This window comes from Paenibacillus sp. FSL M7-1414 (genome assembly GCF_038003195.1).
In the GTDB taxonomy this organism is placed as follows: domain Bacteria; phylum Bacillota; class Bacilli; order Paenibacillales; family Paenibacillaceae; genus Paenibacillus; species Paenibacillus amylolyticus.
Window position 1 is genome coordinate 5,536,461 of record NZ_JBBOOS010000001.1, and the last position, 461,373, is coordinate 5,997,833.

Annotated in this window: 413 protein-coding genes, 16 tRNA genes, 2 rRNA genes, 2 pseudogenes, 2 riboswitches and 1 other annotated feature (2 of these 436 running past the window's edge); of the genes and pseudogenes, 97 read left to right on the forward strand and 336 right to left on the reverse strand. The window is 46.6% G+C overall.

From position 1 onward, the window contains the following. From MHH92_RS24210 to MHH92_RS24230, 5 genes are all read right to left on the reverse strand, one after another. Positions 1-580 carry the 5' portion of a ferric reductase-like transmembrane domain-containing protein gene (locus MHH92_RS24210; RefSeq protein ID WP_339195210.1) on the reverse strand. The gene continues 74 nt to the left of window position 1, outside the view, so only the first 580 of its 654 coding nucleotides appear in the window; its start codon is at positions 578-580; its stop codon lies beyond the left edge, outside the window. Positions 581-616: 36 nt separating this feature from the next. Next, entirely contained in the window at positions 617-1,660 is a 1,044-nt protein-coding gene (locus MHH92_RS24215; protein ID WP_074096270.1) for an FAD:protein FMN transferase, read from the reverse strand. Further along, entirely contained in the window at positions 1,657-2,073 is a 417-nt protein-coding gene (locus MHH92_RS24220; protein ID WP_340906866.1) for a hypothetical protein, read from the reverse strand. The genes MHH92_RS24215 and MHH92_RS24220 overlap by 4 nt, the downstream gene beginning before the upstream one ends. Positions 2,074-2,247: 174 nt before the next feature. Further along, positions 2,248-3,231: an MBL fold metallo-hydrolase gene (locus MHH92_RS24225; protein WP_340906869.1), complete on the reverse strand. Its 984-nt coding sequence runs from the start codon at positions 3,229-3,231 to the stop codon at positions 2,248-2,250. 27 nt (positions 3,232-3,258) lie between these two features. Further along, entirely contained in the window at positions 3,259-4,002 is a 744-nt protein-coding gene (locus tag MHH92_RS24230; protein ID WP_340906871.1) for a class I SAM-dependent methyltransferase, read from the reverse strand. A 737-nt stretch (positions 4,003-4,739) separates the two neighbouring features. Between MHH92_RS24230 and MHH92_RS24235 the strand changes: the two genes are divergently transcribed. Next, entirely contained in the window at positions 4,740-5,945 is a 1,206-nt protein-coding gene (locus tag MHH92_RS24235) for an MFS transporter (protein ID WP_315370739.1), read from the forward strand. Here the strand turns inward: MHH92_RS24235 and MHH92_RS24240 are convergent. Then, positions 5,926-6,393 carry an Lrp/AsnC family transcriptional regulator gene (locus MHH92_RS24240; protein ID WP_340906874.1) on the reverse strand — a complete coding sequence of 156 codons (468 nt, stop codon included), beginning with the start codon at positions 6,391-6,393 and terminating at the stop codon, positions 5,926-5,928. The two genes, MHH92_RS24235 and MHH92_RS24240, sit on opposite strands and share 20 nt — an antisense overlap. A gap of 401 nt (positions 6,394-6,794) precedes the next feature. Between MHH92_RS24240 and MHH92_RS24245 the strand changes: the two genes are divergently transcribed. Next, positions 6,795-7,670, forward strand: coding sequence for a DUF72 domain-containing protein (locus tag MHH92_RS24245; RefSeq protein ID WP_340906877.1), 876 nt, complete (start codon positions 6,795-6,797; stop codon positions 7,668-7,670). Between the two features lie 190 nt (positions 7,671-7,860). Here the strand turns inward: MHH92_RS24245 and MHH92_RS24250 are convergent, their stop codons facing one another. From MHH92_RS24250 to MHH92_RS24280, 7 genes are all read right to left on the reverse strand, one after another. Next, on the reverse strand, positions 7,861-10,038 hold the full coding sequence (locus MHH92_RS24250) for a glycoside hydrolase family 88/105 protein (protein ID WP_340906879.1): 2,178 nt from the start codon (positions 10,036-10,038) through the stop codon (positions 7,861-7,863). 58 nt (positions 10,039-10,096) lie between these two features. Next, complete coding sequence (locus MHH92_RS24255; protein WP_340906881.1) at positions 10,097-10,918, reverse strand: polysaccharide deacetylase family protein; 822 nt, start codon at positions 10,916-10,918, stop codon at positions 10,097-10,099. 17 nt (positions 10,919-10,935) lie between these two features. After that, positions 10,936-14,289, reverse strand: coding sequence for a glycosyl hydrolase (locus MHH92_RS24260; protein WP_340906882.1), 3,354 nt, complete (start codon positions 14,287-14,289; stop codon positions 10,936-10,938). A gap of 239 nt (positions 14,290-14,528) precedes the next feature. Further along, the gene (locus MHH92_RS24265; protein WP_101314278.1) at positions 14,529-16,034 is read right to left on the reverse strand and encodes an extracellular solute-binding protein; all 1,506 of its coding nucleotides are present in this window, start codon (positions 16,032-16,034) and stop codon (positions 14,529-14,531) included. A gap of 18 nt (positions 16,035-16,052) precedes the next feature. Further along, positions 16,053-16,940: a carbohydrate ABC transporter permease gene (locus MHH92_RS24270; RefSeq protein ID WP_017692544.1), complete on the reverse strand. Its 888-nt coding sequence runs from the start codon at positions 16,938-16,940 to the stop codon at positions 16,053-16,055. 12 nt (positions 16,941-16,952) lie between these two features. After that, positions 16,953-17,882, reverse strand: a complete 930-nt coding sequence (locus MHH92_RS24275) for an ABC transporter permease (protein ID WP_026081491.1) — start codon at positions 17,880-17,882, stop codon at positions 16,953-16,955. Between the two features lie 333 nt (positions 17,883-18,215). Next, positions 18,216-20,621 (reverse strand): AraC family transcriptional regulator, encoded by a 2,406-nt coding sequence (locus MHH92_RS24280; RefSeq protein ID WP_340906887.1) that lies wholly within the window; start codon positions 20,619-20,621, stop codon positions 18,216-18,218. A 215-nt stretch (positions 20,622-20,836) separates the two neighbouring features. Between MHH92_RS24280 and MHH92_RS24285 the strand changes: the two genes are divergently transcribed. Then, positions 20,837-22,192, forward strand: a complete 1,356-nt coding sequence (locus tag MHH92_RS24285; RefSeq protein ID WP_340387382.1) for a dipeptidase — start codon at positions 20,837-20,839, stop codon at positions 22,190-22,192. Positions 22,193-22,822: 630 nt separating this feature from the next. Here the strand turns inward: MHH92_RS24285 and MHH92_RS24290 are convergent. The 4 genes from MHH92_RS24290 to MHH92_RS24305 form a co-directional block, all read right to left on the reverse strand. Beyond that, positions 22,823-23,194, reverse strand: coding sequence for a hypothetical protein (locus MHH92_RS24290; protein ID WP_036673485.1), 372 nt, complete (start codon positions 23,192-23,194; stop codon positions 22,823-22,825). A gap of 164 nt (positions 23,195-23,358) precedes the next feature. Then, entirely contained in the window at positions 23,359-24,579 is a 1,221-nt protein-coding gene (nagA, locus tag MHH92_RS24295) for an N-acetylglucosamine-6-phosphate deacetylase (RefSeq protein WP_340906893.1), read from the reverse strand. Further along, complete coding sequence (gene nagB / locus MHH92_RS24300) at positions 24,576-25,304, reverse strand: glucosamine-6-phosphate deaminase (RefSeq protein ID WP_340907771.1); 729 nt, start codon at positions 25,302-25,304, stop codon at positions 24,576-24,578. Before nagB ends, nagA begins: the two co-directional genes overlap by 4 nt. A gap of 9 nt (positions 25,305-25,313) precedes the next feature. Next, a complete protein-coding gene (locus MHH92_RS24305) occupies positions 25,314-26,177 on the reverse strand; it encodes a MurR/RpiR family transcriptional regulator (RefSeq protein WP_017692537.1) in 864 nt (287 codons plus the stop codon). Positions 26,178-26,389: 212 nt separating this feature from the next. On the opposite strand from MHH92_RS24305, the gene MHH92_RS24310 reads away from it, so the two are divergent. After that, positions 26,390-26,737 carry a hypothetical protein gene (locus tag MHH92_RS24310; RefSeq protein ID WP_340906896.1) on the forward strand — a complete coding sequence of 116 codons (348 nt, stop codon included), beginning with the start codon at positions 26,390-26,392 and terminating at the stop codon, positions 26,735-26,737. A gap of 160 nt (positions 26,738-26,897) precedes the next feature. Here the strand turns inward: MHH92_RS24310 and MHH92_RS24315 are convergent, their stop codons facing one another. Further along, positions 26,898-27,437, reverse strand: coding sequence for a DUF4303 domain-containing protein (locus tag MHH92_RS24315; RefSeq protein WP_017692535.1), 540 nt, complete (start codon positions 27,435-27,437; stop codon positions 26,898-26,900). A gap of 226 nt (positions 27,438-27,663) precedes the next feature. Here MHH92_RS24315 and MHH92_RS24320 point away from each other — a divergent pair, with 226 nt between their 5' ends. Both MHH92_RS24320 and MHH92_RS24325 read left to right on the forward strand, forming a co-directional pair. Next, a complete protein-coding gene (locus tag MHH92_RS24320; protein ID WP_017692534.1) occupies positions 27,664-27,924 on the forward strand; it encodes a hypothetical protein in 261 nt (86 codons plus the stop codon). Next, positions 27,921-28,310 carry an aspartyl protease family protein gene (locus tag MHH92_RS24325; protein ID WP_017692533.1) on the forward strand — a complete coding sequence of 130 codons (390 nt, stop codon included), beginning with the start codon at positions 27,921-27,923 and terminating at the stop codon, positions 28,308-28,310. The genes MHH92_RS24320 and MHH92_RS24325 overlap by 4 nt, the downstream gene beginning before the upstream one ends. 201 nt (positions 28,311-28,511) lie before the next feature. Here MHH92_RS24325 and MHH92_RS24330 read toward each other — a convergent pair whose 3' ends face one another. The 6 genes from MHH92_RS24330 to MHH92_RS24355 form a co-directional block, all read right to left on the reverse strand. Further along, positions 28,512-28,736, reverse strand: a complete 225-nt coding sequence (locus MHH92_RS24330) for a helix-turn-helix domain-containing protein (protein WP_017692532.1) — start codon at positions 28,734-28,736, stop codon at positions 28,512-28,514. Between the two features lie 244 nt (positions 28,737-28,980). Continuing rightward, on the reverse strand, positions 28,981-29,970 hold the full coding sequence (locus MHH92_RS24335; protein WP_051449926.1) for a YhcN/YlaJ family sporulation lipoprotein: 990 nt from the start codon (positions 29,968-29,970) through the stop codon (positions 28,981-28,983). A 273-nt stretch (positions 29,971-30,243) separates the two neighbouring features. Beyond that, the gene (locus tag MHH92_RS24340) at positions 30,244-31,260 is read right to left on the reverse strand and encodes a DUF4340 domain-containing protein (RefSeq protein WP_340906921.1); all 1,017 of its coding nucleotides are present in this window, start codon (positions 31,258-31,260) and stop codon (positions 30,244-30,246) included. Beyond that, a complete protein-coding gene (locus MHH92_RS24345; RefSeq protein WP_340906922.1) occupies positions 31,257-32,651 on the reverse strand; it encodes a GldG family protein in 1,395 nt (464 codons plus the stop codon). Before MHH92_RS24345 ends, MHH92_RS24340 begins: the two co-directional genes overlap by 4 nt. A 4-nt stretch (positions 32,652-32,655) precedes the next feature. Continuing rightward, positions 32,656-33,372, reverse strand: coding sequence for an ABC transporter permease subunit (locus MHH92_RS24350; protein ID WP_017692528.1), 717 nt, complete (start codon positions 33,370-33,372; stop codon positions 32,656-32,658). Beyond that, positions 33,369-34,502 (reverse strand): ABC transporter ATP-binding protein, encoded by a 1,134-nt coding sequence (locus tag MHH92_RS24355; RefSeq protein ID WP_340906925.1) that lies wholly within the window; start codon positions 34,500-34,502, stop codon positions 33,369-33,371. The genes MHH92_RS24350 and MHH92_RS24355 overlap by 4 nt, the downstream gene beginning before the upstream one ends. A gap of 436 nt (positions 34,503-34,938) precedes the next feature. Here MHH92_RS24355 and MHH92_RS24360 point away from each other — a divergent pair, with 436 nt between their 5' ends. Further along, positions 34,939-36,012, forward strand: coding sequence for a glycosyltransferase family 4 protein (locus tag MHH92_RS24360; RefSeq protein WP_235193923.1), 1,074 nt, complete (start codon positions 34,939-34,941; stop codon positions 36,010-36,012). A gap of 74 nt (positions 36,013-36,086) precedes the next feature. Here MHH92_RS24360 and MHH92_RS24365 read toward each other — a convergent pair whose 3' ends face one another. Continuing rightward, positions 36,087-37,616 (reverse strand): DHA2 family efflux MFS transporter permease subunit, encoded by a 1,530-nt coding sequence (locus MHH92_RS24365; protein WP_282322282.1) that lies wholly within the window; start codon positions 37,614-37,616, stop codon positions 36,087-36,089. Positions 37,617-37,820: 204 nt separating this feature from the next. Then, a complete protein-coding gene (locus tag MHH92_RS24370; RefSeq protein ID WP_076253288.1) occupies positions 37,821-38,180 on the reverse strand; it encodes a hypothetical protein in 360 nt (119 codons plus the stop codon). A gap of 186 nt (positions 38,181-38,366) precedes the next feature. On the opposite strand from MHH92_RS24370, the gene MHH92_RS24375 reads away from it, so the two are divergent. Both MHH92_RS24375 and MHH92_RS24380 read left to right on the forward strand, forming a co-directional pair. Next, the gene (locus MHH92_RS24375; RefSeq protein WP_047841227.1) at positions 38,367-39,605 is read left to right on the forward strand and encodes a glycosyltransferase family 4 protein; all 1,239 of its coding nucleotides are present in this window, start codon (positions 38,367-38,369) and stop codon (positions 39,603-39,605) included. After that, a complete protein-coding gene (locus MHH92_RS24380) occupies positions 39,602-39,772 on the forward strand; it encodes a hypothetical protein (RefSeq protein ID WP_179086550.1) in 171 nt (56 codons plus the stop codon). The genes MHH92_RS24375 and MHH92_RS24380 overlap by 4 nt, the downstream gene beginning before the upstream one ends. A 144-nt stretch (positions 39,773-39,916) precedes the next feature. Here the strand turns inward: MHH92_RS24380 and MHH92_RS24385 are convergent, their stop codons facing one another. From MHH92_RS24385 to modA, 21 genes are all read right to left on the reverse strand, one after another. Further along, positions 39,917-40,447: a GNAT family N-acetyltransferase gene (locus MHH92_RS24385; protein ID WP_047841228.1), complete on the reverse strand. Its 531-nt coding sequence runs from the start codon at positions 40,445-40,447 to the stop codon at positions 39,917-39,919. Between the two features lie 249 nt (positions 40,448-40,696). Next, complete coding sequence (locus MHH92_RS24390; RefSeq protein WP_076329042.1) at positions 40,697-41,413, reverse strand: glycosyltransferase; 717 nt, start codon at positions 41,411-41,413, stop codon at positions 40,697-40,699. Positions 41,414-41,509: 96 nt separating this feature from the next. Next, a complete protein-coding gene (locus MHH92_RS24395) occupies positions 41,510-42,226 on the reverse strand; it encodes a glycosyltransferase (protein ID WP_074096304.1) in 717 nt (238 codons plus the stop codon). Next, positions 42,223-43,164: an NAD-dependent epimerase/dehydratase family protein gene (locus tag MHH92_RS24400; RefSeq protein ID WP_340028455.1), complete on the reverse strand. Its 942-nt coding sequence runs from the start codon at positions 43,162-43,164 to the stop codon at positions 42,223-42,225. Before MHH92_RS24400 ends, MHH92_RS24395 begins: the two co-directional genes overlap by 4 nt. Further along, on the reverse strand, positions 43,146-43,973 hold the full coding sequence (locus MHH92_RS24405) for a dTDP-4-dehydrorhamnose reductase family protein (RefSeq protein WP_036605842.1): 828 nt from the start codon (positions 43,971-43,973) through the stop codon (positions 43,146-43,148). Before MHH92_RS24405 ends, MHH92_RS24400 begins: the two co-directional genes overlap by 19 nt. Further along, the gene (locus MHH92_RS24410) at positions 43,970-44,956 is read right to left on the reverse strand and encodes a polysaccharide biosynthesis protein (RefSeq protein ID WP_340906937.1); all 987 of its coding nucleotides are present in this window, start codon (positions 44,954-44,956) and stop codon (positions 43,970-43,972) included. The genes MHH92_RS24405 and MHH92_RS24410 overlap by 4 nt, the downstream gene beginning before the upstream one ends. Further along, complete coding sequence (gene wecB / locus MHH92_RS24415; protein WP_036605946.1) at positions 44,949-46,040, reverse strand: non-hydrolyzing UDP-N-acetylglucosamine 2-epimerase; 1,092 nt, start codon at positions 46,038-46,040, stop codon at positions 44,949-44,951. Before wecB ends, MHH92_RS24410 begins: the two co-directional genes overlap by 8 nt. A 14-nt stretch (positions 46,041-46,054) precedes the next feature. Next, positions 46,055-47,680, reverse strand: a complete 1,626-nt coding sequence (locus tag MHH92_RS24420) for a glycosyltransferase family 4 protein (RefSeq protein WP_340906940.1) — start codon at positions 47,678-47,680, stop codon at positions 46,055-46,057. A 66-nt stretch (positions 47,681-47,746) separates the two neighbouring features. Then, positions 47,747-48,886: a CgeB family protein gene (locus MHH92_RS24425; RefSeq protein ID WP_340906942.1), complete on the reverse strand. Its 1,140-nt coding sequence runs from the start codon at positions 48,884-48,886 to the stop codon at positions 47,747-47,749. A gap of 59 nt (positions 48,887-48,945) precedes the next feature. Beyond that, positions 48,946-50,040, reverse strand: a complete 1,095-nt coding sequence (locus MHH92_RS24430; RefSeq protein WP_340906944.1) for a CgeB family protein — start codon at positions 50,038-50,040, stop codon at positions 48,946-48,948. Between the two features lie 251 nt (positions 50,041-50,291). Then, positions 50,292-50,633, reverse strand: coding sequence for a hypothetical protein (locus MHH92_RS24435; protein WP_051446920.1), 342 nt, complete (start codon positions 50,631-50,633; stop codon positions 50,292-50,294). A 1-nt stretch (position 50,634) separates the two neighbouring features. Further along, on the reverse strand, positions 50,635-50,934 hold the full coding sequence (locus tag MHH92_RS24440; RefSeq protein WP_017692511.1) for a hypothetical protein: 300 nt from the start codon (positions 50,932-50,934) through the stop codon (positions 50,635-50,637). Further along, positions 50,931-51,272: a hypothetical protein gene (locus MHH92_RS24445; RefSeq protein WP_017692510.1), complete on the reverse strand. Its 342-nt coding sequence runs from the start codon at positions 51,270-51,272 to the stop codon at positions 50,931-50,933. The genes MHH92_RS24440 and MHH92_RS24445 overlap by 4 nt, the downstream gene beginning before the upstream one ends. Positions 51,273-51,295: 23 nt before the next feature. Continuing rightward, positions 51,296-51,583 (reverse strand): hypothetical protein, encoded by a 288-nt coding sequence (locus tag MHH92_RS24450; RefSeq protein WP_017692509.1) that lies wholly within the window; start codon positions 51,581-51,583, stop codon positions 51,296-51,298. 121 nt (positions 51,584-51,704) lie between these two features. Then, entirely contained in the window at positions 51,705-52,457 is a 753-nt protein-coding gene (locus MHH92_RS24455) for an amino acid ABC transporter ATP-binding protein (RefSeq protein ID WP_340906952.1), read from the reverse strand. Beyond that, positions 52,454-53,164 (reverse strand): amino acid ABC transporter permease, encoded by a 711-nt coding sequence (locus MHH92_RS24460; RefSeq protein WP_340906953.1) that lies wholly within the window; start codon positions 53,162-53,164, stop codon positions 52,454-52,456. Before MHH92_RS24460 ends, MHH92_RS24455 begins: the two co-directional genes overlap by 4 nt. Positions 53,165-53,249: 85 nt before the next feature. Then, the gene (locus tag MHH92_RS24465) at positions 53,250-54,005 is read right to left on the reverse strand and encodes an amino acid ABC transporter permease (RefSeq protein WP_036605839.1); all 756 of its coding nucleotides are present in this window, start codon (positions 54,003-54,005) and stop codon (positions 53,250-53,252) included. Between the two features lie 23 nt (positions 54,006-54,028). Further along, positions 54,029-54,868 (reverse strand): transporter substrate-binding domain-containing protein, encoded by an 840-nt coding sequence (locus MHH92_RS24470; protein WP_340906954.1) that lies wholly within the window; start codon positions 54,866-54,868, stop codon positions 54,029-54,031. Between the two features lie 298 nt (positions 54,869-55,166). Then, positions 55,167-55,499 (reverse strand): hypothetical protein, encoded by a 333-nt coding sequence (locus MHH92_RS24475; protein WP_017692504.1) that lies wholly within the window; start codon positions 55,497-55,499, stop codon positions 55,167-55,169. 273 nt (positions 55,500-55,772) lie between these two features. Continuing rightward, entirely contained in the window at positions 55,773-56,459 is a 687-nt protein-coding gene (gene modB / locus MHH92_RS24480) for a molybdate ABC transporter permease subunit (RefSeq protein ID WP_253503014.1), read from the reverse strand. Next, complete coding sequence (gene modA / locus MHH92_RS24485) at positions 56,456-57,328, reverse strand: molybdate ABC transporter substrate-binding protein (protein ID WP_036673450.1); 873 nt, start codon at positions 57,326-57,328, stop codon at positions 56,456-56,458. Before modA ends, modB begins: the two co-directional genes overlap by 4 nt. 237 nt (positions 57,329-57,565) lie before the next feature. On the opposite strand from modA, the gene MHH92_RS24490 reads away from it, so the two are divergent. Continuing rightward, positions 57,566-58,609, forward strand: a complete 1,044-nt coding sequence (locus MHH92_RS24490) for a helix-turn-helix transcriptional regulator (protein WP_340906964.1) — start codon at positions 57,566-57,568, stop codon at positions 58,607-58,609. 146 nt (positions 58,610-58,755) lie between these two features. Here MHH92_RS24490 and MHH92_RS24495 read toward each other — a convergent pair whose 3' ends face one another. Then, positions 58,756-60,828: a beta-galactosidase gene (locus MHH92_RS24495; RefSeq protein ID WP_340906965.1), complete on the reverse strand. Its 2,073-nt coding sequence runs from the start codon at positions 60,826-60,828 to the stop codon at positions 58,756-58,758. A 175-nt stretch (positions 60,829-61,003) separates the two neighbouring features. Here MHH92_RS24495 and MHH92_RS24500 point away from each other — a divergent pair, with 175 nt between their 5' ends. Further along, positions 61,004-61,861: a helix-turn-helix transcriptional regulator gene (locus MHH92_RS24500; RefSeq protein ID WP_340906966.1), complete on the forward strand. Its 858-nt coding sequence runs from the start codon at positions 61,004-61,006 to the stop codon at positions 61,859-61,861. A 75-nt stretch (positions 61,862-61,936) separates the two neighbouring features. On the opposite strand, the gene MHH92_RS24505 is transcribed toward MHH92_RS24500, so the two are convergent. The 31 genes from MHH92_RS24505 to MHH92_RS24655 form a co-directional block, all read right to left on the reverse strand. After that, entirely contained in the window at positions 61,937-62,170 is a 234-nt protein-coding gene (locus MHH92_RS24505; RefSeq protein ID WP_036605834.1) for a helix-turn-helix domain-containing protein, read from the reverse strand. A 9-nt stretch (positions 62,171-62,179) separates the two neighbouring features. Beyond that, entirely contained in the window at positions 62,180-62,656 is a 477-nt protein-coding gene (locus MHH92_RS24510; protein ID WP_036605833.1) for a DUF2975 domain-containing protein, read from the reverse strand. Between the two features lie 279 nt (positions 62,657-62,935). Next, on the reverse strand, positions 62,936-63,271 hold the full coding sequence (locus tag MHH92_RS24515; protein WP_340906967.1) for a DUF3024 domain-containing protein: 336 nt from the start codon (positions 63,269-63,271) through the stop codon (positions 62,936-62,938). A 116-nt stretch (positions 63,272-63,387) separates the two neighbouring features. After that, on the reverse strand, positions 63,388-63,657 hold the full coding sequence (rpsN, locus tag MHH92_RS24520; RefSeq protein WP_036605831.1) for a 30S ribosomal protein S14: 270 nt from the start codon (positions 63,655-63,657) through the stop codon (positions 63,388-63,390). Positions 63,658-63,710: 53 nt separating this feature from the next. Next, the gene (locus MHH92_RS24525) at positions 63,711-64,907 is read right to left on the reverse strand and encodes a GTP-binding protein (protein WP_127547089.1); all 1,197 of its coding nucleotides are present in this window, start codon (positions 64,905-64,907) and stop codon (positions 63,711-63,713) included. 236 nt (positions 64,908-65,143) lie between these two features. After that, positions 65,144-66,409 carry a staphylopine family metallophore export MFS transporter CntE gene (cntE, locus tag MHH92_RS24530; protein WP_340906968.1) on the reverse strand — a complete coding sequence of 422 codons (1,266 nt, stop codon included), beginning with the start codon at positions 66,407-66,409 and terminating at the stop codon, positions 65,144-65,146. Next, positions 66,406-67,599, reverse strand: coding sequence for a staphylopine family metallophore export MFS transporter CntE (gene cntE, locus MHH92_RS24535; protein ID WP_340906969.1), 1,194 nt, complete (start codon positions 67,597-67,599; stop codon positions 66,406-66,408). The genes cntE (MHH92_RS24530) and cntE (MHH92_RS24535) overlap by 4 nt, the downstream gene beginning before the upstream one ends. 14 nt (positions 67,600-67,613) lie before the next feature. After that, the gene (locus MHH92_RS24540; protein WP_340906970.1) at positions 67,614-68,366 is read right to left on the reverse strand and encodes an ABC transporter ATP-binding protein; all 753 of its coding nucleotides are present in this window, start codon (positions 68,364-68,366) and stop codon (positions 67,614-67,616) included. After that, positions 68,367-69,176: a staphylopine uptake ABC transporter ATP-binding protein CntD gene (gene cntD / locus MHH92_RS24545; RefSeq protein ID WP_340906971.1), complete on the reverse strand. Its 810-nt coding sequence runs from the start codon at positions 69,174-69,176 to the stop codon at positions 68,367-68,369. It abuts the gene before it with no gap. Continuing rightward, positions 69,157-70,053 (reverse strand): staphylopine uptake ABC transporter permease subunit CntC, encoded by an 897-nt coding sequence (cntC, locus tag MHH92_RS24550; protein ID WP_340906972.1) that lies wholly within the window; start codon positions 70,051-70,053, stop codon positions 69,157-69,159. The genes cntD and cntC overlap by 20 nt, the downstream gene beginning before the upstream one ends. Beyond that, positions 70,053-70,985 (reverse strand): nickel/cobalt ABC transporter permease, encoded by a 933-nt coding sequence (opp1B, locus tag MHH92_RS24555; protein ID WP_340906973.1) that lies wholly within the window; start codon positions 70,983-70,985, stop codon positions 70,053-70,055. Before opp1B ends, cntC begins: the two co-directional genes overlap by 1 nt. Positions 70,986-71,176: 191 nt before the next feature. After that, the gene (gene cntA / locus MHH92_RS24560; RefSeq protein WP_340906974.1) at positions 71,177-72,814 is read right to left on the reverse strand and encodes a staphylopine-dependent metal ABC transporter substrate-binding lipoprotein; all 1,638 of its coding nucleotides are present in this window, start codon (positions 72,812-72,814) and stop codon (positions 71,177-71,179) included. Between the two features lie 226 nt (positions 72,815-73,040). Then, positions 73,041-74,342: an opine metallophore biosynthesis dehydrogenase gene (locus MHH92_RS24565; RefSeq protein WP_340906975.1), complete on the reverse strand. Its 1,302-nt coding sequence runs from the start codon at positions 74,340-74,342 to the stop codon at positions 73,041-73,043. Positions 74,343-74,398: 56 nt separating this feature from the next. After that, entirely contained in the window at positions 74,399-75,196 is a 798-nt protein-coding gene (locus tag MHH92_RS24570; protein WP_340906976.1) for an SAM-dependent methyltransferase, read from the reverse strand. Between the two features lie 43 nt (positions 75,197-75,239). Then, positions 75,240-76,100 (reverse strand): diaminopimelate epimerase, encoded by an 861-nt coding sequence (locus MHH92_RS24575; RefSeq protein ID WP_340906977.1) that lies wholly within the window; start codon positions 76,098-76,100, stop codon positions 75,240-75,242. Between the two features lie 332 nt (positions 76,101-76,432). Continuing rightward, the gene (locus MHH92_RS24580) at positions 76,433-77,659 is read right to left on the reverse strand and encodes an amidohydrolase (RefSeq protein ID WP_340906978.1); all 1,227 of its coding nucleotides are present in this window, start codon (positions 77,657-77,659) and stop codon (positions 76,433-76,435) included. A 50-nt stretch (positions 77,660-77,709) separates the two neighbouring features. Continuing rightward, positions 77,710-78,771: an LLM class flavin-dependent oxidoreductase gene (locus MHH92_RS24585; RefSeq protein ID WP_340906979.1), complete on the reverse strand. Its 1,062-nt coding sequence runs from the start codon at positions 78,769-78,771 to the stop codon at positions 77,710-77,712. Positions 78,772-79,011: 240 nt separating this feature from the next. Next, the gene (locus MHH92_RS24590) at positions 79,012-79,884 is read right to left on the reverse strand and encodes a LysR family transcriptional regulator (protein ID WP_017692495.1); all 873 of its coding nucleotides are present in this window, start codon (positions 79,882-79,884) and stop codon (positions 79,012-79,014) included. Positions 79,885-79,953: 69 nt separating this feature from the next. Next, positions 79,954-80,502, reverse strand: coding sequence for an NADPH-dependent FMN reductase (gene ssuE, locus MHH92_RS24595; RefSeq protein ID WP_340906980.1), 549 nt, complete (start codon positions 80,500-80,502; stop codon positions 79,954-79,956). A 123-nt stretch (positions 80,503-80,625) separates the two neighbouring features. Beyond that, positions 80,626-81,543, reverse strand: coding sequence for an ABC transporter permease (locus tag MHH92_RS24600; RefSeq protein WP_340906981.1), 918 nt, complete (start codon positions 81,541-81,543; stop codon positions 80,626-80,628). A 60-nt stretch (positions 81,544-81,603) separates the two neighbouring features. After that, positions 81,604-82,536, reverse strand: a complete 933-nt coding sequence (locus MHH92_RS24605) for an ABC transporter permease (protein WP_036605816.1) — start codon at positions 82,534-82,536, stop codon at positions 81,604-81,606. Positions 82,537-82,577: 41 nt separating this feature from the next. Next, complete coding sequence (locus tag MHH92_RS24610) at positions 82,578-84,221, reverse strand: ABC transporter substrate-binding protein (protein WP_340906982.1); 1,644 nt, start codon at positions 84,219-84,221, stop codon at positions 82,578-82,580. Positions 84,222-84,393: 172 nt separating this feature from the next. Beyond that, positions 84,394-85,737: an LLM class flavin-dependent oxidoreductase gene (locus MHH92_RS24615; protein WP_340906983.1), complete on the reverse strand. Its 1,344-nt coding sequence runs from the start codon at positions 85,735-85,737 to the stop codon at positions 84,394-84,396. Between the two features lie 322 nt (positions 85,738-86,059). Beyond that, complete coding sequence (locus MHH92_RS24620; RefSeq protein ID WP_036605813.1) at positions 86,060-86,338, reverse strand: glutaredoxin family protein; 279 nt, start codon at positions 86,336-86,338, stop codon at positions 86,060-86,062. Positions 86,339-86,555: 217 nt separating this feature from the next. Continuing rightward, entirely contained in the window at positions 86,556-87,509 is a 954-nt protein-coding gene (locus tag MHH92_RS24625; protein WP_340906984.1) for an aminoglycoside phosphotransferase family protein, read from the reverse strand. Positions 87,510-87,855: 346 nt separating this feature from the next. Next, positions 87,856-89,583, reverse strand: coding sequence for a glycosyltransferase family 2 protein (locus MHH92_RS24630; RefSeq protein ID WP_340906986.1), 1,728 nt, complete (start codon positions 89,581-89,583; stop codon positions 87,856-87,858). A gap of 65 nt (positions 89,584-89,648) precedes the next feature. Beyond that, positions 89,649-90,488: a GT-D fold domain-containing protein gene (locus MHH92_RS24635; protein WP_036605938.1), complete on the reverse strand. Its 840-nt coding sequence runs from the start codon at positions 90,486-90,488 to the stop codon at positions 89,649-89,651. A 686-nt stretch (positions 90,489-91,174) separates the two neighbouring features. Beyond that, positions 91,175-91,906, reverse strand: a complete 732-nt coding sequence (locus MHH92_RS24640; RefSeq protein ID WP_340906987.1) for a sugar phosphate nucleotidyltransferase — start codon at positions 91,904-91,906, stop codon at positions 91,175-91,177. After that, the gene (locus MHH92_RS24645; protein WP_340906988.1) at positions 91,903-92,676 is read right to left on the reverse strand and encodes a glycosyltransferase family 2 protein; all 774 of its coding nucleotides are present in this window, start codon (positions 92,674-92,676) and stop codon (positions 91,903-91,905) included. Before MHH92_RS24645 ends, MHH92_RS24640 begins: the two co-directional genes overlap by 4 nt. Beyond that, the gene (locus tag MHH92_RS24650; RefSeq protein WP_340906989.1) at positions 92,676-93,788 is read right to left on the reverse strand and encodes a glycosyltransferase family A protein; all 1,113 of its coding nucleotides are present in this window, start codon (positions 93,786-93,788) and stop codon (positions 92,676-92,678) included. The genes MHH92_RS24645 and MHH92_RS24650 overlap by 1 nt, the downstream gene beginning before the upstream one ends. Positions 93,789-93,829: 41 nt before the next feature. Continuing rightward, positions 93,830-94,786 carry a glycosyltransferase family 2 protein gene (locus tag MHH92_RS24655; RefSeq protein WP_340906990.1) on the reverse strand — a complete coding sequence of 319 codons (957 nt, stop codon included), beginning with the start codon at positions 94,784-94,786 and terminating at the stop codon, positions 93,830-93,832. A 406-nt stretch (positions 94,787-95,192) separates the two neighbouring features. On the opposite strand from MHH92_RS24655, the gene MHH92_RS24660 reads away from it, so the two are divergent. Together MHH92_RS24660 and MHH92_RS24665 are read left to right on the forward strand one after the other, a co-directional pair. Next, a complete protein-coding gene (locus MHH92_RS24660) occupies positions 95,193-95,510 on the forward strand; it encodes a hypothetical protein (RefSeq protein WP_127547053.1) in 318 nt (105 codons plus the stop codon). Positions 95,511-95,554: 44 nt separating this feature from the next. Continuing rightward, complete coding sequence (locus MHH92_RS24665; RefSeq protein ID WP_036673412.1) at positions 95,555-97,120, forward strand: M4 family metallopeptidase; 1,566 nt, start codon at positions 95,555-95,557, stop codon at positions 97,118-97,120. A gap of 170 nt (positions 97,121-97,290) precedes the next feature. Here MHH92_RS24665 and MHH92_RS24670 read toward each other — a convergent pair whose 3' ends face one another. After that, positions 97,291-102,513, reverse strand: coding sequence for a WIAG-tail domain (locus tag MHH92_RS24670; RefSeq protein ID WP_340906991.1), 5,223 nt, complete (start codon positions 102,511-102,513; stop codon positions 97,291-97,293). Between the two features lie 515 nt (positions 102,514-103,028). Here MHH92_RS24670 and MHH92_RS24675 point away from each other — a divergent pair. Together MHH92_RS24675 and asd are read left to right on the forward strand one after the other, a co-directional pair. Next, positions 103,029-104,159, forward strand: a complete 1,131-nt coding sequence (locus MHH92_RS24675; RefSeq protein ID WP_315370467.1) for a YheC/YheD family endospore coat-associated protein — start codon at positions 103,029-103,031, stop codon at positions 104,157-104,159. 85 nt (positions 104,160-104,244) lie between these two features. After that, complete coding sequence (gene asd / locus MHH92_RS24680) at positions 104,245-105,036, forward strand: archaetidylserine decarboxylase (protein ID WP_047841263.1); 792 nt, start codon at positions 104,245-104,247, stop codon at positions 105,034-105,036. Positions 105,037-105,383: 347 nt separating this feature from the next. On the opposite strand, the gene MHH92_RS24685 is transcribed toward asd, so the two are convergent. Further along, positions 105,384-106,169, reverse strand: a complete 786-nt coding sequence (locus MHH92_RS24685) for an AraC family transcriptional regulator (RefSeq protein WP_036605807.1) — start codon at positions 106,167-106,169, stop codon at positions 105,384-105,386. A 369-nt stretch (positions 106,170-106,538) separates the two neighbouring features. Beyond that, on the reverse strand, positions 106,539-107,999 hold the full coding sequence (gene pdxR, locus MHH92_RS24690; protein ID WP_445744685.1) for a MocR-like pyridoxine biosynthesis transcription factor PdxR: 1,461 nt from the start codon (positions 107,997-107,999) through the stop codon (positions 106,539-106,541). Positions 108,000-108,152: 153 nt separating this feature from the next. On the opposite strand from pdxR, the gene MHH92_RS24695 reads away from it, so the two are divergent. The 3 genes from MHH92_RS24695 (at position 108,153) to MHH92_RS24705 (ending at position 110,676) form a co-directional block, all read left to right on the forward strand. Beyond that, a complete protein-coding gene (locus tag MHH92_RS24695; RefSeq protein ID WP_315370510.1) occupies positions 108,153-108,770 on the forward strand; it encodes a pyridoxamine 5'-phosphate oxidase family protein in 618 nt (205 codons plus the stop codon). A 178-nt stretch (positions 108,771-108,948) separates the two neighbouring features. Further along, a complete protein-coding gene (locus MHH92_RS24700; RefSeq protein ID WP_036673403.1) occupies positions 108,949-110,247 on the forward strand; it encodes an aminotransferase class I/II-fold pyridoxal phosphate-dependent enzyme in 1,299 nt (432 codons plus the stop codon). A gap of 300 nt (positions 110,248-110,547) precedes the next feature. Next, the gene (locus MHH92_RS24705) at positions 110,548-110,676 is read left to right on the forward strand and encodes a hypothetical protein (RefSeq protein ID WP_017692471.1); all 129 of its coding nucleotides are present in this window, start codon (positions 110,548-110,550) and stop codon (positions 110,674-110,676) included. A gap of 169 nt (positions 110,677-110,845) precedes the next feature. On the opposite strand, the gene MHH92_RS24710 is transcribed toward MHH92_RS24705, so the two are convergent. The 5 genes from MHH92_RS24710 to MHH92_RS24730 all read right to left on the reverse strand — a co-directional run bounded on the left by MHH92_RS24710 (position 110,846) and on the right by MHH92_RS24730 (position 115,903). After that, on the reverse strand, positions 110,846-112,063 hold the full coding sequence (locus MHH92_RS24710; RefSeq protein WP_340906992.1) for an ABC transporter permease: 1,218 nt from the start codon (positions 112,061-112,063) through the stop codon (positions 110,846-110,848). 2 nt (positions 112,064-112,065) lie between these two features. Then, positions 112,066-112,818 carry an ABC transporter ATP-binding protein gene (locus MHH92_RS24715; protein ID WP_340906993.1) on the reverse strand — a complete coding sequence of 251 codons (753 nt, stop codon included), beginning with the start codon at positions 112,816-112,818 and terminating at the stop codon, positions 112,066-112,068. A gap of 27 nt (positions 112,819-112,845) precedes the next feature. Beyond that, entirely contained in the window at positions 112,846-114,219 is a 1,374-nt protein-coding gene (locus MHH92_RS24720; protein WP_340906994.1) for a DEAD/DEAH box helicase, read from the reverse strand. Positions 114,220-114,614: 395 nt separating this feature from the next. Continuing rightward, positions 114,615-115,388: an SDR family NAD(P)-dependent oxidoreductase gene (locus MHH92_RS24725; protein WP_047841269.1), complete on the reverse strand. Its 774-nt coding sequence runs from the start codon at positions 115,386-115,388 to the stop codon at positions 114,615-114,617. A gap of 56 nt (positions 115,389-115,444) precedes the next feature. Beyond that, on the reverse strand, positions 115,445-115,903 hold the full coding sequence (locus MHH92_RS24730) for a chemotaxis protein CheX (RefSeq protein ID WP_036605799.1): 459 nt from the start codon (positions 115,901-115,903) through the stop codon (positions 115,445-115,447). A 456-nt stretch (positions 115,904-116,359) separates the two neighbouring features. Here MHH92_RS24730 and MHH92_RS24735 point away from each other — a divergent pair, with 456 nt between their 5' ends. Continuing rightward, positions 116,360-117,262 carry a LysR family transcriptional regulator gene (locus MHH92_RS24735; RefSeq protein WP_036605798.1) on the forward strand — a complete coding sequence of 301 codons (903 nt, stop codon included), beginning with the start codon at positions 116,360-116,362 and terminating at the stop codon, positions 117,260-117,262. Positions 117,263-117,292: 30 nt separating this feature from the next. Continuing rightward, positions 117,293-118,102 (forward strand): histidinol-phosphatase, encoded by an 810-nt coding sequence (locus tag MHH92_RS24740; protein WP_076253254.1) that lies wholly within the window; start codon positions 117,293-117,295, stop codon positions 118,100-118,102. A gap of 449 nt (positions 118,103-118,551) precedes the next feature. Here the strand turns inward: MHH92_RS24740 and MHH92_RS24745 are convergent, their stop codons facing one another. From MHH92_RS24745 to MHH92_RS24770, 6 genes are all read right to left on the reverse strand, one after another. After that, the gene (locus tag MHH92_RS24745; RefSeq protein WP_340906996.1) at positions 118,552-119,184 is read right to left on the reverse strand and encodes a GNAT family N-acetyltransferase; all 633 of its coding nucleotides are present in this window, start codon (positions 119,182-119,184) and stop codon (positions 118,552-118,554) included. 168 nt (positions 119,185-119,352) lie between these two features. Beyond that, the gene (locus tag MHH92_RS24750) at positions 119,353-120,084 is read right to left on the reverse strand and encodes a metallophosphoesterase family protein (RefSeq protein WP_036605796.1); all 732 of its coding nucleotides are present in this window, start codon (positions 120,082-120,084) and stop codon (positions 119,353-119,355) included. A 57-nt stretch (positions 120,085-120,141) separates the two neighbouring features. Then, complete coding sequence (locus tag MHH92_RS24755) at positions 120,142-121,116, reverse strand: metallophosphoesterase (protein ID WP_340906997.1); 975 nt, start codon at positions 121,114-121,116, stop codon at positions 120,142-120,144. A 175-nt stretch (positions 121,117-121,291) separates the two neighbouring features. Then, positions 121,292-122,056 (reverse strand): succinate dehydrogenase iron-sulfur subunit, encoded by a 765-nt coding sequence (sdhB, locus tag MHH92_RS24760; RefSeq protein ID WP_036605794.1) that lies wholly within the window; start codon positions 122,054-122,056, stop codon positions 121,292-121,294. A 531-nt stretch (positions 122,057-122,587) separates the two neighbouring features. After that, positions 122,588-124,330 carry a succinate dehydrogenase flavoprotein subunit gene (gene sdhA / locus MHH92_RS24765; protein ID WP_036673387.1) on the reverse strand — a complete coding sequence of 581 codons (1,743 nt, stop codon included), beginning with the start codon at positions 124,328-124,330 and terminating at the stop codon, positions 122,588-122,590. A gap of 43 nt (positions 124,331-124,373) precedes the next feature. Next, on the reverse strand, positions 124,374-125,042 hold the full coding sequence (locus tag MHH92_RS24770) for a succinate dehydrogenase cytochrome b558 subunit (RefSeq protein WP_036605792.1): 669 nt from the start codon (positions 125,040-125,042) through the stop codon (positions 124,374-124,376). A 295-nt stretch (positions 125,043-125,337) separates the two neighbouring features. Between MHH92_RS24770 and MHH92_RS24775 the strand changes: the two genes are divergently transcribed. Continuing rightward, a complete protein-coding gene (locus MHH92_RS24775) occupies positions 125,338-126,267 on the forward strand; it encodes a LysR family transcriptional regulator (protein ID WP_036673385.1) in 930 nt (309 codons plus the stop codon). Positions 126,268-126,321: 54 nt separating this feature from the next. Here the strand turns inward: MHH92_RS24775 and MHH92_RS24780 are convergent, their stop codons facing one another. Next, positions 126,322-126,993 (reverse strand): potassium channel family protein, encoded by a 672-nt coding sequence (locus MHH92_RS24780; RefSeq protein WP_017692455.1) that lies wholly within the window; start codon positions 126,991-126,993, stop codon positions 126,322-126,324. Positions 126,994-127,047: 54 nt separating this feature from the next. Continuing rightward, complete coding sequence (locus MHH92_RS24785) at positions 127,048-128,367, reverse strand: TrkH family potassium uptake protein (protein WP_445744717.1); 1,320 nt, start codon at positions 128,365-128,367, stop codon at positions 127,048-127,050. 627 nt (positions 128,368-128,994) lie between these two features. Here MHH92_RS24785 and MHH92_RS24790 point away from each other — a divergent pair. Then, a complete protein-coding gene (locus MHH92_RS24790) occupies positions 128,995-130,692 on the forward strand; it encodes a CPBP family intramembrane glutamic endopeptidase (protein WP_340906999.1) in 1,698 nt (565 codons plus the stop codon). Here the strand turns inward: MHH92_RS24790 and uvrC are convergent. Continuing rightward, positions 130,661-132,748, reverse strand: a complete 2,088-nt coding sequence (gene uvrC / locus MHH92_RS24795; RefSeq protein ID WP_340907000.1) for an excinuclease ABC subunit UvrC — start codon at positions 132,746-132,748, stop codon at positions 130,661-130,663. The genes MHH92_RS24790 and uvrC overlap by 32 nt on opposite strands. Positions 132,749-133,223: 475 nt before the next feature. Next, on the reverse strand, positions 133,224-133,541 hold the full coding sequence (trxA, locus tag MHH92_RS24800; RefSeq protein ID WP_017692451.1) for a thioredoxin: 318 nt from the start codon (positions 133,539-133,541) through the stop codon (positions 133,224-133,226). Between the two features lie 262 nt (positions 133,542-133,803). Here trxA and MHH92_RS24805 point away from each other — a divergent pair, with 262 nt between their 5' ends. Beyond that, on the forward strand, positions 133,804-133,959 hold the full coding sequence (locus tag MHH92_RS24805) for a hypothetical protein (protein ID WP_017692450.1): 156 nt from the start codon (positions 133,804-133,806) through the stop codon (positions 133,957-133,959). A gap of 180 nt (positions 133,960-134,139) precedes the next feature. Here the strand turns inward: MHH92_RS24805 and dnaI are convergent, their stop codons facing one another. The 11 genes from dnaI to MHH92_RS24860 all read right to left on the reverse strand — a co-directional run bounded on the left by dnaI (position 134,140) and on the right by MHH92_RS24860 (position 155,593). After that, on the reverse strand, positions 134,140-135,090 hold the full coding sequence (gene dnaI / locus MHH92_RS24810) for a primosomal protein DnaI (protein ID WP_062837925.1): 951 nt from the start codon (positions 135,088-135,090) through the stop codon (positions 134,140-134,142). Positions 135,091-135,353: 263 nt separating this feature from the next. After that, positions 135,354-138,137, reverse strand: coding sequence for an alpha-mannosidase (locus MHH92_RS24815; protein WP_340907003.1), 2,784 nt, complete (start codon positions 138,135-138,137; stop codon positions 135,354-135,356). Then, positions 138,134-141,313, reverse strand: coding sequence for a beta-galactosidase (locus tag MHH92_RS24820; protein WP_340907004.1), 3,180 nt, complete (start codon positions 141,311-141,313; stop codon positions 138,134-138,136). Before MHH92_RS24820 ends, MHH92_RS24815 begins: the two co-directional genes overlap by 4 nt. Beyond that, positions 141,310-142,629, reverse strand: a complete 1,320-nt coding sequence (locus MHH92_RS24825) for a glycoside hydrolase family 125 protein (protein ID WP_076329001.1) — start codon at positions 142,627-142,629, stop codon at positions 141,310-141,312. Before MHH92_RS24825 ends, MHH92_RS24820 begins: the two co-directional genes overlap by 4 nt. A 293-nt stretch (positions 142,630-142,922) precedes the next feature. After that, positions 142,923-146,147 carry an alpha-mannosidase gene (locus MHH92_RS24830; RefSeq protein ID WP_340907005.1) on the reverse strand — a complete coding sequence of 1,075 codons (3,225 nt, stop codon included), beginning with the start codon at positions 146,145-146,147 and terminating at the stop codon, positions 142,923-142,925. Positions 146,148-146,151: 4 nt separating this feature from the next. Next, positions 146,152-148,506: a glycoside hydrolase family 3 N-terminal domain-containing protein gene (locus MHH92_RS24835; RefSeq protein WP_340907776.1), complete on the reverse strand. Its 2,355-nt coding sequence runs from the start codon at positions 148,504-148,506 to the stop codon at positions 146,152-146,154. A 36-nt stretch (positions 148,507-148,542) separates the two neighbouring features. After that, positions 148,543-149,463, reverse strand: a complete 921-nt coding sequence (locus tag MHH92_RS24840; RefSeq protein WP_036605781.1) for a carbohydrate ABC transporter permease — start codon at positions 149,461-149,463, stop codon at positions 148,543-148,545. Between the two features lie 23 nt (positions 149,464-149,486). Continuing rightward, positions 149,487-150,416 carry an ABC transporter permease gene (locus MHH92_RS24845; RefSeq protein WP_036605780.1) on the reverse strand — a complete coding sequence of 310 codons (930 nt, stop codon included), beginning with the start codon at positions 150,414-150,416 and terminating at the stop codon, positions 149,487-149,489. A 77-nt stretch (positions 150,417-150,493) separates the two neighbouring features. After that, on the reverse strand, positions 150,494-151,966 hold the full coding sequence (locus MHH92_RS24850) for an ABC transporter substrate-binding protein (RefSeq protein ID WP_340907007.1): 1,473 nt from the start codon (positions 151,964-151,966) through the stop codon (positions 150,494-150,496). A gap of 281 nt (positions 151,967-152,247) precedes the next feature. Then, on the reverse strand, positions 152,248-153,762 hold the full coding sequence (locus MHH92_RS24855; protein WP_127547020.1) for a response regulator transcription factor: 1,515 nt from the start codon (positions 153,760-153,762) through the stop codon (positions 152,248-152,250). Position 153,763: 1 nt separating this feature from the next. Next, on the reverse strand, positions 153,764-155,593 hold the full coding sequence (locus MHH92_RS24860; protein WP_127547017.1) for a sensor histidine kinase: 1,830 nt from the start codon (positions 155,591-155,593) through the stop codon (positions 153,764-153,766). A 212-nt stretch (positions 155,594-155,805) separates the two neighbouring features. Here MHH92_RS24860 and MHH92_RS24865 point away from each other — a divergent pair, with 212 nt between their 5' ends. Then, the gene (locus MHH92_RS24865) at positions 155,806-158,628 is read left to right on the forward strand and encodes an endo-beta-N-acetylglucosaminidase (protein WP_340907009.1); all 2,823 of its coding nucleotides are present in this window, start codon (positions 155,806-155,808) and stop codon (positions 158,626-158,628) included. A 141-nt stretch (positions 158,629-158,769) separates the two neighbouring features. On the opposite strand, the gene MHH92_RS24870 is transcribed toward MHH92_RS24865, so the two are convergent. Both MHH92_RS24870 and MHH92_RS24875 read right to left on the reverse strand, forming a co-directional pair. Then, positions 158,770-159,405 carry a class I adenylate-forming enzyme family protein gene (locus tag MHH92_RS24870; RefSeq protein ID WP_053061419.1) on the reverse strand — a complete coding sequence of 212 codons (636 nt, stop codon included), beginning with the start codon at positions 159,403-159,405 and terminating at the stop codon, positions 158,770-158,772. Further along, positions 159,396-160,346, reverse strand: coding sequence for an AMP-binding protein (locus MHH92_RS24875; protein WP_047841283.1), 951 nt, complete (start codon positions 160,344-160,346; stop codon positions 159,396-159,398). Before MHH92_RS24875 ends, MHH92_RS24870 begins: the two co-directional genes overlap by 10 nt. Before the next feature lie 651 nt (positions 160,347-160,997). On the opposite strand from MHH92_RS24875, the gene MHH92_RS24880 reads away from it, so the two are divergent. Beyond that, positions 160,998-162,644, forward strand: coding sequence for an RNA polymerase sigma factor (locus tag MHH92_RS24880; RefSeq protein ID WP_047841285.1), 1,647 nt, complete (start codon positions 160,998-161,000; stop codon positions 162,642-162,644). Positions 162,645-163,134: 490 nt separating this feature from the next. Here MHH92_RS24880 and MHH92_RS24885 read toward each other — a convergent pair. Further along, positions 163,135-163,800 (reverse strand): annotated as a pseudogene (locus tag MHH92_RS24885) (Type 1 glutamine amidotransferase-like domain-containing protein). 174 nt (positions 163,801-163,974) lie between these two features. Further along, complete coding sequence (locus MHH92_RS24890; protein WP_047841286.1) at positions 163,975-165,198, reverse strand: RNA polymerase sigma factor; 1,224 nt, start codon at positions 165,196-165,198, stop codon at positions 163,975-163,977. A gap of 254 nt (positions 165,199-165,452) precedes the next feature. Between MHH92_RS24890 and MHH92_RS24895 the strand changes: the two genes are divergently transcribed. After that, positions 165,453-166,271, forward strand: coding sequence for a hypothetical protein (locus tag MHH92_RS24895; protein WP_047841287.1), 819 nt, complete (start codon positions 165,453-165,455; stop codon positions 166,269-166,271). A gap of 109 nt (positions 166,272-166,380) precedes the next feature. Here MHH92_RS24895 and MHH92_RS24900 read toward each other — a convergent pair whose 3' ends face one another. Next, positions 166,381-167,916, reverse strand: a complete 1,536-nt coding sequence (locus MHH92_RS24900; protein WP_036605770.1) for a helicase DnaB — start codon at positions 167,914-167,916, stop codon at positions 166,381-166,383. Positions 167,917-168,300: 384 nt separating this feature from the next. After that, on the reverse strand, positions 168,301-168,594 hold the full coding sequence (locus MHH92_RS24905) for a YuiB family protein (RefSeq protein ID WP_036673352.1): 294 nt from the start codon (positions 168,592-168,594) through the stop codon (positions 168,301-168,303). A gap of 451 nt (positions 168,595-169,045) precedes the next feature. Between MHH92_RS24905 and hemQ the strand changes: the two genes are divergently transcribed. Then, entirely contained in the window at positions 169,046-169,792 is a 747-nt protein-coding gene (hemQ, locus tag MHH92_RS24910; RefSeq protein WP_036605768.1) for a hydrogen peroxide-dependent heme synthase, read from the forward strand. Between the two features lie 380 nt (positions 169,793-170,172). Here the strand turns inward: hemQ and MHH92_RS24915 are convergent, their stop codons facing one another. Together MHH92_RS24915 and MHH92_RS24920 are read right to left on the reverse strand one after the other, a co-directional pair. Continuing rightward, the gene (locus tag MHH92_RS24915; RefSeq protein ID WP_036605767.1) at positions 170,173-170,427 is read right to left on the reverse strand and encodes a hypothetical protein; all 255 of its coding nucleotides are present in this window, start codon (positions 170,425-170,427) and stop codon (positions 170,173-170,175) included. Next, on the reverse strand, positions 170,424-171,617 hold the full coding sequence (locus tag MHH92_RS24920; protein ID WP_036605766.1) for an NAD(P)/FAD-dependent oxidoreductase: 1,194 nt from the start codon (positions 171,615-171,617) through the stop codon (positions 170,424-170,426). The genes MHH92_RS24915 and MHH92_RS24920 overlap by 4 nt, the downstream gene beginning before the upstream one ends. Positions 171,618-172,271: 654 nt before the next feature. Between MHH92_RS24920 and MHH92_RS24925 the strand changes: the two genes are divergently transcribed. Both MHH92_RS24925 and MHH92_RS24930 read left to right on the forward strand, forming a co-directional pair. Beyond that, positions 172,272-173,246, forward strand: a complete 975-nt coding sequence (locus tag MHH92_RS24925) for an NAD(P)/FAD-dependent oxidoreductase (protein WP_218641578.1) — start codon at positions 172,272-172,274, stop codon at positions 173,244-173,246. 76 nt (positions 173,247-173,322) lie between these two features. After that, a complete protein-coding gene (locus MHH92_RS24930) occupies positions 173,323-173,574 on the forward strand; it encodes a hypothetical protein (RefSeq protein ID WP_076319806.1) in 252 nt (83 codons plus the stop codon). 21 nt (positions 173,575-173,595) lie between these two features. Here MHH92_RS24930 and MHH92_RS24935 read toward each other — a convergent pair whose 3' ends face one another. After that, positions 173,596-173,739, reverse strand: coding sequence for a sporulation histidine kinase inhibitor Sda (locus MHH92_RS24935; protein ID WP_017692430.1), 144 nt, complete (start codon positions 173,737-173,739; stop codon positions 173,596-173,598). A 355-nt stretch (positions 173,740-174,094) separates the two neighbouring features. Further along, entirely contained in the window at positions 174,095-174,754 is a 660-nt protein-coding gene (locus tag MHH92_RS24940) for a YheC/YheD family protein (RefSeq protein WP_036605763.1), read from the reverse strand. A 237-nt stretch (positions 174,755-174,991) separates the two neighbouring features. Here MHH92_RS24940 and MHH92_RS24945 point away from each other — a divergent pair, with 237 nt between their 5' ends. Both MHH92_RS24945 and MHH92_RS24950 read left to right on the forward strand, forming a co-directional pair. Beyond that, complete coding sequence (locus tag MHH92_RS24945; protein WP_017692428.1) at positions 174,992-175,246, forward strand: hypothetical protein; 255 nt, start codon at positions 174,992-174,994, stop codon at positions 175,244-175,246. A gap of 25 nt (positions 175,247-175,271) precedes the next feature. Beyond that, entirely contained in the window at positions 175,272-176,801 is a 1,530-nt protein-coding gene (locus MHH92_RS24950) for a Ppx/GppA phosphatase family protein (protein ID WP_340907011.1), read from the forward strand. On the opposite strand, the gene ppk1 is transcribed toward MHH92_RS24950, so the two are convergent. Continuing rightward, positions 176,761-178,842: a polyphosphate kinase 1 gene (ppk1, locus tag MHH92_RS24955; RefSeq protein WP_036605760.1), complete on the reverse strand. Its 2,082-nt coding sequence runs from the start codon at positions 178,840-178,842 to the stop codon at positions 176,761-176,763. The two genes, MHH92_RS24950 and ppk1, sit on opposite strands and share 41 nt — an antisense overlap. 248 nt (positions 178,843-179,090) lie before the next feature. Here ppk1 and MHH92_RS24960 point away from each other — a divergent pair, with 248 nt between their 5' ends. The 3 genes from MHH92_RS24960 (at position 179,091) to MHH92_RS24970 (ending at position 181,774) form a co-directional block, all read left to right on the forward strand. Then, entirely contained in the window at positions 179,091-179,318 is a 228-nt protein-coding gene (locus MHH92_RS24960) for a hypothetical protein (RefSeq protein ID WP_017692425.1), read from the forward strand. A gap of 347 nt (positions 179,319-179,665) precedes the next feature. Next, positions 179,666-180,715 carry a glycoside hydrolase family 53 protein gene (locus tag MHH92_RS24965; RefSeq protein ID WP_445744686.1) on the forward strand — a complete coding sequence of 350 codons (1,050 nt, stop codon included), beginning with the start codon at positions 179,666-179,668 and terminating at the stop codon, positions 180,713-180,715. Positions 180,716-181,318: 603 nt separating this feature from the next. Further along, positions 181,319-181,774 (forward strand): hypothetical protein, encoded by a 456-nt coding sequence (locus tag MHH92_RS24970; RefSeq protein ID WP_221823564.1) that lies wholly within the window; start codon positions 181,319-181,321, stop codon positions 181,772-181,774. Positions 181,775-181,782: 8 nt separating this feature from the next. Here the strand turns inward: MHH92_RS24970 and MHH92_RS24975 are convergent, their stop codons facing one another. The 9 genes from MHH92_RS24975 to MHH92_RS25015 form a co-directional block, all read right to left on the reverse strand. Continuing rightward, positions 181,783-182,124, reverse strand: a complete 342-nt coding sequence (locus MHH92_RS24975; RefSeq protein ID WP_340907012.1) for a hypothetical protein — start codon at positions 182,122-182,124, stop codon at positions 181,783-181,785. Positions 182,125-182,318: 194 nt separating this feature from the next. Beyond that, the gene (rarD, locus tag MHH92_RS24980) at positions 182,319-183,197 is read right to left on the reverse strand and encodes an EamA family transporter RarD (RefSeq protein WP_036673338.1); all 879 of its coding nucleotides are present in this window, start codon (positions 183,195-183,197) and stop codon (positions 182,319-182,321) included. Between the two features lie 151 nt (positions 183,198-183,348). Beyond that, entirely contained in the window at positions 183,349-183,927 is a 579-nt protein-coding gene (locus MHH92_RS24985) for a hypothetical protein (RefSeq protein WP_340907013.1), read from the reverse strand. Between the two features lie 172 nt (positions 183,928-184,099). Then, positions 184,100-184,984: an AraC family transcriptional regulator gene (locus tag MHH92_RS24990; protein ID WP_340907014.1), complete on the reverse strand. Its 885-nt coding sequence runs from the start codon at positions 184,982-184,984 to the stop codon at positions 184,100-184,102. Positions 184,985-185,113: 129 nt separating this feature from the next. Further along, complete coding sequence (locus tag MHH92_RS24995; RefSeq protein ID WP_340907015.1) at positions 185,114-185,635, reverse strand: hypothetical protein; 522 nt, start codon at positions 185,633-185,635, stop codon at positions 185,114-185,116. Between the two features lie 160 nt (positions 185,636-185,795). Beyond that, positions 185,796-186,335 (reverse strand): 2'-5' RNA ligase family protein, encoded by a 540-nt coding sequence (locus tag MHH92_RS25000; RefSeq protein ID WP_340907016.1) that lies wholly within the window; start codon positions 186,333-186,335, stop codon positions 185,796-185,798. Between the two features lie 101 nt (positions 186,336-186,436). After that, positions 186,437-186,802, reverse strand: a complete 366-nt coding sequence (locus tag MHH92_RS25005; RefSeq protein WP_340907017.1) for a hypothetical protein — start codon at positions 186,800-186,802, stop codon at positions 186,437-186,439. A 286-nt stretch (positions 186,803-187,088) separates the two neighbouring features. Continuing rightward, on the reverse strand, positions 187,089-187,730 hold the full coding sequence (locus MHH92_RS25010) for an NAD(P)-dependent oxidoreductase (RefSeq protein ID WP_036605754.1): 642 nt from the start codon (positions 187,728-187,730) through the stop codon (positions 187,089-187,091). 224 nt (positions 187,731-187,954) lie between these two features. Further along, a complete protein-coding gene (locus MHH92_RS25015; RefSeq protein ID WP_036605753.1) occupies positions 187,955-188,311 on the reverse strand; it encodes a HesB/IscA family protein in 357 nt (118 codons plus the stop codon). Positions 188,312-188,754: 443 nt separating this feature from the next. Between MHH92_RS25015 and mqnE the strand changes: the two genes are divergently transcribed. Both mqnE and MHH92_RS25025 read left to right on the forward strand, forming a co-directional pair. Further along, the gene (mqnE, locus tag MHH92_RS25020) at positions 188,755-189,861 is read left to right on the forward strand and encodes an aminofutalosine synthase MqnE (RefSeq protein WP_047841294.1); all 1,107 of its coding nucleotides are present in this window, start codon (positions 188,755-188,757) and stop codon (positions 189,859-189,861) included. 240 nt (positions 189,862-190,101) lie between these two features. Continuing rightward, on the forward strand, positions 190,102-191,163 hold the full coding sequence (locus MHH92_RS25025) for an NAD(P)/FAD-dependent oxidoreductase (RefSeq protein WP_339185801.1): 1,062 nt from the start codon (positions 190,102-190,104) through the stop codon (positions 191,161-191,163). Here MHH92_RS25025 and MHH92_RS25030 read toward each other — a convergent pair. Further along, positions 191,160-191,414: a YuzB family protein gene (locus tag MHH92_RS25030; protein WP_036605750.1), complete on the reverse strand. Its 255-nt coding sequence runs from the start codon at positions 191,412-191,414 to the stop codon at positions 191,160-191,162. The genes MHH92_RS25025 and MHH92_RS25030 overlap by 4 nt on opposite strands. Before the next feature lie 78 nt (positions 191,415-191,492). On the opposite strand from MHH92_RS25030, the gene MHH92_RS25035 reads away from it, so the two are divergent. After that, the gene (locus MHH92_RS25035; protein ID WP_017692412.1) at positions 191,493-191,738 is read left to right on the forward strand and encodes a NifU family protein; all 246 of its coding nucleotides are present in this window, start codon (positions 191,493-191,495) and stop codon (positions 191,736-191,738) included. Positions 191,739-191,876: 138 nt separating this feature from the next. Here MHH92_RS25035 and MHH92_RS25040 read toward each other — a convergent pair whose 3' ends face one another. Continuing rightward, positions 191,877-192,656, reverse strand: a complete 780-nt coding sequence (locus tag MHH92_RS25040; protein WP_036673331.1) for an SDR family oxidoreductase — start codon at positions 192,654-192,656, stop codon at positions 191,877-191,879. A 173-nt stretch (positions 192,657-192,829) separates the two neighbouring features. On the opposite strand from MHH92_RS25040, the gene MHH92_RS25045 reads away from it, so the two are divergent. Then, positions 192,830-193,828 carry a DUF2167 domain-containing protein gene (locus MHH92_RS25045; protein ID WP_340907019.1) on the forward strand — a complete coding sequence of 333 codons (999 nt, stop codon included), beginning with the start codon at positions 192,830-192,832 and terminating at the stop codon, positions 193,826-193,828. A gap of 123 nt (positions 193,829-193,951) precedes the next feature. Here MHH92_RS25045 and MHH92_RS25050 read toward each other — a convergent pair whose 3' ends face one another. From MHH92_RS25050 to MHH92_RS25075, 6 genes are all read right to left on the reverse strand, one after another. After that, complete coding sequence (locus MHH92_RS25050) at positions 193,952-194,791, reverse strand: MetQ/NlpA family ABC transporter substrate-binding protein (protein ID WP_340907020.1); 840 nt, start codon at positions 194,789-194,791, stop codon at positions 193,952-193,954. Between the two features lie 75 nt (positions 194,792-194,866). Further along, the gene (locus MHH92_RS25055; protein ID WP_036673326.1) at positions 194,867-195,526 is read right to left on the reverse strand and encodes a methionine ABC transporter permease; all 660 of its coding nucleotides are present in this window, start codon (positions 195,524-195,526) and stop codon (positions 194,867-194,869) included. After that, entirely contained in the window at positions 195,527-196,561 is a 1,035-nt protein-coding gene (locus MHH92_RS25060) for a methionine ABC transporter ATP-binding protein (RefSeq protein ID WP_100529773.1), read from the reverse strand. 126 nt (positions 196,562-196,687) lie between these two features. Beyond that, positions 196,688-196,829: riboswitch (SAM riboswitch) on the reverse strand. A 129-nt stretch (positions 196,830-196,958) separates the two neighbouring features. Then, on the reverse strand, positions 196,959-197,675 hold the full coding sequence (locus MHH92_RS25065) for a Cthe_2314 family HEPN domain-containing protein (protein WP_047841300.1): 717 nt from the start codon (positions 197,673-197,675) through the stop codon (positions 196,959-196,961). A gap of 204 nt (positions 197,676-197,879) precedes the next feature. After that, entirely contained in the window at positions 197,880-198,818 is a 939-nt protein-coding gene (locus tag MHH92_RS25070) for a COX15/CtaA family protein (protein ID WP_340907021.1), read from the reverse strand. Between the two features lie 481 nt (positions 198,819-199,299). Next, the gene (locus MHH92_RS25075) at positions 199,300-199,644 is read right to left on the reverse strand and encodes a thioredoxin family protein (RefSeq protein ID WP_017692403.1); all 345 of its coding nucleotides are present in this window, start codon (positions 199,642-199,644) and stop codon (positions 199,300-199,302) included. Positions 199,645-199,786: 142 nt separating this feature from the next. On the opposite strand from MHH92_RS25075, the gene MHH92_RS25080 reads away from it, so the two are divergent. Then, positions 199,787-201,073, forward strand: a complete 1,287-nt coding sequence (locus MHH92_RS25080; RefSeq protein WP_340907022.1) for a DUF2515 family protein — start codon at positions 199,787-199,789, stop codon at positions 201,071-201,073. A gap of 199 nt (positions 201,074-201,272) precedes the next feature. Here MHH92_RS25080 and MHH92_RS25085 read toward each other — a convergent pair whose 3' ends face one another. The 4 genes from MHH92_RS25085 to MHH92_RS25100 form a co-directional block, all read right to left on the reverse strand. Beyond that, positions 201,273-202,901, reverse strand: a complete 1,629-nt coding sequence (locus MHH92_RS25085) for a putative polysaccharide biosynthesis protein (RefSeq protein ID WP_340907023.1) — start codon at positions 202,899-202,901, stop codon at positions 201,273-201,275. Between the two features lie 61 nt (positions 202,902-202,962). Continuing rightward, the gene (locus MHH92_RS25090) at positions 202,963-203,403 is read right to left on the reverse strand and encodes a DUF456 domain-containing protein (protein WP_047841365.1); all 441 of its coding nucleotides are present in this window, start codon (positions 203,401-203,403) and stop codon (positions 202,963-202,965) included. 54 nt (positions 203,404-203,457) lie between these two features. Then, positions 203,458-204,207 (reverse strand): Cof-type HAD-IIB family hydrolase, encoded by a 750-nt coding sequence (locus MHH92_RS25095; RefSeq protein ID WP_253503170.1) that lies wholly within the window; start codon positions 204,205-204,207, stop codon positions 203,458-203,460. Between the two features lie 307 nt (positions 204,208-204,514). Beyond that, entirely contained in the window at positions 204,515-205,210 is a 696-nt protein-coding gene (locus MHH92_RS25100) for a TetR/AcrR family transcriptional regulator (RefSeq protein WP_340907026.1), read from the reverse strand. Positions 205,211-205,657: 447 nt separating this feature from the next. On the opposite strand from MHH92_RS25100, the gene MHH92_RS25105 reads away from it, so the two are divergent. Continuing rightward, a complete protein-coding gene (locus MHH92_RS25105; protein ID WP_340907029.1) occupies positions 205,658-206,791 on the forward strand; it encodes an SMP-30/gluconolactonase/LRE family protein in 1,134 nt (377 codons plus the stop codon). A gap of 149 nt (positions 206,792-206,940) precedes the next feature. Here MHH92_RS25105 and MHH92_RS25110 read toward each other — a convergent pair whose 3' ends face one another. The 8 genes from MHH92_RS25110 to MHH92_RS25145 all read right to left on the reverse strand — a co-directional run bounded on the left by MHH92_RS25110 (position 206,941) and on the right by MHH92_RS25145 (position 216,946). After that, positions 206,941-207,813: a metal ABC transporter permease gene (locus MHH92_RS25110; RefSeq protein ID WP_047841304.1), complete on the reverse strand. Its 873-nt coding sequence runs from the start codon at positions 207,811-207,813 to the stop codon at positions 206,941-206,943. Further along, positions 207,813-208,772 (reverse strand): metal ABC transporter permease, encoded by a 960-nt coding sequence (locus MHH92_RS25115; protein WP_340907031.1) that lies wholly within the window; start codon positions 208,770-208,772, stop codon positions 207,813-207,815. Before MHH92_RS25115 ends, MHH92_RS25110 begins: the two co-directional genes overlap by 1 nt. A 3-nt stretch (positions 208,773-208,775) precedes the next feature. Beyond that, positions 208,776-209,597: a metal ABC transporter ATP-binding protein gene (locus tag MHH92_RS25120; protein ID WP_244898219.1), complete on the reverse strand. Its 822-nt coding sequence runs from the start codon at positions 209,595-209,597 to the stop codon at positions 208,776-208,778. A gap of 31 nt (positions 209,598-209,628) precedes the next feature. Further along, entirely contained in the window at positions 209,629-210,573 is a 945-nt protein-coding gene (locus tag MHH92_RS25125; protein WP_051446911.1) for a metal ABC transporter solute-binding protein, Zn/Mn family, read from the reverse strand. 238 nt (positions 210,574-210,811) lie between these two features. Further along, positions 210,812-212,761, reverse strand: a complete 1,950-nt coding sequence (locus MHH92_RS25130; RefSeq protein ID WP_340907033.1) for a peptidoglycan D,D-transpeptidase FtsI family protein — start codon at positions 212,759-212,761, stop codon at positions 210,812-210,814. A gap of 396 nt (positions 212,762-213,157) precedes the next feature. Then, positions 213,158-215,194, reverse strand: coding sequence for a peptidoglycan D,D-transpeptidase FtsI family protein (locus tag MHH92_RS25135; protein WP_047841307.1), 2,037 nt, complete (start codon positions 215,192-215,194; stop codon positions 213,158-213,160). Positions 215,195-215,299: 105 nt separating this feature from the next. After that, positions 215,300-216,445, reverse strand: a complete 1,146-nt coding sequence (locus MHH92_RS25140; protein WP_036605735.1) for a transglutaminase domain-containing protein — start codon at positions 216,443-216,445, stop codon at positions 215,300-215,302. Between the two features lie 18 nt (positions 216,446-216,463). Beyond that, on the reverse strand, positions 216,464-216,946 hold the full coding sequence (locus MHH92_RS25145) for an ATPase (protein WP_174806458.1): 483 nt from the start codon (positions 216,944-216,946) through the stop codon (positions 216,464-216,466). A gap of 190 nt (positions 216,947-217,136) precedes the next feature. On the opposite strand from MHH92_RS25145, the gene MHH92_RS25150 reads away from it, so the two are divergent. Both MHH92_RS25150 and MHH92_RS25155 read left to right on the forward strand, forming a co-directional pair. Continuing rightward, complete coding sequence (locus MHH92_RS25150; protein WP_340907036.1) at positions 217,137-218,312, forward strand: MFS transporter; 1,176 nt, start codon at positions 217,137-217,139, stop codon at positions 218,310-218,312. 527 nt (positions 218,313-218,839) lie between these two features. After that, positions 218,840-219,187 (forward strand): toprim domain-containing protein, encoded by a 348-nt coding sequence (locus MHH92_RS25155; RefSeq protein WP_340907037.1) that lies wholly within the window; start codon positions 218,840-218,842, stop codon positions 219,185-219,187. Between the two features lie 72 nt (positions 219,188-219,259). On the opposite strand, the gene MHH92_RS25160 is transcribed toward MHH92_RS25155, so the two are convergent. Further along, positions 219,260-219,871, reverse strand: coding sequence for an SCO family protein (locus tag MHH92_RS25160; protein WP_340907039.1), 612 nt, complete (start codon positions 219,869-219,871; stop codon positions 219,260-219,262). A gap of 435 nt (positions 219,872-220,306) precedes the next feature. On the opposite strand from MHH92_RS25160, the gene MHH92_RS25165 reads away from it, so the two are divergent. Beyond that, entirely contained in the window at positions 220,307-221,287 is a 981-nt protein-coding gene (locus tag MHH92_RS25165; RefSeq protein ID WP_036605731.1) for a metal-dependent hydrolase, read from the forward strand. Positions 221,288-221,403: 116 nt separating this feature from the next. On the opposite strand, the gene MHH92_RS25170 is transcribed toward MHH92_RS25165, so the two are convergent. Then, positions 221,404-221,622: an alpha/beta-type small acid-soluble spore protein gene (locus MHH92_RS25170; RefSeq protein WP_017692386.1), complete on the reverse strand. Its 219-nt coding sequence runs from the start codon at positions 221,620-221,622 to the stop codon at positions 221,404-221,406. Positions 221,623-221,742: 120 nt separating this feature from the next. Here MHH92_RS25170 and MHH92_RS25175 point away from each other — a divergent pair, with 120 nt between their 5' ends. Further along, a complete protein-coding gene (locus tag MHH92_RS25175) occupies positions 221,743-221,943 on the forward strand; it encodes a hypothetical protein (RefSeq protein ID WP_017692385.1) in 201 nt (66 codons plus the stop codon). A 114-nt stretch (positions 221,944-222,057) separates the two neighbouring features. Here the strand turns inward: MHH92_RS25175 and trpS are convergent, their stop codons facing one another. Continuing rightward, positions 222,058-223,050: a tryptophan--tRNA ligase gene (trpS, locus tag MHH92_RS25180; RefSeq protein WP_036605729.1), complete on the reverse strand. Its 993-nt coding sequence runs from the start codon at positions 223,048-223,050 to the stop codon at positions 222,058-222,060. A 74-nt stretch (positions 223,051-223,124) separates the two neighbouring features. Beyond that, positions 223,125-223,392, reverse strand: a binding site (T-box leader). Positions 223,393-223,637: 245 nt separating this feature from the next. Here trpS and MHH92_RS25185 point away from each other — a divergent pair. Both MHH92_RS25185 and MHH92_RS25190 read left to right on the forward strand, forming a co-directional pair. After that, positions 223,638-224,612, forward strand: coding sequence for an aldose 1-epimerase (locus tag MHH92_RS25185; RefSeq protein ID WP_036673298.1), 975 nt, complete (start codon positions 223,638-223,640; stop codon positions 224,610-224,612). Between the two features lie 205 nt (positions 224,613-224,817). Then, positions 224,818-225,051, forward strand: coding sequence for an alpha/beta-type small acid-soluble spore protein (locus tag MHH92_RS25190; protein WP_047841310.1), 234 nt, complete (start codon positions 224,818-224,820; stop codon positions 225,049-225,051). Positions 225,052-225,136: 85 nt separating this feature from the next. Here MHH92_RS25190 and MHH92_RS25195 read toward each other — a convergent pair whose 3' ends face one another. Both MHH92_RS25195 and MHH92_RS25200 read right to left on the reverse strand, forming a co-directional pair. After that, positions 225,137-225,547 (reverse strand): O-methyltransferase, encoded by a 411-nt coding sequence (locus MHH92_RS25195; RefSeq protein ID WP_340907048.1) that lies wholly within the window; start codon positions 225,545-225,547, stop codon positions 225,137-225,139. Between the two features lie 287 nt (positions 225,548-225,834). Then, a complete protein-coding gene (locus MHH92_RS25200) occupies positions 225,835-227,634 on the reverse strand; it encodes a M3 family oligoendopeptidase (protein ID WP_340907049.1) in 1,800 nt (599 codons plus the stop codon). Between the two features lie 118 nt (positions 227,635-227,752). Here MHH92_RS25200 and MHH92_RS25205 point away from each other — a divergent pair, with 118 nt between their 5' ends. Then, a complete protein-coding gene (locus tag MHH92_RS25205; protein WP_017692379.1) occupies positions 227,753-227,923 on the forward strand; it encodes a YycC family protein in 171 nt (56 codons plus the stop codon). Further along, positions 227,920-228,153 (forward strand): hypothetical protein, encoded by a 234-nt coding sequence (locus MHH92_RS25210; protein WP_017692378.1) that lies wholly within the window; start codon positions 227,920-227,922, stop codon positions 228,151-228,153. Before MHH92_RS25205 ends, MHH92_RS25210 begins: the two co-directional genes overlap by 4 nt. Positions 228,154-228,165: 12 nt before the next feature. Here the strand turns inward: MHH92_RS25210 and MHH92_RS25215 are convergent, their stop codons facing one another. The 3 genes from MHH92_RS25215 to MHH92_RS25225 all read right to left on the reverse strand — a co-directional run bounded on the left by MHH92_RS25215 (position 228,166) and on the right by MHH92_RS25225 (position 229,727). After that, entirely contained in the window at positions 228,166-228,897 is a 732-nt protein-coding gene (locus MHH92_RS25215) for a DUF2225 domain-containing protein (RefSeq protein WP_036605724.1), read from the reverse strand. Positions 228,898-228,940: 43 nt separating this feature from the next. After that, positions 228,941-229,318: a globin domain-containing protein gene (locus MHH92_RS25220; RefSeq protein ID WP_036605723.1), complete on the reverse strand. Its 378-nt coding sequence runs from the start codon at positions 229,316-229,318 to the stop codon at positions 228,941-228,943. A gap of 244 nt (positions 229,319-229,562) precedes the next feature. Beyond that, positions 229,563-229,727: a hypothetical protein gene (locus MHH92_RS25225; protein WP_155984997.1), complete on the reverse strand. Its 165-nt coding sequence runs from the start codon at positions 229,725-229,727 to the stop codon at positions 229,563-229,565. Positions 229,728-229,875: 148 nt separating this feature from the next. Between MHH92_RS25225 and ylbJ the strand changes: the two genes are divergently transcribed. Together ylbJ and MHH92_RS25235 are read left to right on the forward strand one after the other, a co-directional pair. After that, entirely contained in the window at positions 229,876-231,129 is a 1,254-nt protein-coding gene (gene ylbJ / locus MHH92_RS25230) for a sporulation integral membrane protein YlbJ (RefSeq protein WP_340907052.1), read from the forward strand. Between the two features lie 104 nt (positions 231,130-231,233). Beyond that, a complete protein-coding gene (locus tag MHH92_RS25235) occupies positions 231,234-232,037 on the forward strand; it encodes an NAD kinase (RefSeq protein WP_036673293.1) in 804 nt (267 codons plus the stop codon). A 27-nt stretch (positions 232,038-232,064) separates the two neighbouring features. Here the strand turns inward: MHH92_RS25235 and MHH92_RS25240 are convergent, their stop codons facing one another. Together MHH92_RS25240 and lipA are read right to left on the reverse strand one after the other, a co-directional pair. Next, a complete protein-coding gene (locus MHH92_RS25240; protein ID WP_235200693.1) occupies positions 232,065-232,484 on the reverse strand; it encodes a YutD family protein in 420 nt (139 codons plus the stop codon). Between the two features lie 14 nt (positions 232,485-232,498). Next, the gene (gene lipA, locus MHH92_RS25245; protein WP_017692371.1) at positions 232,499-233,398 is read right to left on the reverse strand and encodes a lipoyl synthase; all 900 of its coding nucleotides are present in this window, start codon (positions 233,396-233,398) and stop codon (positions 232,499-232,501) included. 241 nt (positions 233,399-233,639) lie between these two features. Here lipA and MHH92_RS25250 point away from each other — a divergent pair, with 241 nt between their 5' ends. Further along, positions 233,640-234,710, forward strand: coding sequence for a M23 family metallopeptidase (locus tag MHH92_RS25250; RefSeq protein WP_340907055.1), 1,071 nt, complete (start codon positions 233,640-233,642; stop codon positions 234,708-234,710). 86 nt (positions 234,711-234,796) lie between these two features. Here the strand turns inward: MHH92_RS25250 and yunB are convergent, their stop codons facing one another. From yunB to zwf (MHH92_RS25270), 4 genes are all read right to left on the reverse strand, one after another. Then, on the reverse strand, positions 234,797-235,678 hold the full coding sequence (gene yunB, locus MHH92_RS25255) for a sporulation protein YunB (protein ID WP_051446910.1): 882 nt from the start codon (positions 235,676-235,678) through the stop codon (positions 234,797-234,799). Between the two features lie 263 nt (positions 235,679-235,941). Beyond that, a complete protein-coding gene (gene fsa, locus MHH92_RS25260; protein ID WP_036605718.1) occupies positions 235,942-236,586 on the reverse strand; it encodes a fructose-6-phosphate aldolase in 645 nt (214 codons plus the stop codon). Between the two features lie 86 nt (positions 236,587-236,672). Further along, a complete protein-coding gene (gene gnd / locus MHH92_RS25265; protein WP_017692367.1) occupies positions 236,673-237,566 on the reverse strand; it encodes a phosphogluconate dehydrogenase (NAD(+)-dependent, decarboxylating) in 894 nt (297 codons plus the stop codon). Between the two features lie 539 nt (positions 237,567-238,105). Further along, positions 238,106-239,560 (reverse strand): glucose-6-phosphate dehydrogenase, encoded by a 1,455-nt coding sequence (gene zwf / locus MHH92_RS25270; protein WP_340907059.1) that lies wholly within the window; start codon positions 239,558-239,560, stop codon positions 238,106-238,108. Between the two features lie 415 nt (positions 239,561-239,975). Here zwf (MHH92_RS25270) and MHH92_RS25275 point away from each other — a divergent pair, with 415 nt between their 5' ends. Next, entirely contained in the window at positions 239,976-240,296 is a 321-nt protein-coding gene (locus tag MHH92_RS25275) for a winged helix-turn-helix transcriptional regulator (RefSeq protein ID WP_036605715.1), read from the forward strand. A gap of 131 nt (positions 240,297-240,427) precedes the next feature. Here the strand turns inward: MHH92_RS25275 and MHH92_RS30645 are convergent, their stop codons facing one another. After that, positions 240,428-240,790 carry an AraC family transcriptional regulator gene (locus MHH92_RS30645; protein ID WP_354437672.1) on the reverse strand — a complete coding sequence of 121 codons (363 nt, stop codon included), beginning with the start codon at positions 240,788-240,790 and terminating at the stop codon, positions 240,428-240,430. A gap of 327 nt (positions 240,791-241,117) precedes the next feature. Beyond that, positions 241,118-242,275: a Gfo/Idh/MocA family protein gene (locus tag MHH92_RS25280; protein WP_340907062.1), complete on the reverse strand. Its 1,158-nt coding sequence runs from the start codon at positions 242,273-242,275 to the stop codon at positions 241,118-241,120. Between the two features lie 108 nt (positions 242,276-242,383). Here MHH92_RS25280 and MHH92_RS25285 point away from each other — a divergent pair, with 108 nt between their 5' ends. Continuing rightward, on the forward strand, positions 242,384-243,259 hold the full coding sequence (locus MHH92_RS25285) for an AraC family transcriptional regulator (RefSeq protein ID WP_253503212.1): 876 nt from the start codon (positions 242,384-242,386) through the stop codon (positions 243,257-243,259). 73 nt (positions 243,260-243,332) lie between these two features. Here the strand turns inward: MHH92_RS25285 and MHH92_RS25290 are convergent, their stop codons facing one another. Together MHH92_RS25290 and MHH92_RS25295 are read right to left on the reverse strand one after the other, a co-directional pair. Beyond that, a complete protein-coding gene (locus MHH92_RS25290) occupies positions 243,333-244,082 on the reverse strand; it encodes a DUF3600 domain-containing protein (RefSeq protein WP_340907065.1) in 750 nt (249 codons plus the stop codon). Further along, complete coding sequence (locus MHH92_RS25295) at positions 244,069-244,656, reverse strand: sigma-70 family RNA polymerase sigma factor (protein WP_340907066.1); 588 nt, start codon at positions 244,654-244,656, stop codon at positions 244,069-244,071. The genes MHH92_RS25290 and MHH92_RS25295 overlap by 14 nt, the downstream gene beginning before the upstream one ends. 856 nt (positions 244,657-245,512) lie before the next feature. On the opposite strand from MHH92_RS25295, the gene MHH92_RS25300 reads away from it, so the two are divergent. From MHH92_RS25300 to MHH92_RS25320, 5 genes are read left to right on the forward strand one after another with little or no spacing between them, the layout of a single operon-like run. Beyond that, positions 245,513-246,016, forward strand: a complete 504-nt coding sequence (locus MHH92_RS25300) for a DedA family protein (protein WP_036605709.1) — start codon at positions 245,513-245,515, stop codon at positions 246,014-246,016. 44 nt (positions 246,017-246,060) lie between these two features. After that, the gene (locus tag MHH92_RS25305) at positions 246,061-246,627 is read left to right on the forward strand and encodes a class I SAM-dependent methyltransferase (protein ID WP_340907067.1); all 567 of its coding nucleotides are present in this window, start codon (positions 246,061-246,063) and stop codon (positions 246,625-246,627) included. 57 nt (positions 246,628-246,684) lie between these two features. Further along, positions 246,685-247,365 carry a response regulator transcription factor gene (locus tag MHH92_RS25310; RefSeq protein WP_340907069.1) on the forward strand — a complete coding sequence of 227 codons (681 nt, stop codon included), beginning with the start codon at positions 246,685-246,687 and terminating at the stop codon, positions 247,363-247,365. 49 nt (positions 247,366-247,414) lie between these two features. Further along, positions 247,415-248,458, forward strand: a complete 1,044-nt coding sequence (locus tag MHH92_RS25315; protein ID WP_340907780.1) for a sensor histidine kinase — start codon at positions 247,415-247,417, stop codon at positions 248,456-248,458. Positions 248,459-248,492: 34 nt separating this feature from the next. Then, a complete protein-coding gene (locus tag MHH92_RS25320) occupies positions 248,493-249,092 on the forward strand; it encodes a class I SAM-dependent methyltransferase (RefSeq protein ID WP_340907071.1) in 600 nt (199 codons plus the stop codon). A gap of 18 nt (positions 249,093-249,110) precedes the next feature. Here the strand turns inward: MHH92_RS25320 and MHH92_RS25325 are convergent, their stop codons facing one another. From MHH92_RS25325 to MHH92_RS25360, 8 genes are all read right to left on the reverse strand, one after another. Continuing rightward, on the reverse strand, positions 249,111-249,893 hold the full coding sequence (locus MHH92_RS25325) for an SDR family NAD(P)-dependent oxidoreductase (RefSeq protein ID WP_340907074.1): 783 nt from the start codon (positions 249,891-249,893) through the stop codon (positions 249,111-249,113). Positions 249,894-249,978: 85 nt separating this feature from the next. Further along, entirely contained in the window at positions 249,979-250,557 is a 579-nt protein-coding gene (locus MHH92_RS25330; RefSeq protein WP_127548134.1) for a TetR/AcrR family transcriptional regulator, read from the reverse strand. 61 nt (positions 250,558-250,618) lie between these two features. Beyond that, positions 250,619-251,617: an NADP-dependent oxidoreductase gene (locus MHH92_RS25335; protein WP_340907782.1), complete on the reverse strand. Its 999-nt coding sequence runs from the start codon at positions 251,615-251,617 to the stop codon at positions 250,619-250,621. Positions 251,618-251,791: 174 nt separating this feature from the next. Further along, complete coding sequence (locus tag MHH92_RS25340; RefSeq protein ID WP_340907077.1) at positions 251,792-252,877, reverse strand: alkene reductase; 1,086 nt, start codon at positions 252,875-252,877, stop codon at positions 251,792-251,794. Positions 252,878-252,937: 60 nt separating this feature from the next. After that, a complete protein-coding gene (locus MHH92_RS25345; RefSeq protein WP_047841328.1) occupies positions 252,938-253,696 on the reverse strand; it encodes an SDR family NAD(P)-dependent oxidoreductase in 759 nt (252 codons plus the stop codon). A gap of 332 nt (positions 253,697-254,028) precedes the next feature. Then, positions 254,029-254,532 (reverse strand): SMI1/KNR4 family protein, encoded by a 504-nt coding sequence (locus MHH92_RS25350; RefSeq protein WP_340907079.1) that lies wholly within the window; start codon positions 254,530-254,532, stop codon positions 254,029-254,031. Between the two features lie 197 nt (positions 254,533-254,729). Beyond that, complete coding sequence (locus tag MHH92_RS25355; RefSeq protein ID WP_340907083.1) at positions 254,730-255,524, reverse strand: TrmH family RNA methyltransferase; 795 nt, start codon at positions 255,522-255,524, stop codon at positions 254,730-254,732. A 26-nt stretch (positions 255,525-255,550) separates the two neighbouring features. Beyond that, positions 255,551-256,252: a potassium channel family protein gene (locus MHH92_RS25360; RefSeq protein WP_076254620.1), complete on the reverse strand. Its 702-nt coding sequence runs from the start codon at positions 256,250-256,252 to the stop codon at positions 255,551-255,553. A gap of 128 nt (positions 256,253-256,380) precedes the next feature. Between MHH92_RS25360 and sspI the strand changes: the two genes are divergently transcribed. After that, positions 256,381-256,614, forward strand: coding sequence for a small acid-soluble spore protein SspI (sspI, locus tag MHH92_RS25365; RefSeq protein WP_017692323.1), 234 nt, complete (start codon positions 256,381-256,383; stop codon positions 256,612-256,614). 229 nt (positions 256,615-256,843) lie between these two features. Here the strand turns inward: sspI and MHH92_RS25370 are convergent, their stop codons facing one another. The 12 genes from MHH92_RS25370 to MHH92_RS25425 all read right to left on the reverse strand — a co-directional run bounded on the left by MHH92_RS25370 (position 256,844) and on the right by MHH92_RS25425 (position 267,523). Further along, positions 256,844-258,427 carry a peptide chain release factor 3 gene (locus tag MHH92_RS25370; protein ID WP_047841330.1) on the reverse strand — a complete coding sequence of 528 codons (1,584 nt, stop codon included), beginning with the start codon at positions 258,425-258,427 and terminating at the stop codon, positions 256,844-256,846. A 351-nt stretch (positions 258,428-258,778) separates the two neighbouring features. Continuing rightward, positions 258,779-259,177 carry a DoxX family protein gene (locus MHH92_RS25375; protein ID WP_024634146.1) on the reverse strand — a complete coding sequence of 133 codons (399 nt, stop codon included), beginning with the start codon at positions 259,175-259,177 and terminating at the stop codon, positions 258,779-258,781. A 376-nt stretch (positions 259,178-259,553) separates the two neighbouring features. Continuing rightward, the gene (zwf, locus tag MHH92_RS25380; RefSeq protein WP_340907084.1) at positions 259,554-261,104 is read right to left on the reverse strand and encodes a glucose-6-phosphate dehydrogenase; all 1,551 of its coding nucleotides are present in this window, start codon (positions 261,102-261,104) and stop codon (positions 259,554-259,556) included. A gap of 214 nt (positions 261,105-261,318) precedes the next feature. Next, positions 261,319-262,068 (reverse strand): YwmB family TATA-box binding protein, encoded by a 750-nt coding sequence (locus tag MHH92_RS25385; RefSeq protein WP_340907086.1) that lies wholly within the window; start codon positions 262,066-262,068, stop codon positions 261,319-261,321. A 409-nt stretch (positions 262,069-262,477) separates the two neighbouring features. After that, positions 262,478-263,146, reverse strand: coding sequence for a response regulator transcription factor (locus MHH92_RS25390; RefSeq protein WP_091020933.1), 669 nt, complete (start codon positions 263,144-263,146; stop codon positions 262,478-262,480). Then, positions 263,088-264,203: a sensor histidine kinase gene (locus MHH92_RS25395; protein WP_036605687.1), complete on the reverse strand. Its 1,116-nt coding sequence runs from the start codon at positions 264,201-264,203 to the stop codon at positions 263,088-263,090. Before MHH92_RS25395 ends, MHH92_RS25390 begins: the two co-directional genes overlap by 59 nt. Before the next feature lie 31 nt (positions 264,204-264,234). Continuing rightward, positions 264,235-264,882: a cell wall-active antibiotics response protein LiaF gene (liaF, locus tag MHH92_RS25400; RefSeq protein WP_036605686.1), complete on the reverse strand. Its 648-nt coding sequence runs from the start codon at positions 264,880-264,882 to the stop codon at positions 264,235-264,237. A gap of 150 nt (positions 264,883-265,032) precedes the next feature. Beyond that, entirely contained in the window at positions 265,033-265,740 is a 708-nt protein-coding gene (locus MHH92_RS25405) for a PspA/IM30 family protein (RefSeq protein ID WP_340907088.1), read from the reverse strand. Between the two features lies 1 nt (position 265,741). After that, on the reverse strand, positions 265,742-266,251 hold the full coding sequence (locus MHH92_RS25410) for a PspC domain-containing protein (protein ID WP_017692314.1): 510 nt from the start codon (positions 266,249-266,251) through the stop codon (positions 265,742-265,744). Positions 266,252-266,268: 17 nt separating this feature from the next. Continuing rightward, positions 266,269-266,502 (reverse strand): PspC domain-containing protein, encoded by a 234-nt coding sequence (locus MHH92_RS25415; RefSeq protein WP_036673255.1) that lies wholly within the window; start codon positions 266,500-266,502, stop codon positions 266,269-266,271. A 5-nt stretch (positions 266,503-266,507) separates the two neighbouring features. Next, positions 266,508-267,179, reverse strand: coding sequence for a PspA/IM30 family protein (locus MHH92_RS25420; protein ID WP_017692312.1), 672 nt, complete (start codon positions 267,177-267,179; stop codon positions 266,508-266,510). 35 nt (positions 267,180-267,214) lie between these two features. Continuing rightward, positions 267,215-267,523: a LiaF transmembrane domain-containing protein gene (locus MHH92_RS25425; RefSeq protein ID WP_017692311.1), complete on the reverse strand. Its 309-nt coding sequence runs from the start codon at positions 267,521-267,523 to the stop codon at positions 267,215-267,217. A 556-nt stretch (positions 267,524-268,079) separates the two neighbouring features. Here MHH92_RS25425 and MHH92_RS25430 point away from each other — a divergent pair. Next, positions 268,080-270,470, forward strand: a complete 2,391-nt coding sequence (locus MHH92_RS25430) for a helix-turn-helix domain-containing protein (protein ID WP_340907089.1) — start codon at positions 268,080-268,082, stop codon at positions 270,468-270,470. 56 nt (positions 270,471-270,526) lie between these two features. On the opposite strand, the gene MHH92_RS25435 is transcribed toward MHH92_RS25430, so the two are convergent. The 20 genes from MHH92_RS25435 to MHH92_RS25530 all read right to left on the reverse strand — a co-directional run bounded on the left by MHH92_RS25435 (position 270,527) and on the right by MHH92_RS25530 (position 279,686). After that, positions 270,527-270,608: transfer RNA gene (locus tag MHH92_RS25435), tRNA-Asn, on the reverse strand. A 363-nt stretch (positions 270,609-270,971) separates the two neighbouring features. Next, the gene (locus tag MHH92_RS25440; RefSeq protein ID WP_340907090.1) at positions 270,972-271,835 is read right to left on the reverse strand and encodes a class I SAM-dependent methyltransferase; all 864 of its coding nucleotides are present in this window, start codon (positions 271,833-271,835) and stop codon (positions 270,972-270,974) included. Between the two features lie 183 nt (positions 271,836-272,018). Then, positions 272,019-272,097: transfer RNA gene (locus MHH92_RS25445), tRNA-Leu, on the reverse strand. Positions 272,098-272,103: 6 nt separating this feature from the next. Beyond that, a tRNA-Cys gene (locus tag MHH92_RS25450) sits at positions 272,104-272,177 on the reverse strand. Positions 272,178-272,183: 6 nt separating this feature from the next. Beyond that, positions 272,184-272,258, reverse strand: a tRNA-Gly gene (locus MHH92_RS25455). A 4-nt stretch (positions 272,259-272,262) separates the two neighbouring features. After that, positions 272,263-272,337, reverse strand: a tRNA-Gln gene (locus MHH92_RS25460). A gap of 22 nt (positions 272,338-272,359) precedes the next feature. Next, positions 272,360-272,432, reverse strand: a tRNA-His gene (locus MHH92_RS25465). 29 nt (positions 272,433-272,461) lie between these two features. Then, positions 272,462-272,535, reverse strand: a tRNA-Trp gene (locus MHH92_RS25470). A 6-nt stretch (positions 272,536-272,541) separates the two neighbouring features. Continuing rightward, positions 272,542-272,627: transfer RNA gene (locus MHH92_RS25475), tRNA-Tyr, on the reverse strand. A gap of 9 nt (positions 272,628-272,636) precedes the next feature. After that, positions 272,637-272,712, reverse strand: a tRNA-Thr gene (locus MHH92_RS25480). Positions 272,713-272,732: 20 nt separating this feature from the next. Further along, positions 272,733-272,808 (reverse strand) — tRNA-Phe (locus MHH92_RS25485). A 95-nt stretch (positions 272,809-272,903) separates the two neighbouring features. Beyond that, a tRNA-Asp gene (locus tag MHH92_RS25490) sits at positions 272,904-272,981 on the reverse strand. Positions 272,982-273,008: 27 nt separating this feature from the next. Next, positions 273,009-273,082 (reverse strand) — tRNA-Met (locus tag MHH92_RS25495). Positions 273,083-273,099: 17 nt separating this feature from the next. Further along, a tRNA-Val gene (locus MHH92_RS25500) sits at positions 273,100-273,175 on the reverse strand. Positions 273,176-273,242: 67 nt separating this feature from the next. Then, positions 273,243-273,314, reverse strand: a tRNA-Glu gene (locus MHH92_RS25505). 9 nt (positions 273,315-273,323) lie between these two features. Then, positions 273,324-273,415 (reverse strand) — tRNA-Ser (locus tag MHH92_RS25510). 3 nt (positions 273,416-273,418) lie between these two features. Then, a tRNA-Asn gene (locus tag MHH92_RS25515) sits at positions 273,419-273,494 on the reverse strand. Between the two features lie 66 nt (positions 273,495-273,560). After that, a 23S ribosomal RNA gene (locus tag MHH92_RS25520) occupies positions 273,561-276,486 on the reverse strand. A 309-nt stretch (positions 276,487-276,795) separates the two neighbouring features. Further along, positions 276,796-278,348 (reverse strand): 16S ribosomal RNA (locus MHH92_RS25525). The 16S and 23S rRNA genes sit together here with 15 tRNA genes alongside, the layout of an rRNA operon. Positions 278,349-278,807: 459 nt before the next feature. After that, entirely contained in the window at positions 278,808-279,686 is an 879-nt protein-coding gene (locus MHH92_RS25530) for a nucleotidyltransferase-like protein (RefSeq protein ID WP_036667991.1), read from the reverse strand. A gap of 122 nt (positions 279,687-279,808) precedes the next feature. On the opposite strand from MHH92_RS25530, the gene MHH92_RS25535 reads away from it, so the two are divergent. After that, positions 279,809-280,189, forward strand: coding sequence for a DUF2614 family zinc ribbon-containing protein (locus tag MHH92_RS25535; RefSeq protein ID WP_017692307.1), 381 nt, complete (start codon positions 279,809-279,811; stop codon positions 280,187-280,189). 263 nt (positions 280,190-280,452) lie between these two features. On the opposite strand, the gene MHH92_RS25540 is transcribed toward MHH92_RS25535, so the two are convergent. From MHH92_RS25540 to MHH92_RS25620, 17 genes are all read right to left on the reverse strand, one after another. Further along, positions 280,453-282,213, reverse strand: a complete 1,761-nt coding sequence (locus MHH92_RS25540) for a glycosyl hydrolase family 18 protein (RefSeq protein ID WP_445744687.1) — start codon at positions 282,211-282,213, stop codon at positions 280,453-280,455. 110 nt (positions 282,214-282,323) lie between these two features. Then, positions 282,324-282,746 carry a peroxide-responsive transcriptional repressor PerR gene (gene perR, locus MHH92_RS25545; protein ID WP_026081471.1) on the reverse strand — a complete coding sequence of 141 codons (423 nt, stop codon included), beginning with the start codon at positions 282,744-282,746 and terminating at the stop codon, positions 282,324-282,326. Between the two features lie 188 nt (positions 282,747-282,934). After that, positions 282,935-284,323, reverse strand: coding sequence for a DUF4097 family beta strand repeat-containing protein (locus MHH92_RS25550; RefSeq protein ID WP_340907097.1), 1,389 nt, complete (start codon positions 284,321-284,323; stop codon positions 282,935-282,937). Positions 284,324-284,349: 26 nt separating this feature from the next. Further along, positions 284,350-284,943, reverse strand: coding sequence for a hypothetical protein (locus tag MHH92_RS25555; protein WP_083684937.1), 594 nt, complete (start codon positions 284,941-284,943; stop codon positions 284,350-284,352). 146 nt (positions 284,944-285,089) lie between these two features. Beyond that, a complete protein-coding gene (locus MHH92_RS25560) occupies positions 285,090-285,800 on the reverse strand; it encodes an MgtC/SapB family protein (RefSeq protein ID WP_017692302.1) in 711 nt (236 codons plus the stop codon). Between the two features lie 32 nt (positions 285,801-285,832). After that, on the reverse strand, positions 285,833-286,297 hold the full coding sequence (locus tag MHH92_RS25565; protein WP_253503236.1) for a GNAT family N-acetyltransferase: 465 nt from the start codon (positions 286,295-286,297) through the stop codon (positions 285,833-285,835). 96 nt (positions 286,298-286,393) lie between these two features. Next, a complete protein-coding gene (gatB, locus tag MHH92_RS25570; RefSeq protein WP_340907098.1) occupies positions 286,394-287,833 on the reverse strand; it encodes an Asp-tRNA(Asn)/Glu-tRNA(Gln) amidotransferase subunit GatB in 1,440 nt (479 codons plus the stop codon). 26 nt (positions 287,834-287,859) lie between these two features. Next, positions 287,860-289,317, reverse strand: a complete 1,458-nt coding sequence (gene gatA / locus MHH92_RS25575) for an Asp-tRNA(Asn)/Glu-tRNA(Gln) amidotransferase subunit GatA (protein WP_036667997.1) — start codon at positions 289,315-289,317, stop codon at positions 287,860-287,862. A gap of 27 nt (positions 289,318-289,344) precedes the next feature. Then, the gene (gene gatC, locus MHH92_RS25580; protein WP_036607033.1) at positions 289,345-289,632 is read right to left on the reverse strand and encodes an Asp-tRNA(Asn)/Glu-tRNA(Gln) amidotransferase subunit GatC; all 288 of its coding nucleotides are present in this window, start codon (positions 289,630-289,632) and stop codon (positions 289,345-289,347) included. 205 nt (positions 289,633-289,837) lie between these two features. After that, complete coding sequence (locus tag MHH92_RS25585) at positions 289,838-290,221, reverse strand: hypothetical protein (RefSeq protein WP_024631336.1); 384 nt, start codon at positions 290,219-290,221, stop codon at positions 289,838-289,840. A 131-nt stretch (positions 290,222-290,352) separates the two neighbouring features. Then, positions 290,353-290,583 carry a sigmaY antisigma factor component gene (locus MHH92_RS25590; protein WP_340907099.1) on the reverse strand — a complete coding sequence of 77 codons (231 nt, stop codon included), beginning with the start codon at positions 290,581-290,583 and terminating at the stop codon, positions 290,353-290,355. Further along, positions 290,576-290,911, reverse strand: coding sequence for a YxlC family protein (locus MHH92_RS25595; RefSeq protein ID WP_076319630.1), 336 nt, complete (start codon positions 290,909-290,911; stop codon positions 290,576-290,578). Before MHH92_RS25595 ends, MHH92_RS25590 begins: the two co-directional genes overlap by 8 nt. 2 nt (positions 290,912-290,913) lie before the next feature. After that, on the reverse strand, positions 290,914-291,444 hold the full coding sequence (gene sigY / locus MHH92_RS25600; RefSeq protein WP_076212623.1) for an RNA polymerase sigma factor SigY: 531 nt from the start codon (positions 291,442-291,444) through the stop codon (positions 290,914-290,916). 101 nt (positions 291,445-291,545) lie between these two features. Then, positions 291,546-291,791 (reverse strand): hypothetical protein, encoded by a 246-nt coding sequence (locus MHH92_RS25605; RefSeq protein ID WP_133120499.1) that lies wholly within the window; start codon positions 291,789-291,791, stop codon positions 291,546-291,548. 528 nt (positions 291,792-292,319) lie between these two features. Then, positions 292,320-292,952, reverse strand: a complete 633-nt coding sequence (locus MHH92_RS25610; protein ID WP_036607016.1) for an MBL fold metallo-hydrolase — start codon at positions 292,950-292,952, stop codon at positions 292,320-292,322. 6 nt (positions 292,953-292,958) lie between these two features. After that, on the reverse strand, positions 292,959-293,528 hold the full coding sequence (locus MHH92_RS25615) for a thioredoxin family protein (protein WP_036607014.1): 570 nt from the start codon (positions 293,526-293,528) through the stop codon (positions 292,959-292,961). A 2-nt stretch (positions 293,529-293,530) separates the two neighbouring features. After that, a complete protein-coding gene (locus MHH92_RS25620) occupies positions 293,531-294,145 on the reverse strand; it encodes a DedA family protein (RefSeq protein WP_036607012.1) in 615 nt (204 codons plus the stop codon). 160 nt (positions 294,146-294,305) lie between these two features. On the opposite strand from MHH92_RS25620, the gene MHH92_RS25625 reads away from it, so the two are divergent. Further along, on the forward strand, positions 294,306-294,653 hold the full coding sequence (locus MHH92_RS25625) for a hypothetical protein (protein ID WP_036607010.1): 348 nt from the start codon (positions 294,306-294,308) through the stop codon (positions 294,651-294,653). A 664-nt stretch (positions 294,654-295,317) separates the two neighbouring features. Here the strand turns inward: MHH92_RS25625 and MHH92_RS25630 are convergent. From MHH92_RS25630 to yyaC, 5 genes are all read right to left on the reverse strand, one after another. Next, a complete protein-coding gene (locus tag MHH92_RS25630; RefSeq protein ID WP_340907100.1) occupies positions 295,318-297,906 on the reverse strand; it encodes an O-antigen ligase family protein in 2,589 nt (862 codons plus the stop codon). 183 nt (positions 297,907-298,089) lie between these two features. Beyond that, positions 298,090-299,337 (reverse strand): class I SAM-dependent methyltransferase, encoded by a 1,248-nt coding sequence (locus MHH92_RS25635; protein WP_340907101.1) that lies wholly within the window; start codon positions 299,335-299,337, stop codon positions 298,090-298,092. Between the two features lie 96 nt (positions 299,338-299,433). After that, positions 299,434-300,138 carry a DUF6483 family protein gene (locus MHH92_RS25640; RefSeq protein WP_340907102.1) on the reverse strand — a complete coding sequence of 235 codons (705 nt, stop codon included), beginning with the start codon at positions 300,136-300,138 and terminating at the stop codon, positions 299,434-299,436. A gap of 429 nt (positions 300,139-300,567) precedes the next feature. Next, on the reverse strand, positions 300,568-301,362 hold the full coding sequence (locus MHH92_RS25645) for an alpha/beta fold hydrolase (protein ID WP_340907103.1): 795 nt from the start codon (positions 301,360-301,362) through the stop codon (positions 300,568-300,570). A gap of 60 nt (positions 301,363-301,422) precedes the next feature. Further along, on the reverse strand, positions 301,423-301,980 hold the full coding sequence (gene yyaC / locus MHH92_RS25650) for a spore protease YyaC (protein ID WP_083669892.1): 558 nt from the start codon (positions 301,978-301,980) through the stop codon (positions 301,423-301,425). 158 nt (positions 301,981-302,138) lie between these two features. Here yyaC and MHH92_RS25655 point away from each other — a divergent pair, with 158 nt between their 5' ends. Further along, positions 302,139-302,363 carry a DUF1128 domain-containing protein gene (locus MHH92_RS25655; RefSeq protein WP_017692283.1) on the forward strand — a complete coding sequence of 75 codons (225 nt, stop codon included), beginning with the start codon at positions 302,139-302,141 and terminating at the stop codon, positions 302,361-302,363. A gap of 64 nt (positions 302,364-302,427) precedes the next feature. Here MHH92_RS25655 and MHH92_RS25660 read toward each other — a convergent pair whose 3' ends face one another. Continuing rightward, positions 302,428-303,153, reverse strand: coding sequence for a pirin family protein (locus tag MHH92_RS25660; RefSeq protein ID WP_047841568.1), 726 nt, complete (start codon positions 303,151-303,153; stop codon positions 302,428-302,430). Between the two features lie 139 nt (positions 303,154-303,292). Beyond that, complete coding sequence (locus MHH92_RS25665) at positions 303,293-304,312, reverse strand: asparaginase (RefSeq protein WP_340907104.1); 1,020 nt, start codon at positions 304,310-304,312, stop codon at positions 303,293-303,295. 177 nt (positions 304,313-304,489) lie between these two features. Between MHH92_RS25665 and MHH92_RS25670 the strand changes: the two genes are divergently transcribed. The 4 genes from MHH92_RS25670 to MHH92_RS25685 all read left to right on the forward strand — a co-directional run bounded on the left by MHH92_RS25670 (position 304,490) and on the right by MHH92_RS25685 (position 306,505). After that, the gene (locus MHH92_RS25670) at positions 304,490-305,191 is read left to right on the forward strand and encodes a phosphatase PAP2 family protein (RefSeq protein ID WP_253503259.1); all 702 of its coding nucleotides are present in this window, start codon (positions 304,490-304,492) and stop codon (positions 305,189-305,191) included. Between the two features lie 134 nt (positions 305,192-305,325). Continuing rightward, positions 305,326-305,583, forward strand: coding sequence for a GlsB/YeaQ/YmgE family stress response membrane protein (locus MHH92_RS25675; RefSeq protein WP_017692278.1), 258 nt, complete (start codon positions 305,326-305,328; stop codon positions 305,581-305,583). Between the two features lie 64 nt (positions 305,584-305,647). Beyond that, positions 305,648-306,055, forward strand: coding sequence for a YtxH domain-containing protein (locus tag MHH92_RS25680; RefSeq protein WP_076212649.1), 408 nt, complete (start codon positions 305,648-305,650; stop codon positions 306,053-306,055). A gap of 84 nt (positions 306,056-306,139) precedes the next feature. Next, positions 306,140-306,505 (forward strand): DUF5665 domain-containing protein, encoded by a 366-nt coding sequence (locus MHH92_RS25685; RefSeq protein WP_017692276.1) that lies wholly within the window; start codon positions 306,140-306,142, stop codon positions 306,503-306,505. A 28-nt stretch (positions 306,506-306,533) separates the two neighbouring features. On the opposite strand, the gene MHH92_RS25690 is transcribed toward MHH92_RS25685, so the two are convergent. The 11 genes from MHH92_RS25690 to MHH92_RS25740 all read right to left on the reverse strand — a co-directional run bounded on the left by MHH92_RS25690 (position 306,534) and on the right by MHH92_RS25740 (position 318,798). Further along, positions 306,534-307,559: a magnesium transporter CorA family protein gene (locus MHH92_RS25690; protein ID WP_445744718.1), complete on the reverse strand. Its 1,026-nt coding sequence runs from the start codon at positions 307,557-307,559 to the stop codon at positions 306,534-306,536. Positions 307,560-307,696: 137 nt separating this feature from the next. Beyond that, the gene (locus MHH92_RS25695) at positions 307,697-308,470 is read right to left on the reverse strand and encodes a sigma-70 family RNA polymerase sigma factor (protein ID WP_047841571.1); all 774 of its coding nucleotides are present in this window, start codon (positions 308,468-308,470) and stop codon (positions 307,697-307,699) included. Continuing rightward, positions 308,467-308,919 (reverse strand): anti-sigma B factor RsbW, encoded by a 453-nt coding sequence (rsbW, locus tag MHH92_RS25700; protein ID WP_036606993.1) that lies wholly within the window; start codon positions 308,917-308,919, stop codon positions 308,467-308,469. The genes MHH92_RS25695 and rsbW overlap by 4 nt, the downstream gene beginning before the upstream one ends. 18 nt (positions 308,920-308,937) lie before the next feature. Then, positions 308,938-309,276: an STAS domain-containing protein gene (locus tag MHH92_RS25705; protein ID WP_036606989.1), complete on the reverse strand. Its 339-nt coding sequence runs from the start codon at positions 309,274-309,276 to the stop codon at positions 308,938-308,940. An 86-nt stretch (positions 309,277-309,362) separates the two neighbouring features. Next, complete coding sequence (locus MHH92_RS25710; protein WP_047841572.1) at positions 309,363-311,039, reverse strand: response regulator; 1,677 nt, start codon at positions 311,037-311,039, stop codon at positions 309,363-309,365. Between the two features lie 16 nt (positions 311,040-311,055). Beyond that, positions 311,056-311,928: a CheR family methyltransferase gene (locus tag MHH92_RS25715; RefSeq protein ID WP_036606984.1), complete on the reverse strand. Its 873-nt coding sequence runs from the start codon at positions 311,926-311,928 to the stop codon at positions 311,056-311,058. Between the two features lie 86 nt (positions 311,929-312,014). Further along, positions 312,015-315,740 carry a response regulator gene (locus MHH92_RS25720; RefSeq protein ID WP_340907105.1) on the reverse strand — a complete coding sequence of 1,242 codons (3,726 nt, stop codon included), beginning with the start codon at positions 315,738-315,740 and terminating at the stop codon, positions 312,015-312,017. Then, the gene (locus MHH92_RS25725; RefSeq protein ID WP_047841574.1) at positions 315,737-316,906 is read right to left on the reverse strand and encodes a PP2C family protein-serine/threonine phosphatase; all 1,170 of its coding nucleotides are present in this window, start codon (positions 316,904-316,906) and stop codon (positions 315,737-315,739) included. The genes MHH92_RS25720 and MHH92_RS25725 overlap by 4 nt, the downstream gene beginning before the upstream one ends. 341 nt (positions 316,907-317,247) lie before the next feature. After that, on the reverse strand, positions 317,248-317,592 hold the full coding sequence (locus tag MHH92_RS25730) for a general stress protein (protein ID WP_017692267.1): 345 nt from the start codon (positions 317,590-317,592) through the stop codon (positions 317,248-317,250). Between the two features lie 94 nt (positions 317,593-317,686). After that, positions 317,687-318,220 carry a hypothetical protein gene (locus MHH92_RS25735; RefSeq protein WP_036668006.1) on the reverse strand — a complete coding sequence of 178 codons (534 nt, stop codon included), beginning with the start codon at positions 318,218-318,220 and terminating at the stop codon, positions 317,687-317,689. A 68-nt stretch (positions 318,221-318,288) separates the two neighbouring features. After that, the gene (locus MHH92_RS25740) at positions 318,289-318,798 is read right to left on the reverse strand and encodes a DUF948 domain-containing protein (protein ID WP_036668007.1); all 510 of its coding nucleotides are present in this window, start codon (positions 318,796-318,798) and stop codon (positions 318,289-318,291) included. 220 nt (positions 318,799-319,018) lie between these two features. Between MHH92_RS25740 and MHH92_RS25745 the strand changes: the two genes are divergently transcribed. Both MHH92_RS25745 and MHH92_RS25750 read left to right on the forward strand, forming a co-directional pair. After that, on the forward strand, positions 319,019-319,183 hold the full coding sequence (locus tag MHH92_RS25745) for a DUF1328 domain-containing protein (protein ID WP_017692264.1): 165 nt from the start codon (positions 319,019-319,021) through the stop codon (positions 319,181-319,183). Positions 319,184-319,556: 373 nt separating this feature from the next. Then, the gene (locus MHH92_RS25750) at positions 319,557-320,075 is read left to right on the forward strand and encodes a hypothetical protein (RefSeq protein WP_051449538.1); all 519 of its coding nucleotides are present in this window, start codon (positions 319,557-319,559) and stop codon (positions 320,073-320,075) included. Between the two features lie 80 nt (positions 320,076-320,155). Here the strand turns inward: MHH92_RS25750 and MHH92_RS25755 are convergent, their stop codons facing one another. Beyond that, positions 320,156-321,055, reverse strand: coding sequence for a cation diffusion facilitator family transporter (locus MHH92_RS25755; RefSeq protein WP_340907106.1), 900 nt, complete (start codon positions 321,053-321,055; stop codon positions 320,156-320,158). Positions 321,056-321,345: 290 nt separating this feature from the next. Between MHH92_RS25755 and MHH92_RS25760 the strand changes: the two genes are divergently transcribed. Then, positions 321,346-321,534, forward strand: a complete 189-nt coding sequence (locus MHH92_RS25760; protein ID WP_017692261.1) for a hypothetical protein — start codon at positions 321,346-321,348, stop codon at positions 321,532-321,534. Positions 321,535-321,647: 113 nt separating this feature from the next. Here MHH92_RS25760 and MHH92_RS25765 read toward each other — a convergent pair whose 3' ends face one another. From MHH92_RS25765 to MHH92_RS25790, 6 genes are all read right to left on the reverse strand, one after another. Then, entirely contained in the window at positions 321,648-323,273 is a 1,626-nt protein-coding gene (locus MHH92_RS25765) for an ABC-F family ATP-binding cassette domain-containing protein (protein ID WP_036606972.1), read from the reverse strand. Positions 323,274-323,488: 215 nt separating this feature from the next. Continuing rightward, a complete protein-coding gene (locus MHH92_RS25770) occupies positions 323,489-324,535 on the reverse strand; it encodes an MBL fold metallo-hydrolase (RefSeq protein WP_340907107.1) in 1,047 nt (348 codons plus the stop codon). Positions 324,536-324,606: 71 nt separating this feature from the next. Beyond that, positions 324,607-324,762: a cytochrome bd oxidase small subunit CydS gene (cydS, locus tag MHH92_RS25775; protein ID WP_165790098.1), complete on the reverse strand. Its 156-nt coding sequence runs from the start codon at positions 324,760-324,762 to the stop codon at positions 324,607-324,609. Between the two features lie 8 nt (positions 324,763-324,770). Then, positions 324,771-325,805, reverse strand: a complete 1,035-nt coding sequence (locus MHH92_RS25780; RefSeq protein WP_036668011.1) for a cytochrome d ubiquinol oxidase subunit II — start codon at positions 325,803-325,805, stop codon at positions 324,771-324,773. Continuing rightward, a complete protein-coding gene (locus tag MHH92_RS25785; protein ID WP_036606964.1) occupies positions 325,802-327,148 on the reverse strand; it encodes a cytochrome ubiquinol oxidase subunit I in 1,347 nt (448 codons plus the stop codon). The genes MHH92_RS25780 and MHH92_RS25785 overlap by 4 nt, the downstream gene beginning before the upstream one ends. 385 nt (positions 327,149-327,533) lie before the next feature. After that, entirely contained in the window at positions 327,534-330,380 is a 2,847-nt protein-coding gene (locus tag MHH92_RS25790) for a PAS domain-containing sensor histidine kinase (protein WP_340907108.1), read from the reverse strand. A 344-nt stretch (positions 330,381-330,724) separates the two neighbouring features. Between MHH92_RS25790 and MHH92_RS25795 the strand changes: the two genes are divergently transcribed. After that, positions 330,725-331,423 (forward strand): response regulator transcription factor, encoded by a 699-nt coding sequence (locus MHH92_RS25795; RefSeq protein WP_017692253.1) that lies wholly within the window; start codon positions 330,725-330,727, stop codon positions 331,421-331,423. A 49-nt stretch (positions 331,424-331,472) separates the two neighbouring features. Here MHH92_RS25795 and MHH92_RS25800 read toward each other — a convergent pair whose 3' ends face one another. Next, complete coding sequence (locus MHH92_RS25800) at positions 331,473-331,892, reverse strand: hypothetical protein (RefSeq protein WP_340907109.1); 420 nt, start codon at positions 331,890-331,892, stop codon at positions 331,473-331,475. Positions 331,893-332,133: 241 nt separating this feature from the next. On the opposite strand from MHH92_RS25800, the gene MHH92_RS25805 reads away from it, so the two are divergent. From MHH92_RS25805 to MHH92_RS25815, 3 genes are all read left to right on the forward strand, one after another. Further along, positions 332,134-333,276: a virulence factor gene (locus MHH92_RS25805; RefSeq protein WP_340907110.1), complete on the forward strand. Its 1,143-nt coding sequence runs from the start codon at positions 332,134-332,136 to the stop codon at positions 333,274-333,276. 147 nt (positions 333,277-333,423) lie between these two features. Next, a riboswitch (Lysine riboswitch) is annotated at positions 333,424-333,640 on the forward strand. Positions 333,641-333,759: 119 nt separating this feature from the next. Continuing rightward, positions 333,760-335,244, forward strand: coding sequence for an amino acid permease (locus tag MHH92_RS25810; RefSeq protein WP_340907111.1), 1,485 nt, complete (start codon positions 333,760-333,762; stop codon positions 335,242-335,244). Positions 335,245-335,526: 282 nt separating this feature from the next. Then, positions 335,527-336,168 (forward strand): class D sortase, encoded by a 642-nt coding sequence (locus MHH92_RS25815; protein ID WP_253503286.1) that lies wholly within the window; start codon positions 335,527-335,529, stop codon positions 336,166-336,168. 125 nt (positions 336,169-336,293) lie between these two features. Here MHH92_RS25815 and MHH92_RS25820 read toward each other — a convergent pair whose 3' ends face one another. The 11 genes from MHH92_RS25820 to xylA all read right to left on the reverse strand — a co-directional run bounded on the left by MHH92_RS25820 (position 336,294) and on the right by xylA (position 355,466). Then, on the reverse strand, positions 336,294-340,805 hold the full coding sequence (locus tag MHH92_RS25820; RefSeq protein WP_340907112.1) for a collagen binding domain-containing protein: 4,512 nt from the start codon (positions 340,803-340,805) through the stop codon (positions 336,294-336,296). A 163-nt stretch (positions 340,806-340,968) separates the two neighbouring features. Further along, on the reverse strand, positions 340,969-342,096 hold the full coding sequence (locus tag MHH92_RS25825) for a transglutaminase domain-containing protein (RefSeq protein ID WP_253503292.1): 1,128 nt from the start codon (positions 342,094-342,096) through the stop codon (positions 340,969-340,971). A 392-nt stretch (positions 342,097-342,488) separates the two neighbouring features. Then, the gene (locus MHH92_RS25830) at positions 342,489-344,882 is read right to left on the reverse strand and encodes an S-layer homology domain-containing protein (RefSeq protein ID WP_339185709.1); all 2,394 of its coding nucleotides are present in this window, start codon (positions 344,880-344,882) and stop codon (positions 342,489-342,491) included. Between the two features lie 227 nt (positions 344,883-345,109). Continuing rightward, complete coding sequence (locus MHH92_RS25835) at positions 345,110-346,036, reverse strand: alpha/beta hydrolase (RefSeq protein WP_051447016.1); 927 nt, start codon at positions 346,034-346,036, stop codon at positions 345,110-345,112. Positions 346,037-346,204: 168 nt separating this feature from the next. Next, the gene (locus MHH92_RS25840; RefSeq protein ID WP_036606947.1) at positions 346,205-346,831 is read right to left on the reverse strand and encodes a bifunctional 4-hydroxy-2-oxoglutarate aldolase/2-dehydro-3-deoxy-phosphogluconate aldolase; all 627 of its coding nucleotides are present in this window, start codon (positions 346,829-346,831) and stop codon (positions 346,205-346,207) included. Positions 346,832-346,982: 151 nt separating this feature from the next. After that, entirely contained in the window at positions 346,983-348,134 is a 1,152-nt protein-coding gene (locus MHH92_RS25845) for an MFS transporter (RefSeq protein ID WP_036606945.1), read from the reverse strand. Positions 348,135-348,251: 117 nt separating this feature from the next. Beyond that, positions 348,252-348,650: an RrF2 family transcriptional regulator gene (locus MHH92_RS25850; RefSeq protein WP_339191472.1), complete on the reverse strand. Its 399-nt coding sequence runs from the start codon at positions 348,648-348,650 to the stop codon at positions 348,252-348,254. A gap of 183 nt (positions 348,651-348,833) precedes the next feature. After that, complete coding sequence (locus tag MHH92_RS30650; RefSeq protein ID WP_445253310.1) at positions 348,834-349,904, reverse strand: glycosyltransferase; 1,071 nt, start codon at positions 349,902-349,904, stop codon at positions 348,834-348,836. Between the two features lie 1,082 nt (positions 349,905-350,986). Beyond that, entirely contained in the window at positions 350,987-351,703 is a 717-nt protein-coding gene (locus tag MHH92_RS25860) for a glycosyltransferase family 2 protein (RefSeq protein ID WP_339185706.1), read from the reverse strand. Between the two features lie 222 nt (positions 351,704-351,925). Then, positions 351,926-353,419 (reverse strand): xylulokinase, encoded by a 1,494-nt coding sequence (gene xylB / locus MHH92_RS25865; protein ID WP_339185704.1) that lies wholly within the window; start codon positions 353,417-353,419, stop codon positions 351,926-351,928. 730 nt (positions 353,420-354,149) lie between these two features. Next, entirely contained in the window at positions 354,150-355,466 is a 1,317-nt protein-coding gene (xylA, locus tag MHH92_RS25870; RefSeq protein WP_338707031.1) for a xylose isomerase, read from the reverse strand. Between the two features lie 198 nt (positions 355,467-355,664). Here xylA and MHH92_RS25875 point away from each other — a divergent pair, with 198 nt between their 5' ends. Both MHH92_RS25875 and MHH92_RS25880 read left to right on the forward strand, forming a co-directional pair. Further along, positions 355,665-356,831 carry an ROK family transcriptional regulator gene (locus tag MHH92_RS25875; protein WP_076253581.1) on the forward strand — a complete coding sequence of 389 codons (1,167 nt, stop codon included), beginning with the start codon at positions 355,665-355,667 and terminating at the stop codon, positions 356,829-356,831. Between the two features lie 147 nt (positions 356,832-356,978). Next, the gene (locus MHH92_RS25880) at positions 356,979-357,176 is read left to right on the forward strand and encodes a hypothetical protein (RefSeq protein WP_017692236.1); all 198 of its coding nucleotides are present in this window, start codon (positions 356,979-356,981) and stop codon (positions 357,174-357,176) included. A gap of 139 nt (positions 357,177-357,315) precedes the next feature. On the opposite strand, the gene MHH92_RS25885 is transcribed toward MHH92_RS25880, so the two are convergent. Beyond that, positions 357,316-357,546, reverse strand: coding sequence for a glutaredoxin family protein (locus tag MHH92_RS25885; RefSeq protein WP_036668031.1), 231 nt, complete (start codon positions 357,544-357,546; stop codon positions 357,316-357,318). Positions 357,547-357,608: 62 nt separating this feature from the next. Beyond that, positions 357,609-358,550: a thioredoxin-disulfide reductase gene (trxB, locus tag MHH92_RS25890; RefSeq protein ID WP_047841589.1), complete on the reverse strand. Its 942-nt coding sequence runs from the start codon at positions 358,548-358,550 to the stop codon at positions 357,609-357,611. Positions 358,551-358,806: 256 nt separating this feature from the next. Between trxB and MHH92_RS25895 the strand changes: the two genes are divergently transcribed. Then, positions 358,807-359,538 carry a ZIP family metal transporter gene (locus tag MHH92_RS25895; RefSeq protein ID WP_036606933.1) on the forward strand — a complete coding sequence of 244 codons (732 nt, stop codon included), beginning with the start codon at positions 358,807-358,809 and terminating at the stop codon, positions 359,536-359,538. A gap of 122 nt (positions 359,539-359,660) precedes the next feature. Here the strand turns inward: MHH92_RS25895 and MHH92_RS25900 are convergent, their stop codons facing one another. From MHH92_RS25900 to MHH92_RS26015, 24 genes are all read right to left on the reverse strand, one after another. Further along, complete coding sequence (locus MHH92_RS25900) at positions 359,661-360,470, reverse strand: alpha/beta fold hydrolase (protein WP_017692232.1); 810 nt, start codon at positions 360,468-360,470, stop codon at positions 359,661-359,663. A 132-nt stretch (positions 360,471-360,602) separates the two neighbouring features. Next, positions 360,603-362,618, reverse strand: coding sequence for a heavy metal translocating P-type ATPase (locus MHH92_RS25905; RefSeq protein WP_340907113.1), 2,016 nt, complete (start codon positions 362,616-362,618; stop codon positions 360,603-360,605). A gap of 420 nt (positions 362,619-363,038) precedes the next feature. Next, positions 363,039-364,346 (reverse strand): homocysteine synthase, encoded by a 1,308-nt coding sequence (locus MHH92_RS25910; RefSeq protein ID WP_340907114.1) that lies wholly within the window; start codon positions 364,344-364,346, stop codon positions 363,039-363,041. 238 nt (positions 364,347-364,584) lie between these two features. Further along, complete coding sequence (locus tag MHH92_RS25915; RefSeq protein ID WP_340907115.1) at positions 364,585-365,430, reverse strand: sugar phosphate isomerase/epimerase family protein; 846 nt, start codon at positions 365,428-365,430, stop codon at positions 364,585-364,587. A 37-nt stretch (positions 365,431-365,467) separates the two neighbouring features. Next, the gene (gene kduD, locus MHH92_RS25920; RefSeq protein WP_340907116.1) at positions 365,468-366,220 is read right to left on the reverse strand and encodes a 2-dehydro-3-deoxy-D-gluconate 5-dehydrogenase KduD; all 753 of its coding nucleotides are present in this window, start codon (positions 366,218-366,220) and stop codon (positions 365,468-365,470) included. Positions 366,221-366,294: 74 nt separating this feature from the next. Then, entirely contained in the window at positions 366,295-367,053 is a 759-nt protein-coding gene (locus MHH92_RS25925; protein ID WP_340907793.1) for a DeoR/GlpR family DNA-binding transcription regulator, read from the reverse strand. 221 nt (positions 367,054-367,274) lie between these two features. Beyond that, entirely contained in the window at positions 367,275-368,114 is an 840-nt protein-coding gene (kduI, locus tag MHH92_RS25930) for a 5-dehydro-4-deoxy-D-glucuronate isomerase (RefSeq protein WP_036668043.1), read from the reverse strand. A gap of 159 nt (positions 368,115-368,273) precedes the next feature. After that, positions 368,274-369,257, reverse strand: a complete 984-nt coding sequence (locus tag MHH92_RS25935; protein ID WP_340907117.1) for a zinc-dependent alcohol dehydrogenase family protein — start codon at positions 369,255-369,257, stop codon at positions 368,274-368,276. A gap of 222 nt (positions 369,258-369,479) precedes the next feature. Next, positions 369,480-369,809: a cytochrome o ubiquinol oxidase subunit IV gene (gene cyoD / locus MHH92_RS25940; protein ID WP_076328878.1), complete on the reverse strand. Its 330-nt coding sequence runs from the start codon at positions 369,807-369,809 to the stop codon at positions 369,480-369,482. Beyond that, on the reverse strand, positions 369,810-370,430 hold the full coding sequence (cyoC, locus tag MHH92_RS25945) for a cytochrome o ubiquinol oxidase subunit III (protein WP_036606911.1): 621 nt from the start codon (positions 370,428-370,430) through the stop codon (positions 369,810-369,812). Beyond that, entirely contained in the window at positions 370,431-372,401 is a 1,971-nt protein-coding gene (locus MHH92_RS25950) for a cbb3-type cytochrome c oxidase subunit I (protein WP_076212762.1), read from the reverse strand. It abuts the gene before it with no gap. Between the two features lie 21 nt (positions 372,402-372,422). Then, positions 372,423-373,397 carry a ubiquinol oxidase subunit II gene (gene cyoA, locus MHH92_RS25955; RefSeq protein ID WP_253503324.1) on the reverse strand — a complete coding sequence of 325 codons (975 nt, stop codon included), beginning with the start codon at positions 373,395-373,397 and terminating at the stop codon, positions 372,423-372,425. Between the two features lie 318 nt (positions 373,398-373,715). Then, positions 373,716-373,979 (reverse strand): hypothetical protein, encoded by a 264-nt coding sequence (locus MHH92_RS25960; protein WP_036606904.1) that lies wholly within the window; start codon positions 373,977-373,979, stop codon positions 373,716-373,718. Positions 373,980-374,340: 361 nt separating this feature from the next. Continuing rightward, positions 374,341-375,702: a GH1 family beta-glucosidase gene (locus MHH92_RS25965; RefSeq protein ID WP_047841595.1), complete on the reverse strand. Its 1,362-nt coding sequence runs from the start codon at positions 375,700-375,702 to the stop codon at positions 374,341-374,343. 16 nt (positions 375,703-375,718) lie between these two features. Beyond that, on the reverse strand, positions 375,719-378,100 hold the full coding sequence (locus MHH92_RS25970) for a glycoside hydrolase family 95 protein (RefSeq protein WP_340907118.1): 2,382 nt from the start codon (positions 378,098-378,100) through the stop codon (positions 375,719-375,721). 189 nt (positions 378,101-378,289) lie between these two features. Further along, a complete protein-coding gene (locus tag MHH92_RS25975) occupies positions 378,290-379,987 on the reverse strand; it encodes an ABC transporter substrate-binding protein (RefSeq protein ID WP_017692217.1) in 1,698 nt (565 codons plus the stop codon). Positions 379,988-380,308: 321 nt separating this feature from the next. Then, the gene (locus tag MHH92_RS25980; protein ID WP_340907119.1) at positions 380,309-382,012 is read right to left on the reverse strand and encodes an ABC transporter substrate-binding protein; all 1,704 of its coding nucleotides are present in this window, start codon (positions 382,010-382,012) and stop codon (positions 380,309-380,311) included. A 375-nt stretch (positions 382,013-382,387) separates the two neighbouring features. Further along, entirely contained in the window at positions 382,388-384,076 is a 1,689-nt protein-coding gene (locus MHH92_RS25985) for an ABC transporter substrate-binding protein (protein WP_074096481.1), read from the reverse strand. Between the two features lie 187 nt (positions 384,077-384,263). Next, on the reverse strand, positions 384,264-385,166 hold the full coding sequence (locus MHH92_RS25990; protein ID WP_340907120.1) for a carbohydrate ABC transporter permease: 903 nt from the start codon (positions 385,164-385,166) through the stop codon (positions 384,264-384,266). 15 nt (positions 385,167-385,181) lie between these two features. Then, the gene (locus MHH92_RS25995; RefSeq protein WP_036606891.1) at positions 385,182-386,165 is read right to left on the reverse strand and encodes an ABC transporter permease; all 984 of its coding nucleotides are present in this window, start codon (positions 386,163-386,165) and stop codon (positions 385,182-385,184) included. 278 nt (positions 386,166-386,443) lie between these two features. Then, positions 386,444-389,353, reverse strand: a complete 2,910-nt coding sequence (locus MHH92_RS26000; RefSeq protein ID WP_340907121.1) for a glycoside hydrolase family 2 protein — start codon at positions 389,351-389,353, stop codon at positions 386,444-386,446. Positions 389,354-389,526: 173 nt separating this feature from the next. Further along, a complete protein-coding gene (locus tag MHH92_RS26005) occupies positions 389,527-391,125 on the reverse strand; it encodes a response regulator transcription factor (protein ID WP_340907122.1) in 1,599 nt (532 codons plus the stop codon). After that, complete coding sequence (locus MHH92_RS26010; protein WP_340907123.1) at positions 391,118-392,908, reverse strand: sensor histidine kinase; 1,791 nt, start codon at positions 392,906-392,908, stop codon at positions 391,118-391,120. The genes MHH92_RS26005 and MHH92_RS26010 overlap by 8 nt, the downstream gene beginning before the upstream one ends. A 219-nt stretch (positions 392,909-393,127) precedes the next feature. Further along, a complete protein-coding gene (locus MHH92_RS26015; RefSeq protein WP_340907124.1) occupies positions 393,128-394,306 on the reverse strand; it encodes an MFS transporter in 1,179 nt (392 codons plus the stop codon). A 142-nt stretch (positions 394,307-394,448) separates the two neighbouring features. Between MHH92_RS26015 and MHH92_RS26020 the strand changes: the two genes are divergently transcribed. Then, on the forward strand, positions 394,449-395,060 hold the full coding sequence (locus MHH92_RS26020; RefSeq protein ID WP_340907125.1) for a TetR/AcrR family transcriptional regulator: 612 nt from the start codon (positions 394,449-394,451) through the stop codon (positions 395,058-395,060). Between the two features lie 94 nt (positions 395,061-395,154). On the opposite strand, the gene MHH92_RS26025 is transcribed toward MHH92_RS26020, so the two are convergent. The 5 genes from MHH92_RS26025 to MHH92_RS26045 all read right to left on the reverse strand — a co-directional run bounded on the left by MHH92_RS26025 (position 395,155) and on the right by MHH92_RS26045 (position 398,848). After that, a complete protein-coding gene (locus MHH92_RS26025; RefSeq protein WP_017692209.1) occupies positions 395,155-395,577 on the reverse strand; it encodes an OsmC family protein in 423 nt (140 codons plus the stop codon). 232 nt (positions 395,578-395,809) lie between these two features. Next, positions 395,810-396,556 carry an amino acid ABC transporter ATP-binding protein gene (locus MHH92_RS26030; RefSeq protein WP_340907126.1) on the reverse strand — a complete coding sequence of 249 codons (747 nt, stop codon included), beginning with the start codon at positions 396,554-396,556 and terminating at the stop codon, positions 395,810-395,812. Positions 396,557-396,572: 16 nt separating this feature from the next. Next, positions 396,573-397,217, reverse strand: coding sequence for an amino acid ABC transporter permease (locus MHH92_RS26035; RefSeq protein ID WP_062836416.1), 645 nt, complete (start codon positions 397,215-397,217; stop codon positions 396,573-396,575). A 32-nt stretch (positions 397,218-397,249) separates the two neighbouring features. Further along, the gene (locus MHH92_RS26040) at positions 397,250-398,101 is read right to left on the reverse strand and encodes a substrate-binding periplasmic protein (protein WP_340907127.1); all 852 of its coding nucleotides are present in this window, start codon (positions 398,099-398,101) and stop codon (positions 397,250-397,252) included. A gap of 114 nt (positions 398,102-398,215) precedes the next feature. Beyond that, positions 398,216-398,848 carry a TetR/AcrR family transcriptional regulator gene (locus tag MHH92_RS26045; protein WP_036668073.1) on the reverse strand — a complete coding sequence of 211 codons (633 nt, stop codon included), beginning with the start codon at positions 398,846-398,848 and terminating at the stop codon, positions 398,216-398,218. A 214-nt stretch (positions 398,849-399,062) separates the two neighbouring features. Between MHH92_RS26045 and bacA the strand changes: the two genes are divergently transcribed. Continuing rightward, positions 399,063-399,872, forward strand: coding sequence for an undecaprenyl-diphosphate phosphatase (gene bacA, locus MHH92_RS26050; protein WP_436262904.1), 810 nt, complete (start codon positions 399,063-399,065; stop codon positions 399,870-399,872). 270 nt (positions 399,873-400,142) lie between these two features. On the opposite strand, the gene MHH92_RS26055 is transcribed toward bacA, so the two are convergent. The 6 genes from MHH92_RS26055 to MHH92_RS26080 all read right to left on the reverse strand — a co-directional run bounded on the left by MHH92_RS26055 (position 400,143) and on the right by MHH92_RS26080 (position 403,836). Further along, on the reverse strand, positions 400,143-400,325 hold the full coding sequence (locus MHH92_RS26055; protein ID WP_036606873.1) for a hypothetical protein: 183 nt from the start codon (positions 400,323-400,325) through the stop codon (positions 400,143-400,145). Positions 400,326-400,549: 224 nt separating this feature from the next. Continuing rightward, positions 400,550-400,876, reverse strand: coding sequence for a thioredoxin family protein (locus tag MHH92_RS26060; RefSeq protein ID WP_047841605.1), 327 nt, complete (start codon positions 400,874-400,876; stop codon positions 400,550-400,552). Positions 400,877-400,961: 85 nt separating this feature from the next. Continuing rightward, positions 400,962-401,870: an aldo/keto reductase gene (locus MHH92_RS26065; protein WP_340907128.1), complete on the reverse strand. Its 909-nt coding sequence runs from the start codon at positions 401,868-401,870 to the stop codon at positions 400,962-400,964. A gap of 189 nt (positions 401,871-402,059) precedes the next feature. After that, positions 402,060-402,230, reverse strand: coding sequence for a hypothetical protein (locus tag MHH92_RS26070; RefSeq protein WP_017692200.1), 171 nt, complete (start codon positions 402,228-402,230; stop codon positions 402,060-402,062). 216 nt (positions 402,231-402,446) lie between these two features. Next, the gene (gene gpmA, locus MHH92_RS26075) at positions 402,447-403,190 is read right to left on the reverse strand and encodes a 2,3-diphosphoglycerate-dependent phosphoglycerate mutase (RefSeq protein ID WP_340907129.1); all 744 of its coding nucleotides are present in this window, start codon (positions 403,188-403,190) and stop codon (positions 402,447-402,449) included. A gap of 73 nt (positions 403,191-403,263) precedes the next feature. Further along, positions 403,264-403,836 (reverse strand): DUF420 domain-containing protein, encoded by a 573-nt coding sequence (locus MHH92_RS26080; protein WP_017692198.1) that lies wholly within the window; start codon positions 403,834-403,836, stop codon positions 403,264-403,266. A gap of 376 nt (positions 403,837-404,212) precedes the next feature. Between MHH92_RS26080 and MHH92_RS26085 the strand changes: the two genes are divergently transcribed. Next, entirely contained in the window at positions 404,213-405,403 is a 1,191-nt protein-coding gene (locus MHH92_RS26085) for a cation:proton antiporter (RefSeq protein WP_340907130.1), read from the forward strand. A 294-nt stretch (positions 405,404-405,697) separates the two neighbouring features. Here the strand turns inward: MHH92_RS26085 and MHH92_RS26090 are convergent, their stop codons facing one another. The 10 genes from MHH92_RS26090 to MHH92_RS26135 all read right to left on the reverse strand — a co-directional run bounded on the left by MHH92_RS26090 (position 405,698) and on the right by MHH92_RS26135 (position 414,748). Further along, on the reverse strand, positions 405,698-406,183 hold the full coding sequence (locus MHH92_RS26090; protein ID WP_036606861.1) for a DedA family protein: 486 nt from the start codon (positions 406,181-406,183) through the stop codon (positions 405,698-405,700). Positions 406,184-406,196: 13 nt separating this feature from the next. Continuing rightward, entirely contained in the window at positions 406,197-406,742 is a 546-nt protein-coding gene (gene pssA, locus MHH92_RS26095) for a CDP-diacylglycerol--serine O-phosphatidyltransferase (protein ID WP_253503361.1), read from the reverse strand. A 21-nt stretch (positions 406,743-406,763) separates the two neighbouring features. Then, positions 406,764-408,512 carry a sensor histidine kinase gene (locus tag MHH92_RS26100; protein WP_340907131.1) on the reverse strand — a complete coding sequence of 583 codons (1,749 nt, stop codon included), beginning with the start codon at positions 408,510-408,512 and terminating at the stop codon, positions 406,764-406,766. Further along, entirely contained in the window at positions 408,509-409,189 is a 681-nt protein-coding gene (locus MHH92_RS26105) for a response regulator transcription factor (protein ID WP_036606855.1), read from the reverse strand. The genes MHH92_RS26100 and MHH92_RS26105 overlap by 4 nt, the downstream gene beginning before the upstream one ends. Before the next feature lie 249 nt (positions 409,190-409,438). After that, on the reverse strand, positions 409,439-410,251 hold the full coding sequence (gene thiD / locus MHH92_RS26110) for a bifunctional hydroxymethylpyrimidine kinase/phosphomethylpyrimidine kinase (RefSeq protein ID WP_017692191.1): 813 nt from the start codon (positions 410,249-410,251) through the stop codon (positions 409,439-409,441). Between the two features lie 105 nt (positions 410,252-410,356). Beyond that, positions 410,357-411,055, reverse strand: a complete 699-nt coding sequence (locus tag MHH92_RS26115; protein WP_076319681.1) for an ABC transporter permease — start codon at positions 411,053-411,055, stop codon at positions 410,357-410,359. Beyond that, positions 411,048-411,971: an ABC transporter ATP-binding protein gene (locus MHH92_RS26120; RefSeq protein ID WP_340907132.1), complete on the reverse strand. Its 924-nt coding sequence runs from the start codon at positions 411,969-411,971 to the stop codon at positions 411,048-411,050. Before MHH92_RS26120 ends, MHH92_RS26115 begins: the two co-directional genes overlap by 8 nt. A 127-nt stretch (positions 411,972-412,098) precedes the next feature. Further along, entirely contained in the window at positions 412,099-413,031 is a 933-nt protein-coding gene (locus tag MHH92_RS26125; RefSeq protein WP_340907133.1) for a sensor histidine kinase, read from the reverse strand. Continuing rightward, positions 413,028-413,693: a response regulator transcription factor gene (locus MHH92_RS26130; RefSeq protein ID WP_445744719.1), complete on the reverse strand. Its 666-nt coding sequence runs from the start codon at positions 413,691-413,693 to the stop codon at positions 413,028-413,030. The genes MHH92_RS26125 and MHH92_RS26130 overlap by 4 nt, the downstream gene beginning before the upstream one ends. A 203-nt stretch (positions 413,694-413,896) precedes the next feature. After that, positions 413,897-414,748, reverse strand: a complete 852-nt coding sequence (locus tag MHH92_RS26135; protein WP_047841614.1) for a DegV family protein — start codon at positions 414,746-414,748, stop codon at positions 413,897-413,899. Positions 414,749-415,053: 305 nt separating this feature from the next. On the opposite strand from MHH92_RS26135, the gene MHH92_RS26140 reads away from it, so the two are divergent. From MHH92_RS26140 to MHH92_RS26155, 4 genes are all read left to right on the forward strand, one after another. Next, positions 415,054-415,830, forward strand: coding sequence for an ABC transporter permease (locus MHH92_RS26140; protein ID WP_340907135.1), 777 nt, complete (start codon positions 415,054-415,056; stop codon positions 415,828-415,830). Continuing rightward, positions 415,827-416,627 (forward strand): ABC transporter permease, encoded by an 801-nt coding sequence (locus MHH92_RS26145; protein ID WP_047841615.1) that lies wholly within the window; start codon positions 415,827-415,829, stop codon positions 416,625-416,627. The genes MHH92_RS26140 and MHH92_RS26145 overlap by 4 nt, the downstream gene beginning before the upstream one ends. A gap of 22 nt (positions 416,628-416,649) precedes the next feature. After that, a complete protein-coding gene (locus tag MHH92_RS26150) occupies positions 416,650-417,618 on the forward strand; it encodes an ABC transporter ATP-binding protein (protein ID WP_340907794.1) in 969 nt (322 codons plus the stop codon). Between the two features lie 96 nt (positions 417,619-417,714). After that, positions 417,715-418,392 carry a succinylglutamate desuccinylase/aspartoacylase family protein gene (locus MHH92_RS26155; RefSeq protein ID WP_339191334.1) on the forward strand — a complete coding sequence of 226 codons (678 nt, stop codon included), beginning with the start codon at positions 417,715-417,717 and terminating at the stop codon, positions 418,390-418,392. 87 nt (positions 418,393-418,479) lie between these two features. Here MHH92_RS26155 and MHH92_RS26160 read toward each other — a convergent pair whose 3' ends face one another. The 11 genes from MHH92_RS26160 to MHH92_RS26210 all read right to left on the reverse strand — a co-directional run bounded on the left by MHH92_RS26160 (position 418,480) and on the right by MHH92_RS26210 (position 430,423). Beyond that, a complete protein-coding gene (locus MHH92_RS26160) occupies positions 418,480-419,535 on the reverse strand; it encodes a serine hydrolase domain-containing protein (RefSeq protein ID WP_340907136.1) in 1,056 nt (351 codons plus the stop codon). Between the two features lie 158 nt (positions 419,536-419,693). Further along, the gene (locus tag MHH92_RS26165) at positions 419,694-420,095 is read right to left on the reverse strand and encodes a MerR family transcriptional regulator (RefSeq protein ID WP_036606833.1); all 402 of its coding nucleotides are present in this window, start codon (positions 420,093-420,095) and stop codon (positions 419,694-419,696) included. Positions 420,096-420,120: 25 nt separating this feature from the next. Further along, positions 420,121-421,608 carry an alpha/beta hydrolase family protein gene (locus MHH92_RS26170; protein WP_340907137.1) on the reverse strand — a complete coding sequence of 496 codons (1,488 nt, stop codon included), beginning with the start codon at positions 421,606-421,608 and terminating at the stop codon, positions 420,121-420,123. An 84-nt stretch (positions 421,609-421,692) separates the two neighbouring features. Beyond that, positions 421,693-423,255 (reverse strand): glycoside hydrolase family 32 protein, encoded by a 1,563-nt coding sequence (locus MHH92_RS26175; RefSeq protein ID WP_340907138.1) that lies wholly within the window; start codon positions 423,253-423,255, stop codon positions 421,693-421,695. 42 nt (positions 423,256-423,297) lie between these two features. After that, positions 423,298-424,125 (reverse strand): carbohydrate ABC transporter permease, encoded by an 828-nt coding sequence (locus MHH92_RS26180; RefSeq protein WP_036607075.1) that lies wholly within the window; start codon positions 424,123-424,125, stop codon positions 423,298-423,300. Beyond that, positions 424,125-425,009 (reverse strand): carbohydrate ABC transporter permease, encoded by an 885-nt coding sequence (locus tag MHH92_RS26185; protein WP_036606829.1) that lies wholly within the window; start codon positions 425,007-425,009, stop codon positions 424,125-424,127. The genes MHH92_RS26180 and MHH92_RS26185 overlap by 1 nt, the downstream gene beginning before the upstream one ends. A 147-nt stretch (positions 425,010-425,156) precedes the next feature. After that, positions 425,157-426,482, reverse strand: a complete 1,326-nt coding sequence (locus MHH92_RS26190) for an ABC transporter substrate-binding protein (RefSeq protein ID WP_340907139.1) — start codon at positions 426,480-426,482, stop codon at positions 425,157-425,159. A 145-nt stretch (positions 426,483-426,627) separates the two neighbouring features. Then, positions 426,628-427,608, reverse strand: coding sequence for a LacI family DNA-binding transcriptional regulator (locus MHH92_RS26195; RefSeq protein ID WP_047841620.1), 981 nt, complete (start codon positions 427,606-427,608; stop codon positions 426,628-426,630). Positions 427,609-427,700: 92 nt separating this feature from the next. Then, positions 427,701-428,144 carry a FixH family protein gene (locus MHH92_RS26200; RefSeq protein WP_036668090.1) on the reverse strand — a complete coding sequence of 148 codons (444 nt, stop codon included), beginning with the start codon at positions 428,142-428,144 and terminating at the stop codon, positions 427,701-427,703. A 19-nt stretch (positions 428,145-428,163) separates the two neighbouring features. Continuing rightward, the gene (locus MHH92_RS26205) at positions 428,164-428,613 is read right to left on the reverse strand and encodes a disulfide oxidoreductase (RefSeq protein WP_340907140.1); all 450 of its coding nucleotides are present in this window, start codon (positions 428,611-428,613) and stop codon (positions 428,164-428,166) included. A 187-nt stretch (positions 428,614-428,800) separates the two neighbouring features. Beyond that, entirely contained in the window at positions 428,801-430,423 is a 1,623-nt protein-coding gene (locus tag MHH92_RS26210) for a copper amine oxidase N-terminal domain-containing protein (protein WP_445744720.1), read from the reverse strand. A 336-nt stretch (positions 430,424-430,759) separates the two neighbouring features. On the opposite strand from MHH92_RS26210, the gene MHH92_RS26215 reads away from it, so the two are divergent. Continuing rightward, positions 430,760-430,966, forward strand: coding sequence for a hypothetical protein (locus MHH92_RS26215; protein ID WP_340907142.1), 207 nt, complete (start codon positions 430,760-430,762; stop codon positions 430,964-430,966). A 201-nt stretch (positions 430,967-431,167) separates the two neighbouring features. Beyond that, positions 431,168-432,274, forward strand: a complete 1,107-nt coding sequence (locus MHH92_RS26220) for a stalk domain-containing protein (RefSeq protein WP_340907143.1) — start codon at positions 431,168-431,170, stop codon at positions 432,272-432,274. 122 nt (positions 432,275-432,396) lie between these two features. Here MHH92_RS26220 and MHH92_RS26225 read toward each other — a convergent pair whose 3' ends face one another. The 3 genes from MHH92_RS26225 to MHH92_RS26235 form a co-directional block, all read right to left on the reverse strand. Beyond that, complete coding sequence (locus MHH92_RS26225; RefSeq protein WP_340907144.1) at positions 432,397-433,053, reverse strand: hypothetical protein; 657 nt, start codon at positions 433,051-433,053, stop codon at positions 432,397-432,399. Between the two features lie 35 nt (positions 433,054-433,088). Further along, on the reverse strand, positions 433,089-434,141 hold the full coding sequence (locus tag MHH92_RS26230) for a hypothetical protein (RefSeq protein ID WP_340907145.1): 1,053 nt from the start codon (positions 434,139-434,141) through the stop codon (positions 433,089-433,091). 89 nt (positions 434,142-434,230) lie between these two features. Further along, positions 434,231-435,952: a DUF6138 family protein gene (locus MHH92_RS26235; protein WP_340907146.1), complete on the reverse strand. Its 1,722-nt coding sequence runs from the start codon at positions 435,950-435,952 to the stop codon at positions 434,231-434,233. Positions 435,953-436,247: 295 nt separating this feature from the next. Here MHH92_RS26235 and MHH92_RS26240 point away from each other — a divergent pair, with 295 nt between their 5' ends. After that, positions 436,248-436,490, forward strand: coding sequence for a DUF7662 domain-containing protein (locus MHH92_RS26240; RefSeq protein WP_036606815.1), 243 nt, complete (start codon positions 436,248-436,250; stop codon positions 436,488-436,490). Between the two features lie 328 nt (positions 436,491-436,818). Here the strand turns inward: MHH92_RS26240 and MHH92_RS26245 are convergent, their stop codons facing one another. The 4 genes and pseudogenes from MHH92_RS26245 to MHH92_RS26255 all read right to left on the reverse strand — a co-directional run bounded on the left by MHH92_RS26245 (position 436,819) and on the right by MHH92_RS26255 (position 441,919). After that, a complete protein-coding gene (locus MHH92_RS26245) occupies positions 436,819-438,471 on the reverse strand; it encodes an extracellular solute-binding protein (RefSeq protein WP_340907147.1) in 1,653 nt (550 codons plus the stop codon). Between the two features lie 120 nt (positions 438,472-438,591). After that, positions 438,592-439,449 (reverse strand): helix-turn-helix transcriptional regulator, encoded by an 858-nt coding sequence (locus MHH92_RS30655; RefSeq protein WP_445744721.1) that lies wholly within the window; start codon positions 439,447-439,449, stop codon positions 438,592-438,594. A gap of 447 nt (positions 439,450-439,896) precedes the next feature. Beyond that, positions 439,897-440,184 (reverse strand): annotated as a pseudogene (locus tag MHH92_RS30660) (response regulator); the annotation flags it as partial. Continuing rightward, positions 440,159-441,919, reverse strand: coding sequence for a sensor histidine kinase (locus tag MHH92_RS26255; RefSeq protein ID WP_340907149.1), 1,761 nt, complete (start codon positions 441,917-441,919; stop codon positions 440,159-440,161). The pseudogene MHH92_RS30660 and the gene MHH92_RS26255, both read right to left, overlap by 26 nt. A 315-nt stretch (positions 441,920-442,234) precedes the next feature. Between MHH92_RS26255 and MHH92_RS26260 the strand changes: the two genes are divergently transcribed. Then, positions 442,235-443,155: an ABC transporter permease gene (locus tag MHH92_RS26260; protein ID WP_036668173.1), complete on the forward strand. Its 921-nt coding sequence runs from the start codon at positions 442,235-442,237 to the stop codon at positions 443,153-443,155. A gap of 12 nt (positions 443,156-443,167) precedes the next feature. Continuing rightward, complete coding sequence (locus MHH92_RS26265) at positions 443,168-444,046, forward strand: carbohydrate ABC transporter permease (RefSeq protein WP_340907150.1); 879 nt, start codon at positions 443,168-443,170, stop codon at positions 444,044-444,046. Between the two features lie 45 nt (positions 444,047-444,091). Here the strand turns inward: MHH92_RS26265 and MHH92_RS26270 are convergent, their stop codons facing one another. From MHH92_RS26270 to MHH92_RS26295, 6 genes are all read right to left on the reverse strand, one after another. Further along, the gene (locus MHH92_RS26270) at positions 444,092-444,283 is read right to left on the reverse strand and encodes an aspartyl-phosphate phosphatase Spo0E family protein (RefSeq protein ID WP_076328857.1); all 192 of its coding nucleotides are present in this window, start codon (positions 444,281-444,283) and stop codon (positions 444,092-444,094) included. Between the two features lie 247 nt (positions 444,284-444,530). Continuing rightward, positions 444,531-445,553: a hypothetical protein gene (locus MHH92_RS26275; protein WP_340907151.1), complete on the reverse strand. Its 1,023-nt coding sequence runs from the start codon at positions 445,551-445,553 to the stop codon at positions 444,531-444,533. Between the two features lie 24 nt (positions 445,554-445,577). Next, complete coding sequence (locus MHH92_RS26280) at positions 445,578-446,576, reverse strand: hypothetical protein (RefSeq protein WP_340907152.1); 999 nt, start codon at positions 446,574-446,576, stop codon at positions 445,578-445,580. A 28-nt stretch (positions 446,577-446,604) separates the two neighbouring features. Further along, complete coding sequence (locus tag MHH92_RS26285) at positions 446,605-447,525, reverse strand: helix-turn-helix transcriptional regulator (protein ID WP_340907153.1); 921 nt, start codon at positions 447,523-447,525, stop codon at positions 446,605-446,607. A gap of 83 nt (positions 447,526-447,608) precedes the next feature. After that, complete coding sequence (locus MHH92_RS26290; protein ID WP_076253532.1) at positions 447,609-447,797, reverse strand: hypothetical protein; 189 nt, start codon at positions 447,795-447,797, stop codon at positions 447,609-447,611. A 142-nt stretch (positions 447,798-447,939) separates the two neighbouring features. Further along, the gene (locus MHH92_RS26295) at positions 447,940-448,263 is read right to left on the reverse strand and encodes an ArsR/SmtB family transcription factor (protein ID WP_036606795.1); all 324 of its coding nucleotides are present in this window, start codon (positions 448,261-448,263) and stop codon (positions 447,940-447,942) included. Between the two features lie 205 nt (positions 448,264-448,468). Between MHH92_RS26295 and MHH92_RS26300 the strand changes: the two genes are divergently transcribed. Next, on the forward strand, positions 448,469-449,848 hold the full coding sequence (locus tag MHH92_RS26300; RefSeq protein ID WP_340907154.1) for an MFS transporter: 1,380 nt from the start codon (positions 448,469-448,471) through the stop codon (positions 449,846-449,848). Positions 449,849-450,049: 201 nt separating this feature from the next. Here MHH92_RS26300 and MHH92_RS26305 read toward each other — a convergent pair whose 3' ends face one another. The 3 genes from MHH92_RS26305 to MHH92_RS26315 all read right to left on the reverse strand — a co-directional run bounded on the left by MHH92_RS26305 (position 450,050) and on the right by MHH92_RS26315 (position 452,018). Beyond that, positions 450,050-450,499 (reverse strand): nuclear transport factor 2 family protein, encoded by a 450-nt coding sequence (locus tag MHH92_RS26305; RefSeq protein WP_074096526.1) that lies wholly within the window; start codon positions 450,497-450,499, stop codon positions 450,050-450,052. 165 nt (positions 450,500-450,664) lie between these two features. After that, complete coding sequence (locus tag MHH92_RS26310; protein WP_017692155.1) at positions 450,665-451,072, reverse strand: RrF2 family transcriptional regulator; 408 nt, start codon at positions 451,070-451,072, stop codon at positions 450,665-450,667. A gap of 106 nt (positions 451,073-451,178) precedes the next feature. Next, positions 451,179-452,018 (reverse strand): helix-turn-helix transcriptional regulator, encoded by an 840-nt coding sequence (locus tag MHH92_RS26315; RefSeq protein ID WP_036606789.1) that lies wholly within the window; start codon positions 452,016-452,018, stop codon positions 451,179-451,181. 118 nt (positions 452,019-452,136) lie between these two features. Between MHH92_RS26315 and MHH92_RS26320 the strand changes: the two genes are divergently transcribed. Both MHH92_RS26320 and MHH92_RS26325 read left to right on the forward strand, forming a co-directional pair. Next, the gene (locus MHH92_RS26320; protein WP_076253528.1) at positions 452,137-453,141 is read left to right on the forward strand and encodes a Gfo/Idh/MocA family protein; all 1,005 of its coding nucleotides are present in this window, start codon (positions 452,137-452,139) and stop codon (positions 453,139-453,141) included. Positions 453,142-453,161: 20 nt separating this feature from the next. Further along, positions 453,162-454,109 (forward strand): aldo/keto reductase, encoded by a 948-nt coding sequence (locus MHH92_RS26325; RefSeq protein WP_340907155.1) that lies wholly within the window; start codon positions 453,162-453,164, stop codon positions 454,107-454,109. A 127-nt stretch (positions 454,110-454,236) separates the two neighbouring features. On the opposite strand, the gene MHH92_RS26330 is transcribed toward MHH92_RS26325, so the two are convergent. Then, positions 454,237-455,256 carry a Gfo/Idh/MocA family protein gene (locus MHH92_RS26330; protein WP_076212960.1) on the reverse strand — a complete coding sequence of 340 codons (1,020 nt, stop codon included), beginning with the start codon at positions 455,254-455,256 and terminating at the stop codon, positions 454,237-454,239. Between the two features lie 55 nt (positions 455,257-455,311). Beyond that, positions 455,312-456,088: a sugar phosphate isomerase/epimerase family protein gene (locus MHH92_RS26335; RefSeq protein ID WP_036606781.1), complete on the reverse strand. Its 777-nt coding sequence runs from the start codon at positions 456,086-456,088 to the stop codon at positions 455,312-455,314. Between the two features lie 375 nt (positions 456,089-456,463). On the opposite strand from MHH92_RS26335, the gene MHH92_RS26340 reads away from it, so the two are divergent. From MHH92_RS26340 to MHH92_RS26360, 5 genes are all read left to right on the forward strand, one after another. Next, a complete protein-coding gene (locus tag MHH92_RS26340) occupies positions 456,464-457,294 on the forward strand; it encodes a helix-turn-helix domain-containing protein (RefSeq protein WP_076253526.1) in 831 nt (276 codons plus the stop codon). 236 nt (positions 457,295-457,530) lie between these two features. After that, complete coding sequence (locus MHH92_RS26345) at positions 457,531-458,232, forward strand: response regulator transcription factor (RefSeq protein WP_036668131.1); 702 nt, start codon at positions 457,531-457,533, stop codon at positions 458,230-458,232. Between the two features lie 20 nt (positions 458,233-458,252). Continuing rightward, the gene (locus MHH92_RS26350; RefSeq protein WP_340907156.1) at positions 458,253-459,695 is read left to right on the forward strand and encodes a HAMP domain-containing sensor histidine kinase; all 1,443 of its coding nucleotides are present in this window, start codon (positions 458,253-458,255) and stop codon (positions 459,693-459,695) included. 101 nt (positions 459,696-459,796) lie between these two features. Beyond that, positions 459,797-460,555: an ABC transporter ATP-binding protein gene (locus MHH92_RS26355; RefSeq protein ID WP_076253524.1), complete on the forward strand. Its 759-nt coding sequence runs from the start codon at positions 459,797-459,799 to the stop codon at positions 460,553-460,555. Between the two features lie 2 nt (positions 460,556-460,557). After that, a protein-coding gene (locus MHH92_RS26360) for an ABC transporter permease (protein ID WP_076253523.1) crosses the window boundary here: on the forward strand, positions 460,558-461,373 show its start. The gene runs 1,587 nt beyond the window's last position; the window shows 816 of its 2,403 coding nt (coding positions 1-816); its start codon is at positions 460,558-460,560; its stop codon lies off the right edge, out of view.

The following is a 461,373-nucleotide window of genomic DNA, read 5'->3' on the forward strand; positions in this document are numbered from 1 at the left end:
CAGATGTTGCCCGTTTCGGTCCAATCGTGATTTCCGGGCCTTTACGCTCTCGCAACATGCCACGTAGCACGGTGATACCGAGAATGCTGAGTCCGGTAAATACATATATCATCCGCATGATGATGTTGCCAGAATCCGTTCCGGTAACCATGCCGTGAACCAGCAGACCAATGAACACCGGATAGGACAACATGTGGAACATGAACCACCATTTACGGCCCAGCTTGTTCCGCAGATCACTGGATAACAGGACAATCACTAATCCGTAGAAGGCTAACGTTCCCAGACCACTGCCGATCGGATGTACGGAGGCGGTAAAAGGAATCAGAAGTTCTCTCCAGGTAAATGGGCTGTAATGATCAATATATAACGTTAATGCGTGCACGAGTCCAAGTCCGAAGGCGAGCCAGGTCGTTCGGGTATGCCATTTGAACATGGCTGCTTTTGGTTTGCCTTTGGCCATAGGCATCCCTTGCGCAATACCCAGAAACACACCGGCAAAGAGCAACACATAAGCAGCAATTCCACTAATTCGAATGATATTCCACGTTGGCAGGTAATCTACAATCCATTGTGCCATAACCGGCTCCCCCATATCTGTTAGACTTGTCCTCGTTTATAATAGACTGAAGCGATGATCCGGATCAAAACCGGGCCAGTGCTCAGCAAGCGTATCCGTATTCCCTCTAAAATAATTACTCCCATCCCGTGTCATCCACAGGACGTCATGCCGATCGTAATGTCGGTTTAACCAGCCCACCGCCTCGGCACTCCCCAGAATGCATACCGTCTTGGCAATGATCTCGCATTGCGAAGCATGCTGTCCCAGAACGGTACACTGCAATACGTCCGTATCTGCCGGCTCCATCGTCCGGGGGTCAATGAGGTGGTGTGCAAAGCTTCCATCCGTATTCTGCCATTGTCTGCGGGAAATACCCGAAGTGGCAACAGCTCCTCGCTGTAAACGGATCGCTCCCGACATAGCACCCTGATTCTGCAAAGGATCTGCTACTTGCAAGGTCCATTGGGAATGGTCTGGTGAACCCCATACTTGAATATCTCCACCCGCGTTAATCAAACCCGCTGGAATATGCAATGTTCGCTGCAACCAGTCTGCGATACGCTCTACTGCCCAGCCCTTAACAATGCCTCCTAAGTCCAACTCAGCTCCGGGGTCCAGATGAACCATCCGGCTACCTTCCCGCTGAATCCAGCTCGGACGGCTGTGGTCATATCGATCTTCCATCCAGCCTGATGATTCAGGTGTTCTCGTTCGCAATATGCGTTCAATTAATGGACGTTTCAATTGTCGTTGCTGCACCTTCTCGAAGCTCAGATCGTATCCTGAAGCCTGAAGAGCCTGCGAGATACCCGGTTGAAAAATCCCTTCGGTCAGGCCAATATATCCATAGGCCAAACTCAAAACTTCATCCATCGCAGCGGAGATGGGCATCCATCCGGTTGAAGCATTCAAACGATTCAGTTCACTGTCTGCAACAAATCGGCTGAAGCGTTGCTCCTGCGTCTCAAACCAATTCTTCACCACGGTTGCTGCATGTTCAGCTTCTTCCCGCCCAGCTGACAGTTGCACTTCAACATCCGTGTTCATCGCACGGAATTGAAATCGGAGCGGACGAGCAACTTGCTCCGTGCGGCTCATGACGCACCTGTACGTGACTGATAGTTGCCACTGCTGTATCCGGAGTCTGTACCCTGGTTATTTTGCCCGATACGCTGAGAATCTGAATAATTCCCCTCGTTACTCGTGCTCTGATCTGGCCGAGCTGCTTGTGTGCTATCGGATGTTCCATTATATTGACTATCATTATTGTAATTGTCCTGCGTGTTCCAGTTGTTGCTGTCCGTTGTACTGTTGATCCATTCATCCATCACATCATCATGCGTATCCACTTGGCTTGAAGCAGTAACGCTTGTATCTGTGCCATTTGCTGCTGCATAGGCCACATCAAAGGCATCCGAAGTTCTTACATATTGAAAAAGTGCAGCCACAGTCAACGTTGCTGCCGCTGAAGCTTGCCATTTTCTCCATTGATTCCGTTTTCTTCTGGTCATCGCTCTTCCCTGCTTTCTTTAGCGAAGTTCATAGATGTATCATAGGCGCGCTGGCTTAAAAATAGATGAATGAACCGTTAAGAGAGGCTAAAAAGGCCCAGAACAGGTGAATTTCCTGTCCCGAGCCTCTATATAAGATCGTATTATCATTCCATATCGATATCATCATTCCGTTTAGATTTGAAAATAGAACGTCCCATCCGGTTGCTGCTCTTGCTTCACTAGTTCGCGTCGAATTAACTCCTGCAAATGGGCTAACGTCTCACTCATGGCAAACCGCAGTTGATGGGTACCCAGCCGATTGCCAAACATGTGCACACAGATGTCATACGCATTCGCCGGTGACTCCTGAATTCGTTCCGTCATCTTCTGAAGACGTTCCTCGTGATGAGCGAGCAATTGTACTGTCCGTTCGGTGAACTGGGCAAAAGGATTCCGATGCCCTGGATACGCCTGTTTGACATTTAGCCCCCCGAGACGTTGCAATCCTTCCATATAAGACAATAATGGCTGTGGGTCACTGCCGGGTTGCAGACTAATATTCGGTGAAATCTGTGGCAAAACTGCATCTCCGCACAGAATCTCCATGGACTCCGGCGCATAAAAGGATAAATGGCCTGGGGCATGTCCCCCCGTCTCCACAGCAACCCAACGTTTCCCGCCCATATTAAGCCACTCGCCATCTTCAATGGGTGTGACATTCGGAAGTGGAGTGATCTGCGAAGTAAATGCCTTCATATGTTCATGTATCTGCTCAGTCTTGTCTTCCGGCATACCATGACGACCATAATAATCAGGTAATATTGTATTGATGCGTGAATCAGGTCCCCACATATAGTCGGCCTCTTGGCGGGAGCGTGTGGACATTCGAACGGGTGCCCCCGTCATCTGTTGCATCCAACCCGACAACCCAAGATGATCGGGGTGATGGTGGGTCAGTACAATTTGACGAATATCGCTAAAGGTCAGGCCGAGATCTGCCAGTGCTTCACTCCACTCCTGTTCTGTTTCCGAATTACGCGGTCCCGGATCTATAATAGTTATCTTCCCATCCGGTTCTGATAACACATAACTGTTCACCCATCGTAAGGGAAACGACATGCTGATCTTGACCCGGTGTATGCCCTCTATCATGGGCATCTCTTCTGTGCGCTTCATGTTATCCCCCTTCCAGACTGTCTCTGTTCACTCCACAGGACGACGACCAACAAAAATCATGCGCGGAGAAGTCTGCTCGTCATATTTCTCTTCATCATAGCCGCCATGTACCTGATCTACCCGGAGTCCGGCGGCACTTAACATCTGACTCAGTTGTTCCCGTGTGTACAACTTCACACGTTCCTGATATACCCGCGGTTCATGTCCGGATGTGGTATCCGTAATGCGAATTTCCTTTTGCACAAACCCTTTCTCAATCTTGCGATACTCCTCAATACGCTGTCCTTCATCCTCTCGAACGGAGTGCTGCACCAGATGACGCGTTACATAAGCCGTATTCATAAAATCAATAATATAGCTGCCACCTGGGCGAAGCATGCGATGAATGGCACGTAATACTTTCAATTGTTCTCCGTCCTCCAGGAAATAACCAAACGATGTGAACAGATTAACTACAGCGTCAAAGCCACCTTTCAGCGGCAGTTCACGCATGTCTGCGTGACACCAAGATACTCGGTGTTCAGTGTCCATTAGGCGCGCTTCACGTAGAAGCACATCGGACAGATCAACTCCGGTCACTCGCAATCCTGCGTCAGCAAGTGCCATGGAGTGCCGTCCCATACCGCAGCATAGATCCAATACTTCAGAATTGGGCTCAAGCTTCAACCAATTAATCATTTTATGTACTTCCTGATGGGCACCCTGCACATCCCGGTGCTTGTATACGAGAAGATAATCTTCTCCAAAACTCTTTTCATACCATTCCGTCATCCATTCTCGCCCTCCACTTGGTCACTGGCTCTCTATCTGTAGTACGCTATGTACAGGCCTGATCATTTCCACTAGCTTTAATGTATTGTAACGTCTTTATTCTGCAAACTCAAAAAATTCCAGTAATTTTCCAACATTGAAGAGCCAAAATGCACACGAGGGAATACTCTGTTTATTGAATGTACAACATTATTAAAATGTATATCATTAACCTTGAGCACTTAAAACATGTACATAAATGAATAATATTTACACAAATCAACGTTAATAAAAACCCAGATTTAATAGAAAGAACCGTTTGAATAAAGAAGGTAGCCAGAATTTTATTCTGGACTACCTTCTTTTCCTATCTTTATTTCAATTAACTTATAGCTTATTTTCGAATCGTATTCTGTTCATTAATTTTAAATACATAATCAAAAAAATTCGAGGAATAGAAGTTTTCCCCTTCTTAGAGAGGTTGTTTAACATAATCTGTAGAGGTATCTATTTATAAGTCTCAAATATTGTCTGTAACAGTTAATCTGTTATGGATCTGATTCATGAATTTTTAAGTGGCAACAACGCTTACATTAAAATCAAAGGAAATATCCTCATTATAAATATAATATATAGGTTTAAAAATACATTCACTTTAATTCGATTATGTAAGGTTGCTATTTGATTTGATAAGCTTATATATGCCAATTGAGCAATATTTTTGTAAGTACAAGATTTTCAAAAGGAGAGGGCATAAATTGAAAAAACTTAAAACCACACATAGTAACACTGCGGATGCTGCATCTTCTGTCCGCCTCCCATGGGTAGGGCTAATTCCGCTTGCCTTAGCTGGATTTATAAGTCTCTTAACTGAAATCATTCCGGCTGGTTTATTGCCACAGATAAGCGAAGGACTTGGAATCTCAGAGGCATTAGCTGGGCAATTCATAACGTTGTATGCCCTTGGCTCTGTCTTGGCAGCAATTCCACTAACTACAGCTACACGCGGTTGGCGGAGGCGGCCACTGTTGTTGCTAAGCTTGATTTGTTTTTTCTTGTTTAACAGTGTTACAGCTCTATCTTCCAGTTACACAATAACTCTTGTTGCCCGATTCTTGGCAGGTGCAGCCGGAGGTGTTTTGTGGGGAATGTTAGCAGGTTATGCTAGCCGCATGGTGCCTGATTCGCTCAAAGGTCGAGCTATGGCGGTAGCAGGAATAGGTACACCTTTGGCTATGGCGCTTGGTGTTCCCGCGGGAACAATACTCGGCACTCTTGTAGGCTGGCGTACAGTTTTTGGAATCATGTCAGTGTTTACTGTCTTGTTAATCGTTTGGATACTCTTAAAAGTTCCAGACTTTGCTGGTCAATCAACGAATAAGAGACTTCCCCTTCATAAAGTTTTCGTTAAACCGGGGATTCGCCCTATCTTGTTTGTCGTACTAATATGGGTACTAGCTCACAATATTCTATACACATATATTACGCCTTACCTCGCTCAAGTTGGGCTTGTTCAACGTGTTGACATTATACTATTTGTTTTTGGTATTGCATCGGTTGTGGGGCTCTGGATTACAGGAATATGGATTGACCGCATGCTTCGTCCATTGATTCTATGCAGCCTTGCGGGTTTCGCTCTAGCATCTATGATGTTTGGGATAAGTAGCAGTCAGCCAGTAGGGATCTTTTTGGCTGCTGCATTGTGGGGGCTGACTTTTGGCGGAGCCGCTTCACTGCTTCAAACGGCTGTAGCTGAAGCTTCTGGTGATAATGTGGACGTGGCTCAGTCTATGCTGGTAACAGCATGGAATTTGGCTGTAAGCGCTGGCGGGTTAATTGGTGCGGCCCTTCTTGTAACAGTTGATGTCCTCTCATTTCCATGGGTTATGCTTATTCTCGTACTCATTGCGCTACTCGTAGTATGGAAAGCGAAAGAACATGGATTCACAACAAAGAGTGGATAGACTCATTTTTCAACTCTTCGAGAGATGGAATGATGGGTTTATAATCAATGGGTGAAGACATAACAATTAGAATCGTATACGTTCCATATTTATCACAGTCATTGCCGAACTCTTCAAGTGCGTATGTAGAGTCGGCAATGACTTTCATTAAAAAATTGTGTTCTCCGCTCATACGATGACACTCGACAACAAAGGGTGACGACCGAACAAAATCGAGAAAAACATTACAGTTTCTAGTACTAAACAGGAAATAGGCGGCAACATTTTTTCCGGTTTTTTGCGGAGAAATGATTGTGCGATATTCCTGAATAATTCCCTTTTCCTCCATCCGTTTGACTCTTTCCGTTACAGCAGGTTGGGATAGCCCCACCAATCTACCGAGTTCAGTCATGGAAATCCTAGCTTGATTTTGAAGGTGTACAAGGATTTGGTTATCAACATGATCCACTCTAAGTATCCTCCTTATAATTTAAAGGTATTATTATATTATCGTTTATACAAATTAATTTATCAATTCATGGACATCAATGCCGTATTCATAAAATCAATTATAAAGCTGCCACCCGGGCGAAGCATCCGATGAATGGCACGTAATACTTTCAGTTGTTCTCCGCCCTCCATTCTCGCCCTCCACTTGGTCACTGGCCCTCTGTCTGTAGTCACTATTGTACAAGCCTGATCATCTCCCTAGCTTTAATGTATTGTAACGTCTTTATTCTGCAAAACTCAAAAAATTCCAGTAAGTTTCCAACATTGAAGAGCCAAAATGCACACGTTATAATGTTAGACATACACCTGCAAATCGGTTAATTATAAGAGGTTGTTCAAAAAGCAACAGGAGGTGTTCTTATGATTCGCATCGGACTTACCGGATGGGGGGATCAGGAAGATCTCTATCCAAACCGTACCAAAGCCAAGGACAAGCTCAGTCTATACGGACAGTACTTCTCCACCGTGGAGGTGGATAGTTCCTTCTACGCCGTTCAGCCGCGGGATCGAATGGCACGATGGGCTGCAGAGACACCCGAATCCTTTGCTTTTATCATCAAAGCCTACCAAGGAATGACCGGACATCTGCGGGGCAAGCCCTACTTCACCAGCACGTCGGAGATGTATAAGGCTTTTCGGGAATCACTGGAACCGGTCATTGAAGCCGGCAAGATGCAGGCAGCCTTGTTTCAATATCCGCCTTGGTTTGAGTGCAATAAAGACAACGTGAAAGAGCTTCGTGAAGTGAAACTGAGAATGGAAGGTATTCCTTGTGCCCTGGAATTCCGTCACCGCAGTTGGTATGAAGGTGACATGCGCGAGCGGACGCTTTCGTTCCTGAAAGAGCAAGGCTGGATTCACAGCGTCTGTGACGAACCTCAGGCAGGTCTAGGTTCTATCCCCATCGTGCCACAGGCGACGGATTCCGAGATGACACTGGTTCGCATGCACGGACGTAATGTGTCCGGGTGGCATCAGAATGGTGCGCCCAATTGGCGCGAGACTCGTTATTTGTACCGTTACAACAAGGAAGAGCTGTTGGAATGGAAAGGATATCTGGAGCAATTGCAGGAGCAGAGCAAGGATGTCTATGTTATTTTTAATAACAACTCCGGTGGCGATGCAGCGGCGAATGCCCAGATGATGATGGACCTGCTGGATCAGCCGGTGAAGCCTTTCCCTGACCGTTCTGAACGGGAGAAGGAAGAAGGACCGGAGCAGCTGGAGCTATTTTAATACGTGCTAAAAACGGAGTTATTCATATTATTGGGTGAAGGTAAGTGTATTTATCATTGCTTTTATGCAGATCGGATTCGAAATTGGAAATAAACTAAAAGCGGCAAGCCCGGGGGCTTTGCCGCTTTCTTTAGCTGATAATCTACCTATAGAAGGCTATCCACAAATATCCGTTCCGTTGCGTCAATCATCAGCGATGCGCGGCTGTAACTGAAGAATCGATATGCGCCTCACGGAGCTTCTGGTTCATTTTATGCGCTTCAATGCCAGCCAACAGCACAATGCCGATCCCATGGGTATCGTTCAGATTCCAGCCCAGATCATCGCGATAATACAAGGCGGTAAACGAGTACCCGGAGCCCCGGCATACCCCGTATATATTGCCTTTATAGTCAATCGACAAACGTGTCATGCCGTGCCATCCTTTGCGTACGGCCTCCAGATAAGGCTCTGGCTGTTCCAGCCAGCCTTCCCGAATACCACGGGCATAAGCGTAGATGAACATCGATGTGCAGGAGGTTTCTTCATATGAATCCGGGCGGTTCAGCACCTGATGCCATAGTCCATTTTCCCCTTGCAGCGCCAAATAACCTTCACTTAAATCACGATAGAACTGTAATAGTTCCGACCGTTTCACATGATCATGTGGCAGGATGGATAACAATTCGGTTAATGAAAATAGCACCCAGCCGTTCCCTCGTCCCCATGGAATACCTGTCGCCCGACCACGCACAAAATCATACACATGGGACATGATCTGTTGTTCGGGAAGGTAGAGGTATTTACGGAACATCAGGAACTGATTGACCGCATCATCCCAATACGTCGCATCTCCTGTCAACTGACCATAACGCATCAGAAAAGGTGTACTCATGTACAAGTCATCACACCACATCGTCTCCTGACGCATCTCCCCACTGCCGCGAACCCGGTAAAAGGCGCCATCCTCCAGACGTTCTTGCTCATCCGTAATGTAGCCTGCAATCCGATCCGCAGTATCTCTTCCCCCACGAATATCACCGAACTCCATCGCAGCAAGCAAAGTGGACCCAAACGAACCGCAATCATCCAGGCTGTCGATGGCAGACAGTTGATTATTAATCCCTGCCGCACCGTACCCTTCCCGATCCCACAGACCATAGCGGTCAAATGAAGTGCTCAGTTCAATATGTTGCCGCACATACTGAATGTAATCATCCCGTCCCAATTCCTGTCCCGTCTGTAGCAGTCCAAGCAGGGTAACGCCAAGCGGATAATTCCACTTTCCGTAATGTGTATTCTCCAGGTAAGGACGGACATGGGTGTCGGGAAGATCTACCCGCCAATACACACCTTGTGCGCCATCATCAAATACGGTATCGGTTCGCACGATGTCGGCATGCGATGGTTCAGCACCGGGAGCAAACACACCCGTGTACAGCCAGGGGTTAGAACATCCCGCAACCGGATGAGGCGATTTCAGTCTCCAGCCTTTGGAATCCGAACGCTCGGCATATTCCAACGTGAATCCCCATGAGCCGCCGACTGCCTGAATTTCACCTTTCGCCACCAGATCGGATGTACCGTAACGGCGAGGAAGTTCAACGCGGAAGTTACCGCTACCTCCAGCAGAGTATACTTCCGTACCATCCACATACAGAGTCAAAGCTCCATCATGACGACCTTTTAAAATAACTGGTGATGTTCCTGGCAAAGTTACATCCAATCTGGACCATGCGTAGGCAACAGCGGGCTTTTCTGTACCAAAGATGCGGGCAAAAGAACCCATGCTCTGTTCCTCATCTGTCCAGCCCCTGCGCGGATACCAGGAAAGGCCCGTTTCTTCTTCCGTCATGCCGTCACGAGGAAGAGATACTACAGGTTCATCGACGGGTTCCGAATGTAACCAGCCCTCCTGACCCTGACGATCTGCCCCAGGAGTGAGGAAGTGGAGCGGGAAATTTTTGAACGAGGCTGTTCCGTAGATACCGCCGAATCCCACTTCTGTTTTGACAAAACACAGCAATACATCATTCCAGCCATAGTTCACGGAAATCGGAATCTGGGTTCTTCGCTCGGGAAATAACTCCTGTAACAACTCAGACTTGAATACCTCTTCACCGTTCACGTAAATCGTCACCGGACTATAACAGTTCAGGCCCGTATTTAACGTTGCATTCTGCTCGCTCCATAACTTGCCCCATACATACACGTATTGCCCTGCATGCGCCTCTACGCATTTCTCATTCAGATTCAGGTCGTAGCGGTAGTCCCCACGTCTACGAAAACCTCCCTGATGATAGGCTCTGAACAAAAATGAATGTTTCGGATGATCGCCAATATAACGCTGAGCCACCGTTGTCAATATATCCGGAATTGAATCGTACACCTTGCCTGCAATCGCCTCGTTCTCATGAAAATAACGAATGATCGTCAGCTCCCTTCCCTTATACCTTGATTCGTTCGCTTAGCCGCAATGTCTCTCCGCCCTGCACTTCAACAACCTGCTGATCTGCCGTGAACCAAACCGGGATGGCAGACGGATTATGGATGATGGAGCGATCTGCTGAACACTCCAGTCGTTGCACCGCTTTCCAATAGGCAATCACTTCGATGTTCGTGGCATACCAGATATCGTCCCTGCCGCCAATCTGCTCACCGAACTGTTCGATGATCTCCCAATTGTCGTTGTCATTGAACTCATAACTGTGACCCCAGACGTAGAGTAATAGTGGCGTACCTGTTTTGGAATGTTGGATAAAACGTTTGGTTTGCCCCGCCAGATCATGGTTATGATGACACGTCGGATGCCATTCAAGCGGCCGATCTGGCAACGTGTATCTGCCATGTGATTCAACGGTACGGGCATAATCAATGCCAAGCCACTCCAGCTTGGTACTTAACGCACGGTCGTACCCTCCGTTGGGATAAGCCATGCCTCGTACCGGATAACCGACGAGCTGCTCCAATGCTTCTCGGTCTTCGATAATCTCTTCGGTCAATAGTTCATTCGGAACATAAGGCAGCGTAGGGTGAGTAACCGTGTGAACGGCTACTTCATGCCCCGTATAAAGTTCAGCGACTTCCCCAGCCTCAATGCGGCCTGGATTACCCAGGGTACCGGAGTTCAGATTAAAGGTTCCCCGCAGACCATACCGATTACAGATTTCCACCAGTCTGCGATCATGCACCACTCCATCGTCATAACTGAGCGTTAACGCTTTCATCACACCACCTGGATAGCGGTCAAACTGAATACGATGTCCCATTCCTTACTTCCACTCCTTTATCCCAATTCTTCAACAGGTACAAGACCTGCATCCTGTAATCGATGATGTTCTGAATCAAAATACGTACCTTCCAGCAGGCCAATTAATGTGTTCGTGATCCGTACTTCAATGTCGTTGTCTCCCGGACGCAACCAGGAGGCCTCTCCTTTCCAACGATACGGAGACCAGCATCTCACACCCAGACTATGTCCGTTCACCCGCACTTCCGTCACATCCTGCACCCGCCAATCGCTAAATTCCAGTTCAAACGAGGTAATATCTTCCCCTGGCTCATCCAGCCAGAACGTGCGTTTATAACTCATTTCCCCGGCAAAATGGGGATACAGCGGCTGCGGTTCTGGTCCGATACAAAGGGCCGTGTCCGACTCCCGCACGAGCGAAGCCATGCCTTCATGATGGAACTCCACGCCGAATCTTCCCTGTAGATACAAGGGATCCACAATGCCATCCTCATCTTTCGTTACCTGTACGATGACCGTCATTTCGTTGAGACCGCTGTGCAGCAACTCCGTAATCTCACAAGCAATGTTATTGTGGTCGGTTATTTCGATTGGATCGAATTGTTCCTTTTCAAGTGGTTGCCCATTAATCTCCATGGACCAACTGCCCGAGATCGCCGCTCTATCCATAAATAACAAACATGCAGGCAATGCCGTTCTTAGCTCAAATGTAGTCGTATATCGACATTCGATGGGATAGGCTAAGGATGCTTTTTTCGGTGTGCCAAATACCTGATTAAACTGGACTGACAGATGCTGCTGCTCCGATAATTCTGCCGCCTGATCAATAAACGGTTTTACAGCTACATGCTGGCTTTCCAGAATCACACCATTAACATTGGAAGCCTGAAGATGGAATTGTCCCATTCGCAAAATGTTAGGCTGCACCGTTTCGAGTCGCCATGGCCCTTCCGAAGGGGCCATGATCTTACAGGCTTGATTAGCTCCTGCCAATACATCCGTTACGAACGCCGAACCCGTTTTGTCTGCTACATCCACCTTCGTTGTTAATGCCTCTTCCTTCGCAGGTTGTAAAGTAAGACGAACAGCATGCGCTTCATAAGGCGCCAGTGTTAGTGAAATGCACCATTCCCCACCACTACTCGTATACGGCAATGTCTGAAGCTGCCCTGTCTCCAGATCAAGTCGTTCTGCCACCAGACAAGCGCCCTCTGTCAGATCCGCTCCTTCCCACAGCTGTCTGGCGACCAGCTTCAATTGACCCTTCAGGTCCTGACCCTCCTGATTGGTCAAAAAAACCATGTGCTCTCCAGCCGACAATTGACGGGTGTGCATCAGCAGGGAGGCACTTTCCTCCTCCATGATCCAGCAGATGGGTTCCGGCAATACCTGATCGAGCAGGAGAGAGATTAGCTCCAGCGAAAAGTCATCTCCTTGTCCTGTTCCTGCGGGTAGAAAATAAGCACTCCCCTCACCCTGATGCCACATGGTTTCACGGTTATCGTGATCTGTTGTCACGCTACGGCCCCAGTACACCTCTTGCGGCTGCTCGCCCGCACCAAAGAACTGGGCAGCTTCATCTCCCTCTGGACTTCCCTGTTGAATTGCGATATGCGGAGGCATCCCAACAGAGATGACAGTTCCTCCCTGCCGAACAAATCGCTTCACCTGTTCCCAGGCCACGGCCTCCAGATTCAGCATCGGTGGCAGAATTAATACGTCATAACGGGCAACGCCGATCTGAATGATACCATCCGTTAAGTCAGCTTCCGCCAACAATTCGGGATCAAGGTGATCATAGTCACGTCTGTTTTCGAGCAGATGTGTCGTGATCCTCATCCAGTCCTTCGTCAGGCGCTCCAGTTGCACCCGTTCTGATTCGTCCTCGCCGCTATACTCAAATCCATGCAGCGGATTACCCATCAGACTCCAGAATGTCGTCGTTGGGTCAAGCACGGCAATACGAATGTCTGCTGTTCCGGTGCTCATGAGATAGCTCAACCGTCCGGTGTAATCCCCTAACTGCCGGAAATGCTTCCAGTAGGGATTCTGCAAAAATTGAGACGGTGGTGCGTCATGCTTCGCAAGCCCACCAATCGTATAGAAAAAGGCGTGAAAGTTATAGAAATTAGTGCCCATGGCGGCCATTCGATCAATCATCCATTTCGCATCCTGTAGCGTCATCGACCAGCCTACACTATGAAAACATTCAATCAGATTGCGGCTTCGGCCCAATTGCCGGGCAAGCGAACTGACCATCTTGGGATTGTCACGCATCTTTTGACCATATCGTTCCAGAATCCACGATAAGGATCGTCCAATTTTCTCATGGGCCGAATCACCACCTGGCATATGACTGAACAACTGGGTGGTCATCCGTACGCCAGGCACCTCTGCCGCGTACTGGATTCCTGCTTCCTCACACCAATCATGCACCTGTTTGTGATAGGACTCCCTGAGAAGCAGGTGCAGTGACTGGTAATAGTCATACCGAATACGATGCGCGTCCGGAACATCACCATATAACAGCGCCGGTAGCGAATCGATCAGACTATAACCACAACGCTCGCTGAAATAACGGGGAAGCTGTTGCGACCAGGGGATACGACCCAGCGGTGCAATCTCATCCGAGAACATGCCTTTGATTACGCTTTCAAATTGATCTCCAACCGCTGACTTATAACGCTCATGTGTCAGTTCAATAAATCTACTCATCGCTTCCTTGTGGCAAGGATCAACAAAGTTGCCGTAATATTTGAAATCATCGATCTCCATTTCTTGAAATATAATCAACTCCCAATCACCCGGGGGAACATCCCACAACAAGCGGAACGCTGTTCGGTAGGTGAAGAACCGCTTGCGGTTATACGATGTGAGTCCGGTCTCCTGATACACCTGATCGGTCTGGATATTACCGATTTTGCTGCGCAAGTCAATGGATTCATGCCACAACCGTTTGCCCTGTGCATCCTTGGGAATCGCCTTGGCAACCAAGACTCGTCCCCACGGCAACTCCAGATCCACAGCTTCTCCCCCCTGAACCACCAACTGATGATGCACGAGCTGTCGCTGCTTCGCTTCAGGAAAATCAAGGGTCACTTCCCCACCAGCCATCCCGCTTGGATATGGATATTCGTCATATAACCATACCTGCATGCCATGGTCGGCAGCTGCCTGCACTGCAACCCGCACCTTATCGAACCATGCTTCAGAGAGATAGGGAATCTGTAGTCCCTGACGCGGACAGATGAAGAATCCACCTACACCTTGCGCCGCCATCTCAGCCACTTGCCGCTTAACCTGTTCTTCTTCCATATCCCCGTTCCAGAACCAAAAGGGATGGACCCTGTACTGCGCCTCGGGATTTTCAAAAGCATCCCCGTTCCACATGTTGCCTTCCTCCCTGCCTGTTCAAGAGTGTATGATATCCAGCTTTACCAATAACGTTCATTTCAGTTCAAATAGGTTTTTTTTGATTTGATTATACATCAAAAACCATATTCAGGAAGTCATAATTTCCAGAAAGTTGGATGAAATTTGGTTCATGGATCAAGCCATCACAGCGATAAGAAAAGCCCGGCTATTTCCGTTACGCTGAAAGTACGGCTACCGGGCTTTGGCTTATACGACTACTTCAGTGCAGCGTACAGTTCATTAACTTCTTTGACATAATCGTCTCCGCCGTTATTCTTCCACAGGGCAACAGCATCTTCGAATCCTTTCTCATCAATCTGACCTACGATATATTTGATCCGCGCATCGTTAATGATATTGTCCAGCTGCGGTCCTTTCTGAGCGTAAACATCAGAGATCAGCGGTTCGCCAGGATTGGCAATGACAATCTCTTCGTTGGCTTTCTGCACCTGTGCAACCTTTTCACGGACAGGTGTCTGTTGGACACGAAGCGTTCTGTCTTCAGGCACAAACATCAAAATCTGATTTAAACCCTGCAGGTCACGCAGTGCCAGCTTGTCAGTGCTCGGTATGATGTAGTCTTCTTTTTGCTCGTATTGCTTGCCTTCCAGTCCGTTGTACAACAATGCCTGCAATTCCGGTTCATTCAGCTGATCCAGAAAGCTCAGTACCTTCTTCAGGTCTTCTTCCGTTTTGACACTGCTTTTGGAGATCGCAATCAGGCCGGAGTAGCCAGACGTTGGCATATCACGCAATCCCTTTGGACCTTCCATCGCTTGCAGCACATCCACACGTCCTGTCGCATTTGGGTCTTTATCGAGTATTTTCTGATCCATCCGCTGTGCATTATCTGCTACATCCACCATGACACCGGCTTGCCCATTCACAAATGGATCAGGCAGTTTCGTTGCATCCATCACGGCAAAGTCCTTGTTGACCAGACCCTCACTATAAATTTGCCGGAAAAATTTCAGGGCTTCCATGTATTCTGGTGTCTCATGCGCCGGGATCAGACCTCCACTGCCATCATCTCCCCACTTGTTGGGTGCACCAAACCATACCTGCATGTTATCCCACGGGCCCGTGAATTTGCTGGCAACCAGACCGTACGTATCATCCTTGCCGTTACCGTCTGGATCATCCTTCGTGAACGCTTTCAACACATTGTAAAATTCATCAATCGTCTTCGGCTCTTCCAGCCCCATATTCTCCAGCCAATCTTTGCGGATTGTAACCCCGTTACGTCCCAGGGCCCGTGCCCGGTAGATCCCATAGGTTTTGCCATCGATGGATGCATTGTTGGTGATGATTTCATTCAGTTGACTCAGATTCGGATAATCTTTCAGATAAGGACCAAGCTCCCAGAATGCTCCGGTTCGGGCCGCATTAATGAAACTTGGAGACTTCCCTAACACCACCATAATCTGAGGTAGCTTTCCCGAGGCCAGTGTGATGTTGAATTTGTCTTCATACGAGCTGCTTGGCACCCACTGCAGGTTCACATCCACCTTGGTCAGTTCTTCAAGCTTCTGGATGACAGGGCTGTTCTCCGGCGGATTCTCCGCTTCGAAGTTCGGAAGCATAATGGTAATTTCGTCGGTTCCACCGGCAGCGCTCCCTGAACCTGTTTTATCCGTGGAGCATGCTCCCAGAATTGTACTCAATACGAGTGACGCAGAGAGTAACAGTGCACCTTTTTTGAATCCCGTTTTTTGTCCCATACGTTCTCCCCCTTGGCTTTAGCCTTTGATTGAACCTAACATGACACCTTTGGCAAAATGCTTCTGCAAAAACGGATACACCAGCAAAATCGGAATGGTACCTACAACGATCACCGCCATTTTGATTGACTGCTCTGGTGGCTGTACAAAATTGGGGTCCATGTTCGCCATATCGCCGACACTGGCTTGCGAAAGTAACACGATCTGTCTCAGCATGACTTGTAACGGCCATTTGTCACTGTCGGAAATGTACAGGAGTGCCGAGAAAAAATTGTTCCAGTGGCCTACGGCGTAGAACAAAGCAAACGTGGCAATGACCGGTTTGGATAAAGGCAGAACGATTCGCCACAGCACCCCGAGATCTGAACAGCCGTCGATGCGGGCCGCTTCCTCCAGCCCGGGCGGCATTTGCTGAAAAAAGTTTTTGACAACTATTAAGTTAAAAGCGCTGATCGCGCCAGGAAGCATAAGGGCCCAGTAAGAATCGAGCAGTCCCAATCCACGAATGACGAGATACGTTGGAATCATGCCACCACCAAATAACATCGAGAAAATCACCATGTTCATCATGACGTTACGGCCCCAGAAGTCACTTCTGGATAGTGGATAGGCCATCGTTAGTGTGAAGAACAGATTGACCAGTGTACCTGCCACCGTGATGAAAATGGAAACACCAATGCTGCGAAAGATCGTGGACGAGGAGAAAATATACTCATACGCGCTGAAGGAAAACACCTTCGGAATGAGAAAAAAACTGCGTTCGGTGATCTCGGCTTCCGTTGCGAAAGAATTCCCTATAATATACAGGAACGGAAGGACGGTTAATATGCCCAGAATCCCCAGCATGACGTAATTGAAGATATCAAATACCTTGCCGGCAGGGCTGTTGTATAGACGGCTGTTCATGGGCGCTCCTCCTTAATAAATTCCGGGATGGCCGAATTTTTTCGCAAGTTTATTACTGCCAAGCACCAGAATAATCCCCACCACAGACTTGAATAGTCCCACAGCGGTACTGTAACTGAATGCACCTTGTGTAATCCCTACCGTGTACACATACGTATCAAATACGTCCGCCACATCCCGGTTGAGGGAGTTGGTCATCAGATAGATCTGCTCAAATCCGGTATCGAGGAAGTTCCCCAGTCTGAGAATGAGCAAAATGACTATAGTCGTACGAATGGCTGGAAGTGTGATATGCCACATCCGCCGTAATCGTCCAGCGCCATCCACAATGGAGGCTTCATATTGTTCCGTATCGACACCTGCGAGGGCTGCCAAGAAAATGATTGTGCCCCAACCCATCTCCTTCCACATCATCTGAACAATAATGAGCGGACGGAACGAACCCGGACTGGAGAGTACATCAATGGGCTTGCCTGTAATCCAGGCGATCAGGTCGTATAACACTCCGCCCTGCGGGGTCAGGAACACGTACGTGATACTGGCGATAATAACCATCGATACAAAATGGGGTACATAGACCAGCGTTTGAATCGTTCTTTTGAAGAAAGCGACCCGAATTTCATTTAATAACAAAGCGATAATGATTGGTGCCGGGAAAAAGAAGATGAGATCATACAGGGCAAGGACCAGCGTATTACGTAATAGTCGGAAGAAGTCCGGATTGGAGAAAAAGTTCGTAAAGTTCTCTAACCCCACCCAGTTACTCTCCCGGATGCCCAGGAAAGGCTGGTAGTCCTGAAAGGCAATGATGATCCCCCACATGGGCAAGTATTTAAAGATGACAAAGTACAAAAAGCCGGGAAGCACAAGCACATATAACCACTTGTTTCGTTTGATCTGCCTTTTCCAATTGGACTCTTGTTTTAATGGTCTTGTTGCCATATCCGCTTGAGCAGTTGCAGTGCCGTTGGTATTCCAGTCCGTCTTCCCGTTCATCATGTCTCCCCTCCCTCAACGATGTAAGCGTTATCAATTAACCTGTTATTCAGACTATACAGACGCCTGGTTTCCGGCAACCTTCATTTTTTGCATTGCTACAACATGATGGCCGAAAAGCCCGCTATAACGCCATTTTCACAAGAAATTGCACATAACGTAGCGGGTAGAATTGCACATTTTTGCGGGTTTATCCTTCTTTGTATCACGGTAAAAAAAAGAAAAAACCGGCATCCGCTAAAGCCGAATGCCGGTCTGAAATGACAAAGATATAAACGGTTATTGTCCAAACCATTGATCGCGATACTGACTCGGGGTAACTCCCTCCTGTTTCTTGAAGATCCGATTAAAATAACTGTGCTGATATCCTACAGCCGCCGCAACATCATTAATTTTCATCGTTGTCTCCCGTAACAACTGCTTCGCCGCATCCATTCTCACACGTGTCAGATAATCAATAAAATTGATACCCGATACCTGTTTGAATGCCTTGCTCAGTGCATAAGGTGTCATCTGCTCCTCGTCAGCACAGTTTTCCAACGAAATGTCGCTGCGGTAATGTGTATCGATGTACAACATCGTTCGTTCCACCACCAGTTTCTGCGGTTCCTGCGATCGTACCTCAACCTCTTGTATATAAGGTATGAATACCTCATTCATCATCCATTGTCTCATCTGTATAGGTTCACGAATACCGGATAAGCGCTCATACATGTTGCTACCACCAAACAGCTTATAAGGTGTGACACCCGTTTGCAGCATCATGTGCTGAATGCTACCGAGCAATTGAAGCATCATCTGTTGCACCTGAAATTCGGTACTGCCCGTCCGCGTAATTTCACTCATAAATTGTTCCAGCACACGTTCCGCCTCGGCTTGTTTGCCCAGCCTGAGCGCCTGTAACAACTCCCGTTCCAGCCCAAGCGGATAGGAAGCTGCTTCATTTTTGCTGAAACACGCCTCATCCTCCAGATCGAGAATCTGACTTCCTTCCTCCACACTGCGATAAGCCACGGCCTGTTCCATCTCGACGAATCGTCCGGGCAGTTCCTGTAGTGAAGCTGCCGGGCGACTGACCATCAAGGTCACCTTCATTTTGAGCGTACGTCCAATGACCTCCACCAGTTCCCGTCCCCATAACAGCGCTTGTGACTTCACAGGTTCGTCCTGGGGAGCGATCACAAGCATGGCGGAAGACAGGTCATGAAAGTTCATGACACTGATCTGCCTGAAATAATTTTTCGCAACTTCCTGTGTAATATTCACTGCTGCAAAGGTGACTAATCCCGTGTCCTGGCTTCCAAATCTGCCTTGCAGCTGCTCGTACCCCGTAAAATACATCTGCACCAACAAAAACTGCTGGCCCTCCAACTCAAATCCCAGATGACGCATCCGCTGCTGAAGATCCTGCTCGTTATAGGCATATAGATGCCCCTGCACAAGTTGTAAGACAAAACTGTCGCGCAGATGGGGAAGTTGCTCCTGCAATTGGCGATGTGCCGTGACATTGCGGGAGGTCAGTTCGTTCCACTGTTGCTCCAGCAGCTTAAACTCGTCCAGCTTGGCATCCGTTAGTGTTGTTTCGTTTCTGCCAGGCGTAAGAAGATGCAGCATCCGTGCTACAGGCGAATAGATGCGGCGGGAAGCAAACCAGGATAACAACAATCCCAGGATGAGACTGCCTGCACTCGCAATGACGATGATTTTGGATACCAGTTTGACTGGCGAAGTGACTGAGGTCAAAGGTGCTGCGGAGACGTAAGTCCAGTCTGAATCGATCCGGCTCAATGAACCGTATGAGACAGAATAGGTCTGATCCTCATATCGGAACAGGAATGAGCGGCTGCCCGCATGCAGGGCTACTTCTTCTTTTAGCTGCTGCTCAAAAGCAGAAGTCTCTCCCGCCGTTCCCGGATTACCGGTAACCAGTGTGTTTCCTTCCTGATCCATAAGGAACGTTAAACCTTCGTCATACGGAGTAAGCGTTTTCAATAAACTGGCGACTTTCTCGTTATCCAGCGTGATGATCAGTGCACCAAACGGATTAATGCTCTCCCCCGGTATCTTATGTACTAGAACCAGTGCATTGCCTGCATCCGTATGCAGTGGACTATCGTTGGTCGAAGGTTCGGTATCTCTGTTGATGCTGGAAACCCAATCTGTCCAGTACACGTGGTTACCCATGGAAAGATATCGATCATAGGCTTGTACTTTCGCTTCATCGTTCAATTCGGTATAATCCCGATTAAACAAGATTGGCTTCGGTTCCTGCAAATACAGCTGTGCTGACTTGATCAGTGGATGAGAACCTTGTAATACGTATAAGGTAGTCACAATCTCCTGCGTTTCATTGAAATAATATACAAAATCCAACGTTCGCAGTGCATTGCCAAACCTCGGTTCAAAAGCCCAATGGGATAAGTTCATCTCCAGATAAGCCAGCTGGTCATCCACATTACGTGCCCGGTTCTCGATCTGGTTCTGGTGCATTTGATTGAACTCGGTTTCCATCCGGCCAACAACCTGTTGATACATGACGATACCTGTGATTAGTCCGGGAATGCTGGCAATGAGTAAAATAAGCATGAGGCTGTTTCGATAAAATCGTCCTTTATGCCTCCCAGCCTTCAAATCGGATAACCGCTTGAATCTGCCAAATATTCGATCGCTCCTAGTCGATTCCATCGCTGCTCACCTGCCTGCTTGCATCGAGTCTGACTGTCATGGAAACTTCCTCAACTCCCCTGAGAATATATGGATGAAATCCTTTTCTTGTATTATACGCACAATCTTCAGGTGAATGAAACGATCTGTAACCGATCATTTTTTTAACCAATGTTTTATTAACATGACAAAATGGATTACAATGAGATATAGCAAACATGAAGGAGGCCTTTTTAATGAAAGAACAGACTTATTTTGAACAAAATAGAGAAAAACACCTGGCAGAACTGAATGAATGGTTGTCCATTCCAAGTATCTCTGCCATTTCAGAGCATAAAGAGGATATTAATCGTGCAGCACAATGGGCAGCAGATGCGCTCACACGTGCAGGTATGGAAAACGTAGAGGTGATTCAAACGGCTGGACATCCGATTGTCTATGCAGATCACCTGCATGCACCCGGCAAACCAACGGCTCTGATCTATGGACACTATGATGTACAACCTGTTGATCCGCTTAACCTGTGGGAGACACCTCCTTTTGAACCTACCGTTCGTGATGGCAAGCTGTATGCCCGTGGTGCAACGGATGACAAAGGACAGATCTTCCTACATATCAAGGCAGTTGAAGCCATTCTCGCCGAAAACAAAGAACTGCCAGTTAATATCAAGTTCTGTATCGAAGGCGAAGAGGAAATCTCCAGCCCGAACTTGCCCATCTATCTGAATGAACATACAGACAAGCTGCGTGCAGACATGGTACTGATCTCGGATACATCTCTGCTTGAAAAAGGTAAACCGGCGATCTCCACTGGCCTGCGCGGCCTTTGCTCGCTTCACGTAGATCTGAACACAGCCAATACCGACTTGCACTCCGGTTCATTTGGTGGTGGTGTACCTAACGCACTGCACGCACTCGTATCCCTGCTCGCTTCGTTGCATGATGAGCAAGGTCGTGTGAGTGTAGACGGTTTCTACGACGGCGTTCTGCCACTGTCTCCTGAGATGAGAGAAGAATTTGTAAAACAAGGCTTCAATGAAGAACAGCTTCGTCAAGACCTTGGGCTGGAGCAATTGTACGGCGAAGAAGGTTACTCGTTCGTGGAACGTGTTGGCGCTCGTCCAACATTGGAACTGAACGGCGTATGGGGTGGTTTCCAAGGCGAAGGCAGCAAAACGGTTATTCCGAAGGAAGCTCATGCCAAAATTACATGCCGCCTTGTTGCGGATCAAGATCCACAGCATGTATTGGATCGTATCGAAGCACATCTACGCGCTCACGTTCAACCGGGTGCAACGCTGCATGTGAAACAGATCGAGAAAGCTTTTGCTTTCAACACTGATCCTTCGAATCCAATTCTGCAAAAAGCGGCAGATGCGTATGAGCACGTGTATGGCGTTCGTGCCCTCTTTACCAAAGATGGTGGCTCCATTCCGATTGTTGAGAAGCTCTCACGTGTACTCGAAATCCCTGCTGTTATGATGGGCTTTGGCTTGCCGGATGAGAACCTGCATGCACCGAACGAGCATTTCAACCTGGAGAACTTTGATAAAGGGTTGTTGACGATTGTTCAGTTCTTGAAGAGTTTGTAAACACTCTTACACGGAGGTCACTACGCGGGGAGAATAAGCTTCCGATCGCTGTTATCCCCCGATTTCTTTGATCCCCTTTTCTAAAGGGAGAAATTCGGGTGATAAAGGCGAACGCTCCGCTTCTTCAGCTTTTTTCTCCCCACTCCGTTAACGTGTGAATTATTTACTCAACTTCATAGAGTAGGGCAGATAGATATTACAAAAACGGTGGCCTACAGGTCATCGTTTTTGTTTGAATCGAATTCGTCCCCTTCACTACGTTACAGCTTGTCTCAGACTGATTTTAGGATTGAGCCTACTTTACAAATGAAGGGTAATAGGTAGGTATATAAGTATATAAAAGGGGTGTGCCGTCCAAATTCATGACGGTACACCCCTTTTGTAATTGGTAGATCTAAATATATTCGTTTCATTGGCTCGATATTACTTTTTAACAAATCCGGCACTTGCTATTCGACGAAAATCCGCAGTTTTGACTCAATAACGAATCGTAGACGCTTTATTTCCTCGTTTTGCATGTCATGCATCAATTTTCTACAGGAATAACGTGGCTGAGGTTTGTTAGCCCTGTGACTAGAAGGAGAAACCCACTTTCGGGACATCCTCCAGATTCTACTCCGCTCATCCCCTTTATGTGCGGAATGTTGTGAACTTCAGCATGTGCACAAGCTTGGATAGATGTGCGATCTCCTGCTGGACTCCAGCGGTGTCCGTACCTGCCATTGCCTGGTTTGCTCGGAGCGTTCTGCGCGTGTTCAGCATACCTTCGATCAGTTTCATGACCGTGTTGCGTCCACGATGATCGACAATCATATACTTTTTGCGTGCATCCAGCTCTACCCATACGATGTTGCTGAATGATGTGAACAGATGCCTGCGGTACAGCTCCATATCGGTCTCATTGTAATGCTCGCCATAAAAGGCATAATATCCGTGTATGTGCAACTTCTCCGCCAGCACTGTGATGAACGGATCATGTTCGAGCATAGCGTTACGTTCCATGTTTCACGCCTCCGTTATGCGTGATCCGCAGATCCCGTCTTTTTGAGATCTATTTTAACATATTGTGCAAGGTGTTGCCTCTCCACAGATAAAAGCCAAGTTTTAACTCCGAAGGCTGATGCATCACAAAGGAGAGTTATTAGCACGAGACTTATTTTCTAAATCTAATATGACTCTCCTATCCGTCTGCCCTTCACCCACACACCCTCAATATCCAGCTCCGCATTCAGCAAAACGATATCTGCCTGCTTGCCTTGAGCCAAGGAACCTGTCCGGTGATCAATACCCAGCAGGCGTGCCGGGGTCAGACTTGCTGCACGTGATGCAGCGTTCAGACTCAAGCCCACTTCCTGTATCAGGTAACGGAAACCGCGAATCATTGTCAGTGTGCTTCCCGCCAGTGCGCCGCCGTCCTTCAGTCTGGCCTCGCCATGCTTCACAATTACGGGCAGGTCGCCGATTTTGTACTCCCCATCATCCAATCCCGTAGCAGACATGGCATCTGTAATCAACACGAGTTGATCATCATGTTGCTTCAGCTGAGCGAGGATCGAGATCGCCGCAGGGTGTACGTGAATACCATCGGCAATCACCTCAGCACTGATGCGCGGATCACTCAGCACGGCTCCGGCAGCCCCGGGTAGCCGATGATGCAACGGTGTCATGGCATTGAATGTATGTACCGCATGATGCAGTCCGGCTTCCACTGCCCGCTCCACCTCTTCATAGGTCGCATCTGTATGGCCGAGTGCCGCTGTAATCCGTTGTTCTCGCAGCCATGAAATGACTTCCAGCGCGCCTTCACGTTCCGGTGCCAACGTAACTTGACGGATCAGGCCAGGATATTGTTTCTCCCATGCTTCGAGCCAAGATACATCAGGCAGAATGATGTGTTCCGGATTTTGTGCGCCAGGCCATTTCGGACTAAAAAACGGACCTTCCAGGTGCACGCCCTCAAGCTGTGCATATGGCATTTCACTCGAACGGTAGCGGTCCACTTCAGCAAGTACGTTATCCAGTCGCTCTTTTGGAGCCGTCATGGAAGTCGCAAGCATCGCTGTTGTCCCCTGCGTACTATGGAAAGAAGTGATCTTGTCCAACACCTCCGGGCTTGCGTCCATAAAGTCTTCTCCATTCCCACCATGCACATGGATATCAATGAATCCAGGCACAATAAGGCCGCGTTCCGGTACAGACAGCGGCAAAGCCTCTCTTCGAATCTGTTCGGGCAGACCTTCAGGTAACCCAGCATAAAGGATTTCCCCATCCCTCCAAGCTAATACACCGTCTTCCAATATCTCATTTGAAAGGAGCAGCTTGCCCCGAAGAAGAGAAATATTTTCATCACGCTGGCTCCCAGGTTCATGGCTATTCGCTCCGGTCATCTCACCAGCCTCCCTGCTGCACGGTCCAGCAGTACCACCACATTTGGATGACATTGCAAAAGCGATGCAGGACAGGCCGTTGTGATTGGGCCCATAAAAGCTTCGCGAATAATCTCGGCTTTTTCCTCGCCACGGGCAATAAGCAGAATCTGTTTGGCTTTCAAAATGGTACCGACACCCATTGTAATCGCCTGAGCCGGAACTTCATCGATGCTGTCAAAGAAGCGCGCGTTTGCCTTTCGCGTCTCCTCTTTCAGATCCACGACATGCGTTCGTCCTGTAAGTTCAGTTCCCGGTTCATTGAAGCCAATATGACCATTATGTCCGATGCCCAGCAGTTGAAGATCTACCGGTCCACGATCGTCCAGCCGTTGTTCATAGGAATTACATTCCTGTTCCAGATCTGCAGCCTGACCATCAGGCACTTGCGTTCTAGTAATATCTATATCGATATGATTGAATAATTGTTCGTTCATGAAACTGCGGTAACTTTCGCGATGTTCTGTTGGAAGTCCAACATACTCATCGAGATTAAAAGAAGAAGCCTGTGAAAAGCTGACAAGCCCCTTCTGATACAACGTGATAAGCTGTTTATATATGCCTACAGGAGAACTTCCTGTCGCAAGCCCCAATACAGCCCGTGGCTTGGTCTGCAACAAGCTGGCAATGAGGCCAGCACCTGTGGCGTTCAAATCTTCTTCATTTTCAAAAATGCGTATATTCATCTTCATCTGTCAGGCACCTCCGTTGTGTTGGACTCGATAAGATTGCACATTGTGATAGGATTGTTCCAGTCTGGGGATAAAACGGTCGAAGTCGGCACTTACCATGCCTGTGAACAAAATATCGACCACATGCAGCAGTGCAATACGTGAAGCCATATCTCCACGCCTCATGCCTTCTTCCAGAGAAGAGGTGAATAGTGGGATATCCGATACCGTTGCAAGCGTGTTGCTGCCATAGGAAGTCAGTGAAATCGTAGAAGCTCCAGCCTGTTTGGCACAATGCAGGGCATCGATGGTCTCTGGTGTTTCGCCTGAATAGGATACGGCCATCGCCACATCTCCCTCTGCGAGCGAAGATGCGGATGTAATCTGCATGTGTGAGTCGGAGAAAGCCGTACAGCTCTTGCCGATCCGCACCAGTTTCTGATAGAAATCCTGTGTAACGATCGAAGAGGTAGCCACACCGTACAGATCGATGCGGCGAGCCTGGCACAATAATTGAACGGCTTGCTCCAATCTGCCCAAATCCAGCAAACGGGTGGTATCTGCAATAGACGCAAGGTGGTTGGCTTCGATAGCTTCAACAATTTTGGATAGGGAATTGCCCGCTACAATATCCTGATACGCCGTTTCATCAGATGCGTGGGACAATTCTGCGGCGAGTTTCATTTTGAAATCGGGGAAGCCTTTAAAATGAAACGACTTGCAAAAGCGGGTTACCGTCGCCGCACTTGTGCCACTCTGCTCTGCCAGATGACTAATCGTCCAGCCGGGAATGTCCGATGGAGATTGCATAATGACTTCGGCAATACGTCGCTCCTGAGACGGAAGGTTATTCAGTTCTTGCTGCAACGCACGTAATATGGCTGCCATGAGGACCTCACTTTATGAAAATTATTTTTATTTATTTTTAATAAATTAAGAAAATCATTTTTATAACTTCATTTTAATCAAGACGATCTTGCAAATCAAGAGGAATTTAACATGACTTTTGCAATTATGCTGAGCGTGTGTATAGAGCCTCACCTGCTTGATACGCATAGTGGATGTTCTTTATATTGAGAATCGAGAGGGGTGCAATTCTAATGAATCGAAGACAACGGGAAAAGCTCATTCCTTCCATCTGGATTATGGCTTCCAAACAAACAGAAGGACACGCCTATTATGCCCTCTATGCTATCGACTGGAAACGCGGAGGTCGGTTGAGTTGGGAAGGTTGGAATCACCTTGAAGATCTGCTGCATTTTCATATTCCGATCAAACGAAAAGCCGGAGGAAGGAAATCCGCTTCCCAGCCTGCCGCAAAAATTGCGAAAAGAGCACTCCATCTTCATCTGAACGAAGCACAATTTGAGGAATTGGAGCAGCTCTTTTATCAGCCATTTTCGAAGAAAAAATGGAGGACGTTCCTTCAAATGAATAGGAATCAATAAGTGTATGGATTCGGTTGTTTCATTTTTTCACGCTAAAACAAAAAAGCCTCTTCCTTCTTTAGTTTAGTTAAAGAATAGGAAAGACTTTCGCGGTACTAAGATTCAATTCGTTTTAATGCAATTTCCATTCAACTAAACGCTCAACTCAAGTTAACTCGGTCTAATTCATGTCATCATATCGTTTTAAGAATTTGCTGGCTAAGCCGGGTACAGTCATTTGATGGACCGATTGATTTTCAATTTCCTCCGCCAGATCATCATCTGTGAGAGAAACGAAAAACGTAATGTCTGCTTTGGTTTGTCCATATCGGGCGAAAACGTCATCTGCTGTCTCATTCACAACTTTGGCGATGATTCGAATGATCTCATCCTTATACTTCTGGACATCTTCTGTTGCATACAACAATCGACTGATGTGGTTAAAGTGTGTATCCTCGCCATATTGATATTCGGAGCAGCCCCATCTGTAATAGATCTCGTCCTCCTCACTATCACATAGCCCTTGCTCTTTCATACTCACAATATGCCTAGCCAGGGATTCCTCTGTATTTACCGCCATGAACAGCGTTACCCAATCACTGTCTGTTCCAAAGGCACAAGCATATACTTTCTCGTGCTCTACCTTAGCCAGCGTTTGTTCCAGATCAGGAAGAAACCCCGCTCGAAATTGATTTTCAAATTCACTTAAAAAGTGGTCCACACAGCTCATCCTTTCATTTTCAATGCAGTTTAAGATTCAAATGTCTTTTCAAACCATTGATTCGGGCCGAAACGGTTAACGAGATATTCATATCCCCGCCCTGTTGCTATGTAGGTCTCTCGATAACTACAAGGTACCACATAATCGCAATTAACATGCTTACTTCCTACACCCTTAAACGACTATGCTATAATAAAAATACGACTAACCAAGTGAGGTGACACCGATGAAATGGGGAGAGATTATTGAATTACACCCAGATCGTTTTGTGCTTGTGGAAGCAATCAAGGCAAGCTCCAGCAACCGTGTCCGTCAACTAGAGGATATAGCTGTTATTCAAAACTATGATAATCCTCAAGAAGCCTGGAGCGGTTACAAAGAACTGCACAAGCTCCATCCGACACGCGAGTTATATGTCTTTCATACGAGCAGAAGCGATGTTGAGGTTGTAGAAGAATTTTTTTCAGGAGTGCGGCAACGAACATGAAACTACAACTACAGCAAGGCTTACCTATCGTATCCTTGACCATAAGCCATAATGAACAAACTATCATTTTGCATAATATTTTATTTGATACAGGCTGTGCAGCAACTGTGTTTGATACCGATGCATTAGCTGCAGTAGGTATACAGATTGATTTTATTAATGGACGAGCTAAGCGAATGTATGGGGTAGGTGGAACGAGCGAAATCTGCTATGAACAGCACATTCCCAATCTTCATATTGAGCATATTGCTTTGACTGATTTTCCAATTCAACTTGGTTCAATTCAAGAACCTTATGGTTTTGACGGAATCATTGGCATTGATTTTATGATGAGAGCCTCATGCAAAGTCGACTTTGAATTAATGGATGTTCAATTTTCAACATAAGCCATGTAATGATAACCTTTGGATGGTTGCGTTGCGTGGCTTATTTTTATACACCATGGATGGGTGACTTAATCCCTGAACAGCGGATCATCTGATGTAATAAACTATAAATCAGCAGCAAAAAAGCCTTGCCCCATTCTTCTTGACAAAGAATAGAGAAAGGCTTTCATGCTGCTACTTAATCCTAACTGTAATTCGCAACTAAATCTTCAGTTCTCCAAGCTTAATCAGCTCGACAACTGCCTGCGAACGACCCTTAACATTGAGTTTCTGCATCACATTCGAAATATGGTTACGCACCGTTTTCTCGCTGATGAATAACTGCCCTGCGATGTCACGCGTTGTTTTGTCTTGAACCAGTAATTCGAATACTTCGCGTTCACGGTGGGTCAACAAAAATTTGCTTTTATGATCGATACCCTTCAATGTTCACCCCTCCTTGCTCGGGTTGTGTTGGTGTAACAAGGTTAAGGGGATACAGTCAACTCATCTTATGTCAGGTCAAGGGCGTTGGTTCAGTTTTATAAGAAAAATGGGCAGTAGACATGTGATTCATTGTCCAAAGAGAACGTATTCAATTGTCTATGTATTGGATCATGTAAAACAAACATGCCCCTGCAACAGATGTTACCATCTGCGCAAAGGCACACTTGTTCATCTGTCTTCAGAACTACCGATTCATTCGATTCATGACACCACCGTTGTGATTACGGTTCATCAGGCCATCGTCAAGGATGCCATCACGGTTATTCGTATCTGTTCCGTTCGTTGGGAAAATGCGCTCTACCATCGATTGGAACGTATCGATCATACCACTAACGGGCTTACCGTTACGAATATCTGTGGCATAGTTCTCGACATGCTCCACAAAATCAGGATTGGCTGATACATATACATTCTCGATATTTGGTGCAAACTGTTTGATTTTTGCTGAAATCTTACCCTTAATCTCAGCTGATGTGTTATCGTCCGTGCTATCTACACGTTGTCCTTCACTTTTCATACCATAATGCCCATCGTCTGTCCCACGTGCTTTGCCGCTGTTTGTCAGACCACGCATCATGCCAACGGCGCCTGTGCCCATGGTTCCATAGATGCTGCGGTCATTCCCCATATGGCTGCGATCCGTTGCCGAATTTGTGTTCAGTCCTGGAGCAATTCCACTAGTGCTGTACGGAGACATTGTGCCCGTACCACCATTCACACGCATACCACCCATATCGTGATTCATGTTGCCTCCACGCATGGTATCACTGGCATGATTACGCATCGTTCCATTCAGCATGCTCGTACGACCATTGGACTTGCTCTCCAACTTGCCTGCATGACCATCTGCCAAACGAACAGCCACATAAGCATTACGATCCGTTAACATGACACGGGCGGATTTTACTTCCTTCATCTCCGTGATGCGTTTTGCCAGCTCTTCACTGGATTTCAGGTCAGTGACATTATGCATGCGATAACTTTTCGCACGGATGCCATCCATTCCATTTGTTTCCACACCATAACGGTTAATGCCGTTGGCTTGCTGACGAACACTTTGCGTATGCATGTTGTTGGTATCCCGATTCGTGCCACAACCTGTCAAACCGGCCATTACAAAGATTGCAGTAGATAATGATAACGTAATAGCTGTTGCCTTTTTGACTGCTGGCATGTACTCATCCTCCAATGTATGTTGGTTTTGGTCACAAAGATAGGATGCGCTTCTGTACACACCGATATGCTGAAAGGATATGGTACCTTACCCTGTAGATTCAGGTATTCTGGTTTTGGTCTTTGGGCTTTGCTTATCGATCTTTGGTTTTGATCTGTGGACCGTGAGATTCTTCGCTATATAAAATAAAAAAACAGTGCTGCTAGTTCGCAGCACTGCCTGGAAATAATATTTGCATCTCAACGCAACAATATCACTTATCTTCCGCCCCGCTCAATTCCCGTCTGTTGATGAGGATGTCGTTGCGTCATTTGTAGAACTCGATGATTCTTCCGAAGAAGTTGTGGATGCTTTAATGGTATCCGGGAATTTCTCGGCTTCCGTTAGACTTGTCGTATCCATGCCATATGCCCATTGACCATCCGGCGTAATAACCCAGATCTGATCCGATTCGGATGGCACCGTAAGTCCCCGATACACATCTCGAACTTGTTGCCCATTGACCGTCTGTTCAACAGACAGGGTGAATCGTGGAACCGAATTCTTCAGCTCAGACGCTTTACGCACATCATCTGCTGTCGACAAGTTTTTGATTTTGCCGATAAGAGATACGGCATCTGTGGCTTCAATCGTTTTTCCATTCAGTGTCCAGGTCTGTTCTGCCGCATCGTTCTCCAATGTCGTTTTTAACATCCAGGTAGCTGCCTCACCCTCCCACTCCAGAGACCCAACATTTGTCTCATCCATATTGAAAGGTGTAGTGTCCAACAAATCACGACGAGACAAAGCTATGCTGGTAATCGCCTCTGTCTGCACGGCAACCACAGGGCCCGAATCAACACGCACATAACGTGCATCATCTGCTGGAAGCTGGCCACCAATAGCCAGTTTGATCTCCCGATTATCTTTGAGTTTGATATCCATACGTCTAGCATCTGTTCCTAATCCGTACTTATTCAGATCCTTCGGCGCTTCTTCCACCACCAGTTCCTGATTTGCATCACTCAGAGCATCCAGCCAGCTGCTTACACTGTAACCGTTCAGAGGATAGGCTTTTGGCTCAACCATCTGCCATACGCCATTTTCAAGCGTTAAAGTCGAAGTTGCTGCTACATCGGATGTCTCCTCCGTTGTGTCATGTATTGTAATAGATTGAACATCCCCGGATTGAATACCAAGCAACTTGGCTTGAACCGCTTCTTCTTCCCGAAAATAATTTTGACTGGCCGCGTACACCCAGCCCACAATTAGTACGATGACCACCAGAATCGTTGGGACCCATTTTCTCATACTCGTCTGCGCCTCCACCATAAGATTACACCAATGATAACAAAGATGAGTGGGAATGCTACAATAGCCACGAAGAAAATCGTTCTGGCCTGTTCGCCATTCAGGTATGCCATCTCATACCCGGCTTGCACCCGTGGACGAATCGTCAATCCATTTTCTTTCTCACTCAAATAGTTTACCGTATTCAAAATAAAGTCCCGATTGCCACCATTCGCAATTTCCGAATCCTGCATGAAAATGGACGAACCCAGAATAACTGCCTTCGGTTTACCATCCGTCGTATCGGCTGCATATCCTAATTCAACGGGTCCCTGAATGTCCTCTTCGGCATCATTGGTTGTTTCATTCTGCAATAAACCGCCGATATTTGTCTCCCCATAACTGTCATTCGAAGAATGAATTAACGGTGAAAGGGTATATTTATCCTGTTCTTTGCTGGCCAACGCAATCGACAACGACAACATCGGATACAATTGGCTCGCAGCGAGTTTGTCCGTAATTGCATGTGTACCATACTCCGGCACCACCCAGAGTGGCCCCATCGTACTGGCTTGCTGGTTATCCACCATGACTGCATGCTCATCAACGACGCCATAGTCAGCCATGAGGGCATCGATGTTTTTCCAACTGGATTTCATATCTTCTACAAATCCGAGGGATAATAACAACTTGCCTCCATTACTCAGATAGGTGCGAATGGCTTTCATCTCCGTATCACTGAGATCACGTTGTGGACCAATAATGGCGAGCACATCTGCATCTTCCGGAACCTTACCAGCTTGATTCAGCTGCAACTCTTCCGTCTGCACATTATTTTGTTCCAAGGAGGATTGCAGCGTAGTCATCTGAGCGAGACTCAGCTCTTCATGTCCAGTCAAAAACACCATTTTGTGCATCTCCGTGGATGACATATTCATGAGCGCCTGCGTAAGTTTTTCCTCACCTGTGAACTGATATGATCCGTCACTGCCGTCACCTGTCGCGGTGAACAAACTGGCGATATCAATCACTTTGTGTTGATCTCCCTGCTCCAGCACAATGGAGCTGCCTGTTATGCCATATTTGGATGCAAGCGCAGGTTCCTGCGTCAAATTATATTGTTTTATTTTCAGCTTGCTGTTACGTTTCGTGTATTCCTCGACCATATCCGTCACCTCACGGTTCAGGACGGTGTTGTTGGCATTTTCGACCGTTAACACCAGAATGTTGACGTCATCCTTCACATTTTTGATCGCAGTAAGGGACTGGTCAGATAACGTGTATTGTTTGTTCGAGGTCAGATCCAGCTGGAAGCCGCCAAGTGAATTCAGGAACAGTGTTAGCAAAATAAAGATGCCAATCACCGCTACGGACAGCACGGTACTGTTGGTATGACTTAACCATTTTTTCATCTTCTCACCTCCACCGCTTCCGTTCCACAATTTGAATGCTTAACAGCAGAAACACACCCGAAAGGGTGACATAATACAAGATATCCGGCCCACTAAGCACACCTTTCATGAAGCTGTCGAACCGGTTAGTCAGGGCAAACGGGTCCAGCCACTGTTGCAAAGCAGAACCTGTATTGCCTGCGAATGAATCAAGCATCCACAAAACGAGCAAAATAATAAAACCCGCCACCGCAGACACCATCTGATGCTGGGATAATGTAGAAGCAAACAGTCCAATCGCCATCATGCTTCCGCCCAGGAAAAATAACCCCAGCGCAGACATCCATACCGTCGTCATATCCAATGTCCCGTAGAACGACATGATGAAAGGGTACACCAGACTGCACAGGATGAGCACAACCAGAATGGCCAGAGAAGCAAGATATTTGCCAAAAATAATTTCTGTTACACGTGCCGGAGAAGTCAGCAACAATTCATCCGTTCCCTGTCTGAATTCCTCTGCAACCAGTCGCATCGTTAACAATGGCACGACAAACAGCAGCATGGACAACGTATCGCCCAACACGAGACGATAATCGACAATACTTGGCTGGTAATATACAAAGCTTGAATAGAACAGCAGACTGGTCATCAGTACATATACGGCAAAAGCAAAATAAGACGTTGGTGACAGAAAATAAGCTTGCAGCTCTTTATTACATACCGCCATCATTCGTCTCATTTGGAGTCCTCCCCTTTGCGAGCTTGGGGCGAAGCATCGGCTGATGTACCAACTGATGTTCCCGATATACTCGACGAGTCGATGTCCGAAGTTACGTCCTGATCCATCTCTGCCCCAACAACCTTATCCACATCTGCCGAAATCGCGTCCGTGTCTGTTGCCTCGGTTGTGGTCAGCTTCAGGAAGATTTGCTCCAGGCTCAGGTTCTCCTTCTTCATCTCCAGTATCGGTAATCCTGCACCTGACAGAAGGTAGAACAGCTCCTCCCGGAAATCTTCCGAGTTTTCTCCAGTAAGCAGCATTTTAACCGTATTCGCCGAATCTGAATTAAGTGAAGTATCATTGGCGGTATTCGTATCCGATGCTTGAATGACTTCACTCCGTACCTTCTCCCATGGTGTCAGCACATTATGTAATTGCTCCGCAGTGGCCTTCACTTCTATCGATACCTTGAACTGATCCCCCATTGCTGATCCGAAATGCTGAGGTGAACCATCCAGCACGAGCTGTCCCTGATTGATGATCAACATTCGATTACAGAGCGTGCTCACTTCAGGCAAAATATGCGTACTGAGCAGCACCGTATGGTTCTCGCCCAGTTCTCGAATCAGATCTCTGATCTCGATAATCTGATTTGGATCAAGGCCCGATGTGGGCTCATCCAGAACCAGCAGATCCGGCTTGTGAATAATGGCTCCTGCCAGCCCAAGGCGTTGTTTGTATCCTTTGGATAACCCACGTACCATTTGCCTTTCCCGACCCTGAAGTCCCAGTCTGCTAACCATCTCACTGACCCGCAGCTTAACCTCACGTGCCGGGACATCTCGCAAATTGGCTACGAATTTAAGATAGGACTGCACCGTCATATCCGGATAGAGTGGTGGCGTTTCAGGCAGATACCCAATTTTGGAACGAACACGCTGACCCTGCTCATGCACCGATACTCCATCCACCATAATGGAACCCGCGGATGGATGCACATAACCCGTAATCATACGCATCGTTGTTGTTTTTCCGGCACCATTGGGTCCGAGAAAGCCAACAATCTCACCACGTTCCATGGTGAAATCCAGTTGATGTACGCCGCGTTGCCCTTCGTAAACTTTGCTGACCTGTTTCACTTCGAGCACATCATTCATCCTTTCCCGTTAAAATACCCGTGCAGCATCGTTCGTTATATAAATTCAACTGAAAATATTTACACTTGCACTCCGATGGCAGAATAACCTTCCGATCACTGTTATCCCCAGATTTTTTTGATTCCTTCATTCAGAAGGAAAAATCCGCTGATAAAGGTGACCGCTTCGCTTCTTCAAGTTATTTCTGCCCTCTCCGTTATCGTGTAAATGTTACGTTGAACTTATGTAATAGATGATGGGCACGGGAAGTTCCTTGTATATTACGGGAGCTATCCTAGCCTCAGCTTAATGACACTTAAAAGACAGCTTAAAAATATATGTCCAAAATGTGAACATTTTGACCAACACCCACACCCTGCGCTTAAAGCCAACGTAACATAGAGTACAGGAGAATGTGCTCCTGACCAAAAGTCAGAGGGTGAATCGTGTGAAAGTATTATTCACGTTTTATGTTCCGAGCGGTGGCGTGGATACGTTAAATCGACTGCGCACCGCTGTTCTGAAACGCCATGGCATTGAAGCGCACCTATTGTATCTCAGCACAGGCTCGGGATTGCAGAACAACAGTGATACACCTATTTTCACCGCGTCCAGTGACGAGGATATCCATCATATCATCCATACTCATCATTATGATGCCATCATTGCCACTTCAGACATCGCTATGCCCGGCCGCTTGAGAGGACTTGGTTATACCGGACGAATTATTTTTGAAGCGCAGGGACTCGGAGCACGCGATCAAGCTCTGGAAACGATACAGATGGGTGTCCCATACCTCCAAGCTCATTGTGATGCTGCCGTTATACCTCCCACAGACCACCTGCTGGATATGTTCATTCATATCTGTCCTTGGCTTCATCGGTTTGTTATTCCCAATATGCTGGATACAGACACCTTCGCACCAATCTTGGTGGATACCCCACCCTATCCGGTGCTGGCTTGGGTAGGACGACTTGAACACAACAAAAATTGGCGTGAATATCTAATCATATCGAGTGAAATCGTCAAAAAAAATCCGGAAGCCAGACTATGGTTATTCCACGATCCAACTTTGGCTAATCCAGAAGATGAAGTCATGTTCCGGCACATGCTGGCAGAATACGGGCTTGAGGATCGAATTGGCATTTTTATCAATGTTCCTCATTCTCAGATGCCTGCATATTATTCCATGATTGCCGCTTCAGGGGGCATCATGTTATCCACTTCCCTGCTTGAAGGATTCGGTTATGCCGTCGCTGAAGCCATCTCTTGTGGCTGCCCGGTGCTCAGCACGGATTCGGATGGTGTGCGTTCATTTATCACACATAATAAGACTGGTAAGTTTTATCCAATTGGAAATGTAGAGGCCGCTGTAGCCGAAGCAAGGGACCTCATGAATAACAAGAAACTGCGTGAGTATATTCGCATTCAGGGCAGACAGCATATGAGCTTGTCTTTTTCACCAGATCGATATGCCATTTCTTTCCGTGAAATGATGACAGCACTGCGAATTTTCCATTGAGCATAGCAAAAAAGGCAGTTCAGCAAAATTTCTCTGAACTGCCTTAGTATGGTTTTTATGGTTTTTATAAAATCTTAGTGTCCCATCATCATCGCGGGATCAGGCTTGTCGCCATTTTGAAGTTCTTCTTCCGGCATCGGCTTAGGTTTGCGCAGAATCAGACTGAGCAAACATCCGAACAATGCAATACAAGCGGCCAGGAAAAACGTATCATTGAAACCAGCCACCAAACCATGAACGATAGCGGTCGGCTCTGTACTCGTTGTATTGTCTGCGATTCTTGAAGTAAGGAAGCCTGTAAGCCCTGCAACCGCAAAGGACACGACCACTTGCTGTGCAGCCGCCGTGAGCGGTGTCACCCGTCCAACCAACTTACGCGGAGCAGCATTTAATACATGCGTATTGAGTGGCATCATGGACAAGCCCATACCCAGACCCATCATGACCAGAGCCGTTATAATCAGGCCAAGACCTGTCTCTGCCGTAATGGAGGACAGAATAAACAATGCTCCCGAAATAATACCCAGACCCACGAAGGCCAGAGGTCTAGCACCGATTTTATCAAACAATCGACCACCAAGCGGCATACCCACTCCGGAAGCCAATGCCTGTGGCAGTAGAATCAATCCTGTTTCCAGTGCAGTGTAACCTTTGATCTGCTGCAAATAAAGCGGGATCAGGATCATCGCACCGAACAGCGCCACTTGTGACACCCATGCGAGAATAATTCCCCGTGAGAAATCAGATGATTTGAATACCCGGAGTTCGAGCAATGGATTTTGATGACGAAGCTCCACAATAATGAACAAAATGAGCGCTACACCACCCACAATGACACCCGTCAAAGTTGTTGCAGACGTCCAGCTCGTTCCGCCCTCACTCACACCGTAAGCCAGCATCGAGAACGCAATTGGCGCCAGAATCATGCCGAGCAGATCCAGTGCAGGTGTGCGTCCACGATCTGTATCCGGCAAAAACTTGATACATAGAATGAAAGCTGCAATACCAATGGGCAAGTTAATCAGGAAGATCCAGTGCCAGCTCAGTGATTCAATAAACCACCCGGACAACACCGGACCCAATGCGGGGGCAAGCAACATCGGAATTCCCAGCATCCCCATGATGGAACCTCTTCGCTCAGGCGGAGCCAGACGAAAGACCATCGCCATACCAATAGGAGCAACCATGCCTCCACCAAGGCCTTGAATGATACGGTAAATGATTAATTGCTCAGGTGATTGAGCGATCGAGCATAATACAGAACCCAAGGTAAACATGGCAATCGTGAACAGAAATACTCTTTTGGCACCAAAACGGTCCGTTAACCAGCCTGCCAGTGGAATAACCGCAGACAAAGCCAGGGTATAACCCGTAACCGTCCATTGGATGGTCTTCAGGTCGGTCTCGAAATATTGAACCAGATTCGGAATGGCCACGTTCACCACCGTGCTGTCCAGTATAACCATAATCATTCCGACGATAATTGCCAGGAGTGGCAGTATAATGGCTTTAAGCGAAAACTCTGCCGGCTCCTGGGGTACTGCTGTTTGTTCTTTCACGTTCTCCACACTCTTTTCCAGCCAGTAGATCGCAGGCTTAGCCATGCGTCTCACTCAGCCTATATTGACGACTAATTTCAAACTATCGTTTTAAACTTTCGTTTAATACTGATCTAATTCTAATGAAAATACCTTTGCTGTCAAGCTATTTTTTCAGACAATTCTACTATGGATGCACCACAAAAAATGGAACAGGCACCTTCCCTGCTCCACACGTTGGTTAATCATGATTATGCAATGATGTCCATATCAATCTGCAAGCTTCATCATCTGATATTCTGACAGTATGCCCAATGTCTGACCGTGAATACTTCTGCAATATATTCGAATAACCAGATGCTTCGGTGAAGAACTGTTGCTGATGATCCTCAGTTCATAAGGCTCGGATGACACATCCAGATTATGAATGACCTGATTACCGCCCGCTCCCCCCGAATTTGACGTTAGGTGAAAAAGGTGTCGATACAGTTCTCCGTGAATACTGGCTCCACCAACAAATACATCCGTCCCTTCCTCGCCGCCCACATAGGCCAACTCCACATCCATGTACTTGACGGGAACAAATGTCTGTAACAGATTCTCATGAATCTCAAGTAAATATACCGCCACTGTAGATCCCTCCTTCGGAGCACACGAACCTTCCTGTACATAGGATATGCTTCCTCTCGTCCATTGCCATTTGCATTCACCCATTTTCGACCAATTACACGGAAATGCCCGACCTTCCGGTCCTCTTTTTTCATAGAATAAAAGGATAGAAGCTCGGCCGGTGCAGGCCGTGACAAGGAGGTAGCTATGAAAGTTCTGCTCGTTACGTATTGGGAGCTTACACATATGGGAGGCATATGGACATATGTTAAACAACTGGCCGACAGGTTAATCGCACTTGGTGTAGAGGTTGATATCATGGGCACAAATGGTGCCAATAACGAAGTATATGTTCGTAATCTGAACCGCGCTTTCTCCAAGGATAAGGTGTGGCCCATGCTGCAAGCCAAACTCAATCCGACTGATCTGCCACAATTCACTGCCGATCCTCTTCTCGCTTATTATGAACTGAATAGATATGCCTTCGAGATGGCAGCCGCTTATCTGGGGGTGGACCACTATGACGTTATTCATGCGCAAGATCCGGTAGCTGCCGTAGCCATAAAACGCATCTTGAACCGCAATATCCCACTGGTTACAAGCTATCATGGCGCTCTTGCACGCGAAGCCTTTTACGATGCTCAAAATTCCAACCCACAACTTACTCTCCCTTCATATTTGCAATCCAAGCGTGGACGTTATTTTCTCTCATTGGAAGAACGTAGTGCAGCACAGTCCGAGCTCATTCTCGTGTCAAGCCACTGGATCAAGAGTACGCTTACAGAGCTTGCCGTTCCTGAATCAAAGTTCAGACAGATTCCCTATGCTGTAGATCTCCCAGCCTACCGTGCCTCAGCAGCTGTAAAGTTCCGCCAGCGACCACCTGCGGGCAAGAAAGTCATTGCCTTTACCGGACGACTTGAATACATCAAGGGCGTTCATGTGTTAATCAAGGCCTTAGCCAGTCTGAAAAATAAACGTTCCGATTGGGTCTGCTGGATCGCAGGAGAAGGCAATCTAACTGATGAATTGCGGTCACAGGCCGCGTCAACGGGTATTGGAGCCGATGTTGTGTTCTGGGGCAAGCTGGACAATATTCCTTCCTTCCTGCGCCATGCAGATATCTATGTCCAGCCCAGTCTGCAGGACACCCAGCCGTTCTCCGTTACCGAAGCGCAACTGGCGGGTGTACCTGTTATCGTCAGTGGTACAGCCGGCATGCCTGAGATGGTTGACCCTGGACGCACAGGATGGGTTGTTCCTCCGCAGGATGTCGACTCGCTCCGTGAACTGTTGGATGCACTACTTGAGGATGATGTTACCCGGAGAACAGTGGGTGCGGCGGCGAAAGCCTGGGCTGAACAACATCGTTCACTGGAAGTGATGGGATTGCGTACATTTCAAGTCTACCAAGAAGCCATCTACAGAGGAGGACATTCGATATGACGTTACTTGTACCAAGTGATCTATACAATCGCTGGTTTTCGACTCCAGTTTCCACACCTCACATCAACGTGGATTACGCTGTAATGAATGAATTGATGAAGAAGCTGCCTAAAGGATATGTATTTCCCGATCCTGCATCCATGGTGATCATGAATTCAAAAGATTGAGTTGTCCAATGATATGCCGTCTTTATATAACATGCCGAAATATCAAACAAGGGGTGTCCCATCTGTCATATGAATGACTGAGGACACCCCCTTCTCGTTTCAAATGTTTTCTAACGGACCGAGAACACGCTATTCCAGATCTCTCTAATCTGTCGCCAACTTGGAATACATATTCAGATCACTGAACGTTTCGCCTGCCCTCTCGTATGCTCTGAGGGTGCCTTCGTATGTGAAATTGAGCTTTTGTAATAGCTTGATAGAATTCACATTATCGGGGTCAACCTTTGCTTCCATTCGATTCAGCTTCATGGTCGAGAATGCATGAACTAACAAAGAAGAGATCGCTTCCGTAGCATATCCTTTCCCCCAGTGTGATCTGGCAATGTCATACCCAATTTCTGCTTTGAGATTGTCAAAATCCAGTGCATTATAACCACATGAACCTATGATTTCGTTGGACTCTTGCACAAGGATAGAGAACCGAATGGCCTTGTTTTCCTGAGCAAGATCATTCAGAAGATTAATCATGGCTATAGCTTGATTTTCATCCGTAAAATGAGTGATATTCATAAATCTAGTTACATCCGGATCAGACCAAATTTTAAACAAGCTGGCCGCATCCGATACGTTCATTTTTCGCAAATATAACCGTTCTGTGTATAACTCTGTAATCAATACTCTTACCTCCATTAGTTTATTAATAGTTGGGTTTAAGATATTGATATCTGCGCATAGTCCAGTCCCTTCCGTGTATGAATCATTTCATTATACAGAGACTTCAGCAATCGATCACCCTTTGTGTCCACGTATCTGTCCATAAAGCAAAAAAAGAGCTTCCACTTATAACACTTAAAAAGTGTTTCATAAGGGTGCTCTCCTGTCCATTTAACACCTATTCCATTCAGCCATCGTTGCCAAATCCATCTACTTCCAGTACCCGCCAACCTGAAGTAAGTTAAACAGAATAGGCCGATGCTTCTCTTGAACTTTTTCCATCTCGGCAACCAGTGCCTTGAAGTGACGTTTGGTTCCCATTGACTCATGCAATCGGTAACACATCAGAGGTTCATTGTAGTAGAACAGCTCATACATTGGAAACAGCCTCATCCACATCTCATAGTCATGGGTGTAGCGAAAATCAGTGTCGAACAGTCCAAACCGCTCAAATGCTTCCATCTCTAACATGACAGTACAGCCGTTGATTGGACAACCTTCCAGCAGTACCTGCAACATCTCCAGACGACTGCCCACTTCCGGATGCACCGTATCCAACCATTCACTCTTCTCATTCACATAATGGTAGGCACCATGGCAGAATGAAGCCTTGACCTCGCGCATAAACGTCAGTTGTTTCTCCACCCGGTCCAGCAGCATCACATCATCTGAGCTGAGCCAGACAAAGTAATCCCCTGTTGCATGTTTGATGCCCTCATTCAATGCTGTCGCGGTTCCACCGTTTTCTTTGCGAATATAGCGGATGGAATCCATGAATGGCTGTAGCCGCTCCACGTGCTCGGTTGACCCATCATCCACCACGATGACTTCGATATGCGGATACGTCTGGTGAATGGCACTGTGAACAGCCTGCTCGATATAAGCACAATTGTAAAAAGGAATGACGATCGATACTTTTGGCTCCATTCGGGCCTTCCCCTCCTCTTACTATCTTAGGTAAAATGCTGCGCAAAGAGGGCGTTAATCAGCCATCTTTTGGCTTTCTTAACTGCCCTCCCTACGCTACCCGCCAAGCGTCGCTATTCGCTGCAACAGCGGTTCCCGATATCTGGACCATACCATGGATGCCTCTCTGCCGATGACATCCGCATGACGTACCGATCCCATTCCACCATGCCACCGATAGGCAGTAAGCGGTTCATTCAGGTATGGGAACCGATGACCGTTCAGTACAATACGCATCCAGAGATCCAGATCATGGGTGTAGGGAAGAAGTTCATCGAACAGCCCCACTCCACTAAAGAGATCCTTGCGAATCATGACCGTGCAGCCATTCACTGGATTGCCGTTAACAAACCGTCGTAGTAAATCCATATCCGACATCGGTTCAGGCCCACCATGCATTTTGGTAACTGCCGAATGCTCGTTGATATAATGAAAGTTCGTATGGGAGACGAGCACATTCTCACGCTGCATAAACTCCAGCTGATAACGAATTTTATCCGGGTACAGATAATCATCCGAACTGAGCCAGGCTACATAATCACCAGAGGCATGGCGGATGCCATGATTAAGTGCCGAAGCCGTCCCGCCATTGCTTTTGCCAAGCACATTAATATAAGGAAGATAGGGTTGAAGCAACTCTGCATGCCGGGTTGAACCGTCATTCACAACAACGATCTCCACATCGGGATACGTCTGGTTCAGCGCACTCTGAATCGCCTGAGGCACATAAGGGCAGTTATAGAATGGAATGACAATGGATACTCTCGGATTCAACTTGTCGTCCTCCCTTGCTGGACACGAACATCACTCAGGATATCCTGAAGTGATGTGGCAAATGGAATCATCGGCTGCCAGCCAAGCTTGCGCAGCAGTGATAATTCCTCCTGTTTCCCCGAACCATCCGGACCAGAAGATGCCCCATCCCAGCGAACAGGAACTTCCGCTTCTGTCATGGACAACAGCAGATCTGCAATTTCACCAAGACTGCGCTCGACTCCAGACACCACCGGATATACTGTACCGCTGGACCCGTGTACCAGGAGGGTCGCATACGCTCTGACGGCATCCCGCACATCCAGAAAGTCACGGGTATTGTCCCGTCCGGACAGACGGAATGCCTCGGTTTTGCCCGCCTGCTCACAGGCAACAACATGGCGTGCAAGCAGTGAACAGATGCCTGTGGAAGGACCCGCACCAATCAGATTGCCTGGCTCCGCCAGCATGATCTGTTGTCCGAAGAGCGACATCCACGACAAGGACACCATCTCTTCCAGCGCTTTACTGAGACTGTATGGATGCGGAGGCTGGGGAATCCGGCCAGGTTCCGGCGTATATTTTAACCTCGATCCTACAATAACGGTTCGTGCTGTCGGACAACTGCGAAGCGCATCCAGCAGATACAGCACGGCCATCACATTCGTCTCCAGGACCAGTAGCGGATCAGACCATGAATCAGGCACTGAATTTTTGCCAGCGAGATGCAGCACATAGTCGGGCTGCACCTCGCCGATCAGATGACGCACTTGCTGTTTATCGTTCAGATCACAGACATGGACTTGTGCACCTTTACCGAATGAATACACATCCGGCCTCCGGACTACCGCTGCAACCACTGCACCCGCTTCCCTAAAATAAGATACGGCATGTCGCCCGGTAAAACCGGAGGCGCCTGTAATCAGCACTTTCTTGCCTCTCAGCTCTGCTCCATCCATAATGCCAACTCCTTCAGCATTGTAGAATAATCCGGCAGGTCTGTCTTCACATCCTCGCGAGTGGACACCAGCGTACGGTCCTGCACTACACTGTCATCACGCACAATCGTCACATCCTGCTTATCCCAGGTCTGCTTGAACAATACAAGCAGGTCATGCTTGCTGACAGGTGCCGGATGAGCTAAGTGGATCAGACCACTAACCGATGAGGCCAGGTAATGGTCTACCCATTTGGCCAGCTCAAGTGTGGTCACACCGTTCCAGAATACGCGGGTATACCCCCCGACTTCACCTGTGCTGGACATAAACCATTGCATCAGACCAATGCCGCCCTGGCGAATCTCGGGTCCAATGATGGACGTACGGATCGTTAGATGACCTTCATCCTGAACTTCGCCAAGTGCTTTGGTGATGGCGTAAGCTGAAGTCCCATCCGTAACATCATCTTCCCGATATGCTCCCCGTTCTCCACTGAACACACAGTCCGTGCTGATATGAATCAGGCGTGCACCAATCGTATCTGCAACCCGCCGCAGACGATGTGGCAGGAAACCGTTAATATGATATGCAGTAATTTTGTCCTCATCTGCGAAGTTGTTCAACACACCTACAGCATTAATAATCACATCCGGGTGCACAGCTTCTACCAATCGATCAACCATGAAGCTGTCGTTCACATCCAGGAGCAGACCATTGGGGTCCGTTACATCCCGAGATGTGTAGAAGACGCTGTGTACACCTTGACGGCGGAAATAGTCGACCAGAATATGGCCGGCCATTCCGTTTCCACCAAGTATCAGCAGTTTCATGACAAGAATCCTCCGCGTTTCAGAATTTCACGAATCTCCTCTTTGGTCATGAGTTGGTGTTCAGAACTGAAACTGTTAAAGGAGACCGGGGGACAATTGGTATAATGTTCACGCAGGCCCGGTATGCCCAGGGTAGGAAGAATTACCAGGTACTGCTCATCGTAGACAACGGTGGTCATGCTCTCGAATTCACTCATCAATATTTCATGGATTTTCTCCCCTGGACGAATGCCACGTTCCACAATGCTCACATCCTCCACACCGGAATCCTCAATCAGTACTTCCGCGAGATCAACGATTTTGCAGGTAGGCATCGTCATGACAAAGATCTCTCCACCGACACTTTCCACCGAAGCTTTGAACAGTAAGGTAATTGCATCCTTCAGCGTAAGAAAGAATCGAGTCATACTCATATCCGTGATGGAGACCTGCCCTTTCTGGCGGATCTGATTCTTGAACAGATGTACCACACTGCCGTTTGTTCCCAGTACATTTCCACCCCGTACCGTAACAAACTTGGTATCGCTGTGTAACAAATTTGCATATACAATTAATTTCTCGCCGATCGCTTTTGTCATGCCATAGAAGTTGGACGGATTGGCAGCTTTGTCAGTCGAGATATAGATTACTTTTTCCACCTTGTTCTCAATAGCAGCCTCAATTACGTTTTGTGTACCAATCACGTTGGTTTTGAGTGCTTCGTACGGTTGGTCTTCACACACCGGAACATGCTTGAGCGCAGCCAGATGAAATACATAGTCCACATGCTGGCAAGCCGCCGTCAAAGCGTCCTTGTCACGAATATCTCCAATCCGGAAATGAAGACGCGGGTCTTCAAATTCACGACTCATAGCCACTTGGCTAGACTCGTTCCGGGAATATACAATAATTTCTTTGGGCTGCTGGGGCAGTAGTTGAGCCACAAGTTCATAACCCCATGATCCCGTACCACCAGTCACGAGTATACGCTTATTTTCAAACATGCATTTTCCCTCCAAGCAGAAATTTAACCACTTTACTGGATACATCTGTGGCTTTGTAACCTTGCGGGCAATCCCAGTCGCTAGACATCTTTGTCATGACTTTCACGCAATCAGCGATGCGCGCGGCATCCAGACCGGAGACTACATTACTGCCGCAATCGACCGTTTCCGGCCGCTCGGTAGTTCGACGCATCGTTACGGTCGGCACGCCCATAATGCAACACTCCTCCTGCACGGTACCGCTATCCGTAAGTGCACAGCGTGCATGACGTTCAAGCATTACAAAGTCGAAGAATCCAAACGGCTCATGAAACTCCACCAGCGGGTTCATTTCCAGATGCAGATGCTCCGCAATCCGGATCGCTGTACGCGGATGAATACTGCAGATCACACGCAAACCGTGTTCCTCTGCGACCTGGTTCAGTCCTTTCATAATCTCCAGCAAATGAGGGGCATGATCCACATTCTCAGCTCGATGGGCAGTAACCAGGAAGTATTGCCCAGACTTCAGCTTGAGCTTCTTCAATATTTTGCTGGAACTTACTTGCGCGTCGTAGTGCTGCATGACTTCATAGATGGGATTGCCCGTTAGCACGATGCGCCTGCTTGGTACCCCTTCGCTGACCAAATGTTTCTTGCTCTGTTCCGTGTAAGGCATATTAACGGTGGAGATGGCATCAATAACCTTACGATTTTTCTCCTCAGGCACATCCAGGTCAAAGCAACGATTGCCTGCTTCCATATGAATAACAGGAACACCCATGCGCTCAGCCAATACTGCACATAATGCGCTATTGGTATCGCCAAGCAGCAGCAATTTATCAGGCTTTTCCTGCAATATCAGATCTTCCATCTGCGTAAACATCGAGGATAGCTGTCGTCCCAGAGTGGCCGCTTCATCCTGAAGAACGTAATCCGGTGCGCGCAGGCCCATTTCCTTGAAAAAGAGACCGCTGAGACTTTCCGTGAAGTTCTGTCCCGTATGCACCAGAATATGTTTGGACGCGTACTGGTCCAGCTTGGAGATGATCAGGCTGAGCCGTATGATCTCAGGTCTCGTACCCAGCACCGTCATGATCTTCATCGTAATCCCTGCCTTCATCTTGTATTGGAACCCTTGCGCCCTGCTCGGCTACGTCCCGCTTTGGCAGATTTGCGTCTGCGACTAGCCGATTTCCCCATATGTGGACGCGGTCCCTTGGTTGTACGGGTTCTCCCCTTACGTCTGCCAGTTCCGGAAGTACGTTTCAGCCCCTCACGGTCTCGGCGAGAATGAGGTGCAAGTGGCTTGCGACGACGTTTCCGCGTTTTGCCCCTCTGTTGAATCGGCTTTGCAGCCGGGACAGTACCTGAGGCAACAGGAGCATCGTGACCCAATGCGATTGGAGGTAATGAGGAATGTGGCAACGCCTGTATAACGGTCAGTGGGAATAATAGTGCCCGAACCGTGGTCGGCTCCAGAACCAGTACAGTGCGTAGTCCTCCCTCCCCATGGGTATACACAGGTCCGTTGGGAGGTTGGATATAAGCAAACCATCCGGGAAAACGCAATAACCACTGTGTCACCATCGTATGCAGTTTCGTTCGGTAGGTTTCAACGCCGTAGAGCCTTTCCGCTTCTGTCCGATTACGCCACCCCGTATTCGAGGCCAGCTCTGCATCATTCAGCAAGGTTGTTGCCAAGGTGACAAGCGCTTCGGTATCACCCGGTGGGGCCAGAAATGCATCACTGCCTACGGATTCCATTAATTCCTTCAGTCCACCCTGAGCAAAAGCGATGACCGGTTTGGCAAAATAGAGACCCTCAAGTGCGGTCATGCCAAATCCTTCTTTGACCATGCTTGGGATGACCAGGATATCCATCGCGGTATATGCCAGAGATACGTTCTCTTCAAATGTGGTGAAGGTAAACCGGCGTGAATACCCGGATTTTTTCACCCGTGATACACACTCGTCGTAATACTTTTTATCCGATGCTGCCCCGATAATCCAGAAGCGACAGCGCGAATGTGTTTCACAGATCCTCAAGGCCATATCCACAAAAGGTTTCAACCCTTTGGCATCATATATAAATGAAGAAATATAACCGATACAGGTCTGCGATGATTTGAAACCCAGCTCCTTACGCTTGCGTTCGCGCAGATGAACCCAGCGGTCCGGTGCTGGTAAAGCAGGTTCCCAAGTTGGGGATATGATGGTCACTTTGTCATCCATGCCGGCTTCCTGGAAAGGGGCTACCGCTGTCTCGGATATACCGATAATCCAATCCGCGTAACGGCCAATCATTTGGACCGCCTCGGTTGTATGTTCATTCGTATGAATGATCTCGGTAATCTTCCAGATGACTGGAATCTGAAGGGACTTTGCCGCTACAGCCGGCATCACATTAACGCAGGTGTTTGTTAACACTATATCGGGAGCAGTCTCCCGTATTAGGGAGACTGCTTCCTGATACGCTGGTGTATGACGAAGATGCTCCGCATCATCTGCAATACCCAGGTAAGGTGTGTACACACCGTGAAGCATCGGCAGAGTGCATATTTTGACCTGAATGCCGAATCTCCGCGCAAGCCCCGCAAGCTTCCCCTCTTGAGGGGCTACGAGCACACATTCAAAGATCGTACCGATCTCTCTCATAAAATGAAGCAGCAGCTTCTCGGCACCTGTAATGCTGCGAGTATTGCACACATGTGAAAATAACATCATCTTTGGTTTCGTTGCCATGGCCGCACGGACCCTGTACACGATTATCCGATACAGGGTACTGTGCACACCTCCTCCCGGCCAGAATTAAGGGAATATGATGGTTAACATTTCATTAATTCTTTTGCCATACGTGTGGTCTTTCAGTGTACGTTCAAGTCCACGAAGTGCAATCTCACGGCGTTCCTTTTCATGAGTAAGATAATATTCCACTTTGTCGAGTAACTCCTGCGGCGAGGAATATGTCTCAATCTCCACACCCGGTTTGTAGAAGCGCGCAATGTCATCCCGGGCGTCGGTCAGCTGCAGCGTCGTGGACGCGGCAATCTCAAACGTTCTCGGGTTTGGTGAAGCTGGCGCAATTTTGAGGTGATTATTATTGACGGAATCATCTTCGTGGGATCGATGCAGGTTGATGACAATTTTGGTGCCATTGTACACATCATTGGTCTCCGGCGGACTCATCCAGCGACCGAGTTCAATCTTCTCGCCATAGGTAGTATAGTCAGGCAGGCGATCCCACCAGATTCCGTTAAATACCGTATTGTGTGACATCAACTGAGGCATGATCGGATTGAAGAAGTATACCCGGTTCCAGTAGGCCGAGCCGATAAAGCTGACATCCCGTTTTAATGGGGAAGGAGTGGTAATCGGAAAGTAATGATTAGTGAATGCGGCAAAAGGGAGGTAGTGAACTGACGCGCAGCCAATTTGTCGATATAGATCGATACAGTTCAGTTCCAACGTGAAGACATGGTCAAAATGTGTCACAATATCCAGCGTCATATCTGTATAGTACGGGTCATCCGTGAGCCAGATCGCCGTCTGAATACCCGCTTGGCGAATCGCATCGATATGCTCGATGGGGATATCCATTCCATCCAGCACAAGCACAAGATCAGGACGCGTCTGCAGTGCAATCTCAGAAACCGGTTGACGCGGATCAGAGAGGGTTACTTGAGCTACCATACCCTGTAGCGTGGCCATAATGGCCTCATCCAACGGGGAGTAAGGGAAGCCTTTACCCGAGGATACATACAGCACGTGAAGCTGTCGGAAAGGCAACGGTTCCTGTGCACAATTCACAATATAGTTGGCGCGACCGCGCAGATATCCTTCTTCCTTACCTGCGTCATATCCGGCATGTTGCCCATTTTTGCGTGCTTGATCAGCCAGGCTCAGTACGGGTGCATGAACCTTTTTGGTTTTACGGTGTTTGAGAGACATACCGCCACTCCTTTATTTTTTGGGATAGGGTTCTCGTTGGTGCTGCACTTCAGATGGAATTACAAATGTTCCAGCAACTGACCGATCCGACGAGTGAATGTATGCTGGTTCATCGTGGTGAGAAGTCCACGCCACGCCATCGCCTGTCGTTCTTCTTCATGCTTCAGATAATAGTGGATTTTGCGCTGAAGTTCTGCTGCGTTGGTGAACGTCTCGATGTCATATCCCGGCTTAAAATAACGGGGTAAATCTGCACGTGCATCCGTAATCTGCATTGTGCCGCATGCGCTGATCTCATACGTGCGTGGATTAATCGAGTGACCTTCAAGATGATGTGTATTGCGATTGTCTTCCCCATTCTCGCAAGTCCGGTGAATGTTAATGACAATCTTGGCGCCATTGTAATAATCTACTGTCTCTCCAGGAGCAATCCATCCTTCGTGGATGAAACGGCCTAGTACATCAAAGCGTGCCAACCGATTCCACTGGCTACCCGCAATGAATACCTTTTTGTCCGCAAGAAAAGGGGCCAGCTCATCAAACAAGGCAATCCGGTTCCAGAATCCGGTACCGATAAAACAAATGTCGTGCTGATGCTGCGGTGCCGCGCGCCGCGGTTGAAACATGCCTGGATTCACCGCGAGTGGCATATAGATAACCTGGTTCGCTCCATGTCCCAGATAGAAGGGCACCGCGGCCTCTTCATGCGTGAACACGATATCATAGTGCTGGCAAAGGGACGTTGTATCTTCGGTGAAATACGGATCATCCACAAACCACACGGCAGTTCGGATACCGAGTGCACGTATGCCATTCACCTGCTCTACATGATCTGCGGGAAATACATGCAGACCATTCATGACGAGCACAACATCGGGCCGATGCTGACTGGCTTCCTGCAACATCGCTGCTGGCGATCCAACAACGCATTCACGTACAGATTGCTGCAGAGCCAAGGTGACACCTTCATCGATGGCATCGAATCCTTGCGGGATATATAACACCTTCATGTCCCGCAGGGTCGGTTCAAACATCTGCACCCGCTCCATCATGGCTTGACAGCCGCCAAATCTGCGGCCTTCTGCATATCCGCCGCGGTAAGCCGTTTCCGCTTCGGTCAGCGGACGGTGCCTTCGTTTTGCCACATTATTCACCCTGTCTTCCTTCAGGAGATCTCACTTCCAGACTCTCCCCGAGATTGGTCTTCCCTCTAAAGGATATGCCTCGGGGTCAGATGCATCATGGACGGGTGTCCTGCAAGGCGCAAAATTGGCGCATGCCCTCCACATCCGCCTGTACGGGCATGTCCGCTTTTGCGGCGATGCAAATAGCCCGGAGGGATCTGTCCCCCCGGGCTAACTGTATACAGGTATCATTCCATGCAGGAATAATCCTATCTACTCGGTTACTGTGCTTTGTAAGCCAGCTGATGTCCGTCCTCGAATCCCTTGGCGAAACCCGCGTTGAATCCCTCGTTGTACGCCTCGTTGTATCCCTGGCTGTACGCACCGTCCGGGTTCGGATCGGTAGGGGTAGCCGGGACGACTGGTTGTACGGGCTTTGGACTCCGGTGCCGCCGTACCGCACGTTTCTTTTTTTTGAGCCACGCACTGCGTCCTTTAAGTGGGCGTTTGTGAAGAACACGTTTGGCTCTGAGCGCACGCAGTTTGCGAATTTTGCGCAGACGGGCTCCACGGATTAACAAAGCTCTTTTGGTTCTCAGTCGTATTTTCTTCTTCTTTAACATGTCAACATTCCTCCTGTATGTCCCGAACGATACGAATTGCACACCCGGGGTCTTTGAGCCACGGCAAGCCAGGCTCCCCATGCTGGATTCGGGCCAGCCTGATTCCCGTAACCATACGAGACATTTCTGCCTGATAGCGACTCAGCAAACGAATGTTTTCGGCCAGACTGCGGGCGGATACTTCCGAATGAGCGGTTACACTGGCTACACTGTCCAGAATGCGTGCCAGCGCCTGCTGACTGTGTGCAATGGATTCAATGAGCGCCAGTTTGGCTTCCTGCTCACGCCGCATCAGACTCATTTTCCCATGTCTCCCAGATCCATGCCGCCAAACATGCCACCGTCCATACCGCCGCCATCTTCGCTATCGTTCTGCACCATCACCGCTTTGAGATTGTTGCACAGTCCGGTCTCCATCCGGGTTAATCCTTCCAGCAATTCCACCAGCTGATCATGCATTTTGAGCGGCTCGCCTACCTGATCCCCATGCGTCAGAAAGGTATCCCCATTCAAATGATTCAGCGTCCAGTTCCGTACCTTCTCGGCCTCAATCGCTTTTGCCTCCAGGATCAGGGCAATATTCCACTGCATTTTGGCTGCTGCGTCCAGCATCAGAATGAGGCTCTGTTCTCTACTCATGTTCCTTCACCCGCCTTCCGGGCTTATTCTTCTTCTTGAACCGCGATCTCCCGCATGACTTGGGTCAGCGTTTCGGCTACAGCCTCTTCCAGATCTGCAAGGCCCCCCAAGTAAGAGATAATGCTTTTGTTGATTTGCCCAGAGCTATCCAGCAGACCGTCAACGCCATCCAACTCCGGTTCGATATCTGGCAAATGATTGATGATTTCAGACATGCGTACAGCGACTTGGCGTTTGGCATCCAGCACACGTGCGATCTGCTGGTGAGAGTGTGCAATATGTGTGATGATTTCATCGATTTTGCTCTGCATGGTCCTCCTCCTTACCGTCACGGCCTGCTTCACCCATAGAAAAACCCGGCCTATCAGCATTTGCCTGTTACAGCATATGCCGGGCCGGGATCGTCAGTTACTACAGCTTGCGCCTATATCGTCAGATGACATAACTCCAGTCGGAAGAATATCGACTGAGGAATTGGCGAGTACGTTCCTGCTTGGGACGTACAAACACCTCCTCCGGGGTTCCTTCCTCCACAACGGAACCTCCATCCATGAAAACAACCCGATTTGCCACCTCACGGGCAAACCCCATTTCATGGGTGACTACAATCATGGTAATCCCCTCTTGAGCAATGGAGCGGATAACAGACAATACCTCACCCACAAGCTCGGGGTCAAGCGCCGAGGTCGGTTCATCAAACAATATCACTTCGGGATTCAGTGCCAGTGCTCTGGCGATGCCCACCCGTTGCTGTTGTCCACCTGACAACATACTTGGATACTCATTGATTTTGGCAGACAGTCCGACTTGTTCGAGCACTCGCAAGGCACGATTACGGGCATCGGATTTGGACATTTTCTGGGCAATAATTAAACCTTCCGTGACGTTATCCAGCACCGTCTTGTGTTTGAACAGATTATAATGCTGGAACACCATCGCCGTTTTTCGTCTCAGCTGCACAATGTCATGTTTGCGTGCATGCTTGCAATCAACGGTTAATCCACTGATCTGAACCTCGCCCTCATCGGCACGTTCCAGAAAATTGACGCAGCGCAGCAGCGTTGTTTTACCTGATCCGCTCGGTCCAAGGATCGCTACGACATCGCCCTGTTCCACGGTCAGATCAATTCCCTTCAATACTTCCTGCTTACCAAAAGTTTTGTGTATGTTCGTTAGTGTAATCATGACACGCCTCCTTTGCTGTACACGCCAACCCGACGCTCAAGCAGAGCAGTGATCCGCTCGGCAATGATGGTCAGCCCCCAATAGATGAACGCTGCGGCGATAAAAGCCTCCAGAAACTTCAGACTGACGGATGCCACCACATCCGCTTTACCGAGGATGTCCATCTGAGACACGGTAAAAGCGAGTGTTGATCCATGCAGGAACCCAACAAACATACTGCACAGGTTAGGCAATACAGCCCCGATCGCTTGAGGGATGATGATGCGCCTTAAAGCCTGGAATGTGCTCATACCTACAGCGTGAGCCGCCTCCATCTGGCCGATATCCACAGCAAGAATGCCTGAACGGATAATCTCGGACATATAGGCGCCCGCAGTGAGCGAGAAAGCAATCAGTACAAATACGAGAATTGGAATCGACGAGGATTGGAAAGCCCAACCGTAACGTTCCGCCAGCTTATCGATAATCATCGGAATGCCGTAATAGATGAGGAATAGATGCATCAGCATCGGTGTTCCACGCAGGAATGAAACGTAGAAGTCAGCAATGCGGTGAATCCACCGCACGCGATAGATACGGATCAGAGCTGTAGCCAGACCGATTCCGAAGCCTGCAATCAACGGAACAATCGTAATGACGAGTGTCAGTGGCAATGCCTTCAGGATTTGAAAAAAAGATGTATAGATAAACTGGAGATCAATCGACATATGCTCACCCCGCTATTCGTTTCAGTGAGAGTTCAAAAAGTCTGGTTTTCAGTACCGAGAAGATGCCGCCAGGCATGATTCGTAATCAAAAGCGGACTTTTTGAACAACCTCTTTCAGGCGTTTGGCTCGAATTGCCGGTTTGTGTACGACTCTTTTGCGTTCATGACGCTGGAGTCTGCGTTCTGCAAAGGCAAATCCTTTTTCAAGCACAATAACAATGACATAATAGACCACGGACAGACTGATATACACTTCAAGTGCATGCGATGTAGCCGAAATTAATGTCTGCCCTCTGCCCACCATATCCATGACACCAATGGAGAAAGCCAGAGACGTATCCTTTAATGAACCGATTAACGTATTGGCCATGTTCGGAAAAGCAACAATCAGTGCCTGCGGAACAACAATCCGCCGAAAAGACTGGAATGTGGTCATACCCGCAGCATAGGCTGCTTCCGTCTGACCTTTATCCACACTGCGCACCGCTCCGCGAAAGATCTCGGCAAAGGATGCCGCGTCACTAAGCGCATAGGTCACAATGACAAATAACAACGGGTCGGTTCTCGACAGGTCGATGCCAATGGGTTTGAGCAACTCGGGAAGTCCGTAATACACCAGGAACAATTTGATCAGGATCGGTGTGCCCCGCATGAATGAGACGTACAGGGTAGCCAACTGACTTAGTACCGGAATCCGATACAGCCGGGGAACGGCCAGAAGTACGCCGCCCACCAGTCCGAGCACGATGGAACCACCCAGTACAATCAGTGTTATATGCAAATATCGTAGCAGTTCCGGGATGAAATCCAGAACCAATGACAGATCAAATGATTTTCCCATTACCGCTGCACACCTTTCTCAGACTACACTTCAACCGTATAGTCAGCTCCAAGCCACTCTGTGCTCAGTTTGCCTAACGTTCCATCTTCTTTGATCGCTTTGAGCGCTTCGTCCACTTTGGTTTTGAGCTCCTGCTCATCTTTGTTCAGAATGAAGTACACTTTGGAGTTGGAGAGGGCATCTCCTACCGTTTTCAGCTGAGCATCAACCGCCTTATTCTGATAATCAATGGCAAACTGAGTGCTGATGGTAGCATCCACCCGGCCTGTTTTGATTTGGGTAATGGTATCCTCACCCGCTCCGGAATAAACGATATCAATCCCGTTGCCGTTCGCTGCATTCCATTTCTCAGCAAGTACAGCCGCATTACTTGTAGCACCAACAATCAGTTTTTTCCCTTTTAGATCCTCAATCGATTTTACTTCCTCATTTTTCTGACTTACGACAATTTTATTTGGAAAAATATTATAGGCTTCATCATTAAACAGGAACTTGGCCTGTCTCTCATCATTCACTTCCATCTGGTGAGCGATCAGGTCAATTTTTTTCGTTTCCAGACTCAGCAGCAGGTTTTTGAAATCCATGGTGCTGAATTCGAATTCGTACTCAGGCAAACGTTTGTCGATCTCCCGGATCAGTTCCACATCATAACCTGTTAACTTGCCATTCTCATCAATGAAGCAGACATTTGGGAACTGTGTACCTGTTCCTACAATGATCTTTTTCACTTTGGTGTCGCCTGCTGCCGAAGCAGATTCTGAATCATTGCTTGCAGTTCCTGTGCTGCATCCAGCCAGTACCGCCAGCATTGTAATGAACAGCAGTGCTGTCCGGAATTTTTGAATCCCCCGTTTTTTAACCATTCCCAATCTCCTCCACAGGCTGTTATCACAGCGAATATGATGTGTACTCCCATTCCTCTACCCTATTAACAAACCATTCTTACTTGTATAGTCGGAATTAGGTTGAACAAAGAATATCATTACAAGTCATCTTAGGGCAATAACTAAACTAATAGGACATCCTGATATGGTTATAGGACTTCTCTATAGTACAAGAAAAAGCCATCCCCCATATCGATTGGCGGATGGCTTCTTCTTGTATGACTCTCACTGATTATACCATTTTGGCGGTGCATCACTTGGTGTGTACACTACTCATCTATCTGCGACTCGCCCATTTAATTTTACGTGCAACTTCCACTCGCTGTAATTGTAAGAGACCGATCCGTTCCTCGAACTTCTTGCGTTCGTCCATGGAATGAGCGGCATGAATCTGGTGGCACAGACCTGTCAGTTTGCTGTTGATGTAATCAAACCGTGTCCATAATTCCTCTTCAGGTGTGCGTTGCTGCTCCGTCGCCGTCTGAAATATTTTGAGTTGGCGGATAAGGGATTGTTGCCATTCCTGATCCTGAATTTGGATGGCAAAATGCAAAAGATCCAGATAGTCATCAATTTGCAACGAAACGCCGCAATCAGATTTAGTGTTCATCGTCGTCTCTCCTTATTTCAGTACTTGGCTGGAATCCATTACCTCTATCTTACAGGATCAAGCCCACTGAAAGCGAGTGCTGAACGATTAAATTTCGGGAAAATTTTTATTTTTTTATGTTAAAACAGCTTTACATTTCCATTAAGACCAATTTGGCAGGATATTGATATTGGTACATATGAAATTGGTAATAAAAAACCGCGTTAAGGAAAAAAGTTCTTTCCTCAAAACGGATTTTTCATCATTTTATATATAATATTAACACATATCAAATTAGTCATTTTTTCCATCTCGCTGCTGTCTGGTCATCAGTAACATGAGAAACGAGATGATGATAATGGAGACAGTCCACGCCCAGGCCATGGTCTGATTGCCCGAATCCACAGCGACATAGATTGCCGTGGGTACCGTTTGTGTTTTGCCCGAAATATTGCCTGCAATCATCAGTGTCGCACCAAATTCGCCGAGTGCCCGGGCAAAGCCCAGGATGAAGGCGGTCATCAATGCTCTGCCTGCGAGCGGCAAGGAAATGTAACGAAAGACCTGCCACTCATTTGCCCCAATCGAACGACCCGCATCCTCCAGATCACGATCCACACCACTGAATCCCGATTTCATCGTCTGATACACAAGTGGAAAAGCAACTACCACCGAAGCAATCACCGCAGCCCACCAGGTGAAAATAACCGGTGCGGAGAATATGGCTTCAATCCATTGTCCAAACAGACTTTTACGCCCCAGTATGACAAGTAACAGAAATCCAACCACCGTCGGGGGAAGGACTAGCGGCAGCATAAATGCCGTTTCTAGCAGAATCTTTCCCCGAAATGAAGAACGTGACATCTTCCAGGCTATCGCAATTCCGAGCACAGTGGCCACTACGCTGGATAATAACGCAACCTGAAGCGATAAGCGCACCGGTGACCAGAATACGGACCAGTCTATGACGTTCACATTCATTCCGGAATTGTAAATCCGTATTTCGCGAAGATATCGAGTACTTCAGGGGTTTGTAAATACGCATAGAATTGTTCGGCCTCTGTACGGTGTTTGGTTCCTTCAATAATGCCTATTGGATAATTGGCTGGTGTGTAGCTGTTCTTGTCCACCTCAAACGCAATTTTCACCTGATCCGAAGTAAGAGCATCCGTTTTATATACAAATCCTGCATCTGCATTACCCGTCTCTACATATTGAAGAACCTGTCTAACGTCTTTCCCCTGCACAAGTTTGCTTTCCAGTTCATCCCACAGCTTGGCATTGGTCAGAGCTTCCTTGGCATAGGTTCCCGCAGGAACACTTTCCGGAATCCCAATGGCTACCGTCTTGATGGAGTCGCTGGTGAGATCCGTTTCACTGGTTACTGTGTGGGTCCCATCTGCTGGTACTATGGCCACCAGTGAATTCTGTAGCAGATTCTTCTGATCGCCCGATGCAATCAGGTTTTCATCCACTAGCGCATTCATATTTTTTGTTGCCGCCGATACAAAGACATCAGCCGGGGCACCCTGTTCAATCTGCTGTTGCAAGGCACCCGAGGCGCCAAAGTTAAAATTAAGTTCTATATAAGGATTAGCTAACTCATAATTGGTTTCAATCTCTTTCATCGCATCGGTCAGACTGGCCGCCGCAGAGATTGTCAGATCTACCGTTTCCTGCGGATCGGTATTTCCTGCTGATGAACTTTCACCTGATGCCGCTGGCGTTGAGGTCGTTTGTTCTGCACCCGTGGATGTATCCGTAGTACCCGTGCTTGCGCCGCAACCAGCCAATACAAGAGCCAGTCCCAGTGACATACTTCCCAACACATATCCGATTCTCTTTCTCATTCATTTCTCCCCCAACGTTATCTTTAGATATAACTAGTTATAATTGATTATATCTAATTATACACAAGACAAAAAAAATGGGAAGGTGATTAAGATCACATTTGATTTTTGTTATCTGTCCTATGCGTGTATTGCGTGTTCTCAGGTTTATGGCATCCCTCAATTAATGATATAGTACAAGAAACATTCATAATAAAACCATAATTGCTCTATACCTTTGAAGGAGGATCTTCACTTATGACGGAGGAGCAATCCTACACAACCGAAGAAATATCCAAGCTGCTCAAAATATCGAAACTGACGGTCTATGACCTAATCAAAAAAGGAGACCTCGTCGCATACCGTGTAGGTAAACAAATGCGGATTGATGCAACCGATCTGGAGGCATATAAACGTCGCTCCAAGCAACTTCAGTCCTCAGCTCAGCGTATCCCGGCTCCTCATCAGACCTCGGCATCAGTGACTCAGCCAGGTCAGAGTGATTTTCAGGGAACTTCCTTACAATCGACTACACCCATTGGGTCTGCGCATGCGATTACTCCAGCAAGTTCTGCTCATGCAATGACTGCTGTATCACGGCATCTGGTCATAACAGGTCAGGATGTCAGTCTGGATATTCTAATGCGCCATATGGAAAAACAAACTCGGGACATTCGTCCGCTACGCTCGTTCATGGGTAGTCTGGATGGGCTTATCTCGATGTATCGCGGTGAGTCCGATCTGGTCAGCACCCATCTGCTCGACGGAGATACCGGTGAGTATAATCTGCCGTATATTCGCAAAATTCTGACGGGACGATCTTATGTTGTGGTGAACTTGCTATCACGACCTGCCGGACTGTATGTACAGCGTGGTAATCCGCAGAACTTGCAGAATTGGACCGATCTGAGCAAGCCTGAACTGAGACTAGCTAACCGGGAGATAGGTTCTGGCGCGAGAGTATTGCTGGATGAGCAACTTCGACTGCATGGAATTCCTGCCGCAGGTCTGATCGGATATCAAGTCGAAGAAACCAGCCACATGGGCGTGGCGGCCAAAGTCAGTTCAGGAGAAGCTGATGTCGGAGTTGGCATTGAGAAAGCTGCACGACTTGTGGGTCAGGTTGATTTTGTCCCGCTCACTCAGGAGCGCTATGATCTGGTCATGCTCAGGAAGCAAGGTAATGAAGCCTGGACAGAATCTGTCCTGCGAATTCTCCAATCGCCGGAGTTCAGGCAGGAACTGCAATCATTCGAGGGATATGATGTATCGCGAACAGGTGAGATTTTGTACGAAGCATAGTTATACGAAATACAACCAAAAACACTCATGCTTAATGGATGTTACACATCACATCATGCATATACAAAACGCCTTGCAATGGCTGCAAGGCGTTGTTGGTGTTTCTTTCAATATATAACACATATATGGATGGATGAATGAATTTCTTAATGTGGCAAATCGATCTCAAAAATGAACACACCATACGCGGGCAAGTTGATCTCATCCTGAAGTGTTGTACCTGACAGTAACTCTTTTGCTTGCTTTTTAAGTTTAATGGGTGCTTGTTGATCCGAGTAGTTGAGTAAAAATACATAAGCTTTATCCTTACCGGAACGGATACCAAGCTCAACTTCGGACGGTACCTCTACCAGGTCACCCACAGGTGAAGATAGCCCTATTTCATCCAGGAGAGCATCTACGATCGGTTCATTGTAAGCCGCTCCATAATACCATACTTGCCCCTGACCTACCGTACGTTTGGTCAATGCAGGACTACCTGCATAGTATTCGGATGTATACTCGGCTACGACCTGTACGTCAGCATGCTCCACATGAAGAACTTCGTTAAATCCGGCCGTTGACGTTCCCTCCAGAAGTCGCTCACTCGCCCCACTCCATTGCAGTTTGGCTGCTGGAATGGTTCCTTTGATTAATGTAAAGTCCTCTACGGTTACACCACACAACTCAGCGACCGCCCCTGGGAACGGTCTCATATAACAATGTCCCTTGAGATCCTTATAACCGGTGCGCGCACCGAAAAACAGAGTGCCTCCTTGACTGACATAGGCTTGCAGAAGTTCTGCTGTCTCGTCTGTCATGATGGCCGGGTGAGCATAGATGATCACCTTATACTCGGATAACTCCTCCAGTGTTGTCGTTGGTTGCAGTGTAACCATGTCCGTCGGAATATGACGATACTGGAGCTGCTTATACCAGGAGCGTACACTCTGTTGCTGAAGCGGGCCGTGCCACTCGTCCAACTCTCCATCCCAGATGTTATCGTAATCCTGTAGGATCGCAACATCGGCTTGATATGTAGTGCCTGCAATAACACGCCCGATCTTGGCAAACTCTTCCCCTACTTGTGCAACCTCGCGTACTCTTCTGTTGGGTTGATTATGGTAATCATTGATGCCATGCCAGTACATCTCGGTGCCAAATGTTGCTGTCCGCCAGCGGAAGTAGACGAGCAGATCTGTTCCGTGAAGAACAGATTGATACGACCATAATCGGATCTGTCCCGGTCTTGGCGTACCCATTCCGATACTATCAACCCAACCTCCTGGTCCAGACTGTTGTTCCATGACGCAAAAGTTCGGTGACATATTGCGTACGTTCGACAGTTTCATGCTCCAGGCCCGATCTTGTAATGAGTTATCGTCTGTCCCTGGAAAGATCGTGGCAAACTGCGGATACGAATCATAAGAGAAGAAATCCAATAAATCTTCTGTCATTTCATGATTATCCAAGTGTCCAAACGTACCGTTTGTTGTGATCCAATGTTCCGGGTCCAGTTCCCGAATGATGTCCACCTGAAGCTTGGCAAATGAAATGGTATTGGCGGAGATGAATCTCTTTTCATCTAATGCCAAATGAGGATTTGGCGATTGGCTGACCATATTTCGGGTAAGGTGAACTTGCTCCCAGTCAGTATAGGTCTGACTCCAGAAAACGGTTCCCCAAGCTTGATTTAGGTTCTCCAACGATTCATAACGATCCTTTAACCATTCACGGAAGGCGGCATGGTCCGCCTCAGCATAGAAAACATCCATATGACAATTGAATTCGTTATCGATCTGCCATCCAATAAGAGCCGGATGATCTTTATAGGCAATCACCATATTGCGCACGATTTTTTCACATTGCTGTCTGAAGATTGGGCTGCTGTAGTTGGTATGACGCCGCATTCCGTGTTGATACAACACCCCGTCTTTATTTGCGTTTAATACTTCAGGATATTTGGATGTTAACCACGCTGGTGGAGTTGCAGTAGGTGTTCCCAAAATAACACTTAAACCGTATTGATGCGCCAGATCCAGTGCCTTCTGGAAAAAACTAAAATCGAACTGGTCTTCTTCCGGCTCAAAGATGGACCATGCAAATTCAGCCATCCGAATAACTGTGATATTCATCTCTCTCATTCTACGGAAATCGTCCTCCCACAACGCTTCCGACCAGTGCTCAGGGTAATAACAGACCCCCATTTTTAATTCATCCATTTGGATTGATTTTGCCACCTTTAATTGCCCCCTTAACCTGCCATATTGCCTCCATTCTATTGGAAGCTTCACATATAATAAATGACAAGATTATGCGACTTATAATAAAATATTGTCATTGCCTAAGATTCAAATAACAGTAGGCTGAATCTATTTCAGTTCACTACATAAAAATATTGCGTTCAAATGGAGGATGCACGTGAAAGAACACATCTTTCTCCCCAAGCCGGTTTTCCCCAGACATGTATGTTTTCCCGATTTTATTGGAGGGTACAGTGACTTTCCGAAGCATCGTGTGCATCGAGAATATGGCACCACTGAAATTAACTTGGATCAATGTTATAATCTGCATCTTGTACTTGAAGGTAAAGGATTCCTGGACACGGGAACCGCTTGTTATGAGCTAACGCGTGGGCAAGGATTCCTCTATGGTCCCGGTCTCAGACAAACCTACTACTCAGATTTGGATGATCCTTGGAGTATTCGTTGGATTCACTTCTACGGCATTCGTCTCGAAGAGCTGTTAAATGGAAAAGGTGTTGACGAGCCTTGGCTCTTTCAATGTTCCAACTTCCCGGTGGTTACCGCGCTCATGGATCGATTACTGGAGCTCGGAAGAGGCTATCAGGTGGAGGACGAGCACAGCATGGCAGCAACACTCTATGAACTTCTGACCCGATTGCAATCCGCAACGAGCCAAATTAATGTTTCGTTAAATCACACTTCAGAGCGAATTCGAGAAGCAGGGAATTATATTCGTTCCCATAGTAACGAGCACATCACACTTGACCACGCTGCCGGAATTGCCGGATACAGTACAACATACTTTAGCCGAAAGTTCAGTCAGACGTTTGGAATCTCCTTCCCTAAATTCCTGATGGAATCCAGGTTATTACATGCGAAACAGCTACTCGCAACTACCAACCTTTCCATTAAACAAATTACGCTGGAAACGGGATTTTCACAGTCAAGCTACTTCATCCGCTGTTTTAAAACCCAGGAAAACGTAACACCCATGCAATTTCGAATGATGCACAATCATACGTTATAGGCAGATGTTCCTTGAACCAAGCTGACGCAAAAGAAGACTCTGCATATAACATGCAGAGTCTTCTTCGGTCATTTTTCATATAAGTTCATTCGTATCTTCGTCCTCGTCAGCCTTATACTCCAATATATCTCCAGGCTGACAATCCAGTGCTTTACAGATGGCATCCAAAGTGGATAAACGGATCGCTTTTGCTTTTCCTGTTTTTAATATGGAAATATTGGCGATTGTGATCTCAACTCTCTCTGCAAGCTCGGTAACCGTCATTTTCCGCTTTGCCAACATCACATCAATATTGATTATAATGGCCATATATTCACCTCAGACCACTAGGTCATTTTCTGATTTGATATCAATCGCTTCCTGTAACAACCTTTGGAGCACAGCGGAAAATACTGCTATGACCAATGAAGCAAAAACAGGAACCATCCCCATAAGAATGAGGCCTGGGGCATCATCTTTCTCTGCGACAACATAAACAAATGGCAACATCACAAAATAGAGACTACTGATTACAATAGCACAATATTTTATTGTTTTTAAGGATTTCACTGACATTAGAGAGAACGCTTCATTTTTGTCGATGTAGCTCAGCAGACGGAATGCCTGGTACAGTGCAACGATAAACGGAATAACGGACACATACATAATAATCACTATGGGGTATAGCGCACCTGCATAATTCGGATTCACCGGGTTGTTCGCTAACCACGGTATGCCGAATATACATAAGGCAAGAATGGGAACACCAATAAGCAACACAGCCAATTTTAAAAAGATGGTTGTACCTCGCTTCACAAAAAGCACCTCACTTGTTTTAAGTGATATGAATTTATCATAATATTTATCGTTTTACAATAAATTTTTATTGTAAAACAGATTTTATTTATTCTTTTGCCCATTAAGGAAGGCAGACCAAAAGATCGCCCCCCCTCTTTGCTTCAATGATTTTTGGACACAAAAAAAGCCCGATGCTAGCCACTGTTTCGCTAGCTTCGAACTCGGTTGCATATACGCCATATTTGTCTGAGTTAACATTAATTTTCACGAATGAAATATACTCTTAACCGATCTCGCTCACGTACGCCAGAACAGTCCAGCCTCATCCCGTTCCACCTGCTCGAGCACATTCTCAAAATCAGAACAAGGTGTAATAACATCTACCGGATTCCAGCTGCTCTGTTCATCTCTGGCATACACTTTCCACTGATTTTCTTCCCAGTAAAATCGGGCAATATGCAGCTTATCCCATTGATACCGTTTCTCGGCGGGTCTTTCTTCGGTCAAGATCAATTCATTATCATTCATCTCATATGTCAACTTCACCATCGTAAGTAGTGGCGCGGGTACCTTCTCGTGAATATATCCGTTCATTACGGACTGAATTCTTCGTAACGTAAACAAGTCCAGCATGAAGTATGTACATCCTTTCAGCAAAATACCACCTCTGTTCTACGCACCACATGCAGCTCCAAGCACACAACAACCTGCCTTCATGCAATGGTGGTCAGCTACATCCCTTGATCATTTTACCAGCTGGATTTTGTTACACCAGGAATCTGTCCTTGATGAGCCAGTTCTCTGAACTTAATCCGAGATACCTTGAACTTGCGTAGATAACCCCGCGGGCGACCTGTCACTTCACAACGATTCTTTAGTCTGGTCGGAGATGCATTACGCGGCAATTTCTGCAATGCCTCGTAATCCCCTTTCTCCTTCAGTTCCCGGCGCAGGTCCGCATATTTTGCCACGATCGCCTGACGTTGCTTCTCACGTACCACTTTTGATTTTTTAGCCATGAAATACAGCTCCTTTATCCATTAAATTTATGTTTAGAACATCAACCTCCGAGTTATACGGCTTCCACAGGCCATGGCAGTGGATTGTCGAAATGGCCCCAGTCTCCCAGCATTTCTTCATCACTGAGCAGGCACTGGTCCAGCTCATCTTCAATGCTTGCACGTTCCATTTCGATCCCAATCATGACAAGCTCCGTCTGACGATCTCCCCACTGGGCATCCCATTTCTCCAGAACATCCGGCTCGTTACGTAAAATTTCTTCCTTGTCCGCTTCCGGCAACGCCGCGACCCAATGTCCCGCAGGACCGAACTGAATGGATGGCCCTGCCTGACTGAGGCTTGCAGCAACATCCCCTTCAGCCGCGAGCCATACTAAGCCCTTGGCACGTACCACTTCCTCCGGCCAGTAACTCATGAACTCAGCCAGACGGGAAGGATGGAATGGCTTTCTGCGGCGATATACAAAGGAACCAATGCCATATTCCTCGGTTTCCGGTGTATGCGACTCCTTCTCCAGTTCCTGAATCCATCCAGCGGACATGCTCACTTTCTCAAAATCAAAGCGGCCTGTATTTAGAATCTCGGACGGATTCACCTGTCCATTCTCGGTCCGAATGATCTTGGCGTTAGGCTGTAACTTGCGGATGATACCTTCGAGCTTGTTCAGCTCGGTGTCATCGACCAGATCACATTTGTTCAGTAGCAGCACATCACAGGTTTCGATCTGATCAATCAACAAGTCTACAACGTCACGGGTGTCCTCATCTCCGGTCGCCTGATTACGATCCAGAAGACTCTGTCCTGATCCAAAATCATGCCAGAATCGATTGGCATCTACTACCGTTACCAAACAATCCAATCGGGCCAGACTAGTCAGGTCAATACCCGACTCTTCATCGGCGTATGTAAAGGTCTGTGCAACTGGAACAGGTTCACTGATGCCGGTGGATTCGATCAAAATATAGTCATACTTGCCTTCGTTCACCAGCTTCTCAATCTCCTGCATCAGATCATCCCGCAAGGTGCAGCAGATACAGCCGTTCGACAACTCCACCAGCTTCTCTTCGGTTCGAGACAAGGTTGCCTCCCCCTTAACCAGCGCTGCATCAATATTGACCTCACTCATGTCGTTAACGATTACGGCAACCTTAAGCCCCTGTCTGTTGTTCAACACATGATTCAAAACCGTTGTTTTCCCTGAACCGAGGTAACCACTCAGTACGGTTACCGGAACTTGCTTTTGTGTCATAGAAATCTACTCCTTATATGTGCAGTCTGTGTAACTCAGACTTTAATAGTAATTATTACGATTAACAATAATGACTATAATCCTGTTCGACTGTCGTTGTCAAACTATTTTTGATTTCAACCTGCAAAAAAAAACAAAAAAGGTTGATGACCGGCCCTTGCACTTTCGCATCCTGAGGATACGCTTTGGCAAGAAGTGAGTCATAAACCTCCTCTGTAAATGTTCTTTAGTTCAATTTATATAGTCACCCCAGATCTAGCCTTATTGCCCGCTTCCATCCGTTGCCTAAACACCAACACCAGAATCATCGCTGCAACAGAGAGCAACGTGCAGAACATAAACATGGTCGAATATGAACTCACCTGTACAATGAGCCCCATCGCCAGTCCACCCAGAGAGAATCCGAGGTCATACGAGGACATGAAGATCCCCATGAGTACATATCTGGAATCCGCAGGCAACACAAAAGACAGATATGTGGTTAATGTCGGGTACAACAGTGCCAGGGCAAAACCGCTAAACACCGCGGATAAATACACTAGCGGCCCGATGGTCTCCATTAGACTGAGCAACTGGGTTCCCAGTGCAGCACATAGCATTAACCCTGCCATCAGCCAGGTATTCCAGCTACCATCGGACGGAATTTTTTTACGCAAAATAAACCTGCACAGGATTACAACTAATCCCTGAATCGTCAGAAATACGCCTGCACTCGCCATTCCGGTGGATACCATATACAGGGGAAGAAAGGTCGCTGTTGCCCCAAAGACGCAGGACGCAAACAACATCACCACACTGCTAATCAGCAGTGGCGTACTGCGCCAGATGCCACCGAATGAACGAAACATGTCACCCAAGGTGTACGATTTGTTCTGTACGGTACTCCGTGGCAGATCCACATTATATCCAATCAGAAGTGGCAGCGCCGCCAGTCCGATCATCAGCAGCGTAAACGCCAGATCACTGGCATTTTCCCAGATTTGTATAGCAAGAATCGGAATGACCAGAGAAGGAACTATCGTAAACAGGGTGTACATGGACAGCCCTTGTGCCCGGTCTTTGTCCTCCAGCTTTTCCACAATGCCTGCCTGCATCGTCATGGAGAAAAAGGCCGTAGCCACACCTTGCAGAGCCCGCAACCACAGATACGTCTCCACACCAAAAACAACAAACAGCAGCAACGTCCCGGCGTGTAGAAGCAATAACCATTGCATCACTCGGAGCGGCCCATGCTTACCCAGCAGCTGCGCTGCAAAAGGTCTCAAGAGCATACAGGTGAACATATATGCCCCCATCATCAGACCAATCTCAGCCTGATTTAATCCCGCAGCCTCACTTCTCAGGGGCAGAATAATCGTCAAAGCTGAATTCGCCGCAAAAAATAAAAAGGCCAGCATATAAAACCGGATAAACGAAAAGGATACCGGATTTAATTTCCCATTGGATGTTGCATTCATCGAAGACTTCAAACGTTTGTCACCACTTTCTCTTCTGGCAATCAACTCATAGATGTACCTGTCCCGGGTCTACGCCGTTCATAGGCAAAAACGATCATTACCGCTCCTAGGATAGCACACATCATGTACATAAATGAATAGGAAGAGAAGTCAGCGACGGGTCCCATAATCACACCACCCAGAGAAATCCCCAGATCCGCCATCGCGATAAATAACCCAATCAGGACGTTCCGGTTCAGCTTAGGCAAGACAAAAGATAAATAGGTCGTGAGTGTCGGATACAGGATCGCCTGACCGATTCCCATGAATACAGCGCCCGCATAGAAAAAGCCCCCCCCGCCTGTCACGGCAAAACTGACACATTGCGCAGCTACGGCGAGCAGACACATCGTACCCATGATGAAAGGAGAATGCCAACTGCCATCGGACGGAATCCTTTTTCGGAGCATAATTCGAGCCAACACCACTGTTCCTGCCTGAAGCATCAGATATACACCCGCATTCCCGTCTGGTACTTGACTCGCATACAGGGGAATAAAGGTGGTAATCGCGCCAAATACAACCGAGGCAGCGAGCATTAACACACTGCAACGAAATAAATGTGGATTCTTCACCAACTGCCCAAAGGATTCGCACATGCTCACATTCTGCTCCGAAAGATTCTCAGCAGGCTGCTCCTTGTTTGGTTCCATTTTGGCGGTATATCCGAAGACGCCTGTACAGACGGCAATGCCGATCAGAACCACTGTAAAATAATCCATGCCTCCCGCCTGCCATATCCCTAATGCGAGCACAGGTCCCACGATCCCCGGTATGTAACTGAACAGCGAATAATACGAAATTCCCTGTGACCGATCTTTCTCCGGAAGTGCATCAATAATGCCAATCTGCAAGGCCATGGAGAAAAACGCTGTGGATACACCCTGCAAAATACGAGCAAGCAAATAACCGCCAAGTCCCGTAAAGGTATATAAAATCAGGGCAAAGCCATTGATGATCAGAATCAAACGCAATATTTTGATCGGACCCTGCTTTTGAATAATCCGACCTGCCCAGGGTCTGAAGAACATCGTTGTGAACATATAAGCGCCCATGATCAGTCCAATCGTTGTACCGCTCGCACCCAAGGACTCCCCTTGTAATGGGATGATCACGTTAAGAATGGCATTGGCACTGAAATATAGAAGAACCAATATGTACAAGCGCAGAAAAGGCCAAGACATCGCTCCACTCACAATGGGTGTTCCCCCTAAAATGGTATTAAATGCTTCAATAATCGCTTCGCATAGTCGGACTGTACGTCCTTGAGTTGCTTGGTCGGAACGATCTCTACAACCTGTCCCTCTCTGAAAATGATCACCCTGTCGCAGATATAGGCTGCCGCCTGTATATCATGCGTGATAAAGACATAGCTGAGCTTGTAGATTTCCTTAAGCTCTTTCAACAATTGCAACACCTGGATCTGAACAGACACGTCCAGTGAGCTGATCGCTTCATCAAACACAATGCATTTAGGGGCGGTGGAGATGGCCCTGGCAATGCACACTCTCTGAGCCTCCCCGCCGGATAATTCATGCGGATATTTGGATCTATAGGAAGGGTCCAGTCCAACTTGGTTCAGCAACAGATCCACCTTCTCTGAGTTACCCTGATCCTTTCGCAGCTTTTGCTGCGCTTGCATCGGTTCCATAATAGCAGCTTCCACGGTAAGAAATGGATTGATGGAAGACGTATAATTTTGAAAAACGGCGCTAATGTTACCCATCCGTACACGTCGATGCTGTACGTCTTTACCATCGAGCGAGATCGTTCCACGATCCGGGCGTTCAATGCCCAGAATCAGACGACCCAACGTAGATTTACCACTTCCGCTTTCACCGATGATACCGAGACATTCGCCCTGCTGGCATTCAAAGGTAACCTGTTTCAATACCTGTTGTTTGTACTTGGAGAACAGTCCGCCTTGGTTATATGATTTTTCGATACCTTCCACCTTTAGCATCTATGAGTCCCCCTGCATCAACGCCTTAAAATGATTGCTCAGCTCCAGTCGGGTAGAGACCAGATACTGCGTATAGGCATGCTTCGGCTCTGTCAAAACAGAATGCATGCTGCCGCGCTCTACGATCTCGCCGTCCTTCATGACCATCACCTCATCTGCAATCTTCTGGACGACGCCGAGATCATGGGAGATGAACATCATGGAACAGCCCATGCGTTCACGTAATTGGATCAATTGCTCCACCACTTCATATTGAGAGATTGTATCCAGTGCCGTTGTCGGCTCATCCGCAATAATGAGATCGGGCTCAAGCACCAACGCCAGTGCAATCATGATTCGTTGCAGCATTCCACCGGACAGCTGATGTGGATATTGATTCAAAATCTCGCGCGGATGTCTGAGCATGACACTTTCCATGGCATTGATGATTTTCCGTTCAATCTCGCGGTTGTTCCAGCCAAAATGCTGCTGAAGCGTCTCCCGGATATGCACACCAATGACACAGGAAGGATCAAATGCACTCATGCCATTCTGCAAAATCATACACAGATGCTTGCCCCGCTTACGCCGCATCTCCGGTTCCGAAAGCTGGTTCAGGTCTTCGCCCTGAAATAACATTGTGCCCGATTGGCGAATCCATGGCTTGTTCAGTCGCATGATAGCCCTGCACGTGACAGACTTACCGCTTCCACTTTCCCCCACGATGGCCATACAGCTTCCCTGTTTAACTTCGAATGAACTGTCATGAATGATCACTCTACCTGTATTGGTATCCCATACTTTCAAATGTTCAACCTCGACTATATTCATAAGTGGTCTTTCTCACCTCACTTTCGTAAGACTTGTCAGACTTACCTTGAGAGGTCATCAATTTGGGGTCCAGAGCCACCTGAAGGGCATCCGATAGAAAATTAAAAGCCGATACCACCACCACAATGGCCAAGCCCGGTGCCAACATCAATTCCGGTCTGGAGAACATGACTTCCCTCGCCTCATTTAACATCATCCCCCACTCCGCATGCGGAGCCTGAATGCCAAGCCCTAGAAAGGAAAGGCCCGAGATCTGCAACATCATTGAACACATGGAGCCACTGGCAATGACGGCAATATCGGCAAAGGTAACCGGAACAATATGTTTGGTTATAATTCTCAGATTAGGCGTGCCGGAGGCTTTAGCGAATTTTACATAATCCATATCGGAGAATTGCATCACAGATGTTCGAATAACGCGGGCAAACCAGGCCCATTTCATCCACACAAAGGCAATCAGTATATTCTCCAGTCCTGCACCCAAAATGCCAACCACCGCCAGTGTCATCACGTATCCGGGAAAAGACAGCATAATGTCACAGACTCTCATGATCCATGCATCCACTTTTCCCTTGAAGTAACCTGCGATGAATCCAACAATGGCCCCGATCAGAACAGATAGACTGAGCGCAACCAGAACCCATAACACACTTGGACGGATACCATAGATAAGCCGGGATAATACACATCTGCCCAGATGATCATTGCCTAATAGATACTCCCAAGACGAGGAGGCGTATCGAAGCTTCATGTTCACTTGTCCAGGATCATGCGGTGCAATAAGCGGAGCCAAAATGCCCGCCATAAGCGTGACCATAATCACCACCAAAGAGGTCATCGCAAGCTTTTCTTTGCTCAGATTTTTCAGTATTCGCATCAGAATTCCTTTCTCAAACGGGGATTCATCGCCGCATTAATGATGTCGGATAACGTATTAAACAAGACAAAGGTGACAGCCAACACCAGAACATACGCCTGAATAATCGGAAAATCCCTGCTTAAAATGGATTTCACGCTGAGTCTTCCGAGCCCAGGCCAGGCAAATACATTTTCAATGACCACCGTACTGCCCAACACAATCGGGATCGCCATACAAAAGATGGACACGGCCACCTGTAATGAATTTCTTAGAATATGCAGGGTGACTTTCTTTTCGCTCAGACCGCTTGCCCTTGCATATAATACATAGTCCTCATTCATATTGCTCAGCATGGAACTTCGAACCGTTCGGAAATAAATGCCCGTATAACTCACCGTGATCACAATCACCGGTAGAATGTAGCTTCGATACGAGTCCATGCCACTGGTAGGTAACAGGTCCAGCTTGACGGAAAAATACCAGATCATCATGGCTGCAAGCCAGTAGGATGGCATGGCGGTAAGGAAAAAGGAAATACCTCTGACCGATCGATCCAGCAACTTGCCTTCTCTCATGGCACAGATCACACCCAGCAGAATGGACAGCGCAATAATAAATACCGATGAGACAAGTGTTAACTTCAATGTGTTCATAAAAGCAGGCCCCATCAATGACCACACGGGTTCACCAGATACATAAGAGTTGCCAAAGTCCAACTGCACAACAGCCATGATCCAGTTCACATACTGGATCATGAACGGCTGATCGAATCCTAGCTCTTCATTCGTTTGCGTGATCAGTTCATCCGTAATCTGCGGAACTTCCTGTGCCTGTAACACAACAACCGCCGTGTCCAAGGGAGATAGATTAATCAGGACAAACGTTATAAATGAAATGATAATCAGTAAAGGGATGGTTAACAGAATCCTTTTGACGATATAACTTCCCATATCCATCTCCGCTCTATTTAAATTGAACTAAACAATATTTACACTACACTCCGATGACAGAACAACCTTCCGATCGCTGTTATCCCCAGATTTTTTTGATTCCTTTTATATAGGGAAAATCCGGGGATAAAGGCGAACGCTCCGCTTCTTCAGGTTCTTTCTGTCCTCTCCGTTTTGTGTAAATGTTTAGTTCAATTTATATATTTAAAATTCATTTGTTCAAATGGCAGTTCATATTGAGTCTGCTTGAACGAGATTCCTTCGAGATTCTCGGGAGCGACTACGGTGACACGCCCGTTGGTAATCGGAATGAAGACCGCTTCATCATGAACGATCTTCATAATGTCGGCATACAGGGATTGGCGTGAAGCCTCATCCGTGGAGACCATGACCGCATCAATTTTCTGATATAGTTCATCTGCTTCCGCAATTCCGCTTGTCGTATGCTTATAAGCCGAATCTGATGTAAATGCAGCAATGGTACTCTGTGGATCATAGGCCAGTCCCCAGGTTTGATTAAAGAGCAGATCATATTCCCCGGTGGCTCTCCGATTCGCGATGGAAGTAGACTCTTCGCCCACGATCTCAAGCTGAACACCCAATTCTTTCATCGAATACTGGATCAATTCGGCCTGTATTTTCTGTGAAGACGAGTTGCTGTCATAGTATAGTTTCATGGCTAAAAGCTGACCGTTCTTCGTTCTCACCTCTTTACCATCTGCCAATGTCCAGCCAGCTTGATCCAGAATTTTTTTAGCCATTTCCGGATCATATTCCCGTTTCTTCAGGTCTACCTTGGCGTAATTGACATTGGCTGAAAATAGCGTGTCCGCTACGGTCTGCGTTCCGTTGAAGATATCTTTACTGATCGTTTCCCGGTCGATGCCAACCCATAGCGCTTCTCGCACTGCCGTTTCCTGAACCGGACTATTCTGGCGACTGCTATTGGCTACGATCATATTTGTATTCATCGCTTCACTTCGAACCACTTGATAATCACCAGATTCAGCCAATTGGTCCATGGCTTCGACATCGATACTATCTGCTCCCCGGTCATCGGTGAACACAAAGTTGATTTCTCCTTTTTGCAATGCCAGGAATGTTGTTTCTCCAGCCGGAAGAACCTTGGATGTGATTTTCTTGATTGCAGGTGCACCACCCCAATAGTCTTCATTGGCTTCAAACGTGGCATTCTCTTCGACTTTATGTGCTGTAAGCTTGTAAGGTCCTGTACCGTGGAAACCACTCACTCCGTCTTTAGTTCCGCCATCTTTGAAATCCTTGGGTGATATGAAGACGTAAGGTCTTGTCATGGACAATTCCACCAGTGCCGGATAATAGGCTTCCGACAGCGTCAGCTCCACCGTGTGTTCATCGATAACCTTTACACTTGTGATTTTGGTGGAGAGCTTGATCCAGGCATGTTTTTCAGCATTGGCCTGAACGGCATCGATATTTTGTTTGACCGCCTTTGCGTTGAACGGCTCTCCATCATGAAATTTCACATCTTGTCGCAGATAAAAGGTATAGGTCTTGCCATCCTCGGAAATATCCCATGATTCCGCCAGCAATGGCTTGATTCCGTCAGGTGTGTTTTCCACCAGAGACTCATATACCATTCCTTGTGCAGGCATGGAGCCTGTATACAAATGGGGGTTCATATCATTAATATCTTTGGCAGAAGCATAGATAAGTTCCGTTTGTAACTGGCTATTGGCAGGCTCCGTTTGGGCACTCTCTTTCTCTTTTGTGCTCTGAGCGCATCCTGCCAGCAACGTAATAGCAGATACCAGCAATAATATAGATGTAAAAGTAAGACCCTTTTTCACAACATTTCCTCCTGATGATTAAGTTACAAGCAGACCTTGTAGGTTACATCGGACCACTCCGATTGCAGTACCATCTTCCGATCGCTGTTATCCCCAGATTTTTTTGATTCTCTTTTCCAAAGAGAAAATCCGGGGATAAAGGCGACCGCTTCGCTTCTTCAGATTGGTTCTGCACTCTCCGTTATGATGTAAACATCAGGTTCAACTTGATTAATTTGAGATGTAATTAAACCTTGTTACTTACAAGTCCAGTGCAGATCATGCGGATATCCTCTTCAAAGGATTGGATTGAAAAGGCGCTGGACAAGCGTTGATCCGGGTGTGCGTCAGCCACTTCCTGAAGCTTCGCCTCATATTTGGCGATAAATTGATCAATCGTTGGGCAGCTCACATCGAGGTGTCTGGCAATGCCCTGAATGATTTTGATGCGGTAGTAATCTTCCTTGGGCATACGGGGGATGTCCAGTTCCCCTTCGCGGTTCATGAACGTTTGACGGAATGGGACTGCTGAAAAGTCGAAATATTTCCCTGCCGAATCGGGTTCCGCGAATGGATCAATCAATAAGGAGGTGTACCGTATGTATAATAAATACTCTTGATGAATGACCTGCAGCTGATTAAAATTATCGATATCCTGGCGTGATATACTCTCTAATCGAACCGGATAGTTGTCATCCGTCATGAATTGAAGCAGGTTGACTCCCTGGATATGGAGCCGGTCCGTAATATTCATAATCTCCTGCCACTGCGCCCGCATATCCCGAATCAAAACTTGTGTAATCGGACCTTCGGGATACATCTTATATACATATTTCGGAATATCCGATGCCCCAAAAATGGCCTCTAATGAGAAGTCGTTCATGAACAAGGGGGGATGCACATACAACGAAATATTTCTTGTTTCCGCCTCCAATGGAGATCGCATCACTTCAAGCGCAACACCCAAACGCTCATACACTTGGCATAGCTTGCTGACCTGTTCAGACGGGTAACGAGTGGAACCGATATAGACCTTTTTCTTCACCCCTGTAGTAATCACATGATTCGACGGATGTTCGTGCATCCAACGGGTATCTCCGAGGTAGGTAGAGAAACTGATCACTTCCGGCGCTGCACTCCGCTCTCTCATATAATGGGTCACGAGTCGATTCGACCCAAACGTTGGAGAAATCAAAATGATACATTTCAGTTGTTTGATGAATTCATTTTTCATTTGTTCCAACACATCGATATAAGCATCGGTGGTAACCGCCAAAATGAGTGTATCCCATTCCCCCTCAATGGTGTCATATCCCTTGAACACATGATCAATGAAACACTCACCTGCGAGTGGCTGATGTTTCTCATTTTGAATGCTGACCTGAATACGCCCATTGCTCTGTTCGAGGGCTGCGAATACGGACGCTGAACGAACCGATGCTCTCCCCACAATGCCTATACAGCAATTGAGATGATCTTTGAGTGTAACCGCAAGCTGAATGGATGCAGGCCCGGTTCCAAGTAACAGAATTCGCTGAAGATTGCTCATATAAGCCTCCTTAATTCAAAGTTCAATCTGTAATCCATTTGGACGCACTTGCATACCTATGCTTTTTGATACAACGCAATATCAAACACATCATCCGGGCGCAGGATCGTATCCACCAGCTTCCACTTGCTGCTATCCGTCGCTCTCATGGGATAATTGAACAAGGACTTCAACTGATCACCGTATCTCATGGCTACAACCACCTGTGCATTCGTCAGGGCATGCAGTTGATCAAGCAGCTCATATTTAGGGGCCACCGTAGAGCTGAAAATGATATGGGTTGCTTCCCTGGTATACTCCAGATTTTCCAGCAAGGTTGACTCCAATCGAATCTTCAAGCCTGCCGTGCCCAGTGTCTCCACCACTTTTCGCCCGAGTGTAATGGACTCTTCATCAATATCGATCCCAACAACCTGTGCACCTGTTCGCTTGGCGATGAGTAATGGTGTCATTGGGAATGAACCGGAGCCTACCAACAACACTCTGGAATCGGAGGTGACATGGAAGCTGCCAAATTCTTTATCGATACACTCTTCTATGTTTTTGAAATAATCGGCAATCTGCACATCCCCGTTCTCTAACTTTAATGCACGATATTTCTCCATGATCGCCACACACTGGGCGGATTTATTTCTTAACTGCCATATAAGCGAATCCAGTTCTTCCAGCTCCGAATGCTCCAACTGTTCCCAGGCTGCCTTATTCTCCTGATCAGTCACAAAGCGGGAGTAGTCATTGATCACAGCCTCCAGCTCTGCACTATGCTGAATCGTATGATCATACTTGCTCGCGAGCTTATCGAATTTCTCTGCAAATTCACTCAAACATGTCTGAAAATGGACCAATGTGATCATTTCTTTTCCCCCTACACGTTGTCTCAATCATGTGTCATGTACTTCATGCGTTTACAACGCTCCATTCTGCTGGAATACCTATGAAGGCTTTGCCCTGTGCCACAATCCCAACAGATCCCTCAATCGTAATGCTCCCAAGTTCTGCGCCATTCCACTGGGCTACCACTTTGATCGCACCACCAGGCTGCTTGATGTACTGAGTGATCCCTCTCTGCTGGCTCCATGCGAGATAGGCTCCCACAGAGGCTGTACCCGAGCCACACCCTCTCTCCCAGATCAGACTATCCAGCTCCGGAACATAGATGAGTGGGGCCATTTCTTCCGAGTGTGATTGATATAACAAGATACCGATCAGCTTATCTCCCAGGGTTAGTCCCAGTAGCCTTGCAAGGGTCTGTGCCCTCTTTTTCATCGCATCGTCGAAGTCATCCACTTCAATCACGATATGGATGAACTCAGCGTACCGGATGATTACCATATCCAGCTCGATGCCTTCGTACCGGATTGTTCGTTGTTCGATCTGCTTTGGTATCGGCATGGTTACCTGGCAGTCATATTCGTTCTGCTGTTTCTTCACATGGCACATGATCAATTGATCGGTTCCGGAAACCTCCAGCATGATATCCATAGATTCCTGTTGTGCCAGTCCTGCTTCAGATGCGAGGTGTGCTGCAAGTGCCATGCAGGCATTGCCACAGAACTCTCCTCCGGCCATTTCCAGACGTGCCACAGCTTCCGGTCTCCTCTTTGGTTCAATGAATCCCACTTGCTCAGCGTAAACGTTATCATACGACATTAGACGAGTTGCAATATGATTGTATTTTTCTGCTGCATGATCCGTTTTAACCAGAATCGTCATGTTTTGAGTGGGACTGAACTTGATAAAATCGATCTCCTGTTTCATCGCAGCGACTACTCCTGTTCTTCTTTTTTATCTAATAGTAATTATTACGATTAAAGGTCGAGAAAAATATAGCACATCCTTTTGGAGAGCGTCAACAAATATTTCCATTTAAAAAAATAAAATTTCATAATACCTTTAGCTGCACCTCCTGTAAGAAAACCCAAACAGAGCTGACGCTTCTGCGCCAGCCCTAGCTATAATTACACCATCTGATTAAATCCAACGAATCGACGTTCCTACCTCGCTCTCACTTAAAAAGGGAATACGAAAAACGGTTGCCGCAGAACGGAACCGTGTCGATCTGGATATGATCCAGTAATTCACTGTACTCATCACTCTTGATGTGCTTGCACATTGTGCAGTGCTTTCTCAGCCAGTGCAGCCAGAAGATGTGCTCCCAGCGGCAGAGCCCGTTCATCCACATCAAAGCCAGGGTGATGCCACTCATGCGGGCCAGAGGTACCCAGGAAGAGGAACAGGCCCGGAATTTCTTTTTGATAAAAGGAGAAGTCCTCACCTGCTGGAGAAGGTAGCGGTCTAACACTGTTTAATCCAATCTCACTTGCAACTTGCTCCGCCGCAGATGCCAGAGACTCATCGTTGACCACGGCAGGTGGTCCCTGAATCCAGCGAACCGTAGCCCGTGTGCCATAGGCTGCGGCCACACCGGCGACTACCTGATTGAAACGCTCGCGAATCCGTGCACGCACTTTCTCATCAAAGGTACGCACTGTGCCATCGAGGATCGCCTCATCCGGAATAACGTTCCAGGCTGTGCCGCTGTGGAGCTTGGTGACACTGATTACAGCGCTCTCCTGTGCCCCCACATTGCGGCTCACAATGGCCTGTAATGCCGTAACAATATGTGCGGCAACCACAATTGGATCAATGCCGGCTTCAGGCACAGCTGCATGGGTGCCTACACCTTCCACTTTGACAACAAAACCGTCTGCTGCTGCCATCAATGCGCCTTCCCGAATGCCCACCGTACCTACCTGGAGATCAGGCTTGTTATGCAACCCAAATACGGCCCGAACATCGGATAATGCGCCGCTCTGGATCACTTGCCGAGCACCCGTTGCTTTTTCCTCTGATGGCTGGAATATCAACCGTACTTTTCCCGGTAGGATGGACTCGCGCTGTTTCAGTAATCGTGCAGCACCGATCAGAATTGCCGTGTGTGCGTCATGTCCGCATGCGTGCATCTTTCCATCTGCCTGGGAGGCAAATTCCAGCTTTGTCTCTTCCTGAATGGGCAACGCATCAATATCTGCTCTTAGGGCAACAACAGGACCGTCCCCTTGACCCACTTCAGCGACAAGCCCTGTCCGTAGAGCATATTCGTCTGCAATACGGACGCCTTCCTCTTCCAGCCAACTGCGAATGGCTGCCGTCGTCTCCTTTTCCTCGCCGGACAATTCCGGGTTACGATGCAGATGTCGCCGAATGGTGATTAATCTTTCCACGAATTCTTCCGCCCGTTCACCGTGAAGTTCATGCTCGGGGCCCTGTACTTGTTGGTCAGAATGCTGCTTGGGCTGTTCCAGATCACTTTTCATCACATGGCCTCCCATTCGTATATATTCACTGCTATATTAACTGCCTAATTCTATCCGATTGCAGCTTCCTGTTCCTTGGATTCCAGTGCAAATTCACTGAGTCCCTGCTCTGCCAGAATCTCACGCAACAATTCGAATGAACGAATTCGCTTGGTAAAGTCCCGTGTAGCTGTAGTCACAATGAACTCTTCCACAGCAAACTCCTGCTGGAACTTCAGCAGTGCCTGACCTACGCTTTCCTTCGTCCCCCGGGTCACACTTGGCTCCAAAATTTCGATCCGATAGGTTTCGTTTGATTGACGCCCGAATTCTTCCGCCTGTTCCACAGAACCGACGGTCAGCACCTTACCACTCTCCAGATGGATCTTCACCAGCATATGCTCACTCGCAAGTCCTTCCGCTTCCTCCTCACTTTCGGCCACAATTAACGATATGGCTAGTGCAGCGTAGGGCTCCCGTCCCTGGGAACGATCAAATTGTTCACGATATACACGGATCGCTTGAAGTGCTACCTCTATATTACTGTTAATGAACAGTGAAAAGACATATGGAAGTCCCAGTTCCGCAGCCATGCCTGCACTATCAACACTGGCTCCAAGTACGTACAACTCCGCTGGAATGTCCGACACTGGCGAAGCGCTGAGACCTGCAAGTGGATGCGACTGATCTTCAAGCGGCTCATTGTGGATGTATCGTTTCACCTGAACAATTTTCTCTTTGAGAGATGCGGCTTCCTGAATACCTTCCTGTAACGCCTGTGTCGAACGTGGTAACCCGCCTGGTGCACGACCGATTCCCAGGTCAACTCTTCCTGGTCCGAGCGCGGCGAGGATATTGAAATTCTCGGCGACTTTGTATGGACTATAATGCTGGAGCATTACTCCGCCAGACCCCAGCCGAATCCGCTTGGTATGCGCAAGCAAGTGGGAGATGAGTACTTCCGGGGAGGAACCTGCAACATGCCCTGAATCATGGTGCTCCGACACCCAGAACCGATGGAATCCAAGCTGCTCTGCCCGCTGTGCCAGCTCAATCGTATGCCGAAAAGCATCCACCGCCGTTTCCCCTTCATAGATGGGAGTCTGATCCAAAATGCCAACACGAATACTCATATCCTTCTCCTCCTTGATTGTGCTGAACCACTGTTCTTGAATCACTATTAAGTTGAACTGGAGATGTTACACTTTATCACTCCGATTGCAGTACCATCTTCCGATCACTCTTATCCCCAGATTTTCTTTACTCCCTTGGTTCAAGGGAAAAATCTGTTGATAAATGCGCACGCTTCGCTTCTTCAGATTGGTTCTGCACTCTCCGTTTTGATGTAAAAGTCAGATTCAACGTTAAACGCTTTATAACTGCCGCAGCAGTTCCCCGAAGGGCTCTGCCAATGGCGAATATTCTTCTTTTAACGTGACAACGCTGATCTGCAACGATACACCTGCCACCTCATGTACCTGAATGGGGAACAGCTCCTGATTCTGCACTTCCTTCTTCACCGTGAGTCCCGGGAGAAAGGCAATGCCTGCCCCTTGCATAACCAGTTTTTTCGCCGTCTCCGAATTATCGACATGATATGTAATATTCGGCGGATGTTCCAGCGAGTCGAAAGCCCGGTGAATGCGCAGCCAGTCCAGTGAACCACATTCAAAAAAGACCAGTTGCTCATTCCGGATGGCTTCCATGCTGACATGCCCGCTCTCAATGAATGGATGTCCTTTGTACACATAGAGCTGGATCGGATCTTCATAAAAAGCAACCGTACGGATCGCAGGATGCATGACCTTGCGCACAAAAGCAAGATCGATCTCCTGACCAAGCAGTTTGGCAATCAGCTGATCCGTCGTTGCTGTCGTCAATTTGATGTTAATTTCGGGGTAAGCTTCCTTGATCTTAGGTAGAAAATCGGGAATGACATAGTTGGATACCGATACTGTACTACCGAGCCGAAGAGCATCCGGTGTTGATCGCCGTTGCTGAATCTTCTGCTTGCCCTTCTGAATCACTTGCAGAACTTGCTGCGCATATGGCAGAAATTTCCGACCTTCCTCTGTCAGCACAATTTGTTTGCCAAGCCGATCAAACAACTTGCAGCCCAGCTCCCTTTCCAGTGACTGAATGCGAGCTGTAACCGAAGGTTGGGACAAGAAGAGTACTTCGGCAGCCTTATTGAAGCTTCCATAATGATTGATATATACAAATGCTTCAATATTCTCGATATTCATGAGCGCCTCCGTATCCACGTCCGCAGACGTTTGATCTTATATTGATTTATCCAATATACTTACTTGGTTTTATGATATCGTAATCCCATCCTTTTCCAGTGTCAATATCAATTCTTCCAGCGAGCGATCCAGACGTGTGGTAACATCTGCCGAGAGTACAAATTTTCCATCATCCAATCGTTCAATTCCCTGATCCACAGCATACACACCACCCAAGATATGTCTTCCACCAAGGGCTGCCAGAACAGGTTTCAATGCATAATCAATGGCGAGCAGATGAGCAATGGAGCCACCGATGACGAGCGGAAGTGTCAACTTACCCCGTAATCCTTCTTGCGGAATCAGATCCAGGAACAGCTTGAGTACTCCCGAGTATGATGCCTTGTATACCGGTGTAGCTACAATAACGGCATCCGCCGCTTCAACAACAGCCAGAGCATCACGAATGAATGAGCTGTCAAACCGAGCTTGCACCAGATCCTCAGCGGGCAGATCCACAACGTGAATAACTTCAACGGTGATGCCTGCCTCCGTTAATTTTTGGCTGCTGTAATCCGTCAGACCTGTCAAACGCGAACGTTTGGAAGGTGATCCTGCAATAATGACAACATGTGACATGAATATCTCCTCCTCAAGCGTAAACGGCTGTCGCCGTCCTCTGGTGGCACAGCTACCGTTTCGCAGTGAAATATAAAAATGGATAGGGTGAAACTTATAAATTCTTATATTTTGGAATAGCGGTCAAGCCGCTCCTTTTACTTTGGGGTCCAGCCGATCGCGAATATCGTCTCCAATCAGATTAACCGCCAGTACAAACAACGTGATCGCCAGACCCGGGAACGTACAGATCCACCAGGCAACCGTCAGATAACCTCTACCTTGCGAGAGCAATGCGCCCCAATCCGGTATTTCCTTCAACACCCCAAGTCCCAGAAAACTGAGTCCGGAACCCGTAAGAATTGATGTCCCTACGCCCAGCGTAGCCATGACCAGCAGGGGTGACAATGAATGTGGCAGTACATGTTTCCAGAAAATACGTGCATTGGAACCGCCCAGTGAACGTGTCGCTGTAATGAAAGGCAGACCTTTAACTGATATGACCTGCCCACGCATCACCCGTGCGTAGCCCGGAATGGAGGAAACCGCAACAGCCAGTGCAATGTTCATCAGTCCTGGCCCGAGAGCAGCTGCAACAGACAATGCCAGGAGCACGCCGGGTACAGCCATCAGAATATCGACAGCCCGCATCGTGATGGTATCAACAATTCCTCCGGCATAACCGGAGATAATACCAAGAGCACTACCGACAATACCGCCCACAAGAACGGAAGCAAATCCAATGAGCAGCGAATCCCCGCTTCCATGCACAACCACACTGAAGATATCCCTGCCAAAATAGTCCGTCCCGAACAGATGCGTAGCAGAAGGAGCCTGCAGTATGGCATCCGTCATCATCTGAGTTGGATCATAGGGCGCAATCCAGCCTGGTACAATCGCACATGCCACGGTAAACACCACCACCAGCAATGCTGCATAAAAGAATAATCGGGATACCGCGAATGAGACGCGATAACGCCAAGGGCGGCGATTCCACAGATGGATACGTCCTACACTTCCAGCCCATGCTTTTTTGTCACCAGCCAAAGGTTTCATGCTCATGAGCAACAACTCCTCCTTTCATACTCCGCGTCAGGACACTTCTGACTGTTCCATCCAATATTATGTGCGGACTGCACGCCGAACCCGGGGATCAATGTACGAATACGAGATATCTACCAGCAGGTTCAAGACAACGTAGATGATAGATGTAAAGAAGACCACACCTTGCACCACTGGCAGATCCTTGGCCATCAGCGCATCCGCAATAATTCGGCCGATTCCTTGTCTGGAGAAGACAGTTTCCACCACAACGGTTCCCGCAAGCAGATCACCGATCAGCATGCCAATTACCGTTACAGCAGGAATAAGCGCATTACGCAGTGCATGGCCATACATGATGGCACGTTCCGAAAGTCCTTTGGCCCGTAACGCCACGATAAACGGTTCATTGATCACTTCCAGCATGCTGTTCCGCACCATCCGTACGATAAAACCTGCACCCACGAGACCCAGCGTAGCCGCGGGAAGAACCAGTGAACTGAATCCGTCGGACCCCATCGCCGGGAACCAGCCAAGCTGTACTGAAAATAACAGGATGAGCAGTATCCCCGTCCAGAAGGTTGGCATGGAAATGCCGAACAGTCCAACCAGCCGAGCAACGAAATCAATCACGCCATTGCGATGAATCGCAGACAATACCCCAAGTGTAATTCCGATCGTGATGGCGATGATTGAGCTGAGTGCGGTCAAAGCCAGTGTCGCTGGAAAATGTTCCAGTATTTTTGGCAAAACCGGATCCGAATTGATCATTGATTTGCCAAAATCCCCACGCAGCATATCACCGAAATAGTTCGCAAACTGGATGTAAAACGGCTGATCCAGTCCAAGCTGAACCCGTAGATTCTCGATCATCTCCGGGGTAGCCGAGGACGGGTCCAGCATGAGCAGAACCGGATCACCCGGCAGGAGATACATGATGCAGTACACCAGCACCGAAGCTCCGAAAATAACCAGAAGCGATGTTGCGAGTCGTGACAGTATCGTTTGAACCATACCGGGATATCTCCTTCCTGAATCTGGATTGGTCGTTCATGTTAGGGCTGAATGCGGACGTCGTTAAAGAGTGGATAACCCAGTGAATCAAACTTGATGCCTTCGACCTTTTTGGATGCAGCGACGGTATACGGGAATACATAGATCGGCAGAATTACCGCTTGCTCAATCAGGTATTGCTGGATTTGATTGTAGATCTGAACACGTTTATCAGGATCCGTCTCGACCGCTCCCTGCTCTAACAGTTCATCGATCTTTGGATCAGACAAACCGGACAATGTCGGGCGCTCGCCCTCTGCACTCGTATGATAGAAAGCGTACAAGGCATTAGGATCAGAATTGACCTGACTGTTGCCATAGAGATCATAATCCCAGTTCTGATAGATGACTGTTGCGATATCTTTTGTAATCTCGACTTCAACGGCAATGCCAACCTGTTTCAACTGTTGTTGGATAATGGCGGCAATGTCATTACGTTTCTCCCGATTGGGCGAACCATCGACATACCGCAGGGTCAGTTTCTGGCCGTCTTTGGCACGAATTCCATCAGCGCCTTTCACCCAGCCTTGTTCATCGAGCAGCTGATTGGCTTTGTTGATGTCCGGGTTGATGCTTCCTTCCAGCGATGCATCATAACCAAGGATTCCAGGAGACAGTGCGGACCACGCACGTTCGTAGTTGCCCAGATACAATGTCTTGACAATCGATTCCACATCTACGGCGGATTGTACCGCCTGCCTTACTTTCACATCATCCCAAGGCGCTTTGCGCAGATTGAAAAAGAGTGTGTATGGCAAACCAACTGTGTTGGCCTGCAACAGTTGCTGGTTCGGATCGTTTTTTAATGCAGCAACATTTTGCGGGGGAACCGTCTCGGCAGCGAGTACCTGACTACTCTGAACACTTCCGATGCGCGTCGCTTCTTCCGGTACAATCTTGAATGTGATCGTATCCACATGGGGCGCGGCTTTATTTTCAACCGTCTCAGGTCCCCAGTTGTAATCCTTGTTTTTGGCAACGACGATATCCGCATTTTCATCCCATTTCACAAAGGTATACGGACCTGTTCCCACCGGATTTTTACCCAACTGGTCGCCATATTTTTGGGCAGCCGTAGGGGATACGATCCCCAGCAGCGCTTGGCTCAAATTGCCGAGAAAGGCTTGCGATGGTGATTCCAGATTTACCTTGATGGTATATTCATCAATGACTTCGGAGGAGCTATAGGGTCTAATCAGGGCCAGAGAATTGGCAGCTTTGGTGGCTGGGTCGATCACCCGGTCCAGATTGTATTTCACGGCTTCCGCATTAAACGGTGTACCATCATGGAACTTCACACCTTCACGCAGCTTGAATGTATAACTCTTGCTGTCCTCAGATACGCTCCATTCCGTGGCAAGCCAAGGTTTGATGGAACCATCAGGTAGCTGCACGACCAGATTGTCGTAGATCGTCCGGATGGCACGCACCGTTACGGCAAGCCCACTGCGATGAGGGTCCAGCGTATCGGGTGAAGTTGCAAGTGCAAAAGTCAGGTTGCCTCCTTCAGCTTGCCCGGCCTGATCCCCGCCTGACGCCTGTGCCGAACTGTTCGTGCTGCCTCCCGCTGCTCCGCAACCGGACAATACCATCACCAATATTGCTGCCAATGCCATATATTTCATCCATGAGATAGACCTGTTCATATCGCTTCCCCCTCTGTGTATACAGGTGTCATTAAACTGATGTTTACACCAATACTCTATATATCCTATGAGTTAAGTCGGTTTTAAAGCAGTACGAAACGCAGTAATTGATTTCATTACCGGTTGGAGAAAACAGCCAGACAAAATCAGAGGCTCGTTCGCTCCCTATCCGTTATGCCAAATCAGATACGACTTGTTCCTTGGCAGCCGTATAACGGTTAACTGGAATTTGCACCCCAAGGTTACCTCGCAATGTATCGTGTTCATAGTCCGTACGATACAGGCCGCGCTCTTGCAGAATCGGAACAACGAGTTCCACGAAATCAGACAATCCACTTGGCAGTTCCGAAGCAATAATGAAGCCATCCGCTGCTTCCGTCTCAAACCATTCCTGAATCTTGTCAGCAACCTGCTCCGGTGTGCCCAGGAATTTGCTGCGCGGTGTTGCTGCCCGCAGAGCCACTTCACGCAAGGTCAATCCCTGCTCCTTGGCATCCTTCTTGATCTTGTCAGTTCCACTGCGGAAACTGTTGCTTCCAATGCCATTCAGCTCCGGGAACGGTTCATCCAGTGGATATTGGGAGAAATCATGATGTTCGAAGAAACGTCCCAGATAATCCAGCGCTTTATCAATGGTAACCAGACTTGCGATCTCCTGATATTTCTGTTCAGCTTCCTCTTCCGTCCGTCCAACAATAGGATTGATGCCTGGCAGAATAACAATATCCTGTGAAGAACGTCCATAGGAAGCCGCCCGTGTTTTCACATCCTTATAAAATCCCTGTGCATCTTCAATCGTATCGTGTCCGGTAAAGACAGCATCCGCTTCTTGCGCCGCCAGCGTTTTGCCATCTTCCGATGAACCTGCCTGGAAAATCACCGGCTGTCCTTGCCGTGAACGGGCAATATTGAGCGGACCTTGTACGGAGAAAAACTCTCCTTCATGATTAAGCGTGTGCAGCTTGGATGGATCGAAGAAGACACCGCTCTCTTTGTCTCTCACAAAGGCATCATCTTCCCAAGAGTCCCACAACCCTTTGGTTACCTGTAAATATTCCGCGGCAATGCGATAACGTTCTGGATGCGAAGGGTGACTGCTCTTGCTATAGTTCTTCGCTGTACCTTCCAGCGGAGAAGTCACGACGTTCCAGCCTGCACGGCCATCACTGATCTGATCGAGGGAACCGAACTGTCTGGCTACGGTGAACGGATCACTATAGGATGTCGAGAGGGTGCCTACCAGTCCAATATGTGAAGTAACGGCAGCCAAAGCGGAGAGGATACTGATTGGTTCGAAGCGATTGAGGAAATGCGGAATGGATTTCTCGGTAATATACAGACCGTCTGCTATAAAGACCAGATCGAACTTGCCTTCCTCAGCTTTCAGTGCCTGACGTTTGTAGAATCCAAAGTTAACGCTGGCATCCGACAGAACCTCCGGGTGTCTCCATGTGGTGTTGCTTCCTCCAACCCCATGAATAATGGCTCCAAATTTTAAACTGCGTTTCGCTGTCATATGCACTCCGCCTTCCTTGGATTAGAATCTTCAAAAGAATGATCAAGGGCCAACTGAACTGATTACGTATGCAAAATAACTTAAAAGTTAACTATTCCTATGAGTTTGGTTTGTTTTAATTTCACAAATCTTATCACTGCCCCGTAAAAGGGTCAACAGCGCGACTAATAGATTTTTTCTATATGAACATTGAAGATGTAAATATGACCATTTACATCCCAAGTGAGCCATAGCTTTTGAACGTTCCAGCTGCTGTACAAATGCGATCTTGCATCATGCAGCAGCCGGAACGGCTTGCTTCAAAGGTATATATCAACTCCCGTTAGACTGCTGCCGCTTCGTCCGCTCGTGCCAGAAGTTCAGCCAGCTTCTCCAGATCCGGTTCCAGCAAGGCTTCAAACTTGCCGTCCCCTCCCACTTCAATGACAGGTACATGCCGAATGCCATATTTTGCTTCAAGCACATCACGCAGCACGTCATTACCCTGCACTTCAATGTTCTCAAAAGGCTGGTTTCGCTCTGTCAAAAATGCTTTCACTTCCCCGCAGAAATGACAGCCTGTTTTGCTCCACAGCACGACTTTTTTGGTTGATGATGACATCGACATACCTCCTGATTAGTTTTAAGATCAAGATCTGGGCGGTTGAATATGAACGCCCTAGACCTTCAATTCCCATCTGTTAAATAAGAATTATGGCTATAAATGTACTCCTGCACCCTTCAGGCGTCAATGGATCTGCTAATAGAATAAACCTATAACCAAATAGAAAGATTAAATTATAAATTTGAAAGATGGCTTATTTTACAGGAATGAATCGTTATTGACCCCTCCTAACCTGGTTAAAAGCTTGTTTTGCTAAATCAGTGTAGAACTCGATCTGATCCGGACTCCGATCTATAGCCCACCTCAGGGTATCAAAAGCTTTCAATAACAACACATGGCTCGCTTGATTCAGTTCGCGCTCTTGCTCTTGTTTACTTGTCCCATATCCTTCTAAAAACGCTTTCAATTCTTCCTTGTCAGGACCCTCTCCCCGTAGCTGGCATTGCATGAGTTGAATGATATCCCCATACGGCGTGACGGTGACCTCCGCATTTCCCCAGTCCAGAAGGGTAATTTCTCCTGTCAAACTTACGATTGTATTCTTCAAAGAGAGATCGCCATGGCATAAACCAAAGCGGAACTTTTGCAATTTCAATTGTTCGAACCATTGCCTTACAAGCTGTGATTCCTCCATCGTAATGACACCAAGCTCAATCAATGGATCTTGCTCCGTGAGACTATTGATATTGTATTGCACATATCCTTGCCAGCTGCCATCTGATCCTGCATGAGGGGGAGAGTAGAAGCGATCCTGTACAGAATTGTGCAGATCCCTTCCGAAACCTGTAACGGGGATGGATTGCAAACATTGAGTATACTCACCAAGTTTCCTCCAGATCATGGACGGGGGCACTGTCGTATCCAATCCGTTATCCCCTTCCACAACCGTTTGAATCATATAGGCATGTTCAGCGTTGACCCCAACGGACAATGTCTCTGGCCCAGGAATACTGGCACTCGCCGCTTGTTCGATGCACCATTTTTCTTTCACAAAGGTAGAATATGTATCTGGATCGTTCATACGTACAACCACTTTATGACTTGCCGTCTCCACCAAGCAGACCTGATTAACAAAACCTTTACCGATGATATGATGTGAGCATTTTACTGGTTCCAGCAGAAACTCACTGGCAATCTGTTCGGCTTGTCTGACTACAGAATTCTTCATCCCTTATCCTCCCTCAATCTCTATACTTTAAGTGATCTATATAAGTTGAACTAATCATTTATACGATAACGGAGAGGACAGAAAAAACCTGAAAAAGCGAAGCGTTCGCCTTTATCCCCGGATTTTCCCTTGAGAAAGGGGAATCGAAAAAATCTGGGGATAACAGCGATTGGAAGGTTATTCTGTCATCGTAGTGTCAGTATAAATAATCTTTAGTTCAACTTATATAGCTACCAACTCATATGTAATATTCGGATGCGGAATGAATCAGAGCGATTACACAGGGTACCGCTACATTTTCCATTCCGCATCATGCTGCTGATTCGCATAAACAGATCGCCTGACATTACAGATCGGGATTCAAGAGCTGAGGTGGGGCGATAATGGGCCAGCCTTCTTCCATCGCATTCAGTTGGTCCGCAGACACGCTGATAATATGCCCAGAATGTACACCCCAACGTTCTGCCGCATAGACCGATACAAATCGTCTCCGCTTGTCTCCGCTGATCTGATATCGAATCTCGGGTGCATCCACTGCGGCAACAATACTTCCTTCTGCCCAGCCATGGTGAGAACCATGAACCGCTGTCGTATGCACCTGTTGTGATTCCCTCGGCCATCCTTGCACGTCCCCCGCTGATATCAGTGCTTCTCCGGCAGGAATGGCGAGCAGGTCCGGTTTGGCAACCTGAACAGGAGATATTCCACGCGGTACAGGGATGTTCAACTTACGCCGCCGACCACCAGTTAAAGTATAGACATCTCCTTTGGCATCGGACAGGAACGAACCTTCCGGGTAGAAATCATAACTGTGTCTGAACTGTAATGCTGGATCTTGGCTGCCCTGCGTTGAGATTCGCTGACGCGGATCCATTGGGTTTGTGTCACCCTCCTCTTGTTGATCGGATGGGGTACCAGAGGTTTGTTGTCTAGCCAAGCGGGAGGTTTCGGCAACCAGCGCATGGGGATCTCCCCACTTTTGGCTATAAAACTGCTCGTTATCCTTATTCACTACAGCAAAGTCTTGCTCACCCAAGGCTTTCATACTGACACTTCCGAAGTGGTGGATAAAAGCATCCCCGGCTACCGCAAGCTGGTATCCTGCCAGCTTCACCCGGATGATCCAGTCATCATCTTCGAAATTGCCCACCGCGTACCCTTCGTCCAGATAACCTACCCGTTCCAGCAGCTCCCGTGAGAACAGCCAGCAGAATCCGACCAAGCGATCGGTTATTCGATGTTTGTCTGCATCCGGACGATTATGTGTGGCGGCAAAAGACCACATCTCTTCTACCTCACGGTACGGAACCTGAATCTGCTGATCCCCGCCAATATAGTTGGTCACCGGGCCCACCACACCAATCTTCGGATCACCGGCAAGACAAGTCATCATGTTATCCAGCCAGCCCGGAGTAACCAACGTATCGTTGTTCAGCACGATGATATGTCGTCCTCTCGCCATCATCAGCCCATGATTGACACCTCCGGCAAACCCCCGGTTCTTATCCAGGGCAGCCACCCTCACCATGCCGCCTTTGCGGAGCATGGCCTCGGCAGTTCCATCCTTGGAGGCATTATCCACAACAATGATTTCGAAGGGGGCAGGGGTATGTTTTTCGATACTGGACACACATTTCAGCACATACTCCCGCTGATTGTACGTGGGAATAATGATGCTGACCCCTTCAAAAACAAGACCAAACGAGTTCTGTCCCTGGCGGACACCTTCGTTGTATCCTCTGGTATACCCCTGTTTGTAGAGCCTGGCGCCTTTGGGTGTGCGCCTGCTTTTGCCTTTACGTCTGGATTTCCGTATTGAGCGACGACCTGCTGCATGCAGGACTGCCATGTCAGATCGCGAGGCATCGTGTTGTGTGGCACGGCGGGCCGCTTTTTTTTCGTTGCTTATGCTGCCATTCCTGTTGTTTTCACTGCGGCTGTTGTCACTGCGAGTGCTGATATTTGGAATGATGTTCAGATGACTGTGACCCTTTCGACGGACTACGTTTCGAGCCTTAACCTTGTTGCTGCGGCTATGACGTTCTTCCCCGCGCTGTTGATCGGGTGTGCTCATGTTGCTCCCTCCATTTCCACTTGTCCGTGAGGCTAACACGCACATAACCAGCCCCCGGACGTCCACTAGAGTTGAAGCTCTCCTGTTACCAGTTTGTCAGCCAAATGTCCAAAGTCCAGAGCAACCTTGCCGAGTTCACCTGCAATTCGCCGACACAGAATGACCGCCGGAATTCCCGCCGCCACCAACGCGATATCAAAAGCATGTTCTGAGGTTTGCTGCATCACCCTCGGAATATCCATAACTCCCGCCACAGAACCAATGATACCTGTGACATGAATCCCCCGGTTATGCAGCAGTGCCGCAAGCTCTGGTGCCTGGCTGCCTATGAGCAGAACCCGCCGTCCTTGCATCAAGGGCAACACCAGGCCAGACTGATGCAGACTGTAATTGATCGTGGAACTGGTCAATTTCAGCCGGGACCAGTCGATCCCGAAGTGGCGTAATACCGGGAATAACAACCCCTGGAATGTCGGCGCCCGCGAGATCGGCACGCCAACCCAGTCGGCGGCCTGTATGGCTTCCGCAAGCATCGCGCGGATGTCGGGGGTTGAGCAGGGCACCCCTGCATAGGGCAGAAACGGTGCCAGCTCCTGCACTTCGTGGCCTGGCAGCACCGTATCGGCTGCCAGCGTGAGCAGTTCGCCATCTCCGAGGCGAACGACAGACAAGGGGCGCTGCGCATCCAGCGCCGCCGTGATGTGTCCAGCCATCTCATGAGGGCTGGACAGCCGGGCCAGGCTGGGCGCGTATTGGCGGAATCCCGCCGCGATCAGATCTGCCGCCGCCACGGCAGGCAGAATGTGATCCGGCGGGATGTGCTGCGCCACCAGCGCCTCCCCGCCGGCGAATACGCCGTCGCGGTAGCCCTCGGCGTAGCCGCCGGGCACGGCCTCCGCCTGCACTGCGTGCTCCGCGGGCGGAGGCGGCAACCCCTTCGCGCTGCCCGCATTCGCGCCGGCAGCGCCTCCCCGCCCCGCAGGGGCGACACCCTTCGGCTGTGTCGCCTGGCGCGGGGCGGGGCCAGCACCGCTTACAGGCATCGCCTGTGGCGTGCTGGCTTGCGGTGCTGGCATGGGCGCACGGCGCATCGCCGTGCGCTGCTTGGCGCGGGCAGCGGCACGCCGGCCCCGCGCTGGTGCCGGCCTGCGCCCAGCAGTGGCCCGGCGCAGGCCGGCTTTGCCTTTGCCGGTGCGGCTGGCTCTTGCCGCTCTGCTCGCGCCCGCAGAGCCAGCTTTGCCTGTGCTGCTCGCTTTCCTTGCAGCAGCTTTATGCGCTGCGCCTGCAGATGTACCCGCTTTGGTCAGGGTACTCCGTTTCCCTGACTTCACACCTCTGACTCCAGCAGACCCTGTAACTGCTGCTGTCGGAGTGCCACTGCCCATAAATACGGCCGGGTGGATGCCCCGGGGCTTACCCGACACGGAGGCCCTAGCGGGCCCGGTGCGTGTCACTACTCTCACGCCATTCCCTCCTTTGGCATGCACGAGGATTGTCGCTGCGCAAAGCGCCGGAGCATCCTTCCAGCTCCGGCGCAGAGTGTTCTGCTCCCATGGGGCACCGCACAGCGGCAGCATCAGTCGCATATATTTTAGGGCAACTGTCCTTTCATACGGACAGCTGCTTCCTGGAGCGATTCAAATGTACCTGCATCACTCCAGTATTTCTGCAAAATGTCGTATTCCAGTCCACCGGCAGACGCATAGTGATTATTCACATCCGTAATTTCAAGTTCTCCGCGCGCAGACGGCGCAATATTGCGAATCAGGTTAAATACATGATCGTCATACATGTATATGCCCGTCACACAATAAGAGGTTTTCGGCTGGCTTGGCTTCTCCTCAATGTACGAGATTCGCTCTGGATGCTTTGAATCAAAAACAGGCACCCCGTAACGTCGTGCATCATCCACCTCTTTGAGCAGAACTCGCGCTGTACCAGCAGGTTGCTGCATGTAACGGTCCACATAAGGCTTCAGATCATCGCTGAAGAGATTATCTCCGAGAAGCACAACGAATTTTTCGCCAGGAAGAATAAAAGTAGTTGCCAGATCCAACGCTTCCGCAATCCCGCCTGCCTTTTCCTGAATGCGATAAGTCAACTTGACCCCATGATCTGCTCCGCCACCAAGATACTCTGTATATAACCCGGCGGAATGTTTGTTGATCACAATCAATAGTTCATCAATGCCTGCCTGGCGGAGCCTGTCGATGCCATACATAATCATCGGATGTTTACCGACTGGAAGCAGATGTTTGTTAATGAGCCGGGTCAGCGGATACAGTCTAGTTCCTGTTCCGCCGGCAAGAATTACACCTTTCATTCCACGTTCCCTCCTTCATCGGATATGTCCATATATTCAAGCGGATCGACATGCCATTTGTTCATAAAAATCGAACGATTACGCTCAAGCAGCTGTTTCCACGCTACCGGATCTGTCTTCTGGAAGCTGGCACTTCCCTGATGATGCACGAGAACATCTCCACATACCAGCAGGCGGTATCCCTGCAATCTTGCTCTATAACAATAATCGTCATCCTCATAGTGTCCCGGAGAATATGCCTCGTCAAGCAGTCCAACCGATTCCACGACATCTCGTTTCATCAGCATGCACAGACCGACGATCCGGCGTACTTCCCTCCACTTTGAAGAATCCGCAACATTATTGGAATTGGCCAACTCCTGAAAATGTTCCATATCCCGAAACGCCAGTTCAATCTGCTGGATGCCGCTTGCATAATTCGTAACAGGACCCGTGATCCCAATACTTGCGTCACTGTACAGAGCCGTTCGCAGGTTCTCCAGCCAACGGGGCGTGACCGTAACATCATTGTTCAACAGCAACAACTCATCCCCGCAAGCTGCACGAAGTCCAGCGTTACACGCTGCCGGAAACCCCCGGTTGTCCGGGAACCTTACAAATCGAATTCGCTCCAGCGCACAATATTCAGCCGTTCCATCCGTCGAACCGTTATCTACCACGATAATTTCATATGACGCAGGATCGCCCGAGTATTGACGTATGGCATCGATGCAGGGCCTGATCAGATCCAGCCCATTGTAAGTTGGGATAATCATACTCGTCAGTGTCATTAGGCGTTCCTCCTGTAAGCCACTTCTACACGGGAGAGTGTATGTGCCTGGGCTGGATTCCAACCTGTACCCAGCAATGTAGCCAGTGCCTCCAGATGATCTCCGATGATCAATTTGGCGACATCATTCCCACTTCCCGTGTTACCAGGACGCAACCGATTGGAACGAATAACATCCACCTGACTTGGTGCCGAGACGTTCATTCCATGCTGAATAGCTAGACTTTGTGCCTTAGGTGGAACGGCCAGTGATGCTGGCTTCACGGTCTGAATCATACGACGAGATAATGCATGAGGCACGGCTGTCATGGAATTGGAACCAAGATCTGCCCTGCCTAATGTTCGGTTCAGATATGCTTTGACCCGGCTTACCTCATCCTGCCCTGCAAACGCAGGAAGCAAAGACGTCAGATTATTCAACGCCACATCCTGTCCCCGATCAACCGCGAACAGAAAGGGTGCAAGCTGTTCAGCCGAGACGACCATATCTCCATCCACAAAAAGTACCGTCTCCGCATCCGTCATCTTGGCTCCAAGTGCCCGGCCCACATCATGTCCTGCCCGATCCGGTTCATAGATTACTGTAAGTCCCGGCTGCCTTAGTACCTGCTTCAAACTGTCATCTGTCGTTCCATTCAGTACCACAATAATATCCGTCAGAGGCAACCGCTTTAGTTGCAATAACACCTGCCCCAGTGTGTGTTCTTCATTACAGGCACAGACAATGGCAGCAGCCGAATGACGAAGAGGTAGTGGCACGATCTGGAATGAATGTCCCGAGGCCTGAGCATAACCCTGCATAAATGCCTTACCTGCCTTCAGAGCTAGCTCGAAGTTGCTTAGCTCCGCAACGTTCACCGCGTGTGCATTCCATACGAGACGTGCATGTTCTTCTGATACTGTGTTGTTTGCCTTTGCCTCGCTTCCTGCAACTTGCCCCGCTTTCCACATCAAGTGCAGATTTACTGGGCCAGACTTTGCTCGGCTTCTTCTTTTTTTTTGAATATCTACATGCTTCTTGTTCCTATGACGCTTGTTCATTACTGTTCTTCCTGCTGTCGTTGGTCTACTTGTTGTCCGCCTGCGGCGGACAACCCCTGAACGTCCCTTCATTTCCTCACCTCCAGCATGTTGCATCATCCGATGCGACATGCTTACCTCGCCAGGTTGCGAACACGTTGCAGATCGGTATAACCTCCGCGGGAACCGAGCGTATCCGTAATCCACTTAATCGCTGCCATATGATCATTCAGTACCACTTGACTTAGCAGATCAGGTCCGCTTCGCTTCTTGATTCGTACTGCATTCATTCTACCCACAGGTACGTGATGAACAGCGCGTACCCGAAGTCCGCCGATCACTGCCTTGGCTTGTGCAAGTGGCGGAACTTCCAGTGAGGATATCCCCATGACCTCAAGTCCTTTTCGGCTTATTGCATGTGGAATAGCTGTCATGGATGCCCCCCGGAGATCGGATCTTGCAAGTATGCTGTTCAACATGTGTTTGGCCTCCACTACGGGATGAACGGGATGATGAGTGACCGGCCCATGGTAGTCGTTAAGCGCCACATCCGTTCCCTTCAGCACAGCCTTCACGTAAGGTGCAAGATGCTCTGCGGGAATTGCGATATCTGCATCAGTAAATAACAATACCTGACCGCGCGCCTCAGCTGCGCCTACTTTTCGTCCTCCATCATGCCCCAGTGCTTCGGCATACGTGAGCACGCGTGCTCCAGCCCGTTTGGCTGCGTTTGCCGTGCCGTCTGTTGAACCATTCACAACGACAAGCACTTCAGCATCACGGCATATCCGCAGCGCTTCACGGACAACTGCACCAATCCTTTTCTCCTCATTCATAGCAGGGATAATAACCGAGAGCATCGGTCGCTGAGAACCCCCCCTGTGTGAAGGAGCATCACTCATGCCATTTTCCGCTCCATTCTCTACTCCATCCTTAGCCTGTGACATCAGCTGTTTGGATGGAATAACGAACGTATAGGCCTTTGTACCCTTTTTGTGTCCAGACTTCCATCTTCGTTTCTTCAGCACTGTTTTTCTTCGTGTCACATTGGTTCGGGTTGCATAACGTGCTGTGGTACGGGTTTTGCGCAACAGTTTCACCTCCCGCATTCGATCATCGGCATGCCAAGGGAGTACACGTTATTCTATGTATTCGTGGAGCAGTGGAAACGGCGTTTGTCCTTGCACTAAGCAGGTTCTCCCTGTGAACACGAGGATACAGGCCTTGCTTTTAGACAAAATACGTCAAAATATGTGAAAAACGCTACCTCTCCCCTACTTCAGACACAAATTTAACAAAAATCTAAAATTGTATCTTTTCCAAAGTTTTACATTGTGATAATATACGTTCCAAGCAGTTTTATTTACAAAAATAACCTTGTGGTGAACATAAGTTCCCCTATATTTTTTAAATCAATTTATTGACCTTAGGTTGATTAGATTATGACCTCATTCACAGATCTTGTTAAGCAGATACATTCTACTCTTGAGAGGAGTGATGCCGTTCAGAACACACTGCCTTTGTCATTTACGCAAACCCGGATTGAACACCCCAGTTTTCCGTGAACGTATCTTCTACCTGCGCAATTGGACAACCCCCGGCTTTCTGAAAGAGGAACACAATAGACGATTCAACCTTCGGGTTGAACTGAATAAACGGTTATCCTTTTTGTTTGGTGTCGTGCTTAACACTTCCCGAGCTAAGGCCAAGCCGATTTTGTTCCAATCGTTTCTTGTCTCATTCCACGCTTCAGGTCTAGCCCCACGCTCCGCGCTGCCCAAGTTGCAGACGGAATTCCAACCGAGACTGGCATGAACATTTTCCAACCAAAAATAAGTTTAAGAATGGGAGAGTTTACTATGAAATTTGCCAAAGTTATGCCAACAATTCTTGGAGGAGCTCTTTTGCTCGCTTCCGTATCCTCTGCTACTGCAGCTCCAGTGTCTGATCAATCCATTCCACTTCAGGCCCCTTATGCCTCTGAGGAGGGTATTCCATTGAACAGTGGAACAGATGACACTATCTTTAATTACCTCGGACAGCAGGAACAATTCCTGAATTCCGATGTGAAATCCCAACTCAAAATTGTCAAAAGAAACACAGATACATCTGGCGTAAGACACTTCCGCCTGAAACAGTATATTAAAGGTATCCCGGTTTATGGTGCAGAACAGACGGTCCACCTGGACAAAACCGGAGCCGTGAGCTCCGCACTTGGCGATCTTCCACCGATTGAAGAGCAGGCCATTCCGAATGATGGTGTAGCCGAGATCAGCGGAGAAGACGCGATCCAGATTGCAACCGAAGAAGCAACCTCCCGGATTGGAGAGCTTGGCGCCGCGGAAATCACACCTCAAGCTGAATTGAACATCTATCATCATGAAGAAGATGGTCAGACGTATCTGGTTTACATTACGGAAGTAAACGTACTCGAACCTGCCCCTCTACGGACCAAATATTTCATTAACGCAGTGGATGGCAGTATCGTATCCCAGTTTGACCTCATTAACTTTGCCACCGGAACAGGTACAGGTGTACTTGGAGATACCAAAACCCTGACAACCACCCAATCCGGCAGCACCTTCCAACTGAAAGACACCACTCGCGGCAATGGCATCCAAACGTACACGGCGAACAATGGCTCATCACTGCCTGGTAGCTTGCTCACAGATTCGGATAATGTATGGACTGATCGTGCAGGTGTAGATGCTCACGCTCATGCCGCTGCTACGTATGATTTCTACAAAAACAAATTCAACCGTAACGGTATTAATGGTAACGGATTGTTGATCAGATCAACCGTGCACTACGGCTCCAATTACAATAACGCCTTCTGGAACGGGGCACAGATTGTCTTTGGTGACGGCGATGGAACGATGTTCCGATCCCTGTCTGGTGATCTGGATGTTGTGGGCCATGAATTGACGCATGGTGTTATTGAATATACAGCCAATCTGGAATATCGCAATGAACCAGGCGCACTCAATGAAGCCTTTGCCGATATTTTCGGTAATACGATCCAAAGCAAAAACTGGCTGCTCGGTGATGATATCTACACACCTAACACTCCAGGAGATGCGCTACGCTCCCTCTCCAACCCTACATTGTATGGTCAACCTGACAAATACAGCGATCGCTACACAGGCTCACAGGACAACGGCGGTGTCCATATCAACAGTGGTATCATCAATAAAGCCTATTTCCTTGCTGCTCAAGGCGGAACACATAATGGTGTGACTGTTACCGGAATCGGTCGGGATAAAGCGATCCAGATTTTCTACAGCACACTGGTGAACTACCTGACACCAACGTCCAAATTTGCCGCTGCCAAAACAGCTACCATTCAAGCAGCCAAAGATCTGTACGGAGCAACTTCCGCTGAAGCTACTGCTATTACCAAAGCATATCAAGCTGTAGGCCTGTAAAATCTTATTTTATTGTAATTGAACTTATAATGTACTCATCCTAATGGTAACAAAACGTTCAGACACCCCTCACCGTCCGAACGGATTAAGCTTATATCAATCAAAAGCGGTGTCCCGGACAACTCTGGACACCGCTTTTGTCATTTGTTTATTACGGATACAATCTTGCACTATCCTTGCGAAGGTCCCGCAGCAATCCATGACAACAATCCGTACGTATGCTTGCAATCTGCTGTACGTGACACTTCAAGTACCGCTTCATCCTCACTCTGCGAGAGCAGGGAAATCTGGAATCCCCGATCATTGCTCATGCCCACAATTACATAATGTTCTGAAGCAAATGATTCTTCAAAAACAACAGTTACCTCTGTGCATACTTCACTCTCTGGCAGTACAAAAGCTTCCATCCCGAATTGTTGTACAACCGGTTGTTTGCTTACGCTGCGAACGGGTTGGAAGGCCAGATGTTTGGCCTGAACTGCCCCCGATTGCAACTGGCTGCTGCCCACGGCATCATCACACAGATGCTCTTGTGTAATCGATTGTTCACTTAACATAAACTCCGTAGTTCCAGCGATCTCCTGTGACTGTTCAAGCTGTGGTTGCTGAGCCTGATCTTCCTGATCTTCCTGATCTGCCTGCACTGCCTGCTCAGTTGTGAACAAAGCTGCCGGTAGTTCGCCAAGCTGATCTGTTTGGGATACCAGCTCTTGTTGTTGCTCCAGACCAGCACTCGGTAATGCCTTGACGATTACCTGCTGTGATTGCTGTACAACCTCATTTTGTGGTTGAAGCAATCCCTCTTGTCTTTTGATAGCTGCCAGTTGCTCCAGCGTTTCTCCACTGAACTGACGAATCGCATTCCATATCTCTTCGCTCAGATGCGCTGGACCTACAATCCCCGCATTCAAATGATTAGAGGTAATACTCTGCTCACTCAGTTTGCTGCCGTTCACGCTGCCATCGGCCAATTTGGCACTTGTGACGGACCCATTTTGCAGATGAACCCCGCTTACTGCTTCCTCTTCCAGATGAGTTGTGCGAATGCTGCGTTCTTGAATATGGTCAGCAAGAATGGTTCCATCCTGGATATGACGAGTTTGCACACTTTTGTCTGCTATGTGGATAGCCGATACCGCACCTTCAAGCAATTTATTACCGTTTACACTGCCGTCAGCCATTTTGGCACTTGTTATGGAACCATTGTGCAGATGAATCGAACTTACCGATTCCGCTTTGAGGTGGGAGATTCCAATGCTTCGCTCTTGAATATGGTCAGCATGAATAGCTTTCTCTTGGATATGACGGGATTGTACACTTCCATTGGCAATATGGACATCCGACACCGCATCTTCTAGCAGTTTGTCACTGCTCACACTGCCATCCGCCAGTTTGGCACTCGTTACAGACCCATTTTGCAGATGAACCGCACTTATGACTTCCTCTTCCAGATGGGACGTACCAATGCTATGCTCCTGAATATGATCAGCAAGGATCGCTCCTGCCTGGATATGGCGAGTTTGCACACTTTCCGACGCGATATGGCTCCCCAATACAGTATCTTCGAGCAATTTGCTGCCGCTAATGCTACTGTCAGCCAATTTGGCACTTGTGACGGACCCATTTTGCAGATGAACCGCACTTACGGCTTCCTCTTCCAGATGGGCTGTGCCGATGCTTCGCTCCTGAATATGACCAGCATGAATAGCTCCTGCCTGAATATGCCCGGATTGCACACTTTCCGATGCGATATGAATCCCGGATACCGTACCTTCGAGTAACTTGCTGCCAGTTATACTGCCATCCGCCAGTTTGGCACTCGTTACAGATCCATTTTGCAAATGAATGGCACTTACCGACTCCTCTTCCAGATGTGCTGTGCCGATGCTCCGCTCTTGAATATGATCAGCATGAATGGCTCCTGCCTGAATCTTACTGGATTGCACACTATCGTCTGCAATGTGGATATCTGATACTGCTCCTTCAAGCAACTTGCTGCCGGTTACACTGCCGTCGGCCAACTTGGTACTTGTTACAGATCCATTTTGCAGATGAATGGCACTTACTGCTTCCTGTTCCAAGTGAAGCATGCCAATGCTGTGTTCCTGAATATGGTCAGCAAGGATTACTCCTGCCTGGATATGGCGGGATTGCACACTTTCAGAAGCGATATGGATTCCCGACACCGCATCTTCGATCAACTTGCTGCCGGTTACACTGCCGTCAGCCAGTTTGGCACTGATGACAGATCCATTTTGCAGGTGAATCGCACTTACTGCTTCCTCCTCCAGATGGGTTGTGCCGATGCTCCGCTCCTGAATATGGTCAGCATGAATGGCCCCAGCCTGAATATGCCCGGTTTGCACACTTTCGGACGCAATATGAACCCCCGATACGGTTCCTTCAAGCAATTTGCTGCCGTTGATACTGCCATCCGCCAGTTTGACACTTGTTACAGATCCATTTTGCAAATGAACCGCACTTACAGACTCCTCATCCAGATGAACTGAGCCAATACTGCACTCTTGAATATGATCAGCAAGGATTGCGCCTTCTTGGATATGACGGGTTTGCACACTTTCATTGGCAAGGTGAGTAGCCGATACGCTTTCTGCGGCTAATTTGCTGCCATCCACACTACCCGTTGCTAGTTTGGAGCGTGTTACAGATTCATCCTGCAAAATAATCGTACTTACCGCTTCTTCTTCCAGATGAGATGTTCCGATGCTGCGTTCATGGATATGATGAGGAAGTATTTCACCATCTTGAATATGACGGGAATGCACAGCTCCTTGCTGTAGGTGAACAGCACTTGTCGACTCTGCCTGAAGATGCAAACCACTGATCAAACCTGGCTGAAGGTGAGCCGCTGTAATGGATAAAGGTGCCAGATGGTCTGTTTCGACAGATCCAGGTGCCAAGTGATGCGATGTGACCACCTGTTCAGCAATATGCTCCTCATGAATGATGTCTGGCTTCAGATGCTGTGAGCTCACTACTTGAGTCCCCAAATGGTCAGATTTCACGCTGCCTTCAGCCAGATGGACGGATTGTACAACGGATGGCTGCAAGTGCTCGCTACCTACAGCAGCCTGTTGCAGTTCTGTCCCGGATACCGAGTCTGCTGTCAAATGGTCCGCACTTATGGAGCCATGCTGAAGTTTGTTACCGGTAATACTGCCATCAGCAAATAATTCCGGCGAGCGTATTTCTTCCGACAAATGTTCCAGTGAAACGGCATGCTGCTTCAGGTGATATCCGCGGATGGTTCCTGCTGGAATATGTTTGGCGTTAATACTCTCTGCCATAATCTTGGAAGAAGTCACGCTGCCGTCTGCCAGTTTAGCTGACGTGACAGCAAAATCCGCCAGTTTATCTGTTGCAACACTCTCTGGTGAAAGCTTGGGGGAGGTAACCGCATGATCTGTTAGATGAGGCGGAAAAATGGACCCGCCAGCCAGCTGGGCTGAAGTTACACTATCAATAGCCAATTTGTCTGTTGTGACCGCGGCCCGTGCAATCGCATCCGTTTCAACACTACCCGGCTGAAGATGAGGTACACCTACGGCATGTTCTGTCAAGTGTTCCGATTTCACTGCATAAGGTCTCAGGGCCTCGGAACCCACGCTGCCTGGAGCCAGATGTGTCCCTGTGACTCCACCACTCGCAAGATGCGAGGATATAACACTTCCCGGGGCAAGCGCTCTGCTACTCACCGATGCCGTTCCAAGCTTTTCTGTTGTCACACTTCCATCCGCGAGTTTAACGTCTGTAACGGCAGCATCCTGCAATTCATACGTACCCACGGCCGACTCTGCAAGATGCCGCTCACACACCACGTCGTCTGCAAGAGCGTCTCCGGACACACTTCCGGCAGATAGATGAGCTGCCTCGATGCTTCCACTTGCAATGTGAATAGAGTGAATTGCGGAATTGTCCACATGTACCGGCGTAATTCCCCGATTTGCAATGTGTTCAGCACGAATGGACCCTTTGGCAAGATGTTTACCCTGTACGGCTTCATCCGCAATTTTGGAAGAAATGACGCTCTGATCAGAGATCTTGGATGCCGTAATGGACTGTTCCAGCAATTTTGCTGTTCCAACAGACTGGTCTGCCAGTTTGCTACTGGTTACTGCACCTTCTGTCAAATGCTCACTGCCCACTTCTCCGTTGCCAATCTGCTCCTTGCCAACGGAATGAGCGCGAATCTGACTTGATCCGATTGAACCGTCCAGCAGATGTCTTCCAGTTAGTGAACCCTCAGCTAAATGTCTTGTTTGTATGGATCCATCCTCTATCTGGTCACTTCCAATACTGCCATTTAATAGTTGTGAACGACCGACAGACCCTTCTGCCAGATGTGTCTGTTTAACAGCACCTGCCTGAATATGGTGAGACTCGATGGAGTGTTCTTCGATTTTGCTGCCTGTGACAGCAGCTTCACGAATTTTGGTTGTAGTCACTGCATCGTCAGCCAGTTTGGAGGTATTCACAGCTCCTCCCGTGAGATGCCTTGTATCCACCCCGCTAATCGCGATCTTGTCTCCAGTTACGGCATGATTCTTGATTAATTCTTCCGTTACCAGCATGCGGCTGAGATGTCTTGTGCTGATAGAACCGTCGGCAATTTTGGCCGAATCGATGGCCTGGTTGCCAAGCTTCTGAGAAGTAATACTGCCATCTCTGATTTTCTCGCCTGCAATAGAAGCATTTCGTATTTTGTGACCAGACACAGAACCGTCAATCAGGTGCTCCTCAGATACAGACGCTTCCGCAAGTTTCGCTGAAACAATGGCCCCGTCTGCAATGTGAATGCTGGTCACCGCGTAATCCTGCAATGCTTCACTGCCGACCGCATCCGGTTTCAGCTTGGAGGCATCTACAGAGAAAGGAGCCAACTTGCTCTCCGTAACAGCAAATTCACTCAAGTCGTCCGTGTAGATGTAATGTCCGGTATGACCCGGCATCTGGTTCTGGTTCAGGATCTGCAGCCGGTCCTTGCTTGTTGTTTCTTGCTTGATGATATCCACCTCTTCTTCCAGAACAAGCGGAGCCACGCTGCTAACCTGAATTTGCTTATCCGAGCTATCTTCTGTCTCGATTTCCTTGCTATCAGACTCTACGGGTTCCGGCTTGATTTCGGCTTCGATCTCCACCTCTTCCAGCTCGTTTGTTGAAGCAGGTAGCTCCATTGAGTCGAATAGGAATTCTTCCGACTCCTGAACAGCCCTTGATTCCCTTTTATTCGTATTTAAACGTTCTTCCCTATTCACAGTGAAACCTGAGTTCATCTTGTCTGCCCGGCGATCAGTCAGTTCCAATTCTTTGTATTTCGGGCTCACATGCCGCAGTTTCGGCGTTGGAACCTTCTTTTTGCCATTTTTACTCATGCAGCTTGCTCCTTCCTCTAACGTTCGTCTCCGGCATCATATGCTTCCATATGGGCATCTGCCACTTCATTTATGACTTTTGCGGATTCCAGAGTACGGATGTACAGGCGTCAAGACAGGAAGGTTCGATGATCTTCGTGGAAATAGGCGTGTCAGGGCAGCAGAGGAAAGGCGGCTGTCCACGCCCCCGTCCCAGTCATGTCATAGGATATTATATCTAGGTCGTGTCTGAAAACTCGCTGAAATGCATCTTTCACCGTCTTTTCGCCCCCTGCTGTGTCACTTTCCCTTGACGTGCCCCGGCACGCCTGCGGAAAACTTCCTTGCTTGGAACGAAGATTCGGCAAAACCTGCTTCCTTCAGAGTTTTAGACACGCCCTGAGCAAGCACTAGTGCTTGGCGATGCATCTTACACACCGGTCTGCGTTATCGCGATGTCTGAGCCATGCGGTGACAGGCCGGCATTCCATGAATGGACGATCCATGGTCGCGATAACATCGAAGGAGGAACGGTCATGCTCCAAGAAACGATCGGCATTATGTTCGATTCACGCATGTACCGGGGGATACCGGCCGGAAGGACCGGTCAGGAATCACTCGCGAATTATGAACAGGCAGCGGCCAGTTATGGATTAACTCCCTGCTTTTTGAGGCTGGAAGATATCGATTCGGATCAAAAAACATGTCTTGCCTATGTAAAAAAAGAAGGCAGATATGTTCGCGAGCGCATGCCACTGCCCTCCGTCATTCATAACCGATCACTCCAGCTTCGCCGGACGGAACAGCATCAGATCACCAAGCTGATGTTGCAGGGTATCCAGGTATTCAACGTTCGCAACCGGTACCGTAAAGATCACATTCATGACATGCTTCATCAGGACCTCGCCTTGCGAGAACACCTGCCCCGTGCAGTCAAAGCTACGCCAGAGTCTCTGGCCTATATGATGGAACAATATGATGACCTCGTCATCAAACCATGCAGCGGTAGCATCGGTCATGGGATTCTGCGAGTCTTTGAGCGAGATGGACAGTGGAAACTAACCTGTGAGACGAAGGCGGCACGCAAAGGGTGGGCTACCTTCCGATTGAGCAAAGGACAGCTTCCTTCCGCCACCCTAAGGCGGATCTTTCGCCATGCCTACCTCATTGAAGAGCGTATCCCACTGGTACGTTATGAGGGCAGGCCGGTAGATTTGCGGGTATCTGTACAACGTGGTGGCGATGGTCTTTGGGGAATAACAGGCATGTTTGCCAAAGCGGCTCCTGCCCATACGTTTGTCAGCAACATCGCCCAGGGTGGTAAAGTCATGAAGCTTGCAGAGGCCCTTGGATTAGGAGAATCTGGCTTCGACCTGGCTCGACTGGAATACAGAATCGGACTCGTTGCCCTTCGAATTGCCCAAAACCTGGCGGCCAGTCTTCCACATCTGGCTGATCTGGGTCTTGATCTCGGGATAACGCGCAGCGGCCAGATCTATTTTATTGAATGCAATGGACGGGATCAGCGTTACGGTTTTCGCAAGGCGGGAATGTCGGAACACTGGAAGGCAACGTACAGCAAACCGATGGCTTATGGGCGTCTGCTGCTGGAACAGAATTCGAGAATTCCGAGACAACCGCAGACATACGATAGGAGACTATATTGATTTCGTGTGCATTCTGTGTCAATATTATGCAGAACGGCCGGTCTTGCCGGCCTTGAAGTTCGCATTAACCCTAAGGGGGATATTCATGGCAAAAACGCTGTTGCGATTAATGACCGAGCTTTCTTCGCGCAAATGGATCTCCCGGACCGTGGGAGCCTTCTCCAAAAGCCGGGGAAGTAAGGCATTTATCCCTTATTTTGTCCGGACCTACGACATCCCTGTTCAGGAGGCCGAGAAAGACTGGAAGGAATACCGTTCACTGAACGATTTCTTTACCCGCAAATTAAAGCCGGGCATGCGCCCGTTGGAACTTTCAGAGCATGCACTGATCAGCCCGGTAGATGCCAAGATTACGGCAGCCGGTCCAATATCTGCAGGGACACTCCTGAATGTTAAGGGACAAAATTATACACTTGCTGAATTATTAAACCATTCTCCCCATCTGGAGAAGTACAAGCACGGGTACGGGTTCGTCCTCTATCTCAGCCCTCGCGACTATCACCGCATTCATGCACCTGTCAGCGGCCGCAAAATAGAGAGCGAACACATCAAAGGCAAAGTTTATCCCGTGAATGACTTTGGCCTGACCCATATGAGATCCGTGCTTAGTCGAAACGAACGACTCATTACGTATATCGCACATGATTACGGTGAAGTGGCGGTTGTCAAAGTAGGTGCGATGAACGTGAGTAGCATACAATATGCTGATACGGACACAAGTACCTGGGCACAAGGCGATGATCTGGCCTATTTTGAATTCGGTTCCACCGTTGTTCTGCTGACGCAGAGTGGCACATTCGAACCAAACCCGGGCTTACAGCCAGGCGATTCGGTCAAAATGGGAGCATTGCTTGGTCGTTTGAAACCGAAGAACTAATGAGTCTATACGCAAATAAAGAGGATGGCGCAGCACCTGTAACCAGGTATTGCGCCATCCTCTTTATGAATACATATTCATCCATATATACATGCAATACGAAGCTTCGCTCCGTCGTTATTGGTCTGCTGAGTTCTCCTCAAAACCACACATCTTGCAAGTCCTCTGCCGGTTTGAAGCGACGCAGACGGTTCCGGAAAATATTGCATCCCTTCGTAGAGCATCCCCGGTTGCGGACCCGACGTTTTCCGTTCATCACAAGTTCCCCCTTTTGGTCATCTGGAATGCTAGATAATTACCCTTGCGTTCCAGACTTGAAACGGTGTCCTGTTTTTCTCATCAGAATTTTAACGAATCTCGGACGGGCTTTTGCCGGTGTACTGCTTGAATTGACGACTGAAGAAGAAAATATCCCGGTAGCCCAGAGCATCCGCCACTTCGGTCACATTCATGCCGGTATGCACCAGCAGATGTTCCGCCCGTTCAATACGCATGCGGATGATATAAGATTGCACCGATGATCCCACCAGTTCCTTGAACTTGATCGAGAAGTATCGGGGCGATAAGCCAGCCCGCGCAGCCAGATCTTCCACCCTATGCGTAATCCCCGGATGCTGACGCACATAATTGGCGACCTCCTGGATCACATCGGACAACTGGTTACTTACCTTTTTCTCCACAGGTTCTTCCGTATCGGCACGCAGCAGATGAATCATCAATTGTTTCAGAATCAATCGGCTCTCTTCATCACGTCCGTACACATCCGATAAGAACAGTCTTACATAACGTGCCAGCAAATGCTCAAACTCCACCGTTTCCTGTACCTCGCGATAGGACTGGGGAACGTCAGCAACAGGCACGTCCACATCAAAGTGAATATACGTAAGTACCAACGGTTTTTGCTTATTATGTGTTGCAGTAGGATGATCTCCTGGCCTGAACAAAAAACAACTACCCTTGCCAACTTCATACGACTGGTCATTCAGTACAAGCGTTCCTTCACCACTCCATACATAAAATAAATCATAGTTTTGCATCGGTTTTTCCCGTTTCTGCCACTTCCAGCCCGGTTCACAGACAATTTTGGCGACAGCGGGCAAAATAACAAATGATGACGGCGATGCCTGCAGCATGTCGCCACTCCCCCTTGATAGTTAATCTCTCTGCATATGGCATCATTCTGATCTGAATCTCACTTCTTCAATCCAGGCCATATGTATTTCAGTATCTATAGAAATTGAACTATAGAACATTTACACTTGCCACTTCGATGACAGAACAACCTTCCGATCGCTGTTATCCCCAGATTTTTTGATTCACTTTTACAAAGGTGAAAATCTGACGATAAAGGCGAACGCTCCGCTTCTTCAGGTTATTTCTGCCCTCTACGTTTTCGTGTAAATAATTAGTTCAACTTGTATAGCATGATTAAATACAACTTGCTCATATATAATCTCTGCCCCTACAGGAGCGAAATGTCTTATCCCATTATACAGCGGAATTCACCGAAACGAAAATGTGCACTTCTCCCAGGCTAGCCGCATTCGCCGGATTCCCTCTGTTATCTCTTCTTTCTCCAGATGTGCAAAAGCAAAACAGGCCGCCGGATGACCTGAAGTCAACCGATATCGCTCTGCATCACGGAACAATATGCCATCCTCCTCAGCAAGTTTTTTAAATCGCTGATAACTGTCCACATCGCCATTCCAGGTAGCGTAGATATGCAGTCCTGCATCACCAAGCTGCATCGTGAATGCCTCCGGCAACTGTAGTTCCATCTCTCGGACAAAAAAATCATGCCGTTCCCCATATAACCGGGTTAACCGTCGTAAGTGCCTCAGGTAACCTCCTCTGGTCATAAATTTTGCCAGTGCGCGCTGCTCCAGCAGTGCCGGAGGTACCGGTTCATACAACGCCTTGGCGGCAAGCAGAGGTTCTACCAGACCAGGTGGCAGGACGGCGTAGCCAAGTCGAAACGAAGCAACCATCGTTTGTGAGAATGAACCAACGTAGATGACGCGCTGTTCACGATCAAGCACTTTGAGGGGTTCAATTGGTCTTCCACCCCATCGGAATTCACTGTCGTAATCATCTTCAATGATGACCGCATTCCGCTTTGAGGCCCACGCAAGCAAGGCACGTCTTCTGTCCAATCCCAGCACGGCCCCTGTTGGAAACTGCCGGGTAGGGGTGACAAATAACGTCTGTGCCTCCCATGGCTGAGGAATAATGCCTGCGGCATCCATCTCTGCCGGGATGATTTTCCCACCACAGGACTTAACGGCATGGGCAATGCCCAGATACCCCGGATTCTCCAATACAACCGCTGCCCCCTCTGCGATCAACAGCTGGGATAGAAGGGTGATGCCTTGCATTGATCCGCTGAACAATACAATCTGAGATGGTTCAGCCTGGATACCACGTGTCCATCTGAGATGGGAGGCGATGGCCTCACGCAGCTCCGGATCACCGGCTACACCGCTCGATTCTCGCCAACCACTGCGATGAACCGCAGCGAGTGCACTCTTCCACTCGCCTAACGGGAAATGTTCCGCAGGCATGCGCTGCATTTGAAAATTAATGACGGACGGCTTCGGTGAAGACATCTGAGTCCGCAGGACTTCATGTTGTGTATTCAACCTCTGTACTCGTTCGCCCCAGGCAGACAGCTTGAGAACGGCTTCCTGTTTTTCATTTTCCTGAGTGGATAATGTTTCGGTGACAAATGTACCTCTTCCCCGATGTGCATGGACATAACCATCCGCAAGCAGCATGTCGTATACCTGAGCTACCGAACCACGTGACATCTCATATTGTTTTGCCAACTCACGGGTGGAAGGAAGCCGCGTGCCTCCCACCAATGTGCCTGCATGAATGGCATCACGTAACGCATGGTACAATGCCTCATACTTGTATCGATGCTGAAGTTCATAGGTATCCATCGGCAGCCACAATTCCATCATGCACCTCTCTTCATTTGTCTTCATCTGTGATCCCTGACTAATTGGCCTACTAAAGTGAATGTAAATTGGATCTATTTCATTGTCAATGTATGAACTATTGTTATCCATAAGATATGGCGTTTTATTATACATTTCAATGATGGGGGATTACACATGAGACGGAAAGAATTCACAGTAGATGAAGAACAGGAAATTACCGCATTTCTGGATCAGTGCTCCTTCGGGTTTCTGGGAACGGTCAGCCCGGACGGACAACCACGGGTTACACCGCTGAATTTTGTATATATGGACGGTTGCTTTTATTTTCACGGCAGTCTGGCTGGCGAGAAGATGAAACAGATCAAACAGGATTCGTCGGTCAGTTTCACAGTAGCTGAAGAGTTCTCCCTGATTCCATCCTATTTCAGTGATCCTGAGCTTGCTTGTCCAGCGACTTCTTTCTTCAAAAGTGTTATGGCCTTCGGTCAGGCTGAACCGGTTAAAGATCTGGACATCAAAGGTAAGGTACTGCAACGATTTATGGAAAAACTCCAGCCACAAGGCGGATATGTACCCATTGACGCTACTGACTCGCGTTATACAGGAAACCTCAAAGCTGTAGCCGTAGTCCGAATTAGTCCTGAACGGATCAGCGCCAAGTTTAAATTTGGACAAAACCTCTCCAGTGAACGATTCGATCATATCAGTGGTCAGTTGGAACAGCGTAATGAAGGAAGAGATACTGAAACTGCTGAAATGATGCGGAAATACTGTCCATTTCATCAGCAATAAGTTTCATTTCTTGAGGATTGCTCCAAGGTTGAATTCAACGATAACCCACCCGAAAACCCTCTGCAACAACGCGGTAAAGCGATATAACTGTCATATTGCGTAATTTCCGTGACGGGGGCATGTCAAGGTGATATAATGTTAGGCAGTTGAATCACAAAGACTTGGAAGGATGAAAAGAATGAATCCACTGGCTGAACAGTTGAACGAAAGTATTCAGACAGGCAGCAGTCACGTCTACTCCATGCTGTCACAGCTTGGCAAAGAAATTTATTTTCCTAAAGAAGGGATCTTGAGTCAATCTGCTGAAGCAGCAAGCTTGGCCAAGACCCATAATGCCACGATTGGTATCGCCCTGGAGGGTGGTGTGCCGATGCATCTTCAGGTTATTCAGGAGAAGCTGTCTGCATTCCAACCAAAGGATCTGTATCCTTACGCTCCACCTGCAGGCAAACCTGAATTGCGGACCGTTTGGAGAGACAAGATGCTGAAGGAAACACCTTCTCTGGAAGGCAAAACGTTTGGCAATCCAATTGTAACCAATGCATTAACCCATGGACTAAGTATCGTAGCCGACCTGTTCGCCGATGAAGGGGACGCTGTCATATATCCGGATAAAAACTGGGAAAATTACGAGCTGACCTTCGGAATTCGTCGTCATGGCCAGTTGGTTCATTATCCCCTGTTCGATGATCAGTTGAACTTCAACAGTGAGGGTCTGCTTCAGGCTTTGCTTGATCAAAAGGACAAAGGTAAAGCGATCGTACTGCTCAACTTCCCGAATAACCCAACAGGTTATACGCCTGGAGCCGAAGAAGCAGATGCCATTGTGAACACGATTCTTCAGGCAGCTGAAGCCGGTGTTAACGTGGTTGCTGTAACAGATGATGCCTACTTCGGACTGTTCTTCGAAGATTCCATTCATGAATCCCTGTTTGGCAAACTTGCCAACATTCATCCACGTGTGTTGACTGTAAAAGTGGATGGTGCAACCAAGGAGGAGTTTGTATGGGGCTTCCGCGTTGGATTCATTACGTATGCCCATGAAGATGCAGCCGTTCTGCATGCATTGGAGCAAAAAACACTCGGTATTATCCGGGCAACGATCTCCAGTGGCCCGCATCCTTCCCAGACTTTTGTACTGGATGCGCTCAAAGCACCGGAGTTTGAAGCACAGAAACAGGAGAAGTTCGAGATTATGAAAGGCCGTGCCAATAAGGTAAAAGCCATTCTCGATAGCGGCAAGTATGGAGATGCATGGGACTATTATCCGTTCAACTCCGGTTACTTCATGTGCCTGAAGCTAAAAGAAGTTGGCGCTGAAGAACTTCGAAGCCATTTGCTGCACAAATATGGTGTGGGTACAATCGCGCTGGGTGAATCGGATCTTCGAATCGCCTTCTCCTGTATTGAAGAATCCGGGTTGGAAGATCTGTATGAAACCATCTATCGTGGAGTTCAGGATCTGCGGACGACTTAGTTAAAATACCGCAACAAAGTTACAACAATCTCAGTAGCTCAGGGGAAACAGGATCATGTCTGTACCCTGAATGATATAAGAACCCTTTGTATAACGGCGACGTTTCATGTCACTGAATATACGAAGGGTTCTTTTGTGTTTTACAATTCGCCTGATACTAGTCCATTCACCCCGGACAGCTGCCCAAAAGCTTTAATTTCTGGCTTTACCGGGCATCGGCCCAATCAGCCTACCCCCACAGCACATAATATACGATGTACGCAAGGGCGTGCCAAACAACCACTTGAAAGGGGAATGACCATGTCTGGAGTTGAAGATACAAGAGGCGGTTATGGATGCGGCGGTTACGGCGGAGGATTTACAAACACAGGTGCCATTCTCGTTCTGTTCATCTTGCTCGTGATCATCACTAAATCGTTCCTCTGTTAGTATCAATACACACTTGCGCGAGAATCAAGTGATCTGATTGCAACATTCCATTACAGCACAAAGAAGGGTATTCCGGGACACAGCCCGGCATACCCTTCTTTTGTTATCTTTTGTACCTCTCACTGATGAACCCAATGTAATAATCCGAGTTGGTCAGGTGTCCGATCGTTTACTCGTCTTCTTCTTCCTTCAACCACTTGTTACCTTGCGAACGCCGCATAATCACAATCACCAGTATACCCAAAATAAGTGCTACTCCGGTGACAGTCAGTCCGCTTGCTCCGGCAGCCAGCATAGGCAGCCACATGAGCAATGCAGCCAATGCGTGCAGATGGAATATGAATCCCAACACCTGAGAACGACGACTCTCACCCGAGATTGGATAGATCATAATCCAGAACGATTCACTATGACTGCGACGCAAAGCACCTAACTGAACACCTGCAAGCAACAGGAAGAACAGATACACCCCGACACCAAAGTAGCTGCCTGCTGTCCACCAGGATAGTAACATGCCCAGTACAACTAGGCGTAACACGATTGAGAACACTTCGGTTCGAACAAACGTTTTGGTTATCAAGTAACGGTAAGCTTTCCCTGCATTCCAGGGAAGACCACTCCCCAATTTGCTAAGCCAGCGACGCGAACTTACTTTCTGTCCGGATGAAGGTACATCCACAAACCAGCCAAGCGTCCGCATAACCCTGCCAGCCTGCCCCTGCTCCACCTGAATCAGTCGTTCCCACGCTACCCGATGTTTCACCGGTATACGCAGGGCGACGACGTAGACAACAGCCAGCAACAGCAGGAACCAGACGCTGCGCTGCGGTGGCTGCCACAGCCAAGCGCCAACCGCCAGCACTGCCAGAGCCCATCGCAAGAGACGATATCCTCTTGCTGCCCCAACCTGAACCATTCTTAGCTCTTGCCATGCTCCATAACTGGACAACCCTTTCCACAGCAGCAGGAACACGATGAACCAGCCAAATGGCCGTGCACCCAGATCTGCTCTGACATAGAGCGGCCACAGTGTAACAAACACAAGCAGCAAGCCCAGAGTTTTATAGATGATGCCCCGGGCAAAGCTGTTCTTCAAATACTCCTGCATCCGGTATTCCTGTGGTCGCAGGAACACGATATCTGCCGGAAGCAGATATGTACGATAACTGCTAAACAGCACCAGTGGTGCCAGCAGCAGCAATGCAATCCAGCGAATCGGAAATTCCGCCGGAATATTCTGAACAAACGATGTATACCAGGCGGAGAACGCAATGACGAGAAATAAAAAGACCATCGCTACACCACTCTGGATCACATAACCCAGATAAGGAAGTATTCCGTTCCAGAATCCTGTGCGTCTTTGCTTCCATAGCAGCTTGAGATCCATGCTCAATCCCTGCCTTGTACGAGAGAATAGAACATGTGCTCCAGCGTGGCATCCGATTCCCCGAATTGAGAGCGCAATTCATTCAGCGTCCCTTGAGCAATGACTTGCCCACGGTGCAGAACGATAAAACGGTCACAGTAATTTTCAATCGTGGACAGAATGTGTGAACTGAGTAAAATGGATGATCCCGAAGCTTTCATCTCCAGCATAAAATCAAGCAAGGAGCGGATACCCAGCGGGTCCAGCCCCAGGAAAGGCTCATCAATGATGTACAGTGGTGGTCCTGCCACAAAAGCACACATTATCATAACCTTTTGCCGCATCCCCTTAGACAGGTGAGTCGACAAACTTGTGCTTTTCTCATTCATACGGAACAGTTCAAGCAGTTTCTCCGTACGTTGTTTGAAATCAGCCTCCGACACATTGTACGCTCTTGCCGTAAACTCCAGATGCTCCATCACCGTCATCTCATCATACAGTTCGGGTGATTCCGGTACAAAGGCCATAGCCGATTGGTAGATCTGCGCATCCTCTTCCCGCTTCTTGCCCATCACTCGTACTTCGCCCTGTTGAGGTGTCATCAAGCCGAGGATATGTTTCATGGTTGTACTTTTGCCAGCACCGTTTAAGCCGATTAGTCCGACCATCTCTCCACGTCCAACTTCCAGATCGATGCCGTGAAGGACTGGCCTTTTGGCACTATAACCTCCGCTTAACCCGCTGATTTGCAGAACAGGCGATTGAACGTTTTCCATCTATCCCTGCACCCCTTTCGTCAGATTCTATTCTTCGGAGCGTGGCGTTTTGTCTTTACTCCACTTGGGTGCTCCTTTGTTTTTACGATCCTGGTCGCGCTCCGTGCGGCCTGCATTCCCCGCTGGTTTGCTACCTGCTGGACGCGAATTGGAGATTGTAGCTCGGGTTCCCCCATTACGATTGCCCTGACCTGGTTTGCGATCTCTGGATTGTCCTGGTTTTCTGGAGAACGAATGTCCCTCAGGCCGCGTGTCCGGACGCGGGTCAGCCTCCAGTACTTTACCGCCAAAGAGTACACGTTCTGACAGTTCGATTCCGAGTTCGCGTGCGAATTTACGCATAATAAAGATCTGTGTTTCATCCACAATGGACAAAACGATACCCGAACGTCCCATACGGCCTGTACGACCTGCACGGTGAACATAGTGCTCCGAGTCAAAGGCAGGATCATAGTTAATGACCATTGGCAAGCCTTCGATATCCAGTCCTCTGGCAGCCACTTCGCTGGCAATCAGCAACTGAAGTTTGCCATTACGGAAGGCAGACAATACGTTACTGCGGGTCACTTTGTCAGCATCTCCATACAGCGCAGCAGCGGACAAGCCCAGATGATTCATTTTTGCTTCAACTTCACCAATATCTTCGGTTGCATTCACAAATACGATTGCCCGATCCGGATTGTACTGTCTAACCAGACGACGCAGCATGTCAATTTTGTTACGGTTTTCTTCTACAAAATAATAATGCTCCAGGCCCGCAGCCGTAGCTCGATCCGGTTCAATTCCGATCTGCACAGGCTCTTTCATCTCACGCTTTGCAAGTCCAGCCGTATGCTCATCAATGGTTGCTGACAGGAAGATCAGCTGACGGTCCCGCAATGCGCTCTTAAGTACAAAGTTCACGTCACTTACGCCGCCAAGTTGAAACACTTGGTCCGCTTCATCGATAACAATGGTGGAAACGTTGTGCATTTTCAGTTTTTTGAGTGTAATCAATTCTTTCAGTCGTCCCGGTGTACCCACAACTAATTGCGGATGCTCACGCAGCTTCTCGATCTGACGTTTAGCTGCTGCGCCACCAATCAGACCCAATACGCCGATCTTGCGTTCTTCCGCATAACGCTGTGCTTCTCGCACAATTTGCATCGCCAGCTCTTGCGTAGGTGCAATAATAAGTTTCTGCGTACCTTTGATATCCATTTTGATGGATTGTAACAGTGGCAGCAGATATGCCAGCGTTTTTCCTGTTCCCGTCTGGGATTTGGATACGACATCTCGGCCTTCCAAAATAACCGGGATCGTCTGAGCCTGTACAGGTGAAGGTTCGTTAATGCCATGTTTCGCCAAAACGGCCTCCAGATCCTGTTCCACGCCAATTGAAGCAAATGTTTGATTCGTCATGTATGTCCATCCTTTTAATTTATTCATTTTGATGTTATATAAGTTCAACTAATGAATATTTACACTGACACTACGACGACAGAACAACCTTCCGATCACTGTTATCCCCAGATTTTTTTGATTCCTTTTTTCCAAAAGGAAAAATCCGGGGATAAAGGTGCACGCTTCGCTTCTTCAGGTTATTTCAGTCCTCTCCGTTATTGTGTAAAAATTTAGTTGAACATATAAGTTGCTTGTATAAAACCGAAGCCTGTCATCACATTACCTTTCATTATATGCGAAAAAAGCCCGTGTACCAAATCTTATTCCAGAATTGTATGTATCCACGCCAAAAAAAAGAAAAGCCCCTCGGCGGAGCCTTTCTTTCATTCCGTATATGATGCCTCGTATCACATTTACTTCTGATTCATTACACCGTGCGACAATCGATCTGCAAGACGAGGAAATAGCTGGTACAACCATATGCCAGCAGAAGCAAGTCTTGGCAGATTTACTTCTTCCTTGCGCTTTTTCATCGCCCGAATCATATGACCCGCAACGTCTTCCGGTTTCAACATCATCCAGCGTACATTATTCACATAATTTCCAGATGGGTCAGCCCGATGGAAAAATGGTGTATCAATCGGACCTGGATTAATCGTTGTCACCATGACGCCAGTCTTGCGAAGCTCTTGACGCAGCGCATTACTAAATCCGAGTACAGCATGTTTCGTAGCTGTATAGGAAGCGGATTTGGCTGTACCAATTTTGCCAGCCATGGAGGCCACGTTCACAATCTGACCTTTGCCACGTTCCAGCATTTGTGGAAGCACTGCTTTGGTACAGCGGACAATGCCCATGTAATTAACGTCCATCATCTCATCGAATTCCTGTACAGACATCTCTGTCATCGCTGCGAATTTCCCGTAACCTGCATTGTTCAGCAAAATGTCGATTCGTCCGTATTTATGCAATATCGCATCCACAGCTGCCTGAACCTGCTCACTATCCGTAACATCAAGCGTGAGTAATTCATGCGGCCCTTTCAGCGAGGCACCAATCTCTTCCAGCTTGTCCCGTGAACGGGCAGCCAGAATTGGGATGGCTCCTTCTTCTATCAGCATCTGCGCACACAGCGCACCGATACCACTCGATGCACCTGTGATAAACACTACCTGATCTTTCAGCATCCGTGATGTCCTCCCGTATTGAACACATATTGCCTTTTGAGGCGTATGGTTCTATTCTACGAGATCATGACCTGAATATCCATCTCACCAATGCCGTCCATCAGCAAAGGAATGCTCAGTGCTTTCGTTGCACTAAATGTAGTCAGATGTTCGGACTTCATCACTTGTGGAGGTGTAATATCGACCACAACACCCTGGTTTGACAGGATGGTGCTGGCATTACCACTGATCATATTCCCCAGTTCGGAAATCGCACTTTTGCTCATTTCATCCATTTCTGTAATGACAAATCCACCCATCATCGCAGATACAATTTTCAATGCAACTTGTTCATTAATTCCAAATACAATGTTTCCGCTAAGTTGTCCGGTCATTCCGATCACGATCCAGACATGGTCTGCAATGTACTCTACATTTTTCACGCCAAGACTCCCGGTGGAAGGCGAAACCTGGATGAGCTGTTCGAATACGTTCCGTGCCGATTCCAGGAAAGGATTAATCACTTCCGCTTTCACTGTCTATGTCCCCCTCGCACTGGGTTATTGGTCACACACCAAAAGTCCCATATTCATTAAATTTATTATACTTTATCACGTACAAGAATTCATTAAGAATTCGTTAAACCATGTGTACTATAATTTATCGTCATCCGTGGGGCAAATGTTTATAGCTGATTCTAGCGAATAAACAGCGCTTTTCACTTCTTTTGAAGAAAGCTTTTCGTTCGTTGTGCGTGGCATAAGGCATTTAGGACTTTATTACTGTTTCTCACAACTGTTAAAAAAATCAAATTCTTGTATTCGCGTTTTTTTCACAGTCTCTTGAACTACTTTTGATCCTGATCATTACCTTCATTGCTCTGCTGTCCTGAATCACCTATAATTTAAGATAACGGAACAATGACCAGTTACGGGATTACATCGCACCAAACACTACATAATCAAGAAATTTTGCCTGCAAGGAGGCCACCTATGAACATAAGCCAACTGGAGACACTAATTACCATTTCTAAAACGATGAGCTTCCGCAAAGCGGGAGAACTTCTGAACCTGACCCAGCCTGCCGTCTCGGCCCAGATCAAAAGTCTGGAGGACGAATTCAGCACCGTTCTTGTGGATCGGAACCAACCCGTTACCCTGACAGACCGTGGACAGGTATTCCTAGAGCACGCTGAACGGATGCTCGACATCGTTGATGAGTTGAAACAAAAATTGTCCGATCTTGATGAAACGCCTCAGGGACGTATCGTATTAGGCACAACAACTTCCATTGCTATTCAGATCTTGCCAAGGGTGTTATCCTATTTCCAAGATCAATTCCCGCTGATCAAAACCAGTATCCAGTCCCTTCCTTCATCACAGATCTATACCCAGGTCGAAAATGGTCTGGTTGATATTGGTATCGGTTATCTCACGGAGCGTAATCCCAACCTGAATACATCTGTGCTCTACTATGACACATTTGAACTCGTGGTATCTCCTTCCCATCCGCTGGCAAAGAAAAAACATGCTGCAGTGGATGTGCTCCGGAGTACACCATTGATTCTGCTGTCCCCTGATACCGTAGGACGAAGGTTTACAGAAACGATCTTCAAGAAACATAATATTGAACCTAATATTGTAATGGAGTTGTCGAGCAGCGAAGAAGTGAAACGGATGGTCGAGATTGATCTCGGGGCAGCTGTCATCTCCAAACAATCTGTTGCGCATGAGTTGCGTCAAGGTACATTGCGAATGATACCCTTAAGTGAGCTGGAGGTCAGTCACCCTGTAGGTGTCATCTATAAGTCCAGTCGATACCTTAACTCAGCGATGCAGCAATTCATAAGTGACCTCAAAGGTATGCCGGAAACCCAATTCATCAGTTCAGAATGACAATGAGCCATGAGAAAGGAAGGATTCCATATGAAATTTGATCTTCATACACATCATTTTCGTTGTGGTCACGCAGACGGCAACATCCGCGATTATATAGAGGCAGGTATTAAGGCAGGACTTCAGGCCATTGGTATCTCGGATCATACGCCGTACTTTGGCAGTGAGCTTGAGCAGGCATTTCCACGGATCGCAATGGGTAAGTCGGAATTGCAGCATTATGTGGAAGAAGTCCTTGCTTTGAAAGAAGAGTACGCTGGTAAAATCGATGTGCTGCTCGGCATTGAATCCGACTACTTCCCTGTTCATGCAGAATTGTACCGTACCACACTGGGACAGTATCCTTTTGACTATATTATTGGTTCAGTTCATCATACCGAGGATGTGAGTATCTTCAACAAAACCCGGTGGAAAGGACTGAGCGATGCTCGCAAAGTTGAAGTGAAAGAGAGTTATTATTCATTAATTCGGGAATCGGCTCGCAGCGGTATGTTCCAGATTCTTGGACACATTGATGCGATGAAAGGAAACTATCCACCCTTCTCTGAAATTATCGCTGATCAGGCCATTGATGAAACGTTGCAGGTCATTGCAGAATCCAACGTAGCGATCGAAATTAACACATCTGGCAAAACCAAACTCAGCGGTGGCTGGTATCCCTCAGATGCCATTCTGGAACGCGCCCATCATTATGGAGTGAAGGTGACATTTGGATCGGACGCTCATAAACCACAGCGGGTTGCAGACGAGCTGGATGACGTTCGTACACGTCTCAAGGAGATCGGATTCACCGACTGGGTGTATTTCAAGCAGAAACAGATGCAGGTTGTTCCACTGTAAAATATATAGAACCACAGAGAAACCCCCACAGCGTGAACAAGCGCAGTGGGGGTTTTGTGTTTAATTCTAAATTAAAAATATTATATAAGTTAAACTTAACATTTACACGATAACGGAGAGGACAGAAATAACCAGAAGAAACGAAGTGTTCGCCTTTATGACCGGATTTTCCCTTCTGAAATATGGGAATCAAAAAAATCCGGGTATAACAGCGATCGGAAAGTTATTCTGTCATCGGAGTGGCCAGTGTAAATAATCCACAGTTAACTTATATGGGCAAAAAAAATGAACCCGCTCGCGCGGGTCCCAACAGCATTATCTATTATCAAAAAGGGGGTCATGAGATAAGTTTACCCCCTGTCTGTTAGAGTTCAATTGCAGCTATATTTCAATTGTGTAACAAATGATTGAAGTTCGATTCATTCACGTTTGGCTACTCTTACTCTATGTCATTGCGGCTTGTCAGATACCAGAGTTTGCAGGTCTTTTTCCTGAAGCGGTCTGACGTATTGTTCCCGGTACATACTATACACTTTAACATCCATCAGGGATTCTGATCCCACGTCATCCTCATCATTCAGTCCGAACGAGGGAAGACTCCGCTCATAGGACATCCCTATTTTGCTTAGCACCCGTTGTGAAGATACATTGGCCTCATAACAACGTGCTTCCACCCTCCCCAGATGAAGATCGTCAAATCCAAACTGCAGCAGCCGCTGTACCGCCTCGGTAGCCACACCCCTGCCCCAACAGGACCTGTTCAGGATATAACCAATCTGTGCGGTACCATTCTGATCATTCCAGTGCTGGAATGAGGTGATCCCAATCACTTGTTCCTTGCCTCTCCAGCAGATCCCATAATGTAACGAATCCAGCTTGGCGCTGCTGCTCCGTATCTGGTTCAATAACCGTCTCGCCCGGATTGGCGTGGGCTGGCTTCCCCTATTCACATATCTTATGACTTGAGGATCGGAAAAGAGTTCCGATAATGTGCTGTAATCACTTTGACGTAATGATCGCAGGACAAGCCGCTCTGTCCACAAAGCCGGCAGACCTTGAACCAGCATTTTTCGGGTAAGCATGACAATCGCTCCTTTTGCCTAAACGGGCTCTAGTCCGGTAAGACAAGCATGCTCTGATGATGATCCGGCGTAATACCATTTGAACTGATCCACGAACTTTAGTATTCGCATTTTAGTATTAATATATTGCATCATTCAATTCCTCACGCTAAAAGGCCCAGATGCTGACTACTCCTGCAGCCCGCGATAGATACCCGTACGAATCTCACGAATATAGAAATCCAATGCAGGAACATTCGCCGACTGTGCAACCTGTACTTCTCGCTCAATATCATAAGGCACCCGCACGAATTGAACATTGAACGGGGTATTGTTATCGTTGCTGTCTTCACCCTCCAGAATACAGTAGGAAGCTTGGGGAAGATCGAGTGGATTACCAACACTGCCTGCATTAAACAGTAACTTGCCGTTCATATACTGCAAGTATGCGTTATGCACATCCCCATAACCTACAACATCTGCAACACCTTGCTCAGGCTCATCAGCCGGAGGATCAAACATTGCCAACCTCTTTTCCATCGCGTCCCACGGCTGTACACGATGGTATACACTTTGAGGTGAAGCATGGACCAGACGGATGGTGCGACCGCTCAGTTGAAATTGATGACTGAAGGGTAGGCCCGCCAAGTACGCCAATCGTTCCTCACCCAGCCGCTCTGCTTGCCACGTAAAGTTCTCGTTGTCTTGGTTAACCGCAACCAGTTCATCCCAATTGCCACGGATAACAAGTTCGCACGTCGCTCTCACCTGATCCACAACCTGTACCGGTTCTGGCCCCTTGCCCACGAGGTCACCAAGACAAAAGATTCGCTCCACGCCACGACTTCGGATATCTTTTAACACTGCTTCCCAGGCAGTCATGTTGCCATGAATGTCGGATACAATCGCAATTCTTTCCATCTGGATAACCTCCATTCATGTTCAATCCTTTATGTTTTACATTCATCTTATATTCTTTTATGTGGTTGATCCTTTAAGCTCAAACACCGTTAATTCTGGTCTGCACAGAAAACGAATGGGCAGTTGAGTCATGCCAAAACCACGATTCACATACACCGGCATCTGTGTCTGGGTGGTGTAATATACCCCCTGGACATCCGTGTAATACAACCCTTGAACATACTTGTGTGAACCTCGTGGAGTTGTCAGTGCCCCGAGCCAAGGAAAACGTACCTGTCCACCATGGCTATGACCGGAAAGTTGTAATCCGAAACCATAGGGAGTGGCAATATCGGCATAATCCGGTTCATGCATAAGTAACAATTTCCACACATCATGATCCAAACCCTTGATGGCTTGGGCAGGATCAGGACTGCCTGTAAGTGCGTCATCCAGACCAGCTATGGCCAGACGTTCGCCCCCTTGTTCAATCACCACATGTTCGTTCCGTAACAAAGTGAATCCAGCTTCACGGAACATGGTTGTCACTTCATTCTGCTGTCCGCCCCGATAATCATGATTCCCCAAAACAGCAAATTTGCCATACTTCGCTTTCATGGAGGCGAGTACCGGAATACATTCACGCATCGGCTCTGCTTCCCTCTCAACTATGTCTCCGGTAAAACAAATCAAGTCCGGTCGCTGCTCCTCAATCGTTGTTGCCAGCTTCTTCAGCTCTTTCACCCCGGTATGAAAACCAAGATGGGCATCGCTGAACTGAACTACACGCAAACCCTCAAATGCCTTTGGAAACTTCGGAAGTTTCAGCTCTACTTGCTTGATCTCCAGACGACGCGGTTCCCATAACCAGGCATAACCTCCTGTAAGCAAACTGGCACCCGCTGTCATCAAAACCATGCGCAATAAGAAACTTCGGCGAGAGGGATCATGATCCTTTTCTTCCCCAGGAAACACAGACTCTTCTGCACCTGATGCTTTGTGCGAGCGCTGGGACGGCGAGTTGTTGCTGCCCTGACGCGGTGTCTCTGCCATATCTCCCCCTCCTTCTACGCTCTTAATCCATCCCCTTAGTATATCATATTCTGCATGGGTAGCCCGGTTCCTCTGCTTCATTACAAAAAGAAGCCGGGATCTCCGGCATGTTGCTGCACGGGATCACGACTTCTTCTAAGTTGCAGATTACACTTCTGCACATGTTATGACGAGATTATACACCCAACCAGCGTTTGAACATATGCTTGGTCGTTTGTTTGTTCATTTCGGCAATGGAGGTTGTCAGTGGAATGCCTTTTGGACAGGATTGCACACAGTTCTGTGAGTTACCACAGCCCTCGATGCCTCCGTCTTCCATCAACGCTTCCAGACGATCGTCGGCGTTCATCTCCCCTGTTGGGTGAGCGTTGAACAGACGCACTTGAGACAGTGCTGCTGGACCGATAAAGTCTGTTTTCTCATTGACGTTCGGGCATGCCTCCAGACATACACCACATGTCATGCATTTGGACAGCTCATATGCCCACTGACGCTTCTTCTCAGGCATCCGTGGACCTGGACCGAGGTCATAGGTACCATCGATCGGAATCCATGCTTTTACTCGTTTCAGGGCGCTAAACATCCGGCTACGGTCGATGACCAAGTCACGAACCACTGGGAATGTCTTCATCGGTTCGATACGAACAGGCTGTTCGAGCTTGTCGATCAGGGCTGCACATGCTTGACGTGGCTTGCCGTTGATGACCATGGAGCAGGCACCGCAGACTTCTTCGAGACAGTTGGAATCCCAGCACACGGGAGCAATGGATTTGCCATCTGTATTGACCGGGTTCCGCTGAATCTCCATCAGGGCGCTGATCACATTCATGTTGGGACGGTACGGAAGCTCAAATTCTTCGTTGTACGAAGATGACTCCGGGCTATCCTGACGGGTGATGATAAACTTGACGGTTTTGTTGGCTGTAGCTTGTTCCGCCATATCGTAGTCCCCTCCTCTGGTGACGATGATTGTATTGCTGATGCGCAAAATGGTTTGGTGCACGGGAGACGCTTCGTCAGCGGAATGCCCCTCTGATCGCTGTTATCCCCGGATTTTTTGATCAACCCTCTCCAGGGTTAAAATCCGGTGATAAAGGCGAGCGCTTCGCTTCTTCTGGGCATTTCCGCTTCCTCCGCTACGTCGTGCACTGGGTCACTTTGCTGGAAACTGCACTCCATTCATGCTGGAGGCAGTATTGAAGTGCTGAAGCATCGCTAGACGCTTTGCTTCTTCTGGGCATTGCTGTTTCCTTCGCTACGCCGTGCACGTGGGTTACTTTGCTGCAAACTGCACTCCATTCATGCTGGATGGGCAGTATTCAAGTTCTGAAGCATCGCTAGGCGCTTGCTTCTTCTGGGCCTTTCCTTCACTTTGATGGCAGTAACTTTGAAGAAGCTTTGCTTCTCCAAAGTTGTCCTGCCTCTCCGTTCAGGTGTTTAACTATTCATTACATGAATAGTGTGATACTTCTTAATCCTTGGAGTAATCCCGGATACGTGGTGGGATCAAGGATACGTCTACTGGCTCGTACGAAATTTTCGGGCCTTCCTTCGACCAGCTTGCGATGGTCGTTTTCAGGAACTCTTCGTCATTACGTTCCGTGAATTCCGGTTTGTAATGCGCGCCGCGGCTTTCGTTACGGAGTAGAGCACCGAGAGTCATCGCTTCTGCCAGTTCAATCATGTTCCACAGTTGGCGAGTGAATGCTGCGCTTGGGTTATTCCAACCGGAGCTGTCATACATGTTGATTTTGCCATAACGCTCTTTCAATTCCTTGATCTTGCCAATCGTGGCTTCAAGCTTGTCGTTGTAGCGCACAACCGTCATGTTGGCTGTCATCCACTCGCCAAGCTCTTTATGAATGACATAGGCATTTTCCGTGCCCTGCATTTTCAAGATGCCTTCATATTTGTCGCTCTGTTGTTTGGTGTGTTTCTCAAATACGGAAGATGGGATATCAGCGGACGACTTTTTGAGTCCTTTGATATATTCAGCCGCTTTTGGTCCAGCCACCATACCACCATAGATCGCAGATACCAATGAGTTTGCACCCAGACGGTTCGCACCATGGTATTGATATTCACATTCACCAGCTGCGAACAGCCCAGGAATGTTAGTCATTTGATTGTAATCTACCCACATGCCGCCCATGGAATAATGGACTGCCGGGAAGATTTTCATTGGGATTTTACGCGGGTCATCACCCATGAACTTCTCATAGATCTCAATGATTCCGCCGAGTTTAACATCCAGTTCCTTCGGATCTTTGTGCGACAGGTCGAGATAAACCATGTTCTCGCCGTTCACACCCAGACCCATATCTACGCAGACGCTGAAGATTTCACGAGTCGCGATATCACGTGGAACCAGGTTACCGTAGGATGGATATTTTTCTTCAAGGAAGTACCAAGGTTTTCCGTCTTTGTACGTCCAGATCCGTCCACCTTCACCACGCGCGGATTCAGACATGAGACGTAGCTTGTCATCCCCTGGAATGGCTGTTGGGTGAATCTGAATGAACTCCCCGTTTGCGTAATTTACACCTTGCTGATACACCGCACTTGCCGCTGTACCTGTGTTAATTACAGAGTTGGTCGTTTTACCGAAGATGATCCCCGGACCACCACTCGCCAGAATAACCGCTTCTGCCGGGAAGGTCTGTACCTTCATCGTTTTCAGATCTTGGGCTACGATTCCGCGACAAACGCCTTCATCATCCAAAACCGCCTGCAGGAACTCCCAGTTCTCATATTTCGTAACCAGGCCAGCTGCTTCCCAGCGACGTACCTGCTCGTCTAATGCATAGAGCAATTGTTGTCCTGTTGTCGCTCCTGCAAATGCCGTACGGTGATGCTTCGTTCCCCCGAAACGACGGAAATCAAGCAAACCTTCCGGTGTCCGGTTGAACATTACGCCCATACGGTCCATCAAGTGAATGATGCCAGGTGCTGCTTCGCACATCGCTTTAACAGGAGGTTGGTTCGCAAGGAAGTCACCGCCGTATACCGTATCATCAAAGTGTACCCATGGGGAGTCACCCTCACCCTTGGTATTTACCGCTCCGTTAATGCCGCCTTGTGCGCATACAGAGTGGGATCGTTTAACAGGAACCAGTGAAAATAAATGAACATGGACTCCGGCTTCAGCCGATTTGATCGCCGCCATCAATCCCGCGAGACCGCCGCCCACAATAATTACATTCGTTGATGCCATTGCTGTTCACTCCCTTATAAGTCAGCATTTATACGCTAAATGCTTAAATTAGAACTGTTTTTACTGCGTCAATCATCGAAGTAGCTGTTTGGAAATCAATGCTCCGGAAAGCAAATAGTGAAGCAATAAACATGATGGAAACAATAGCGAACAAGCTCATACATACGTAAGAGGATACACGCTGCGCACGCGGACCAACTGTAATTCCCCAGCTAACGAGGAACGACCACAGACCATTGGCAAAGTGATATGACGCCGCAACCACACTGATCATATATATCGCAAAGGTTATCGGATTCGTCACCGCATCATGTATGACGCCGCCAATCTCTTCATGGGATACATTACCCAGCGCAATCTGTACTCGCGTCTCCCATACGTGCCAGATGACGAATACAAACGTAATAATACCGCTTACCCTCTGTAACGTGTAGCGCCAGTTGCGCTCATTACCGTAACGCCCAACGTTAGGCTTGGCCTGATAGGCAATGTAAAGACCATAAACACCGTGATAGAACAACGGCAACCAGATAAGTAATGCCTCAATTACAATAACAAGAGGCAAACCGTTCAGAAATGCAACGGCACCGTAAAAAGCTTCTTTGCCGCCTTCAACTGCCGTGAAGTTCGTCACCAAATGCTCAACAAAAAACAAACTGAGCGGAATGACGCCAAGCAAGGAGTGCAGCTTTCTGGAGTAAAACCCTTTCATAAAATGTCGATCCCCTTTCGCTAAATACAACGTTTTCATAAATGATTTCACTTATCATGACACGAATCCTTTTCCATGAAAAGGTTCGACAAATTGTTCCGTTTTCCCCAGGTGTGAACAACTTGTGTCACGGTTCATGTTACTCCTTTTTTTCTTATAAGGGAATTGCAATATAATTATTAAATGTTATAACCTATAGGTATAAGCAGTGAAACATTGGGTTTACAGGCTATACAACATGGAAAACGATTGAGCAAGGGCAAGAATCACATTCATGGAAAAGAGGTTATTGTTCATGTTTGAGGAGTTAAATGCATTTGCAGCGGTCGTGGAGCAGTCCAGCCTGAACCGTGCATCCAAGTTACTGAACTTGTCCCAACCCGCACTTTCACGCAAAATTGCCAAATTGGAGGATGAACTCGGGGTTGCCCTGTTCCACCGCCGTGGCAAACGGCTGGAGTTAACCAGTGTGGGCCAGTTCACCTATACCTATGCTGTAGAACAGAAGCAGCAACAACAGAAGTTCCTCACTATGCTGGCCCAGTATAAAGACGAAGAACAGAGCACCATTACACTTGGAGCCAGTCTGACGACGCTTCAAACTACGTTACCACCTCTCGTCAATGCCTTTATGGAGAAACATCCAAATGCCGAACTGAAACTGTTGACGGGTAAAACACATGAGATTGTGTCGTTTGTGCGTGACAAAAAAGCCGATGTGGGCATTGTCGCCTCCTCCATCAGTGAAGTGGGACTTAACTGTGTGCCGCTCTTTGACGATCACCTGGAACTGGTTGTGCCGCTTACACACCCCTTGTCCGGTAAGGAAGCCGGGATGGAGCATTTGCAAGATCTGCCGATGATCACGTTCTCCAAAGGCACCTGGTACCGCAAATTAACGGACGATCTCTTCCAGCGCTGTGCCGTGATGCCGGATATTCGCATGGAGATTGATTCCTTTGAAGCGATCATCCGACTTCTGCCTTCCGCCAAAGCTGCTGCTCTATTGCCCAAGTCATATCTTCGTCCACAATTGCTCGCGGACAATGATCTTGTTTCTGTTCATTTGCCTCAATTACAGCAGACCCGCAGAACAACTTGTATGATCTATGGGGAAAAAGAGGACCTCAGCGAGACTTCCAGACAATGGGTCAAGGAGACGGCTGCACTCTTTACAGCAAAGGCGCCATTGCCCTCACGGAGGGCTACGACGCCTTTGCCTTGATCTGAAACAGCCAGGCTCTAACGTCTGGCTTCCATATTTAACACATGATAATTATCAGCTCTCTTGGCTGATAACCTCTTCTTCAAATCGGTCGATATCTGCATTATTACCAATAATGACCATGATATCCCCCATTTGAAGCGAATCCAGTGCCGTCGGAGCGATAATGACCCCAGCTTCTTTCTGTAACGCCACAATGCTACAACCAAAACGTACACGTGCATTCAGGGTCGAAAGGGTTTTGTTGTGCAGACAGGCGGGAACCTTCATCTCGACAATACTGTAATCATTGGATAATTCAATGTAATCCAGCAAGTTCGGGGTAACCAGCTGGTGGGCAACCCGAATGCCCATATCCCGCTCAGGATAAACAACACGATCAATCCCCAGTTTATCCAATGCGCGTCCGTGAAGGACGGATATGGCCTTGGCCACGACCGTCTTGACGCCCAGCTCTTTTAACAGAATCGCGGTGAGAATGCTCGTCTGAATATCATCCCCGATAGCAACGATACAGCAGTCAAAATTTCGAATACCCAGGGAGCGTAACACTTCCTCATCTGTGGCATCGGCTACAACGGCATGGGTGACCAATTCACTAATGTCTTCGACGACTTCTTCATTTTTATCGATCCCGAGCACCTCGTAGCCGAGTTCCATTAATTCCTGTGCCAGACTGGAGCCAAACCGCCCAAGCCCAATCACCGCAAACTGCTGTGTTTTCATTGTTCTTCACGAACCCCTTATCCAAATCAATTTCAAAACTCACTAAAAATAGATTTATCCAATAATCATTTTGCCTTCCGGATACCTGTATAACTCTTTACCCTTTTTCTGCCCAAGTGCATACGCTAATGTGATCGGTCCAAGCCTTCCTGCAAACATTGTAAAACAGATCAGGAGCTTCCCGATGGTGGTCAGCTTCAGTGTCAGTCCGAGCGATAATCCGACAGTACCAAAGGCTGATGTCGTTTCAAATAAGATCATCATAAAACTGGCGTCTTCTGTGGTACTCAGTGCCATCGTTACAGCTATGATGAACAAAAGCGCCAGCAATGTAATGGTAAGCGCCTTGAAAATCCGTTCCTGTACGAGCCGGTAGCGGAAAAACACGATATCTTCACGTCCACGCATCATGGCGATGACTGCTCCAGCCATAATCATAAATGTCGTTGTTTTGATCCCGCCTCCGGTAGAACCCGGCGAAGCACCAATGAACATCAGAATGATCATAAAGAACTGCGTTGCCTGTCTGAGTCCGGCAATATCTACCGTATTGGCTCCTGCTGTTCGCGGCGTAACGGACTGGAAGAATGAACCGAGAATTTTGCCACCCCAGTTCAGGCCACCCAGTGTCCGTGGATTGCTGAATTCAAATACGAAAATGACAAGTGCACCAAACACAATCAACAATCCAGTCATTAACAGTACAACTTTGGAGTGCAGAGACAGCTTCCGCGTTTTGCGGTAATCCACCAGGTCTGACAACACCACAAAACCGATACCGCCAGAGACAATCAGGAACATTGCTGTAAAATTAACCAATGGGTCATACACATAACCGGTCAGACTGCGGAAATCCCCAAACATATCAAAGCCCGCATTGTTGAACATGGAGATCGCATGCCAATAGCCATAATAAATCGCCTGTCCGACTGGCATGTCGAACGACCAGCGGATGGCAAACAGTGTGCCACATATGCCTTCGATAATGAGTGAGTAGATCACAACTTTCCGAATCAGCCGGACGATTCCCTCCATCGTGCTCTGGTTCATCGCTTCCTGTAGAATCAACCGCTCTCTAAGCGAAATCCGCCGTTTGAACGCAATGGCAACCAATGTGGACATTGTCATGAAGCCGAGTCCGCCAATCTGAATCAGAATCGCGATCACAACCTGACCCAGCACCGAGAAATGAGTCCCTGTATCAACCACAACCAAACCAGTGACACAAACAGCCGAAGTTGCTGTAAAGAGCGCATCAATAAATGCAAGACTGTCACCGTTACGGTTGGATGCCGGAAGCATTAACAACAGTGTGCCTACCAATATAATGCCAGCAAACCCTAACACAAGAATACGGGGTGGCGATAATCGCATCCATTGAACATTCAGTTTCACTTGAGTATCTTCCACCTCTTCTAAAATGAAAATAACTCCACACCCGTGGAGCATTCTTCATTTGAAATGCTGTTGCCAACGTTAAACAAGTATGATTCAGATTAAAACGACATATATAATGAAGTTGGAATATATCCTATTCGTTCCCTTGTTGGGCGAAAGACATGCGAATCATTGCACATTTGTTTCAAAATTATAAGCGCTGCGACGTTTGTAGACAAAACGTTTTTTGTGTAAATCGGATCGAATTCAGCCAAAAAGGGAAGAACTCAGATATGGCGACGGATGGATCAGATTCTTTCGGTCCTTTTCATTCATTTTCAAGGATTTACACCTGTTTTCGTTACATCATTGGCATTCGGTGCTTGGCCTGTGCTATGTTAACTTTAATATCCATATTAGTGCGTGTTCAAAAAGGGCGGTTTTCAGTACCAAGAAGATGGGATGAAGATAGAAATGGAGTAGCGGAGCGTAGATCGAGCTACGTGAGCAACGGACATTTCGGCTGAATTTCATATTCGATGCTGATGATGCCATTAGGCAACATTCGTAATCAAAAGCGGACTTTTTGAACAACCTCTATTAAATAAGGAGGAACAATATTACATGAATCCCTTAGGGCAGCCTTTGCAACTCAAGGCTAACTTCAAGCGGCTGGGGTTGCTTGCGGCGATTGGCCTGATTCTATTTTTTGTATTTCAGATCTTTCCTGCTACCTCATCGCAAACGACAGAAATTTCGTCTACGTCCTTCATAACCAAGGAGCAGGCAAAGCAATCCGCACGATCATTCGCAGCTTCTGTGAATGACTATACACTGCCAAATGATGATGCAAAAACCCTGGTAACCTACCAGACACATTCGGATATCTACGGGTATATGGCCAAAACCAAACAACTTGATACCTATAACCAGAAATGGGAAACAAGCTATCCTTACGATGTATTCCGCGTTCGTTTGCCTGATCAAGACAAGGGCGGTTATCTTAATGTTGACGTACATATGAAAACAGGAAAAGTCGTCGGCTTCAAACGGGAACTGCCTTCTTCACTTTATACCGCCATTGAGGCGGAGCAGGTTAGTGGACGAGTGACCACATCGCAAGTACTTGCTGAAGGCAATATATCTCTGGACGAGAAACAACAGCTTGCGGCTGGCGTTCTGACCGAATTCGGTTATGAAGTGCCGGCACTTCAACTGGAGACTCGCGATGGTGAAGCGGGACTGAAGTATGTGGATTCTGCAAAAGCCATTGGAGATTCCAAGCTTGAATTGAATTTTACGTTTGAAGAGGGTGCGGTACGATCCTTCGATCCTGGCTTCTCGGTCCCTGAATCCCATACTGATTATGTGAAAGATCAAACGCGCCAAGCCAATTGGATGACCTATGGCGGCTATGCATTCCTGACCTTTGTTCTGGGCGTGCTGGCAATCATCTATAGCATTTTGACCCGAGCACATACGTCTTTCAAACGCGGGATCATTCTCTCGCTGGTGTATTTCGCAGCTTCGGTAATTGGTACGCTGAACATGATTCCACTCTTTCAGGCACAAGGGCTCTCCAGCTTCATGTTAGCGTTCCTGATGTTAATGCAGGCGGGAATTACACTGGTCATGAGTGCAACCATCTATCTGTCCCTTGTTGCTGGTGACGGCATGTGGCGTAAAATAGGTCTGAACCCATGGCCTCGTGCCAAAGAACCCGGATATGGAAAATATGTACTTCACAGCATGGTTGCTGGTTACCTGTGGGCATTCATTCTACTGGGTGTGCAATCCATCCTGTTCTTCATTCTGGAGCGAAGCATCGGCACATGGTCAACGACGTCAGCAGATCAATCTACTTTTAATATGACCTATGCCTGGCTCTTCCCGATCATGGCCTGGATGGCCGGTATTGGTGAAGAAACTGTTTATCGACTGTTCGGCATTCGCATGATGCAAAAGATTGTACGTAACACGTTTATTGCCTGTTTGATCCCAACCATCATTTGGGCACTTGGACACACATTGTATCCGATCTATCCAGTAATCACCCGTCCCATTGAGCTGTTGGTGATTGGATTGCTGTTCAGTCTGATCATGCTACGTCACGGCTTCATTGCCGTTGTATTCGCCCATGTGATCTTCGACAGCTTGCTGATGGGACTCAGCTTGGTCTTTATGGGTGATGCCCTAAATATGACAGCCGGACTCTTCTGGATTGTACTCCCGGCCATTGTTGGATATGTGGTCTACAAATTCAATCCAAAACAAAAAGAGAAGCCGTATGTTACGACTCCTCATCCCGAAGTGCTGCAATAATCTGATTTGCCAGTTTGTCACCAATAGATAGAGGCCGGAAGTCTTCAACGCTGGCCTCTTTTATTTTGCGCAAAGAACCAAAATGCTTCAACAGCAGCTTACGCCGCTTCTCTCCAATACCCGGAATGGCATCCAAACGTGATGTCACCATGGATTTGCCACGCTGTTCCCGGTGGAACGAGATCGCAAAACGGTGGACCTCTTCCTGTATCCGCTGCAACAGGTAGAATTCCTGACTATCCCGTGGCAGGGAGATGACTTCCGGTGGATTACCGATCATCAACTGTGAAGTCTTATGCTTCGCATCCTTCACCAGACCACATACCGGAATAAACAGCCCCAGCTCATTTTCCAAAATATCGACCGCAGCCGAAATCTGTCCTTTACCACCATCGACCACAATCAGGTCAGGCTGGGTCAGGTTTTCTTTTAATACCCGTTCGTAACGGCGACGGATGACCTCTCTCATCGTTTCATAATCATCCGGCCCTTCAACCGAACGGACCTTGTACTTCCGATATTCCTTCTTATCCGGTTTACCATCGGTAAATACAATCATGGCAGATACCGGGTTTGTACCCTGAATATTCGAGTTATCAAACGCTTCAATACGGTGAAGCTGATCCAACCCAATAAAACGTCCCAGTCCTTCGGCAGCTTTGGATGTACGTTCTTCATTTCGCTCAATCAAACGGAACTTCTCTTCCAATGCCACACGTGCGTTATCCACAGCCATCGTGATCATCTGGCGTTTCAATCCACGTTGCGGAATGAGCACTTTGATCTCCAACCACTCCTGTAAAGCAGCAGCAACCTGAGTTGGGTCTTCCAGTCCTGATGGAAGCTTTTCAGTTGAAGTAGTTGTATCCATTATTGATTCATCCTCTTGCATACTATCAGGTTGTTCACCTTCTGCATCTGTGGAACCTCCGTAAGTTGCACGAGTCTCAGCAACCAGTGGCTGGGAAGCGTTACTATGCTCCACTCGTCCCGCCTGATCGAACTCTACCGTAACTGCGGCAGGTAACGATCCATCAGCATCAGAACCCGTATCAACACTATCGTTATCCGTTGCAAGATCCTTGGGCATTTCCGGCAACAAAATTTCTTGTGGCAATGCCGGATTATCGCTGTAATACTGTGTTACATAGGACATGAAATCACTGTACGCCTCACCGTAAAACGGGAAGGTGGAGACATGGCGTTCGATCATTTTACCCTGACGCATATATAGAATCTGGACACACATCCAGCCTTTATCAATGGCAAAACCAAATACATCACGGTCTCTGGCATCAGCCATCGTAATTTTCTGTTTTTCCATCATCGCATCGATGGCGATTACCTGATCGCGCAGCTCCTTGGCACGTTCAAAATAAAGATCCTCCGCAGCCTCTTGCATCTTACGCTGCAAATCCTTCTTAATCTCTTCGTGACCACCGCTCAGAAATGAACCAATCTCTTGGGAAATCTGGTCGTACTGCTCCTTCTCCACTTCCTTCACACAAGGGGCAAGACACTGTCCCATGTGATAGTACAGGCAGACTTCTTTGGGCATTACACCACATTTGCGCAGTGGATACATCCGGTCGAGCAATTTTTTCGTTTGGTGTGCCGCATACGAGTTCGGATAAGGTCCGAAATACTTGGCTTTATCTTTCAGCACACGCCGGGTTACTTCCAGCCGGGGGTGCTTTTCATTTGTAATTTTAAGATATGGGAATGTCTTGTCATCCTTAAGCAACACGTTGTACCGCGGCATATGTTTCTTGATCAGGTTACACTCCAAAATGAGTGCTTCCATGTTACTGCCCGTCACGATATATTCGAAATCACGGATTTCGGACACCAGACGCTGCGTCTTTCCGTTATGACTGCCGATAAAATAAGAGCGTACGCGGTTCTTCAACACTTTGGCCTTACCTACGTAGATAATGGTGCCTTCACTGTTTTTCATCAGGTAACATCCAGACATGTCTGGCAGCAAAGCGAGCTTGTGACGAATCTGCTCCAATGCCTTCTCCTGATCCTGCAAATCATTGATGAATTGGTCCATAATTCGGTGAATCCTCCTTCCCGAAAAAAGTATAAATAAAAGGTTACACTGAGCCATTCTGATTACAGTACCGTCTTCCAATCCGTTATCGGATTGTCTCCTCTGAGTCACCTTTTTTATAAGAAGAAACTAAAGATAATTCACACTGACACTACGATGACAGAACAACCTTCCAATCCCTGTTATCCCCAGATTTTTTCATTCCCTTTTCTCAAGGGAAAAATCTGTTGATAAAGGGGAACGCTTCGCTTCTTCAGGTTTTTTCTGTCCTCTCCGTTACTGTGTAAATAATTAGTTCCATCTATATATCAGAGATGAATCCGAGATAAACGCGAGCACTTCGCTTCTCCAGATCGGTTCTGTACTCTACATTCAAGTGTAAAAAATATTTTTACTTTATATTGTCCTATATAAAGGTATTCGACGCAAAACGCCCCCGGCATGTAAACCGGAGGCGTATGTGTAAGCCTGTAAATTATTGGTGTTTTGCGATAATTCCTTTGAGCGCATCTTTCGAGTTCAGACCAACCACTTTATCTACCGGTTGACCGTCTTTGAAGAAGATCAAAGTTGGAATGCTCATTACGCCAAAGCGGGAAGCAGATTCCGGATTTTCATCCACGTTAACTTTAGCAATTTTCACTGCATCGCCAACTTCTGTGGACAGCTCTTCCAGGATTGGAGCGAGCATTTTACAAGGACCACACCAAGGCGCCCAGAAATCAACAAGAACCGTTCCTTCGCCTTCTACTTCAGCGTTGAAGGATTGATCGGATACGTTAACAATAGCCATGAAATTGTCCTCCTTATATATACTTACGGTTTATTTTAACCTGTAACGTCGTGAACGACACTTCCAGTATAACACAGGTACGTCAAACTTGTGAATTGAACGCTGCAATGTTCATCTTCCCAACATCAAATCTTCACAATTACAGGATGTGGCATGCTAACTTCAAAATCTTTACAAACGCTTTCTTTTCCAAGTATACTAAAATTACTCCGGGTTTCAGCCCCCATACGGGCAAGCTGTTTCCCCATAAGGAGGCAATAACATGGATGCAAATGTGCGGATCAGCGACCCGCGTGAACATGTGAACGAGGAACCCCGCAACGATCTATTTGATCTGATCGCGGGTGTTGCCGGCATGGCCGGCCTGATGACAGTGATCTTTTTCGGTATGGTTATCTTCAAATTCCTCACCGAATAGGACACTCATAGGTCTCACGCAGGACCAGAAAAGCCCGGTTTTCGCGACAATGCGAAAGCCAGGCTTTTTTTGGGACTACTTTAGCTTTTGGGTGCAATCAGCTGAGCCTCTAAATCAAAATCTCCACCGATAATTTGAAGATTAACCTTGTCCAGAACCGTTTCGTTCAATTAGATCGGTTTAACGTTTACCGCGCTGATTCTCACCCCGAACGGAGATGACATCCACGAATGGACGAATCCGGTCCATGAGACGCTGGCCTTTATTCGATTCCTCGCCGTCCCGGTTGGTAAAGCTAAGGTGTTTTTCAAGCCCATCCAGATTGTAATTGGACGTATAGAACGTAGGTTTGCGATTCATTCGATAGTTCAGAATGGACCCCATCACATGATCCCGAACCCAAGGGTTCAGATTCTCTGCCCCGATATCATCAAAGATGAGCAGATCACAACTTTTCAAAATATCCGTCATTTCCTTCAGCTTCTGCCCTTCACTGATCATGGATTTCAGATCCTCCACAAAGTCAGGCATATAAATAATGACACCCGTGTGGCCTGCAACCGCCAGTTCATGCAGCAGGTAACACATCAGAAACGTCTTACCCGTCCCGAATGTTCCTTCCAGAAACAGTCCTTGCGGAGATAATCCATTCTCCTTGGTCTCCCTAATATAACGAAGCACCTGATTTACTGCCGGAGCACGCATCCGATCCTTGCCCATAATCTCCACGTCGTTGTATCCGGCACTGAGCGCACGCTCGTCCACATAGAAACTGCGAATGCGTTGCTTAATAATATGTTCATTTTGCCGGGCGATATGTTTGGAACAAGGCGCTTTTATATCTATGATTTCGGGTTTACCGTTAAAATGTTCTACTTCCAGTTTGCAAAAGTGGCCCTGAAAATCGTTAGGACAGTTGTCGAGTCCCGGACAATTCGCACAGTTCTTTGAGTCTTTGGCGTACTGAAACAGCTTGCTCAGATCGGTCATGAGCTGTGCATCTTGCAGTTCAGGATGACCTGCGCGGAATTCGCGTACGTACGGATTTTCCATCAATTCCGCCGCAATCCGCCGCGATTGCTCACGAAAGGCAGGGTTCAGCTGCTGAAGCAGTCCTCCCAAGGATTCCATGGCTTCAAGCCCCCTTAATGTTTCAATATAGAATGAACAATGAAGTGTACCCCTGACCATCTTGATGGCATAGGAACTTTCGATCATTTGCAATTCTACTGTTCATTCTATAGAAAAACAACCAATAACTCAACTCATAGATCTGGTAAATAGCGTAACCCTTCCACCACCCTACGTAATGCCTAGTTTAGAGCATACTTGCAGTCCTGTACCTTTTAGTGTGTGTTCAAAAGTCTGTTTTTCGACTCTTTAAACAACTTTGATCAGCGGCGCAAGCCGACAGTAACGATCTCGCATGAACCTGTCTGTATGTTCCATTCCTTGCTGGCAAATGATAATGTTGATGCCTCTTCTATGCTGTGGGAATGAAGTTTTTCGCCCTCCTCCTCCAGGATGTTGCTCTTGTACGCCGTTTCGAATGGCTGTGGATTCGCTTGCGATGCAGCAAGCCTCAACGTGACGGATTCGGTGGTCATATTGAACCAGCGGAGCATCACATCACCGGAATCTTCATTCACCTTGAGTGAAGAAAAAGCCAAGCCGTCTCCTTGCCATGCAAACGGTGTGTTGTTAGGTGTCAGATAACCCGTGTGTACTTCGGTTTGTGCCAGCGTCCAAGGAACCTGGAACTGATAGGCCTCGATATATGCACCTGACGCTGCACCATTGCCATCATGCGGAATGATCTCGATCTGAAATGTATGTTCACCAAGGCATTGTGCTTCAGGTGTCGGGAACAAACCCCAATCTCCAAGTTCGCCTACAGAACGAAGCAGCGTAACGGCGATGGTGTTGCGCCCATCCTGAAGGACTTCATATTCATTCAGGCCCAGATTGGCAACGACCAATCCGGCGTTCTTTTCACTCACATCCACAAAATTCTGTTGATGCTGTGTATTGCTTGGATTTTGCCACTCCGGTGCAGGCGTATTATCACGCGTTGCAATTTCGAACATGGAATCCACATGATGAACCCCAGATACCAGATCGGTTGGGAAAAGAGCACGTACCCGGTGATCCTTCGCCTGATTGTTGAAGGTTGTTTCTATTTGCACGCCTTTTCCACTACGACTAAGCGATACAACCGTGCGGATCTGGAGCGGAATCATTTTCGTTGAACGCTGGGCTTTACGGTATGGATAATAAATCAGCTCCCGTTGTTCCTGATCCAGCATCTCACCCGCAGACTCCGGTATTTCCCAATGATGAATCACTTCAAACGAGGCCAAGTATGATGTATCTTCAAGGACCCGAATCTCGGCCTGAAGCTCGTGTGTTGTTCGCGCCACTTCATTCTCTGGTTGCTTGAACATGTATTCATTACCGATATCACCCACATTTTCGTACACGCCAAGGTCCTTATAAGTCTGGCCTGTTCGTTTATCTGTGAGTGTGAATGAACCATTGTCTGCAATCTTGACGATCATATGTTGATTTTCCATGCCACGTTCACCACGCAACAGCGTAGTCGTTTTCGACGGAGTACCACTCTTAGCATCATCCGCAACGTTGACCAATGCATAGGTTTTTAGTCCAAATGCAGCTACATTTTCTGTTTCAAAACGAATACGTACTCGCCGACAACTATACGGTTGGCGGAAGCGATCATCTGGCAGATCATAGCCAAATTGCAGACCCAGATCCTCCACCGTACATGGAATGTGATTACCATCTTCATCTACCAGTATGCGATCTGACAGTTCAACGGCTTTCATCTGCGTCGCCATCTCTTCCAACGTATGTCCATCCCGGAAATACAACCGAGCCGCGTCCATTTCCATCTGAACTACACCGCTGCGTTCCCACCCCGTTGTATTAAATACCACGACAGGCCGGGCATTTTCGCCGTAACGCTCAAATATGGAGGTATCGACAGCTGTAGCAATCTGGCTGGTGCTCTCTTCAATTAAAGCCTCTGCTACATGACGGCTCTTATCAAACCGTGTCACCATCTCGCGGTGCACCTCATCCACACTGCATCCACAGATGCTGTCATGCGGGTGATTTTGCATCAGCGTTTTCCAGGCATACGTCAGTTGATCATGTGGATAGGCATGTCCAAGCAGATAGGCGTAGGATGCCAGGGGTTCAGCCACTTTTTCCAGCATAGTCTGGCCCAGCTGGTTCATCTGTTTCAGATACACACGAGCCGAGGCGGTGTTCACCAGGGTTCCCCAGCCATCGGTACGCTGACTGCGCAGTTCGCCTTTGACCGTGGACAGTTCATGTTCAGACGATGCTCTCAAAGCTTCCAGATAATCCGGAAAGTTGGAGTGAATGAACTCGATATCGGGATGTAATTGTTCAGCCATGCGAATCGCTTCTGGCAGATCTCGCTGAATCGGCTGGTGATCACATCCGTTCATGTACAACAACTCATTGGTCGATGCATATTTCTCGGCATCTGCAAGCTTGGTTTCCCAGAACTTGCGGGCCGATTCCTCGTCTACTGGAACTTCATTTCCGTTGGAGTACCAGTTGGCAAACAATACGCCGAGCACTTTTGATCCGTCTGGTCCTTCCCACATCAGCTCCGAGAAGCTTGATTCATATCCGGCATCCGATACCGTATTGTTAAATCCCGTCGGCTTCACACCACGTCCAAAAAACACATTATCAATGCCTGATTGCTGCATCAGCTGTGGAGTCTGCCCGACCAATCCAAATGTATCGGGAAAGTAACCAATTTTCGAAGGGGTGCCGTAACGTTTGGCGTCCTTATGTCCAACCTGCATGTTGCGCACATTGGCTTCTCCGCTCGTCAGAAACGCATCCTGCAAAATGTACCATGGTCCAATCACAATCCGCCCATTGCGGATATGTTTCTCCAGTCGTTCCTTCTGCTCCGGTCGAACCTGAAGATAGTCATCGATAATAATCGTTTGTCCATCCAAATAAAAGCTTTTATAGTCCGATCCCTCATCAAGCTGATCCAACAGTGAATCGACGAGCTGAATAAGACGCATATGATGCTTCTCATACGGCAAATACCATTCCCGATCCCAGTGGGTATGCGAAATAATATGTGCTCTCTTTTTCTTGGTCATCGTGTTATCCCACCTCTTTCATCTTGTTGTACAATCTCAACCTCATCAGGGCGATACACCGCAGTCAGCTTTCCGGAAGCATCCGTGGCAAACAGCACCGAACGATTTTTTTCCAGTTGGAACGCATACGATACACCTGTACGTTGATCTCTCACGTGAACTTCATGGTTCAAGGCAAACTCCGATACGAATACATAGAGATTCCCTTTTGGAAAACTCAGCTTCCGCCCGTAGATTCCTGCGACATTCCCGCCAGATATCCATTCCAACTCCTGTTCGATGCCAGCAATCTCAGTGGCGTAACGATACAATTCAGCAAGTGGTTCATCCCGTCCGTTTAACTCGAGTGGCAGTGGGGTCCAGATTAATTTTCCTTTGCCCAAAGGCAGAACGTGTACTTCATCTGGTATACCATTATCCCCATGAAGCAACGTCTCCTTCGCCACCTCGGCGATACGTCGCCGTCCATAGGTCACTCGGTGATTCATGCCATTAATATTCAGCAATTCCTCCCGCTGCACGTTACCCAAACTGCGTTTGCCTACGATATGATCTGCCCGGTCACTTGTTTTCCAGTATGCGTCCAGTCCCAGCGGTCCGGTAATGAGCAAGCTCGTGCCTTCCTTCTCTGCAAACGTGAGCAATTGTTGGAGTGCATCGCTGTCCATATTGTGCGGACTCGGTACGATGATCAGCTTCGGTGGCTGCTGCTCCAGCGCTTCCAGATGATACTCGGATAACGCACGGAATGGCAATTTCAGATCATAAGACATCACACGAGTAAGCTTTGTTGTGGCATCATAGGCGAGGGCACGGTTGGAGAAGTCATTGGAATACGGGAACACCACTGCAATATCCTCCAGATCGCGGTCTTCAAAGAGATCACGAATGCCATCCATGAATCGGCCAAAATCATAAGACACATCCGCCTCGGGTTTCTCCGTACCATCTGCACGAAGGGCCCCAATATGGGACTCATTGGCATTATCCATATAAAAGTTGGTGTTCCAGATCCATTGCACGGCGCCAGCGCCGCCTGTCGAGAAAGCATAGGCGTACTTTCGTTCGAGAATACCACGAAGCTCCTCTTCCGTACGCTTAGCTCGCCCATCGGGGGTTTCCACATACATGATGCCCGTCTCCTGAATGAGATTCGGTTTGTATGGCGTTTTGGCGAAAATGCCATCCCAGATCAGATCATCGTTCAACCACCAGGAATGCACGGTTGTATAATCCACTTCACGTTCATAGAAGAACGGAGAAGGACGCTGTGCACCAAGGGCTTCGTCCTGTCCCACGGTAACCAGATGATCGGGAACCAGGTCTTTGATCGTACCTACAAGCTCTCTTGCCCAAACATTGTGCATCTCCATAGAGAAGAGACAGTAATCGAGCCAGCGTGTTCCCTTTTTGGCCTTGTGCATGTCCTGTACATCAAAGTTAATCTCTTCCGCCTCCGGGATCACCGCGGCAGCAAAGTTCGGAAGCTGCTTCGGTGACATGTTCCATGCCTCCTGCAACGCCTCAATCGTCTGATGCCGTTGTTCAAGCCAAGCGATAAAAGCCTGCTGTTCATACGAATCCCTCGCCGAGCGTGGGCCTGCCGAGAAGATACGTACTGGATCAAACATCGATGGCTCATTAATCAGATCCCAGTCCACATGTGTTGTATGCGTGTGACGACTAACGATGCTGCGGATGAAACGTTTCTGTGCTTCGACACTCTGCGGGTCCAAATACGGATTCGTGCCTTCCCATGTCTCTGGTGTAAAGGAGAAGAAAGTGAACGTGACCTGTAAGCCGTGGCGTTTCGCCGTTAAAATAAATGCATCAATGGCACGAAGCACATCCTCTGCCATATGTCCGTCCACCTGCATCATGTTGCGATAGGCGGTCCAGATTCCTGTCCGAATCCAGTTGATGCCGGCTTTTGCCATCTGGGCCATGTCTCGATCCCAAACATCCGCATTCGGCAGAAACAGAAATTTCCGTGCCACATCGGAGGTCATGTAGGTCATGCCCACAACAGGGAGAGGGCGTCCGTCTTTTACAAAATAATCCCTGCTGCGGGTAATCACTTCCCCTTCTGCCAGCAGTGCAGCATCCTGTCCCCAGAATCCTTGACGCAAGGTCCGAACTTCACCGTCAGGAGCCTGCGCGTGGCATACGATCCGATACAGCCCACTTTCAATGGATACCGGGAGAAGTATACGTTCGAAACGCTGCTCACCGGAAAGTTCCATCTCCAGTCGATGGCTCCATACCTTCTCCGTCGTGCCACTTGTGCGATCTTCATGCTCGACTGTTATGTCGAATGCCCACAGCTCGGACTCGGTAAGTCTGTTCCCTGCTCGCTGTAAAATCTGGCCTTGAAGTGTGAGTATAGCCCGCTCATCTGGCTCATACGAAGCATAATTCGTTTTGAGGGATAACTCGGTTACACCTTGCGCACAGAATTGCGCCCATTTCACAATCTCGGCAGCGCCATCCTGCGTCCAGAATGAGGTGGTCAGCGGCAGATGTACAAACATCCAGCGTGAACCTACGAAAGTCCCGCGCGAGTTTTCCCACAGAACGATCGGAGCGGCGACACTGCGCCCGTCTTTACTCATGCCACGAAGCAATGGATAAATCTGCGTACTCATCGGTCCTGATGACCCCATCTGGTGGGGCAGATCACTTGTTTTGGTTGTATGTGGAACCAAATTCCATGTATCTGCCTTCTCGAACAGCCCCTCTTTCCCAGTGAGAAGCGGGATCTGTTCGGATGAAGTGTACGATTGCACATTGGCAGAAGATACGTTCAGTGCCTCATGAATATAGAGTTCCTGATGATACGCGGTCTGCTCGGACTCTACAACCCATGCCCCATTTTCATATCGAACCGGACGTTTGAAGGGTGCGCCCCCCACACTGATCAGGCTTCCGCCCTGATGCAAGTAAGCGGCAATCTCCGTCCAGGCGAACTTGGGAAAATAGGGTGCATGCAGATTGACCAGACATCCTTCACCTGCTGTGGTCTTCAAAGCCTCTGCGAGTTCTTCGGCGTTTACAACGGTGATCTCTTCAACTGCTTTCCATGTATTCAGAGCCTCATGAGTTGGAGAAGCACCTTCCATCGGAAACGCAGGATCAGCGAAGATAATCAGCTTTTTATCATTAGGTTGGATACTCATAACAGGCCATCCTTCATCGATCTGTAGACCAACTGGGAGAACAGGCTGTTGGACCATGCAAACCATTTGCGTGTAAAAATCGTTGGATCATCGGCGTGGAAGCCTTCATGCATATAACCTGTATCTGCATCTGTCGCTTCGAGCATGCGAATAATCTCCAGTTTCTCCTCGGCAGACTGCGCAGTCAGTCCTTGCATGGACAATCCCATATGCCAGATGTAATCTGGTGGGGTGTGCGGACTTCCGATCCCTTTGGCAACCTTACCCTCATAATAGAACGGGTTCTCTTTGCTCAGGGCAAAACGGCGCGTATTCTGGTAGATCGGATCATCCGCTGTGACGTAACCCAGATATGGAATGGACATAAGTCCCGGTGTACCCGCATCGTCCATGAGACAGTGGTTGCCATAACCGTCCGTCTCGTACGCATAGATCGGTCCAAATTCCGGATGACGATAAATCCCGTACAACTGAATGCCGTGATCCACATCCTGCTCCAGATCCTTCAATTCCTGCAAAAGTTCCATATCCCGGAACACCCACTCGGCAAACTCCTGCATTTGACGCAGAGCGACAACCGCGAACATGTTACCAGGGATATTGTAGTGGAAATCACACGCATCATCACTGGAACGGAAACCGGACCAGATCATCCCCGTGTAGTTGACTGGCATACCTTTTCCGTGATTGCGCAGGGAATCTGTTGGGATGCCGTTATTACGAGTAAAGCGATATGGAGATTGTTCCATGTGATGCTGTTCGACTTTAAACAGGTCCACGATTTTACGCATCGCTGCTTTGAAGCTGGAATCGAAAATGTCAGTCAGCTCGGTTTCCTTCCAATATAAATACGCCAGGCGTACAACAAAACATAATGAGTCGATCTCAAACTTACGCTCCCACACCCAAGGTGACATCTCGGTTTCGTCCGTGGTGTTCCAGTGCCAGTCGTTGGCCGTCTCATTGAAAGCATTGGCATACGGATCGATGTGAACATACTGGATATGACGTTTGATCAGCCCGCCAATAATGCGTTGCAGGTCCTCGTCTTCTTTTGCAAACGGAATGTAATGTACCACCTGCTCCACGGAATCACGCAGCCAGGAAGCCGGAATATCCCCTGTGATAACAAAAGTCGTACCGTCCTCCATCAACTTGGTTGTTGTCTCGATGGTGTTAGGGAAGCAGTTTTTGAATAATTGAAGCAGTTTTGGTCGGTGAGCCAGTTTCTGTTCTGCTTCTTCGAGCACGGCCTGAATGGATTGTGGCAAAGCAACAGGTGGCATAGGTATTTTGGGTAATCTGAACTGTTCCATGGATGAGTGCAACTCCTTAAACAAATTGAATGGTGTAGCTATACAGGATGAAACAAAAAATTTACACGGGACCACTGCGCGGTCAGAAATATCCTCCGATCGCTGTTATCCCCAGATTTTTTTGATTCCCTTTTCTAAAGGGTAAAATCTGGGGATAGCGTATGCTTCCGATGTAGCTTTCTTTCAGAAAGCTTTTAGGCGAACGCTTCGCTTCTTCGAATTCTTTCTGTCCTCTCCGTTAACGTGTGAATTTTTAGTTGAACATGTATAGCTCAAAAATATTTCAAAAAGGTTTACCGCAGTAGCACGGTTTGTATTTGGTAAGGTTTAAAAGATAATGTAATCTGGCCATTGGTATGGGCCAGTGGTTTGATCGGTTCTTCCAGTGCGTTGGAGTGGTACGCTTGCTCAAAGGCATGCGGCCATTGCAATGTGATGTTTTCGCGTTTTCCTGACGATTCATAGAAACGAAGTATGGTGCCTTGTCCATCCTCTGCCAATTTGACGGTATCCAGAATGACATGGTTGCTGTTGAATTTAATCCATGAGCCTGTTGCTGGACGTACAGGTGCCGCATGAGTAGTTGCATCTGCAATTGGATCGACTCCATTCCCTGTGCTTTGCTGTACTTCTTCCCTCGGCTGTACCTGCTCTATCTGTTGCTCTTGTTGTATCTGACCCTTTTGTTGCACTTGTTTCACTTGCTGTACCGTCACCTCATGATTCAGCTCAGCTGCCTGACGTACGGTGTGTGCAGTTCGCCAGTCTCCGTCATGTGGATACAGGGAATAGGTGAATTCATGTTCTCCCAGATCGGCTGTGCGATCAGGCCATTTGGGTGCACGCAGTAGGGACAAACGAATAGTGCTTCCCTGCACGTCATACCCGTATTTGCAATCATTGAGCAGACTCACGCCGTATCCATATTCGGACACATCCGCGAAGCGATGTCCACAGACTTCATACTGGGCTTGTTCCCAGCTTGTGTTGCGATGTGTTGGACGTTCCAGTGCGCCAAATGGAATCTCAAACGTAGCCTTGGAGGTCACCACATCAATCGGGAAACCAACTTTCAGAAGTTTGTGATTTTCGTTCCAGTTCACCTGTGTCTGGAAGTCGATACGTCGTGAATCATGATAAAAGACGATATCTTGTGTGATTTCCGATTGAGGTAGCTTCCAATGGAAACGCAGGACATCTTTCGTTGTACCCGCCAGCACCAGCTTTTTCTCCAACAGTTCCACTTCGCCAGCAATCTGTTCTTCATAACGACTGTCGATATCCCATGCATCCCAGAGCGTTGGACGATCGTGGAAGAAGTGAAGTTGATTGCCTCGTTCACCCGGCTTCAGCATCTCACGCTCTGCGGTTTTATCCCACAGGCGGATGATCTCCCCACGTTCATTGAATTGCACATGATAAAAGGCGGTATCCCATGTATCATTAAAGGTTGTTTGTGCGGCAAGGTTCTTCATTTCCCGTACATTCGTTTCCCTTGTATTTTCCGGTACAAGCCAAATCGTCTTATATCCAAACGCCGGAATGTCTGTCACGAGAATAGACATGCTGCCATCCTCCCAATCCATCCGCAGCCGTTGGCCTTCTTCATCGATGCCGTAGCGATCCAAGCCATCCTGCACAGGAAGTTGAACGACTGCACTCCGTTTCCAGCCCAGGCTGTTGAATACAACATAGGCTACTGAACCTTCCGGTCCCTCTGTGTTGATACCCGTTGTCAATGCTGCAATGCCTTGATCCAGTCCGGTTCTGCCCAATTCAAATACCTGTACATATTCCTCATTCGAAGTGACGTAGGACTCCGTAATTGCCGAGCCCGGAATAATATCATGAAATTGATTCAGCAAAATTAATTTCCAGCCCTCATGCAGATTCGAACGCACTTCAGCTTCGGTATTCGCCTCCATATCTGGCAGAGCGAGTGTGTTCCACAGCTCAGCTTCTCGATACAAAACCTCCGCTTTCCGGTTGTTGCGCTTATTGCGCGCATGGGTCGTGTAGGTTCCCCGATGTAACTCCAGATACAGATCGCCATGCCACTTCGGAAGTACAGGTTGCTCCTTTTCAATTCCGGCAAAGAAAGCTCCAGCTGTGCTATAACGGCTCGCAGGCTGTCCAACCATCAGGTCTGCGCGATCCACATACTCCAGCATCTCGCGTGTTACGCCACCGCCGCCATCTCCGTGTCCGTATAGAAGCATATGCTCCGGATGAGCCGCTTTCTCACGGTAGGACTGCCAGTGATCATGAATGTCCTTCGGCAACGTATGCTCGTTAACACCATGATTGAGGTAAGACAGGATCGGTGTGCCGTCAATGCCCACCCAGTGGAAGAGATCGTATGGAAACACATTTGTGTCGTTCCATCCGAGCTTTGTTGTCATGAAATATTCCACATTGCCATGCTTCAAAATCTGTGGCAGGGAGGCACAATACCCAAACGTATCCGGCAACCATTCAATCTGTGATGTTTTGCCAAACTCCTCCATATAGAAACGCTGACCATATAACATCTGGCGAATCAGGGACTCCCCGCTTGGGATGTTCAGATCCGGCTCAACCCACATACCTCCAACCAGTTCCCAGCGGCCTTCTACAATCCGCTGCTTCACCCGCGCGTACAGCTCGGGATCATGCTCCTTCAGAAACGCATATAGTAAGGGTTGGCTCTGGGAATAAACATAGTCCGGATATTCATTCATGAGTGCATCCACGGTGGAGAAAGTACGGCTCGTTTTGCGTACCGTCTCACGTACAGGCCACAGCCAGGCAATATCAATATGGGACTGCCCCACCATATGCTCCAGACCTTCCGCGTTTCCGCCAATCTCACGCACATGATGCTTCAGATTATTCTCAATCTGACGAATACCCTCTCCCTGCTCAATCTCTTCTGCTGACATGCCTACAAATTGATCCATCGCACGGTACACCAGTTCTAACAGGCGAACCCGCCGAAAGTCACTTTCCGGTAGCAACACAGCCGAATCACGCACAATAATGACGGTATACATGAGACTGCGAACCGCTTCATTTGGCCTTACCAGCAGGCTCGTAATTGATGTGATTGGCGGCTGAATAACCGCCTGTTGATTCAACGGGTCTACAGGTTCAGGTACCGGATCAAACATCTCGATCTCCAGTTCTGGAGCGTTTCCGACTTTGGATGGATCAAGCGTGACGTAGGTATGATTGCGGTCAAGGCCCTGATAAGAGTGCCCATTTACCCGAAGCAAGCCTTCTCCGCCTGTCTCAAATACAAGCCCATAAGGTGTTTGCTGCCATGTAGCAGGAATCTCCAAACGTGTTCTAAAGAAATAAGTCGTTCCCTGTTTGCTCGGAAAACGATCAAAATCTTGCCCTTCGGGGTACTCACCCTGATCCTCGTACTGTCCTGGCACATGATAATAAGCGCGGGTAATGTCCCAGTTGCGCAGCTGTAATTGCTCCAGCCACTGATGTTCGGACAACTCGCGAATAAATCGTCTGATACGTTCCAACGTCTTACGCCTCCCTTACGGTCAGTTCGGCTATTTGCGTATCGTTTACGCTGCTGCCGATATGAATATGGAATTGTCCCGGTTCAACGACAGGCTTCAAATCACGACCAATATACTGCAGTTGCTCGGCCCCGATGTGGAATTCCACGGTCTGTGTCTCTCCCGGCTCCAGGTTCACTTTTGCAAACCCCTTCAGTTCCTTGGCCGGACGAGTTAGTGAGCTGACCACGTCAGAGATGTACATCTGTACAACTTCTGCACCTGCATAACGGCCGGTGTTGGTCACGTTCACCGATACCGAAACCATATCACCAGCTGTCATGGATGCAGCACTCAACTGCGGTTCACTGTACTCATATGTGGTATAACTCAGTCCGTATCCAAATGCATAACGTGGCTCCAGATCCTCTTCGAGGTAACGTTTGCCTCGGGAACGTTTGCCGTTATAATAGATCGGTAATTGGCCGACATGCTTCGGAATGGAGATCGTCAATTTGCCTGACGGATTCACATCACCGAATAAAATATCTGCAATGGCACGACCGCCCTCTTGACCCGGATACCACGCCTCCAGAATCGCATCGGCATGTTCATCCACCCAAGGTTCAGTGATGGGACGACCATTAATGTAAACAACGACAAGTTTCTTGCCGAGCTTGTGAATCTCCTGAATCAGTTCCAACTGTACTCCGGCAAGACCCAATGTCATCCGGTCGATCCCTTCGCCACACTCCATATCATTCCAGGAGTTATCCGAGACATTGGAAGCGCCCGTCTTCAGATCAATTGTTCCTTCTCCAAAGTCACGCGCACTGGAGCCACCAACCACCATAATGACTGTATCTGCCTGGCTGGCGACTTCAAGGGCACGCTCGAATCCTTCTTTTGAATCACCTTTGATCCGGCAGCCTGGTGCATAAAGAACCTGATCTGTACTGCTGTCACCAGTCAAAGGGCCAACAGGACTCTTCTCCGTTTGCCCATCCACATGATTAGCCAGCTTACTGCGAATCCCATCTAGTACCGTCGCCACTTTCGACTTCGGTTGCGGAGATGTGTAATCGCCCAGTTGATTGTAGGCCTGATCCGCATTTGGGCCGATCACGGCAATCCGGCCCACATTTGCTAACGAGAGAGGTAACGTGTCAGCCTCATTTTTGAGAAGTACAACCCCTTCCGCAGCCAACTGGCGTGCCAGTTGAATATGCGCTTCACTTCCAATTACTTCTGCTGCCCGATCGGCATCCACATAAGGCTGTTCGAATAAACCCAGTCTGAACTTCAACGCCAGCACGCGAGAGGCAGCCTGATCCAGAACCTGCATATCAAGCTTGCCTTCTGCCACCGCCTGCACCAGATATTGCCCAAACATCTCACCGGACATTTCCATATCGATGCCTGCCTCAATCGCCTGTACGGAAGCTTCCATTCCATCTGCCGCGACATCATGCCCACTTGCCAGCATGTTGATCGCACCACAATCCGTAATGACCAGACCGTCAAAGCCCCAATCCTTACGCAAAACATCTTCCAGCAATTCCGTATTCACGGTGCAAGGCGTGCCATCAATTTCGTTATATGCTGGCATGATCGACGCAGCGCCCGCTTCCACCGCTTTGCAGAATGGATAGAGATCCACTTCCAGCAGCTCGCGCCAGCCCATATGTACAGGCCCTGCATTACGTCCGCCTTCTGAGCTGCCATAACCAACAAAATGTTTCAGCGTTGCCGCTACTGTATCTCCACGGTCAAGACTTTCACCCTGAAGCCCTTCTACGGAAGCAACTGCCAGCTCTCCAATGAGAAACGGATCTTCACCGAAACATTCCTCCGTACGTCCCCAGCGCGGATCACGCACAACATCCAGTACCGGAGAATAGGTGACCGCGCCACCTTGGGCACGTGTCTCCCTTGCTACTGCCTGGCACATCTCCCGATACAGATCCACATTCCAGGTGCTCCCCAGTAAAAGAGGGACAGGATAGACCGTTCCGTCAATAGCCATATGACCATGCGAGCACTCTTCCCCGATCAGAATGGGAATCCCCAGTCTGGAATGTTCTATTGCATAACGTTGAATCAGATTGACCGCCTCAGCGCCTTCTCTGGCGGATAGTCCATTTTCCAGCGTAACGCCCGTCCACGGATCTGCGCGAAGTGCACCATAGAGGGAGCCGACGCCCCCATTTTCCACTTGCTGTTTAAAGGATTCGTTTAACGTGATGTTCCCTTGATCATTCGTATATGTCTGCCAGCCAAATGGCTGCGTAAGTTGACCTACCTTTTCTTCCGTAGTCATCAGGCTCAGCAGGTGTTGTACCCGTTCCTCTACGGATTTGCTTTGGTCCTTATAAGTCATCAATCTGCATCTCTCCAATCCTATAACGTGATCCGGTTATTCTTTGACCGCGCCCACCGTCAGACCCTGTACAAAATAACGCTGGAAGAACGGATAAGCGAATATAATCGGCAACGTAGCAAGCACAACCATCGCCATTCGGGACGTATCCTGCGGAATGGACTGCATGGCTGCCAGACTCATCGAACTGTTAGCAGAGTTCTGCTGGATAAATTGGATACTCGACTCAATCCGCATTAACATAGATTGCAGTGGTACCAGATTCGGATTATCGATGTATAACAGCGCATTAAACCAATCATTCCAGTAACCGAGTGTACTGAACAACCCGATGGTTGCCAGTCCCGGCAAGGAGAGTGGAACCACGATTTTCATAAAGGTATAGAACTCACCGGCGCCATCAATCTTCGCCGATTCAATGACTGCATCCGGTACACTGGTGGAGTAGAATGTACGCAGGATCATAATATAGAAGGCATTCATCGCCAGCGGCAGAATCAGTGCCCATAACGTATCTTTCAACCCGAGCAGCTGGGATACGACCATATAGGTTGGAATCATCCCGCCGTTGAACAGCATGGTAAGAATTGCAAAGATGGAGAAAAATCTCCGATATCTGAAGCTCTTGCGGGAAACCGCATACGCATACAGCGACATGAGAATCAGACTGATGATGGTACCAAGTACCGTCACCAGGATGGTAACTCCATACGCCCGCAGTAGCGTGTCCCCACTCTGCCAGACAAACTGATATGCCGCGAGACTCCATTCTGCCGGAATCAGACGATACCCATCACGGGCCAGTGCTTTCTCGTCTGTAAACGAGATGATGACTACAAATATAAAAGGAAATACACAGATCAGAGCGAATAGACCTGCGATGATGTTCATGATCACGTTCCAGCCGTTGGATACGTGGTGGAAGTCGCGTTTTTTAACAAGCCCTGCTTGAGCCATAGTGGTTCACTCCTTTCCCTGTCCTAGAATAGGCTGCTGTCTTTATCTACTTTGCGAACAACATAGTTGGAGATAATAACAAGCACAAAGCCCACCACGGATTGATACAATCCCGCTGCTGTACTCATGCCGATCTCACCACTAGTTTTCAAACCTCGATATACATACGTATCAATAACATTGGTCACGGAATAAAGCGTACCCGAATCCCTTGGCACCTGATAAAAGAGTCCAAAGTCGGCATAGAAAATGCGGCCTACGGCCAGCAAGGTCATAATCGTGATGATGGGCGACAGCAACGGAATCGTAATATTGCGAATCTGCTGCCATTTGCTTGCTCCATCAATCATGGCTGCTTCATACAGTGATTTATCAATCCCCAGTATGGAAGCTAGATAGACAACGCTGCTATAACCGATGGTTTTCCATAACGCTACGAATACCAGAATATACGGCCAATATTTCGCCTCAGAGTACCACTGAATTGGTTCCATCCCAAACCAGCCGATAATCTGATTCAACATCCCGCGGTCCATGCTCAAGAAGCTGAATGCGAAGTAACCAACAATAACCCAGGAGAGAAAATACGGCAGAAACATGCCAGTTTGATACAGTTTGGCGAGTCGTTTATTCACTAGTTCCGAGAGCAGGATTGCCAATGCCACAGCAAATACCAGTCCCAGGAAGATAATGGCGATGTTATAAAAGAGGGTGTTGCGTGTAATGAGCCATGCGTCACTTGTGCTGAACAGGAATTTGAAATTGTCCCAGCCAACCCATTCACTCTTCATCAGACTTGCCCAGAACCCTTCACGGCTGAATCGATATTCTTTGAAAGCAGCCACTGTGCCCACAAGTGGCAAGTAGGAGAAAAAGAAGAACCAGATGGCGCCTGGCAACACCATGAGCAGCATGACTCGGTTTCTAATCAGGTTTTTCAAAAATGTAGTCATTGTGGATATCCTCCTTCAGGCTTGAATGAAAAAGGACCGGACGCGATAAGCAGCCGCCCGATCCTTACGATGTACTGTTACTTGTTTTCCGCTCTCCAGGCATCCAGCTGGCTTTGGGCTTCAGCCATTACTTTCTCCAGTCCGGCTTGATTGAACTTCTCAATCACTTGATCCAGATTGGCTGCCGGGTCCAGTGTACCTGTCATCAGTGCTGCCCAATATTGCTCTTTCACGTTCTGTACCGCTGTCAGTTCGGACGATACATTGCTTGCATCAAAGTTAAAGCTGAGGATCGGGGAATTGACACCTTCAGCGTTAAACTTCTTGAACTCATCCCATTTGTTATCCGGGTCATTGCTGTTCAGATAGAGCAGCATGTTGTTCCCAAGAGAGTATGAAGGCATATCGTAGTTTTTCGATTCAGGCAGATTTTCCATATGTGTGTCATCCACTTTTTTGTAGTGTGTGCCCTCAATACCGGAGTCCACCATATTACGCAGCACAGGATCTGTATTGAGCAGGTTCAGGAATTCCATCGCTTTCTCCGGATATTCCGAGTTCGCCGAGATGGCCATAATGGAGCCTTGTACAGATGTATTTGTTATAATTGCTTCACTTGCAGGTGTTGAAACGACTTGATAACCGTAACTTGCAGACCATTGATTGTCCGCGAGTGGCTGAGTCTGTGCACGATCCAGGAACCAGTTACCCGATGTTGTCAGGTCGTTCGTGGAACCTGTTGTTGCCGCTTCTGCCGATACATAACCAGCCTTGTAGTATTTGTGCATTGTGGTAAGTGCTTCTTTCATTTCAGGTGTTTCCAGTATGTTTACAAGCTTATAGTCTGTTGTATCCAGCTTGATTGCCATTGGCAGATTCTGAATGACATAGTCATAAGGCACGTAAGGAACATAGTTTTTATCCATGGCAAATGGTGTTACACTCGCCTCGTTTTCCTTAATTTTTTTGAGCAGAGGCTCCAGACTGTCTAACGTACGAACGCCAGAGATGTCCAACTTGTATTTATCAACCAGCATTTGGTTAAAGCGCCACACCTCTTGTTGTGGCAACTCTTTGTTGGCTGGAATTCCGTAATTGTGTCCATCTACCTTGGAACCGCTTAGGAATGCAGGATCGATGGTCTTGGTAAGATCCTGACCGTGTTCAGCAAGCAGGTCATCCAGTTCGAGGAATGCACCTTTTCTGGCATTTTGTACATAATCGAATCCACCAGAAGAAGTGAACAGAATGTCCATTGGCTCACCGGATGCTACGTTAACCTGCATCTTCTGCGGGTAGTCACCCCAGTCAACCATCTTCATCGTTACCGTGGCATTAATTTTCTCTTTGGTATACTTGCTCACTTCTTCCATCACTTTGTTGACGTCTTTCTGAGGGGTACCGATGGTATACCAGATCAACTCTACCGCGTCATCTCCAGCTCCCCCGGATTCTGAAGCATCTTTGCTTCCTCCACAGGCACTAAGAACAAGTGTAACGGCCATTAACAATGCAAGAACGAGTGAGAAGCGTTTTCTTTGTTTACTCATTTCTTTGATCCTCCCTTTTCGTGTTCCCTTAGGCTCTACTTACTAACTGCTTTAACCTTATCGAATGAAAGCATTTACAAAAAGAAGATAAACTTAAGTTTTCGAGGTACAAATTAAAGAGAAATCGTCCTTGGGCATCTATTTTGTACCTATTTAAATAAATCGCTTACATGAAAGAGACATGCCGGGTAACGTATGCCATGATTTTCTACCATGCCATTCCTGTTCCCGATATGTCTCTTGGCTCTCTGTCCGCATAGTTGGATCTACCCGTCACCGAATTAACCAAACACCTTGAAATCAGTCGGTGAAATTCCCACATATTTGCGGAACTGTTTATAGAAATACCCTGTCTCCCAATACCCCACATTTCGGGCGATCTCATGTACCTTCAGATTGGAATTGCGTAGTTGCTCCTTCGCACGTTCAATCCGGTATTTGTTGATATATTCGGCAAACGTCTCCCCGGTCTCCTTATGGAACAATTGTCCCAAATACACCGGATGCAAATGATAGTGGGCACCCAATAGCTTCAAGGAGAGCTCTTCTGCGTAGTGTTTGTCGATATGCTGAAGCACTTGGTTTACAATTGGATTTTTCAGATCCTGCAATAGGGATTGGATCGTCTGCGACCCAACCTGCTGAAGCGCCCGCACGAGCTCATCAAAAGTGCCACTGTCCAGTACAAGTTGAAGCCCTTGTTGGTATATGGCAGACTCATCCGAGTGTTTGATGCTCTCCAGTTCCATCTTGAAGCGAATCACAACTTCCAGTGCGGTATTCTGTAACTCCCCAGGTGTAAGCCCATCGCGATGCTGTTCAAAATCCATGCGAATCCGGTCAGCAAGTTGTTCAGTATTGCGGGACAGAATGAGTTTGGCATACTCCCTCCATTCAATAAAAAAGGTCGCCGTTGAATTTCCGCACCTTTCCAGCATGGCATGGTCGATGACTTTAAGGTCGGGATAAATCATCACATACTGGAGTGCTTTTTTGGCCTCCGCATAACTGGTCGGCGCATGGTATAACCCTTTCATCAATCTGCCTGCTCCAATGCGTGCCGCCGGATGGGTTACGGTTATCTCATCAGATAATGCCTGCAAGCCATCCATCAACTTCTGTTCCTCGTCACTCGTACCCTGAATGTTGGCAATAATGACGATGTCTCCATCGATATCATGAAATACGTTCAGATGGCGTCTGTCTCTCAGCATCTCTTCTACACGTTCAAACATGCCAGGTACTTGCCCTTTGTCACGCAGAATGGCCACAGCAACGTCCGGTGCATCCAGCGAAAGGTTCATGAACTGGGCACGTTCTTCAAATTCAGTAGCTGCAATCTGCCCCGTAAGCCATCGATGAAGAATGTTATCTTTCAGAATCTGGATGCCATACGCATCATCGGCTTGAGGTGATACCGTATGATCCAGCTTGGACGCCGTGTTGCTCAGCGTGGATTCCAGTTCCTCTACATTAATCGGTTTGAGCAGATAGTTTTCGATCCCCAATTGCATGCCTTCCTTCAGATATTCGAACTCATTGAAACCACTGAGGATAATGACCTTAAGCTCAGGTTGCACTCGCCTTGCTTCCCGAATCAGATCGAGACCATTCATGAGTGGCATGGATATATCCGTAATCAGAATGTCCACAGGCTGAGAAGAGAGCGCTTGTAACGCTGCTTGCCCATTACCTGCATGACTCACAATTTCCATACCAAATGAAGACCAATCCACAATATCGTATAAACCTTCAATGATGAATGGCTCATCGTCCACAACAAACACCTTGTACATGTTAAACACCTGTCCCTTCTGTATGTGGATAACGCACCCTGATCCGTGTTCCTTCTCCGAGGGTGCTCTCTATGGTGATACCGAACTCTGGCCCATACAGGAAGCGCAATCGACTATGGACACTGCGTAGCCCGAACATCTGACCAGACTCTTCAGGACGTTCCAGTTCTTCAAGGATTTCCGTCAGGCGTGCCGGATCAATGCCTTTGCCATTATCTTTGACTTCCACTTGCACCACATCATCTGTCTCTTCCACAACAATGGATAATCGGTTATCCGAACGTTCTGTCTGAATGCCGTGTACAACATAATTCTCAATGATAGGTTGCAGCGAAAGTTTGACCACAGGGTGTTGATAATATGCAGCATCGATCTGGATCGTATATATGAAAATATCCTTGTAGCGGATTCGGAATAATTCCAGATACAAGCGGCAAGCTTCCATCTCATCCTTGAGCGTATAATTTTTCTTTTGCTGTACCAGGCTCTTGAACAATACGGATAAACTATAGATCATCTCGCCAACATCTCTCGCCCCTTGGGATATCGCCCTCATCCGAATCACTTCAAGCGTATTGTAGAGAAAATGAGGGTTGATGCGCGCCTGTAATGCGACCAGCTCGGTCTCCTTCTGTTTGATCTCGGCCTTGTAGACCCGTTCAATATACAGATTCAGCTCATCCAGCATGTCGTTGAAGCTATGTGAGATCTGCCCCAGTTCATCATCTCGCGGATCGTCGATGCGAGCCGTCAAGTTGCCATATTTCACTTTTTGGGTGAAGCGAATAATTCGACGGGTTCGTTTGGCAAAGTTAATAATGAAAAATGCCGGAACCAGCACGGCAAACAAAATACATACGATACTGATCGAGATAATGGTATTGCGAATCCCCGCATAGGTTTCAGCCATCTCTTCCACCGGAACGGTACCAATGACCACATACCCCTGATCGGCGGAGACAAACTTGTTGACGTACATGTTCTGCTCCTTTTTCATTGAATCCATATCCGTCTGATCAAACAGGGAATCGGCCACATTCACATAAGGGTACTGCTTACCGTAATAATGATCGTTGGAGTCAAATAACACTGTACCTTTCGCCGATAACACCACGATGTCTCCTTTGAGATTACTCTCGTAGTTATCCAGCGCATTACCGATTCCTTCTGAGTCAAAGAAGACAAGAAATTGGCCCAGATTCCGAAGAGTCTGTGTATTGTTAATCGGTACGCGGATGGAGTAGAGCGCAGGGTCCCATTGATTAATCTCTTTGCGAATCCAGTAGTTGGGTGCACTGATATTGGGCGTTTCCATCGCCATCACGTCCGGAATATAGGAATGAGCTACATTGGCGTCCAGCTTGCGGAACTGCTTGTGTTGATTAAAGGTAGACAAATCCTGCTGCTCAGCGCTATACAACATGAGTTGGTTAATCTGCGAATTGCGATCCATAATATTTTGAAAATGTTTCAATACATCGGCCGAATAGTCATCCTGATTGGCGTAATATCCATTGGTCATGTGCTGCACATATTCAGCGTACGAATGATTCATCAGGTACGTAATGTTGGCGGACAGCGCCTCATTCTGATGCATGTCCCTCACCATGTTTTGTACCGATTCATACTGCTGATGAATGTACCGGTCCACATGTTCCATCGCCGCTTTCTGGATCGCCAGTTCCCGGCGAATCGTGGAGTCGGACACCGACAGGAAGATGATATAAGATAACGTAATGATCGTGACAATCGATATCATCGAGAAAATCAGGAGCATTTTCATAAACATATTATTTTTGAAGAAATTATTGTAAACGCTAACAATTTTCAATTCGCATGTTCCCTCCGATGCTGTTTTCCTGACTTGAATTATACCATCAGGCTTCTGACATTAACTTGTCACCTGCAACTTTTCTTTAGTTTATATCTGTGTTTCTTTAATTTCACCCTATTTAAAAACGCTTTCATCCACTATCGTTAACCATAAGTTTAGCTTTGTGTAAAAGAATACCTTACATTCATTCCACTTGAAGGAGGAACAGCATGACACGCAAACTCAAAGCAAAAGGCATCATTCCCAAGGTCACTGCCATGGTCCTGACTACGGCTCTGCTTGGACAAGTTGTTGCATCATCCGTTTATGCCGGAGACACGCTCCCTTACACCGGTGAAAGTGCCAAAGGGGTGAATCAGCCCTATCAACATGGATACACCTCGGCCCAGATTCTGAACTGGACACCGGAAAGTGATATCCATGGCGATTTACTTCGTGCCCATGTTCCCTTGCAGCCCCGTAATGAAGCGTTTGCTGCCACACAGGCTTATCCTGAGCTTAGTCCAGATACCCAGCTATTCACGATGAGCGGCGATTACGGCAATGCATTCTTCGATAGCACACCTTATACCAATGAATTCAGCCAGTACCTCTTCAATTATTGGCAATATACAGACTACTACAGCTATTGGCACGGCATGGCCTCTGCGGGAGTACCTGAGGAGCTGTATGACCCGAGTAAAGAGTGGACAGAGAAATACTTCGAGTTTGGCATTTTGAACATTCCAAATCCGGCCTACACCAATGCAGCCCACAAAAATGGCGTTAAGTCCATTGCCAACATCTTTTTCTCAGACAATGATCGTGGGCCACAAACCTATAAACAAATGCTGATCCAGGATGAAAACGGTAATTTCCTTGTGGCCGAGAAACTGGCCGAGATGGCAGAATACTACAACTACGATGGATATTTCTTCAATCAGGAAGAAGTTGCCCGGGGTGTAGCCCCTGAGGATATCGCATCCTACAAGAAATTCATGAAATATCTAAGAGATAAAGGCCTGTACGTTCAGTGGTATGATTCCACCATCAATACAACAGGCAAGATTCAATACCAGAACCAATTTAATGGGCTTAACAGCCCCTTTGTACAGGATTCCGTTCTCGGCAGAGTCTCGGATTCCATCTTCCTGAACTATGTGTGGAACCACAAGATGCTCCGCGATTCCCGTGATCATGCCCTTAGTCTGGGACTGGATCCATTGGAAACCGTATTTGCTGGTGTCGAAGGTGGACATGACAAATTCGGCCGCTGGAAGCAATCTTATGACCTGCGCCATAATCTGGATGAGAACGGTCAACCCATGAACAGCATTGCGACACTGGGTGCCGACTTCACCCACAACGCCCTGGATGAAGAGATGGGCGATGGCAGCACCAATCATCGAGCTGAGGATGAGTACCAGTGGATGACCTTTGTACGCGATCGTGCCTGGTGGTCTGGTCCAAATCAAGACCCGACAGATGCACGTCGTAATGCGTCTGCCGATCTGTCGGATGTGTATGCTTCCGGTGCAAATTGGGATGGAATTGCCGCTTATCTTACCGAGCGATCCGTCATCAACGGCTCCAATTTTGCGACCAACTTCAATACGGGCCACGGCCTGAAATATTATGAAGACGGTGCTGTCTCGAACGATAAAGAATGGTCAAATATCAACATTCAGGATATCCCTGTCACTTGGCAATGGTGGATGGATAGTAAAGGTGACAAGCTCAGTGTTGATTTTGACTATGGTCCCTCTTATGAGAAAGGCGCAAGGCACAACTATGACTCCATTGGCGCGTTTAATGGCGGCAGCTCTCTCGTGGTGAACGGCACACTGAACGCGGAGAACTTCCTGCGCCTGTACAAGACCGACCTGTCCGTCAACGGACAATCGAAACTGGAACTGACGTATAACAAACCGTCGACTAGTGACGCTTCCTCCCTGCATGTTGGGTTGATCTTCGAAGATGATCCATTCAACGTGGTCAATGTGGAAGTGCCTCAGTCAGGCCAGCATACTACAGGTTGGAAGACAACTTCGCTGGATTTGAGTGCATATCATGGCAAAACCATTGCCGCTATGGGATTATCCTTCAACCCGAATGGCAAGGAGATTGAGAATTACCAGATGAATATAGGCGAGATCCGTATGTCCGACGGTTCAGCGGCTGTACCGGATGCACCGACCGGATTCCATATTGCCAAAGCACTGACCAACACCGATGAACTGGTTGTTGCATGGGACATGAAGGACTATTCAGAGGTCAAACAATACAATTTATATGAAAATGGCGCCTATGTAGGCGGCGTGTATGATTCCACTTTTTATATCAAATCGCTAAAACAGCCATCTGGTGAACTGTCTATACGTGCGGTTGGTGCAGATGGTACCGAAAGTGAAGCAACCGTCCTGCCTTACGATCTGAATGCAGCCGTTCAGGATATTGATGTGAAATTCAAAAAGAATGGCGATGCTATTGTAAGCTGGAAAAACCCGAAGAAAGCGAAAGATTCAGGCAAAGATAAAGATAAGAATACGGATAAGGACAAGGATAAAAATAAAGACAAAGGAAAAGGCAACGAGTCTATTCAACTCACACTAGAAACAGAATACACAAAAGAGCCTTTCACCAAGTCGCTTCAGGTCAAAAAAGGAAAACAATCTGCCGTCCTGACCGGACTTCCGACCAATGGTGAACATTACGTGCTGAACATCGCCATTGGCGGGCAGAACCCGGTAACCCATACCGGACAGCTCGCAGATCTTCAGATTACACCATACGCCAAGGAAAAGGTCACGGTAAAAGATGGAAAGTACACATTAGCCCTCCCGGATCTGGAGGACTGGTATAAGAGCTATGTATATGAAAATGGGGTACCACGCGAGTTCGGAGTCACTTACGTTTCGCAGAAATTCCCGTATATCATTCGAGGAAGAACAAAGCTGAGCGAACTGACTTTCACGCCAGTGTCCAGCAACAGCTCTTTGAAGCTGGTCATTGAGGATTATGCAGGCAATCAGGCTACTACTATTTTGAGGTAACACTGCAAAGTATTTTTTGTGTACACCAGCATAACAGTAATGAAAACAAACAGCCCTTCACTTCCAAAAGGAAGTTGAAGGGCTGTTTTTGTTGATCTAACAATAAATATTCTGCCCAACAGCTATTAAACAGCATTCCCGTTAGCATAGTCCTTCGGATGAAATTGAGGATAGATGCTTGCGCAACTGCTTTTTGTCTATTTTATCCACGGCTGTTCTCGGCAAAGTATCCACAATGAACAGTTGAGTCGGCCATTTGTACGGAGCAAGGTGTGGCTCACAAAACGCCCGCACCCGCGTCAGATCCAAACTGTCACCATCCCGTAACACTATGAAAGCGACGAGTTCCTCTCCTTCGTCAGGAAGAGAATGCCCGATTACGGCCGCCTCGCTTACCGCCTCATGGCTCACAATAACATGCTCCACTTCGGCACAAAACACATTGGAACCGCCCACAATAACCATATCCTTCAAGCGATCAAACACATAAAGATAACCTTCGACATCCAGACAACCGACATCCCCAGTTCGAATCCAGCCATCGGACATGGTCTCGGCAGTAGCCTCCAACTGGAGCCAATACCCCAGCATGGTCTGTGCACCCCGAACAACGATTTCTCCAGCCTCGCCCGTAACTGTCTCACTTCCGTCCGTATCTATTATCCGAACTTCGAAGGCCTGCTCACCTTGGGCAGCCAAGTCAGCAGGACGACCTACGGATCGAAGGCGATGAGGATCGCCCATATGCTGAGCAGGAAAAAGGCGGCTTATGGACATTCCACATTCCGCTTGTAGTAGTTGTTCACAATGATAACTTCAGGAAATTGCGATACGACCTCCTGTAGTGTATCCGGGGAAATGATGGACCCTCCGCAACCAATAAGCGATAGGCTCTTCAAGTTTCTACCTCCTACGGATGCCTCGCGGGTAAGATCACGAAGCAGTTGGCCTACTGTGCTGAGTTGTGTAATCTGATCACGTTCAATAGCTTCCATAATGCGGTGTACATCCGCTGGGTATTCGTCTAGAAATACAAGGCAGCCTCCGGCAACCATGGTCGCCCACAGCTGGAACTGACCCACCAGATGGGATAGGTTGAGCACTAACACACGACGCCTGAGATCATGACCGAAGCCTGCAGAAGGCGTAAGTTGATTCCAAGCAGCCATACCACGATGCGAATGCATGACCCCTTTTGGTCGACCAGTTGTCCCACCCGTATAAATCAGGACTGCCGTATCGTCTACACTTCGTTTGGAATGGTCTTTTGGAGAGAACGCAGGTTCCTGCTGTAAAAGAGCAGCGAGCGAACTGCTATTCGTCCCTTCTTCGTCTATCGTGAACAGTTTTGGACAATACCCAAGAAGCTTTACCGTGGCAATAGCTACTTTAGCATGTTGGTCATCATGAATAACCATATGTGGTTCTGCATCCTGAAATATGGCAGCGAGTTCAGGTACTGTTAGCATAGGAGAAGGAACGAGTGGTATAGCGCCGATCCCAACTGCTGCATAAAACGCAACAACGAGCTGGGGATCTGGATCACCTAAAAGGGCAATACGATCACCGGCCCGGAGTCCTTCAACATACAGGGTATGACTGAATCTTTCAACCAGACCGTAAAGCTCCCCATAACTCATCGTTTGCCCATGTCTCATTAACGCAGGTTCCTCAGGGTACAGACTTGCTGCAATTGGCAATCGTTCGGATAGAAGCAAGCAATTACCCCCAACATTTAAATTCCCATTTCTCCGTTAAGAAAACTATGGAATAAAAAGAGAGTAGCATATATCTGGAATAATAAGTAATCATCATCCCCTATTAAGCTCATAAATTCTCCTGATATTACAGTTCTGCCCACATATGATCCTTGCCGTTAACCTACTTGCTAGCTTAATTAGGCAGATCAAATTGGGCTCCTTTTTAAATCCGTTAGTTGTAACGTTGATTCTTTGTGCATTAAGCTAACGTTTCCCGTTATTTTAATGAACCTCAATTATGCATTTGAATAATTAATCGAGACCACTCCTGGTTAATTACGGAACGAAGGAGTACCCCAAGTACCCGAAGAAGAACTTCGGCTCGAGCTCCTAGTTTGTATCCTCCCTTAGTTGAACGGAAAAAAGTATCTTTATATACTAAAAGTGAGATCTTTACATCTAAAGTAATCTTCATCTTGTTTAACAAAAAGTTCATAACGCCTCTTTAACCATTTAAATGACCTACTCATGATGTTGATGTTTGTAATTATACATGTATGAGCGATCCGGTAGGACGTCCAAATTTTTTAAAAAATAATTCCAACCTTTATTTCGCCTGGCACACTATATAATTGTCAGGAATTACAGATGCAACTATGGAGGCAAAAGATGGATTCAATTGGTAAAAACGAAAAAGAAGCGGCGGAAGCAATTCGGAGCTATGTCAAACCGATTTTCGGTTTTGCCTTAAATCGTATCAAACAGCGGGCCGAGGCGGAGGATCTGGCTCAGGAGATTATGCTGCAGTTGTTAAAATCCTTCTCTGGGGTGCGGGACATTAGAAGCCTTGACGCTTACGTCTGGACGGTTGCCCGATACACTTGGGTGAATTGGTTGAAAAAGCGTGCGCACGTTCCCCAAGCGTTCGAAATCAACGGCATGTCCGAACTGTCTGCTGCCCCTTCCCGAGAGCCGCTTGACCGGCTGCTGGTAACCGAAGCTTACCGCGAGCTCCGTCGAGAAGTCGCGTTTCTGTCCGACATCCATCGCCGGATCGTGGTCATGCATTACTACGACGAGCTTAAAATCAGCGATATCGCGATTGCTCTGAACATTCCTGTCAACACGGTGAAGTGGCATTTGAGCGAGGCCAAAAAGAAGTTACGGAAAGGGATGAAACGTATGCGTGCAACAGGAACTTTAAGTGTCAATCCGATCAGCATGGGGGAAATGGGCCATTCCGGTTCGGCCGGCAGCCTGGGCGAAACCAACGATTTTCTTGGACGCGCCTTGGCGCAAAATATCGTTTACGCGGCTTATCATAAGGCGCGTACCGTACATCAAATCGCGGAGGAGCTTGGAATGCCGCCGTCTTTGCTGGAAGGCGAAGTCCGGCATCTGGCCGATTACAATTTTCTCATCCAAACCTCTCCCGGCAAATATCAAAGCAATACCATCGTCTGGGACCTCTTCGAGTTAGCCGTAGCTGGTCATCAATTCTGGCAAGATTGCGCCGCCGAAGTGGCCGATGTTCATTTCGACGCGTTAATGGAAGTTCGCCGGCAAGTCGAGGATAGCGGAGTGTACGTTCCGGACGGCGACTATAACTTCCTGCTCTGGACCTTGCTGCCCAAGAACGTCGAGGAGCAATCTTGGCGGAGCATGCCGGCGGGCGACAACTTCGATGCGGTCGCACCAATGCGAAAGGACGGAGGTCAGTATATTGCCTATGCGGCGTTGAACACGAGCAGCAATGCCGATCCGGGTTTTGATTTGAGCAGTTACATCACCTTCGGTCCGTCGCTCCGCTACGTCGAAGACAGCCCCTTATACTTGTGGCAATTCAATACGTACTGGAGCGACCGCCAGGTGGATTGGCGTTCCCTGGAATACCGGAATGTCGAGATTTGTCATGCGTTCCAACAAGGAGAACTGCCCGACAACGAAGAGAACAGCGAGCAATATTCGTTCCTGCTGGAGAAGGGGTACATCCGCAAAACGGAGGAGGGGTACAAGTTCAATGCGGTTTGGATCGACTCTCCGCAAACGTTGGATCGGTTGAACAAGGCAATGCCGGATTTGTCCGCTCTGTATGCGCCTGCTGTCGGCAAGCTCTACGATAAAATGCTCAAGCTGTTCCTGCAAAATCAGCCGAAGCATTTGGAGCCGCAACTTGCTTACATGGTGAGAGGCAACACCGGCGGAGGCCGGCTTGTCGCTTATATTTTGAAGCATTTGATCGATAACGGGAAGTTGAAACCGCCGTTGCCGCACCAGCAGAAGACGATTTCAACCTGGATGGGGCCGGTCAAGTAAGTCGGTTCGGAAATGTATACGAAGGATAGTCGTTCCCGGACGGTGGCCATTTTTACACAAAACTTTGTCTGTCCTGTCCAACGAAGTGATTAGGACATCGCTATTTCACACGGCCCCCTCCTGAACGTATGGAAATGATTAAAAACTACCCATGACGCATGTGCGTCATGGGTAGTTTTTAATCGCAATCGTATAACGTTTCCCGTTAGCTTAATGAGGAGCTCATCATCCTAGTATAATTTTCGTGTTCTCTACCGTCCCCAAAGGTATACCAATAAGGATAACGATCCCTGTTGTCAGTCCACTAGTTGAAATAATCAACTGATTACTTTGATACCTGCCGACTATAGGCCATAGGAATATTAAGATTGCATCTGTTTACAAACAGTATTCCAATTATAGAAAGGAGACCTGAGATGATTCGCCTGTTAGCCATGATTTTATACATCAAAAGGAATTACTTATGTAAGGTCACAGCCACTCACCCTAATTAGAGCGTCTCAACCAACTTCTGAATCTTTGAGTGGGAAATTAAATATACAGGTCCCATTATTTCTATTTTGCCGTCCTTTACACGTATAGCGCTCTCCTGTTCTGCTGCATAAATATCAATCTCTTCAGACAAGGGGAACAGGTAACCTTGAACAAACGTTGCGTAATCGCGTTGAGAATGAGATTAGTAGGCAAAATGATCAAAGCCAATACCATCATAAATAGTACTTGTTTCAACTTCATCAGTGTTATTCAAACTTAACCATTTTGCAGCCATGTTTAACGCACCGGCGCTGGCACCCATTATAACCGCATTGCTATTCTTAATAATATCCGATAATTCATATTCCGCCAAAAATTTGTTCTGCAGAACAGGATATCCACCGCATAAAAAAATGACAGAAGCGTTCTGAATGAATCGCTGAGCATCTTCTTTCTGCATACGGTAATCAATGAAATGATATTCATCAAAAATAATATTAGCCTGATTCAACCATGTCCATTCAGAAATATCATCAAAGTTAACTTGCTCATCTTTATAACCAGACGGATTAGCACTAATCATAACAAGCGATTTTCTGTCTTGTATATCCTCCTGCAAATAATGGACCAGCTTCTCAGGAAAAAAATGATTAAACCAACTGAAATAGTAGTGAGTTTTCAAACTTAATTACCTCCATATGTATTATTTACATTCATCCATAGGATTCATAGACAACCTCTTTTTATATGCATTATACAAAATAACCCAATTTATTGATAGTACCTTTACCATAACTCTAACCACGTTAAAAAAAGCCCGGTTCTTCCCCCCGGGCAACATACATTTTTGTATGGGTTACTTACTTATAAATTCTACCATCTTCTGATGTAATTCTTTCTCGGAACATTGAAAGATACCATTAAAATCCTGGGGGTTACGGATCAATTTGTTTAACTGGTCTATTCCATATTGTTGAACAACAAACTCCACAAATAGGAACGAAAACTGAAAACCCTTCATCGTTTCGAAATCCCAGGTATCATTATCTAATTGTTCGAACGTTGGGATCTCTAGATTGTGGATAGCCTCTTCTGTTGTACCTTCAATATAGTCCTGAGTCATCAGCTTGGCTTCATATCCACCAATTCCTTGCCTTATCCATTTCGGAGCCTTCGGATTGATTTCACTTATTAGCCACATGGTGAACAAGTGAACCGTACCTTTAAGAATCGATTGATAGGTATGCTCCGGTCCTGGATTTAATGGAGATACAATTTTAAGAATACTCCCTTCATAGGTACCCATGAACCAATTCGGAGCATCTGCTTCTCCGACCGCTTGGTGAAACGATGGCATATCAGGATATACTTCAATCGTTACTTTTCGCGATGGATGATAATTGTACTTTAACGAGATTCGTTCAATATGATCACTTAGTTCATTGAACAAATCATGGTGTACTTTATTAGGCGTATTGTTCAATCCCTCGTTTTCACCCTTATTAACAATTGAAATCACATCTTGAATAGACATGATCGTAACGCCTCCCCATTCTTTCAGTTCCTTTTTAAGTTTTTCCAAAGCTCTATAGAGCCTGTTCTTTACTGCACTCTCACGCATCCCTACAATCTTAGAAATTTCAAGCAATGTGCAGTCCACAAAAAAGCGTAATGCAATGATTTCCTGGTCGGTTTCATTTAACTTTTTCAGCGCAACTCCGATATCAATTCGAAAATCAACATACTTCGTAAATTCAAGGGAGATCGACTGTGATTCATATCCCGTAAAATCAAACGGCGTTTCTTTTTTTCGCGATAATCTTCGATATTCGTTTTTCACTGTATTCTGAGCAATCTTGAATATCCATGTAAATAAATTTGATTTCCCTTGGAATCGGTGAAGATTCTCGACTGCTTTTAAAAACACCTGTTGAGTCAAATCATCTGCAACCATCGGGTTCAATTTCAGGGAAAAGTAGTTGCAAATTCTTTGACGATACAGCTCATAAGTGTTCTCAAAGTTAGTGATACTTTCCTGTTTATCCGGATAAACAGGTTTTGTGTCATGAGCTCCTGACATGGTAAGAACCTCCTCTTGATTTACAATGAATTAGACACCAGAGAGAGTCAGAAGGCCACATAAATATAAAATAAATATGTATTCAATCTTTCAGGTTTGTTACTTACAGGACTAATCACCCTTTTTGAAATCTCACTTCATAATTCTCTATGATTTTATATCTTTACAAATGAGTAATCATAAGAAAAGAATGGAATATATCTGGAGGGAATCACATTATGTAACCGCCTTCCCAAAATGAAGGAGAGATAATAATGAAATACACTAATGTTTTATTATCAAGCGTCATTGTTTTAGGTAGCTTAGGCACGTTATCAACTGCATCATCTTCACTTCATACTTCAGATAAAATAGCACATATTGTTGCTAACTCAACATCTGTGAACTCTTCGACATACCAGAGTATATCTAAGTTTGAAAAAACAAAAGGCTCAAACAAAATTGTCTGGAGAGGCGACGACATCACGATAACCGCGAACACCTTAAAGCAAGATGCTGCTGCTGATTTCGAGCAAAACATCATTGACACCATTGTAGTTACTCATGGTAAAGAAAAGCACACCCTACAAACGGGAGATTTTGAAGTTAAATTATTGGATATCACTAGTGTTGCTGTATCTCCATCGAATGAATGGATTACTATCCAAGTAGAAAAAAGTGCTGGCAGCAACCTCATTCTCATGAACCTTAAAACAGGAAAGTACACGATTATAAACGAACGTCTTGAAAAAGCAGGTAAACAAAATGTAGAAACCCTTTCATCATATAATTGGTCACCAAAAGAAGACATTATTGCATTTTCTTATGGAAGTACGGATAAAAGCACGTTAGCAATATACGACACTAAGAAAGACAGCGTTGTTTATCTCCCTCGGGCAACCAACTATATTAGCACAGGTCTAATTTTATGGCATAAGAACGGAAAAAATATTGATTATATTAGTGAGTATCCTTCAGATCAATGGATTCTTTTCAGATACGATACAGGAAGCAAAAAAGTTAAGCCTGTAAAAAAAATCACAAAAAAAGAATTTCAGCAGTGGTTTAGATTAGATAAATATTCTAAAAAATAATAAAAAAAATGATTAAACGTAAAATACGTTGCTTCAGTTCAACTTATATAGCAAAAAGGCGAGTCTCCATTAATCGGAGGACTCGTCTTTTTGGCTTTATTAAAAATATTTAAGAAGTTCCTTTTTGCTTACTCGCCTGCATCTGCTGGGCAAATCTCATCATCTCTTCGAACTCTTCCTCGGATACGGCGTCCCCATCGGTGCTTATGTCTTGTACAATCGGAATTTCGGGCTTGGCTTTGGTTCCTTTGCCGTATGTACGGGTACGGGTTCCAGCTGCACCAGCAGCCTGTTTGCCTTTGACCTTGGCCTGATCACGAATATATTGCACAGCTTTCTCATATGAGTTCACCTGCTTGAGCAGCATGTTGGAGGCAATGGCCTCAACGAAGTTACGGTTAATCCGTTGCTCGCCGCCAGATACAAGTAATGCCATCAAATAATGAATCAATACATTGATGACTTCACCCGGCAACTTGTAACTCAGATCAATTTTCTCAAATATATCGATGAGATTGTCCGGTACTGCACCTGGGAAGAACGTCTGCAACAGACGTGTGTATGGCTCATTGCGCAACATCATATTATATTGATGAATATCACACTTGGTCATAAATTGTGGAGGTACTTCGACGTAGTATTCCATCTGTACTCCATGCTCAACAGGTGGTTCACCGGAGTCTTCTTTCCGCTCTGGCTCCTCCATATGCTGTCTCAGTGCCACGACCTTGGCCGCCTGTACAGTCTGTTGCTCATGACGCTTCTTCGTCTGTCTGAACTGCATGCTCGCCTTATGCTGAAGATCATCCAGAATCAGCTGGCCCTGTGGACTGAAGATATCATCTTCGTCCAGCAGACGGCATACATCCTGCACACTGAGGTTAAACTTGTTTACTACATAATTTACAATGCCCAGTTGTTCATGATCGAACCGCAGCTGTTCTACATGACGACGATTGACCGACTCCCGTGGAAAACGCAAAATAATGTCGGCATAGTTCAAACTATTTTCTTCCGCTGCATCATTCGTGCCTGTCCGCTGGGCCGTAGTTGATACTTCCGACAAAGCCTGCTCCAACTCGTAATCAATCACATGGGTATTCAATTCAAATATATCGTAAAAGGGAACGGAAATATTCTCTTTATTGGCTGCCGGATAAGGCGCGTCCCCATTTTCCACTGCCGAGAAACCCGAACGCAGGGAAAGGACGGCGAATTTGCCTATCTTGTCACGAAGCAGCAGTGTCAAATGCTGTGTCCGGAAAAACTCTGCCGGAGAGAGCGGCGGTTGCAGCTCATATTCGTAGATGTAATCATCATTTTCCGGTATATATAGCCGTGAAGTCTGAAGTAGCCCCACTGCCTCAAGCTTGGATGTCTGCTCTAACAAATATTTGCGCCCTTTCTCACTTGGCTCCAAGCCAAGCGTCATGAACAGCCTCCGTTGCTGTTCAAGCGGCGAATAACCGACCTGTTCACCGGGAAGATGCTGAAACAACAGCCGATACAAGCCAACCGCAAAAGCACCTACCATGGGCTGATATGCTCCTGTAAGCATACGGTCATCCAGGGCGCTAAGTCCAAACTCCCTGTATACGCAGTAGCGATGATGTTCAGTATAATGGTGCAGATTCTTCATGCGCATAGCCTGATCTCCTTCTCCCCAAAAGTATGTTTATCTATTCTATCATAAATGTCTGATCCTCAAATGCTCAAAAACAGGTAAAAAGATGGCCTGTTCTCGTTCCGTTTCGTCCTAGGTCGACATCATTCACGTTTTCGCCGAATTCAGCAAATTTCTAAAATAAAATGTCGAGAGCCGCTAGAATACTATAAAAGCTGTAGCCGCAGAATACAAGGGAATATCTAAAGAGAATGTTCTCCAGATGTATATGAAGTACAAGTGTACAATAATCCTTATAATATAAATGAATAGCAAAAAAGCCTTCCCTTTGTACTCGTAAGCGTTTACGACAAAGACAAGACTTTCACGCGATTACAGTGGCATGTGTTACCTCTTTCCAACAATCTAAAACATTCTGTACCCACCCAAACGCAACTTCTGGATCGTCCATCCACTGATTATCGCACCAGCCAGTCCAGCGATGCCCGTCATATAGTCTACAAGCTGGAAAGAACCCAGATGTGACATCAGAGATGACGACTGATCCCATAGAGAGTACACAACAATAGGCAGAATTACAATAATGAACAGATAGGAAGGAAACCAGGTTGTCTTCATCAGCATGTTCAGAATGAAACCGATACCAAACATCATAACGAAAAATAATACCATCAATACCAACACAGGTATAAATTGCATCGGGCGACATTCACCTCTTCTTTCACACATTCAGGTTTCACTTCTGGATAGTAGTTAGTGTACCGCAAAAAATGTGGCGAAGCAACGAACTTTCTGGACAAATTTCCCTATATTTATACTCTGTTCATTTGCCCTTCTGCTTCATGTTGGGATACAATGTAAACGATAAAGCAATCACCCGTCCCTTATAGTGCGTGTTCAAAAAGACTGGTTTTCAGTACCGAGAAGATGGAATGAAGTTAGAAATGGAGTAGCGGAGCGTAGATAGAGCTACGTGAGCAGCTACAATGTTTCCTAAGGAAACATACTTCGTAAGCCTCCCACTTATTTCGGCTGAATGCCATATTCGATGCTGATGATGCCACCAGGCATGATTCGTAATCAAAAGCGGACTTTTTGAACAACCTCTTATAGGGATTTGGAAATATACCTTGCAGGAGGAACACAACCAATGAACGAAGCCGCATCAACACTGGAGGGCTGGTACGCCCTGCATGATTTTCGCTCGATTAACTGGGCCGCCTGGAAAGCAGCAGATGATGAAGAACGCGCTGTTGCACTGGACGAGCTTCAGGAATTCTGGAAAGAATGGAAAGAAGTCGAGGATTCATCCAAAGGAAGTACCGTTGTATATACGGTTGTAGGTCAAAAAGCAGACCTCGTCATGATGCACCTGCGTGAAACGCTGGAAGATCTGAAGGCTGTTGAGAACGCGTTTAACAAAACGATGTTTGCCCAATACACAACCAAATCGTATTCATACGTCAGTGTAGTGGAACTGAGCAACTATCTTGGCAAAGAAGGCGAAGACCCGATGCAGAATCCGGATATTATCGCCCGTCTGAAACCTGTTCTGCCACAACGACAATACATCTGCTTCTATCCAATGAACAAAAAACGTGAGCTGAATGACAACTGGTACATGCTGTCCATGGACGAGCGTCGCACCATGATGCGCAGTCACGGCATGATTGGCCGCAGCTATGCGGGTAAAGTAAAACAGATCATTACCGGCTCTGTCGGTTTCGACGATTGGGAATGGGGCGTTACGCTATTTGCGGATGATGCACTTCAGTTCAAGAAACTTGTCTATGAGATGCGTTTCGATGAAGTTAGCGCCCGTTATGGCGAATTCGGTTCGTTCTATGTGGGAAGTCTGTTGAACGAAGGAACACTGGAAGACATGCTTAAGCTGTAAAAATAGTACAAAGCACAATAAAGCACCGCGACATCTCCTGTAAAGGATACTGTCTGCGGTGCTTTATTATCTATCTATATTCTACTACCTCAAGCTTGATTTAGATCTATATTGTTTGAACTATTTATTTACACAAAAACGGAAAGGACAGAAAAAACCTGAAAAAGCGAAGCTATAAGCTTTCTGCAAGAAAGCTACTTCGAAAGCATCCACTTTGCCTACAAGCTTTCTGAAAGAAAGCTACATCGGAAGCATACGCTATCACCGGATTTTCCCTTTAACAAAAGGGAATCAAAAAAATCTGGGGATAACAGCGATTGGAAGGTTATTCTGTCATTGAAGTGTATGTGTAAACATCTTTAGTTCAACTTATATCGTCTCTAATCCTCGTCCTCATCATCTACCGCTTTCAGCGATTCGAGGAACTCGGCTGTGGCCCGATCACGGTCACGCCCCTTCTCTTTAAGCCGCTCAATCGCAGGCATAATGAGAATATCCACTTCTTTCTGCACGATGTAGGCCAGATCATACTGATCCTGTTCCTCGAGATAACCACCGACCTGCATCAGGGCGTTGTAACGATCCAGCTCTTCACGTGTTAATAGTCCCCGGACCTGAACACTGCAATGTCTCATCCAAAAAACCGCCCTTTCTTCAGGACTAGCGGAATACCACCAATGATGAACAGATAACGCAGATCTACCAGCTTCTTCAACTGAGCCGCTTTCCAGCCCTTGTATTTCTTGCCGCCCACAACGGCAATAGCTTCACCTTTACCAAGTGATGCAACCGTGCCTTTGCTCGTAAATACAAAAGGTTGTGGCTGTTTCTTGCGAATGGATGCCACGACGTTCTTAGCGCAGTTCACACCCTGCTGCATCGCAATCTGGGCTGTTGGCGGATAAGGCCGACCTTCCGCGTTGAAGACAAGTGAATTATCACCAATGACATAGACATGCTCATGCCCTGGAGCACGCAAGTAGTCGTCTACTTTCACACGTCCTCGCATCACTTCAAGACCTGCCTGTTCAAGCAGTGAGTTACCGCGAATACCGCCGGTCCATACGACTGTAGCTGCATCGAGCTTTTCACCTTCACCCACAATAACCCCGTCCGGGAGACATTGCTTGATTGGAACACCAATTTTGAAAGTAACACCCTTTTTCTTGAGCACATTCATTGCATGTTCTACCAATTCCGGGTCAAATCCAGGCAAGGCCGAAGGCGCTGCCTCTACATTATAGATGTGCACATGTTTCGGATTCACGTCGAACTCCTTGCACAGCTGTGGAATACGATCTGCAAGTTCAGCTACGAATTCAACACCACTGAAACCCGCTCCACCTACGACAAACCGAATACGATTTCGTTTGTTATCGTTTTTGTACATCGCAAATTGATATTCGATGTGTTCTCGAATCAGTCTGACCGAGTTAATGCTGCGGATTGTCATGGCGTGATCGAGCATCCCTGGAATACCGAAAGTCTCAGGCTCACCGCCTAGTCCAATAATCAGATAATCATAGGATAACGTGCCGTCCTCCAGAATAATCTTCCGATCCTGCAGACGAATCTCCTTCACGGAAGACTTGACCAGATCAATCTTGAACTCATCAATCAGCTTGGAAATGGGCACTCTTGCATGCTCAATGGTATCCGTGCCGGCTGCCGGCATATGTAGATGTGTAGTAATATAATGATAATCATGCCGATTCACCAGTGTGACGTCGGCCTCGTTATAGTTCAATTCCTTCTGCAGCCGCTGGGCTGTCAGAATCCCGCCATAGCCCGCGCCGAGGATGACGATTTTGGGAATACTGCTCATGTCTATACCCCTTCCGGTTTCACTTGCATCAACCCGATCTTGGGTGAGATGCAAAATGCACATACTTACAAATATTGATGAGGTCTTGCCCATTATGACGACAAATGTTAACTTCGCGAATTTATTTAAACGTTTGCATCAATTTCATAACTCACTAAAAATGGATTTTATGAAACTAGATATCGACGTATCGAACCGTTTTGATCTATATCTAGACTTGATTGAAGCAACTAAAGGGTTTATGAAATTGATACGTTTGCACGCAAGTTATCGTTTCAAGTTGTGAAATTAACCACAAGATTCTACAAAACACGGGATCTGTCTTCATATTACATATTGACTCTAAATTAGACAAAAAAACACATAGTACAGGTCAAGGATATCTGTATTTCTAGTAAAGATCAAGGTTTTTTTTGTTATTTTTCATAACCTTTCATTTCCAATTTCATCCTATTCTCATCTGATCTTCATCAATTGTTCCCAGTTTCGTGACGCCGCTAACTTTGCAACCCTGAATACACCGTTTATAATAGGAAAGACAGTTCAGCACCCATGCCGGTTACGATCCGTAGCCTGCACATTCTTTCTGTTAACTACCTATTAAAATATGAAAGGTGTTGTTGATTCTTGACTGCACAAAATTCCAGTCATGATATGACTGATTTACTTATTATCGGTGGAGGCCCTGCGGGTCTGTTCGCCGCGTTTTATGGTGGGATGCGTCAGGCATCCGTTACACTGGTTGAAAGTATGCCACAGCTTGGCGGACAGCTTGCCGCTCTTTACCCGGAGAAATACATCTATGATGTAGCCGGATTCCCGAAAGTAACGGCTCAGGAACTGGTGAATAACCTGGTTGAGCAAATGAATCATTTTAACCCGAACATCCGCCTTGAAGAAAAGGTTGTATCGGTGGAGAAAAAGGATGAGCAACATTTCGTCGTGAAGACGGATGAGAATGAATATCATGCCAAAGCCGTCATTATTACAGCTGGTGTAGGTGCATTCGAACCACGTCGCCTGGAGCTTGAAGGTGCTGCCAAGTTCGAGAAGAGCAACCTGCACTACTTCATCAGTGATCTGAATGCCTTCGCTGGCAAAAAGGTACTGATCAGTGGCGGCGGTGACTCCGCGGTAGACTGGGCACTCATGCTGGAGCCTATCGCTGAGCAAGTGACACTGATCCATCGCCGGGACAAGTTCCGTGCACATGAGCACAGTGTCGAAAACCTGATGAATTCCAAGGTGAATGTCGTTACACCGACCGAAATCACGGAACTTCATGGGGATGACATGATTACCAAGGTAACCCTTTCTCATGTGAAAACCAAAGAAACTCAGGAAATCGAAGTAGATGACGTGATCGTTAACTTCGGATTTGTCTCTTCTCTCGGACCGATTGCCGAGTGGGGTATCGAAATTGACAGCAACTCCATCGTTGTTGATTCCCGCATGGAAACATCCATTCCAGGAATCTTCGCTGCCGGAGATATCACAACATATCCGGGTAAACTGAAGCTGATCGCTGTCGGATTCGGCGAAGCTCCAACAGCCGTCAACAATGCGAAGGTATACTTCGATCCGGATGCCAAATTGTCCCCAGGACACAGCAGTAACATGAAACGCTAGTTTTGCTGAAATAACATATATTGATACAAAAAAGGGTATCTTACTCCTGAGTGAATCCATATCAGGAGGGATACCCTTGTCTTATATATGCCCGCTGTGTAACGGTCTGGTTGTACCGGAGCAGGCTTGCCCCCACTGCCTTCAGGGACTGTTAGAATGCGGCAAATTGGATGATTACACCGGACCATACAGCCCCTACGTATTCCAAACTTCCTCTGACACGGCAGACGAAGTCGAAAACGTTTGCAATCATGTGATGTACTGTCACCATTGTCAGACGAGCACGCCATGGCCAGTCTCACTATGGGACTTGTCCGGAAACCTGTAACATTGCCTGCAATGAGGATCTCTAGTGAAGAATGGCAGATACGTCGGTACCCAGTTTGCGCTTATGGATTTCTGCCAACAGCAGTGCGATGAAATCTCGTTCGAGATTCAACTCAATCGCTTTATGGTAGGAATCCAACAACATCTCATCGGATAACATAGCCATTTCCCGCCACAACCTTTCCTTTTTTTTCCTCAAAACTATCATATCAGAGATTCATATAGAGAACAAGCGTTCTTGTTATCCACAACGATATGTGGAAATCCTGTGCATAGTTTGTTGATAAATGGAAAAAATATAGAGTAATCAACGTGTATAGTGTGGACAATATTTATGCACAGGGAGTTTGTACTACTGTCAGAACGTTTATCAGCGTATTTTTTTTGGAATAAATTCATAGTTTCAAGACTTGTTGCGAGTAAATTACCCGGTAATGTAAAATTTCAAACGGTTTTCATACCGTTTTCTTTTATATATTATCGGTTTTTCTTGAATTTTCTTGAGTTTTCCCATTCATTTTCTATTGGGGTCTGGTATTCACTTCCAGAATCCAGATCTTGCCTGAATAATCCAGTCCATAATCAAATCCAAGCTGACCTACACCAGGGAACTGACTTTCCATAATGTACGTACATGTCATTGTAAGGGAACGCATCTCCCGGCGTTTGTGCCGACCGGATATATGTGGCAGGGATAAACCAAGAGCTCGCCTTCCGGATAACATGGTGCCACCCTTGCTCAGATTCGTCACACAGAGTCCGGGACGAGCGAGTCGTCCTACTAAGGAACGGAATACCCAGCCTCGTTGGGTTTTGACAACTTTGACTCTGTAATCAACAGGTCTCCCTTGAATTGTTGCCAGATGAATGCCTTGCTGGATCAAGTACTTGCGTCTAGCCTTTACACGCACCAGAGAGCGATACATCTGGCTGAAACTGGCGAAAGAACGGGTCGTTTTCATATGGGTGTATCGATAAGCCCCACCGCTGGCCGATACCCGGATAACACCGTAACCTCCGCCTCCTACAATAGGTTTGACATACACCATTCCATAACGACTGAGCATTTGCAGCAGATTACCCGAGTTGAATGCCTTGGTCTGTGGGATATGGACAGCAGCTACCGGATATTTCATCAGAGCCGCTGTCTTCCGCCATTTGCTTGCAAGTTGTCTCGACATGGGTTGATCTCCTTCCTTGAAACAATAGTCCTTCCTTATACATACTCAACAGAAGCCTTGCTTTCTTGGATGTCTGTCCACGGCAAAGGCCCCTTTTCCATGTAACCTGTCCCAGGGTGATGGCGGAAACGGGAACACGCGCCCGGTTTACTTTTCAAACAAGTCAATCTGTCGTATGCTACTAAGGAATGGCTTGGAAGGGCTTAAATATGAGGATCTAAGGAGCGTTAAGAACAAATGGAAGCTTTTTTCAAATCACTTTATGGCGTAGCCTATTTTGCAATGTCGATCGTTCTGGTAGCTGTTACGGTACTTCTCTTTGTCACAGGTATTCGACTGTTTATGCAAAAGCGTAATCGCGGCTTTGCCGTGAGTTGTCTTATATTTGCCTGTTTCATCGTCTTTATCATTGTTGTTATGTTAACTACGCCCTTCTCTGCCACACCGCCGGGTTCACCGGAAGCCATGGCTGCCCTTCTTCACTTTGGGTAGTTGAACTCTGTAGAAGGAGATGCTTATGACACGTACTAATGAAACCTTAGGAATTATTGATATCGGCTCAAACTCCATTCGTCTAGTTATATATGAACTGGATCAGGACGAAGCCTATCGCATCATTCATGAAGACAAATACGCCGCTCGTCTGAGCAGCGTTGTTGAGTCCGATGGAACCATTCTGCGCCATTCTCTGGATAAAGCCATCACCATCTTGAGTCAATTCAAAGCGACCTGTGAAGCGTACCAGACCAAACTGATTCGCGCAGCAGCTACCGCAGCTATTCGTAATGCAAGCAATGTCCTGGAGATTATCGAATGGCTGGAGACAGAGACGGGGCTTACCATTGAATGTGTATCGGGAGATCGGGAGGCCTATTATGGGTTCCTTGGTGTCACTCAATCCATTGATCTGGCAGACGGTTACGTCGTGGATATTGGAGGCGGCAGCACAGAGATCACGGTCTTTCGGGATCGGAAAAGGTTACATAGCATCTCCCTCCCTATTGGTGCAGTGAATTCACATGCCCGTTACGGGGGCGAAGATCAGTGGACTGAGGAGAATGCAAATGCATTATGCAACGAAGTCACTGAGGCTCTCCGCGGACAGGATTGGATTCGTGAGCATCCTGGTCTGCCACTCATCGGACTTGGCGGCACAATGCGTACACTCGCCAAAGTGGAACAGAAGCGTACCCAGTATTCTTTGCCTGTCAGCCATCATTATGAGATCAGTGAGGAAGCGATGGAGAATATCGCTCGCTCCTTACCACATCTCACCTCGGCACAGCGCAAAAAGGTACCTGGGCTCGCCAAAGATCGCGCTGACATCATTGTGCCCGGCGTACTGATCCTACGAACTGTCTTCCAGATAATACAAGGAGATCGTTATGTGGTTAGTGGCGCGGGTCTACGAGACGGGTTGTTGCGTGATTACATGGCTGGAGGTCAGCCGGTCGTTCCAGACGCGCTGAAGGACAGTATCCGCAACTTTATCCATTTTGGTCCGCCTATTCCAGAGAAACGTCTGCAACGGATTCATCAGGATACGGTTACCCTGTATACGGCATTACAAGGTACCCCTCCTGATCAAGCAGATGCCCGAATCCTGTATGCAGCCTCCATGCTGCACATGGCAGGTAAACAGATTAACTATTTCCGTTATACACAGCACTCGGCCTATTGGATTATGAATTCAAGCATCTATGGACTTTCTCATCGGGAGACCATTCTAAGTGCCAGTGCAGCTGATTTTCATCCCAAAAAAAGAACGCCCCAGCTGCTGAATAAGCACCGGGACATTCTGAAAAACTCGGATGAGCGGCATGCTCATCGTTTAGGCTCTCTGCTGCGCGTAGCCGAAGCCATCAATCGATCCGAAAGCATCGCTGCGATTGAAGCAACAAAAGAAAACGACTCGCTGCAGGTGCAATTCACCTGTACAGCTGAGCCGTTACTGGAACTTGATGGCCTGGAAGAGGCCGTCAAGGATCTGAAGGAAGCCTGGGGAGTTACGTTAACGCACTCCATTCAGCAGGCTTCCAAGGGATAATACCCATGGCCTCCGTCTGACTTCTCAGCGGGGGCTTTTCATTTTCTACAAATACATAATTGCCACCAGGCATAAGTTGTCTCGCTTTGACATTATCCATAAGGGACAGATTAAGGATATCCACTAGCATCTTTTTCAGCTCGGGATCAAATACGGGACACATCAGTTCAATTCTTCGATTCAGGTTACGTGTCATCCAGTCTGCACTGGAGATGAATACATCGGGGTTGCCGCTATTTTCAAAATAAAACAACCGTGAATGCTCCAGAAAACGATCCACAATGCTAATGACCCGAATATTCTCACTGAGCCCCTCTACCCCCGGACGCAGACAACATACACCACGCACAATCAGATCGATCTGCACGCCAGCTTGAGAAGCCTCGTACAATTCATCAATCATTTCCTGATGGGATAAGGAGTTGATCTTGGCAATAATTCTGGAAGGTTTGCCTTTCAGTGCATGCTCTGTTTCTCTACGAATCAGTGCAAACAGCTCATCCTTCATACCATCCGGAGCTACGCGGAACGCCTGCAATGCCTTCGGACCGGAGTATCCGGTAATCTCATTGAACAATTCGGATGCATCTTCTCCAATAATCGGATTAGAGGTGAACAGTCCCACGTCCGTATACACTTTGGCTGTACTCTCATTATAGTTACCGGTTCCTACATGAACATAACGTCTCAGCCCCTGCTGTTCCCTGCGTACGACAAGAATGATTTTGGCATGGGTCTTGAGTCCAACCAGTCCATAAACCACGTGACAACCGGCTTTCTCCAGCTTACGGGCCCAAGCAATGTTGCGCTCTTCATCAAACCGGGCTTTCAGTTCCACCACCACCGTGACCTGCTTACCACTCTCAGCTGCAAGTGCAAGTGCCGGAATAAGGCGTGAATCGCCATTGACCCGATATAATGTCATCTTGATGGCCAGAACTCTTGGATCTTCCGAAGCCTCCAATATAAAATCAGTGACTGGTTCAAACGATTCGTACGGATGATGCACCAGTACATCGCGTTTGCGCAGTAGCTCAAAATGACTTTCTCTTGGCAGAAACTCAAGTGGGTAGACTGGCTTCACCGGACTGTATTTCAGATGTGAGAAACTTTCCAGACTGTCTACGAATCCCGCCAGAAAACTCAGATCAAGTGGTCCATCAATTTCATATACCGGGTCCTGAATATCAAATTCATCCTGCAATTCCAATAAAGCATCCGGACGAAAATCCTTACAGACTTCCAGTCGTACAGGAGCCCCGCGGCGTCTGCGGCGCAATTCTTTTTCAATAGCCTCAAGCAGATCTTCCGCTTCTTCTTCATTAATAAACAGATCCGCATTACGGGTCACTCTGAATTCCTGTGCAGCAAGCGAGATATATCCGCTGAAGAGCGTATGGATATGATGTTTGATAAGATCTTCAATCAGTATGAATGTTTTCTTTTTGCTATTCGCCCGAATGGGAGCCTGAACTACCCGCGGCAGATTGGAAGGCACCTGAACAATAGCCATAAACGGCTCACCCTCTTGCTCCCCTTCCTTCTGTAACATCACGGACAGATAGACAGACTTGTTGTGTACCAGTGGGAACGGACGACTCTGGTCAATCGCCATCGGTGTGAGTACCGGAAAAATAATTTCATGAAAGTACTGGTCCATTGCGCGCTGCTGTGTCACATTAAGATCTGTATATTCCTGAATGTTCACGCCTTTCTTGGCGAGTAGACGAATGAGTTCACGATACGTTTTATACTGTTCGGCGACCATGGTCCCGGTTCGTTTGATCAATCTGCGGTACAATCCCGAAGGCGTGTATCCTGTAAAATCTTTTTGCGTGAATCCGGCCTTGATCTTCTCTTTTGTCTCCGCCACCCTTACACTGACGAACTCGTCCAAATTACTAGCGACAATGCCGAGAAATCTCATGCGTTCCAGCAGAGGCGTTGTTGGATCCTGGGCCTCCTGAAGTACGCGCCGATTAAATTCAACCCAACTCAAATCACGATTAACGTAGTTGCCTGTTTTGACGTCTCTATGCATGTATGGCCTCCGAATGTGTTGCATATCTATTCTTGGTTAGAAGTTCTCATATAATTGTACTATTCGTAATCAACATCAAGCGTCAGCGCAGTGTAAACGCTACGTAAAATTTATGTAAATGATACCTCATGGGCGCAACTTTTTCCATCCCTTTACAAAGGTCAATAGACAGAGTAAAGTGAAGTACAGTGTGATTTGGTCCGGTTGCTTGTTCTCATTCCAAATATAGTTGATCAAAGGAGTATATAATGAAATCCAACAAACCTAGAACATTACAAAAAAATATAGAGTTTTTCACGGCTGCACTATCCCAATGTATGGTAAGCGCATGGCAGGAAGACCCGGCTGGCGTCTATTGCGAGGTCGGTTGTGGCATTGTGGAGCGGATCAGTGAAGACAGCGTGCGCATCCGAAACAATGACGGAACCAAGAGCCATTATGCACGAGATATCACGATGTTCCAGACTGAAAAATAATTTTGTTTAAATACGTAAAAAAGACTAGCTTTCCGAAACAAGGTGTTGTATACTCTTGCCACAAGGAAAGGAGGTGCGTCAACATTTCTAATGTCATGTTGAACGTGTCCCTTACCCGATCCACTAGCTCAAATTAAAAGAGTCTGGTGGAGGCGCGGGATACGGATCAATGTTTCAAAAAGCGCCACGGGTAGAAAAGCCGTCTTCGGACGGCTTTTTGTTTTCTCTTTTTCTGTAGAGAGGTTGAGAAAACACCCAAAATATTGGAAATGGACCCTTTAGTAGATCAAACCAGGATGGCTATAATTAGGATGCAACTCAACCTAAATCCGAGGAGGCATCTTGTAATGTTCAAAAATGTAAGGGGTTTCAAGACATCCATCATGTTGGCTTTTGTTTTGTTATTCACCTCCATCATGTTGCCCGCAGGTCAGCATGCCAGCGCAGCACCAAGTTTCGCCAAAGGAGCCGATATCAGTTGGGTTCCCGGAATGGAAGCCCAAGGTTACAAATGGAAAGATAAAAACGGCGTACAGCGCGACATCATTGATATTTTGAAAAAAGACTATCAAATCAATTCCGTTCGCATTCGGGTATTCGTTAATCCTTCGAATGATTATGGGAACGGTTACATGAATAAGGATCGTGCGGCTGTACTCGCACAACGTGCCAAGAATGCTGGCATGAGTGTAATGCTCACTCTGCACTATAGCGATTCTTGGGCAGACCCTGGTCAACAAACCAAACCAGCTGCCTGGAAAAACTATACGTTCCAACAGCTCATGGATGCGGTATGGAACCACACTCGTGAAGTTATGACGGCGATGCAAAGCAAAGGCGTTACCCCGGACTGGGTACAGATCGGTAATGAAACAAGCAACGGCATGTTATGGGAAGACGGCAAAGCATCCACCAACATGAAAAACTATGCGTGGTTGGTGAACACAGGCCATAACGCAGTGAAATCCCTGAGCAGCGGCACCAAAACCATTGTGCATCTGGCAGGTGGGGATGATAATGCCCTCTATGTATGGAATATTGGTGGTCTGATTAACAACGGAGCTAATTTTGACATGATTGCCATGTCCCTCTATCCTTCAGCTTCCGGCTGGAACACCGCTGTGACAAATACGGTAAACAACGCCAAGGATATGATCAACCGTTATGGCAAAGAAATCATCATCTCCGAAATTGGCATGGACAATAACCAGGCTGCAGCTGGCAAAAGTTTTGTTGCTGCGATGAAAAACCAAATCCGCAATCTGCCAAATGGCAAAGGTAAAGGTGTATTCTACTGGGAGCCTCAGGCTACACCAGGATATAACAGTGGATATGGTAAGGGCGCTTGGCAGTCGAATATGATGCCGACTGTTGTCATGGAAGGATTTATTGACTAGGTACGTTGGGTAGAAGTGCGGGCTTTGGGGAGCAGCGTGGTGGCGTTCCGGTGGCGGATCGTTCTTATGATCGCTGTTATCCCCAGATTTTTATGAATTCCCCTGTTAAGGGGAAAATCCGGGGATAAAGGCGAACGCTCCGCTTCTTCAGAATCGATTCCGCCCCCTCCACTACGTTGCTGCTCCTTTGAGACACTTCTAAAACCGTGTGTAGGCAAATGGATTAGGGCAATGAAGGGCATAAGGCGCTATTCCTGGTGGGAGTAGCGCCTTTTGGCGATGAAGTGCGTTGAGGGGGTAGCGTGGTGGCGTTCCGGTGGCGGATCGTTCTTATGATCGCTGTTATCCCCAGATTTTTATGAATTCCCCTGTTAAGGGGAAAATCCGGGGATAAAGGCGAACGCTCCGCTTCTTCAGAATCGATTCCGCCCCCTCCACTACGTTGCTGCTCCTTGAGACACTTCTAAAACCGTGTCGCAATCAATCGAGGAGGGGTTCATCACTCGGGCTGGAGACTGATGTTCTTTTGGCTTACATATGAATATAATAAGTTTATTGAGATAACACATAGGATCAACTTCTAATTGGAGAGGAGGCATAAGGATGAGTTTTTTAAAAGGGTTCGGTCAGTTAGCTGGGGAAGTTACCGGGAAAGTGTTGGGCGGCAGCGTGAGGGTTGTTGGTGAAATTGCGGGAAGCCCCTTTATCAAAGAAATCGGGAACGGCGTAGAAAAAGCTACGATTAATACAGGCAAAACCGTTGGACAACTGGCTAGCGGAACTTATGATCTTGCCAGTGGTGCAATTCGAAAAGATGATACCGCCATAGACGCGGGGCTTGCCGATATTGGAGGTGCTGTAACCAATACTGCAAAAGGTGTAGCGATATCAGCAAAGTATGTATATAACAGCGGTAAAGATGTTGTTGTGGGCATGAAAGAGGAAGATAAGGACAGAGTGAAGCTTGGTGCCAAGAATCTTTTAGCTGCTGCTGCGGTAACAACACTCGCTGTCGGTGTCATTGATGCAGTTGATGGCGCTGAAGGTGTAGATACGTAGGATTTGGTTTAGATCACCAATAACACAACAACTGAAGAAATACAGCCTAGCAGGGCAACCAAAATATGGAGACAACTAAATGAGATTTTTTCAAGTAAAATCCGTTGTCTCTTTTGAATTAAAGACGAGTAGATGAACACCGTAACCACAACGGGCAGATATAAATGAAGATCCGGACCATCCGTGCTCGGTAATAGTTTATTAATATATCCACCTATCGTCTCGTTGACCATCATGAACCCATATATACTACCGATTATCGCTGAAACTGCAAACTGAAATAGTATCTGAACTACAGCCTTCTTTACAAAGAATGGATCACGTTTGCGGTAACGGTTATTAACCATCATATATCTGTCGCCTCCTCGTTTTTCTATTACTCTTTTTGGTTACTATTTTTGATTACTACTCCTGTATTTTACCATAACGTTGATCAGCCTTCCTTTTTAGTTTTTATCGACCTATCGCTCCCCCACAAACAAAGAATTGCCCTCTCCACCTCATTGGCAGAAAGGGCAATTATGTCGATACCAGATACCTCTGTTCAGCTTACCTTAGCGAGTCTCGTAGCACGTATCGATGCGGCAGCGTATACGATAAGCGCTGTCCAGATGAGTGCGAAACCAACGAGCAGAACTGGCGAGACCGTTTCCTTGAACACAAACACACTCAGGATCAGCATAATTGTTGGCCCAATATACTGCACAAAGCCGAGTGTGGACAACGACATTCGAGCAGCCGCCCGTGCAAAGAACAGCAGCGGCAGCGCCGTCACCACACCGGAAAGCAACAGTTCGAAGAACATCGGTGCAGGTAGCGTCCATGCCGTTGCTTTTCCTACAACAGCCAAGTAGATCCAGTAGCCAAGTGCGACGGGCAGAACTACAGCTGTCTCCGAAAATAAACCCACAGAAGCGTCTTGCTTAATCTTCTTCTTCGCCAGACCGTACAAGCCAAATGACACGGCCAGCGAGATCGCAACCCAAGGGAAACGTCCGTAGTCGATAGCTATGATAAGCACCGCGACACCAGCGATGGCAATCGCGAGCCATTGTCCACGGTTTGGCTTTTCATGAAGGAAGACAACCGCCAGCAACACATTTAGTAACGGGTTCAAATAATAGCCCAGACTTGTCTCAACGACATGACCGTTGTTAACCGCCCAGATGAAGATAAGCCAGTTAATAGCAATTAGCAGCCCACTCGCGGTAAGGGACAGCAGGGTCGAACGACTGGTCAGAATACGCTTCATGTCACTCCAACGACGTTGGACGGCAACGAAAATCCCCATAAAGACAAATGACCAGACAACCCGGTGCGATAAAATCTCGCCTGCCGGTACATTTTCAAACAACTTCCAATACAGCGGGAGAACTCCCCACATGATATACGCAATGATCGCGTTGATTAATCCACTATTCATAACTGTATCCCCTCTTATTGCTCTGATATCTCAACGGATTATACGCCTCGATCCTCATTTAAGTAAAGGGGGTAATAGGTCATACAGGAATCCATGCCTAGTTCAAATGACTTTTTGTTTGAGCAAAAGCTTCACGTTTAGCGCTACCAAATTATGCTTTGCGCTTTTTCTTTCTTACTCTCATGATGAAGGTAAAGATCGCCGCAAATACGACCACACCTACGATAAACAAATCAATATCTTGCTCAAACATAAACCACATTTTGTGTTCTAAGTTTACTTGTTGTTTTGGTGGAAAGCCTTCCCCGAATAGTTCAGTTGCTTGATTAATATTGTTCATTTCGATGGTTGAACTGCACGGACTACTACTTAATTCACCATCCACTTCGCTAAAGTATATTAAGTATTTGTTACCTTCCTTGAAATCAAATCCCCATGTGAAGTTAGTTGCAATAATTAGTTGAGAGTCAACTTCAGTATTCCAACTCCTCTCAACTTCCACTAAAATATATCTAATTTTCTCTTTGGTCCCCGTAAATCCCTCTTGCTTCAAGTCGACCTTTACTTGCTTTATTTCACCATAAACAGCTCCATCATATATTTCTAACTCTTCTTGGGGGCTTCCCGATTCAACACATGACAAAGCGTTAACATCTTGTGCATTTGAGATAAAGAACACGCTAGATATAAAAAATATTAACGTGAATATACGAAGCTTCAGTTTTTCCACCTTCTTCTCATAACGTTATTTCTACATCTTTATTGACCTGTTTAACAGGTAAAATGTTGCATTTTCCCTGGCCGTTAGGTGAATAAACAAAGAAGCAACCAATCGGACACAATTGTTTGCTCCATTTGTCTTTATTAAGTTATTATTCAAGACTAATCTAAAAGAAATAAAACTAAGATATTTTTCTTACAGCAAACCATAACTCAACAAAATTCAGTCCATCTTTAACTCCAGTAATTTCAAATTCCATTCCGTCGACCTGTTCATATCCTGTAGTAGGAAGCCATTCAGAAAAGAATCGTCTATATAAGGTTTCAATGGTTGCATCGAATTTATCCCATGTAAAGGGATCAGAGGAAAAGATCGCCCACGTGTGTGCTGGTATCGTTAAACTTGTGTAACCATCGGGTTTACTTGCTTCACCTTTAAATGCACACAACATGTATGGGAAAGTATCCTCCCCAGTTTTTTTGTAGCTACACACAGCATGCACTTTATGATAATTCGAATTCAAAGAGTTCGGTAGATCACCGGCATTTGTAGCAAGTCTTTCAACCTCGCCATTTTCGTGGCTTTGCTTCCATAATTCTGCTGGTGTCTCTACTCCGTTTAATTGAAACACTTTCTCTATTCCAAATATTTCAAAGCTTTCTTTTGTTTCGATACGATAGTTCATAGGCTCTTCCCCTTTAATTGAGATAAGGAAGGAAAGCCGAGGATAGGCTTTGAGAGCAGTCCCTTCTTCACGAGCCATCGCTGGATTAACACCATGCAATGATTGAAAAGCTCTTGCGAATGATACCGGTGATTCATACCCATACTTTATGGCAATATCAACAACTCTCCTATCACTATTCTGCAATTCAATTGCAGCGAGAGTCAGCCGTCTTCTTCGTATATATTCCGCAAGTGAAACATTGGTAATGAACGAGAACATCCTCTGAAACTGATGTGAAGAACAATAAGCACATTGAGCAATTTCCTTCAACTCGATCTCGCCGACCAAGTTCATTTCAATATAATCCAATGCTCGATTCATCCTCATAAGCCAATCCATCTCATCCCTCCTCTCAAAAAAAGTATAGTTTCGTTAGGTTTTCGTATCGCAACTATTTGTGCGCAATTAAGTTTCGTATCCGTCGAAAGATATTATGTTGTAAATATCCTGTCCGTTAGCTTTGGCTTTTTAAGTCCCGTATTTCTTTTCCCATTCTTCACTCCATTTTTGAAAACTTTTCCCCGTTACTTCTTCCAATGTTTTTCCATCCAATGAATATGGTGCCCCATCCATTGCTGTATTCGGGAAGGATGTTCCCCCTATAACTTTGCCTTCACAAAGTAATATTGAAACTTTGGATTTACTATCGTCAAACGTTCCCAGAGGATGGTTTGTTACTGTAAAGCTATATACCGATATTTCCATTCCGAAATACTGTTCGGGTTCTACTTTTTGAACCCCCCAGGCCTGTCTATATGGTATCGTTTCCGTTATCCCGTAGAGTAGTTTATCTTTGTTTAGAGTGTATTTCTGAACTTGACCATCGTACGAAGAAATTTTATAACCTTTTGCCTTAACATATTCTGTGGCAGTCTTTTGATCACCTGTAATCGTGAGTTCATCTGTACCCATCATCGTGACCTCGTTATTGCACCCAGCAATGATAAAAAAAACTAGCCCCATTACAATACGGATGGGTTTAAAATACATCAAGTTCCCTCCAATGTGCAGAAGTATATTCATCATTTTGACGATTCGTTCATTAACTAGTTGCGTTATTCTGCCATTACATAAACAAGGAAACAGCCAATTCCTTTGATCGGGAGTTTCCTTGTTTTATTGAACTAATGCTCCTGTTATTTGAATCGCTTTACTTTTCAGTTCCCAATTGGATGTCTTCAAATGGTACGTATTTATTCAGTTCAACTTCTTTATATACGCGTACATAATTGACATCAAAGGTTGGAAAAGGAGCCAATTCCTTAATTGTTAAGAGCTTCATTTCTTCCATCTCAGTCTCGTTCATACCCCAATAGGTTTGCCCCAAGGTTAAATGAGGATGATATTTATCCATTTCAAAGTAACGGTCTAAAAGTTCTTGTGATGGAGAAATCGCTTTTACCAAATTACGATGTAACTCTATGATATTGCTCGTTTCAACACTAAGAAATGTAACAGCACTTCCAAACGATCCCGGTTCTGATAACGATAATTGAAAACTTGGCATTAAAGAGCATGTCTGTCTCACACTTTCTAACCAATGAAGATCAACGGTAAGACCACCCTGCGCTTTTACAGTGATATGAGGCTCGACTACATCATTAAGACGATTACTGGACCAACGATCACGAAATGCCACAATTTTTTCTTTATAATCATCTGGAGGGGTAATTCCAATGAAGTATTTCATATTACCGCGTCACATCCTTTAGCAGACTAAATAAATATTAAAATCAAAAAGCAGCCGACCCTTTTGATCAACTGCCGAATGGTGTTCATTTCAGTAACGTTTCACTTTCCTCCAACATGAAACACACCAATTACGGTTTCACCATCTTTGTCATACAGGGGAATATCACGACCGTCTGGTGATCTGCTGTTCTGTATCGCAATAGCTTCTTCAGGTGTTTTTGGTTGCTCGCCATCCATGTCTTTTTTCAGCAGATATCCGTCTGTACCATCCACACCAGTAGCCAAGATTAAATCAGGTTCCGTTTCCGGAGAAGTCGCATATGCGGCAGAACCATATGTCTGTCCATTCTTATTTTTCGGATAAAGAGAAGTGATGTGAAATTGATTCATCGTATTTTTAACGTTTGTATATTGGGATAACCCTGAACCACTCGATACACTAATCATAAAAACCACAAAGATCAATAATATAACTCCTTTAGAATACATCTTCAGAACTGTTCACTCCCTTATACTTTTGAACTCGCAGAAATTCCAATGAAGAGAAGATGGTTTTCATATAATCACATTTCCTTTCCATCTTTAGAATAATATAACATAGATTCAAAGGAGTAGTTGGAAGTTGAACAATAATCATCTGACCTGTCTAACGTTATTGCAGAACTTCCCTCTTCGAGAGCATAAAAAAAACGGACACCGATCTGTGGAGATCAGCGTCCGTTTGTATGTTCCATATTATCATTTAAAAGTGTTACTTCACTTCGCCAACAACGGTAAAGCGCTCGTTTTTGTGTTGTGGGTTCTCAATCTCATCAACCAAAGCAATCGCATAGTCTGCATAGCTGATGTAGCTGTTGCCTTCGCTATTCACGAGAATAACGTCGTTGCCTGCTTGATATTTGCCGGTGCGTACACCTTCTGGATTAAAGAATCCAGCCGGGCTCAAGAATGTCCATTGAATACCCGAAGATGCTTGCAGATCCTGCAAGTTTTGGCCTTGGTTCGTTGCAGTTGCTTTGTAAGCATCCGGGAATCCTGGGGATTCAAAGACACGCAATGTTTTGGACTCATCTGTGAACAGGCTTCCTGCTCCACCCACCACGATCAGACGAGTGTTTGGTGCATCTTTCAGGATGTTGATCAACGCTTGTCCTACTTCCACATGCAGGTTTTCTTTACCAGCTGGCGCACCAAATGCATTTACAACCACATCGAATGCTTTAAGATCTTCAGCTGTAAGATCGAATACATCTTTCTCCAGCGTATTCAGGCTTTTATCTTCCAATTTGGATGCATTACGAACGATTGCCGTTACTTTATGCCCTCTGTCTGCTGCTTCTTTCAAAATTACACTTCCTGCTTTGCCTGTTGCACCAATGATTGCAATGTTCATCATGATCTCTCCTTTAAATTATCGATATTGTTTATATTTGAACTTTATATTGTAACTATAGTTGTTACAACTAAGTTTGTCAACCATGATACTTTCAGTACACGCAAAAAAGCCCCTGATATCATGCCCGTGCTAAACGGATACAATTCAGAGGCTATCTATTAAAGGGATTGCAAACTACTTATTTTCAAAACAGAATTGGGAAACCGCTGTAACTACGTTTCTTAACAATCCTTATCCGGCACACCCGCATCTTCCTTCGTACGGAAAGAAGATCCACAGCCACAAGTGGCTACCGCGTTCGGATTATGGATAGTGAAACCACCCGTCATACCGGACTCTTCAAAATCAATTTCGAGACCATCCAGATACTTCAGGTTTTCCTTCTCGACTACAACCTTCATACTCTGAATATCCATATACAGGTCCTCATCGGACTCTTTATCGTCAAAGCCCATGGCGTACGAAAATCCGGTGCAACCGCCCGGTGCTACGCCAAGACGCAGGAACATACCAGGTGTCTCTTGCTGTGCAAGCATCTCTTTCAATCTGTCAGCAGCCGTTTCGCTGATGTTAATCATGCCAGGTCACTCTCCTTTTCATTAACTCTTCTTTAAATTATACTCCACCCCGTCAAGGGTCTCAAGTCATGTTTGCCTCTTTCCGCGTTCCCCCTCTACTCCTTTTTCTTCCCAGTGTATTGAACCCCCGCGACACGAGGTTTATAATGAATAGGTGGTCGCACTGAAATGTCGATATTTTGCCATGACTTATTCAGGTGACGATCATATATAGAGTTGTAATTTTTTTCACATTTCGAGACTGTCCGCAGTCCCCAATGCATATAGAGTCACAAGACTCACTTTAATGAAAAAATTAGCTTTACGTACGCAGCACACGCTGCACCGGGTAAATAAGAGTTAGTCCATATAAGAAGGCGGCAGTTGACCGCATCTTTGCTATGTAGTTCTGTATGCAGATCCTACACACAACTCAAATCCGGTTAAGAACAGGAGGAAACAGTATGTCTACATTGGTAACACCGTTCACAGACAAAAGAATGGCTGAAATCGTTGAGAAAGTGCAGAACGGCGTAAGGCTGAACGTAGAAGACGGCGTATATCTGTATGAAACAGATGATCTGCTGACTTTGGGCCAGCTGGCCAATGAGGCCAACTTGCGGAAAAATGGTAAGAAAGTATATTTCATCGAAAACATGAGTCTTTATTTTACAAACGTATGTGAAGCTCACTGCGCTTTTTGTAATTTCCGCAAAGATCAGGGTGAAGAAGGCTCCTACACATTATCCGGTCAGGAAATGATCGATTATGTGGAACAGCATATTCATCCAGGCGTACGTGAGTTCCATATCGTAGGCGGACATAACAACCATGTTCCTTTTCAGTATTATGTCGATTCCCTGCGTGCTTTAAACGAGAAATATCCGGATGTTACGCTTAAAGCCTACACGGCAGCCGAGATCGATTTCTTCACTCGCATCAGCGGACTCAGTATTAAGGAAGTTCTGCAGGAGCTGCAAAAAGCAGGTCTGAAAACATTGACTGGTGGCGGCGCTGAGATTCTGTCGGATGAATATCGCAAAAAAATGCGTGTAGACAAAGCGAACGTGGATCGTTATCTTGAGGTGCACCGCACTGCTCATAACCTGGGCATGCGTACCCATACAACGATGCTGTATGGATCGATTGAATCCTATGAGGACCGCGTTAACCACATGGTGCAAATCCGTGAATTGCAAGACGAGACCAACGGATTCATGGTCTTTATCCCACTTTCCATGCAGCCAAAAAGTAAAAACGCGAGTATTATGCGTCGTAACTCGGCTTATGAGGATCTCAAAACGATTGCGATCAGCCGTCTGATGCTGGATAACATCGATCATATCAAAGCATACTTCATTAACATCGGTCCACAGCTAGCTCAAGTTGCCCTTGGATTCGGTGCTTCGGATGCACACGGCACAATCGTTCGCGAACGGATTAGTCATGCGGCAGGTGCACTCACACCTGAAGGCCTTACACGTAAAGAGCTCATATGGCTCATTAAAGGTGCAGGACGTATTCCGGTAGAACGTGATACGTTCTACAATGAAATTCAAGTGTACGAATAGGATATAACTCCATTCACAACCAATATTGCACCAGCACCAGCACCACTCCAGAACGCAGCTTTCATTATAGGGAGACGTTTGAATTCGAGTGGTGCAAACTGCTGATTAATATCTTCAATTTTCAATATCTACTTTTCAATTATTCAAATCATAACAAAAGGAGCAGCTATGTTATTGCATAGCTGCTCCACAGTTTACAGCCCCATTTCAGTGGGACTGATGCAGAAAGGAAGCCGAGTCATGAAAAATTTCGTCATTCTTGGAGGCGGCTATGGCGGCCTCACCATCATCAAGGAACTTCTGGAAGGTAAAATTCCATCCGATACACAAATTATTTTGGTGGACCGCAGCCCCTTTCAGGGATTAAAGACAGAATATTACGCACTCGCAGCAGGAACCGTATCTGATTATGACCTGCGTATCCAATTTCCAGTGAGCGATAAAGTCACTTACCGTTATGGAGAAGTTACTTCGATTGACCTGGAACAGCGTCAGATTGAATTTGAAGGCCAAGACGCGCTCGTGTACGACAAACTTGTCATTGGACTTGGTTGTACAGACCGTTTCCACAACACGCCAGGCGCCGAAGATTATAGCTGTACCATTCAGAGCTTTAGCAAAACACGCGAGACCTACCTTCGCCTTAATGAAGTCAAAGCCTATGGCAATGTGCATATCGTAGGCGGCGGATTAAGTGGTGTCGAGATGGCAGCCGAACTTCGTGAGAGCAGACCCGATCTAAACATCAGCATTCTGGATCGTGGTGAACGTGTATTATCTGCTTTCCCGCAACGTCTATCCGTGTATGTGCATGAATGGTTTAACGAACATCAGGTAGAGACACGCGGGCATATCGCCATTTCACGTGTTGAACCTAATGCTATCTATAACCGGGATGAACAGATTCTAACGGATGCTGTCGTGTGGACTGCAGGCATTCAGCCCGTAAAAGTGGTACAGGATCTGGACGTAACCAAAGACCCTCAAGGACGTGTCGTCCTGAATGAATACTACCAAATCCCGGAATATACCGATGTGTATGTCGTTGGTGACTGTGCCAGTGTACCTTATGCACCTAGCGGTCAAGCTGCGGAAGTACAGGGTGAACAGATCGCCCATATTCAGCATGCCCTCTGGAAAGGCGAAAAGCCCAATCCACATCCACTCAAGCTTCGTGGCACACTGGGTGCACTCGGCAAGAAGTCTGGGTTTGGGCTGATGGGCAAAACGTCCATGATGGGACGTGTACCTCGTATTTTGAAAAGTGGTGTGCTCTGGATGTCCAAGCGTCATCTCGGTTAGTCGAGATCCAGCTCGTCCCAGACATCGGCTTCGGCAATTTTGGCCAGAATGGCGTTATATAGATCTTCCACTTTGTCCGTGATGACAACTTCACCATTCACCAGTGCAAATGGAGTCATAGAACATTGGCCGCAGTTGGTGAGGCAGCCGTATTCAATCACATCATAGTCTGGATTTTCTTCCAGTTGATCCATGACTTCATCTGTGCCAAAATGCATATTATTGGCACAAAATTCAATAATCGGTCTCATATAGGTTCACCTGCTTTGTTTGACCATTTTAATTTGTGGCCATTTGTAATATAATATAGGGGAAAGGAGTTGAAAAAAATGAGCGAAAACGCACAAAGCACCATGTATGATGAAGTAATTGATGTGCTTGACAAACTTCGTCCGTTTCTGCAACGCGATGGCGGTGACGTGGAACTGGTCGACGTGGAAGACGGCATTATTAAGCTGAAACTGGTCGGTGCCTGCGGCAGTTGCCCAAGCTCCACCATTACCTTAAAAGCCGGGATTGAACGTGCCCTTCTCGAAGAAGTTGAGGGTGTACAAGAAGTCGTACAAGTATTCTAATCAATCCTTCACGAAATAAACCTCAAGAGCCTTTCGCTTCGCATGAAGCGGAGGGCTCTTTTTTTGTGTGCATATGCAGAGAATTCATGTTCACAGTCACCTTGACCCGTTTCCACGTACAATCCTTCAATTCACCTTTTAAGTATCCTCGCGCTGTATAGTCGGACGAATCGGATCAAGTCCTCCAGATACATCCATAATGTTACCTGTTATAAAATCGGAATGATCAAGACACAGATACGTAATCACTCGTGCAATATCTTCACCGCTGCCTGGGCGCCCTCTTGGCGTTTCCTCGTCGGTGATGCCTGCCATTTCATCAATCGTTTTCTCTTTGTTCGCACCACGAATGTCACCTGGACATACCATGTTAACCGTAATTCCATACGGAGCTTCTTCAACCGCGAGTGTCTTTGTAAAAGATACCAGACCCACCTTGGCAGCCGCATATACGGCGCGATGAGGCCAAGATCTCGCTTCTCCAGCATGACTGAAGCCAAAATGGATAATGCGTCCCCATTGCTTGCGTCTCATCTCTGGCAATACACGCTGATCCAGTAACATCGGTCCCAACAGATTTCCCTGCACAAGCATCTGGACCTCAGCTTCAGAATATTCCGCAAATAATCGTCGTTCACGGACAAATGGACCTGCGTTATTCACCAAAATATCAATGCTGCCCAGGTTGCCTTCCACCTGCTCAACCAATGAAGAGATATCTTCCACCTTGGATATATCAGCCTGGATGGCAATGCACCGCACACCCTTGGCTATAATCTGAGCCTTTAAAGCCTCAGCTTCTGTTCTGCTGTGTACATAGTTGAGGGCAATATGACACCCTTGATCTGCCAGACTGAGGGCCGTCATTTTACCAAGACCTTTGGCACTTCCCGTTATGAGGGCAATCTTTCCCTTCACGTTCATCCCCCTCTTCAAAGAGCAGTCACTATCCAGTATAAAAGATTTATCGTCCTCCTACAACTCGCTTATCCACAAGGGATTATCCACCTTTAATTCCAAATATATCTTGATTGAAATCAAACACCTATGGTACTGTCGAGGATATAACCCGAAAGGACCTCTACATGTATATGAAGAACAAAAGATGGATAGCATTTCTTACACTTTTAATGTTGAGTTTATTCACAGTCTTTAGTGCCTTACAGGTATCAGCGGCAAGTGAGAATGAGCCAGCACCTGATGAGTACGATTGGATTATTGGACCAGCATCTGTCTCTCTGGATGGTAAGGCCACCTTGGAAGTCCCTGAAAGCCATTCCTATCTGGATAAGCCCAATACCCAACGCTCGATACTTAACAGTGATGGAAAGCCTAATGGGAACGAAATCGGAAGCCTAACCAGCAATAGCGAATTCGGCTCGTGGTATGTTGTGTTTGAATACGTGAAAACAGGTCATATTCATGATGACGATCAGAATTTGAGTGCTGAAGAACTGTTAAGCAGTTATATCCGAGGCACAGAAGAAGATAACAGAGAACTTGATCCTGAATATAGAACGTACGTAACGGGGTGGGAAATCGAACCGGCATATGACAGTACCAAACATCAGTTGGTTTACTCCCTTGGTTTCAAGAATGCTGATCAGCAAGCCATGGTCAATTACAATGTAAAACTCCTGACACGCGAAGGGTACATCACAGCCATTCTGGTTACAGATACGGCTAACTTTCAACAGAGCCGTCAGGCATTCGAGGAAACCGTACTTCATAAGCTTAGCATCAATGCAGGATACACCTATGAGGAGTACAATGCTTCGACTGACAAAACATCCACTATAGGGCTCAACAGTCTTCTGATGGGCGGGATCGGGTACACAGCTTCCCAGAAATTCAGTGCTCTTCTTTTGCTCAAAAAAGGATGGGCTTTGATCCTCGTTGTCGTCCTTGGGTTAATCGGTTGGATCAGATACAAGATCAAAAGCTCACACGGAGAAGAAGAAACACTCTCTCCCTCCGAGAGAACGTACCTGCAAGAAGCAGATGAGCAGCAGTATGCTGATCAGAATGAATTATCCTACTACCGCCAATCTGGGCATCACTCCAACGCGGAGAAACAAGATAAGCTCTAACCCTTCCCTTATTGATCCCACGTCAGCACAGACTTAGGAAACATAAAATAAGCCGTATATCTCTTCTGAAGAGATATACGGCTTATTCTTAAAAGCTTCACATCATATCATACATATCATGAATTATTCAGTTGCAGGTTCAACTGCACCTTTATAACGTTCTTTGATGAATGTTTTTACTTCTTCGGAGTGCAAAGCAGCAGCCAGTTTTTGAATTGCATCTGCATCCTTGTTGTCCTCACGGGAAACGAGGATGTTTGCGTATGGGTTACCTTGCAGATCTTCGATCAGCAAAGCATCATTCGCTGGATTCAGGTTCGCTTCAAGCGCATAGTTAGCGTTGATGAATACCAGATCTGCTTCATCCAATTGACGAGGCATCATAGCTGCATCCAGCTCGATGATATCCAGGTTCTTCGGATTGGCTGTGATATCTTGAATCGTAGATGTAATATTTGTGTCGTCTTTCAGCGTAATGATACCTTCCTTAGCAAGCAGCAACAGAGCACGTCCACCATTGGATGGGTCATTTGGAATTGCTACTTTTGCGCCGTCAGCCAATTCATCCAAAGACTTAATCTTCTTGGAGTATCCGCCAAAAGGTTCAACATGAACAGGTGTTACAGAAACGAGGTTGAATCCACGTTCTTTATTCTCTGTGTCCAGATAAGGTTGGTGCTGAAAGAAGTTTGCATCCAATTTTTTGTCAGCAAGTTGCTGATTGGGTTGAACATAGTCGTTGAATGTAACGACTTGCAGACGAATACCTTGTGCTTCCAGTTCAGGCTTGATGCTTTCCAGAATCTCTGCGTGTGGTGTAGGTGAAGCTCCAACTTTCAATTCAACTGTACGAGGTGCACCTGCTGAATTGTCTGCGCCGCTATCGGCGTCCTTGTTGTTTCCGCAAGCTGCGAGAACCGCAATCAACATAAGACTAAGTAGAGCAAAAGACCATTTTTTCATGTGTAAAACCCCTTCTCTAATCATTTTTGTCATGTGGCATCCGCATTATTGCATAACCATCATGTTATCTATGTGTTATTTCCTGGTGAAAAATGTAACCAAGCGATCTCCAGCCATCTGGAGAATTTGCACTAGTATGATCATCGACACTACGGATATGATCATAATTTCATTTTGATAACGGAAGTATCCATAGTTGATTGCCAGTGTTCCCAGACCTCCACCGCCAACCATGCCCGCCATCGCCGTATAGGAGACGAGCGTAACAATGGTGATCGTTATACCAGCAAGCAGTCCAGGCAGTGCCTCAGGCAGTAACACCCGTCTTACAATCTGTCCGGTCGATGCACCCATCGACTGTGCCGCTTCAATGACACCACGATCAACTTCTCGCAACGTCGTCTCCACCAAACGAGCAAAATAAGGAGCTGCTGAAATCACCAAAGGAGGTATAACGCCGAGCACCCCCGTAGCTGTACCGACGAGTATACGAGTGAATGGAATAAGAGCAACAATCAATATGATAAATGGGACTGAGCGCAAAATATTCACAATCAGGGATAGTATAGTGTACACTGCCCGTGACTTAATCGAAGCAGATCGGGCTGTCATGAACAGCAGTACTCCGAGCGGTAAACCTAAGATAACGGTAAACAAGCCTGATACACCCAAAATTTGCAGTGTCTCTATGGAAGCTTTACCAACCTCTTCCCAACGTACGGTTGAAAAATCCATCTAACGAAGCACCTCCACATCAAGTCCCTCAGCGGTTAATTCTGATATCGTCCGATCAATCGCATTTGAATCACCCTCGAACCGAACGGTCAGCTGCCCATAAGGAACCTGTTTGATCGTAGAGATTGTACCTTGCAGGATGGCAAAATCCACGCCTGTTTTACGTACCGTTCTAGACAAAATCGCTTCATACGTTTTGTTACCCAGAAAGGATATCTTCACAAGTTTGGAAGCAGCACCTGCCTGCAATTCAACGCCTGCATTTGCCAGAGCGGTCTCTTCCAGAGCAAGTCCAGCTTCATGGTCACGCATCATGAAGTCCCGCGTAATCGCATGCTGCGGCTTCAGGAACACGTCTGTTACAGGTCCTTGTTCCACAATGCCGCCCTGATGAATGACAGCCACCTTGTCACAGATGTTCTGAATGACATGCATCTCATGTGTAATCAGCACAATCGTAAGGTTGTACTTTTCATTAATATCGAGTAATAACTTCAGGATTGAATTTGTCGTCTGCGGATCAAGTGCCGAAGTAGCCTCATCACAGAGAAGTACATTTGGATCACTTGCAAGTGCTCTCGCAATCCCTACACGTTGTTTCTGGCCGCCAGATAATTGAGCCGGATATTTGCTGCTGTGGTGCTCCAGACCAACCAGTGCAAGCATTTCCTTCACTTTGCGATCAATGGCATCCTTGGGTGTATTCACAAGCTTTAGTGGAAAAGCTACATTGTCATATACCGTTGCCGAAGATAACAGATTAAAGTGTTGAAAAATCATCCCGATCTTGCGTCTCTGTTGCTGCAATTCGGTTTTGCTCAGTTCAGTCAGGTTGATTCCGTCGACCCATACCTCACCCTCCGTAGGCCGTTCCAGCAAATTAATGCAGCGAATCAATGTGCTTTTGCCCGCTCCAGAATGTCCAATCACACCGTAGATTTCACCCTTTTGGATGCTCAAATTCAGCTCGGATAACGCTGTTGTAGATTTTGCCCCTTTGCCGTACGTTTTCGTTAAACCTTTTAATTCAATCAATCGCACTTGCCCCTTTCCAACCACCTACATGTATCTTTACCCGATCTAAAGGAAAACTCCCCTTAAAGTACAAAAAAAGAGCCCTTTGCAGATACAAAGAGGGCTCTTCACGTGAAAGAATATACCTTCTCATCTGCCAAAATCGTGTCTTGCACCATTTTGTAGGAATTAGCACCTAACATCTATAACGAATGATACATGTATCATGTCATTACAAATCGGTTGCCGGGCTTCATCGGGCCTGTCCCTCCGCCGCTCTCGATAAGAAATATGTTGTTGTAGGATTTTATAAGTTCATGTAGTTTATGCTTTATAATGTGAACGTAACTTCCGAAATATCAGTTATATCCATGTAACATTCGATTGAAACTCAGTATATTCCAAGTATTCCGATTTGTCAAAGGGAATTATTTCTTTTCCATATTTTATTGATATAACTATAAGAGGCTGTTAACGTTTCACAGACCATATCCACGCCCTGACGCATTTCCTGCACATGCTGATTCAGATCCTCCAATTTCACTTTACCTTGCAAGGTCTGGTGTAACTGCCACAGGTCATCGTGCATTTCTGAGTTCATGTAGTGAATTTCCATATTACGTCGTTTGCGCAGCTTGCTCATCGGTTCACGATAAGAGTCCTTGATCTGTATTAATTGCAATGCAAGATCATGATGTTCCCTCGCATAGTCGAACTGCCTTAACACAGTAAAATAAGAAAAATGCGCTTTGGTATTTGAAGTATTCAACTGGAATATTTCATTTAATACCGTGCCGACTTTATCCAGAATGGCAAAGCAGCGGATAAAGCCATCTTTGTAGAAATACACATACCGAGCATACTCGGCTTTTTCAGTCGCCGTCATATCATCCGTTGATCCTGCAACGACCTTTTTGCGAAAATGAGCAGCAGCGAAACAGCTTTGCTCCAGTTCATCCAGTGAGGAGATGAGTCCCTGAGTCCACACATACAGTTTCCGATAGTCATGCGTGGGATCATGGTCCACATGCATTTGTCGTTGAAATAGCTCAAGCGTATGCGCCATTGCGTCCATCGCTGCCTTCAATTTACCTTCGTTTATACGTGGCTTTTCCCCCAACAACGTTCGCAGCATGTCTAACCTCCTCTTTTCCAAATCAACAAGAATTCATCACCGTAAACGTAACACATCATCCATTCCGTGTAATTGCTGCTTGCCATAGGTTGCCCTGATCCCCCTGACATCAAACAAAGTCCACCTGTCCAATGATGTACATCACTGGATGGTGGACTTTCATATTTAGCCCAATTACCTTTGAATAAAGAATGGATATATCTCTTAGAACCGATTAACCGGTCGATACAGCTTGTACACCAGGAAACTCATATAGGTTAAAACCCCGAACAATATGGCGATATCCAGCATATGTGCGAGAGCTACGAACATGTATACTTCCGGACGGTTCATTGTCACCATCATGAAAATACCAATGACTACTTGCATCAGAATAAGAACAACGGATACCACACCCAGAGTACGCATTTCCTTGTTGTCCGGATGATTACGGTAAGCGAAATGACCCAGGATTGCGATAACAATCACGAGCGACGCAGCTGCTGCACGGTGAGCAAAAGCAACCGCTACCCCACCCGAAAGCTCAGGAATAATCTGACCGTTACAAAGCGGAAATCCAGAACATCCGCCGGCAGAATCCGTGTGACTCACAAATGCACCTGTGTATACCACGAGATATGTGTAAATGGTGGAGAACCAGACCAGATTCCTGAATTTTTTGCTAACCCGAGGGTATTTATTCAGGCGCTCCAATCCGCCATCTTTGGCCTCCTGCCTTATGCCCAGCGTCATCATTAGAGAACTGGCAAAAGCAATCAGTGCAAAACCAAAATGCAGTGCCATGACTGCTGAAGATTGGGAGAAGACAACGGCAAAAGCCCCCATGATTCCCTGGACGATAACAAATACCAGAGTTAAGAAAGAAAACAATTGCAGGTCACGGCGTGACTTGCCAAACCGCAGAAAAGCAACAAACGAGGCAATGGACAACAGTCCAGCCAGTGCACTTACAGCGCGATGGGAATATTCAATGAGTGAAGCCACAGTATGTGCGGGAACGAGTTTTCCGTTACATAAAGGCCATTCTGTTCCGCAGCCAAGGCCCGATTCCGTTTTGGTTACGATGCCTCCACCAAAAGTGGCCAGAAACATGACAAGACAGGTTAATACGGTTAACCATTTAAACAAAGTTAAGTGTTTCAATTTTTTCTCACCCGCTGTTGGTTTAAGATGGCGAAGAATATTCTCCGCTTGTTTCGGTACTTTGACACTTATTTCACAACTAAATTCATTATACCGGATAAAATGTTCATTGACGTCGCGCTTTGTGACAAAATGTTAACGTCTGGTGAAATAATGACCCGCAGGTCATTTAGGATATGTACAGAAACGTTTCTTACATAGAACGTGTCGAACACACAAACGCCATTTCCCTATTTCAAGAGAAATGGCGTTCTTTTTATTATACCCTTTTACAACATGAACCTGTCATACTTTTATATAAGTTCATGAAACATTTACACAATAACGGAGAGGACAGAAATAACCAGAAGAAGCGGAGCGTTCGCCTTTATCCCCGGATTTCTCCCCTTTATAAAAGGGATCAAAGAAATCTGGGGATAACAGCGATCGGAAGGTTATTCTGTCATCGGAGTGCCTGTGTAAAAGTTGAGCTTGTATAACATTATTTATGGATCGTGTTGTACACCTCAACTGCGCGATCCAGGAACTGCTCAATCTCTTCTCTCGACTTGCGCAGCTTGTTCACATACCGTACGAGTTCGCGGCCATCTGTATATGCCACAAAGCTCGGAATGCCAAGAATATTCTGCTCTTCACTAACGGTTCCAACCTGATCCACGTCGACCTCAATCAAGGTCAGTTCACGTGCATATTTCTCTTCAACCTCAGGCATAAACGGATCGATGTATTTGCAGTCACCACACCAGTCTGCCTTGAATACGGCAATCGTCAAACGTGGGGATTGGATGGCTACATCAAAAGCCGGTTTGGAAGTAATCTGTTCCATTCAGTTCATCTCCCTTTCTGTACCTTGTCTTACCCTAAGTGAAGCAAATTGGCGAGTGGAAGTCAAATAATCAGCGCATACTTAGAGTAAACCACATAGTCTGTGAAATTAAACCCAGAACATCATGAAAGGATGTCACATCATGACTTCCACCAGAACCGATTCTTCCAGCGAACAACATCACGGGTCCCTTCTGCAGATGGTCCGTTCCATTCCGGGTGCTGCCCGTGAAATCTGGCGTGGCAAACAGGCTGCATGGCAAGCTTCAGCACAGCTTCGTCACCCATTGCGTGACATCGAGTGGGATACCGATACGGCAGCTGCCTTACAGTCTGAGGTGGAGCGTTTGTTACCTACCAGCAACAAATCTTTTACACGCACGGACCAGGTTCAAAGCGCACTCGTCTGCGAAGAAGATTGCATCATTCTGGAAGAGATTAAGACACTGACTCAGGAGCACAATCGGAGTAATATCACCCGCACGGCAGCCTATCTGGAATGTTATGAGCAATATCCCGAACTGCATTGGGCACTACTGGCCCATATGGTCTCTCGCAACGGCGGATATCACATGACAGATCTTCAGAGTGACTTAATGCATAATCTACAGAATCAAAGCGATCGCGAGCATATGTATCGGCTGCTGGAGCGGTGCAATGCACTCATTTTCCAGGATGCATATCCACAGCTTCTGCTGTATATGAACAGTCGCCGGATCGGACGTAGCTGTTTCCATCTCTTGTCGCACTTTCACGTATCGGCGTTTATGACGCCGTTTTGGGAACGCTTTTGGCTGGAACGATGCAGTTCACTGCTAAGTGTGGCATTAATTATTAATGAGCAGAACTATATCGAGAGCCGGGTGGTGCAACATCCTTATTTTCAAAAAGAGGTACTATCCAAACCCGCATTCCATCTGCATAATCTGGCCGGTCTGAATCATATCGTCTTTCCTCTTGGACGGGGGGCAGGACTCGCAGGACGCGTCATTGAACATTTTGGCAAACTGGATGAGCGAATCATGTTTGGCAAAGGGCTATATGCCCTGTTGTTTGGCGTGGAGCAAGTACACACACAAGTGTTGGAGTTCGCACGCTTGGTTCCCCATCGTGGCTCGCGCGCTGAATATTGGCCTGGGCTGTTTACCAATCGTGCAGACGAGGCAGGGGAACATACATTTTATGCTCAGGAGCTAATGGATGAAGAATGGCTTCCAGAAGGGCAACGATTATATAGTCCGGAACTGCTCTCCGTATGGGGGGACACGCCTTATGAACCGATCACCAGACATGACTGGCTTCAGACTCGGGATAGTCTCGGTTATCTGACGGTACCGCGTCGGCCATGGCTGTTTGAGATGAGTCACGAACACCGGTATGGCATGCTGAAAACAGCACTGGCTCATGATGCCAAGGCCATCACACACTAATGCTAAAAATCATATAGAGCAGGCAAAGACGGATGATGTGATACCCGATGTACCGCTAATCCTCGCTTGCTGGGCTAATGTCGAGTTCAGTCGCTCAACTCTCCTTAACTATACAAAAAGCCCTGTCCGCTAAACAGCAGACAGAGCCTGTATCCTATTTTCACAAAATATTGGAGCATGGATGATGCTCCTTGCATGTTTAACCTCTTTGCCCAGCTCCACGTTGAAGACGCATAAGTGGACGAAGAATTTTTTGCAGAATACGGGGGTAACTGCCCAGCTCGTCCTTGCGCAGTACACGCAGCACAACCATGAGAACCAGATACACCACCACAACAAGCAAACCAACCACAAGGCAGGTAAGCAAGAAGGATACACGCGCTGGCAGGAACAGTCCAAAGATCGTATTGCCAATCCAGTTCGTTGCAAATCCTACACCTGCTGCAAGCAACACTGTAATGATAAATCCTTTCCAACGATCTCCCATGATGGAGAAATCAACGATTTTACGAAGGACCCGCAGATTCAGGTACGTGATGACCAAGAAGCAGAGGGCCGTTGCAATAATGATGCCGTAAATGCCGAAGATCGGCGCCAGAATCAGACTTGCGATCAGTTTGATCACAACACCTGCTGCGACACTGATCATCGTAATCCGCGGTTTCCCTACCCCTAGTAAAATAGAGTTGGTGGTCATCATCGTAATCTGGAAAATGGTACCGAATGTTAACAAGGCAATGATCGGCGTTCCATCCAGATTGGTAAACAGCAATCCGTTGACCGAATACGCTGCCGCACAAAGAGCAATGACAATCGGCATACCTGTCAGAATTGAAATGCGCAACGCAAGTGTAACCTGACTCTTCAGATGCGCTTCATCCTTGCGGGCAAATGCTGCCGATATGACAGGCACCAATGATTGACTCAAAGCGATAGCCAGAATCGGAGGAATACCCGCAATACTTTGGGCTTTCGCACCCAGGATCGCAAGTACACCAGTCGCTTCTTCGAGTCCGATCTGGCCACTAAGCAGTGGTACCACAAGGGATGAATCGATGAAGTTAATGGCTGGAACCGCAAGTGAAGACAGCACAATTGGAATAGACAGCTTAAAGATATCACTGTAGATACCTCGCATCGGTAACTGCTCTGCACGCTCGTAATTCAATTGCGCTGCACGGTCGCTACGACGCAGCTTCAAGGTGAAATACAGCATGACACCAAAGGCACCCACACTTCCTAATACCCCACCAAATGAAGCACCCGCAGCAATCGTCTGGTCATCATAATTCCATTGCAGCATGACATAAGCCACGATAACGGCTGTACCTACACGGGCGAACTGTTCCACGATCTGTGAAATACCACCCGCTGTCATGTTGCCGCGTCCCTGGAAATATCCACGCATCATTGCAATGGCCGGGAAGAGCAGCAAGGCTGGAGCCAAGGCGCGAATGGCGCTGACTGACTCCGGTACTTTGGACACATACGTAGCATAATAAGGTGCCGCGAACCACAACAAAGCAGACATGACTACCCCGGCAACAGCGGCAAAGATCAGGGCTGCACGGTAGATCTGTTGAGCTTCACCCGCGCGTCCGAGCGCATAGCGTTCCGATACCATTTTACTTAGAGTACTCGGTATGCCCGCCGTTGCTACAGTTAACAGCATTAAATATACCGTATTGGAGATCGTAAACGATGCGTTACCGATATCGCCGAGGATATGCTCCAGCGGCACCCGTTGAACCAATCCGAGTACTCTTGCGATCAGTGCAGCGGCCGCCAGTATGAGCGTACCCCTAATGAATGTTTCTTTCTTAGACAAACGAATTCCCCTTCTTTCCTCCACACCGGACGTGCATCCCGTTGAAGCTAATCCTGAACGTTTAGGCGAATCTTACCACCCAGATAATAAAGAGAACAATCATGACGATTTGCAAAATAATTTTCATCACAGTACTCGTAAATAGCCCCACAACGGAACCAAATCCAACTTTCGACGCTTTGGAAGGTGAAGACCCTCCGATCAGTTCCCCGATAAATGCACCGATAAATGGTCCCAGCACCAGTCCAAATGCCGGAATGACAAATGGGCCAATGATAACACCAATGGTACTCAGCGTTGTTGATAACTTGGAGCCACCGAACTTCTTCACGCCCCATGCACTGACGACATAATCAGCCACAAACAACACAACAACAATCAGAATCTGAATGATCCAGAACCACACACCAAACGGATCAAAGCTGAAGAACCAGCCGTAGACCAGAAACGCGAAGAAAATCGCTACAGCACCAGGCAGTATGGGATATACCGTTCCAGCCATCCCCACTGCAAACAGCAGCACAATTAAAATCCAGGCAACGGTTGCGAGCAAAGGTTACTCCCCCTTCAAAATATGTTCACGGATCACTTCGACGATGCCGTCTTCATTGTTACTCGCTACGATCAGATCAGCCGCTTCCTTCACCTGCTCCTGCGCATTACCCATCGCTACACCAAGACCCACGGCCTCAATGACAGCCAGATCATTCAAACTGTCTCCGACAGCAACAACTTCGGACATCTCGATGCCCAGCAGCTTGCAGACTTCGGCTACACCACTGGCTTTGGATACGCCGGCAGGGTTGATCTCAATATTAACGGGTGAGGAGTTGGTCATTTGCAGACCGCCCATTTGTTGCAGTTCCATCATGATCTGGTGACGCACTTCATCCACTTCCGTATTGAAGCCGAATTTCAACCATTCCAGACCTTCAATGTTGTCCGTCCAGCGGTCACGATTGAAGAGTTCTTCCACGGAGTATGCCCAGTACCAGCTGTTATATTTCTCACCAATCTCCTGCATTTTGCGAATCAATGCCGGGTCCATCAGATGACGCATATGCAGGTCATGCGGGGCTTTCCAGACCTCACTACCATTAACAGTAACCATCGGTGTCTCCAGTCCAAGCTGGACTGCATAAGGCATCGCGTGGAATACGGCTCTTCCTGTGGAAAGGCACACATGTACACCCCGACGAATGGCAATTTGAATCCACTTGGCCGTCTCCTGTGTAATTTCATGATTATCGTTAAGCAATGTTCCATCCATATCCAATGCAAGCAATTTGTATTTCAGTTCATTCATACAGTAGTTCCTCCTAGATTGTCTCTCTATTTCTCCCTAATTTTAAACATTCTCTCACAACAAGATCGCCCGGCACCCGTAACAACGGACGCTCCGGACGTCACAGCTAACGACATTTTACCACAGATCATCTGTATGCAACAAAATAACCCGCTCAGGATTACACTTCGAAGTTATCACATTTTATGTAATGTATAATTTCCTAAATAAAAAAACGATCCACCCCCTACAGGATGAACCGTTTTTAGCTTAACCTTTTTCACTCTACCTGTTTTCCCAGCCTAACCCGTAGCCAAGATTTAATCCATTATCCCCTGTCCGCTCCTCTGTCTGGCTTGGATACTGCAAACAAGGATTGGGACATCAAATTCATGGTTTGTTTATATACGGTATGGGCTGCCTTTACATCACCAAGGAACCCGCCTATATGCAGGTGGATTACACCGTGCAGCGATGCCCATATAGTACTGACAAGAGTTTCGGTCTCTTCCTGGTCCGAAATCTGTCCTTGCTGCTGGGCAGTGCTAATTAGAATCAGCAAGCGGTGTATGGCAGTCATCGTTCCCTGCATACTCTCTGCATCCGGCTTGAACTCGGCAAAAGCCCCTCCGAACATCAGCTTATAGTAGCTGGTATAATCCTGCGCAAACTGCCAGAAGGCTTCCCCCAAATCCAGTAAATGCTGCAAGAAGTCAGAGGACGGCGGCACTTCATCCAAACACTTGGCGAGCAATTTGCAGCCCTCCAGATACAACTGCTGGGCCAGACCCTCTTTATTAACAAACAAACTGTAAATGATCTTAGTGGAGCAGCCCATCTTTTGCGATACTCTGCGTACAGTAACAGCCTCAGGCCCTTCTTCCTGCAAAATGGCTGCAGCCGCATCAACCACAAGCTTACGGAGATTTTCCGTGTTTTGCAGGCGAGCTTGCTGATATGTTTTTAATTCCCTCCCCTTAGATGGTGAGGGCTTGTCTTCGTTACTGATAAGGATCACCTTCATTTAGTTATCACGTTTCTGACCGGAAACAAAGTTTCCGACTTCTAACAGGCATTCTAACCATTTGCAGAAAAGTTGTCAATGAAGTCATCATGATAAAAAAATAATTTGACACAACAGTTTCTTTTTGGTTACTATGATTCTCATAAGAAACAGTGTTACCAAAAATGGTCTCATGCTCATTTTTAAATTTTCATTTTTTTTTGGAGTTAAGGTAACACTGTTTCTTTAAAAAAACAACGTATTATTTAATGCTCTTTGGGTGGAAGAATCGTAACCGTGGCGTGCAATTGCTATTTCTGTGCCAGGCTGGACGAAGATAACTCTCTCAACGTGAGTGGTACAGGGGGAGAACGCCTCTGTCGGTGCGAAGGACACGCCGGAACATGTAGTGGCATCTAACTGCACGCTATGACAAAGGACAACAGAAACACTATTAGGAGGATTAATATGTCAACAGAACAAAAACAACGCAAACGATCCACTGGTCAACAAATTCGTAGATGGAGCCTGACCCTGCTAGGGGTAATTGTGCTGGGAATCGTTGTATTCCTGCTAATGCCCGCCCCGGTAGAACCCGCTGTTTGGTCTGCACCTGCTGCTCCTTCTTTTGAGAAGGAGGGTCCCTGGAAAGAGAACAACAAACTTAGCTCAGCTGAATTGGTTACAGACCGCACGAAGTTCCCGGAATTTATCACTTTTGATAAAGAAGGGCGACTGTATGCGGGTGACTCTGACGGCAAAATCTACAGAGTAACCTTTGACGCCGAGGACAAGGCACAGCCAGCAGAGGTATTCGCTGATACCCATGGAACACCTAACGGCCTGAAATTTGATGCTGCCGGAAATTTGATTGTCGCGGATATTCAGAAAGGGCTCCTGTCCATTGACCCGAACGGAAACATCGAAGTACTAACCACTGAAGTAGATGGGGGGCCGATCTACCTGGCGAACGAACTGGACATCGCGCAAGACGGATCGATTTATTTCTCCGATACCTCTAACTATGGCAAAGTCATGTTCAAAGAAATTGCCGAGAATAAACCGCATGGACGATTGTTGAAATATGATCCACTGACCAAGCAGACGACCGTTCTGCTTAAGGATTTATATTTTGCCAATGGGGTCGTACTGTCTGCCGAAGAAGACTTCGTGCTAGTCGCAGAATCGTATCATTATCAGTTGACCCGGTACTGGTTAAAGGGCCCCAAACAAGGCACCTCTGATATTTTTGCGGAGAATCTGGCTGGGTTTCCGGACAACATCACCCGTGACGCACAGGGACACTTCTGGATAGGGGTATTTACAACCCGTCTGTCTTTTGCCGATTACATGCATAGTCACCCTTGGTTAGCAGCGACGATGTCCAAAGTTCCACAGTCCTTGTTAAATGGAGCCAGTGCCCCAGTGAAACACGGACTTGTTGCAGAATATGGACCAGAAGGAGAGCTTATTAGTAGTTGGCATGATCCGGAAGGAACATTGTATGGCATCACCACGGCCGTAAGCCAAGGGAAGTATTTATATCTCGGAACCGCACCGGGAGGAAGCCAAGGGGTTCATCGGGTGCCTTTGAAACCGTAAGGATTGTTATATTCTTCTACCTCATTGCCACCTTTAGGCATCCTCATAACAGCTCACTCCAGCAGCAGGGGCTGCTATTGAATTTTTCTTCGTTCACAGTCCAATCAAAAAAACCGCCTGCAAAGCAGGCGGCTAACAATCTCTATCAATTAACGTGCCGCGAATTTGCGACGAGCGTAACGGAATACAATGCCATGTTTCGGTGACAGCAGCAGTGCAAGAACAAATAAAATTCCAGCAACAGCTACCATGCAGCCCGCAATGGAAGCATCCAGGGCGTATGCCATGATGTAACCTCCAACCGAGGATGCTGCTCCGATTAGGACGGCATACAGAATCATTTTGCCCAGACGATCTGTGAGCAGGTAAGCCGTTGCCGCAGGTACAATCAGCATGCCCACAACGAGAATCGAACCAACACTTTCAAATGAAGCTACGGACGTCATCGAAACGAGTCCCATGAGCAGATAGTGGAACAGCACTACTGGAATGCCGCAGGCCGCAGCCAGCGCCGGATCAAAGGCACATAGCTTAAACTGTTTGTAGAACAGCCCAATGACGACAAGGATGACTAGCAAAGTAATACCCAGCATCCAGACCGCCCTCGGCCCGACATCCGTACCTCCAAGGGTTAGTGTATCCCACTGTACATAAGCGATCTCACCAAACAAGACACAGTCCAGATCCAGATCAATATGCTGGGCGTTCAGACTAATCAGAATAACACCTACTGCGAAGAGTGCTGTGAACACAATTCCGATCGAAGCATCAGACGACAGTCCACCCGCCTGCAAACTCTGTATGAAGAACACCGTCAGTAGTCCAAACACCGTTGCACCAAGTAGCATCCACAATGAATCTCTCGAACCGCTCCACAGGAAAGCAATCGCAATACCGGGGAGAACCGCATGGCTGATAGCATCACCGACCAGAGCCATTCGCCGCAGAATCAGAAAACAACCGAGAATGGCGCAGGCGGAAGATACCAATACGGCCGTTAAGATAATCCAAAACGTTGCCATTACATCTCCCCCCGTTCCTGCTGATTTCGCTGTGTGGCGAGAGTCTGAAGTGTAGCTCGCTCTTCACGCATATATGCCGACTTTGCCTGAATACTACGCAACCGTCGAGCTAATAATCCACGACGCGGAGCCAGTAAGGCTGACCCGGCAAACATCACCGTAGCCGCAAGAACGGTTACAGGTCCTGTCGGCAGATTAGGTACAAGCGTACTGAAGATAGTCCCTGTTGCACCACTCAATGCACCAAATATGCCAGCCAATACCACCATCAGTGCGAGTGAGTCGGTCCAGCAACGTGCCGCTGCTGCTGGGGTTACCAGCAAGGCCGCAACAAGCACGACACCAACGGCTTGTATTCCGGCCACCACCGCGATTACCGTTAAGAGCAGGATGAGCTGCTCCAACATGGCAACTGGCAGTCCCATACCTCTTGCAAAGCCTGGGTCAAAACTCACCAGTTTAAATTCCTTGAACCAGGCAAGACAGGCAATCAGTAATACGAGACATACGCCACCCATGACATACACATCCGTCATGACCATGGATGCCGCCTGCCCAAACAAATATTTATCGAGTCCACTTTGACTTCCGCTCGCCCCATGCTGGATGCGCGTCAGCATCACTACACCAACCCCGAAAAAGACGGTCAGCACAATTCCCATCGCCGCATCCTGCTTGATTCGGGAGTAGCGCGTAATCCACGAGATTCCGAAGGTAGCAACAATGCCAGCCACCAGAGCACCGAACAGGAATAATCCGACCGACTTCGTTTCCGTCAACATAAATGCAATACAGATCCCGGGCAGAGCAGCATGAGCAAGGGTGTCCCCCATCAGGCTCTGTTTACGAAGAAAGGTGAAGGAGCCAATAATCCCGCTACTGAATCCTAACAACAGACAGCCAAGCAATATCCAACGTGTATTGGGGTCAGATAAGATGGCAACGATCCAGTTCCACATGCACTACACCTGGCCTTTCTCCGTCCGGCTTCCGATCATCGCAATCCGGCCTCCGTACGTCTCTTGCAGTGTATCCGGTACAAATACTTCACTTGTCGGTCCACCTGCCACCAGTCGTCCATTGAGTAGCAGCACATGGTCGAAGTATTCCTCGACTGTCGCCAGATCATGGTGAACGACCAGTACCGTCTTGCCTTGTTTCTTCAACTGTTCCAAAAGCGAAATGATCGCTTTCTCTGTGGTGGCATCCACACCTGCAAACGGCTCATCCATGAAATACAGATCTGCGTCTTGCACGAGTGCCCGCGCCAGAAAGACACGTTGCTGCTGTCCACCGGACAGCTGACTGATCTGGCGGTACATGTAATCACCCATGCCGACTTGCTCCAGGCAGTGTGCCGCCAGGTCTCGCTCCTTTTTCCCCGGACGACGGAACCAGCCTAGATGACCATACCGTCCCATCATCACTACATCGAGTGCATGCGTTGGAAAATCCCAGTCCACCGATTCCCGTTGGGGCACATAACCGATGCGGCGACGTTGTTCCCTGTACGATTGTCCGAAGATCCGTACCTCTCCATGCATCTTCGGTACTAGTCCCAGAACGGCTTTGATCAGGGTCGATTTCCCTGCACCATTCGGTCCGAGTATTCCGATGAGTTGTCCTTCAGGGATGTCGAAGGATACGCTGCTAAGCACCGGCTTTTTGTGATACGCAACAGCCAGATCCCTCACACTAAGAGGAGCCGATGTTGGCTGCGTTCCCTGCAAGTGACTGTTGTTCAGTTTCGTAGGAGTTTGTTCCAATAAAGTTGTATCTTCCATAATCCTGTAACTCCTCTCTTCATGTGATTCATTATTTCAGGGCTTCTACAATCGTCTCAACATTATGGCGAATCATACCGATGTATGTGCCTTCTTCCGTTCCCTCAGCCCCCATGGCATCCGAGAACAGTTCTCCACCAATGCTGACTGTATGTCCTTTTTGAGCTGCTCCGGCAATGATGGCTTCCATCGCTTTTGCAGGTACACTCGATTCAACAAATACTGCTTTGATATGGTTATCTACGAGATAATCCCGCAGTTCGCTAACATCTTTTGCTCCGTATTCGGCTGCAGTACTGATGCCCTGAAGCCCCATCACTTTCATGCCATAAGCCTGACCGAAATATCCAAATGCATCATGCGCCGTAACCAATACCCGGCTTGCTTCCGGAATCTCCAGAATCTTCTCACGCACCTCTGCATCCAGTGCTTCGAGCTTCGCCAGATACGCCTCTGCCTGAGCCTTGTACTCTTCTGCATGGTCCGGGTCCGCCTCCACGAGCGTATCGCGTACGGCTTCTGCCGCATGCATCCAGTGGCTGACGTTAAACCAGACGTGTGGATCATATTCGGTGCCGCCTGTATCTTTGCCTGAGTGTAACTCCTCGACTGGAATAGTCTCTGTAACAGCAGTAACCAGCTTGCTTGAGGACATTTTCTCCAAAATGTCTGTCATTTTGCCTTCAAGATGCAGTCCATTATAGAAAATGACTTTTGCTTGTTCCAGCTTGCGAATATCACCTTGGGATGCCTTGTACAAGTGGGGATCAACGCCCGGGCCCATTAGCCCGGTAACATCAACATATGCCCCGCCTACCTCACGTGCTACGTCAGCGATCATTCCTGTTGTAGCGGTTACTTGTAGCTTGCCATCACTGCTTGTCTCTGCATCACTGGAGCATGCCGTAAGTACAACAATCAGAACCAGAGCGGCTAGCGTAATGAACCCCCTCTGAATACTCCTCATTTTCACCATTAACAATTCAACCGTCCCCTTTCCCTCTCCTAAAATACTTGTCTACATCTAATTTTGTTGTACAAGGTATTAAGTTTTAATCAAGACTAATAATGTTTCCCTTGTGCAAATTTTATCCGAAGCCAAAAAAAAAGGCAAGGGATTATTTCCCCTGCCTGTCCAAATTCATATATTGTTCACTTCATTAACCTGTTAGATATGATGGTAAAAGGGCTACATCTGCCGCGTTTCTTTTGCATTACTCTTTGTCTTTCCCTTCGTCTTTCTTACCTTTCGGCGTTCCATCGAGACCATACACTTCATCGTATGCATCGAAAATTTTTCGTGCTATTGGTGAAGCACTGACTGATCCGAATCCACCTTCCGGTACAACAACAGCTACAGCAAGCTTCGGATTATCTCGTGGTGCAAAGGCAATAAACACACCATTCTCTTTTTTGTTCGGTCCGGTCCCCTGCTCTGATGTTCCTGTTTTCCGTGCATAATCGTATGGGAAACCGTCAAATGAACTTACTTTGGTAACCATTCCTTTGTGCACTTCATTCCAGTGCGCCTCGGCAAAATCAACTTCATTAAGCACCTTAGGTTTGATCTCTTTCACCACATTGCCGTCCGCGTCACGGATTTCCTTCACCAGATGCGGTTCCATTCGTTTGCCCTTATTGGCAAGCATGGTCGTATATTGGGCGAGTTGCATCGTGGTGTACTTGGCTTGCTGTCCAAAGGAGGCAAATGCCAAACGTGTTAGAGCTGATTCATGATCTTCTTTGTATTCCAGCCGACCCAAGAACTCGTTAGGTAAATCTACTCCCGTCGAGACACCCAAGCCAAATTCTTGCATGTGTTTGTGCCAGACATCGATGCCTTTCTCTGAGCCATAATTACGTAACAAACGTTTACCCACCATATCAATCATGAAGGCATTGGAGGATTTCTCAATCGCTCTTCTCGCCGTAATAGAACCATTATAAGCAGAATGCGAGTTCTTCACTTGTCGCCCGTCTTTCCCCAAAACCGCATATCCCTGATCGTGATAGGTCTCTCCTGCTGTAAATAATCCCTCTTTTAATCCAATAAGCACACTTAGCGGCTTGATTACTGATCCAAGAAGTACAACGGATTCCGCCCGACTAGGCTTGTCATCATTCGGTGGGAACGACTCGGTGGTTCCATTCCGGAACACATATTTGATTTTGTCATAATCCCAATCGTTCGGATCATAATCCGGCATACTCGCCATAGCCACCACATTCCCCGTATCCACTTCCATGGCTACTGCGTATCCGGTAATTGCCTTAGGGAGTCTTCGTAATTCGTCCGTTATTGCTTCTTGTGTGGCCATCTGAATTTCCTTGTTAATGGTGGAAACCAGACTGTAGCCTTTCTCTGGCGGAGTCTGTTTCATCGTGCCCTCTGGCAAATTACGTGAATTAATATCAATGGACTGGTAACCGCTACGTCCACGAAGCTCTTCCTGATATTGTAATTCCAGACCATCGACCCCCACTTTTTCTTGCTGGGTATAGCGCAGTCCAGGATCACGTTCTGTTGCCTCCGCCTTGCTTATTTCTATATATTTATCCAAGTTTTCCTGTTGACCTTTGAACTCTCTTGTATATCCAATCACCTGGACGGCAACTCCATCCGGATCATATTTTCGAATGTTTTCTTCCAGTACCATGGCACCTGGATACTCCGCCTTCTTCTCCATAAAATAAGCAATTTCTTTCGTGTTTAGATCCGACTTCACTAGGCGAGGGGTATACCCATGTGCCTTCTGAGATTTTAGATCCAATCGTTTGATGATCTCTTCCGCATCCGGCTGCTCTTTGTCCCCTGGATTAAACTGCTTAAACACAGCCGCCAGATCATGAGCCAGTTCCTCTGCTTCCTGTCTACGTTCATCATTCCGATAATCCTCATATAACAGCACATAGAGGGACTGTACAGGTTCGGAATAAGCGAGCGCGACTTCCCCTGTCGCATCATAGATGGGACCACGAACAGGTGCGAGTGGAATGTCTTTGGTATTACGACTCGTTTCCATATACGTCAGTTCAGGACCCTCGACAAATTGCACAAAGGCTAATCTGAAAATAAGGATACTGAATATGACAAATGCCGCGAAAAAAAACAGATTCAGCCTTGCGGTGGAAGGCTTGTTGACGGGTGTATCTTCCTCAGTCATGGGTTTCTTCCTCAATCGGTTAAACATGTTTTAAGCCTCTCCCGTTCCTCTATAAAAATAAAATATTTAATCCGTCTTGTGAACGCGTTCAATCCTATATTTAATCCTTTCTCATACAAGTCTACCAAAGGTTAGCTGTCACGTCTTTCAATATTTGGTTACATTTTCGTAAACAGAACCGTTACACTACCTAATCTACCGATTTTAATGTAAACACTGACATATCAACGTTATCCCGTTCCCCAGATCGCGTTTACCCTTCCTTTATATAAACGTGGTACAGCTCATATGGTTACATATTAATGCAACTAATTAGTTCACTCTTACGATCCATTCTCCACGTAAAAACAAAAAAGAGGACCCACGAAGGGTCCCCTCTATAACCAATGCCTCACATTACTGTGTGCCTGATTCCGAATCTGAATCTTTATTTTTGTCCTTTTTCGGTACACCGTCGAGACCGAATTCCTCGTCATAGGCATCGAAGATCGCACGTGCAACCGGAGCCGCACTGCTCGATCCAAAGCCCCCTTCGGGGATAACCACAGCGACAGCAAGCTTTGGATTATTACGTGGTGCATAGGCGATAAATACACCGTTATCCACCAGTTTACCGCCTACTACCTGTGTCGATGTTCCTGTTTTTCTAGCAAAGTCATAAGGGAATCCGCTAAATGCAGATACCTCGGTTGCCATGCCTCGTTGTACTTCATTCCAGTAGGCATCGTTAAACTCCACCGTGCTGAGTACCTTCGGTTTTACTTTCTCGACCACGTTGCCTTCAGAATCCCGGAACTCTCTAACCAGTTGTGGCTCCATCCGCTTTCCTTTGTTCGCCAGCATTGTCGTGTACTGTGCTAACTGCATGGTTGTGTATTTTCCCTGCTGTCCAAAGGAACCATACACGAGACGAGTCAGCGAGCTTTCCGTGTCGTTCATGTAATCCCGTATGCCCAGGAATTCATTCGGCAGATCAACCCCTGTAGATACCCCAAGGCCGAACTGCTTCATGTATTCATCCCATTTGTCAATTCCGGTCGCACCGTATTTTGAGTACATCTTCTTCCCAATCTCATCAATCATGAATACGTTCGAGGAATGACGAATCGCATCACGAGGATACATTGCACCATACACATGCCCTGATGAGTTCTGCACTCTGCGATTGTCCCCACCAAAGGTCGTTGAACCTCTATCCGAATAAACCGTATTGGTAGTGAAGAAACCTTCTTTCAAACCGATTAAGACACTAAGCGGTTTGATGGTGGAACCGAGTAGCACGATCGATTCAGCTCGCTTTTTAGAGTCATCCGGAGGGAATGAACGAATCGTACCATTTTGATACACATATTTGATATCATCATACTGATCATTTGTGATACTGCCTGTTCTCCAGATGTTGGTATCATAATCTGGCATACTGGCAGCAGATACGATTTTCCCCGTATCCACTTCCATCGCAACTGCAAATCCGGTCTTGGCATTCGGATGTAATCGACCGGAAACCTGATTCCGATGAAGCCAACTCAACTGATCCAGAATGGCCTGTTCTGTTTTCACCTGAACGTTCTTGTTAATGCTGGAAATCAGGTCGTACCCTTTCTGCGGCGGGGTAGAACCAGCTACACCTTCAGGCAAGTTACGCAAATCAACATCAACGGATGTATATCCGCTTTTGCCGCGGAGAGCATCCTGATATTGCAGTTCCAGTCCATCAAAGCCTACAAATTCATTTTCCGTATACACCAGGCCCGGATCCGTTTGCGTTTTATTGGCCTCGTCCACCTCTTTGTATTTGTTCAAGGACTTCGAACTTCTGAACTTCTTCAGATAACCGATGGTCTGAACCGCTACCGTATCCGGATCGTAGAATCGCACACTCTCCTCGACGATCTGAATACCTTTGAACTCGTCCTTGTGCTGTAGGAAATAAGCAACTTCTTCCTCGGACAGATCACTCTTGATCAGACGTGGCATAAAACCGTTCGCTTTGCGGGAGTTCAAGTCCATCTCTTCAATAATTTTCTCCACCGTAAGTGGCTCTGAGTCCTTCAGCTTGTACTGTTCAAACACATCATGCAACCGGGTTGCAATATCCTGCACTTCCCCTATGTTAGGACTTGGTTTCCCATCAACATCCCCATAGTTTTTATAAAGCGTCAGGTAGAGAGACTGAATGGGCTTGGAGTAAGCCAACTTCACCTCACCTGTGGAATCATAGATCGTGCCTCTCACAGGAGGAAGTGGTACATCCTTGGTAATGTTACTTGCTTCTTCCTGACTAAGCTCAGGCCCTTCGACAAATTGTAAAAAGGCCAAGCGTACAATAATAACGCTAAAAATAACAAAGGAAGCGAAGAAAAATACGTTCATTCGGTAACTGAAGCGCCGTTTGTCCGTAAGTTCATCCTTCTCATTGGAATGTTTTTTCATCCATCCTACCTCTTTCATGACTTGATGCATACCGCTCAAACTGATTCTTCGCGGCATGATAACCTGGCAACGTCGTCATATTCCGGACCAGTGTCCGTTGTAATGTTAAGCTGACTGATCCTTTAGATGGGTGTCGGCAAAATTCGGAGGATTAAACCAGTCTCCACTGATCGCCCATGTCGGGTCAAGCGGAACCCAGCTCTCGGAACCACTCAAATACACCTCATTCCACGCATGCGGACCGTACCCTCCCTGGCCGTTATAACCAAGTCCTGTAACAACTTTGACTTCAAGTCCTTGTGAACGGGCCATCACGGCATAGAGACGGGCATAATCAATACATACGCCTTTGCGTGTATCAAATGTATTCTGTGGATTTTGTTCATGCCATATGCCCTTTTGCTCATAGTCATCCACTTTACCATAGTCATACTGAATACGTGAACCTACCCAGTCGTATAGCGCTCTTGCTTTGGCTTCATCTGTCGATTGGCCTTTGACAATCTCACTCGCTGCTGATTCAATGTCCGTCGGAATATTGTGGTCGATGACTTCATATTTGCGTTGCAGGATGCCGCCCAGTTCCTTCTGCACAGCCTGCGTAAAGACGGGTAGCTTGTCCTTGATAAACGTGCCAGACAACGGTTCGATAACCGATTTGGCCCCTTGCATATAGATCGGGGACGCTTCCACATATCGGCTGAACATGCTTCCAGGGTAAAGACTGACAATCATGAACAAAACTGCGATGACAATCATTCCGCGGACGGAGCCTATGATCGTGCCAATGAATGCACCCGTCAAGCGACTAAACATACCTTTAGGCGCACTTTCCTCGGCTGACCTCTGCCTGCTGCTAAAAATAAATGAAGAGAGAAACCCGAGAATCAGTCGGATGAGTCCATAGCTAAGTACAAATAATACAGCGAACCGCATCAGCGGAAAATCTGCAATCGCCGTAACCAACGTATAATACATCTGTTCCCACCGGTTCAACTCACGGTTAGGCATGGCTGAAGCATACTCAGACAGCCACTGCTGTACATATGGCGCAAGCCACAACGTTAAACCGATCGACAACAGAATACCAATGACCGCCATAATGCCATCCATCAGGAACCCAAAGAGTCTGCCTGCTGAACGCGAAGCCCCTCTGGACCAACCCTGCAATAATGAAGCAGCCACAATCAGCAACAGCATAATCGTGATGCCATTCAATTCCTTCAGGCTGTCCAGCCAATTCTGCAGCACGTACCGATTCCCCCTTTACTACGATGCTGGTGCTGTTTTGTTCTCCTGTGCCTGTTCGACAAACGTACGTATAGTTTCATTGTCGAGTTTCCATTCGCCAAGTGAAATTCCGCGGAAGGTCACATCAACTTTATCCGATTGAGTTCTGCCCTTAATCTCCACATTGGGACTTGTGATGGTGAACGCTCCATCCTGTCCTTTGACGTATTTCGCTTTGGAAGCCTCCTTAAGCATCATGCTGGTTGCTTCCTTCTTCAATGTGTCCATCGTGCTGGATTGTACGTCTGTCACTGTCTGTTTGATCTGATCAATGGAGATGCCGCTGTATATCAGTAGAGCCGCAATAATGATGATGGCAATCGCCCATTTCAATACGGTTTTGACCACATTCAGAACAAAGAACAATATGATCAATGCAACCACGATCACCAGCCAGTTCTGCATCACAAACTCTTTGATTACTTCTATGTTCATGACTACACCTTCCGTATTAGAATTCATTCGTAACACTCCCGAATATTATACATGATTTCCGAAGCTGCTGTCAGCTAAGCCCTCTCCCTTAAAAATAAACGGTCTAAGTTCGTCCCGCCGGGCGTACAAGTAGTACCATGAGGTTCTGCCGGGAGAACGGGGAACACGTTCAAGACCTGTAGTTTGAACATGCATCGCTTAACAAGGAGGGGCTTATGTGAAAACGGCCATCTGGCTATACCTGTTTTTGTTCCTTGCCGTATTTGATTTGCACGCCCAGTATCCGATTCTGACCCCTTTTGCCATCTCGCTGGGAGCCGCCCCTACTTTCATTGGCTGGATGATGGGCATCTATTCCTTAACACATCTTCCTGGCAATCTGATTGCTGGAACACAAATCGATAAACATGGGAGTCGCCGCTACATTGTATTCAGTCTGCTCGGTGCAGGATTCATCCTGCTCCTGCAAGCTTATGTCCAGACACCATGGCAACTGCTGGCGCTGCGTTCCATCAGCGGTTTTGTACTGGCCTTCCTGTCTCCTGCATGTCTCGCTCTGCTTGCACAGTTATCCAGCGATCCGGTGAAACAGGGGAAGTATATGTCGGGTCACGGGGTAGTGCATACCCTCGCGTCTGTCGTATCACCAGCAGCCGGTGCGATCATTGTGGGTTCCATGGGATTTTCTGCTACATTCTCAGGATTGGGCTATCTGCTTATTCTCACAGGTGTCATTGCTTTCATGACCATGCCTCGTGGTATCGTCAAACAGCATGAGAAAGTAACGGTACCTGCTAAACCTGACGCTTCACCAGCAGATGCCACAAGCGCATTCCTGCCGGTGTCCTGGCGATACTTCGCCTTGCCTCTGGTGATTGCCTGTGCCCAAGGGATTCTCTTCTTCGAATTACCCCTGCGGGGCGGAGGACAATCGTCCATCATGTCTACCGGACTGCTGTTCTCTATAATAAGTATTGGGGCACTCTTCACACTCAGCATGTTATTCCTCAACCGGTATTCCCCCAAGCTGCGTCTGGTTGCGGGCGTGCTGTTAATGTCCTTGTGTTTTTTTGTGATGGCAGCCATTCCGCAAGTTCCGTTGTCTACTGTATTATTTGTACTTGGGATGTCCAAAGGCATCATCTTTCCAGCTATGGCAACCCTATTTATCCGTCTGAGCGGAGGAAGCAAGTTGGGCCGCATTTTCTCGCTGCAATCCATAGCCACCTCCATCGGCTCTTTCATCGGCCCCATCACAGCCGGGCAACTTCGTGTCGGGTTATCACCCTATTTCATCGCGTTTCTTTTGTTAATGATTGGTATGCTACTGCTTCCATACTATACATCCAGACGCGAAGCTTCTCTGTCCGATTCAAAAAGTATATTGAATTAGGCCTGTATCAAGCTTTTTCTTCCCTACCGTTATGACAGTAATTAGGTCTGTATTTTCATTAGCTTTGCATCATTCCCCCATTTACAGCTAAACTATATAAAATGGACTAACGTTTTACACTCGAACGGAGCGGCCTAGGGATCATCAGCGCCGTCTTTAAGATTTCATCTTTTTCTTGAATACCATCATTAGGTATGGACGATCATTGGAAGTAGTGAAGGGTACGGAATCGATTTTGAAGAAGCGTTAGCGTTCGCCTTTGTCTCCATATTTCAACCTATAAAAAATAAAATCAATCAGAAATTTGGAGACAACAGCGATCGAAGGAACGATCCGTAACCGTAACGGTCACTACTGATCAGAATTAATTCCTGATGTATGTGAAAAAGAATTTAGAAATCAGAGGTGCTCCTGTCCGCGTGGTGAACAGTGTAAAGAAAGGAGTCCATTTTATATAATCAGTCGATTTTCGCTGCAACATTTCCCGGGGAATGTCGACATAAGCTCTCGAACAAGAGGTGAATATCATGCCTATTCATGTCATTGTGGAAGGTAAGAATGACCGAAGCAAACTGAAACGTCTGGTTGGACCCGAAATCAACATTCTATGTACGTTTGGAACACTTAATCCCCTTAAGTTGGAGACCCTGCGCAAGCAAGTCGGTTACGACGAAGTCTTTTTATTTATGGATAATGACAGTTCCGGCAAAAAAATTAGAGGTGTACTTCGGGATGCTTTCCCGGATGCAGTACAGATGTATACACGACGAGGATATGCGGGTGTGGAAGGAACACCTGATGAGTATATCATTGCCCAGCTGGAGAAAGCCGGGTTAGAGACATACATCCAATACCCTGAACATCCTTCCTATTAAAATGAAATACCAAAAGGCTGCCTTTGGGTTGGTATCCAACCAGAAGGCAGCCTTTACAATATGAGTATCATGTTATTCGTTGATCAGATTGCGAATATCCTCGGCAATGACAGCTGGCACAACGTCCTCTGTATTAAATGCGTTATATACCTTGCGCAGCTGGTTGTTCTCATCCACCAGACCAATCATGTTCATATGGGCAAAATCATCCTTACTCTCCCCATCGATCAGGATCTGGAATGATTCCCTGGCCAACTGTTTGGTTTTGTCCATATCCCCTCGCAAGAAGTACCATCCGGAATAATCCGCGTGGAAACGGTCCGCAAACGTCTTAATCTTCTCTCTTGTATCGACTTTCGGGTCGAATGAAATAGATACAAATGAGACATCTTTACCAAAGGTATCGTCCTCTTTCAACAGATCCTGCACCTGAGATAACGTAAAGGTCGTAATAGGGCAGACATCCGGACAACTGGTGAAATAAAAGTAGAACAAGCGGACTTTCCCTTGAGTATCCTCCAGCGATACTGTACTGCCATCTACATTTTCCATAGAAAAGGATTGGATTTCACGAATCTCGGGTAATTTTTCCTTACTGGCAAATACGGTGCCCCACATCAGATACACAGCCATAATCATTGCGAGCCCGAGCAGCATCCATGTCCATTTGTACTTTTTCAGCATCTTCCTCGTCCCTTCTGCATCTTTTCTTATGAATACGCATACATATGTGAATCCAAAATCACGTCCGTTTCGCTTTATCCATCTACTGTGACATATGTATTCAAAGAAACCTACTTTTTATGAGATTCTATATTATTGTAACGGTTTAAAGGAACAATGCCCATAAATTATTTTAGCATTGTATATCATTCGAATAGTATCGTACGTTCTCTGGCGATTTTCTCACTGTATCCGATATAAAGTTTATCATAGGAAATGCCAAAATAGTTTGACAAACTACGTACATTTATTGGGTATGGCACAGGAAATTGTCATAACTTTGAAATTAGGGATGTTTTGCATCCTGACAAACGGATATTATACACTATATATGGGTATCACCTAGATAGAGAAGTAATATGCCTTAGAACGATATACCACACAAAGGAGACGTTTATGGATACCTCTACACATTTTGTCATGGGGATTGGTCTAGCCGGTCTGGCTTATGTCGATCCTGTCGTCGCGGCGAGTCCCATGCTTGCAGCTGCGGTAATGGTTGGCACGATCGCCGGTTCCCAGGCCCCTGACATTGATACTGCGTTACGTCTCAAAAGCAACTCGCTTTACATTCGGAATCATCGGGGCTTGTCACACTCTCTGCCATTTCTCCTGTTATGGGTTTTGCTCATCACCGGCGTCATTGCACTGATATTCCCTGGTGTCCCTATTGGACACGTTGCCACCTGGACCGCTGTGGCCGTAGGCTTTCACGTATTCACCGATCTGTTCAACACCTATGGAACCCAAGCCGCCCGGCCTTTTACGGAACGCTGGATCGCCTGGAACATCATTCATATTTTTGATCCGTTTCTATTCACTACACATGTCATAGCTATCCTGTTATGGGCCTTTGATCTGATCGCCCCTGCACCACTCTTCGTTACGTTGTATAGTTTGACCGGTTTATATTATATATGGCGAACGATTGCTCGTGCACAAGCAGTCAGAAAAGTCAGACGTCTCGACAACAGCCCAGAGCAGGCAAGATACATCGTTATTCCAACGATATCCTGGAACCGCTGGCATGTGGTTAAACGAGTTGAGGACGGCAGTTATGTGATCGGTAAAATGGATGGTTCTAATCTGGTATGGAGTCTGCACGCCTCGTCTTCTACTCATGCGGCCGTTGCTGCTTCACGCAAATCACCGGAAGTCAGTGCCTTCCTCTATTTCACCTCCTATGCGGTGGCAGAGGTTGAAGAACTGCCTGCCGGTTACAAGGTCCGTTGGGCAGATGTACGTTATCGACACCGGAAACAATATCCATTTGTCGCTGTGATTGTGATGGATCGGAATTTTGAAACGATTGATACGTATGTAGGCTGGTTAAGCGATGAGAAAATGGATAAAAAACTTTTATCTGCACGCCCTTGACGAAGTGAGCATGGCAAGGCACAATCAGACATAGGAACTGATACGCGAGAAAGCCCGGAGCGTTTCCGCTCCGGGCTTTCTTTTTATCCTGTTTTGTTGCTGTTGGTTAAAATAAATTATTTGCCAGACCCAGCCAGAGACTGCTCAGCGATTTGTACCAGACGTTTGGTGATATATCCACCCAAAGATCCTGTTTCACGGGAAGTGTAGTTACCATAGTAACCGTCTTGTGGGATAGTTACACCCAGTTCCTGTGCAGCCTCGATTTTCAATTGTTGCAGTGCTGAATTTGCCTGAGGTACCACCAAGTTGTTAGAACGAGATCCTTGAGCCATATTTATAATCTCCCTTCAATCTGTGTCTGTAATGTAATTGCAAGCTTGCAAGATTATTATGGCTCGTAGGCTTCAGGTTATACGGAGTTTTACTAAATTTGTAGATGGAGGTTTTTCCCAATGAGTAAAGGCTTGTCTTTATGGTTCGCATTCTCTTCGATTATCTTGTTAACGGTTTCAGCAATTATGATCTCCTACTCCGGTTGGTTTGCTGCACTACTGTTTGTCTTGTCCATTGCCAACATTGGCTGGGGATTTGTGATTCGCGCCAAAAAAGAACGTCAGGAAGTTCGCTCGGCTGCTTCAGAGCCCACTTCTTGATTAGGTCATTTGATAGTTCAATAATGAACGCACAAATAAAGAGGAGTCCTTCAATAGGGCTCCTCTTTATTTATGTTAACTATTCATTGCATGAAATGAAGATCTTGTTCAGGACTACTGTTTACGTCTCGGAACAAATCCCATACGTTCTTTCACTGCATCCAACGTTTGAGCAGCAACTTCTTCTGCACGGCGGGCTGACGTATCCAGAACATCCGCCAATTCTCCAGACTCACGAATCTCATTATATCGTTGTTGCAGCGGTTCAATTACAGATACAACCACTTCAGCCAGTTCCTTTTTAAACGGACCGTACATCTTGCCTTCATAACGCTCAGCTACTTCCTTAAGCGTCATACCTGCACATTCAGCATAGATACTCATCAGATTGCTGACTTCCGGTTTGTTTGCCGGATCATATACGACTTCACGTCCCGAATCTGTAGTAGCACGACTGATTTTTTTGCGAATAACATCCGGCGGATCCAGCAGGGCAATATAGCTGCCAGCGTTAGGGTTACTTTTGCTCATTTTCGAAGAGGCATCATCAAGTGACATTACCCGTGCACCCACCTGCGGGATATACGGATCTGGAATGGTGAAGTACTCCCCATAACGGTGGTTAAAACGTCCTGCCAGATCACGTGTCAGTTCCAGATGCTGCTTCTGATCTTCACCTACTGGTACAAGGTCAGCATTGTATAACAAAATATCAGCCGCCATTAATGATGGATACACAAACAGTCCGGCACCAACCGAATCTTTACCTGATGATTTATCCTTAAACTGAGTCATGCGTTCAAGCTCACCCATGGAGGTCAGCGTTGTCATCAACCAGCCCAATTCCGCGTGCTGCGGTACATGGGATTGCAGAAATACGTTAGATTTCGAAGGATCAATACCTGCTGCAATAAACAGTGCAGCTACCGCTTCCGACTGTTCACGCAATGCTGCTGGCTCCTGAGCCACGGTGATGGCATGAAGATCAACCACCATGAAATGACATTGATAGTCATGCTGGAGTTTTACAAAATTTTTGATTGCACCAATATAGTTGCCCAATGTGAGCTTACCGCTTGGCTGAATACCTGAAAGTACTGTTTTCATTACACATAACGCCTCCCTGATTGTATATAAAAAACTCCTGCCATTCTCTGCGAACGCAAAAAGGCCCCACATCCGCAAGGGACGTGAGACCGTGGTGCCACCCTTATTCGCTTTTCTTCGATTGCTCCTGACCCTGGATCAAGTCAAGCCGAAGAAATGCCTTCATTGTTCCGTAACGTGGATTATACGGCAGACTCTAGTGGGGCAAGCCCATCTCTGGCTTAACCTGTTCAAACCTACACTCAAGGGTCCATTCGGTAAAGAGCTCACACCGGTTCACATCAACCACCGGCTTTCTGGAGAGGATTCTCTTGGCCTACTTATCCCTGTCATCGATTTCATGTCATTTAATTCTAATAAATGCTTTTAGAGTTCCATCTTAATGCGCACAGGCGTGAATGTCAAAATGAGTTGAACTTTTTTACCCGAGACATCAAAATCTGTTATGATGGAATTGCTTATCCTGTTGCCTACTTCACACGAAATAGCGCAGGAAATCGCTGGCATGTACACAACGACACGCCTGCAGCAGTAGCTTCATCACAACTGCTTGCAGACAGATTTCAAGTGGGAAAAGGAGCATCGATATGAAACAAGTGACCAAAGGCCAATGGAATGGTTACGACACGTATATCCTACATAGCCGTGAATTGGAAATCACCCTGCTGCCGCGTCTTGGAAATAATATTATTTCTATTCGCGATTTAGTGCAGGACAGAGATGTCGTCCGCCGTCCGGATGAAGACGATCTTGCCTTTTATCTGCAGAAGCCGTACCATTTTGGCGTTCCTCTCCTGATTCCACCAGGGCGCATTCATCGTGGACAATTCGAATATGAAGGCGTTCGTTACCAGTTCGATCAGAACACGGCGAATGACAACCATATTCACGGTCTCCACCGTACCCAATCCTGGTGTGTCAGTGACATTGAGGAAGATGAAGACGGCTGTGCAATTACGACTGAATTACTGACTGAAAATGAAGAGCATTGGATGGCCCAATTCCCGATTCCCCTAAAACTTGAGATGACGTTTAGTCTGCAAAACGCTGTATTTAGCCAGCGTCTGCGAGTCACCAATCTGAGCTCAACGCCTGCTCCTTTTGGGATGGGATATCATACATGGTTTTTGTTAGACGGCAAACCTGCCGACTGGACACTGCAACTTCCTGTTTCCGGAATATACGGACAGAATGAAGAACAACTACCGACAGGTGAACTGGAATCCCTGGGTGAATGGTCTGCTCTGAACGAAGGCATCAATTTGCAGGGACGTAACTGGGATACCCTGTTGAAAGCTACCGAAGGTGAACCGGCTACGGCTTACTTACGCAGGCAAGATGGATATACATTGAAATATTCAGCAGATGAAGCATTTTTCAAACATTGGGTTCTCTTTACCAAAGGTGAATCCGATCAGTTTTTATGCATTGAACCGTACACATGGCTACCGGATGCACCTAATTTGGCTTTATCGGATGAACAAACCGGGTTGATTCGCTTGGAACCGGAACAGCCTGTTGAGTTATTTACACGTATTGAGGTTATACCTCCTACAGACTAAGCGAGCTGATCATGCTCTATTTTGCTTTTACGCATATCCCCCTATATTTTGATATCCAAATACAACTTGCCGACCCGCATTGGGTCGGCTTTTTTATGTGTCCTGTGCAATGATAGTTATCCATATTTTCCCTTACGCCATATCATGTATATTTCCGTATTCTCTAACCATACTAACATCACCAACCCATAAGGAGGTGACACATATGTACGGAAGTCAAAACCAAGGTAGCGGTAGCCGCTCCAACAACCTGGTCGTTCCCCAAGCAACAGCAGCATTGCAACAATTGAAAATTGAAGCTGCTCAAGAGCTGGGTGTAACTATTCCACAAGATGGTTACTACGGTAACTATACTTCCCGTGAGACAGGTTCTCTGGGTGGATACATCACTAAACGTCTGGTGCAAATCGCTGAGCAGCAATTATCGGGTCGTTCGTAAGCTCGTAATTATTGCTTGAGCCTAAGCAGAATCCAAAAGTAAAAGCGGCCTTCTTCGGAAGTGCCGCTTTCTCTTGTTCAACTAATTATGAGGTCGACTCCATATCTGAATCCTTGTATGTATTGGTTCTAGGGTAACGAATCATCAGGCTCGCCATATTGTAATTAGACTCCATTGTTGCATCTACCAAAATCATACCTTGTCTTACTGTGAAGTCGTACGATATTTCGCCATGTGTCCAATTGCGTTTGAATTTCAACGTCTCCAGTGCCATTGCCCGGAAAGAAGTTCTCTGGGTTTCGTTTAGTCCTCCTTCCTCCATATCCATCTGCCCATCTCGTCCAGCTATCGGATTATGTCGAATACCGAATTTCCCAATTACGTTGTTTCGTATTTGCACAAAAACTACCCCTGAATCTAACCCTGATAACTCATGGTCAAGTTCTTTGAACACCAGATCCAACTGTCTTGCTAATGAAAGCTCATCAATTTTCATATTAACACTCTCCTTGTATGCTTATAGTCCTATACAGCAAGGACTTACGACTCATTATATGACATCATATGTGCTCATTCAACAAAGAACGGCAAAGTTGGGTATTTCTAACTATGATTTGCACAATTAATTGCCATTCCAATCCCTTAAACTGAGCTTTTTCACTTAATTACGACAAAATCTTCGAGAATCAAAAATGAGGATTCTGTACAAAAAAGGCTGCAATCCTGTGTCTGTTAACACGGAATTGCAGCCTTTTCATATATATTCAACCTATTCTATTCAACCTATTTTTCGGTTGCTGTCATCTGCAGAAACTGCTCAATATCGGCAATAACCAAGTCCGCAGCATTTTGCCAGAATTCCGGTTGTGTCAGGTCCGTACCCAGATGTTTCTGAGCAAGTTCTTCGACCGTCATACGCCCTGTATCCCGCAACAAATCATCGTATTTATCTGCAAATGCTGTACCTTCCTGCTGCGCTCTTGCATAGATTCCCGCACTGAACATATAACCGAACGTGTATGGGAAATTATAGAATGGCACACCTGTCAGATAGAAATGCAGTTTGGATGCCCAGAAATGAGGATGATCTGATGCAAGCACACCGCAGAACGCTTCCTGCTGCGCCTCCACCATTAATTTGGATAATTCATCCGCGTTGACCAGACCTTTTTTGCGTTGTTCATAGAAACGATTCTCAAACAGGAACCGGGCATGGATGTTCATAAAGAAAGCCACACTTCGCTGTATCTTGTCTTCCAGCAAAGCCAGCTTCTCTTGCTCATCTGTTGCCGCCTGCACCAGGGCATCTGCTACAATCAGTTCAGCAAACGTAGACGCTGTCTCAGCCACATTCATCGCATAACGCTGATTCAATGCGGGCAACTCTTCCATGATGTGTTGATGATATCCATGACCAAGTTCATGCGCAAGAGTCGACACATTAGATGGTGTCCCGGAGAAGGTCATGAAAATCCGGGTTGCTTTGCTAAGTGGCAAAGACGTACAGAATCCGCCTGGACGCTTGCCAGGACGGTCTTCTGCTTCGATCCAGCGTTTCTCAAAAGCCATCTCTGCAAACGAGGAAAGTTTAGGACTGAACTTGGCAAACTGTTCAACAATATTGATGGCTGCCTCATCGTAAGTGATTTTGCCACTCGATTTACCTACAGGTGCATCTACGTCGCTCCAGCTGAGCTTGTCTACCCCCAGCAGTTCTGCCTTGCGCTCCAGATATTGAACAAGTGCAGGTTTGGCACCATTAATCACATCCCACATCGTATCCAGTGTCTGACGTGACATCCGGTTGATGGCCAGAGGTTCTTTGAGGATATCATCCCAGCCACGTTTCTCATATAACTTCAGACGGAATCCCGCGAGGTGATTCAGCGTGTCAGCACAGAAATCTTCAACATCGGTCCAAGCTTGCTCCCAGTTTGCGAATACCGTCTCGCGTACATTCCGATCACTATCGCTCAGCTTGTTGGCAGCCTGTCCTGCGGAGAGCATCACCGTTTCCCCATCTTGCTCAAATGGAATGTTCACCTTGCTGACAATCGTGTTGTAGAATTTGCCCCAACCATGGTAACCATCCACACCCAGATCCAGTGCAAGGCCTTCCAGTTCAGGCGACAGCTTCTCACGAGCCAGCGTACGACTCTCGTTTAATACAAATGCCAGCGGCTCAATATCTTCCCGAGCAATCCACGCGTCCCACACCAAATCCGATGTCTGACTGAGTGTATTATCAAACTTCGATTTGTTGCCATTCAGCATCGCTGAAATAGAACTGATGGCGCCCTGAAGCTGCGTTGCCTTTTTGTCCTTCTGGTTTTGCGATGAGAGGCAGGATACAAACGCAGATCCTTCCGATATGCGGATATAACAGCTTTGCAGTAGTTCCAAAATGGGATCAAATGCAGCCGTCTCTTCTAATGAAGTCGGTGCATCTGTTTCGTTCAACAGATGTTGCAGTTTACGTACATCCTCTTCCAGTTCAATCAGATACGCAGCAAATGTCTCGGAGGAAGAACCTCCACTAAAAATGGACTCCAGGTCCCATACGGGGTGTAATGGCGTTTTCATTTAATAAGGCACCTCTCTCTATAAATTGGATGGTTAGGATTGAATTAAAAACTGGTTTTCTGTCAGCCATATCTCTATACTAGAGAAATACTTATAGTAACTTTCAGGAGGTAAACGTATGAAACCTTTACAAGTATCGGCTGATACAGCCGTCAAATTAGCAGAATCCCTGGGCGTACCTTTGGAGCACCTGATGCACATGCCCCAACATATCCTGATGCAGAAGATTGCGGAACTCGCCAAACAAGAAGCCTCCAAACCTTCCGCACCAGAAGGCGAACAAGAATGATTCCGTTTGAGAACAGCTGGCCTTACGATATTGTGATGGGAGACATCTATGTACAGCAATGTCCCTACTGTCATGCAAGCAACGTGCTGCTCCCCCTCAAACCCAAAGAGCTTGTGCTCATTCGCGAAGGCAAAAAGAAATTACTGGTCTTTCCCTGCTGTAATACAAGCATGACTGTGATCGACAACGACAGTGACTATTTGTTATCCAGCCGTCCTGTCCGTAACTAATGTAAGATCAACCTAGAGGGGGCTGCGCTTTGCAGCCTCTTTGTCTGTTTCCAGCATCTCTTCAGGGAGTTCCAACTTACTTGAAATCATCTGCTCACGCAGCACGGCCCACTGTTCCCTTGAAGCACGAATCATGGCCGCATCTGTGATCCGCTTGTCATGAATGACCTTGCTGAACCATTGCACTGCTTCATTAAACCGTCCTACCCTGCGGTTCAATTCCCCGAGCAAATACAACAGTTTGGCTTCATTGCCACCCGTTCCTTCACGTTCGAACACCTTCACATAGGCTTCCAGGCTAAATTCAAGAAAACGATGTTCCTGTGCATGGTCCTCCATATAACGATACAACCAAGCTATATGATGCAACAGACCAGCGACGACACGATCTTTCTCCCGGATAACCTGTGCGCACAGCAAGGCAAGCTTGTACGTTGCCAGCGCCTGTTCCAGTGTTCGTGCTCCGCTATAATCACGTTTAACCCAGCGGTTACCGATCTGTTCCTTAAAAGCCTTGCGCTGAGCATCATTTAGATGCTCCGTTGCGTTCTCCGTCGTGGCAAACCCGCACTGCGGACAGATGCGAACCACATAAAAATCTGGATTCTCCAGCTTGTAGTAAGCACAAAAATCCGAATCCGTCCGGTAGGGCCTTTTCAAACTCGGTCTTACCCGTGAGGTTTCATACTCGGTTTCGCAATAATGGCAGGTCACTTTCACCTTATACAGCGGCTCTAATTCCAATCTATTCCATCCCTCTCCCGTACGCTTGTAATCATATTCGGATCTACGGTGTATTCACAAAATGATGTGCAGGCCCGGATAAACGCTGCAGGATAAACGAATGCAAGGGCTCCTCCACACCAATCTGTGTTAAGGCTTGATCCATACATGCAAGCCAAGCCTCAGCCCGTTCAACCGTCACTTCAAAATGCATATGACGGGCACGCATCATCGGATGTCCAAACGCCTCGGAAAACAGCCCTGGTCCTCCAAAAAACTGAGACAAAAACATATACTGCTTGTCGATGACCGGCTGAATATCTTCCGGGAAAAGCGGAGCCAGCTGCTCATTCTGCTGAACGATCGGATAGAAAGCCTCGACCAGTGCGCGAACACCTTTCTCACCGCCAAGATTGTCATAAATACTTAAACTGGGATTCATTCGTCTGATTCCCCTTTCTGATGTCGAATTTTGCCATATATTACACGTTCCGTGAACATTGTGAAAACAGTAACAATATCCAGGCCACAAAAGCCTTTATCTTCATTCTATCAAAAAAAACCAAAAAGTCCTATATAACATGAAATCATCAGGACATGTAACCTGCCATCTGTATATAGGACCTTATTCTAAATGTAACACAAAAAAAGCGCCAACCGCTTGGGTTGGCGCACTAGACATTTCATTAATAACTCCGCCAGTCCTCTTCCTCGGAGCGTACCAGCGAGGCACGTATCACATATACAAAAGCACAGACCAGGATTCCGGTGACAAGACTCATGATCATCACTCCATCCGAATTGAATTCCACCTTGGAGACAATTAGGTGACGTTCAGGCGTTTTTCTCATTTTAGCACACATCACTCAAAAACACAGCCACTTTTGCAAGCGCTTTCTACGTATAATTTTGTACTGTTTGTCCACTTTTTTTCATATATTGATGGCAATAACATCACAGACTTCCGCAGACCATTCCAAATATAAAGGAGAAGAATTCATGGCTGCTTCACAACGACTCACCCATGTCCTGGTCACAATCGCTCTCCTGATCCTTTGTGTGTTAATGGTCTTGTATCCAGCGGAAACCTGGCATGCAGGTGTACGTGGACTGTCCATCTGGTGGGACGTATTGTTTCCCTCCCTTTTTCCTTTTTTGGTGCTGTCCGAGCTGCTGCTCGGCTTTGGCATTGTTCATTTTCTAGGTACCTTGCTGAATCCACTGATGCGTCCATTGTTTCGTGTTCCCGGAAGCGGTGGTTTTGTATTTGCCGTGAGCTGTGCATCCGGTTATCCTACAGGGGCGAAACTGACCGCTCAGTTATGGGAACAAAAGCTGGTTACCCGGGAAGAAGGAGAACGGCTCGTTGCCTTCACTACATCATCCGATCCGATCTTCATGATTGGAGCGGTATCGGTTGGGTTCTTCCATAATGTCGCCATTGCTCCAGTATTGGTTGCGAGCCATTACGCTGCAGCTTTTCTGGTGGGTATGCTCATGCGTTTTCACGGGGGTACAGCAAAAGGCTCACACCCAGACAGTTCTTCTGGATCTCCATCGGAGGGGATACCTAGAAACAGACTGGTCCGGGCCATCTATGCGATGCATGAAGCAAGAAAAGCTGACGGACGGGCATTTGGTGAATTACTGCGCCAGGCAGTCTCCTCATCCCTTCGCCTTATTATTATCGTAGGAGGGCTGGTTGTATTCTTCTCGGTCATGATGGAGTTGCTTGTCCAGACTGGTTGGCTTGGCGGATTATACGGCATAACCGAGCAATTGTTACGACATAGCGGACTGCCTCCATCCTTATCTCCTAGCTTGGTCGGTGGGCTGTTTGAAGTAACGCTGGGGAACAAAGAGGCTGGGAGTGCCGGGGCATCCATCCCACTCGTCTTTAAAGTAGCAGCAGCAGCCTTTGTTCTCTCCTGGGGCGGATTATCCGTCCATGCACAGATTATGAGTGTTCTTAGCAACACACCCATGAGATATGGTCCATTTCTATTTGCCAGAGCAATCCATGCGCTAATCGCACCTGTGCTGGTCCTGCTGTTGTGGACACCCATGATGGGACGTTCCTCTTCACCCGTTCTCATGGAGCCCGGTTTCATCCCATCGTTATCAACGTATACACCGGACTGGGGACTGATTTTTTTATCCGGAATGATTGTTTTTGTAAGCCTCATCGTGTTGTTGTTATTCCTTGCAATATTAAGTTCCATTCTCAAGCCTAGACGACATGCCAAAAAATAAGTGGACGATTCATCTATATTTAACTGAATATGCGCCCAAACGTTGTGTTCTTCCGCGGAATTGATTATCATCGGTAGTATAATGACCACAAAGGAGCTTTCATCTTGAGATACTATGTTCAAGACCGCGGAGACCAGTTATCGATTGATCTCAGTCAGCAGTTTCATGCGCTGGCGAAGGAAGAAGGGTTCAAGCTGGATGCAGAATCGCCGGAGATTGTTATCTCCATCGGGGGCGATGGTACGATGCTACAGGCATTTCACAATTTCATCGACCGTATTCCGGATATTGCTTTTGTTGGGGTTCATACAGGCCATCTCGGCTTTTACGCCGATTGGAAGAAGGAAGAATTACGGGAGTTAGTCAGGCTGATGAGTGGCAAGGGAGATCCGGAGCGTCTCAAACCACGTATTGTACAATACCCACTCTTGGAGCTTGAGATTCGTAAAAAGTCGGGGAATTCCTCTTACATCGCCCTTAATGAATTTACGTTAAAAGGTGTAGACGGTACCGTCGTGGCCCAAGTCGATATTAACGATGTGACATTTGAGATGTTCCGTGGGGATGGCATCTGTGTATCCACGCCATCAGGCAGCACGGCATACAACAAGGCCCTTGGCGGTGCCATGGTTCATCCAACCATCGAGGCGATTCAGATTGCGGAGATTGCATCGATTAATAACCGGGTCTATCGTACACTTGGTTCACCGGTTATTTTGCCCAAGCATCATCATTGTGATATTTTCTCCCGCAAGGATCAGCGGTTATTGATGACGATTGATCATGTGAATGTGATGGTGGAGGATCTGATCTCCGTCCGTTGTCAGGTATCCAGTCACAAGGTCAGTTTTGCACGTTTCCGCCCTTATCCATTCTGGAACCGGGTTCGCACGGCATTTCTTGATTAAAATAACACACCAAAAAAGCGGTCCTTCTCAGGAACCGCTTTTTGCTTTGGCTTGAGGTTGATCCTTGCTCTTCTGAAGCACAAAGTACGCACAGCCAAAGTTACAATATTCATTGATATAATCCACCATACTGGCAATCGTGGAGTCCTTCGTCGCTTTTGGATGGTTATCACGGTAAAAACCTTTTAACCTCAACTGGCTATAACCCCAGTCCCCGATAATATAATCATAACGCTCCAGCACTTCACTGTAACGATCACGAAAGACCTCTGGATTCCAGCCCTCTTTGTGGTTCTGGACGATTTCATAATTTTTGCCGCCGATCTGTACAATGACCGGTTCTTTGGGCTTTTCCTCAACTGATTCAACAACTGATTCCTGAACCGGCTCCTGGATCTGCTCCTGAAGTTGGTCCTGAATCTGTTCTGTGATTTTTTCTTCTTCCAATCCGGTATCCTCCATCACGCGTGTGTTGCCGCCTGTTCAGCATGTTTGGTAGCCGATTTCACCTGTTCATGCGCATGGTAGGAGCTGCGTACCATCGGGCCGGATTCGACGTGGCTGAACCCACGTTTTAATCCTTCCTGTTTCAATGCAGCAAACTCCTCTGGCGGATAATACTTTTCAACATACAGATGTTTCTCCGATGGCTGCAAATATTGACCAATCGTCATAATATCACAGTTCACCGCACGAAGATCATCCATTGTTGATAAAATTTCATTATATTCCTCACCTACACCAAGCATGATGCTTGATTTCGTAGGGATGTTAGGTTGCATTTCTTTGGCACGAGCAAGCAATTCCAGTGAACGTTTATATTTTGCCTTGGCACGCACTTTGTCTGACAACCGCTCAACCGTCTCAATATTGTGATTCAGAATGTCCGGTTTGGCATCCATTACAATCTGCAAAGATTCCCGATCGCCCAGAAAGTCTGGAATGAGTACTTCAACGCTGCACAATGGCAACCGTCGTCTTACGGCCTTCACGGTCTCTGCAAAAATCGTAGCTCCCCCATCCTTCAGGTCATCACGGGCTACACTTGTAATTACGCAGTGTTGCAGATTCATCTGCTCTGCTGCTTCCGCCACACGTTCTGGTTCCTGCAAATCAAGCTCCGTTGGCAAGCCTGTATTCACCGCGCAAAAACGGCATGCCCTTGTGCAAATGTCGCCCAAAATCATAAAAGTGGCCGTTCGATTGGCCCAGCATTCATAAATATTCGGACACCGTGCTTCCTCACATACCGTATGCAGCGTTTTGGAACGCATCATCGTTTTCATTTCCTGATAGTTATCGCCGGTTGTCAATTTGATCCGAATCCAATCCGGCTTCGGTTCTTTAACACGTTTAGCCAATGCATAAACCTTCTTTCTACTGAAGTTAGGCTGTTGCTCGGAACATATTATACCATGAAAGCGCTGGAAAAACCCCCATTTGTCACATCTTGTGCATTCGTGCCCGATATGGACAATTTGTATAATTGGATTCCCCCCCAAGAGCTTACATGGATAAAATGAGAACTTTTGAAGAACGCTAACCTTTAGCTTGGTTCATCGGGTACCTTGTATCATTCTAATGGAAAGGGGCTGCATCCCAGTGCAACAACGCTTGACCTTCAGGCACACGTACCGCTTTTGGATCAAAACATTACTTGCAGGTACTCTGCTTCTCCCATTCTTGCCTGTTGAAGTTTACGGTGAACCCGCCCAGGCCGCTCCCAAACCACAGGCTGCCGAGTTAAAACCCGTAGAAATTTTCGCTGCACGTCGCCATTTATATGAAACCATTGGTCAGATGACCCAGATTCCCTGGTACAGGCTTGCCGCCATTGATCAGTATGAACGTACGATTACTCGTGCACACCCAAAGGATCGCAAGCATCCGGAGCGGCTTACGGGTATCTTCATGACCCCTCCGGCCTGGAGAGGATGGCTAAATCCCGATGAGACGGATCAACATCCGGAATCCATTCTTTTTTTCAAAGGATATGGACGGGATGGTTCAGGAGACGGTATAGCGGATGCCAACAATGATCAGGATGTGTTGTACAGCATGGCTTCTGTTATTCAAGGTTACGGGAACAAACAAGAGGACTTCAACATTGCCTTGTGGGAATATTATCACAACTCCCGTGCTGTGCAGCGGATACAGCAATTCGCGAAGTTATATGAGCATTTTGACAATCTGGATCTGTTCGGACATGCCTTTCCGGTCCCACTCGGAACCAACTACTCCTATCGCAGTACCTGGGGGACAAAAAGAAGCTGGGGCGGTTATCGTATTCATGAGGGAACAGATATTTTCGCTCCGCATGGCCTGCCTGTACGCAGTACCTGTTACGGTGTCGTGGAGATCAAAGGCTGGAACCCGTTTGGCGGCTGGCGCATCGGAATTCGGGATTTGAACAACCATTATCACTATTACGCCCATCTTTCGGGTTTTGACAAAAGTGCACGCATCGGTGAAGTTGTGATCCCCGGTCAGGTTGTAGGTTGGGTTGGCAGTTCGGGTTACGGGAAACCTGGAACACAGGGCAAATTTCCTCCGCATCTGCACTATGGTATCTACCGGGACAGCGGACTGCACGAATGGTCGTTCGATCCTTATCCACAACTGAAACATTGGGAACAGGATGAACGCAAACAAAAGAACAAGAAAAGTAAGTGAGACGAGGATATGCACGATAAGTATTCGAAAAAGGGACCTCTTTAATAGAGGACCCTTTCTTTGCTTGCAATTCAAATTTGTGTGTATCATGGGTGCGCGTCCTTATTGAGCTGTAATCCCCCATTCACATCAGGCAGATCATCCGGTTCAATTTCTTCAAGTTCATTCCCTTGCAAATGGTCTGACGGCGTCTGTTGCTGGTTCTGGCTAGGGGGATTCGTAGTTACTCCATTACCGCTTGATACACCCGTATGACCTGATGGCAGCGCAATAGCTGGGGCATTACTGCCGTTACTGCCCACTGGCTTGCCCTGATTATCGTAATAATACATTGGCACATCCCCGACAACCAAAAGGTAGGAAATCGGGATTTCCGTATCGACCGTTTCGGGCTCCATGTCGAAGGGCACCACGACCGCGACCTCAGCAATGATGTGAATGTACACTTCCACCAAAATCATGTTAATACCCGCATTCTGTTGACGGGTGTTCAGATCCACTTTGACAGCGCCTTGGGGCTCAATACGAACCGGTATACTCGGGCCAAATGAAGCCAACACCGGACTGCCCAGCGCCTGCCCCAGCGGGATTTTTTCTTTTAACATGTGTACATTCTGCAGCGTGGATTGCACAATATTCATCGTACTTGCGGTGATTCGCATATGCTCATTGTAGTTCAGCATGAAACCGGACACTTTCCCGGCGGTATCCGTCTTCCAGTCAATCAGTCCTTCGTTGGTTTTGCCATCTGCAACCTGTGCTGTAATCGCCTTGTTGATCGCTTCAGTCGCAATCTGTTTCACTCTGATCTTGGCCAAGTGCATGATGGGGGGCTTCATCTTTTTATCCACATAAGCAAAGCCCTGCATCAAACAAAACGCGGTGACCAATAAAATGATCAACCACATTTTGCGTTTGCCGCTTGGCGGCTTACGGCGTCTCCGGCTTCGCCATTTTCTTCTCATCATCGAAGTGTCCCTCCCCTACGGGATGAGCTATAGGCTATATGTTAACCTTATGCACCGTTGTCCCGAAAAAGAAGGACAGTACGTGGACACTGGACAGAAAGTAACAACAACATGAAAGGGACAAGTACTCCTCATTGGTTAAACTAACCTCGAATCGGAAACTACATAAACAGAGATAAAAAAACCTTTCACCCGCAAATTACTCTGCAAGGCGAAAGGTTTTATGTTCAGACCACCCAAAGATTCAGGCCAGGTCTATCCTTTTATTTCGGAACAGATTCCCAGTCTTTCAGGAAACGTTCAATCCCGCTGTCTGTCAGTGGGTGTTTCCAAAGTGTCGGCAGAAGCGAACCCGGAATGGTGGCAATATGCGCACCGGAAAGGGCTGCATCCTCTACATGTTTGATATTGCGAATGCTTGCTGCGATAATCTCGGAAGGCAGATCATACATGTCCAGAATAAGACGCAGATCACGAATCAATTTCATACCATCCACCGCAATATCATCCAAGCGACCAACGAATGGACTGATGTAGGTTGCACCGGCTTTCGCCGCCATCAGGCCCTGTGCTGCGGAGAAAATCAGCGTTACATTGGTTTTGATCCCTTTTTGCGTCAACTCATGACAAGCGTACAGCCCATCTTCGGTCATCGGCAATTTAATGACTACATTCGGTGCCCATTCTGCAATTTCATAAGCTTCCTTCAACATATCCTCGGCTTTGAGACCGATGACTTCAGCACTGACCGGGCCTTTAACAACGCCACAGATCTCCTGAATGACTTCTTTAAATACGCGACCTTCTTTGGCAATCAAAGACGGGTTAGTCGTGACTCCATCCACCAGACCCAGACGTTCGATCCGTTTGATTTCTTCCACATTCCCTGTATCCAAGAAAAATTTCATGATATGTTACCTCCACTTGATGAATTCGTAAACACGATATAAGTCATTACCCGATGTTCATCATATGTTAACAGTTATATATAAAATTAATTTTTCTCTACAGCGTGACCACCAAATTCATTACGCAATGCTGCTACCACTTTACCTGTGAATGTGTCTGTTTCCAGGGAACGATAACGCATCAGCAAGGACAACGCGATAACCGGTGTTGCGGTTTGAAGGTCAAATGCCGTTTCTACCGTCCAACGTCCTTCACCGGAAGAGTGCATTACGCCTTTAATCTCATCGAGGTTTGCATCTTTGGAGAAGGCACGTTCTGTCAGCTCCATCAACCAAGAGCGGATCACGGAACCGTTGTTCCATACGCGAGCCACTTGTTCGAAGTCGAAGTCAAATCCACTTTTCTCCAATACGTCAAAACCTTCACCGATGGATGCCATCATACCGTACTCGATACCATTGTGAACCATTTTGAGGAAGTGACCGCTGCCCGCTTTACCAGCATACAGGTAGCCATTCTCCACGGAAGTATCTTTGAATGCCGGTTCAACAATTGCCCAAGCTTCCGGGTCTCCACCGATCATATAACATGCTCCATTACGTGCGCCTTCCATACCGCCAGATGTACCTGCATCCATGTAGTGAATGCCTTTAGGTTTCATCTCTTCGTAACGGCGGATGGATTCTTTGTAGTGGGAGTTACCCGCTTCAATAATGATGTCGCCTTTGGACAACAATGGGCTAACTTCAGCCAATACTGCGTCTACCACGTTGTGGGGAACCATGATCCACAATACACGTGGGGATTCGAGTGAAGCCACCATCTCTGCGTAAGAAGATACGCCTTCAGCGCCATATTCTTTCATTTCATTTACTGCTTCAGCGTTCAAGTCAAAAGCAACCACTTCGTGTTTGTGATCAATCAGGTTTCTACCCAGGTTCAATCCCATTTTTCCTAATCCGACAAGTCCAAGTTTCATTTCAAAATCCTCCTGTTATGAACAATGTTTAAATTTCATTTTGTTGCAGAGCGCCAGACTACATTGCCGTTTCGCAGCAACCGTTCCGGTTACGGCTCGTTCTTTCGATCGCTATTGTATCCAAATTTCTTTTCATCAACCTTTAAATTGATGAAATTTGGATACAAAGGCGAACGCTTTGCTTCTACAGAATCGATTCCGTACCCTACACTACATCGCTACTTAGGCAAAAAATTCAGTGCGTCCGCTAATCTATATTCAAAAATTTTCACGGCCTTCCGGCCAATAACCGGAAGGACTTATGCAAAATTGGAACGGTATGATTCGTAATAGTTACTGTATATCTCAGTATTTTGCATCATTCGATCCAAACTCGCATAAGAGTACAAGCAGCTCTATGGGAATAAAACATTTCGTTCTATATCCTGTTAACTTGGAAAGGTTTGTTTGGATTTGTGCAAATGATTATTTGTGAGCAGAACGGATTGTAAAGTTGTTTTTACTATTTGTGTTCTCTTATGCTCACTCTTTCGTTTCACTTACCACCAACGGTAGCCGTCTGCTGCTGTCAGGCGATCTGCTGACTCTGGTCCATGCGAACCTGCACTGTACGTATCCAGTGGCACGCTGCCCGCTTCGAATGCTTCCTGAATCGGTTGCACCCATTGCCATGCCAGCTCCACTTCGTTCCAGTGAGCGAAGAAGGTGGAATCTCCACGCATCGCATCAAAGATCAGATTCTCGTAGGCTTCAGGGATGTTACGTTTACCTGAATTGAAGGTCATATGCATTGGTTCCACTTCACCATGGTTCAATGGATTCTTCGCATTTAATTGAAGCGAGATGCTTTCTCCCGGACCAATTTCAATCGTCAGCAGGTTAGGTTCCGTTGTATTTTCGGATTCATGACCGGTCTTCAGTGGAGCCTTGAACTCAACAACGATTCGGGTGGATTTCTCAGCCAGGCGTTTACCTGTACGGATATAAAATGGAACCTCGCTCCAGAACGGATCATCGATCCAAAGTCTTGCGGCAACATAGGTCTCATTCTGAGATCCGGCTGGAATGCCAGGTTCGTCCAGATATCCAACAACCGAAGCGCCTTGCAGCTCACCTGCTGCATATTGCGCACGAACAACTTCAGAAGCGATATTTTCTTTTGTCAACGGACGAAGTGCTTCAGCAATTTTTTGTTTTTTGAATTGAATTTCTTCCGGTGTGCAACGTTTTGGCAAATGCAAACCAATCATCATCAGCAACTGAAGCATATGGTTTTGGAACATGTCACGAAGGGCACCGCTTTGATCGTAATACGCGGCACGTTCTTCAACACCCACCGTCTCACTTGCCGTGATTTGTACATTGGCAATATAACGGTTAGACCACAACGCCTGAATCACCGGATTTGCATAGGTGAGCGTCTCAATATTTTGAACCATCGGTTTACCGAGGAAATGGTCAATGCGATATATTTCTTCTTCCGCAAAGGTATTGCTCAGTTTTTCGTTCAGATCACGAGCCGATTGCAGGTCGTGTCCGAATGGTTTTTCGATAATCAGTTTCTTCCAGCCTTTGGTGTTACCCAAGCCACTTTCTTGAATGTTTAATGCAATTGGCTCAAAGAATTCCGGTGCCACCGACATGTAGAACATACGGTTTTTGGGAATGTTAAGCTCTTGTTCACGCTGTTGAACCAATTCCAACAGTTTGGTGTAATCTTCAGGCTTCGTATTATTTAAAGAACAATAACGGAAAGCGCCAATGAAATCACGAACTTGAGATGCTTCTTCCGGCGTCTGACGTGAGAATTCATGCAGTGACTTTTCCACATTCGCCTGGAAGTCCTTATCCGACAATTCTCGTCGTCCCAAACCGATAACGGAGAAGGATTTCGGCATTTTCTGATCCATGTACAAGTTATATAATGCAGGGTAAATCTTGCGTTTGGCTAAATCGCCTGTTGCCCCGAACAGGACAAATGTCATTGCATCCATTGGAGTGCCTCCTGTGATCTGTGCAGTATAGTATATGATGTTGCAAAATGTTCAAATCCAAGCATGACAAAAGACGGAATAAGTGGGTATGGTCCCCGCCTTGCCTCCGTTTATATAACGCACCTGAATTCAACCATGGAACATTCCTTCTCTCCACAACCTGTGTTTAGGTTATAAATTGTAACCATTTGAATTAACGTTACCCATATTACACCTGTCGTCACAATTCGTCAACAATCGTGTCGAACCTGTGAACTCCAGTGTTTATAGGGTTTTTATTTGATGATAACGCTTTATGTGGTAACATTAAGAACAATTGGTATGTGACATTTTACACATATGGCCTGTGGACAAGTAGGTTACAATAAGTATACTAATGATATTACAAGCAATACTAAATCAAAGGAGTACAATCATGAGCGATGATGAGAATGCCAAGCAAATATGTACAAAAGTGGAACAATCTTATCAGATCATTGGCCGAAAATGGGTAGCCCTCATTATCCATGCGTTGATGGAGGAACCCAAACGCTTCAGTGAGATTCACGCTTATATCCCTGACTTGAGCAAACGTGTGTTAAATGAGCGAATGAAGGAACTGGAGGAAGAAGGACTAGTGGTTCGCCATGTGGTCACGGAACGTCCAGTTCGAACTGAATATATGTTGTCACGAAAAGGCACGGAACTGGGGAGAGCGCTAAGCGCCGTGGAACGTTGGGCTGATAAGTGGCTGTAACAGCTTGAGGAAAACCTTAATGTTTATTTAGCTTGAAGATTACCGATGTGTAATCCCGGAGGTGAGTATCGCATTTAGCAACTGGCTAGTGCAATCCACAGCCGGGATTTATTTACTTCAAACGGTAAATACTAATTGTGTATATAGAGACGTAATAACGCTATTATTTTGCAAACTAAATTAATGCTTGCTGCACCGTTCAAATTGTTGCCTATAATACAACGGGCTCGTCCCGGCAGATTTGCGAAATAATTGGATGAAATACATCCGTTCGGAAATCTGGCACGTCTGCCAATCTCCTCCACCGAAAATGTTGTTATATCAAGGCGTAAGTAGTCCTGCTTCAACCTTCGAGCTGTGACGTAATCCGTAATGCTGCTACCTGTTTCTTGATGAAAAATGCGGGAGGCATACGATTTGGACAGGTGAACATCTGCCGCCATCTTGCCCAATCTGATCTCATAATCCAAATGCTTTATAATCCACCACATCATCTTCTCCAAGTGTCTAAAATGACGTGAATCCGCTAACTATAAAAGCGCTACATTTGCACCCTCTTTCTGTTGAACCAACACGCTCAAAAGCTGAAGCTAAACAGCACTGATTCTGCCTATTCTCCCTCACACGACTACGAGACTGATTGTAGCTCTCATTGATCCAATCCTTGACTATGGAGATTATGATCTTGAAGCGAATACGAGTTACATGGATGGAAAAACCAAGTGTATTGATTTTTTATGGTGATGTAGGTGTAATCGACCTAGTACAAAAAAAGATGCCCATCCTCACTTATGTGAGGGGCATCCTTTTCACGGAAAACACTACGAATCCAACTTCCTCCCGAGTGTAATACTCGAATCCTCGAAGTTGTCCACCGTCGTCTTTTTTTCATAAAAGTGTACGGCATGTTGCATAATTCCTTCTCTTGTGTAAAACGCGTCTTCCGCTCCTAGTGGAAAAACAACCTTTTCTCCCGTACTTGCCGACTTATAGATACCCACAATCAGTTCGAGTGTATTCCGACCACTTTGGCCATCCACCAGAAGGGGTGATCCTGTCTCAATAGCATTTAACACATTCTCAACTTGGCCAGCGTGACCGACATGAGTAACATCCGGTAATTCGTCAGCGAGCTTCTGAATCTGGTGTCCCAACTCTCGATTTGGTTCCGGAAATCCGTTATTCCGCGCGGTAGAAGCAACCACTTTCCAAGGTGCAGATACCCGGGCTTCTTTGCCCTGAAAAATTAACTGTTGCTCCTCTCCGTGATGTACGACGGAACTGGTAATCATGCCAAGCGCCCCTTCCTGGAAGCGAAGCATCGCCATGGATATATCCTCAACTTCGGCATTATCATGTGCCGTATTTGCCATCATCGCCTGTAGTTCCACTGGAGGTCCCATCATCCAGAGCATGGCATCAATATGATGCACCGCATGATTAAGTGTACAGCCTCCGCCTTCTTTTTCCCATGTCCCGCGCCACCACAGATCATAATAATTGTGGCCACGCCACCAGAACGAATCAACCTGCACATGTACAATCGGTCCCATCCGTTTACTGTCCAGCACACCTTTTAACTTCATCATTGGTGTCGTAAAACGATTCTGTGCTACTACGGATAACAACTTGCCACTTGCTTGCGATGCTCTCAACATAAGATCCGCTTCCTCCAGGGAAGAAGCCATCGGTTTTTCGACCAACACATGTGAGCCTTCTTGCATGAAATCACACGCAATGGGAGCATGCGTATACGGTGGTGTACAGACTGATACCAGATCAATGTTTAGGGCAAGTAACTCTGTGTAATCCGTGACAGCTTGTGCACCTTTCAGACCATATTCATTAATTCGCTTCTGTGCTTTTTCCACGTAAATATCGACCACAGCAACAATCTGACATCGCTCAGGGAATGCCAAATATGCTGAGATATGTGCTCCACTAATAGCACCTGCTCCGATAATCGCCACTTTTAACATCGTTGCATACCTCCCTTATTCCCTTCACAATACACAATAATAAAGCGCTTTTATGCGTTCATCTTGTGCTAAAATAAAACTATCTTGCGCATGATAAGGGAGGCATTCATGAAGTCCATCTTTCTGGGAGAACAATTTAATCTGGTCTGTCGTCGTACATCCAACACTACGTCTCGCGAAGTGTTCCATGCTCATTCGCAGCTGGAGATAACCTATATTCACGAAGGATATGGGCAGTTGATAACCGAAGGTCAGGTTTTCTCCCTTGAACCCGGTATGCTCATGATTTTTCGACCTTTTCAATTGCACCACATCCAGATTCAAGTATCCAGACAGCAGCCTTTCATTCGAAATGTACTCATGGTTGAACTTGATCTACTGAAGGCACATTGGCCCCAATTTATCGTTACTCACGACTTCATACAGGATCTGCTGGAAGAGCAATCCCCCATTCAGCCCATCCGACTTGCTGCCACATCCCCACTCGTTGAACGAATGGAACAATATGCAGATTCGTATCCAGGTCTGCTACCTCACGAAGTAGAGGAGGATACACGCCTCTTTTTATTGGATCTGCTCGTACAACTTCGCTATCTTTGGCGGGAGGGGCAGCAACACCGCTCCCAAGATGTACTCTCGTCCAGTGCAAACGTTCTTCACCCTCATGCCGAAGCCATCATGCAATGGATTGAACAGCATTACCATGAGCCTTTTCGTTTGGGGGATATCGCAGATACACTTCATTTATCTCCCTATCATCTGTCTCATGTTTTCAAAAAAGCGACCGGAACCACAATCGTTGCTTATGCTCAAGCCACCCGCATTCGTCATGCCTGTGTGCTGCTCACTCGGTCCTCGCTCACCGTTCCCGAAATCGGTCACCGTGTCGGTATGACCAGCCCCTCTTACTTTTGCAAAGTATTCCGTTCTACCACAGGCTCTACACCACATCAATATCGGCTGAAGGTGCAGGGGAGGAAGTAATGGATCACAACAACAAGAAAGAAGCGAAAGAATTCACTTCTCCGCTTCTGCTCCTCTTCACAGTTCACCCGATTCAACGCACATTGAGCTCCAACCGTTTCAAATAGGGAATTAGGCGTCTCTCTAGCTGCCTTAAATCATCCTTCTGTTCCGCTGACAATCGTTCCTCATGGGTACTTCCATCCTTGTCCATCACCATAACTTTGTATTTTTTCATTTGTTCATAGACAGACTTGAACTCACGATATTGTTCCTTGGTGAATGTCTTCTCTGCCTGTTCCAACTGTTCCGTCCAAAATTGCTGCTCGTCCATCAGTTTTTTGGAGGACCCTACACTCACAGCTTCCAGCTTCTCAAAAAACGGTTCCAACTCAGCTACAAGAAGGTTATATCGTTCCTGCTCCACTGTACTCCACTGCTCTGGATGCATATTGCCCTGAGAATCGGCATACTTCACGGCCATTTGCCCTAATTGCTTCAGCAAGTCCATATATTGAACAAATTCTTCTTCGCTGAAATGGGCCTTGGCCATCTGCAACTTTGCTTCCAACCTCATATAATCCTCAGCTGTTCCCCCCATAGCTTTGATATTCTCCTGTGAACCATATATTCCGTCTGCGAGATAGGTGTATCCTGCGTAGGCTCCGGTGGGAATAACGAGCACAACTGCTAATAGCCCAGTGACCAGCCATTTTTTTCGATTTCTTCTGATGTGTGAATCATTTCGAATACTATCCATCATTTTATGTTTAATTCTCGCAGGAACGGACCAATCATTGGTCTCTTCCTGGTAGGCTCTTCGCAACTGTTCATCGAGTTTCATGCAGATCCTCCACCTTTCCCCGCAATCTTGGATTCATCTTCTCTTTCTGTCTTAACTTCGCCAGCGCCGCATGTATGCGCGATTTTACGGTTCCAAGCGGAATCTCCAATATGCCAGCAATCTCCTCTTGCGTGTATTCATTCAAATAATGAAGTGTAACCACCTGCTGCAGCTTGTACGGCAAACGGTGCACCTCTTCCAGCAGAGGACGATTTGCCAGTTTGTTGACCAGATCAGTGGAAAAATCATATTCTAGTCCAACGTCAGATTTCTCGATCCGCTTACCAAACCGAAACTGCATCAATCTTTTGCGTCGATAACTCTGAACCTGTCGCATCGTCACCCCCATCAACCAGGGACGAAAAGCACGCTCCGCATCATATCGCGCCAATGATCGATACGCCTGAATGTAAATCTCCTGTACCACATCCTCCGCGTCAGACTTGTCCTTGATGAGAAATCGCACAGTTTGATATATCCTCGTCACTGTTTTCTCATATAATTCTCCATATGCTTCTTCCTGCCCCGCCCGTATTAACGTTACAAGTTCTATGTACTCATCTTGTTCACTCATTATCCATTCCCCTCCTCCTTACACTATATATTGGCATGCCAGCATCATATCGTTCGATTTATTTATTGAATGAGTAGGTATGGCTGAATCTGATACAAAAAGAGCCTCTGATGTTTATCATGATATAATATACCTAATTTTGATATAATTGGAGGTTCTGCATCTGAGTTATAAGATCCCCTTTGGTCTTTTGCTATTATCTATATCGATCGTCGGATTTATAATCGCCAGAAGCTAACTCGAGGCCTACGCCACGGTATACAGACTTATTGGGATATTGGTTATCTTATCGTCTCTTTTTCTTTCGAAAGCGGATATAAGGGAGTAACTTAGCAGGGGTGGTCACTACTGTAATGAAACTTTTCAGCAAATTGTACTCAGAATATCTCCTGATTCCACGACCTCTACGTTTGTTGTTTTTATGGGGATGGATTGTTTTGTTTTTTGTTGCTGGTACCAAATTCAGATGGTTCTACTTCCTACAATAAGCTGATTCAAAGAAGTCTGATCCCCTGGGACATAAAAAAAGAGCTGAGTCGTCATTATGACGTCTCGGCTCTTCTTTGATCATCCTCTTCCTTGCAGATAAAGATATAGGTAATCAACTCGAACTCGCTTATATGTTCCTTTTTGAGACAAACTTTATTTGATATTCAGAAATTCATATCACTTGATCACCGCTCCTGAATAGTTCTACCTGTTCAAGTCTTGCTAGTAAGTTGGCAAGGCTTTTTCTCTTGAACGCAGTTGTTTGGCTTTGCTTATGTATTCTTTAGATTTTCTTCAGATTTATGCTCATTAATTCCTTAGTTTTTTTCATTAAGATTGCTATATCAACAAGAGAGGAGGCAAAACAATGATCAGTAATACGATCTTAGAGCTACTTCATCAGTATGGTTATCTGATTTTTTATTTTGCCTTCTCATTAGGGCCTTTCGGAATTCCAATTCCAAATGAGATCACGATTATCAGCGGTGCCATTTTGAGTCACACAGGAGTTATCAATTCATGGATCACATACTTCTGTATTTTATCAGGACTATTAACGGCCATTACCTTTGCTTATTTTGCAGGGAAGTTATTTGGACCCAAGATAAAACACAGATTCCAGCATCATAAACACTTCGTCAAGGCTGAACTGATTCTGAATAAGAGTGGCAATTGGGCGATGTGCATCGGTTTGTTCATTCCAATCGTGCGATATGTTCTCCCTTTGGTGATGGGACTCAGTGGCGTGCAGTATAGAAAATTTGCTCTTATCTCCTATTCCAGTGCTTTGTTATGGACCATCACCTATTTTACAGCAGGAACTTACTTCGGCGGTCCCATTCTATCTACGCTGCAATTATTCCATTTCTAACTGGTTTGATAACAGACCATCACATATATGGAGGAACCACAAATATGAATTCTAATGAACCCATTTTATTTTTGAAAAGCTTTCTGCAAAGCCCTAAACATGTTGGCAGTATCATACCCAGTTCCCGATTTCTCGCAAGTAAAATGGTGAAGCAAGCCTCTTGGCTAGAGGCAAAAGCAGTCGCCGAGCTTGGATCGGGTACAGGTCCTATCACTCGTTATATTCATCAACAAGTACAGGATTCCACCAAAGTCCTATTGTTTGAGATGAACGAAACGATGAGGAATACTCTTCAGACGGCATACCCGGAGTTCTCCTGTTATCCAGACGCCGCTCGATTGGTAGAATCCATGAATCAAGAGGGCGTTCAGCAACTGGATTACATTTTTAGCGGATTGCCGTTTTTCAACTTTGAGCCTGAATTAAGAAATACGTTGGTAGACCAGATCTATAAGGCACTCAAACCTGGAGGATTATTCATCGCCTTTCAATATTCACTCCAAATGAAAAAAACATTATCCGAACACTTTATCATCGAAAAAATAGAATTAGTGCCTTTGAATATCCCACCTGCGTTCGTTTATGTCTGTCGCAAAAAGGAAACAATTTAAACATTCCAGACTATCGTTTACACTGATGTTATCCTAATTTTTAAGGAGTGTTGAATTATGAATACCGTTCTCGTTGTTGATGATGAACCCGATATCCGTGATGTCATTCATGTCTATTTACGTAACGAAGGATATCATGTCATTGAAGCAGCCAATGGTGAGGAAGCGCTAAATATTATCAAAACAACATCGGTTCAACTCGTTATTCTGGATGTTATGATGCCCATTATGGATGGAATTAAAGCCTGCTTCAAAATAAGAGAAGTATCAGCCACTCCGATTATAATGCTTTCCGCCAAGGAAGATGACATTGATAAAATCACTGGCCTGACTACCGGGGCTGATGATTACATGGTCAAACCGTTTAATCCGCTAGAATTGCTGGCTCGCGTTAAAGCTCAGTTACGACGTCAAACACTGATTGGAAAACCAGAGTCCAATTCACTTATTTTGATCAAGGACCTTGTCATTGATACCAGTAAACATTCTGTGAAGCTCCAAGATAATGACATTTCGCTTACACCACTGGAGTTTTCCATTCTGGTGCTGCTTGCCAGCCATCCTGGACAAGTATTTAGCTCCGAGAAAATTTACGAAACCGTATGGAAGGAACCTTACGGGTATTCGGATAATACGGTGATGGTTCATATTCGTAACCTGCGAGAGAAATTGGAAGTAAATCCGCGGGAACCTCAGTACATTAAAACGGTATGGGGAGTGGGATATAAAATTGATTAAACGATTACCACAGTTTAAAAAAAAGATACAGATTAACATCCTATATCAAATGTTGATCAGTTTATTGATTTCGTTTGTTGGCTCTGTGGGTGTAAATAATATGTTGATCATAGCTGCCGCAAAAATTAGTGAAAGATTTAATTGGCCTTCGCTTCTCTACATTTTTCCTTACGTTCTAACACCAATCTTCATCGTAATTTTCACGTTAATTTTTTTGTTTTCCACACGAAAAATTGTGAGAGATCTCATTACATTAGAGCAAGGGCTTCAAATCATATCTGAAGGAAATCTGAATTACAGGGTGCCCGTTAATCGACAAGATGAACTTGGACGCGTTGCTTCCAACATCAATCATATGACAGAACAGTTAAAGCAACAGATTGCTAAAGAACGTGAATTGGAGCAATCCAAGATGGACATGATCACTGGTATCTCACATGACCTGCGTACACCGCTTACCAGCATAATTGGCTATATTGAGCTTCTCAAATCAGAATCATTTCAAGACAAAGCAGAGTATGATCGTTTCATCCAAAATACCTATAACAAAGCAACGCATTTGATGAAGTTACTCGATGATTTATTTGAATATACGCGTCTTAACGAAGTGAACACCCAATTGAATTTGAAAAATGTTGACCTCTGTCAGCTATTGGACCAATTGTTGTTTGAATTCGAACCTTTAGCTCAGGAGCATGGGATTCGTATTGAAAAAACACTCGGTAATGCTCCAATCATGGTTTCCCTGGATAGTGATAAGATCGCTCGAGCCATCGACAATCTCCTCATGAATGCACTAAAGTATTCCTTTAAACCGGGCACGATTCATGTTCGAATGAGTGTGCAGCATAATCACGTTACCATTGAAGTAGAAAATAAAGGCATACCACTAACGATAGAACAAAAAAACAGACTGTTTGATCGCTTTTATAAGGTGGATTATTCGAGGAATAGCGAAGGTATTCAATCAGGATCTGGTCTGGGACTTTCTATTGCGAGAAACATTGCGGATTTACATCAGGGGACTTTAACACTAAAACATACGCGTAACGTATTTATATTCCAATTAAGCTTGCCTTCTAACATCCAGTGAAACATCAATAGCATTGATAATGGAGGATACCGCGATGAAAACATTCGAACCACTTCTTTTTCTGCAAGGATTTCTGAGGAACCCCAAACGAGTAGGCAGTCTCCTGCCCAGTTCCAAATATTTGGCAAAGAAAATTGTCCAGTCTGTACGATGGGATGAGGTAAGAACCATTGCTGAGCTGGGGCCAGGAACAGGGGCCATCACACGTCTCATAAGATCACATTTACCGAAATCTGCAACCGTGTTTTTATTTGAAAGAGACCCCAAAATGAGAAGTAATCTGAAGAAAACATATCCTGAATTCATGTTCCATTCCAATGCATCCTATCTATTAAAAAGGATCAATCAAGAATATATCCATCAGTTGGATAGCATCATTTGCGGACTGCCATTTTTTAATTTTTCCAGAGAAATGAGACAAAACATCCTGTCACAGATCGATACAGCGCTCCGACCTGGAGGCACATTAGTGTTATACCAGTACTCCCTTCATATGAAGAAACAATTAGCTGAGTTATTTGAGATGGAGAAAATTCAATTTGTGCCCTTCAGCTTCCCTCCTGTTTATGTATATGTTTGTCGTAAAAGACAAGATGAAGGACAGCGTGAACCGATCGACTTGAGGAAGACTTGATTTATCCTCTTTATATGTTTAATGTCCTGTCTTGTCCTGTGAGGATCTAATTATGCGAGTCATCATCTTACGCGGCAACAACCGCGGCATAAACGCGATGAATCGGTTCCGAGCACCAGGCATAATTAATGTCTTGCCACGCAAGAAGCCTTGATACCCTTCTTGCGCCACCTGTCCAGCTTCCATGATTGGGCCTTGCAGCATCTTCGAGACACCCATACCCGAACGATCAACAAATCCGGTAGATGTCAGGCCTGGACACAGTGCCGTTACCGTAACACCCGTTCCGCTTACTTCATTCTCCAAAGCCTCGGTGAATGATAGCACGTATGCCTTTGTTGCATAATATACCGACATCATCGGTCCAGGGAAAAAACCTACCAACGAAGCCACATTCATCACTCCGCCTTGCCCACGTTGGATCATATCCGGCAAGAATAGCTTTGTCATGACGGTTAAAGCCTTGATATTCACGTCAATCATATTAACTTCTTGTTCCATATCCGTTTCCATAAACGTCCCGAACAGACCGAAACCTGCATTGTTGACAAGATAGTCAACAACAATGCCCTTTTCCTTCAGCTCATGATAAATCTCCTGTGGTACCCCAGGTGCCGCTACATCTTTGGCAATAACCGTTGCCTGAATGCCATACTTTTTCTGATACTCCTGAGCTAGATCCTGTATTTTACCCTCGCTTCGTGCTACCAGCACAATATGATGTCCACCTTTGGCAAACCGATCAGCTAACTCTTTACCGATCCCACCCGATACCCCTGTGATTAGAACTGTCTTTCTCATATCGTTACCTGCCTCTCTTTTCTATAACATATGTTTCATCTGGAACATCAATTAGAATGAACATTCTATAATAGTAAAAAATGGACTACCTTAGTATGAGATCCATGGATAGCATCGCTATACGAAGCAGTTTTTCCTTGGTCATCGAAGTCTTGGCCATCCCCCTTAAACCAATACTTACGTTATGCAGATATTCCGCCAATACCTCGGCGTTGTACTCCGTTGTGAATTCACCTTCTTGCTGTCCCCACACCATAATGTCCTTGATTAGTTTCTCCGTATTTGCAAACATCTCCGTCGATCGGTTGTTCATGTCTTCATCGCGTGCCGCCAATTCTACCGTCGAATTAACAATGAAGCAGCCTGATGCTGGAGATTCCTCTCCATGAATTAAAGAAAGAAATATAAACTGAAGTGCTTCCGTTGCCGTTTTAGAACGCTTTACGCCTGCTGCAAGAGCGGAGCTGATTTTGTGATCATACAGATCTACTGACTTTAGAAACAAGGTATGTTTGTCACCAAATGTGTCATACAAGCTTTTACGATGAATTCCCATATGATTAACCAGATCCGTCATAGACGTCTTCTCGTAACCTTGTTCCCAAAAAAGTCTCATCGCTTTATCCAGTACAACAGACTCTTCGAACTCTTTGCTTCTCGCCATTGGTTTCCCTCCTGTTCAGAAAACGAACATTAAATAGCATGAGCATGATCTTAACGAGCCTTTAAAAGGTAACAATGACTTTGCCCTGAGAGTGACCCGTTGATACTTTGATCAATGCCTTTTCAATGTCCTCAAACGTATACGTAGAATCGATCGAAGGTTTAATGTCTTCTTTTTCTACAAGAGAAGTGATTTCTTGCAATTGGATCCCACTGGAATGCACAAATAAAAAACGATATTCATTTTGATTCTTACGCGCTAAAGAATCCAGGCGTGCACCTACGAGACCAAACAATGCTCTTTTCCACAACGGGAATTGACTGTCCACTGCAAAGCGATAATTGGGTCCAGCCTTCAAAGAGACTAATTTCCCCTGTGGTTTCAAAATGCTCAATTCAGCTTTGATCTCGTCCGCACCCAAAGTGTCAATGACATAATCGATATCGGACAGAATGTCAGCATAACGCTCAGTCTTATAATCAATGAATTGATCTGCTCCAATGGATAAACTACGTGCTCTGCCCCGTTCACTGCCACTTGTAATCACCGTTAATCCCATAGACTTGGCAATCGGGATGGCCATTGCCCCGAATCCACCCGTTCCGCCTGGAATAAACAACTTTTTATTCGGTTCAGCTCGGAGTACATCATGCAATGCTTGATACGCGGTCAAGGCAGTAAGGGGTACCGCAGCAGCTTCGATAAAAGACAGATTTTCAGGCATCATGGATAAAGCATCCTCATGTACGGCCGCATATTCAGCAAAAGCACCAATTTTATTCAGTGGCAATCTGGTATAAACCGAGTCCCCCACTTTAAAATTCAAAACATCATCACCGACAGCTTCAATAACACCCGATAATTCATTCCCTAAAGTTAAAGGTAACGTATAGTCGGCAATCATCCGAACACTGCCATTCATATTCAAGATATCCAGCGGATTTACACCCGCAGCTTTCACTTTGACAAGGACCTCATGGCTCTGAATTTGAGGTATCTCAATATTATTGAGTTCCACTTGGATTTTTTTGGAGTATTTCTTTATTTGAGCCGCTCTCATCATTTATCCTCTTCCTTTGCTTATAGACTACATAAGTTGAACTAAAGATTATTTACACTGATACTACGATGACAGAACACCCCTCCAATCGCTGTTATCGTGTAAATAAGTAGTTAAACTTATGTAGGAACATGGCGCGCAATGTTCAGTTGTACGCCATGCTCCATACTTGTGCTAGTGTAGCCCCTCTTGCGACTTTAATTCTTCCAACGTAGGATAATCCGTGTAGCCCTTACTTTCCAAACCAAAGAATGTTGTCGGATCTGCTTCATTCAATGACGCACCTTGTTGAAGTCGTTCCACCAAATCTGGATTAGCTAAGGACCATACACCAACCGGTACCAGATCAGCGAGACCACCATCTAGATCTACACTAAGATCATCCAACGTTCTTCCAGCCCGATTGACCAACAATGGATTTTGCCAGATCGAACGAATGTCTTGAAGTAGGTTCTCATCTCCAAGATGCATAACATGAAGGTAAGCCAAATCCAATTGAGCCAATTCTTTTACAAGATAGCGATAGAGTTCAGGGCCTTGTTCTCCATCTTGAATTCCACCCAGCGGTGTCCCTGGTGAGATGCGGAAGCCTGTTCGTTCTGCCCCTATTTCCTCCACAATGGCTTTGGTTACTTCAATCGCAAAGCGAGCACGATTTTCAATAGATCCGCCATACTCATCTGTGCGTGTATTCGAATTTCCTCCTAAAAATTGATTGATCAAGTATCCGTTAGCCCCATGAATCTCAACGCCATCCGCCCCTGCTTCAATCGCTGCGGCTGCTGCTTTTCGGAAATCGGAGATGGTCGTTTGAATATCCTCCTGACTTAATTCCCGGGGAACGGGGATATCCTGCATCCCTGTAGCCGTAAACATTTCTACACCCGGTGCGATCGCTGATGGAGCAACCGGTTGACGATGATGCGGGGTATTGTCCGGATGTGACATGCGACCCGCATGCATTAATTGGATGTATACATATCCGCCAGCTTCATGCACCGCATCCGTTACCTTTTTCCATCCATCAATATGCTTGTCGGTATATATGCCCGGTGACCATAAGTAACCCTGTCCATCATCGGAAGGTTGTGTTCCTTCCGTAATCAGGAGTCCCATCGTTGCGCGTTGAGCATAATAAAGTGCCGCCAACTCTCCAGGTGTACCATCTTCTTGTGCTCGACTGCGTGTCATAGGTGCCATCGCTAGTCGATGAGGCAATTCCATGTTGCCAATCTTTGTTTTACTCCATATCTTTTCCAATTGAATGTACTCCTCTTCTTATTTGAGATTTTGTAAATGTATCCTCTGGATTCTGCTGTATTAATTCAATTCTGAAATCACCGGGTAGATTGCACCTGTCAGCTGAAAATCATAGTTCTGATCTACAATCCCTACAACCACTTCATTGTGATCATACAGATCGATCATGAAGCCTGCCATTTCTTTAGCTGTGTGATATTTGGGCATATTCGCTTTGTAATCAAATCCTTCAGCATCTATTGATTTTTGCACAAATTCTGTTTCCGTGATCGCTGGTGCCAGGATCTTCGCTTTTAGTTTTGCACCTTTCAGTTCCAGTTCTTTGGCAAGACCTTCTGTGAAGGCACTAACGTAGTATTTCGATGCAGAATAAGCAACACTGCCTACAGCAATGGCATATCCGAGTGCGGATGAGACGTTGATCAATTGAGTGCCTTCCACATTCGCATAATCTCGCACATACAGTGTAGATAGAATGGTCAAAGATTCGATGTTAACACGCAGCATCGTCTCCACTTTATCCAAATTCTGTTCAGCAATGAACGAGCCTTCTCCGAGCCCTGCATTATTGATCCAAGTCTCAATTTCATATTCCTTCAAATCGTTATAAAGCGTGTACGCCTCTGCGCTAACAGACAGGTCGCTTGTATGAACGATAACATTTACTTTAGGGTCGATACCCTGAATAGTTGATTTAAGTTCTTCAAGCTTATCCAATCTTCTAGCTACCAAAATCAAGTTTTTGCCCCGTGTTGCAAATGCCAATGCTGTTTCATATCCAATTCCTGAACTTGCTCCTGTAATCACTGTGTATTTCATCATATTCTCTCCCTTATATTCTTTAGATTAGTGTAATCTCAGTTTTGAGAACGATCGTTCTTTATTGTGAAAAAAAAAGTAGTTAGATCTAACTTGCTGTTAGCATATCATTTCTAGAACGAACAGTAAAGAATAATTTTATATGTAGAAAACATGCTTGGAACATACTTAAATGAGAAGAGAAACGCTATATAAACCATTTTATATCATAAATTAAGAATTCCTATATCGTTTCACTCCTTCAATTTAAGCAGAACTAACTTTTCTTTCATTGGTTAATCTAATGTCAGGCCGCTGGCCACAAGTATAACCATCAACCTTTCCTAGCTACGCTAATCTGAATTCAACATCATCCACGCCAGAAATTCTCCAAACGAATCGGATACCTTTTCAACCTCTTCAAATTCAGGCTCACATCCACGGACAATAGCCCCATTTTCGGTTGTTAAGTCAATGGCATAGAAGGAATATCCATCCTCCACAGACATTACGATCGGCAAGTGATGATCCCACCAAGCCGTTATCTCTGACTGCCAAATAGAATCACCCTCTGCTGCCTCCAAACTAAGCATTTCAAATTCATTCCATTGGAATGCGGTCTCCGTGCTATTGTTGAACTCAGCCTCACAAATAAACCAGGTTTGCTCATCCGGTGCAACGCATTTTTCAACTACATTTAGAAATTCTAAATATTCATCTGGAAGTCCTTTATATCTTGAAGTAACGCTGCTGTTTAAATGTGACTGCGAACCGGATTTACTCATTATGTCCCAGCCCTTTTCCCCGGCCCAAGTCATAAATTCCCTAAGGTGAGTTTTTCCTTTTCCATTATTCATTTCCAATTTATACACCTGCCCATCAGCTTAAGAAATAGAAACTATATCACCTATTCGGGATTTGAATGGAAAATCCCTGCTGTGGTGCTTCAAAGAGAAAGACAAAAAGACTGGAAACATGGCCCGAGAAAAGCGGCAACCAGGTTCCAGCCTTTGGTGGTTTGGGGGAAAGTTAATTTTAAATTGGACAGGAATTATTAGTTAGTAAATATCCGCTGTCTCATCGCCTCAAACAACAAAATCGTTGCCGCCATTGCCGCATTGAGCGACTCTGCCTGTCCCTGCATCGGGATCGTAATCGCATCATCCACCAAGCGTGCTGTAGCGTCCGAGATACCTTTGCCTTCGTTACCGATCACAAGCCATACCGACTGCGTAAAATCATAACTATAACATGAATGCTCTGCCTGCAAAGAAGTACTTACCAGCTTCACGCCCGCAGCCTTCGCTTCGGGAAGCAAGGATTCCAACTGGCCCTCCACAATGGGCAAATGAAACAATGACCCCATCGTCGAACGAATCGTCTTCGGATTATATACATCAGCACAGCCAGCGCCAAGTACCACCCCAGCAGCTCCAGCTGCATCCGCACTACGGATGATTGTCCCCACATTCCCTGGGTCCTGCACACCATCCAGCACCACAACAAGCCCGCGCGCTCCGGTAATCAGGCTTTCCAGTGGCTCACTGCCTTTACGCACAATCGCGAATACAGGCTGTGGAGTCATTGTATCCGTACATTTGGCGATAACCGCAGGAGATACACTGACCCACTCCACACGCTGAAGCGGGTTTTCAAGCCCGGCAAGCTCATTCGGTACGCCTTGCTCTCCATCGTACACAATACACTCAAGATCTGCTCCGGCACGTAATGCTTCCTGTACCAGATGAATGCCCTCAATGATATATTTATGTTGACGGGTACGATGCTTTTTCTCCAGCAACTGCGCCCATTCTTTTACACGTGTATTTTGCGGTGATACAATATCCATCTTTCCATCCTTCCCATCTGCATCCATCACTTCGGATACGCAAGCTCCATTTTCGTCAAATGATCCTTGTGACCTACAATGATCAGCACATCTCCAGCTTCGATCCGGTCCTCCGCGTACGGCGAGATGTTCATCGAATTTCCACTGCGAATCGCCATCACGTTACAACCAAAACGTGCACGGATGTTTAATTCCATCAGGTTTTTACCGATCATTTGCTCGGAGGCTCTCATCTCCAGAATGCTGTAATCCTCAGATAACTCGATGTAATCCAGTATATTAGGCGAGGTCAGATGATGGGCTACGCGTAGTCCCATATCCCGCTCAGGATAGATGACTTTATCCGCCCCAATCTTCTGCAATACCTTACCATGAAGCTCATTTTGAGCTTTTACGATCAGCACCGGTACACCCATATCTTTCAATATCAGGGTTGTCAGAATACTCGCCTGAATATCTTCACCAATCGCCACAACGACAACGTCGAAATTCCGTATGCCCAGCGCACGCAGCGCTTCTTCATCTGTTGAATCTGCCGATACCGCATGGGTCACCACATTGGACATTTCCTGAGTCCGCTGCTCGTCCGCATCAATTGCCAGCACGTCGAATCCCATGCCACTCAGTGCATTGGCAACACTTGATCCGAACCGTCCCATACCAATTACGGCATACTGTTTCTTGGCCATTAGGGTCTTAACCTCCCGCTGCTCTTCAGCATGACGCATCATTACAGATACCCATGCTAACGTAAATAATCCTTCGTAGTATACCACAAAGCCTGATAAACTTGAATGCGCTAGCGCTTCCCAGGGAACAGTATTAGAGCAGCCGAATATACGAGGAGGGAATTGCGATGCCCATTACATTAAGCCTGCGTGAAGCGATTGTTCATAAAGTTCATGACAAGAGTGATGATCAGCTCCGGGAGATGATTGAAGGTTCAGTAGATGGACCGGAAGCTGCATTACCTGGACTTGGCGCCATTTTCGAGATGATCTGGAAGAACACAGAACCTGCCAAGCAGGAAGAACTCATTCAAATCGCGCAAGAGCATCTGCACACCATTCCCGTCCAACCGCTTAGCTAATCGAAGCAGTGGAGGGTAAGGTAACCATCATTACGTTTGTTCTGTCTGCAAAAGAAAGCTTTCCCTTATTCGGCTGGATCATACCCGCCTCCAGGTAAGGTGTATAGCAATAGATCCCTCCGCCAATCGGCGGAGGGATCTTATTTTTAACAAGTTCTATCTCATCACATGAGCTTGTCACGTTCAACTAACCCTTTTAACAATTCCCACGAAATACTTCTGTCTTCACTTAAGGCGCAGTCTCCAGGAATTGAGCTGTAGGATTTTTATCCATAGCCGTTCTCATTGCGTACTCATTTTCGAAGAGCACTACATAATTTCCTTTTTTATCTTTTACAAGTGCAGAGTTAATCCGGAATTTGCTTGGGTCCAGATTCTCGTCCACGATCCAGCGAGCGAACTGATAAGGCATTCGCTGCAATTGCACGTCTACCCCATACTCGCCTTTCATCCGGTATTCAAATACCTCGAACTGAAGTTGACCAATTACGCCGAGGATTGTCTCGTCGAAACTTGCCGTCTGGAATACCTGAATGGTTCCTTCCTCCGTCAACTGATCAATTCCTTTTTGGTACTGTTTATGTTTCAATGCATTTTTCACGGTAACTTTGGCGAAAATCTCTGGTGAGAACGTTGGCAACTCCTCAAAGACAATCTCGCTGCCTTGGCTCAGTGAATCACCAATCCGGAAGATACCCGGATCGAACAAACCGATAATATCGCCAGCATATGCCTCTTCGACAATATCCCGATCTTGTGCCAGGAATTGCTGTGGCTGTGACAGCTTGATTTCTTTGCCCACACGAGTATGCTTCACACTCATTCCACGTTGGAACTTGCCTGACACAATACGCAGGAACGCAATACGATCCCGGTGTGCCGGGTTCATGTTTGCCTGAATCTTGAACACATAACCGCTGAATTTCTCATTCGTTGGCTGAATCTCTCCTGCCGTACTGCGACGTGGTTCAGGCTTCGGTGCCAGTTCCAGGAAATTCTCCAAGAAGGTCTGTACGCCGAAATTGTTGATCGCACTACCGAAGAAAATAGGTGTCAATTCGCCGCGTTGAACTTTCTCCATGTCGAATTGGTCGCCCGCAATATCCAGCAACTCCAGATCCTGACACAATTGATCATGCAGGTATTCTCCTGCCATCTCACGGATAATCGGATCTTTGTAGCCATCTACCTTTTGTACTTTAATCGTCGAGTGATCGTCCCCTTGGAACAATTCCACCTGATTTTTCATCCGGTCATAGACACCACACAGCTCGCGACCTGTACCAATAGGCCAGTTCATCGGAACCGAACGAATACCCAGTACATTTTCAAGCTCTTCCATCAGGTCAAATGGGCTTTTACCCTCACGGTCGAGTTTGTTGATGAACGTAAAGATTGGAATGCCACGCTTCGCACATACCTGGAACAACTTGATCGTTTGTGCCTCGACACCTTTTGCCACGTCAATCAACATTACCGCGCTATCGGCAGCCGTCAGTGTACGATACGTATCTTCACTGAAATCCTGGTGACCCGGTGTATCCAAAATGTTGACGCGATGATCCAGATAATCAAATTGCATTACGGAAGAGGTAACCGAGATCCCCCGTTGTTTCTCAATTTCCATCCAGTCACTTGTTGCGTGTTTGCTGGCTTTCCGAGCTTTTACCGTTCCCGCAAGGCGAATCGCGCCCCCGAACAGCAACAGTTTCTCGGTTAATGTAGTTTTACCCGCATCCGGGTGAGAGATGATGGCAAACGTCCGGCGTTTGTCCACTTCCTGTTGAAGAATTTCATTTGCAGCTTTGCTCATAGGTTTAATCCCTTTCGTCCGTTCATTCACGTTAATCCGGCATGGCCGGTCCATCATTCAATCTTTATGCAATCCGGCGAGGCCGGTTGATTGTACACGAGTTTTTACGTACTAGGTATTTACACACTAGATTAATTTTACACATTTACAATGGAGTTCATCCTCCTCAAATCTGTGCTTTCATGTATACCGTGAACTGCTTCTTAACCCAACTCTCCTATTGTACCATAATCTGTACCGAAAATAACCGATTACTACCGCAGATTCTTCTCTTTTCCCTTGCAAAAAAAAGCACCCTTCAGCCATTTCCATGGCATCCAGGCACTCCTCATTCATTTTTATTTATCGGTTTTAGAAAATCAATGCATCCAGCGCGTATTGTCCGCCACCTGTCAATGCCAGCGCTACACCAATCACCAGAATCGCGAGATTATATTCGAATCCGTTCTGTGTGGACCAGTATCCGTTCGCGCCATGGACTTTCACAATCGCAATGACCATCGTCAATGCAATCAGAATGCCACCTACCGGTGTGAGCAGACCTAGAGCCAACAGCAATCCGCCACCGAATTCCGCGAGTCCAGCCAGTAACGCCACCAATGCACCGGGCTTCATGCCCATCGACTCAAACCAGCCGCCTGTACCCTTGATCCCGTAACCTCCGAACCAACCAAACAGCTTTTGAGCTCCGTGCGCCATGAACGACAATCCAATCACCAAACGAATCAACAACAACCCTACATCCAACATCATTTTCTTTTCCTCCATTCAATATATACAAAATAGTATTCTTAGATTAAAGATATTATGCTAAATTTTTTTCTTCATGATTCTCTGTGTCGCAAACCCCTTCAACTGGTTTACATTTTTTTTATCATGATAACTTATCCGAAACGTTTGCCCGAATGAAGTTTGTCATTTGCGTAACTCTTTAACTCCTGTGTTGAGTATAAGTTACATACTTACTTTTTGTCAACAACTTAATTTAAATTACTTGTTTCCTGATGATGGATACCTACCTTTTCCCCCACTAAAAAGCCTGGGTACACCGCAAAATTTGCGATTTCCCCAGGCTCAGTCATGTTGTGTATGTTGTTAATACTTTTGTTAATGCCCTTACCCTACCCTAACCATTCACTTGCCAGATCACGCTGTCCTCGTCCTGACCATTCACCGGCCACCAGTGGAATCCGTCCTGCTCCAGCAGCTTATCTGTCGCTTCTGGCCCCCATGTTCCAGCAGGGTACGTATGAAGTTCTCCCTGATTCTGTCCCCAGCCTGCCGCGATTCGATCCACAAAAGACCAGGCTGTTGCCACTTCATCCCAACGGGTAAAGTACGTAGAATCCCCCTCTGCGGCGTCGTGCAGCAGACGTTCATACGCTTCAGGCGAGTTAATTCCAATCATGCAGCTCTGACAGAAATCCATTGCGAGTGGCTGAATCTCAGAATCCGAGCCTGGTTTCTTGGCATTGATTTTGATATATATGCCTTCCATCGGATTCACCCGAATGACCAGCAGATTCGGTTCCAATTTATACTTTTTCCCAAGGTACACGTTGTTTGGCATCGACTTGAATTCAACTACGATCTCGGTTGTTTTCACCGGCAGACGTTTGCCTGTCCGAATATAGAATGGCACGCCCGCCCAGCGGAAATTATCCACGAATACACGTGCTGCAAAATAAGTTTCTGTATTCGACTGCGGATCAACCTTGTCTTCCTGGCGATACCCCGGAAGCTGCTTGCCACGGTACTCCCCTTCGGCATACTGCCCCCGCACAACGTTGTTGCTCACTTCCTCATCCGAAGTAAAGGCCCGCAATGAACGTAATACCTTCACCTTCTCATCCCGAATGTCCTCCGGGAATAGGCGACTCGGCGGTTCCATCGCAATCATTGTCAGCATCTGAAGCATATGGTTTTGCCCCATATCACGGAGTGCTCCGGAGTGATCATAATAACCGCCACGTTCTTCCACGCCTACCGTCTCACCAAGCGTAATCTGAACGTTGGCAATATGTTTGTTGTTCCAGAGCGGTTCAAAAAAAGCATTTCCGAAGCGGATCACTTCGATATTTTGCACCATTTCCTTGCCCAGATAATGATCAATCCGATAGATTTCCTCTTCACGGAATACCTCACGAATCTGCTCATTCAGATGTTCGGCCGATTGCAGATCATAACCAAATGGTTTTTCGATCACCAAACGGTTCCACCCCTGACTTTCCAACATACCACCGTCCCGCAAACTGTACGAGACACTGCCAAACAGCTCAGGTGCCAGTGCCAGATAGAACAGTCGATTCCCCGGCGTGTTAAACTTCGATTCCAGATGCTCCGTCTGCGCACGCAGCTCTTTGAATCCTTCCACATTATTAATATCCAGTGCTTTGTATTCAAAATGATCGACAAAAGCGTTCCACTCATCAGGTTCCCCCGCTGGATAACGGCAGAACTCTTTAATGGATTCTAAGATGTCTTCCCGGAATTCTTCTGGGGACCTCGGACGACGTGCTACGCCAATAACCGCAAAGTCTTCGGCAAGCTTGCCTTCACGGTAAAGACTGTAGATAGCCGGAAACAGCTTCCGGCGGGCCAAATCACCCGTTGCTCCAAAAATGAAAAATACTGCGCCTGGTGTCTGTACTTCATCTTTCAATTGTTTTTCAACCATGGGCTCCTCTTTCTTCCGGGAAGATAACCTTCACGCTCTCCCCGAGCTATGTAATGTGTTATATATGCAGGACATACAACTGTCAATTACCAGCAAGTTCCTTCTTGGATGTGATGCCATTTTAGCATATCAACTGAACGGATGCACTATTTCAAACTCATTTTTCTGATAAAGATTCTCAATATTGGGTCCTAATTCATGAAAAATTCATCCCTTAATATTCAATCGTAATCACCGGAAACCCCACTGTAATTCGATTATCAACCTCCTCACCAACCTGGTGAACTGCAAGTTGCATATTCAACATATGCGAGCCACTCTTGATCGATAGGGGCAGCTCAGCCGCCTTATAAGAGACACTTGCGCTAGCTACATCCGTGTAACGTTCAAAGGAGGCGAAATCCACATTTTTGGACAGGTCTTTCTCAATCAGTGCCAACTGCAGACCCGCATCACCTTCAATAGTAGTAGCGGCCGTACCTTGCACAGACATATTCCAGCTTGCCTTCATCCCTGAGTCTACAAGCAGTTGATCGACCTCTTCATGTAATGTCATTAATGCCTTCCGATCCGTGTGTGCATCCCCTGAGAGTTGTACGATGGCATAGTAACCATTGTCTCCTGTATCGACGACATTGACCAACATGCCTACGCCACCATTAGCTGTATCGACAATCTCTTCACTGCGGTAAACATCATGACCCGTCTGGCGTACCCGCACAGGTTGTTCCAGTCCCAAGTGACCAGCCAGTAATGTTGCCTGTGCTTCTGCATTTCCCTGACCTTCTCCTTGCCATTTAATAACTAGACGATCCACATTATCAATCACGTTGTCAGCCGTGTAGATTAACTGTTCCAGTTGGGCTGCTTTGGATTCGTTCTTCTCTGCATATACCTGTGTCACACCGATAAGAATAATGATTGCCATTGCCAATATACCTGCTGTCATCCAACGATTTAACATTTGAATCCCCCGCTTCTTTCTTGCATTCTATGAATCTATCAACAGCATGCCCCTTTCCCCCATTAGCTATACTTCTTCTGCACACAACAAAAAAGCCCCACCCACCATATTCATGGCAGAGCAAAGCTTTTCATTCATACTTTTCTATATAAATTGAACTACACAATATTTACACTCGCCACTCCGATGACAGAACAACCTTCCGATCGCTGTTATCCCCCAATTTTTTTGATTCTTTTCATAAAGGGTACATCCGGGGATAAAGGCGAAGTGTATGCTTCCGAAGTAGCTTTCTTTCAGAAAGCTTTTGCTTCGCTTCTTCTGGTTCTTTCTGTCCTCTTATCTATACTTCCGCACATTAATGCACAGTTCTTTGGCTTAATGATGTTATTGCATATAGTTCTTGTTATTACTCTGCAAGTCCATTTTTATAAGCATAGATCGCGGCCTGTGTACGGTCGTCTACGCCCAATTTTGCCAGTAGGTTTGTAACATGGAACTTGACTGTTTTGATACCAATGATCAGATCATCAGCGATGTCCTGATTCGATTTACCTTTGGCGAGCAACCGGAGCACATCCATTTCCCGGTCCGTTAATTCATCGTGCAAAGGAGCTGCTGCCTGTGGCTGCCGGAAGCGATTCATCATTTTCGAAGCCACCTGTGACTCCAGAACGGATTGCCCGCGAGCGGCTGCGCGAATCGCATCTGCCACTTCATTGGCTCTTGATGTTTTCAACAGATAACTGAATGCGCCTGCTTCAATGACAGGATACATTTTTTCATCATCCAGGTAGCTGGTCAATACGATGACTTTGCACTCTGGATACATTTTAAGTACCTGACGAGTAGCCTCAATGCCGTCCATTCCTTCCATAACCAGGTCCATCAGAACAACATCAGGCTTATATTCCTGTGCAAGCCGAATGCCTTCCTCTCCACTACCTGCTTCACCAACAACTTCAATTCCATCTTCGGTATCCAGTACCGCTGCAAGACCAATACGTACCATCTCATGATCATCCACGAGCAATACTTTGATCGACGTTTCCGTCTCCGTTTCGACTTCCGGTTCCATTGACATGTTCTTCCTCGCTTTCATCGTTCATCAAAGGTATCGTAATCTCAATCCGCGTTCCCTTACCAGGCGCTGTTACAAAATGTATGGCCCCGCCAATCTCCGTAACACGTTCACGCATGTTAGCCAGACCGTAAGAAGCTTGTTTATTCTCATCCAGATCAAAGCCTTGCCCATCATCACGGATCAATACCCGGATCGCATCAGTACGGCGCTGGATCCGTATCTCCATTTTTTCCGCTTTTGCATGCCGTAACGTATTGGACATAGCCTCCTGAACGATCCGGAACAGATGATTCTCGATGCCTTTGATCAGATCAATGTCTTCGTCCATTTCGAGCACAATGTCCATAGGTACTTTTGTTTTCAGTTCCATCACCAGATCACGCAGACCTTGTTCGAGATGTTTACCCTCCAGATAGACTGGACGCAGATGTAACAGTAACGCACGCATCTCGGACTGGGCTACCGAAGCCATCTCCTCAATCAAAGCCACCTGCCGCTGAGCACGTTCAAAATCCTTCTCCATCTTCCGTCCAACGGCCGTTGCTGTCATGGATATCGCAAACAATTGTTGCGATACCGCATCATGCAGTTCCCGTGCCAAACGTTGCCGCTCTTCCACAATAGCCGTAATTCTGGCTTGTTCAGCAAGCTGTGCATTATGAGTAGACAATCGCTGGAGCGTAGATATCTGATCTTCCCACTTTTTGCCGATTCGTCCGAGTTGCTCACTTAAACGGCCCACATCATCATCGCCCAGATCAGGTACAGTGCGTGATAGAGAGCCCTTCTCCCACAGTAGAAGTGTTTCCCGCAGCAGTTCAAGCCGGCGTTTAACCCGGTAACTCTGATAGAACCCAAAGACCGCACCAATCCCAATCAGAAGCAGCAATAAGGCCAGACCCGATTGAATCAGATGCCGCCAGCCTGTAAACGGAGCAAGATAACCATATGTATACAATACATACAAAATAACAGCTAGCACAATGAAAACCAGGAGGATCCCTTCACCCATACTTCGGGTTACCATGTCGGTATGTCGTTTTGTCTTCATCGGGGTCTCCTCCTTCTCTTCATCTATTTTACTACGGATTACTGATGTTTAGGTCGCCAACAATATAAGAAATGACAAATTTTGCTTTATGTTCACTGGATTCATATCCAGGCGTTCTCCATACTAATTTGTTCATCATGCCGCTATCTTGTTCTCCAAGAAGATTAATCCGGCCGAAAAGAACCGATGCTTCAATCTCCACACCATAATCTTCTGGTAGTGTAAGGCGAACATTACCCATAACTCCTTGCAGCAGCACAATTGTTTGTTTCTCCTCCGGAATTGAAAGAGATAGATCCGCGTTAACCTCACCTATGGCATGCCACAGACTCATACTACGTAACGTCCAGGATGATTGATCCCAGTAGTACCGAGCCATGAAATTCTGTTTCTTCATAACGCCTTCGTCCAGATGAATCTTTTTGTTTTTCGAATAAAAGTAAGCTAAAGAAGCCAGTACAATCAAAAATACAATCATTAAATTATCCAGCAATAACAGTGCCGCACCAATGCCAAGATACCGATGACCTTTGCGGGTATCCCCATTGCGGACTTGAAGCATTCCAACCGTTAACAGAATCAGTGCGGCAGCGGTCAGGAAGTTAATATTGTCATTCAATAACATCATTGTGCCAATAATCATAATGACAACTGCAAGCCATTTACTCTTTTGATTCATCCCCGCCGCACCTCCTCTGTAAGTTAATCTCTCTTTATTCAACGGAAAAGCCATACCAGGCAATGAAGTCCTGTATGGCTTAACTTTTGTTCTACCAACCGTACATTATACACGATTTATAGAATATCATATTGTCCACTAAGCGAACAGTTATTCTTTTGAATTTCCGTTCGCTTCATTCTTGGAACCATTGCCCATTTTATTTTTGAGGGCTTGTAATTGCTGATCCACTTTGAATTGTTTTTCCACATCTACAGGATTCGTATACGTGGATGATGTGTTGCGATAAGGTGCACGAGCTACGTCAGCCTCAGCTTCCAGTTGCATGATTTTCTCTTCCATGCGGTGGAATCCAAGTGATGCGCCGCCACTTTCGATCGAATGCAAGCTGTTGATGGAAGACATTTGTTTTTTAGCTTTTGCCATTTGTGCACGGGATACAAGTTCATTACGTTTGTTACGCATTTTGTAGAACTCATCTTTCATATCATGCAACTGTTGCAACAGATCTTTTGCTTGTGCTTCGGACTGTGCATGCAGTTCGCTGTACTCCGTAATTTTTTGATCAAAGTAGATTTTCTCTTCCAACAATTTGCGTGCCACTTCTTCCTGACCGTTAGACAGAGCAGCTTCTGCTTGGGACTCACGTTGTACCGAAGTACGCTCCGCTTCATCCAAACGTTGTTTCATGCGGCGCTCATTTGCCATTTGTTTAGCAACAGTTACCTCTGCCTCATGAATCTCAGCCTCCATATCACGCAAGTACTGGTTCAACATTACAATCGGGTCCTCTACTTTATCCAACATATCATTTACCGATGCTTTCGTCATATCCTTAATCCGTTTAAATACTCCCATTTTACTTTTCTCCCTTCTCGTAACGAGATAATTTTTGGCGAAGCTCTTCAACTTCTTTTTTCAGTGCTTTTTTCTCGATATCTTTCATCATGGAATCAAGTTCACTTTCTTGCGGTGCTCCTGCTCCGTAGGCGTTGTTGTCATAAGAACGGGGACCAGATTGAGGTCTGCCGTTGAATCCAGGGCCGGGACCGAAGTTACCAGGACCTTGTTGGTTGTGATTATTTTGAAAAGGACCTCTTGGTGGCTGATGATCATAGTTGTCGTATCCTCTGCCAGGACCAGGGCCTTGGCCCGGACCGTAGCCATATGGATCATAAGGCGGATACGGTTCTTTTGGTACCACCAGTGCTGCAATAAAGTATATTAACAACGACGTGCCGCCAGTTACGAAGATACTGATAACAAAGATGATACGCAGCAGGGTGGAATCCATTCCGATGGTTTCGGAAATTCCGCCGCACAAGCCGGTTAACATCCGGTCACGCGTTGAGCGGTATAATTTGCTCATGTGCTTGCTCCTTTCGTTTACTTGTATCCTCTTACGTTGGAATCATAAGCATATGGATCAACGTGATTGGATTCCTTTGGTACCACCAATGCAGCGATGAAGTAGATCAACAATGATGTACCTCCCGTAGCGAAAATACTGATGAAGAAAATGATACGTAGCAGCGTGGTACTCAATCCGAGATTTTCAGAAATGCCACCGATCAAACCTGTTAGCCTTCGATTACGCGCCGAGCGGTATAATTTATTCATTGTGACTACTCCTTTCTGTCATTGTTCAATTTCTGTCTTAAGCGTTCCAGTTCCTTATCCAGCGTAGAGGATGACATGCTGCCAGTCACTCCTGAACCATCTTGATTCATCCGCCGGATATCGCGGAGACTTTGTGCTTCATATTCGAGATCAGAGACTTGGTCATCCAGTCGGTTAAACATACGGGGTACATTCTGACCGTTGTGATTGCCTCTCTGGTTCATACGTTGCTGTAACTGAATCGTCTGCATACGAGCGTAGTAATATTGGCGTTTGCTGTATACATTCTGATATTCAACCTTCAGCTGGTCGATCTGTTCATCCAACTCCTGTAATGCCGCATAACTTTGTGCATACAATTCATTGTACTGTTCCATTTTTTCCTCGTGGAGGATTTTCTCCTGCAAGGCCAGCTTAGCGAGATGTTCTTCCCCTGCTTTCAGAGCCATGGAAGCCTGTTCTTCCCGTTTGTTCACCATACCTGCTGCCTGATCGGCTTGTTGTTTCATTTGTCTGGTATGGCTTGCATATTGATGACGAAGTTTCTCGGCTTCACCGATGTCTTGGCGGGTCGAGACCAGGAACTGATCAATCAGTTTGACTGGGTCCTGACTTTGCTCCAAATGTTCGTTCAGATTAGCTACGGTAATATCCCGCATTCGACGAAATACACTCATTATGTTCTGTCCCTCCTTTTCATAATCGTGAAAGCTTAGTACCGACCACGACGACTGCGGTTATTGCTTAGCATTGAGATACCAAAGATGATTAACCCGATCGCGATGATCGGTCCGATCAACCATGCCAGTTTACCCATCAGTGAGATGATACCGATGATGAGAACAATCCAGCCAAGCATCACATTCCCTCGTTTAACTCCGTAGTATCCCAGTGCAATCATCAGGACCGGAATCAGATAACCCATTAAGTGTCCAAGAAGTGGAGTTAACTTTCCGAAGAGGAGTAGTGCACCCAGCGCAATCAATACAATCGCCCAGCCATTTCCCTTATTTAATCTCATAATTGTTGTTCACCGCCCTTTCCATTCGTTCCTTTTAATGTGTTGAGTCATTTGTTCGTTTGTTTCTTGTTTTTTGTTTCCGTGTTTCTTGTTTAACCTTATGTCCTTATTCTAGGGGATTCCGCGACTTTTCAAAACAGACCGTGGACGGTTTTTCATCCTAGACTCAGGTCGGGGATCTAGTTGGACCTTTGTCTGTCCCTATATAGGACCAACGTTCCACTTAAGCTGAATAGCACTCCAGATACCTTCTATTACCCGTATTCAGGCTACCCTTTAGCAGATATCGACCTGTAGAGAGAATGTTGTCCATGTCTCTATTTACGTTCACACTGCAATTTCGTTTCTCATGATTCCGTATTGGATAGTCAGTCCAAGCCATTTCTCTAGCCTTTTCTGCAAAATCATCTATCAGCAGTCCCTTATCTCTACTTCTATACACTTTTGTGAAATTACTTATTTATCCAAATAAACAAAATTTAGATTGTTCTATATGTAAGCGTTTACTAAAATAGAAAGTGTTACTATTTCTAATGTCAGGGGTGGAACTGAAACTGTGCGACCAATCAGCTATCTCCATAAAATGATCATCTTCGGAATCCTGTTAAGCACCCTGCCCATTTTGTTAACGGGAATTGCCGCATTTATCTATTCATCAAACCAAACAGAGCTACATCGTACGCAGGCTAACAGACAGTTGCTGGAACAAATGCAATCCAACGTAGAACACAAACTCGCTACAGTTAGTTATATGCTTGATCAGGCCGTTCGCTCTCCAGTAACCCTCCGCTCCCTGTCTGCTTATTCTTCACTAGAAGGGAAAGGGCCTTTGCTTGCCGACAAGCTACAGAGCGAATTTCAGAATATGAGGTCATGGGAACCTTTGCTGGATATTACTCTGGTGAATCAATCTCAGAATTGGCTTATTGATCATGCCGGATTATATCGTAATACGGATTTTCCACTGGCTCTTCCCATGAAGGAATTGATATCGGATACGCTAACCTCTGGATGGCAGCTCTCCCCTTCATCGGTGTTCAGTAATGATGAGCGTTCACCAGGTACAGGCTGTATCTATCATATTGCCCTTGCGAGATCTATTCCGAATCTGAATACGTCTTCCGATGCTGCCCTGATTGCGGGAATCCCTGCATGCTCTTTGCAAAATACACTAGGAGAAGCCTCCTTAGGCAATGCTGCCTCAGGACTGATCATTTTGAATCGGGAACAACGTATCTTGGTGCATCCCGATCCTGTATACATTGGACAACCGTTGTCTGCCATTGGATTACAGGATCGGGATACGGAAGCCAACATAACCAAACTATCACCCATCACATTTTCAACAGGCTTTGAAAAACGGGAAGTTAAGATCGCCGATACACATTATTCCCTGACGTATAGCCCTTCTACCTTAAAGGGATGGACTTATGTGCTAATCTCACCTACCAATATTCTGACACAAGAATATATCGATATCGGATTACACACCTTGTATATCAGTATCTTCTTACTTTTACTTTCATTATTACTCGCCTGGCTCGGCTCCAAGCGAATGCATGTCCCGATTCGTAAACTTTTAACCCAACTTGGTGACAACCACCTGTCCAAAGAAGGAAACACGGTAGCTCAGCAATCACCACCATTTTCTGATGAGTTCGAACAGATCAGAGCAGGGGTCTCACAATTATCTGCCTCTCACTCCCAATTAGAGAACACACTTAATGTGCATCTATTGCAGATTCGCAATCATTTTATGATGAATCTGTTCCAGGGTAAGATCCCTGTTCATACTCTTCATGACGCCCTGAATGAATATGGCTACACGCATCAGGTTCGGGAATGGCAACAAATTGCTGTTATTACACTACAGGCCGATCTTGTTAATCATACAAAATATAGAGCTAGTGATCGTGATCTCTTATTATTCGCTATTCAAAATATATTGGAGGAAACGGTTGTGCATAACCAACAATTGCTTCCCATTGTGCTGGAACATACGGTAGTCACGGTGATTGGCACCGTGGAACAGGATCAGTTTATTTTTTCACAGCAGCTATATGTATTAACAGACCAGTTACAACAACAGATGGATAAGATTCTGGCTCTTCAAGTCAGTATAGGATTCAGCCAGTCGCACAGCTCTCTACATCACATCCCTCAAGCTTACACAGAAGCCTTGGAAGCACTGAGGCATCGGATGAAGCTGGGAACAGGCATTATTTTTCAATATGAGAACATAGATCATTACACTCCCACTTGGTCCATGACCTACCCGGAATCATTGGAATATTCGTTGATCCAAGCTATTCAAAGTGCGGATGAAGTCCAGGCCTCTGCTCTTCTGAAACAACTGCTTGAAGTAATCTTTGGTATGGAGGTTACACCCGAGGAGTATGAGGTGGCTCTTACGAGGTTGCTCACGCATATTTTGCAAATGACTCAGGAATCCGGCATACGACTCGGACAGATCTCCCAAGGTCGTGGTTCGATGTTTCATGAACTTCATAGTTTGCAGTACGCTGCTGAAGTTGAGGATTGGTTTAAATATCAAGTCTCCTTGCCCGTCATTCAGGTTTTTAAAGCGAGACAATATGCCCAGTATCAGCATATATCTGAGAAAATGATTGCCATGATTCATCAAGATTATGATAAGGATCTGACGCTTGAGGAATGTGCCTTGAAGCTTCACTACAATGCCAACTACTTAAGTAGTGTTTTCCGCAAAGAGACAGGCTGTGCATTTAGTGAATATCTGACCAAGTACCGATTTAACATCGCTAAAAAATGGCTGGACGAAAGTGATCTAACCGTTAAAGATATCGCAGCACGACTTCGGTACAACAATCCGCAAAACTTTATCCGGTCATTCCGTAAATGGGAAGGAATCACCCCCGGCCAGTATCGGGAGCGTAAGCAGAAAGCAGAAGTATCGAACAGAAATTAGACAAGGAGCACGATAGTAAGTCGTACTCCTTCGGCCAGCTCGGATACCTATCCGTATGGCTCCCCGAACAGGGATAGGGCTCGGACCTGTGACAACTCGATTAACCGTGGAGTGCTCTACCAACTGAAATATCAGGGAATATGCTTCAGAGATCATTCTCTGAAAACTAGGTCTGTGTTTTGTTTTGTTGTCTCGAACATCTCTAAATAAACGAGGGTCTGGTTCAAAGCGGTCGATGAATTAGTGGCTTCAAAAAAGAGGGAGCACATAACCTGCTCCCTTCACTTACAACTTTACTTCTGCAATCTTAACTTCATATGTTTCACACGTGTATCTTCTTGTTTTGCAGTATGATGCTTCCTAGTGTCATCTTAGACGTTAAACTACATTGTCTCAGTCTCAATTCCTGTTTATCATTACTCGTGCCAAGCTTATGCGATTTATTGCTTATCCTTAGTGCGAACTGTTTTCATATTTGGCTGTTCAAGTTGGATTAGAATTTTACCATCTTCCTCCACGTGAGAAGGTCACCGTACTATCCTTATACGTATCCCGAATGTACTTCTCAGCCAGTCTGAGAGAATCTTCATCCGATGGTAACTCATACGTATTAAGCCATTCTGGCAGCTGCTCGATAATCTCTTCCACCGGTACTTCAAATGAGTTAACTTCTCTCGTAATAATCATCGTATAAGAATACCCCCTCAAATACAGCAACTGTTGGATATACCCCATATCACCGGCCTTGTATGAAGAAGTTACCCCCAGTACATCCTTAAGTTCATCCATTAGTGTGTGTTCCTTCTGTCCCGCCATAGTACTTATATACACATACTTCCGGGCACAGTTGATCGCCTGCTCAATTGTTTCCCAATCCGACATCGCTGGACACATGGATGCAAATGCAAAGTCATATTTCTTCTCCCAGCCTTTATCCTTAATGGAGATTTCTTCATATCGTTCGTTTACGATTTCGATTTTGGATTCCAGAGCTGGAGGTATCGTCTCTTTCATAAGGGAGACAAGCAACTCAGAAGGCTCAACTGCCGTCACACTTGCCCCCTTTTTCGCAAAAGGAATGGTAAATATGCCTGAAGCGGCTCCAATGTCCAAAATGGATAACCCTGCGAATTCCACACCCTGGTTTTCAATCCAGCCCATAATGCGTTCAGAACGCTGCTTTCCTTCTTCGGTGAACGACTGTGCATGATAATCCCTGGCCCATCGCTCAAAAGCTTCTTCTATATTAAAGGGGGCGCTTTTCTTCTTATATTTTGAACTTCTCGGACGATTCTTCCATGCCTCTTCCCATACAGAAAGATCAAATAACAGATCGGTATCCGACACATTTTTTCCATTAGTCACTCTACTTCACTCCTCCATATTAAAGACTTTACTTATCTACAATATACTCAATATAATCATACGTCAATCTTTAGTAACGTCCATCTTCTCTTACTCTAGATTTTCTTACTGCATATAAATCGTTTCATATAAAATAAAAATAGCCCTACACATTGCATAAGCAACATGTAGGGCTATTCAATATACCGGCGAGAGGACTCGAACCTCCACGGTTTCCCACTCGATTTTGAGTCGAGCGCGTCTGCCATTCCGCCACGCCGGCATATGCTGGAGGCGCCACCCAGATTCGAACTGGGGATAAAGCTTTTGCAGAGCTGTGCCTTACCACTTGGCTATGGCGCCATATTTTGGAGCGGACGACGGGAATCGAACCCGCGACCCTCGCCTTGGCAAGGCGATGCTCTACCGCTGAGCCACGTCCGCATAATGGCTGGGGATATAGGATTTGAACCTATGCATGACGGAGTCAAAGTCCGTTGCCTTACCGCTTGGCTAATCCCCAATAAAAAATGAAAAAACAAAGGGGCGATCGAGGGGAATTGAACCCCCGAATGCCGGATCCACAAACCGGTGCGTTAACCACTTCGCCACGACCGCCATAAAAGGTTAATTTCTAAAAAGTTAATTGGCAGGGGCAGCAGGAATTGAACCCACACCAACGGTTTTGGAGACCGTTGTTCTACCTTTAAACTATGCCCCTAAAAACTGGTGGAGGATGATGGATTCGAACCACCGAACCCGTACGGGAGCAGATTTACAGTCTGATGCGTTTGGCCACTTCGCTAATCCTCCAGGATTACATGGTGCCGGCGAGAGGACTTGAACCCCCAACCTACTGATTACAAGTCAGTTGCTCTACCAGTTGAGCTACACCGGCATATTAAATTGTTTTATAAATGGTGGCTCGGGACGGAATCGAACCGCCGACACGAGGATTTTCAGTCCTCTGCTCTACCGACTGAGCTACCGAGCCACAATAAAGTCTAATCTTAATTCCTTACACTTTATATAGGGCATCAGTGCCATACAGCAGATGTAGTGAACAGTTTGCCTCATGTAAAGATTAAATGGCGGAACCGACGGGATTCGAACCCGCGATCTCCTGCGTGACAGGCAGGCATGTTAGGCCAACTACACCACGGTTCCAGATCACTTTCTCAAAGGAAAGTATAATTGCGGGGGCAGGATTTGAACCTGCGGCCTTCGGGTTATGAGCCCGACGAGCTACCGGGCTGCTCCACCCCGCGTCGTTATAAAGTTTATATGGTGGAGGCTGAGGGGATCGAACCCCCGACCCTCTGCTTGTAAGGCAGATGCTCTCCCAGCTGAGCTAAGCCTCCGAACAACACATTTATGATCATATCATATTCTTGTTGTAAAAATCAACTTCTTTTTTTGAAGTTATTATGACCCGTAGGGGATTCGAACCCCTGTTACCTCCGTGAAAGGGAGGTGTCTTAACCCCTTGACCAACGGGCCTTAATATTATGGCGGAGAGAGAGGGATTCGAACCCTCGAGACGCTTGTGACGCCTACACGATTTCCAATCGTGCTCCTTCGGCCAGCTCGGACACCTCTCCATATGGCTCCCCGAACAGGGCTCGAACCTGTGACAACTCGATTAACAGTCGAGTGCTCTACCAACTGAGCTATCAGGGAATATGCTTCAGAGATCGTTCTCTGAAAACTAGATTCGAAACGAAACACGCGAATTACAACTTGCTATTGGATAAGCCCTCGACCGATTAGTACTGGTCAGCTCCATGCATTGCTGCACTTCCACCCCCAGCCTATCTACCTCGTCGTCTTCAAGGGGTCTTACATACTGGGAAATCTCATCTTGAGGGGGGCTTCACGCTTAGATGCTTTCAGCGTTTATCCCGTCCGTACATAGCTACCCAGCGGTGCTCCTGGCGGAACAACTGGTACACCAGCGGTACGTCCATCCCGGTCCTCTCGTACTAAGGACAGCTCCTCTCAAATTTCCTACGCCCACGACAGATAGGGACCGAACTGTCTCACGACGTTCTGAACCCAGCTCGCGTACCGCTTTAATGGGCGAACAGCCCAACCCTTGGGACCTACTTCAGCCCCAGGATGCGATGAGCCGACATCGAGGTGCCAAACCTCCCCGTCGATGTGGACTCTTGGGGGAGATAAGCCTGTTATCCCCAGGGTAGCTTTTATCCGTTGAGCGATGGCCCTTCCATGCGGTACCACCGGATCACTAAGCCCGACTTTCGTCCCTGCTCGACTTGTAGGTCTCGCAGTCAAGCTCCCTTATGCCTTTGCACTCTTCGAATGATTTCCAACCATTCTGAGGGAACCTTTGGGCGCCTCCGTTACTCTTTAGGAGGCGACCGCCCCAGTCAAACTGCCCACCTGACACTGTCCCCGCACCGGATTACGGTACCAGGTTAGAACCTAGATACGATCAGGGTGGTATCCCAACGTTGCCTCCATGCAAGCTGGCGCTCACACTTCAAAGGCTCCCACCTATCCTGTACAGATCGTACCCAAATTCAATATCAAGCTGCAGTAAAGCTCCATGGGGTCTTTCCGTCTTGTCGCGGGTAACCTGCATCTTCACAGGTATTAAAATTTCACCGGATCTCTCGTTGAGACAGCGCCCAAGTCGTTACGCCATTCGTGCGGGTCAGAATTTACCTGACAAGGAATTTCGCTACCTTAGGACCGTTATAGTTACGGCCGCCGTTTACTGGGGCTTCGGTTCACAGCTTCGGATTGCTCCTAACCACTCCCCTTAACCTTCCAGCACCGGGCAGGCGTCAGCCCGTATACTTCGCCTTACGGCTTCGCACAGACCTGTGTTTTTGCTAAACAGTCGCTTGGGCCTTTTCACTGCGGCCCCCTCGTGCTATTCACACTACCGGGGCACCCCTTCTCCCGAAGTTACGGGGTCATTTTGCCGAGTTCCTTAACGAGAGTTCTTCCGCGCGCCTTAGAATACTCTTCTCGCCTACCTGTGTCGGTTTGCGGTACGGGCACCATCACCTGGCTAGAGGCTTTTCTTGGCAGTGTGAGATCATGACCTTCGCTACTATAATTTTCGCTCCCCATCACAGCTCAGCCTTACAATGTGCGGATTTGCCTACACATCAGCCTTACTGCTTAGACGGACATCCATCAGTCCGCGTCACTACCCTACTGCGTCCCCCCATTGCTCATAACGGCTTACGGTGGTACAGGAATTTCGACCTGTTGTCCTTCGACTACGCCTTTCGGCCTCGCCTTAGGTCCCGACTTACCCTGAGCGGACGAGCCTTCCTCAGGAACCCTTAGGCTTTCGGCGGATCAGATTCTCACTGATCTTTTCGTTACTCATACCGGCATTCTCACTTGTATAATGTCCAGCGCTCCTTACGGTACACCTTCAACCCTTATACAACGCTCCCCTACCCCTGATGCAAAGCATCAAGCCATAGCTTCGGTGGTGTGTTTAGCCCCGTTACATTTTCGGCGCAGAGTCACTCGACCAGTGAGCTATTACGCACTCTTTCAATGGTGGCTGCTTCTAAGCCAACATCCTGGTTGTCTGTGCAACTCCACATCCTTTCCCACTTAACACACACTTGGGGACCTTAGCTGATGGTCTGGGCTGTTTCCCTTTTGACAATGGATCTTAGCACTCACTGTCTGACTCCCGGAAGTAAGTCTATGGCATTCGGAGTTTGACTGAGCTTGGTAACCCTTGCGGGCCCCGCACCCAATCAGTGCTCTACCTCCACGACTCTGTTTTCCGAGGCTAGCCCTAAAGCTATTTCGGGGAGAACCAGCTATCTCCGAGTTCGATTGGAATTTCTCCGCTACCCCCACCTCATCCCCGCATTTTTCAACATGCGTGGGTTCGGGCCTCCAGTGCGTGTTACCGCACCTTCACCCTGGACAGGGGTAGATCACCCGGTTTCGGGTCTACGTCCACGTACTACATCGCCCTATTCAGACTCGCTTTCGCTGCGGCTCCGGCTCTTCACCTTAACCTTGCACGGGAACGTAACTCGCCGGTTCATTCTACAAAAGGCACGCCATCACCCCTAAAACGGGCTCTGACTTTTTGTAAGCACACGGTTTCAGGTTCTATTTCACTCCCCTTCCGGGGTGCTTTTCACCTTTCCCTCACGGTACTGCTTCACTATCGGTCGCTAGGAAGTATTTAGCCTTGGCAGATGGTCCTGCCGGATTCATACGGGGTTTCACGTGCCCCGCACTACTCGGGATCCGTCTCGGAGGGAACCAACTTTCAACTACAGGGCTTTTACCTTCTTTGGCGGGCCTTTCCAGACCTCTTCGCTTAACCGGTTCCTTTGTAACTCCATGTGAGACGTCCCACAACCCCAAAGAGCAAGCTCTTTGGTTTGGGCTTCTCCGCGTTCGCTCGCCGCTACTGACGGAATCACTATTGTTTTCTCTTCCTCAGGGTACTTAGATGTTTCAGTTCCCCTGGTATGCCTCTGCATAACCTATGTATTCAGTTATGAGTAACTGGAAATTACCCCAGCTGGGTTTCCCCATTCGGACACCCCCGGATCAAAGCTTGCTTACAGCTCCCCGAGGCAGTTTCGTTGTTCGCCACGTCCTTCATCGGCTCCTAGCGCCTAGGCATCCTCCGTGTGCTCTTAGTAGCTTAACCATTTTGTTCCGGTTTCGGTCGCTCGCTTCCCTTGTTTTGCTTGCGCAAAGCCAAAAGTCGCTCTCACCCGATACCATCACAAAAGCAATTTAACTACCTTTATACACTTGACTTGTTTGCACAAGATCAGCTTAAAGGAATGTTCTAATTCGCGTTTGTTTCGTTTCGATATCTAGTTTTCAAAGAACAAGCTCCATGCAAAAGCAAGCTGTTTGAGAGTTTGAGCTCTCAAAACTGAGCAACGAGTGAGTGTTTTGCAGCTAAGCTGCGTATTTGAATGTTTCCGTTGCAGGAAACGATTCTCCATAGAAAGGAGGTGATCCAGCCGCACCTTCCGATACGGCTACCTTGTTACGACTTCACCCCAATCATCTATCCCACCTTCGGCGGCTGGCTCCTTGCGGTTACCCCACCGACTTCGGGTGTTATAAACTCTCGTGGTGTGACGGGCGGTGTGTACAAGACCCGGGAACGTATTCACCGCGGCATGCTGATCCGCGATTACTAGCAATTCCGACTTCATGCAGGCGAGTTGCAGCCTGCAATCCGAACTGAGACCGGCTTTGTTGGGATTGGCTCCATCTCGCGATTTCGCAGCCCGTTGTACCGGCCATTGTAGTACGTGTGTAGCCCAGGTCATAAGGGGCATGATGATTTGACGTCATCCCCACCTTCCTCCGGTTTGTCACCGGCAGTCTATCTAGAGTGCCCACCCGAAGTGCTGGCAACTAAATATAAGGGTTGCGCTCGTTGCGGGACTTAACCCAACATCTCACGACACGAGCTGACGACAACCATGCACCACCTGTCTCCTCTGTCCCGAAGGAAAGATACATCTCTGCATCGATCAGAGGGATGTCAAGACCTGGTAAGGTTCTTCGCGTTGCTTCGAATTAAACCACATACTCCACTGCTTGTGCGGGTCCCCGTCAATTCCTTTGAGTTTCAGTCTTGCGACCGTACTCCCCAGGCGGAGTGCTTAATGTGTTAACTTCGGCACCAAGGGTATCGAAACCCCTAACACCTAGCACTCATCGTTTACGGCGTGGACTACCAGGGTATCTAATCCTGTTTGCTCCCCACGCTTTCGCGCCTCAGCGTCAGTTACAGCCCAGAGAGTCGCCTTCGCCACTGGTGTTCCTCCACATATCTACGCATTTCACCGCTACACGTGGAATTCCACTCTCCTCTTCTGCACTCAAGTCACCCAGTTTCCAGTGCGATCCGGGGTTGAGCCCCGGGATTAAACACCAGACTTAAATGACCGCCTGCGCGCGCTTTACGCCCAATAATTCCGGACAACGCTTGCCCCCTACGTATTACCGCGGCTGCTGGCACGTAGTTAGCCGGGGCTTTCTTCTCAGGTACCGTCACCTTGAGAGCAGTTACTCTCCCAAGCGTTCTTCCCTGGCAACAGAGCTTTACGATCCGAAAACCTTCATCACTCACGCGGCATTGCTCCGTCAGGCTTTCGCCCATTGCGGAAGATTCCCTACTGCTGCCTCCCGTAGGAGTCTGGGCCGTGTCTCAGTCCCAGTGTGGCCGATCACCCTCTCAGGTCGGCTACGCATCGTCGCCTTGGTGAGCCGTTACCTCACCAACTAGCTAATGCGCCGCAGGCCCATCCCCAAGTGACAGATTGCTCCGTCTTTCCAGTTTCCTTCAGGCGAAGAAAACAATTATTCGGTATTAGCTACCGTTTCCGGTAGTTGTCCCAAACTTGAGGGCAGGTTGCCTACGTGTTACTCACCCGTCCGCCGCTAAGTATCAAGGAAGCAAGCTTCCTATCAACTCCGCTCGACTTGCATGTATTAGGCATGCCGCCAGCGTTCGTCCTGAGCCAGGATCAAACTCTCCAATAAAGTATTGAAAAGAGCGATAAGCTCATTTTGAATCTGACGAGATTAAAAATCTCATTTGTGCTCCAGTCGATTCAAGCCAAGGCTTGTCTCAAACTTTTGCGTTCATTCTGCAAGCAGAATGTTTACTCACTCGTTGTTCAGTTTTCAAAGATCAAACACGATTTGTTTTACTTCTTTTTTCGTCTCAACCAAGTTTCGGCGGCGACTTAAATAATGTAACACATTTCGTTTGTTTTCGTCAAGAACTTTTTTTGATTTCTTTTTTTGAAGCTTTAGTTCTTCACTTTTCCTCTGAAGAATTTATCGTTTGTTGGCGATAATCTCGTTTGAGGAACGAAATATAATGTATCATATATCGTGAATGAGAGTCAACATCTTTTTATAAATTATTAAACAAACAAAAAAGGAAGGTTTCCCCTCCCTTATGTGATCAATATAATGTCAGGCCTCTGGAGAAGGTTATGCCTCAATCCAATACCGAATTTCCCGGCCCTCTCCTCCGATTGATGGCCATCCTGCCGATTCTTTTACAATAGAACGAAAGACCAGCTTACGTATTACCAAAGGCAGATCTTCTCGAACAAATCTTAACTGTGGATGATGAACAAGTTCATTCATGCTCCACGGCTCCTTGCGACTTCTTAACACACGCAGCAGCAGTTCTGAGCACTCACTCATTTTGGACATTACGGAAAACTCACAGGCAAGCAGGACAAGCTCTACTCGTTGCTCCAGCGTCTCCGAGCTTACGGTAAGCTCTTGATAAAGTTTCCATAAAGCGCGATCCAGATTCTGCACATGTGTCCAGACGGCATGATCCGGGTATATCCCCTGTTCAATCAATACAATTCTTGCCCAGTTCCCCAGAGCCTCTAATACATTGTAGTAGGCGTCTACAACATGACCTTCCTGAATATGACGTTTGGCCTCCACATACATTCTCAAGAAACTGGTGAATTCATGAAGCAGCTTCTGCTCACGCAATTCTGCCCCAAAGGTAGACAGTTCTTCTCGCAAATCACTTAAGGCGCTGTCCGCTTCCCAGATAATCTCACCTTCAATCAGACACTGGGTGAGATTATTATGATTCCCGGTTACTACACTACTCTTTAATTCATGACGGCTCGCATAGATCATCTGATAACGAAGATCACCATATCTGTAATGTCCGACCGTCGACTTCAATTGATCATCATTATGAACAACAAGTACTAATAATTCGAAATCTTGAATTAGGGAGCCGTGGAATCGCTCTCCCGGGTGGGAATAAGCGATAGCCCCAACTGCCCCTGTCTCTTCCGACTGTTCGGACAAAAAAGCAAGGTTCTTTAATTCCACGATTCCCTCCATACATTTCATGGCAGATAAGCGCCAAGTCAGTTATAATGTAATTCTACATCCAGACTGAAGTTTCCTTCTTTTCCAGGTCCAATACTACTCATACGATAGGAGCATTTTTCATGATTTTTAAATCAGCAAAAATTAATGCTTTTCGCACTTGGGGATTACTACTGACCATGCTAGGTATGGGCCTAATGATACTGGGAACAGCCGGGATTGTTTTCTGGGGACATGCAGGCAAGGTATTCGCAGCTGTAGGACTCGTCATCGGACTGATTGCCATGATGGCCAGTCTAGCCATTTATTTCTGGGCGGGTATGCTCTCCACCAGCGCAGTACAAGTCGACTGTCCGGAATGCGGGAAGTTAACCAAAATGCTTGGCAAAACGGATCGTTGTATGTTCTGTCATACCATCCTCACCCTGGACCCTAATAAAGCCAACATGACCAGTCAACAACTGAAAGCGCCTTCTACACAAGCTCCCCCCACCGATGGTTAGCACAAAATGGTCTCCAACCGTTAAATGTCTTTTACCTTAATTTCATTGAAGAACAAAAAAAGGCCCGGTATGTTTACCGGACCTTTTTGGACTTGGCTTATAAGTGAGCCCTTATTGCTGTTATCGATAGCTAAAATATGAAGTTAAGTTATAAGTTCTACGACCAATAAAACGCTAGACTGTACGTACGATGGTATCCAATGAGAAACTTTGAACTTAGTGAAAATAAATTGGAGCAAGCAGGCACTCTGAGTTCGAGTAAATTATTTCTGGTAACCGGCCTGCTTTAATACCTCCCATGCAGAAGCATTAGCAAAACTTCGATTCCATGCTGCTACTCCGCCCAGCTTCAGCGAAGCAATCAAATCCACACGCGCTTGAAGGGACACGGCATCTTCGATCCATATTTTCTTGGTAGCTCCGTCTTCCTTATATTCCACATAGTTTTGTCCACTTGCCTGATCCAGTTCAGGTTTGAGTTTCTTCTCTTGGATCAGCTCCACAATGGCATTCATGCCCACCGCTTTGGAAGACACTTTAACCTCACCCTGATCATTCGTCTCTTCCGTCCATATCCGGGTATAGAGCGGAACCGCCATGATCAACTTGTTAGAAGGGACTTCATCCTCCTCAAGTATGCGTCTCATGGAAGCCTCGGTCCAAGGCAGAGATGCTACCGAACCTGCCTTGGGACTGGCCGCCCAATGTTCATCATAAGCCATCACAATAACATAGTCTGCAAAAGAACCTAATGCACGGCGATCCAGAAAGGCAGACCACATCTCACTGTTTGATTTCGGTGTTACATCGATTGATAACATCAATCCATGTATACGAGCCATCGCCTTGATCTCGCGCACAAACTGCGTAATATTCGGCCCGTCATCGGTATACACGTTCTCAAAGTCGATGTTGATACCATCCAGTTGATACGTCTGTGCATACTCCAACATCTGCTCGATAATATGCGTGCGTGTCTCGTAAGAAGCTACAGCTTCTTTTGTAACGTCCGGGTCAAAACTGTTATCCATGAGTCCCCATACTTCCATACCCGAACGGTGAGCCCAGTTCACATAAGCTTGGTTTCCCTTGCTTTTCACAGTGCCTTGTCCATCCGTAATATGAAACCATGTGGGGCTGACCACATTCACACCGGGCATTTTACCGATAGAACCCACATCAGGCTGACGATTGTACACGGCTTCCCAAACCAGATTTACCGGTTTATTCTGCCACTTCTTCTCTGCTGCAGTCAGCGTATACTTGGGCAAGTCCACCTTCTTTTTCTCAGTGAGGACAATATAATCATTATCTACATATCCGGCATATCCATTATCGAGTTGAACAAAACTCTGTTTATCACCCGTCTGCCATACACGTACCCGTGCATCCTTTTCCATGTCGGCAATGATTGGTGAGGATTCTCCCCCACGTTTATATAACGGCACCGTCTTGTCCGCTTTGGATGATAACGTATCAATCTCTGCATACTGAATCATGTCTCCTCCACGCATCAGCAGCACAGCACCTGTTACTGAATCTTCCTGTACGGTTATGCCATATACTTCTTTCAAAGGTTTGAGCGGAATATAGGCTTCTCCGTCCTTAACCTCAGGCTTAACTGTCATAGGATAATCTTTGTGATTAAGTTCTGCTTGTGTGCTTCCATCTTTCATATGAAGGACTCGCTGAGGAGACGCAATAATGATATCTCCCGATTCTGATTCATAACGTATGCCTGCATCAATCGCTTCTTGCAGCACATCTACAGGCAACTTGAGTTGATCTCCTGTACCCAGAGCGTCTCCATCCATCAGTTGGCCATCTACAAAAATAGGCTGGCTTCTTCCTACCCAGTCGGGGTCTTCATGGGTCTGGTTCAACCATACATTTGTTATAAGCCAGTAAGCCCCCCCGGCGATCAGACAAGCCCCGAGAAAACCAAGCCAAAATGAACGTCGCTTCTGACGTGTATATCTGCTTTTTCTACCCAAACGTCTACCTCCGTTAATTATGCTGATCATAAGGATGTGCGCATAAGTTGTTATAAAAATGAGCATTTTGCATAAATGCTAAAAAAAAACGTGTAGAATCCATACTGAATTCTGCACGTTAATATTGTAATTCAACTCTCTTAATCCCTGCAACTTTTGCAAACACCATATACTTCCAATCGGTGACCGTGTACTTCGAATCCTGTACTAGACTCCGCCTGAAGCTCTACACTTTTGAGTGAAGGATAGCTGAAGTCTTCAATCTTGCCGCATTGATCACAGATAACATGATAATGATCCGTCACATTGGCATCGAAGCGACTTGAATTATCTCCGTATGTCAATTCCCGGACCATGCCAGCTTCCAGAAACATCTTCAAATTATTATATACCGTTGCCACGCTCATACTGGGAAATTGGGGTTCAAGGGCTCGGTAAATTTCATCGGCTGTCGGATGCCCCATGGATTCCATCAGATAGTTCAATATGGCATGACGCTGGGGTGTAATACGGACACCGGTCGTTTTCAGATGCTCCAACGCATGTTGGACACGTGTTGCCATAAAACCCACCGCCTTACCTTTCATTCTCTGGTGAAGAGTAAGTTACTGTCTCCTCGCTCAGAGTTGATTCCCGGCCATTAAGAACGACAATCCATCTTTCATGCCGTGTAATCTTGCCAGTGTACATTTATTGTACGGCGATTACAAGTTTATTGTCAACGCGGCAGTCAAGGAACCTCTGTAGAATCCTACTGGGAATTTGGTCCGTCCTCGGTAGTCTGTTCCAGATTCTCAGCCGTATCTTCAGAATCAGGTGTAACTGTTTCAGGCGTAGATACAGCCGGGTTGCTCTGAATGGTGAGATCACTGTTGCCTTCAATTTTCACCCTGTACTCGCCCTCACCGAGCTGGCCTTCTATGGTTTTATTCTGTACTTTGAACGGCAGATCCGTACTTAGATCTCCATAACTGCTGGAACCCGCAAGACTGTAGTCTCCACGATCAGGAAGTAATACGTTAATGGCTCCCACCGCACTGTACACATCCCAGTCCCCTCCGACTTTGGTAGATACGATGTTAATACTGCCATTAAGTGATTGGGCTTTGATTCCCAGATTGGCTCCATCCAGCGTAATATTGCCGTTGCGTGTCTCTGCGATGAATTCACCAACGGAGTCCGCAATACTGATACTTCCTACTTGTGTAGCAAGATCTACATCGCCGGAAATACCGCGAGCCTTCATATCTCCACGGTTACTGTCCAGATCGACATTACCTATGGCGTTGGCTACAATGACATCTCCGTTCAACGTTTTCCCGGAGATATCTCCAACAGCATTGGTAATCCGGATACGTCCGTTACCCGTTTCGGCCAGTATGGTACTAATGGCTTCCGGACGATTTAATAATATGGCTCCATTGGAAGTTCGAATATCCAGATTAAAACGACGATCATCCGGGATCGTTATGGTAAGATTCATACGCGGCTGCGTTTTTTCATTGTCTCCATACGTCTTGCCTGTAGCTTTGATATAAATCACTTTTGTACCATCGGCCTCTACAAAAGAGGCTGCTGCAACGGCCTTTGCCTGTACTTCCGTCGTCTGATCTACCCAGATCACCGTCCGTACTTCAATCTCATCCGTATCTCCGCGTTGTACCGAGATATCTCCGTTGACACCTTCAACCACCAGGTCTGACGTATCCATGCGAACAGGTACACGAATCGTGCCCTTATCCTCCATATATCCTGCCGCTTGACTGTAGTCCATGGATGCCGCTCCGAGATTTAGACTCACTCTATTCCATAAGTGCATGTAATGATCCTGCTCGGTGACGATAAATACGGAAGCTGCCAAAATCAGTGAGGTTAGAATGCCTTTGGCATCGGGTCTGAAACGTACTTTGATTTGCTCATCAGGATTGCTCGGGTTATCCGATTGCACCTTTTTTCTTCTGCGTGTCCACAGGAACAGCACAATATATTCAACACCCAAAACAACGAGCAAAAATGGCCACCAGTCCACCATCTCATATACATAGTCCGTTCCCCACCGTTTATCCAAAATCAACAGCACACCGACCGCTATGATTAAGGCGGCAGCCGTATAGCGGCCAACCCGGACTTTACGGTTCATCACGTTCCCTCCTTGTATCGTTTCCACTACATTTTTTTCTTGTTCAACATCACCCAGAACTCACGACCAAACAGAAGCAAACCGCCTACGATCATGAGAACCGCAAATGAATATCCGCCGTACATGGCGAGAAGCTCTTGAAACCAACGTGGTTTGCGGAAAAACAGTACCATCAAAGACCCTCCCACAATCAGAAGTAATCCAAACGATATGCCTCTCTCCCAGACCATCATTGCATCTCGTGTAGAACGTTCATTGGATATCGGCTTGTCCGAAGTTGCCTGGGTTACGGCTCTACGTCTGCGCATCATGACCCAATCCGCAGATTGCAACACATCATATACATTGTAAAAGTAAATAACCGGAATACACAAAGCCAGTAAGATGAGCAATGGCACATTAATCTGTATACCAATAGATGAGAAGTACAACACTGCTGACAGATCAAGCAAAACAAGCAGCATAAAGGTCAAACCCCTCATGTACAATCTCAGATAAATATGACCCAGGCCAGGAATAATGGCACTCAGTAATCCCGCAATAAACTTGTGAGTCCGATTTCTGACCGGTTTGGTCTGAACTGTACGAGTATTTTGGTTCAATTGACGTCTCCGTTTCATAACATACTCCTCTCTTCTGATCTGACCTTCCGCTCTTCATGCATTTGGTTAGATAGTACCCTAAAGAGCAAGGAGAGTAACTGGAAGAAATATGGATATGACCAAAAACCCTCCGGCACTACTGGCCTGGGGAGGGTTGTAATTCATTATTCGATCGACACCTTGGTAACGTGTTCCCATTGTCTTAACTTGGATACCAAGCCTACCGTTTGGAAATCATGCGGTACCTGAACATGTAACACAATCTCAATTTTACGTTCAACTGACACCATCTCTGCATAAGCCAAGTCTTGTTCATTCACGGTAATTTTACGAATTTTGATCTTCTCCTGCTCCATACATGAAGACAGTTGTTCGAGAAAACCGGGTTCTGACAAGGTATGAAGTGTAACAACATGCAGTTTGTTCCCTCGTAGATACCTTAGCTCTAATTTGTTAAATACCCAGAGATTAAGCAATACCAGAACGGTGGATACGATAGAGGCAAAAAAGAATCCCGCACCTGCTGCGAGCCCAATGGCTGCAACAACCCAGATTGAAGCAGCTGTAGTCAGTCCGGTAATGGATTTTCCCGTGAAGAGAATTGTCCCTGCTCCCAGGAATCCGACACCAGTAATTACAGCAGTAGCCAGACGCGCTGGATCGATCCTTACGTTTAATTCATTAGCAAAATCTTTAAAGCCATAAACAGACAACATCATAATCAGTGCAGAGCCAAGACAAACCAGGATATGGGTACGCAAACCGGCAGCATGATTGGACCGTTCCCGCTCCAGGCCTACGAGCCCTCCAAGCAGCATAGCCAGCAATAATCGTAATAAAATGTGCCACTCATCAATGAACCAGGGATCGCCCAAAGTCGGTATTCCTCCTCAAGTTGTTAATATTATTAAAGTTTATTCTTGTGAAAAGTCGTTAATTCCACTCCAGGTGCAATCTGTGTGACTTCCACAGGCGTAAAACCAAATTTGGTGTACAGATTCACTGCGGGTTGATTCAGCGTTCCTGTGGAGACGATATAACGCGGAAGATCCGCATGCTGTTCCAACACATACGTCATCAAAGATGCCGCAATTCCCTTGCGAAAGTGATCCGGGTGCACCATCATTCGTGTAATGGTCAGTGTATTCTCCTCTTCCTCCGCTATAGCGACAGCCCCGATAAGCTCTCCGTCATCATGGATACAACCATAAAAACTCTCTCCACAATCCCGAAGTGTCTCCATCGTATCCATCAAAGGAGGAATCTCCTGAAATCCGATGATTTCGGCTTCCAATCGATAGGCCACATGTTGTAGTCTCCATAACTGTCCCAACGTCTCCAGATCACTCAGTGACAATGGTTGAATGTTCATATCCGTTCCCCCGTCCAAAATACATTTGTATCTATCAATACCAAAAAGAGGCTGTCACAGGGACGAGCCTCTTTCTGTCCGGCCTCACCGGAAGGATTAGCGGTTCAGTACATCTGCAAGCAGTTGGTTGGCTAGAGCGGGATTCGCCTTGCCTTTACTTTCTTTCATAACCTGACCAACAAGGAAGCCAATGGCTTTTTGTTTACCAGCTTTATAGTCTTCCACAGATTGAGGATTATTCGCTACAACTTGCTCAACGATGGCAAGAATGGCGCCTTCATCACTAATCTGCACAAGACCCTTCTCTTCAACGATCTGCTGTGGAAGCTTGCCGCTCTCCAGCATTTCCTTGAATACCGTTTTGGCGATTTTGCTGTTAATGGTGCCCTTCTCCAGCAGTCCGATCATTTCACCCAAACCTTGACCTGTCAGTGGAACTTGAGTCACTTCAAGGTTGCTCGTATTCAGGTAACCCAGCAAGTCGCCCATGATCCAGTTGGATACGGACTTCGCATCCTGAGTGTATTTCAGACTATCTTCAAAAAGATCTGCCACAGCTTTGGAGGAGGTAATAACCTCTGCATCATAACTAGGCAATCCATAATCAGCCGTGTAACGCGCCTTGCGCTCGTCTGGAAGCTCCGGTATGGTAGCTCTGATCCGCTCTTTCCAGGCTTGGTCGATATGCAGCTTCACGAGATCAGGGTCTGGGAAATAACGGTAGTCATGCGCTTGTTCCTTGCCACGCATCGACAGTGTTTTCCCTTGAGCTTCGTCCCAGCGACGCGTCTCCTGAACCACTTCACCGCCATCATCCAGAATCTCAGCCTGACGATATTGTTCATATTCCAGACCACGCTGAACACCACGGAAGGAGTTCATGTTTTTCAGCTCGGCTCTCGTTCCCAGCTTCTCCTGTCCATGTGGACGCAAACTGATGTTGGCGTCACAACGAAGTGATCCTTCCTCCATCTTCACGTCCGACACATCACAGTACTGCATGATCGCACGCATTTTTTCAAGATACGCACGTGCCTCTTCCGGAGAAGAAATCTCAGGTTCGGATACAATCTCAACGAGTGGAGTACCGACACGGTTAAAGTCCACCAAAGAAGCGTATCCGCCATCAATATGTGTAAGCTTCCCTGCATCTTCCTCCAAGTGAAGACGCGTGATGCCGATTCGTTTCGTTTCACCATTTACTTCAATATCAATCCAGCCGTTCTCACCAATCGGTTGATCGAATTGCGAGATCTGGTAGGCCTTTGGTGAATCGGGGTAAAAGTAGTTTTTACGGTCAAACTTGCTGACATCAGCAATCGTACAATTCAGGGCCATCGCTGCCTTCATGGCATAGTCTACCGCCTGACGATTCAATACAGGCAGTACACCCGGATGTCCGAGACAGACCGGGCAGGTATGCGTATTCGGCGGAGCTCCAAAAGCTGTGGAGCAGCCACAGAAAATTTTGGAGTTTGTATGCAACTCCACGTGGACTTCAAGTCCAACGACCGTTTCATATTTAGATGCGGACATTTCTATATTCCTCCGTTCCGGGCAGTCTACAGCTGCGGACGCTGCTTGTGGAATTCTGTATTTTGTTCAAACGCATGCGCTACACGCAATACGGTTGTTTCATCAAAGGCTTTACCGATAATCTGCAGGCCAACAGGCAATCCATCCGAGAATCCACATGGAATGCTAACAGCAGGTACACCAGCAAGGTTAACCGGAATAGTCAAAATATCGTTCAGATACATCGTAAGTGGATCATCCACCTGTGAACCCAGTTTGAACGCCGTAGTTGGCGCAGTTGGTCCGATAATCACATCATATTTGGCAAATACATTGTCGAAATCCTGTTTGATCAATGTACGTACCTTCTGTGCTTTCAGATAATAGGCATCATAGTAACCCGAGCTGAGTGCATACGTTCCGAGCATGATACGTCGTTTCACTTCCGGACCAAAACCTTGACTGCGGGACTGATGGTACAGATCCAGCAAGTTATCCGGATTGTCAGCACGCACGCCATAACGTACACCATCAAATCGAGCCAGGTTGGAAGAAGCCTCTGAAGATGCCAGCAGGTAATACGTAGCCACCGCATATTCGGTATGCGGAAGGGATACTTCTTCCCATGTTGCCCCGAGCCCTTCAAGAACTTTCAATGCAGACAAAACTGTCTCTTTCACTTGTGGATCTACGCCTTCACCGATGTATTCTTTCGGAACGGCAATGCGAAGCCCTTTAACATCACCTGTCAGTCCACTCAAATAATCTGGGATCTCTACTTTTGCAGATGTCGAATCTTTGGCGTCATAACCAGCAATGGCCTGCAATACATAAGCAGAATCTTCAACATTTTTCGTCAAAGGACCAATCTGATCCAGGGATGATGCAAATGCTACCAATCCAAAGCGGGAAACAAGTCCATACGTTGGCTTCAATCCAACAACACCGCAATACGAAGCAGGCTGTCTGATGGAGCCACCTGTATCTGATCCAAGCGTGAAGTACGCTTCTCCCGCAGCCACAGCTGCTGCAGAACCACCGCTGGAACCTCCTGGAACACGATCAAGTGCCCATGGATTACGTACAGGGGAGAAACTTGAATTCTCATTGGAGCCGCCCATGGCGAATTCGTCCATGTTGAGTTTACCAATAGTTACGGTGTCCGCAGCTTTCAATTTCTCGACAACTGTCGCGTCATACACCGGGTCGAAATTACGAAGGAATTGGCTACCACACGTCGTGCGCAGTCCGTTCGTAACGATGTTATCCTTAATGCCTACAGGCAGACCAAAAAGCAAACCTTTCTCCTCGCCACTAACCAGACGGTCATCCAGTTGACGTGCACGAGCGCGTGCTTGTTCTTCATCCAGTGCCAAATATGCCTTAACTTTATCGTCATGCGCGCCAATGTTCTGATACGCCTGATCCACCAAATCGCTGACCGACAGCTCTTTGGCATGCAGCTTGTTATGTAACTCAGGCAACGATTGTTCAAATAAACTCACAGTTTTTGTCCTCCTTCCGGTTATCCGTTATTCCATTACTGCAGGCACTTTAAACTGCCCGTCTTCTTCTTCCGGTGCATTGCGCATCACCTGTTCAATCGACAGGCTTTCTTTGGTCTCATCTTCACGCATAACATTGCTTACGTGCAGAACGTGAGTGGTGGGCTCGATGTCTTCCGTATCCAGCTCATTCAGCTTTTCTGCATATTTTAAAATCGCGTTCAGCTGACCTGTCAGGGTCTGTTCTTCTTCAGCAGTCAAGTTGAGCCGGGCCAGCTTGGCCACATGCTGAACGTCATTATTCGAAATACTCATTAGCGGATGCCTCCTTCATTCGTTCTGATTCCCGAAACGATCTGAAACGAATCGCTCGTTTAACGGGCTAAAGTCTCAAGATAACTTTTTTCATTATAGGTGAGATAGTTCGACAATTCAATGCAAATGACCTGACAGGCTTCCGGGAAGCTAAAATCAAACTTATAAAATAAAAAAGAGCCGGCATCAGCCGACTCTTAAAATTCTAAATCCATGCACGCAGATTAACCTGCTTTATAAAATCCGCCTGTGACATAACATCGTTCGCGGTTTCCTCTTCCTCTTCCACAGCTTGAAAATCTCCGTTCATCAGATGATGAAACAGCTTCTCATTGTGTGTCGCAAGGGCGTAATCTATCAACGCTTCTCGCTCGACCCGCTCAGCTTCCTGCTTCAGCAGAACCTCTTCCAGATCGACGTCGCCGGATGGAACAAAAAAGTTCCGGTTTACCTGCGGCACTCGAAGCACGTAATCGAACGCATTGTCCGGATTCCGGTCATAAGCGATGATGAAACCATATTCCCCCACAGGAAGATTCTGCTCAAACGCATCCGCGACGATGACAACCTTCTCTCCTAATCGCAGCATCGTCTAACCTCCTGGTAGTCTATCATTAATATTTATTTGTATAGTCTACTAGAAAAGAATAACGATGTCTAGGAATACTAGAATTAAACAACATATTTGTGCAAAATCTTTTTTCCATTTTTAAAATGATGTTATTTCCGATTACGTGCACCTGGCTTGCGCTGTGATCGAATCACGACAAACCAATATATTATGAGCGGCGTGGGAAATCCTGTGATGCCCCATAATCCCCATAACCAAGGGAAACGTCCACGTCTGCGTGCGTCCTGAAAAATCCATGTGCCCTGAACCAGAAGAAAAATGCCAAGCAATGTAAGCCACAGTGGAGAAATCTCATCCAATGAATAATGCATTTTATTCATGATGAACCTCCTTCCGGCGCCGTCCGGCCCAGATTACAACCAAAATCACCGCAACAGCTGTACCAAGAGCCTGAATTCCCAGATATAGAGCTGGAGCAGATACGAAAAATAATGCACTAAAGGTAATGGCAAGCAATCCAACCAACCAAAAACATATCATCTCAATCCAATTGGCTCGACGTCTAATCTGTCTCCGTTCCCTGACTTGGGCTTCAAGTGCACCCAAAGAAGGAATACTTGTCGGCTCAAATGCATCATCCAGCACTTTCATGTGTTGCTGCAATCGTTCTACAACTTCTTGTTCTTGTGCATCATCTGATCTGCTCATCCTTATTCCAGCTCCTTTCTTAACTGACGGAGACCATAAGCTGTGCGTGACTTCACCGTTCCCGCAGGAATACCCAGCATTTCCCCGATCTCGTCATATCCGTATCCATAATAATGCTTCAGTAACACTGCAACACGATGTTCGGGTGTCAGTCTTGTCATCGCATCCATAACATCTGTCCATTCTTCATTTCGAGTCTCAAGCTGCCAGCGGAATCGACGTACAGCCTGATCCCGGATGAGAGCAAGCCAGTTCTGTTCTCTCTTCTTACGTCTTGTCTTATCGATATAGATGCGAGTCGCAATGGTAATCATCCATGATGAAAAGGCAGACGTGCCATCATATCGATGGATATTTTCCATACAACGAATCATCGTATCCTGCACCGTCTCTTCTGCGAGGTTAGCGTCCATCGTCACTTTGACAAGATACTTATACACAAACGTGTAGTGACGTTGCAACAACGCTGCGAGTGCGCTATCGTCTCCCGATACTGCTCTGCGTACCTCTTCCAGCTCAGCTGCCTTTATCATGAAATCACCTGCTTCCCGTTCAATCTGGAGTTAATACGACAGGCTCTGCAAAAACGTTCAATGAAATCAAAAAAAATTAAACCCGACAATTTCCCGGGCAATCAGACTTGATTCCGGTAATCTTGCAGCTTGTCGAACCACGGTTGGTTGCGGGCTCCGTTTCTTAAAACACGGCTTGTCCATATATTCTGCTGAGACTTCATCACTTCATTGGTCACGCTGGGGTTATGTATTAAAGCTCGCTCAGTACCTGTTTCTCTTTTCCCACTTTCCAATATGCGACGATTTTCTTCAATGATCGGATACTCGACACGCTGATTCAACGGAATAACTCTTGTTTTCTCCACTTTGATATCCCCCACTCTCATGATCTATATAAGTTGAACTAAAGATTATTTACACTGACACTACGATGACAGAATAACCCTCCAATCGCTGTTATCCCCAGATTTTTTGATTCCCTTTTTTTAAAGGGAAAATCCGGGGATAAAGGCGAACGCTTCGCTTTTTCAGGTTTTTTCTGTCCTCTCCGTTATCCTGTAAATAATTGGTTCAACTTATATACTATTTAAAATTTATTATTTCTAAATCAATCTGTACTTGCTGCTAACTTGCTATTGGTCTAAAACTGGCTTGTGATGAAGCGCATCTTGCATCTCTATGTAGCGTAATAAAGGCTGATTTTGCGATAAAAAGGGGCTGAAAACAAAAAAAGAACGCAAACCGGGTATAGACCACAGTCTGCGTGCTTCGCGAGGTTGGGTGTTTCTTGGTAATGCTTCAGTTAGATGATGCCTTAACGCTTGTAACAACTAATTGCTATTCTAATGAAAAAGTTGTCACTTGTCCAGACTTTCTTCACATATCATGTCGGATTATCTTGCGGACACGTAAGGATTGTTCTGCTTCTCATAACCAATGGTCGTTTTGGGACCATGACCTGGATATACTTTCACTTCATCAGCAAAGGTGTAAAGCTTGTTCTGGATTGAATCAATCAGATCCCTTTCACGCCCTCCTGTCAGGTCCGTTCTGCCCACACCCATGCGGAACAGCACATCACCGGCAAACAGGTCGTTATCACAAAGCAAACTTACACTGCCTGGGGAATGTCCAGGTGTATGGAACACTTTAAACGTATGCCCAATCAGATTCAGCTTCTGCCCTTCGTCCATGGCATATTCAGCAGGATCTGTCGAAAGCGGGGGTGTCGCCTGCGGCCAATTCAAAGATCCATTTAATTTCGGGGTGGTGAGCCAGTCACTCTCCAAGTCATGAAGATAAACGGGACAGCCCTTCAATTTACGGATCTCATCTACCCCGCCCATATGATCAAAGTGAGCATGAGTGAGGAGAATGGCTTCAATCTCCAAGTCTTGGATCGCCTTAAGCAGCGGCCCTGGGTTCATGCCTGGATCGATAATAACGGCTTTGCCCGGATCATCTCCTTGTAGAAGATACGCATTGGTCTGAAGCGGGCCTAGTGTAAACGTACGAATGTTAAGCATATCGGCTTAGTAACCCGAAATCAGTTCACGCAGCTCACGGATAATGGCTGCATGTGACTCCGTTCCTTCCCCATAACGTTTACCAATCTCTTGACGCGCTACAGCCAAATTTTCTTGATAATCTGCTGCTTCACGATCCGGATTAAGGCGTTTGAATTCAATCATGACTTCCTGTACATGCTGCGGACGAGGTCCCCATTGACCCAACACATGACCACCTGTATCTGCAAAAATAACGACTGGCACAGAGCGGCCACCCATCGTCAGGAACTCATCCATCACTTCCGGATGGTTCTCCATGATCAGAACTTCTGTTGGGATTCCTGAGATTTCAAGCGCCTGGAACACAACCGGAATATTACGGACAACATCCCCACACCAGTCAGCAGCCAGAATTAACACACGCAGATCATCGCGATGGTTCAGGCTCTCAAAGAACTCACGATCCTCTTCGTTCGACCAAGTAAAGCTATCATAGTTGGCCTGGAATTCACTTTGGTTCTTGGTCATACTCTCGATAAATTCTTTCGGTGGCAGACCTTTACCGAATTTGTGAGACAAGTTGGGTTTACCCATGACTAGACACTTCCTTTCTTTTTACGAACATTCATCCATTTAATAAGTACATAAACGATCATAAGGGCGAGAGCGACAAGCAAAATAGGCATAACATATGGTGCCGCTTTCTCATCAATATGCTTCCATTGATCTCCAAGAATCATCCCTAAATATATAAACAATGCAGTCCAAGGTATAACAGCGAGTGTAGTAAGCAAGATGAATTTGCCTGTGTGCATTTTCGTGATGCCAGCCGGGATGGAGATTGCATGTCTTACCACCGGAACAAAACGAGCCGTGAAAATGACACCTGTACCATACTTGCGGAACCACTCCTCGGAATGGTCGATGTGTTTTTTCTGGATGAGTATGTATTTACCGTAGCGTTCAAGTACAGGTCTGCCGCCATAACGGCCAATCCAGTAAATAAATAACTGGGCAATCACACCGCCCACCGTACCAAAAATCATAGCACCGAAGAAGTTGATATTACCTTGTGAAACGAGAAAACCTCCATACGCCAGCACAATTTCGCTTGGGATAACTTCCAACATTAATCCAAGCATGATTCCAAAGTACCCAAGACTTTGAATCCAATCGAACAATTGGCCAACAAGGTTATGAATAAAGTCCATCTCAACCCTCTTTCTCCATCCTGATTGGCGGTGCCCCTCCGCACCATGGATGTTCGTCCCTATTTTATCACAGGGCTGTGGACGTTGCTACTTCACGAGGTTGGGATAGTGTCCCGTTCGCAGCAGTCCGCATATGGTATGGGGAGAGGAGCGTGAGAAGATGTCACACAAGTCAATACCCGGTTCTCCGCCGGTCAAACATACGCAATCCGGTCAAAACCTTCCTTCCGCCAGAGGAATTCGCAGAGCATGCAGCAAGGAATTGTACCGGACAGCCAAAAGGCTAAAAGTATATGTCTCTCCCGAACGGATGAAACAGGCGGAAGAATATTATTACGGTAAGGTGATCACAAATCTGCTCTGGATTGGGGAGAATCGCGACAACCGCAAGAAATTATGTGAGTGGTGGAACAAGGATGTCAGTGCAGAGATCGCCGCGATGTGGGAAGTAGACGTTGAACCATTAAAAGATGCGTTTCAGCACGCATTTGGCGGTTATCGTCTGTAGATTATGGAGGAATGAGGCAGATAGCTGTGTCTTCAAACCTACTGAAAGACGCAGCAAAGCTGAAGCGAATCTTAAGCGAATCTGAACATGTTAGGAACGGGTGAGGGCACGGGCACTGTGTCCTTAACGTGTGATGTTAATGCCCCTTCACGTACGAGCAAGCGATAGAGACAACATAAATGCGAATTGCTCACTTATGATGTAAAGCTTCGCTCTGGGCGGAGTTCAAGGTCGTCCTCTGGCTTGCGGATCGAGCAGAGCATGGAGCCGACCACCACGGGGAGCATGAACATAAGCTGGGATTATATTTTCATGCTCATGCTCAAGCCCATACTCATAACTCAAGCCCAAGCCCATGAGCGGTAACGAATCTGAGTCGTCTTATTCAAGGATGAAGCACTCTTAGAAATCTAAGGAATCTGAGACACGTTATATCGGAATTTTTGGACTTTTATAGGGTTTTTGTTAGGGAATTTCCGGAAATAACGTGTCTGATGTTCCTTACAATTTAAAAGGAGGAGCTAAAGGCCAAATAAGACGTCCTGTGTTCCTTAGAAAAGCGCATACCCATCCGCGAGGAGCAGCCAGCTTGGACTCCAAGACTTTTTAAACGCTGACATCCATCATCATATAGCTTGGGTAAACGTCAAGATCCAGCAGTGATTCAAGGTCTCCGCTTGGTCAACTCTGGAGTAAACGGAGGAGAAGAAGCCGAAGCAAGCCTGCGCAGGTTCTCTCCATAGCCTGGAGCATGTTCTTCCAGTACAAAACGACGATCATTGCGAACGTTTCCTGCTTCCACTTCCTCCGTCAGCAGTCGATACCGTTCATACATCTGGACACCAGCGGCGGCAGTCTGTCGGGCTCGATCCGTGAATCCTGCCTCCCATTCCCGCCGCGCTGCCTGCTCCATCCAATACAAAGCCGTGGATTGGCCAATGCCATCATACCGATTCAATACGATCGCTTGTTCAAAATATTCTCCAGCTTGCTGTCCTTCGCCGAATTGTGCTGCCAATCGTCCCAGTTCAATGTAAATCTGAGGGTGCATCGGGGAATGGGACAGGCTGTTTAAAAGGAATGATTCTGCTTCTCGTCCCGGAAGAGATCGTGCAAGGGATATCACGATATCCGGTCGATTCGGGTTAGACTGAAGGGCAGCCATAAGATGCACCTTCTGTGCTGGAGTGCCATCCGGTTCAGACATCGCCTGACGGTACTGCACTTCTGCTACGGCATATCGGGAGGTCAGCCAGACTGTTCCACCAATCCAGAAAAGGATGATCATCACTGTGGATACCCTTATTAGCCGAGCAGTTACTCGCTGAAAAATATGAAAGAAGGAACGCAACGGCACAGCTGATGGGTGGGATTGGGTTGGTAAATATCGCAAGAAAAGAGATCTGGATTTAGATCTCAATTTAGATCCCGATTTGGATCTGATAGGAGTGTATTTCACAGTTACGCCGTATCGCTGGACCCCCACTGTTTCCGTCTTCAATGCAGTTGCCCAAGCACCGAGCCAGATGAAGAGCATCCAAAATAATGTGAAGCTCCAGTCAAAGTCCATCGCCCCATGCAGGCCAAAAATAAGCACAGAAGGCATGAGCTGCGGTGCAAAATGAAAGATGCTTCGCAGGGTGAGGAGAAACCACCCTGCGACAAGCAGGATGCCGATCATGCCCGTGTCCAGGGCGAGATCGAGCAGGCCGTTGTGAACCTCGCCTCCAACATAAGGCGAGGATTGAATGGCGCGAAACATGTTGCGCCATGTATCTCCACCGTGGCCGAGCCATGCGGCCTCGGTCCGCAGCTGGAGGGCGTCCCGCCACATCTCTAGGCGGGACACCCCAGTGCCGACACCCGCCGCGAGGCGATCGGCGGTGGAGGCCACGGCCATCAGTGCGGCGGCGGCTCCCGCCAGCACGATGGCCGTCAGGGCAGCGGCGCGCGGAGCCTTGGCGGCGCCGCTGTGCCATAGACGGCACAGCAGCAGCGTGCCGAGCAGCGCAGCTGCCCATGCCCCGGCCAGTGCCAGCAGGCCGGGCACGGGTGCAGGCGCGAGCTGGGCAGCAGCCAGCTGGCGGTACAGCCAGGCCGCGCACGCCAGTGGCGCGGCCATGGCCAGCAGCAGCGGCAGGCGGGCACCGCGCCGCTGCAAAGCAAAGGCGGCGACCGCGGCGCAGCCGGTCGCCAGCCAAGCGCCGCGCGACTCGCTCAGCAGGAGCGCGGCTTGCGCAGGCATGAGCGGCAGCACTGCCGCGATGAGTCGCCCGGCCGGCACAGGCCGGGCTATGACTCGCGCGGCGGCTGTCAGCCGCTCCAATGCGTACATGCCAACAACGGCACCGTACGCATTCGGGTACTGCAATAATCCGCCGAGCCTTGCTCCGGCGGAACTGATCTCGGGGTCAGCAGTCCGCATCACCCCGAAGGGCAGCGGCAATATCCCGCACACGGCAAAGATGCCGCTTAGCACAAGCAAGCCGCCTGCCATCTGCCAACCGCAGGCTAACCAACGCGCACCATTCGTGCGCGCAGCCAGTATTGCGGTGAGCAGAGTAAACATCCCAAGCAGGCTCCACCGCAGCATCTCATCCATGCTGCCCTGTTTACTCACCGAGCCTGCCCATGCATGTAGCCCAAAACATGTCATCATCCCCAGCGGCCATAATACCCGCCACATTCCTGGAAATCGAAAAATTTTCTCAACGATTCGTTCGAGTCTCCCTCGACCCTGTCCCAATGACATGGGTATTCGTTCACTCGCCTTCTGTGGACGAATACCTACAAGGAAAAGAAAAAACAGGATCAATATGCTTCCTCCTGCGATCAAAAGGACAGGGTACAGATCAGCCGAATAGTACAGTCCCCGACTCAGACATCCTGCAAGCAGCAAGACAATGGAGAGTATGCCTACCCCAACAGTCCAACCCCATCCTGAATAACGTTTACACCTCAAACTTTGAGAAAAATTCCCTGACGCATCGGTCTGAATAGCTCCATTTGAATTATTTTTATCCTCTTTTTTATCATCTTTTTTATACGTATCACGTTTGTTGTATGTATCTTCCCTATTATATGTACTGTATTTACTTCCCCTATTGTCCCCATTACATAAGTCCCTGTTATCTACAGATTCTGTACCCTCTGCATGGCGAGACCCATCAAACGCCTGTTCCACCATTACCTCGTTCGCCGCATACCCTCGTCTATCCCTCACAACTCCCTTATCCATTGTCCTATTCTTCATCTCTACCCTCCTTCCACCGCTCCCCACGCATAACAAAAAGACAGAAGATCCCGATAACGGGTCCTTCTGTCTGATATACATCTGACAGTTATGATGTTGCTTGCTACGCAGTATGTGCATTGAATATCATTTTACATTCAGGGACCCTAATTGCAGTATGTCCCTGGATTGGCGTTGGCACACTCAGCAAAGGCCGCAATTTGCGGAATCTTGAACGATTTCTTTGCTCGAATTTGATTTCCCATCGGCCTGCTTGCCATCGCCAGGAAGCAAATCGGCACAAGCCCGCTCCAAATATGGAGTAGCATGAATGAAATCACGGAAAGCCGTATATTCATTCCACATCTCCGTCACTTCGCCAGCCTGACCGCGAACAGCACGAATCAATATGTTTTTAGGCGTATTCTCCATATCGATGAATTCAAGCAATTGTGTCTTGTATCCCATCAGATCAAGCAACTTGGCACGAATCCCATCCGTAGCCAGTGCGGAAAAACGTTCCTTGAGGATGCCATGGGACAACAACGGATTCATCACGGAAGCCTCTACTTGGTCAAACAGTTCATGCTGACAGCAAGGAACAGACAGAATAACAGAAGCCCCCCAACGAACTGCCTTCTCCAAAGCAGCATCGGTAGCTGTATCACAGGCATGCAGCGTGACAACCATATCCACTTCATTCAATTCATCGTAGTCCGCGATGTCTCCAACCAGAAACTTCAGATCACCATAATGCAATCGATTAGCTAGGTCATTACAGTGTTCAATTACATCTGCCTTCAAGTCCAACCCAATAATCTTGAGTGAACGACGTTGTTGTACAGACAGATAATGATATAACGCAAATGTCAGATAAGACTTCCCGCAACCAAAGTCAACGATGGTCAGTGGACGTCCCTCAGGCAGATGCGGAATGACATCCTGCACCATTTCGAGGAAACGGTTGATCTGTCTGAACTTGTCATACTTACGAGCCAGCACACGACCTTCTTCGTTCATAATACCAAGTTCAACGAGGAACGATACAGGTACGCCTTCTTCCAATACATATTGCTTCTTGCGATTATGCGACAGATCCACCGCAGTCTTGGAAGCAGATTTGGTCAGAATGGATACTTTATATTTTTTGCTGATCAAAATTTGATAGTCTGCCTCGGTCGTACAGAGCAGGCCTTGACGAAACGTCTCTTCGCACAGCAAAGTCATGCGCTCAGCCGCTTCAGCCGGAGTCAAATTCTCGTGCAGCACTTTGTTGTTATAATGAAATGCAAATTGATAATGCAGCTGATTCTTCAGTGTCACCGGCTTGACTTGCACTTTGGTATACGAGACATTGTCCCGTCTGCGCAGCTGGCTCCAGGTCGCTGTAATCAGCGAATTCTGTTCAAAGATGTCTTGTATAAGCTTTCGCAATGAATCCACGGGGTACATCTCACTTTCGGTTTGATTTGGTCAACCGTTACCATACCACAATTCCGTTCCCTCTCCAAGTGAAGGCATGTAACAAGCCTTGATCCAATCCATATTTTATGAGTTCATCTCTTGACGATTTAGTTCAGCTAGTCCCTCTTCAACTTCGTTCCGTGGCAGACCGCCCTGCTCCAGTTGTTCGTCCGTGAGTTGGCTCAATCTTTCATAGAACGACTGTACATCATCTCGGTAGCTCACCGGGAATTCAGCACCAAGTTGTAGCAGCCTGTACCAACTGTTCTCTGCCTGGTCGTAACGCCCTTGTTGTTCACGATACAGGGCAAGCTGTCTTTCGGTTCGAGCAGGGAGTTCATATTCTTTCGTAAGCCCCAACACACCCTCCACCCGTTCCGGTGCGTCCAACAACTTGGGATTAGCGCCATGATTCAATGCATACAGGTAAAAATGAAGTGATCTCATCAATCGAATGAGGGCGTCATCCTCTGCGTCCATTCTCTCCTGATCATCTATGCCTTCCACTTTGGCCTTCTCTTGATAGATGTAAGCCTCTTCTTCAATCAGCCTCGCGGCTTGCTGCAGATTATCTACCTCAATTATTCCGCGAAAACGGAACATTTCAATAACATCCTCTGCTGGCAATGAGTTCAGTAGAGATAAGTTCAACCCAAACTGCCTGCGCATCAACTCATCCAGTTCAGACAATGCCTCGGTGTGCTTACGCTGCTGTTTGAGCGTGAACACTTTGCCTATTGCTTCAGTCATTTCCTCCATCATGCGGAGCAGATAATCTTTTCTGAACATGCTGTATGCCCCCTCATCATTCGACCCTATACATTTAATCGCCCTAATATCGTTCCTTTATATTTATTTTAATTCATGCCATCACAAAAAGCCAAAAACAAGACACGCGTGTCTTTGCTCTGGACATGAACACACCAAGCCCCCGCCTATCCCAAAGGGACGTGGCAGGGGCTCGGTTGGAATGGAACTGGTTACTCCTCCTCCACAAGAGGTTGAATCATCCAGAAACCAAACTATATTCTAGGACGTGTCTCAAAACTCGCTGAAGTGCATCTTTTACCGCCTTTTCGCCCCATGCTGCGTCACTTCCCCTTGACGTGCCCCGGCACGCCTGCGGAAAACTTCCTTGCTTGGAACGAAAATTCAGTAAAATCTACTTCCTTCGGAGTTTTCAGACACGCCCTAATGATATCAACATAAATCACTTTATCAATTACTTCGATAATCCAGCATAAATTGTTTAATGATCTGAATTAACTCTTCAGGAGCTTCATACATGCTCATATGACCTGCACCCGCAATCACGGCTTGCACGATATGTGGCTTGTCACTTGTGAATGTACGTTCTGGCGGGATAACAGCATCCTTCTCTCCTGCTACCAGCAATACAGATAAAGGTGTAGCCGATAACACATCGCGGCGATCCGGGCGTTCTCGCATAGCAAGTGCAGCACCAACAGCACCTTGAGGAGCAGTCTGGTAACCAATTTCCTTCACACGTGTTACATGCTTAGATAGCGATTCCACATGTTCCGGTGCAAACAGTCCGGGAACCAGTCCATCTACAAAATTCACGATACCTTCAGTTTGAATGGTGGATACAGCACGAAGGCGTTTTTCCTTGGCTTCTTCACTGTCCGGATAGGCCGTCGAATGAACCAGACCAAATGCATTCAAACGCTCCGGGTGACGTTGCGCAATCGAGAGCGCAATGTATCCCCCCATCGAGTGTCCCAGAAGGACCGCTTTTTCCACGTTCAGCTCATCCATCAACTGTAATACATCGTTGCCCATCTGTTCGATGGTATAACTTCCTACAGGTGCATCTGTTTTTCCGTGTCCACGCAGATCAGGTACGATACAGCGATAGCTGCGTGCCAGTTCAGGTACGACCTCATCCCAATACGATGAACTGCCACAGTATCCGTGGAGCAAAATGAGTGCTTCTCCCTTACCTTGTTCGGCATAACAAATCGTCGTTCCATCACACATCACTTTTTCCATATGAATCCCTCTCTCTGCGCGAATTAAATAATTCAGGTTGTATATTATTAAGCCTACATATCATGAATGAAACGTTTGTCTCCATTTCCATGCTTCAATTGCGGCGTCTGCAATCGTTCGGGACATACCCATAACCAAGTGAAGTGAGGTCATCTGCAAAATGGAATAGGGCCTTGGTCCATTCGCATTAACCACAGCTGCTACACTGTATTGTCCAACAGGGGGTAGCTTGCCTCCGACCGATTGGGCCGGAATGAGTGGGTTATTCGAGAGATAGTATGTACCTACCGCATGCTTTGGACCCAGACATGCATCAATCGCTATGATGGCATGGTGTGCAGGAATAATTGCCAATTTCTTTTCCAGCGTATCTGCATCACAAGGGGAAGACAGCGTGCCAATCACGTTCTCCATTCCACTCTCTTGCAGTAAACTTCCTGTCAGTGGACCCAGAGCATCCCCGGTGGAACGATCAGTACCAATGCAGACAAACGTGATTTCAGCTGGAGAGTGAAGTTGAATGATGTTTTTGAAAAATAAAACCAGATTCTCTGCAGGCACGCCTTTGCGGACTTCCCTTCCTTGATGGCGAACCATTTCTCGCTTATACGCTGCCAAGCTGTATTCCCTCCAGTACACTCAGGTTTCCGTTAAATCCTGTTGTTGTATCCATCATTGTAACCGATGCTTGGTTTCCTCGCAAAAGCATTAGCCTGAGCGCTTCCAATCATGATACAATAACAAGAGTTTCCGATACGGAAGGGATGAACTTAACGATGGATTTAACACAAGCAACAGCAGCCAATATGGAATATATGATTGAAGCGATTAAAACCAAACTTCGTATGGCAAGCGGTGCCGCCATGCAAGCTTCTTCATTCCCACTTGAGAAATATGAAGATCTGTTTGACCTGTATGAAATGATTTTGAGCAAGGAACATCTCAGTATCTCTGAAGTGGAAGCTGTCGCTTCGGAACTGGGTAATCTTCGTAAATCCTAAGCAAAAAAAGGACCTGTTTTCCACATCACCGTGGGAACAGGTCCTTTTTCGCATGTTTATATCCTTAAGGCAGGTCAACCAAAACAAATTCGGCAGGTTCACTGTCTGTGCTCGTGATTTGCAGATCACAGCTTTTGCGAATTCGTGCGGCATCGCCCGGCTTGAGGTTGAAGTTACCATCCGAACAATGAATCTCTACATGTCCACTGATCAGGAAAAGATGTGTCCGTCGGTCTTCATGTTGCGGGTACATCAACTTCTTCCCGGACTCCAAATGGGACAGATAACAGGTTACATCCTGGGAAATAGGCAATGCGCCTTCACTTCCCTCGCCCCCTTGCCCGGATACAATCGGACATAGACGATTCAAATACTCCTGCGGCTCTATTCTCCGATTCGTATAGGAAGGTTTCAGCATACGCTCCGATGGCAAAAACCACATCTGAAGGAAACGTACCGGTTCATCCACTGACGGATTGGTCTCGGAGTGTTCCACTCCCGTACCCGCACTCATCACCTGGACCGTACCCGGTTCAAGCAATTGTTCTGTTCCCATACTATCCGTATGTTTGAGTGTACCCGATATGACATAACTGACAAGTTCAAGATCATGATGTGGATGTTTCTTAAAGCCTTCTTGCGGCATCAGTGTGTTTTCATTATGAGCCAACAGACAGCCAAAATGGGCGTTGCTTGGATCATCATAATCCGCAAAGGAAAAGCTGAATTCACTGTGTATCCAACCTCGATCCGACGTGTGCCTTTCTTCCGATGTCACCACTTTAATCATGTTCATCCACCTCCAAGGGTTTAGAGCTGCCACATTACCGCGGCAGTCCATGCGTGTATATGAATTGTATAGATGAATACCAGTTGGTATGTCATCTTTACCCGGGGTCCGGCAACTCTAATCACGCCCCTTCTTAAGGTTATACGCTATCTTCAAGTGAGTGAAGAATGAACTCACTATCTGCATGACCTACAAGGGTACCCGCATCATTTCGGATGTCCGAAGGGAACACTTCAGCCAATCGTGCAATGGTTCTCTCATTGGAATAACCAATCTGTCTCAGGATGGATTGGGTAATGAAAGCCCACTCTTCCTCGGAACCATCAAGCACCTTGAAGGTGATTCCCAGTCTTTCTTTTTTCAGACCAAATCCGAATACCCCCTTGAATCCACCCTTCGCTACAATGTTATTGTCTTCCAGCAACACTGAATCTACACGCTCCGTGCCACCAACCATCAACGGATGTTCATTCATAGCTGATGTTATGGTCTCTACAGCTGTTCTTGTGGAAGGATCAGCGATAAGGTCCGGACAAGCGAGCTTCAGATAAGCGTTCGACAATGCCGACAACGGCAAAGAAAATACCGGAAAGCCGCAGCCATCCGTCCCAAGCTCAATCTCTTTTTCTTCAATACCTGCCAGGTCGGCAAAGGTTTCAAGAATTTCTCGTTGTACCGGATGATCCGGTTCAGCGTAACTGCCCAGATCAACCTGCTTCATCTGACTGTACCCCAGAATTCCCAGATGTTTTCCGGAGCAGTTGTGCAAGATGCGCCGTTTCTCTCCTTGTCCACGTAACCATTGATTACGGCTTTCTTCATTAAGCGGATAACTTGGTGCACAGATCAGGCATTCTTCTCCCAATCCGATCTTACCGGATAACTGCTCCAGCACCCGAATGTGTTCCGGTTCCGAACGATGCGAAGAGGACATAATGGCAATCTCCTGTGCTGATAGGCCATAGTGACTGGCAATTCCTGCCCGAATACCTGGAATGGCTTGAAAAGGTTTGGCAGATGAACGAGTGAACGCTCTAAAATGAGGGTCACCAGCCGAGTATACGATTCGTCCATACTCATCCGTAATACTTATGTGTCCGTAATGGGCGCATTCCATAACGCCTGCACGGTATTCTTTAATTAACAAGGCACTCTCCATGCGAGTTCTCTCCTTTGTGCTCCCGATTTCATCTCTGCTTTGCGTCACGACGCCGCATGGGATATCTTAAATAGTATAGTACAAAAGCGACGTTTTTACAGTTTTTTCGACAGGCATTTCGGGTATAGCTTTATCATCTATGTTCATCTACTACAATAACTGAAGGAGAAACTCATTATGCCGCGCAAAACGTATTCACCAGACTCATTCAGTTCAAATTCAGGCACGTTATTAAGTCCACTCCTCAACTGGGGTTTGACTGGTCTGGCCCTCAGCGCATCGGTCGTATTTATCCTGGCAGGTCTGGGTGCCTGGTTGGGTGCTGATGTTATTATTCGTCTGGATGATCAAATTCAGCAATTATTTTATCTGAATTCAGATTCACGTCTTCATCTATTCCCTTACACTGCATTCATAACCGCACTGGGTTCATTCAAAATCTCTGCTGTGGCTGCAGGAGGTTTTGCTCTTCTTTTCTTCATTCAACGCAGTCCAAGGTTTGTTGTATATGGATATGCACTCACGGGAAGTTTTGCCATGATGTGGATTTTGAACACGTTATTGAAGGAGTTTTTCAGACGAAGCAGACCTGAACTGGATCATCTGCTGGTCGTTCACGGGTACAGCTTTCCCAGCGGACATGCCATGATCTCCATGGGCTTCTACGGCATGCTCTTTGTAATCTGGGCCATTGAACGGCAACGACATAACTCTTCCGGTGTGTGGCTTCCTGTTCTATGTGGTATTAGTTTTATTTTCTTGATTGGCCTCAGCCGGATCATGTTGGGCGTTCATTATCCTACGGATGTATTTACTGGATTTACTGCTGGATTGGCATGGATCTTCTGTATGGTTAAGGGCATTAAACAAAGCCGCTAAAGAACGAACTCCTCTAATTTCCAGTTCATTCATCCTCATCTTTATTGTTTCACAGGGTTGCACGGGGTTTATATACGAAGTAAGCAAACGCGAACAGACAACATCCTACATCAAGTTTAAAGGAGGCGGTTGTTATGTGGGGCATCATTATCAGCATTGTGATGGCTGTCATCATCGGTTTGATCGGAGATGCACTTGCCGGTCACAATATGCCTGGAGGCATAATCGGTGCAATGATTGCCGGATTTGCCGGAGCCTGGCTGGGAGCACTTTTGCTTGGTAACTGGGGACCAGTTATCGGTAACTTTGCCATCATCCCTGCCATCATTGGTACAGCGCTCTTTGTTTTCTTGCTGGGGCTTGTGTCCAGACTGCTAAGACAGGCTGCCTGATTCGGGCAACAAGGTGTTCGTTGTTTCGTATTTGTTTCTTAAATTGAAGAAGGAGTGATTAGACATGAATAAAGCAGAAGAGCAATATCCTGTACAGACGGGTTCAACTTTCGCAAAAGGTATTTTCATCGGGGGTTTGCTGGGAGCTGCAGCAGCACTACTCTTTGCGCCTAAACCGGGACGTGAATTGCGTGGTGACCTTTCCGAGAAAGTGGGCATCGTTACTGACCGCACCAAAGAAGTGGCAACTGTTGTAAGTGACAAAGCCACTGAACTGGCTAAAACGGTCTCTTCCAAAACTTCCGATATTGCAAAAACGGTAAATCAAGGCCGCAATGATGTAATGGACTCTGTGAGAAAAGCGTCCGCAGATGTGGCTAACGAAGCATCCCGTGCATCTGATGAAGTGGCTGCCGCTTCCGTTGAAGCGAAGGAAGATGCACGTAAAGAACTTAACTCGACTAGCCTGTAAGGCGATACAGATCGAGTGACCAATAGCCAGCTGCACTCCAGCTGGCTATTTTTTATCCAATGAGAGTTGAGGAGGACAAATAATATGAGTAAAGTTACAATCAACGGTAATACTCCAATTACAGGAGGAACACCGGCCCAGCAGTATGATACAAGCGAGCATCCTTTTGAATTACGTCATGAGGTAAAGCGATTGAACACCCGTCTGGACCAGATTGCGGACAGCCTGGAGAGAGCACAGATCAAGGATATTATTGAGAATTACAGCAGTCCCAAAAAGCGGATTATTACCAATTTCACAGCGGGCATGGCACGAGGTCTCGGGTTGACTGTGGGTACCTTTGTTGTTCTCGGTTTGCTGGCATTCATTCTCAGCCAATTCGTGAATATGCCGATTGTAGGCCAGTATATCGCTGACTTGCTCGGTTATATTGAAGATTACAAAAACTAAGAAACTAAGAGGACTAACCAACAGTAGGCTATCCCTTACGTTTTTCCGTTGCTCCTTTTTTCTCTGTCTCTTCAGCTGAAGGCTGTGAGGATTTCACTTTGAGCAGATCTCCTGTCCAGCCTTTCATCATCAGCCATACATACATGCTGATCATGCTTAAGATAATGACAACAAGGACCAGTACAACTCCCCATGATTTGTCGATAAAGGGCAGGTTCTCAAAGTTCATCCCCCATATCGCGCCAGCTGCCGTGGCAGGTATGAACACAGCAGTAACAATGGTCAGTGTCTTCATGATCTCATTGCCACGTACACCGGAGATCGCATTATCAATGGAGATTAACGTATCGATCTCTTTCTCGTAGTGACTAAACAAACGTTCCATTCGCTCTACTCGATGTTGGAGCTGCTGGAAATATCGATTTTCGTTTATTTCATCAAGGTAAGCCTCATGGGAAGCAGCCATCAGTTCCGAGTAGGGGATAAACAGATTGCTCCAGTATAACAGTTCAAATCGAGCGGCCAAAATCTGGTCCATCAAAGTTCGGGCATTGCGGGATTCCATCTTCCGTTCCAGATCACGCAGGTTCATCTCAAAATGATCCATCCCCACATGGTAGTAATGCAGTATAGCTCGAAAAAGTACAAACATCCCGTCCCTGGCTTCACTACATTGCTGTAACATATGGGCACGTTCATCCGTCTTCATAATGCCTCGTGTATTGTCATCCATATTCAAGGTAACCAGGTTATTGCGATCGACATAAAAGAACATCTGATTATCTTTTCTTTTGTCATCTCTCTCATTCTTGATCGCATACAACAATGAACCAAATATGACTGGTTCTTTACCATTCACGAAACGGACGGACAAATAATTCGATTCCACTTCCGGAATCTTATGAAGCCAATACCGCATATCCGGAAACGCCTCTGTCAGCTCCTCCAATGCATCGTTCATGCTATGGGTGTCAGGTGCAACCCAATCCCACCATTGCCAATGGTCCGAGCAAGATAACTTGTCACGGCGAGCTTCCAACTTGATTTGGTTCATAATCACTTTATCCACTCCTGCACTCATGTTCTTCATTGCATGCCCATCTTTTTGATCCCAAAAAGGACACGTATGCATTTCAGCGCATTGACGTGTCCTTCTTTATGCCGTACTCAACAACATTAGGGTTCCATTTGTCATAACATTGAAGCATTAGACATGATCTGTTTCAGTTTCTCTGTAGCTCGCTTCTGAATCCGAGATACACTCATCTGTGAAACACCAAGCTTCTGAGCAATTGCCCGCTGAGATTGGCCATCCTGGAATGCTAGAATAAGTACCTGTTGTTCTTGTTCCTTCAATTGTCCCAATGCCTGTTGCAAGTCCATCCGTTTTTCGACCGAATCATAGTCATTAACATCTGCACTGATCAGTTCTCCCAATGTTGCTGCACTGTCATCCTGAGATAAAGGAGAATCCAGTGATACATAGTGGTAACATTCCCGACCAGCCAGAACTTCAATTGTCTCTTCTGCAGTCAGATCAAGGTATTCAGCAATTTCGTTCACACCGGGTGAGCGCTCCAGCTTAACGGTTAACTCATCAATGGCATGTTGCACAAGGGCTCCCTTTTCCTTAATCCTCCGGGGCACCTGAATATACCAGGATTTATCACGCAAGTAGTTCTTCATATGACCGATCATGCTCTTCATGGCATAAGGTTCAAACGGAATACCCAGGTTGATATCGTATTGCTTAAGCAAACGAATCAAAGCCATCTGCCCGGTCTGATACAAGTCTTCGTATAGATCGGGGCGATTCCGAGCGATTTTACCTGCTGCCATCTTGACCATTGGTTCATATTTACGGATGAGAACTGTTGCAATTTCATTATCTTGGGTCTGCTGGTATTCCCAGATCAAACCTATAGCTTCAGACATGGACTCTGGGGGAGTCACTTTTTCATTCATACTTTCTCCTCACTTCTTGCAAGACGTTTTACGAGTACTACTTTCGTACCTTTGCCCGTCTCACTTTCCACACTGACATCGTCCATCAAGGCTTGCATCAGGTAGAACCCAAGTCCGCCAATCTGTGCTTCCGTCAGTTCTTTGTCGTGTAGACCGGCACGTGACACAGCAGGGTTCATGTTCTCGAAGCTGGCACCTTCGTCCTTGACAATAATGGACAATGTTTCGCCATCCACTTCGAATACAACTTCAACCATGCCGCCTTCGTGTGAGTAGGCATACAATACAGAGTTGTTACAGGCCTCGGATACAGCAACTTTCATATCCTCAATGTCTTCGTAGGAAAATCCCATTTTGGATGCTACTCCATAGAGATTGAGTCTTACAATATCAACGTAATCAGCTGTCGCAGGTAAATTAAGGGTGACTCTTTGAACTTCTGCATTCATTCCTTTTTCGATCCTTTCCTATTGGGAATTCTTCTGTGTGACAAAGAATTTGGCGATGCCCGTCATGTCAAAAAGTTTCTGAATCTGCGCAGGAACTTCCTGTACTTCAAAGCGAGCTTCCATTCCATGTCTTGCCTTCAGAACAGATAACAGGATACCAATCCCTGTACTATCGATATACTTCAATTCTTTCATGTTGATCACAAGATCCTGTTCCTTGTTATCCACGAGCGGCTCCATCACCAAGCGGAAGTCAGGAGCAACCGACAAATCCAGTTCGCCAGTCAGATACACCGTGCACACGCCGTCCTGAGTTTCAGTTCTTGCATTGAATTTTTCATTTTTATTTGTATTCATTAGACATCTCTCTCCTGATCAATGGTTTCCTTACCTAATAACCCAACTTCAGCACGAGTGAATCAGAAAGAAGTTTGGAAAATGTTTCAATTGGCCTGATTCATGGCTGAAGGGCCTGGATCTAACATTTGTCGTTGTTTCTGAAACTGGGCTATTTTCTGTTTTACATTGCCCATTTTCACCGGTTTACTAATATAATCATCCATGCCGGCAGCAATACAGCGCTGCTGAATACCTTCCATTACGTTAGCAGTCATGGCTATAATGATTGGCTGATTAGACTGGGACAGACTCTCTCGAATCCGCCGTGTACATTCCAAACCGTCCATCACAGGCATCTGCAGATCCATAAACACATAGTCATAGGGATAACGGCTGCCGTTTACCATATCGAGTGCGCTCTGTCCATCTTCAGCAATGTCTGAGAGCAACCCCAGCTTACCAAGCATAATCGCCATCAACTTCTGGTTGATAGGATGATCATCCACGATTAAAACCGTAGGATATTTATTCTCATTTTTCACATCCGTTGGTTTCTCTTCCCCGTTCCCCTGGACCAGTTCAGTTTCTACATAACGTTTCGCCTGAATTGTAAATACAAACGTTGCTCCCCGTTGCTCTGTTGTATCCAGATAGATCTGTCCACCCATCATTTCAACCAGAGTCTTGCATATTGCCAGTCCTAAGCCAGTTCCACCGTATTTACGTGTCATGGATGTATCCAGCTGGGAAAATGGCTGGAACAGGCGATCCACTTTGTCTGAAGCGATACCTATCCCGGTGTCTTTAACGGCAAACTCCAATGCCATTTCTCCATCCTTTTCTTCCTTAACTGACACAATCAGATACACTCCACCCTGATCGGTAAATTTGATCGCATTGGCAATAAGATTCAAGAGAACCTGACGGAGCCTTGCCATATCTCCATAGATTAATTCAGGGACAGAATCTTCCAGGAAATAATCCAGTTCTAGGTTCTTTTTGCCTGCTTCTGCAGCAAATAATCCCAACACTTCCCGAATACAGGAGACAATTTCAAAAGGATGCTCTTCAAGTTCCATTTTGCCGGATTCCATCTTGGTAAAATCAAGAATGTCGTTAATGACCGTAACGAGTGCATCTGCACTGCGACGAACGATGTCTGCATATTCCTTCTGATCTTCCCTCAGTTCCGTCTCCATCAGCAGATCAACCATACCGATGACTCCGTTCATCGGAGTACGAATCTCATGACTCATCATTGCCAGGAACTCGGTCTTTGCATTAGCTGCAATTTCTGCTTCTTCCTTGGCCTGAATGAGTTGTTGGTTCATCTTCTCCAGTTCCTGTGTCTTCTGGTGAAGAAGCATGGTCTGTGTCTTCAAACGTTTATTGGTGATAAACATCTCTACAAAACCCTCGATTTTGGATTTCAAAATCTGAGGAATAAATGGCTTAACCATGTAATCAATGGCCCCGGCTGAATATCCGGCAAACAAGTGCTCCGCTTCTCTGCTATTCGCAGAGATGAATATAATCGGCACATCCTTGGACTTGTCCCGTGCCTTAATTAACTTTGCTGTCTCAATTCCGTCCATTCCAGGCATCTGCACATCGAGAACGATAACCGCAAATTCGTCTTTTAGCAGACAGCGGAGTGCCTCTTCTCCGGAAGTTGCCTTAACGAGTTTATATTGTTCCGATTCCAGAACTGCTTCAAGAGCAAGCAAGTTCTCAGGGCGGTCATCTACCAATAATATGTGGATTGGTTCATTGAGCCCCATGGCTAACCCTAACCCCCTATTTGATCTTCCGGTATATTTTTTCGGTCCGGTCTAACGGCTCATAGGTATCACTGAACTCTGTAAAATGTATCGATTCTTTCGACCCCAGAACCAGAATACCAAAGTGGCTCAAGCTCTCATGAAACAGCCCATGCACATGGTTCCGCAGTTCATCATTAAAATAAATCATGACATTACGGCAAAAGATAACATTAAACTCGTTAAATGACCGGTCTGTTGCCAAGTTGTGCTCGGCGAAAATGATGTTCTTCCTTAGGAAAGGATGAAATATCACCGAATTGTATTTCGCTGTATAGTACTCGGAGAAGGCTCTGGTACCCCCTGCCTCCAAATAATTTGTAGTAAATAGTTTCATTTTCTCAATACCATATACGCCTTCTTTGGCCTGTTGCAAAGAGCGATCATTCATATCCGTTGCGTAGATTCTTGCCTTGTCATACAGTCCTTCCTCATGCAACATGATGGCCATGGAATAAACTTCCTCTCCCGTAGAGCATCCCGCATGCCATATTCGGATATACGGGTAGGTTCTCAGGATAGGAATAATCTGTTCCCGAAACATTCGGAAAAGCGAAGGATCTCGAAACATTTCCGTTACAGGGATGGATAAGTTCTGTACAAAACGTTCAAACGCGGAACGGTCATGAAGAACACGCTCCTGCAAGCCGGATATGCTCTTAACACCCTCAGCATGTGCATGATGCCAGATTCTTCGTTTCAGGGATGGCAGTGCATAGTTTCTAAAATCATATCCATATAAACGGTGCATGCCTTCCAACAGCAACTCAATCTCGATCAGCTCGCGTTCTTCATCTTGCGGCATACGGACCAAATCTGCCCCCGTCTCGGTAGGTTCCCACGGTGTCATAAGTTCTCTCCACTTCTTCATTTGTTACTTGCGTATTCGTCGTATTGTCTTTCATTACCCAAACAATGAACATACGAATAATGAACTTACGAATACAGCCATACACGCATTAAGGATAACAATTGATCTGTCTGAATCGGTTTTTTCACATAATCAGATGCTCCGGCCTCAATACATTTGCCGCGATCCTCTTTCATGGCTTTGGCCGTAAGCGCAATAATCGGCAACTTTTCAAACTGCGGGATCTGTCTGATTCGTGTCATCGCTTCATAACCGTCCATCTCTGGCATCATCATATCCATCAGTACCAGATCAAATTCCGGATTTTTGTCCAAAATCTCCAAAGCCTCTCGGCCGTTCTCAGCAAACGTCACATCCATCCGATAGCCTTCAAGAACACTTGAAAGGGCAAATACGTTACGAATATCGTCATCTACAAGCAATATTTTCTTGCCCTCAAACAACGTTTCTTTGTTGTGTAGTTTCTGTAAGATTCGACGCTTGTCTTCCGGCAAATTGGCTTCTACCCGATGCAGGAACAAAGTCGTCTCATCCAGCAGACGTTCCGGTGACTTCACATCCTTGATAATGATGGATTCCGCATATTTGCGCAGCTTCATTTCTTCCTTGGAATCCAGTTCTTTGCCTGTATAAATTATAATCGGCAGATCGTTCAGATATTCATCATCACGAATCTGGTCGAGCAACTCAAACCCGGTCATATCCGTTAACATCAGATCCAGTACCATGCAGTCATAACGCTGGCTGTGTAATTCATTCAATGCCTCACTACCTGTCGATACAGCGGTGATTGCAACATCATCATGACCAATCAATTCGATAATGGCTTTACGCTGAATTTCATCATCTTCGACGATCAACAGTCGTTTCAATTGATTCTCAGTATATGATTTGATATGCGAGAATGCTTTATCCAGTGAATCCTTGCTCGAAGGTTTTTTCAGATACGCAATGGCGCCCATCATCAGACCTTGCTTCATATCATCAATGACTGAAATCACATGAACCGGAATGTGACGTGTTGCCGAACTGCTCTTCAGCTCGCCCAGAATGGTCCAACCATCCATCACCGGCAATTGAATATCCAGGATAATGGCATCCGGCAGATATTGACGTGCCATTTCCAGTCCTTTATCACCTTGAAGGGCAACAAGTGCTTTGAATCCTCTTCCCCTCGCCATATCCATCAAAATATGTGCAAAGTTTACGTCATCCTCAATGATGAGCAGGATTTTGTCACCTTCCATGATATTCTCCCGATCATCTTCGATCTGCGTGACATCTGGAGTATGGGAAGGAGACAGATCTGTACCCACGCTACGCTCCGGATCAGGAGAGAGAATGGACTGATGACTTGAAAGCATGGTCCGTGTTTCGATGGACTGTTCATAAAGATCCTCTGAGGATACAGCTGCTTCTCTTGAAGCACCTTCCTCTACCAAGGCTTCCTCTTCATGATTATCCGGGAGGTATAAAGTAAAGCAGCTACCTTCCCCTTCGGATGATTCCACCTGTATTGCGCCACCAAGTAAACGTGCCAATTCCCTGCTAATGGACAATCCCAGACCAGTTCCACCGTATTTCCGACTTGTGGTCCCGTCTACTTGCTGGAACGCTTCAAAGATCAGATCCGTTTTATCCGATGGAATGCCAATGCCGGTGTCTTTTACACTGAATCCGAGATATTCCTGATTGGTGTTCATATAACCCGGTAACTCTTCCGGTTTCATCCGTCGTCCAATCAGACTAACCGAACCTCGATTGGTGAACTTAAATGCGTTCGACAACAAATTCCGTAAAATCTGTTTGACGCGATGACTGTCGGTGTACACCCATTCCGGTAGATCGCTGTCGAAATCGATATTCAAGTTCAGTTCCTTTTTATTTGCCATCGGTCCAAAGTTCTGCTGAACAAAGCTGGTCAGTTCTTCCATTCGAACTGTCTCATAATTGATATCCATCTTACCTGCGTCCACCTTGGACAGATCCAGAATCTCATCAATCATTTTCAGCAGATCCGCACCCGACATGTAGATGGTTTGCGCATATTCCTGCTGTTTGTCAGTCAGATTACCACCTTTGTTCTCCGACAATAACTGGGACAAAATGAGCAGACTGTTCAATGGTGTACGGAGTTCATGTGACATATTCGCTAAAAATTCGGACTTGTACTTACTTGTCATCGACAGCTGTGTAGCTTGCTGTTCCAACTGTGTCTTCGTTTTCTCAATTTCGTCATTTTTCTCTTCAACTTCACGCACCTGCTCTTCAAGCGCCCGCGTCTTGGCAATGAGTTCCGTATTAAAATGTTCCAGTTCTTCCTGCTGACGCTGCAGCAATTCCTCGGAACGTTTAAGCGCTTCTGTCTGCTCCTCCAGATTCTCATTGGAACGACGAAGTTCTTCTTGCTGTGTCTGCAATTCTTCCGATTGAACCTGCAGTTCCTCAGTCAGTGCCTGGGATTCACGCAGCAGCTCCTCCACACGCAAACGACGTCGAACGTTATTCAAAATTACGCCCAGGTTCATAATCAGTTGTGTGAACAACTGCTTGTGCAGTTCATTGAAACCTTCAAAGGAAGCCACTTCAACTACACCAATCAGTTCATCTTCAAACACGACAGGATAGATCATGATACCCGCAGCACGTGTTGAGCCTGAAGCTGAACCAATATGCACGTAATCATCAGGCGTATTTTCCAGAATAATCGGTGTCATATCCAGCGCGGCTTGACCAATCAGGCCTTCTCCGATGCGATACATTTCCTTACCAACATCTTCGTTCTCTTCAAATGCGTATGCACCGTAACGTCTCAGTTCGTCGGGATGTTTCTCCTCATCGATCAGATAGACGACACCCAACTGAGCACCAAGCACAGGTGTGAACTCACTGATAAACATCTGTGAAATTTGGCGAATGGAGCCAATCCCTCGAAGCAGCTCCGGGACTCTTGCGATGTTCGAACTCATCCAGTTTTGATCCTGCTGAGCCTGCACATAAGCCCTCTCGATCTCCAGTTTTTCTTCCAGATCACTGGATACATCCTTGAACACACTGGCAATCTGACCAATCTCATCGGTTGATTTGACCTGTATGCGCCGAATGGTTCGGTAACGCCCTTTACCAAAACTGTTAATCATCATAGATACAGTGTTCAGACCCCGTGTAATACTTGGCAGCACCCACATAATGACACCCAAAGCAAGCAACAACCCCGCAATCATGATACCTATCGTGATCTGTACTGCTCTCGTATACGCTGCGTTAGCGTTCTTGATCTCGGCATCAATCTCTTGGTCCTGATAACGCGAAAGAGCATTCAAACTATCCACAGCTTCTTTTTGCACTGCGAGTCCTGTTGAATTGCGGTAGTTATTCGCATCTTCTACCCTGCTTTGGGACATCAGGTTGATCTGTCTCGTTGCATAGGAAGTATAAGCAGTCCACGCAGTATTCACACGATCCACCAGTTGATGTTCAGGTGCACTGTCTGCCCGGTTTCTCACTTCTACGAGGTAACCATCCCCCCGATCCTTCATATCCTTCAGGTCACCTTCAGCAGCACTAATTGAATTGTTCGGATTCAATAACAAGTTAGCCAGCACTTTGGCAATATCATTGACCTCTCCACGTACAGCAGATGTGAACCTTACTTTGAGATAACGTTCTTGATACATCTGATCAATCTGTTTATTACTGCTGTTTAACCGTTCATAACTCACAAACGTGAGCACGATCAAAATAGCCATCAGAGCGGTAAAACCAATCAGCAGTTTATTCCTGATCTTCATTCATCCCCCGCTCCTTTATCCAAAGTAATCCAGACCAGACATTTATCATCATCCCGCTCCTGGGGAATTTCGTCGTCAAAAAACATGGCCTGCATAGCAGCTTCATTCCACTGATGTGAGCCGGTCAGTTTTTCGATCAGGAATTCATGTTGCTCCTCCTGCCCGCCCTGAACAGCTTCCAATAATCCATCCGTATAGAGTGCAATATGCCCGTCACCCTCATAATGGATCGTTTGTGGTTCAATATCCATCTTGTCAAATAAACCAACAGGACAGCAGACGCTGTCAAATGTGGTGACACTGCCGTCGTTTCGGAAAAATAAAGCAGGCGGATGCCCTGCATTAACATAATCAATGCGCTTCATCCGTGTATCAACGACCAGATAAATGGCCGTGAAATAATACTGCACCAATTGTTTCTCCAAATGGAGCTGGTTAAAACGACGGTTCAACTCTTGAATGACCTTCTCTGGATCCACATAAGTGGTAACCGTATCTTTCAACACAGAAGCGATAAACATGGTAAACAGGGATGAAGATATCCCGTGTCCCATCATGTCGAGCAGCAGTACTCCGTAACGGCCTTCCCCAAGGGGGTACCAAGAATACAGATCACCCGCAAGCTCAAAGGATGGTTTATAGATGGCATGCACTTGGAACAACGGGTCCCTAATTGCCGGACTTAATACAGCATTTTGGACCATCGCTGCCAACTTGAGTTCATCCTGAATACGTTGATCACGCTCTTTATGCCAATCCTTCTCCTGTTTCAAACGAAGTGCAAGTCGAATTCTGGCCATCAGTTCGACTTTATTAATCGGCTTGGTCACATAATCAGATGCACCAGCATCCAATGCTTCGGCAAGTTTCTTGGAGTCTCCGATGGCAGTCACCATAATAATCGGTATATCCTTCAGATTCTCAAATTTCTGCACAATACTGCAGGCTTCGATACCGTCCATCTCAGGCATCATCATATCTAGCAAAATCAGGTCAATATCCGACGGTCTTGGACGAAGTTCGTTGCTTTCCTCCCCAATTCCTAACACTTCAAACATTTCCATGGCGGAACTCGCCGTTACAATGTCACGATAGTTTTCTTTTTTCAGAATTTCTCGAATGATAATGACATTCGTCGGATTGTCGTCAACAATAAGTATTCTCATTGATATCTCCTTATCTGTGGCGTCCGGGTTTGTCGATTCTTATTAGGTTAAAACAAACGTTGATTATACAAATTTTGCATACAAAACGGCAGTAGACATAATAATTCCTAGTATAACTATAATCGTAAAAACAAAAAAATTCTATCAGTAAATGGCACCATCGTAGGGGAATATCCCCGCGACTCACCCTGTTTTTGCAGCGTCCTGATCCCGCTTCCAAACTTGCAAAAACATAGATAAGGAATGGGGAAAGCCCCATTCCTTATCTATGTTTTTGATTAAGCATTTTACATAAATGATTCAGAAGCTTGTCCATGTTCAGCAAACTTCAACTTATCGGGTTAATCTTTCTTTTTAGCAATAACGAGTACTTTACCTTTGTCGAGCTCACTCTCGTAGAAGTCCGCTTCGGCTTCGGTAAAGCCCATCGAAACAATTTTGGCCCGGAGTTCATCACCACGTGAGCGGAACAGATTCGCCAAGGAATCAAATACGCCTTCTTCCTTTATGCCAATTTCTTTGGCATCTGCTGTATCGGCAATTCGATCTGTACGATCCTTCTCATGGGCGAGAACAAAGATTTGATCAGCAAGGTATCCGGTAATCTGCAATTCTTTCACCGCTTCTACCGCCTGGACTCCGTTTTCTACCACTTTTGCATAAGCTTGCTCATTGGTTGAATTCATCGTTTCCACTCTCCTCTGATTTAATCTTCTGTATCGAGCTACTTAGTATATAACCATACTATATGGGTTTGAAACGATTTGGTAATAACCAATCCTAGGAAACTGTGTCATCAAAAAGATCAATGCCTTCAATCTGATGAGAGCCTGACTTCATATATACCTTCAGAGCCTGGTCTCCACGGAGAAACACTTCTCCGTCCTCTGCCACATAATAAGGTTTCCCTAGAGCATGATGGATCGCTTCAATATTCATCTCAATTCTCTTTCCGTTTAACATGATGTGATTCTCAGATGCATCGATATGCACATATTGAATGACATCCGTATCTTCACACAAGCCAACCTTCACATCATGAAAGTGATATTCAGGACATCCCAGATAAGGATCTTCCTGCTTATACCCCGGCTGGCCCTTCTTGGCCAACAAATCATCCATGGTGTCATCCAGAGAAATGCCATTCAGAGTCCGAAAATGCTGGAAAGTCTCGGATCGATCAACAGCCAGAGTTACCTCTGACGCCTTCTCTTCCATTGCCGTCCATTGCATATCGTGAGCAGCGGGTACCGCTGCCGGTTGAACGGAAAAGGGAGAAATTACGCTAAACATCACAAGCAGTAGTTTCATCATGATTCTCACCCTTTCATCAGGTTCATCACCGCTCTGAAGGCTTCTTCATGGGTTACAAAGCGGTCATGTTACTTGCGCATCCGTTGCCATACATTCGCTGCAACATCAATATACTTCATCCAGTTTTTCCCGCCCTTAGCTTCACCATTATATGTAGCTTCATAGGATTGCAGGGTACGATCCGTTGATGTAGCAGGCGGTGCAGTTACATGAACCGCTTCAGCATGCTTGGTCTGTTCAGCGTTGTTACGTTTGGTCTGAAATTTCGCCATCAGCGTTGTGGAGACTTGTTTGGCTGCTGCCGTCACTTCATTCAACACTTCTCCCAGATTCTCAACAGATTCCATAACAGGATCAATTTTTTTCATTTTGTGTTGTACATCCACCGTAATATCATTGGCATGTCTTACCGTCTGCTTCACTTCATAACTAAGTTCATCAATGGTTTTCTGTACCTCCTGCAATGTCTGTGAGACATTGTCCAAAGAACCCTGAGCGGATTTCAAGGTACGAATTAAAAAGAATACCAGTACTGCAAATGCCACTGCAATCAGGGCCACGCTAATTTGATAGATCATAGAAGAACCTCTCTTTCCATATGTGCATCAGTTTGTTATTGCTATAGTTACCCGGCGATTTCCCAGACGAAACAATATTATATATCCCTTCATATATGCCTTCGCTTGGAAAAAAAACCAATGTTTCAAGCGGTTAGCACTCGGTTAAAGTTAGACTACACAAGGCGGTGAGGTGAACACAACTCACTCCACAATCAATTATACGAAAGGATGAATACTTATGTTGAAATGGTCTGTATTATTTCTAATTATTGCACTGGTAGCAGGTATTTTTGGATTCTTCGGTATTGTTGAAGCAGCTGCTTCAATCGCGAAAGTACTCTTCTTCATCTTTGTTGTACTGTTCGTAATCTCCCTGATTACGGGACGTAGCCGAATGCGATAACCTCAGGCTCTGATCTGACTGAGTGTTTACTAAACGATTACATACAAAAGCCGATCGTGCTCCCAAGCCGATTGGCTTTTGTGCGTTCAGGCATAGGTCAACTTTTCTATATTATGTATTGCACTCCCTTCTGCTTTATTCCAATCCGCTCTCGTATGAATCCCAAAAAAAACAGGACCTTTTTGAGATAGCCAACCCGGTTTTATCCCACTGAAGTATGATATTTACAGGCTTGCTATATACCCACATATGAGCCAGTTGACACTGGAGAATGCAAGAAAATATTGTTATAATTTGTGATTCATAAGGGTGCTTGCTTGGTTACTTGTAATCAGGACAACATTTTACATACCTACCGAGGAGGAAAAACAAAATGAAAAAAATCGTAAGTTTTGCCGCTGCTTTAACGTTGATGGGTTCGATGGCTGCCGCTGCGGGTGCGGAGGAAGCGGTTACTGGAACGGTAAATCCGGAAACAGGAACTGAGGCTACAACAACACCAACGACCACAACAACTCCGGCTGTTGAAGTGAACAAACCTGCTGTAGAAACAGTAGAAGGTACTGCTGAGACTGTAACAGGTACAACAGTAGACACTACAGGTGCAGAAGGTACTTCAACTACAACTGAAACGCCAGCTACGACTACAGATGACAAAATGTTTGAAGAGCCACTCGTAAAACCAGGTGATGAAGTACTGGCACCAACGATGTTGCTGAACCTTCTGGAGCGCACTTGGTTCTATGATGCACCTAACGGTAAACCAATCGGTGCATTAGGCTCCCAAGTCATCGATACAACAGGTGAAGTGGTTGATGGATTCGATGGCGGCGAGTGGGTACAAGTATACACTTGGAAAGGCAAAGCGTGGATCCACGTTGCCATTCAATAACATCGTATAATCGTTCTAACGATAAGTAAAGAGGACAGCACGCACAATCGCGGCTGTCCTCTTTTCATTTTCCAAGATGTTCACTCCCTGTTCAAGGGTTCCCTTGTGACTTCTTCCGTCTTTGGTTCCACATGTACATGTACATGCATGATGTTATGCGATCGCTTCAACCGCTCTTCAACACGGTCACAGATCTGATGGCCTTCAATCAAGCTTAGGCCTCCGTCCACTTCAATGACTACATCCACAAGTACATGACTGCCGTGCACACGTGCCTTCACGTCCTTGATCATCTCAACACCGGGAACGCGTGCTACGGAGGATCTGAGATCCGTCAGTTCCTTCTGGTCAAATCCGTCGGTAAGACGATGTGTAGAATCCCGAAAAATCTCCCAAGCCGTTTTGCAGATCAACAGACCTACAGCAATGGCAGCTACTTTATCCAGCCATGGAAGTCCAAACTGCGCACCTATAATTCCAATTGCAGCGCCTATGCTGACCCAGGCATCGGAACGATTATCTTTCGCCGCAGCCATCAGAGCCTGACTATTAATTTGTTTTGCCAGACGGTGATTGTAACGGTACACGCCTAACATCACCACAGCACAGACTACAGCCACCGCTGCCGCCCACAGGTTTGGAGCAACAAAGGCTCCTTCATACCAGGAGCGAACGGCTTCAACCAATACTTGCAGCCCAACCATAGCCATAATAAATGAAGCTACCAAAGCAGCAACCGTCTCCGCTCTAAAATGACCATAGGCATGATCCGAATCAGGTGGTTTCTGGGAGATCCGAAGCCCAATCAGTACAGCAATGGATGCTACAATATCTGTAAGGTTATTAAAACCATCGGCCAGCAAGGCGCTGGAAGCAAATAAATATCCACAGATCAGCTTAAAAGCGGACAAGACGAGATAGGCTACGATACTAACCCAAGCCCCTCGCTCCCCTTTTCGAATTTCTTCATAAGCGTTCAAACCGGGCGACACCCCTTTAACGTTTCGTATTACGGTTTTTCCATGTTACCAAATGCGGAGCGTGTGGGTCTACAGAAACAGTGTTGCCAGGTTGCATTGCTGTAGGCAAGCCGAAACAAAGTTGCCAGACGGCAGGGCTGTAGTTATTGAGAAAAAATGTTGGCCTGGGTAAAACCAAAGGTTTTGAGCATTTTATCAGGTTGCCCTTGTGGGGCTTTTATAAAACGTATAAAATAGGTACATCCCGTCCAATCTGGACGGCTCACTGTAAGACCGGGAGGGAAATAACGATGAGCGAAAATAACGAACCGAAAAAGGTCAGTTTGCAGGATGCTATACGCCAAAAACTGGCGCAAAAGAAAGAACAAGCAAATTCTGGTAACCAATCCAGCGCCTACTTTGAAGGCGGACCTAAAGCGATGAAGAGTCAAAACAACAAAAAGCCTAACAACCAACGTCGCCGTACTGGTGGATCTTAGGTCTTAAAGCCGCCGAGAAACCATTGAATTACAAAAAGAACCGCAAGCCCTCTTCACAGAGGCTTGCGGTTCTTTGGTGTTCCTATAATCATGTGCCGCAGATGATGCTTAGATTAAGCTTCTACCGGATACATTTTATTGCGCAGTTCTTTGATTTCATCACTTTCCAGATATTCGTCATAGCTCATTTGGCGATCGATGATGCCTGTTGGCGTAATTTCGATAATCCGGTTAGCAATCGTTTGGATGAACTGATGGTCATGGGATGTAAACAGCATTGTGCCGTCAAAGTCAATCATACCGTTATTCAGTGCTGTGATGGATTCAAGATCCAAGTGGTTCGTTGGCTCATCCAGAATCAGTGCGTTTGCACCTGTCTGCATCATTTTTGCCAGCATACAACGAACCTTCTCCCCCCCGGAGAGTACGCTAGCCTTCTTCTGGGACTCCTCACCGGAGAACAGCATACGGCCCAAGAATCCACGCAGATACGTTTCATCCTGATCTTTCGAATACTGACGGAGCCAATCCACGAGAGTCATGTCTACACCGTCAAAATATTGGGAGTTGTCTTTCGGGAAATAAGCCTGAGTCGTCGTTATACCCCAAGTATATTCGCCGCTATCTGCTTCGGTTTCACCCATGAGAATATCAAATAACAGTGATTTGGCATTTCCGTTCGGGCCAACAAATGCAATTTTGTCACCTTTGTTCACCACAAAGCTCACATCATTCAACATTTTCACACCATCGATGGATTTGTCAATACGATCTACCGTCAGCAATTGTTTACCTGCTTCACGTTCAGGCTTGAAGTTGATAAACGGGTATTTACGGTTGGATGGACGAAGGTCATCCAATGTGATTTTGTCGAGTGTTTTCTTCCGGGAAGTCGCCTGTTTGGACTTCGAAGCGTTCGCAGAGAAACGTTGAATAAAGGCTTGTAGCTCTTTAATCTTCTCTTCTTTTTTCTTGTTGGCATCCCGCTGCAGAGCAAGTGCCAATTGGCTGGACTCATACCAGAAGTCATAGTTACCTACGTACATCTGGATTTTACCGAAGTCAATATCTGCGATATGCGTACATACCTTGTTCAGGAAGTGACGGTCATGGGATACCACAATAACGGTACCTTCATAATCCATCAGGAAGTTCTCCAGCCATTGAATGGATTCGAGATCCAAGTGGTTGGTAGGCTCATCGAGCAACAGGTTGTTTGGACGGCCAAACAACGCTTGTGCCAGCAATACACGGACTTTTTCGTTTCCGCTCAGCTCTATCATTTTTTTGTCATGCATGTCACGAACAATGCCAAGACCGATCAGGAGCGCCGCTGCATCTGGTTCAGCATCCCAGCCGTTTTGCTCAGCGAATTCCCCTTCAAGCTCACCTGCACGCAAACCGTCTTCTTCTGTGAAGTCTGCCTTCGCATACAAAGCATCCTTCTCTTTCATGATGGAATACAGACGACTATGACCCATAATTACCGTTTCGAGAACCGGATACTCATCATATTCAAAGTGGTTTTGCTTCAAAACGGCCATACGTTCGCCCGGGGTGATGTGCACCTCTCCCGAGTTGGCTTCAATCTCACCAGACAAAATTTTCAAGAATGTTGATTTGCCGGCTCCGTTGGCGCCGATGAGGCCGTAACAGTTTCCTGGTGTGAATTTGATATTTACATCTTCAAAAAGTGCACGTTTTCCGTAGCGGAGCGTGATGCCGCTTGTACTGATCATTAAGCATACCATCCTTTATTGGTTAATCTGCATACTGCATGAATAGCAAGTTGCGTAAATCATGGATTCAATATCCCGATGCCTATTCTGGCACCATATTATAACACAAAAAAGCGGCAAATTCGAAAATTGGCCGCTTTTTACTTATTAAAGATTTGGTAAATACACTGTTCATGCAGGCATATCCCTACATTAACATATTTGGCTCGCTTTTGTTAGCCCCGTTTACCTTCCTCGTGGTGAATGCGGAGTGTCTCGCCATGACCAAGCACTCGAATCCGCTCTTTACCAATGCCTAGCCGTTCACGTTCAACTTCCAGCCGATCCAGCGCTTCCTTGGGCGTATCATCCGCCAGCTTGAATGTGCCGTAATGCATTGGAACCATGAGCTGTGAACCGGATTCAACGAACCCCTGCAGCGCTTCTTCGGGTGTCACATGCTGAGAAGTCATGAACCATTCCGGATCGTAGGCACCGATGGGCATCAGGGTAACCCCAATGTCAAAGCGTTCTCCAATCGTTTTGAAACCCTGGAAGTAACCTGTATCACCCACAAAATACAACACAGGCGGACCGCCGGATGTTTTGGATGTTTCGTCCTTCCCTGATTCCGTGGATGATTCATCCTGATTGTTCGTTGTTGCAGCACTTTCCGCTGCTGAATTCGTTGCCGAATGATTCGATTCCAATACATAACCGCCCCAATGAGACGTATTGGTATCAAACAACGTTCGGCGCGTCCAGTGCTGTGCAGGAACAAAAGTTATTTTGACTCCGCCAAGTGTCATATGATCCCACCATTTCATCTCCTGGCATCGATGAAATCCTTTGCGAATCATCTTGCGCTTCAGACCATCGGGTACGATGAGCAACGTCTTGGCTGTAATCAGCTTACGCAAGGAAGCCAGATGCAGATGATCATAGTGGGAATGGGATATCAGAATCACATCCAACGGTGGAATATCCTGAATCGGAATGCCGGGGGCACCGAGCCTTCGTTGAAATCCCATTTTTTCGGCCCACACCGGGTCAGTCACGATGTTTAATCCATAATATTGAATGAAAAACGTGGAGTGACCAATCCAGGTAATACTTGTGTCATCCCGGTTGGCATGCAGATAATCCAGTTCAGGCGGGTGTTTGGGCACGGTGTAGGAGTAGTCCTTCACTTTGCTCCGCCGTTGCTCCCTCCATTGTTTGAATTCCTTCAGCGTTTTGTCCGTACTTACATTATCGATATTGTTATAACGGATTTTCGGCATGAAAGGGCCCTCCTCCCTTCCTCATTTCTTAACAAGAGATTACCCCAAACGGGAATGGACGTACCAACCAATCAATCCTTTGGGTTCTTATATACGGCCAGATATATAAACAGAAAGACAATAGCAGCCGCAATGATCAGTGGAGGGGCGTACATAATGGTGAATGTCTCAAAAAAGCTCAATCCGGTTATACCGGGTATCCCCGTGACTCCCTCAGTAGTGACCATGAACAGACTCATCCTTTCTTTTTACCAGAATTACCGCGCACATAATTGGCATCAAACAGGAACAGCTTCATAATCAGCACAAGCGAAGGAATGAGCACGAGTAACCCCAGACTAAACGCTGTAATGAGCGCAATCCCCATCGTGCGATTCGTAAAGCCGTCGTAAATATTGATGTAAGGATACAGAATGTACGGAAGGTGGGATCGCCCGTAACCATACCAGGCAAAGGCAAACTGAAGCATGACAGCAACAAAACACCAACCTAGATATTTACTTTTCCACACCAGCGACACGGCAATGACAAAACAAATAAACGAAGCGATGAACATCCATGAAATATTTACCATCTGCTCAAAGTGTTCGGGATTCTGTTTGTTAATCTGCAGAAAAGCCAGAAAGCTTGCAAAAATGGTAGGCAAACTCCAGAGCAGCGCGTACTCTCGAAGCACCTCATATGCTGGCTCATCCCCCGCCCGTTTTGCATAATAAGATAGAAACATCGCCGAGATGTACAGCACACTAACCAGTGCAAGCAAAACAACCGACCATGTATAGGGATTCGTCAAAAATTCACGCCAGCGAAAAAACACCTGATCGCCCACCTCTTCAATGATCCCGCCTTCGGATATTGCCAAAATGGTAGAGAACACGGCCGGAATCAGCAATCCCGTCGCCCCGTACAATGCCATATAGATCCGGCTGTTCTGCCCATGATTGCCATAGGTATTGTAGGCGTAATACACGCCCCGGATCGCAAGCAGTACAATGGCCAGGGAACCCGGAACCAGCAAAGCCGTCCCGTAATAAAAGGCGCTGTCCGGATAAAACCCGACCAGTCCGACCACAAAAAAGATCAAAAACACATTCGTCACTTCCCACACGGGAGACAGGTAGCGCTGAATGATGTTATGAATTTTGTTCTCATGCCCGGTCAAAATGCTATAAAAGCTGAAGAACCCGGCGCCAAAATCAATCGACGCAACGATCAAGTAACCGAACAAAAACGTCCACAATATTGCGATGCCTGCAATTTCGAAACTCAATGCACGATCCCTCCTTCAAGCCCCAGAGACTCTAGTTCCTTCTCTGCTTCCTTGTTGCGGAACAGCTTGCTGAGTACCCGAATGCACGAGAAACACAGGATCAGATACAGCAAGATGAACAACACTAACATCCATCCTACCGAAGTTGACGTCGTGGCCGCTTCCGCCACCTTCATATATCCGCGTAAGATCCAAGGCTGCCTGCCCACTTCAGCGAACATCCACCCCAACTCGATCGCAATCATGGCCAGAGGCCCCAGCAAGACGATGCCAAGCAACAGCCATTTGGGGTATGGCTTACGCCCTGGCAACCAGCGCCGCAATACATATAACACAGGAATCATCAGGATGATTACTCCCGTTGTGACCTTCAGGTCGAACATATAATGAATGGACAGTGGTGGCCTCAGATCCGCCGGAAATTCTTCGAGACCTTTCACTTCCGTATCGGGACGATTCCCCGCCAAAATGCTAAGTGCATAAGGAATCTCAATCGCGTATTTCACTTCATTGTTCTCATCCAAAATCCCCCCATAAACGAGCGGTGCCTCTTTCATCGTCTTGAAATGCCATTCTGCGGCAGCCAACTTCTCCGGCTGATATTTCGCCAGAAATTTACCGGAGGAATCGCCGATCATGACGGTACTAATGGCAAATACGAGCGCAGATACCGTCGTGAGTTTCAGTGCTTTTTTGTAATACACATGATCCCGTCCCCGAAGCAAACTGAAGGCGGCTATCCCCGCCAGGATACCTGCACTCAAGGTGTAGGATGAGGCGAGTACATGGGACACTTTGGTTGGCGTTGCCGGATTCAACATGGCAGCAATCGGATGAATGTCTTTCATGATGCCATTAATCAGGGTAAATCCCTGAGGCTGGTTCATGAAGGAGTTCACCGTTGTAATAAAAATCGCAGATGCAGATGAGCCGAGAGCTACCGGAATCAACAGCAGCATATGCGTATATTTCTTTTTGAAACGATCCCACGTATAGAGGTAAATTCCAAGAAAGATCGCCTCTATAAAAAAGGCAAACGTCTCCATGAACAGCGGCAGGGCGATTGCCTGCCCCGCTACCCGCATAAACATCGGCCACAGCAGACTGAGCTGTAATCCGATCGAGGTGCCTGTAACAACGCCCACGGCAACGGTGATGACAAAACCTCGTGCCCACCGGCGTGCCAGCAAGGTGTAATGCATATCATTGGTTCGGAGTCCTCGCCACTCGGCCAAGGCAATCATAAGTGGAACACCTACACCGATAGAGGCAAAAATAATGTGTACAAACAGGGTAAGGCCGGTTAGTATCCGGCTGAGCAAAACAGGGTCCAGGGATGACATGGTTACACTCCTCTTTCACATAATCGTTATGTACGACAGCAGTTACTCTGCTTGAACGTGTATCTCAATAACTCATGATTCGGATGATGCTCTTCACAACGGCATACAGCACAACCACAGCTGCAACCAGACAGACGATAATGAGTGTTTTCTCTTGTTTACGGAACATATACCTGCCGTCCTCCTTTTGCATGGGATGCAAATTATGGCTCTATAGACAGTTTGCAAAAGAAGTTGTTTTTTTATCCGGGGAAATTGAAAAACAAAAAAAGCCTTTCCCCTTATCACGCTCACGCGCTGAAGGGCAAAGGCTCTATTCGTAGGTCTCGTACATAAACTTGGTTCATAAAAAAAGTGAAATACATTTCTTCATCCAATCTTAAATTCACACCAATACGTCCTGCTTGGGCAGTCGGACCTTGAACGTACTTCCTTTGTCCGGTGCAGATATAAAAGTCAGCGTACCCTTGTGATCCTCTACAATTTTACGGGAAATGTACAACCCAATTCCTGTTCCACCAATCTGCCGATGATCCGAATTATCGACCCGATAGAATTTATTAAACAGCATGTCCTTCTCTTGCTCCGCAATACCTATTCCGTAATCACGCACATCAAGAGATAACCATTCCTCTTCTTCCCATAACGTAATATCAATACGATCGGCTCCCGGAGAATACTTAACTGCATTGCCCACCAGATTATGCAGAACCTGAACCATCCTGTTCTGGTCCGCATAAGCAAAGAAGTCTCCATTAAACGTATGCACGTAGATACGTTGGGCAGACTTCATATTCCACTGTTCGGCAACCCCTTCTACCAACTCCACCAGCGGTACATACGTCATGTGATAAGTCATACCTTCGTTGTCGAGGCGCTGAATATCGAGTACATCATCGAGCAAACTGCTCAGCCGCTTGCCCTCCGAAGAGATGGTCTGCATGAATTCCCGCTGTTGAGCTGCCGGAAGGTCATACATCATCATAAGTTCCACATATCCCATAATGGTGGCTACAGGCGTTCGAAGCTCATGAGATACCACACTGATCAGCTCATTTTTCATCCGATCCAGCCGTTCTTCTCCTGTTCGGTCACGGAACACCAGCAGAAACCCATGGTTTTTACCGGGGACATCCATCTGCTTCATGTACAAGGAAAATACACTTTTATCCACATTATTGAATATAAATTCGGTCTCGATAAACGCCGTTTCTCCATTCAGGAATGCTCTCGTCTGTTCCATCAGATTGAAGTTGTCCGTTAATACCATCGTATCAATCGCCTGCGCCAAATCCTCAATGGATCTGCCCATAAAATCACCCAAACCAAACATCTCTTCTATCCTTCGATTGACGATGGTTATGGTACCTGATCGATCAGACATCACGAGCCCTTCTCGTACGGATTCAATAAATTGCTCACTGATATCTCGCTGTTCCTGGATGGCAATCTTCTCATTGAACAACTCCGAGTTCAGCTTCTCCAGCGCAAGGGCATGACGTACACGATCTTCTTCTGCTCTGGTCCGCTCCGTAATATCCTTAATAAACAGGTTATATAATGTCTCATTTTTGCCCAACTGGATCTCAACAATTTTGTACTCAATCGGAAATACGGAACCATCCCGTCGGATACCTGAAATTTCTTCAACGATGGTGTATCTTTTACCTTCAACATATTCAAATCGCTCAAGCAAATTCTTGATCTCCTTGCAGCTGGCCCCTTGAAAAAGAGATGGCGCTTCCTTGTGCAGGATCACTTCTTCCCGACGCAATCCAAACATTCTTTCAGCCTCCGGATTAAACTCAACGATCAGCCCATTGGAGTCCACAGCGATAATCGCATCAATAGAGGATTCAATAATGGCACGTTTGACCTCTTCACTATTCTTGAGTTCCTTGGTACGCTCAATAACCCTGTCCTCCAGCGTTAACTTGTCGTGACGAATCTGTTCGAATTGTTCCAGCAGCACATCGGCCATTTTGCGCAAATTACCAATCAGGATCTGTACTTCGGTTACATGGCTGGTTGGCCACTCCATCTTCCCATTTCGAAACAGCAGTCTCGGAAGAGAGCCTGTCATTCGGGTCAGTCTTAACAGCGGGCTAACAACCTTACTGCTGAGAGGAGCCGCTACGATCATGGAAGCCACGATGATGATGAACAGGGATTGCAGCGTGGTCAGATAAATGGATTCGATGCGGGGGTAATACTCGGACGAGTCGGTCACAATGAATACCCGATAAGGTGTTAACCTTGTCATTTCTGCTTCATAGATAAAAGAGGCTTGCTTCCAGTGATTCAATACATCGCTGTAATGGATATTTGCCGAACTTAACAGAAAGAGGTTATCCCTTGATTTCAGAAGACGGAATCTGTCCATGTCCAGGTAATCTCCTGCCTGAAGTGTATTCAATCCAGAAGCAACGACTGTATCATTCCGATCCAGCAGAATCACATTCACACCCAGTAGATGATGATAACGCGCCATATTCTGATCCATATTCTCGGAGGTAACATACTCTTCATCAATATCCTGAACAACCGCAGTTGCTGCATATTTCATATCACGTAATATGGCATCATTCATTTGACCCAATTGTCTGCGGCTATCTGCGGATAACAGTACAAGAGAAACAAATACCACAAAGGCGACTACGTATTTAAACGCAATTCTTGTTAATGGAATGGTTCCCATGCGTTTTGACTTGTGTTCACCCGTAGTAATCCAAAAATCAACTACAATTCCCGCAATCAGCGCATTCACCATACCAATCACAGCAATATACATATACTCATACTTCAAATCGTCTATATTTAAACCCAACATAAAATGCCCGGCATAGATAACAGGAAGTAACATGACTACCCAAAAGACAGCATTAGCCTTGATTAAGCTGCCATTCTTCCAGCGGATCTGCCAAACGAGCATCCAGATTAATTCCATAAAGTGGGCAAGCATGACAGTTAAATTGTGCGGCACAAAGCCGACAAAGACAGTATTCAGCAGATGGATGGCTGTAAGGGTGACAAATCCATAGATGGCCCCATGCAAACGAAGAGCAACGAGTGCTGCCGCGCTCCCAATCATAAACTGTACACCATAGAATAAAGTAAACGGAAAAATAGTGCTTAGTGAGCCCAGAATGATCAGAATGCTGGTCCCAATCCAGGGTATCCTCAGCTTCAACACGACCCAATCCAGCATATGTCTTGCCTTTATACGATCCATAAGCAATTGCCCTCATGGATCATTTTTTCTTCTGTTTTCAACAACAACGTTGGTTCCCCCTATAAACTTAAGCGGATACAATATTACTTTTTTCCCCTTAACTCGTTCTGATCCATTATACTGTAATTAATACTTGGTGTAGCTTTGGGAAATTCTGATTGATCGGCAACCAAACTGCATTCATGCTAGAATATTGAAGTTCATTTAAAAAGCTTATTTTTTCTCTACATATACATCCTATATTTTGGGATAGAAACATTAAAAAATTTGCGGCATTTATTCGCAATTCACCTTGTTTTTTTAGCATTTTCTTAACATATTATTTTCACCAGGAGTGTGACCCTATGACTATCAAAGTACTTCTTATAGAAGATGAGAAAAATCTAGCCGACATGATTGCTTTCTTTCTTGAGGAGGAAGGATACATCACTGAACGGGTTCATCATGCCCGCGAGGCACTTCAACTGTTTCCACAATTCCAGCCGGATATTGTTGTAACGGATCTCATGCTTCCTGAAATGGATGGAAATGATCTCGTAGAAGCCTTTCGCCAGCACTCCACTGTGCCCATTCTGATGATCTCGGCAAGCACCATGCTGAATGATCGACTTCGTGCATTGCATAATGGTGCGGATGACTTTCTGTGCAAACCATTTAGTTTGAAAGAGTTGGATGCCCGGATTAAAGCACTGCTGCGAAGATCAATCATTTCCTATCAGGATAAACCAGTAAAAGAAGACAAGCAGGCAGAGGTTACTGGACATGTGAATGTGAATGAGTACAGAAGAACCCTGTTTGTGGATGGCGTTGAAATCGAGGTCACTCATATTGAGTTTGAGATTATGAAGGAATTGTACCGCAATCCGGGTAAAGTGTTCACCCGCAATGAACTGATGGATCGGATCAAAGGCTCCGAACGCGCCTATCTGGATCGTACCATTGATGTTCATATCTCAAGTCTGCGTAAAAAAATTGAGCCTGACCCCAAGAACCCACGTTATATTAAAACGGTTTGGGGAACAGGCTATAAATATGTGATCTAATACGATCGTAACGATTAAAAAGTTAAACATCTTTGGCCATATCTCTCTTTTATCTCATGGATAAGATGGGTGGTATGGCTATTTTTGAGTTATGGATAGACGAAGAATGAAACCAATTTTCCATATCCTTGATTAGTTGATTCGGGTCTTGCTCGTTCCAGAGAATCATCTTCATCTCACCCGTACCTGTAATTTCTTGCAGGTGACGCTTACGAATAAGGGATTTGAAATCCGTAATGACTAGTAACGGAAGTTGTGGCATAAAAGCCCGAATGGCATTTGCTGCTGACACCGCTTCTTCGGCAACCTGATAATCAACAATACAATAACGGGCATTTTCCCAACTTCCCCGATGTGTTTCTATCGCAGAACCAGATGTTGAGTCCTCAATCCAGTTCCTGAACAATTGAATAATATTCTCATATGCAATACGACGTTTTCCATCCGAGAGCACGGTAATGGGTTCCATAGGTATACCTCCAGTTGATTCTTATCTTTATTGTGCCAATTTTCGTTTAAAAATGTTTGTGCGTGAACATGAAAGAAGTGTTAACAAATTTCGTACTTCTTCACATTAAGTGTTAGGCACGTCCACTTCACTTCTGGATGATTTCGCAGATTCCACACATTGATGTAAAATAGAGAAATACCCGTGTGATTTAATTTACGGGAAGTTAAAGATGAATCTGGTACTATAGGAGGTTACATTGATGAATATTGTTTCCATTGAACCAACACCGAGTCCAAATACGATGATGTTACATCTCGATGAACGTCTGGAGGACGGAATTCGCAAAACATATACACTGGACAACGAACGATCTGCTCCGGCGTTCATTCGCCAGATGCTTCATATTCCCGGTGTAAAGAGTGTGTTCCACACAACAGACTTTGTCGCACTTGATCGTAAAGGGAATGCCGACTGGTCCGTTATCTTGGGCGAAGTCCAAAATCGCCTTGGACAGCACGGCATCGATCTGGACTGGATTGAATCCGAGGATGGTTCAGGCGAGCACTTCGGAGAAGCACAGGTATTTGTACAATTCTTCCGAGGCGTACCGATGCAAATTAGGGTCAAGGCCGGGGTTAAGGAAGAACGAATTTCGTTGTCAGACCGCTTTGTCAAAGCCGTAACAGAAGTCGCCAGTGCAACGATGATCAAAGAACGTAAACTGAGTGATTACGGTGTTCGATATGGTGAATTGCCTGATATTGCACGTGAAGTCGAGCAGGAATTGGAAGCCGCTTACCCGCCGGAACGGCTGGAGCAAGTCATTAAACAGGCCATTGAACATGGCACCAAATCCGAAGAGTTCGTCGAGCGCCGCCGTGAATTGGATGGAGCCGAACTTGAAGAGGCTCTGCGAAACGAAGACTGGAATGTTCGCTATGCGGCATTTGACAGCATGGAGCCTACGGCAGAAAGACTGCCTCTCGTAGCCCATGCCTTGCATGACAACAAAATGCAGATACGTCGCTTGGCTGTCGTATACCTGGGTGACATTCGTACACCGGAAGCGATGGAACTGCTGTATGAAGCACTTCAGGACAGTTCTCCTGCGGTACGCCGGACTGCCGGGGATACCTTGTCGGATATCGGTGATCCTGCCGCCACTCCAGCCATGACAGCTACATTATCCGATAAAAGTAAACTTGTACGCTGGCGTGCAGCACGTTTTCTCTATGAGGTCGGAACTGAAGAAGCAGAGCAAGCGTTGCGCGTTGCAGCCGATGATTCTGAATTTGAAGTCAGCCTGCAGGCCAAGATGGCTCTGGAGCGGATCGAATCGGGCGAACAGGCTGCTGGAACGGTATGGCAGCAGATGGCTGGCCGTAACAAAAAAGAGGAATAGTCGTCTCTCAGACCTCACATCCAACAATTGTTATTGCACTGGAAAACCATGCGCGTTATACTGATTGTCTGTTTACTAAACAGGACACACGGTGTTAAGTCGTGTTGTTCATAATTTCATAGACAATAGATACACCTCATCCATTGATGGTGAGGTAGAGGTCGCGGGTGCGATCAGTACGCTGATGGAGGCGCTAAGGAGCCGCTTATGAGATCAGCCGAAAGGTGTACCCGCCGAAGCTCGCTGGACGTTCCTTATACGGTCCAAGTGAGCTGGGGCTGCTGTCGAAAGGCGCAGAACTGTCACGGAAGTACATTTCCTTTATATAAAGGTATGAATTCTTCTGTGTTGAGCTATCTTAATCATCTGGGACATGGTGCGGACATTGAAATATTAAAGACCGCAGGCTGATGCCTGTGGTCTTTTTGTTTTTATGAATTCAAGTATCGCAAACATCAGTATATCGAATGAAGGAGTGTTTCCATGCAAGACCGCAATAACCCAACAACAACAACTGGACCTTCCCTGAAAAAAGGATTACGCGCACGCCATATGACGATGATCGCCCTCGGTGGCTCAATTGGTACCGGGCTGTTTCTCGCAAGTGGTACCGCCATCTCAACCGCAGGCCCTGGTGGAGCATTAATTGCCTATGTGGCCGTTGGCATCATGGTTTATTTCCTAATGACCAGCCTTGGTGAGCTTGCTACCTTTATGCCGGACTCCGGTTCATTTAATACGTATGCCGCACGTTTTGTCGATCCTGCTCTCGGGTTCGCCATGGGCTGGAACTTTTGGTACAACTGGGCGGTAACCATTGCAGCAGAGCTTGCTGCCGCTACTGTACTCATTAAATACTGGTTCCCCGACAGTTCATCCATGTTATGGAGCTTATTGTTCCTCGTGCTGATCTTTTCCTTGAACGTGTTGTCTGTTAAAGGCTATGGAGAGTCCGAGTACTGGTTCGCCATTATCAAAGTCGCTACTGTTATCATCTTCCTGGCCGTTGGTGTGCTCATGATCTTTGGTATTATGGGCGGAGAAGCGGTTGGTTTCAGTAACTTCACCATCGGTGATGCGCCCATCCATGGCGGATTCTTCGCTGTGCTTGGTGTGTTCATGGCTGCTGGATTCTCATTTCAAGGTACCGAGCTTATCGGAGTAGCTGCCGGTGAAAGTGAAAACCCGCGCGAAAATGTACCTCGTGCAATTCGTCAGGTATTTTGGCGCATTCTGATTTTTTACATTTTGGCGATTACCGTGATCAGTTTGATCATCCCGTATACTCATCCGAATCTGCTCAAAGGTGACCTGGAAAATATCGGTGTCAGCCCGTTCACACTGGTGTTTGAGAAAGCTGGCCTCGCCATTGCGGCTTCCGTGATGAATGCCGTTATTTTAACCTCTGTACTCTCTGCCGGTAACTCAGGCATGTACGCTTCGAGCCGTGTTCTCTATGCCCTTGCCCGTGACGGTAAAGCCCCTCGTTTCCTCGGCAAGCTGAATAAAAAAGGCATTCCAATGAATGCACTTTTACTTACAACAGCCGTTGGTATGTTGGCGTTCCTTGCCTCCCTGTTCGGTGATGGGATTGTGTACACCTGGTTGTTGAATGCATCCGGTATGTGTGGTTTTATCACTTGGCTGGGTATCGCTATCAGTCATTATCGCTTCCGTCGTGCATACGTTGCACAAGGCAGGGATCTGAGCGATCTGCCATACCGTGCACGCTGGTTCCCGTTTGGTCCGATCTTTGCCTTTGTCCTGTGTATCATCGTGATCATCGGACAGAACTATCAGGCATTCACAGGTGATCAGATCGACTGGAGTGGAGCCATCGTTGCCTACTTGAGCGTCCCCCTGTTCCTGGTATTGTGGCTCGGTTACAAATGGATCAAAAAGACCAAAGTGGTGCCGTTGCAGGAATGTGACTTCACACCTACGGATTCACCAGCTGATAAGCACTAACGAAGAATCAGGTTGTTTCTGTCCTCTACGTTCTCATGTAAATGGATAGTTTAACTTATACAGCTAATACGATTTAACTTCATATTAAAAAAACCAAACCTCCCCGTGGCGTTGCAGTCTTCCTACTGTAGCGAAACGGGGAGGTTTTGTTTTGTTTTGGATCGGCCTCCCCCTTCGAACATTTCTGTACGTCCTTTCGTCCCTGTCCATATTTTGTATAGGTCGGTAAGTAGAATAGAGAAAGGTATACTATTTTTCTTGGACAACGGGAGTTGATGTATAATGAAAAAATTCTCTATTCTGCTCGTTCTACTGGGCATCCTGATCATCAGCTTTCCTTTCCTGCGGGAAAAGTATTATGACTGGCAGCAAACCCGTGTCATGAACGATCTGGAGCAATTACAAAACGGTTTGTCTAAGCTTAATCACTCCTTCGAACAAGGCATACAGGATGCAGCTTCCGCCGAGCCGACTACTGACAATACAGCTACAGTGCAAGAGCTCTCTTCGGATACGTTAGGGGTGCTATCGATTGACAAAATTGATGTCCGCTTACCGATTCTGGAGGGTGCAACGGAAGCCAATATGAAGGTAGCTGCAACCCACCTTGTCGAAACCACCCGTATCGGGAACAAAGGTAATGCTGCCATAGCCGCCCATCGCGCCCACAAAAAAGGACGGCTATTCAATCGTCTGGGAGAACTACAGATTGGTGATTCTATGGAAGTCACCCTGGCAGATCGAACGATTATCCAATACAAGGTAGATCAGATATCCGTTGTGGAGCCAACTGACTTATCTGTGCTGGAGGATCCCGGGCTTGGACAGGTCCTTACCTTGATTACCTGTGATCCACTCGTCAATCCAACACATCGCCTAATTGTAAGAGCTATTGCAGTGAAACCAAATGTTACGGGGACCTGATTCTCCCTAAATATCACCAAAAAATACCCTCTAGCATATTCACACGTCGACGCTAAGTCTTCGTAGTGATTGCTAAAGGGTATTTCTATCTTACACGATGAATTTTAGATACTGCGTGTTTCGATCTAGCGATGAAGCTGTTGTCTGCGGCGGAAGTACATGAATCCCGCGCTACCTAGCGCCATCAGCATCATGCCCACAGCAGTGTAAGCCATTGTGCTCTCTTCACCTGTTTGTGGCAGCATTCCCTGAGATCCAGAATTTCCGTTTGGCTGTGATGCAGAATTTCCATTGCCCTGTGATCCATCTGTATCCGTTCCAGCAGGAGGTGCAAGTGCACCATCCCCATCAGGTGCATCTGTATCCCCAACTGGAGGTGCAGTATCGTCACCGTTGGAATCGCCTGGTGTCGGTGTCACTACCCCGGAATCTTCATCTGTCGGACTTTCGCTTCCTCCCCCAGACTCTGTAGGTTCAGTTACAACCGTTCCTGGAACCGAAGGATTTGGTTTTCCTGGTTCCGGAGTTACTGGTTTCTCTGGATCTGGTGTTACACCCGTAGTAGATGTTCCCGGATTATAAGGTCCACTAGACCCACCACCCGATACCGGGATAGCTTGATTCGTTTTTTCCACAACTACAGCTTCGGTTTGTATGTTCGTAATTTCAAATGGTACGGGTGTTGTTTCCAACATGTATCCGTTAGGCGCTTTTATTTCAACCAACTGATATTTATTGATATCCAAGCCTTCAAGTACAATTTCACCTTGTTGATTGGTTGTCAATGTAGCTTCATCTAGACCTGTTACCTTGTGGAACTCCCAATTCCCATTTGCATCCATCAATGCAGTTTGAGCCCGTAATTCAAATACAGCTCCTTGAAGGTGCTGAGTTCGCCCCGCATTGGTTTTAATCAATTTCACAGAACGATCATTTTTTTTATTTTCAATGGTTATTTGAGTTTCCGGTTTGATAATAGATACAAGGGTCTCCGGCTGTTCAATAACAAAGCCTTCTGCCTTGGTCTCTACCAATGTATATGAACCATAATCCAAACCATCGAATTCAATGACCCCATTTAGGTCGGTTACTTTTGTATCGATAACAACGTTGGAACGATCACGCAATTCGAATTCAATTCCGCTTAATACGGACTTATCCTTGGCATTTACTTTGGTAACGACAAGTTTACCACCAGTACCCATTACATTAGACTTCGTCAATGTAATACTCTCCGTCTGATTCTCTACAATCGTAAACGGAATTGGTGTAGCATCCAATTGATAAAACTCAGGTGCCACGACTTCTACCAGCTCATAATCCCCTGGCGACAGTCCACCTTTGGCGATCTTCCCATCTTCCCCTGTCGTTAACTCATCGATTTTCTCTCGCGTTGCTCCGTCCTTGGAGTACAATTCGAAAGTTGCACCCTTAAGTGTCTTGGAGGAGTCCACCGCATCTACCTTGGTTAATTCGAAGCCTTGACGAATCTTTTTATTTTCAATTTCAAAAGCGATATCCGCATCCTTGAATTCAATCGTTTTACCTGATGCAGAGCCATATTCAGGATCAACCAAGTATCCTGCCGGTGCAGATAATTCTTTTAACTTATAAGGTACACCGTTGGTTAGATTGTTTAATCGATAGTTTCTGGAGCTTTCAACCACACCATTCTCGTCCGTTGGTTTCAATGTTTCCAGAAGCGTAGTTCCAGACGCATTATAGATTGCAAATATTGCACCCTCCAGCGGAACTCCTGTATCACTGACTTTGTGAATTCTGATTTTGCCCAGACCTGTAGAGGCTCCTCCACCTGCTCCAGCCAAGGAAACTTTGATTCCCGACTGATTACCTTCTCCGATTACCGAGGAAGATTGGCCTGCAAATTCAACCTTATTCTCAATTCGGGCGCCATGATCGGCATTAATATAAGACTGATATTCCAAAATGAATGCGGTATGGATATCTTTCTTGAAGGTGAAGGTAAATGTATTGCCCTCCACGTCCAATTCATAATCAGTCGGATCAACAAGTCCAGCTTTGGTGGATACATTGCCTGAATTGTTGGCAGGTAAATTGGTTGCATATATTTTCAATGAATCAGCCAATAAAATCTGGTTCTCTGACAAGGTATCTGTTAATTGGTTACCCGCAGGAATGAAAGATTGACTTGGATTGATATTTACCGTCCATGATGCTTTATCCGTTGTACCTTCTTGCTTCCCTGTTTTGCGCACGTATACACCACCGTTGGCAGGTGTAACACTGGCTGATCTATTAAATCGTATTGCACCACCCTCACCATCCGTCAGAACAGCCTGGTTGGCATATGCGCCTGCAACAGAATATGGTCCATCCAGACTTGTTTGGTACTGAATGCGATAAGCCATTTTGCCCATGTTACCCAGATCCAACGCAAAACCTTTACCGTCCGGGTTCAACTGGAATTGACCAGGTGTGAGCAGAACCTCGCTACCCACAGCAGTAACATTATTGGCTCCCTGCAACTCTAACTCATGAACTTTCAATGAGCCGTCTACGAAAGATTGGTCTCCAGTGTAAGCATCCTTAAGGATTGCATCCTGAATATCAAACAAATTGTAGTTTACATCGATTGTCCAGGTGATCTTTTTATCTTTGGCGCTATATTCACCCTTTTTGTTACCATTTTGAATCGTGTAGTCTTGCGGTTTGACCGCAGCAGATTTGGTAATCGCAGTCTGTTTTACATCAGACTCTTCCCAATCGATCTTGGCTGAGTTGCGATATTCATCATTCGTTGGCATACCCGCTGTGGGATCGAAGCTTGTCTTATAAGTAATAACATGCTCCGTACTGAGCGTTACACCGTCCTTCAAGCGAAGTGAGAATCCTTTTTCATACGTTGGATCAGCCGGGTCTGGAGTCAGTTCAAAGTCCTCTTTGTTAACACCACTCACTTGAAGACTACCCGGAATCAGTTTCATATGTCTGCCTTCGTAATTGTCGGTGATGACGATATCCGTCATGTCCTGCAAATCACGATTCAAAACAATCTGCCATTCGATTTCTTTTGTGTTGAAGTTTTCACTTTTTACACTCTTTGCAAAAATGACTTCCTGAATGTCTCTTCGGCCTGTTTTGGAAGTACCATCATACATGTTCACTGTGTTCGTAATGGTGTCGTTTGTATACACACGATGAATGGATTGTGTATCATATTCGATCTCATAGGCCTTTGTAATATCGTTCTTAAAATGTAATCTGAAGCCATCATTGAACCCTGTACCCATCGCTTCGAGTGTGTATTCATTTGGATTGATCAGTGTTCTGTTCGAAGCCGCTCCACTTGCATTAATGTCCACTTGATACACTTTGACGGAATTGTTGATCAGTTGCTGTTTTGCCGTATCGAAGCGGTCTTCAATCCAGGCATTCGTTTGCATGATTTCTTGCTGATTGTAGTTATATTGCACTTTCCATGTGACCGTCTGTGTCACCGGATCATACGCACTATCTTGCCCTGACTTGTTCAAAGGCTCATTAAAACTCACACGAACTCGGCCAATATCTGTTTCGTTGTGCTCACTCTGATCCGTTGTAAGCGCAACCTGGTTTTGATACTCCACGTTGGTGAACGGAGCAGTGGTTGGTGCTTTAACACTTGTTGTATAGGTTACACGATAGGCCTTATCTGTATCTCCCAATTGAATTGGAAACTGCGATTCTGTTTGAACCACTGGGCCTTCTTTAACAGATCCATTCAATTGCACTTCCAATTCGCGAATTTCGATATCGCCCTTGAGCTCTAGCCCTGTTGGGAACGTGTCTGCAAGAACAGCATTTTTAATAGCCTTCTCGCCTTGGTTAAAATCTACAGTCCATTTAATTTCATCCGAGTTGAAGTTCTCTTTGTTTGCGCTTCCCGATTTCTTCAACTTATCTACGGCTGTGTTGGCAAAATGTACATCAATGATGCCCTGCCCCACGGAACTAAAGTCTATCTGTTGTTTCAAGCCATCTTCCATCTTGCTCTCATCGAACTTAATCCACACGTAGAAGTTACCTTCCAGCTTCGCATGCTCGATCAGTTCATTAAAGGTAAAGATGATTGTGCCATCTGGATTCACCACATACTCCCCAACACCGCCATCCAGATTACCCTTAAGCTGCGATCCGATGATGAATTTATCGGGCAAGTTAAAGGTGAACGTAGAGCCATCGCTGTAGTTGTGGTTGTCATCTGCAAGTCCCCATGTAAAGACTACAGCCACCTCATCCTGAATGCGTGGTCGAATATCCTCGATTTTATCTCCTTTGACTTCAATCGTGCCATTCCCATTGTCTTCTGGTGCCTGATTGTACATCTGCACACTGGTAATTAATTGATCTGTAATTACCGGGCCTGCAGCTGCGATTGCTAAACTGCTCTGGTTGAGGTTTCCCTCCCCCTCTTCTTCCGGAGTGGCAGCAACGTCAACGTTGTCCACCTCTTCCGAACCTGCCAAACCTTCTTCTGACGCTGTATCGCTGATTGCACTGGCTGGCAAATTAGTTAATTCATCCTGAGCATGCATTGTTGGTGTAAATATCCAACCCTGCATCATTTGCGTGACCAGTAACAGAGCAATGATCACTATGCTCACTTTTTTCCTCATTGTTTGCATATCCTCCTCGTACGTAGTGTTGGCATACGCCGAAGATTAGAATAGCAAAGCGACATATACAAAAAATAGACAACACTAAAATCCTCGTTTTTGAACACAAAATTGAACACAAAAAAGGATACTCCTCAAGCGGAGCATCCTGTTCAAACGGTTGTTATAGTGTCCAGTTAATTTTGACGCGCAGATCCGTAGTACCTTCCATTTTGGATACATAATAAGATATCGATTTCATGCCAAGTTGGTACAAATCCTGCAAATCTTCAATCAGTCCAGCCTCCGTACCCTTGTACCTGAATGTCAGCGAGGTTCCGCCTTCCTTCAGCTTACTCTGAACTTTGGTCTTCAGCGCAGCATGGCCTTTAACAGCATCCTGTTCATCATACAGGGAATAGTCCAGAGCATGGTACAGCTTCTGATAAGCGGCTTTTTTGCTATCTCCGGCCTTCACCAGCTTTAATAAAGCTTCTCGATATGGGGCAGGCGCAGCGGGGTACTTGCTTTTGCCTGTCCAGATATGGTCACGTGCCATCTCATCATCACTCAGCAAATAGTAGCTGTGGCTAACCTTACCTTTGCGGTCAGGGGTAGGATCATCCCAGGTGGTGTCCATGTGATACCACTTGCCGTCCAGGTTCACGATATTCCAGGCATGAAGCTGCCCGCCCGCTGTACCTTCCACAATCCGGTTATCGATACCTACTCGCTCCAGCATCCGATATGCCAACAGTGAATATCCCTGACAGACGGTACTGCCTGTAACAAGCCCGTCGTAGGCCGTATATTTCTTCAACGAAGTATCGTAGGAAAGGTTAAGCACAATCCAGTCGTGGATGACCTTGACCTTCTCATGATCCGTCATGCTTGGTTTGATGATTTCTTTCAACACGTTTGTGACTTTACGATTCACATAATCGGTCTGCTCCTTGGTCTCCCGATAGGAGAGAGTCACATGCACCTCGGCCGACACATTGGAGCCTTTATAATTAAATGCATAACTTTTAACGGTATATTGGATATAGGGGTCACTCTTCATTGCCTCATCGATGGAGGTTTGTAATTGTTTTTTGAGGCCTTTCACATTGCCTTTGTATGTAAAAACAAGTTCCTCCGTTCGCTGTGACATTGCGGTAAGCAAGGTCTGGCGCAAATCTGTTGCCGTGGATATATCTGATGTTCCTGATGCAGCATACAGTTGATCCAGATCAACCGTACGTGGTAACGCTACAGCAATCAGACAGCCTGCCAGCAGTATGGTGATAATTCGTTTCCCGTTCTTACCCATGAAAGGAACCCACCCTTCTTTGCAAAGTTCTCACGCCCTATTGTATCACAAAAGGCTCTGTCGTCATTCTTCTATACCATTTCAACTAAAGAATATTTACAAGAACACTCCGATGTCAGAACAACTTTCCGATCGCTGTTATCCCCAGATTTTTTTGATCCTTTATTCAAAAGGAAAAATCCGGTGATAAAGGCGCACGCTTCGCTTCCTCAAGTTATTTCTGACCTCTCCGTTATCGTGTAAATGTTAGTTGAAATGATTTAATTTTTGTAAAAATTAAATCAAAAGAGACCTTCTATGGAAGGTCCCTTTGATCTTTAGTTCATTGAATCACGATTACCCGTTATCTTCATCCTATGTTTCGTTTGGTCACGATATGAGTGATTCCTCGTCTAATACAGGCGATTACCACTCATAAACGTATCTGTTTTACCTTGAAGCTTCGCCAGCCGTTCCAATACCTGTGACGCTTCAGCTACCGTCACTTTACGTGCAGGCATGAATCGTCCTTCAATTGAAGGAAGCAATCCCAGCTTCAAACTCAGGGAGACCGCTCCCTTACTCGTAATGGCACTGGCATCCGCAATGTTGGGAAGATCCGATGGCAACGTATAGAATCCGGCCAGCTTCTCATAGCGTAAAATACGTACAAGCAGCACTGCCAATTCTTCACGTGTCATCTCTTCCTGCGGATTCAAATTCTGTTCAGGGTCCGCTCCGGCAAGCCAGCGCTGATCAATTAATGCCCGAACTGCCTTATAATACGGGCTGTCAGGTGTCACATCAGCGTATAACTTGTCATCTCCGTCCCCACTGTAGTACAGATCCATATTTGGATTAATCGCTCTTGCCAGATAGTTAAACCAATCTCCTCGGGTGATCACACGATCCGGGAATACGCGTCCCTGTTCATCAGCAAGCAATACGCCATGCTGTGTCATATTGCGTAGAGCTGCTTCGGCCACATGACCCAAGATATCCGTAAGTTCAGCCTTGGTTGCAGAGCTTGTGTCCCCGTATAAAAGCTTCCACTCCCCTGTGTTCGCATCCAGCGCTTCATAGTTGCCATAGATCGAATTCTCATCACGTGTAGGCATATAAGCAAGGTTCACCCCCGCTGGGATGACTTGACCACCGTTCATACCATATCCGCCATAACGGGAATATGCGAGGATCAGCTTGAATTCCTCCAGATAGAGTGCCTTGGCCTCTTCATAACTGATGGCTGGCTTAACATCTGTTGGCAGTTGTTCAGGCGTTGCCGCAATACGTGTATAGAACTCGTTAATCGTCCCGTTGTTTAACACCTGTACTTGTGCCGTATCTTCCTTAACCGGAATTCCGTTCAGATAACGCTGGAACAAAAATGTGCGAGCATCATCCACCTCAATCACGTTAGCCAGTCGGAACTGCTCCGTTGCGTCTGGAACTAGCGCAATCACCGTGTCCATCGCCAGTTTCTCAGCCTGCTTCCGGGTTACCAATTTGCCTGCCTTCTCCTCAGCCGGCTTCTCCTGTTCCATCTCCGGTCCCATTCGTTGCATCATCGTATAACTGTAGATCTGCCCGGTAACTGCATCTACCTGTGCTGAGATATCCCGCATGAACATATAGGACATATTGGCACTTCGATCGCTCCAGCTCAGACTCCACACCTGATTGTTCGGACTTGAGTAATATCCCTTGCCCAGCTGGTTATGCTCCAGCTTATAACCCTTGGGAATATCAAAGTTCGTTGCGACCCGATTGGCGGCCTGCTGTACATTTAACCTCGTACCATTGGCCGGGACAAAAGGCGTTACATCACCTTTCAACTTCGTATCCTGCTGCAAAGAATCTTCATCTACAGCTTTACCTGTTAATGTATTAATCCGTTCCAACGTATTGGCTTCAATCGGAATGATACTGATATTTTTTGGTGTATATGCAAGGTAATACTGCTGACCCTGTTTGGAAGATAGACGATCTTTGGCGATATAAGCCAGCTCCACATCGAACTGTTCTTCAAACTGCTGTCTGGCCTTCTCTTCTGAAGCTGCCGGTTTCGATGAGGGATACTTGGCTTCAATAGTACCTCGGGAGTAACCTGTCACCAAACCACTTTCATCCACATTAATGTAGACTGTCTCTGCGTCAGATAACAATCCATCATGTTTTAACTGGTACCCGTATCGATACTCTGTTCTGCCAAACAATGACTCTTGTTCGATGGAAGAATACAGATCTCCAATCGGAGCATATTCACTTTCCTTAAGACCTGGAATCGCTTGGTACAACAGTGCCACGGCCTTTTCTTCAGCTTGAGCTTTGGTTAACTTCACATCTGATTCCGAGACATGTTTATCCAGGATATCCGACGGCAAATGTACACTTAACACTTCCCCTGTGCCTGCATGTACAGTTCCACTGAATCCTGACGTATGATTGCCTTGTGTAATCTGGAACCCGATCTCCCACGCCTTGTATTCTGGCGGTGGATAGGAATTAGGTGAATCGAATCGTGCAGATGAGATCGTTGCTTTTTTTAATAATGGAAATAATTTCAGTATATTTTCACTGGCTTGCCTGGATGAGATTTTCGCTCCCTCAGGCACGTCATTGCTCGTTGCGTCTAGTTGTTCATTTTCCCCCGTTGTCGCTGCGGTCAACTGCTCTGCTTGCGCGGCTGATGCACTGCCTGCAAAACCTGGTGTTTGCGAAGCAAGCAGCAGTGTTGCCATCGCTGCGGTTGTTGCCTTGGTTGCGAACATTTTCAATCGTAAATTAAACTTCCAATTCAAACTCAAATCTGGACCTCTCCCTTCAATTTCATACAAAGAAGCATAACAAATAACCTCGCATGAATATTGCCAGTCTATTCTATGATACCATAAGCTTCCTTTTTAATCGTCGTTTTCCGGGCAATTTTACAAATGTGAATTTCTGCATATTGCTAGTAACAGCAAAAAAAACGCCAACCACGTTGGCGTTTTCTCTGTTAGCCTGCACTCTTATGTAGGCTGAATCTACCTTGTCAACTACTCGCTTTAGACGAATCGTTCAACTTCGCCTGACCTTGGACATGGGTTTTCAAAAAGGGAATAACGGTGTCCCAGAAGGTGGGATCTTCCTCAGAACAACTGTGTCCTCCGCTGTTGACCCATAGATGTTCAACAGGCGGATCGGCTTTGGACATAAAATATTCAAGCTCACTCGGGGGAATGAAATTATCTCCCTTGGAGTGCACCATAAGCATCGGCAGTTGCATCCCCCTGCGCCGTTCATTCAGCATCATCACCGGATCACGCTGACGATAAGATTTCAGAGATTCACCCAGTCGCCAGAACCAGATTCTCGGAATTAACTGGGCCAGTGGAAACAAGGGCAGACGTCGGCGTCTCAGCTCTGAACTGACGATTACTTCAAATTGCGATGGCATCGAGTCCGTAATCACTGCTGATACAGGAATTCCCTCCGTCACTGCAAGAATCGTACCCAGTCCACCCAAAGAATGTCCAAGCACTCCGATGGCATCCGCATCAATCTCTGGTCGTGCAGTCGTATACTGCAATGCCGCGAGCAGATCATCCCGGAACAGGTAGGCAGATGCAGCACGAACCGGATCACTGGCCCCATGACTACGCACATCATACATAAATAAGGCATATCCAGCTTCCCAGATCGGACGTGCGTAACGAAGAACACGGGAGCGATTGGAGCCCCAGCCATGTGCAATAATAACGAGCGGCCATGGTTTCGGAATGTCGGCTCTGGCGGGGATGAACCAGCCATGCACCCGACCTCCCCCACTGTCAAAGGTCACATCCTCAAATGGCATTGGGGGTGTGAGTGTGATTGGAATCTTCTTGGGTGTCTGGCTCTTTACCGCTGCCTTCCATAAACCACCTGCCGTTACTGCGGCCACGGCGAGCATGCCGCCTATCATTGTTTTAGCTTTCACAGGGCATCTCTCCTCTCCGAATTCTGGCATACATCCATCATAAAACAATAGAATGAACGGCACGTTAAGCGACATGGGTTTTTATGATAAAGATTGATCCAACAATTAATCTAAAGGCACCTTCATATATATACCCAAATATACATATCCCTCATCTAACGCTGGTGCCTAGGCTTCGGCTGCTTCCACAAATCTCCGTGCACATGCTGCAATCTGCTCATGATCTCCTGCCACAAGAGCTTCTCGTGGTAAAAGTGCACTTCCCAGACCCACTGCAGCAGCGCCTGCTGCGTAATAATCAGCAATATTCTCCAGTGTGGCACCACCTGTTGCCAGCAGTGGAATATGATTCAGTGGAGCTTTGATCTCCCGCAGATACGGTATACCCAGACTCGCCATCGGAAACAACTTCACAACTCGAGCTCCCGCTTCGTGGGCAGCGACAATCTCCGTAGGTGTCATGGCTCCAGGCCAGATCTCGACACCATGTTCTACAGCATATTCAATGACAGACAGATCGACATTGGGAGATACCAGAAATTGTGCTCCTGCAGCGACGGCTTCCTTCGCCATCTGCACATTCAGTACCGTACCCGCTCCAACATAAGCCTTTCCTTCATGCCGCTCACGCCAGTCTGCAATAATAGCATGTGCTCCAGGTGTGTTCAGTGTGACTTCCATTAGTCGGATGCCGCCACCTGTCATACCTTGTCCAGCTGTTACTGCCGCTTCGCGGCTTATACCGCGCACAATCGCAACTAGCCTTGACTCCAATAGTACTTCCGTCAAATTCATATCCAGTTCCCCTTGCTTCATCAATTCGGCAGCCGAAGACAGGCAATCATGGTCACCGCTTTTCCGTTATTCATTATTGTAAGGCATATCCTCTCCTGGATGAAATCATTTGATCCAATATTCACTTCTTGCTTTTAAAAAGACATTGAATTCAACTTGGTTTTGTAGTCAACCTGAAGGAAACAAGGGCAATCGCCAACGCCAACAGCAGGACCATACCACCAATCCACCCCAAATTTTGAACGGAATTGTATTTCACAACTACACCTCCCAATCCGGCACCGAAAGTCATACCTATGTTCATTACTGCCGTATTGTAACTCAGGACTGTTTCAGAAGACTGTGGTCTCAATGTTATCAAATAGAACTGATTCGCGGGCGTTGTTATCCAGGCAGCTGTGCCCCAAATCATGATGGTCAGAAGAATACCTATTGTGGAACCTGCTGTGATTGGCAAAATAAAGAGGGCACCAGCATGAATAATCAAACTGATTGGAATCGTGCGAACAGGTCCCCATCGATCTACCGCATAGCCACCAAGACGGGAACCTATGAATGCAAATACACCCAATACAAGTAACGCCGTACTAATCATTTCTATTGAAAAATCGGCTACAGAACTTAAAAGTGGAGCGATATAAGCAAATACCATGGTGTAACCCAGAATCCAGAAAACAGTCGTTAATAATCCGGTGATAACCTTTTTATCTTTGATAATCAATAATTGTTGCTTCAGGGAGAGAGACGGGTTACCCTCCATTCGAGGAATAAATCTGTACAACAGCATGAAATTAATAAATGCGATAATTGCAATCATGATATAAACGTAGTGCCAATCCATGTAGGCAGCAATGAAGGTACCAATCGGCACTCCTAATACCAATGAAACGGTGAATCCTGTGATGACAGTTGCAATGGCACTACCCTGTTTGCCAGAAGGAGCTAGTCTTGCAGCATAGTTCGTGGCTAGGACAAAATATAGACCACCACTCATGGCCAATACGATGCGTGAGAACATAAGCATGCCAAAGTTCAAACTGAAGAATGCAATGATATTTCCCAAGATAAAAATAAGCATGGAATACAGAAGTACTTTTTTACGTTGTAACTTGGAAGTCAGCATGACCAGAGCCCAGGCACCCAATGCATGAGATAGTGCATATACGGTGACCAATTGTCCCGCTAATGAGATCGAAACCTGTAAATCGCGGGCAATGATATCTAAAACGCCAGATACGACAAATTCGGCTGTTCCCACAACAAAGGCTCCTAAAGCCAATAAATAGATAATAAATGAATTCATTTCAGTCTCCTTTATTCAAAAGAATAGTGTGTGAAATCTTCTGGATATATTCGTTTGTCGAAATTTATAATAGATATAAAAGACAAATTATATCTATTATAAATACAAAAAAAATACTTAATACATCATTGATATTTTACCGGCAATTGAAGATAATTTTCGATTTTTAAGCACTTCTTCCATCTGTCCTTCGGCAGTGATCATGGTTTCTTGAATTAAGCATCCCTGTTTATGATGACAGCAATCAAACAGAGAGGTTGTACCCTCAATGGCCTGTATGATGTCCAAAAACGTAAGATCCTCCCACTTCTCCTGAAGTGTATACCCGCCATGGGCACCAGATGAAGAATGAATCATCCCCTCTTTCGTCAATTTGGTTAAAATCTTGGACAGATATGTGGGTGAAACATTCTGCCACTTTGAAAGTTGCTGCACACCCACAGGTTTATCTGAATTGGATGCCGCAAGAAAAAGCATCGTGTGCAGGGCGTAATTGGTAGCTTTGGAATACTTCATCATCTCATTCCTCCCTAATAAAAGACTTAATATATCTACAATAACTCCTTTAATACAATTACGTCAATAACCCCCTCTCATAAAAGTGGCACATTGCGTCCACTCTTTCATCAGAGGAGGCTCTTGTTACAAACAACTGTTCCAGCAATATCTATACCTACAGTTCCAATCTATATGCATGCTTTAGGCATTTTCCAATACGTTATCCTTCTCCAAATCTTTAAAGTATCGATCGTTATATAACATGCTTGGATGTGTTGGATGATAGGCGAGTGCGATATCATTATGTTCCCGGGCCTTGGCACGGTTACCCATCCGGTCATAACACACACATAGTTGCAGATGCGGCATCCAGGTCCAAGCTGCTTCATTCAGCACTACCATAGGGTCATCAGGACGTACAGCACGAGTCGCCTGTTCGTACCAGAACAGGGCCTTGCGATAATCTTCACGGTCGGCAAAATAACCACCCAATCGACAGCAAATCTCGGCTCTTGGCAAATCATAGGCAAATGATCGGAACAACGCCGTGACTTCCTGTTCCGGATGTTCAAGTGCAGCTTCACAATCCGCAATTTTCTGGCAAGCAGCGATCTGATCTTCCACCCAGCCCAGTCCGGTATCCAGAAACTTCTCATAGTACTTCACCGCATCCTCATGCTGTCCATGGTCCTTCAGTTCATTACCGAAATAGTACAAGTCACGCGGCCCAAATTCCTCTCCGGCCTGTTCCCTTTTACGATAGATCCGCAGATTCCGATCGGTATACTCCTTATCTTTCTTGTGGGTAACCGCTATATCACTATGCAGCAGATTGCCCGCTACAGCCAGATATTCATGCACCGCGCCAATCCAGCGAAATTGACGATCCCGACGCACCAGACGATTCCGGCGCAGGCTGTAGGCTACCTTGCCATCTGCTGTGAATGACAGATTGTAATCCATCGTCACACTATCAACATCCGGGTCCAGCGAACGTTTCAAGGCGATCAGTTTCGCCCGATCTTCCGGTTCGAACACATCGTCTGCATCCAGCCACAGAATATATTCACTCTTTGCCTGATCGAAGGCAAAGTTTCGTGCTGCTGCAAAGTCATCCACCCATTCAAAATCAACGATACGATCCGTATATCTGGAAGCGATCTGACGAGTACGATCCGTTGATCCGGTATCCACGATTACAATCTCATCGGCAATACCGTTGACCGAGTCCAGACATCTGGCGAGGGAAGCTTCTTCATTTTTCACAATCATACACAGGGTAATACTGATCGTCTCCTCACCTCTTCTCGCCCTGCGATTAAAGGCGGAAACCCCTGGCAGTTCGGACAATCGATAGATGTGGTACGCAGGGAAATGAGTATCAACGAACAAACGAAAACCCAGTGCCTGAGCACGGATGCAGAAATGACGATCTTCGCCCCAGAAGGATACATTGGGAATCTGGTCATATGAGACTCCTGCTGCCAGAACATTTTTGCGAATAAGGGTACATGCCCCTAGCCCTCCAACTTCATAACAACCCGGGATCCGTAGCTGATTTAGAAAAGCAGTCGTTTGCGTGCCCTCGTCTTCCGTCTCGGTTCCGTCTACTGTTTTGCCACCGCGGCGAAATAAAGCATACTCATCTTGCAGCCATACCTGCGGCATTTCCCTGGCATCCGGCTGCCAGCGGGTCCAAAAGATATTGGATACAATGTCTTTGCCACTCGATACAAGTTGCTCCAGCGTCCGCGGATGCAGCACCAAGTCAGAATCAATCAGGAAAACCGCATCGTAGTGATTGTCGCGTGCATATTGCAATATGCGATTTTTCAAACCGGCTACACGCCAAATCTGTTCATCCTGCCAATAATGTCCTCCCTCATCCTTGCTGTACACCCCTTTGTTGTCAGGACTACCGCTACCATGTTCATCTGCTTGAATAACCGTCCCTTCATGCTGAAGCACAAATTCATGCAATATATTCGATGCGGATTCTTCCACGTTATCGTCTACAAACAGATAGTCCGTCTTCACTGTTGTTCGTTCCAGTGCATGCAGAGAATCCAGAAATTCACGGAGAACCGGCGTTGTCTGGCGAATCGGGCTGGCGATCAGTATTCTTTCCTGGCCAGGCGCTTCAAGCGTTTCCGATTGGCGGGTTTCCAGCGATTTATCAGAACGTCTGGCCGGTCGATGATTACTCTGGCTCTCTTTCTGATTCTCATTTGCGCTCTCATGTTGCTTCTCATTCTGATTCTCTTTCTCTTGGGAATTCGGCTCTACTTGAGGTTTGAATTCTTCTTGCGATTTACGTAACGGTTCTTTCTTCAACGTGCTCACTCCCCCTCTCCTTATTCGAACCATGCCAACAGTCGTGGCTCTTGATCCAATATCGATTCGTACTGTTCCTTCCAACCGTATCTTGCTTCAGGGTCCAGTGTTTGATAGCGTTCATATTTGCGGATGCGGTCTTCTTCCCGCGCCCAACCATAGTGCTTCACCCGGGGAGCATGACATCCATAGGACCAATGCTGGATCGTTAACGGAAAACGACCACAATGCTGGGGTGTCTCCTTCCATTCATAGTTCATCCCCGGGTGATAACGAATCAGAAATGGCCGATAATAGGCATGCGCCTGCCAGAACTCATCTTCCCGGTAATGCGTCTCACTCCACATATCAAACAATCTGAAATAGATCGCATCTTCATTGCCACTGAGCAGCAGATCACGTACCACCCCAAAGTCACTGGTTAGGATCTCATCCGCATCCAGATTCAAAATCCACTCCGGATTGGTCGCCACCGTCTCTTCCCATTGTTGTTTTCTCAGACTTACCTCGTCTGCAAAACGTGAAGCAGTGTTCTCCACTAATACGAGTGGAATACCGTCCAGAAGTTCCCTGCACAGCGCGACCGTTCCATCCGTGCTTCCGTCATCAATGATTACTGCGCGATCAATCCAGGGACGATGTCTCTCCAGTGCCTGCCTGAGATAGCGATTCTCTTCATTACGAACGATCATCGACAAGGTAATATGTGGTCTTCCATGTTCCTCATTTCCATCCAAAGCTTCACCCCCATGCTCAAGCTTCTACCTATTAAAATGTCAGACACACGATGCCTGGACGAATCACAATCCTCTATTTCCAATCTATGCAGAGCCGGAATGCGGATATGCAGGCCAAGTAAACCTTTCATGGGGTTAATCTTGATGAACGACAAAAAAAGCACCCGCGTTCGCGGATGCTTTTAAATGTAATCACAAGATTAATGTAGTGAAATAAATGAATTAACGGTATTCAGCCAAACGATCATTGAGACTACGTGTCTGTCCATAGACTTCCTGGTACAATGCGAACAGTCCATCATAGACGGCAACCGTTTCCGGGTTTGGCTCATAGGACTTCGCTGGACGAATAAACGCTGTTGCACATTCTTGCAAAGACGGGAACCAGCCACAGCCATAGGCAGCCAGCATCGCTGCACCCATCGCAGGACCCTGTTCGCTCTCCAGCTTCACAATCGTGGCGTTAAAAACATCAGCCTGCATTTGCAACCAAGCTTCGTTCTTGGCACCGCCACCAATGGAGATAACTTCATTGACTGTTTTGCCTGCACCACGCAGAATATCAATGGACTCGCGTAGCGAGAAGGTAATACCCTCCATCACCGCACGTCCAAAGTGCTCCAGCTTGTGCCCTGCATCCATACCGATGAAACTGCCACGGATATTCGCATCCGGATGAGGTGTACGCTCCCCAACGATATATGGTGTGAACAACAATCCGTTGCTGCCCGCCGGAATCTGATCGATGCCCTGCAAGAGCACATCAAACGATTTATCCGCTGCAAACGTATCCTTGAACCAGGACAAGCTATATCCTGCGGCAAGCGTTACACCCATAATATAGAAGGCATCTTTCTCCCCGTGATTAAAAAAGTGCACTTTGCCTTCGAAGTCGAGATCTTTACGCTCTTCGTAGGAAAGCACAACCCCGGACGTTCCGATGCTGCACATCGTCTGTCCTTCACTCAGAATGCCTGCGCCAATGGCACCACACGCATTATCCGCACCACCTGCAAATACTTTTGTCGCAGCCGCCAGACCCGTTTGATCCGCAATCTCAGGCAGCAACGTGCCCACTTCCTCAAACGATTCCACAAGACGTGGACAAAGAGAGATTGGCAGCTGGAAAGCTTCTGCAATCTCGTCGCTCCACTGTTTGCCTGCAACGTCCAGCAGCAAAGTTCCCGCTGCATCAGAATAATCCATAGCGTAATCCCCGGTCAGGCGATAACGCACATAGTCTTTAGGCAACAGGAACAAGGATGCTTGCTGTAACAATTCAGGCTCGTTCTCCTGAACCCACAGAATTTTTGGCAAAGTAAAGCCTTCCAGTGCACGGTTCCGGGCAATACTTAACAGCTTGCCATCCAGCACTTTTTCGATGCGACGGCACTGAGCCGTTGTGCGTGTATCGTTCCACAGGATTGCGTTACGCAGCGGTTTACCTTCTGCATCCACCAAGACCAGTCCATGCATCTGGCCCGAGAAGCTCAATCCTTCGATTTCCGAAGGCTGCACGCCAGACACTTCAAGCAATTTACGCAAGGAAACAATCGTCTGCTCTACCCAATCTTCGGGATTTTGTTCACTGTATCCAGCCTTAGGCTGGTACAACGGGTATGCCTCGGATGCTTCAAATGCCACTTTTCCTTCACGATTAACCAACACGGTTTTGACCGCACTGGTTCCAAGATCGACACCAATTACGTAACTCATAGGTTAACTCCTCTCGTTTATCACAGGTTATATCCACGAAAGATCCAAGTACGCATGAAAGTCACTCCGTGATCAGAAAACCCTTGGATCGCCGTTACCCCCAGATTTCCTTTATACCCTTTAGCAAGGGTGAAATCCGGGGATAAATGCGACCGCTTTGCTTCCTCGGGTCCTTTCTGCTCACTCCGTTTTGCATGCATGATACTGGACACACATGGATATGAAACGTGTAAAACATACTCGTTCTTATAACAGAAAGATTGATCCAATGACCTTGATTCGTCATTGGTTATAAATGAAACCTAGATGCTCATGTGGTCACTTCGTGATCAGAAAACCCTCGAATCGCCGTTAACCCCAGATTTCCTTTATACCCTTTAGCAAGGGTGAAATCCGGGGATAAGCCTATGCTTCCGAAGCCAGCTTTCTTTCAGAAAGCTCTTAGCGAACGCTCCACTTCCTCGGGTCCTTTCTGCTCACTCCGTTTTGCATGCACCATCTTAGACAACCATTTATATCAAAACAGTAAAAACCGCGTTATTTGTTTAACCAAAAAACCGCCCCCGTCTTCCCAAGGGAAAGTCGGGGACGGTCCGAATGTCATGCTTGTTCAGGCGTTCCATGGTACAAGCTAATCTTGTGCATAGGCAAGCTTGGATACTAATGTCCAACACATATGAGTTGAGTAACCATCGGTGGTCGACGTGCACCACCCCTGCCTAATGCGCTATTAGTCAGCCAAGATGTACTGGTTGAGTTGTGCTCTCAGCAATTCCTGACGTCCGGATTGGTTTTTGCGTGGGCTTTCGTTGTTGAGTGCATACTCAGCAAGGGAAGCCAGTGTTGCTTTACCTGCAACCACATCTGCACCGATACCTTCGCTGAAGCTGCTGTAACGTTTTTCGATGAAGTCATCGAATACGCGATCTTCAATCAACTTCGCTGCTACTTTCAGACCTTTTGCATACGTGTCCATACCTGCGATGTGTGCCAGGAACAGATCATCAGCTTCGAAGGAACCACGACGTACTTTCGCGTCAAAGTTCACACCACCACGGCCGATACCGCCGTTTTTCAATACTTCATACATTGTCAATGTAGCATCGTACATATCAACCGGGAACTCGTCCGTATCCCAACCGATCAACATGTCGCCTTGGTTCGCATCGAGGGAACCGAGCATACCGTTTGTACGAGCAACGCGGATTTCGTGATCAAATGTATGACCAGCCAGTGTAGCATGGTTCGCTTCCAGGTTGAGTTTGAAGTGTTTGTCCAAATCGTATTTTTGCAAGAAAGCAATCGAAGTTGCTGCATCATAATCATATTGGTGTTTCGTTGGCTCTTTTGGTTTAGGCTCGATCAGGAATTGTGCATCAAAGCCAATTTCCTTCGCGTAGTCTACAGCCATGTGGAACATGCGAGCAATGTTGTCTTGCTCCAGTTGCATGTCTGTGTTCAACAATGTGTCGTAACCTTCACGACCGCCCCAGAATACATAGTTTTCAGCGCCCAGACGTTTACCAACTTCCAGACCTTTCTTGATCTGCGCTGCAGCGTGAGCGTACACGTCTGCGTTGCAAGTAGAAGCCGCACCAAACATGAAGCGTGGGTTCGAGAACATGTTCGCCGTGTTCCAGAGCAGTTTTTTGCCGCTGGATTTCATATGATCTTCAATCAGATCAACAATCGTATCAATGTTGCTGTAGAACTCACGCAGGTTGTTGCCTTCTGGTGCAATGTCCACATCGTGGAAACAGAAGAACGGGAGATTCATTTTTTCCAAAAATTCAAATGCCGCTTCCACGCGTACTTTCGCGAGGTCCAGACCCGAGTATTTATCCCACGAACGAACAGCTGTCTCCGCACCAAACGGGTCACTGCCGCCTGCAGTTAATGTATGCCAGTAAGCCATGCCAAAACGGAAATGTTCTTCCATCGATTTGCCGGCTACCACTTCTTCCGGATTATAATGTTTAAAAGCAAAAGGATTCTTGGAATCTTTACCTTCAAATGCAATTTTATTAACGGATTCAAAATAGGCCATGTGTAAAATGCCTCCTCAATAGTTTTAAGAAATCGTTTACACCGTTATCCTATCACATCGAATTTACTTTGTCTATTGGTTAAACAAAGTAAAATAAAATTGTTTTTTACATGGTTGTTTACGCTATAATAGTCGAATAACTTGTTTCGGATGTGGGTCAGAACCCTTTTATCAGAAGAATAGGAGTGCCTTAACCATATGAAAATTACCGGAGACCAGATGCTGGTCAAAAAAATAAACAAGTCGATCGTTCTGGATACGATCCGGCGCCATGCCCCTCTTTCTCGCGCACGAGTGTCCGAGGTTACGGGGCTGAACAAAGCAACGGTATCCAACCTGGTTGCTGATCTGATCAGTGATGACCTGGTGCAGGAGATTGGCCCTGGTGAATCCAGCGGCGGACGTAAACCACTCATGCTGCTGTTCCGAGGGACATCAGGCTATGCAGTCGGTCTGGAACTCAGTGTGACCCATTTGAAAGGCGTGCTTACAGATCTGGAAGGACACATCATTACAGAGTACGCAGTGACCTTGGAACATCATGACGTGTCCTCTGTACTGGAGCAATTGAAATTGGCAGCAAAACAGCTCATTGAAGCAGCTCCTGCTTCCCCTCATGGAGTCATTGGTATTGGCATCGGCGTGCCCGGAATGGTGGATGAGGCAGGAACGGTCCTGTTTGCACCCAACCTGGGGTGGGAGAAGGTAACTCTGCGCTCCATGCTTGAAGAAGAATTTCAACTGCCTGTAACGATTGATAATGAAGCCAATGCTGGTGCCCATGGAGAGTTGAATTTTGGGGCAGGTATCGGTGTACGTCACATGATCTACATCAGTGCAGGCATGGGAATTGGTTCAGGCATCATGGTAGATGGTGAATTATACAAAGGCGCGTGGGGCTACGCAGGAGAAACAGGCCATATGTCCATTGAAGCGGAAGGTCTGCCCTGCTCCTGTGGTAATCGTGGTTGCTGGGAGTTATACGCATCTGAAAAAGCCTACGAGCACCCGGATCATCAGCTAAAATTACCTGCTCATACCACACGGGAACTAATTCATTATGCGGAGCAAGGCCACGAGGCTGTTCAAGAATTATACAACACGATTGGGCGCAAACTGGGGATTGGCATTACCAATATCGTTAACAGTTTCAACCCGGAACGTATTATCATTGGCGGTCCGCTCTCTGAAGCAGGTCCCTGGATTGAAACAGCGTTAAAACAAGTTGTAGAGGAACGTACATTACCTTATCACCGCCGCAGTTTGCAGATTGAATGGGCAGCTCTGGGCAGCCGTTCCACCCGCGTTGGTGCCGCTTACTCTGCGATATCCCAGTTTTTAGGTAAAATTAGGGTGTCTGTCTAATAACAGATGAAAATTGACATCATTTCGCCCCATTTCCTCCCTTTTTGTTAAAGAAATCCAGATGTATAATGGGGTTATGTGATTTTTGTCATGGCTGTGTGAATCAAGCTGTGTTAATTCCGATAACGAAACGGAGTGAAAAAAAGCGTGACCTACGTGGATACTTCAGATATCTCGGCGCAAATGTTTGTCACCGTCCTCCTGTTCCTGATTGTGCTTGCGCCCCTGTTCAGCCTTGGCATACTCCGATTGTTCCAGAGCAAAAAGAAGGCTGGTTTCATGTACATGCTGTCAGGATTGCTGGTGTATGTTGTATTTCAGACTTTCATGAGTATTTTTTTCTAGATCATATTCTGCGTTTGCACAAAAAACCGTACCCTTCCGGGTACGGTTCTTTCTATATCCTAACGGCTCGCGAAAACCGGAATTACATATGAATCGAAAATTTCTTTCAACACATGATGATTCAGATAATCAGCCTGATTTAAGCGTCCAATGCTTTGGCAAATTGGGTTTTGTTCATACCCAGAATGCGGTGTTCACCAATGACAGTCAATGGCACGGCACGTACACCCATGTCCCATACTTGTTGTGCAAATTCATCGCTAGTTTCGATGTTGCGCTCTTCATAAGAGATACCTTTGTCAGCCAGGAACGTTTTTACGGATTTGCAGTTCGGGCAGTTCGTTGATGTATATACAATTACGTTTTCCATGTTTAATTCACCTCATATGGTTTTATATTAATCTATAGTTTGGTTGGAATCAGCTCATTCTATTACAGAACAACTGCGCTGTGCTCCAAGCTCTCAATGTATTTCTCTGTGTCCATGGCAGCCATACATCCGCTACCTGCAGCTGTAATCGCTTGTTTGTAACGTGTATCCTGAACGTCACCACATGCAAATACACCTGGGATGTTTGTCTCGGATGTACCTGGTGTAGTCAGGATATATCCATGTTCGTCCGTAGTGATCTGTCCGCCAAGGAAACCAGTGTTTGGTGTGTGACCGATCGCTACGAATACGCCACTTGCCGGAATCACTTCTTCTTCACCTGTTTCGTTGTTTAACACTTTCAGTCCGGTTACGCCGTTGTCGCCAGCAAGTACTTCGAGTGGTGTACGGTTCAAAGCCATTTCTACTTTTTCGTTGCTCCGTGCACGATCCTGCATGATTTTGGAGCCACGCAGTTCTTCACGACGGTGTACCAACGTTACTTTGGAACCGAAACGGGACAGGAAGCTTGCTTCCTCAAGAGCAGAGTCGCCACCGCCGATAACGATGATTTCTTTGTTACGGAAGAAGAATCCATCACATGTTGCACATGTGCTGACACCGCGGCCTACATTCGTTTCTTCGCCAGGGATACCCAGGTATTTAGCAGTTGCGCCTGTGGACAGGATCAATGTTTCCGATACGAGTTCACCCATACCTTCAACTTGAATCTTGAATGGCCGCTCGCTCATGTCGATGTTGTTAACCCAGCCTGTACGGAATTCAGCACCGAAGCGCTCAGCTTGTTTACGCATGTTATCCATCAGTTCAGGACCCATAATTCCATCAGGGAAACCTGGGAAGTTCTCCACTTCAGTCGTTGTTGTCAGTTGGCCACCAGGTTGTGGTCCTTCAATAACGAGTGGGTTCAAGTTGGCACGTGCCAGATAGATTGCTGCTGTCAGCCCTGCAGGGCCTGTTCCAATAATAATTGATTTATACATGTATAGTTCCTCCCCCGGGTTCTGCAAAAAGGTTAGACCCTCCGGCATCAAAAGCTTAGGCTTTTGCATACACTAGAACGAAAAGCCCACATCATGTCCACAAGACCTGCCTGTGATATGACAATGGCCCTATGCAGAAACGGAATTCTAATTTATAATCATTCTAATCTGTTGTTCATTATGATCTCTTTTATGTACGGTGTCAATGCTCGGCAGCGATTATGAAGAAGTCTTCATCAGGAGGGAAAATGGAAGCATGAACGATGCACTCATTGGCAGTTTTATATCAGCCATGTCTACCGGCCTAGGGGCCGTACCGATTCTATTTATGCGCAAAATATCGCACCGTCTGCGTGATATCTTGCTGGCATACGCCGCAGGTATTATGACCTCGGCCTCGGTGTATAATCTCATTCCGGAAGCGCTTGGCCAATCGAATCTCTTTGTACTTGCATTTGGTATTATGCTTGGTAGCCTGGTTCTACTGGTGCTGGAGATGAAGATCCCACACGTCGATCTGGAGAATCCCGAGAAAATGCCCTTTAAAATTGAAACCAAAGCCTTCATGATTATTGCAGCCATCACCATGCATAACCTGCCGGAAGGGTTATCCGTTGGAGTCAGCTATGCAAGCTCGGATGAGAACCTTGGCAATCTCATTGCCTTTTCCATTGGATTGCAGAATGCGCCGGAAGGATTTCTGGTGGCCCTTTTCCTAGTAAACCAGAACATTGGCCGCTTCAAAGCGCTGGGTATTGCCACCCTGACCGGAGCGGTAGAGATTATAACAGCTATGATTGGTTACACCTTAAGCAGTCTCGTAGCTGGTCTTGTGCCTTATGGTCTGGCCTTTGCAGCCGGTGCGATGATGTTCATTGTTTATAAGGAACTTATTCCCGAGAGTCACGGCGATGGCAATGCACGTGTGGCGACGATGTCCTTTTTGCTCGGACTCATCACGATGATTGGTCTGACCGAACTGTTTTAATTGAAGACTAAAGAACCCGGCGAACAGTCCAAGACTGTCGACCGGGTTCTTTGTTTAGCCACAAATGAAGATTCCATGAAATTAATGGGATCGTCTGTCAGAGGTATTCTGCCCTCTCCTGATCAGGATTGGATGAAACGAATCAGTTCCGAATTGAATTTTTCCAATTCATCATAGAATGCACCATGACCACTCTCTTCAAAAGCAATCAGTTGAGACGAAGCGATGCCCTTGTGCATCTGCTCGGCGAACTCAAACGGACAGATCTCATCCTTTTTCCCGTGCAAAATGGCTGTTGGCACCTGAATCGAACTCAGGTCACCTCGCAAGTCCTCATCCCGCAACGCAATTGCACTGCGAATGGTACCATAAGATGAAGCCTCCATGCCAAGCGCGTGGAACCAATCCATGAATGGCTGGCTGTGTTTCTTCGCGAAGAACATGCCGCCAAACGTCTCCAGCAACTTCGGACGATCTGCAAAGATTGGCTCAATGATCTGCTCGTTCAGCTGCTCTGGAGTCAATCCATACGGATAACCTTCACGCTGTGTGAACACAGGTGCTGCCGCAGATAACAAGGCCAGCTTGGAGACGCCATGTCCCTTATGGCGAGCCATGTAATGTACTGCAATCGCTCCACCCATAGAGAACCCTGCGAGTACCGCGTCTTTCAGCTCCAGATCATCAATAACGGCACGAACATCATCTGCCATGCGATCATAATCATATCCTGTGGAAGGCTTATCCGATAAGCCATATCCTCTAAAATCTATCGCGATTGCACGAATGCCATGGTTCGGCAGTACGTTCAATTGGTATTCAAACATTTTATAATTAACAGGCCAGCCGTGCAAAAAGACAACCGGGGTTCCTTCGCCAATATCTTCAACATATACTTTTACATTTGGTTCCACTTGTACATAACGTCCCATATTTCACAGCTCCCTTATTATCGAATCTTCTCTTCGAATCATTACCCTCTGACCCAAGGTTCAAACGTGAGCCGTTCAATCAGCCGCATACTACCAGCGAAACCAATTAGCCATTTTCCTCTCCAAATCTGATTACCGTAGCAGCCTGAGCCCATTCAGAATAACCAGAATTGTACTGCCTTCATGACCTACCACACCCAGAGGCAATGCGACATCTTGGAGGAAGTTACCCGCAATTAAGGCCAGAATAACGGTGATGGCAAAACACATATTCTGTTTCACCCTACGCTGAGCTCGCCGGGCCTGCCCAATCACCCAAGCAATCTCTTCAATGTTATCGTTCATGAGTACCGCATCAGCCACCTCCAGTGCAGTTCCGCTGCCGGACAATCCCATCCCCATACCCACAGTAGCTGCTGCAAGTGCCGGTGCATCATTTACACCATCCCCTACCATCAGCACAGGACCATACTGTTTGCGGAGTGCTTGGACCTGCTTCACCTTATCTCCAGGCAGCAAGTCTGCATAGACCATGCTTACTCCAGTTTCACGCGCAATTACAGAAGCTGATCTGGCTCGATCACCTGTTAACATCGCAACTTTTACACCCATCGCTTCAAGCTTTTTCACTGCAGCTGCTGCCTGCGGCCGTACCGTGTCCCGCATCGCGATCAGCCCGACCAATTCACCATCAGCCATAACAGCGGATACGGTTTTCCCCTCCCCCTCAAGACGGGAGCATACATCACCCCACTCAGAAGAACCCTTCACATGGTTAGCACCATGTTCATCTGGATCATCAACGTTGCTGTCTTTCATCTCCTCTGACTGCATTGATCCCAGTACATTTGTTTTGCCAATGCTCCAGATCACATCGTTCACCGTTCCTTCGATACCCCAGCCTGTTAGAGCATGTACGTGCTCCGCATCCTGAAGTGTAATGTTCTCCTTGTTCGCCTGATCTACGATGGCACGAGCTAAAGGATGCATCGAGAGGTTCTCAATTGCCGCTACCGCAGCTAACAGCTGGGTACGATCTACATGTTCAGCCGTAATAATATCGGTGACTTGCGGGGTGCCCATGGTCAATGTACCTGTTTTGTCAAAAGCCACGACCCGCGTGCGAGCCATATTCTCCATATGGGCACCACCCTTAAAGAGAATGCCACGGCGGGCGCTGCTGGACATCGCGGACAGCATAACAGGCATGATGGAAGACACCAATGCACAAGGCGAAGCAACCACCAGAAATACCATCGCTTTGTAAAATGCCTCATTCCATGTCCAGCCAAGCAGCAGCGGAGTTCCTGCAATGACAAGTAAGGTCACCCCCACAACAATACGTGCGTAAATTCCTTCAAACTGCTCCATGAAACGCTGAGAATCCGGTACTTCCGCCTGCGCTTCTTCCACCATTTTAATGATCTTGCCAAACAGTGACCCTTCAGCCGATTTTGTGACCTCTACGTATAATGCGCCCTCCCCATTTACCGTACCTGCATAGACTTCATCCCCCGCAACTTTGTCCACAGGCAGGGATTCTCCGGTGATGGACGACTGATTGATAAAAGAACTCCCCCGGTACACGACACCATCTGCTGGGATGAGTTCTCCCGGTTTGACCAACAGCAGATCACCCGGCTCCAGATCATCAATAGCCACGAGGTTCATCTGTCCATCCTCAATACGCAGTGCAGTCTCTGGCTTGAGCGCCAGTAAAGATGAGATATCCTTATGACTGCGCTCTGTCGCATAACTTTCCAACGCACCACTGAGTGCAAAAATAAAGATCAGCATCGCACCTTCATTCCAGTAACCAATGGCTGCTGCCCCGAGGGATGCTGCAATCATCAGCAGGTTTACATCCAGATCACGTTCCTTGACCAGTGTCTCGATGCCTTCCTTCGCTTTGGTCCAACCGCCTACGGCATACGCCACAATGTAGAGCATGATGGATAAGGTACCAAAATACGGTGCAGTTCCCCAGGCAATCAGCATCAACAGCCCGCTGCCCAATGCAGATTGCATCTCTTTATTCTGCACCATGGCTCGAAAATCAGGCTTACGTCCCCGGTTTGGGCCTGGTGTTTGGGATAAGCGCTGTTCCGCTTGTTTCTGTCTGTGTAGTGGTTGATGTATCGCTTGCATATGAATCACGTTCCTTTCGAATGGTAGGTTTGCGGATGACGAGTCTGCTAAATTCTGCTCCCAAAAATGAAGTTGTATTGAGAATGAGAGCCATTGTTAATGCCCTAAAAATGACACATGCTGCTGCGGGAATCCCGCAGCAGCATGGTTTTGTGAATGATTTTACAATAATCTCGAATGAGAATGATAATCATTTTTGCGCTTATGCAATTGTGTTTACTCAATACAACTTTCAATCAGTATATGCCTGTGATCCACATTTGTAAATGGGCTTTTTCGATGGATACTCATATATGCGTGTTCAAAAAGACAAAAAGCCGCTGTCCCAGAGGACAACGGCTTTAACCATCTATTCACATTCATTTGACCTGTTTATGGCATATCGCTTAAGTGATTGTTTATACATCCACCCAATGCCATTTACGCGCCTACACTTGCTCCCTGACTTGCTTTGATGGCTTGCTCCAGATCATAGATAATGTCTTGAATGTTCTCCGTACCCACAGACAGACGAATCAACTCCGGATTAACCCCTGCTGCGGTCTGTTCATCTTCAGTCAACTGTGCGTGAGTTGTACTTGCCGGGTGAATAATCAGTGACTTGGAATCGCCAACGTTCGCAAGGTGAGAGAACAGTTTGACACTTTCAATCAATTTGCGACCTGCGTCCGCACCACCTTTGATTCCAAAGGTCAGAATGGCACCCTGCCCTCTTGGCAGATACTTCTGTGCAAGCTCGTAAGAACCGTGGCTCGGCAGACCTGCATAACTTACCCAAGACACGTCCTCATGTTTCTCAAGGAATTCCGCAACCGCAAGGGCATTGCTACTATGTCGCTCTACGCGCAGATGTAATGTCTCCAGTCCTTGCAGCAGCAACCAGGAGTTGAATGGAGAGATCGTTGCACCCAAGTCACGCAGAAGTTGTACACGAGCTTTGATAATATAAGCAATCGGTCCAACCGCTTCCGTATATACTACACCGTTGTAACTGGAATCCGGCTCCGTCAATCCAGGGAACTTGCCACTTGCCTTCCAGTCAAATTTCCCGCTATCCACGATAACGCCACCAATGGATGTACCATGACCCCCAATAAATTTCGTCGCAGAGTGAACGACAATATCTGCGCCATGTTCGATTGGACGAAGCAGGTACGGACTTGGGAATGTGTTATCCACGATCAAAGGAATTCCATGTTCATGAGCGATGGTTGCCACCGCTTCAATATCCAGTACATTCCCCTTTGGATTACCGATTGTTTCGGCATACAATGCTTTCGTTTTCTCCGTAATCGCAGCCCGGAAATTCTCAGGATCACTGGAATCTACAAATTTTACGTCCAGACCCAGTTTCGGCAAAGTCGTCGAGAACAGATTGTATGTACCTCCATACAAACTCGCCGAAGATACGATCTCATCACCTGCACCAGCAATATTCAGAAGTGAAAACGTAATGGCTGCCTGACCAGAAGCTGTAGCCAGCGCTCCAGCTCCGCCTTCCAACGCCGCAATCCGTTGCTCAAACACGTCGGTTGTTGGATTCATCAGACGGGTATAAATGTTGCCAAACTCTTTCAAACCAAACAAGTTAGCTGCATGCTCGGTGTCCTTGAATCCATAGGATGTCGTCTGATACAAGGGCACAGCTCGTGCGTTGGTGGTTGGATCAATTTCCTGGCCTGCATGAATTGCCAAAGTTTCAAATGAAAGCTCACGTTCGTTTGACATAAATCTGAATCCTCCCTCAATATATACGTTCTTTAAGTTCCTGATGTCTTGGCATGGTGGCGTATGTTTTCCATATTCTCTCACAAGATGTCGCATTTGAAAAGACTTATTTCCGATTGTTCCGATAAGAAAAATTAAATATGTACATTATCGATTTCTGTACCAAAAAAACCTTTGCACTCGCAAAGGTTTTTCAGCTACTTTGGCTTCGGTATGCAATACCTCATCCTGGGTTTGGTTAGACCCGAACTGCACTCCATACTTCACGCAAATGTTTGGCCGCAGGTACAGCTTCCTCCGCAGTTACGCCTTCAAGTGAAATATCGATATGTGGCTTATACGTTTTTAACAATTCAAAAAATAACGGGTAATCCAGTATTCCTGCCCCAGGTACCGGATTAAACTTCTCTCCCTGTGCATCAAAGGCTACATCTTTGGCATGGATCACAATCATGCGCTGATACAGCGATTCCATCACCTCGCGCAAGAAAGCCCTTTGATCTGCAGCATGTGGTTGCTTGATCAGATTACACGGGTCGAACAGCATCCCCAGATTCGATGAAGGAATCTCTTCAAACAAACGTGTCATATGTTCATGGGTATGAAGAGTATGTGTGGACACAGGCTCAATCGCCGCATGCACGCCCCATTTCTCTGCTTCCTCAGCCAACTCCTCAACCGTTTCTTTCAGCACACTCCACGCCTTCTCTTCATATCCATCCGGATGTGTATCCTGATAGGTGTCCAAGCCGCCGGTCTCCGTTGCTACCATGCTGCAACCAAAATCCCGGGCATAACGCAGATGCTCCTTGAATCGATCAATGTCCGCACGTCGTCTTACCGGATCAGGGTCAATCGGATTAATATAACAGCCCAGTACTGCAATCTTCACCCCGCGCTGTGCAAATTGATCTCCGATTTCATTCGCTAGCCCTGGGCTCAGCTTGCCATTCGATGAGTCCACATCTGATAATGCTTTGGCCAGCGCCAGCTGTACGGAATTAAATCCGTTATCCGCAATCGTCTGCGCAAGCTGTGCTGTAGGCTGTTTGCCAAATGTATGTGCCAGAATACCAAGTTTCATCTCACTGCCTCCTTATGCTAATCCGATTATCAAGTGATTAACGTGCCATCCAGCCGCCATCGACATTCAGCACATGACCATTCAGATAATCCGAAGCGGCAGATGCCAGAAAGACAACCGGGCCTTTCAGATCTTCAGGTGTTCCCCAACGCGCCGCAGGAATACGGGCTGTAATATCCCGGTAACGATTCTCGTCCGCACGGATCTGGGTAGTATTATCGGTTTCCATATAACCAGGTGCGATACCATTAATCTGGATTCCTTTACCTGCCCATTCATTGGCGAGTGCTTTGGTTAAACCGGCAACGCCATGTTTACTGGCTGTATACCCTGGCACATTGATCCCACCTTGATAGGACAACATGGATGCAATATTAATGATTTTGCCACTTCCACGTTCAATCATATGTCTGCCTGCCAATTGGCTTAGGAAAAATACAGTGTTCAGGTTCAGACCAATTACATCATGCCAGTCCTGAACTGCATGATCAGCCGCAGGTGTGCGACGAATGATTCCGGCATTGTTGACGAGAATGTCAATTCTGCCCTGGAACGCAAGCGCCTGTTCGAACACAGCCGACAACTCATCTTCACGACTTAAATCCGCTTCAATTACATAAGCTTTGCGTCCGAGTGCTTCAATGGCACTTGCCGTTGCCGCAGGCTTGGAATAAGAGACTAGCACCACATCAGCACCTGCTTCTGCCAAACCAATGGCCATCCCTTGTCCAAGTCCTCCCGAGGTACCTGTCACCAGTGCAACTTGTCCGCTTAAATCAAATGGGTTCATGAATGATTCCTCCGCATGGTTTTGATATGCAATCCTTAGATCCGTCCGTTTAATCCCATGAATAATGAATGAGGTTAACTTTGATAATCCACTGTGACACCACTCTGCTCGTATAAGGCAACCGTCTCTTCATCCAAACGACTATCGCTGATAATATAGTCCAGTTGCGAACACTGGGCGAAAGTTCGCAGTGCAAATTGTCCGAATTTATAATGATCCACAACGCCGTATACTTGCTGCGAGGCAGATATCATTGCTTTTTTTAAAGGAACCAGATCTCCCGTGTATATGGATAATCCAAATTCCGGATGAAGGGCTGTCGTGGATATAAAGGCTTTATGAATGTTAAGACTGGATATAAATGCAGCCGTATCATCCCCAACCAGCATATTCCGTACACGCGCCCCGCCAGGCACAACCAGTCGCACTTGCTCCTTTTTGGTCAACTCCGCAATGATGAATAGATCATTAGTCACCACCGTCAGCGGTTGATTATCGAGACGTTTGGCCATCTCTAGCGTAGTGCTGCCACCATCGAGAGCAACGATATCTCCAGGTCGAATGTAAGCAAGGGCACGTTCAGCAATCTCCGTCTTCTCCGAATGATGCTTCTCGGTAACTCCGCGGCTATTCAAGATGCCATACTGGTCATTCTGAGCCAGCATAGCACCACCATGGACACGTACGAGCAGTCCCATACTCTCCAACTTGTCAAGATCCTCTCGCACAGTCTTCCCAGTCACCTGCAACAACTCACTCAGATCACTGACGGTTACTTCCTGGCGTTCCAGCAGTGCCTCCATAATTTTTTCATGTCTTTTCAATGGATTCATCATAATCAACTTCCTATACCACCTGAGTTAAATGGTAGTTTCGCACTTACACTTCGGGTACAGAAAACCTTCCGATCACTCTTATCCCCATATTTCCTTTGATCCCTTATTTAAAGGGAGAAATCTGGTGATAAAGGCGCACGCTTCGCTTCTTCTGGTCCTTTCTGTACCCTCCGTTCTAGTGTCTACCCTGTCAATTTAACTCAGACATCTGTAATTTATTATTTCAGGTCTTTCATCGCTACGCCGTCCATATCTTCGAACGTCTGGTTCTCACCAGCCATCGCCCAACAGAAGGTGTAATTGCTTGTACCCACACCACTGTGAATGGACCAGCTTGGGGAAATGATCGCCTGACGGTCGCGTACAACCAGATGGCGTGTTTCGTTTGGCTCACCCATCATATGGAATACAACACCGTCTTCAGGCAAGTTCCAGTACAAGTATACTTCGGAACGGCGGTTATGGGTATGTGCAGGCATCGTGTTCCACATGTTACCCTTGTTGAGTTCGGTAATGCCCATCACCAACTGACAACTCTGAATTCCACCTTCTCCTTGGTGAATGTAACGATAGATCGTACGCTCATTGGAAGTTTCGATGCTGCCCAGATGATTCGGCTGAGCTTGTTCTTGCGTTGCTTTTACTGTTGGATAGGTGTGATGAGCCGGTGTGGATACAAAATAGAATTGGGCAGGTTGAGCCTTGTCACTGCTCGTGAACACAACTTCCTTCACACCTCTACCGATGTAGAGACATTCCTTCGCTCCAATCTCATAACCTTGTCCGTCCGCTGTCACTGTTCCGTGACCACCGACATTAATGATACCGATTTCACGACGCTCCAGGAAAAAGTTCGTTCCGATATCTTTCAGGTTCACTTCAAGGGTAATGTCCTTGCTCTCAGGTACAGCCGTTCCCACAATATAACGATCCACATGAGAATACACCGTTACCAATTCATCGGTTGCAAACAGTTGCTCCATCAAAAATTCCTCACGCAGGCGAGATGTATCATACGTTTTCACTTCATTGGGATGTGCAGCATAACGATTTTCCATTATTAATCCATTCCTTTCGTCATTTAAATTAGTTGGGATTGAGTTTGATAATGTTCATATAAGTTCATTTTAGTTCATTATGTATCTTTTGTGTACCTTTATTTTCGAAAAAGTAATTTATATGATAATGAGATTGGACTTTTTTCCAAGTTTTATGTACTACTGTATTAAGAGAACCTTCCCCTCGATACCCGATTCAGCCGCTGCAATAGCCTGTTGTACATTCGTTAGTTCATACGTCGCCCCAATGTTTGTCATGACAAGCCTCCCTGCTCTGACCAACTCCATTACCTCATGAAATACCTGTTCCCAGCGTTCTTGCGTACAGCGTTCCACCCAATGTTTTAACCAGAAAAGTTTCACATGAACTTGTGTTCCCCGGGTAACTTCATGCCATAACGGTGTGATCCCCGAAAGCAGTCCTACACTGATGACCGTACCATTTGGCTTAAGGCATCTCACCAACTGTTCCCCGTCTGTCCCTCCAATACAATCCACGGCTGCATCAGCACCGTATCCCTCTGTTAATTCCGCAATTCTAGCCTGTAGCAACTCTTTCGTCGTATTGATAACAGAAACTGCTCCAAGACGATACAATTCAGCAGTATGACGATCATCTCTCGTAAGCGCAATCAATTTAAATCCATAGATTTTTGAGATCTGTGCAAAGATTCGCCCGATTGCAGATCCCCCTGCATTCACAATCAGGGTATCACCGTACGTAAGCTTAAGCACCTCTGTACAGATCAACCAAGCCGTAACCGGATTAATATAGAGCTGGCTGGCTGAGTGATCATCGATATCATTCGGCACAATAATTGTATGTCGCTCCAAAGTCTTCACGACGTCCTGCCAAGTATTCTCGCCTTTTAGTGGCAAGACACGACGCCCCAACATTTGATTGGATACTCCCAATCCTACTGCTTCTACTATCCCCATACCCTCAAACCCGGGAACAGCTGGTAATTGGGTACGATGCGGGTAAGCTCCTCGAACAGGAATAATATCGGAGGGATTAATAGGTCGAGCATACATCCTCACTGCTAATTCACCGGGGCCAGGGGGTATCACATCTTTTTCTTCCATACATAACACTTCACTTGGTTCGCCAAAACGATAATAACGGATTACCCTTGCTTTCATTGGTACATCTCCTAAAATAATTTTTCTAAAATTGCATTAACTAAAATATTGAATATATTTCCAGAGTGTATAACAATAGTATCAATGGTAAATTGTTTCATCAACGACTTATTAAGATATAAAACAACTTTTTCATTAAAATATGCGATAACTTCTGCTTGGAACAAAAAAAGAGCCCCACAACCTTGAATTCCAAGGTCGTGAAGCTCTTCATCATGTGAATTAATGTGCAACAGCGTTGTTAAGCATGATCCAGATCGAACCAATCACGATGGTCATCATAATCAGTAATCCGAAAATAAGGGCCATCACATTCCAGCGTGGTTTCTCTGTTTCACGGATATGCATGAAGAAGAAGAGTTGAACCACAAACTGAAGTGCTGCCGTGCCAAGAACAACAATGAGTGTTCCTGTTCTTTCCATCATATCATTGAGAACCACCACAAGTGGAATGATTGTCAGAACGACGGACAGGATGAAGCCGATGACATAAGACTTCAGTGAACCATGTTGCTCATGACCGTGGGAATCATGTGAGTTGTGCTCTGCCATCTACATCACCCCCATGAGATAGACGATCGACAGGAGGAAGATCCATACGACGTCCAAGAAGTGCCAGTACAAGCTGATGACGTTGATTTTACCGCGAGTAACATCAGTAATACCACGTTTTTTCAGTTGTAACATAAGTCCAATCATCCAGATCAGACCAAGCGATACGTGAAGTCCGTGAGTTCCCACAAGGGTGAAGAATGCGCCAGAAGCAGCACTCGTTGTAAAGCTGAACCCTTCGTGAATCAACTCAATAAACTCATATACTTCCAGTGCGATAAAGCTTGCACCCAGAACGGCTGTAACTGCCAGCCAACTAATTAATTGTTTTACTTTGCCTTGATTCATCGCCAGTACGGCTAGTCCGCTCGTGAATGAACTTGTGAGCAAGATAAACGTTTCGGCAATAACACCAGGCATTTTGATCAATTCAGACAAAATCGGTCCGCCCGCCGTATTGTCACGCAACACAATGAAGGTTGCGAACAATACGGAGAACAGGATAACGTCGGAAATCAGGAAGAACCAGAAACCGAGAATTTTCATTTCCTGTGGATCATGATGTCCATGGTCGTGACCATGTGCATGATTCTCACCGTGCTTAGCGGCTGCTTGAGCCATCTATACCGACCCCCTTAACGACGCTTCGGTACGTTTAATTTCGTCGACCGGAATGTAATAATCCGTATCATATGAGAATGAACGGGCGATCATACAGATCCCTACGCCAGCGAGTCCGAGAATTGCCATCCACAACCATCCGAAGACAAAGCCGAAACCGGCGATGAACCAGAAGACAGACATGATGAACGGAATTCCAGAGTTCTTCGGCATATGAATCGGCTCAAGCGGTTGCTCTGGCGGATAGATGCCTTTGGCACGACGTTCTTTCTCTTCCCACCACTCATCAATATCATCTCCGCGCGGTGTAACGGCGAAGTTGTATTCAGGAGCTGGTGAAGGAATTGACCACTCCAGCGTACGGCCATCCCATGGATCGGCAGGAGCTTTGAGTGATTTGTATTTGCGAATACCGTCTGCGATTTGTGCAACTTGGAACAGGAATCCGACACCCATCAGGAATGCCCCGATTGTGGATACGAAGTTCAATTCCCACCAGCCAGTATCCCAGCCGTATGTGCTCAGACGACGTGTCATACCCATTAGACCGACAGCGTACTGCGGCATGAAGCAGACATAGAAACCAATATTCCAAGTCCAGAATGCCCATTTGCCCAGTTTCTCTTCGAGTTGGAAACCGAACATTTTAGGCCACCAGTAGTACAGACCTGCGAAGTATCCGAAGACAACGCCACCGATCAATACTTGGTGGAAGTGGGCAATCAGGAAGTAACTGTTATGGAACTGGAAGTCAGCAGGAGCAACGGATAACAGAACGCCTGTCATACCACCGACAATAAAGCACGGGATGAAGGCAAGTGTCCACATCATCGGAGTCGCCATGCGAATCCTTCCTCGATACATGGTAAACAGCCAGTTGAATATCTTAACCCCTGTTGGAATAGCAATCAACATCGTAGTTACGGCGAAGAATGCATTCACGTCTGCTCCGGAACCCATCGTGAAGAAGTGATGCGCCCATGTGAAGAAGGACAGGAAGCTGATGATCAACATTGCGAATACCATCGACTTGTAGCCAAACAGTTTTTTCCGAGAGAAGGTACTTACAATCTCGGAGAACACACCGAATGCCGGCAAGACGACAATGTATACCTCAGGGTGACCCCACATCCAGATCAAGTTGATATACATCATTGGGTTACCGCCCAGATCAAGTGTGAAGAAATGCGCCCCGGCAAACCTGTCGAGGAATAACAATGCAAGTGTCACGGTCAAGATCGGGAAAGCAAACAAGATAATGATACAAGTGGAGAATACCGACCATGTGAACATCGGCATTTTCATCCATCTCATGCCTGGCGCACGCATTTTAATGATGGTAACCAGGAAGTTAATACCGGTAGCCAAGGAACCGATACCCGATATCTGTATACCCCATATATAGAAGTTCTGTCCTACCCCCGGACTGTGTGACAGCTCCGATAGAGGCGGATAACTTAGCCATCCTGCATCCGGTGAACCACCAATAACGAATGACAGGTTAAACAGCATTGCTCCCAGGAAGAATAACCAGAAGCTCAGTGCATTCAGGAACGGGAACGCAACGTCCCTTGCTCCGATCTGTAATGGCACGATAACGTTAAATAGACCAAACATAAATGGCATCGCCATGAATAAGATCATGATCGTACCGTGAGTTGTGAAGACCTGATTATAATGCTCAGGATTTAGAAATTCATTGTTAGGCATAGCCAGCTGAAGGCGCATCATTAGCGCATCCACACCACCACGGAATAACATGATAATGGAAGCGATGATATACATGATACCGATCTTTTTATGATCGACGGTAGTTAACCAGTTACGCCAGAGCCAGCCCCATTTTTTGAAATAAGTTAGTACCGCTACAATAGTAATCATGGTAATTCCGATAGCTACCATCGCACCATAAATGAGCGGATCACCGGTTACGAAAAACTCCGATGCAAACTCTTTAAGTCCCTCTAACATTGGGGGCCTCCTTTCGAATCTTTAGTTAGCACTCTTGTCCTCGTCTTTATTGGACGTATCAGTTGCATTTTGAATGGCTCCAGAAGCTTCACTTGAAGTCCCATGCTTACTGTGAGCACTTTGACCATCTACTACATACTTGGTCACAATATTTTGGAACAATCCTTCTGGGAAGGCAGAATAATAAGCAACATTGCTTGTTCCTGGCTCAGCCAGTGCTTTGTAACCTTCTGTGGTCAATTCTTGGGAACTTTGTTTCACTTCAGCTACCCATTTGTCAAAATCTTCGTCCGATGTAGCATTCACATCAAAACGCATTTCTCCAAAATGCTCACCTGTGAAGTTAGCGCCTGAACCCCAGTACTTGCCTTCATGATCTGCCTGCAGATACAAGGTCATTGCCATACCCGACATCGTATAAATCTGTCCTCCAAGTTGCGGAATCCAGAATGAGTTCATCGGTGAATCCGCAGTGAGTTCAAATTTCACGGGCCGATCTGCCGGAATATTCAGCGTATTGACCGTTGCAATCCCTTGCTCAGGATACATAAACAACCATTTCCAGTCCAGTGAAGACACTTGGATGGTAATTGGTGCTTTTTCGTGAGCCAACGGCTTCGAAGGCTCCAGATCATACGTGTAACGAATCGTTACAATTGCCAGTATTCCAATAATAATAATTGGAACCGTCCACCAGATTGCCTCCGCCTTCGTACTATGAGACCAGTTAGGTTCATAAGCAGCTTTGTTATCCGGCTTGTCGCGGTAACGCCATACGATTACGGCAGACAAAATGAGTACTGGCACAATAATGACAGCACACAAAATTGTCGAGATGACAATCAAATCTCTCTGCGAAGCGCCAATTGGCCCCTTCGGATCCAGAACAACGTACTGTCCGCCTGCCAGCATTGGCCAGACAATCAATGCAATTGTAACCAACGTCAGGACAACCGGAATGATAATCCGGATTAGCGACCTAGGTTTCTTGTTCATTTTGATCCCCTCTCCTTAAATTCGCTCATACTGAAAAATCAGTATACTACTCTCTTCCTACTAAAGATATCAGAAATGAACAACTTTTTTGTTCTTGTTAACAAATTTGTCGATTTTACACCTTAAATGTGTGAATTTTTTCTCACAAATCGCTTGCATGCTTGATATTTGTACTTCGTAATCTTTACACTTCAAGTCACAAAATAAAACCCTTTGCAGTCCCGTTGAACAGTGTCAACGAATCCGCAAAGGGCTTTATTGACTGGATTCCGGGAACTCATCCAGTCTTATTATGAACGAACTAACGCAGGATTATAATCAATCGGCGCCTTCGTCTTCCCGGCGTGTATGAACAAGGCCAATCGCTTTGGCAATAACGTAAATAAACACACTACCTACAAGGAATCCAATACCAACCATCAAGCCAAGATTACGATCATTAAATTCGTTCAGATTGATCAGACACATGATCACTCCCGTAATGAGTGCGACCCATGCCAGAACTGTCATCGTCAAGACGGCGCGCCGCATATTTTTGTCTTTGCGCTCCAATTGGCTAACCATTGCTGTCTTCGATGCCATAGTAAACACTTCCTTTTCCCTTTTTGTAAGTGCTTTCCTTATACCAATATACCACATCAGTATGATTTTTAGTCAACAAATGTTCAAATTTTATTCGCAATTTGGACACTTTATTTTAAATTTATCCGTTGACAAAACATTATTTATTTCTTCCTTACTTCTTATAACCCAAAAAACGTCTCTTCATAACAGGAACTGCACTTGACCTTATGAAACCTTTATGAACTACTCATTTCCAACGGTAAAAATACAAAAAAAAGACGGCACATTGGAATACTCCAATGTTACCGCCGTTCTCAGCTTTAATAAGTGGACCATATATAATGAGGAGCTGCTTTACCCTTTAAACCTGCCACCCAAACTATTGGGGATTATGTTCGTTCCGTGTCTCCAACCAATTATTCTTGATGACGTTCTGATACCAGTAATAACTCTCCTTCGGTGTTCTCACGAGTGAACGATAGTCCATATGAACAAGACCAAAACGCATACGGTAGCCTTCTGCCCACTCGAAATTATCCATCAGTGACCATGCCATGTACCCTTTCAGGTTAATACCGTCATTAATGATGCGGTGAATTTGAGCCAAATGCTGCTCATAATATGAAATCCGGCGATCATCGTTAATTTTTCCGTTCTCCAGGTCATCATTGATGCAGGCACCATTCTCTGTGATATATACATCCACATTGCCGTACTTTTGCAAGTAATGCATAAATTCATACAAACCACGTGATTCCACAGGCCAGCCAATATCAGTTTTGGTGAGGCCCATATCAACTTCTTCCGATTGCAGAGCACCTGCCTCCGGATTGAAGCGATTGATCCCCATCGTGTAATAGTTAATGCCGAGCAGATCGATCGGTTGCGAGATAATCTCCATATCACCTTCCTGAATTGGCACAGTAGCCCCCGCTTCTGCAAACCAATCCACCATAAACTGCGGATATGAACCTTTGTAGATTGGATCAAGGAACCAATCGGTATTAAGCGCAATTGATCGGTCACACGCAGCTTGGTCCTCGGCAGATTTGCTGTACGGTTCAGCCCAGCACACGTTCGGAGCAATACCAATCTGACCGGTTGTTCCCAAGCGACGGAAAGATTGAACGGCTTTACCATGAGCAACCAGTAATCCATGTGCCACATTAATAGAAGTTTGCAGGTCTTTGTTTCCTGGCGCATGAATCCCGAGAAGGTTTGACAGGAACGCGATGCACCATGGTTCGTTGAATGTAAGCCAGAAGTTGATTTTGCCAGAGAATTCTTTGAAGATCACTTCGGCATATTTCACAAAAGCATCCACAGTTCTGCGGTTGCCCCAGCCCCCGTCATCCTCCAGCGTCTGCGGAAGATCCCAGTGATACAGTGTGAGGAACGGTTCAATTCCAGCTTCGATTAATGCATCCACGAAGCGATGGTAGAAGTCCAGACCTTCCCGATTGATCTCCCCATCTCCGTCAGGAATAATGCGCGGCCAAGCAATGGAGAACCGGTATGTATTAATCCCGAGTTTCTTCATCAGTTCGATGTCTTCCTCGTAACGGTGATAACTGTCACATGCGACATCCCCATTGTCTCCGTTATATACCTTGCCAGGTGTGCGCGCAAACGTATCCCAGATGGATACCCCGCGTCCACCTTCCTGTGCCGCTCCTTCTATTTGATAGGAAGCTGTTGCTGTACCCCAGCGAAAATCTTGCGGAAATTTAAAAATGGTCATGGTTGGCTCCTCCGTCTCATGATGACACGCGGATCGTCTGTCCTGCGGTCATGGGTAAAATAATTACATAATCGCCCTGAGGCGTAAGCTCTGCCTTGGCTTGTTCGTTTCCTTCCAAACGCAGCGGATAAGCACTGCGAAGGGTCAACGACTCATTTCGATCTGCCTTAATAACCGCTGACACAAGCTTGTTGTCCGTCCACGTTATTGCTACCGTATAACCACCTCTTGCACGAAGCCCTTCAACTCGACCTTGAGTCCAGAGTTCAGGCAGTGCCGGCAGTAAATGTAACTCATTCAAGTGGCTCTGCAACAACATCTCGGCCATGCCAGCCGTGCCTCCAAAGTTACCATCGATCTGGAACGGCGGATGGTCATCAAACAGATTCGGATGTGTGGATCGGGCCAGCAACGTGCGCACAAACTGATGTGCCTGGCTGCCATCCAGCAGTCGTGCATACAGATTGATCAACCATGCACAGCTCCATCCTGTATGCCCGCCACCTTGTGAGATACGACGTTCAAGCGATACCCGTGCTGCTTCTAGCAATTCCGGTGTGTGTACTCGATTGATCTGCTCTCCCGGATACAGCCCATACAGATGGGAGACATGACGATGCCCTGGCTCGGATTCGGCAAAATCCTTAAACCACTCCAGCAATTGTCCTTCGCTTCCAATTTGGAATGGATAGAGTTTCTCCAGAGCCTCACTCCACTCGCTTGCCAACGACTCATCTATATTTAGTTGCTTCGCGGCCTCAATACAGCGGCTGAACAGTTCACGAATTAACGTCATATCCATTGTTGAAGCCATGGATATACTGCGTGCCTCCCCAGCATCTGTGAGAAACTTATTCTCTGGTGAAGTGGATGGAATCGTAACCAGATAACCATCGGGCCCTTCCACCAGCCAATCGAGACAGAACAGCGCCGCCTCTTTCATGATGGGATACGCACGTTCCTCAAGAAAACGCTGATCCCCGGTAAATTGGTAATGCTCCCATAGATGCGAGGTCAGCCACACGCCACCCATCGGCCAGAAAGCCCAGCTTGCATCTCCACCTGTCGGTGTAGAGGTTCTCCAGATATCCACGTTATGATGGGCAGTCCATCCACGGGCTCCATACAGAATCCGCGCCGTTCTTCGTCCTGTATCACTGAGATCGGTCAGCATATCAAACAGCGGCTCATGACATTCACTGAGATTGCAGACTTCCGCTGGCCAGTAATTCATCTCCGTGTTGATGTTGATCGTGTAGTCACTGTGCCATGGCGGCTCTACCTGATGATTCCAGATTCCCTGCAGATTGGCAGGCTGGCTGCCCGGACGCGAACTAGCCATTAACAGATATCTTCCATATTGAAAATAAAGTGCCTCCAGTCCAGGGTCTTGTTGCCCTGCCTGATAAGCCTGCAGCCGCTCATCTGTAGGTAATTCGGCGTTAGCCGATACTCCTAAATCAATAGAGACTCTGTTAAACAACGCGCTATGATCCTGAATATGTCGGTCACGAAGCGCTTCCGCGCCATGTGTGGTCGCTTTGGAGATCATCTCCTTGCATTCCTCTTCCAATACAAAATGATCCTTCACAGGTAACACATCGTAACTCTCATAGGAGGTAGCCGCTGCCAGATAAAACACAACCTGATCAGCACCCTGAATATGTAACTTGCCTTCCAGATTGGAGACCTTCACCTGATAGCCAGATGCCGTAAATGCTACACGGACAGCATAAGCCGTTCCCCGATCCTCTTCATAGAGAACGGATTCCGGGTGATCTCTGAAGTAATTGGACTCCACATGACTTGGGCACCGACTGAACATGGTTAGAGCATCTCCCGAAGTCTCAACGCGATAGGGATGGGGACTGTCTAGCGTAACACTTACACTCACAGTGCCCTTCTGATCAGCAGTTAATGTGCAGACCATCAGATCATCCGAAGCACTTGAATACACTTCACGTAGGTATTGAGTTCCTTCCAATGAGTAGGTTGTGGTTGCAATACCCGATTCCAGATCAAGCTCCCGTTCAAATGCATCATATGAAAGATCATCCAGACCCTCATGGTGCAATAGAAAATGACCCATCGGCTGGTAAGCCTCCACATCACGACCAAGCATTTCACGGTTCAACAAATCCTCAGCTTCACCATACTGCCCAGACATGATCAACTCTCGCGTCTGTTTCAAATACCGCTGACTGCTGTATTGAATCGTATCCCGTGGAAACCCTGACCATAATGTATCTTCATTGAGCTGAATTCGTTCATCTGCTGCGCCTCCGTACACCATGCCTCCAAGACGGCCGTTTCCGATGGGCAATGCTTCTTCCCAGCGTTTTGCCGGTTGTTGATACCATAGACGATTGATTTTAGGTTCGTTATTGTGTTGGGACATGTTTAGCTCCTGTTCCTAAATAAGCAGTATATTTCTTATGTCATAAAACGTTTTCGGTAAGTGCTTACAATAATAAAATTATATGTGATTTCAAAATTTGCGTCAATGCAAATCATCACATCATTCCACAAAAAAAAGGCCCATATAGGGCCCTTTCCTTGTGTATCCATGGATCACAGACAATCCATATTATTTTACGTCTTTTCCTGTCCACAGAGAGACACGTTCCTTAACCCAAACCGTAAATTGTTTCTCCATTTCAACTGCACCCGCTTTGTCCAAATCAGCCAGTAAAGCATCATAGGTTGCATCAAAGTTTGCTGGTGTAGTCAGAACAGCTTCCGGAATCCGTTTACGGATGATATCCTGCGTTTTCTGGAACGTTACCTCATAGTCTGTACCGGAAGGTACGGACATGTTATACGCTGCGCCCCAATCCTTAACTGGCAGATCTTCTTCAGCAGGATAGAACTCTTTCCAAGTCGTGATACCATAAGCTTTCAGCGTTTCTTTCTCTGCAGCCGTGTAACCAGCTACAATCTGCTCAGGGAAGTTTGTTGTGTAGTAGTTATCCGTAGAATCTTTTACACCATCACCGTATCTTGCACTAAATACGTTATACATCCCAATTCCTGTTTCCTTGCTGAAATTGGAGTTGTCATTCGTTTTGCGGTCCTGTACGTCATCTGGAATCACGCGTTTACCATCTTCTACGTTGTAATGTTCACCTTCGATACCCCAGTTTCTCAGAACTTGTCCTTCATCGGAAGCAAGCCAATCCATGAATTTGATGATACGCACTGGATCTTTGGCCGAAGTTGTAATCCCGATGCCATAACCGTCAAATCCGGCTGGTTGGAACGTGTGATCCACAATCTCATCGTTAAGTGATACAGAGAAGTGAGCGTATGTGGCATCATCCTTACCCGATGATTTGAGCGCGTTCTCCGCTTCTTGATAGTTCCACTCTTGGTCAATCAGACCGAGGACACGACCACTGGCAATTTTGGACTTGTATTGGTCATCCTTTTGAACAAAGGCATCTTTGTCCAGTAGGCCTTCATTGTACATTTTATTCAACCAGCGGAAATATTCTCTTTCCTCTGGACGTTTGTAGTGCAATTTTGCTTCATACGTTTCAGGGTCAATGTAATATTCACCATCATCCGGTGCACCTGTTGCTTGGAAAGCCGGGTTCGTTACCGTGATCATGATTTTCCAATCATCTGCATTCAATGTTAATGGAATGGTTGGTTGACCATCAATGGTTGGATGTTTTTCATAATAGGCTCTAAGTACATTCTCGTAATCCTCAAGTGTCTTCACTTCAGGGTATCCAAGCTCTTTCAATACTCTTTGCTGAATTTCAAATCCACCTGTAGCGTCAAACGTAACATTATCAACACCCATATTGGTTGGAATGGTATAGATCGCTTGATCTTCCAAACTGTATTTCAAACGGTTCATCTGTTCCCCATAGATTTTTTTCAGATTGGGAGCATGCTCCTCAATCAGATCCGTGAGATCCAGCATCGCGCCTGCATCCACAAGCTTAGATAAGTTACCTTTAGGGTAGATCATATCAGGAAAGTCACCACTGGCAGCCATCAGTGCAATCTTCTGGTTACCACCATCGTTTACATCATATTCAGCTTCAATGGTAACGCCTGTTTGCTCCGTAATCTTTTTACCAACAGCATCTTGCATCTTGTTCCAGGTTGGACTAGCATCCGCCCCGAAGAATGTAACTGTGATCGGTTCGGTTCCGCTGGACTCCGAAGTCTCTTTGGTTCCCGAATTCCCACAACCAGCTGTAACCAACATTGCACTTGCGAGCATCAACATTGCAAACGTCTTGGGTGTATTGCCTTTCATTTTGCCTCTCATTGTCTAGTTCCCCCTATTATTTATGAAGGTTTTATCTGTATAACAGGCTTTATGCCTGAGGATACCACTTTTTTTGAATGTGCTTTCGGTATCGTTCATTTCGACGTATTTACTGAAGCTGACGTTTCGATTCTGCAAAAAGAAAGATTCTTCTTCTAACAAACGTAAAACGTTTTCGGAAATGGAATAAACCGCTTACTGAAAGTGCTTACATGATAGATTATAGGCTATCCATCACCTCACGTCAACAACAAAAAAAGCCCTTTCTCAAGGGCTTTTTCCGCTATGAAAATCCTTAACTTTAATGCTTGGTTTTCAAGCTTATTTCACATCTTTTCCAGTCCAGAGAGCTACACGTTCTTTGATCCAAACGGTGTATTGTTTCTCCATCTCCACTGCACCCGCTTTATCGAGTTCAGCCAGAAGACTATCATATACGCTGTCGAAGTTCTCAGGTTTGGCAAGGATCGCTTCTGGAATACGTTTACGTACGATATCCTGTGTTTTCTGGAACGTTACGTTGTAATCCGTGTCAGATGGTACAGGCATGTTGTATGCTGCGCCCCAATCTTTCAGCTTCAGATCATCTTCGGAAGGATAGAAATCTTTCCATGTTGTAATACCGTATGCTTTCAACGTTTCCTTCTCAGCTGCAGTGTAACCTGCTTGAATCTGTTCAGGGAAATTCGTTGTGTAATAGTTATCTGTGGCATCTTTCACACCATCACCGTATCTGGCGCTAAATACGTTATACATGCCTACGCCTGATTCTTTGGTAAAAGCAGAGTTATCATTGGTTTTGCGATCTTGTACGTCAGCCGGAATGATGCGTTTCCCATTCTCGACTTGGTAATGTTGGCCTTCAACGCCCCAGTTTCTCAGGACCTGACCTTCATCGGAAGCAAGCCAATCCATGAATTTGATAATACGTACCGGATCTTTGGCCGAAGTTGTGATTCCGATACCATAACCGTCAAATCCTGTCGGTTGGAACGTATGATCCACAATATCCTTGTTCAGGGATACGGAGAAGTGGGCATATGTTTTGTCGCCACCGTTAGATGATTTCAAAGCATTCTCCGCCTCACCATAGTTCCACTCTTGGTCAATTAGACCAAGTACACGGCCACTGGCAATTTTGGATTTGTATTGGTCATCCTTTTGAACAAATGTATCTTTATCAAGCAGACCCTCATTGTACATTTTGTTCAACCAACGGAAATATTCTTTTTCTTCAGGACGTTTGTAGTGTAGAACGGCTTCATACGTCTCAGGGTTGATATAATACTCACCGTCATCCGGTCCACCCGTAGCTTGGAATGCAGGGTTCGTTACCGTAATCATAATTTTCCAGTCATCTGCATTCAATGTTAACGGAATCGTCGGTTGACCATCAATCGTTGGATGTTTTTCATAATACGTTCTCAGTACGTTCTCGTAGTCCTCAAGCGTTTTTACTTCAGGGTAGCCGAGCTCTTTCAATACTCTTTGTTGAATTTCGAATCCGCCCGTAGCATCAAACGCAACGTTATCTACACCCATATTCGTCGGGATCGTGTAAATGGCTTGATCTTCCAAACTGTATTTCAGACGGTTCATCTGATCACCATAGATTTTTTTCAAATTGGGAGCATGCTCCTCAATTAGATCGGTCAGGTCCAGCATCGCGCCTGCATCCACAAGCTTAGACAAGTTGCCTTTAGGATAGATAATATCAGGGTAATCACCACTGGCAGCCATCAAAGGAATCTTTTGGTCACCGCCATTATTCACATCATACTCAGCTTCAATTGTAACTCCCGTTGCCTTAGTAATCTCTTGACCGACAGCATCCTTCATGTTATTCCAGTTCGGACTCGCGTCTGCACCAAAGAATGTAAAGGTCACTGGACTGGTTGTATCTCCGGAATCAACCGGTTTCTCTGAAGCGTTAGTTCCTCCTCCACTGCCGCTGCATCCTGCTGTAATTGCAAGAGCACTGGCTAACAGAAGCATTGCGAATGTTTTTGGTGTTTTGCCCTTCATGTGTAATCCCCCTTATGGATATTAATGAAGCTGTATATTTGTATAACAGGCTGACCTGCAAATACCGTAACCAGATGAAACAAATGTAATTTTCTTGTTTTTATAACATTAGAAGCGTTTTCTTAAAAATAAAAAAATGTTCTTCTTGCCTTATTTCCTCTTCATTCTGCAAATGTTTACTTTGAGATTCAGGTGTATGCCACCTGTTGTACAAGCAAATGTAAGTGCTTTCATACTTGAATAATAATCGCTCCTATATCCCTTGTCAATAGTGAATTTATAAAATTGAAAACGTTTTTTAGAAAACGTTTTAGATAAAAAAAGAACCCAGAATATCTGGGTTCTTTTTCGTTTTAGATCTGAATTGCCAATCGTTTATTTAGCTTCTTCACCGCTCCACAATTGAACACGGTTTTGAACGAGTTCTGTGTATTGTTTCTCCATATCCTCTGCGCCTGCTTGGTTCACTTCTGCAATCATGCCGTCATAGATCGCATCGAACTGTTCAGGAGTACTCAGAATGGCTTCCGGGATACGTTTCCGAATGATATCCTGTGTTTTCTTGAAGATGACGTTGTAGTTGGAGTCACCTGGTGTTGGCAGATTGTATGCTGCTCCCCATGGTTTGATTGGGAACTCATCTTCACTCGGGAACAGATCTTTCCACGTCGTAGCACCGTAAGCTTTGAGTGTTTCTTTCTCTGCATCGGAATATGCTGCCACGATCTGTTCAGGGAAATTCGTAGTGTAGTAGTTGTCCGTTGAATCCTTCACACCGTCTCCATAGTGACCGGACATATTGGTGTACAGTCCAATACCCGTTTCTTTCTGGAATACAGCTGCATTATTGGTTTTCTGATCCAGAATGTCGGCAGGAATGACACGTTTGCCGTCCTTCACTTCATACTGTTTGCCCTCAATTCCCCAGTTCATCAGCACTTGCCCTTCTTCAGAAGCCAGGTAATCGAAGAATTTGATCGTACGAACCGGGTCAGGATTCGATGTTGTAATCCCTACACCCCAACCGGATACAAAACCAGGGTCTTGGTAGGCATGATCCTTGATATCCTCGGACAGGGTTACTGGAAAGTGTGAATACGTTGCTTCAGTCTTACCAGCGGATTTCAATGCATTTTCTGCATCGGAATAACCCCAATCCTGGTCAATGACACCCAGAACACGTCCACTTGCAATTTTGGATTTGTATTGGTCTGTTTTCTGGATAAAGCTGTCCTGATCCAGCAATCCAGTGTTGTACATATGGTTCAACCAGCGGAAGTACTCTTTTTCCTCTGGACGTTTGTAATGCAGACTTGCTTCATACGTCTCTGGATCGATGTAGTATTCACCATCATCCGGAGCTCCTGTTGCCTGGAAGGCAGGGTTCGTTACAGTAATCATGATTCTCCAATCATCCGCGTCCAGTGTTAACGGGATCGTTGGCTGACCATCAATCGTTGGGTGTTTCTCTTTGTACGCCTTCAATACATTCTCGTAATCCTCAAGTGTACGCACTTCCGGGTATCCGAGTTCTTTCAGTACACGGTGCTGAATGCCAAATCCACCACCTGCATCAAAGTACTTCTGGTCTACCGCATAATACGTTGGCAGCACATAAATAGCCTGATCTTCATTACTGTATTTCAACCGGTCCATGTAATTACCATACAGCTTCTTCAGATTGGGAGCATATTGGTCGATCAGATCTGTCAGATCGAGCATTGCTCCGGCATCCACCAGTTTGCTGAGTTCTCCTTTGGGGGAGACAATATCCGGATAGTCTCCGCTCGCCGCCATTAAGGATATTTTATCTTGACCACCACTAACGGCAAATTCACCGTTAAGAGTTATCCCTGTTTTTTCCGTAAGGACTTTACCTACTTCATCCTTCATGCCATTCCAGTTCGGACTGGGGTCAACGCTGAAGAAATCAAAAGTAAGTGGAGTTGTCTCTGCGCTTGTATCCTTGAACGACGTATCACTGCCGCTTCCTCCACCGCAACCTGCGAGTAAAGACATTGCAAGCACTGGTGCCAGTGCAATCTTCATTTTGGAACTTGCCATAATGGTAATCCTCCCTGTTTCATATGTCTGTCTTATCCGGGACTTTTTTGTCCCTGTCTATAGCTTCATGAATACCACACCGCAGCCCTATACGGTGAAGCGCAGACCAAATGGCTGCGCTTCGGGTATCCTGATGCTTCATTTGTAGATGTACGGCCGCTCTATGTGGCAGCCTGTACCCAATTGTTTAACCTTTTACTGCGCCCAGTGTCATACCACCAACAAAGTACTTCTGAAGGAATGGATATACAATGAGGATTGGAACCGTTACAACGATCGTAATCGCCATTTTGATCGATTCCGGTGAAATCTGTGTCATTTGCTGCGCCATATCATTCGCATTTCGTCCAGCACCTGAGCCTTGCTGTGTACTTTGCAATACTTTCATCAGCTCATATTGGAGTGTGGTCAGATGTGCCTTTGAACCATTATACAGGTACGTATCAAACCACGCATTCCATTGACCTACAGCCAGGAACAATGCGATGGTAGCAAGCACTGGTTTACACAGTGGCAAGATGATTCTGTAATAGATTGTAAAGTCATTCGCTCCGTCGAGCTTCGCGGATTCCTGCAATGAGTATGGCAGGCCATCAATGAATGAACGGATGATGAACACGTTAAATGCACTGATCATGCCAGGCAATACATATACCCAGAATGTACCGATCAGGTTCAAGTCACGCATCAGAATGTACACCGGAATCAGACCACCGGAGAAATACATCGTGAGCGCGAGTGCTGTGGAAACAAATTTTCTAAGTCCAAAATCAGGTCTGCTCAGTGTAAAGGCGATCATGGATGAACTGATCAATCCGAGCACGGTACCTACAAGTGTACGCAGAATGGAGATCTGCAAACCTTGTAACAATCCATCATATTGGAAAATCGTTTTGTAGTTCTGTAATGTGAATTCGCGAGGCCACAAGTAAATTCCGCCACGTACTGTATCTGTCGAGTTGTTGAGTGAGATGGCTAGTACGTTAAGGAATGGATAAAGTGTTACAACCAGCACCATGGTCATCGCGAGGATGTTGAATATATCGAACAGTTTATCGCCCCGAGTAGCATTGAATGCTTTGTTCGCCATAATGTCGTCCCCTCCCTACATGATGCTTTCTTTTGTGAATTTTTTGAACAAGCCGTTCGCAGTAAACAGAAGGATGATACTGACAACGGAGTTGAATATACCTATGGCTGTACCATACGAGAATCGTCCCATATTCAAACCATAATTGAGCGCGTATAGATCAAGTACTTCCGAGTAGTCTGTGACCAGACTGTTGCCAAGCAAGAACTGCTTCTCGAAACCGATACTGATCAGATGCCCAATTGACATGATGAAAAGTACAGAAATCGTGGTCCGTATGCCAGGCAGCGTAATATGCCACATCTGTCTCCAGCGGTTGGCTCCATCTACACGGGAAGCTTCATACAACTCATTGTCGATACCTGTAATCGCCGCCAGATAGATGATGGCATTCCAACCGGTTTCCTTCCACATATCTGAAGCGGTTACAATGTACCAGAACAAGTTCCCCTTGGCCATGAATTGGATCGGCTGATCGATAATGTTCAGTCCTACCAATAGATCATTGATAATCCCTCCATCGGTGGAGAGCATCTTTGTAATGATCCCGGCTACAACAACCCAGGATACAAAGTGAGGCAGATATGATACCGTTTGCACGGCACGTTTGAAGAACATGCCTCTCATTTCATTCAGGAGAATAGCGAAGAATATCGGTACGATAAAACCGACAACTAGTCCCATCAAGCTCATTGCAAGCGTATTCCGAAGTACCAGATAGAAACGATCATCACTGAACAGCTCTACAAAGTGTTTAAAACCAACCCACTCTTGATCACCAAACGATCTGGCAGGTTTATAATTTTGGAAAGCCATCGTCCATCCCCATAGTGGCAGATAGTTAAATACGAAAACCCAAGCTACGAATGGCAATGACATGAGATAGAGATATTTCTGCTGTTTCATTCTGTCCCAAATTCCGTTCCGCCGATTCTTTAAAGGCGGTTTGGGGTCACTGCTTCTGTTCGCGGAAGCGGATTTTTTTGTTAGCGTTTCCATCTCCGTTCCCCCTCCTCTGTTTTATAAAATAATCATACTCGATAGAGCGTTTTCAAAATACCATCTGGATTTTAGAGAAAATCATATAAAAATTAGATATAGACATATATAATCAGACATTAATTCGTTAAAATCAGTGATAAATTATACTTTCAAATGATATAAAAGTAATATTAAGGTAAAATACTATCTAAAGTGGTAAATATCGAAAACGTTTTATAGTAATCGTTTACTTCAACTACGTGGCATACAAAAAGGACCCTTTCGGGTCCCTCTGATTACAATGTAAACTGAATGGTTTGCAGTTTAACGATGCCGAGTAGTTGCGCTACGGATATGGAGGTTGCTGGACGGAAGTGATCTCCATTGAGATACGCAAGTATCTCCTGAAATAAGTAGGCGGCTTCCGGACGTTTCATTACAGCCAGATTGGCAAACGGAAGTGAGGATACCAAAATCTTGCCCTTCCCTACTTTTGCCTCAAAGGCATAAGCGAGTCGTTTGGCTCGATGGAAATGGTCCACCACTTCGATCAGCGGCTCCACCCCGGGCAACGTATCCAAACATATCGCTGGTGTACCGTTCACCAAGTGATACCAATGCCAGTCCGAAGCCCCATCATGCGGGAAGGAGCCTAGTAGTGCTAGCCGATCTCTCAGATACATGCCCATCGTTGCACCAGGCTGCGTAGCAAACATCAGGTAATTCCAGAATACAGGCAGATACTTGGTCTCCACTGAATCATATAACCCTTCTGCAGTTTGCTGTAGCCAAACACTCCCCCCGTTGATCACATAATCAACGACATTGGGTGTTAACGACTGAACGATAACCAAGTCAATCTCCCGATTTTTCAACAATTGAAATCCATCGATGCGATCTACGCAATCATCATGTGCTTCACTCAGGAATGGCTTCAACTCTGCCACGGTATTCCAGAACCGATTCGAACTCGGATGAGACTGATAAAAAGGAAACGACCAGCCATGCCATACATTCGTTACAGTTCTTTCCGAATCGCCTGATATCAGCTCCGCTTCGATCCGAAAAGCTGCTGCCCCTACATGAGGAGCGGTAGCGACGATGCTTCCCAGTGACATGACAGACCCACATTGGATATCTCCGGTCTTCCATGCTCCTTCAGTGAGTATCACATCATCGCTTATTAACCTCCACTGAATGACCGCGTCCTCAAACGGCTCCTTACCGTAGTGAGAGATGCGTACATCAACATGAATGGGTTCTCCGGCGTAAAATGTACGCTCCTTGCAGCTTAACAACAGCACCACATCTGCGTTGAAACGCATGAATTCTTCTGGTGTTGTAATGCCTTTGTCATCCCAAAATACATCCAGAATGCCCGTCGTAGCATGTCCCTGCCCTGGAAAATCACGAATGTCCAGAAGTTGTACGCCCGCAGCGTCCGGTGTTCGCCGAATTCGCTCCATGGCTTCTTTTAAGGAACGTACCAGATGGGTACCACTGACCTGTTGAAAATGCTCCAAATCCTCCATCATGCCTTTGTTTGTTAACGATTCTTCGATCGGTCGTAACCAGCTAGGACGCAATACGCCAGTATACTTGGCTCGCTCTTGGGGCCGCACATACATGGTGTACTGTGCATGTTCGTGCCCAATGACGGGATGCTCCGCAAGTCGGGTGACTGCATGATAGTCCAGCGTGGTATCCGGCACAGCAGAATATGCGGATTCCAACGGGGGATGCCAGTTCAACGACTGAATATAATAATCACCTTCCCGCCCTTGCGCTGGGAGCTGTCCAAAACCTGTATTGTCCGTATATAACCGGGTCGGGTCCATATCCCTTGCCCTCGATACCCATGCATTGAGTTCAGGATGGCCATTCGGACCAATGAGTTCATTCCCCATGGAGAACATGACGAATGAAGGATGTCTATGCAGCGACTGAAGCAACCCGTCCAGTTCTTGTGTCAGATAGGACAATACTTCAGCTGGCGCAGACTGATCCGATTGTTCAAAGAAACGAGACCAATGTGGGAGTTCTGCCTGTACCAGCATGCCCGCTTCATCAGCCGCCTTCCAGAAAGGCTCCGGCGCGCTCCACCCATGCAGTCGGACATGATTGAAGCCATACGATCTGGCGACTCGAAACTGCTGAAGATAATGCTCCTTGTCCCAGACGGGATAACCCGTCAGTGGAAAGATACAGCAATCGACGTACCCGCGCAGATATACTGGTGTCCCATTCAACTCAAGCTGCTTGCCGTTAGCTGCAAAGGAGCGTACACCAAAAGATTGCTCCAGCCGATCCAGTTCCTGTTCACCGTCATGCAGACGGATCACAGCCTTGTATAATTCAGGGGATTCATCCGACCATCTTGCGATAGACTTTTCTGTTCCAAGTTCCAATCGCCACTGATCTATTACAGCGTTACTTTCAGTTAAACCTGCTGAGCTTATATCCACATGTGATGGATCACTCAGATTCACATTACAACTATATCGATCTAGCCATGTGCCGTCCGGATGCTGGATATCCACATGTAATTGCATCGTTCTAGCCAATTCATTTGCGGGAGCGCTTACAGTACAATCAACCAGAATGGTTCCGTTTTCAGCATCTGGTTGAATACGTAACGTCTGTAATCGGCATGGGGGCAGACTGTCCAGATAAACACCACCCGTGATTCCACCCCAAGCTGTGGCCGTATGCAATGAATGAATATGGCTACCCGCCAGCGGAAGTTTCATCGTATTATCCACGCGGATCTCCACACGATTCACTTCTCCCTGCTTCACCAGAGAGGTAACATCCCACTTCTGTTGATTCACCAGACTATCCTGCTGCCCGGCATATTGTCCATTGATCCAGAGATGGGTTGTCCATCGGACACCTTCCAATCTGAATACATATTGGCATCCGGGATCGTCTGATGGAACATGAACATCCTGAGCATACCAGGCTGAGCCTTCATATTCGCGTACCTTGGTCCAGGTATCGAGCCTTTCGTATTCAGGCTCATCTCCGTATCCTTGCTCTTCCCATGAACCGGGAATCTGAATGGTCTCCCATGATGTATTTTCACATTGTGATGGCGGTAATATCTTTTGTTCAACGAGTTTATCGGACTCCAGATCCAAACAAAACTGCCATGTTCCATTTAAGTTCAATGGTTGACGTACAGCGCCTATATCAGATAAATTCATATCGTATAGCCATCCCTTCAACTGAATTCTTGTAAATCCAGTCTAAAATGTAAAACATTCCGTGACCATTGCTTATCATGGGAAGTGCATGGACAATATGATGAATCTGAAAATTTCTCAGGAACCGAAAACGTTTTACACAATAGACAAGGGCAAGGCCCATCACTCCATACTTATTCCTCGTTTATATCCGTAGCCGTTCCTTTAATTGATGATTGGGTTCTGGCCTGTTTGTAAGCGGAAGGGGATTCCCCTACATATTTCTTGAACTTACCGTGGAAGTAGTCCACATTTGCATACCCCACTCTCGCCGCAACCTGATGGACCTTTAATCCTTCGTCCAGCAATTCCTTGGCCTTTTCCATACGTACCTTGTCCAGAAATGCATTGAAATACTCTCCAGTATGATTTTTAAACAACTTACCCAAGTAACTGCTGTTATAGTTAAACACTTCTGCCAGTACTTCGAGTTTGAGATTCTCGCCAGGGTTACGCTGGATAAATTCAATCATCTGTTTCAATACAGTATCCTTGCTTCCCCCACCCATACGTTGAATAAGTCGATTCAAATGCTCCGCTGCCATGACTTTGAGATCAGACATCGTAAATTGATGATAGACTTCATTAATCAGAACCGAATGTTCCTGCATAATGGAGTGCATATGTTGATTCGTCGCTGCAAGCTTGTTGAACGCCAGGGAAAATACCTGTGAGAACGCCGTCTTGATCGCTTGCTCTGTTCGGTGATATGGAACCAGGCGCTCTTCCATCTCACCCAGTACCCGCATAACGGACTCACTACTGCGGATGTCTAACGCATAATACAGCTTGTCCGCGAGTTCGTCCTCAACTGGCTCATGTGCTCCGTTCACAGCTTCAACTTCTGGCTTAACAACGCCTTCGCCTTCGCTGCCTTCAGTCCACAGAATGATGCGTTGCTCCGTGAACAAGAAGCGTTCCCCGAGTAAACGATTCGCCTGCGTGTATGATCGCGCAATTTCAGAAGTGGAATGTACGGGTTCTCCTGCAGCACCATACATGTGAACTTCCCATTCTCCCAGCAGTCCTTCCAGCTCATCATACAGATTTCTTGCAGATGACTCGGATGTGATTGTTTCCTTACTTAACAGCCCCAGACCTGAATGGAACGAGAATACAATGCCTCGGTCTTTATGGTCAAATGCTTCAATCAGTTTGCGTTTCATAACACTTCCCCGTTGCAGGTCGGGGGCTACATGCATCTCAAGCAGCACAATCTGATAGTGAGGCCAGTGCAGCCCCAGGCTATCTTCTTCCATGCTACCCGCACCCTCCAGACTGTCAAAGAGCAAAGCCTCGATCTGATGCTCCCTAAAGACGGTATCTTCACCAGCATGCCGTGCCATTGTCTCCCGTTCACGGGTCAGGATTGTAGCAATCCGCTCCAGTTCACCAATAATCTCTTCTTCATCCACCGGTTTGAGCAGATAACCATCCACACCAAAACTAATGGCTTTTTTGGCATAATCAAAATCCGCGTAACCACTTAATATCAAAAAGTGCGAATCCGGATGATTCCGGCGTACTTCTTCAATCACATCCAGCCCGGTCATACCGGGCATGCGAATATCAATAATCGTCAGATCAGGCTCCAATTCCTCAAACCGGGAGATGGCCTCACGCCCGCTGGCAGCTGTAGCGATGACCTGGAATCCGTATTTTTCCCACTCGATAATGGTTGTCAGTCCCTCACGTATGCTCGGTTCGTCATCCACCAAAAACACTTTATACATGTTGGTCCCCTCCTGCTGGCAAAGTGAAAGAAACCTCTGTTCCTTCCCCATATACACTCGTAATCTGTAATCCATATGGCTCCCCGTACGTCAATGTTAAGCGTTGATGTACATTGCGCATGCCGATCCGACTCTTCTCCTGTTCCTCTGGTCCACAGATAAACTGCATCACCTCAGCCAGTCGTTCTGGCGTTATGCCTGCACCATTGTCATCCACACGGATCTGCACAATGTTCTCTACTAAACGAATACTTATATGAACACGGACTGTACCCTCTTTGTTCTCCAGACCATGGACAATCGCATTCTCAACCAAAGGTTGAATAATCAAAGGCGGAATGTACATCTTCTCCACCTCGGGATCGATATGGATCTGGAATGCAAGGCGGTCGCCGTAACGAAATTTCTGAATTTCCAAATAGGAACGTACCATTTCAAGTTCAGCCCGGAAGGTTGTTTTTCCACTGCCAATCTCCAGACTCTTGCGCATCAGCTTGCCCAACAGCCTGACGATGTTGGCAATCTCTGCTTCTCCCTTAATATGCGCTTTCATTCGAATGGACTCCAGTGCATTAAACAAGAAATGTGGATTGATCTGGCTCGCCATCATTTTCAGTTTAATCTCTTTTTGTGCGATTTCCAATTGATTGTTCTGTTCGGTCGCTTCTACCACCTGCGTCATGAGTTCATTGATACTTTTCACCATATAGTTGAACTGTCGTGACAGTTGCCCAATCTCATCATTTCCATCAATCCGTGAAGTCACGTTCAGGTCTCCTAATGCAAGCTTGTTGAGGTGTTTACTCAGCCGGAGCAATCGGTTCGAAGTGAGGAACGAGATGATATATACGAATAATAGGGCGATAACCAGCACAAGGATAATGAAAATCATGCCGATCAAGCTGACGGTGTTAGCGTCTTTGACGATATTTTTGGTAGCAAAAACCGATATCACCTTCAGGCTATTCATACTCGATCCAGGGCCCAGCTCATCAATAACAATATTAGATGGTTCCCCCCGGAAATCACCCTCTATGGTGCCTTTCGCCTGATTCTGCAGATCAACACCAAAATCAAGCTCATCCAGCGTTTTACCCACCAGCTCGGTATTCTTGGCTGCAACCACATACCCCTGCTCGTCCGTAATCATCGTCTCAAACTGTTCCTGACGCAACAATCCATTCAGCTCATCCTGATTGATCACAATCATCAACACGCCCTCTGTCCGATACTCGGCAAAAGGTACTTTGCGCACCAGGCTGAGCTTGTGTACAGGATTATCTTCCTTGTCCGGAATGTAGAACCACCCGATGCTGGTTGTTTTCAGTGCCTGTTGGTACCAGTAGCTCTCTTCCGTCTGCTTGTCTACCGGGATGAATTCGAGGTTGTTGATCAATGTTGGGTTAGTTGAGTAAAAACGAATGCCGGCTATCTCACGATACAAACGCCTGTACTCCTGAAAATCTTTGTATGCAAGATACGCTGAGGTTAGCTCCACAACGCTCTTGTAGCGTTTATTCACGATCTCCTTGAGATCCGCATTAAACATTAATAGATTGGATATATCGGTTGGTACACGCAGCATGGTTGCCGTCTGGCTCTTGATCTTGTCCACATTGATGATTGTCTGTCCTATTGCATTGTCCAGGGCTTGCTGGCGAAAATAACTGGTCACAGCAAGGCCAACAATCAGGACCGGAATCATGACAACCAGTACATAGGAAATGAGCAATTTATGTTTTAATTTGAGATTATTAGTGGTTCGTATCAGCCTTTTAAACATGTCTGCACCTTCCGTCATCTGTATAAGCGCTTACATATAAACAGCAGGATCAGGATGTACTGTCCTCAGAATTAATCATACCACATAACCGCCAGAATTCGGATTGTCATTGCAATGGGTAATATATTGCCAGGCAACAAGCCAGCCTAACCTCTAACAAAAGAGGCCGCCATTAACATGGCGACCGGGCTTACCGAATTATTTTCTACTGACAGAAGTTTAGTGACTCCTAGATGGGCGAAATCCATATCCTTTGGCACGCCATGCAACAATCAAAGCCACCAATGTTAAAGCCAAGATGGCCCAGTTAAATGATGCAGCTCCCCATTGATTCAGAAGAACACCTCCCGCCATTCCCCCAAGGGCAATAGCCAGATTCCAAACGGTTGTATTAATCGGCATGACGAGATCCACACCCTGTTCCCCAGTAGCTTGAGCAAGTGCAGTCTGTAACAGGGTAGCCGCACCACCAAATGTCAGACCCCACAGCGCAACAGAACCGAAGACCACAACAACGTGCTCACTCCAAAGACCCAATACAAGGGAAATCAAAGCAAAGCCCGCAAGGCTCATGAGAACCAGCATACGCAACCACCGATCAATGAAAATACCTGTAATCCAGATGCCCACCAATGCCATCAGACCAAATACAAGTAAAATGAGTCCAACCTTCGATTCCAAACCGACATCGGCGAGAAAAGGAGCAATATACGTGTATAAAATATTATGAGCCAACATCCAGGCCAAAACGACAGTTAAAATGGGTATTACACCGGGGGTGAACAGTACTTGCATGACAGAGATACGTTTATCAGCTGACTGCCCCGGATAGTCGGGTACTTTCCAGAGCACCCAGAAAATCAGTACAAACGCTAGCAACGACATCAGCCAGAACACTGAGCGCCAGCCCATAAATGAACCAAGCAGCGTACCTGCCGGAACACCAAACGATAGGGCAATCGGCGTTCCAATCATAGCCACAGCCATGCCCCTTCCCTTGAGATGCTCAGGTACCATGCGTAATGCATAACCACCAATTAGGCCCCAGGAGACACCTGCTGCAACACCGGCCAAGAAACGAGCGAATAGTGTCAGTACATAGTTTGATGAGAGGGCAGTAATGGTGTTGAAGACAAGAAAACCGATAATAGACAGAAGTAAAAGCGGACGCCGCCGCCAACCCTTTGTCAGCACTGCCACAGGTATGGCAGCAACCAGCGACCCAACAGCATAAAAGGTGACAAGCTGCCCCGCCCCTGCCTCAGAGATCTGCAGCCCTTCTTTTATTTGCGGCAGCAACCCCGCAGGAAGTGTTTCGGTCATAATAGCTATGAAACCCGCCATAGCCAGGGCCAGCAACCCCAACCACGGAAAACGATGAGAAGATATATCCGACATCTGTGCAGCTCCTTTTAAGATAATGAAAAACAAGTAATCGAATTATGGATCGATCATTCCTTATATTATTCGGACCGTCTCACCTTGTCAATGACTTTTGGATCGATTAGTATATAATTAAGAAAAAAGAGGGGGAACTCTTATGGCAAGAACGGGACGTCCGCGCATTTTCGATCGGGATGAAGCTTTATTACAAGCGATGATGCTCTTTTGGGAGCAAGGTTTCGAGGCCACTTCATTACTTCAGCTTCGAGCAGCTATGGGGGATATTTCAGCAGCCAGCTTCTATGCAGCTTTTGAATCCAAAGAAGCGCTGTATAAAGAAGCAGTGGAACGATATATGGATACGTTTGGACGTGTGACGGAAAGTTTCTCGGATCTCACGCTGTCACCAAGAGAAGCGATTGAAACCACATTAAGAAGCACAGCAAAAATGCAAACAGACAGCACACATCCATCTGGCTGTTTAATTGTGCTGTCAGCCAGTACATGTTCTTCCAAAAACAATCATATCCGTGACATTACCGCTGAGAAACGAAAGCTGACTCGCAACCGCCTGCAGAATTGCATCCAACGTGCTGTGGATGTCGGTGAAATTCCTGCTTCCACGAATGTAGCCATGCTGACCACCGTATTTGATACCTTTATGCAAGGTATCTCTACCCAAGCCCGCGACGGTGTTCCTCATGCAACGATCGATCAGGCTATCACGGAATTCATGGGCATCTGGAACCTTGTTCAACATCCAGCCTGACTTTACTTACGAACTGTTGATAGGTTAGAAAAGCAAAAAAAGGCACTCCCACGATTGGAAGTGCCTGCTTAGTATAGAATCTGTTCGTTTGTTATTAAGGACGAGGTGTACTTACCCCATTGAGGATCAGTTTAGGATGAATATCGGCGTTCAGCGAAGCGGAGACTGCACAATATTTTTCTTCAGCCATTTGGATGGCTTTCCAGATGCGATAATCCGGGATATCCCCATCGACTTTGAAGATCAGATCAATGGATGTGAACCCTTTAGGCATCTCTTCACTGCGTGTGCCTTGCGCTTCAATCTCAATCGACTCAATTTTGTCCAGGAAAGCGTCCAGAATCATTGTAATATCGATTCCCATACAGCCCCCGAGACCCGCCAGTAACAATTCCATCGGGGTCGCACCCTTGCTGTCACCACCATAAGCAGCAGTGGCATCCATGCCAACCGCGTAGCCAGAGGGTCCTTCGGAAGTAAACGCACGTTTGCCTTTCCATACGGTTGTTACATTCATGATGTTATCCTTCTTTCTCACAATAGTTTACGATTTGCAGAACTCCGTTCCGGGTACGGCTCGTTCTTCCGATCGCTGTTGTCTCCAAATATTTTTGATTTATATTCACAAAGGACAATATTCGGAGACAAAGGCGAGCGCTACGCTTCTTCAGAATCGATTCCGTCCCCTTCACTCAGCAGCTTATCGCTATAATCGATCGTATCAATCAGTATAAATTGTAGTAATATAATTAGAATTCAGTAATCTGTTGCAAGAAACGGCGGGTGCGCTCTTGCTTCGGCTGTTCGAAAAGGGCCTGTGGACTTGCTTCTTCCACAATCGATCCATCCGCCATAAAGACGATTTTGTTCGCCACATTACGGGCAAACTTCAATTCATGCGTCACAACCAGCATCGTCATGCCTTCCTCTGCAAGCTCCTTCATGACGGAAAGCACCTCTCCGACCAGTTCAGGATCAAGAGCTGAAGTTGGCTCATCAAACAGCATCACTTCTGGCTCCATCGCGAGTGCACGCGCAATGGCGACCCGCTGCTGTTGTCCACCGGACAATCGGGATGGATACGCATCCTGCTTGTCCGACAAGCCGACCCGATTCAGAAGAATCCGGCCGCGTTCAGCCGCTTCGTCACGTTTGATTTTTTTCACCGTAACAAGACCTTCCATGACATTGCCCAGCACCGTCTTGTGAGGATACAGATTGAACTGCTGGAAGACCATACCGGTCTGGCGACGAATCTCCAGTACCCGGGCACGCTGGACTCGCAGCGGATCTGCGCTGTTGACCACAATGCCGTTTACTTCGATCTGTCCTCCGGACAGCTCTTCCAGCCCATTCAGGCAGCGCAGTAAGGTACTTTTGCCTGAACCACTTGGGCCGAGCAATACAACAATATCTTTGGCATCGACATGAAGATCGATGTTCGTAAGTACTTCATTTTTCTGAAAACGTTTGGTAAGTCCAGTTGTTGTAATCATCAGTTCTCTCCTCCCATCAGTAAGCCCGGGCCAACCGGCGCTCCACTTGTTCCAGAATGGCCGAGAAGCCGATACTCATGATCCAGTAAATTACACCAATAGCCAGATAAAATGGCATGTTCACATAATATTGGGCTACCAACAGCTGTGCCGAGCGAAGCAACTCTGTAACCCCAAGGGCAGCTACAAGTGATGTTTCCTTCAACATGCCAATAAAGGTGTTCCCCATCGGTGGAATCGCAATGCGCACTGCCTGCGGGAAGATAATCCGTCTCATCGCTTGAGCGGGGGTCATTCCCGTTGCATATGCAGCTTCCGTCTGTCCTTTAGGCACAGCCTGAATGGCTCCACGGAACGTCTCCGACAGAAACGCACCTGCATTCAGACTCAGTCCTAGACATGCTGCGGTGAGTGATCCCAAGGTCACTCCATAATCGACCAATCCGTAATAAATAACGAATAATTGCACCAGCAGCGGGGTTCCCCGCATGATGGATACATAAAACCTTGCGATCAACCTAAGCCACATCGGTCCCTTCAGACGAGCAATCGCAACAAGCACCCCGATGATGAACGCAAAAAACATGGAGATCACAGTTACATACAGCGTATAATAAGCCCCCTTCAGAAAGAAGGGGATATTCTCAAATACCAGTTCCATGGGTCAAATCTTCCCTTCGCCTTGCAGGTTCATTATTGCGCAGGCTCTTCACCAAACCATTTTTTGAAAATGGTATTGTACGTGCCATCATCTTTCATGCCTTTGAGAGCATCATTCAGTGCTGCTACGAGTTCCGGATTGTCTTTGCGAACAGCAATACCTGCCTGGTCACTCTTAATAGCTTCACCTACAGCTTTGATTTTCAATCCGTTGGCATCCACAATCGGTTTCAGAGCGTACATATTGTTGATTGTTGCATCAATCCGCCCAGCATTCAGATCTTTGAGTGAAGAGATGACATCGTCATAGGTTTTGATCGTGAAGTCTCCCACTTTTGGCAACACTTCATTACGCAGATATGATTCATCATTTGTACCCAGACCTACGCCAATCGTCTTACCTTTGAAGTCTTCCAGCTTGGTAATATCGTTATTGTCTTCTTTTACAATAATTTTAACTTGGTTCGTAATATACGGATCACTGAAATCAAGTACTTTCTTACGATCATCGGTAATCGTCATCTGGCTGATAATGGCATCAAGCTTCTTCGCTTGCAGACTTGGTGTCAGACCGGAGAACTCTTGGGATACAAATTCAACCTCTACACCCAGACGCTTCGCAACTTCACGTGCGATATCGGCATCATAGCCGTCCATTTCTTTCTTATCGTTCAGGAAGTTGTACGGTGCGTATGTGCCCATCATGCCCACTTTGATAACGCCAGCAGACTTGATTTGCTCCAGTTCATTGCTTGCCTGTGCACCATTTGTACTTCCATTGTCTGCTGCTTTACTTCCACAAGCACTAAGTACCAGCACGGTCATCAGCAGAATTGCTGTCAAAGACCAGCCTTTACGAGTTTTCGATCCATATGTTTTGTTCATTACGTTAACTTCCTCTCAGTCGTGTATTAATCTGGATGTACATTGGGTTACTTTATTGTGACTAAACCGCAGTTGTACCCATTATTCCCTGCTATTTGTTTAATCATGTGAATCTTATGTGCCTAGCAGTCCGTAAAACTCAAAGCTTGCTGCCTCAGCTGCCAGCGATGAAGCTGTCATGGCTGAGAACTTGCTGTGCAACTCATCGGAACCGAACAACCAGCGTGATATCATGCCTTCAATCATGCTTACCAATAGCGCTGCTCGAAGTGGAACATTCATGCCCTTAGGCAACATGCCGAGTTCGATGGCACGTTCCATATTGTGACGAAACGCAGTTTCCACAGCATTACGTGTCTCCTCGACCAGGCGTTGTACGGATTCTTCCGTCACAATGCCCTTGAGTAACAGTTCCATAAAATAACGATTCTGCGCGGCAAACATGAACAGGTCAGTGAACAGCCTTTCCGATGCTTTCACCATATCTTCTACCGATCCGGCATCCTTGCGGTACCCTTGTCCAATCGACTCAAGTAACTCCTCCTTGCCCGTTAAGACAATTTCTGAAGCAATGGCTTCTTTACTCTTGAAGTGCCAGTAGAATGTTCCTTGCGCCACACCTGCCTCGCGAACGATATCGGAAATTTTCGTCTGATGGTAGCCTTGGGTTGCAAAACGCTCCATCGCTATGCGTATTATTTGGTCCCGGCGTTCTTCACCGGGTTCCAAACCGTTAATTTTGGTCATTCATGTAACCCTCCCGATTGATCAGTCAGTCAGTTAATTTATATCCTATGGGATAACTAGGTTTTTGTCAATATAGTTTTATACAAATGGTTACAAGCATAAGTTGAAGTTGAGTGCATTTGTGATCATAATAGGTGATAGCCTTGTTCAAATGAACAGGCATGGTCAAGCAGGACAGCCTGTGCTGTCACCTGTATTTCAAGGAGGAAGAGAATTGGATATTATATCATCCATTATTATGGGCATCATCGAAGGTTTGACAGAATTTTTGCCCGTATCCTCCACTGGACACATGATTCTGACTGCCCATTTGCTCGGTTTATCAGAGGACAACGAGTCAGTCAAAACGTTTGAGGTGGTTGTTCAGCTCGGAGCTGTACTTGCTGTTGTAGTACTGTACTGGAACAAATTCATTGATATGTTCCGCTTCACTGGAGGGAAAAGGGCATATTCCCGCCGCCTCAATCTGGGACATATCTTCTTGGCGATGGTTCCTGCCGTAGTCATCGGACTTGTATTCCGCGACTGGATCAAGGCACATTTGTTTGGTCCGGAAACAGTGCTGTACAGCCTCGTTATAGGTGGTATATTGATGATCGTAGCCGAACGCTGGAGTCGGAAGAGTGGGCGGATTACTACCCATGATGTCGATGATATTTCCTACAAACAGGCATTCGCGGTGGGTATATTTCAAATCTTGGCATTGTGGCCAGGCTTCTCTCGTTCCGGGTCAACGATCTCAGGCGGTCTCTTTGCAGGGGTAAGCCGTGTAGCCGCTGCAGAGTTCACATTCCTCGTGTCTGTGCCAATTATGATTGGTGCTACGGGATATGACCTGTACAAAAGTATCGATCACCTGAACGGCAGTGATTTCCCGATCTTTGCGATTGGATTCATCGCTGCTTTCATCGTCGCCATGCTTGCGATCAAGACGTTCCTGTCCATTTTGAAAAAATTGAGCCTGACCGTCTTTGCTGTATATCGCTTTGTCTTGGCAGCCGTGTTCTTTATTATTTTGATGTAATCATTACAATTCAAGTAATTAGACAGGCAAAATCAATGGCGGCCTCACGTTCACTTGGGAAGCGAGGCCGCCATATTTTATATTCTGAACTATTGTTTCTGTTGCTTCACAATTCTGTTGCTGCTTCAGAGACAGCAATACCCGTAATTAGAAGAAATCTGATTCTTCATTACTTCCTTCTTTAGTGGGTTGGATCATTGGTGATGCCGACTAGGTTTACTATGTATCATGGACAACCATATTTATGTTCACTTCTGAAAAGAAGCCTGTCTAATACCACTCTTTTACTTGAAAGTTCCGGTGTTTCTTTCGACTCTTCAATCTCTCACGCAGATTATATCTATTCTCCTTTTGTTCCTGCAGCAATTGCTTCACCCCGATCATCAACAACCGGTATCTTCGGTCATCATTGTGACTTAATTGGTGCATTTCTTCAAAAATTTCATTCTTCATACGGATCTTGTTCACTCCAAATATTCAGTTTGTTCTCACAGTATACATGGGAGCACTGAACAAATTCTAAACAAGCGTTGTTTCTCAACTTCAGTTATTCAAATGCACATTTGAATGCACATCATGCGTGCTGGGATGAAGCAGAAAAACCCCTTCCTGTCGCAGGACAAGAAGAGGTCTCCTTAGCTAAATTAATTAGTCAAACTGCTAATGCCTTTGTACACTTAAACTTTGGATTCAAGCGTCTCCAGATACTCGGAGATTTGAGCAGGTGTTTTAGCCCATTTGCTATGCAGATGTGCGACTTTCTTGCCGTTCTGGAAGACGAGCAGGCTTGGAATGCCGCGTACACCATTCTCTTCAGCAAACGGCTGGAACTTTTCTGCATCCAGCGCATAGAAGGTTTTGTCCGTATGTTGGTCGATAACGTCCCCGATAAAACGATCCAGGTTTTTGCAATCCGGACACCAGGTTGTATCAAATTTAATGACGGTAAAACCATCAGAGTTAATTGTATCCAAATACTGCTGTTCACTTTGAATTCTTTCCATATGTTTTCTCTCCCTTATATGTTCCTTTTTTGGCTGATCTTCATTGTACCTCGTATAGTTACAATTGAAAATAGGCTTAATGAAGTTAACGATGCTGCTTGTACAGATTAGCGGGACTGAGTTCTCGTATTTCCTGAATTTCCGCAGCGGTGAGTTCAGGCGAATTCGAAGCTGCAATATTGTGCAGCAACTGTTCTCTTGAACTGGCACCAGGGACAACAGCTGCTACGGCAGGATGGGATAACGCGTAGCGAATAGCCGTCTGAGCCATGCTCCGTTGGTCTGTAACAAGACGACTTAGCCCTTGCCGAATGGTATATAGTTGCTCTGGCGTGTAGTCCAGATAACCTTTGTCTGCCTTGGCAGATCCGGAATCGGCAAGCACACCGCTAGCTACTGGCCCACGGGCAATTACGCTGATCCCCTTTTGTTCCAATAAAGGCAGCACTTCTTCTTCCGCTCTGCGGTCAGCAATGCTGTACTGGTTCATCACACTGACGATGGCTGCCCTCTTTACATACTCCCGAATCACATTGGGACGAATGGAGGAAATTCCGTAATATCGGATAAGTCCTTCCTTCTTCAGTTCCTCAAACGCTTCGATCGTCTCTTCGATAGGGTCGTCCAAGGTCCCGCCATGCAGCTGATACAGATCGATGTAATCGGTCTGCAGACGCTTCAGACTTTCATGTACAGCCTGCTTAATGTAGGCTTTGGACGGGTCCCATGACCAGCCCTCTTTGCCAGGCAGACGACGATTACCTACTTTGGTCGCCACAATGACTTGGTCCCGACGCCCTTTAATAGCTTGTCCTACAATCTCTTCATTACGCCCTTCGTCATACAGATCGGCTGTATCCAACAGATTGACCCCATGATCCAGAGCCTCATGAACCAGGCCCACAGCGTGCTCCATTTCAGTTCCAAGTGACATACATCCCAGCCCAATCTCAGACACCATCAGTTCGGATGTACCCAGACGATTTTTGTTCATATGTGCATCTCCCTCCATACGTTCTGCAAGTATCCATTGTATCATTCTTGCTGGCAAAAATCGCATTACACACAAAAACAAGGGACTGCTTTTGATTGCACAAAAAAACCTGGAAACGACTTCATCTCCAGGTTTCTCATGATCATCCTTTTAATTCAACGATAAACGAACTATCGCAATCTATGCAATCTATTTCACTTCCACACGTGGTCTGGTTTTACTTGTTCCATTGGACGAATTGGAGTTTTTCATCATACCCGAGACAGTGCTAAACAGCTTATCTCTTGCTTGTTTGTTCCTCATCAGATAAGTCACACCTGCGCCGATAGCCGTCATGATAATTCCTCTTCTTTTAGACATGTGCTTCTCCTCCTTCAGGATAAATGTACATCGTGTCTTGTTTGACAATTACCCTGTGGGAGCAAAACGAAACGAAGTGCAGGCTTGATCGCAGAAAAAAAGATGACCTCCGAATTAAAATTCAGCGGTCATCTTCCAATCGTCCTGTTGAAACATCAACCGAACGAGATAAATCATACAAGCTTTCGTACAATCAAGACAGACGTCCATGTCCAATTAATCAGATGGCGTTGCCACATGGGTCATTTCTTCATGTTTGTAGGTAGAACCATCCGCGGTCAGATAAAAGTGTCCGATGGGATGCAGATCTTCACCCAATTCGTAGACAAGCGGAATGCCTGTCGGGATATTGAGCGCCATCACGTCTGCTTCGGACAATTGGTCCAGATGCATGACGAGTGAACGGAGCGTGTTACCATGCGCAGAGATCAGCACTCTTTTGCCAGCAGACACCATCGGTTTAATCTCCGCATTCCAGTACTCCAGTACACGCTTCGAGGTATCCATCAGGTTCTCCGTAAAAGGGATGGTACATCCGAGCCGCTTGTACTTGTCCAGATCCTGCACATATCGGTCATCGGTTTCTTCCAGTGCGGGGGGAGATACGTTAACGGATCGTCTCCATTCCTTTACTTGGTCTTCCCCATACTTCAGAGCAGTCTGCTGTTTATTCAGTCCTTGCAGCGCACCATAATGGCGTTCATTCAGCTTCCAAGTCTTCGTAATGGGAATCCACATGAGGTCCATTTCATCCAGCGCAATATCGAGTGTCCGGATAGAACGTTTCAGCACGGATGCATAGGCGTAATCAAAATCAAATCCCTGTTCCTTCATGATCTTCCCTGCTTTACGAGCTTCGGAGTAACCATCCGTCGTCAGATCCACGTCTGTCCATCCGGTAAAACGATTCTCTACATTCCACATGCTCTGTCCATGGCGAATCAAAACAACTCTGTACATAAAAGTGAACCCTCCTTCCATGGAAACATTACCCGCAAGTCAAACTAATTAGCACAGTGAAACGTTCATCACATTAATAATATGGTGCCATCATCAGGTATACTACGACACCTGTAGAACTGACGTACAGCCAGATTGGCATCGTCCAACGCGCAATTTTGCGGTGTTTCTTCAATTGATTCGTCCAACCCCACACAAGTGTGAACAACGCCAATGGGACAATGAGGGCTGCCAGTATACTATGGGTAATCAGAATGAAGAAATAGATCGAACGAATGATGCCCTCGCCGCCGTATTTGGACGTCTCTGGTGAGAGGTAATGAAACGTCAGATAGGTCACGAGGAATAACAGTGTTGTTGAGAATGCAGCAAGAATAAATCGTTTGTGCAGCTTCACATTTCGCTTGATAATAGCAATAAGCGCTGCGAGCAGGAAGATGAAGGTAAAGCTGTTAAACACGGCATTAAACCGCGGCAACACCGTAATATCAAAGGTTACATCACCTTTGTAACCAATCGACGGTGCGAAGAACAATAATAAAATAATGACATTAGCGAGAATGGAAATCGTGATAATGATGCCTGCGAAATTTTTATTACTCGTCGGGGATGGAATGTTCGGCTCCCCTTTGTTATTTTTGCCCAATGCAAAATCCTCCTCATATCCTAACTTCTATGTTCTATATCATTATATCTCGGCAATTCCGGGCTGTTAAGTGACAACACTCTGAACAAAAACCGCTGCACTCCCCTATAAAATGCCCCTTTACGGCCTTTTTCAATCAAATTCAAACCGGCTCCCATTTACCCGAGTCCACATTTGTGGTATAATTAATGCAATTAATCACATACGCGTTGAAACTGGAGGAGCCTGTCACCAAGGGCCCCTCTTTGTCTTTTTCAGGCACAGAACGGCACTTTTCCAGATGCCGTTCTGTGCCTTTTTATCTGTTTAAAACGGAGAATGGATCGCCCTTGGGTTGGTTAACCTATAGACGCTATTACTGGAGGGAAGAACACCTATGGAATTTATTTTGGTTCTTGCACTTATTTTAATCTTTACCAAACTTGCTGGTGATCTATCCGTAAGATTGGGTCAGCCATCGGTTCTGGGGAAACTGATTGTGGGTGTCATCCTCGGCCCTGCCCTGCTCGGTTGGGTTCAGCAAAGTGATTTCGTACATTATATGGCTGAGATCGGGGTACTGTTGTTGATGTTCATCGCCGGATTGGAAACGGATCTGGAGCAGTTGAAGAAAAACTGGAAGGCGGCCTTTGCTGTGGCCGTCGGTGGTGTTATTTTACCTTTTGTCGGGGGATACGGTTCGGCCATAGCATTTGGTATGTCACAGACACATGCGCTGTTCTTTGGACTTTTATTCTGTGCCACTTCCGTCAGCATATCGGTTCAGACACTGAAAGATATGGATCAACTCAGCTCGCGTGAGGGTACAACAATCCTTGGGGCAGCTGTCGTAGATGATGTCCTGGTCGTTGTCATTCTTGCCGTTATGATGAGCTTGCTGGGTACTGGTGGAGGAGACACTTCGATTTCTCTGCTTATTGGTAAAAAGCTGTTGTTCTTTGTGATCATCATCGCTGCCAGCTGGTTCCTTGTTCCACGCATCATGAAGTGGATGGCACCACTGAAAGTTACCGAGACCGTCATTACTGCGGGATTGATTATTTGTTTTGGCTTCTCGTACTTTGCAGAGTGGATGGGTGTTGCTGGAATCATCGGTGCATTTGCCGCTGGTATCGCCATCTCCCAAACTAACTTCAAACATGAAGTCGAAACCAAACTGGAACCGATCGCCTACGGAATTTTTGTTCCAGTTTTCTTTGTCAGTATCGGCTTAAATGTCACCTTTGATGGTGTCGGTTCACAAATCTGGTTTATTGTCGTTATCAGTCTTATCGCCATTGTTACCAAACTTATCGGTGGTGGAGCTGGTGCACGACTGACCGGATTTAATATGTCATCTTCATTAGCCATTGGCTCAGGAATGATTTCAAGAGGTGAGGTTGCACTCATTATCGCTTCAACCGGACTTGCCTCCGGATTACTTGATCCAGAATACTTTACCAGCGTTGTAATCATGGTTATTGTTACTACACTGGTTACTCCGCCACTCCTCAAAATCACCTTTGCACGCAAAAAAGGGGAAAAGCAAGTCGAAAGAGGAATTGAAGAATCTCATTTGAGTGGGTAACTGTAAAAGAGTATCTCTGGATAGCTTACCTTGGATTGAAATCATTGCTCATATGAAGCTATACTTGCTTTTAGAAAATGCAATACACTGGTCGTAAAGTACACGCCGCTTTGATCCATTCTCTCCTTCAACACGAAGGCTGGGAATGGCAGAGCGGCTTTTTGTATTTTTATAAAGTAATCCTTATTCGTTACTCATTCAAGTTCGCTAAACTCATAGAAAAACAAAAAAAAGACCACCTTACACTCAAGAGGTCTTCCATCCTTGCCCGTTACTGCAACAGGCTGTCCCATTTTAAGTTAACACGCCAACATAAAAACCAATCGAGATAAAGACAACACACCAGACGAATGCACCAATGCCCGATACAACTACGTACCTGCCGATGGCCATCTTGCTAATCCCGGAGAAACAACACATCAGATGACGAATGCCTGGAATGAAGTAACCCAGGATGATGGACCAATACCCATATTTGAGGAACCACGACTCCACCCTGCTGAATCGTTTGGCATTAACGCCGACCCACTTGCCGTATTTTTCAACCAGCGGCCTGCCCGCTTTTTTGCCAATCATGTAGCTAAGCAGCCCTCCGGTAAATGCACCACCAAAACTGACGGCGATGGATACGGAGTAATTCAATACCGAGATGGAGGCGAGATAACCAACAAAAGTCATCATCACCTCATCCGGAATCGGCATGCCAATAACGCCAAGAGCCAGTAGTCCGTATATTGCGAAATAACCATATTGACCAATAAATTCTTTTGCAAATTCCATACTGACTCGCTCCTTATTTCGGTTCCACAATATCCTTCTCATGTGAGGCTAACACTTGTTTTAGAGACGGGAATCGGATTTGGCTCACCATGAGACCGGATAATACAATAATGACAAGATAGGCTACACCATGTGTGAAATAAGGACTCCAGAGTGCGAAAAAGGACATCAGACCTCCCGCAAATGTAATCGGCATTCCGACAAAACCACTGCTTGGTGTCTTCTGACAGTTATAACGGGCCAGACGCAAAGCCCCGCAAATCGGAAACAATGCAGTCAGTGCCATCCCCAGCACACTCACTTCAATCATGGAATTCAGGTACAGAATCAGCACGGGCGCTGTTCCGAATGAAACTACATCCGCAAGCGAGTCCAGGGACTTGCCGAACTCACCCTCACAATGCAATTTACGAGCCGCATACCCGTCAAACAGATCAAAGAACATCGCTACCCATATCATCATTACAGCCAGGGCAAATTCACCATGAATAGCCATAACGATTGCCAGCATGCCTGAACTCAGATTCCCCAAGGTTAAAATCGATGGTAAAGACTTCATAAGATTTGACTCCCTTTCGTACTAGGCTTTAGGAAAAATAATATAAAAACGGACTCCATCCGGTGTATTCTCCACTCCATAACTGCACCCATGCAGATCAAGAATCTGCTTCGCAATGGCCAGACCAAGCCCGGTCCCCCCCATTTTACGATTACGTGAGCGCTCTACCCGATAGAACCTCTCCCATATATACTGCCGCTCAGCTTCAGCAATGTGCTCACCCTTGTTTTCAATGGAAATATGGACAAAACCTTCACGCCTGCTAATCTCAATAGTTATATCGGTATGTGGTATCGCATGACGTATAGCATTCATCATGATATTGAAAATAACTTGCTCCAGCTTGCTTCGGTCACCCTCAACCGTCTGTTCTGTTGTGGATACAAGCACTACATCCAATCCTTTGTCCTTCAGTTGCGGACCCAGACGGCCAGCGATATCTTCAATCATGTCAGCCAGTGCAACAGCATCCGTATTCAATTGAACCGCTGAGGATTCCAGTCGCACCAGATCCAGCATCTCTTCAACCATCGTTTCCATTTTGATCGTCTCATCGGCAATGATCTCAATGTAACGCTCCCGTTTGCTCTCACTGACGCCATCCTTCAGCCCTTCAGAATATCCCTTAATAATGCTGATTGGAGTCTTAAGTTCATGTGATGCATCGGCAAAAAACTTGCGCTGACGCTGTTCAATCTCCTGCTTCATTTCCATATCTGTACGCATCTGCGTGTTGGCCTGCCTCAGCTCTTCCAGTGTCTGACCCAAGGTTCCCGATAAGGCATTAAGGCTGTTAGACAGACTGCCGATCTCATCATTACGCCGGATGGGTGATTTCACCGTGAAATCCAGCGTAGACATTTTCTTAGCGACATGGTTCAAGGCCAAGAGCGGCTTCGTTACAATTCGGGACAGGAGTAACGCCAGCAACAGAATCAATATAAATGCCCCTATGCCGAAATACGCATAGAACAAACGTGTTGCCTCATTCGCTTCCCTCATCTCCTGTAGAGAGGTGAGCGAGAAAATCAGTTGCTGCTCGGGTCCGGAACGATGCACTGGAGCAATGGTGATGACATTGCGAACACCGCTCCAGCTATCCATCCATTCTTCATTAAGCATTTTGCCATTCGCCAAGGCCAGTTGGTCTTCGGTGGACAACGGGAACCGACTATCCAGGGCTTGCACCAGCAGTCCCTGCCTCTGACTCCACGTTGCCAGATTGGGAAGAACGACCTCGGTCAATACGCCTGACCATTCCTTTACCGGTTCAATTGATTCCTGAAAGCTTTCTGTTCCCCATGCGGCAGAAGTGGCATCCTGGATTTTGAATGGATAGACCATGGATTCGCTGGCCGGACCTTTCACCGTCAATTCTTGCCCATATTTCAGATGGGATGTGATCCAGCCAGCATTCTCACTATTGATAAACAAGGACAAGGACACTTTCACGTGACTTCCATCCTCTTGAAGCAACGTAATGTGGAACGGGTCATTAACCAATCTTCCGGTATTCGTCAAAATGACCAGATGTGATTGATTCTGACGCATGAACTTCCCGGTCTCCTTGGCTAGCTGTAAATCACTCCAATGCCCATTGGAGTATTGCTGTTCGAACTTGGACAGCTTTTTCTTCATACTGCTGACCTTTTGATGCTGATAGAAGTCGGGGAACCAGACCAACTGAGCAAAAACCGTCGTCCCATATAGAAGTACCAGACATCCTGCCATGACCAGGAAAAGCTTCATCGTTACGCCATTTCTTCTCATGCTTCTGCCTCGAAACGATATCCAGTACCAATCACCGTCCGGATACACTTGGCTTCATCACCCAATTTGCTGCGCAACTTCTTGATGTGGGTATCTACAACACGTGAGTCCCCTTCAAAATCAAATCCCCAGATCCGATTCAAAATGGCATCCCGGGACAACACAATGCCTGCATTACGTACCAAATAAAGCAACAGATCATATTCCTTTGGTGCAAGTTCCACTTCAATTCCGTCCTTCTCCAGACGTCTGGCCCATGGATCAAGGGTTACCTGTCCGAAGCGAATCACACCCTGCTCTCGTCCAAATGCACCTTCAACACGCTTCATTAATGTCTCTGCACGTGCAACCAGCACACGTGGACTAAACGGCTTGGTAACGTAATCGTCTACGCCCAGCTGAAATCCATGAATTTTATCGTCATCCTCGGACCGTGCAGTCAGCATGATAATAGGTACGGTGGATTGGGATCGAATATGCCCACATAACGTCCATCCATCCATTTCAGGCATCAAAACATCCAGAATAACCAGATCTACCTCATGCAGAGCCAACAGTTCCAGTGCCTGTACTCCATGTTCAGCTTCTATGACGTTCCATTGTTCTTTTATGAAATAATCGGCCACAATCTCACGAATGCGGCTTTCATCTTCCACCAGAAGCACTGTTCTGATCATGGCCGACTCTCCTTTTAGATTTCTGATGATAACATACCTATTCCATGTGTCGTTTATGTGTCCACACATGTTTTGGAATGCTCCCATGATATATACGATTAATATAAGCCAAAAGTTACTAGTTTTTATAAAAATTCGCATAAAAAAGAAGCCATCAACGAGCAAGCTCCTGCTCATTGACAGCTACTTGAATGAAATCGAAGTGTGTTATCCAGAATTGATGCGCTACTGCGCGCTCCCTGGCAACACTTAACGTTGTTGCTCCAGACGGTGTGCCACATGCAGTGTCGGGCCAACAAAACGGTTTAGCGGGAATCCGCCGGCAATCGCTTTGGTCACGAAGGCTTTACCTTCACGAACAGCCTCTTTCACTGAAAGACCACGAGCCAATCCTGCGGTAATCGCCGCAGACGTTGTGCAGCCCGCACCATGCGTATATCCGGAGCCGACAACATCGGCTTCAAACCATTCGTAGTTGGTTCCATCATAGAGTAGATCCATTGCTTTACCCGGGCTAATGACACCTCTGTCCTTGATCAGAACATGTTTCGAGCCATGGGCATGAATTGCTGCTGCCGCTGCTTCCATTTGTTCCTTGGAGCGAATAGGTCCGCTCTTCGCCAGTTGGGATGCTTCGAACAGATTAGGTGTAACCAGATCAGCACCTGGCAACAGGAATTCGATCATCGCTTCCGTATTTTCCGGTTGCAGTACTTCGTCTGTACCTTTGCAGACCATTACCGGATCGATAACGATCTGTGGCAGACCGCTGCGGCGAATATGTTTTGCTACCAGTTCAATAATATCTACAGAACCGAGCATACCTGTCTTCATTGCATCGAAACCGATGCCGTCCAGAACCGTGCGAAGCTGCGCTTCAACCACATTTAATTCAACAGGAAAGACCTGGTGATCCCATGTTTCGGGCTCCATTGCCACAACCGTAGTCAGTACGGTCATGCCATACACACCCAGCTCCTGAAAAGTTTTCAAATCAGCTTGAATACCTGCACCGCCGCTCGTGTCCGAACCAGCTATTGTTAATGTTTTTGGAATCGTCATGGTAGTTGCATTCTCCTTCGTGTCTCAGTTGACATTATCCTATCCCTTGTACGAGCGGATGTCAATGGCATCTGAAGCCATACAGAGCATGGTTTTCCGAATGATTCAGTTCACATCTTTTGTCTCCAGACGAACCATGGACATCGAAGCAATCCATATCCCTATTGCTCCAAGGGTCAGAGGAATAATAATAAGAGAATGAATGGAAACTTCCGACCCGTTGAATCCGGAGCAGACAATCGAAACCAGCAAAATGGACGAGACCATTGTAGTTGTAACAGAATGCTTACGCATACCGAAGAATAGGGGAATGAGTGCCATACACGCAGCCGATAAAGAACTTATACTGTACTTCACCAGAAGTCCCAATATATCCCGATTCGTCAGTGATTCAGGAATGAAGGAGTAGAATTGATTAACAATCAACAATAGTGAGCCCATGAACAGATCGTTAACCATAATCATCACAAATGTAAAACCAAACACGATAATCAATTTGGCAGCGATGATTTTATGACGCTGGATGGGATAGGTGAACATGACGTTCATCGTTTTATTTCTATACTCACTGATCACCAGCTTGGATAATAAAGCTCCTGCAAATATGATAAAGGTCGCTCTCACAAACGTATCAATAATCATAAAGGCGGTCTGGTAATCGGCATAGGCATAATCTTCTGCTCCCACATCCACGAATCCAATCATGATCAGGAAAAGAAGAATGGCTATGCTGGCAATACCTGCACCTGCAAAATTACGTGCAAAACGGTGCTTCCGCATCTCAAGTCTGATTAGTTTAAGCAACGTCTTCATCCCCTTTCACAAGCTTCATGAAGTGTTCTTCCAGGGAATGAGCCCGTTTGGATATCGATTCGATCTCAATGCCGTTTTGGATCAGCTTGGTGTTCAGTTCTGATGGAATAATTCCCGGATCATAGATGCGTAACGTTTGGTCGTCAACCAGTTTATAATTACTCAAACCAAGCTGGTGTTCAATGACATAGGTCGCTTTGCGGATATCCACCGCCTGTAACTCGATGTACTCATTTTGACTTCCACGAATGCTCTCCATCGATACTTCCTCCACCAAGCGACCGCCGCGAATGACACCAACTGTGTCCGCAATCTGCTCTATCTCGCCAAGAATGTGACTGGAGACCAGCAGGGTAATGCGATACTCATTGCTAAGGCGCTTGAACAAATCTCGCATTTCCCGGATCCCTACAGGATCCAATCCGTTGATCGGTTCATCCAGAATGAGCAGTTCAGGTGTGGTTATTAGTGCACGAGCCAGTCCGAGCCTTTGCTTCATGCCCAAGGAGAAGTCTTTGACCGGTTTCTTGCCCGTATCCTTCAGCCCTACCATTTCCATCGTGTTGTCGATGATCTTTTTGTTGTAGAATCCCATGTATTCACAGTGAAGTTCCAGATTCTCGCGAGCAGACAGTCTATCGTAGAAAAAAGGATATTCAATAATACTGCCCATTCGCTTCAGCACTTCATAGGAGGTCGGCGTTAGCTTCTCCCCGAACAGTTCTATCTCCCCTGTGGTTGGTTTGACGAGATTGGTGAGCATCTTCATGATGGTTGTTTTACCAGCACCATTCGGACCTAGGAATCCATAGATCTCACCTTGCTTGATATTCATATTGACGTTGGATACAACCTCCACCCCTTCATATACTTTAGTCACATCTATTGTTCGTGCGATATAATTCATCGTCCTTGTTCTCCTTTACGTCCCCTGTCCGGGTTCCTATATCTATATTGTAAAGAGAAAAGTCTTCTTTTTTATTAATCAAATCTTACAAAAACCTTAAGTCTGACCGGACACGCCAACGCAGGGTCTACCAAGCCTTTAAGGTAACCGAGAATACAGTCCGTTGATGTGGCACACTATGCAAGTGAATACTTCCACCCATCCGCTCAACTAGCCGTTTCGTAATGGTCAGACCCAGGCCACTGCCTTGATAGAGTCGATTGCGGGAATCCTCCAGTGTATACATGCGTTCAAACACACGGCTATGCTCGCTCTCAGGAATCCCTTTTCCCTGATCCCAGATCTGTAACGTCACAGGTGCACCTATTGAATGATCAAGTGAAAGTCCCAGTACCTTACCCTCTGCTCCATATTTCATTCCATTGGTAATGAGATTATCCAGCACACGGTCCAAGGCTTCTTCATTCGCTTGCACGAAGATATCACCATCAGGTATCTCCAGCTCCACGTGCAACCCCAGATTCGTCAACATTTCATAAAAGGAAAGCATCTTCAACCGGCATAATTCACTTAAATTCACCCGACTAAGTACCAGTTCCGTATCTCCGGATTCCAGCTTCGCCAGATCAAAAAAGGAATGGATCAAACGCAGCACTTCCTGCGCCTTATCTTGTATTTTCTCCGTCATCATCTTCCGTTCCTGATCGGTCAGTGATGGGCTGTGCAGTAAGGTCTCACTATAACCCAGCACAACGGTGAGTGGCGTTTTCAGATCATGCGAAATGTTGGAGAGCATATTACGCATCTCCTTCTCCTGGTTCGCATAACCGGCCTTAGCACGGTGCGCATGATCCAGCAGCTGGTTCATGTCTTTCAAAAGCTGACTGACTTGGTCATCACTATTGAATACAAGTAAACGCTCAAAGGTTCCTTGATCCAGAATAGCGGATATTTTCTGATGAATATAAGACAGGTGTTGGGTGCGTTTCCGCAAGCTCATCCACAACCCAATGACTACAATGGCCAGAATAGCTGTTGTACTGGCAAAAATCAGTGTCATCCCTGCTCCGCCTCCAGCTTATACCCGATGCCCCAGAGTGTCTTGATATACTGGGGAGTCGAAGGGTCTGCCTCCAGTTTCTCACGCAGACGACGCATATGTACGTTAATGATATTTTCGTCTCCATAATAATGATCGTTCCAGACAGAAGCGTAAATCTGAGCCTTGGTGAACACTTTGCCAGGATGGGTAACCAACAGCTTCAGAATTCCAAATTCCTTGGATGTCAGCTTGACGGGTGTACCTTCACGCTCCACCTCGTACGTCTCCATGTTAACTATGAGTCCTCCGATATGAATACGCTGATCTGTAGCCACTTCAGCCACAGGCGGAGTCGTATAATTGGCGCGGCGAATCGCAGCTTTGATGCGGGCAGTCAGTTCGATTAACGAGAAAGGTTTGCTCAAGTAATCATCTGCACCGAACCCCAGACCTAGTGCTTTGTCCACCTCCCCATCCTTCGCAGACAGAATGAGCACAGGGACCAGACTGACTGCCCGAATGGTTTGCAGCACATCCATCCCACTTTTGCGGGGCAGCATCAGATCCAGAATAACCAGATCATACCCGGGTTGTGACTGGCTGAACTGACGTTCTGCCTCTAAGCCGTCATATGCATAAGTGACGTCGTAGCCCTCTTTTTCCAAGTACGGCCCGACCATCTCACTAATTGAACGATCATCTTCAACAAGCAACAAGCGGTGACTTAACACATGTTTCCCTCCAACATGAACAGTTTTCTTTATTACCTCACAGTTTGTTTGAATTGGCAATGACATACGAAAAAACCTGACAGGAGCACCACTTTGGTATAAGTGTGTTTCCTGCCAGGTCTATGAGTGTCTGTAGATCAATGCTGGTGCTTCTAGTCTCTATATCCGTTCTCGCTGTGTATCCAGCACAGTCCAATGGTTCCTGCACCTGCATGGATACTTACCACAGGAATAAACGGCATGATTTCGGTCTTTAATTTAGGGAGCAGATTGGCAATCTGCTTCTTGATTGTAACAGCTTCTTCCTGATTGTTGGCATGCATAATGCACACATGCTTTACTTTCTCCATATCGAGCTTGAGCATATCGAGCATGCGCTCTTTTGTCCGCTTGAACGTGCGAATTTTCTCATTCACAACCACTTTGCCCTCTTCAAATCGAAGCAGCAGATGGATCTTGAGCAGTTGACTGATGATCAGCTGTGTGCCCGACACCCGGCCACTGCGGTGAAGATGCTGAAGACTGGCCGGTATGAGGTAAAAGGACATGTTATCAATCATCTGTTCAATGTTTACTTTGATCTCGGCAGCTGAACATCCCTGCTTCTGCCATTCCAGTCCTTGCATAATCATCTCACGGTGAGGATAGGCACCTGCCTTCGAATCAATTGCGGTCACCGTCACTCCTGCAATCTCTGCAGCCTGCATGGACGTATGCAGCGTTCCGCTAAGCTCTGTAGAGCAATGAATCGTAATAATCTCATCGTACTTGTCTTTGAGCGACTCATACAGTTCAATGAATTCGCCAATGGGTGGCTGCGAACTGCTCGCACGTGAAGCCTCCGCAAGTTTCTCATAGAACATTTCAGATGTAATGTCATCGGTTTCCCGGTAACATTCCTCTCCAAATACGATGCGCAGCGGTACGATGTAGATATGATTTTGCTCCGCAAAAACGGGATCCAGTGTACTGGTACTATCGGTGACCCATGCAATTTTCTTCATGACATCCTTCTCTCTTGCCGGATTGTTCGTTCTGTATCTTCAATCGTCAAGCACAAGCCCGGCGGTTTATTTAAAATTTGAATATTTCACATTGTAAACGTTTGCGATACTACCTCTCAATTATAAATGAACGGACAGACTGTTGTCTTGTGGCGCAATCATGAACACCCCTGTTAATACCATTATTAGCTAAAAAAATGTCTTGCCTGTGAAGGAATAAATTGGTATGCTGTTGTCCTTCTCTCTTTTTCGCCTTGACTGAAGTGAACGGAAACGCCGTTCAATCCACTTATCGGAGGTGTCACATGCTTTATTTCACTCTGGCTTCCAAAGCCTACTCCCGGAATCTGCAATACCGCGGGGCACACATGGTACATAACTTGGCAAGCGCCATGTTTGGTTACATGTATGCCTGCCTCTGGATCGGCATCGGGGCTGACCATACTCTCGGAGAATATGGGACACAGGGGATGATCAGTTACATTGCGTTCACGCAATCCTCTCTATGGATCTCGGGTTTTCTCACGAACGGATTGGGTATTCCCTTATCCGTCAGGACAGGGCAGATCGCACTGGATCTGATGAGGCCTGTTCATCTGTTCACCCACCTGATGGCACGCGAATGGGGGCAGATTGCCTACCAGTTTGTGTACAAAAGCATCCCGATCTACCTGCTCTTCTCCATTGTCTTTTCCCTGCATTGGCCCTCAGACGTTTCAACACTATTCTATGCCGCACTTGGTCTTGCCGGCGCCGCATACTTATCCATCTGTATGAACTACATCATTGGTGCCACGTCGATGTGGACCACGGAGTCCTCTTGGCTTCACTGGGGCAATCACGCGATGATGAATCTGCTGGCTGGTTTTTCCATTCCGCTGGAGTGGCTACCGAACTGGCTTGAACAACTTGCCTGGATATCACCCTACCCTTTCCTGCTCTATGTACCTACCCGAATCTATCTTGGTTTCGAAGATGGCTCCTTGTTATGGGGAACCTTGCTTTGGTGTGTCTTCATGACGTTGATCTGTCTTGCAATCACTCAAGTGTTACGTCGTAAAGTGGAGGTGCAGGGCGGATGAAGCGAACTTCCTGGTTCAATTTATATAAAATGCTCATACGAACAAGCATCCGCAGCCGGATGCAATACAAGTTCAATTTCATCATGGCGTCCGTACTGGCCGCTTTAATTCAGATCTCCGAGTTTCTGATGGTTGCTCTGGTGCTGCACAAATTCGGAGCAATTAAAGGCTGGTCCCTCCATGAGATCGGTTATCTCTTTGCCATCATGACGTTATCCAAAACACTGTATCGGACATTCGGAAACGAAGTTCATCATCTAGAAAAATATCTGGTTAATGGTGAGCTTGATCAACTGTTAACACGTCCCATGCCCGTATTGCTGGCACTGCTGCCGCAAAACTTCCGCATCATGGCTGGGGAAGTCCTGCAAGGCGGGTTCATTCTCTGCTGGTCAGTGGCAGGCATGATGCATAGCGGACAGATTGGCTGGATCGCCATTCCCTTCTCCCTGCTCATTATCCTGACGGGCGCAGTCATTCTCTTTTCCATCGGACTTGCTACCGCCACACTCGGATTCTGGACCACACGTATCGAGGAATTACAGACGATCACTGAGGATGCAGCACGAACGGCTGCCCAATATCCGTTAACGTTATATCCCAAATGGATGTCTGGCATTCTGTTAACGGTGATTCCGGTGGGATTCGTCAACTACATTCCGTCACTTTACCTGTTACGGGGTGAAGGAGGAGCGTGGATTCTTGTTGCTGTTGCAGCGGTTGCCGTACTGAGTTTGGCTGCAAGTCTGCGTTTCTGGCAATTCGGCATGACCAAATATCAAAGTACAGGTAGCTAAGGAGGCGTAACGAATCATGAACATGATCACAGCACGGCATCTGCAAAAGGAATTCAAAACTCCTGTTATTCGCGAAGGACGTTTCTCAGGTCTACGTACGTTATTTTCACGTGAGTATGTGTCCAAGGAAGCGGTACGCGATATCAGTTTTGATATCGGCCCAGGGGAGTTTGTGGGTTACATCGGTCCGAACGGGGCTGGCAAGTCTACCACGATCAAAATGCTGACAGGTATCCTTCACCCAACCTCGGGTGAGGTAAGACTTGACGGTATGAACCCGCATCAGGACAGGCGCAGGACCGTTGGTCGACTGGGCGTTGTGTTTGGACAGCGCAGCCAGCTCTGGTGGGATCTGCCCGTGAAAGATTCATATGATATTCTGGCCGAGATGTACGGCGTCCGTGCCGAGGACAAAAAGAGACGGCTGTCCCAGTTCGCCGAGCTACTGGACCTTGAATCGTTCTGGGCCACGCCTGTCCGCAAGCTCTCGCTTGGACAGCGCATGCGTGCGGATCTCGCAGCTTCCATGCTGCATGATCCCGAACTGCTTTTTCTCGATGAACCAACGATTGGACTGGATGTGAACGCAAAGCGGAACATTCGTCAATTTCTACGTACATTAAATGAATCGTTTGGCAAAACGATTTTGCTGACCACTCATGATATGGACGACATTGAGCAGTTATGCAGCCGGGTCATGGTGATTAACCATGGTCAATTGACATATGACGGCACGATTTCGTCACTTCGCGAAACCATCGGACTACCTACGCTGATTCGGGTAACGTTCCGAGGAGCGTTCCACATCCCGGATGTTTTGTCGTCCGCGATACATATTACTGGAATGGAAGGACAGATTGTCACCGTCGAAGTGAACCGGAAGGAATGGAGCACAATGGACATTCTGAAACAGTTGGAGCACTGGGGTGAGATTGAAGATGTAGAGATGAAAGAACCCGATTTTGAAGATATCATTCATCGGGTGTATTAGTCGGCCCATCTTGTGAGGAAATAGGATGAAGACCTGTTCTTACGCCGTTACATGAAAGAGGGACATGGCGTACTGTAATAACGGAGGTGAAGCGTCATGCTTGTGACCAAACATGTCCTTCTAGCATCCACCGTACACGCTACTCCCTACTTCATTGTACGTGGCATGATGCCGGGACCCGTGATGTTCATTACATCCGGGGTTCACGGGAATGAAACGGCGAGTATGGCCGCTGCGCAAAAACTCGCAGATGATATTGCGACAGGTCGTCACGCCATTCAGCGAGGGCTGTTAATTATCGTGCCACGCGTGAACCAGCAAGCCTACGCTAAGAAAATCAGAGGCAAGCCAGATCTGAATCGTACGTTTCCACGTCGTATGTCAGGCAAGGCCAAGCATCCGCTCGCTGCGGCAGTTTTTCAGCTGGCGCGTGAACATCGGGCCGACTGGTGGCTTGATCTGCATGAAGCTAACGGCCTGTCACAGCTTAGTTCACGGGTGCTTGGACAGACGTTGATCACTAATCCCGGCAGTGGGACGATTCCAGCTTGCAGAAGAGTTATCGAACGGATGAATCGGTCGATTGCCATTCATGATCGTCATTTTAACCTCAAGCAGCATGAATTGCCGGGATCTGCCCGTACAGCGGCTTCAAGACTATTACAAGCCCGTTCCGTCACAGTGGAGACCTGTTGGAGTCTGAAACGCTCGACCCGTATCAAGTATCAGACGAAGATTGTGCACCATTTTCTGCGTGAAGCGGGTATGTCATGATCAAGACTATTAAGATAGAACGAAAAAAAACCTCCAACAGAGAGCGCCGAAGCACATCCTCAGGTGCTCTCTGTTCGTGGTGTTTTTTTATCTCTGCATCATGGCTTCCAGTATTTTATTACCCACAGGGTCCAGCGGCATAAGTGGATAAAGGTCTTTTTTAGTTATAAACTTGAATATCGCATCCAGATATTCATCCACAATAGAGGCTGACCCAAAACAATAATTGGACAATAATACGACGCCTATACTCTGTTCCTTATTTATAGCCAAATAACTGGAGAAACCAAATGTGCCACCGTTATTCCAGAGTATATTCTGATCTGAGATGTTATCACTGAACCAAGCGTAATGATGGGTTGAATCTCCAATCATCACAGACATATGACTTTGTTGTATTGCAGAGGCTGGCGGATGATCTTCATTCAGGTTGGCCTGTACAAATAAACACATATCGTGAAGAGATGACTTGATCGCCCCTGCGCCTTCATGTACACCCGTATCCCAGTGAGGCATCTTTTTCCCCGTTGACGTATGTCCGTCCACAAATCTGCCATTCTGTTCTGCATTCAGCATAGCTGCTGTCTCCGTCATGTTTAATGGACCTGTGATATATTTTTTCAGCAGATCGTCATATGTACTTCCTGATACTTTACATAGGATATAACCAAGTAAGCCCACGCCAGTATTGGAATACTCAAATGAACCCATCTGATCCGTAAAGTCAGCATCCGATAAAAAATCAAGTAAATCATCCTCCGTATAATTTGAATACGGATTGTATCGATTTTTCTTCGAGGACAGGTTTGTGGCAACTCCGGGTAATCCAGAGGTATGTGTCGCAAGACTTTTTAAGGTAACCTTATTCAAATAATCGTTTTTGCCATTGTGTATGTACTTGCCAACCGTGTCATCCGTGGAAAGCAACTGTTGAAGTTCCAATTCTAATAGAAGGATAGATGTAAAAAGTTTGGTTACAGAGCCGATTTCGAACAACCTATGTTCAGGAGCAGCCACGCTCTTCTTTTTGGGATTGCCCAATGAATGATATTCGATATTTCCCTTTGTAATAACGCCAATCTCAAGATGCAGATGTTTCTTTCCTTTGATGTAATCGGATACAAAGCCTTGTAAATCCCTCATAGAAAATGTTACTCCTTTTGTTGGTGTGAGTTTCATTATTGAAATCACGTTAAACACCATTATGTATTGGCAAACTACACTATGTATTCTTTCTAAATCCCCGATTCCCTGCTCAATAGTCCACGCCTGTTTTCTCCTAAACAGGAAAAGAGCCGCGATTACGGCTCTTTCTTCTGCACCCTGAACGATTGAATATAATTGTCGATATCGTCCTCCGGTGTATGCAACAGTCGTGCCAGATTAATCTGCAGCTGTTCCAGATGGTCAATATGCTTCTGAATGTCAGTGATGCGTTCGCGTACAAGGGTTTTTAACGTTTCCTTCTCCATGTCTTCCTGACTGAGTAACTGTAACGTATCCTGTATTTCCTTTAGAGAGTAACCCAGCGACTGGGCATCCTTAATAAATTTAATCTTCACCAAATAATCCTCAGTATACACCCGGTATCCGTTGGAGGAACGACCGGGAGCGGGCAGAATCCCGCTGTCCTCATAATAACGGAGGGTTGCCATACTTACACCGGTACGCTTAGCCAGCTCTCCTCTTGTCATGGTTTCCATAGATACCCTCCATCCTTCTGCTGGGTTATTCCGCTTTTTGGTGACGTAGCTTGGTATACTTGGTATCATAAGTGGCCTCAGGGAATTTAGATGAAGGGCCTTGCAACAACGGCTGCTCCTCCCCCTTCAAATAACGATCAAAGAAGGCCAGCGTATAGGATCTGGTAATATCCACATTATGTTCTGGCGTCATACCTCTGGCAAACATTTTTGGTGAAATTAACGAAATATCCGTAAAGCTTTGATGAAATAAATTCTCCACTGTCAGATAATAGGTATCATTAAGACTGTTTGACATCACCCGATCAAAATCAGGCTCAAACTCGGGATAAAATACTTTATCCTTGGCAGTGGCGTCCGGGTCCAGACTTTTGGCTGTCCCACCCGACATGATATACATAAACGGCTGTTTCAAGTCTGTTGTGGATACTTTACCCCAGAAACCGCCTTCCAAACTAAGTCCTGCTTTGAAACGGTCATCCTGAGCCAGCGCTTCCGCCGTGGTTGCACCGCCGTAAGAGTGACCCAAGATACCGACAGAATCCAGATTAAGCTTGCCTTCGAGCAATTGATTCGGATCATGTGAATTCCACTGTGTGAGAGTGTCCAGTACAAAGCTTGCATCCTCTGCACGAATACCTATACCTTTTATATTATATTGATATAGTTCTCCTGACGTTGCAAATTCAGGGTCAGCCTGATAGGAAACTGCACGTCCATCAGGGAATGTCACTTGTGCTGACGTATAAGGGTGATCTATCCCCACCACAATGTAACCATGGCTAACCAGCTCCTCAATCATCGTCATGCTCTGAAAACGGGCTGAGCGGATACCCGGCGAGAATAGCAAAACCGGATACTTGCTTTGGACGGCGGACATCTCAGTTCCTTGCACCACATGTGTTGGAATGGTATCCAGATAACTGAACACCTGAGACGGAATGCCAAACACCAGACTGATCGCTTCTCCCAGTTCACTAGGGTAATGCTCCAGCGGCAGCCCTTGGGCGGACTTCCGATCCACCGGATACCATACATTAATCATAAGTTCACGTTTGTCTCCAGCCTCGGGTGTTTTGGTCTCTTCGCGAGATTCATCCACCAGGTGTTGAGAGAATGTGCCAATAGCATATGTGCCGGTTGGTTCAGGCATCGTAAAAGCAGGTAAGAGCCAGGTCAGTATGATTGAACCTGCACTGAAGGCCAGAACCAGGATCGATACCAGCGTCATCTTTATTCTTGAAAGACGGTCGGGTCTCCGCACGCTCTGAACATAACGATCACCGCAGTATGATTTCATGACTTGAATGATTAATGTAATGAATAATACAAGTGTGACGATATAGGTTGGTATCATCTGCACGCGAAATGAATTAATCAAGCCATGCAGAAGCACTGCCAGAACCAGAGCTGTGAGTATGCCCACTGTTATTGCCCGGCGCTTCGGAAACACTAGCATGAGTACCGTAGCAGCTACGGTTACCAATACCAAAATCCATTCTAAAATTCTCATTATTCAGCCTCCAATATTTCTTGATAAAAAAAGAATAAACCTTGAAGTATACTTCAAGGTCAAGGCTGAATTATAGATAGAATTTTATCGTGGAATTCGTAAATCCCATTTGCGAAGTTCGGTCAACGTACACGTTCCGGATGAGAAAGCCTTAATACCTGTTGAGCTCGGCCCAGGATAGATCCGCCCTGTCATTACCTGCTCTCCCTGCTGAATGAACACCTCAACGGAGCTGACATCCATAAAAATATGAAGTTCCAGTTTCCCGTCAAGCAGTTCCACTGTCGCAGCTCGTTCTCCGCCCGGCCCTTGTCCGGCCTGCTCGCGATTCAAGCATAAACGACGCTGCTCTACATCATAGGAAATCACGGTTTCTTCATCCTCACCCGTGCGCAGCTTCAGCCCGAAGTGTTGTGCCTGTTCCGCTTCGAATACAGCATACAGTTCGTAACAGTATCCACTGATTCCAAGATCAAGATCATGTCCGTCACCACTTAAATGTATACCATACTGCTCGTTGCCTTCCGACCTGTACTGTATAAGTTCGGGAAGTGGCTGGAATATCAAGCGTTCTCCCCTACGAATTAGTTGTCTCGGCAAAGTCATTGCTCCAGCCCACGCATGGGACTGTTGTGTCGGGATTTCCGTTTCCCACGTATCCATCCAGGCCACCATGATTCGTCGTCCCTGTGCATCAACCATCGTCTGAGGTGCGTAAAAGTCGAAGCCACAGTCCAGCGGAACGTACTGCTCGTACTTCAACACACCCCGGTCTTCATCCAGCGATCCCATCATATAAACGGTCGAATGCAAGTTGCGATAGTTGTCTCCCTGTGCAGGCATGCGCTGCGGAGACATGATCAGCACATCTCGGCCATCCAGTATGAATAGATCTGGACATTCCCAATTGTCACCAAGCGTCCCGTCACTCTGGGCCATAATGTTGACATAACTCCAATCCAGCAAGTCCGTTGAACGATATAACAGAATGACACCTTTGCCAGCAGCATCATTTGATCCAAGGACACAATAGTACACACCGTTTCGTTCAATCACTTTCGGATCACGGAAGTCCTTCGGACTGGTATGCTCTGGGATTTGATCCAGCCGAATGACCGGATTCATCGCGCTTTTGACAAAATCAATCCCATTGTCCGAGACAGCGATATTCTGTGTCTGTAAGTAATCGTTATCCTTGTCGGGTCCAGTCACGACATGTCCCGTGTACATCAGCACCAACTTGCCATCCTGCACGATTGCACTGCCGGAGAAACAGCCTCCACTGTCGTAGCTCTGATCAGGTGCCAGTGCAACAGGCAGATAAGACCATGTAACCAAATCACGGCTCACCGCATGGCCCCAGTGCATCGGCCCCCATACCGGTTCGTAGGGATAATGCTGATAGAACATATGATACATCCCACCGAAGTATATGAAACCGTTGGGATCATTCATCCAGCCCACCTCTGGCATCAAATGATAGACCATTCGATAGGTTGGATCAAGCTGATGTCGATGCTCCTTGATATATGCGTTGGCCCGGGCGAGTGTATAACTCTCCTTCGTTTGAGCCGAAGAACTCATCAGTCCAAGGTCTGTCTCTTGCCTTGTGTCTATGTCCTGCTTCTCGTATCGTTCCTGGTTCATATGTCCTTCACTCCTGTCTCTCTATATATCACCCGACTGAACTTATTTGATTGCCCCTTGCATGACCCCCTGAATAATGTACTTCTGCGCAAACAGATAAACGATGAGGACAGGCAGCAGGGTCAACACCAGACCAGCCATCAATGGACCGTAATCCACTGTGTATGTCCCATAAAAATAAAACGTGGACAGTGGCAGCGTTCGCTGCTCGGATGAAGTCAGCACCAGGGAAGGCAGCAAAAAATCATTCCATATCCACAATACATTCAGTACACTAATCGTTACGGTTGTTGGCAGTAACACCGGGAGTACGATGCGGAAAAAGGTCTGCACTCTGCCGCAGCCATCCATGAGAGCCGCTTCTTCAAGCTCCAGGGGAATACTTTTGATAAAGCCATGGTAGATAAATACGGCGAGCGGACTGCCAAAGCCAATATACATGTAGATCAGCGACCACTTGTTATCCAGCAGGCTGAGCGAGCCGTATATTTTAACCAATGGAATCATAATGGCCTGGAACGGAATAATCATCGCAGCTACCATCAGGAAAAAGAGATACTGATTCACCTTGCTTTTGTGACGAACAAAGTAATGGGCTGTCATCGCCGCAAAAAGAGCAATCAGTAATACACCTGCAATGGTAATAAGCAACGAATTGCTGAATGCGGATACATATCCCATTTTGTCAAACGCATTGACGTAATTATCGAATTGAAAGGAGCTTGGCAAGCCCAGCGGATCGGAGGTAATTGCCTGGTTAGCCTTGAACGAATTGACGATTAGAAGCACAAACGGAAATACAAACAAAATCATCACAATGATTAATGCAATAAACTTCATCCAGTTGAGAATGCGCGATTGTCCAGCCATCATGCCTCGACCTCCAGTTTTTTGCTGAAATAGACCTGGAGCAATGTAATGGCGGCTACAAGGATAAACAGAACAAAGGCTTCTGCCTGACCCAATCCGTAGTCACGAGCAAGAAAGGCCTGCTCATAAACATGCATGGATACCATCTCTGTGCTCTTGAAGGGCCCGCCACTGGTCAAAGAGACGTTCAGATCATACACCATGAATCCCCGTTGCAGTGACAAAAAGATGCATACAATAAACGAAGGAACCATCAGTGGCAATACAATGCGCGCCAGCATTTTGCGATTACTTGCCCCATCAATACTGGCTGCCTCCATAACATCCTTCGGCACATTCATCAGTCCTGCAATGTAGATAACCATCATATAACCGGCATACTGCCAAACGGTCACCACAACGAGAGCCCAGAACGCTTTATCCGGATCAGCTAACCAAGAGGTGGAGAACAGCGTGAGATTCATTTTTTGTCCTGCAAAGACGAGTACCTGATTAAAAATAAACTGCCAGATGAAACCAAGCACGATTCCGCCGACCAGATTTGGCAGGAAAAATCCAGCCCGAAACCAGCCCTGTGCCTTCATTCCCCGAGTTACAACGTAAGCGAGCAGGAAGGCAACCGCATTGGTCAGCACAACGGTAATAAATACGTACTCCAGCGTCATCCCAAATGATTTCCAGAACACGGTGTCCTTGAACACACCGATGTAATTATCCCAGCCAACAAAGTTTTGATCGATGGCAATGCCATCCCAGTTCGTAAACGTCAAATAAATACCATACAAAAATGGAATAATCATCACCGTAGCAAACGCAAATAATGTCGGGCCAGTAAAGATCAGGCGGGTGCGCAGACGTGTCCATAATCCTTTTTCGGTCAGCATTGTCAACCTCCACTCTATCCAAATGATTAGCCTGGCGGTTATACCGGAAACAAGTCGAACAGACCTCGTGTGGAAGCTGTATGTTCACCATCTCCGGCGTACCGCAAGTCTCTCTCTATGTGCTGCACAGGGCTATGATTAATTCCTTTATTTCACGTTGCTCCAGTATGCCTGAATTTCGCTGGCAAGCCCGGCACGGTCAATGACATCAGCCAAGTATTTCTGCATGGATGCACCCAGTTTGGACCAGTGATCCGCAGGAAGTGTACTCATTGATTCCTCGATTTTGCCTGCCTTGATGTATTCACTAATGGATTTGCCAAGCGGATCGGTTGGCTCCAGTGTAATGTTGCTGAATGCCGGAATAATACTGGCTTGATTCACCAGGAAATCCTGACCTTTTTCGTTATAAACAATCCAATCCAAAAATTTCTTCGCTGCTTCCTGCTGCGCTGGTGTGCTCTTTTCCTTATCCAGCAATATTCGTTTGGATACAGCAGCAGAGATTTGCGTATTACCGAAATCATCCGGATTATTGCTCACAGGTACTGGGAGGAAGCCATAATTTCCATCTGCTGTATCAAAGCTTGAAATTTGTGGCCATGCCCAGTTGCCCTGGAACCAGATGCCAACCTCACCCTTGCCAAGCACCTCAGGTCCACGCTCATAAGTTCCGGACAATGGAGAAGCCTTGTCAATATTGTAGGTTTTCATCAGATCAAATGTATCTAACAAGCCATTAAACACGGCGTTGGAAGCAAGGTCCACTTGACCAGCCTTCAGATCAGTAATGAATTGATCCACCTTCGCACGGTCCGCCGACTGCCCACCATATGCAAGCCCCAGATAATGCGCACCAAGCGACCAATCCATCGGAGATACAATCAAAGGTGATTTTCCAGTAGCAGCAATCTTTTGGAACAGCTCCTCAAGCTGTGCAGTGGTCTGTACAGACTTGGGATCGAATGTCCCACCTACTGCCTGATCCAATACATTCTGGTTATAGATGAATCCATATCCTTCAATAGAGAACGGGAAGGCATAATTTTTTCCATCAAACGTTGTAGCCGCTGTGCTGTTCTCCACAGCATCCTTCATCCAAGACTCGGATGTGAGATCCAGAACACGATCCTTGAATTTCTCGACATCCCCTGTGTCCAGCATCATCATCGTTGTAGGGCTGCCGGAGGCATACAAGGCAGACGCTTTTTCAAACGGAGACTGTCCACTGCCTACAGGTACAATTTCAAGTGTGATATTTGGATTTTCGGCATGGAAGTCTTTAGCTGCTTGTTCCAACTGACTGTTAATTTCCGATTTGGAATTGAGCATGGTAATTTTGACACTCTCACTGCTGCTACCCTCTGAAGAGGAGTTGGACTCCGTTGCTGCTTTACTTCCACATGCCGACAATACAAGCATCATAATCAATGACAATACCGATAATTTTATCCATCTCTGTTGTCTTTTCATCTTGTTATGGCCCCCGATCAATAGTTTAAAAGAAAACGCTTACAAATCGAATTATAATGTCAAAGGTTTGACATACGATTTTAAAAAAAATATCGTGCCTTTATTTTTCCGTTGCAAAAGGACGAATATGAAAAAACGACCTGTATCAGGTCGTCTCTCTCTCCACGATGGTAACCGGCAAAATATGCTCCATTTCGATCTTCTCTTCCGCGAGTTGGCGCCGAATCAGATCAATCGCCAGCTTAGCCATGGCCTCCACCGGTTGCCTGATCGTTGTAATGCCAGGCACCGTATACGCTGCCGCACGACTGTCATCATAACCTATAATAGCAATATCGTCGGGTACCTTGCGCCCACCTAACACGATCTGCTTCAGCGCATGCACCGCCATCAGATCACTCGTAACAAAGAGCCCGTCCACCTCGGGGTGTTGTGCAAGCAGCTTATCCACCAATTCTGTATACTGATGCTGATCAAACACATTCAGATCGGTTTCATGAATCATGACCGGTTTGACTCCATGAGCCTGCAAGGTATCAACGAAACCTGTCGTCCGGCGATTGGACAGCATTTGCAATTCCAAATTACCGCAGATATGTGCCAAATGCCGTCTGTTCTTTGCGAGCAGCAATTCAGCAGCCATAACCCCTCCCTGATAGTTATCAGATGAGATAAACGGGATGTCTTCACCGATCTTACGATCAAAGGTCACGATTGGGGAATGCAGATTCATGTACTCATCAACTTCCAGTGTGTGGCTTCCCATAATAATGCCATCCACGCGATTACCCTTGAGCATTTCCACATATTCACGCTCTTTGGAAGGGTCCATGTGGGAATTGCATAACATAATTTTAAATCCATTCTGGTAAGCATGATACTCAACATAGCTAGCCAGTTCTCCAAAAAACGGATGGGATACATCGGGAATAATCAAGCCTATCACATTGGATTGCTTACGCAGAAGAGAACGGGCAATTTCGTTGGGTCGATAGTTCAGTTCGTCCATGGTTTGATACACTTTGTCCCGAGTCTTCTGACTGATATATCCCCGGTTGTTTAATACACGCGAGACGGTAGTTACAGAAACTCCTGCCCTGAGTGCAACATCATGAATAGTTGCCATAACAGCCTCTTTTCCTACAACATTCTTCATACCTTTAACATTATAAACCTATTGTTAAACCTGAACCAAAGCCTTGGTACCCGCCTGCTGCTTCATTCCGCTACAATTCTCGCTCTCGGCATGCTATGCATAGCTCCGTGCGTAACATGGACCTGTACCACATACGTACCTGGTTCTTCAAAGGTATGCTGGATTTCATAATGCCCTTCCTCTGCCTCCTTGGCAGTTATAGCCCCCTGATTCTCCAGTTCGTCCGCTGTCATCATACCTTGTTCCGGAGATACAGAAGGCGGATCATCAAGCTCATTCCAGATCTGGAATTGCACATGGTCAGCATGACTTAACGGTGCATCTCCCTGTGTAAGCTTCACCTGCAACCGTGTTGGTTCATGAAGAGAAGCTTTCTCTGGAACGTCAAGTTTCACTTTGATCATCTCCGGCATCTCGCCCGATTGTGACTGTTCTTCATAAGAGCATCCCACCGTCAGGAGGAGCAGAATAACGAAGGGCATGAACCAACGAGCTTGTCCGCTCATCACCATCTATCCTTTCTTATTAAGAAGATTTTGGTGTTTTGCCGATACCCCACAACATCACGATGATGATAATAAAGGCGATCAGTGCCAGTAATGGAATCGTGATGAAACCAAACCAGTTCAAATAGTCGGTATAACATGGAACCTTACCGCACGCGACGGCATTACCTGTAGCCGAAAAAATACGCTGGATCGTTACATGATATAACGAAATGCCGCCACCGACGAAACTCAGTGGGAGTACGTATTTGGTGATGCCCACGTCATCCTTAAAGTAGGCAATGCCCAGCAAAATCGTTAGTGGATACATGAATATGCGCTGGTACCAGCATAGATCACATGGAAGAAAGCCCTTGATCTCACTGAAATAGAGACTCCCCCCTGTTGCGATAACGGAAACGGCCCAAGCGACAAATAACCGGGTATCCACATGTCTCGCTGGTCGCTCCGATTTTGATGATGTACTCATTCCTCTGTCCCCCTCTTCATTTTGCTTATACCAAATTATCATACATCATTCTAGACTCCATCGGCTATTCAAGCTGTTATGTAGGTCATTACTCGATGATTATACCAAATATTTGAACTTTTGGGTGAATACAAAAAAGCTGCCGTATGGGGCAGCTCTTTTGTTTGATTCATATGAAAACTTTATATTACATCGATTTAGTCAGCGTAATGGAACCATCTTTTTGTGCCCATTTCACGTCCCAGTTCAGAAGTTCAGCAATGAAGCGCAGAGGCACTTGCGTACGTCCATCTTTATTTACAAATACAGTTGCACCCACATTTTTCTTCACGCCGTTTACTTCCATAACGTTGTTGTTCACCCAGAATTCAAGGGTATCATCGCCAGCCATTACCGTTACTTGTTGTGCTTTTTTGTCCCATTTAACCGTTGCACCAATACCTTCACTCAGGAAACGCAATGGAATGTATGTTGTGTTTTTCCAAAGCACTGGTGTAGTATCCATGTTGGTTGTTTTGTCGTTAATTTTCAGCATTTTGCTGTTCAGTTGCATCCATACCGTTGTCATATCTGGCGCTGGTGCAGGTGTTGCTGGCTCTTGGAATTTGTCATTGAATTGAGTCACGATGGCGTTACCCAGAGCTTGACCTACACCAAACATCACTTTGAAGCCTTCACGATTCGTTGTGTACGAAGCATCATAGTTACCTGCTGCATATTGATTCAATACGTTTTGTACTTGATTTTCATGTGTTGTCAGTGCTTGTTGTCCTGCTGCTTTTGGCAGATTACCAGCTGTTGCAGAATCCAGGAATGTAGCGAACTCTGTTGTGAACCCAGCAATACGTTTCTCTACTGCTACACGAGCGGTAGCATCGTTGTTTTTAACAGCTTTTACATAGTCGCTTTGTGCGTTAACGTGGTTCGTTACCCAAATTTTCTCGAAAGCATTGGCACCATCATTACCGTAAACGGAAGCAATTGCTGCTTTGAAGTCAGCTGTGTTTCCAGCTTCAGTTGTAATCAGTGCGTTGGAAGCGGCTGTACGTCCATCAAATTGCTCTTGCATTTGCAGAGCCGAAAGCGCAAAGTGTTCGGAAGCCAAGTGGTTGAGTGCAGATCTCAGATCAGCTGCTTTTGTATCCGCTTTGGTATTTTCGAATTTCTCAGGCATTTGTGTCGTAATTGCTGTGGAGAGAGCCTTACTTACTTCGAACATTTCCTTGAAACCTTCACGGTAAGCCTTGTATGCATCAGCGTAATCTCCAGCTACATACTCATCAAATACTTTTTGCACGAGATCTTCATGTACTTTCAGCGCCTGTTTGGCTGCTGCTTTTGGCAACTTGCCTTCGGTAGCTGTGCTCAGGAATGTGGAGAACTCATCCACGAAACCGTTGATGTTTGCTTGTGCTTGTTTGATTCCAGCCTGGTTGCCCATTTTGGTTGCTTTCACCAGATCATCTGTGTATTTGTTATGAGCGCGGAAGATGCGTTCGAATTCTTTTGCACCTGCGTCACCGTATAGGGAAGCGATTGCTGGTTGCATATCCAGTGCATTCTGGTCGAGTGCTTTGTAGGCTGCATCTGCATCTTTTGCTCCGTCATAGGCTTTCGCCATTGCCGTTACGGCGAGTGCAAAGTGCTCGGACAACAGGTGGTCCAGGTTTGCTCTCAGGTCAGCCGCAGGTGTGTTCACGGATGCTTTCATCATGGTCATTGGTGTCTGTGGTGCGGCAGCTGCTCCAGCGATCCCCGGCATCAACAGTGTCAAGCTAAGTACAGGTGCGATAAACTTCTTCATTTTCATTTTCATTACGTGTTCACTCCTCGATAATGTTGTGTGTATAATTTCTTTCCTCGTCGTCGTCTTCATAGGGTGTAACGCAGGGTTCTCTATTCTGGATCACTCTGTGGGTAAAAAAAATTCGCAACCTTCAGTGAAGAAAGCTGCGAACGCCTGTTGTATCAAGGTTTTTTTGAATTAAAAAAATATAAAATTGTAGTGATCTTTCCGATCCAAGACCACATACATACTGTAATATAGATACTTCATTTTCCTTTATTTCTCAACTAAAGCTTACATCAAAGGTTATCCTGAAGTACAATAAGGACATATCATATTATTCGCGAAGGAGGTCCATTCATGACCTGGTTGCCTTATGTTTTAATTGTGGGTATCGCCTTGTTTGGAGGTATTGCTACCATGATCATCGGTAATTCCAGAGCCAATCAGACCAGCAACCCCGAATATGACCGCCGCACAAAGCAAAACCTAAGCAAACTTTCCTATGTATACGTTGGTGCGATTGTCCTTGGTTTTGGCGGACTAATCCTCTATCTTTTTAACTAAAATGTTTCGATTCGGCAAAGAATACGTTCAAACACGCCAAGCAGCTTCAGTTTTTGTTCTACATTCTCCTGTCTATATACACATGTTTACAAGTTGGAGATAATTCAGAATCATTCTGGATATGTTCGGGGTTTAATATAAAGCCATAAGGGACAGCGAGCCCATTAAACAAAACTAACCCCCAACTTGAAGGAGAGATATATGATGAAAAAAAACATGAAGAAATCCGTAGCAACGATGATGGTACTGGGCATGACATTAACAGGAGCAACGGGTGTATTTGCCGCAACGCAACTGGAGAAAATCTCTGCATACCTTAACCATGGAATCAGCTTTAATGTCGATGGCGCGGCTTACTCACCAACGGATGGCAATGGCAACAAACTTGCGCCAATTACTTATAACAACTCTACTTATCTGCCCGTACGAGCGCTTGCCGATGCACTGCATGTGCCTGTATCCTATGACGGCAAAAAAGGACAGGTCATTATCGGCCAAGCAACAAGCAATCCATCAGCCTTGACGAATGTAACGTATAGCGCAGCACAAAAAGAGGCGATTCAAAAAGCTTTTGCACAATTCGATGGGTTCGAGACAGCTTATGCACCTCAGCAGATGCTCGCAGGTGACACGTTCAAAAGTGTAGGTGCGGGTGGCGACGGCGTCAGTTTTGTTTTCAGCCATATGAAAGTGGATGTGTCTCCAAGAGATTATTCGGACGGTTATACGAGCAAAGACGTGAAACTGTCCAATGGCGTGATCGCCAAATGGTACACACCAGATCAAAAGGGCATGCTCACATTCCAACTGGATGATCGCTACGTTACGCTTAGCTCCCCGGATCATAAGCTGAGCCAAGCTCAGTTGCAACAAGTCGCTGTCTCTGTTCAGAAAGCCAACAGCAACAATGAAGGGATCACTGCATTTGCAGATGTGAACTATAGCAAACAACAATTGGATAACATTCGCAAAGCATTTGCGAAGTTTGACGGGTTCACCACAGCCTATGCCCCACAACATATGGTTGCTGGAGATACGTTCAAAAGCGTAGGTGCGGGTGGTGATGGTGTAAACTTTGTTTTCAATCGTATGAATGTAACGGTATCCCCTAAAGATTACTCGTTCAGCTATGATGGTAAAACGGTAAAACTGCCTAATGGCGTATCAGCCAAATGGTATACACCAGACCAAACGGATATGCTCACATTCAAGCTGGATGATCGTTATGTAACTATCAGCTCACCGAATAACCAATTGACTCACACTCAACTGGAGCAAATGGCAGTATCCGTACAAAAAGTGAAATAAACAAAAATAAACACACATCATTTCGGTCCCACTCTATGAGTTGGGGCTGATTTGATGTGTGTTTTGTATGCTCAAGCTCTGCTACAAAGACCTCTTCCTGTTCTTCTGTCCCTATCCTGCAATTAACTCTCTGCCTTGTTCATGACCTGGCGAAGCCAGTAATACCGATGCAAGTCCATGATAAAATGAAATACCACAAAAGCCAGCATAATGTATACACACATTAGCACAACAGCCACAGTCTGCTGTGTAACAAAGGCCAGTGAAATATTGGCCAGAAGATATGCTCCGCCCGTAATCATCGTAATTGTGGCAACAGGCACACCCGGGCTTTTATCCCCTTTTTTCCGCTGAGGGGGCTGCCGTAGCTTACGCAAATGAAACTTCACGTACTGGAACAAGGCAAAACCATATACGACAAATGATCCAATGACGTACCAAGGTGTCGACAGACCAAGTATCCCGTAGGCAAACTTCTGTATAATCGCCATAAATCCCACAGAACAAACAATGCCAAATACGCCTCGGAACAATACATAATTCAGTTGGAGTCTGCGTGGGGCAGCAATCAGGGCAATAGCCCATATATTCATAAAGGCTAGCGGTGGCAAGAGAATATACGCATACAGCGATTGGAACGGGACACTGAACACGGGAATAAGCAGAAATACGTTAAGAAAAAACAGGACAAGTATGCCTGCACTCAGCCGAATACCATCTACCGCATAGATAACATAAGGTGAATCATCATACGGTTTTGAACGTTTATTGTTCGCCATTATAGCTCTTCCTTGATAGATTCGTTTCGTCATGACTACAATGCCAGTTCAGCCAAACGAACAACCCTACGATACACCATCGCATCCATCAAATCCTCCCAGTCAAGTTCACTGGCATTAACGTCTCGATAATAGACCGCAGCAGCAGGCAAGAAACCAACCAGCGGCCCTGTACCACCACATATCAGGCTACCGCCGTCTCCGCCTTTGGGCATCACATCCCCAGCCGAATCCAGTGTAAGCTCATACTTGTAGGGATCACCCGCAAATTGCACTCCGAAGAAATTTGGCATTTCCAGATCATAAAGACGATCATCCTTTTCTTCTACCTGTGAAGAGGCCGGCTCTGCCGATCCATCCACAATCTCATTCGTGCCTTCCAGACTTCCAAAGTGCTTCAATCTCAACGTATAGTCGAAGCTGTCTCCCCAGGGAAATAACGTGCGACAACCGCCGCCATAGATATACTCCCATTCGTCTTCGGTCAGCAAACCAAAACCCGCCGCAGCTTCCTCCCTCACAACGTCTTCCAACTCTATTCCTTCGTTGAACCACAGGATTCGGACTTCATTCTCACTTTGGCGAATCAGACGAAATTGTTGATGCAATTCATATTCACGTATTTCCGATTGCTTAAACTGCTCCAGTGCTGCGGGAAAATCAGGATCTTCTTGCGCGTGTGCTTCCTCCTCAGATACTTCAATCCAGCCAAGTGAAATGAGTTCGCATTCCACAAGCATCGGCGCAATGTTGACCGTTCTTACAGGTGACATTTGACTCGCCAGAAACGAATCCACGTCCTCCACACCATACTCACTGACCGTTTCATGCAGGTCGGCTGAGGTCTCTTCGTTCATACCATGCTGCCAACGATCCCAGCCGAGCGTTACCCGATCCCCAGGCACAAACACAAATCTTAGCCCATCCTCCGTAAATACACCTGTCTCCATCCGCTGACCAAATCGTTCAAATGTCTCGAGACCCTCATATACCATACTGTCTGGTAATTGACGGACAAACTTACGCATCCATGCCTCTTTGTCCTGAGCATTCAACGCCTGCCACATGTCTCGTCTCAATGCCTCCACAACTTCCCCCACCTTTCCTTGTGCACTTTCACTTCTCTAAAATGTTTTACTGACTGGCACAGCACAATCTTACTTGTGTTGTTTCATTTTTATTTCCCTGCGGCCTGCAACAGTTCCAGCAATAATTCCTTCCGTCTTCCCTCCGCTTTGCGAGCGAGCGTTGAGAGCTTCTCCACCTTGCCAAAGATCGGATAGAGTACACGTTCCGCTTCATAATACTCAAGTTTTTGAATCTGTCTAACCAACAGTTCGAGTATTTCCTCATTCTCCAGCTCGGGCTGAATCTTCAGCTTCAGACTATCAGTCGAACGACGCAAACTGGCGACTAACGCAGGTATGGCTTTAGCTGTTACACCCTGTTTTTCCACAAATGCCGCAATGAACTTATCCTGAATCAACTGATGCTCATCATCCACTTCGCCCATGTAATATTCAACCAGCGGGAAATACCGCTCATCCACGAGCCCCAGCCCAAAGGTTGCATAACTGCCTGGCATACAGCTTTTCTCTCCCTCGGCATCCTCGTAGAACTCAAACTCCTGGATAGCCTCATGCGCATACTCTTCCAGGAGTGGATGCAGCTCCGGGTACTCCAGTGTATTGGCAAAGAATCGGTGGGTATCCGACTTCGCGAGTCCCTTGATCGGCAAATACTGCTTTACGCTGGACTTGAGCTTGATCTTATAACCTTTCGGAAAGCCCTGTTTCAATAAATGAATGATAAAGGTAAGTGCCTGCTGATAGGCACCCGACTCTTCCTTACGAATGTGAATGGTCATCAGGGCAAATACATCATTTGCTTTGCATTCTACTTCTTCCGTTTTCACATGAATATCGTCCTTCGCATACGTCCCGCTACCTTCTGTCATCATACGTGCCGCACGTTTGCTACCGAGTTGCTTCGCGAGTTCCAGAAAAGTCACACCTTTGGGTTTGCTATAACTCGGCTCAAAACGTAGAATCATGACCGCTGCGTATAACAGCAGATCGATTGGTTGAGTCCCGGATGTTTGCTGCTTCCCGTGCTCGTCCGAATGTTGGCCTGTTTGTGTTTCAACGTTCGATTGAAGCGTTGCTCCTGGTTTTAGTGAATATTCATTGGTACGATAAGGCGAAGACTGTACATCATAATACTGTGGCAAAAACTGATTCTCCACCCATGCCGTCACTGCACGAGTAATCTCACCACGATGTTCCGCAAGTGCATCCGGACGCCCCTGATTCAACTCTTGAATCCGGTCATACAGCCTGATGGTCCATGCTACATCCAACTCCGGGAACAGCTTTGGATCGAGTAGATGACTCGTCAAAAAGAAGGATTCCAATGGCTTCGTTGGATATGTACTGTTCTCCAGCTTCTTGTCTACATAGGTGTGAATACGCTCAAGGAGAAGCTGTCTTTTCTCTTCGTTTATCCATTCCAATAAAGTCAGTTGCAGCTTACCTTCGATTGTTGGGAATTTCCCTCGCAAGGTGAAGCGGTAGTCAATCAACGGAGTATCTGCCAGCTTGTCCAATCTTTCCTGAACAACCTCAACAAGCTTAGGCCCGATCTCGTTCCGTACCTGTTCCTCGGTAAAGGATCCTGCCTGCTTTGATTTCACATCATCATCATCATCCAAACCCAGATCCAGGCTGTCTACCGTGGTCCGTCCAGGTCTGTAATCCAGCACAATATCATTAAAAATACCCATTTGCAGCGTGGTTCGCTTCACAACACTTTCCAAGTCATCCCGCTTTTCCTGTTCATCAAACCATTCATGGATCGTCGTCATCATCTCTTCCATCGCCTGATCATAAAGTGTACTCATCTAATCTCCTGCCTTCCCATGCATCTAAAGTTCACCAACTACACTTGAACCTCTATTCATCCCGGATTAGTCCGAGGTATCTATGTTATAAATACGTATTGATGTTCGTATATTACCTATTATTTTACTCTCTCAAGTACAATCGGAACAATAAGGCTTACGCACGGTTGTTCGCTAGTCAAAGAGATCTACGGATTCCTTTTTTTTCATAACTATGTACGCTCTCGGTATGCCCTCGCTATCGTCATCCCCACGTTGTATAATCATTGTATTCCTTTTCAGGAGGTCTGACTAAATGAGCTACAGCAAATACTTCCCCTTGGAAAACTATTTGAATCAAGTTTCAATCACCCTTACATATGCAGAGCTTGAGGAGATTCTCGGATTTACGTTACCCCCTACAGCGTATAATCGCGAACAATGGTGGGTGAATAATTCCAATAATCATACACAAGCACTATCCTGGTTAAATGCCGGATGGAAGGTGGAAAATGTGATTTTAGGAAAACAAGTAACTTTTGTGCGCTGCGAGTCATAATCGATCTGTACGATATAGATTGAACTAAAGGTTATTCACACTTACCACTCCAATGACAGAACAACCTTCCGATCACTGTTATCCCCAGATTTTTTTCATTCACTCTTACAAAGGTAAAAATCTATGGATAAAGGCGACCGCTTCGCTTCTTCAGGTTGATTTCTGCCCTCTTCGTTCTCGTGTGAATGTTTTAGTTCAATATATATAGATTATTGGTATCCACTTCATAGGCTCTATTTTTCTTATCCTTGTTGTTTTTTGTCATTAAAATGCCTACTAAAAAAGCAGGGTAGACTGATGAATTCATCAGTCTACCCTGCTTTGTAAATTAATTAACTGTCTTATACCACTCGTTCACTTCGGCGGTAATATCATCGCCGCCCATGGATTTCCACTTCGTCACAAACGCATCAAATTCCTCAATGCCCACCTGACCATAGATGATCTTGCTGAACGTATCCTTCTCCAACTTGTCGATTGCGTCCTTCTTCATTTTCATCGTCTCGGTTGGTGCCCCGGTGAACTTGTTCTTGATCGCGTTATCTTTATTCGCAACGACCACCTCAGCGGCTACAAATACTTCCGGTTTGTTGGCAATCTTCGTATTTTTCTCAAAAGGAGTCTCCGGTTCCTTGCCCTTCGCAAGTTCCGCCAGCGTATCCATCATGAGATTCGGAATCCGTGCACCATCATACGTAATCGTATATTTGAGTGGTGATACGCCGTCCTTCACTTCAGCTTCACCAACGACTTTGCCATCCACGATGTCATAGTCATATCCTTGTGCGAAGCCATGTTCGAACTCGCTGCCCACTTCCGGATTAGCAAAGTTGTCGAACAGATAATTTTGGTACGTGAAGAAAATCTCCGGGTTCGCCATGTCTTTGTTAATCAGTACAACGCCGTTACTTGCACCAGAACCATGCTGGTGGCTCTCACCTGTTGGTCCTGTAGGTAAAGTAATGGCCTTGTACGTGGCACCGTCCACATTTTTCTTCACATCATCAATCGGCCAGTTTGGCATCCAGTGTGGTCCCACGATAATGCCAGCTTTGCCTGCGGTGAACAGTTCTGCTGCCTTGATCTCGTCATAGACACCCGCTTCTTTGGGCAGGTAACCTTTGGACAACCAATCTTTCATCGTTGCTAGACCTTCCTTCACCCCTGGCTGGATGGAGCCATATTGCAGTGTGCCGTCTCCAGCATCATTCCACTGTCCAGGCATCGTGTTGTACATGCCGAAGATCCAGCCGGATTCCGTCATCCAGGTATTGAGCGCATTTTTCATGCCCACGGTCAGACCATACGTATCTTTCTTGCCGTTCCCATCCGGGTCTTGATTCGTAAAAGCATCCATGACCGTAACCAGCTCATCCATGGTTTTTGGTTCTTCCAGTCCCAGCTTCTTCAGCCAGTCTTCCCGGATAAACATGACCGAATCACCGTTGTAAGCATAATCGAAGATTGGAATGCCATAACGCTCGCCCTCATACATGTATGGATACCATTCCTCGGATGCTGATTCGGATGCCTGTTTCCATGTGTCCGAAGCATATTTGTCAAACAACTCGCCTGCATTGGCAAATTTGCCGGACTCAATTAATTCCCGGACCAGATTGTAGTCTCCCCGAATGGAGACGATATCCGGCAGTTCTTCGTTAGCGGACAGGGACAAGCGTAATTTCGTGTAAAATGCATCATTGGTCACCGATACAGCCCATGGCGTAGTCAGATCGATGCCAAGCCGTTCCTTGGCCCATTTGGTATGCACGTTGTTCTGTGCCGTTTCCCCATTCTTGAACTTCGTGTCATCATTCCAGGCCCGCAAATAACTCATCTGTACCGCCGGTTCATACTTCCCATCTTGCAGAGCAAGTGGTGCAGCTGCTTCCTTCGCCGGTTCTTCCTTGGCCCCCGAACTACATGCCGTTACAGCAACCATCGTGATTGCGAGCAATGCCGTCATCATTTTTCTATACATGAACTAACCCCTCCTCAGGTAACTTGGATACCCTTATGTGCCAAATGCACCTTACATGAAAAGGATAGTGCAGCCGGGGAGGCAAACATATATCACAATTTCAATGTTCATATTGATTTGTTAACCGTTCCGAAAATCCTGCGGGGTCAGTCCATAATGTTTGCGGAACACCTGAATGAAATAAGGCGTGTTGTTGTACCCTACTTCCTGACCGACTTCATAGATCTTCATCGCCGTATGCTTGAGCAAATGAACCGCACGTTCCATTCTGGAACGGATAATATAATCACTAATGCCTTCACCTGTGGATTGTTTGTACATTTTCGACAGATATACCGGGTGCAGATGCACCTCTCCGGCAATGACCTGCAACGATAGATCCTCGCCTAGATGATGGTCAATCCATTGCTGCACCTGCCGAATCAGCGTTGATCCGGCATCCTGTCCCGCATCGCTTGTGCTCTCTTCCCACTGCTGCATCACACTTCTGGTCCACGTTTCCAAACTACGCAGCGAGATGCCATAACCGTCTTTAAGCAACTGCTGGTACTGCTCACCAAGCACTTCGGTTAACTGCCTTCCTTCCCGATGAGCCATATAGGAGAATGCCGCCGCCAAATAATGAAAAGCCACATACACATGCTCCGGGAACACACTGTTCGACAGTTCGGCAAAGATCTGATCAATCTTATGGTGTGCATCCTCCATGCGCCCGGCTTCCAGTAACGTCGTCAGACCCGGCGGTTCATACAGCGCTGCAAGAGACTTCAACGTGGCCCCATTGGTTCCTGCCGCCGCATTCAGATGTAATCCTTTTCCCGCCTCGGCTTGCTTTCGAAGCGCACTCACGGCTTGATGATATAGCTGCGGCACCTGATCTGGGAAACGTCCCATACGACTAACGGACAAGGAAATGGTCGCGTTCAGATACTGCCTCACACTATGGATCAACCGCTCTCCAAGTCGGCCCATTAGCATTTCCGGTTCGGCCTGAGTTTGTTTGGGACTGGCCATGAAGACCAGATCATCATAGGCGTCATCCGTATGGCAGAGATGATAGGTACTGCCGTAGATCTCTTCCACCACATTTGAGATGGCATACTTCATCAGTCGAAACGCTTTATGTGTAGGTTGATGGTCATCATACCGGATGAGCAGCAGTTGCATTTTATCCTGTGGACGGAACCCGATCTCCAATTGCTCCAGCTTGCCTTCGAGTTCAGCATCCGCAAATTTATGCCCTAATAATACATCCTTCATCAGCTCCGCTCGCTTCTCAGGCAGATGTTCCCTTACCGAATACATGGCCCGCTGATGCAGCAATTGTTTCTCACCCTCTAGGCGAATCTGCACTGCGGCCTGCTGCACGGATTCGATCAGTTCCTCATCTCGGACCGGCTTGAGCAGATAACTGACTGTCCCATGTTTGAGCGCCTGCTTCGCATAATCGAAGGAAGCATGCCCCGATAAAATAATACATTTGGTCTGTTCCCACTTTTGCCTGATGTGACTGACCAGATCCAGACCAGACATACCCGGCATACGGATATCCGTGATAATAATATGGACCTGATGTGATGCCATATGTTCCAAGGCTTCTTTGACTGAATAGGCTTTGAATACCTGACCAATCCCGTGTTCTCTCCACGGTATCGAGACAGCGATCGACTCTACTGCCGAATGTTCATCATCCACGACCATCAGATTCATCATGCGGTTTTTCCTCCTCAAACCATCGAATTTCTACACTAAGTCCACCATAGGGAATCGCTCCAAAATGAAGCCCGGACGACAGCCCATATCGCGTAACGAGACGCTGGTGCACATTCCATGTGCCTGTTCCAATCTCCTCACCCATCGGTTCATTGATCTCCCGTTCCAATTCGGCAATCTCTTCTGCTGTCAGCGTGACACCATCATTGTCAACAAACAGGCTATATCTTGTATATTTCCGACCCTCAATATGTTCGGGTACCGCCATCCCCGTTACGACGACATGCCCACTGCCCTCCATCGGCTCAATGCCATGGATCACCGCATTCTCTACGATGGGTTGAATGAGCAGTCGCGGAATGTGAAGCAACATCAGTTGCTGCGGTACGGCAATCTCGTAGGTCAGCCGGTTGGTCCGCATCTGTTGAATGGACAAATAATGGTCCAGCAGCCGGATTTCTTCCTCTACTGTCGTCATATCATTCTCGCCCCGCGTAATGTAGCGATAGTAGTCTCCCAGACTTAGCGACATGGCAATAACGGCTTCACGGTTGCCGAGCTGGGTCATATTTTTGATATAAAACAGGCAGTTGTACAGGAAATGCGGATTGATCTGTGATTGCAGATGTTTCAATGTTGCTTCCCGCGAGCGAATACGTTCCTCGTATACCTTCTCGATCAGTTCCTGAATCTGCTCTGCCATATGGTTGAAGCTCTGGGTCAGGTACGCAAATTCATCACGGGAGTGATCAACCGGAATCCGTGTGGACAGCTGCCCTTTACGAATCTGTTGCAGCCCTCTCATCAAACGATGGATGGGCACCTGGACTTTTCGATACAAAAGCAGTGCAGCCCCGATACTCAGCACGAGCAGTAACAGAATGGAGGTAATAAACATATTTCGGCTCTTGTCCATTGGGGTCAGCAAATCATCCAATACCACAGGGTTCACGTATACCGCTTGCAGTTGTTTGGAGTGCACGTAACTGACCAGATATTGTTTACCGCCCACCTCCAGCTGATGATTGCCTTCCCTCTCCGGCCCGTTAAAGGGGATATCACGTATGATCGCTTCGACCAATTCGGGGTCCGCCGTACGATTCAGCAACGGATCATTACCTGGTACCAGCAAGAAAGGATCTCCTCCCTGCGTTTCTTTAAAATCATCCAACATGGCAACCACATTCATCGGGTCAAAATTAATCTCCATCACCGTTCGCACGCCTGTATTCATCGGTTTTTCATTCCACTCGTAGTTATCCGTGAAAAAGTAGGTGAAACTCCCCTTCTCCAGCTGCCATTGGCCAGGTTGCGGGAACGTCAACATTTTCTCATCGTAGACCGTCCGGCTGGACATGGTGGATAACACAAGTTCCGCTTGTGGCAGCACAATGGTAATATCGTTCTTCCAGCGGCTGGTGGACTGGTACAACGATAATTTGTCGAGAATATCCAGATAGATACTGTTTTTCTCATATTGGCTGGTGGAGTCCGTCATGTAACGGTAATGCAGGATACTCGGATCTCGCAACAATGTCAGACCATACAGCGAGAGCTGCTCGATATTTTTATCCACCTGGGAACTGAAATAATTGAACTGGTTCAGACTCGACTGTTGTTTCTCTTCAACGACCATGTCCACATTTGCCTGGTTCGCATACGTATAGAGCAGCAGAATGGGTACTAGCAGGCAGATTAAAAGAATGACCGTCTTCGCAAATACTGTGAATTTCATTGTTTCACCCTGTCCCTGAATTTGAAGTCGTTCTACACCGAAGTCCTATTTTATATTGAAAGCCCTTACAATTCTATATGATTTTTTGTTCTCCCGTTTTCCTGTGACTTGAAGACCTCTGTTTCCTCAACAAGTTAATATTTCAACATCCGCATTGAAATGTTGTTCTATAGTCGACCTTTCTCCGTTGCTATAATTCAGTTGCTCCACTCTGTACAGAGGCTTATTCGCCTCACTTTTAGGGCTGGACGAGATAAAGGAGGGACCCTGATGGCTATCGAACAACCGTTAACAACCAATACGCCGGTGCGAAAAATGACACCCCATCCACGCAAACGTACCCGCTGGAATTTCAAACGCACATGGCCGCTGCATCTAATGCTGTTGCCTGCTGTACTGCTCACTTTACTGTTCGCCTATGTGCCCATGGGCGGCATTATTATTGCTTTTCAAGACTTCAAACCGTGGCTGGGATTCACTGGATCCAAATGGGTGGGCTGGGACAACTTCCGGTTCATGTTCGAATATCCCGACAGCGTTCAGGTCATCTGGAACACGGTGCTGATTGCTTCGATGAAAATTGTGGCCGGACTTGTGGCCCCCGTGGTGTTCGCCATTTTGCTGAATGAGGTTCGGAACTCTACGTTCAAACGTTTCTCACAGACCTTGGTGTATCTGCCCCATTTCCTGTCCTGGGTTGTCCTGGGCGGCATTCTGCTCGACATGTTATCACCGGAAGGTGGGCTGGTAAACCAGGTGTTAGCGGCGGCTGGCGTTGAGCCGATCTTCTTTCTGGGGGATGGCGACTGGTTCCGTGTAACGGTGGTTGTCAGTGATGTGTGGAAGGAGTTTGGATTCGGGACGATTGTATTTCTGGCAGCACTGGCGGGTATTAACCCGGCATTGTATGAGGCTTCGGAGGTGGATGGGGCAACACGACTTAGACAGACATTACATATTACCCTGCCTGCACTCGTACCGATGATTATCGTGGTAGGTACGTTATCGCTGGGCAACATCCTGAATGCAGGTTTTGACCAGATCTTTAACCTGTACAATCCACTGGTATATGAGAAAGGCGATATTATCGATACCTTTGTTTACCGGATGGGAATTCTGAATGGCAAAATGAGCTTTGCGACCGCTGTTGGACTATTCAAATCATTTGTCGCGATGTTCCTGGTCATCTCTGCGTACCGGATGGCGTACAAAATCGCCAATTACCGTATTTTCTGAGGAGGAATCAAGGTGTATCACAAAACAACCGGGTACCGTATATTCAATGGTTTTAACCTGATATTCATCGCGGCCGTCTCGATCCTGTGCATCCTGCCGCTGGTCCATATTCTGGCCGTTTCCTTCAGTGGTAAAGCGGCAGCATCCGCCAATCTGGTGACACTGTGGCCCATAGATTTTACGGTGGACGCCTACACCAAAACATTTGGTAACAGTAACTTTCTCAGTGCACTCTGGATTTCAGTCCAGCGTACTGTTCTGGGAACACTGCTCAGTATGACACTTGTCTTCCTGACGGCTTATCCGTTATCTAAGGAAAGTCTGCATTTCAAGGGACGTTCATTATATGCGTGGTTTTTCATCTTCACGATGCTGTTTAGCGGGGGATTGATTCCATCCTATATTTTGATCCAGAAGCTTGGGCTGATTAATACGATGTGGGCTCTCATTTTGCCAGGCGCGGTGGCTGTCTGGAACCTGATTCTCATGATGAACTTTTTCCGCAACGTGCCAAAAGAGCTGGAAGAAGCCGCATTTATCGATGGAGCCAACCATATCACAACTCTGTTCAAAATCTATCTGCCTGTTTCCATACCCGCCATTGCGACGATTTCTTTATTCACGATGGTAGGTCAGTGGAATTCCTGGTTCGACGGGCTGATCTATATGAATGATGCTTCCAAATATCCACTAGCCACGTTAATGCAGACCATTATCGTTCAGCAGGATTTCTCTAACATGAACGTGGATGCAACGCAGCTCCAGAACATGTCTCAACGTACGGTGAACGCGGCTCAGATCTTTATTGGCGCTCTGCCGATTCTGCTCGTATATCCGTTCTTGCAGCGTTTCTTCGTAAAGGGAATTGTGCTCGGGGCGGTAAAAGAGTAAGGCAAACACACGGAATCCCTTCTTGGAATTCTTTGTTCAGAAAGATCATGATTTCAGTTGATTCGAGATCTTTCTCCCGCGAGTTGCGTTGTTATATTCATTAATTAACTCATCCAGCACCATGGATTGGCGAATAACCTCCGGATGCCATAGTTCCGGGTATTGAGCTGCAATCTGGTAGAGCCTTTGCCGTGCATGTTCGATACATTCCTGAATGGTTTCCGGATTATGTACCATACTCCCGCCCCCTGTTGTCCTTGAATTTCATCATCCAAAAAAGACCATCTAATATAATATTCGGAACAAGAGGGGATTTGGATTACCCCAAAATTAAAATTTTGGTTATTTTTTCTTGTAAAAGTTATGATTAGCGTGGATCACATGAGTTGATGTGCATATATGTTCAATACAAATAAACCGGATCGGCTGCGCCTGTCCGGTTTTATTCCTGCTGAGTTTTTCAATTTTCTCTATCATGCTCCATTCATCTTAATCCAACATCCTTAAAACGATTGCCTATCGTCTCTGGAAAGACATGTTTAATGGCATCAATGGCACGTTGTTCCGTAGCCCCTGCCTTCCGGATAAGCTCAATAACTCTTTGCACACATTCCGGTTCTCTCGAATCCCAAGAGATGGAGTTGTCTATTTCCTCAATGATCATTGTGTACAGGTTTGCGAGTAGCTCATACTCGTTTATAACCTGGTCCATTTGAGTGGACAGATGCTCAAGTCCTGCAACATAAGAGGCAATATCCAATCTTGATTTGGCATAATAGCGAAGTACAGTTGCCGTTTGTTCTGCGTCATATGTTCCTGACTGCAAAGCAGCAGCCATAACCGTATACGCAGCCGCTCCACAGGCATAATCCTGGGACGGCAGCATGTAGTCATGGGTTTCCCATTTGTATACGGCCTGGATTAACGATTCCTTGCAGACTTCCCATAAATCGATAGGTGCACAGGCTTCCAGAACCTGATAATACCAGTAGGGTGTACTGTTCCTACCAAACGAATCATAGGGCAGACGAATGATTTCATTACTTTTACTTTCACAGATGAATAACACCCGTTCCGCATCATCATATCCAGTAACAATGACAAATTGATCGTGCCATAGAATCGCACCTACGCCCCGGTCAATGGAAGCTTTGATATCCAGCAGAGCCTGCTTCTGATAGAGCGGAAAAGTCGGTTCAAATGAAAATCCACCATGTTGTCCCGTTGTCACACCAATGAAGTCTGCTGCGACAAAGTTCTCTGCCATCCAATTGTATGCGGAGATTGACTCTGACGTCAGACGCCGATCCACCACTAATCGGAATGCACTTGCTGTCATACCTGCAATCATGTGGTGTGGGGAAACCGTCCACTGTTTATGTAATAAAATGCGATACAACGCATCTGTATATGCGCTCACACCGCTCCATGATCTATATTCATCAGCAAAACTCACAGCTTGCGGGGATTGAATCCAGTCCTGCAATACTACTTTTGTCGCCATCATCCTTCACTCCCTTCCCCTCTCATCCTATCGTGCGGAATGCGCTCCCCACCGTGGTATAGTGGACCTTTTACGGTCAGGATACTTCCTGGATATCACTCGAAAATAATCAATAGCCTGCTCTTCCAATTCTTTCGCCTTCACGAGTACCTGAGCTAGATCTTCTGTCGTATCTGATCGCAAGACACGTCTATTTTCCTGCTGAACTATATATCCTTTCATTTGGTCAATTAACGTCCCAAGCTGTTCATAACATGCACAAGCCTGGTCCAGTTCGTTCCATATCCCTCGAACACCCTGCAAATACATCCTTATTTCGGTTCGCGAATGGCAGAAGGATTCCAAAATATAACCTGCACCGGATTCATCGAAATCCCCACTCCGCAGGGCCTCCACCCACACATCATATGCCTTTCTACCTGAAGTAATATTCTGATCAGGTAACAGACGATAGGGAATATCCCAATCCTCAATCGCCAGTCGCAGGGATTCCAGCAGCTTCTGCTGTTCAGGGATGCGGACCTGATCACCAAACACCTGACAATACCAAAATCCGGTAAAGTTTAAGCCGAAATTGTCATACAACAAAATCTGCGGTTCCTTGCTCCATCCGTCTTGCACATAAAAGATGCGGTCACTGTCATCATATCCATGAATAACACCAAACTCAGGAATCCAGTAAATCACACCAGTGCCTTCATCAATACTCCGTCTCACCCAATTCACTGCATCCTGCTGATAATAACTGAACGTGGAATGACGTGTACGTCCCCCATCCCAGATCGTGAATATCCCCAGGTTATCAACTCCGGGACGATGTGCTTCCCCCCATTGTCCGTACGCTGTAACCGACATGGGAAGTAGTCTGCGATGCACCGACAGCTTAAAAGCCATGCCCGTATATCCAGCAAGTACAACCTTGGAACCTTGAAACTGGCCTGTATGGGTTAGTATCGCATGCAGACTATCCACGTACGATTTGGACTCCCGCTTCATGATGAGGTTATCTAAAATATTCTCAGCCAAGGACGGATCTTCTCCTCTCTATGCTGCTTTATTCCACGTTTTGCTTACGTTGTATCGCTAGCCTGTCAATTAATTCTTCTGCGCTTTGCTGAAGCTTGCGTCTAAGCCAGCCAGGAGACAAAAGTTCCTCCCATTCGCTAACAAACAAATGCTGTAAGAAAGCATCCGTGTCATAAAATTCAATTGAATAAATCTGATCGTGCCTAGCCTGGATACGATACCCTTGCCATAGGTCCATTTGCTGCAATTCCTTCAAGCGAATCTCAGCTACAAACGGTTTACGCACAGGCAGTGGTTCTTCCCATCCACCTAGGAGGGCATCTGACCTGTACTCAAATCTCTCATCCAAGATCGATACATGAACAATGCCCTCCAAGCGAATCGCCACTTGCTGTACAGGGTCTGCTTCATAACCCACCACGTAATCGGCGTTATACTGGGATATCATCTTTAATGGACACAAGGAAAACTGCCGTTCTCCATCGTGATCCCTGTAATGAATATGTACTCTGCGTAAGTCAGTTATGGCGTGGGACAACAATTCAAAGAATTGCAGTTGCTTCGGTTGCGCCGAAAATACCGGAAGCTCGCTACTTCCCATCTGTTGTTCCTCCAACGTAAAACGCTCCAGCAAATGCGCTACACGTTTCACTGCGTCCGATTGATCATAATCGTAATGTCGATAGCGATGGGCCAGATATTTCAGCACACGCTGCTCTTCTTCGGTCATATACAAATGGGGCAATCGAAAAGTCTGATCCTCATAACAATAGCCCCGATATTTTGCCATATACACCAAAGGGGCTCGCAGGGAACTTGCCATATATTCAATATCACGCTGAGCCTGACGACGGGAGATTTCAAATTCACGGGCAAGCCAGCTGCTATTCGGAAAACGTCCACCCCGAATCTGTTCGTCAAACCAGTGAATCCGATGCATGTTACTCATGTTCCCGCCCCCATCTCATCCATTCTTAATATATTCGATTATATCAAAAGACATGGCCCGTTCCGAAGAACAGGCCAGTTATGTTATACATGCGCCTTATCCACTCTGGATTGCACGGCTTTGGAGCATTTCTTGCATACTTTCAGACTTGTACCGTCTGTTTTTGTTTGCGTATACAACAATTTAATTCGGGTACTGCTACACACCGGGCATGTTCCCCGGCCCCTGGAAGGAAGACTCCACAAAACGCGTCCTCTTTTAGTTTTTGCCAATGGTTGTGAACCTCTTTTCGATATGGTTTGTGTGTTCACCGTTATTATATAGGGCATGGTACGACACAGAATGTCGCATCAGTATTAGAGGTAGTTCAGAAAATAAAAATGTCCCCTCTTCGACCTGAAGAAAGGACAACATTTAGGAAGGATCTGTGCTCGACTGAGCTGCGGCCTGCAATAACGGTTGCAGGAGTCCTGGAAAGCGCGTTTCCAGATCATCGGATCGCAGGGTGAGAAAATGCTGTGTGCCCTGCACTCTGACCCGAATAACTCCGGCTTCCCGCAGAGTGCGAATGTGATGCGACATCGTTGACTTCACAACAGGTGCATGAAAATGACTGCACGGTTGCTCCCCACTTCTGGCAGCTTCGGCAACAATCCCAAGACGGGTCGGGTCGCTTAATGCATACAATACGGAGGAAAGTTCAATATCTGATACCTGTGGATGATGTAAAATTTTCATACTGTAGTCTCCTTTTCTCAGACTATCCATTGTATTTTAACACAGATCCATGATATATTTCTAATGTTCGACACCAATCGAACTTCAATGATTTCGTTATGTAACCCCTGCTGTTAGGCACGGGATTGACATCATACTACATTTTGCAAATGTTACACACCGTTTCTGAAATGTTGCGAAATACACATCACTTTAGGAGGTTTTTATGAACAACACCGCAACCGCATCATCAGGGGAACGGACCGGAATACAGGAAGGATTAATTGTAAGCTTGCTTGGCTTCACCGTTGTACTCGTTGTTATGAATACAATGATGTTTAATCTGGCCCTGCCCAAAATTGCAGCCGAATTTATGCTTACATCCGTCGCTTCCTCATGGATTGTTACAGGGTATTCCATTGTATTTGCCATTTCCTCGATTACGTTCTCACGTCTATCGGATTTCATACCTATTCGTACATTATTCACGACCGGGCTTGCGTTACTTGGCGCGGCATCCGTTCTCGGGTTCTTCAGTAATCATTTCATCATTTTGCTCATTGCACGTCTGATCCAGGCTGCGGGTGCTGCATCGGTTCCGGGGCTTGCCATTGTACTGATTACCCGGTACATTCCACATGATCGCCGGGGTAAATCGATGGCTGTCATCATGTCTGCCAGTTCACTGGGTCTTGGACTCGGTCCCGTCATCGGCGGAAGTATTACTCAGTTTCTGGGATGGCATGATCTGTTTATCGTTACAGGATTAACGTTATTCTTGATTCCTGTATTTTTTAAACTGCTTCCTCGGGAAACACCGCAAAAAGGTTCATTTGACCTGCTGGGTGCCGTGCTTCTTGCCATCGGTACTACCGGTGTGCTGTTATTCCTGACTTCCCGTCAGTGGTACACGCTTGTTATCGGTGCTGCGGCACTGCTTCTGTTCTGGCTCCGAATTCGGCGCGCGGCAGATCCATTTGTTCAACCTGCTTTGTTCAAAGACAAAAAATATATGATGCTCAGCTCGCTGGGGATTGTATCGTACATTAATAACTTCTCAACGTTGTTCCTGTTACCTCAAATTTTGGCGCATCTATATGGACTGACCCCTGCTCAATCGGGACTCGTCATCTTCCCTGGTGCAGTCGTGTCCATGCTGCTGTCCAACCGGATCGGCCGCATGATTGACCGACATGGCAATACGTTGCTGCTGAAGTTTGCACCATGGCTACTACTGGCAGCTGCCGGGTTATTCGCCTTATTTGCAGACAATAACATCTACGCCATTATGGCCGTGTATGTCCTGCTCAGCGTAGGCTTCTCTTCCCTAACCACTAGCGTGTCCAATGAATTGTCTGGCAATCTGACTATGGATCAGGTGGGCGCAGGTATGGGGCTGTTCCAACTCAGTCAGTTCTTCAGCGGTGCTTTCAGTGTTGCTGTTACTGGCGTAGCATTAACGGCGATGCAGAATATGCCACTGTCCTCAGCGTACACCAATATTTTTTGGGGTATGACTGTGGTCGCACTGGCATCGGTTATTTTCTCTCAGGTGTATCTGAGAATGCAGTCACGGAAAGTCACGGGAACAAGTCATCAGATCTAATATCTCATTTAACCAAAAGAAGTCAGGAAGGGACCCTCGGGTTCTAAACCTGGCTTTTTTTCTACCTATTTTCTATGCATGATGCATGTGTCAGCTGCCCTCTTCCACTAACACAAAAAAGCCCCAAGGATGCGTTCATCACGCTCCTCGGGGCTATTATTTATGGTTGACCAACTTCTCTATTCTTCTACACTGAGTATACTATTCAAACAGGTCCAAACGAAGACGTTTCAGACTTGTATGTTTGATGTACCACTGACCGTCGATTTTGACAAAAGTCTCGTGGTAGTGCCCAAACCCGTGGAAAGATTTGTTCTCATTGCCCTCCGGGAATGTAACCCAATCTTCCATTGGGGAGATGACCTTTGCTTCGTTCTCAGATACAAATTCAACTTCGGCGCTATGAACATGATGCACGGTTACGGCAACATCCACCAGATCACGGAATACTTGTACGATCGTATCACGGCCTGTTAATACCGGAATTGGATTGCCTTCTGTGCTGAAATCGGCCACTGCATCCGGAGCAAACACATCACCCAAGGTATCCCACTGTTTTGTATCAATATAGCGGCAATAACGTGCCTTGGTATTCCGAATGTTTTCCAGCGCGAGCAATTGTTCCAGTCCTGTAATCGTTGATTGGCTCATGTGTTGTCCCTCCAGAGATGTAAAATGTGATGTAAGATTAGGATCATGTATGTATGCATACTATACCTTCCTTATTGTACCATTCGCCTTCTATTAGGTACAACGATACAAAAAAATCTTTCCTTACCTCTCACGAGGTTGGGGAAAGATCACTTCTAGTGCAAGTTACAGGGAATGTGCACCCTTCATCTGGGAAGCCAGTTCTGACATTTTCTTATTGTTCAAAAAACTCTCCATCTCTTCTTCCGCCTGCACCATCACCTGCTGGATCAAACAGCCTGCGTTATGATTCTGGGAACATTCGAACAGGGACGCCTGACCTTCAATCGCATGAATGATCTCCAAGAAAGAAGGATCCGGATTTTTACGACTAAGCCGGTAGCCACCATTGGCGCCAGAAGTCGATTCGATCATGCCCGCCTTAACCAATTTGGTCAATATTTTGGACAGATAGGTTGGGGATACCTTCTGCAATTCTGCAAGTTGGTGTACACTAACCAGCTGTTCGGGGGCAGTACTTACAAGATGAAGCATCGTATGCAAAGCATAATTTGTCGCTTTTGAATATTTCATGAGGGCACCTCATTATACACGGATTTAATTTATCCATAATAGACTTGATTGAGCTCTGTGTCAAACCAATATACCTCAAGCACTGGCAACATCGAAAAGATACGGGTTAATTGTGATACAATCCGCGGTAATCCGTAGGTGTCATCCCCTCATGAGCCATGAACTGGCGGTTAAAATAACTGGCATTGGGATACCCCGCTTCCTCCGCGATTTGTCCAATGTTGGCCGTAGGCCGTTCGAGTAACCATTGCTTCGCCATCTGTAGTCGTGAACGAGTGATAAATTCCATGGGCGTCATCTCCACAGCACTCTTGAACATTTTGCAAAAGTAATACGAACTCACACCTGCGAGATCCGCCCAGTCCTGCAACAGGAAAGGTTGACAGGCCTCCTGCTGCATCTGTGGAAGAAGTGCAAGAACCCGATTCTCCGCCTTACTTGTGGTACGTGTGCTCTTTAAAGGTACTGCATGCTGCACGAACTCGGCAAGTACGGCATAGGTCAGTGTGGATAGCTGAGCTGGACGCAGCATGGTGTTCTGTTCCGCTTCAGTGAGCAAGGCCAGATGAGCCTCTTCCCAAGAGCTGCGTTGCCGCAGTGTCCACAATAGATTGCGATGTAACCCCCGCTCGATCATATAATCATGCAGACGTTCACCGTAAAAATGAACCCATCGTACATCCCATGGATCATCTTCACTACTATAATAATGCTGCCGCTGCTGCGGGAAATAGAGAAAAGCCTGACCTGCGCGAAGCTCATGTACCACCCCGTCCACTTCCACATATCCTTTGCCCGAAGCCACGTAGTGAATATTAAAGTTGTTCAGTGCGCCGGCCTCACGCAACACGGCATGCTGGACGTGGTCCATATAATGTCCAACGGACTCGGGATAACAAAAATATGGAATATCCTGCAGGGTAAGCAATACGGTTTGTCTCATCATAGCCGGTTCTCCTTGATCAACAATATTGTGTTAACTAACTTCAATATATTATCATTTTAATTCATTGATCTATTCTTTATAATCACAATATACATTCATAAACGGGAGGATACAACACATGAATTCAGTTCGAAAATTGCGTTGGGGCATTCTTGGTAGCGCTAGCATTGCTGTGGAATCCGTCATTCCAGGCCTGCAGCAATCCGAGTTAAATGAAGTAACCGCGATTGCCAGTCGAGACGAAGATAAAGCCAAACAGACGGCCGAACAACTTGGGATCGACAAGGCTTATGGCAGTTATGAAGCTTTGCTCGCTGATGATTCCATTGATGCCGTATATATCCCACTGCCGAATCATCTTCATCGGGAATGGACGATCCGGGCTGCTGAAGCAGGCAAACATATTTTGTGCGAAAAACCACTGGCTCTGACAGAACAGGAAGCTCAGGAGATGGTTCAAGCTTGTGCAGATGCAGGTGTGCATCTGGCTGAAGCATTCATGTACCGCCATCATCCAAGATATGAGCAGATCCGGGATATCATTGCCAGCGGTGAGATTGGTGAAATTCGTGGTATGCACAGCACATTTTCATTTAATAACTCCAATGCATCCGGCAATGTCCGCTTTCGGCGGGATTGGGGCGGAGGTGCACTGTATGATATCGGATGTTATTCCATCAGCGTAGCACGCCTGCTGCTTGGTCAAGAACCAAGTGCAGTTACCGTTATTGGAATGTTCTCCCCACAGCATGATCAAGTCGATATGATGGCTTCCGGACTGCTGGAATTCGATAATCACGTTGGCGTGACGTTTGACAGCAGCATGTGGGCAGCATTCCGCAACACGCTGGAGGTATTGGGATCCGACGGGATTATTGAAGTCCCTTCGGCATTTATCAGCGGACAGGGTCGCAGTTCCAACTTCTATGTAACGGCTGGTGGTGAACGCAGAGAGATTGAAGTCCCGCAAGTGAACCACTACTCTCTACAGGGAGATGATATGGCACGTGCTGTACTTCAGGGCAAGGATCTGCGCTTCGCCCCTTCCGATGCGGTAGCTAATATGAAAGTACTGGAAGCTTGCCTTCGTTCAGCGGAAGAACGTACACGAATTACACTATAATTGAGAGGATGAACTGACTTATGGAATATATCGAAATTGCTGGTGCAGGTAAACGTGTCTCCAGATTGATTAAAGGAACCGATTATTTCGTGCATAATGCCTACGATAAAGCAGCTACGAACATGGATGCTTTTCTGTCGATTGGCGGTAACACTGTAGATACAGCACATATCTATTGTGGTGGACAGAGTGAAGAAGTCCTTGGTCGTTACATGAAAGAACGTGGTAACCGCGACCAGATCGTCATTCTCACCAAAGGCGCGCATCATGACCAGAATGGGCCACGTGTGAACGCTGATGCCATCCGCAGTGACTTGATGGAAAGTCTGGAGCGTCTTCAGACAGATCACGTAGAGATGTATGCCTTGCACCGGGATGATCCCAATACCCCTGTCAGTGTTATTCTTGAAGCACTGAACGAACATATTGAATCCGGTAAAATCGGCGCAATTGGCGCCTCCAACTGGACCTGGCAGCGGCTCGAGGAAGCCAATGCATACGCTGCGGCAAATGGCCTGAAGGGCTTCACATTCAGCAGCCCAAATCTCAGTCTCGCCAAAGCAAACGAACCTTTCTGGGAAGGCTGTGTGTCAGCAGATGCAGAGACGCTGGCATGGCATGAGCAAACCAAACTACCATTGCTATCCTGGTCCTCCCAAGCACGTGGTTTCTTCACTGGAAGATTCACACCTGAAGTTCGGGATAACGAAGATCTGGTGCGTGTATTCTACAGTGATGACAACTGGGAACGGTTGCATCGGGCTGAACAATTGGCTAATTCGAAGAAAACATCACCCATTCAAATTGCACTCGCTTATGTATTGAATCAGACGTTCCCAACCTGTGCCCTGATTGGTGCCCAGAATCAGGCGGAGCTGCTGTCCTGTGACGAAGGTTCCCGCATCACGCTGACTCCTGCTGAAATAACATGGCTGGATCTGGGCAGTGATGTACCGGCTGGCACCTAAAGAAAATTAATCATTCCATCAACAAATACAGAAGGACTTACCCCAGAGCACATCTCTGAAGGTAAGTCCTTTATATCATAGATTAGGCCATATAGAATGTTAGAAATTGCACTGTCATTCGTATGGGTTACAGTTTAACGATCTGACCTGTTTTCTCGGATTCGAATGCTGCCAAGATCACTTGCAGAGAACGCAAGCCCTCTTCCCCTGAAATCGCTGGAGGTGTTTGAGTGACAATCGACTCTACAAATGCGTCAATTACACCACTCGGCACTTGTTTCTCGTTGGTAGCCATGGCACCAACTTTGTACGTCTCAACTGTACCATTGGTCAGCTCAACGATAACTTCATCGCCTTCCACTGTTCCGATCTTCATAACACCATTCTCACACCACAGCACTGTACTGTTGTCTCCAGCTCTGTATTGTGTCCAGCTCGCTACGAGCGTTCCGATCGCTCCGCTCTTCATACGCAGCAAACAAGTTGCGTTATCGTCAACTTTAGTGCCTTCCTTGTGCAGTGTGCTGATGAAACCAGCCACTTCAGATACTTCATCATTCAACAGATAACGGATGAAGTCGGATTTGTGCACGCCCAGATCGCCCATTGCGCCCATAATCGCTTCTTCTTTACGGAAGAACCAGCTTTCAGCTCCGTCCACACTCCATCCTTCCGGACCCGGGTGACCAAATGATGTACGGAAATTCAGGACTTTACCGAGTTTGCCGGAGTCGAGAATTTCTTTTGCTTTTACGTGAGGAGGCATCAAACGTTGGTTGTGTCCAACCATCAAATACACGCCATTTTTCTTGGCAGCTTCGATCATTTGCTCGCCTTCCTCAGTGGATACTGCCATTGGTTTCTCAACCAATACATGCTTGCCTGCATTTGCAGCAGCAATCGCCATTGGCGCATGCAGATAGTTTGGTGTACACACACTAACGGCATCCACTGTTTCGTTTGCAAGCAATTCTTCGTAACTGGAATACGCTTTACCGCCGTAAGTCTCGGCCATCTTCTCCGCACGCTCCACAACCGGATCGGCAAAAGCGACAAGTTCTACGTTCTCATTGGCAGCGTACTCTGGAATATGTCTGCGCTCGGCAATGGCTCCACAGCCGAATACAGCAACTTTAATTTTACTCATGTACATAAGTCTCCTTTGACAAATAGATTAGCATTTTTCATGGTTCGATGGTCCATTAGAATTGATTCAAGTAGTTTTCTTTCAACCAGTTGTAGCTATTGGATACGCTCTCAAGCGGAGGATTCTGACATACGTCTTGTTCCACGATCAGCCATTCCACGCCTGCATTCGTAGCGCCTTCAATAACAGCTGGCAGGTCAACCGAACCTTGTCCCAATTCCAGTGTTTTCATCTGGCCCTGTTCGTCTTTGCTGAAGTCCTTCAGATGAAGCAGCGGCAAGCGACCCGCATATTTATTAATATACTCGATCGGATTTTGTCCCGCAAATTGTACCCAACATACGTCCATTTCCACTTTTACCGCTTCCGGTGATGTTTGAGCGAACATGGCATCAAAGGCATTGGCATCGCCAACCTGGCCGTGGAATTCAAAGTCATGGTTATGGTATCCGAAGATCAACCCTTGTTTCGCTGCTTCAGCTCCATATTGTTGTAACTCAGCGAATAGCTTGGTCCAACCTTCTGCATTCTCAGGACGATCTTCTGGCATCAGGTAAGGGCAAATGATATATTGTGCACCAATTGTTTTTAGGTAATCGATTTGTTTTTGCAAGTCTTCGCGCATCGCATGTAGTGAAACGTGGCTGCTGAATCCTTTCAGTCCAAGTTCATCTAGTAGCGCTTTCATTTCCTCAGCTGGAATATCGCCATATCCGGCAAACTCCACACCTTCATATCCAAGGGCCGCTACCTTACGCAACGTACCACGAAAATCTGCTGCAGTTTCATCACGGAGTGTAAACAATTGCAAACCAATATTAAGTTTTTTCATGTAGGATACACCTCTGTTCTCAAATTTGCTTTCATTGCTCTATCTGGTATCATCCTAACGCAAAACAGGCTAGAATGAACATATACAATATAGTCAGAACATGAACTATCTGATCAAATTTTATTTCCATCATTTTGCATCAATTGAATGTACCTAATTTCAACTGAAGATATTTACACTGGCACTCCGATGACAGAACAACCTTCCGATCGCTGTTATCCCCAGATTTTTTTAATTTCCTTTTCAAAAGGATAAAATCCGGTGATAAAGGCGAACACTCCGTTTCTTCAGGTTCTTTCTGTCCTCTCCGTTTTCTTGTAAATGTTAAGTTAAACTTATGATGTAAAAGGATGTACATATTGGGGGATTTTATCTTTGGATACGTTAGAGACATCTGTACTGATCTGTGACTACTCATACCACTATAAGGCGTTCACTCATAATATGAAGGGCGAGTTGCAAACCTATCTGTTCCGTCTGCAGACCGAAGGCTCGTGCAAAGTGTATGTACAGGATGAAGAATTCAGGATGACTAGCGGGGATTTGCTGCTCTTAAAGCCTGGTGACGACTATCATCTCGTGGTCGATGAACCACATAAGGAAGGACGTTTGTCCAGCGGAGATTATTATCTGTTCTGCGAGGGCAGCTGGATCGAGAACTGGTGGAAACGGCAGCATCGATCTACCGTGAGCCGGATTGGACTTGATGACAAACTCATCAGCCTGTGGAGAAATATGTTACTTGAGAAACGTCGCGGACCTCTTGAGGAAAATGCGGAGCTAAAGGATGCGTTACTGCGCGGATTATGTCTATATATTGACCGGGCAATTAAAGAAAATATTCAGACCGATCGGGCAGTTTCTTCTGCGCTGAAGTTAAAACGTTTTATTGAGGAGCATGCCACGGTCACGTTCAAGCTTGATGAAGCGGCTCGTTATGCGGGCCTCAGCCTGTCACGTGCAGTCCGTTTATTTAAGGAGCACTACAATCAGACCATGATTCAATATGCGATTGAGATCCGTTTGAATGCGGCGCTGGAACGAATGAAATACAGTGAAATGACACTTGAGCATATTGCCGAATCCTGCGGTTTTGCGAGCTACTCCTATTTCCACCGGGTATTCCGGGCGCACTTTGGTGTGTCTCCGGCGGAGTATCTCAAATCCAGACAGCATGAGCCTATCGATGATCTGGAGCATGTATGATGTTCAGTATCAGAAACCCATGACCTTAAAGAGGTTCATGGGTTATTTTGATACATTGAACTGTAATCAACTTTCAGTACGACTGGAAGTCAGAACGTTTTTTATAAGAATGAAGTTCACTTCAATATTTTTTCATGTGACTCCCACAGAACAAGACTGTACAATTATAGAGACAGTCACTTTACAAATTCATACATATCCATTAAATTCACATCTATCATACTGGAGCGATACATATGCTAACCCACCAGCGCAAAGTCCTCATCATCGAGGATGAATCAGATATTTCGCGCATTCTGCGAGATTATTTAACCAAAAATCAATATGAAGCCGCCGTGGCAGCCACTGGACAAGATGGACTTCAGATTATGGAGCTTATTCAACCAGACTACATCATTCTGGATATTATGCTTCCGGACATGGACGGGATCGAGGTCTGTCGAGAGATCAGACGGCGCAACAATATCCCCATCCTCATTCTAAGTGCCAGAGGCAGTGATACCGATAAGGTACTTGGTCTTGGCTTTGGAGCAGACGACTATATGACCAAGCCCTTCTCGTTGAGCGAATTGTTAGCGCGGATTAATGCCCACTTCAGGCGTTATGACAGCATGACATCCGTTGGAGATAGAACAGATCTACTGCATCTTGGAAACCTGGTGATTGATAAAAAAGCCTATAAAGTTACTTTAAACGGATCGGAAGTTTCTCTGTCTGCCAAGGAATTTGAACTACTTCATTACTTGGCGAGCCATAAGAATCAGGTATTTTCCAAAGCCCAGTTGCTCGACGCCATCTGGGGATATGCAACCTACGGCGATGAAAATACCGTAACCGTATACATTCGCAGACTGCGTGAAAAAATTGAGGCAGATGCCTCGCATCCGACCGTTCTGAAGACGGTATGGGGTGTCGGCTACAAATTCAATTACGAATAAGTGAGATTGGAGGCACCCACATGTCATTGAACAGCTGGTCCAAACGCTGGTTGTTAACAACCCTTGGGCTTCTCATTATTATCGTTTTAAGTACCCTTGCACTGTCGATGATGATGTTACAAGATCGAAATTCAGGCGAATCCAATCTGTCCCTGAATCAGGTTCGACTCAAGGTCAATCCGATCTTACTCGCTTTGGAGCAAAATCATCAGCATCTTAATGAGCAAAATATTCGTGAAGTCATACGTTCCACCGCCAGAGAGACCGGGGTTCTGCTTACCTATCTAAACTTGGATGGAGAAGTCATTCTGTCCTCCGACCCCACCTCTGAAGGGACGCAAGTTAATCTGCGTTCAGCCCTTCATTATGATCTGCATCATGCCACGCAGGCCGCGGACGGTAACGATTTGCTTGATATTGCGTTTCCCGTGATGGACGGACCGGTGGGAAGTCAGATCGGCAATGCTATCTTTTCCATCCCCCAAGCCATGGTTACGGTTCAGCAATCGATGACTTTTCCGGTTATATTAATTAGCGCACTCATACTCCTGTCACTGATTCTGAGCTTATTTCTATTCTGGATGAAACGAAAACTGGACAAACACCTGCTCTCTCCCATCCATCAATTGAAGCAACATGCGGAATCCATGCTTAAAGGCAATTATGAGGAAAAAATCCAGTACAACCGAAACGATGAATTGCTCGAAGTATATGCCATGTTTGATCTAATGCGCACGGAGATTAAACATATGAGCGAGCAGCGTATTCAGCAGGAACAAGCACAAAAAGAACTCATCACCAATATATCTCATGATATTAAAACACCAATTACCACGATAAAAGCATACATAGAAGCTATTGAGGAAGGACTATGCAACGATCAGGAGACACTGATGGAATATATGGGAGTGATGCGAACCCATACGGATAAAACGGCACGCCTTGTGGAGGATCTGCTGGTTCATGCACTTCAGGAATTGGGGCAAATTTCGGTGGAAACCCGTGAAATGTACAGTGGGCCTATACTGGAGACGATGTTGAAACCTATTGAACATGTTGTCCTAACAAAGGGGCTTATCTATCAAGGACCCAACTACATCCCCAATGTGTTAATCGCTATCGACCCCACTCGAATTGAACAGGTGATCTCCAATCTTGCCGCCAATGCCCTCAAGCATACAGCTTCAGGAGACACGATACATATAGATATGGAACTGGAATCCGGACACTTGAAAGTGACGATTGCCGATTCAGGTCAGGGAATAAGTGTACAGGACATGCCGTTTGTTTTTCAACGTTATTTCAGAGGCCAGGCGAGTCATGTAGAACAATATGTTCAGGAAGGTACAGGGCTGGGTCTGTCCATCTGCCAAAACATTATTGAAGCACATGGGGGCCATATTTCCTTTACTAGTAAAGAAGGACAAGGTACAACCTTCCGGTTCTATCTGCCGATCTGCTGAGCACCCTCCACAGCTGTAATACTTTATTCATAATTTGATAAGGCTTCCTCAACATCCCTCCTCTAGAATGAATCCTATACTGCACTCGGGAGTGATTCAACTTGTCCAAAAAGGTGATTATCCGTGCACAGAATCTGTGCAAAACGTACAACAGCGGAAGTGAACAACATCATGCCATCCGTAATGTTGATCTCGACATCTATGAAGGGGAATTCACGGTCATCATGGGTAACTCTGGCTCTGGCAAATCAACCCTCTTATATCTGCTAAGCGGACTGGATCAGATTACAGCAGGTGAGGTCTATTTTCGTGACCAGCGGATTGACGCTTACAGTGAACGGGAGATGTCCAACTTCCGGACCCGCCGGATCGGTTATATCTATCAGAGCATCAATCTGGTCCCGGACCTCTCCATCAAAGAAAACATTGCTTTACCGGGATATATTGCGGGAAACAAAAAGAAGGACATCCTATCCCGCGCTGCTGAGCTGATGAATGCCATGGATATTGATGGACAGCGTAACCGCCTCCCATCCCAAACTTCCGGAGGACAGCAGCAACGAGCTGCGATTGCACGGGCTTTGATCAATTCGCCGGATATCATTTTTGCGGATGAACCGACCGGAAGCTTAAATATGGAACACGGCACAGCTGTTCTTGATATCCTTACGGACCTCAACCGGAAGGGACAGTCCGTTGTTATGGTGACGCATGATATCAAGGCCGCCTGTCGGGCAGATCGCCTGATCTACATTTTGGACGGCAAGATTGGCGGAATCCTTGAGTTTGACACTTATGACGAACATCAAATTCAGGATCGTGAAGCGATTATCTTCGCTTTGGTTACGGGGAAGGAATAACGATGGCTGTCATGTTTAAACTTAGCTTGTCGTATCTGAGTAGGAACAAAATACAAAATGCGTTGATTGCGCTGCTCCTGCTACTCTCGACACTTCTTGTATCTACAGCTATTGTCATTCTGGCGAACACAGGCAATCAGTTTCATGAAATGCATATCCGCACCCATGGGTCTCATCAGATTCTGACGTTTGAGAAAGGGCTGAATGACCCGGAGACGGTGCACGATTGGTGGGCTTCCCAGGATGACGTTCAGGTGTCCCCGTTACTATCGTATCGTTCATTGTCAGGCATCATCTTGAATGAAACTCACATCCCTAACATCTACCTGTACATGTTTAATACACCTCCGCCGCCATGGGGTGTGGATGAACTTATTTTTTCAAGTGGAACACCCAGCACGACTCCCGATCCGGGATCCGTCTGGATTCCAACGTCCATGGCGAATGCCTATCATATTTCGGTAGGTGATACCATTGGCTTCAAAACCGGCTCAAGCACACTCGAATTGAATGTGTCGGGTATTGTCATCGACGTACCATACGGAGCGCCCTTCTCCAATACTGCAAGGGTCTGGATGAATTCTGCTGATTATCAACGTGATTTCACGGCACTCGCTGGCAACGAGAATTACATGATCGGTATTCATTTCAACGATTACAGTATGAATTCATTGTATTGGGAACGGTACAATCGCGAGACAGGTACTCCGTTTCTGGAATCCAGAATGGAGTTCGAAGCGATTTCCTCCTTTTATCTAATTATTAACCAGGTTATTGGCTTCATTATGATCTTCATGGGTGTTGTCATGCTCTCCATC

What these genes read in the sequence shown, in the direction of transcription:
- MHH92_RS24215 (WP_074096270.1), bottom strand. Translation starts at nt 1,660, where the DNA reads ATGAGCCGCACGGAGCAAGTTGCTCGTCCGCTCCGATTTCAATTCCGT.
- MHH92_RS24220 (WP_340906866.1), bottom strand. Translation starts at nt 2,073, where the DNA reads ATGACCAGAAGAAAACGGAATCAATGGAGAAAATGGCAAGCTTCAGCG.
- MHH92_RS24225 (WP_340906869.1), bottom strand. Translation starts at nt 3,231, where the DNA reads ATGAAGCGCACAGAAGAGATGCCCATGATAGAGGGCATACACCGGGTC.
- MHH92_RS24230 (WP_340906871.1), bottom strand. Translation starts at nt 4,002, where the DNA reads ATGACGGAATGGTATGAAAAGAGTTTTGGAGAAGATTATCTTCTCGTA.
- MHH92_RS24245 (WP_340906877.1), top strand. Translation starts at nt 6,795, where the DNA reads ATGATTCGCATCGGACTTACCGGATGGGGGGATCAGGAAGATCTCTAT.
- MHH92_RS24255 (WP_340906881.1), bottom strand. Translation starts at nt 10,918, where the DNA reads ATGGGACATCGTATTCAGTTTGACCGCTATCCAGGTGGTGTGATGAAA.
- MHH92_RS24260 (WP_340906882.1), bottom strand. Translation starts at nt 14,289, where the DNA reads ATGTGGAACGGGGATGCTTTTGAAAATCCCGAGGCGCAGTACAGGGTC.
- MHH92_RS24265 (WP_101314278.1), bottom strand. Translation starts at nt 16,034, where the DNA reads ATGGGACAAAAAACGGGATTCAAAAAAGGTGCACTGTTACTCTCTGCG.
- MHH92_RS24270 (WP_017692544.1), bottom strand. Translation starts at nt 16,940, where the DNA reads ATGAACAGCCGTCTATACAACAGCCCTGCCGGCAAGGTATTTGATATC.
- MHH92_RS24275 (WP_026081491.1), bottom strand. Translation starts at nt 17,882, where the DNA reads ATGGCAACAAGACCATTAAAACAAGAGTCCAATTGGAAAAGGCAGATC.
- MHH92_RS24280 (WP_340906887.1), bottom strand. Translation starts at nt 20,621, where the DNA reads ATGGAATCGACTAGGAGCGATCGAATATTTGGCAGATTCAAGCGGTTA.
- MHH92_RS24285 (WP_340387382.1), top strand. Translation starts at nt 20,837, where the DNA reads ATGAAAGAACAGACTTATTTTGAACAAAATAGAGAAAAACACCTGGCA.
- MHH92_RS24290 (WP_036673485.1), bottom strand. Translation starts at nt 23,194, where the DNA reads ATGGAACGTAACGCTATGCTCGAACATGATCCGTTCATCACAGTGCTG.
- nagA (WP_340906893.1), bottom strand. Translation starts at nt 24,579, where the DNA reads ATGACCGGAGCGAATAGCCATGAACCTGGGAGCCAGCGTGATGAAAAT.
- nagB (WP_340907771.1), bottom strand. Translation starts at nt 25,304, where the DNA reads ATGAATATACGCATTTTTGAAAATGAAGAAGATTTGAACGCCACAGGT.
- MHH92_RS24305 (WP_017692537.1), bottom strand. Translation starts at nt 26,177, where the DNA reads ATGGCAGCCATATTACGTGCGTTGCAGCAAGAACTGAATAACCTTCCG.
- MHH92_RS24310 (WP_340906896.1), top strand. Translation starts at nt 26,390, where the DNA reads ATGAATCGAAGACAACGGGAAAAGCTCATTCCTTCCATCTGGATTATG.
- MHH92_RS24320 (WP_017692534.1), top strand. Translation starts at nt 27,664, where the DNA reads ATGAAATGGGGAGAGATTATTGAATTACACCCAGATCGTTTTGTGCTT.
- MHH92_RS24325 (WP_017692533.1), top strand. Translation starts at nt 27,921, where the DNA reads ATGAAACTACAACTACAGCAAGGCTTACCTATCGTATCCTTGACCATA.
- MHH92_RS24335 (WP_051449926.1), bottom strand. Translation starts at nt 29,970, where the DNA reads ATGCCAGCAGTCAAAAAGGCAACAGCTATTACGTTATCATTATCTACT.
- MHH92_RS24340 (WP_340906921.1), bottom strand. Translation starts at nt 31,260, where the DNA reads ATGAGAAAATGGGTCCCAACGATTCTGGTGGTCATCGTACTAATTGTG.
- MHH92_RS24345 (WP_340906922.1), bottom strand. Translation starts at nt 32,651, where the DNA reads ATGAAAAAATGGTTAAGTCATACCAACAGTACCGTGCTGTCCGTAGCG.
- MHH92_RS24350 (WP_017692528.1), bottom strand. Translation starts at nt 33,372, where the DNA reads ATGAGACGAATGATGGCGGTATGTAATAAAGAGCTGCAAGCTTATTTT.
- MHH92_RS24365 (WP_282322282.1), bottom strand. Translation starts at nt 37,616, where the DNA reads ATGGCTAAGCCTGCGATCTACTGGCTGGAAAAGAGTGTGGAGAACGTG.
- MHH92_RS24375 (WP_047841227.1), top strand. Translation starts at nt 38,367, where the DNA reads ATGAAAGTTCTGCTCGTTACGTATTGGGAGCTTACACATATGGGAGGC.
- MHH92_RS24380 (WP_179086550.1), top strand. Translation starts at nt 39,602, where the DNA reads ATGACGTTACTTGTACCAAGTGATCTATACAATCGCTGGTTTTCGACT.
- MHH92_RS24390 (WP_076329042.1), bottom strand. Translation starts at nt 41,413, where the DNA reads ATGGAGCCAAAAGTATCGATCGTCATTCCTTTTTACAATTGTGCTTAT.
- MHH92_RS24400 (WP_340028455.1), bottom strand. Translation starts at nt 43,164, where the DNA reads ATGGATGGAGCAGAGCTGAGAGGCAAGAAAGTGCTGATTACAGGCGCC.
- MHH92_RS24405 (WP_036605842.1), bottom strand. Translation starts at nt 43,973, where the DNA reads ATGAAACTGCTGATACTTGGTGGAAACGGAATGGCCGGCCATATTCTG.
- MHH92_RS24410 (WP_340906937.1), bottom strand. Translation starts at nt 44,956, where the DNA reads ATGTTTGAAAATAAGCGTATACTCGTGACTGGTGGTACGGGATCATGG.
- wecB (WP_036605946.1), bottom strand. Translation starts at nt 46,040, where the DNA reads ATGAAGATCATGACGGTGCTGGGTACGAGACCTGAGATCATACGGCTC.
- MHH92_RS24420 (WP_340906940.1), bottom strand. Translation starts at nt 47,680, where the DNA reads ATGGCAACGAAACCAAAGATGATGTTATTTTCACATGTGTGCAATACT.
- MHH92_RS24425 (WP_340906942.1), bottom strand. Translation starts at nt 48,886, where the DNA reads ATGTCTCTCAAACACCGTAAAACCAAAAAGGTTCATGCACCCGTACTG.
- MHH92_RS24435 (WP_051446920.1), bottom strand. Translation starts at nt 50,633, where the DNA reads ATGTTAAAGAAGAAGAAAATACGACTGAGAACCAAAAGAGCTTTGTTA.
- MHH92_RS24440 (WP_017692511.1), bottom strand. Translation starts at nt 50,934, where the DNA reads ATGAGTCTGATGCGGCGTGAGCAGGAAGCCAAACTGGCGCTCATTGAA.
- MHH92_RS24445 (WP_017692510.1), bottom strand. Translation starts at nt 51,272, where the DNA reads ATGAGTAGAGAACAGAGCCTCATTCTGATGCTGGACGCAGCAGCCAAA.
- MHH92_RS24450 (WP_017692509.1), bottom strand. Translation starts at nt 51,583, where the DNA reads ATGCAGAGCAAAATCGATGAAATCATCACACATATTGCACACTCTCAC.
- MHH92_RS24455 (WP_340906952.1), bottom strand. Translation starts at nt 52,457, where the DNA reads ATGATTACACTAACGAACATACACAAAACTTTTGGTAAGCAGGAAGTA.
- MHH92_RS24460 (WP_340906953.1), bottom strand. Translation starts at nt 53,164, where the DNA reads ATGTCGATTGATCTCCAGTTTATCTATACATCTTTTTTTCAAATCCTG.
- MHH92_RS24465 (WP_036605839.1), bottom strand. Translation starts at nt 54,005, where the DNA reads ATGGGAAAATCATTTGATCTGTCATTGGTTCTGGATTTCATCCCGGAA.
- MHH92_RS24470 (WP_340906954.1), bottom strand. Translation starts at nt 54,868, where the DNA reads ATGGTTAAAAAACGGGGGATTCAAAAATTCCGGACAGCACTGCTGTTC.
- MHH92_RS24475 (WP_017692504.1), bottom strand. Translation starts at nt 55,499, where the DNA reads ATGAACACTAAATCTGATTGCGGCGTTTCGTTGCAAATTGATGACTAT.
- modB (WP_253503014.1), bottom strand. Translation starts at nt 56,459, where the DNA reads ATGAATGTGAACGTCATAGACTGGTCCGTATTCTGGTCACCGGTGCGC.
- modA (WP_036673450.1), bottom strand. Translation starts at nt 57,328, where the DNA reads ATGAGAAAGAGAATCGGATATGTGTTGGGAAGTATGTCACTGGGACTG.
- MHH92_RS24490 (WP_340906964.1), top strand. Translation starts at nt 57,566, where the DNA reads ATGACGGAGGAGCAATCCTACACAACCGAAGAAATATCCAAGCTGCTC.
- MHH92_RS24500 (WP_340906966.1), top strand. Translation starts at nt 61,004, where the DNA reads ATGCACGTGAAAGAACACATCTTTCTCCCCAAGCCGGTTTTCCCCAGA.
- MHH92_RS24505 (WP_036605834.1), bottom strand. Translation starts at nt 62,170, where the DNA reads ATGGCCATTATAATCAATATTGATGTGATGTTGGCAAAGCGGAAAATG.
- MHH92_RS24515 (WP_340906967.1), bottom strand. Translation starts at nt 63,271, where the DNA reads ATGCTGGACTTGTTTACGTTACGAAGAATTCAGTCCGTAATGAACGGA.
- rpsN (WP_036605831.1), bottom strand. Translation starts at nt 63,657, where the DNA reads ATGGCTAAAAAATCAAAAGTGGTACGTGAGAAGCAACGTCAGGCGATC.
- MHH92_RS24525 (WP_127547089.1), bottom strand. Translation starts at nt 64,907, where the DNA reads ATGACACAAAAGCAAGTTCCGGTAACCGTACTGAGTGGTTACCTCGGT.
- MHH92_RS24540 (WP_340906970.1), bottom strand. Translation starts at nt 68,366, where the DNA reads ATGCTAAAGGTGGAAGGTATCGAAAAATCATATAACCAAGGCGGACTG.
- cntD (WP_340906971.1), bottom strand. Translation starts at nt 69,176, where the DNA reads ATGAATATAGTCGAGGTTGAACATTTGAAAGTATGGGATACCAATACA.
- cntC (WP_340906972.1), bottom strand. Translation starts at nt 70,053, where the DNA reads ATGCGAATACTGAAAAATCTGAGCAAAGAAAAGCTTGCGATGACCTCT.
- opp1B (WP_340906973.1), bottom strand. Translation starts at nt 70,985, where the DNA reads ATGGGAAGTTATATCGTCAAAAGGATTCTGTTAACCATCCCTTTACTG.
- MHH92_RS24565 (WP_340906975.1), bottom strand. Translation starts at nt 74,342, where the DNA reads ATGAGCAATCTTCAGCGAATTCTGTTACTTGGAACCGGGCCTGCATCC.
- MHH92_RS24570 (WP_340906976.1), bottom strand. Translation starts at nt 75,196, where the DNA reads ATGATCACATTGGTCCATTTTCAGACATGTTTGAGTGAATTTGCAGAG.
- MHH92_RS24575 (WP_340906977.1), bottom strand. Translation starts at nt 76,100, where the DNA reads ATGAAACAGGAGATCGATTTTATCAAGTTCAGTCCCACTCAAAACATG.
- MHH92_RS24580 (WP_340906978.1), bottom strand. Translation starts at nt 77,659, where the DNA reads ATGAAAAGTGATCTGGAACAGCCCAAGCAGCATTCTGACCAACAAGTA.
- MHH92_RS24585 (WP_340906979.1), bottom strand. Translation starts at nt 78,771, where the DNA reads ATGAGTATTCGTGTTGGCATTTTGGATCAGACTCCCATCTATGAAGGG.
- MHH92_RS24590 (WP_017692495.1), bottom strand. Translation starts at nt 79,884, where the DNA reads ATGAATATCGAGAATATTGAAGCATTTGTATATATCAATCATTATGGA.
- ssuE (WP_340906980.1), bottom strand. Translation starts at nt 80,502, where the DNA reads ATGTCACATGTTGTCATTATTGCAGGATCACCTTCCAAACGTTCGCGT.
- MHH92_RS24600 (WP_340906981.1), bottom strand. Translation starts at nt 81,543, where the DNA reads ATGAGCATGAAACCTTTGGCTGGTGACAAAAAAGCATGGGCTGGAAGT.
- MHH92_RS24605 (WP_036605816.1), bottom strand. Translation starts at nt 82,536, where the DNA reads ATGGTTCAAACGATACTGTCACGACTCGCAACATCGCTTCTGGTTATT.
- MHH92_RS24610 (WP_340906982.1), bottom strand. Translation starts at nt 84,221, where the DNA reads ATGAACAGGTCTATCTCATGGATGAAATATATGGCATTGGCAGCAATA.
- MHH92_RS24615 (WP_340906983.1), bottom strand. Translation starts at nt 85,737, where the DNA reads ATGACAGCGAAACGCAGTTTAAAATTTGGAGCCATTATTCATGGGGTT.
- MHH92_RS24620 (WP_036605813.1), bottom strand. Translation starts at nt 86,338, where the DNA reads ATGTCATCATCAACCAAAAAAGTCGTGCTGTGGAGCAAAACAGGCTGT.
- MHH92_RS24625 (WP_340906984.1), bottom strand. Translation starts at nt 87,509, where the DNA reads ATGAAGAATTCTGTAGTCAGACAAGCCGAACAGATTGCCAGTGAGTTT.
- MHH92_RS24630 (WP_340906986.1), bottom strand. Translation starts at nt 89,583, where the DNA reads ATGAGCACACCCGATCAACAGCGCGGGGAAGAACGTCATAGCCGCAGC.
- MHH92_RS24640 (WP_340906987.1), bottom strand. Translation starts at nt 91,906, where the DNA reads ATGAAAGGTGTAATTCTTGCCGGCGGAACAGGAACTAGACTGTATCCG.
- MHH92_RS24645 (WP_340906988.1), bottom strand. Translation starts at nt 92,676, where the DNA reads ATGACACTGACGAGTATGATTATCCCAACTTACAATGGGCTGGATCTG.
- MHH92_RS24650 (WP_340906989.1), bottom strand. Translation starts at nt 93,788, where the DNA reads ATGAAGGGACGTTCAGGGGTTGTCCGCCGCAGGCGGACAACAAGTAGA.
- MHH92_RS24660 (WP_127547053.1), top strand. Translation starts at nt 95,193, where the DNA reads ATGCCGTTCAGAACACACTGCCTTTGTCATTTACGCAAACCCGGATTG.
- MHH92_RS24665 (WP_036673412.1), top strand. Translation starts at nt 95,555, where the DNA reads ATGAAATTTGCCAAAGTTATGCCAACAATTCTTGGAGGAGCTCTTTTG.
- MHH92_RS24670 (WP_340906991.1), bottom strand. Translation starts at nt 102,513, where the DNA reads ATGAGTAAAAATGGCAAAAAGAAGGTTCCAACGCCGAAACTGCGGCAT.
- MHH92_RS24675 (WP_315370467.1), top strand. Translation starts at nt 103,029, where the DNA reads ATGCTCCAAGAAACGATCGGCATTATGTTCGATTCACGCATGTACCGG.
- asd (WP_047841263.1), top strand. Translation starts at nt 104,245, where the DNA reads ATGGCAAAAACGCTGTTGCGATTAATGACCGAGCTTTCTTCGCGCAAA.
- MHH92_RS24685 (WP_036605807.1), bottom strand. Translation starts at nt 106,169, where the DNA reads ATGCTGCAGGCATCGCCGTCATCATTTGTTATTTTGCCCGCTGTCGCC.
- pdxR (WP_445744685.1), bottom strand. Translation starts at nt 107,999, where the DNA reads ATGATGGAATTGTGGCTGCCGATGGATACCTATGAACTTCAGCATCGA.
- MHH92_RS24695 (WP_315370510.1), top strand. Translation starts at nt 108,153, where the DNA reads ATGAGACGGAAAGAATTCACAGTAGATGAAGAACAGGAAATTACCGCA.
- MHH92_RS24700 (WP_036673403.1), top strand. Translation starts at nt 108,949, where the DNA reads ATGAATCCACTGGCTGAACAGTTGAACGAAAGTATTCAGACAGGCAGC.
- MHH92_RS24705 (WP_017692471.1), top strand. Translation starts at nt 110,548, where the DNA reads ATGTCTGGAGTTGAAGATACAAGAGGCGGTTATGGATGCGGCGGTTAC.
- MHH92_RS24710 (WP_340906992.1), bottom strand. Translation starts at nt 112,063, where the DNA reads ATGGATCTCAAGCTGCTATGGAAGCAAAGACGCACAGGATTCTGGAAC.
- MHH92_RS24715 (WP_340906993.1), bottom strand. Translation starts at nt 112,818, where the DNA reads ATGGAAAACGTTCAATCGCCTGTTCTGCAAATCAGCGGGTTAAGCGGA.
- MHH92_RS24720 (WP_340906994.1), bottom strand. Translation starts at nt 114,219, where the DNA reads ATGACGAATCAAACATTTGCTTCAATTGGCGTGGAACAGGATCTGGAG.
- MHH92_RS24725 (WP_047841269.1), bottom strand. Translation starts at nt 115,388, where the DNA reads ATGCTGAAAGATCAGGTAGTGTTTATCACAGGTGCATCGAGTGGTATC.
- MHH92_RS24735 (WP_036605798.1), top strand. Translation starts at nt 116,360, where the DNA reads ATGAACATAAGCCAACTGGAGACACTAATTACCATTTCTAAAACGATG.
- MHH92_RS24740 (WP_076253254.1), top strand. Translation starts at nt 117,293, where the DNA reads ATGAAATTTGATCTTCATACACATCATTTTCGTTGTGGTCACGCAGAC.
- MHH92_RS24745 (WP_340906996.1), bottom strand. Translation starts at nt 119,184, where the DNA reads ATGCTTACCCGAAAAATGCTGGTTCAAGGTCTGCCGGCTTTGTGGACA.
- MHH92_RS24750 (WP_036605796.1), bottom strand. Translation starts at nt 120,084, where the DNA reads ATGGAAAGAATTGCGATTGTATCCGACATTCATGGCAACATGACTGCC.
- MHH92_RS24755 (WP_340906997.1), bottom strand. Translation starts at nt 121,116, where the DNA reads ATGGCAGAGACACCGCGTCAGGGCAGCAACAACTCGCCGTCCCAGCGC.
- sdhB (WP_036605794.1), bottom strand. Translation starts at nt 122,056, where the DNA reads ATGGCGGAACAAGCTACAGCCAACAAAACCGTCAAGTTTATCATCACC.
- sdhA (WP_036673387.1), bottom strand. Translation starts at nt 124,330, where the DNA reads ATGGCATCAACGAATGTAATTATTGTGGGCGGCGGTCTCGCGGGATTG.
- MHH92_RS24770 (WP_036605792.1), bottom strand. Translation starts at nt 125,042, where the DNA reads ATGAAAGGGTTTTACTCCAGAAAGCTGCACTCCTTGCTTGGCGTCATT.
- MHH92_RS24775 (WP_036673385.1), top strand. Translation starts at nt 125,338, where the DNA reads ATGTTTGAGGAGTTAAATGCATTTGCAGCGGTCGTGGAGCAGTCCAGC.
- MHH92_RS24780 (WP_017692455.1), bottom strand. Translation starts at nt 126,993, where the DNA reads ATGAAAACACAGCAGTTTGCGGTGATTGGGCTTGGGCGGTTTGGCTCC.
- MHH92_RS24785 (WP_445744717.1), bottom strand. Translation starts at nt 128,367, where the DNA reads ATGCGATTATCGCCACCCCGTATTCTTGTGTTAGGGTTTGCTGGCATT.
- MHH92_RS24790 (WP_340906999.1), top strand. Translation starts at nt 128,995, where the DNA reads ATGAATCCCTTAGGGCAGCCTTTGCAACTCAAGGCTAACTTCAAGCGG.
- uvrC (WP_340907000.1), bottom strand. Translation starts at nt 132,748, where the DNA reads ATGGACCAATTCATCAATGATTTGCAGGATCAGGAGAAGGCATTGGAG.
- trxA (WP_017692451.1), bottom strand. Translation starts at nt 133,541, where the DNA reads ATGGCTATTGTTAACGTATCCGATCAATCCTTCAACGCTGAAGTAGAA.
- MHH92_RS24805 (WP_017692450.1), top strand. Translation starts at nt 133,804, where the DNA reads ATGGATGCAAATGTGCGGATCAGCGACCCGCGTGAACATGTGAACGAG.
- dnaI (WP_062837925.1), bottom strand. Translation starts at nt 135,090, where the DNA reads ATGGAATCCTTGGGAGGACTGCTTCAGCAGCTGAACCCTGCCTTTCGT.
- MHH92_RS24815 (WP_340907003.1), bottom strand. Translation starts at nt 138,137, where the DNA reads ATGACCAAGAAAAAGAGAGCACATATTATTTCGCATACCCACTGGGAT.
- MHH92_RS24820 (WP_340907004.1), bottom strand. Translation starts at nt 141,313, where the DNA reads ATGAGTATCCAACCTAATGATAAAAAGCTGATTATCTTCGCTGATCCT.
- MHH92_RS24825 (WP_076329001.1), bottom strand. Translation starts at nt 142,629, where the DNA reads ATGGAACAGTTCAGATTACCCAAAATACCTATGCCACCTGTTGCTTTG.
- MHH92_RS24835 (WP_340907776.1), bottom strand. Translation starts at nt 148,506, where the DNA reads ATGACTTATAAGGACCAAAGCAAATCCGTAGAGGAACGGGTACAACAC.
- MHH92_RS24840 (WP_036605781.1), bottom strand. Translation starts at nt 149,463, where the DNA reads ATGGCTCAAGCAGGGCTTGTTAAAAAACGCGACTTCCACCACGTATCC.
- MHH92_RS24845 (WP_036605780.1), bottom strand. Translation starts at nt 150,416, where the DNA reads ATGACTACATTTTTGAAAAACCTGATTAGAAACCGAGTCATGCTGCTC.
- MHH92_RS24850 (WP_340907007.1), bottom strand. Translation starts at nt 151,966, where the DNA reads ATGAGTAAACAAAGAAAACGCTTCTCACTCGTTCTTGCATTGTTAATG.
- MHH92_RS24855 (WP_127547020.1), bottom strand. Translation starts at nt 153,762, where the DNA reads ATGTACAAGGTGTTTGTTGTGGACGATGAGCCATTCATCATTGAAGGT.
- MHH92_RS24865 (WP_340907009.1), top strand. Translation starts at nt 155,806, where the DNA reads ATGACACGCAAACTCAAAGCAAAAGGCATCATTCCCAAGGTCACTGCC.
- MHH92_RS24870 (WP_053061419.1), bottom strand. Translation starts at nt 159,405, where the DNA reads ATGTCCATAAGCCGCCTTTTTCCTGCTCAGCATATGGGCGATCCTCAT.
- MHH92_RS24880 (WP_047841285.1), top strand. Translation starts at nt 160,998, where the DNA reads ATGGATTCAATTGGTAAAAACGAAAAAGAAGCGGCGGAAGCAATTCGG.
- MHH92_RS24890 (WP_047841286.1), bottom strand. Translation starts at nt 165,198, where the DNA reads ATGTCAGGAGCTCATGACACAAAACCTGTTTATCCGGATAAACAGGAA.
- MHH92_RS24895 (WP_047841287.1), top strand. Translation starts at nt 165,453, where the DNA reads ATGAAATACACTAATGTTTTATTATCAAGCGTCATTGTTTTAGGTAGC.
- MHH92_RS24900 (WP_036605770.1), bottom strand. Translation starts at nt 167,916, where the DNA reads ATGCGCATGAAGAATCTGCACCATTATACTGAACATCATCGCTACTGC.
- MHH92_RS24905 (WP_036673352.1), bottom strand. Translation starts at nt 168,594, where the DNA reads ATGCAATTTATACCTGTGTTGGTATTGATGGTATTATTTTTCGTTATG.
- hemQ (WP_036605768.1), top strand. Translation starts at nt 169,046, where the DNA reads ATGAACGAAGCCGCATCAACACTGGAGGGCTGGTACGCCCTGCATGAT.
- MHH92_RS24915 (WP_036605767.1), bottom strand. Translation starts at nt 170,427, where the DNA reads ATGAGACATTGCAGTGTTCAGGTCCGGGGACTATTAACACGTGAAGAG.
- MHH92_RS24920 (WP_036605766.1), bottom strand. Translation starts at nt 171,617, where the DNA reads ATGAGCAGTATTCCCAAAATCGTCATCCTCGGCGCGGGCTATGGCGGG.
- MHH92_RS24925 (WP_218641578.1), top strand. Translation starts at nt 172,272, where the DNA reads ATGACTGATTTACTTATTATCGGTGGAGGCCCTGCGGGTCTGTTCGCC.
- MHH92_RS24935 (WP_017692430.1), bottom strand. Translation starts at nt 173,739, where the DNA reads ATGGCTATGTTATCCGATGAGATGTTGTTGGATTCCTACCATAAAGCG.
- MHH92_RS24940 (WP_036605763.1), bottom strand. Translation starts at nt 174,754, where the DNA reads ATGTCGAGACAACTTGCAAGCAAATGGCGGAAGACAGCGGCTCTGATG.
- MHH92_RS24945 (WP_017692428.1), top strand. Translation starts at nt 174,992, where the DNA reads ATGGAAGCTTTTTTCAAATCACTTTATGGCGTAGCCTATTTTGCAATG.
- MHH92_RS24950 (WP_340907011.1), top strand. Translation starts at nt 175,272, where the DNA reads ATGACACGTACTAATGAAACCTTAGGAATTATTGATATCGGCTCAAAC.
- ppk1 (WP_036605760.1), bottom strand. Translation starts at nt 178,842, where the DNA reads ATGCATAGAGACGTCAAAACAGGCAACTACGTTAATCGTGATTTGAGT.
- MHH92_RS24960 (WP_017692425.1), top strand. Translation starts at nt 179,091, where the DNA reads ATGAAATCCAACAAACCTAGAACATTACAAAAAAATATAGAGTTTTTC.
- MHH92_RS24965 (WP_445744686.1), top strand. Translation starts at nt 179,666, where the DNA reads ATGTTCAAAAATGTAAGGGGTTTCAAGACATCCATCATGTTGGCTTTT.
- MHH92_RS24970 (WP_221823564.1), top strand. Translation starts at nt 181,319, where the DNA reads ATGAGTTTTTTAAAAGGGTTCGGTCAGTTAGCTGGGGAAGTTACCGGG.
- MHH92_RS24975 (WP_340907012.1), bottom strand. Translation starts at nt 182,124, where the DNA reads ATGATGGTTAATAACCGTTACCGCAAACGTGATCCATTCTTTGTAAAG.
- rarD (WP_036673338.1), bottom strand. Translation starts at nt 183,197, where the DNA reads ATGAATAGTGGATTAATCAACGCGATCATTGCGTATATCATGTGGGGA.
- MHH92_RS24990 (WP_340907014.1), bottom strand. Translation starts at nt 184,984, where the DNA reads ATGGATTGGCTTATGAGGATGAATCGAGCATTGGATTATATTGAAATG.
- MHH92_RS24995 (WP_340907015.1), bottom strand. Translation starts at nt 185,635, where the DNA reads ATGTATTTTAAACCCATCCGTATTGTAATGGGGCTAGTTTTTTTTATC.
- MHH92_RS25000 (WP_340907016.1), bottom strand. Translation starts at nt 186,335, where the DNA reads ATGAAATACTTCATTGGAATTACCCCTCCAGATGATTATAAAGAAAAA.
- MHH92_RS25010 (WP_036605754.1), bottom strand. Translation starts at nt 187,730, where the DNA reads ATGAACATTGCAATCATTGGTGCAACAGGCAAAGCAGGAAGTGTAATT.
- MHH92_RS25015 (WP_036605753.1), bottom strand. Translation starts at nt 188,311, where the DNA reads ATGATTAACATCAGCGAAACGGCTGCTGACAGATTGAAAGAGATGCTT.
- mqnE (WP_047841294.1), top strand. Translation starts at nt 188,755, where the DNA reads ATGTCTACATTGGTAACACCGTTCACAGACAAAAGAATGGCTGAAATC.
- MHH92_RS25025 (WP_339185801.1), top strand. Translation starts at nt 190,102, where the DNA reads ATGAAAAATTTCGTCATTCTTGGAGGCGGCTATGGCGGCCTCACCATC.
- MHH92_RS25030 (WP_036605750.1), bottom strand. Translation starts at nt 191,414, where the DNA reads ATGAGACCGATTATTGAATTTTGTGCCAATAATATGCATTTTGGCACA.
- MHH92_RS25035 (WP_017692412.1), top strand. Translation starts at nt 191,493, where the DNA reads ATGAGCGAAAACGCACAAAGCACCATGTATGATGAAGTAATTGATGTG.
- MHH92_RS25045 (WP_340907019.1), top strand. Translation starts at nt 192,830, where the DNA reads ATGAAGAACAAAAGATGGATAGCATTTCTTACACTTTTAATGTTGAGT.
- MHH92_RS25050 (WP_340907020.1), bottom strand. Translation starts at nt 194,791, where the DNA reads ATGAAAAAATGGTCTTTTGCTCTACTTAGTCTTATGTTGATTGCGGTT.
- MHH92_RS25055 (WP_036673326.1), bottom strand. Translation starts at nt 195,526, where the DNA reads ATGGATTTTTCAACCGTACGTTGGGAAGAGGTTGGTAAAGCTTCCATA.
- MHH92_RS25065 (WP_047841300.1), bottom strand. Translation starts at nt 197,675, where the DNA reads ATGCTGCGAACGTTGTTGGGGGAAAAGCCACGTATAAACGAAGGTAAA.
- MHH92_RS25075 (WP_017692403.1), bottom strand. Translation starts at nt 199,644, where the DNA reads ATGGAACAGATTACTTCCAAACCGGCTTTTGATGTAGCCATCCAATCC.
- MHH92_RS25080 (WP_340907022.1), top strand. Translation starts at nt 199,787, where the DNA reads ATGACTTCCACCAGAACCGATTCTTCCAGCGAACAACATCACGGGTCC.
- MHH92_RS25090 (WP_047841365.1), bottom strand. Translation starts at nt 203,403, where the DNA reads ATGGCTGGAACGGTATATCCCATACTGCCTGGTGCTGTAGCGATTTTC.
- MHH92_RS25095 (WP_253503170.1), bottom strand. Translation starts at nt 204,207, where the DNA reads ATGAATGAACTGAAATACAAATTGCTTGCATTGGATATGGATGGAACA.
- MHH92_RS25100 (WP_340907026.1), bottom strand. Translation starts at nt 205,210, where the DNA reads ATGAAGGTGATCCTTATCAGTAACGAAGACAAGCCCTCACCATCTAAG.
- MHH92_RS25105 (WP_340907029.1), top strand. Translation starts at nt 205,658, where the DNA reads ATGTCAACAGAACAAAAACAACGCAAACGATCCACTGGTCAACAAATT.
- MHH92_RS25110 (WP_047841304.1), bottom strand. Translation starts at nt 207,813, where the DNA reads ATGGCAACGTTTTGGATTATCTTAACGGCCGTATTGGTATCTTCCGCC.
- MHH92_RS25115 (WP_340907031.1), bottom strand. Translation starts at nt 208,772, where the DNA reads ATGTGGAACTGGATCGTTGCCATCTTATCTGACCCCAATACACGTTGG.
- MHH92_RS25120 (WP_244898219.1), bottom strand. Translation starts at nt 209,597, where the DNA reads ATGGAAGATACAACTTTATTGGAACAAACTCCTACGAAACTGAACAAC.
- MHH92_RS25125 (WP_051446911.1), bottom strand. Translation starts at nt 210,573, where the DNA reads ATGGTGAAAATGAGGAGTATTCAGAGGGGGTTCATTACGCTAGCCGCT.
- MHH92_RS25130 (WP_340907033.1), bottom strand. Translation starts at nt 212,761, where the DNA reads ATGACTGAGGAAGATACACCCGTCAACAAGCCTTCCACCGCAAGGCTG.
- MHH92_RS25135 (WP_047841307.1), bottom strand. Translation starts at nt 215,194, where the DNA reads ATGAAAAAACATTCCAATGAGAAGGATGAACTTACGGACAAACGGCGC.
- MHH92_RS25145 (WP_174806458.1), bottom strand. Translation starts at nt 216,946, where the DNA reads ATGAATTCTAATACGGAAGGTGTAGTCATGAACATAGAAGTAATCAAA.
- MHH92_RS25155 (WP_340907037.1), top strand. Translation starts at nt 218,840, where the DNA reads ATGCCTATTCATGTCATTGTGGAAGGTAAGAATGACCGAAGCAAACTG.
- MHH92_RS25160 (WP_340907039.1), bottom strand. Translation starts at nt 219,871, where the DNA reads ATGCTGAAAAAGTACAAATGGACATGGATGCTGCTCGGGCTCGCAATG.
- MHH92_RS25165 (WP_036605731.1), top strand. Translation starts at nt 220,307, where the DNA reads ATGGATACCTCTACACATTTTGTCATGGGGATTGGTCTAGCCGGTCTG.
- MHH92_RS25170 (WP_017692386.1), bottom strand. Translation starts at nt 221,622, where the DNA reads ATGGCTCAAGGATCTCGTTCTAACAACTTGGTGGTACCTCAGGCAAAT.
- MHH92_RS25175 (WP_017692385.1), top strand. Translation starts at nt 221,743, where the DNA reads ATGAGTAAAGGCTTGTCTTTATGGTTCGCATTCTCTTCGATTATCTTG.
- trpS (WP_036605729.1), bottom strand. Translation starts at nt 223,050, where the DNA reads ATGAAAACAGTACTTTCAGGTATTCAGCCAAGCGGTAAGCTCACATTG.
- MHH92_RS25185 (WP_036673298.1), top strand. Translation starts at nt 223,638, where the DNA reads ATGAAACAAGTGACCAAAGGCCAATGGAATGGTTACGACACGTATATC.
- MHH92_RS25190 (WP_047841310.1), top strand. Translation starts at nt 224,818, where the DNA reads ATGTACGGAAGTCAAAACCAAGGTAGCGGTAGCCGCTCCAACAACCTG.
- MHH92_RS25195 (WP_340907048.1), bottom strand. Translation starts at nt 225,547, where the DNA reads ATGAAAATTGATGAGCTTTCATTAGCAAGACAGTTGGATCTGGTGTTC.
- MHH92_RS25200 (WP_340907049.1), bottom strand. Translation starts at nt 227,634, where the DNA reads ATGAAAACGCCATTACACCCCGTATGGGACCTGGAGTCCATTTTTAGT.
- MHH92_RS25205 (WP_017692379.1), top strand. Translation starts at nt 227,753, where the DNA reads ATGAAACCTTTACAAGTATCGGCTGATACAGCCGTCAAATTAGCAGAA.
- MHH92_RS25210 (WP_017692378.1), top strand. Translation starts at nt 227,920, where the DNA reads ATGATTCCGTTTGAGAACAGCTGGCCTTACGATATTGTGATGGGAGAC.
- MHH92_RS25220 (WP_036605723.1), bottom strand. Translation starts at nt 229,318, where the DNA reads ATGAATCCCAGTTTAAGTATTTATGACAATCTTGGCGGTGAGAAAGGT.
- MHH92_RS25225 (WP_155984997.1), bottom strand. Translation starts at nt 229,727, where the DNA reads ATGAGAAAAACGCCTGAACGTCACCTAATTGTCTCCAAGGTGGAATTC.
- ylbJ (WP_340907052.1), top strand. Translation starts at nt 229,876, where the DNA reads ATGGCTGCTTCACAACGACTCACCCATGTCCTGGTCACAATCGCTCTC.
- yunB (WP_051446910.1), bottom strand. Translation starts at nt 235,678, where the DNA reads ATGATGAGAAGAAAATGGCGAAGCCGGAGACGCCGTAAGCCGCCAAGC.
- fsa (WP_036605718.1), bottom strand. Translation starts at nt 236,586, where the DNA reads ATGAAATTTTTCTTGGATACAGGGAATGTGGAAGAAATCAAACGGATC.
- gnd (WP_017692367.1), bottom strand. Translation starts at nt 237,566, where the DNA reads ATGAAACTTGGACTTGTCGGATTAGGAAAAATGGGATTGAACCTGGGT.
- zwf (WP_340907059.1), bottom strand. Translation starts at nt 239,560, where the DNA reads ATGGATGCAATGACATTTGTCCTGTTCGGGGCAACAGGCGATTTAGCC.
- MHH92_RS25275 (WP_036605715.1), top strand. Translation starts at nt 239,976, where the DNA reads ATGAGCGATGATGAGAATGCCAAGCAAATATGTACAAAAGTGGAACAA.
- MHH92_RS30645 (WP_354437672.1), bottom strand. Translation starts at nt 240,790, where the DNA reads ATGATGTGGTGGATTATAAAGCATTTGGATTATGAGATCAGATTGGGC.
- MHH92_RS25280 (WP_340907062.1), bottom strand. Translation starts at nt 242,275, where the DNA reads ATGTTAAAAGTGGCGATTATCGGAGCAGGTGCTATTAGTGGAGCACAT.
- MHH92_RS25285 (WP_253503212.1), top strand. Translation starts at nt 242,384, where the DNA reads ATGAAGTCCATCTTTCTGGGAGAACAATTTAATCTGGTCTGTCGTCGT.
- MHH92_RS25290 (WP_340907065.1), bottom strand. Translation starts at nt 244,082, where the DNA reads ATGAAACTCGATGAACAGTTGCGAAGAGCCTACCAGGAAGAGACCAAT.
- MHH92_RS25295 (WP_340907066.1), bottom strand. Translation starts at nt 244,656, where the DNA reads ATGAGTGAACAAGATGAGTACATAGAACTTGTAACGTTAATACGGGCG.
- MHH92_RS25300 (WP_036605709.1), top strand. Translation starts at nt 245,513, where the DNA reads ATGATCAGTAATACGATCTTAGAGCTACTTCATCAGTATGGTTATCTG.
- MHH92_RS25305 (WP_340907067.1), top strand. Translation starts at nt 246,061, where the DNA reads ATGAATTCTAATGAACCCATTTTATTTTTGAAAAGCTTTCTGCAAAGC.
- MHH92_RS25310 (WP_340907069.1), top strand. Translation starts at nt 246,685, where the DNA reads ATGAATACCGTTCTCGTTGTTGATGATGAACCCGATATCCGTGATGTC.
- MHH92_RS25315 (WP_340907780.1), top strand. Translation starts at nt 247,415, where the DNA reads ATGTTGATCAGTTTATTGATTTCGTTTGTTGGCTCTGTGGGTGTAAAT.
- MHH92_RS25320 (WP_340907071.1), top strand. Translation starts at nt 248,493, where the DNA reads ATGAAAACATTCGAACCACTTCTTTTTCTGCAAGGATTTCTGAGGAAC.
- MHH92_RS25325 (WP_340907074.1), bottom strand. Translation starts at nt 249,893, where the DNA reads ATGAGAAAGACAGTTCTAATCACAGGGGTATCGGGTGGGATCGGTAAA.
- MHH92_RS25330 (WP_127548134.1), bottom strand. Translation starts at nt 250,557, where the DNA reads ATGGCGAGAAGCAAAGAGTTCGAAGAGTCTGTTGTACTGGATAAAGCG.
- MHH92_RS25335 (WP_340907782.1), bottom strand. Translation starts at nt 251,617, where the DNA reads ATGAGAGCGGCTCAAATAAAGAAATACTCCAAAAAAATCCAAGTGGAA.
- MHH92_RS25345 (WP_047841328.1), bottom strand. Translation starts at nt 253,696, where the DNA reads ATGAAATACACAGTGATTACAGGAGCAAGTTCAGGAATTGGATATGAA.
- MHH92_RS25350 (WP_340907079.1), bottom strand. Translation starts at nt 254,532, where the DNA reads ATGAATAATGGAAAAGGAAAAACTCACCTTAGGGAATTTATGACTTGG.
- MHH92_RS25355 (WP_340907083.1), bottom strand. Translation starts at nt 255,524, where the DNA reads ATGGATATTGTATCACCGCAAAATACACGTGTAAAAGAATGGGCGCAG.
- MHH92_RS25360 (WP_076254620.1), bottom strand. Translation starts at nt 256,252, where the DNA reads ATGCGTCATGCTGAAGAGCAGCGGGAGGTTAAGACCCTAATGGCCAAG.
- sspI (WP_017692323.1), top strand. Translation starts at nt 256,381, where the DNA reads ATGCCCATTACATTAAGCCTGCGTGAAGCGATTGTTCATAAAGTTCAT.
- MHH92_RS25370 (WP_047841330.1), bottom strand. Translation starts at nt 258,427, where the DNA reads ATGAGCAAAGCTGCAAATGAAATTCTTCAACAGGAAGTGGACAAACGC.
- MHH92_RS25375 (WP_024634146.1), bottom strand. Translation starts at nt 259,177, where the DNA reads ATGTTGGATGTAGGGTTGTTGTTGATTCGTTTGGTGATTGGATTGTCG.
- zwf (WP_340907084.1), bottom strand. Translation starts at nt 261,104, where the DNA reads ATGGTTGAAAAACAATTGAAAGATGAAGTACAGACACCAGGCGCAGTA.
- MHH92_RS25385 (WP_340907086.1), bottom strand. Translation starts at nt 262,068, where the DNA reads ATGTTAAATCGTTGGATGACAGCAGGTATATTGGCAATGGCAATCATT.
- MHH92_RS25390 (WP_091020933.1), bottom strand. Translation starts at nt 263,146, where the DNA reads ATGGAACCGGAAGTCGAAACGGAGACGGAAACGTCGATCAAAGTATTG.
- MHH92_RS25395 (WP_036605687.1), bottom strand. Translation starts at nt 264,203, where the DNA reads ATGAAGACAAAACGACATACCGACATGGTAACCCGAAGTATGGGTGAA.
- liaF (WP_036605686.1), bottom strand. Translation starts at nt 264,882, where the DNA reads ATGAATCAAAAGAGTAAATGGCTTGCAGTTGTCATTATGATTATTGGC.
- MHH92_RS25405 (WP_340907088.1), bottom strand. Translation starts at nt 265,740, where the DNA reads ATGGGAGTATTTAAACGGATTAAGGATATGACGAAAGCATCGGTAAAT.
- MHH92_RS25410 (WP_017692314.1), bottom strand. Translation starts at nt 266,251, where the DNA reads ATGAGCAAATTATACCGCTCAACGCGTGACCGGATGTTAACCGGCTTG.
- MHH92_RS25415 (WP_036673255.1), bottom strand. Translation starts at nt 266,502, where the DNA reads ATGAATAAATTATACCGCTCGGCGCGTAATCGAAGGCTAACAGGTTTG.
- MHH92_RS25420 (WP_017692312.1), bottom strand. Translation starts at nt 267,179, where the DNA reads ATGAGTGTATTTCGTCGAATGCGGGATATTACCGTAGCTAATCTGAAC.
- MHH92_RS25425 (WP_017692311.1), bottom strand. Translation starts at nt 267,523, where the DNA reads ATGAGATTAAATAAGGGAAATGGCTGGGCGATTGTATTGATTGCGCTG.
- MHH92_RS25535 (WP_017692307.1), top strand. Translation starts at nt 279,809, where the DNA reads ATGATTTTTAAATCAGCAAAAATTAATGCTTTTCGCACTTGGGGATTA.
- MHH92_RS25540 (WP_445744687.1), bottom strand. Translation starts at nt 282,213, where the DNA reads ATGATCAGCATAATTAACGGAGGTAGACGTTTGGGTAGAAAAAGCAGA.
- perR (WP_026081471.1), bottom strand. Translation starts at nt 282,746, where the DNA reads ATGGCAACACGTGTCCAACATGCGTTGGAGCATCTGAAAACGACCGGT.
- MHH92_RS25550 (WP_340907097.1), bottom strand. Translation starts at nt 284,323, where the DNA reads ATGAACCGTAAAGTCCGGGTTGGCCGCTATACGGCTGCCGCCTTAATC.
- MHH92_RS25555 (WP_083684937.1), bottom strand. Translation starts at nt 284,943, where the DNA reads ATGAAACGGAGACGTCAATTGAACCAAAATACTCGTACAGTTCAGACC.
- MHH92_RS25565 (WP_253503236.1), bottom strand. Translation starts at nt 286,297, where the DNA reads ATGAACATTCAACCATTGTCACTGAGTGATCTGGAGACGTTGGGACAG.
- gatB (WP_340907098.1), bottom strand. Translation starts at nt 287,833, where the DNA reads ATGTCCGCATCTAAATATGAAACGGTCGTTGGACTTGAAGTCCACGTG.
- gatC (WP_036607033.1), bottom strand. Translation starts at nt 289,632, where the DNA reads ATGAGTATTTCGAATAATGACGTTCAGCATGTGGCCAAGCTGGCCCGG.
- MHH92_RS25585 (WP_024631336.1), bottom strand. Translation starts at nt 290,221, where the DNA reads ATGCTGCGATTAGGAGAGAAGGTTGTCATCGTCGCGGATGCGTTTGAG.
- MHH92_RS25590 (WP_340907099.1), bottom strand. Translation starts at nt 290,583, where the DNA reads ATGAATAAAATGCATTATTCATTGGATGAGATTTCTCCACTGTGGCTT.
- MHH92_RS25595 (WP_076319630.1), bottom strand. Translation starts at nt 290,911, where the DNA reads ATGAGCAGATCAGATGATGCACAAGAACAAGAAGTTGTAGAACGATTG.
- sigY (WP_076212623.1), bottom strand. Translation starts at nt 291,444, where the DNA reads ATGATAAAGGCAGCTGAGCTGGAAGAGGTACGCAGAGCAGTATCGGGA.
- MHH92_RS25610 (WP_036607016.1), bottom strand. Translation starts at nt 292,952, where the DNA reads ATGCTTAACATTCGTACGTTTACACTAGGCCCGCTTCAGACCAATGCG.
- MHH92_RS25615 (WP_036607014.1), bottom strand. Translation starts at nt 293,528, where the DNA reads ATGGGTAAACCCAACTTGTCTCACAAATTCGGTAAAGGTCTGCCACCG.
- MHH92_RS25620 (WP_036607012.1), bottom strand. Translation starts at nt 294,145, where the DNA reads ATGGACTTTATTCATAACCTTGTTGGCCAATTGTTCGATTGGATTCAA.
- MHH92_RS25625 (WP_036607010.1), top strand. Translation starts at nt 294,306, where the DNA reads ATGTCACACAAGTCAATACCCGGTTCTCCGCCGGTCAAACATACGCAA.
- MHH92_RS25630 (WP_340907100.1), bottom strand. Translation starts at nt 297,906, where the DNA reads ATGAAGAATAGGACAATGGATAAGGGAGTTGTGAGGGATAGACGAGGG.
- MHH92_RS25635 (WP_340907101.1), bottom strand. Translation starts at nt 299,337, where the DNA reads ATGTACCCCGTGGATTCATTGCGAAAGCTTATACAAGACATCTTTGAA.
- MHH92_RS25640 (WP_340907102.1), bottom strand. Translation starts at nt 300,138, where the DNA reads ATGTTCAGAAAAGATTATCTGCTCCGCATGATGGAGGAAATGACTGAA.
- MHH92_RS25645 (WP_340907103.1), bottom strand. Translation starts at nt 301,362, where the DNA reads ATGGAAAAAGTGATGTGTGATGGAACGACGATTTGTTATGCCGAACAA.
- MHH92_RS25655 (WP_017692283.1), top strand. Translation starts at nt 302,139, where the DNA reads ATGGATTTAACACAAGCAACAGCAGCCAATATGGAATATATGATTGAA.
- MHH92_RS25660 (WP_047841568.1), bottom strand. Translation starts at nt 303,153, where the DNA reads ATGATTAAAGTGGTGACATCGGAAGAAAGGCACACGTCGGATCGAGGT.
- MHH92_RS25665 (WP_340907104.1), bottom strand. Translation starts at nt 304,312, where the DNA reads ATGGAGAGTGCCTTGTTAATTAAAGAATACCGTGCAGGCGTTATGGAA.
- MHH92_RS25670 (WP_253503259.1), top strand. Translation starts at nt 304,490, where the DNA reads ATGCCGCGCAAAACGTATTCACCAGACTCATTCAGTTCAAATTCAGGC.
- MHH92_RS25675 (WP_017692278.1), top strand. Translation starts at nt 305,326, where the DNA reads ATGTGGGGCATCATTATCAGCATTGTGATGGCTGTCATCATCGGTTTG.
- MHH92_RS25680 (WP_076212649.1), top strand. Translation starts at nt 305,648, where the DNA reads ATGAATAAAGCAGAAGAGCAATATCCTGTACAGACGGGTTCAACTTTC.
- MHH92_RS25685 (WP_017692276.1), top strand. Translation starts at nt 306,140, where the DNA reads ATGAGTAAAGTTACAATCAACGGTAATACTCCAATTACAGGAGGAACA.
- MHH92_RS25690 (WP_445744718.1), bottom strand. Translation starts at nt 307,559, where the DNA reads ATGAACCAAATCAAGTTGGAAGCTCGCCGTGACAAGTTATCTTGCTCG.
- MHH92_RS25695 (WP_047841571.1), bottom strand. Translation starts at nt 308,470, where the DNA reads ATGAATGAAAAAGTGACTCCCCCAGAGTCCATGTCTGAAGCTATAGGT.
- rsbW (WP_036606993.1), bottom strand. Translation starts at nt 308,919, where the DNA reads ATGAATGCAGAAGTTCAAAGAGTCACCCTTAATTTACCTGCGACAGCT.
- MHH92_RS25705 (WP_036606989.1), bottom strand. Translation starts at nt 309,276, where the DNA reads ATGAATACAAATAAAAATGAAAAATTCAATGCAAGAACTGAAACTCAG.
- MHH92_RS25710 (WP_047841572.1), bottom strand. Translation starts at nt 311,039, where the DNA reads ATGGGGCTCAATGAACCAATCCACATATTATTGGTAGATGACCGCCCT.
- MHH92_RS25715 (WP_036606984.1), bottom strand. Translation starts at nt 311,928, where the DNA reads ATGACACCGTGGGAACCTACCGAGACGGGGGCAGATTTGGTCCGTATG.
- MHH92_RS25720 (WP_340907105.1), bottom strand. Translation starts at nt 315,740, where the DNA reads ATGAAGATCAGGAATAAACTGCTGATTGGTTTTACCGCTCTGATGGCT.
- MHH92_RS25725 (WP_047841574.1), bottom strand. Translation starts at nt 316,906, where the DNA reads ATGAGAATACTTATTGTTGACGACAATCCGACGAATGTCATTATCATT.
- MHH92_RS25730 (WP_017692267.1), bottom strand. Translation starts at nt 317,592, where the DNA reads ATGAATTCAACCAATGAGCAAGCTTATGCAAAAGTGGTAGAAAACGGA.
- MHH92_RS25735 (WP_036668006.1), bottom strand. Translation starts at nt 318,220, where the DNA reads ATGATGAAACTACTGCTTGTGATGTTTAGCGTAATTTCTCCCTTTTCC.
- MHH92_RS25740 (WP_036668007.1), bottom strand. Translation starts at nt 318,798, where the DNA reads ATGATCTATCAAATTAGCGTGGCCCTGATTGCAGTGGCATTTGCAGTA.
- MHH92_RS25745 (WP_017692264.1), top strand. Translation starts at nt 319,019, where the DNA reads ATGTTGAAATGGTCTGTATTATTTCTAATTATTGCACTGGTAGCAGGT.
- MHH92_RS25750 (WP_051449538.1), top strand. Translation starts at nt 319,557, where the DNA reads ATGAAAAAAATCGTAAGTTTTGCCGCTGCTTTAACGTTGATGGGTTCG.
- MHH92_RS25760 (WP_017692261.1), top strand. Translation starts at nt 321,346, where the DNA reads ATGAGCGAAAATAACGAACCGAAAAAGGTCAGTTTGCAGGATGCTATA.
- MHH92_RS25765 (WP_036606972.1), bottom strand. Translation starts at nt 323,273, where the DNA reads ATGATCAGTACAAGCGGCATCACGCTCCGCTACGGAAAACGTGCACTT.
- MHH92_RS25770 (WP_340907107.1), bottom strand. Translation starts at nt 324,535, where the DNA reads ATGCCGAAAATCCGTTATAACAATATCGATAATGTAAGTACGGACAAA.
- cydS (WP_165790098.1), bottom strand. Translation starts at nt 324,762, where the DNA reads ATGGTCACTACTGAGGGAGTCACGGGGATACCCGGTATAACCGGATTG.
- MHH92_RS25785 (WP_036606964.1), bottom strand. Translation starts at nt 327,148, where the DNA reads ATGTCATCCCTGGACCCTGTTTTGCTCAGCCGGATACTAACCGGCCTT.
- MHH92_RS25790 (WP_340907108.1), bottom strand. Translation starts at nt 330,380, where the DNA reads ATGGATCGTATAAAGGCAAGACATATGCTGGATTGGGTCGTGTTGAAG.
- MHH92_RS25795 (WP_017692253.1), top strand. Translation starts at nt 330,725, where the DNA reads ATGACTATCAAAGTACTTCTTATAGAAGATGAGAAAAATCTAGCCGAC.
- MHH92_RS25800 (WP_340907109.1), bottom strand. Translation starts at nt 331,892, where the DNA reads ATGGAACCCATTACCGTGCTCTCGGATGGAAAACGTCGTATTGCATAT.
- MHH92_RS25805 (WP_340907110.1), top strand. Translation starts at nt 332,134, where the DNA reads ATGAATATTGTTTCCATTGAACCAACACCGAGTCCAAATACGATGATG.
- MHH92_RS25810 (WP_340907111.1), top strand. Translation starts at nt 333,760, where the DNA reads ATGCAAGACCGCAATAACCCAACAACAACAACTGGACCTTCCCTGAAA.
- MHH92_RS25815 (WP_253503286.1), top strand. Translation starts at nt 335,527, where the DNA reads ATGAAAAAATTCTCTATTCTGCTCGTTCTACTGGGCATCCTGATCATC.
- MHH92_RS25820 (WP_340907112.1), bottom strand. Translation starts at nt 340,805, where the DNA reads ATGAGGAAAAAAGTGAGCATAGTGATCATTGCTCTGTTACTGGTCACG.
- MHH92_RS25825 (WP_253503292.1), bottom strand. Translation starts at nt 342,096, where the DNA reads ATGGGTAAGAACGGGAAACGAATTATCACCATACTGCTGGCAGGCTGT.
- MHH92_RS25840 (WP_036606947.1), bottom strand. Translation starts at nt 346,831, where the DNA reads ATGAATTTGACGGAAGTACTATTGGAGTCAAGGCTAGTTGCGATTGTG.
- MHH92_RS25845 (WP_036606945.1), bottom strand. Translation starts at nt 348,134, where the DNA reads ATGAATTCATTTATTATCTATTTATTGGCTTTAGGAGCCTTTGTTGTG.
- MHH92_RS25850 (WP_339191472.1), bottom strand. Translation starts at nt 348,650, where the DNA reads ATGAAGTATTCCAAAGCTACCAATTACGCCCTGCACACGATGCTTTTT.
- MHH92_RS30650 (WP_445253310.1), bottom strand. Translation starts at nt 349,904, where the DNA reads ATGATTGTGAAAAATGAAGAAGCTTCCCTCGCCAGATGTCTGGACTCG.
- xylB (WP_339185704.1), bottom strand. Translation starts at nt 353,419, where the DNA reads ATGAGTTACGTAATTGGTGTCGATCTTGGAACCAGTGCGGTCAAAACC.
- xylA (WP_338707031.1), bottom strand. Translation starts at nt 355,466, where the DNA reads ATGGCCTATTTTGAATCCGTTAATAAAATTGCATTTGAAGGTAAAGAT.
- MHH92_RS25875 (WP_076253581.1), top strand. Translation starts at nt 355,665, where the DNA reads ATGAAAATTACCGGAGACCAGATGCTGGTCAAAAAAATAAACAAGTCG.
- MHH92_RS25885 (WP_036668031.1), bottom strand. Translation starts at nt 357,546, where the DNA reads ATGGAAAACGTAATTGTATATACATCAACGAACTGCCCGAACTGCAAA.
- trxB (WP_047841589.1), bottom strand. Translation starts at nt 358,550, where the DNA reads ATGTATAAATCAATTATTATTGGAACAGGCCCTGCAGGGCTGACAGCA.
- MHH92_RS25895 (WP_036606933.1), top strand. Translation starts at nt 358,807, where the DNA reads ATGAACGATGCACTCATTGGCAGTTTTATATCAGCCATGTCTACCGGC.
- MHH92_RS25900 (WP_017692232.1), bottom strand. Translation starts at nt 360,470, where the DNA reads ATGGGACGTTATGTACAAGTGGAACCAAATGTAAAAGTATATGTTGAA.
- MHH92_RS25905 (WP_340907113.1), bottom strand. Translation starts at nt 362,618, where the DNA reads ATGCAAGCGATACATCAACCACTACACAGACAGAAACAAGCGGAACAG.
- MHH92_RS25910 (WP_340907114.1), bottom strand. Translation starts at nt 364,346, where the DNA reads ATGTCAAACGAACGTGAGCTTTCATTTGAAACTTTGGCAATTCATGCA.
- MHH92_RS25915 (WP_340907115.1), bottom strand. Translation starts at nt 365,430, where the DNA reads ATGAAACTTGGTATTCTGGCACATACATTTGGCAAACAGCCTACAGCA.
- kduD (WP_340907116.1), bottom strand. Translation starts at nt 366,220, where the DNA reads ATGAACCCATTTGATTTAAGCGGACAAGTTGCACTGGTGACAGGTACC.
- MHH92_RS25925 (WP_340907793.1), bottom strand. Translation starts at nt 367,053, where the DNA reads ATGAATCCATTGAAAAGACATGAAAAAATTATGGAGGCACTGCTGGAA.
- kduI (WP_036668043.1), bottom strand. Translation starts at nt 368,114, where the DNA reads ATGGAAAATCGTTATGCTGCACATCCCAATGAAGTGAAAACGTATGAT.
- MHH92_RS25935 (WP_340907117.1), bottom strand. Translation starts at nt 369,257, where the DNA reads ATGAAAGCAAGGGTAATCCGTTATTATCGTTTTGGCGAACCAAGTGAA.
- cyoD (WP_076328878.1), bottom strand. Translation starts at nt 369,809, where the DNA reads ATGGCAGAGCACAACTCACATGATTCCCACGGTCATGAGCAACATGGT.
- cyoC (WP_036606911.1), bottom strand. Translation starts at nt 370,430, where the DNA reads ATGGCTCAAGCAGCCGCTAAGCACGGTGAGAATCATGCACATGGTCAC.
- MHH92_RS25950 (WP_076212762.1), bottom strand. Translation starts at nt 372,401, where the DNA reads ATGTTAGAGGGACTTAAAGAGTTTGCATCGGAGTTTTTCGTAACCGGT.
- cyoA (WP_253503324.1), bottom strand. Translation starts at nt 373,397, where the DNA reads ATGAACAAGAAACCTAGGTCGCTAATCCGGATTATCATTCCGGTTGTC.
- MHH92_RS25960 (WP_036606904.1), bottom strand. Translation starts at nt 373,979, where the DNA reads ATGGCATCGAAGACAGCAATGGTTAGCCAATTGGAGCGCAAAGACAAA.
- MHH92_RS25965 (WP_047841595.1), bottom strand. Translation starts at nt 375,702, where the DNA reads ATGACCATTTTTAAATTTCCGCAAGATTTTCGCTGGGGTACAGCAACA.
- MHH92_RS25970 (WP_340907118.1), bottom strand. Translation starts at nt 378,100, where the DNA reads ATGTCCCAACACAATAACGAACCTAAAATCAATCGTCTATGGTATCAA.
- MHH92_RS25975 (WP_017692217.1), bottom strand. Translation starts at nt 379,987, where the DNA reads ATGAGAGGCAAAATGAAAGGCAATACACCCAAGACGTTTGCAATGTTG.
- MHH92_RS25980 (WP_340907119.1), bottom strand. Translation starts at nt 382,012, where the DNA reads ATGAAGGGCAAAACACCAAAAACATTCGCAATGCTTCTGTTAGCCAGT.
- MHH92_RS25985 (WP_074096481.1), bottom strand. Translation starts at nt 384,076, where the DNA reads ATGGCAAGTTCCAAAATGAAGATTGCACTGGCACCAGTGCTTGCAATG.
- MHH92_RS25990 (WP_340907120.1), bottom strand. Translation starts at nt 385,166, where the DNA reads ATGGCGAACAAAGCATTCAATGCTACTCGGGGCGATAAACTGTTCGAT.
- MHH92_RS25995 (WP_036606891.1), bottom strand. Translation starts at nt 386,165, where the DNA reads ATGGAAACGCTAACAAAAAAATCCGCTTCCGCGAACAGAAGCAGTGAC.
- MHH92_RS26000 (WP_340907121.1), bottom strand. Translation starts at nt 389,353, where the DNA reads ATGAATTTATCTGATATAGGCGCTGTACGTCAACCATTGAACTTAAAT.
- MHH92_RS26005 (WP_340907122.1), bottom strand. Translation starts at nt 391,125, where the DNA reads ATGTATAAAGTGTTTTTGGTGGATGACGAACCGAGCATACGTGAGGGA.
- MHH92_RS26010 (WP_340907123.1), bottom strand. Translation starts at nt 392,908, where the DNA reads ATGTTTAAAAGGCTGATACGAACCACTAATAATCTCAAATTAAAACAT.
- MHH92_RS26015 (WP_340907124.1), bottom strand. Translation starts at nt 394,306, where the DNA reads ATGTCGGATATATCTTCTCATCGTTTTCCGTGGTTGGGGTTGCTGGCC.
- MHH92_RS26020 (WP_340907125.1), top strand. Translation starts at nt 394,449, where the DNA reads ATGGCAAGAACGGGACGTCCGCGCATTTTCGATCGGGATGAAGCTTTA.
- MHH92_RS26025 (WP_017692209.1), bottom strand. Translation starts at nt 395,577, where the DNA reads ATGAATGTAACAACCGTATGGAAAGGCAAACGTGCGTTTACTTCCGAA.
- MHH92_RS26030 (WP_340907126.1), bottom strand. Translation starts at nt 396,556, where the DNA reads ATGATTACAACAACTGGACTTACCAAACGTTTTCAGAAAAATGAAGTA.
- MHH92_RS26035 (WP_062836416.1), bottom strand. Translation starts at nt 397,217, where the DNA reads ATGGAACTGGTATTTGAGAATATCCCCTTCTTTCTGAAGGGGGCTTAT.
- MHH92_RS26040 (WP_340907127.1), bottom strand. Translation starts at nt 398,101, where the DNA reads ATGAACAAAACATATGGATCGAAAACTCGTAAAGGCTGGTCTTTGACA.
- MHH92_RS26045 (WP_036668073.1), bottom strand. Translation starts at nt 398,848, where the DNA reads ATGACCAAAATTAACGGTTTGGAACCCGGTGAAGAACGCCGGGACCAA.
- MHH92_RS26055 (WP_036606873.1), bottom strand. Translation starts at nt 400,325, where the DNA reads ATGAAGAATGAAATTTTTGAAGAAATGCACCAATTAAGTCACAATGAT.
- MHH92_RS26060 (WP_047841605.1), bottom strand. Translation starts at nt 400,876, where the DNA reads ATGGAAAGAATTCAAAGTGAACAGCAGTATTTGGATACAATTAACTCT.
- MHH92_RS26065 (WP_340907128.1), bottom strand. Translation starts at nt 401,870, where the DNA reads ATGAACAAAAATCGTCTGGGTACATCCGAACTGATGGTGTCTGAGATT.
- MHH92_RS26070 (WP_017692200.1), bottom strand. Translation starts at nt 402,230, where the DNA reads ATGTCTAAAAGAAGAGGAATTATCATGACGGCTATCGGCGCAGGTGTG.
- gpmA (WP_340907129.1), bottom strand. Translation starts at nt 403,190, where the DNA reads ATGTACAGAGTTGTTTTGATTCGCCATGGACAGAGCATGTGGAATGTA.
- MHH92_RS26085 (WP_340907130.1), top strand. Translation starts at nt 404,213, where the DNA reads ATGGAATTTATTTTGGTTCTTGCACTTATTTTAATCTTTACCAAACTT.
- MHH92_RS26090 (WP_036606861.1), bottom strand. Translation starts at nt 406,183, where the DNA reads ATGGAATTTGCAAAAGAATTTATTGGTCAATATGGTTATTTCGCAATA.
- pssA (WP_253503361.1), bottom strand. Translation starts at nt 406,742, where the DNA reads ATGAAGTCTTTACCATCGATTTTAACCTTGGGGAATCTGAGTTCAGGC.
- MHH92_RS26100 (WP_340907131.1), bottom strand. Translation starts at nt 408,512, where the DNA reads ATGAGAAGAAATGGCGTAACGATGAAGCTTTTCCTGGTCATGGCAGGA.
- MHH92_RS26105 (WP_036606855.1), bottom strand. Translation starts at nt 409,189, where the DNA reads ATGATCAGAACAGTGCTTCTGGTGGAAGATGAAAGCCGCATTCGTGAG.
- thiD (WP_017692191.1), bottom strand. Translation starts at nt 410,251, where the DNA reads ATGACGATTCCAAAAACATTAACAATAGCTGGTTCGGACACGAGCGGC.
- MHH92_RS26120 (WP_340907132.1), bottom strand. Translation starts at nt 411,971, where the DNA reads ATGAATTATATCGCACGAACAATAGATGTGACTAAAGTATATGAAGGG.
- MHH92_RS26125 (WP_340907133.1), bottom strand. Translation starts at nt 413,031, where the DNA reads ATGACACTGATTTTTGCCAGTACAACAGCTATTCTGGCCATTGTAGTC.
- MHH92_RS26130 (WP_445744719.1), bottom strand. Translation starts at nt 413,693, where the DNA reads ATGGTCGGGCCGTACTTGGAAAAAGAGGGCTACGACGTCACTTATGCA.
- MHH92_RS26135 (WP_047841614.1), bottom strand. Translation starts at nt 414,748, where the DNA reads ATGAAGAAAATTGCATGGGTCACCGATAGTACCAGTACACTGGATCCC.
- MHH92_RS26140 (WP_340907135.1), top strand. Translation starts at nt 415,054, where the DNA reads ATGCTTTATTTCACTCTGGCTTCCAAAGCCTACTCCCGGAATCTGCAA.
- MHH92_RS26145 (WP_047841615.1), top strand. Translation starts at nt 415,827, where the DNA reads ATGAAGCGAACTTCCTGGTTCAATTTATATAAAATGCTCATACGAACA.
- MHH92_RS26150 (WP_340907794.1), top strand. Translation starts at nt 416,650, where the DNA reads ATGATCACAGCACGGCATCTGCAAAAGGAATTCAAAACTCCTGTTATT.
- MHH92_RS26155 (WP_339191334.1), top strand. Translation starts at nt 417,715, where the DNA reads ATGCTTGTGACCAAACATGTCCTTCTAGCATCCACCGTACACGCTACT.
- MHH92_RS26160 (WP_340907136.1), bottom strand. Translation starts at nt 419,535, where the DNA reads ATGAGGGATTTACAAGGCTTTGTATCCGATTACATCAAAGGAAAGAAA.
- MHH92_RS26165 (WP_036606833.1), bottom strand. Translation starts at nt 420,095, where the DNA reads ATGGAAACCATGACAAGAGGAGAGCTGGCTAAGCGTACCGGTGTAAGT.
- MHH92_RS26170 (WP_340907137.1), bottom strand. Translation starts at nt 421,608, where the DNA reads ATGAGAATTTTAGAATGGATTTTGGTATTGGTAACCGTAGCTGCTACG.
- MHH92_RS26175 (WP_340907138.1), bottom strand. Translation starts at nt 423,255, where the DNA reads ATGAACCAGGAACGATACGAGAAGCAGGACATAGACACAAGGCAAGAG.
- MHH92_RS26180 (WP_036607075.1), bottom strand. Translation starts at nt 424,125, where the DNA reads ATGGCTGGACAATCGCGCATTCTCAACTGGATGAAGTTTATTGCATTA.
- MHH92_RS26185 (WP_036606829.1), bottom strand. Translation starts at nt 425,009, where the DNA reads ATGCTGACCGAAAAAGGATTATGGACACGTCTGCGCACCCGCCTGATC.
- MHH92_RS26190 (WP_340907139.1), bottom strand. Translation starts at nt 426,482, where the DNA reads ATGAAAAGACAACAGAGATGGATAAAATTATCGGTATTGTCATTGATT.
- MHH92_RS26195 (WP_047841620.1), bottom strand. Translation starts at nt 427,608, where the DNA reads ATGGCAACTATTCATGATGTTGCACTCAGGGCAGGAGTTTCTGTAACT.
- MHH92_RS26200 (WP_036668090.1), bottom strand. Translation starts at nt 428,144, where the DNA reads ATGAGCGGACAAGCTCGTTGGTTCATGCCCTTCGTTATTCTGCTCCTC.
- MHH92_RS26205 (WP_340907140.1), bottom strand. Translation starts at nt 428,613, where the DNA reads ATGAGTACATCATCAAAATCGGAGCGACCAGCGAGACATGTGGATACC.
- MHH92_RS26210 (WP_445744720.1), bottom strand. Translation starts at nt 430,423, where the DNA reads ATGAAAATGAAGAAGTTTATCGCACCTGTACTTAGCTTGACACTGTTG.
- MHH92_RS26215 (WP_340907142.1), top strand. Translation starts at nt 430,760, where the DNA reads ATGACCTGGTTGCCTTATGTTTTAATTGTGGGTATCGCCTTGTTTGGA.
- MHH92_RS26220 (WP_340907143.1), top strand. Translation starts at nt 431,168, where the DNA reads ATGATGAAAAAAAACATGAAGAAATCCGTAGCAACGATGATGGTACTG.
- MHH92_RS26225 (WP_340907144.1), bottom strand. Translation starts at nt 433,053, where the DNA reads ATGGCGAACAATAAACGTTCAAAACCGTATGATGATTCACCTTATGTT.
- MHH92_RS26235 (WP_340907146.1), bottom strand. Translation starts at nt 435,952, where the DNA reads ATGAGTACACTTTATGATCAGGCGATGGAAGAGATGATGACGACGATC.
- MHH92_RS26240 (WP_036606815.1), top strand. Translation starts at nt 436,248, where the DNA reads ATGAGCTACAGCAAATACTTCCCCTTGGAAAACTATTTGAATCAAGTT.
- MHH92_RS26245 (WP_340907147.1), bottom strand. Translation starts at nt 438,471, where the DNA reads ATGTATAGAAAAATGATGACGGCATTGCTCGCAATCACGATGGTTGCT.
- MHH92_RS30655 (WP_445744721.1), bottom strand. Translation starts at nt 439,449, where the DNA reads ATGCTAATGGGCCGACTTGGAGAGCGGTTGATCCATAGTGTGAGGCAG.
- MHH92_RS26255 (WP_340907149.1), bottom strand. Translation starts at nt 441,919, where the DNA reads ATGAAATTCACAGTATTTGCGAAGACGGTCATTCTTTTAATCTGCCTG.
- MHH92_RS26260 (WP_036668173.1), top strand. Translation starts at nt 442,235, where the DNA reads ATGACACCCCATCCACGCAAACGTACCCGCTGGAATTTCAAACGCACA.
- MHH92_RS26270 (WP_076328857.1), bottom strand. Translation starts at nt 444,283, where the DNA reads ATGGTACATAATCCGGAAACCATTCAGGAATGTATCGAACATGCACGG.
- MHH92_RS26275 (WP_340907151.1), bottom strand. Translation starts at nt 445,553, where the DNA reads ATGATGGCGACAAAAGTAGTATTGCAGGACTGGATTCAATCCCCGCAA.
- MHH92_RS26285 (WP_340907153.1), bottom strand. Translation starts at nt 447,525, where the DNA reads ATGAGTAACATGCATCGGATTCACTGGTTTGACGAACAGATTCGGGGT.
- MHH92_RS26295 (WP_036606795.1), bottom strand. Translation starts at nt 448,263, where the DNA reads ATGAAAATTTTACATCATCCACAGGTATCAGATATTGAACTTTCCTCC.
- MHH92_RS26300 (WP_340907154.1), top strand. Translation starts at nt 448,469, where the DNA reads ATGAACAACACCGCAACCGCATCATCAGGGGAACGGACCGGAATACAG.
- MHH92_RS26305 (WP_074096526.1), bottom strand. Translation starts at nt 450,499, where the DNA reads ATGAGCCAATCAACGATTACAGGACTGGAACAATTGCTCGCGCTGGAA.
- MHH92_RS26310 (WP_017692155.1), bottom strand. Translation starts at nt 451,072, where the DNA reads ATGAAATATTCAAAAGCGACAAATTATGCTTTGCATACGATGCTTCAT.
- MHH92_RS26315 (WP_036606789.1), bottom strand. Translation starts at nt 452,018, where the DNA reads ATGATGAGACAAACCGTATTGCTTACCCTGCAGGATATTCCATATTTT.
- MHH92_RS26320 (WP_076253528.1), top strand. Translation starts at nt 452,137, where the DNA reads ATGAATTCAGTTCGAAAATTGCGTTGGGGCATTCTTGGTAGCGCTAGC.
- MHH92_RS26325 (WP_340907155.1), top strand. Translation starts at nt 453,162, where the DNA reads ATGGAATATATCGAAATTGCTGGTGCAGGTAAACGTGTCTCCAGATTG.
- MHH92_RS26330 (WP_076212960.1), bottom strand. Translation starts at nt 455,256, where the DNA reads ATGAGTAAAATTAAAGTTGCTGTATTCGGCTGTGGAGCCATTGCCGAG.
- MHH92_RS26335 (WP_036606781.1), bottom strand. Translation starts at nt 456,088, where the DNA reads ATGAAAAAACTTAATATTGGTTTGCAATTGTTTACACTCCGTGATGAA.
- MHH92_RS26345 (WP_036668131.1), top strand. Translation starts at nt 457,531, where the DNA reads ATGCTAACCCACCAGCGCAAAGTCCTCATCATCGAGGATGAATCAGAT.
- MHH92_RS26350 (WP_340907156.1), top strand. Translation starts at nt 458,253, where the DNA reads ATGTCATTGAACAGCTGGTCCAAACGCTGGTTGTTAACAACCCTTGGG.